Annotated in this window: 420 protein-coding genes, 1 tRNA gene, 1 other RNA gene, 8 pseudogenes and 2 other annotated features (1 of these 432 only partly in view); of the genes and pseudogenes, 79 read left to right on the top strand and 351 right to left on the bottom strand. The window is 44.6% G+C overall.

All coding sequences use genetic code 11. The features are described 5' to 3' along the window. Positions 1–152 carry the 5' portion of a putative sulfate exporter family transporter gene (locus tag MHH57_RS15970; protein ID WP_069010298.1) on the bottom strand. It extends 874 nt beyond the left edge of the window, so the window shows 152 of its 1,026 coding nt (coding positions 1–152); the start codon lies at positions 150–152; its stop codon lies off the left edge, out of view. 118 nt (positions 153–270) lie between these two features. Between MHH57_RS15970 and MHH57_RS15975 the strand changes: the two genes are divergently transcribed. Continuing rightward, the gene (locus MHH57_RS15975) at positions 271–1,158 is read left to right on the top strand and encodes a LysR family transcriptional regulator (RefSeq protein ID WP_029517721.1); all 888 of its coding nucleotides are present in this window, start codon (positions 271–273) and stop codon (positions 1,156–1,158) included. 60 nt (positions 1,159–1,218) lie between these two features. On the opposite strand, the gene MHH57_RS15980 is transcribed toward MHH57_RS15975, so the two are convergent. The 7 genes from MHH57_RS15980 to MHH57_RS16010 form a co-directional block, all read right to left on the bottom strand. Continuing rightward, complete coding sequence (locus MHH57_RS15980) at positions 1,219–2,796, bottom strand: glycoside hydrolase family 43 protein (protein WP_340955929.1); 1,578 nt, start codon at positions 2,794–2,796, stop codon at positions 1,219–1,221. A 16-nt stretch (positions 2,797–2,812) separates the two neighbouring features. After that, positions 2,813–3,769 carry a pectinesterase family protein gene (locus tag MHH57_RS15985; protein WP_029517723.1) on the bottom strand — a complete coding sequence of 319 codons (957 nt, stop codon included), beginning with the start codon at positions 3,767–3,769 and terminating at the stop codon, positions 2,813–2,815. A 25-nt stretch (positions 3,770–3,794) separates the two neighbouring features. Further along, entirely contained in the window at positions 3,795–4,679 is an 885-nt protein-coding gene (locus tag MHH57_RS15990) for a prolyl oligopeptidase family serine peptidase (protein ID WP_342434296.1), read from the bottom strand. Positions 4,680–4,702: 23 nt separating this feature from the next. Continuing rightward, complete coding sequence (locus MHH57_RS15995; protein WP_069010296.1) at positions 4,703–6,064, bottom strand: glycoside hydrolase family 28 protein; 1,362 nt, start codon at positions 6,062–6,064, stop codon at positions 4,703–4,705. A gap of 170 nt (positions 6,065–6,234) precedes the next feature. Next, the gene (locus MHH57_RS16000) at positions 6,235–7,755 is read right to left on the bottom strand and encodes an extracellular solute-binding protein (RefSeq protein ID WP_029517726.1); all 1,521 of its coding nucleotides are present in this window, start codon (positions 7,753–7,755) and stop codon (positions 6,235–6,237) included. Positions 7,756–7,783: 28 nt separating this feature from the next. Next, a complete protein-coding gene (locus MHH57_RS16005; RefSeq protein ID WP_029517727.1) occupies positions 7,784–8,407 on the bottom strand; it encodes a DUF624 domain-containing protein in 624 nt (207 codons plus the stop codon). Positions 8,408–8,428: 21 nt separating this feature from the next. After that, the gene (locus MHH57_RS16010) at positions 8,429–9,388 is read right to left on the bottom strand and encodes a sugar ABC transporter permease (RefSeq protein ID WP_023989418.1); all 960 of its coding nucleotides are present in this window, start codon (positions 9,386–9,388) and stop codon (positions 8,429–8,431) included. A 268-nt stretch (positions 9,389–9,656) separates the two neighbouring features. On the opposite strand from MHH57_RS16010, the gene MHH57_RS16015 reads away from it, so the two are divergent. Then, positions 9,657–10,556, top strand: coding sequence for a carbohydrate ABC transporter permease (locus MHH57_RS16015; RefSeq protein ID WP_013311057.1), 900 nt, complete (start codon positions 9,657–9,659; stop codon positions 10,554–10,556). Here the strand turns inward: MHH57_RS16015 and MHH57_RS16020 are convergent. Beyond that, positions 10,553–12,814, bottom strand: a complete 2,262-nt coding sequence (locus MHH57_RS16020; RefSeq protein ID WP_069010294.1) for a helix-turn-helix domain-containing protein — start codon at positions 12,812–12,814, stop codon at positions 10,553–10,555. The genes MHH57_RS16015 and MHH57_RS16020 overlap by 4 nt on opposite strands. A 168-nt stretch (positions 12,815–12,982) precedes the next feature. Between MHH57_RS16020 and MHH57_RS16025 the strand changes: the two genes are divergently transcribed. Together MHH57_RS16025 and MHH57_RS16030 are read left to right on the top strand one after the other, a co-directional pair. Next, positions 12,983–14,479, top strand: a complete 1,497-nt coding sequence (locus MHH57_RS16025; protein ID WP_340885896.1) for a GDSL-type esterase/lipase family protein — start codon at positions 12,983–12,985, stop codon at positions 14,477–14,479. 293 nt (positions 14,480–14,772) lie between these two features. Continuing rightward, a complete protein-coding gene (locus tag MHH57_RS16030) occupies positions 14,773–15,105 on the top strand; it encodes a hypothetical protein (protein WP_340932636.1) in 333 nt (110 codons plus the stop codon). 255 nt (positions 15,106–15,360) lie between these two features. On the opposite strand, the gene MHH57_RS16035 is transcribed toward MHH57_RS16030, so the two are convergent. From MHH57_RS16035 to lspA, 12 genes are all read right to left on the bottom strand, one after another. Then, the gene (locus tag MHH57_RS16035; protein WP_029517731.1) at positions 15,361–15,900 is read right to left on the bottom strand and encodes a GNAT family N-acetyltransferase; all 540 of its coding nucleotides are present in this window, start codon (positions 15,898–15,900) and stop codon (positions 15,361–15,363) included. Between the two features lie 227 nt (positions 15,901–16,127). Beyond that, positions 16,128–16,201: transfer RNA gene (locus tag MHH57_RS16040), tRNA-Ile, on the bottom strand. A 124-nt stretch (positions 16,202–16,325) separates the two neighbouring features. Further along, positions 16,326–16,490: a hypothetical protein gene (locus MHH57_RS16045; RefSeq protein ID WP_014282411.1), complete on the bottom strand. Its 165-nt coding sequence runs from the start codon at positions 16,488–16,490 to the stop codon at positions 16,326–16,328. Positions 16,491–16,637: 147 nt separating this feature from the next. Continuing rightward, the gene (pyrE, locus tag MHH57_RS16050; protein WP_342434297.1) at positions 16,638–17,279 is read right to left on the bottom strand and encodes an orotate phosphoribosyltransferase; all 642 of its coding nucleotides are present in this window, start codon (positions 17,277–17,279) and stop codon (positions 16,638–16,640) included. Next, positions 17,276–18,070 carry an orotidine-5'-phosphate decarboxylase gene (pyrF, locus tag MHH57_RS16055; RefSeq protein WP_080658631.1) on the bottom strand — a complete coding sequence of 265 codons (795 nt, stop codon included), beginning with the start codon at positions 18,068–18,070 and terminating at the stop codon, positions 17,276–17,278. Before pyrF ends, pyrE begins: the two co-directional genes overlap by 4 nt. A 67-nt stretch (positions 18,071–18,137) precedes the next feature. Further along, complete coding sequence (gene carB / locus MHH57_RS16060) at positions 18,138–21,353, bottom strand: carbamoyl-phosphate synthase large subunit (protein ID WP_029517733.1); 3,216 nt, start codon at positions 21,351–21,353, stop codon at positions 18,138–18,140. A 1-nt stretch (position 21,354) separates the two neighbouring features. Beyond that, the gene (gene carA / locus MHH57_RS16065) at positions 21,355–22,491 is read right to left on the bottom strand and encodes a glutamine-hydrolyzing carbamoyl-phosphate synthase small subunit (RefSeq protein WP_069010289.1); all 1,137 of its coding nucleotides are present in this window, start codon (positions 22,489–22,491) and stop codon (positions 21,355–21,357) included. A gap of 61 nt (positions 22,492–22,552) precedes the next feature. After that, the gene (locus MHH57_RS16070; protein ID WP_029517735.1) at positions 22,553–23,875 is read right to left on the bottom strand and encodes a dihydroorotase; all 1,323 of its coding nucleotides are present in this window, start codon (positions 23,873–23,875) and stop codon (positions 22,553–22,555) included. A 59-nt stretch (positions 23,876–23,934) separates the two neighbouring features. After that, positions 23,935–24,849: an aspartate carbamoyltransferase catalytic subunit gene (locus MHH57_RS16075; RefSeq protein WP_023989427.1), complete on the bottom strand. Its 915-nt coding sequence runs from the start codon at positions 24,847–24,849 to the stop codon at positions 23,935–23,937. Then, entirely contained in the window at positions 24,846–25,412 is a 567-nt protein-coding gene (gene pyrR / locus MHH57_RS16080; RefSeq protein WP_029517736.1) for a bifunctional pyr operon transcriptional regulator/uracil phosphoribosyltransferase PyrR, read from the bottom strand. Before pyrR ends, MHH57_RS16075 begins: the two co-directional genes overlap by 4 nt. 504 nt (positions 25,413–25,916) lie before the next feature. Then, positions 25,917–26,888 carry an RluA family pseudouridine synthase gene (locus MHH57_RS16085; protein WP_342434298.1) on the bottom strand — a complete coding sequence of 324 codons (972 nt, stop codon included), beginning with the start codon at positions 26,886–26,888 and terminating at the stop codon, positions 25,917–25,919. A gap of 1 nt (position 26,889) precedes the next feature. Then, positions 26,890–27,381 (bottom strand): signal peptidase II, encoded by a 492-nt coding sequence (lspA, locus tag MHH57_RS16090; RefSeq protein ID WP_023989430.1) that lies wholly within the window; start codon positions 27,379–27,381, stop codon positions 26,890–26,892. A gap of 235 nt (positions 27,382–27,616) precedes the next feature. On the opposite strand from lspA, the gene MHH57_RS16095 reads away from it, so the two are divergent. Further along, the gene (locus tag MHH57_RS16095; RefSeq protein ID WP_342434299.1) at positions 27,617–28,351 is read left to right on the top strand and encodes a TraR/DksA C4-type zinc finger protein; all 735 of its coding nucleotides are present in this window, start codon (positions 27,617–27,619) and stop codon (positions 28,349–28,351) included. Positions 28,352–28,373: 22 nt separating this feature from the next. On the opposite strand, the gene MHH57_RS16100 is transcribed toward MHH57_RS16095, so the two are convergent. The 37 genes from MHH57_RS16100 to MHH57_RS16280 all read right to left on the bottom strand — a co-directional run bounded on the left by MHH57_RS16100 (position 28,374) and on the right by MHH57_RS16280 (position 69,863). Continuing rightward, the gene (locus MHH57_RS16100) at positions 28,374–28,721 is read right to left on the bottom strand and encodes a DUF5665 domain-containing protein (RefSeq protein WP_029517740.1); all 348 of its coding nucleotides are present in this window, start codon (positions 28,719–28,721) and stop codon (positions 28,374–28,376) included. A 185-nt stretch (positions 28,722–28,906) separates the two neighbouring features. Next, on the bottom strand, positions 28,907–31,996 hold the full coding sequence (gene ileS, locus MHH57_RS16105; RefSeq protein ID WP_342434300.1) for an isoleucine--tRNA ligase: 3,090 nt from the start codon (positions 31,994–31,996) through the stop codon (positions 28,907–28,909). Between the two features lie 79 nt (positions 31,997–32,075). Next, positions 32,076–32,357: a binding site (T-box leader), on the bottom strand. A 167-nt stretch (positions 32,358–32,524) separates the two neighbouring features. Continuing rightward, positions 32,525–33,034 (bottom strand): DivIVA domain-containing protein, encoded by a 510-nt coding sequence (locus tag MHH57_RS16110; RefSeq protein ID WP_023989434.1) that lies wholly within the window; start codon positions 33,032–33,034, stop codon positions 32,525–32,527. 172 nt (positions 33,035–33,206) lie between these two features. After that, positions 33,207–33,989: a YlmH/Sll1252 family protein gene (locus tag MHH57_RS16115; protein ID WP_029517742.1), complete on the bottom strand. Its 783-nt coding sequence runs from the start codon at positions 33,987–33,989 to the stop codon at positions 33,207–33,209. An 8-nt stretch (positions 33,990–33,997) separates the two neighbouring features. Next, on the bottom strand, positions 33,998–34,255 hold the full coding sequence (locus MHH57_RS16120; protein ID WP_029517743.1) for a YggT family protein: 258 nt from the start codon (positions 34,253–34,255) through the stop codon (positions 33,998–34,000). Positions 34,256–34,262: 7 nt separating this feature from the next. Then, positions 34,263–34,715, bottom strand: a complete 453-nt coding sequence (locus tag MHH57_RS16125; RefSeq protein ID WP_069010286.1) for a cell division protein SepF — start codon at positions 34,713–34,715, stop codon at positions 34,263–34,265. Further along, positions 34,706–35,407, bottom strand: a complete 702-nt coding sequence (locus tag MHH57_RS16130; RefSeq protein WP_029517744.1) for a YggS family pyridoxal phosphate-dependent enzyme — start codon at positions 35,405–35,407, stop codon at positions 34,706–34,708. Before MHH57_RS16130 ends, MHH57_RS16125 begins: the two co-directional genes overlap by 10 nt. An 8-nt stretch (positions 35,408–35,415) precedes the next feature. Next, the gene (gene pgeF, locus MHH57_RS16135; RefSeq protein WP_069010285.1) at positions 35,416–36,300 is read right to left on the bottom strand and encodes a peptidoglycan editing factor PgeF; all 885 of its coding nucleotides are present in this window, start codon (positions 36,298–36,300) and stop codon (positions 35,416–35,418) included. Between the two features lie 81 nt (positions 36,301–36,381). Continuing rightward, positions 36,382–36,726, bottom strand: a complete 345-nt coding sequence (locus MHH57_RS16140; RefSeq protein WP_176715675.1) for a YlmC/YmxH family sporulation protein — start codon at positions 36,724–36,726, stop codon at positions 36,382–36,384. Positions 36,727–36,838: 112 nt separating this feature from the next. Then, positions 36,839–37,621, bottom strand: a complete 783-nt coding sequence (sigG, locus tag MHH57_RS16145; protein ID WP_007431182.1) for an RNA polymerase sporulation sigma factor SigG — start codon at positions 37,619–37,621, stop codon at positions 36,839–36,841. Between the two features lie 96 nt (positions 37,622–37,717). Then, positions 37,718–38,458 carry an RNA polymerase sporulation sigma factor SigE gene (gene sigE / locus MHH57_RS16150; RefSeq protein WP_176715674.1) on the bottom strand — a complete coding sequence of 247 codons (741 nt, stop codon included), beginning with the start codon at positions 38,456–38,458 and terminating at the stop codon, positions 37,718–37,720. A gap of 106 nt (positions 38,459–38,564) precedes the next feature. Continuing rightward, positions 38,565–39,551, bottom strand: coding sequence for a sigma-E processing peptidase SpoIIGA (gene spoIIGA, locus MHH57_RS16155; protein ID WP_029517748.1), 987 nt, complete (start codon positions 39,549–39,551; stop codon positions 38,565–38,567). Positions 39,552–39,739: 188 nt separating this feature from the next. After that, the gene (gene ftsZ / locus MHH57_RS16160; RefSeq protein WP_013311084.1) at positions 39,740–40,864 is read right to left on the bottom strand and encodes a cell division protein FtsZ; all 1,125 of its coding nucleotides are present in this window, start codon (positions 40,862–40,864) and stop codon (positions 39,740–39,742) included. A 67-nt stretch (positions 40,865–40,931) separates the two neighbouring features. Next, positions 40,932–42,203 carry a cell division protein FtsA gene (ftsA, locus tag MHH57_RS16165; protein WP_039272246.1) on the bottom strand — a complete coding sequence of 424 codons (1,272 nt, stop codon included), beginning with the start codon at positions 42,201–42,203 and terminating at the stop codon, positions 40,932–40,934. Positions 42,204–42,402: 199 nt separating this feature from the next. Next, positions 42,403–43,167 carry an FtsQ-type POTRA domain-containing protein gene (locus MHH57_RS16170; protein WP_029517750.1) on the bottom strand — a complete coding sequence of 255 codons (765 nt, stop codon included), beginning with the start codon at positions 43,165–43,167 and terminating at the stop codon, positions 42,403–42,405. Positions 43,168–43,223: 56 nt separating this feature from the next. Further along, positions 43,224–44,534 carry a UDP-N-acetylglucosamine 1-carboxyvinyltransferase gene (gene murA, locus MHH57_RS16175; protein ID WP_176715673.1) on the bottom strand — a complete coding sequence of 437 codons (1,311 nt, stop codon included), beginning with the start codon at positions 44,532–44,534 and terminating at the stop codon, positions 43,224–43,226. After that, complete coding sequence (gene murB / locus MHH57_RS16180; protein ID WP_029517752.1) at positions 44,524–45,429, bottom strand: UDP-N-acetylmuramate dehydrogenase; 906 nt, start codon at positions 45,427–45,429, stop codon at positions 44,524–44,526. The genes murA and murB overlap by 11 nt, the downstream gene beginning before the upstream one ends. Positions 45,430–45,575: 146 nt before the next feature. After that, a complete protein-coding gene (murG, locus tag MHH57_RS16185; protein ID WP_340885915.1) occupies positions 45,576–46,685 on the bottom strand; it encodes an undecaprenyldiphospho-muramoylpentapeptide beta-N-acetylglucosaminyltransferase in 1,110 nt (369 codons plus the stop codon). A gap of 6 nt (positions 46,686–46,691) precedes the next feature. Continuing rightward, positions 46,692–47,789, bottom strand: a complete 1,098-nt coding sequence (gene spoVE / locus MHH57_RS16190; protein WP_029517754.1) for a stage V sporulation protein E — start codon at positions 47,787–47,789, stop codon at positions 46,692–46,694. Between the two features lie 49 nt (positions 47,790–47,838). Further along, complete coding sequence (murD, locus tag MHH57_RS16195; RefSeq protein ID WP_340885918.1) at positions 47,839–49,260, bottom strand: UDP-N-acetylmuramoyl-L-alanine--D-glutamate ligase; 1,422 nt, start codon at positions 49,258–49,260, stop codon at positions 47,839–47,841. A gap of 4 nt (positions 49,261–49,264) precedes the next feature. Next, the gene (gene mraY, locus MHH57_RS16200) at positions 49,265–50,233 is read right to left on the bottom strand and encodes a phospho-N-acetylmuramoyl-pentapeptide-transferase (protein ID WP_342434301.1); all 969 of its coding nucleotides are present in this window, start codon (positions 50,231–50,233) and stop codon (positions 49,265–49,267) included. A gap of 22 nt (positions 50,234–50,255) precedes the next feature. Continuing rightward, positions 50,256–51,659, bottom strand: coding sequence for a UDP-N-acetylmuramoyl-tripeptide--D-alanyl-D-alanine ligase (gene murF, locus MHH57_RS16205; protein ID WP_342435182.1), 1,404 nt, complete (start codon positions 51,657–51,659; stop codon positions 50,256–50,258). After that, complete coding sequence (locus MHH57_RS16210; protein WP_069010279.1) at positions 51,659–53,146, bottom strand: UDP-N-acetylmuramoyl-L-alanyl-D-glutamate--2,6-diaminopimelate ligase; 1,488 nt, start codon at positions 53,144–53,146, stop codon at positions 51,659–51,661. The genes murF and MHH57_RS16210 overlap by 1 nt, the downstream gene beginning before the upstream one ends. A 55-nt stretch (positions 53,147–53,201) precedes the next feature. Continuing rightward, positions 53,202–55,118 (bottom strand): stage V sporulation protein D, encoded by a 1,917-nt coding sequence (locus MHH57_RS16215; protein ID WP_025721601.1) that lies wholly within the window; start codon positions 55,116–55,118, stop codon positions 53,202–53,204. Positions 55,119–55,199: 81 nt separating this feature from the next. Beyond that, a complete protein-coding gene (locus tag MHH57_RS16220; protein ID WP_069010278.1) occupies positions 55,200–57,554 on the bottom strand; it encodes a penicillin-binding transpeptidase domain-containing protein in 2,355 nt (784 codons plus the stop codon). Positions 57,555–57,614: 60 nt separating this feature from the next. Then, entirely contained in the window at positions 57,615–57,995 is a 381-nt protein-coding gene (locus MHH57_RS16225; protein ID WP_029517759.1) for a hypothetical protein, read from the bottom strand. A gap of 24 nt (positions 57,996–58,019) precedes the next feature. Next, positions 58,020–58,970: a 16S rRNA (cytosine(1402)-N(4))-methyltransferase RsmH gene (gene rsmH / locus MHH57_RS16230; protein ID WP_023989455.1), complete on the bottom strand. Its 951-nt coding sequence runs from the start codon at positions 58,968–58,970 to the stop codon at positions 58,020–58,022. Positions 58,971–58,987: 17 nt separating this feature from the next. Further along, positions 58,988–59,425, bottom strand: coding sequence for a division/cell wall cluster transcriptional repressor MraZ (mraZ, locus tag MHH57_RS16235; protein WP_013311099.1), 438 nt, complete (start codon positions 59,423–59,425; stop codon positions 58,988–58,990). Positions 59,426–59,756: 331 nt separating this feature from the next. Continuing rightward, positions 59,757–61,022: an adenosylhomocysteinase gene (locus MHH57_RS16240; RefSeq protein ID WP_013311100.1), complete on the bottom strand. Its 1,266-nt coding sequence runs from the start codon at positions 61,020–61,022 to the stop codon at positions 59,757–59,759. Positions 61,023–61,086: 64 nt separating this feature from the next. After that, the gene (bshC, locus tag MHH57_RS16245; protein WP_340885925.1) at positions 61,087–62,718 is read right to left on the bottom strand and encodes a bacillithiol biosynthesis cysteine-adding enzyme BshC; all 1,632 of its coding nucleotides are present in this window, start codon (positions 62,716–62,718) and stop codon (positions 61,087–61,089) included. A gap of 122 nt (positions 62,719–62,840) precedes the next feature. After that, entirely contained in the window at positions 62,841–63,779 is a 939-nt protein-coding gene (locus tag MHH57_RS16250; protein WP_029517761.1) for an ATP-binding cassette domain-containing protein, read from the bottom strand. 11 nt (positions 63,780–63,790) lie between these two features. Further along, positions 63,791–64,741 (bottom strand): ABC transporter permease, encoded by a 951-nt coding sequence (locus MHH57_RS16255; RefSeq protein ID WP_013311103.1) that lies wholly within the window; start codon positions 64,739–64,741, stop codon positions 63,791–63,793. 4 nt (positions 64,742–64,745) lie between these two features. After that, a complete protein-coding gene (locus MHH57_RS16260; RefSeq protein WP_039272253.1) occupies positions 64,746–65,678 on the bottom strand; it encodes an ABC transporter permease in 933 nt (310 codons plus the stop codon). 197 nt (positions 65,679–65,875) lie between these two features. Continuing rightward, the gene (locus MHH57_RS16265) at positions 65,876–67,579 is read right to left on the bottom strand and encodes a peptide ABC transporter substrate-binding protein (RefSeq protein WP_039272254.1); all 1,704 of its coding nucleotides are present in this window, start codon (positions 67,577–67,579) and stop codon (positions 65,876–65,878) included. 153 nt (positions 67,580–67,732) lie between these two features. After that, positions 67,733–68,122 carry a DUF3397 domain-containing protein gene (locus MHH57_RS16270; RefSeq protein ID WP_013311106.1) on the bottom strand — a complete coding sequence of 130 codons (390 nt, stop codon included), beginning with the start codon at positions 68,120–68,122 and terminating at the stop codon, positions 67,733–67,735. A gap of 4 nt (positions 68,123–68,126) precedes the next feature. Further along, entirely contained in the window at positions 68,127–69,086 is a 960-nt protein-coding gene (locus tag MHH57_RS16275) for a 2-dehydropantoate 2-reductase (protein ID WP_340956092.1), read from the bottom strand. A 126-nt stretch (positions 69,087–69,212) separates the two neighbouring features. Continuing rightward, the gene (locus MHH57_RS16280) at positions 69,213–69,863 is read right to left on the bottom strand and encodes an RsfA family transcriptional regulator (RefSeq protein ID WP_039272257.1); all 651 of its coding nucleotides are present in this window, start codon (positions 69,861–69,863) and stop codon (positions 69,213–69,215) included. Between the two features lie 297 nt (positions 69,864–70,160). Here MHH57_RS16280 and MHH57_RS16285 point away from each other — a divergent pair, with 297 nt between their 5' ends. Beyond that, on the top strand, positions 70,161–71,246 hold the full coding sequence (locus tag MHH57_RS16285; RefSeq protein ID WP_342434302.1) for a hypothetical protein: 1,086 nt from the start codon (positions 70,161–70,163) through the stop codon (positions 71,244–71,246). Between the two features lie 101 nt (positions 71,247–71,347). On the opposite strand, the gene MHH57_RS16290 is transcribed toward MHH57_RS16285, so the two are convergent. The 5 genes from MHH57_RS16290 to MHH57_RS16310 all read right to left on the bottom strand — a co-directional run bounded on the left by MHH57_RS16290 (position 71,348) and on the right by MHH57_RS16310 (position 77,548). After that, entirely contained in the window at positions 71,348–72,679 is a 1,332-nt protein-coding gene (locus MHH57_RS16290) for a PhoH family protein (protein ID WP_029517767.1), read from the bottom strand. 303 nt (positions 72,680–72,982) lie between these two features. Then, positions 72,983–74,044, bottom strand: a complete 1,062-nt coding sequence (locus MHH57_RS16295) for an LCP family protein (protein ID WP_311078925.1) — start codon at positions 74,042–74,044, stop codon at positions 72,983–72,985. Positions 74,045–74,169: 125 nt separating this feature from the next. Further along, complete coding sequence (gene typA, locus MHH57_RS16300; RefSeq protein ID WP_029517769.1) at positions 74,170–76,011, bottom strand: translational GTPase TypA; 1,842 nt, start codon at positions 76,009–76,011, stop codon at positions 74,170–74,172. Between the two features lie 291 nt (positions 76,012–76,302). Continuing rightward, positions 76,303–76,794, bottom strand: a complete 492-nt coding sequence (locus MHH57_RS16305; protein WP_029517770.1) for a hypothetical protein — start codon at positions 76,792–76,794, stop codon at positions 76,303–76,305. A 94-nt stretch (positions 76,795–76,888) separates the two neighbouring features. Further along, complete coding sequence (locus tag MHH57_RS16310) at positions 76,889–77,548, bottom strand: TerC family protein (protein WP_029517771.1); 660 nt, start codon at positions 77,546–77,548, stop codon at positions 76,889–76,891. A gap of 216 nt (positions 77,549–77,764) precedes the next feature. On the opposite strand from MHH57_RS16310, the gene MHH57_RS16315 reads away from it, so the two are divergent. Beyond that, positions 77,765–78,460, top strand: coding sequence for a TerC family protein (locus MHH57_RS16315; RefSeq protein WP_069010274.1), 696 nt, complete (start codon positions 77,765–77,767; stop codon positions 78,458–78,460). A 73-nt stretch (positions 78,461–78,533) separates the two neighbouring features. Here the strand turns inward: MHH57_RS16315 and thiI are convergent, their stop codons facing one another. From thiI to MHH57_RS16345, 6 genes are all read right to left on the bottom strand, one after another. Continuing rightward, on the bottom strand, positions 78,534–79,760 hold the full coding sequence (gene thiI, locus MHH57_RS16320; protein ID WP_209949506.1) for a tRNA uracil 4-sulfurtransferase ThiI: 1,227 nt from the start codon (positions 79,758–79,760) through the stop codon (positions 78,534–78,536). A 1-nt stretch (position 79,761) separates the two neighbouring features. Continuing rightward, positions 79,762–80,910, bottom strand: coding sequence for a cysteine desulfurase family protein (locus MHH57_RS16325; RefSeq protein ID WP_209949504.1), 1,149 nt, complete (start codon positions 80,908–80,910; stop codon positions 79,762–79,764). Positions 80,911–81,067: 157 nt separating this feature from the next. After that, positions 81,068–81,760, bottom strand: a complete 693-nt coding sequence (locus tag MHH57_RS16330) for a lytic transglycosylase domain-containing protein (RefSeq protein WP_318627858.1) — start codon at positions 81,758–81,760, stop codon at positions 81,068–81,070. A 222-nt stretch (positions 81,761–81,982) separates the two neighbouring features. Then, positions 81,983–82,375: a hypothetical protein gene (locus MHH57_RS16335; RefSeq protein WP_322251723.1), complete on the bottom strand. Its 393-nt coding sequence runs from the start codon at positions 82,373–82,375 to the stop codon at positions 81,983–81,985. A gap of 44 nt (positions 82,376–82,419) precedes the next feature. After that, a complete protein-coding gene (locus MHH57_RS16340; protein WP_029517777.1) occupies positions 82,420–82,647 on the bottom strand; it encodes a DUF1540 domain-containing protein in 228 nt (75 codons plus the stop codon). Positions 82,648–82,834: 187 nt separating this feature from the next. Continuing rightward, entirely contained in the window at positions 82,835–83,341 is a 507-nt protein-coding gene (locus MHH57_RS16345; RefSeq protein WP_342434303.1) for a YpuI family protein, read from the bottom strand. 186 nt (positions 83,342–83,527) lie between these two features. Here MHH57_RS16345 and MHH57_RS16350 point away from each other — a divergent pair, with 186 nt between their 5' ends. Then, the gene (locus tag MHH57_RS16350; protein WP_342434304.1) at positions 83,528–85,408 is read left to right on the top strand and encodes a S8 family peptidase; all 1,881 of its coding nucleotides are present in this window, start codon (positions 83,528–83,530) and stop codon (positions 85,406–85,408) included. A 57-nt stretch (positions 85,409–85,465) separates the two neighbouring features. On the opposite strand, the gene MHH57_RS16355 is transcribed toward MHH57_RS16350, so the two are convergent. Next, positions 85,466–85,696, bottom strand: a complete 231-nt coding sequence (locus tag MHH57_RS16355; RefSeq protein ID WP_080658632.1) for a hypothetical protein — start codon at positions 85,694–85,696, stop codon at positions 85,466–85,468. A gap of 88 nt (positions 85,697–85,784) precedes the next feature. Continuing rightward, positions 85,785–87,260, bottom strand: a complete 1,476-nt coding sequence (locus tag MHH57_RS16360) for a PLP-dependent aminotransferase family protein (protein ID WP_029517780.1) — start codon at positions 87,258–87,260, stop codon at positions 85,785–85,787. Positions 87,261–87,376: 116 nt separating this feature from the next. Here MHH57_RS16360 and MHH57_RS16365 point away from each other — a divergent pair, with 116 nt between their 5' ends. Further along, positions 87,377–88,597 (top strand): PLP-dependent aminotransferase family protein, encoded by a 1,221-nt coding sequence (locus MHH57_RS16365; protein ID WP_029517781.1) that lies wholly within the window; start codon positions 87,377–87,379, stop codon positions 88,595–88,597. 415 nt (positions 88,598–89,012) lie between these two features. Here MHH57_RS16365 and rnpB read toward each other — a convergent pair. From rnpB to MHH57_RS16530, 33 genes are all read right to left on the bottom strand, one after another. Beyond that, positions 89,013–89,411, bottom strand: an RNA gene (gene rnpB / locus MHH57_RS16370) — RNase P RNA component class A. A 79-nt stretch (positions 89,412–89,490) separates the two neighbouring features. Next, positions 89,491–90,057, bottom strand: a complete 567-nt coding sequence (locus MHH57_RS16375) for a flavin reductase family protein (RefSeq protein WP_029517782.1) — start codon at positions 90,055–90,057, stop codon at positions 89,491–89,493. A gap of 61 nt (positions 90,058–90,118) precedes the next feature. After that, positions 90,119–91,234 (bottom strand): Nif3-like dinuclear metal center hexameric protein, encoded by a 1,116-nt coding sequence (locus MHH57_RS16380; protein WP_165149059.1) that lies wholly within the window; start codon positions 91,232–91,234, stop codon positions 90,119–90,121. Continuing rightward, positions 91,210–91,971: a tRNA (adenine(22)-N(1))-methyltransferase TrmK gene (locus tag MHH57_RS16385; protein ID WP_029517784.1), complete on the bottom strand. Its 762-nt coding sequence runs from the start codon at positions 91,969–91,971 to the stop codon at positions 91,210–91,212. The genes MHH57_RS16380 and MHH57_RS16385 overlap by 25 nt, the downstream gene beginning before the upstream one ends. Beyond that, positions 91,968–92,807 carry a hypothetical protein gene (locus MHH57_RS16390; RefSeq protein ID WP_209949500.1) on the bottom strand — a complete coding sequence of 280 codons (840 nt, stop codon included), beginning with the start codon at positions 92,805–92,807 and terminating at the stop codon, positions 91,968–91,970. The genes MHH57_RS16385 and MHH57_RS16390 overlap by 4 nt, the downstream gene beginning before the upstream one ends. Before the next feature lie 87 nt (positions 92,808–92,894). Continuing rightward, a complete protein-coding gene (rpoD, locus tag MHH57_RS16395; RefSeq protein ID WP_007431230.1) occupies positions 92,895–94,028 on the bottom strand; it encodes an RNA polymerase sigma factor RpoD in 1,134 nt (377 codons plus the stop codon). A gap of 43 nt (positions 94,029–94,071) precedes the next feature. Continuing rightward, positions 94,072–95,946: a DNA primase gene (gene dnaG / locus MHH57_RS16400; protein WP_029517786.1), complete on the bottom strand. Its 1,875-nt coding sequence runs from the start codon at positions 95,944–95,946 to the stop codon at positions 94,072–94,074. Beyond that, positions 95,939–96,415, bottom strand: coding sequence for a YaiI/YqxD family protein (locus MHH57_RS16405; protein ID WP_029517787.1), 477 nt, complete (start codon positions 96,413–96,415; stop codon positions 95,939–95,941). The genes dnaG and MHH57_RS16405 overlap by 8 nt, the downstream gene beginning before the upstream one ends. 115 nt (positions 96,416–96,530) lie before the next feature. Beyond that, entirely contained in the window at positions 96,531–98,606 is a 2,076-nt protein-coding gene (glyS, locus tag MHH57_RS16410) for a glycine--tRNA ligase subunit beta (RefSeq protein WP_342434305.1), read from the bottom strand. Then, positions 98,599–99,486, bottom strand: a complete 888-nt coding sequence (gene glyQ / locus MHH57_RS16415) for a glycine--tRNA ligase subunit alpha (RefSeq protein WP_023989480.1) — start codon at positions 99,484–99,486, stop codon at positions 98,599–98,601. The genes glyS and glyQ overlap by 8 nt, the downstream gene beginning before the upstream one ends. 403 nt (positions 99,487–99,889) lie before the next feature. Then, positions 99,890–100,642, bottom strand: a complete 753-nt coding sequence (gene recO / locus MHH57_RS16420) for a DNA repair protein RecO (RefSeq protein WP_013311133.1) — start codon at positions 100,640–100,642, stop codon at positions 99,890–99,892. A 42-nt stretch (positions 100,643–100,684) separates the two neighbouring features. After that, on the bottom strand, positions 100,685–100,822 hold the full coding sequence (locus tag MHH57_RS16425; RefSeq protein WP_080658633.1) for a YqzL family protein: 138 nt from the start codon (positions 100,820–100,822) through the stop codon (positions 100,685–100,687). A gap of 507 nt (positions 100,823–101,329) precedes the next feature. Beyond that, positions 101,330–102,232, bottom strand: coding sequence for a GTPase Era (gene era / locus MHH57_RS16430; RefSeq protein WP_029517791.1), 903 nt, complete (start codon positions 102,230–102,232; stop codon positions 101,330–101,332). Between the two features lie 49 nt (positions 102,233–102,281). Continuing rightward, entirely contained in the window at positions 102,282–102,656 is a 375-nt protein-coding gene (locus MHH57_RS16435) for a diacylglycerol kinase family protein (RefSeq protein ID WP_025722122.1), read from the bottom strand. Then, the gene (ybeY, locus tag MHH57_RS16440; RefSeq protein WP_029517792.1) at positions 102,656–103,153 is read right to left on the bottom strand and encodes an rRNA maturation RNase YbeY; all 498 of its coding nucleotides are present in this window, start codon (positions 103,151–103,153) and stop codon (positions 102,656–102,658) included. Before ybeY ends, MHH57_RS16435 begins: the two co-directional genes overlap by 1 nt. Positions 103,154–103,208: 55 nt before the next feature. Continuing rightward, positions 103,209–105,455 carry an HDIG domain-containing metalloprotein gene (locus tag MHH57_RS16445; protein ID WP_069010263.1) on the bottom strand — a complete coding sequence of 749 codons (2,247 nt, stop codon included), beginning with the start codon at positions 105,453–105,455 and terminating at the stop codon, positions 103,209–103,211. A gap of 95 nt (positions 105,456–105,550) precedes the next feature. Continuing rightward, complete coding sequence (locus MHH57_RS16450) at positions 105,551–106,522, bottom strand: PhoH family protein (protein WP_029517794.1); 972 nt, start codon at positions 106,520–106,522, stop codon at positions 105,551–105,553. A 6-nt stretch (positions 106,523–106,528) separates the two neighbouring features. Beyond that, positions 106,529–107,722, bottom strand: a complete 1,194-nt coding sequence (gene yqfD, locus MHH57_RS16455; RefSeq protein WP_069010262.1) for a sporulation protein YqfD — start codon at positions 107,720–107,722, stop codon at positions 106,529–106,531. Further along, on the bottom strand, positions 107,719–108,012 hold the full coding sequence (yqfC, locus tag MHH57_RS16460; protein WP_029517796.1) for a sporulation protein YqfC: 294 nt from the start codon (positions 108,010–108,012) through the stop codon (positions 107,719–107,721). Before yqfC ends, yqfD begins: the two co-directional genes overlap by 4 nt. A gap of 380 nt (positions 108,013–108,392) precedes the next feature. After that, complete coding sequence (locus MHH57_RS16465) at positions 108,393–109,802, bottom strand: amino acid permease (RefSeq protein ID WP_029517797.1); 1,410 nt, start codon at positions 109,800–109,802, stop codon at positions 108,393–108,395. A gap of 421 nt (positions 109,803–110,223) precedes the next feature. Further along, on the bottom strand, positions 110,224–110,802 hold the full coding sequence (locus MHH57_RS16470) for a hypothetical protein (RefSeq protein ID WP_069010261.1): 579 nt from the start codon (positions 110,800–110,802) through the stop codon (positions 110,224–110,226). Between the two features lie 44 nt (positions 110,803–110,846). Next, complete coding sequence (floA, locus tag MHH57_RS16475) at positions 110,847–111,848, bottom strand: flotillin-like protein FloA (RefSeq protein ID WP_029517799.1); 1,002 nt, start codon at positions 111,846–111,848, stop codon at positions 110,847–110,849. Positions 111,849–111,891: 43 nt separating this feature from the next. Beyond that, positions 111,892–113,259, bottom strand: coding sequence for an NfeD family protein (locus MHH57_RS16480; protein ID WP_069010260.1), 1,368 nt, complete (start codon positions 113,257–113,259; stop codon positions 111,892–111,894). 279 nt (positions 113,260–113,538) lie between these two features. Beyond that, positions 113,539–113,982 carry a GatB/YqeY domain-containing protein gene (locus MHH57_RS16485; protein ID WP_013311146.1) on the bottom strand — a complete coding sequence of 148 codons (444 nt, stop codon included), beginning with the start codon at positions 113,980–113,982 and terminating at the stop codon, positions 113,539–113,541. A gap of 16 nt (positions 113,983–113,998) precedes the next feature. Continuing rightward, positions 113,999–114,172: a 30S ribosomal protein S21 gene (gene rpsU, locus MHH57_RS16490; protein WP_005547957.1), complete on the bottom strand. Its 174-nt coding sequence runs from the start codon at positions 114,170–114,172 to the stop codon at positions 113,999–114,001. 171 nt (positions 114,173–114,343) lie between these two features. Continuing rightward, a complete protein-coding gene (locus tag MHH57_RS16495; protein ID WP_342434306.1) occupies positions 114,344–114,703 on the bottom strand; it encodes a histidine triad nucleotide-binding protein in 360 nt (119 codons plus the stop codon). Between the two features lie 162 nt (positions 114,704–114,865). After that, on the bottom strand, positions 114,866–116,209 hold the full coding sequence (locus tag MHH57_RS16500; protein ID WP_342434307.1) for a PLP-dependent aminotransferase family protein: 1,344 nt from the start codon (positions 116,207–116,209) through the stop codon (positions 114,866–114,868). Between the two features lie 329 nt (positions 116,210–116,538). Beyond that, entirely contained in the window at positions 116,539–116,943 is a 405-nt protein-coding gene (locus MHH57_RS16505; RefSeq protein ID WP_029517802.1) for a hypothetical protein, read from the bottom strand. A gap of 261 nt (positions 116,944–117,204) precedes the next feature. After that, positions 117,205–120,600, bottom strand: coding sequence for an SMC family ATPase (locus tag MHH57_RS16510; protein WP_342434308.1), 3,396 nt, complete (start codon positions 120,598–120,600; stop codon positions 117,205–117,207). Continuing rightward, the gene (locus tag MHH57_RS16515) at positions 120,597–121,781 is read right to left on the bottom strand and encodes an exonuclease SbcCD subunit D (RefSeq protein WP_069010257.1); all 1,185 of its coding nucleotides are present in this window, start codon (positions 121,779–121,781) and stop codon (positions 120,597–120,599) included. The genes MHH57_RS16510 and MHH57_RS16515 overlap by 4 nt, the downstream gene beginning before the upstream one ends. 28 nt (positions 121,782–121,809) lie before the next feature. After that, the gene (gene addA, locus MHH57_RS16520) at positions 121,810–125,829 is read right to left on the bottom strand and encodes a helicase-exonuclease AddAB subunit AddA (RefSeq protein WP_342434309.1); all 4,020 of its coding nucleotides are present in this window, start codon (positions 125,827–125,829) and stop codon (positions 121,810–121,812) included. Then, a complete protein-coding gene (gene addB / locus MHH57_RS16525; RefSeq protein WP_342434310.1) occupies positions 125,826–129,392 on the bottom strand; it encodes a helicase-exonuclease AddAB subunit AddB in 3,567 nt (1,188 codons plus the stop codon). The genes addA and addB overlap by 4 nt, the downstream gene beginning before the upstream one ends. 236 nt (positions 129,393–129,628) lie before the next feature. Further along, positions 129,629–131,008, bottom strand: a complete 1,380-nt coding sequence (locus MHH57_RS16530) for a class I SAM-dependent rRNA methyltransferase (protein WP_069010254.1) — start codon at positions 131,006–131,008, stop codon at positions 129,629–129,631. Between the two features lie 394 nt (positions 131,009–131,402). Between MHH57_RS16530 and MHH57_RS16535 the strand changes: the two genes are divergently transcribed. Beyond that, positions 131,403–132,425 carry a Na/Pi symporter gene (locus MHH57_RS16535; protein ID WP_069012562.1) on the top strand — a complete coding sequence of 341 codons (1,023 nt, stop codon included), beginning with the start codon at positions 131,403–131,405 and terminating at the stop codon, positions 132,423–132,425. On the opposite strand, the gene MHH57_RS16540 is transcribed toward MHH57_RS16535, so the two are convergent. The 5 genes from MHH57_RS16540 to prmA all read right to left on the bottom strand — a co-directional run bounded on the left by MHH57_RS16540 (position 132,415) and on the right by prmA (position 136,912). Then, positions 132,415–132,849: an NUDIX domain-containing protein gene (locus MHH57_RS16540; RefSeq protein ID WP_342434311.1), complete on the bottom strand. Its 435-nt coding sequence runs from the start codon at positions 132,847–132,849 to the stop codon at positions 132,415–132,417. The genes MHH57_RS16535 and MHH57_RS16540 overlap by 11 nt on opposite strands. 104 nt (positions 132,850–132,953) lie before the next feature. Then, a complete protein-coding gene (gene mtaB, locus MHH57_RS16545; protein ID WP_029515344.1) occupies positions 132,954–134,297 on the bottom strand; it encodes a tRNA (N(6)-L-threonylcarbamoyladenosine(37)-C(2))-methylthiotransferase MtaB in 1,344 nt (447 codons plus the stop codon). Position 134,298: 1 nt separating this feature from the next. Continuing rightward, on the bottom strand, positions 134,299–135,063 hold the full coding sequence (locus MHH57_RS16550) for a 16S rRNA (uracil(1498)-N(3))-methyltransferase (protein WP_029515345.1): 765 nt from the start codon (positions 135,061–135,063) through the stop codon (positions 134,299–134,301). 188 nt (positions 135,064–135,251) lie between these two features. Next, a complete protein-coding gene (locus MHH57_RS16555; RefSeq protein ID WP_029515346.1) occupies positions 135,252–135,944 on the bottom strand; it encodes a site-2 protease family protein in 693 nt (230 codons plus the stop codon). 2 nt (positions 135,945–135,946) lie between these two features. Further along, positions 135,947–136,912 (bottom strand): 50S ribosomal protein L11 methyltransferase, encoded by a 966-nt coding sequence (gene prmA / locus MHH57_RS16560; RefSeq protein WP_029515347.1) that lies wholly within the window; start codon positions 136,910–136,912, stop codon positions 135,947–135,949. Between the two features lie 39 nt (positions 136,913–136,951). Between prmA and MHH57_RS16565 the strand changes: the two genes are divergently transcribed. Next, complete coding sequence (locus tag MHH57_RS16565; RefSeq protein WP_141695525.1) at positions 136,952–137,350, top strand: hypothetical protein; 399 nt, start codon at positions 136,952–136,954, stop codon at positions 137,348–137,350. A gap of 84 nt (positions 137,351–137,434) precedes the next feature. Here MHH57_RS16565 and MHH57_RS16570 read toward each other — a convergent pair whose 3' ends face one another. The 10 genes from MHH57_RS16570 to hrcA form a co-directional block, all read right to left on the bottom strand. Then, complete coding sequence (locus MHH57_RS16570; RefSeq protein ID WP_029515349.1) at positions 137,435–137,620, bottom strand: YfhD family protein; 186 nt, start codon at positions 137,618–137,620, stop codon at positions 137,435–137,437. Positions 137,621–137,644: 24 nt separating this feature from the next. Continuing rightward, a complete protein-coding gene (locus MHH57_RS16575) occupies positions 137,645–138,019 on the bottom strand; it encodes a hypothetical protein (protein WP_069012560.1) in 375 nt (124 codons plus the stop codon). A 168-nt stretch (positions 138,020–138,187) separates the two neighbouring features. Beyond that, positions 138,188–139,384, bottom strand: a complete 1,197-nt coding sequence (locus MHH57_RS16580; RefSeq protein WP_069012559.1) for a malic enzyme-like NAD(P)-binding protein — start codon at positions 139,382–139,384, stop codon at positions 138,188–138,190. A 63-nt stretch (positions 139,385–139,447) separates the two neighbouring features. Then, positions 139,448–140,794, bottom strand: a complete 1,347-nt coding sequence (locus MHH57_RS16585) for a 2-hydroxycarboxylate transporter family protein (RefSeq protein ID WP_069012558.1) — start codon at positions 140,792–140,794, stop codon at positions 139,448–139,450. A gap of 121 nt (positions 140,795–140,915) precedes the next feature. Then, positions 140,916–141,626, bottom strand: coding sequence for a two-component system response regulator DcuR (gene dcuR, locus MHH57_RS16590; RefSeq protein ID WP_069012557.1), 711 nt, complete (start codon positions 141,624–141,626; stop codon positions 140,916–140,918). Beyond that, positions 141,619–143,274: a DcuS/MalK family sensor histidine kinase gene (gene dcuS, locus MHH57_RS16595; protein ID WP_081317617.1), complete on the bottom strand. Its 1,656-nt coding sequence runs from the start codon at positions 143,272–143,274 to the stop codon at positions 141,619–141,621. Before dcuS ends, dcuR begins: the two co-directional genes overlap by 8 nt. A gap of 155 nt (positions 143,275–143,429) precedes the next feature. Beyond that, positions 143,430–144,560, bottom strand: a complete 1,131-nt coding sequence (gene dnaJ, locus MHH57_RS16600) for a molecular chaperone DnaJ (protein WP_029515355.1) — start codon at positions 144,558–144,560, stop codon at positions 143,430–143,432. A gap of 247 nt (positions 144,561–144,807) precedes the next feature. Continuing rightward, the gene (gene dnaK, locus MHH57_RS16605; RefSeq protein WP_029515356.1) at positions 144,808–146,652 is read right to left on the bottom strand and encodes a molecular chaperone DnaK; all 1,845 of its coding nucleotides are present in this window, start codon (positions 146,650–146,652) and stop codon (positions 144,808–144,810) included. Between the two features lie 177 nt (positions 146,653–146,829). Further along, a complete protein-coding gene (grpE, locus tag MHH57_RS16610; RefSeq protein ID WP_341071011.1) occupies positions 146,830–147,402 on the bottom strand; it encodes a nucleotide exchange factor GrpE in 573 nt (190 codons plus the stop codon). A 121-nt stretch (positions 147,403–147,523) separates the two neighbouring features. Then, positions 147,524–148,555 (bottom strand): heat-inducible transcriptional repressor HrcA, encoded by a 1,032-nt coding sequence (hrcA, locus tag MHH57_RS16615; RefSeq protein ID WP_029515358.1) that lies wholly within the window; start codon positions 148,553–148,555, stop codon positions 147,524–147,526. Between the two features lie 327 nt (positions 148,556–148,882). On the opposite strand from hrcA, the gene MHH57_RS16620 reads away from it, so the two are divergent. Continuing rightward, positions 148,883–149,449 (top strand): hypothetical protein, encoded by a 567-nt coding sequence (locus MHH57_RS16620; RefSeq protein ID WP_245249048.1) that lies wholly within the window; start codon positions 148,883–148,885, stop codon positions 149,447–149,449. Positions 149,450–149,531: 82 nt separating this feature from the next. On the opposite strand, the gene MHH57_RS16625 is transcribed toward MHH57_RS16620, so the two are convergent. The 6 genes from MHH57_RS16625 to gpr form a co-directional block, all read right to left on the bottom strand. After that, positions 149,532–150,008, bottom strand: coding sequence for an N-acetyltransferase (locus MHH57_RS16625; RefSeq protein WP_029515360.1), 477 nt, complete (start codon positions 150,006–150,008; stop codon positions 149,532–149,534). A 156-nt stretch (positions 150,009–150,164) separates the two neighbouring features. Beyond that, the gene (hemW, locus tag MHH57_RS16630; protein ID WP_029515361.1) at positions 150,165–151,352 is read right to left on the bottom strand and encodes a radical SAM family heme chaperone HemW; all 1,188 of its coding nucleotides are present in this window, start codon (positions 151,350–151,352) and stop codon (positions 150,165–150,167) included. A gap of 334 nt (positions 151,353–151,686) precedes the next feature. Continuing rightward, positions 151,687–153,501 (bottom strand): translation elongation factor 4, encoded by a 1,815-nt coding sequence (gene lepA, locus MHH57_RS16635; RefSeq protein ID WP_029515362.1) that lies wholly within the window; start codon positions 153,499–153,501, stop codon positions 151,687–151,689. A 71-nt stretch (positions 153,502–153,572) separates the two neighbouring features. After that, the gene (locus MHH57_RS16640; protein ID WP_209949490.1) at positions 153,573–154,088 is read right to left on the bottom strand and encodes a hypothetical protein; all 516 of its coding nucleotides are present in this window, start codon (positions 154,086–154,088) and stop codon (positions 153,573–153,575) included. Positions 154,089–154,115: 27 nt separating this feature from the next. Continuing rightward, entirely contained in the window at positions 154,116–155,375 is a 1,260-nt protein-coding gene (locus tag MHH57_RS16645) for a stage II sporulation protein P (protein WP_209949488.1), read from the bottom strand. A 222-nt stretch (positions 155,376–155,597) separates the two neighbouring features. Next, positions 155,598–156,599 carry a GPR endopeptidase gene (gene gpr / locus MHH57_RS16650; RefSeq protein ID WP_029515365.1) on the bottom strand — a complete coding sequence of 334 codons (1,002 nt, stop codon included), beginning with the start codon at positions 156,597–156,599 and terminating at the stop codon, positions 155,598–155,600. Positions 156,600–156,797: 198 nt separating this feature from the next. Between gpr and rpsT the strand changes: the two genes are divergently transcribed. Beyond that, positions 156,798–157,070 (top strand): 30S ribosomal protein S20, encoded by a 273-nt coding sequence (gene rpsT, locus MHH57_RS16655; RefSeq protein ID WP_013311181.1) that lies wholly within the window; start codon positions 156,798–156,800, stop codon positions 157,068–157,070. A gap of 143 nt (positions 157,071–157,213) precedes the next feature. On the opposite strand, the gene holA is transcribed toward rpsT, so the two are convergent. The 8 genes from holA to MHH57_RS16695 all read right to left on the bottom strand — a co-directional run bounded on the left by holA (position 157,214) and on the right by MHH57_RS16695 (position 165,299). Continuing rightward, complete coding sequence (gene holA, locus MHH57_RS16660; protein WP_029515366.1) at positions 157,214–158,245, bottom strand: DNA polymerase III subunit delta; 1,032 nt, start codon at positions 158,243–158,245, stop codon at positions 157,214–157,216. Between the two features lie 213 nt (positions 158,246–158,458). After that, positions 158,459–159,922, bottom strand: a complete 1,464-nt coding sequence (locus MHH57_RS16665) for a zf-HC2 domain-containing protein (RefSeq protein WP_209949486.1) — start codon at positions 159,920–159,922, stop codon at positions 158,459–158,461. After that, on the bottom strand, positions 159,919–160,467 hold the full coding sequence (locus tag MHH57_RS16670) for a sigma-70 family RNA polymerase sigma factor (protein WP_013311184.1): 549 nt from the start codon (positions 160,465–160,467) through the stop codon (positions 159,919–159,921). The genes MHH57_RS16665 and MHH57_RS16670 overlap by 4 nt, the downstream gene beginning before the upstream one ends. 403 nt (positions 160,468–160,870) lie before the next feature. Continuing rightward, positions 160,871–161,083 carry a hypothetical protein gene (locus MHH57_RS16675; RefSeq protein ID WP_069010454.1) on the bottom strand — a complete coding sequence of 71 codons (213 nt, stop codon included), beginning with the start codon at positions 161,081–161,083 and terminating at the stop codon, positions 160,871–160,873. 126 nt (positions 161,084–161,209) lie between these two features. Beyond that, positions 161,210–163,783 (bottom strand): ComEC/Rec2 family competence protein, encoded by a 2,574-nt coding sequence (locus MHH57_RS16680; protein WP_312887694.1) that lies wholly within the window; start codon positions 163,781–163,783, stop codon positions 161,210–161,212. Next, positions 163,713–163,865, bottom strand: a complete 153-nt coding sequence (locus tag MHH57_RS16685; RefSeq protein WP_256026030.1) for a hypothetical protein — start codon at positions 163,863–163,865, stop codon at positions 163,713–163,715. Before MHH57_RS16685 ends, MHH57_RS16680 begins: the two co-directional genes overlap by 71 nt. A gap of 178 nt (positions 163,866–164,043) precedes the next feature. Further along, complete coding sequence (locus tag MHH57_RS16690) at positions 164,044–164,562, bottom strand: cytidine/deoxycytidylate deaminase family protein (RefSeq protein ID WP_069010453.1); 519 nt, start codon at positions 164,560–164,562, stop codon at positions 164,044–164,046. A gap of 89 nt (positions 164,563–164,651) precedes the next feature. Next, a complete protein-coding gene (locus MHH57_RS16695) occupies positions 164,652–165,299 on the bottom strand; it encodes a helix-hairpin-helix domain-containing protein (protein WP_209949484.1) in 648 nt (215 codons plus the stop codon). Positions 165,300–165,593: 294 nt separating this feature from the next. Here MHH57_RS16695 and comER point away from each other — a divergent pair, with 294 nt between their 5' ends. Continuing rightward, complete coding sequence (gene comER / locus MHH57_RS16700) at positions 165,594–166,439, top strand: late competence protein ComER (protein ID WP_165148970.1); 846 nt, start codon at positions 165,594–165,596, stop codon at positions 166,437–166,439. On the opposite strand, the gene leuS is transcribed toward comER, so the two are convergent. Continuing rightward, positions 166,420–168,858 carry a leucine--tRNA ligase gene (leuS, locus tag MHH57_RS16705; RefSeq protein WP_209949482.1) on the bottom strand — a complete coding sequence of 813 codons (2,439 nt, stop codon included), beginning with the start codon at positions 168,856–168,858 and terminating at the stop codon, positions 166,420–166,422. The genes comER and leuS overlap by 20 nt on opposite strands. Positions 168,859–168,919: 61 nt before the next feature. Further along, positions 168,920–169,177 (bottom strand) — a binding site (T-box leader). A 184-nt stretch (positions 169,178–169,361) separates the two neighbouring features. Here leuS and MHH57_RS16710 point away from each other — a divergent pair. After that, a complete protein-coding gene (locus MHH57_RS16710; protein WP_029515373.1) occupies positions 169,362–169,751 on the top strand; it encodes a tautomerase family protein in 390 nt (129 codons plus the stop codon). 72 nt (positions 169,752–169,823) lie between these two features. On the opposite strand, the gene MHH57_RS16715 is transcribed toward MHH57_RS16710, so the two are convergent. From MHH57_RS16715 to spoVAC, 15 genes are all read right to left on the bottom strand, one after another. Beyond that, entirely contained in the window at positions 169,824–170,597 is a 774-nt protein-coding gene (locus MHH57_RS16715) for a class I SAM-dependent methyltransferase (RefSeq protein ID WP_029515374.1), read from the bottom strand. 3 nt (positions 170,598–170,600) lie between these two features. After that, complete coding sequence (locus tag MHH57_RS16720) at positions 170,601–171,509, bottom strand: S1-like domain-containing RNA-binding protein (protein WP_029515375.1); 909 nt, start codon at positions 171,507–171,509, stop codon at positions 170,601–170,603. Then, the gene (gene rsfS, locus MHH57_RS16725) at positions 171,506–171,853 is read right to left on the bottom strand and encodes a ribosome silencing factor (RefSeq protein ID WP_013311194.1); all 348 of its coding nucleotides are present in this window, start codon (positions 171,851–171,853) and stop codon (positions 171,506–171,508) included. Before rsfS ends, MHH57_RS16720 begins: the two co-directional genes overlap by 4 nt. After that, positions 171,850–172,446: a bis(5'-nucleosyl)-tetraphosphatase (symmetrical) YqeK gene (gene yqeK / locus MHH57_RS16730; RefSeq protein WP_029515376.1), complete on the bottom strand. Its 597-nt coding sequence runs from the start codon at positions 172,444–172,446 to the stop codon at positions 171,850–171,852. Before yqeK ends, rsfS begins: the two co-directional genes overlap by 4 nt. Then, complete coding sequence (gene nadD / locus MHH57_RS16735) at positions 172,430–173,020, bottom strand: nicotinate-nucleotide adenylyltransferase (protein ID WP_029515377.1); 591 nt, start codon at positions 173,018–173,020, stop codon at positions 172,430–172,432. The genes yqeK and nadD overlap by 17 nt, the downstream gene beginning before the upstream one ends. Before the next feature lie 17 nt (positions 173,021–173,037). Beyond that, a complete protein-coding gene (gene yhbY / locus MHH57_RS16740; RefSeq protein WP_013311197.1) occupies positions 173,038–173,334 on the bottom strand; it encodes a ribosome assembly RNA-binding protein YhbY in 297 nt (98 codons plus the stop codon). Between the two features lie 68 nt (positions 173,335–173,402). Further along, complete coding sequence (gene aroE, locus MHH57_RS16745) at positions 173,403–174,272, bottom strand: shikimate dehydrogenase (protein ID WP_029515378.1); 870 nt, start codon at positions 174,270–174,272, stop codon at positions 173,403–173,405. 110 nt (positions 174,273–174,382) lie between these two features. After that, a complete protein-coding gene (gene yqeH / locus MHH57_RS16750) occupies positions 174,383–175,510 on the bottom strand; it encodes a ribosome biogenesis GTPase YqeH (protein ID WP_069010449.1) in 1,128 nt (375 codons plus the stop codon). After that, the gene (locus MHH57_RS16755; protein ID WP_013311200.1) at positions 175,503–176,033 is read right to left on the bottom strand and encodes a YqeG family HAD IIIA-type phosphatase; all 531 of its coding nucleotides are present in this window, start codon (positions 176,031–176,033) and stop codon (positions 175,503–175,505) included. Before MHH57_RS16755 ends, yqeH begins: the two co-directional genes overlap by 8 nt. 108 nt (positions 176,034–176,141) lie before the next feature. Beyond that, the gene (locus MHH57_RS16760; protein ID WP_209949480.1) at positions 176,142–178,352 is read right to left on the bottom strand and encodes a transglutaminase domain-containing protein; all 2,211 of its coding nucleotides are present in this window, start codon (positions 178,350–178,352) and stop codon (positions 176,142–176,144) included. Next, positions 178,349–179,596: a DUF58 domain-containing protein gene (locus MHH57_RS16765; protein WP_209949478.1), complete on the bottom strand. Its 1,248-nt coding sequence runs from the start codon at positions 179,594–179,596 to the stop codon at positions 178,349–178,351. Before MHH57_RS16765 ends, MHH57_RS16760 begins: the two co-directional genes overlap by 4 nt. A 3-nt stretch (positions 179,597–179,599) precedes the next feature. Continuing rightward, on the bottom strand, positions 179,600–180,559 hold the full coding sequence (locus MHH57_RS16770; RefSeq protein ID WP_165148948.1) for a MoxR family ATPase: 960 nt from the start codon (positions 180,557–180,559) through the stop codon (positions 179,600–179,602). Positions 180,560–180,774: 215 nt separating this feature from the next. After that, positions 180,775–181,131 carry a stage V sporulation protein AE gene (spoVAE, locus tag MHH57_RS16775; RefSeq protein WP_013311204.1) on the bottom strand — a complete coding sequence of 119 codons (357 nt, stop codon included), beginning with the start codon at positions 181,129–181,131 and terminating at the stop codon, positions 180,775–180,777. After that, positions 181,128–182,150 (bottom strand): stage V sporulation protein AD, encoded by a 1,023-nt coding sequence (spoVAD, locus tag MHH57_RS16780; protein WP_029515383.1) that lies wholly within the window; start codon positions 182,148–182,150, stop codon positions 181,128–181,130. The genes spoVAE and spoVAD overlap by 4 nt, the downstream gene beginning before the upstream one ends. Next, on the bottom strand, positions 182,147–182,653 hold the full coding sequence (gene spoVAC / locus MHH57_RS16785; protein WP_029515384.1) for a stage V sporulation protein AC: 507 nt from the start codon (positions 182,651–182,653) through the stop codon (positions 182,147–182,149). Before spoVAC ends, spoVAD begins: the two co-directional genes overlap by 4 nt. Positions 182,654–182,838: 185 nt before the next feature. On the opposite strand from spoVAC, the gene MHH57_RS16790 reads away from it, so the two are divergent. Further along, positions 182,839–183,918 (top strand): M42 family metallopeptidase, encoded by a 1,080-nt coding sequence (locus MHH57_RS16790; RefSeq protein WP_069010446.1) that lies wholly within the window; start codon positions 182,839–182,841, stop codon positions 183,916–183,918. Positions 183,919–184,016: 98 nt separating this feature from the next. On the opposite strand, the gene MHH57_RS16795 is transcribed toward MHH57_RS16790, so the two are convergent. Next, a complete protein-coding gene (locus MHH57_RS16795; protein ID WP_209949476.1) occupies positions 184,017–184,733 on the bottom strand; it encodes a metal-dependent hydrolase in 717 nt (238 codons plus the stop codon). 478 nt (positions 184,734–185,211) lie between these two features. On the opposite strand from MHH57_RS16795, the gene MHH57_RS16800 reads away from it, so the two are divergent. Beyond that, positions 185,212–185,925, top strand: a complete 714-nt coding sequence (locus MHH57_RS16800; protein ID WP_209949474.1) for an expansin EXLX1 family cellulose-binding protein — start codon at positions 185,212–185,214, stop codon at positions 185,923–185,925. A gap of 262 nt (positions 185,926–186,187) precedes the next feature. On the opposite strand, the gene map is transcribed toward MHH57_RS16800, so the two are convergent. Further along, complete coding sequence (map, locus tag MHH57_RS16805; RefSeq protein ID WP_029515388.1) at positions 186,188–186,934, bottom strand: type I methionyl aminopeptidase; 747 nt, start codon at positions 186,932–186,934, stop codon at positions 186,188–186,190. Between the two features lie 26 nt (positions 186,935–186,960). After that, positions 186,961–187,680, bottom strand: a complete 720-nt coding sequence (locus MHH57_RS16810; protein WP_209949473.1) for a TetR/AcrR family transcriptional regulator — start codon at positions 187,678–187,680, stop codon at positions 186,961–186,963. 266 nt (positions 187,681–187,946) lie between these two features. Between MHH57_RS16810 and MHH57_RS16815 the strand changes: the two genes are divergently transcribed. Beyond that, a complete protein-coding gene (locus MHH57_RS16815; RefSeq protein ID WP_209949471.1) occupies positions 187,947–190,208 on the top strand; it encodes a helix-turn-helix domain-containing protein in 2,262 nt (753 codons plus the stop codon). A gap of 76 nt (positions 190,209–190,284) precedes the next feature. On the opposite strand, the gene MHH57_RS16820 is transcribed toward MHH57_RS16815, so the two are convergent. The 5 genes from MHH57_RS16820 to MHH57_RS16840 all read right to left on the bottom strand — a co-directional run bounded on the left by MHH57_RS16820 (position 190,285) and on the right by MHH57_RS16840 (position 196,274). Beyond that, the gene (locus MHH57_RS16820) at positions 190,285–191,826 is read right to left on the bottom strand and encodes an extracellular solute-binding protein (protein WP_029515391.1); all 1,542 of its coding nucleotides are present in this window, start codon (positions 191,824–191,826) and stop codon (positions 190,285–190,287) included. A gap of 111 nt (positions 191,827–191,937) precedes the next feature. Next, positions 191,938–192,831 carry a carbohydrate ABC transporter permease gene (locus MHH57_RS16825; protein ID WP_029515392.1) on the bottom strand — a complete coding sequence of 298 codons (894 nt, stop codon included), beginning with the start codon at positions 192,829–192,831 and terminating at the stop codon, positions 191,938–191,940. A gap of 18 nt (positions 192,832–192,849) precedes the next feature. Next, the gene (locus tag MHH57_RS16830; RefSeq protein WP_029515393.1) at positions 192,850–193,845 is read right to left on the bottom strand and encodes an ABC transporter permease subunit; all 996 of its coding nucleotides are present in this window, start codon (positions 193,843–193,845) and stop codon (positions 192,850–192,852) included. Positions 193,846–194,052: 207 nt separating this feature from the next. Beyond that, positions 194,053–195,243 (bottom strand): copper amine oxidase N-terminal domain-containing protein, encoded by a 1,191-nt coding sequence (locus MHH57_RS16835; RefSeq protein WP_209949469.1) that lies wholly within the window; start codon positions 195,241–195,243, stop codon positions 194,053–194,055. 143 nt (positions 195,244–195,386) lie between these two features. Continuing rightward, positions 195,387–196,274, bottom strand: coding sequence for a DMT family transporter (locus MHH57_RS16840; protein ID WP_209949467.1), 888 nt, complete (start codon positions 196,272–196,274; stop codon positions 195,387–195,389). Positions 196,275–196,491: 217 nt separating this feature from the next. Between MHH57_RS16840 and MHH57_RS16845 the strand changes: the two genes are divergently transcribed. Next, complete coding sequence (locus MHH57_RS16845; RefSeq protein WP_069010437.1) at positions 196,492–197,241, top strand: YdcF family protein; 750 nt, start codon at positions 196,492–196,494, stop codon at positions 197,239–197,241. A 105-nt stretch (positions 197,242–197,346) separates the two neighbouring features. Here the strand turns inward: MHH57_RS16845 and MHH57_RS16850 are convergent, their stop codons facing one another. Together MHH57_RS16850 and MHH57_RS16855 are read right to left on the bottom strand one after the other, a co-directional pair. Further along, the gene (locus MHH57_RS16850; protein ID WP_039272334.1) at positions 197,347–197,808 is read right to left on the bottom strand and encodes a DUF523 domain-containing protein; all 462 of its coding nucleotides are present in this window, start codon (positions 197,806–197,808) and stop codon (positions 197,347–197,349) included. Positions 197,809–197,922: 114 nt separating this feature from the next. Continuing rightward, a pseudogene (locus MHH57_RS16855) lies at positions 197,923–198,085 on the bottom strand (sigma factor); the annotation flags it as partial. Between the two features lie 241 nt (positions 198,086–198,326). Between MHH57_RS16855 and MHH57_RS16860 the strand changes: the two are divergent. Both MHH57_RS16860 and MHH57_RS16865 read left to right on the top strand, forming a co-directional pair. Next, positions 198,327–198,956 (top strand): TetR/AcrR family transcriptional regulator, encoded by a 630-nt coding sequence (locus tag MHH57_RS16860; RefSeq protein WP_209949463.1) that lies wholly within the window; start codon positions 198,327–198,329, stop codon positions 198,954–198,956. Then, positions 198,953–199,927 carry an alpha/beta hydrolase gene (locus tag MHH57_RS16865; protein WP_029515398.1) on the top strand — a complete coding sequence of 325 codons (975 nt, stop codon included), beginning with the start codon at positions 198,953–198,955 and terminating at the stop codon, positions 199,925–199,927. Before MHH57_RS16860 ends, MHH57_RS16865 begins: the two co-directional genes overlap by 4 nt. 158 nt (positions 199,928–200,085) lie before the next feature. Here the strand turns inward: MHH57_RS16865 and sigK are convergent, their stop codons facing one another. Together sigK and MHH57_RS16875 are read right to left on the bottom strand one after the other, a co-directional pair. Further along, positions 200,086–200,787, bottom strand: a complete 702-nt coding sequence (gene sigK / locus MHH57_RS16870; RefSeq protein WP_013311218.1) for an RNA polymerase sporulation sigma factor SigK — start codon at positions 200,785–200,787, stop codon at positions 200,086–200,088. Positions 200,788–201,067: 280 nt separating this feature from the next. Further along, positions 201,068–201,439 (bottom strand): hypothetical protein, encoded by a 372-nt coding sequence (locus MHH57_RS16875; protein WP_029515399.1) that lies wholly within the window; start codon positions 201,437–201,439, stop codon positions 201,068–201,070. Positions 201,440–201,656: 217 nt separating this feature from the next. On the opposite strand from MHH57_RS16875, the gene MHH57_RS16880 reads away from it, so the two are divergent. Then, positions 201,657–202,166 carry a discoidin domain-containing protein gene (locus tag MHH57_RS16880; protein WP_342434312.1) on the top strand — a complete coding sequence of 170 codons (510 nt, stop codon included), beginning with the start codon at positions 201,657–201,659 and terminating at the stop codon, positions 202,164–202,166. A gap of 49 nt (positions 202,167–202,215) precedes the next feature. On the opposite strand, the gene MHH57_RS16885 is transcribed toward MHH57_RS16880, so the two are convergent. The 4 genes from MHH57_RS16885 to MHH57_RS16900 form a co-directional block, all read right to left on the bottom strand. Beyond that, the gene (locus MHH57_RS16885; protein ID WP_342434313.1) at positions 202,216–206,802 is read right to left on the bottom strand and encodes a fibronectin type III domain-containing protein; all 4,587 of its coding nucleotides are present in this window, start codon (positions 206,800–206,802) and stop codon (positions 202,216–202,218) included. A gap of 180 nt (positions 206,803–206,982) precedes the next feature. Continuing rightward, positions 206,983–207,873 carry a hypothetical protein gene (locus tag MHH57_RS16890; RefSeq protein ID WP_342434314.1) on the bottom strand — a complete coding sequence of 297 codons (891 nt, stop codon included), beginning with the start codon at positions 207,871–207,873 and terminating at the stop codon, positions 206,983–206,985. Between the two features lie 213 nt (positions 207,874–208,086). Then, complete coding sequence (locus MHH57_RS16895; RefSeq protein ID WP_209949455.1) at positions 208,087–209,556, bottom strand: hypothetical protein; 1,470 nt, start codon at positions 209,554–209,556, stop codon at positions 208,087–208,089. Between the two features lie 272 nt (positions 209,557–209,828). Beyond that, positions 209,829–211,301: a hypothetical protein gene (locus MHH57_RS16900; protein ID WP_318627829.1), complete on the bottom strand. Its 1,473-nt coding sequence runs from the start codon at positions 211,299–211,301 to the stop codon at positions 209,829–209,831. Positions 211,302–211,607: 306 nt separating this feature from the next. On the opposite strand from MHH57_RS16900, the gene MHH57_RS16905 reads away from it, so the two are divergent. Next, the gene (locus tag MHH57_RS16905; RefSeq protein WP_039272351.1) at positions 211,608–212,096 is read left to right on the top strand and encodes a hypothetical protein; all 489 of its coding nucleotides are present in this window, start codon (positions 211,608–211,610) and stop codon (positions 212,094–212,096) included. Between the two features lie 72 nt (positions 212,097–212,168). On the opposite strand, the gene MHH57_RS16910 is transcribed toward MHH57_RS16905, so the two are convergent. From MHH57_RS16910 to MHH57_RS16925, 4 genes are all read right to left on the bottom strand, one after another. Next, positions 212,169–213,568, bottom strand: a protein-coding gene (locus tag MHH57_RS16910) for an IS1182 family transposase (RefSeq protein ID WP_342434315.1) whose coding sequence is annotated in 2 segments (ribosomal slippage) — positions 212,169–213,001 and positions 213,001–213,568 — 1,401 coding nt in all. Because the reading frame shifts where the segments join, the coding sequence is not laid out codon by codon here. Positions 213,569–213,729: 161 nt separating this feature from the next. Then, positions 213,730–214,560: a siderophore biosynthesis protein gene (locus MHH57_RS16915; RefSeq protein ID WP_209950175.1), complete on the bottom strand. Its 831-nt coding sequence runs from the start codon at positions 214,558–214,560 to the stop codon at positions 213,730–213,732. Positions 214,561–214,570: 10 nt separating this feature from the next. Then, a complete protein-coding gene (locus MHH57_RS16920) occupies positions 214,571–215,023 on the bottom strand; it encodes an AAA family ATPase (RefSeq protein ID WP_069010428.1) in 453 nt (150 codons plus the stop codon). Positions 215,024–215,025: 2 nt separating this feature from the next. Continuing rightward, on the bottom strand, positions 215,026–215,763 hold the full coding sequence (locus MHH57_RS16925) for a tRNA(His) guanylyltransferase Thg1 family protein (RefSeq protein ID WP_318627367.1): 738 nt from the start codon (positions 215,761–215,763) through the stop codon (positions 215,026–215,028). 20 nt (positions 215,764–215,783) lie between these two features. On the opposite strand from MHH57_RS16925, the gene MHH57_RS16930 reads away from it, so the two are divergent. Continuing rightward, positions 215,784–216,119, top strand: coding sequence for a hypothetical protein (locus MHH57_RS16930; protein WP_341039680.1), 336 nt, complete (start codon positions 215,784–215,786; stop codon positions 216,117–216,119). On the opposite strand, the gene MHH57_RS16935 is transcribed toward MHH57_RS16930, so the two are convergent. Together MHH57_RS16935 and MHH57_RS16940 are read right to left on the bottom strand one after the other, a co-directional pair. Continuing rightward, positions 216,017–216,364: a DUF2294 domain-containing protein gene (locus tag MHH57_RS16935; protein WP_013311231.1), complete on the bottom strand. Its 348-nt coding sequence runs from the start codon at positions 216,362–216,364 to the stop codon at positions 216,017–216,019. The two genes, MHH57_RS16930 and MHH57_RS16935, sit on opposite strands and share 103 nt — an antisense overlap. Before the next feature lie 117 nt (positions 216,365–216,481). Beyond that, positions 216,482–216,910, bottom strand: coding sequence for a MarR family transcriptional regulator (locus MHH57_RS16940; RefSeq protein ID WP_209950173.1), 429 nt, complete (start codon positions 216,908–216,910; stop codon positions 216,482–216,484). Between the two features lie 156 nt (positions 216,911–217,066). On the opposite strand from MHH57_RS16940, the gene MHH57_RS16945 reads away from it, so the two are divergent. Next, positions 217,067–218,377 (top strand): amidohydrolase family protein, encoded by a 1,311-nt coding sequence (locus tag MHH57_RS16945; protein WP_340885995.1) that lies wholly within the window; start codon positions 217,067–217,069, stop codon positions 218,375–218,377. A gap of 235 nt (positions 218,378–218,612) precedes the next feature. On the opposite strand, the gene MHH57_RS16950 is transcribed toward MHH57_RS16945, so the two are convergent. The 8 genes from MHH57_RS16950 to moaA (MHH57_RS16985) all read right to left on the bottom strand — a co-directional run bounded on the left by MHH57_RS16950 (position 218,613) and on the right by moaA (MHH57_RS16985) (position 226,171). Beyond that, on the bottom strand, positions 218,613–220,148 hold the full coding sequence (locus MHH57_RS16950) for a right-handed parallel beta-helix repeat-containing protein (RefSeq protein ID WP_340885997.1): 1,536 nt from the start codon (positions 220,146–220,148) through the stop codon (positions 218,613–218,615). Between the two features lie 244 nt (positions 220,149–220,392). Beyond that, positions 220,393–221,058 (bottom strand): molybdate ABC transporter permease subunit, encoded by a 666-nt coding sequence (gene modB / locus MHH57_RS16955; RefSeq protein WP_342434316.1) that lies wholly within the window; start codon positions 221,056–221,058, stop codon positions 220,393–220,395. Positions 221,059–221,085: 27 nt separating this feature from the next. Continuing rightward, positions 221,086–221,907 (bottom strand): molybdate ABC transporter substrate-binding protein, encoded by an 822-nt coding sequence (gene modA, locus MHH57_RS16960; RefSeq protein WP_342434317.1) that lies wholly within the window; start codon positions 221,905–221,907, stop codon positions 221,086–221,088. Between the two features lie 89 nt (positions 221,908–221,996). After that, complete coding sequence (locus MHH57_RS16965; protein ID WP_029515414.1) at positions 221,997–223,070, bottom strand: thiazole biosynthesis adenylyltransferase ThiF; 1,074 nt, start codon at positions 223,068–223,070, stop codon at positions 221,997–221,999. 64 nt (positions 223,071–223,134) lie between these two features. Then, complete coding sequence (locus MHH57_RS16970) at positions 223,135–223,866, bottom strand: molybdenum cofactor biosynthesis protein MoaE (protein WP_029515415.1); 732 nt, start codon at positions 223,864–223,866, stop codon at positions 223,135–223,137. A gap of 56 nt (positions 223,867–223,922) precedes the next feature. After that, entirely contained in the window at positions 223,923–224,171 is a 249-nt protein-coding gene (locus tag MHH57_RS16975; RefSeq protein WP_340885999.1) for a MoaD/ThiS family protein, read from the bottom strand. 133 nt (positions 224,172–224,304) lie between these two features. Then, positions 224,305–225,117 (bottom strand): formate dehydrogenase accessory sulfurtransferase FdhD, encoded by an 813-nt coding sequence (fdhD, locus tag MHH57_RS16980; RefSeq protein WP_039274507.1) that lies wholly within the window; start codon positions 225,115–225,117, stop codon positions 224,305–224,307. Positions 225,118–225,157: 40 nt separating this feature from the next. Next, positions 225,158–226,171 carry a GTP 3',8-cyclase MoaA gene (gene moaA / locus MHH57_RS16985; RefSeq protein ID WP_039274505.1) on the bottom strand — a complete coding sequence of 338 codons (1,014 nt, stop codon included), beginning with the start codon at positions 226,169–226,171 and terminating at the stop codon, positions 225,158–225,160. A gap of 640 nt (positions 226,172–226,811) precedes the next feature. Here moaA (MHH57_RS16985) and fdhF point away from each other — a divergent pair. Then, positions 226,812–229,754, top strand: a complete 2,943-nt coding sequence (fdhF, locus tag MHH57_RS16990) for a formate dehydrogenase subunit alpha (protein ID WP_342434318.1) — start codon at positions 226,812–226,814, stop codon at positions 229,752–229,754. 12 nt (positions 229,755–229,766) lie between these two features. Then, the gene (locus MHH57_RS16995; RefSeq protein ID WP_039274499.1) at positions 229,767–230,249 is read left to right on the top strand and encodes a DUF1641 domain-containing protein; all 483 of its coding nucleotides are present in this window, start codon (positions 229,767–229,769) and stop codon (positions 230,247–230,249) included. Between the two features lie 82 nt (positions 230,250–230,331). Here MHH57_RS16995 and MHH57_RS17000 read toward each other — a convergent pair whose 3' ends face one another. The 6 genes from MHH57_RS17000 to MHH57_RS17025 form a co-directional block, all read right to left on the bottom strand. Then, positions 230,332–230,685 (bottom strand): hypothetical protein, encoded by a 354-nt coding sequence (locus MHH57_RS17000; protein ID WP_069010419.1) that lies wholly within the window; start codon positions 230,683–230,685, stop codon positions 230,332–230,334. A gap of 130 nt (positions 230,686–230,815) precedes the next feature. Then, the gene (kdgT, locus tag MHH57_RS17005) at positions 230,816–231,817 is read right to left on the bottom strand and encodes a 2-keto-3-deoxygluconate transporter (RefSeq protein WP_029515422.1); all 1,002 of its coding nucleotides are present in this window, start codon (positions 231,815–231,817) and stop codon (positions 230,816–230,818) included. 48 nt (positions 231,818–231,865) lie between these two features. Next, entirely contained in the window at positions 231,866–232,873 is a 1,008-nt protein-coding gene (locus MHH57_RS17010) for a tripartite tricarboxylate transporter substrate binding protein (protein WP_342434319.1), read from the bottom strand. Positions 232,874–233,002: 129 nt separating this feature from the next. Then, the gene (locus MHH57_RS17015) at positions 233,003–235,450 is read right to left on the bottom strand and encodes an AraC family transcriptional regulator (protein WP_208332741.1); all 2,448 of its coding nucleotides are present in this window, start codon (positions 235,448–235,450) and stop codon (positions 233,003–233,005) included. 215 nt (positions 235,451–235,665) lie between these two features. Next, positions 235,666–237,330 carry a HAMP domain-containing methyl-accepting chemotaxis protein gene (locus MHH57_RS17020; RefSeq protein ID WP_029515425.1) on the bottom strand — a complete coding sequence of 555 codons (1,665 nt, stop codon included), beginning with the start codon at positions 237,328–237,330 and terminating at the stop codon, positions 235,666–235,668. Between the two features lie 27 nt (positions 237,331–237,357). Continuing rightward, positions 237,358–238,362 (bottom strand): BMP family ABC transporter substrate-binding protein, encoded by a 1,005-nt coding sequence (locus tag MHH57_RS17025; RefSeq protein ID WP_342434320.1) that lies wholly within the window; start codon positions 238,360–238,362, stop codon positions 237,358–237,360. Between the two features lie 284 nt (positions 238,363–238,646). Here MHH57_RS17025 and MHH57_RS17030 point away from each other — a divergent pair, with 284 nt between their 5' ends. Continuing rightward, on the top strand, positions 238,647–241,823 hold the full coding sequence (locus tag MHH57_RS17030; RefSeq protein ID WP_209950165.1) for a cytochrome P450: 3,177 nt from the start codon (positions 238,647–238,649) through the stop codon (positions 241,821–241,823). A 95-nt stretch (positions 241,824–241,918) separates the two neighbouring features. Here the strand turns inward: MHH57_RS17030 and MHH57_RS17035 are convergent, their stop codons facing one another. The 4 genes from MHH57_RS17035 to MHH57_RS17050 form a co-directional block, all read right to left on the bottom strand. Then, positions 241,919–242,506: a restriction endonuclease gene (locus MHH57_RS17035; protein ID WP_029515428.1), complete on the bottom strand. Its 588-nt coding sequence runs from the start codon at positions 242,504–242,506 to the stop codon at positions 241,919–241,921. 175 nt (positions 242,507–242,681) lie between these two features. Then, the gene (aspA, locus tag MHH57_RS17040) at positions 242,682–244,091 is read right to left on the bottom strand and encodes an aspartate ammonia-lyase (RefSeq protein WP_029515429.1); all 1,410 of its coding nucleotides are present in this window, start codon (positions 244,089–244,091) and stop codon (positions 242,682–242,684) included. Positions 244,092–244,291: 200 nt separating this feature from the next. Further along, the gene (locus MHH57_RS17045; protein ID WP_165149868.1) at positions 244,292–244,822 is read right to left on the bottom strand and encodes a GNAT family N-acetyltransferase; all 531 of its coding nucleotides are present in this window, start codon (positions 244,820–244,822) and stop codon (positions 244,292–244,294) included. Between the two features lie 112 nt (positions 244,823–244,934). Next, complete coding sequence (locus MHH57_RS17050) at positions 244,935–245,336, bottom strand: VOC family protein (RefSeq protein WP_029515431.1); 402 nt, start codon at positions 245,334–245,336, stop codon at positions 244,935–244,937. Positions 245,337–245,732: 396 nt separating this feature from the next. Between MHH57_RS17050 and MHH57_RS17055 the strand changes: the two genes are divergently transcribed. Next, complete coding sequence (locus MHH57_RS17055) at positions 245,733–246,896, top strand: aminotransferase A (RefSeq protein WP_029515432.1); 1,164 nt, start codon at positions 245,733–245,735, stop codon at positions 246,894–246,896. A 512-nt stretch (positions 246,897–247,408) separates the two neighbouring features. Here MHH57_RS17055 and MHH57_RS17060 read toward each other — a convergent pair. From MHH57_RS17060 to MHH57_RS17090, 7 genes are all read right to left on the bottom strand, one after another. Beyond that, complete coding sequence (locus MHH57_RS17060) at positions 247,409–248,482, bottom strand: ABC transporter substrate-binding protein (protein WP_029515433.1); 1,074 nt, start codon at positions 248,480–248,482, stop codon at positions 247,409–247,411. Next, positions 248,479–249,300 (bottom strand): ABC transporter permease, encoded by an 822-nt coding sequence (locus MHH57_RS17065; RefSeq protein ID WP_013372269.1) that lies wholly within the window; start codon positions 249,298–249,300, stop codon positions 248,479–248,481. Before MHH57_RS17065 ends, MHH57_RS17060 begins: the two co-directional genes overlap by 4 nt. Further along, the gene (locus MHH57_RS17070; RefSeq protein WP_023989586.1) at positions 249,290–250,102 is read right to left on the bottom strand and encodes an ABC transporter permease; all 813 of its coding nucleotides are present in this window, start codon (positions 250,100–250,102) and stop codon (positions 249,290–249,292) included. The genes MHH57_RS17065 and MHH57_RS17070 overlap by 11 nt, the downstream gene beginning before the upstream one ends. Then, positions 250,092–251,201 (bottom strand): ABC transporter ATP-binding protein, encoded by a 1,110-nt coding sequence (locus tag MHH57_RS17075; RefSeq protein ID WP_029515434.1) that lies wholly within the window; start codon positions 251,199–251,201, stop codon positions 250,092–250,094. Before MHH57_RS17075 ends, MHH57_RS17070 begins: the two co-directional genes overlap by 11 nt. Positions 251,202–251,267: 66 nt before the next feature. Beyond that, a complete protein-coding gene (locus MHH57_RS17080) occupies positions 251,268–252,404 on the bottom strand; it encodes an N-acetyldiaminopimelate deacetylase (protein ID WP_209950162.1) in 1,137 nt (378 codons plus the stop codon). A 181-nt stretch (positions 252,405–252,585) separates the two neighbouring features. After that, positions 252,586–253,299, bottom strand: coding sequence for a 2,3,4,5-tetrahydropyridine-2,6-dicarboxylate N-acetyltransferase (gene dapD, locus MHH57_RS17085; protein ID WP_029515436.1), 714 nt, complete (start codon positions 253,297–253,299; stop codon positions 252,586–252,588). A 212-nt stretch (positions 253,300–253,511) separates the two neighbouring features. Continuing rightward, positions 253,512–254,420, bottom strand: a complete 909-nt coding sequence (locus MHH57_RS17090) for a hypothetical protein (RefSeq protein WP_318627379.1) — start codon at positions 254,418–254,420, stop codon at positions 253,512–253,514. Positions 254,421–254,659: 239 nt separating this feature from the next. On the opposite strand from MHH57_RS17090, the gene MHH57_RS17095 reads away from it, so the two are divergent. Together MHH57_RS17095 and MHH57_RS17100 are read left to right on the top strand one after the other, a co-directional pair. Next, positions 254,660–255,604, top strand: coding sequence for a DMT family transporter (locus MHH57_RS17095; protein ID WP_318627380.1), 945 nt, complete (start codon positions 254,660–254,662; stop codon positions 255,602–255,604). Positions 255,605–255,679: 75 nt separating this feature from the next. Next, a complete protein-coding gene (locus MHH57_RS17100) occupies positions 255,680–256,543 on the top strand; it encodes a sulfurtransferase (RefSeq protein ID WP_318627381.1) in 864 nt (287 codons plus the stop codon). A gap of 299 nt (positions 256,544–256,842) precedes the next feature. Here the strand turns inward: MHH57_RS17100 and MHH57_RS17105 are convergent, their stop codons facing one another. The 10 genes and pseudogenes from MHH57_RS17105 to MHH57_RS17150 form a co-directional block, all read right to left on the bottom strand. Continuing rightward, positions 256,843–257,202, bottom strand: a complete 360-nt coding sequence (locus tag MHH57_RS17105; protein WP_342434321.1) for a hypothetical protein — start codon at positions 257,200–257,202, stop codon at positions 256,843–256,845. 144 nt (positions 257,203–257,346) lie between these two features. Beyond that, positions 257,347–257,973: a class I SAM-dependent methyltransferase gene (locus tag MHH57_RS17110; RefSeq protein WP_342434322.1), complete on the bottom strand. Its 627-nt coding sequence runs from the start codon at positions 257,971–257,973 to the stop codon at positions 257,347–257,349. 21 nt (positions 257,974–257,994) lie between these two features. Continuing rightward, complete coding sequence (locus MHH57_RS17115; protein WP_029515442.1) at positions 257,995–258,450, bottom strand: DinB family protein; 456 nt, start codon at positions 258,448–258,450, stop codon at positions 257,995–257,997. Positions 258,451–258,533: 83 nt separating this feature from the next. After that, a complete protein-coding gene (locus MHH57_RS17120; protein ID WP_342434323.1) occupies positions 258,534–258,758 on the bottom strand; it encodes a hypothetical protein in 225 nt (74 codons plus the stop codon). An 85-nt stretch (positions 258,759–258,843) separates the two neighbouring features. Continuing rightward, positions 258,844–259,579: pseudogene (locus MHH57_RS17125) on the bottom strand (class I SAM-dependent methyltransferase). Positions 259,580–259,928: 349 nt separating this feature from the next. After that, complete coding sequence (locus tag MHH57_RS17130; RefSeq protein ID WP_342434324.1) at positions 259,929–260,615, bottom strand: hypothetical protein; 687 nt, start codon at positions 260,613–260,615, stop codon at positions 259,929–259,931. Between the two features lie 1,063 nt (positions 260,616–261,678). Then, on the bottom strand, positions 261,679–262,047 hold the full coding sequence (locus MHH57_RS17135) for a hypothetical protein (protein ID WP_342434325.1): 369 nt from the start codon (positions 262,045–262,047) through the stop codon (positions 261,679–261,681). 933 nt (positions 262,048–262,980) lie between these two features. Then, the gene (locus tag MHH57_RS17140) at positions 262,981–263,394 is read right to left on the bottom strand and encodes a GNAT family N-acetyltransferase (RefSeq protein ID WP_165149851.1); all 414 of its coding nucleotides are present in this window, start codon (positions 263,392–263,394) and stop codon (positions 262,981–262,983) included. Positions 263,395–263,483: 89 nt separating this feature from the next. Then, the gene (locus MHH57_RS17145; RefSeq protein ID WP_341039696.1) at positions 263,484–263,933 is read right to left on the bottom strand and encodes a GNAT family N-acetyltransferase; all 450 of its coding nucleotides are present in this window, start codon (positions 263,931–263,933) and stop codon (positions 263,484–263,486) included. Between the two features lie 302 nt (positions 263,934–264,235). Further along, a complete protein-coding gene (locus MHH57_RS17150) occupies positions 264,236–264,793 on the bottom strand; it encodes a TetR/AcrR family transcriptional regulator (RefSeq protein ID WP_029515451.1) in 558 nt (185 codons plus the stop codon). A gap of 240 nt (positions 264,794–265,033) precedes the next feature. On the opposite strand from MHH57_RS17150, the gene MHH57_RS17155 reads away from it, so the two are divergent. Next, positions 265,034–265,783, top strand: a complete 750-nt coding sequence (locus MHH57_RS17155) for an SDR family NAD(P)-dependent oxidoreductase (RefSeq protein ID WP_341039697.1) — start codon at positions 265,034–265,036, stop codon at positions 265,781–265,783. Positions 265,784–266,026: 243 nt separating this feature from the next. Here the strand turns inward: MHH57_RS17155 and MHH57_RS17160 are convergent, their stop codons facing one another. From MHH57_RS17160 to MHH57_RS17260, 21 genes and pseudogenes are all read right to left on the bottom strand, one after another. Further along, the gene (locus tag MHH57_RS17160; RefSeq protein ID WP_029515453.1) at positions 266,027–266,482 is read right to left on the bottom strand and encodes an NUDIX domain-containing protein; all 456 of its coding nucleotides are present in this window, start codon (positions 266,480–266,482) and stop codon (positions 266,027–266,029) included. An 859-nt stretch (positions 266,483–267,341) separates the two neighbouring features. Beyond that, positions 267,342–268,028 (bottom strand): hypothetical protein, encoded by a 687-nt coding sequence (locus MHH57_RS17165; RefSeq protein WP_342434326.1) that lies wholly within the window; start codon positions 268,026–268,028, stop codon positions 267,342–267,344. Positions 268,029–268,543: 515 nt separating this feature from the next. Further along, the gene (locus tag MHH57_RS17170) at positions 268,544–268,912 is read right to left on the bottom strand and encodes a hypothetical protein (protein WP_029515456.1); all 369 of its coding nucleotides are present in this window, start codon (positions 268,910–268,912) and stop codon (positions 268,544–268,546) included. 223 nt (positions 268,913–269,135) lie between these two features. Beyond that, positions 269,136–269,486 (bottom strand): annotated as a pseudogene (locus MHH57_RS17175) (hypothetical protein). 269 nt (positions 269,487–269,755) lie between these two features. Next, entirely contained in the window at positions 269,756–269,848 is a 93-nt protein-coding gene (locus MHH57_RS17180) for a putative holin-like toxin (RefSeq protein ID WP_238438013.1), read from the bottom strand. A gap of 151 nt (positions 269,849–269,999) precedes the next feature. Then, positions 270,000–270,158, bottom strand: a complete 159-nt coding sequence (locus tag MHH57_RS17185) for a hypothetical protein (RefSeq protein WP_203055986.1) — start codon at positions 270,156–270,158, stop codon at positions 270,000–270,002. A 102-nt stretch (positions 270,159–270,260) separates the two neighbouring features. Beyond that, positions 270,261–271,982 carry a helix-turn-helix domain-containing protein gene (locus MHH57_RS17190; protein WP_264216042.1) on the bottom strand — a complete coding sequence of 574 codons (1,722 nt, stop codon included), beginning with the start codon at positions 271,980–271,982 and terminating at the stop codon, positions 270,261–270,263. Between the two features lie 108 nt (positions 271,983–272,090). Then, positions 272,091–272,867, bottom strand: a complete 777-nt coding sequence (locus MHH57_RS17195) for a (2Fe-2S)-binding protein (RefSeq protein WP_342434327.1) — start codon at positions 272,865–272,867, stop codon at positions 272,091–272,093. A gap of 1 nt (position 272,868) precedes the next feature. Next, positions 272,869–273,909, bottom strand: a complete 1,041-nt coding sequence (locus tag MHH57_RS17200; RefSeq protein WP_069010396.1) for an iron-siderophore ABC transporter substrate-binding protein — start codon at positions 273,907–273,909, stop codon at positions 272,869–272,871. 272 nt (positions 273,910–274,181) lie between these two features. After that, on the bottom strand, positions 274,182–274,367 hold the full coding sequence (locus MHH57_RS17205; protein WP_324279572.1) for a hypothetical protein: 186 nt from the start codon (positions 274,365–274,367) through the stop codon (positions 274,182–274,184). Between the two features lie 251 nt (positions 274,368–274,618). Then, positions 274,619–274,996, bottom strand: coding sequence for a retropepsin-like aspartic protease (locus MHH57_RS17210; protein WP_013372313.1), 378 nt, complete (start codon positions 274,994–274,996; stop codon positions 274,619–274,621). Then, positions 274,997–275,239, bottom strand: coding sequence for a hypothetical protein (locus MHH57_RS17215; RefSeq protein WP_013372314.1), 243 nt, complete (start codon positions 275,237–275,239; stop codon positions 274,997–274,999). Positions 275,240–275,419: 180 nt separating this feature from the next. Next, positions 275,420–276,058, bottom strand: a complete 639-nt coding sequence (locus tag MHH57_RS17220) for a hypothetical protein (RefSeq protein WP_209950160.1) — start codon at positions 276,056–276,058, stop codon at positions 275,420–275,422. Between the two features lie 294 nt (positions 276,059–276,352). Then, entirely contained in the window at positions 276,353–277,714 is a 1,362-nt protein-coding gene (locus MHH57_RS17225; protein ID WP_209950159.1) for a caspase family protein, read from the bottom strand. A 270-nt stretch (positions 277,715–277,984) separates the two neighbouring features. Further along, positions 277,985–278,380, bottom strand: coding sequence for a DUF2569 family protein (locus tag MHH57_RS17230; protein WP_342434328.1), 396 nt, complete (start codon positions 278,378–278,380; stop codon positions 277,985–277,987). Between the two features lie 112 nt (positions 278,381–278,492). After that, complete coding sequence (locus tag MHH57_RS17235) at positions 278,493–278,927, bottom strand: hypothetical protein (protein ID WP_016324600.1); 435 nt, start codon at positions 278,925–278,927, stop codon at positions 278,493–278,495. Positions 278,928–279,096: 169 nt separating this feature from the next. Next, positions 279,097–279,585 (bottom strand): hypothetical protein, encoded by a 489-nt coding sequence (locus tag MHH57_RS17240; RefSeq protein ID WP_069010394.1) that lies wholly within the window; start codon positions 279,583–279,585, stop codon positions 279,097–279,099. Positions 279,586–279,732: 147 nt separating this feature from the next. Beyond that, entirely contained in the window at positions 279,733–280,263 is a 531-nt protein-coding gene (locus tag MHH57_RS17245) for a hypothetical protein (RefSeq protein ID WP_209950157.1), read from the bottom strand. A gap of 266 nt (positions 280,264–280,529) precedes the next feature. Then, positions 280,530–281,342 (bottom strand): class I SAM-dependent methyltransferase, encoded by an 813-nt coding sequence (locus tag MHH57_RS17250; protein WP_013372320.1) that lies wholly within the window; start codon positions 281,340–281,342, stop codon positions 280,530–280,532. A 212-nt stretch (positions 281,343–281,554) separates the two neighbouring features. Further along, on the bottom strand, positions 281,555–282,247 hold the full coding sequence (locus MHH57_RS17255; protein WP_290415792.1) for a hypothetical protein: 693 nt from the start codon (positions 282,245–282,247) through the stop codon (positions 281,555–281,557). A 150-nt stretch (positions 282,248–282,397) separates the two neighbouring features. Next, the gene (locus MHH57_RS17260) at positions 282,398–282,622 is read right to left on the bottom strand and encodes a helix-turn-helix transcriptional regulator (RefSeq protein ID WP_010345209.1); all 225 of its coding nucleotides are present in this window, start codon (positions 282,620–282,622) and stop codon (positions 282,398–282,400) included. Positions 282,623–282,775: 153 nt separating this feature from the next. Between MHH57_RS17260 and MHH57_RS17265 the strand changes: the two genes are divergently transcribed. Further along, on the top strand, positions 282,776–283,063 hold the full coding sequence (locus tag MHH57_RS17265) for a DUF6809 family protein (protein ID WP_029515468.1): 288 nt from the start codon (positions 282,776–282,778) through the stop codon (positions 283,061–283,063). A gap of 233 nt (positions 283,064–283,296) precedes the next feature. Here MHH57_RS17265 and MHH57_RS17270 read toward each other — a convergent pair whose 3' ends face one another. The 8 genes from MHH57_RS17270 to MHH57_RS17305 form a co-directional block, all read right to left on the bottom strand. Beyond that, the gene (locus MHH57_RS17270; protein ID WP_209950156.1) at positions 283,297–283,689 is read right to left on the bottom strand and encodes a VOC family protein; all 393 of its coding nucleotides are present in this window, start codon (positions 283,687–283,689) and stop codon (positions 283,297–283,299) included. A 272-nt stretch (positions 283,690–283,961) separates the two neighbouring features. Continuing rightward, positions 283,962–284,774, bottom strand: a complete 813-nt coding sequence (locus MHH57_RS17275) for a DUF2785 domain-containing protein (RefSeq protein WP_209950155.1) — start codon at positions 284,772–284,774, stop codon at positions 283,962–283,964. A 197-nt stretch (positions 284,775–284,971) separates the two neighbouring features. Beyond that, entirely contained in the window at positions 284,972–285,355 is a 384-nt protein-coding gene (locus tag MHH57_RS17280; protein ID WP_209950154.1) for a nuclear transport factor 2 family protein, read from the bottom strand. Positions 285,356–285,551: 196 nt separating this feature from the next. Then, positions 285,552–285,923: a hypothetical protein gene (locus tag MHH57_RS17285; protein ID WP_040103232.1), complete on the bottom strand. Its 372-nt coding sequence runs from the start codon at positions 285,921–285,923 to the stop codon at positions 285,552–285,554. Between the two features lie 170 nt (positions 285,924–286,093). Beyond that, entirely contained in the window at positions 286,094–287,872 is a 1,779-nt protein-coding gene (locus tag MHH57_RS17290) for an AAA family ATPase (RefSeq protein ID WP_137078961.1), read from the bottom strand. A gap of 361 nt (positions 287,873–288,233) precedes the next feature. Next, a complete protein-coding gene (locus MHH57_RS17295) occupies positions 288,234–289,235 on the bottom strand; it encodes a hypothetical protein (protein WP_137078962.1) in 1,002 nt (333 codons plus the stop codon). A 226-nt stretch (positions 289,236–289,461) separates the two neighbouring features. Continuing rightward, positions 289,462–290,541: a hypothetical protein gene (locus MHH57_RS17300; RefSeq protein WP_137078963.1), complete on the bottom strand. Its 1,080-nt coding sequence runs from the start codon at positions 290,539–290,541 to the stop codon at positions 289,462–289,464. A 243-nt stretch (positions 290,542–290,784) separates the two neighbouring features. Next, the gene (locus MHH57_RS17305; protein WP_342435183.1) at positions 290,785–290,871 is read right to left on the bottom strand and encodes a hypothetical protein; all 87 of its coding nucleotides are present in this window, start codon (positions 290,869–290,871) and stop codon (positions 290,785–290,787) included. On the opposite strand from MHH57_RS17305, the gene MHH57_RS17310 reads away from it, so the two are divergent. Next, complete coding sequence (locus MHH57_RS17310; RefSeq protein ID WP_290409353.1) at positions 290,860–291,066, top strand: hypothetical protein; 207 nt, start codon at positions 290,860–290,862, stop codon at positions 291,064–291,066. The two genes, MHH57_RS17305 and MHH57_RS17310, sit on opposite strands and share 12 nt — an antisense overlap. Before the next feature lie 198 nt (positions 291,067–291,264). Here the strand turns inward: MHH57_RS17310 and MHH57_RS17315 are convergent, their stop codons facing one another. From MHH57_RS17315 to MHH57_RS17330, 4 genes are all read right to left on the bottom strand, one after another. After that, positions 291,265–291,645, bottom strand: coding sequence for an immunity 22 family protein (locus MHH57_RS17315; protein WP_342434329.1), 381 nt, complete (start codon positions 291,643–291,645; stop codon positions 291,265–291,267). A gap of 154 nt (positions 291,646–291,799) precedes the next feature. Then, entirely contained in the window at positions 291,800–293,863 is a 2,064-nt protein-coding gene (locus MHH57_RS17320) for a methyl-accepting chemotaxis protein (protein ID WP_342434330.1), read from the bottom strand. A gap of 284 nt (positions 293,864–294,147) precedes the next feature. Continuing rightward, the gene (locus tag MHH57_RS17325; RefSeq protein ID WP_069010533.1) at positions 294,148–294,687 is read right to left on the bottom strand and encodes a CueP family metal-binding protein; all 540 of its coding nucleotides are present in this window, start codon (positions 294,685–294,687) and stop codon (positions 294,148–294,150) included. A 229-nt stretch (positions 294,688–294,916) separates the two neighbouring features. Continuing rightward, a complete protein-coding gene (locus MHH57_RS17330) occupies positions 294,917–297,304 on the bottom strand; it encodes a polyprenyl synthetase family protein (protein ID WP_342434331.1) in 2,388 nt (795 codons plus the stop codon). A gap of 177 nt (positions 297,305–297,481) precedes the next feature. Between MHH57_RS17330 and MHH57_RS17335 the strand changes: the two genes are divergently transcribed. Then, a complete protein-coding gene (locus tag MHH57_RS17335) occupies positions 297,482–298,051 on the top strand; it encodes a TerD family protein (protein WP_069010531.1) in 570 nt (189 codons plus the stop codon). Between the two features lie 43 nt (positions 298,052–298,094). Here MHH57_RS17335 and MHH57_RS17340 read toward each other — a convergent pair whose 3' ends face one another. The 4 genes from MHH57_RS17340 to MHH57_RS17355 all read right to left on the bottom strand — a co-directional run bounded on the left by MHH57_RS17340 (position 298,095) and on the right by MHH57_RS17355 (position 302,333). Then, positions 298,095–299,015, bottom strand: coding sequence for a hypothetical protein (locus MHH57_RS17340; RefSeq protein WP_342434332.1), 921 nt, complete (start codon positions 299,013–299,015; stop codon positions 298,095–298,097). A 212-nt stretch (positions 299,016–299,227) separates the two neighbouring features. Then, on the bottom strand, positions 299,228–300,169 hold the full coding sequence (locus tag MHH57_RS17345) for an ADP-ribosylglycohydrolase family protein (RefSeq protein WP_029515476.1): 942 nt from the start codon (positions 300,167–300,169) through the stop codon (positions 299,228–299,230). Between the two features lie 83 nt (positions 300,170–300,252). After that, a complete protein-coding gene (locus MHH57_RS17350) occupies positions 300,253–301,338 on the bottom strand; it encodes a hypothetical protein (RefSeq protein WP_069010528.1) in 1,086 nt (361 codons plus the stop codon). Further along, positions 301,338–302,333, bottom strand: coding sequence for a hypothetical protein (locus MHH57_RS17355; RefSeq protein WP_069010527.1), 996 nt, complete (start codon positions 302,331–302,333; stop codon positions 301,338–301,340). The genes MHH57_RS17350 and MHH57_RS17355 overlap by 1 nt, the downstream gene beginning before the upstream one ends. A gap of 181 nt (positions 302,334–302,514) precedes the next feature. On the opposite strand from MHH57_RS17355, the gene MHH57_RS17360 reads away from it, so the two are divergent. From MHH57_RS17360 to MHH57_RS17370, 3 genes are read left to right on the top strand one after another with little or no spacing between them, the layout of a single operon-like run. Continuing rightward, positions 302,515–303,165 carry a hypothetical protein gene (locus MHH57_RS17360; RefSeq protein WP_069010526.1) on the top strand — a complete coding sequence of 217 codons (651 nt, stop codon included), beginning with the start codon at positions 302,515–302,517 and terminating at the stop codon, positions 303,163–303,165. A 34-nt stretch (positions 303,166–303,199) separates the two neighbouring features. Further along, complete coding sequence (locus tag MHH57_RS17365; RefSeq protein ID WP_318627424.1) at positions 303,200–303,748, top strand: DUF1697 domain-containing protein; 549 nt, start codon at positions 303,200–303,202, stop codon at positions 303,746–303,748. A 16-nt stretch (positions 303,749–303,764) separates the two neighbouring features. Beyond that, positions 303,765–304,349 (top strand): alpha/beta hydrolase, encoded by a 585-nt coding sequence (locus MHH57_RS17370; RefSeq protein ID WP_165149781.1) that lies wholly within the window; start codon positions 303,765–303,767, stop codon positions 304,347–304,349. Between the two features lie 106 nt (positions 304,350–304,455). Here the strand turns inward: MHH57_RS17370 and MHH57_RS17375 are convergent, their stop codons facing one another. From MHH57_RS17375 to MHH57_RS17415, 9 genes and pseudogenes are all read right to left on the bottom strand, one after another. Next, the gene (locus MHH57_RS17375) at positions 304,456–304,992 is read right to left on the bottom strand and encodes an SMI1/KNR4 family protein (RefSeq protein WP_209950143.1); all 537 of its coding nucleotides are present in this window, start codon (positions 304,990–304,992) and stop codon (positions 304,456–304,458) included. 52 nt (positions 304,993–305,044) lie between these two features. Further along, on the bottom strand, positions 305,045–305,479 hold the full coding sequence (locus tag MHH57_RS17380; RefSeq protein WP_209950142.1) for a hypothetical protein: 435 nt from the start codon (positions 305,477–305,479) through the stop codon (positions 305,045–305,047). Between the two features lie 28 nt (positions 305,480–305,507). Next, positions 305,508–306,167, bottom strand: a complete 660-nt coding sequence (locus MHH57_RS17385; protein ID WP_209950141.1) for a DUF2625 domain-containing protein — start codon at positions 306,165–306,167, stop codon at positions 305,508–305,510. 35 nt (positions 306,168–306,202) lie between these two features. After that, entirely contained in the window at positions 306,203–306,721 is a 519-nt protein-coding gene (locus MHH57_RS17390; protein ID WP_209950140.1) for a hypothetical protein, read from the bottom strand. A gap of 30 nt (positions 306,722–306,751) precedes the next feature. After that, positions 306,752–307,912 (bottom strand): immunity 26/phosphotriesterase HocA family protein, encoded by a 1,161-nt coding sequence (locus tag MHH57_RS17395; RefSeq protein WP_209950139.1) that lies wholly within the window; start codon positions 307,910–307,912, stop codon positions 306,752–306,754. Between the two features lie 84 nt (positions 307,913–307,996). Beyond that, complete coding sequence (locus MHH57_RS17400; RefSeq protein WP_029515486.1) at positions 307,997–309,004, bottom strand: phosphotransferase; 1,008 nt, start codon at positions 309,002–309,004, stop codon at positions 307,997–307,999. A gap of 93 nt (positions 309,005–309,097) precedes the next feature. Beyond that, a pseudogene (locus MHH57_RS17405) lies at positions 309,098–310,096 on the bottom strand (helix-turn-helix domain-containing protein). 28 nt (positions 310,097–310,124) lie between these two features. Continuing rightward, the gene (locus tag MHH57_RS17410; protein ID WP_165149771.1) at positions 310,125–311,318 is read right to left on the bottom strand and encodes an MFS transporter; all 1,194 of its coding nucleotides are present in this window, start codon (positions 311,316–311,318) and stop codon (positions 310,125–310,127) included. A gap of 14 nt (positions 311,319–311,332) precedes the next feature. Further along, the gene (locus MHH57_RS17415; RefSeq protein WP_209950138.1) at positions 311,333–314,095 is read right to left on the bottom strand and encodes an alpha-L-rhamnosidase; all 2,763 of its coding nucleotides are present in this window, start codon (positions 314,093–314,095) and stop codon (positions 311,333–311,335) included. A gap of 260 nt (positions 314,096–314,355) precedes the next feature. Between MHH57_RS17415 and MHH57_RS17420 the strand changes: the two genes are divergently transcribed. Then, positions 314,356–315,360 carry a hypothetical protein gene (locus tag MHH57_RS17420; protein WP_209950137.1) on the top strand — a complete coding sequence of 335 codons (1,005 nt, stop codon included), beginning with the start codon at positions 314,356–314,358 and terminating at the stop codon, positions 315,358–315,360. Between the two features lie 128 nt (positions 315,361–315,488). Here the strand turns inward: MHH57_RS17420 and MHH57_RS17425 are convergent, their stop codons facing one another. The 4 genes from MHH57_RS17425 to MHH57_RS17440 form a co-directional block, all read right to left on the bottom strand. Continuing rightward, complete coding sequence (locus MHH57_RS17425) at positions 315,489–315,890, bottom strand: hypothetical protein (RefSeq protein WP_029515491.1); 402 nt, start codon at positions 315,888–315,890, stop codon at positions 315,489–315,491. A 22-nt stretch (positions 315,891–315,912) separates the two neighbouring features. Then, the gene (locus tag MHH57_RS17430) at positions 315,913–316,239 is read right to left on the bottom strand and encodes a hypothetical protein (protein WP_029515492.1); all 327 of its coding nucleotides are present in this window, start codon (positions 316,237–316,239) and stop codon (positions 315,913–315,915) included. 94 nt (positions 316,240–316,333) lie between these two features. Then, the gene (locus MHH57_RS17435) at positions 316,334–317,188 is read right to left on the bottom strand and encodes a CbrC family protein (RefSeq protein WP_245249136.1); all 855 of its coding nucleotides are present in this window, start codon (positions 317,186–317,188) and stop codon (positions 316,334–316,336) included. Between the two features lie 115 nt (positions 317,189–317,303). Further along, positions 317,304–318,506, bottom strand: coding sequence for an MFS transporter (locus MHH57_RS17440; protein WP_029515494.1), 1,203 nt, complete (start codon positions 318,504–318,506; stop codon positions 317,304–317,306). A gap of 384 nt (positions 318,507–318,890) precedes the next feature. Here MHH57_RS17440 and MHH57_RS17445 point away from each other — a divergent pair, with 384 nt between their 5' ends. Both MHH57_RS17445 and MHH57_RS17450 read left to right on the top strand, forming a co-directional pair. Continuing rightward, positions 318,891–320,627, top strand: coding sequence for a methyl-accepting chemotaxis protein (locus tag MHH57_RS17445; protein WP_342434333.1), 1,737 nt, complete (start codon positions 318,891–318,893; stop codon positions 320,625–320,627). Positions 320,628–320,928: 301 nt separating this feature from the next. Continuing rightward, positions 320,929–322,497: an S-layer homology domain-containing protein gene (locus MHH57_RS17450; protein ID WP_342434334.1), complete on the top strand. Its 1,569-nt coding sequence runs from the start codon at positions 320,929–320,931 to the stop codon at positions 322,495–322,497. Positions 322,498–322,587: 90 nt separating this feature from the next. On the opposite strand, the gene MHH57_RS17455 is transcribed toward MHH57_RS17450, so the two are convergent. From MHH57_RS17455 to MHH57_RS17590, 28 genes and pseudogenes are all read right to left on the bottom strand, one after another. Beyond that, on the bottom strand, positions 322,588–323,550 hold the full coding sequence (locus tag MHH57_RS17455) for an AraC family transcriptional regulator (RefSeq protein ID WP_165149763.1): 963 nt from the start codon (positions 323,548–323,550) through the stop codon (positions 322,588–322,590). Positions 323,551–323,680: 130 nt separating this feature from the next. Further along, a complete protein-coding gene (locus MHH57_RS17460) occupies positions 323,681–324,076 on the bottom strand; it encodes a hypothetical protein (protein WP_340886107.1) in 396 nt (131 codons plus the stop codon). Between the two features lie 43 nt (positions 324,077–324,119). Next, positions 324,120–325,103, bottom strand: coding sequence for a sensor domain-containing diguanylate cyclase (locus MHH57_RS17465; protein WP_340886109.1), 984 nt, complete (start codon positions 325,101–325,103; stop codon positions 324,120–324,122). 24 nt (positions 325,104–325,127) lie between these two features. Then, on the bottom strand, positions 325,128–325,934 hold the full coding sequence (locus tag MHH57_RS17470) for an alpha/beta hydrolase (RefSeq protein WP_342434335.1): 807 nt from the start codon (positions 325,932–325,934) through the stop codon (positions 325,128–325,130). Positions 325,935–326,023: 89 nt separating this feature from the next. Beyond that, entirely contained in the window at positions 326,024–326,374 is a 351-nt protein-coding gene (locus MHH57_RS17475; protein ID WP_342434336.1) for a hypothetical protein, read from the bottom strand. Between the two features lie 14 nt (positions 326,375–326,388). Further along, positions 326,389–326,532, bottom strand: a pseudogene (locus MHH57_RS17480) (chemotaxis protein); the annotation flags it as partial. Positions 326,533–326,698: 166 nt separating this feature from the next. Continuing rightward, positions 326,699–328,156, bottom strand: coding sequence for a 6-phospho-beta-glucosidase (locus MHH57_RS17485; protein ID WP_340886112.1), 1,458 nt, complete (start codon positions 328,154–328,156; stop codon positions 326,699–326,701). A 30-nt stretch (positions 328,157–328,186) separates the two neighbouring features. After that, complete coding sequence (locus tag MHH57_RS17490; RefSeq protein ID WP_209950134.1) at positions 328,187–330,100, bottom strand: beta-glucoside-specific PTS transporter subunit IIABC; 1,914 nt, start codon at positions 330,098–330,100, stop codon at positions 328,187–328,189. 107 nt (positions 330,101–330,207) lie between these two features. Then, a complete protein-coding gene (locus tag MHH57_RS17495; RefSeq protein ID WP_029515504.1) occupies positions 330,208–331,041 on the bottom strand; it encodes a PRD domain-containing protein in 834 nt (277 codons plus the stop codon). 585 nt (positions 331,042–331,626) lie between these two features. Next, positions 331,627–332,643: a GTP 3',8-cyclase MoaA gene (gene moaA, locus MHH57_RS17500; RefSeq protein WP_029515505.1), complete on the bottom strand. Its 1,017-nt coding sequence runs from the start codon at positions 332,641–332,643 to the stop codon at positions 331,627–331,629. 37 nt (positions 332,644–332,680) lie between these two features. Beyond that, positions 332,681–332,914 (bottom strand): MoaD/ThiS family protein, encoded by a 234-nt coding sequence (locus MHH57_RS17505; RefSeq protein WP_029515506.1) that lies wholly within the window; start codon positions 332,912–332,914, stop codon positions 332,681–332,683. Then, a complete protein-coding gene (locus tag MHH57_RS17510) occupies positions 332,907–333,350 on the bottom strand; it encodes a molybdenum cofactor biosynthesis protein MoaE (RefSeq protein WP_209950133.1) in 444 nt (147 codons plus the stop codon). The genes MHH57_RS17505 and MHH57_RS17510 overlap by 8 nt, the downstream gene beginning before the upstream one ends. Before the next feature lie 84 nt (positions 333,351–333,434). Further along, positions 333,435–334,454: a ThiF family adenylyltransferase gene (locus tag MHH57_RS17515; protein WP_069010503.1), complete on the bottom strand. Its 1,020-nt coding sequence runs from the start codon at positions 334,452–334,454 to the stop codon at positions 333,435–333,437. Then, a complete protein-coding gene (locus tag MHH57_RS17520; RefSeq protein ID WP_029515509.1) occupies positions 334,447–335,601 on the bottom strand; it encodes a nitrate/nitrite transporter in 1,155 nt (384 codons plus the stop codon). The genes MHH57_RS17515 and MHH57_RS17520 overlap by 8 nt, the downstream gene beginning before the upstream one ends. 166 nt (positions 335,602–335,767) lie before the next feature. Beyond that, positions 335,768–336,313, bottom strand: a complete 546-nt coding sequence (locus MHH57_RS17525; RefSeq protein ID WP_049816887.1) for a hemerythrin domain-containing protein — start codon at positions 336,311–336,313, stop codon at positions 335,768–335,770. A 7-nt stretch (positions 336,314–336,320) separates the two neighbouring features. Beyond that, positions 336,321–336,968, bottom strand: a complete 648-nt coding sequence (locus MHH57_RS17530; RefSeq protein ID WP_023989699.1) for a response regulator transcription factor — start codon at positions 336,966–336,968, stop codon at positions 336,321–336,323. 7 nt (positions 336,969–336,975) lie between these two features. After that, on the bottom strand, positions 336,976–338,040 hold the full coding sequence (locus MHH57_RS17535) for a sensor histidine kinase (RefSeq protein ID WP_029515511.1): 1,065 nt from the start codon (positions 338,038–338,040) through the stop codon (positions 336,976–336,978). Further along, entirely contained in the window at positions 338,041–338,493 is a 453-nt protein-coding gene (locus MHH57_RS17540; RefSeq protein ID WP_029515512.1) for a GAF domain-containing protein, read from the bottom strand. Between the two features lie 45 nt (positions 338,494–338,538). After that, positions 338,539–339,222 (bottom strand): respiratory nitrate reductase subunit gamma, encoded by a 684-nt coding sequence (gene narI, locus MHH57_RS17545; RefSeq protein ID WP_029515513.1) that lies wholly within the window; start codon positions 339,220–339,222, stop codon positions 338,539–338,541. Then, positions 339,222–339,788 (bottom strand): nitrate reductase molybdenum cofactor assembly chaperone, encoded by a 567-nt coding sequence (gene narJ, locus MHH57_RS17550; RefSeq protein WP_029515514.1) that lies wholly within the window; start codon positions 339,786–339,788, stop codon positions 339,222–339,224. Before narJ ends, narI begins: the two co-directional genes overlap by 1 nt. Further along, the gene (narH, locus tag MHH57_RS17555) at positions 339,781–341,358 is read right to left on the bottom strand and encodes a nitrate reductase subunit beta (protein WP_028542275.1); all 1,578 of its coding nucleotides are present in this window, start codon (positions 341,356–341,358) and stop codon (positions 339,781–339,783) included. The genes narJ and narH overlap by 8 nt, the downstream gene beginning before the upstream one ends. Further along, on the bottom strand, positions 341,348–345,022 hold the full coding sequence (locus tag MHH57_RS17560) for a nitrate reductase subunit alpha (protein WP_029515515.1): 3,675 nt from the start codon (positions 345,020–345,022) through the stop codon (positions 341,348–341,350). Before MHH57_RS17560 ends, narH begins: the two co-directional genes overlap by 11 nt. A gap of 197 nt (positions 345,023–345,219) precedes the next feature. Further along, on the bottom strand, positions 345,220–345,897 hold the full coding sequence (modB, locus tag MHH57_RS17565) for a molybdate ABC transporter permease subunit (protein ID WP_029515516.1): 678 nt from the start codon (positions 345,895–345,897) through the stop codon (positions 345,220–345,222). Beyond that, positions 345,894–346,748, bottom strand: a complete 855-nt coding sequence (gene modA, locus MHH57_RS17570; protein ID WP_029515517.1) for a molybdate ABC transporter substrate-binding protein — start codon at positions 346,746–346,748, stop codon at positions 345,894–345,896. The genes modB (MHH57_RS17565) and modA (MHH57_RS17570) overlap by 4 nt, the downstream gene beginning before the upstream one ends. Before the next feature lie 29 nt (positions 346,749–346,777). Continuing rightward, a complete protein-coding gene (gene ric / locus MHH57_RS17575; protein ID WP_209949808.1) occupies positions 346,778–347,497 on the bottom strand; it encodes an iron-sulfur cluster repair di-iron protein in 720 nt (239 codons plus the stop codon). Positions 347,498–347,606: 109 nt separating this feature from the next. Then, complete coding sequence (gene hemG, locus MHH57_RS17580; protein WP_029515519.1) at positions 347,607–349,028, bottom strand: protoporphyrinogen oxidase; 1,422 nt, start codon at positions 349,026–349,028, stop codon at positions 347,607–347,609. Next, complete coding sequence (locus MHH57_RS17585) at positions 349,012–350,127, bottom strand: TIGR04053 family radical SAM/SPASM domain-containing protein (protein WP_069010498.1); 1,116 nt, start codon at positions 350,125–350,127, stop codon at positions 349,012–349,014. Before MHH57_RS17585 ends, hemG begins: the two co-directional genes overlap by 17 nt. Before the next feature lie 14 nt (positions 350,128–350,141). Beyond that, entirely contained in the window at positions 350,142–350,930 is a 789-nt protein-coding gene (locus MHH57_RS17590; protein WP_069010497.1) for a YwiC-like family protein, read from the bottom strand. A gap of 169 nt (positions 350,931–351,099) precedes the next feature. Here MHH57_RS17590 and MHH57_RS17595 point away from each other — a divergent pair, with 169 nt between their 5' ends. After that, a complete protein-coding gene (locus tag MHH57_RS17595; protein WP_029515522.1) occupies positions 351,100–351,522 on the top strand; it encodes a hemerythrin domain-containing protein in 423 nt (140 codons plus the stop codon). A 28-nt stretch (positions 351,523–351,550) separates the two neighbouring features. Here MHH57_RS17595 and MHH57_RS17600 read toward each other — a convergent pair whose 3' ends face one another. The 5 genes from MHH57_RS17600 to MHH57_RS17620 form a co-directional block, all read right to left on the bottom strand. Then, entirely contained in the window at positions 351,551–352,348 is a 798-nt protein-coding gene (locus tag MHH57_RS17600) for a hypothetical protein (protein WP_069010496.1), read from the bottom strand. Positions 352,349–352,426: 78 nt separating this feature from the next. Next, a complete protein-coding gene (locus MHH57_RS17605) occupies positions 352,427–352,894 on the bottom strand; it encodes a hypothetical protein (RefSeq protein WP_069010495.1) in 468 nt (155 codons plus the stop codon). 52 nt (positions 352,895–352,946) lie between these two features. After that, on the bottom strand, positions 352,947–353,417 hold the full coding sequence (locus MHH57_RS17610; protein ID WP_029515525.1) for a DUF6097 family protein: 471 nt from the start codon (positions 353,415–353,417) through the stop codon (positions 352,947–352,949). Positions 353,418–353,516: 99 nt separating this feature from the next. Further along, positions 353,517–354,218, bottom strand: coding sequence for a DUF1963 domain-containing protein (locus tag MHH57_RS17615; RefSeq protein WP_069010494.1), 702 nt, complete (start codon positions 354,216–354,218; stop codon positions 353,517–353,519). Positions 354,219–354,238: 20 nt separating this feature from the next. Next, entirely contained in the window at positions 354,239–355,165 is a 927-nt protein-coding gene (locus MHH57_RS17620; protein ID WP_069010493.1) for a cell division protein ZipA C-terminal FtsZ-binding domain-containing protein, read from the bottom strand. Positions 355,166–355,324: 159 nt separating this feature from the next. On the opposite strand from MHH57_RS17620, the gene MHH57_RS17625 reads away from it, so the two are divergent. The 4 genes from MHH57_RS17625 to MHH57_RS17640 all read left to right on the top strand — a co-directional run bounded on the left by MHH57_RS17625 (position 355,325) and on the right by MHH57_RS17640 (position 358,776). Next, a complete protein-coding gene (locus tag MHH57_RS17625; protein WP_039274388.1) occupies positions 355,325–356,071 on the top strand; it encodes a hypothetical protein in 747 nt (248 codons plus the stop codon). 269 nt (positions 356,072–356,340) lie between these two features. After that, positions 356,341–357,426 carry a WXG100 family type VII secretion target gene (locus MHH57_RS17630; RefSeq protein ID WP_069010492.1) on the top strand — a complete coding sequence of 362 codons (1,086 nt, stop codon included), beginning with the start codon at positions 356,341–356,343 and terminating at the stop codon, positions 357,424–357,426. A 35-nt stretch (positions 357,427–357,461) separates the two neighbouring features. Then, a complete protein-coding gene (locus MHH57_RS17635) occupies positions 357,462–358,298 on the top strand; it encodes a hypothetical protein (RefSeq protein WP_069010491.1) in 837 nt (278 codons plus the stop codon). After that, on the top strand, positions 358,291–358,776 hold the full coding sequence (locus tag MHH57_RS17640; protein WP_069010490.1) for a DUF5381 family protein: 486 nt from the start codon (positions 358,291–358,293) through the stop codon (positions 358,774–358,776). Before MHH57_RS17635 ends, MHH57_RS17640 begins: the two co-directional genes overlap by 8 nt. A 174-nt stretch (positions 358,777–358,950) precedes the next feature. Here MHH57_RS17640 and MHH57_RS17645 read toward each other — a convergent pair. From MHH57_RS17645 to MHH57_RS17655, 3 genes and pseudogenes are all read right to left on the bottom strand, one after another. Beyond that, positions 358,951–359,109, bottom strand: a pseudogene (locus MHH57_RS17645) (5'-methylthioadenosine/S-adenosylhomocysteine nucleosidase); the annotation flags it as partial. Then, on the bottom strand, positions 359,093–360,268 hold the full coding sequence (locus tag MHH57_RS17650) for an aminotransferase class I/II-fold pyridoxal phosphate-dependent enzyme (RefSeq protein WP_081317528.1): 1,176 nt from the start codon (positions 360,266–360,268) through the stop codon (positions 359,093–359,095). The gene MHH57_RS17650 and the pseudogene MHH57_RS17645, both read right to left, overlap by 17 nt. A gap of 69 nt (positions 360,269–360,337) precedes the next feature. Further along, positions 360,338–361,177 (bottom strand): MetQ/NlpA family ABC transporter substrate-binding protein, encoded by an 840-nt coding sequence (locus tag MHH57_RS17655; protein WP_069010487.1) that lies wholly within the window; start codon positions 361,175–361,177, stop codon positions 360,338–360,340. A gap of 289 nt (positions 361,178–361,466) precedes the next feature. Between MHH57_RS17655 and MHH57_RS17660 the strand changes: the two genes are divergently transcribed. Then, positions 361,467–362,024 (top strand): YdhK family protein, encoded by a 558-nt coding sequence (locus MHH57_RS17660; protein ID WP_342434337.1) that lies wholly within the window; start codon positions 361,467–361,469, stop codon positions 362,022–362,024. 86 nt (positions 362,025–362,110) lie between these two features. On the opposite strand, the gene MHH57_RS17665 is transcribed toward MHH57_RS17660, so the two are convergent. From MHH57_RS17665 to MHH57_RS17685, 5 genes are all read right to left on the bottom strand, one after another. Continuing rightward, a complete protein-coding gene (locus tag MHH57_RS17665; protein WP_069010485.1) occupies positions 362,111–363,994 on the bottom strand; it encodes a stalk domain-containing protein in 1,884 nt (627 codons plus the stop codon). Positions 363,995–364,153: 159 nt separating this feature from the next. Further along, positions 364,154–364,441 (bottom strand): antitoxin Xre/MbcA/ParS toxin-binding domain-containing protein, encoded by a 288-nt coding sequence (locus MHH57_RS17670; protein WP_069010484.1) that lies wholly within the window; start codon positions 364,439–364,441, stop codon positions 364,154–364,156. A gap of 13 nt (positions 364,442–364,454) precedes the next feature. Further along, positions 364,455–364,940, bottom strand: coding sequence for a methylated-DNA--[protein]-cysteine S-methyltransferase (locus MHH57_RS17675; RefSeq protein WP_318627447.1), 486 nt, complete (start codon positions 364,938–364,940; stop codon positions 364,455–364,457). 26 nt (positions 364,941–364,966) lie between these two features. Beyond that, complete coding sequence (locus MHH57_RS17680) at positions 364,967–365,527, bottom strand: Ada metal-binding domain-containing protein (RefSeq protein ID WP_039274368.1); 561 nt, start codon at positions 365,525–365,527, stop codon at positions 364,967–364,969. Positions 365,528–365,564: 37 nt separating this feature from the next. Beyond that, complete coding sequence (locus MHH57_RS17685) at positions 365,565–366,353, bottom strand: isocitrate lyase/phosphoenolpyruvate mutase family protein (protein WP_069010482.1); 789 nt, start codon at positions 366,351–366,353, stop codon at positions 365,565–365,567. A gap of 265 nt (positions 366,354–366,618) precedes the next feature. On the opposite strand from MHH57_RS17685, the gene MHH57_RS17690 reads away from it, so the two are divergent. Beyond that, positions 366,619–367,623, top strand: a complete 1,005-nt coding sequence (locus tag MHH57_RS17690; RefSeq protein ID WP_069010481.1) for a chitosanase — start codon at positions 366,619–366,621, stop codon at positions 367,621–367,623. Positions 367,624–367,850: 227 nt separating this feature from the next. On the opposite strand, the gene MHH57_RS17695 is transcribed toward MHH57_RS17690, so the two are convergent. Then, entirely contained in the window at positions 367,851–368,222 is a 372-nt protein-coding gene (locus MHH57_RS17695; RefSeq protein WP_029515541.1) for a hypothetical protein, read from the bottom strand. Between the two features lie 439 nt (positions 368,223–368,661). On the opposite strand from MHH57_RS17695, the gene MHH57_RS17700 reads away from it, so the two are divergent. Then, positions 368,662–369,417, top strand: a complete 756-nt coding sequence (locus MHH57_RS17700) for a hypothetical protein (RefSeq protein ID WP_340932840.1) — start codon at positions 368,662–368,664, stop codon at positions 369,415–369,417. 101 nt (positions 369,418–369,518) lie between these two features. Here MHH57_RS17700 and MHH57_RS17705 read toward each other — a convergent pair whose 3' ends face one another. From MHH57_RS17705 to MHH57_RS17720, 4 genes are all read right to left on the bottom strand, one after another. Next, on the bottom strand, positions 369,519–370,691 hold the full coding sequence (locus MHH57_RS17705) for an MFS transporter (RefSeq protein ID WP_342434338.1): 1,173 nt from the start codon (positions 370,689–370,691) through the stop codon (positions 369,519–369,521). Between the two features lie 71 nt (positions 370,692–370,762). Next, entirely contained in the window at positions 370,763–371,041 is a 279-nt protein-coding gene (locus MHH57_RS17710; RefSeq protein WP_029515545.1) for a metalloregulator ArsR/SmtB family transcription factor, read from the bottom strand. A gap of 223 nt (positions 371,042–371,264) precedes the next feature. Then, a complete protein-coding gene (locus MHH57_RS17715; protein WP_208332666.1) occupies positions 371,265–372,002 on the bottom strand; it encodes an SDR family oxidoreductase in 738 nt (245 codons plus the stop codon). Positions 372,003–372,051: 49 nt separating this feature from the next. Continuing rightward, on the bottom strand, positions 372,052–372,333 hold the full coding sequence (locus MHH57_RS17720; RefSeq protein WP_069010478.1) for an Atu4866 domain-containing protein: 282 nt from the start codon (positions 372,331–372,333) through the stop codon (positions 372,052–372,054). A 200-nt stretch (positions 372,334–372,533) separates the two neighbouring features. Here MHH57_RS17720 and MHH57_RS17725 point away from each other — a divergent pair, with 200 nt between their 5' ends. Next, complete coding sequence (locus MHH57_RS17725) at positions 372,534–373,463, top strand: AraC family transcriptional regulator (protein ID WP_165149704.1); 930 nt, start codon at positions 372,534–372,536, stop codon at positions 373,461–373,463. Positions 373,464–373,603: 140 nt separating this feature from the next. Here the strand turns inward: MHH57_RS17725 and MHH57_RS17730 are convergent, their stop codons facing one another. Then, complete coding sequence (locus MHH57_RS17730; protein ID WP_165149702.1) at positions 373,604–374,254, bottom strand: hypothetical protein; 651 nt, start codon at positions 374,252–374,254, stop codon at positions 373,604–373,606. 118 nt (positions 374,255–374,372) lie between these two features. Further along, positions 374,373–375,410 carry a LacI family DNA-binding transcriptional regulator gene (locus tag MHH57_RS17735; protein ID WP_165149700.1) on the bottom strand — a complete coding sequence of 346 codons (1,038 nt, stop codon included), beginning with the start codon at positions 375,408–375,410 and terminating at the stop codon, positions 374,373–374,375. Positions 375,411–375,750: 340 nt separating this feature from the next. Here MHH57_RS17735 and MHH57_RS17740 point away from each other — a divergent pair, with 340 nt between their 5' ends. Then, entirely contained in the window at positions 375,751–376,803 is a 1,053-nt protein-coding gene (locus MHH57_RS17740) for a 2,3-butanediol dehydrogenase (protein ID WP_028542246.1), read from the top strand. 173 nt (positions 376,804–376,976) lie between these two features. Here MHH57_RS17740 and MHH57_RS17745 read toward each other — a convergent pair whose 3' ends face one another. Continuing rightward, on the bottom strand, positions 376,977–378,971 hold the full coding sequence (locus tag MHH57_RS17745; RefSeq protein ID WP_342434339.1) for an AraC family transcriptional regulator: 1,995 nt from the start codon (positions 378,969–378,971) through the stop codon (positions 376,977–376,979). A 179-nt stretch (positions 378,972–379,150) separates the two neighbouring features. On the opposite strand from MHH57_RS17745, the gene MHH57_RS17750 reads away from it, so the two are divergent. Next, positions 379,151–380,455: a VWA domain-containing protein gene (locus tag MHH57_RS17750; RefSeq protein WP_342434340.1), complete on the top strand. Its 1,305-nt coding sequence runs from the start codon at positions 379,151–379,153 to the stop codon at positions 380,453–380,455. A gap of 60 nt (positions 380,456–380,515) precedes the next feature. On the opposite strand, the gene MHH57_RS17755 is transcribed toward MHH57_RS17750, so the two are convergent. Then, positions 380,516–380,653, bottom strand: a complete 138-nt coding sequence (locus tag MHH57_RS17755; RefSeq protein ID WP_208332661.1) for a hypothetical protein — start codon at positions 380,651–380,653, stop codon at positions 380,516–380,518. Positions 380,654–380,749: 96 nt separating this feature from the next. On the opposite strand from MHH57_RS17755, the gene MHH57_RS17760 reads away from it, so the two are divergent. Together MHH57_RS17760 and MHH57_RS17765 are read left to right on the top strand one after the other, a co-directional pair. After that, on the top strand, positions 380,750–382,093 hold the full coding sequence (locus tag MHH57_RS17760) for an amino acid permease (protein WP_029515552.1): 1,344 nt from the start codon (positions 380,750–380,752) through the stop codon (positions 382,091–382,093). A gap of 7 nt (positions 382,094–382,100) precedes the next feature. After that, a complete protein-coding gene (locus MHH57_RS17765; protein WP_165149694.1) occupies positions 382,101–383,258 on the top strand; it encodes a VanZ family protein in 1,158 nt (385 codons plus the stop codon). A 143-nt stretch (positions 383,259–383,401) separates the two neighbouring features. Here the strand turns inward: MHH57_RS17765 and MHH57_RS17770 are convergent, their stop codons facing one another. The 13 genes from MHH57_RS17770 to MHH57_RS17830 form a co-directional block, all read right to left on the bottom strand. Continuing rightward, on the bottom strand, positions 383,402–384,055 hold the full coding sequence (locus MHH57_RS17770) for a nitroreductase family protein (RefSeq protein WP_069010473.1): 654 nt from the start codon (positions 384,053–384,055) through the stop codon (positions 383,402–383,404). A 51-nt stretch (positions 384,056–384,106) separates the two neighbouring features. After that, complete coding sequence (locus MHH57_RS17775; RefSeq protein WP_029515555.1) at positions 384,107–384,499, bottom strand: MarR family transcriptional regulator; 393 nt, start codon at positions 384,497–384,499, stop codon at positions 384,107–384,109. A 283-nt stretch (positions 384,500–384,782) separates the two neighbouring features. Continuing rightward, complete coding sequence (gdhA, locus tag MHH57_RS17780; protein WP_029515556.1) at positions 384,783–386,159, bottom strand: NADP-specific glutamate dehydrogenase; 1,377 nt, start codon at positions 386,157–386,159, stop codon at positions 384,783–384,785. A 381-nt stretch (positions 386,160–386,540) separates the two neighbouring features. Continuing rightward, entirely contained in the window at positions 386,541–387,932 is a 1,392-nt protein-coding gene (gene thrC / locus MHH57_RS17785; protein ID WP_069010472.1) for a threonine synthase, read from the bottom strand. A 216-nt stretch (positions 387,933–388,148) separates the two neighbouring features. Next, a complete protein-coding gene (locus MHH57_RS17790) occupies positions 388,149–389,492 on the bottom strand; it encodes a TldD/PmbA family protein (RefSeq protein ID WP_342434341.1) in 1,344 nt (447 codons plus the stop codon). A gap of 2 nt (positions 389,493–389,494) precedes the next feature. After that, positions 389,495–390,889, bottom strand: coding sequence for a TldD/PmbA family protein (locus MHH57_RS17795; RefSeq protein WP_342434342.1), 1,395 nt, complete (start codon positions 390,887–390,889; stop codon positions 389,495–389,497). Positions 390,890–391,331: 442 nt separating this feature from the next. After that, positions 391,332–391,637 (bottom strand): hypothetical protein, encoded by a 306-nt coding sequence (locus tag MHH57_RS17800; RefSeq protein WP_342434343.1) that lies wholly within the window; start codon positions 391,635–391,637, stop codon positions 391,332–391,334. 271 nt (positions 391,638–391,908) lie between these two features. Continuing rightward, positions 391,909–392,166: a hypothetical protein gene (locus MHH57_RS17805; protein ID WP_342434344.1), complete on the bottom strand. Its 258-nt coding sequence runs from the start codon at positions 392,164–392,166 to the stop codon at positions 391,909–391,911. 164 nt (positions 392,167–392,330) lie between these two features. Beyond that, complete coding sequence (locus MHH57_RS17810) at positions 392,331–392,486, bottom strand: hypothetical protein (protein WP_342434345.1); 156 nt, start codon at positions 392,484–392,486, stop codon at positions 392,331–392,333. Between the two features lie 442 nt (positions 392,487–392,928). Next, on the bottom strand, positions 392,929–394,479 hold the full coding sequence (locus MHH57_RS17815) for an Eco57I restriction-modification methylase domain-containing protein (protein ID WP_342434346.1): 1,551 nt from the start codon (positions 394,477–394,479) through the stop codon (positions 392,929–392,931). A 2-nt stretch (positions 394,480–394,481) separates the two neighbouring features. Beyond that, the gene (locus MHH57_RS17820; protein ID WP_342434347.1) at positions 394,482–395,066 is read right to left on the bottom strand and encodes an HNH endonuclease signature motif containing protein; all 585 of its coding nucleotides are present in this window, start codon (positions 395,064–395,066) and stop codon (positions 394,482–394,484) included. Positions 395,067–395,095: 29 nt separating this feature from the next. Further along, positions 395,096–395,713, bottom strand: coding sequence for a hypothetical protein (locus tag MHH57_RS17825; RefSeq protein ID WP_342434348.1), 618 nt, complete (start codon positions 395,711–395,713; stop codon positions 395,096–395,098). A gap of 21 nt (positions 395,714–395,734) precedes the next feature. Continuing rightward, positions 395,735–397,996 carry a sensor histidine kinase gene (locus MHH57_RS17830; RefSeq protein WP_342434349.1) on the bottom strand — a complete coding sequence of 754 codons (2,262 nt, stop codon included), beginning with the start codon at positions 397,994–397,996 and terminating at the stop codon, positions 395,735–395,737. Positions 397,997–398,312: 316 nt separating this feature from the next. Between MHH57_RS17830 and MHH57_RS17835 the strand changes: the two genes are divergently transcribed. The 5 genes from MHH57_RS17835 to MHH57_RS17855 all read left to right on the top strand — a co-directional run bounded on the left by MHH57_RS17835 (position 398,313) and on the right by MHH57_RS17855 (position 404,650). Then, the gene (locus MHH57_RS17835; RefSeq protein WP_342434350.1) at positions 398,313–398,915 is read left to right on the top strand and encodes a hypothetical protein; all 603 of its coding nucleotides are present in this window, start codon (positions 398,313–398,315) and stop codon (positions 398,913–398,915) included. A 21-nt stretch (positions 398,916–398,936) separates the two neighbouring features. Continuing rightward, a complete protein-coding gene (locus MHH57_RS17840) occupies positions 398,937–399,578 on the top strand; it encodes a hypothetical protein (RefSeq protein ID WP_342434351.1) in 642 nt (213 codons plus the stop codon). A 539-nt stretch (positions 399,579–400,117) separates the two neighbouring features. Beyond that, a complete protein-coding gene (locus MHH57_RS17845; RefSeq protein WP_342434352.1) occupies positions 400,118–403,414 on the top strand; it encodes a zincin-like metallopeptidase toxin domain-containing protein in 3,297 nt (1,098 codons plus the stop codon). A 13-nt stretch (positions 403,415–403,427) separates the two neighbouring features. Beyond that, the gene (locus MHH57_RS17850) at positions 403,428–403,772 is read left to right on the top strand and encodes a hypothetical protein (protein WP_342434353.1); all 345 of its coding nucleotides are present in this window, start codon (positions 403,428–403,430) and stop codon (positions 403,770–403,772) included. 590 nt (positions 403,773–404,362) lie between these two features. After that, complete coding sequence (locus MHH57_RS17855) at positions 404,363–404,650, top strand: hypothetical protein (RefSeq protein WP_342434354.1); 288 nt, start codon at positions 404,363–404,365, stop codon at positions 404,648–404,650. 203 nt (positions 404,651–404,853) lie between these two features. Here MHH57_RS17855 and MHH57_RS17860 read toward each other — a convergent pair whose 3' ends face one another. The 6 genes from MHH57_RS17860 to MHH57_RS17885 form a co-directional block, all read right to left on the bottom strand. Further along, entirely contained in the window at positions 404,854–405,018 is a 165-nt protein-coding gene (locus MHH57_RS17860; RefSeq protein WP_342434355.1) for a hypothetical protein, read from the bottom strand. 32 nt (positions 405,019–405,050) lie between these two features. Further along, on the bottom strand, positions 405,051–405,335 hold the full coding sequence (locus MHH57_RS17865; RefSeq protein WP_342434356.1) for a zinc ribbon domain-containing protein: 285 nt from the start codon (positions 405,333–405,335) through the stop codon (positions 405,051–405,053). A gap of 419 nt (positions 405,336–405,754) precedes the next feature. Next, entirely contained in the window at positions 405,755–406,135 is a 381-nt protein-coding gene (locus tag MHH57_RS17870) for a carboxymuconolactone decarboxylase family protein (RefSeq protein WP_342434357.1), read from the bottom strand. A gap of 16 nt (positions 406,136–406,151) precedes the next feature. Further along, positions 406,152–406,349 carry a DUF2892 domain-containing protein gene (locus MHH57_RS17875; protein WP_342434358.1) on the bottom strand — a complete coding sequence of 66 codons (198 nt, stop codon included), beginning with the start codon at positions 406,347–406,349 and terminating at the stop codon, positions 406,152–406,154. Between the two features lie 59 nt (positions 406,350–406,408). After that, positions 406,409–407,086, bottom strand: coding sequence for a Crp/Fnr family transcriptional regulator (locus MHH57_RS17880; protein WP_342434359.1), 678 nt, complete (start codon positions 407,084–407,086; stop codon positions 406,409–406,411). 814 nt (positions 407,087–407,900) lie between these two features. After that, positions 407,901–410,141 (bottom strand): right-handed parallel beta-helix repeat-containing protein, encoded by a 2,241-nt coding sequence (locus MHH57_RS17885; RefSeq protein WP_342434360.1) that lies wholly within the window; start codon positions 410,139–410,141, stop codon positions 407,901–407,903. 200 nt (positions 410,142–410,341) lie between these two features. Between MHH57_RS17885 and MHH57_RS17890 the strand changes: the two are divergent. Then, positions 410,342–410,593 (top strand): annotated as a pseudogene (locus MHH57_RS17890) (phenolic acid decarboxylase); the annotation flags it as partial. A 171-nt stretch (positions 410,594–410,764) separates the two neighbouring features. Here the strand turns inward: MHH57_RS17890 and MHH57_RS17895 are convergent. From MHH57_RS17895 to MHH57_RS17905, 3 genes are all read right to left on the bottom strand, one after another. Then, positions 410,765–410,932, bottom strand: a complete 168-nt coding sequence (locus tag MHH57_RS17895) for a hypothetical protein (protein ID WP_017426816.1) — start codon at positions 410,930–410,932, stop codon at positions 410,765–410,767. 1 nt (position 410,933) lies between these two features. Further along, positions 410,934–411,251, bottom strand: coding sequence for a hypothetical protein (locus MHH57_RS17900; protein ID WP_341071928.1), 318 nt, complete (start codon positions 411,249–411,251; stop codon positions 410,934–410,936). Positions 411,252–411,654: 403 nt separating this feature from the next. Beyond that, the gene (locus MHH57_RS17905) at positions 411,655–412,221 is read right to left on the bottom strand and encodes a GNAT family protein (protein WP_341071110.1); all 567 of its coding nucleotides are present in this window, start codon (positions 412,219–412,221) and stop codon (positions 411,655–411,657) included. A gap of 424 nt (positions 412,222–412,645) precedes the next feature. On the opposite strand from MHH57_RS17905, the gene MHH57_RS17910 reads away from it, so the two are divergent. The 5 genes from MHH57_RS17910 (at position 412,646) to MHH57_RS17930 (ending at position 418,612) form a co-directional block, all read left to right on the top strand. Continuing rightward, positions 412,646–415,795: a contractile injection system protein, VgrG/Pvc8 family gene (locus MHH57_RS17910; RefSeq protein ID WP_342434361.1), complete on the top strand. Its 3,150-nt coding sequence runs from the start codon at positions 412,646–412,648 to the stop codon at positions 415,793–415,795. A 21-nt stretch (positions 415,796–415,816) separates the two neighbouring features. After that, positions 415,817–416,212: a hypothetical protein gene (locus MHH57_RS17915; protein ID WP_069080755.1), complete on the top strand. Its 396-nt coding sequence runs from the start codon at positions 415,817–415,819 to the stop codon at positions 416,210–416,212. A 439-nt stretch (positions 416,213–416,651) separates the two neighbouring features. Next, the gene (locus MHH57_RS17920) at positions 416,652–416,939 is read left to right on the top strand and encodes a hypothetical protein (RefSeq protein ID WP_340932865.1); all 288 of its coding nucleotides are present in this window, start codon (positions 416,652–416,654) and stop codon (positions 416,937–416,939) included. 506 nt (positions 416,940–417,445) lie between these two features. Further along, positions 417,446–417,985: a hypothetical protein gene (locus MHH57_RS17925; RefSeq protein WP_340932867.1), complete on the top strand. Its 540-nt coding sequence runs from the start codon at positions 417,446–417,448 to the stop codon at positions 417,983–417,985. A 267-nt stretch (positions 417,986–418,252) separates the two neighbouring features. After that, positions 418,253–418,612 (top strand): putative zinc-binding protein, encoded by a 360-nt coding sequence (locus tag MHH57_RS17930; RefSeq protein WP_029515604.1) that lies wholly within the window; start codon positions 418,253–418,255, stop codon positions 418,610–418,612. 134 nt (positions 418,613–418,746) lie between these two features. On the opposite strand, the gene MHH57_RS17935 is transcribed toward MHH57_RS17930, so the two are convergent. The 3 genes from MHH57_RS17935 to MHH57_RS17945 form a co-directional block, all read right to left on the bottom strand. Beyond that, positions 418,747–419,271, bottom strand: coding sequence for a VOC family protein (locus tag MHH57_RS17935; RefSeq protein ID WP_342434362.1), 525 nt, complete (start codon positions 419,269–419,271; stop codon positions 418,747–418,749). Between the two features lie 51 nt (positions 419,272–419,322). Beyond that, positions 419,323–419,949 (bottom strand): type 1 glutamine amidotransferase family protein, encoded by a 627-nt coding sequence (locus MHH57_RS17940; RefSeq protein WP_342434363.1) that lies wholly within the window; start codon positions 419,947–419,949, stop codon positions 419,323–419,325. A gap of 109 nt (positions 419,950–420,058) precedes the next feature. After that, a complete protein-coding gene (locus MHH57_RS17945) occupies positions 420,059–421,021 on the bottom strand; it encodes a YafY family protein (protein WP_029515607.1) in 963 nt (320 codons plus the stop codon). Between the two features lie 278 nt (positions 421,022–421,299). Here MHH57_RS17945 and MHH57_RS17950 point away from each other — a divergent pair, with 278 nt between their 5' ends. From MHH57_RS17950 to MHH57_RS17985, 8 genes are all read left to right on the top strand, one after another. Continuing rightward, the gene (locus tag MHH57_RS17950; RefSeq protein WP_069012528.1) at positions 421,300–422,802 is read left to right on the top strand and encodes a hypothetical protein; all 1,503 of its coding nucleotides are present in this window, start codon (positions 421,300–421,302) and stop codon (positions 422,800–422,802) included. A gap of 20 nt (positions 422,803–422,822) precedes the next feature. Next, a complete protein-coding gene (locus MHH57_RS17955; protein ID WP_342434364.1) occupies positions 422,823–423,926 on the top strand; it encodes a pentapeptide repeat-containing protein in 1,104 nt (367 codons plus the stop codon). A 12-nt stretch (positions 423,927–423,938) separates the two neighbouring features. After that, positions 423,939–424,451 (top strand): hypothetical protein, encoded by a 513-nt coding sequence (locus MHH57_RS17960; RefSeq protein ID WP_342434365.1) that lies wholly within the window; start codon positions 423,939–423,941, stop codon positions 424,449–424,451. A 12-nt stretch (positions 424,452–424,463) separates the two neighbouring features. Next, positions 424,464–425,096 carry a hypothetical protein gene (locus tag MHH57_RS17965; protein ID WP_069012525.1) on the top strand — a complete coding sequence of 211 codons (633 nt, stop codon included), beginning with the start codon at positions 424,464–424,466 and terminating at the stop codon, positions 425,094–425,096. Positions 425,097–425,127: 31 nt separating this feature from the next. Continuing rightward, positions 425,128–425,583 (top strand): DUF4280 domain-containing protein, encoded by a 456-nt coding sequence (locus tag MHH57_RS17970; protein WP_069012524.1) that lies wholly within the window; start codon positions 425,128–425,130, stop codon positions 425,581–425,583. A gap of 24 nt (positions 425,584–425,607) precedes the next feature. Further along, positions 425,608–428,511 (top strand): contractile injection system protein, VgrG/Pvc8 family, encoded by a 2,904-nt coding sequence (locus MHH57_RS17975; protein ID WP_342434366.1) that lies wholly within the window; start codon positions 425,608–425,610, stop codon positions 428,509–428,511. Further along, positions 428,480–428,986: a hypothetical protein gene (locus tag MHH57_RS17980; protein WP_161626972.1), complete on the top strand. Its 507-nt coding sequence runs from the start codon at positions 428,480–428,482 to the stop codon at positions 428,984–428,986. Before MHH57_RS17975 ends, MHH57_RS17980 begins: the two co-directional genes overlap by 32 nt. Positions 428,987–429,561: 575 nt before the next feature. Then, entirely contained in the window at positions 429,562–429,819 is a 258-nt protein-coding gene (locus MHH57_RS17985) for a hypothetical protein (protein ID WP_029515616.1), read from the top strand. A 160-nt stretch (positions 429,820–429,979) separates the two neighbouring features. On the opposite strand, the gene MHH57_RS17990 is transcribed toward MHH57_RS17985, so the two are convergent. The 11 genes from MHH57_RS17990 to MHH57_RS18040 form a co-directional block, all read right to left on the bottom strand. Then, positions 429,980–430,861: a carbohydrate ABC transporter permease gene (locus tag MHH57_RS17990; protein ID WP_069012544.1), complete on the bottom strand. Its 882-nt coding sequence runs from the start codon at positions 430,859–430,861 to the stop codon at positions 429,980–429,982. A 55-nt stretch (positions 430,862–430,916) separates the two neighbouring features. Further along, on the bottom strand, positions 430,917–431,798 hold the full coding sequence (locus MHH57_RS17995) for a sugar ABC transporter permease (RefSeq protein ID WP_029515618.1): 882 nt from the start codon (positions 431,796–431,798) through the stop codon (positions 430,917–430,919). 26 nt (positions 431,799–431,824) lie between these two features. Beyond that, complete coding sequence (locus MHH57_RS18000) at positions 431,825–433,168, bottom strand: extracellular solute-binding protein (RefSeq protein WP_029515619.1); 1,344 nt, start codon at positions 433,166–433,168, stop codon at positions 431,825–431,827. A gap of 135 nt (positions 433,169–433,303) precedes the next feature. Next, complete coding sequence (locus tag MHH57_RS18005; RefSeq protein WP_165149581.1) at positions 433,304–434,104, bottom strand: response regulator; 801 nt, start codon at positions 434,102–434,104, stop codon at positions 433,304–433,306. Positions 434,105–434,106: 2 nt separating this feature from the next. After that, positions 434,107–435,873, bottom strand: a complete 1,767-nt coding sequence (locus MHH57_RS18010) for a sensor histidine kinase (RefSeq protein WP_342434367.1) — start codon at positions 435,871–435,873, stop codon at positions 434,107–434,109. A gap of 239 nt (positions 435,874–436,112) precedes the next feature. Next, a complete protein-coding gene (locus MHH57_RS18015) occupies positions 436,113–437,105 on the bottom strand; it encodes a Gfo/Idh/MocA family oxidoreductase (protein ID WP_342434368.1) in 993 nt (330 codons plus the stop codon). Between the two features lie 168 nt (positions 437,106–437,273). Beyond that, complete coding sequence (locus tag MHH57_RS18020) at positions 437,274–437,717, bottom strand: HEAT repeat domain-containing protein (protein WP_029515623.1); 444 nt, start codon at positions 437,715–437,717, stop codon at positions 437,274–437,276. A 118-nt stretch (positions 437,718–437,835) separates the two neighbouring features. Then, entirely contained in the window at positions 437,836–438,177 is a 342-nt protein-coding gene (locus tag MHH57_RS18025) for a cupin domain-containing protein (protein ID WP_029515624.1), read from the bottom strand. 74 nt (positions 438,178–438,251) lie between these two features. Next, positions 438,252–439,490 carry a PTS ascorbate transporter subunit IIC gene (locus tag MHH57_RS18030; protein WP_318627507.1) on the bottom strand — a complete coding sequence of 413 codons (1,239 nt, stop codon included), beginning with the start codon at positions 439,488–439,490 and terminating at the stop codon, positions 438,252–438,254. 50 nt (positions 439,491–439,540) lie between these two features. Continuing rightward, the gene (locus tag MHH57_RS18035; protein ID WP_029515626.1) at positions 439,541–439,738 is read right to left on the bottom strand and encodes a hypothetical protein; all 198 of its coding nucleotides are present in this window, start codon (positions 439,736–439,738) and stop codon (positions 439,541–439,543) included. Positions 439,739–439,823: 85 nt separating this feature from the next. Next, on the bottom strand, positions 439,824–440,846 hold the full coding sequence (locus MHH57_RS18040) for a substrate-binding domain-containing protein (protein ID WP_342434369.1): 1,023 nt from the start codon (positions 440,844–440,846) through the stop codon (positions 439,824–439,826). Between the two features lie 375 nt (positions 440,847–441,221). Here MHH57_RS18040 and MHH57_RS18045 point away from each other — a divergent pair, with 375 nt between their 5' ends. Further along, positions 441,222–442,415, top strand: a complete 1,194-nt coding sequence (locus tag MHH57_RS18045; protein WP_039272989.1) for a glycoside hydrolase family 5 protein — start codon at positions 441,222–441,224, stop codon at positions 442,413–442,415. Between the two features lie 215 nt (positions 442,416–442,630). Next, positions 442,631–442,960 (top strand): hypothetical protein, encoded by a 330-nt coding sequence (locus MHH57_RS18050; protein WP_029515629.1) that lies wholly within the window; start codon positions 442,631–442,633, stop codon positions 442,958–442,960. Positions 442,961–443,105: 145 nt separating this feature from the next. Here the strand turns inward: MHH57_RS18050 and MHH57_RS18055 are convergent, their stop codons facing one another. Both MHH57_RS18055 and MHH57_RS18060 read right to left on the bottom strand, forming a co-directional pair. Next, on the bottom strand, positions 443,106–443,687 hold the full coding sequence (locus tag MHH57_RS18055; RefSeq protein ID WP_029515630.1) for an NAD(P)H-dependent oxidoreductase: 582 nt from the start codon (positions 443,685–443,687) through the stop codon (positions 443,106–443,108). Between the two features lie 74 nt (positions 443,688–443,761). Next, positions 443,762–444,346 (bottom strand): TetR/AcrR family transcriptional regulator, encoded by a 585-nt coding sequence (locus tag MHH57_RS18060; RefSeq protein WP_209949784.1) that lies wholly within the window; start codon positions 444,344–444,346, stop codon positions 443,762–443,764. 282 nt (positions 444,347–444,628) lie between these two features. Between MHH57_RS18060 and MHH57_RS18065 the strand changes: the two genes are divergently transcribed. Further along, entirely contained in the window at positions 444,629–444,808 is a 180-nt protein-coding gene (locus MHH57_RS18065; protein WP_238437886.1) for a hypothetical protein, read from the top strand. Here MHH57_RS18065 and MHH57_RS18070 read toward each other — a convergent pair. After that, positions 444,786–445,427: a DUF4183 domain-containing protein gene (locus MHH57_RS18070; protein WP_080658569.1), complete on the bottom strand. Its 642-nt coding sequence runs from the start codon at positions 445,425–445,427 to the stop codon at positions 444,786–444,788. The two genes, MHH57_RS18065 and MHH57_RS18070, sit on opposite strands and share 23 nt — an antisense overlap. 446 nt (positions 445,428–445,873) lie before the next feature. On the opposite strand from MHH57_RS18070, the gene MHH57_RS18075 reads away from it, so the two are divergent. Next, a complete protein-coding gene (locus MHH57_RS18075) occupies positions 445,874–446,287 on the top strand; it encodes a DUF4183 domain-containing protein (protein ID WP_013311418.1) in 414 nt (137 codons plus the stop codon). A gap of 161 nt (positions 446,288–446,448) precedes the next feature. Here MHH57_RS18075 and MHH57_RS18080 read toward each other — a convergent pair whose 3' ends face one another. Further along, the gene (locus MHH57_RS18080) at positions 446,449–447,186 is read right to left on the bottom strand and encodes a cyclase family protein (protein WP_342434370.1); all 738 of its coding nucleotides are present in this window, start codon (positions 447,184–447,186) and stop codon (positions 446,449–446,451) included. 380 nt (positions 447,187–447,566) lie between these two features. On the opposite strand from MHH57_RS18080, the pseudogene MHH57_RS18085 reads away from it, so the two are divergent. Next, positions 447,567–448,716 (top strand): annotated as a pseudogene (locus MHH57_RS18085) (pectate lyase). Positions 448,717–448,863: 147 nt separating this feature from the next. On the opposite strand, the gene MHH57_RS18090 reads toward MHH57_RS18085, so the two are convergent. From MHH57_RS18090 to MHH57_RS18110, 5 genes are all read right to left on the bottom strand, one after another. Beyond that, positions 448,864–449,931, bottom strand: coding sequence for an ABC transporter ATP-binding protein (locus MHH57_RS18090; RefSeq protein WP_029515635.1), 1,068 nt, complete (start codon positions 449,929–449,931; stop codon positions 448,864–448,866). A 214-nt stretch (positions 449,932–450,145) separates the two neighbouring features. Further along, positions 450,146–451,525, bottom strand: a complete 1,380-nt coding sequence (locus tag MHH57_RS18095; RefSeq protein ID WP_342434371.1) for a HAMP domain-containing sensor histidine kinase — start codon at positions 451,523–451,525, stop codon at positions 450,146–450,148. A gap of 2 nt (positions 451,526–451,527) precedes the next feature. Then, positions 451,528–452,238: a response regulator transcription factor gene (locus tag MHH57_RS18100; protein WP_029515637.1), complete on the bottom strand. Its 711-nt coding sequence runs from the start codon at positions 452,236–452,238 to the stop codon at positions 451,528–451,530. Between the two features lie 168 nt (positions 452,239–452,406). Further along, entirely contained in the window at positions 452,407–452,904 is a 498-nt protein-coding gene (locus tag MHH57_RS18105; RefSeq protein ID WP_340956463.1) for a hypothetical protein, read from the bottom strand. Positions 452,905–453,061: 157 nt separating this feature from the next. Then, positions 453,062–459,826, bottom strand: coding sequence for a WIAG-tail domain (locus tag MHH57_RS18110; protein WP_342434372.1), 6,765 nt, complete (start codon positions 459,824–459,826; stop codon positions 453,062–453,064). 189 nt (positions 459,827–460,015) lie between these two features. Between MHH57_RS18110 and fabV the strand changes: the two genes are divergently transcribed. Then, the gene (gene fabV / locus MHH57_RS18115) at positions 460,016–461,203 is read left to right on the top strand and encodes an enoyl-ACP reductase FabV (RefSeq protein WP_029515641.1); all 1,188 of its coding nucleotides are present in this window, start codon (positions 460,016–460,018) and stop codon (positions 461,201–461,203) included. Positions 461,204–461,373 lie beyond the last annotated feature (170 nt).

The following is a 461,373-nucleotide window of genomic DNA, read 5'->3' on the forward strand; positions in this document are numbered from 1 at the left end:
CAAGCCAATGGACCTACATAATGAAAGCCTGGCAATTCGTTCAGACCGTAGCCTGCCAAAGCAAATAACATCGTGAGGATAATGCCAAATATACGCTGGAATAATCGCCCTCTGTTCGAAAATAATTTGGTATGTTGTGTATGACTATTCATGGTGAACCCCTCCAATTCTACATACATCCAGCTTAATATGTTTTTTGTCATAAGAAAAATAAATCATTATAATTATGATAATAAGTAAATAGATATAATAAATTTGGAGGAATGGGCTTTGGACCAATCTTTAATCGTATTTGTTAGGGTCGCAGAGAAACAAAACTTCACACGAGCTGCCGAGGTATTACACATGACCCAACCTGCGGTAAGTCAGTATATTCAAATGCTGGAACGTAGCGTAGGAACCCGTCTCCTGGAGCGTAGTAATAAATATGTGCGCTTAACCAAAGCAGGTGAAATTGTGTATCATCATGCCCAGGAGATTATCCGACTCCATACACGTATGCAGTACTTGGTGGATGAGCTAATGCATACGGCAAAGGGTAACCTGTCTATTGGTGCAAGCTACACGTATGGCGAATATGTGCTGCCGCATGTGATTGCGCAAATGAGAATCCAGTATCCACTCATTCAGCCCTCCATTACCATCGGCAATACATTGGAAATTGAAAAGCTCGTGATCCATAATCAACTGGATGTGGGGATTATCGAAGGAGAATTTCAGCATGACCATCTACACATTGAATCATTTGCTGATGATCGAATGTATATCGTCGTTCCGCAAAATCATCGTTTGGCTGGTAAATCTCAAGTGGATATAAATGAGCTGCATGAGGACATCTGGATTCTGCGGGAAGAAGGCTCTGGAACCCGGGAGGCGGCTGAAAAGATGTTTGCACAGCTTCGATTTTATCCTTCTCATATGATGAATTTTGGCAGTACACAGATCATCAAAGAGTCTGTAGAAGCAGGCTTGGGGATTTCTTTGCTGTCCCAATGGGTCATTCAGAAGGAACTTGCTTTGGGAACATTAGAAGTATTGGATATTCTCAATCTCCCGTTCATTCGGAAATTTTCTTTTCTGACCCCTTCTGCAGTATTTGAGACGAAAGCATGCACCGCTTTTTTGGAGGTTTTGCGAAGTTATAATGTGAAAAGATAACGTGCATAAACAAAAAAGCACCCATAAAGGTGCTTTCAGCATTCATCATTATAATATTTTTTATGAGGAAAGATGATCCATACCATGATATAAGAAATGAGAAAAATCAGCGTAGCTTCCTTGGAACTGTTGCATATCATGAGCAGCAATACCTACAAAATTCCCTGTAAAACCACCGGATAAAAAGCTGATATCCTGCATTTCAAAAAGTCGCTTCCAAGCAGGTCTATCTCCGACTCCATAATAAAATTGCCCGTGGGATGCATGGACTTCCACAGCTAAATGTATAGGAAGATCGTCCTGAAGCGTAATCGCTTGGGGAACTAAAGTAAATGTATTGGCTTCACATCGCATCAAGCGTAGTACCTTCCCTTGTCCTTCCTCATAGCTAATATAGGCGTACAAATAATCTTCTTCATTAAGGTACAGTAGTAGCCCCGCCATCTGCAAATAGCTTGTTGGCTGGTACTCCAGTGCTGTTTCTACCCGGAAATGATGATCCGTTTGCCGAATGGCAAGCACGTGATGCTGGAACAGACTTTGTATGGATTCCCCAGCATGGATTCGAAGATAGCCCGGGCGCTGACTTAATGAACACCAGCTCTCGTTCGCTAGGATACGCAATGTGTTCCACGTTTTATCTAATAGGGCTCCCTCGAAAAAATCCTCGAAAATATTACTCTTTTGCTCTTGCTTAACCGAAATTGTCCCTTGAGGTGCAGGCACCTCCAATTGAGGCGTATGGCCCCCCGCGGTTAATCGCAGCCAGCCTTCATCATTCCAGTACACTTGCTGCAAGGCTGTTTCCCGTCCCAAAATGGCATATTTCCCCTCTACCGGGCGTGTGCATAAATGAGCCATGTACCATTCGCCGTCTGGTGTTTGTACAAGACTGCCATGTCCTGCACATTGTAACGGGAAATCCAGTCGATCACGTGATGTAAGCATCGGGTTGTGCGGGTCTACTTCATATGGTCCGGTTATTTGCTTCGAGCGTGCTACGGTAACGGCATGCCCCGTACCCGTTCCGCCTTCCGCTGTAACAAGATAATAATATCCGTTTTGCTTGTAGATATGAGGCGCTTCTGTTTTCTTCAAAGGAGTACAATCAAAGATTTTAACAGGCTCCCCAATGAGCTGTTGTTGCTTGCTATCATACTCCTGCATGACGATACCGGAAGATTTATTGCTTTCCAACATGCGATAATCCCACAATGCGTTCAACAGCCATTTGCGTTCGTCATCATCATGAAATAAAGACGGATCAAATCCGCTACTATTCAGATAAACGGGTTCCGACCACGGTCCTTGGATCGTAGGCGCCGTCATCACAAAATTATGAACATCCTTGAACGGACGTTTGGTGCTTTTCACATCCGTATAGAGCAGATAAAAAAGGTTATCCGCATAACTAAGCTGTGGTGCCCAAATACTGCAATTTTTAGGATTACCTCTTAAGTCAACCTGATCGGTCAAAATATCTGTGCAGTGCTCCCAATGGGCCAAATCTTTGGACTGGTACACCCGTACTCCAGGCAGCCACTCAAACGATGACACCACAATATAGTAAGTATCCAGGGCTCGTGTAATACACGGATCGGGATTAAAGCCTTTTAATATGGGATTTTGGATCATCATGAGACCTCACTTCTCCTTACTTCCAAAATGTGACTTCAGCAAAAACCTGTTCCTTGCTCCATGCTTCTGTTCCCGCCTCAAAACAATCCGCCCACGGAACACGCTGCTTACGTAACGTAGCAACTTCATCGGGTCCGTTATATTCCTGATAACAGACGGTTTTCTCGTTCGCAACATTGTTCCAATTGTCCCAGCCACGTGGGTCAATATGATCGCCCATTTTACAATCGACAAATACGGTTTTGGCATATTCCCGCCACGGACGGCCCAAAAAAACCGGGGTAATATCAGGCTCTGCAGTTAGGTAGCATTGGTTGAATACATAGCCATACGCTTGTCCTTGCGGCGTAGAGGCGGCTGTGACGTAGCTCGTTTGGTTCTCATGATGGCGTAAACTGCGAATTTCGCAATCTTCAAAATAAGCGGTAGCCCCACCAAAAATAAAGTCCACCGTACCCTCTATATAACAATGCTGATAGAGCTGCCGATAGTGTCTATGGTGCTCCTTCAAATGGATTCCACCAAACTGGAGTCGTTCTTTCGGTGCAGGAGGTAGAGGGCCTGTAAATAAAGTATCCTGGTGCCCTTTAAAGGTACAGTTTCTAAAGACCGTTTCATCGCAATGAGCGTATACCGCAACGGCCTGCCCAATGGCTTCTCCCTGTCCTGCCGTGTTGGAAATCGTGAGATTTTCCAAGATCAGATGGCTACCGCCTAAAAATAAAGTGGGTGTCGCAAAGGTCCCTATTTCCTCACCCGCTTCATTCCGCTCCTTGGCATACCGATTCATTCGAATCTCTACCTGCCCGATGCCTATAATATGAAGATACGAACGGTAAATTCGCACCTCTTCCTCATAAATACCTGATAAAATAGTTAACGTTTCCATTTCATTGGAAGCCGACTGCTCCAATACAGCAATTGCCTCCTGAATCGTATGGAAATCACAAAAGGATTCTTTTCCAACTAGCATGATTACCCCGATCCTTTCATTTGATTTACAGGTGCTTGGCTAAAAATGTCTGCCACGCCGTGCGCATTTGCAGCGTCTCCATATGTCCACCGCCTGCAATCACAGGCTGCCAATGCTCTGGGTGACCTGCCTGCTGGTAAGCTTCCAGCAACCCTTTTGCCAAATGCTCGACTCCTTCAATAGGACACATCCGGTCATTTTGACCTGTTATACTCATCCGTGGACGAGGTACGATCCGCTTTTGAATATCAAGGGTGGTAAAATGCTTCAGCAAGCCGGGGACATAGGAATAAAAGCCATGATGGTCCAATCCCCGTTTAGCGATTAGCGTATGGGCATCTACCTGTCCACAAATATCAACCGTAACCTGTATCCGTTCATCTAACGCAGCCATCCACCATGCCATGAGTCCGCCCATCGACATACCGATTGTTGCGATACGGGAAGCATCAATGTCTTCACGCTGGCACATATAATCCACCAAGCGACGGTTATCATACAGCATCATGCCCCACAGCACTTGGCCCTGCCAGAGCATTTCCTTTACCAGCTCGCTCTCGGTTTTACCCCCACGTTCATTGAAGCCCCACATGTCAATACAGCACACGCAGTACCCCATGTCTGTCAGGGTTGTAGCAAACGAGGGCTGCTGCAAGTAAGAGCTGCTATGGAGCAGTTCCTTGCGTCCGTTCGTATAATCGCCCCCATGCGAATGGTTAAAAACGACCATTGGAAACGGACCGTTCCCTTGCAAGGGTGTAGCTACATAAGCGGGTACAGATTCGATCCCGTTCAAGTCGAGCAGGAGACACTCCAGTCGGTACCCCTCACGCTCTTCTTCATTCAACAGAGTTGCCGTTATAGGGCGATCTGCCGGAAGGTCTCCCAACAATGCTTGTAATTTATCCACGTTGTACCTCCTTTCATGTCCTCCTAATTCATCCTATTTTGTTCAGAAGGTTGTATCGTTACTTGTTCTATCAGCTTTTCGGGCTCAGCTGTATTCTTCGAATGGCAACGATTGATTTCAACGTCTTCCCCATTCTCAATATAAAAGGCAGGACCTTGATGATTTTCAATCGTCACCTGTTGAAAACGAATATCCCTCACGTTACCTAGATAAAAACCACGGTTATTCATATCTTCGATCCCTGTCATCATGGCCGGACGACCGGGAATTGCATTTTTAGCCATAGAAATATCAATATTGGAGAATGTAATTTCAGCAATATATTGTTCTGCTAGTCCGTATAAGAATCCAGCAGCCGCATGAACCTGTCGTGCCGTAATATCGGAAAAATGAATTCGTCTAAAGCACGGGGTTTCATCGGTAATCGGATAGGGATTTTTGTCCCACACATATTTGTCTTTGCCCCGAGGGCCGCAGAAATAATACAGGTTCAGAATAAATGGACAAATGACCTCCTCCATCACAATGTTGCTGACGCGGATATCCTCGATGATTCCGCCACGTCCCCGTCTGGATTTCAGACGTATACCCCGATCTGTTTGCTTGAACACACAATTGCTGATCGTAACATTACGAATATCACCACTCATTTCGCTCCCCAGTACAACTGCGCCATGTCCATGCACCATCGTACAGTTGGTAATCGTAATATTTTCACATGGAATTCGCTCTTGTGTATCTTCGGTCCCCGCTTTGATCGCAATACAATCATCGCCCACATCTATATTGCAGTTGCTAATACGAACATTGGAACAGGATTCAGGATTAATGCCATCCGTATTGGGGGAGTCCGCCGGGTTAAGAATGGACAAATTATCAATCGTAACGTTATAGCAAGCGATGGGGTTCACAGTCCAACTGGGGGAATTTTTTAACATAACATCTTTAATGGTAACCCGCTGACAACGGTCAAAGCTGATTAATTTGGGTCTCGGATACTGTAACTCCTCTGGATGATTTCGGTGCTTTTCCCACCACGGCTGACCATTTCCATCCAGCGTTCCGCTACCTGTAACTGAAATATTCTCAAGATTCTGTCCATAAATGCATGACGCATGCACTTCCCGCTGAACGCCTTCCCATCTGGATTCCACTACAGGGTAATCAGCCAGATCCGTACTGAAGGACAGAATTGCGCCAGGACTTACATGTAGTTCAATGTTATTTTTCAGAAAGATAGCACCTGTCAGATACGTCCCAGACGGAACAACAACGGTTCCTCCTCCAGCATTGCTGGCCGCTTCAATGGCAGCCGCAATCGCTCCCGTAGCCAACGTCGTGCCATCCTGAACTGCTCCATATTCTACAATGTTATACAATTGCATTTCGTTCTCTCCTGTCTTTTTTTGTGAATACGAAAATGATTTATAGACTGGGCTTGAAAATACACTGGAAAACGGAATAGGCGGAATGGTGCTGGACAAGTGTCAGCGATGGTAAGCACCTTCCGCCTGCGTAGTGGCAATTCATGTACACTCATGCTCAACCTATATCTTTATTTTTTCGTTTTCTTATACGCTTCCTCATACTCAGCAGTAATCCGTGATCCACCGGAGTTTTTCCAGTTTTCTACGGCTGCTTTAAATCCGGCTTCGTCAAGCTCACCCATAATAAATTTGAAGGAGGCGTCGGTAATGATTTTCTCCAGCTCTGTTCCTTGCTCATTAGCGGTGACTGAATCCAGTGGCACGGTCGGGTCCAGAACAGCAAATTCATTATTTTCTCGGACTAATTCATTAGCCAGTTCCTTTTCTGGATTGGCATCTTTTAAGTTATAAGTCACTTCACTTGGTCTGGAGCTTGAAAATGGCTGAACATCTGCTTGCCACAAATCTGTATTCGTAATTTTGAAGGCTCCATCTTTTTCGATTTTATAATGAGTGCCTTCAATACCACCGGTCATATACATATATACATCTTTGTCAATTAAATCATCTACAAATTGCAGCAGTCTCTTCAACTCAGCTTCTGTTTTTACTTCGGATTTCGGAAATGCCAGCAAACCTCCTACCCCGCTTCCCTCAGACCATACGTGGTATTTGCCATCTCCATTCGAAATCTTGTTAACTGGTACCAGCTTCAGCCCCTTTTGCAGGCCTTGGGACAAGGTTCTGAGGTTAGAGATATCGATCATGCCTGTATAAATACCTGCTTTACCTTGTGCAAATTGTTGCTGCTGGTCCGTTTTAGCGGTTACAGCAAAGTCTTTAGAGAGATATCCGTTTTTGTATAACTTATTCGAATACTTTAAGGTCTCCAAATATTGGGGAGTATCAAATTCCGGCGTAAACTTTCCGCTTTCATCTACTTTCCAGCCATTAGGTGTGCCAAAGTAGGAACTTAAAGTTTTGAAGCTGCTGTAGCGTAGATCCGATCTGTCAACAAATCCAGTCGTATCCTTTTTTCCATTCCCATCCGGATCATCTTCTGTAAACGCTCTCGCAACTTCATACAACTCATCCAGTGTCGTCGGCACCTTCAATCCTAAGCGATCCAGCCAATCCTGACGAATGACCAGACCTGCCCGAGCCAGATTCTTCTGGAACGGAACGCCATACAGTACCCCTTCAATGGATGCGGCTTCTCGCACTTCAGGCGGGATCTTCTTCAAATTTTCATAATCATCCAAATACTTTCCTACATCCCAGAATAGTCCTGATTTCAATGAACTACGCACTGAAGAGTTAGTCATCATCGTCAGCGTCACCATATCAGCCAGTTCACCAGAAGCCAGTGCGGTGGTAATTCTCTCTTCTTTGGAAGCATCCGGCACCCAGTTGAACGTGATTTTAGAATTGGTGTATTCTTCAATTTTGCTTTTGATCGTTTCTGTAGGCGGAGAAGCTGTATGCAATACGTTTAACCAGGTAAATTCCAGTTTGGATTTCGGATCATAGGTTTGGCCGCTTTGATCCTCTCCCCCCTTATCACCACAAGCTGCTAAAAAAACACTCATGACCATTAGTACAGCAAGAAGGCCTGATACTCCCTTTTTCGTCGTGATTCCCTTTTTCATCGTGTTTGCTCCTTTTCTGTTTGTATATTCATGCCATATCTTCCTCTTTCACCAGAACCTCTCGCTCTATTTTGCTGAATACCTGATGCGTCATCCACATCACGAGATAGCCCATAATACTTGCTCCGGCAAAAGTTAGAATTCCTGGGTACAAGCCTAGAATCAATGCAAATAGCACGACAATGGCTACAAAAAGAACAAGCGTGTATTGTAAATACGAAAATCCAATCACGATCGACATCTTGACCTTCAGTCTGATGCCTCTCCAATCATAGTGAGCCAGCAGCGGGAAAATATAGGCCAAAGAGATAAGATACAAAAAGGCTCCAATAAGCGTCACCACACGAACATACCAGGACGAGACGTTGACGATATCCACGTAGAGCACGTAACCCACAAGGCTGTAAAGCCCCCCAATGATGGCTGCTTCTTTAAAGCTTTCTCTAAAGTAACGTACAAACGTCGAGAAAATGGCGACTTCCTCATTGCCCCGAATCCACTGTCTTAAAATACTAAGCATAGCAACGGTTGCAGGCCCAACGCCTATAAAACCCAAGCCCAGAATCGTCGCAACCGTCCAAAGCAAGTTAAGGTAGACCAGGCGTAGCAGGCGCATGCACCATTTGTTCATGTTTTCTACAAACCGCACCATTTTGCATCCTTCCCGTCGTCATTAGTAAACGCCGTCTTCACCAAATTTCTTGGCCAGTCGATTGGAGCCCATAATCAGGATTAAACCTACCACACCTTTAAAAAGCCCTACCGTTGTACTAAAACTTAATTGTCCATTCTTTAAGCCCGCAGTATAAATGTAAGTGTCAAAGATTTCGGCAACTTCGCGGTTTAAGGAGTTCAATAGCAGATACATATGCTCAAAGCCCAAATCCAACGTGCTACCGATCTTCAAAATTAACAATGTAATAATGACTGGGCGGATCGCAGGCAAGGTAACGTGCCATGTCTTTCTCAGGCGTCCAGCTCCGTCCATCTCTGCTGCCTCATACAATTGCGTATCTACCACTGTAATCGCAGATAGATAAATGATGGTAGACCATCCCAGTTCCTTCCAAATCACTTGCCCGATGTAGACTGTTCGCAGCCATTGCGGAGAAGTTAAGAAACTGATCTTCTCACCACCTAGCGCGGCAATCATTTCATTCAGCACCCCACCGTCTACGGTTAGGAATACATAAGAAATCGAAACAATGATAACCCATGACATAAAGTGCGGGATGTAGATAATGGTTTGGATAATGTTCTTAAAGAACATCTTCCTGACTTCGTTCAGCATAAGCGCCAAAATGATGGGCAATGGAAAAAAGATTACAATGTTCAATGCAAACAAAACCAGCGTATTGCGAAGCAGCATAAAAAACGTAGGCTCGGTAAACAAACGAATAAAATGCTTCATGCCTACCCATGGACTGCCTGTGATTCCCTGAAAAGCTTGATAATCCTGAAATGCAATCACCAATCCCCCCATAGGAAAGTACTTAAAAATAATGAAGTATACCAGTCCGGGTAAAACCATTAGATAGAGCAGCTTGTGTTTCTGCATTCGTAAAAGGCTTTCCGTCGTTCTTTTGTTCTTTTTCATTTTCATGTTTGGTGCGGGGACACTTGAAACTTTCATTAGTTCGACCTCCTTCAAACGTTCCTGTATACGTTTTCAAGAGTATGCGATTTTCAGCATTCCGCATATAATCACCAAATGATAGCGTTTACAAAATTGGGTGTGCAGCCTACTTTTCAACCTTTCACCTTAGCTAATGATTACTACACAACCTAATGATCATTCGCTTTTTTCCAGGCTTAGGGAACACCTCAAGATTTGATTATATACGGAATTCTTTCCTCTTGATAAGGTTGCCATGTAAACGATTACGAGGAGGTCAACCACATTGACACAGCCATTACGAAAACAAAAATTACGAAAAAAAGAATCGCTGGGCAGCCGTATCTTCAACATTGTAAACAGTACACTATTGATTCTCATTGCCCTCACATGTCTCTTACCTTTTTTGAATATCATCGCCAGCTCTTTTGCCTCAACCGAAGAAGTGATAGCCAAGAAGTTCATTTTATTCCCAGTTACTTTTTCCTTGGATGCCTACCGCTATATTCTGTCGACTCCCACCATTTTTAGAGGTCTCGGGGTTTCGGTCGGCGTAACGATCGTCGGTACAGTTGTAAGTATGATATTTACTGCTTTTATGGCTTATGGATTATCCCGAAGATATCTACTCGGCCGCAATACGATTAACTTCATTGTCGTGTTTTCTATGTTGTTTAGTGGGGGGATGATTCCAACATTCCTGGTTGTAAAAAGCATGGGGCTTATCAATTCGTATTGGTCCTTGATTCTTCCTGTCGCCATTAATGCGTTTAACCTGATTATCATGCGTAACTTCTTTCAGGCGCTGCCAGATGATCTGGAGGAATCAGCCAAGATGGACGGGTGCAACGATTTTGGTATCTTCTTTAAAATTATGTTGCCATTAGCCCTGCCTTCTATTGCAACCATCTCTCTATTCTACGCTGTTGCCTACTGGAATACGTATATGCACGCCATTCTCTATATCAATGATTCTGCCAAATGGCCGATTCAAGTCTTGCTACGTCAAATTGTAATCGTTTCCAGTGGTATGCAGGCAGAAGGAACTGCTGTAGATGTCATTCCGCCTGCGCAGACGATTAAGATGGCGGTCATTGTCATTGCGACCGTTCCGATGTTAATCGTGTACCCATTTGTGCAAAAGCACTTTGTCAAAGGAGCTTTGTTAGGAGCGGTTAAAGGTTAATTGGCTTGCTTCATCTTTCGGTAAGCTCCCGGTGTAACCTGTTCCTTTTTCCGAAAAGAGCGGATAAAGTTTTGCGAATTATGATATTGCAGTCGCTCGGCGATTTCTTTAATCGTCATATCTGTCTCAACGAGCCACTTCTTACCCATTTGCAGCCGGTAGCCCATCAGATATTCACTAAACGTCGTTCCGTATTCTTTTTTGAAAATACTGCTTAAATAATTCGGATTGTAATGAAGTCGGTCTCCAATGAGTTCTAATGATAATTCCTGGTCATATTCAGCACGGATAATAGCAGCAATTTTCTCCGAGAGACAGCGGAATTGCTGGTTGGTCTTCTCCTTCATGCTTTTTACCATGGGGAAAATAACTTGCTCTATCAGCATACGTTCTATCTCTTCCGGGTTACGGATGTCCAGCAAACGATGATACAAGGCATGATTGTCTTGCGTCAGCAGCACTTCAATCCCTAATAGTTGCTCTAATTGGATGAGGTTATTCACAAACCGTACCAACAGCACCTCAAAGTTCATGGAATGATTGTTTTTTACCATCATTTCCTCCAATAATGAGTGCACGGTATGATATACCTGCTCTTCGTCCCCTATTCGGATGGCATCAAATAGTTTTGATTCCAATTCCGTAGGATAATGGAGCAGCACCGGACCTGAAATGACCATGGAAATATCTTCATAAAAAATAATCGACTCTTTGCCTAAATTTAAACGGTGATGCAAAGCTTGCTTGCTCATCTCACAGGCTTCTTTACTTTCTAATAAGTTATCATACGCCGTACTAATGCCGATGCTGATGGAAACATTTAAATACTCTTTTACGTTTCGAACCAAAAGGGTCGCATCATCCAAGACTTGCTTTCTCATTTCCTGTTCGCTCAACCCTGTCAAAATTAATATGGTGGCCTGAGTGTTATCGTTCAAAATGATGGGAAGCATTCGCTGCTGCTCTGGAATCGTTTCTTCTACGATTTTGTTAATAGCCAGCAGCAAAACATCTTTATCCGAGGGCTCTCGATCTCCCAGATTATCCAGTTGGACTAACAAGGTAATATACATTTGATTCTCGATCTGCGGATAACCCAAGCGTGGCATTTTTCGTGCCAATTCCTCTGCAGAAATACGTTTGCGGAACAGGTTGAGAATCAATTGGGTTTCCAACTGTGGCATTTCGGACTGAATGAGACTTTCCAAGCTTTCCTTCTCGGTTACAATGTTATCGATGGAATTAATAATCCATTCAATTTCATTTTTAGAAGGTTCATTTTTGAAAGCAAAATTAGGATTTTTAGGCAAGCTTCGTTTTATTTGCTGAAATGGCTTTGTAAAGTAAATGGCAATGAAGTACGCCACTACCACCATTAAGAGCGTTAATACAAGTCCCATCATGATGATCCCAAATTTGGTCGTTTGAAAGGCATCCGCAATTTCTTTTTTATCTAATACTGTTAAATAAGTCCAATTGTTATAGGCAGATTTGGCGTAAATGACTTGTCGTGCAGGCTGCTGATCCGTTTTCTCCAAAGTTAGCATACCTGTGTTGCTCGGCTTCACTGTGGCTTCTGAAATATGCTGGAGCTGCTGGGTGGACAATAATTGTTCGGCAGGCTGGGTTTCATACATTAAATCGCCTTGATTATTCAAGATAAAAACAGCCATATGATCCTCGGTTTGAATCGTATGATTTAATGTTTGCAGCGAAATATCCGACAGAGCAATGGCTTGCTTCTTCTTAGAGAATACAGGCAAGGTATTAACAAAACGAATCCCTTTATCTGTTTTAACCCAGAATAGTCCCTGATTCTGATGGTCGATATAGGTATTAACCAGCTTCTCCCTTTCTGCTTTCGTCAAATAAGACAGGCTTCCATTGGAGATTCTCCAATTCTGATCCAGACTGATGAGTGAATATTCCGTTCCCTCTAATCCCATTGTAGCAATATAATTGAGCTGAGTATTCACATTCCGATACGCTATAAAATCTTTTTCTGTAATGGGATTTTTCACAACATCATTAAAGGAACTGGTCGTGCTATACGTATTAAAAGCATATTCAATCGTTTGAATTTTCTGCTCCAGGCTATTTCTGATCTGTGCCATATAGCTTTGCTTGGTATTGGAAACCCTCTCCACAACGGAGCTAATTGTTGTAAAATAGATGTAGCTGCCAAAACTGGCCACAAATCCTATTCCTAAAACCAGAATCGTAATAAAAATGGTGTAGAACATTCTTCCTTTTTTCATTGCGCTCCCCCTCTGGCTCTTTGCATCACATCAAAATTATAGCGCTTTCATAACAAGGTTTAAATCATTTTTTTCACGTGTGCATTATTTTTTACATCCGTATCATTCCAATTTAAGTCGATTTTGTTTGGTTGGCGGCAGTTAAAAAGAAATTTGGAGGAATTACTTATGTTACATGTTGTTAGTCCTAAAGAACCGATTGTAAAAGAAGAATTTCCGTCAGAAACTTCCTTTCTCTCCCTCTATCCCGTAGCAGTTGGTGAAGCTCGTCCTTTTATATTGGTATTACCTGGCGGTGGTTACGAGCATTTGGCCTCACATGAAGGAGAGCCTATAGCTCGGTGGTTAAACGATCTAGGTATTCATGCGGGTGTGCTGGAGTATCAAGTCGGTGATTTCGAGATTACTTCCTTGTTGGAGGATGTAGAACATGCTCTGCAATGGATTCGCCAAACATCGCATGACTGGCTGGTCATCCCTGACCAAGTGGGGCTCATCGGTTTTTCAGCAGGCGGTCACTTGGCCTCCATTGTCTCCACTATAGGGACGGTAAAGCCAGATCTTCTGTTGTTGGGATACCCTGTAATTTCATTTTATGAGCCTTATACACATATCGGAAGCCGTACGCATTTTTTAGGGGAACAGCCGACGCTGGAACAGCTTCAAGCCTTTTCATCCGATCGGCAAGTGACTTCAAAGACACCTCCAACTTTGATGTGGACTACAGCCAATGATGGCGCTGTACCGGTAGAAAATAGTCTGTTGTTCGCTTTTTCATTATCCAGGGAACGTATTCCGTTTGAACTGCATGTATTTGAGGAAGGACGACACGGCTTGGGACTGTCAGAGGACAACCATGAATGCCATCAATGGCTCAATCTGGCGGAAACTTGGCTTCAAAAACATGGATATGCTCGGGCGAGACAACAGATCACAACTCGACTGTTTATCGCCGGGGACTCCACTGCAGCTCAAAAAGGGGCTACCGAAAAACCGATGACAGGCTGGGGTGAACACTTGCAAAGCTATTTGGCACCGTCTGTTCATGTGGACAATCGTGCTGTCAATGGGCGAAGCACCAAATCTTTTATAGCAGAAGGCCGATTAGCTGATATTGAAAAAGATATTCTAGCTGGAGACTATCTGTTTATTCAATTTGGACACAACGATGAGAAAAAAGAAGACCCCACTCGCTATACCGATCCTGATGGAGATTATCGTCAAAACTTAATTCATTACATTCAGTCCGCTAGAGAGCGTGGTGGAATTCCAGTGCTATTGACCTCTGTAAGCCGCCGCCGATTCACCGCAAACGGTGAACCTGATCCGCTGGCTGTAGGAGCCTATCCCGCTGCCATGAGACAAGTAGCCGCGGAAACCAAAACACCCCTGCTCGATATTTTTGAAGCTTCTCAGCAGCTTTATCGTTCCATGGGTGAAAAAGAGTCCCAGCAGCTATTTATGTATTTGCCTGAAAAAGCGCACCCTAATTACCCCGCTGGTATAACGGATAATACCCATTTTTCTGACAAAGGAGCCAAACAGGTCGCCCAGCTTATAGCGGAAGCCATTCGTCAGTGTGCGGAACTGTCTGCATTAAAACAGCGTATGGTAGAAAGGAATCTAGACAGCGATGAGAGACTTGCACATCAACTTGTCAACTGATATCAAGAACTAGAAAGAATACAAATACGAAAAACGGGCTTGGAGCTAATCACTCTGACGTCCGTTTTTTATTCCGTGTGGATCAAAGACTATACAGCCAGGAGAATAGTTCAAAAATACAGTACAATAAAATGAATTTCTTTAATTGTTATATTTTAATTATTTTGTATCTTATAGGACTTTAGAATCGTTTTTTTTGTATTATTTTGACAACATTTGTCGAATAAAGCGAAATCAATAATTTTACATGGTATATTTTAGGAGCCCATATCATACATCAGGAGGAATTTTTTATGAATACTAAGAAAATCTTATTAACAACAGCAATGTCTTTGGGGCTAATTGGTAGTATCATCGTCCCTAGTGCGTCCGCAGCAGTAGGTCCTTCGCCAGTAATTACGCCTGTTGTAGAAGTTAACGGAGTATATTACAGAACGGCTACATTGCCACGAAATTATTCCTATGCGCTGTCAAATTACCCGGGCGATACTTATAAAGTGGTGAGCGGAAATGTCACAGTCTCCTCTTCCGGCGTGGTAACAACCACCACTGCAACGAGCGCAAGAGTAGAAATTTACGGCGGTAACGGTAAATTGAGAATGGTGTATACCGTCAAGGTAAACTAAGGTTGGAATAAGCGTTCCTGGGAGTACGGAGTCAACGATCATTATCAAAATGGTGATTTGATAGCGAGTTTTTTAAGCACTGTCCGTTTATTGGGACAGTGCTTCTTTATGGGGCGAGTAGAACTCATACTGCTATTTTATCAGTAGAACTCTATATTAATTTTCATTGAACTCTATTTAACGACCTCTTGAGAAGTTTTATTTAAATGATCCTCAAAACTGCTCGAACGTCCTCTTTTCTAAACTTTCGTGAGATCAATAAAGATACCCAAAAAAATCCAAGTCCCCCTCGCTCCAATCGATCTTTCCTACTTTTTTAATCATTATTCCATCAATTTCCTCAAAGCCTATTCCATTTGTAATCATTTTTTCATTATCAATTTTTAACCATTTAATTTTGTTCTTTACAGGCTTATATCCATTTCTTAAATACAAGTTCATATTATCTGCACATAAAAGTATAAAATCAATATTTCCTGTAACGGATAATTTTTCAATTTCTAAAAGCAGCGCTGAAGCTATTCCCTGTGATCGAACATTTTTTGAAACACACAAATCAATTAAACCCAGTACTCTTATGGATTCTCCGTTTAGATTCATTATCCTATAATCTAATCCAACATGACCTATAAGTTGATATTCATGGTTAAAAGCTAGAAGTCTAAAATGAGGAAGTTGCTTGAAATAAATTCTATCCTTAGGGTAGATTTCTGAAAAACTGTCGATTAATAATGTTTGTATACTGGCTGCTAACTCTTCACTTATGTCATGTTCAAAAACTTGATCTATTTTCAAAATACCACTCCATCCTTGAACCCGCATTAGCACTAGCTTAATAAAGAGGCTTTGGCAAATTCAATTTAACATCATAAAAAAGCATCCTCGATGATCCAACCAGCGGTGGAGTACGAGCCTTATCCGAAACAAGGTCTGTCTCAATGAATACCGTGGGCAGTTCAAAATTTCCTTTTCCCTCTAGGAAAAACAAAAAAACCCTTGCTACGCAAGGGTTTTTGAGGAAATGGGCCCTGAGGGACTCGAACCCCCGACCAATCGGTTATGAGCCGACCGCTCTAACCAACTGAGCTAAGGGCCCTCAAAAAAACATGTATATTCACGTCACATATTCATAACAGCAACGTTAATTAATATACAACATTTTCTTGTGTTTCGTCAATAGTCTTTCGAAAATTTTCTTTTTAAAAATTATTTTTGTGGACTTACGGAATAAATCGGACACCATAACGACCTTTGCGCGAGCGGTACACCTCCACTGCGCGGGGATCATTGTAGCCATACATCCAGCCGTCGTGCTCCAACCTTTTTGCCAGACATCCTGCCTGAAATTTAGTCGTGTACAGTCTGCCATAGTAAATCCAATACATCCGAGCTCCCTCTTTTCACATGATGGTAGGAGTTAGTGTAACCGGATCGAATTCGATTTACACGGCCTGGGCCATAACAATCTACAATGGTTAGCAAAGAGTACGAATCGCTCTAATCATTAGACCTATTGGCCTCTATAGCTCATCTTATTTACCAAAGGAAGCGGGGTCCTGGCGCCAGGAACGCAGCAGTTGCATCTCTTCTTCCTGAATGGTTCCTTCACGCAAGGCAACGTTCATCAGGGCTGTATAATTGGACAAGCTTTGCAGCTCCACACCCGCTTCTTCAAAGGCTTGAGTCGCTTTGTCTAGCTGGTAGCTGAAAATGGCCAGTACCGCTAATGGCTGAGCGCCTGCTTGTGCTACGGCCTGTGCTGCTTTAATGGAGCTGCCTCCTGTAGAAATAAGATCCTCGATAACCATAACCTTCTGACCTGCGCTAATACGGCCTTCGATTTGGTTTTCTTTCCCATGTCCTTTGGCTTTGTCCCTTACATAGGCCATTGGCAGATTTAGCTTTTGCGCCACCCAGGCTGCATGAGGAATCCCTGCTGTAGCTGTCCCTGCAATGACTTCAGTTTCGGGGTATTGCTCACGAATAAGGGCAGCAAATGAGTCTGCGATCAGCTCGCGCACCTCCGGGTAGGACATGGTCAGGCGATTGTCACAGTAAATTGGCGATTTAATGCCGGATGTCCATGTAAAAGGCTGTTGTGGGCGCAATGCCACCGCCTGAATACGTAACAGATGGGATGCAATTTGCTCAGGTATACTATTGAATGTGGTCATACTTGTATCATCTCCTCAATAATGTGTTCCGCTGCGGCGCGTGGGTCTGCTGCTGCGGTGATAGGACGTCCAACGACAATGTAGCTGCTGCCTTGTGCAATGGCTTGGCCAGGTGTAAGCACACGCGACTGATCGCCTGTAGCACTACCTGCCGGGCGTATGCCAGGAGTTATCGTCTTAAAGTCTGAACCACATACAGCACGAATGGCAGGCACTTCCAAAGGTGAAGCTACCACACCATCTAGTCCCGCCTCACGGGTCAGTTGTGCGTAACGAACCACTGCATCCTGTACCGTACCAGGAATACCTAATTCCTTATTCATGGTCGTCTGATCCGTGCTGGTCAGCTGTGTGACTGCAATAATGAGCGGCATGGAAAGCGAGCTGTCTGCGGAAATAGCTGCTTCTGCACCAGCTTTAGCGGCTGACATCATATTAACGCCCCCAGCAGCATGTACGTTGAACATATCTACACCTAAGCGGGTAATGCTCTCTGCCCCTCCCCGCACCGTGTTAGGGATATCATGCATTTTCAAATCCAGAAATACGGAGTATCCTCTGGACTTTAGTTGTTCTACAAAAGCTGGCCCTGCACTATAAAACAGTTGCATACCTACTTTTATATAACAAGGAATCCCTTCTAGCTGCCGAATTAACTGCTCAGCCTGTTGTGCATTGGGATAATCTAACGCAACCATCAGCCGTCCTGCCATCTGCTGAAATGCTCCATTCACCGTTCTCCATCCCCTTTTTACGTCAATTCGGGTGCATTTGCCCGTGATAAAGGACATCCGTCAGCCGAAGCTGATGAATGTCCTTCCCTGTGCTACTTATTTCCTCACATCTATTCGTAACGCATTATTTGCTCAGGACCGGCATGGATTCGGATGTGAAATTGATCGTTTCCAGCATTCTTAGCAAAGCGCGTACTGTATCCAGTGAGGTCATGCAGACAATGCCATTCTCAACTGCTTCGCGGCGGATACGGAATCCATCACGCTCTGGCGTTTTGCCTTTGGTCAACGTATTGAAGACAAAGTTGGCTTCACCCGTGCGAATCATATCCAGGATGTTCGGATTACCTTCGCTCAGTTTGTTGATCGTGTTCACTGGAATATTGGCCTGCTTCATAGCAGCCGCCGTTCCACCTGTTGCAATAATTTTATAGCCCAGTCTGTAAAAGCCCTGCATCAACTCGACAGCTTCTTCTTTATCCTTATCTGCCACTGTAATGATGATCGCCCCAGTGGATGGAATTTTCATACCAGCTCCCACAAGTCCTTTGTACAGTGCTTTGGCATACTGAATATCGCGTCCCATAACTTCACCTGTCGATTTCATTTCCGGGCCCAGCGTCGGCTCTACACGGCGCAGTTTGGCAAAGGAGAATACCGGAACCTTAACCGAGACATAATTACTTTCAGGCCATAGACCTTCTGAATAACCTGCATCTTTAAGCTTACCGCCCAAAATAGCCTGTGTCGCCAGATTTGCCATTGGAATATTTGTTACTTTACTCAAGAAAGGAACCGTCCGCGAGGAGCGAGGGTTAACCTCAATTACGTACACCTCGTCTTGATGAATAACAAACTGGATATTTACCAGACCGATCGTTTTCAATTCCTTAGCGATGCTGATTGTAATTTCCACAATTTTTTGTTTCAACTCGACAGATAAGTGCTGTGGTGGATACACCGCGATAGAGTCACCTGAGTGAACCCCGGCCCGTTCCACATGCTCCATAATGCCTGGTACCAATACTGTCTCGCCGTCGCAGATGGCATCGACCTCTACTTCTTTACCCAGCATATAACGGTCGATGAGCACCGGATGCTCTGGATTGATTTTAACCGCTTCTTCCATGTACCGCAGCAATTCCGTATCTGAGTACACGATTTCCATAGCGCGTCCGCCCAGAACGTAGGATGGACGTACCAGAACTGGATAGCCCAGCGCCTGTGCGGTTCCTACTGCTTCATCAACTGATGTGACCGTGTTGCCTTTAGGCTGTGCGATAGCCAGACGAGACAAAAGTTGCTCAAACTTCTTCCGGTCTTCCGCTTCATCGATACTTTCCAGACTCGTACCCAAAATATTCACGCCTGCCGCACTCAGTGGAGCTGCGAGATTAATGGCCGTTTGACCCCCGAACTGGACGATAACCCCAATCGGTTTTTCCTGCTCGATAACATTCATTACATCTTCGAAGAAGAGCGGTTCAAAGTAGAGGCGGTCGGATGTGTTAAAGTCCGTAGATACCGTCTCCGGGTTGTTATTGATAATCACTGCTTCGTAGCCCGCTTTTTGAATAGCCCATACCGCATGTACGGTGGAGTAATCAAATTCAATCCCTTGCCCGATCCGAATCGGTCCGGAACCGAGTACGATAACTTTCTCTTTGCTAGATGGAATCACTTCATTTTCCACCTCGTAAGAGGAGTAGTAGTACGGAGTTGTGGCTTCAAACTCGGCTGCGCACGTATCTACCATTTTGTAGACCGGACGCAGGTTTTGAGCTAGACGGAATTCACGTACCTCACGCTCGGTTGTCATACTGTCGTTTTGGCCCATACTGCGAATCTCGGCGATCGAGCGGTCGGTAAAACCTTTACGTTTGGCCTGATAGAGTGTTTCGTAGGTCAGCTCAGCTTCTCCAGCGATGATGGCTTCGAACTTGATGATTCCCTCTACCTTATCGAGGAACCACCAGTCAATTTTCGTCAAATCTTGAATCTCCTGCTGCTGCCAGCCGCGACGGAACGCCTCGGCTACCAAGAACAAACGCTCATCATCTGCTTTAATCAAGCGATCCTTGAGCACGTCATCAGACAGCTGATCGGCTCCCTTAAGATGCAGACGGTGTACACCGATTTCCAAAGACCGTACCGCTTTCTGGATGGACTCTTCGAATGTGCGTCCGATGGCCATGACTTCACCCGTTGCTTTCATTTGCGTGCCCAGCTTGCGGTTGGCAGAAATGAATTTGTCAAATGGCCAGCGTGGTATTTTGCTCACGATGTAATCCAGTGTTGGCTCAAAGCAAGCATACGTCTGTCCCGTTACCGGATTCACAATTTCATCCAACGTGTAGCCGAGTGCAATTTTGGCAGCCATTTTAGCAATCGGATATCCGGTTGCCTTGGAGGCCAGTGCCGAGGAGCGACTTACGCGTGGGTTTACTTCAATGACATAGTATTGATAGCTGTGCGGATCAAGCGCAAACTGTACATTACAGCCGCCTTCGATATTGAGGGCGCGGATAATTTTCAGAGAAGCAGAGCGCAGCATCTGGTATTCGCGATCTGACAGCGTCTGACTCGGAGCTACGACGATACTGTCGCCAGTATGCACGCCGACTGGATCAAAGTTCTCCATATTACAGACAACGATGCAGTTATCATTGCCGTCACGCATGACCTCATACTCGACTTCCTTCATGCCTGCAATACTTTTTTCCACCAAACATTGTCCGATTGGACTGTATCTCAAGCCAGAGCTGACGGTTTCACGCAGTTCTTCTTCTGTGGAGCAGATACCGCCACCTGTTCCCCCTAGCGTATAAGCCGGGCGAACGATAATTGGATAACCGATTTCGTTAGCAAATTCTAAAGATTCTTCCAAGGTTGTTACAATGACACTCTCTGGTACAGGTTGTTCCAACTCGCGCATCAAATCACGGAACAGATCACGATCTTCGGCTTTTTCTATCGAATTCAGTTGAGTTCCCAGTAGCTTAACGTTTTCACGCTCCAGCACTCCGGCGCGAGCCAGTTCCACTGCCATATTCAGACCTGTCTGTCCTCCCAGCGTAGGAAGCAGACCATCTGGACGCTCTTGACGGATAATCTGTGTTACAAAATCAAGTGTAATCGGCTCGATGTATACTTTGTCTGCCATGTTGGTGTCTGTCATGATGGTTGCCGGATTACTGTTGATCAGTACTACCTCGACGCCTTCTTCTTTGAGCGCTTGGCAAGCTTGTGTACCAGCGTAATCAAATTCTGCTGCCTGACCAATGACGATAGGACCGGAACCGATCACGAGTATTTTTTTAAGTTCTGTATTTTTCGGCATATTAGCGCTCTCCTCTCACTGCGGCGGCGATAGCAGCCTGACGCGGTTGCTTTGGATGATTTCTTTTGTGCTCACGGATCATGTCCAGAAAGCGATCAAACAGATAGCCATTATCGTAAGGTCCTGGTGCAGCCTCTGGATGATATTGCACCGAAAACGCGGGATACTTGGTATGTTTTAGACCTTCAATCGTTTTATCGTTGTTATTAATATGTGTCACTTCAAGCTCAGTCCCTTGGATCGAATCCTCATTCACCGTGTAGCCGTGATTTTGTGATGTGATAAAGCAGCGTCCGCTCTCCAGTTCTTTCACCGGATGGTTACCACCGCGATGTCCGAATTTCAGCTTTTCCGTATCCGCTCCCGAAGCTAAAGCGAACAACTGGTGTCCCAAGCAAATTCCGAAAATCGGATATTCCCCTAACAATTCAGCTACCGTACGAACGGCATAGGGTACGTCTTTTGGATCTCCAGGGCCGTTAGACAGCTGGATACCGTCTGGGTCCAAGCGACGAATTTCCTCAGCCGTCGTATCATGTGGAACGACAACTACATCGCAGTCCCGTTTATTCAGTTCGCGCAAAATGCCGCTTTTTGCACCGTAGTCAATCAATACGATCCGCTCTCCGTTGCCAGGACTGCTGTACGGATGAGGTGTGGAAGTCATAGGAACCTGATTGCGCAGTTCTTCAATGGTCAAGTCAGACATCATTTCTTTCAGTTCTTCCAGCGGCTGGGAACCAGTCGTCAAAATGCCCTTCATCGTACCGTGATGGCGAATAATCCGGGTAAGCATGCGGGTGTCGATGTCGCTAATGCCAATGATGCCATATTCCTTCAGCAAATCGCCCACGCTGTATTGAGCACGCCAGTTACTTGGCGCTGGCTCGTAATGTCTAACAGCAAAGCCATGGACATAAGGCCGTACCGATTCAAAGTCATCACGAGTAATTCCATAGTTGCCAATCAGCGGGTAAGTCATCGTTACGATTTGTCCGCAGTAAGAGGGATCAGTAAGCACCTCTTGATAGCCTGTAATCCCTGTGTTGAAAACGACCTCGCCTGTTTTATCACCTTCCGCACCAAATGATGTGCCTGTAAACAGCGTGCCGTCCTGAAGTAACAATCTTGCCTGCATCCCGTCTCACTCCTCTATATTGTTTCCTGCTATAAGGTTCTATTTTTTTAGTGGTTTCTATTTATTTTGCTTCGTCAGCAGACCATACCAGTTTGCCATCTACCCAAGTTTTCACAGGCCAGCCTTTGAGCTTCCAGCCTGTAAAAGGAGTGTTGCGTCCTTTGCTGGCAAACGTTTGCGGATCAACTGCCTGCTCCTGCTCCAGATCAATCATGGTCAGGTCAGCTGGAGCCCCTTCTTCCAGGCGTCCCGTATCAAGGCGGAAGACACGCGCTGGATCAGCAGTCATACGACGCACCAGAAAGTCCAGCGTCCACTGTCCGGTAGCTACGAATTTCGTGTACAACAGCGGGAAGGCCGTCTCAAATCCAACGATCCCGAATGGCGCCAGCTCCATCCCCCTTGCCTTCTCTTCCTCACTGTGCGCTGCATGGTCGGTTACGACGATGTCAATCGTACCGTCTTCCAGTCCCTCGATGCATGCCTGCACATCACGCGGGGAGCGTAGCGGAGGATTCATTTTCCAGTTCGCATCCAGCCCAGGGATATCCTCATCTGACAATACCAAGTGGTGCGGGCATACCTCAGCCGTTACCTTGATGCCAAAAGATTTCGCATGGCGGATTAACCGCACTGACTGCTCCGTGCTGACATGGCATACATGATAGTGTGCCCCGGTTGCCTCGGATAGTAAAATGTCCCGTCCGACGTGAATCGCTTCAGATTCGTTCGGAATGCCTTTAAGCCCGTGGCGCTTGGCAAATTCGCCGTCCGTCACTGCCGCTCCTTCAACAAGTGTGTTATCCTCACAGTGTGCAATAACCGGCATATCCAGTGCTTTGGCCCGCGTCATGGCGTCCTTCATCATTTGCGCGCTTTGCACCCCGACACCATCGTCAGTAAAGCCGATGGCACCTGCTGCTTTGAGCGCTTCAAAATCTGTCAGCTCACGACCCAGTTCGTTTTTCGTGATGGCTGCGTAAGGAAGAACCTTGGCTAGCCCCGCTTCCTGTCCCTTTTTCAATACCAGCTGAACTGTGTCCACATTGTCCGTCACTGGACGTGTATTTGGCATGCAGGCAATCGTCGTAAATCCGCCTTTCACCGCCGCGCGGCTACCCGTTTCAATCGTTTCTTTATATTCAAAGCCGGGTTCTCTCAGATGCACATGCATGTCGATTAAACCGGGGATGACCAGCTTCCCCTGGGCGTCAACTTTCTCGACTTCGCGCTCCTGCCCAGATGCGCCTTCTTCCATAAGTAGGCTGATTCCAGCATCCGCACTTGCGATAGCCAAAATCTTTCCGTCGGCGATTAGGATGGATTTCAATTCAGCCTCGCCCTGCTCGTTCAATACGCTTGCATTCATAATTAATTGTTTCATCTGAAATATTCCTCCGCTCAGTTTTTTGCAACTTTTCCCTACGATCCTACTGACAGCTTCTACAGCTTCATTGCCCGTTCCATAACCGCCATGCGGATCGGAACCCCGTTTGCCATTTGAGGAAAAATTCGCGATTGTTCGCTTTCCACAACTGCACTATCAATTTCCACATTCCGATTCACTGGAGCTGGATGCATGATAATCGTTCCGGGCTTCAGGTTCGCTGCTCTTTTCTCTGTCAAACCGTACTGCTCTCGGTATTCATCCGCTGAGCGCAACATCCCTTCGGCATGCCGTTCCAGCTGTACCCGAAGCATCATGACCACGTCCGCTTGTAGTGCCTCTTGCATCGGAACATAAGGCGCGTAGGCCGCAAGATCAGGTGCTTGCATATTATCAGGAGCGCAGAAGCTTACCTTGGCTCCGAATTTTTGCAAGGCCCACAGATTCGAGCGAGCGACACGGCTGTGCAGAATATCTCCTATGATGGACACTCTCAAGCCTTTAAGCTCACCGAAAGTTTTGCGCATGGTGTACAGGTCCAGCAGAGCCTGCGTTGGATGCTCATTGTTGCCGTCCCCCGCATTAACCAGTGGGACACTGACCTTCTCAGCGAGCTCTTGCAGCACTCCGGCTGGCTTTAACCGGATGACTCCTGCATCAATGCCCATGGATTCGAGCGTACGTACTGTATCGTAAATGGACTCCCCTTTTTCCACACTGGAAGCCGCAGCGGAAAAGTTCAAAACCTGAGCGCCCAGCCGCTTCTCTGCCATTTCAAAAGAAAAGCGGGTACGAGTGCTGTTTTCAAAAAACATGTTGGCCGCAAAGCGTGATTGCAGTACTGGAACCAGTTTTTCTGGTTGAGATTCCCAATAATGAGCGCGATCCAGAATGGACTCGATTTCATTTCGGCTGAGTTCCTTTAACCCGAGTAGGCTACGTTCTTTAAGTTGACTGGCTGTGGTGATCATAGCTGTTCCCCCCGGTTCTGAATGATTGTCACTTCGTCCTTACCGTCCGTCTCTTGAAGGGCTACTACGATTTCCTCAGATTTGGAGGTCGGGATGTTCTTGCCGATGTAATCCGGACGAATCGGAAGCTCACGGTGTCCGCGATCCGCTAGTACTGCCAGCTGAATCATTTGCGGTCGTCCGCAGTGCATCAATGCATCCATCGCCGCGCGGATGGTGCGGCCTGTGTACAGCACATCGTCAAAGAGAATGACTTTCTTATCATGAACCGATACGTCAGCAGGATTCATCAAAAGCTCTTTTCCATTTCCTTTAGCTTCGGCTACGCTGTTCCGGTCATCCCGGTAGGCTGTGACGTCCAGCTCTCCCCATGGAATTGGTGCGCCTTCAATCTCAGCAATTTTTTCAGCCAGGCGTTGCGCCAGATGAACTCCGCGTGTTCGAATACCTACTAGCACACAATCGTCAATACCTTTGTTTTTCTCCAAAATTTCATGTGCAATCCGTGTCAATGCCCGACGAATCGCAATTTCATCCATCAGTACATGTGTTTCATTACTCATGCTTCCAGCCTCCTCAGGTGATGTTCCCTTCAGACCTGGTCCCGTGTTCGGATACAAAAAAGACTCCTTGCCCAAGTTTGGCAAGGAGTCTCGTGTGAACAGTCTTCTACTGTTCTCCGATCTCTCGGACACACTGAAGACATACCGCCGCAGCGGATGCACTGATCAGTGATCCATTCACGTTACCTTGCCAGCCTCACGGGACTGATTTAAAGGTGCTATTCAGGATTTCCTTTGTCCTGCTTCTCATAGTGTGAGATGGTTAGCCATCTCTTGGACAAAGTTCATCGCAACTACAAGAAGTATGACAGATTGAAAATCGTGTGTCAACACCCGTTCAACCGGAACCACCGGAAGCACTTTAATAATTATACAATGTCATTGTATAATTATCCATAGTTGTTTTTACCCATACCTTGTCTCACAATAAAAAAACCGCCATTTAGGCGGTTTAACTTAATAATTTATTCAGGTTTGTGAATAGGAATGCAAATCACCATTGTTTTAACGACTACGCAAGGATGCTAACACATCCTCCATATCAGGAGGAATCGGTCTGCTGAATTCCATGTATTCTCCAGTGGATGGGTGCTTAAAGCCCAGTACCGCCGCATGCAGCGCCTGACCATCCATACGAACCCCTTTGCTGCGCCCATACATAGGGTCACCAACCAATGGGTGTCCAATAAATTTCATGTGAACACGAATTTGATGTGTTCGTCCTGTTTCCAATTGAAGTTCAAGGAGGGTATAATCCCCCAATCGTTCAATGACGAGAAAATGGGTGACGGCATGCTTGCTGTTACGTTCCGTCACTGTAAACAATTTGCGATCACCCGAATCACGGCCAATCGGAGCATCTACCGTTCCCTGATCGTGGCTCAAATGACCGTGAACTAAGGCTATATATTTCCGAGTTACACTATGATCCTTAAGCTGTGCTGCAAGTGATGCGTGAGCCTGATCATTTTTAGCCGCCATCAGCAGTCCTGATGTATCCTTATCAATACGGTGAACAATACCAGGACGTAATTCCCCGTTAATGCCCGAAAGATCGTGACAGTGGTACATCAGTGCGTTAACTAATGTTCCTGCAGAGTGTCCCGGTGCAGGATGCACGACCAGACCACGTTGCTTGTTAATAACAATAACGTCCGAGTCCTCGTAAACGACATCCAACGGAATATTCTCTGGAACAATATCTACACTTTCTGCTTCCGGTACTGATAATACAATCCGGTCTCCTTCAGCCAGCTTGTAGTTCGCCTTAATCGTCGTACCGTTCACCAGCACGCGACCATTTCCGATCCACATCTGTATCTGAGAACGAGACACTTCCTTCATTTCTTCGGCGATATATTTGTCTATACGCGTTTTGGCATCGCTGGAATCGGCCGTCCATTCCAGAGATTCACCCTCCAGTTCGTCCTCATAAGACAGACCTGCGGCTTCGCCGTTTTCATTCACTTCGCTCATGCTATGACTTCCCTTCAATGCTATCATTGCCATTTCCCTTTTCCCGACGCGATTCCAGCAATGTATCCAAAATAATCAGTGCTACACCGATGACAATTGCCGAATCTGCCACATTAAAAATGGGGAACGTATAGCTTCCAAAATTAAATTGCGCAAAATCAACCACTTCCCCTGAAATAGCTCGATCCAGAAAGTTACCGACTGCTCCCCCCAGCACTAAACTTAGCGCAACAGGAAGTAGCTTTTGTCCAGCCTTAACTGTTTTTCGCAGATACCAGACGATACCAATCACCACTACAATTGTAATCACGATAAAAAGCCAACGTTGACCTTCCAAAATCCCAAAAGCGGCTCCACGATTACGATGGGAGGTGATTAAAAAGAAATTGCCGATGACTGGTATTTGTTCGTACAATTCCATTCGTGTAGCCACCAAATATTTGACTCCCTGATCAATCAAAAAAATTATTAGCGCAATACCAAAATAAATCACAGTCCTTCGTCACTCCGATCCGCTTATATCCGTTGTTGAACCCATTTATTGTAGCATAAGCGTTCTCAGATCGTCCACGAAACCCGCAAGCTATCAAGCACAGACCATCCATAAAATAAACTCCTTCGCATTTGATTAGAATTTCCTATGTAAAAGAGGTCTTCCCGGTGCAAACTACAAGGAGCATACTCGACACAACGCATGCGCATGAAACCTAGAACAAGGAGATGATTCCATGTCCCCATTGACGGAGCAACAATTGCAGGGTCTGCGTAACGAACTGCTGGAACGCAAAAAGGAAATTGAGCATCGCTTGCAAAACAACGACCATTACGGACTCGGTGATTCACAGCGCGATCAAACCGGTGAGCTTTCTCCCATTGATAACCATCCAGGCGATCTGGCTACCGAAACCTACGAGCGAGCCAAAGATATTTCCTTATTGGAGCATGATGAGTTTCAATTGGAACGTATCAAATCAGCCTTGATGGCAATGGACAAGGGGACCTATGGCATTTGCGCCGCCAGCGGTAAACCTATTCCCTATGAACGGCTACTGGCTGTTCCCTATACCATTTACTGCAAAGAGTACAGTCCCGAAACAGAAGTGTCTAACCGCCGCCCAGTGGAGGAAGAATTTCTCGCTCCCTCGTTCGGCAGAACGAGTCTGGATGAGCGTGATGATCAAAATGGCTTCGACGGTGAAGATGCCTGGCAGATCGTCGAAAATTGGGGTACATCTAACACCCCAGCCATGGCCGAATGCGGAGAAATCCACAGTTATGATGATATGGAAATTGAAGCAGGCGACGATAATATGGGCTTCGTAGAACCATACGAAAGCTTTGTTGCTACTGACATTTATGGACAAAATGTATCTGTTATTCGCAGCTCCATTTATCAGCGTTATATCGAAGATGGCGAGGGCGAAGGTCTACTGGAGCCGGATACGCACGAAGACGAATCGTGAACTTCAAGGTGGAAATCGCTTCCTAATAGGTAGTAAGCTCCAATTGTCGTTGTACGATCCGTACAATATCAGCGATATAATCACCGATAATCGGCAAATTCAACGCTCCGAGCACTTGCAGCACATAAATAATGGTAGCGGCAAAAAAAGTAAAACCTAGCGCAATGCCGATTCCCCGGGAAACGCCTGATATTAGATTTAGCCAGAGCAATCGCCAAGGCTTATTCAACAGCAAAGCGTAATCTGCAATACGTGTCCGTTCCATCTGCTCTGAGACAGCACGTATCAGCTTTTCAACACGACTTAATCGCTCTGTCTGATTACCTATTTTGCTTTTATCTGTGGCTATGGCAGCTCCTTCTCCGTTCATCCCTCGGAGACTCCTCTTCTGTCTACGCCTTGATCGTGCCGTCATGTGCACAATCCCCCTTTTCCCATGGCTGCCCTGAACGCAGCAAACGAGCCGAAGCACGTAACGGAGAAAACCCGTTTCCGATGCTTAGGCTCGTTTTTATATGCTGCCTGTTATTGTATTATGGGACAGGGGGCTTGTAATTATTCCCCAATATGAACGCCGATGGTTTTACCGTTCACTTCCACATGTTCTGCCGGTTCGGCTTGACCAAATGTCACAGTCGTAACCAATACGTTCTCACGCAACACAGTGTCGAAGCTTGCGATGGCCTGGCGCAGCTCGTTATCTACATCCAACGTCAATGCCACATACTTTTCAATCGGCAGATCCAGTTTTTTACGGTAATCCTGTACCGCACGAACCACTTCACGTACCCAGCCCTCTTGCTCCAGCTCCGGTGTAATGTCCGTGTTCAACGCTACCGTTAAGCCATAACCGGAAGCAGAAGCGAAGCCTTCTTTCGCTTTTTTCTCTACCAGCAATTCTTCAGCTGTAACTTGTAGCTCTTCACCTTCTGGAGAAGCGACATTTAACATTCCCTGTTCTACAACAGTACGGGTATCCTCAGCAGACATTCCTTTGAAAAAGTTTTGTAGGAAACCGACATTTTTGCCGTATTTCTTGCCTGCTACTTTCAAATTCAGTTTCAGTGTAAAATCTACAAAGCCGCTATCGTCCGTCTCAACATGAATATGCTTCACGTTAATCTCATCTTTGATGATATCCTCATAGCCACTCAGTTCAAAATCTTGATCCATGGATAGAATCAACTCGGACAACGGTTGACGCGTTTTCAAACCCGTTTCGTTGCGGACGTTACGCGCCAATTCGACAACACGACGTGCCGTTTCCATATCTCGTTCCAATTCCAGATCGATCAAGGATTCATTGGCAGTCGGATAATCATCCAGATGAACACTTTCCCCGTTACTCAGGTTGAGGTAAATATCCTCTGCAAGCAGTGGTGTAAACGGCGCAAGCAGTTTGGCAGTCGTTAACAGCACTTCAGTCAGTGTACGGTATGCATCCAGCTTATCTTCTGTAAGACCATTGCCCCAGAATCGGTCGCGTGAACGACGGATATACCAGTTGCTCAGCTCATCCACAAACGACTCAATTGCTTTGGATGAGTTCAGGAAGTCATTTACAGCCAGCGCTTTGTCCACTACCAAAATCAGGCTGTTCAGACGGGACAAAATCCAGCGATCCAACTTATGAGCCGATGGTTTGAACGGGTGCTGTGCCGGATCAAATCCGTCGATATCCGCATATAAGGTCAGAAAAGCATGTGTATTCACAAGCGTATCTACCAGCTTCGATTTAGCCTCACCTACGATTCCTTTGGAAAAACGTTTGCTATTCCATGGTGCACTATCGGACAACAATGCCCAGCGGAAAGCATCTGTACCATACTCGTCAATCACTTCCCACGGATCAATAACATTACCCTTTGATTTGGACATTTTCTGCCCTTGCTCATCCAGTACATGGCCTGTCGCCATGACAGCTTTATAAGGAGCTTTGCCAGTCAGCATAGTCGAAACCGCAAGCAAGCTATAGAACCAGCCACGAGTCTGGTCAATTCCTTCACAGATCATATCTGCCGGAAATTGCTGCTCAAACGTTTCATTATTTTCAAAAGGATAATGATGCTGTGCAAACGGCATGGAGCCGCTATCAAACCATACGTCGATCACTTCCGGTGTACGAGTCATTTCGTATTTACCGCATTGGCTACGAACCTTAATATCATCTACATATGGTTTGTGCAGCTCGATGTCCGCTGGTACGTCGCCAATCGCACGTTCCCTCAATTCAGCAATACTATGCGGAGCAAACTGTTCTCCAGTTTCCTCACAAACCCAGATGTTTAGCGGTGTACCCCAATAGCGATCACGACTGATGTTCCAATCCACCAGTTCCTCCAAAAACTTGCCAAAACGTCCTTCACGTACATGACCCGGATACCATTCGACTTCGCTGTTGTTGGCAATCAGTTGATCCTTGATCGCAGTTGTTTTGATAAACCAGCTGTCCATAGCATAGTACAATAATGGAGTATCGCAACGCCAGCAGAACGGATAGCTATGCTCGTATTTTTCCTTGCTGTACAGCAGGCCTTTTTCGGACAGCATTTTAACAATATCTATATCACAGTCTTTCACAAAACGGCCTGCAAAATCAGTGATTTCCTCTACATAGTTACCTTGAAGATCCACCACGTTGATAAACTCAACACCATTTTCACGACATACCCGGTAATCATCCTCACCATGCGCTGGAGCCATATGAACAATACCTGTACCGCTGGAATCTGTTACGAACTTCGCACCCAGAATCTGATTACCCTTCTCAACCTGAAAATACGTAAATGGCGGGGTATAGGTTTGGCCAACCAGTTCTGAACCAGATAGCGTGCCAATCACTTCATGCTCGCCTTTAATGACGTCTTCAACCAGATTTTTAGCAACGATGTATACACCGTCTTCCTGCTTCACACGTGCATATTCCAGTTCAGGGTTGACGGCAAGCGCCACGTGACTCGGCAAGGTCCAGGGTGTTGTCGTCCAAGCCAGTACATATTCACCACTGCTATGCAGCTTGAATTTGGCCGTGGCACTCAGATCCTTTACATCTTTGTAGCCCTGCGCTACTTCATGAGAACTAAGCGTTGTCTGACAATCCGGACAATACGGACTCACACGATGACCACGATACAGCAGATCTTTTTCATGAATGGTCGCCAAAATGTTCCATACGCTCTCGATATAGTTATTATCCAATGTAATGTACGGGTTATCGAGGTCTGTCCAGTATCCGATCGCTTCGGTTAGATCACGCCATTGTTGCTCGTATTCAAACACGCTCGCCTTACATTTTTTTATAAACTTTTCAACGCCGTATTCTTCAATTTCAGGTTTATGGGAGATCCCCAGTTGCTTCTGTACACCTAATTCTACCGGCAAGCCATGCGTGTCCCAGCCTGCCTTACGTACGACGCGGTATCCCTTCATTGTCTGATAGCGGCCCACAAAATCCTTAATTACACGGCCCAGCACGTGACCGATATGCGGTTTACCGTTAGCTGTTGGTGGGCCCTCATAGAACACAAAATTTGGCTTTCCTTCACGATTTGTAATGGATTTACGGAATGTGTCCTCCTGCTTCCATTTGCTCAGGATGCGCAGGTCACGGGACCGTGCTTTTTCTTTAACATCCACTCTGTTCATACTGTCATACTCCCTCTCTGCTCATCATTGATTTCCCTAGCATTTCCTAAAAAAAGCAACAAAAAAAGCCCCATCCCTGTAAAGGGACGAGACTGTGCTCGCGTTACCACCCTGATTCCGTAAAAATAGACCATTCTAAAAATACAGTCTCATCACGGCTCTCTGAGCCCCACTCAACTACAGCAGGGCGCCATTATAACGCATGGCAAACGGTGATTGCTTACACACGCCATACATCTTAAGCGCTTCAGCTCACTTCTCCGGGAGGATCTTCGGTCATGTTCTGAACGTTGGCTTGCACCGGAAGGCCAACTCTCTGAGGGACAAATCATGACGTACTAGTTCCCATCAACGAATTAAACATGTTAAATTCATCGAATATTAAACAGCAACATCGTTGCCTTGAATAACAACCATCAGCCGACGGACGGACAATCGTTGAATTCAGTATAGTATTTACAGTTATAGCCTGTTTAAAGTGAAAAGTCAACCCTAACAACGTCTAATAAAAGCTTGTCAGAAATGAAATTAGTAAATTTCTTTCATCTCACGCTCGCGCTCCAGTACTTCGCGTTCCCGGTTTTCAAGAGCTTCCCAGCCGTCTTGGCTTAACAAGTCAAGCTGTGCTTCCACCAGTGTACGAAACCGTGCTCGGTAAATCGATGCCTGCTTCTTCAGCTCTTCAACCTCCAACGCGATCTTGCGGGATTTGGACAATGCTTCGTTCACAATACGGTCCGCATTTTTTTCCGCTTCCTTCACGATCAGTTGGGATTCTTTCTTGGCGTTGTTACGAACTTCATCTGCGGCTTCCTGCGCTACGATAATCGTCTTACTCAGCGTATCCTCAATAGTCGCGAAATGATCGAGCTTCTCCTGTACGTTCAACAACTCGGTGCTCAGTTCTTTATTTTCACGAATAACGCCCTCGTAATCTTTGATCACCTGATCCAAAAATTCATTAACCTGATCCTCATCATAACCGCGAAGCCGGCGGGCAAATTCCTTGTTATGTATATCCAATGGCGTTAATGGCATGCCGTCCACCTCCTATAAGATTGACAAAAAATACATTTTCCGCGTCACGACGCTCACTATCATCTATCGGTCATCATACCCCGTTTTGTGAATACTGTACAGAGCAAAATCGTTCCAGTTCTTCGCTATAGCTTAATTCTTTCGACAGAAAGCTCGTGATTCCTGCCTACAGCTATACAAACTTACCAATTTTGACACGGAATCTTCCCTTTTTTGTCATCCCGTCTGTTTCAAGCACTTTGAAACGCCCAAAACCCTGCATGGAAATAACGTCTCCAGCTTTAAGTGGAGTGGATGGATTCTCCTCCACCTTCCAATTTACCCTGCACCGTCCCGCCCGAATCGGTGTTAATATTTTACTGCGGCTTAGCTTGTACACATCGCTAGCAATACCGTCCAGACGCAAAGAAGCGACCGTCAGGTCTAGCGTCTCTAATGCAACTTCCTTCGTTCGCAGACTCGCTACAGGCAATAGTTCTGTCCATACATGAACACGGTGTACCTGCTGCAAATGCATCGTCATAAAATTACCGATCTCTGAAGCTACCAATACATGACACCCATCATCCAGTACATGAATATCTCCAATTTTCCCACGTTTGATTCCAAGTCCCAGTAGGGCACCTAGATAATCACCGTGCTCAAGGGTACCTATTTTAAGATCGTCAGATGTGATGGAAAGGACCTGAATCCCCATCTCCTCACCGTCCAAATACGAATAATCGGGCGCAATCAGCGCCCGCTTTCGTTCCGAAGCCATGTATCCGCCATCTACCCTAATCGTGACCTTGTCTTCCTTCGAAGCAAGTGTCTCCAATATGTACTGTTGGCGCGGGTCCAAAAAATCAGTCAGCTTCTGCTCATGATAAGCCCCCGCATGACTGATCCATTCGGAAGCACGATCCACATAATCCCGTTCATCCGGGTGAAAATGCTCATAAATCTCAGTTCGCATAACTCCTCCTAGACGAGCTTACCAATTAAAGAAATCAAACCGTACGACGCAAAACGCAGAGCAATCAGCGCAACGATGGGAGAAATATCAATCATCCCGAAGATTGGCGGTATAAACCTGCGAAAAGGAGACAAATACGGCTCCACAAACTTGGCAAGTAAATCACCAATCACACTCTCTCTAGCATTAGGAAGCCATGACAGCAGAACATATGCAATGATCATGTACGAATAAATCTGAAATAGCCAGTAAATTACCTCGATCAAGAAAAGTTCACCTCATTCTGTTAAGTTCTTGTTCAGTGTCAGCCAGTATTTCCGTAATAGAGCCTTGAATCTCAACCGTATCTGGTGTACACAGAAAAATATTGTTCCCGACTTTGGAAATACCACCACCCAGTGCATACACAGTACCACTCAAAAAATCAATAATGCGTAGCGCCTGATCCTTGCGAATTCGTTGCAAATTGACTACGACGGTGCGATGGGAACGGATATGGTCGGCAATTTCCTGTGCTTCATCATAAGAACGCGGCTCATACAGGACAACTTTCACATTTTTCTGTGAATGGATGCTGACAACATTAGTGCCCTTCTGGTTCTTACGTTTATCAAAGCTTGGGGTTTCAATTTCTTGATCTTCCTGCGTATTCATAACCTCTCGCTCTATAACTTCCTCTTCTTCCTGAAGCCCCAGAAAGTTCATGAACTTATTCATTACGCCCAATGGAAATCCTCCTCTCGTCCGACCAGTACGGAACCAAGCCGCAGCCAGGTCGCTCCTTCTTCAACCGCCACTTCAAAATCATTGGACATCCCCATAGACAAGTGAACGATGGGTTCCCTGGTCAAGGCTTGTCCATTTAACCTATCCCGTAATTCACGCAATCCCCGAAACACAGGCCGAGTTTTTTCCGGGTCTTCCTCATGAGGAGCCATCGTCATCAAGCCAATCACGTCCACATGTTCCAGCTCGCGAATTTGTTCCAAAAAGGGGACAACCGCCTCAGAGGACAAGCCATATTTGGACATTTCCCCAGAAATATTGACTTGCACAAAAGCTTTAACTCGCAGTCCCAGAGCAGCTGCCTTCTTATCCAATTCCTGAGCGAGTGATAAGCGGTCAAGCGAATGTATAAATTTAAATTTTCCAATTACATCTTTAACCTTATTCGTTTGGAGATGACCAATAAAATGCCACGTTCCCCGGTCACCCAGCTTACTCCATTTATCCGCAGCATCCTGCCAGCGATTTTCGCCCACATGCTCTAAGTCGCTATCCAATACCGATGTCATTGTCGCCGCCGAAACATATTTCGTGACAGCGATCACATTTACTTCATCACGCGAACGTCCGCTTCGGGCACATGCCGCTTCTACACGGGCATTCACTTCTTTAATTCGTTCCTCCAAAGACACGGGAGGACTCACCTCTCTTCCAGACCAATCCAACTCGCCATTCTTCCTGTGACGCCGCCTTCTTTGCGATATGAAAAAAACAAATCGCTACGGCTACTCGTGCATAAGGTTGTACATTCGATATGGCTCGGCAATATTCCTGCTTTCATCATAATGTGTCGATTGCATTGTTTCAAGTCAAGTAGTGTTTTACCGTCGGCTAAGGGGAAGTAAACAGAACCTTCCCATTTATCATTACCCGGGCAATCATGCTCCAAAACCCGAATTTGGTTCATCACGTGCTCATCCACCTCATAGGATTCAGAACCAATGGAAGGACCAATAGCTGCTAGTATATCAGACGGCTGAGATCCATATTCGTTTTGCATGGTCTGTACCATTTTCAATGCGATTTCCGCAACGGTTCCCTTCCAGCCTGCATGCGCCAACCCAATCACACGGCGCACTGGATCACAAAAATATAAGGGTACACAGTCTGCATAAAAAGACGTCAGCAAAATGCCAGGTACATTCGTCAACAGTCCATCTGTGTCCTGAAAAGCGGATGCACGATCTATAAAGCCCCGCCCGCGGTCAGTAGCCTTGACCACAGCAACATGATGACCATGAACCTGCTCACCGCACGTCCATGCTTCAGCAGCAAAACCAAGTTGCTCTGCAATGAGCCGCCGGTTACGAATGACTTTCTCGGGGTCATCCCCTACATGAAACGCACAGTTCAGACTAGCGTAGGGAACCTCACTGACACCTCCATGACGACCTGTAAAACCCGCTGTTAATCCCTGAACCTGTCGTTCCCAGGATTGAATATATAACAACTCCGGTACGGGACGTCCGCCATCTTGCATTGGCATAGCCCCCGTAGCCTCGGTATTCATTACAAATGGTTCCATTCATTCTCACCTCTACTGCCCAGTGTACCAAAAAGCCGCCGCTGTGTCTTCACAACATACTAAATTACGTGTCCCTCTTGTTCAAAAGACCCGTCGGTCATTCCGCTCCTGACGTTCGATATACGGCTTTTCCTCCCTTTCATCCGGTGGATCATGCAATCCCTCCAATCGAACAAGCACAACATCCGAACCAATTTTCACAATGTTGCGCCACGGAATAACCAATTCGCTTCCCCCTCCAAACCAGCCCATGAATCGACTGCTGCCCGGAACCACAATAGCTTCAATTTTCCCTTGTCGTACGTCAATCTCCAGATCACTGATTTGTCCCAGACGTCGCCCATCTACAATGTTAATGACATCCTTGGTTTGAAACTCGGAAATTTTCATGGCTCTTACTGACGTTTCCGGTGCACTCACACGCATCACATCCTTTAATTCACTATATGAGCGAAAGAGCCCAAAAAATGTCCTGTAAACGCAAAAACGATCCGGATAGGATCGTTTTTATCGCTGAATCATTCAAGCATTCATTTCATTAGGACTTTACATGTTTTTGCATTTGCTGAATAGCCGACTTCTCTAATCTTGAAACCTGGGCTTGAGAGATACCGATTTCGTCGGCAACCTCCATTTGCGTCTTTCCTTCATAAAAACGCATAGACAATATCATCTTTTCACGCTGGCCCAGGCGATGCATCGCTTCCCGCAGAGCGATTTCCTCAATCCATGAGACGTCTTTATTTCTGTCATCACTGATCTGATCCATCACATAGATTGGGTCGCCCCCGTCGTGATATATCGGCTCGAACAGCGAAACCGGATCCTGAATTGCATCCAACGCGAACACAACATCTTCTTTAGGCACATTCAGTGCCTCTGAAATTTCAAAAATCGTTGGTTCCCGCGAGTTCAGATTCGTCAGACTGTCCCGCACTTGAAGCGCCTTATATGCAATATCCCGTAACGAACGGGATACACGGATCGGATTGTTATCCCGCAAATAACGGCGGATCTCTCCGATAATCATCGGCACCGCGTAAGTGGAGAACTTTACGTTTTGCGAAAGGTCAAAATTATCAATCGCCTTCATTAGGCCGATACATCCTACCTGAAACAAATCGTCCACAAACTCTCCCCGATTGTTAAATCGTTGAATCACACTCAGGACGAGTCGGAGATTGCCGTTGACCAATTTTTCTCTGGCTGATCGTTCATTATTTTGCTGAAGTGATGTGAACAACTCGCGCATTTCTGCATTGGTTAATACCGGCAGTTTGGCGGTATCCACACCGCAAATTTCCACTTTGTTTCGGGTCATCGTGTCTTACCTCCCAAGGAGCAACATTAATGTACATTATCTCCTGAGGGCATTTTTTTATTCGCCGTTTCCATCGCTTCCGGATATACCCATGCATTATACCATTTTGTTAAATTCTTTTCGTAAGCGCTTTATAATTCGCTTTTCCAGACGCGAAATATACGATTGCGAGATACCCAACAGGTCAGCAACATCCTTCTGTGTCTTCTCCTCTCCGTCTTGTAAGCCGAAGCGCAGCTCCATAATCAAACGCTCTCGATCCGTCAATTTATCCAGTGCCTTATGCAATAATTTACGGTCCACCTGCTCCTCAATATTACGGTAAATGGTATCATTTTCCGTTCCCATCACATCAGAAAGCAACAACTCGTTACCATCCCAGTCAATATTGAGAGGCTCATCAAAAGAAACTTCCGTTCTCGTTTTACTATTGCGACGCAAATACATCAGAATCTCATTCTCAATGCATCGAGAGGCGTATGTGGCAAGTTTGATTTTCTTCTCTGGATCAAAAGTGTTAACCGCTTTGATTAGTCCAATAGCACCGATGGATACGAGATCCTCAATGTTGATGCCCGTATTCTCAAATTTGCGGGCAATATATACGACTAACCGCAAATTTCTTTCGATTAGCATCGACCGTACTGCCGCATCTCCAGAAGAAAGTTTTCCCAGCAAATATTCTTCTTCGTCTCTCGTCAGCGGTGGGGGGAGCGCCTCGCTGCCGCCAATATAATAAATTTCTTCACTTTTCAGCCCAAGTAAAAATAAAATACGATAATATTGCAGTTGCAACGCTAGCCTAATTTTCATCTTCAATTTCATCTGTTCTCGCATATCATTCTCCCCCTTTTGAAAATAGTGCAATTCCTGCTGTGCTCCGTGCATTTCACCATTGGATATTTCTTGTCGCCTTCAAACATCATTTTGTGTTTATGCTCCATCATCCTGATTCTGTAAAATGTTCACTCAAATGTGCATCTCGTTTCTGGTTGGTATCAGCACTGCCCCCTTCTTGTGCCGTCACATCCGGGTGGATGATGGCGCGATACTTCCCCTCTGCCGACAATGTTCCCCCGTCCAAGCCAATCAACACTCGATGATGTACAAAATGAACCCCATTCATCACCACCTCTACCCGGTCTGGTTTAAGGGCAAGCATAAAGGAATGACTGCGGTTAATTCCACGATAGGGGACGAGACGAACACGATCCTGCCAGCTAAACGATTCGTCTCCCAGTTCCATCACCAGTTGGTCAGCATTACCCTCAGAACATTTTTGGAGCCAGGAAGCGGGCAAATACGACTCCCACAATGCTGCCTCCATGACCATCACCGGGGTTCGGGTCAAAGGATCATGGAGCTGGTTACCTGTATCCAACAAGCCTGTACACTCAATATGATCCTGTCCAATCCACACCTGCACTTGTCCCAGAAACCCACTCATCCTTTCTGTGCGCTGCTTTGAGGACTGCACAATTCGAAAGAAAAGCATCACTCCGCCAAATGCGCATAAAATAAACCAGAATGCAATTTTCAGTTCAAAAGACATTCCTCCTGAAGCGGTGTACCAGATGCCATTAAACAGTTCCCCTGTATTTTGGAGAAAATAATGCATCCCCAAAATGCCACCTGCAGCTACAAAATTGATCATGTAAAAGGCACCCATTGTACGAAGATACTTTTGCATGCTGCCAAATCCAAAAGCCACCAGCAGCATTATGACCGATAATGCCAGTTTGATCAGGAACGTAAATAAAAAGGACAGTTCCGGCACAAACATCATGACCACGTACATTGCGCCGATTCCAGCTGAAGCCATCAACCTCCACCACACCGGACGGATTTTTCTCATCCAAGCGGTGACCATCAGCAGCACAGCATCAATGAACAAATTGGCCAAAAAAATCAAGTCGATATAAACAACCAAGGCTTCACCCGCCCAGCGTTTGCAGGATAGGCTTAAGTATAGTAGTCATGCTGTTCAAAGTCTGTCTAACGGTGGGGACGGTGACCGACTAATTTTGTCGGAAAGAGGAGAAGCACCTGAACTGCAGGATACGTAAAACAGAAAGAAGCCCGCATCTCCAGGGAGAATGCGGGCAGTCTGAATTGAAACTAGTTATCGTTATTATTATTGCGCGAACGGTTACGTAAAAATGTAGGAATGTCTAATTGATCACTGCTTTGAGTGTTACCAAATGGACGCAAGTTAGGAGAGCCTTTTTCCGCCGATTCAGAAGTAGCCGGGTTAGCTGCCGGTTTACGTCCCGGTGCTGGTTGACTTGGCTTGCCTTCAAAGCCAGTGGCAATGACGGTAACCTTGATCTCTTCTTTCAACTCTTCGTCAATGATAGCACCAAAAATCATATTTACTTCCGGATCGGAAGCCGATGTTACAATTTCAGCTGCCTCATTAACCTCATACAGAGACAGGTTGTTGCCGCCAGTGATGTTCATAATCACACCACGAGCACCTTCAATGGATGTCTCCAACAACGGGCTCATGATCGCCTTGCGTGCTGCTTCAGCCGCACGATTTTCACCAGTTGCTTCGCCAATCCCCATCAAAGCGGAGCCACGCTCCGTCATGATCGTCTTAACGTCAGCAAAGTCAAGGTTGATTAGACCCGGTACAGCGATCAAATCTGAAATACCTTGTACCGCCTGACGCAGAACATTGTCCGCTTCACGGAATGCTTCCAACATCGGGGTTTTCTTGTCCACAATTTCAAGCAAGCGGTCATTCGGGATTACAATCAAAGTGTCTACTTTTTCTTTTAATCCCTCAATACCAAGTTCAGCTTGATTGGAGCGCTTACGCCCTTCAAACGTGAACGGTCGGGTTACCACGCCTACAGTCAGCGCGCCGCATTCCTTGGCAATTTCAGCAATGACAGGAGCCGCTCCGGTTCCTGTACCGCCACCCATTCCCGCCGTTACGAATACCATATCCGCACCTTTGAGCGTATTCATAATGAGCTCACGCGACTCTTCAGCCGCTTTTTTACCCACATCCGGGTTAGCGCCGGCACCCAGACCGCGGGTCAGCTTATCGCCAATTTGAAGCTTATGCTCAGACTTCGCTAAATGAAGTGCCTGGGCATCTGTATTGACTGTAATGAACTCCACACCCTGAACACCATTTTCGATCATTCGGTTAACCGCATTGCTGCCGCCGCCTCCGACGCCGATCACTTTAATTTGAGCCAAGCTCTCCATTTCAAAATCAAATTCCAACATACTATTCCATCTCCCCCTCAATGTGCATGGATGGCCCGTCCATGATTGGCATAATTAGCAATGAACGTTATATAAATTCACTGAACATATTTTTTAAGCGTTCAATCAACCCCTGCTTTTGCTCGCCTTCCGCAACGGGACTACTGCTTTTGGTTCGGTTAGTCGGCTTCTTGGCACTTCCGCCACTGTTGCTAACGCTAGTCGATCTTCCGCGATAGTAACGAATAGCATTATGCAAGATTCCTACTCCGCTCGTGTAGCCCGGATCCCTTACACCGATAAAATCAGGTACGGCGATCCTTACGGAAGCAGCCAGTTCGCTTTGTGCCACCTGAAGTACACCAGGCATGGAGACGGTGCCTCCGGTAAGTATATAACCTCCCGGAAGCTCTGTGTAACCCAAGCGCTTAACTTCCGCCTGAATGAGTTGAAAAATTTCCTGCACTCTCGGCTCAATAATAGCAGCCAAATCCTGCTGGTTAAACTCCTTATCCACATTACTGCCGATACGTGTCACTTTAAAGACGACATCGACTGCCGCATCATCATACCATGCGCAGCCGTATTTAAGCTTTACTTTTTCGGCTTGATCGGTAAGGGTTCTCAGTCCGTAGGCAATATCATTGGTTACAAACTCTCCACCAATCGGAAGTGTTGATGTGGCAACAATCGTTCCTTCCTGGAAAATGGCAACATTCGTAGAACCTGCACCAATATCCACCAGAACTGAACCCATCACCTTTTCATCCTTCGAAAGAGACAATTGTCCGGCTCCAAGAGGCAGCAAGACCAGATCTTTAATCCTCAAGCCAGCTTTCTCAACGCAGCGCAACAGATTATGTATCGGGGTCTTGCCTCCAGTAACAATCGTAGCCTCTACTTCGAGACGAACTCCAATCATACCGCGAGGGTCCTGAATGCCTTCAAGGCCATCTACGACGTACTGCTTGGCTACCACGTCAATAATTTCTCTCTCCGGTGGTACGGCAATAACTTCAGCTGCCTTCAGTACACGCTCAATGTCCTCCTCACCGATTTCACGGTCCTCGTTGGACACAGCTACTACGCCATGACTATTTTGCAGGCCAATATGATTGCCTGAAATCCCCACATACACTTCTGTTATTTGAATACCAACCATGCGTTCTGCGTGATCCACGGCGTTACGGATTGATTGCACGGTTTGATCAATGTCTACAATTGCACCTTTGCGAATCCCTTCCGAGTCGGCAGATCCAACTCCAATAATATTAAAGGTTCCATTATTCATTTCCCCAATAATAGCCCGAACTTTGGATGTACCGATGTCCAAACTAACAATGATGTCATTGTTGCTCAAGTCTGTGGCACCTCCTGACTCCAAAATGAATTTCGTTCTTTAAACACACTCTGTACATATTCAACAAACTCCATGCTTTCCCTCTTTTTTCTACAAATTTTTTAGAAGCCAATTTATGGTTGCAGTCACATAAAAATTTGAAGAAAAAAGAAGGAGGCAAGTCTATTACCCATAAAATCAATTCTAGCATTTTTTCACATCACTGAGTAGTATCTTTTTCTTGGCTCTCTTCACTCGTATCTGGTTTGAACGGAACGTAGGAATCCGCCTCCAACATGGTGATCAAACCTGGATCTTCTGTTTCTAGCACCTGATTCAAATAGCTGATTTTAGAATTCAGTAGAGAAACGGTTGTTATAACCTCAAACTGGGAACGTGTGTACATTTTGATGCGGTCCGGAAAAGAAGGAATCGGCGCAGGAATGATTTCCGAAATATCGGCAGTCCATTCCCCCGGAATGCGTGATAAAGCATCACACAGCTTTGCTTTGTACGGATCATCAGATTTCCATTTGGTCAAAATAGGCTTCTCAACGGCTATTCCGCTACTCCCCACGCCCACGCTTGTCCCATTCGCTAGAATAGCACGAAGGCTCCCGTCACTCTGCAACTCGTAAGCGACCGTAGCAAACTCTTTAATGTGAATAGCAATAATACCCGGAAACTGCTTGTCCACTGTGACTTGCTGTATCGATTGAATTTCCCGCAACTTCTCAGAGATGTCAGATGAACTGACTCCGAAATACTGATCTCCAACAGCCAGACCGCTTCGGTTAAGAAGCTGGTCTCGGGTCGAAAATACATTACCATCAAAACGAATTTCAGAAACCCGACTCAACGAAGAACGGAAAAAGAGAACAGCGAGCAATACGATAAACAACAAAATGAGAAGAATAGTAATCTTCCGGCTTGTTCTTTTTTTCGTTCTGTTCTTTCTAAGAACAGGTATTTGAGCATTTGGCATAGCTTCTCTCCACAAAAGCCTTTTGTCCCCCCGTTAATGGAGGGACATTACAGGCATTAATTTACGAAATCCAGTTGCTCCGGCACCGGAGACTGACGGCTCATTCGGGCACCCAGTCCCTGAAAAAGACGCTCGATCCGGTCATATCCTCTGTCAATATGATGAACCTGCTCGACAACGGTACGTCCTTGAGCCGCTAGACCCGCTATGACCAGCGCAGCCCCTGCCCGCAGATCGGTAGCCTCTACCGTAGCCCCGTACAGACGTGAAACTCCTCTTATAAAGGCAGCATTTGCATCAACCGTAATATCAGCACCCATTACATTTAGTTCATCCACATGTTTGAATCGGCTTTCGAAGACGGTCTCTTTCATGACACTGAATCCGTCCGCCAAAGAAAGCAGAACCATGACCTGAGATTGCAAATCCGTCGGAAAAGACGGGTAAGGGGAGGTAACGATCCTCTCCACTGCTTTGGGACGACTCATACAACTTACGGTCATTATATCATTCAAGATGCCGACTTGAACACCAGCCCGCCTGAGGACATGAATCAGAGCAGACAAGTGGGATGGATTGCAGTGTGTCAACGACACACTTCCTCGTGTAGCTGCAGCTGCGATCATAACCGTTCCAGCAACTATGCGGTCAGGAATGACCTCATACGTACACGGATTGAGGCAACTGACCCCCGTAATTGTAATCGTGTCGGTTCCAGCACCGATAATGCGGGCTCCCATGGCATTCAAGAAGTTTTGTAAATCCTGAATCTCCGGTTCCCTCGCTGCATTGGTGATCGTTGTTCGTCCTTCAGCCAACGCAGCGGCCATCATAATATTTTCCGTTGCACCTACACTCGGGAAATCCATGTGGATGTCCGAGCCGATCAGCTTGTGGGCTCGAAACGTGATTTGCTCGTCTTTTTCCTCTATCTCTGCGCCAAGAGCTTTTAAGCCCTCTAGGTGAAGATCAATTTTGCGCTCGCCTATGGCACAGCCTCCGGGCTGGTAAATAGAAACTTCTCCATATCTGGCGAGCAGCGGTCCCATCAGAAAGATAGATGAGCGCATTTGCTTCATCAAATCTTCCGGAATTTGGAACGTTCGGACGGACGACGTATCCACGTATACCGTTTCCTCTTCATGTCGGCATGTACAGCCGAGTCTTTCAAGGATGTGCAGCATGACCTTAATGTCTAAAAGATGGGGCACATTCCGAATTTCTACCTTACCTTGTGCAAGTAAGCTCGCTGCAAGAATAGGTAGTGCCGCATTTTTTGCCCCATGGATACGTATGGTGCCTGACAGGGGACGGCCTCCCTCAATCACCAATTTGTCCAATGTATCACCTCCGAGTTTACCGCTCACCCACTACGAAAACCTCCGGAACTAGCTTGATGCCGGTTTGAGATGATATTGTACTTTGAATATGCTTCATTAGGGTAAGCACGTCCTCTGCTGTCGCTTGACCGGTATTTACAATGAAATTGGCATGCTGTACAGATACCTCTGCGCCTCCCGCCTTCAAGCCCTTGAGACCTGCGCTCTCAATAAGACGGGCAGCATAGTCTCCTGGAGGATTGCGGAACACGCTTCCTGCACAAGCTAACTGTAGCGGCTGAGTCAGCCGACGGCGGTCTTTAAAAGCCGCAAGCGCTGCTGAAATTTCCTCGCGGTCGCCCCGCTTCATCCGAAACACTGCCTCTGTCACCATTCCACGTTGCTCATGCAACACGGAGTGACGATAGCTGAAATGCATATTCTCGGCATCGTACACAGCCAATTCCCCTGTATCCAGCACAATCTCAGCGGACTGGAATATTTGTGACACATCAGACCCATGGGCACCGGCGTTCATGTAGACAGCCCCACCGACCGATCCTGGGATACCACCAGCAAATTCAAGACCGGATAGGCCCTGTTTGCTGGCCATAACGCACAGTTTGACCAGTGAAACGCCTCCTCCAGCAACGATCTGTTCATCTTCAAAATGAACATAATCAAATCCTGGTCCCAGCTTGATCACAAGTCCCCGTATCCCTTTGTCAGAGACGAGCATGTTGGAGCCCCGCCCCAACTGCATCCAGGGAATTCCGTGCTCGCTAGCCAGCTTCAAAACTCTTGCCAGCTGCTCTTTGGTATCCGGGATGACAAGTGCATCCGCAGGGCCTCCAATCTTCCATGTCGTATATTTGGACAGCGGCTCATGCTCCAGCACTTTTCCGATATCATGCTCCGCTAATAATGGCATCCATTGCTGCATTGTACTGAAACCTCCTTGTTGCTTGCCCCGCATGGTTATAAGGCTCTCACCTGACAACCGGCAGCCTGAGTGATGGTCACAATCTATAGGGTATCCTATGTAAATACCATCCGGTGTGTGACAACCGCCCAATTCTACGCTGCAAACTACCTTTTACGGGCAAGACGTTCCATTTCTTTTACTAAAATATCCGCTGAGTCAGGCTTGCCAAGCGCAGACGCCGACTCCGCCATGCGACTCCGCCATGCCTTATCCTTCATAATTCCCGCTATAGATTGAAACAGGGCCGGGCCACTCAGTTCCTTTTCTACAATCATGACGGATGCGCCTGCCTTTTCAAGGGTACGAGCATTAGCCTCCTGATGGTTATTCGTCACATTAGGTGATGGGATCAGAATGGACGGAATGCCGAGCGATGTAATCTCTGCCAAGAAGGACGCACCTGCGCGATTAACAATTAAAGAAGTACAGGCCAGCACCTCTGGCATATTGTGAATATAGGGAAGCACATGTAGATGATTGGGCAATGAGCCGATCTGATTCCGTATGCTATCCAGCGTTTGCTCGTAATAAGATTCTCCGGTTACATATACAAAATGGACGTCTTTCAGTTGCGAAAGTTGCGGAGCCATTGCAATCATGGCGTCATTAATGGCCTTCGCTCCCCTGCTGCCACCGACCACAAGGACAACTGAGCTGTCCATCGGAACCCCAATCGTAGCAAATCCCCGATCCCGGTTAGCCAAACGAACTGTTGTAGCACGCGGGTTTCCGGTGTACAGTACATTTTTAGCTTTGGGAAAAGCTCCTTCTGAGCCTTCAAAGCTAACAGCCACTGTATCCACATAGCGACTCAGAAATGTATTAGTCAGCCCTGGAATTGCATTTTGCTCATGAATAATGCTGGGAATTCCCAACTTGGAAGCTGCATAAACGACGGGGCCACATACATATCCCCCAGTTCCAATAACGACATCTGGCTTAAATTTCTTTAATAATGCTTTGGATCTGCGAACCCCATTGAAAAAACGCATGATCGTTTTTATATTTTCCACAGACAAGCTGCGACGAAATCCTGTGATATCAATAGCCTCAAATGGAATTTTTTCCTGAGGAACCAACTTACTTTCGAGTCCTCGTTGACCGCCAATGTATAAAAATTCAGCGTCTGGATCAATTTCTTCGCACTGTCTGGCTACGGCCAACGCCGGATAAATATGCCCTCCGGTGCCGCCGCCGCTCAACACGACGCGCATAAACGTTCACCTCGCATAACGTGATAAATTTAGTAAAATGCCCAGAGCAGTTAGCATTAAGGTCAGAGAAGAACCTCCATAGCTGATTAAGGGCAGTGTTATTCCTGTCACCGGCATTAAACCGATAACGACACCAATATTAATGACGACCTGTACGGCAACCATTGCGACAATACCCACCGCAAGCAAACTACCATAGGTATCCGGAATGGTTATAGCGACACGCATTCCTCTCCACACGAGAACCAAAAAGAGCCCCAGCACCGTCATTCCACCGATAAAGCCAAGCTCCTCCGCCAAAATGGAAAAAATAAAATCAGTTTGCGGCTCAGGAACGTAGCTATATTTTTGTCGACTCATGCCGAGTCCCAAGCCCGCCAGCCCGCCAGGACCAATCGCATATAGCGATTGAATAATTTGATAGCCTGCGCCAAGCGGATCGGACCAAGGGTCCAGAAAAGCTGTGATGCGCTGGAGTCGATAAGGCGCAGCTGCAATCAGTGCAGCAAACCCCGCTGCTCCCGACAGAGCTAGCAGACCGAGATGCTTCATACGCGCGCCTGCCGTAAATACGATGAGCATGGACGCTCCCATCATTACCGTACCTGTGCCCAAATCGGGCTGGAGCATAATAAGCCCAAAAGCCAGTCCCATGAGTCCAAGCGGCGGCAACAGGCCGCGCGTAAAAGAGCTAATATCATAATCAGGACGACTGAGCCAACGAGCGAGAAAAAGAATCATACCTAGCTTCATAAACTCGGAAGGCTGAATGCCGAAAGAGCTAATACCGAGCCAGCTTCGTGCCCCGCCTCTTACTACACCAATGCCGGGAATTAATACGGCAACCAGCAGCGCTAGACAGATCAACAATACGACCTTGGCATATTTCTGCCAGACCCGGTAGTCCGTTCTGGCAGTAAAGTACATCGCTACTAGGCCGAGCCCCGCAAACAGCAATTGTCGCTTAACAAAATAGTAGGAGTCCCCGTACTCGTGAAAAGCGAGGACGGCGCCCGCACTATATACCATAACCATGCCGATGGCTAATAAGCTTACAATACAAACGAAAAGCCATAGATCCGGCGCTGGACGAGACTGCTTCATCAGGAGGCCACCCCTTGCATAAAAGTAGGGGCTTATCCAACCCCCCTACTTACAATTTATGCGCCGCCTCTTTAAAAATACGTCCACGCTCTTCATAGGATCGGAACATATCCCAGCTTGCACAGGCGGGTGAGAGTAATACCACATCTCCCGTCTCAGCAAATTCAGAAGCCTTGTTCACAGCCTCCACGAGCGTAGCGGCGGCATCCTCCCCATTATCGACGACCTTGACATGCTCTATTCCGGCCTGCTTGGCCCGCTCAGCCAGCTTATGCCGTGTCTCACCCAGGAGCACAACGGCTTTCACACCTTCCTGTAAAGAAGGTACGAGCTCTGTATAATCAGAGCCACGATCCAATCCTCCGGCAATGAGTACAATAGGCTGCTTAAAGGAAGATAAGGCCATCATCGTTGCTTTCGAATTGGTTGCTTTGGAATTATTGTAATAAGCTACACCAGCGTGTTCTAAAACATATTCAAGCCGATGTTCTACGCCGCGAAAAGTACTTAATGGTTCCGCCAAATTTGCTGGTTCTGCGCCTGCAGCAATGGCGATTGCGCAGGCAGCAAGAGCATTTTCTACGTTAAAACGACCCGGAAGTCCAATCTCAGCTATGCCTATAATGGGATGCAGCACACCATTTCCATCGCGGTATACGATGCTACGTTCAATATCGTCCGTCACATCCGGTATGTATGGCGGATCAGCAAACAACCCTTCCTGCAAACGTTCTGTCGTAGAGAACGGAAGCAGCTTCGCTTTTATATAGGGTACCAGCTCCCGGCAGACGGGGTCGTCCCAGTTCACCACCGCAGTATCCGCCGCCGTTTGATTGGCAAATAGACGCGCCTTGGATGCAACGTAGTCCTCCATGCCTCCGTGGTAGTCCAAATGGGTCTCTGCTACATTGAGCAGGCAGGCCACAGCGGGCTTGAAATCCTTTGTTCCTTTTAACTGAAAGCTGCTCAGCTCCACAACCATCCACTCATCCGACTTGGCGTCCACAGCCGCCTCACATAAGGGCGTACCGATATTACCAGCCACGATTGGATTCATGCCGGATGCCTCCAACAGCTTGCCTACCCAAGTGGTCGTGGTCGTCTTTCCGTTGGAGCCAGTAATTCCGATGATCGGAGCTTTACATAGATGGTAGGCGACCTCAACCTCGGTCACAACCTCAATGCCGAGCTCGACAGCTTTCTGTACGGGAGGGGCCGTATAAGGAATGCCTGGATTTTTGACAACCAGCTTCACTCCAGGATGAATCAACCCCTCTGGGTGACCCCCGCATAAAACGGAAATTCCCAAAGCCTCTAATTCAGAAGCTTCGGGACATTGTTCCCTATCTTTTTTATCATTGACTGTCAGCTTCGCTCCGGCCTGGTGCAGCACCTTGGCAACTTGCACGCCGCTTTTGGCCAGACCGATAATGACGACTTCCTGATCTCTGTATGCGTCTGGATGGTTCATTGGTCTACAACCCCTTGTTGAGATAAAGTCCGAGTCCTGCCAACAGCAGTCCTACAGCCCAGAATGTAATAACTACGCGCCATTCGGACCAGCCGGACAGCTCGAAATGATGATGAATCGGGCTCATTTTGAAAATACGCTTGCCACGTGTTTTAAAGGAAGCTACCTGCAAGACCACGGACAGCATTTCAATTACGAATACACCGCCGATAATGAGAAACAAAATTTCGCTTTTCGTAACGATGGCAATGGCACCTATGGCGCCGCCGATTCCCAGCGAGCCTGTGTCACCCATAAACACCTTGGCAGGATGAGCATTATATACGAGAAATCCTAGTACAGCGCCAATCATAGCTGCTGAGCATACTGCTGCCGGAAGCGAGGTTGCCTGAATCGCGACAATGGCATAAGCAGCAAAGGCAATGGCACTTGTACCGGACAGCAGCCCGTCCAGCCCATCCGTGAAATTGACAGCGTTGCTAATTGCCAGCATCATGATAATAATGAACGGATAATAGAACCAGCCGCCCCAATCAAATGACCATGACGTTCCAGGGATGCCGATCGCAGTACTATGATCATTGCTAAGCAGAAGCCAGCACATGATCACGCCAAACAATAATTGTCCAAACAGCTTTTGACGCGCCGTCAGGCCTAACGAGCGTTTGAATACAATTTTGATATAGTCGTCCAAAAATCCGATCAGCCCAAAGCCGAGTGTAGCAACCAGCAGAACGTAAAAGTCCGTATTTTTGATAGCTGAAAACTTAAGAAAGGTCAGCGTAAAAGCCACCAGAATCACGATACCGCCCATTGTAGGCGTACCTATCTTTTTAAGATGGCTTTGTGGCCCGTCATCCCGGACCTGCTGGCCAAATTTCATTCGCCGCAGCAGCGGAATGAGCAGTGGAGCGGCAATGACCGCCAGTATAAACGATACGACGATCGTCAGCAGTAATAATTGAATATCCATGGGAGTCTCCCTCTCGTCAACATCAGTTCTGTAGCGGACCGTTTTTCAGCGCATCCACAATTTCTTCTAGTCGCATCCCTCTGGATGCCTTAACCAGCACAATATCATTGGCGTGGAGATGAACCCGCAAATGCTGGATCAACTCTTGCTTATCTGTATAAGCGTGCACGTTAACAGCTGGCATCAACCCTTGCGCGCCCTGTGCAATCGAAGTGCCTAACGCACCGTAGGTAAACAGTACCTCTACGTCGTGCTTTGCCGCAAAAATTCCAATTTCCTCATGGAATTGCTTTTCCTCAGGTCCCAGCTCCAGCATGTCACCAAGTACGGCGACTTTACGTCCATCCGTTTTATACGCAGACAACGTCTGAATTGCAGCCTTCATTGAAGCCGGACTGGCATTATAAGCGTCGTTTAGCACAGTAAGTCCATTAGGACAGTTCACGACCTCAATACGCATGCCCGTCAGTTTTAAAGACGACAACCCTTTACGTATATGGTCTGCATCGACATTGAAATGACGCGCTACCGCCAGTGCTGCCAAACCATTTACAACATTGTGCTGTCCAAGCAAGGGAAGTCGGAAAGCCTCTTTGCCAGATTGGGCTGTTATGAATAAGCTACCTTCTCCATCCGAAGTGATTTCAGTTGGATAGTCATCGTTGCCTGCAGCTAGCCCGAACGTAAATAATTTTAAACCTTCAGGCTTGACCGTTTCAGACTCCGCCAACACTTGTGAAAGCAGTGGTTCATCCCCGTTGTAGATCAGCAAACCACCGGGCTTAAGGCCACTTGTGATTTCCAACTTTGCACGAGCGATTTCCGCACGAGAACCAAGCTGCAGTAAGTGCGATTCGCCTATGTTCGTTATGATAGCTACATCTGGTTGGGCAATATTAGCCAGCAGACGAATCTCTCCACGTCCACTCATGCCCATCTCCAGAATGAGAATATCTGTATCCTGCGGCATGGACAGTACCGTTAAAGGCAAACCGATATGATTGTTATAATTTCCTTCGGTTTTGTGTACTTTAAAAGTTGTGCCCAGCAGAGCGTTTACGATGTCTTTCGTTGTCGTCTTGCCGTTGCTTCCCGTGATCCCAACGACAGAAACGCCAGTTTCGCGTAAGTATACAGCTGCTAGATGCTGAAGGGCTTCTAACGTATCCTCTACCTCAATAGCGTTCTCAGCCGGAGGTACGCCATGATCCTTTTGCCATAAAAATGCAGCTGCACCTGCCTCACTTACGATCTGCTGCACATAATTATGCCCATCAAATCGTTCGCCCACGAGTGGAACAAACAACCCTTGGCTCTGCGGCCTGCGAGAATCTGTAAAAACGCCTTCGACTATCTGTTCGGCGTCCGCTTCTCCGTGAAGTGTTCCTTCACACATAGATGCAATCTGACCGATTGTTCTTTTCATCACTTGGATAAACCCCTTATCGCTTCTTTGGCTACGATGCGGTCATCGAATTCATGCACCGTTTTTCCGATCAACTGGTAAGTCTCATGACCTTTTCCCGCAATCAATACTACATCGTCAGGGCTTGCCATTTCAACAGCTTTATGAATTGCAGTTCTTCGATCCACGATCAATTCGTATCGTTCTGCGGGTATACCTTCATCAATCAGCCCTTGTTCGATGTCTTTCAAAATCACTTTCGGGTCCTCTGTTCGCGGATTGTCGGAAGTAATAAACGAATGATCACTGTAACGCGCAGCAATTTTCCCCATCAACGGACGTTTCGTACGATCCCGGTCACCGCCGCATCCAAATACACACCATACTTTACCGACCGCAAATTCCTTTACGGTGCGAAGGACATTTTCCAATCCGTCCGGTGTATGGGCATAGTCTACAATAACAGCAAAGGGCTGACCCGCATCTACAGGCTCTACCCGCCCATCTACGCCCGCGATAGACTCTAGACTCCTCTTGATATCCGCCAGCGAAATTCCCTCCAGCAGAGCTGCGGTAATGGCCGCCAGTGCGTTGTACACATTGAACTTGCCCACCATTCGAAGCTCAATATCGGTATCTCCTTTAAAAGTGGACACATGGAAGAAGGTTCCCTTGGCACCAATAGTGATACGAGATGCCTGCACATCAGATTCCTTTTCCACGCCGTATGTAATCACTTGGGCCGCAGTTTGAGCCTGCAAATAGGAAGAAGCCGGATCGTCTGCATTCAGAACAGCATATTTGCTATCTGATGCATCACGCGAGAAAGCATTTCCCAACCTAGAGAACAAAAGTCCTTTTGCAGCACGGTACTCCTCCATTGTGTTGTGGTAGTCCAGGTGGTCCTGCGTCAGGTTTGTAAATATAGCTGTGCGAAAATCAGTTCCCTTGACGCGACCCTGCTCCAACGCATGTGAGGATACTTCCATGACACAGCATTGAACCCCCTGCTCTGCCATATTTCCCAGATAACGTTGAAGTTCCACCGCTTCGGGCGTAGTGCCAGACATTGGATAAGACTGACCACCGTAACGCATTTGAATCGTACCAATCAGTCCGGTGTTCACCCCGGCGTCCTTCATGATCTTTTCAATCAGATAAGTTATCGTTGTTTTACCGTTGGTTCCGGTTATGCCGATCATGCGCATGCGTCGGCTCGGTGAATCAAACATATAATCCGCCAAAACCGCCATGGCATGTCGTGCATCCTTAACTACAAGCTGCGGAACAGGTACATCCAGTTCCCGTTCAACGACCAAAGCTGCCGCTCCGGACGCAATTGCCTGCTCGGCATATTCATGTCCGTCCACTGTAAAACCTGGCAGACACAGAAATAAATCTCCCGGTTGCACTCGACGTGAATCCGCCCCGATTCCTCGGCAATCCACTGTACCGTCACCCACGACACGGGAGACGGCCAGCAGTGAAGCCAATTGTTGAAGCTGCATCTTTCATTCCTCCATTGCTCTCTCGTTATTCATAGTATGGTATAAAATGAACCTATCAATCCCCCATGTAAATACGGATCGTTGATCCCCGCTCCAATCTGGAGCCCGGCTTCGGCGCCTGACTCACGACCGTCTTGCCTGACCCGGATTTTACGAGCATAAAGTTCATATTCATATCTTCGTACAAATCAGCTGCAGTAGCACCTACCAGATCAGGTACCGTTTCGATCGGATTTTCTCCATACTTGTACTCTTTGGCAATTTGATTGGTGCGAGGTGGTATTTTTAAGGCAATCAGCGCGTCCTTTAAAATATTTTGCACGATTGGCGCAGCAACAACCCCGCCGAATTGAATGCCCTTCGGGTTATCGACAGCGGTATAGACGACGATTTGCGGATCATCTGCCGGTGCAAAACCAATAAAGGATACAATATGCTCCGAGGAAGAATAACGCCCGTTAATCACCTTTTGTGCTGTCCCCGTTTTACCTCCCACCCGGTAGCCTTCAATAAAAGCAGGACGACCTGTACCTTTAGCAACGACACTTTCCAGCGCTTCCCTTACCTGTCGGGAGGTGTCCTCTGAAATGACCCTACGTACCAGTTCTGGTTCTACTTTTTCCAGCACTTTTCCGGTTCCCGGCTGAACCCAACCTTTTGTAATGTGAGGCTTGTAAAGATTACCGCCATTGATTGCCGCTGATACAGCCGTAACCTGCTGGATCGGGGTGACAGACACCCCTTGACCAAAAGCGGTCGTCGCCAGTTCTACAGGACCTACCTGAGGTAGCTTGAACAAAATGCCGTTGCCCTCACCAATCATGTCGATCCCCGTTTTGCTGCCGAAGCCAAAATTGCGAATGTACTTGAACAGTGTTTCTTTGCCTAACCGCTGCCCCAATGTTACAAAACCAGGGTTGCAAGAATTCTCCACCACTTGAAGGAAAGTTTGGCTCCCATGTCCGCCTTTCTTCCAGCAACGCAGACGTGCTCCACCGACTTCAATATATCCCGGATCAAAAAAACGGTCATTTTTGAGATTGACCTTCTTTTCTTCCAAGGCAGCCGCCAATGTAATAATTTTAAAAGTAGACCCAGGTTCATATGTCATCCAGATAGGCAGATTTCGATTGTAGATTTCAGGCGCATATTGCTTGTATAGCGCTGGCTCATAGCTTGGTCGTCCAGCCATGCCTAATATTTCACCCGTCTTGGGGTTCATAGCTATAGACAACGCGGACTTCGCCTGAAATTTGACCATGGCTTGGTCAAGCTCCCGCTCCATAATGGACTGCACAGACTTATCAATGGTTAATTGTAAATTCAGTCCATCCTTCGGTTCAATGTATTTTTCGGAAGAACCTGGCATCAGACGACCACCTGCATCTGATAAATATGCAATACTTCCGTCAATTCCCCGAAGCTTACTGTTTTGCTGCTTCTCTACGCCTGTCAGCCCTTGATTATCAATTCCTGTAAACCCAAGAATATGAGCGGCTAGATCACCATAAGGATAATAACGTTTGTTGTCTTCAGCAACAACGATACCCGGCAGCTTCAAATCACGAATTTGCTGCGCTTTCTCCATCGTAATTTTTCGTCCGCCGGGCTGAAGTTTTTGGCTTGCTGTTCGTTTGGTAATCAGCTTGAGCACTTTATCCTCACTCATATCCAGCAAGGGCGCCAGCCTGCGTGCCGTTTCTTCCGGCTTCTTAATCTGTACTGGTATCGCCATGACTGTGGGCGAACTGACATTGTAGGTCAGCGCCGTACCCTGCCGATCCAAAATTTCGCCACGCTTGGCGGCAAATGGAATATTGCGGCGCCACGAATCCTCAGCCTTGGCCGAGAGCTCGCCTCCTTTACCCAATTGAACATAGGCGAGCCGGATCGACAAGGCCGCAAACAGTACAAATAATCCCATTAGCCCCCATACCAGCCTTCGCCGCATGGTCACGTTAGATTTTTTCAAACGCGCTCCCTCCGTTCCTCAAATACTCATGACATGTCTTACCTCATGAATATTCAAAAGAACGAACATTAGAACAAGCTATCAGTTATCCTCGCCTTTAATCTCAGCAGCACTTTTCTCATCTGCAACAGCCGATATTCCTCTCTTAGGAGCTCCCGCATCTGTTCCAGCTTCGGCAGTAGTACCGGATTCGTTTTTATTATCGGCCTCCGTTTTTGTTGCGCTCCCAATCTGGTTAGCTGCAACTCCATTGGTCGAGTCCTGTGTATCCTCCGGTTTCACTCCGGTCACCGTTTCTTTGGCCGGCTGAAGCATCACACTGACGATTCGCTTTCCATTTACCATTTGCGCCTTTTGAGAGACGACATAACCTTCGCCGCTTACCTGCACACCAACCCTCATAAGGGTTAGAACTTGAAGTGTGTCACGCAACGAAACACCTGTAAAATCAGGGATAGTCATGTTGGCACTATCCTCAGTCAGCAAGTAAATGCGTTGTCCGGGTTTCATTTTGACGCCTGCTTCAGGATACTGGCGAACAATTTTGGAGCCTTTGCCTACCGTTTCATAGGCAATCCCCTGTTTGAGCAATGCGTTTTGCGCATCCTTCTTCACCTGACCCGTTAATTGTGGTACCGTTGGCAAATTCACTGTTTTTACAACAGCGCTGCCTGATTTATTCGTTTTAGTTCCCGTTTTTGGAACACCCATATATTGCAACGATTGGGATACGATTTTTTTAAATACAGGCGCTGCTGCTGTACCGCCGCCTACCGATTTGTTAGGTTCGTCCATAACAACCAAAACAGCCATTTTCGGATCATTTACCGGTGCAAAACCTATAAAGGACACGACATCCTTCGAATGGTCATATACTTTTCCAACGACCTTCGTCGCTGTACCTGTTTTACCAGCTACACGATATCCGTCGATATAAGCAAGGCGTCCCGTACCAATTTCCTGGTCAGACACAACCTGCTCCAGATAGCTACTTGTCTGAGCTGCAGATTCCTGAGTAATCACTTGGCGGATTTCCTTTGGCTGAATCGTCTGCACTTCGCCTGTATCTGGGTTTATAATTTCCTTTACCAGATGAGGCTGCATCAGCTTCCCCCCGTTAGCAATTGCCGAGATGGCAGCTACCTGCTGGATTGGCGTCACCTGGACACGTCCGTGTCCATATGAAGCTGTTGCGACCTCGGATTTGTACTGGGTATGGAATGTGATAGCTCCGGTAGACTCACTCGGAAGATCAATACCCGTTTTCACCCCGAAACCAAAGTTATTAATATATTTCTTCAGCCTTTCGCCACCCAACTTATCCAGCCCCAGATGGACAAAGCCGACGTTACTTGAACGCTTGACTCCCTGAAGATAAGTTAACGTTCCCCAGTTACGGCTTACGTCACGAATATCCCAACCTCCGACCCGAATCATACCAGATTGGTAGGATTCATTCGGATTGAATACCTTTTCTTGAACCGCGGCAGCCAAGGTCACAATCTTAAACGTGGAGCCCGGCTCGTAGATGGACTGAGTAGCATTATTACGGAAATTTTCCAAAGGTGTACTCCCATATGTATTGGGATTAAAATTCGGGTAGGTCGCCATACCGAGAACATCCATCGTTTTGGGATCAGCCGCTACCACAGTCATCGTTTTCGGATTGTATTTTGCAATAGCTTCCTGCATGGCATCCTCTATATAATACTGAATCGTATCGTCAATCGTCAGCTTTAAATTTTTACCATTTTGTGCCGGCTCATAGACACTTCCCGATCCTTGAAGAGGAACTCCCTTCCGATCCCGCTGATACAGAAGCTTTCCAGCCGTCCCCGAGAGCTCTTTATTATAATAAGCTTCCAACCCCATACCTGCTGTGCCATCTTTTCTTTGATAGCCAAGAACATGGGAAGCCAGCTTATTTTCTGGATAATAGCGTTTGGATCCTTGAACAGTGTCCACAGCTCCAATTACTTGATACTTATCCTTCAAATACTCTTTGAACGTATCCACTTGTGCCTTGACCTCAGGATCTACCTTCCAGCCTCCATTGCGGATCTCGCGGTTTTTTAAGTAGTTCCCCGCTTTATCCTTTGCAGAAAGATGCCTTCTCAGCTCATCCTCAGGTGTTTTGAGTAATTGGTGTAGCTTAGCTACAACCTCATTCTCCAAATCATACTCCTGAATAATGGTAGGATTGACAACTACCGTATAAGCTGGTGCATCCGTAGCCAATACGTTTCCTTTACGGTCCGTAATGGTTCCACGCTTGGGCTGAATCACCTGATCTTTTTCCACTTGAGTAACTACCAGGTTATGCCAGTACTCCCCGCTCACAACTTGAATCCAAAATACCTTAAGTAGCAGAACAAGAAAAAAGAGGGTAATACATCCCCCTATCAGCAGTGTACGAAGCTTTATTCTTTTGACCATAGCTCAAACCTCTCTGCAAAAAAATGTACGTCAGAGCATAGCTTGATGCTATGCCCTTAACTATTTGGCAGCCTGCTTTTCCACACGAATGGGCTCTCTTGTTGGTTCGATATATCCCTGTTCCTTTGCAGTCGGCACGATCTGATTTTCCAGACGCTCTTTTTGAATCTTCAGTTGGGCGATATTGGTCTGTAATTTGGAAATGTCCTTGCTTGCCGTATTAATCGAATAATTGATTTGATAAATGTGAGCGTACCTGCCAATCAACATACCAGCAATGACAATGCACGCTACAAGTGTCAATAGATACAGCAGCTTTTCTCGAATCGGCAGCTCTCTGCGGCGTGTAACGACTTTGGTGGTCTCACGATACCGTTGTTGCTGAACCTGTTCCTGACGGGCTCTTTCTTTTACAGCCAAATTACCGCGTGTATAAGCCATGTCGCCTCTCCTTCTCCATTAAATTTACAATTTTTCGGCAACTCTCAGCTTCGCTGACCGGGACCGTGGATTAAGCTCCAATTCCTGCTCTGACGCTACAATCGGCTTACGGTTCACCAGCTTCAGATCGCCTATCATTTTGTCCTCCAAAATAGGCAAATCAGATGGATAGATGCTTTTCGCCAAATACTCCTTGAAAATATGCTTGCATATCCGATCCTCCAGAGAATGGAATGTAATGACCGAAATTCTGCCTCCTGGAGCCAGACATCTTATTGCCTGATGCAAAGTATCTTCCAGTGCACCCAACTCATCATTTACAGCAATCCGCAAAGCCTGGAAACTGCGTTTAGCCGGATGTCCCCCGGTTCTGCGTGCCGCAGCCGGAATTCCTTCTTTGATAATATCGACAAGTTCCCCTGTTGTGTGAATAGGCTTGTTCAATCGACGTTCAATCATGATCTTTGCGATCCGCCGTGAAAACTTCTCTTCTCCGTAATGAAACAAAATACGCGCAATCTCTGCTTCCGACCATTCATTGACAATTTCGTAAGCCGTAAGCGAGCTACTCTGATCCATCCGCATATCAAGCGGCGCATCATGATTGTAACTAAATCCCCGTTCCCCCTCATCGAACTGGGGCGAGGACACACCCAGATCGAACAAAATACCCTGGACCTGCGGGACGCCGTCTTTTTCGGGCAATCCCAATTCAGTCAGCTTGTCCTGCAAGTGGCGGAAGTTAGATTTCACTAATGAAATCTTTCCTTCATAGGCTGACAGCTTCTCTCGCGCATTGTTCAATGCCCAGTCGTCCTGATCAAAGGCAATAAGCCTTCCCTCAGGGCCAAGCTGTGATGCAATGACGGAACTGTGTCCTGCCCCTCCCAACGTGCAGTCCACATAAATCCCGTCCTGCCTGATGTTTAGTGCCTGTGTTGCTTCTTCTTTGAGTACGGTAATGTGGTGAAACAAACGGCTGACCTCCTAAATTACAATTCAAAGTTGAAATCAACCAATTTCTCAGCAATGTCATTAAATGCTTCCTCTGATTGGTTGAAATATTGCTCCCAAGTGTGCTTACTCCAAATCTCTACACGGGTGGACACTCCCAATACGACGCACTCTTTAGTAAGCTTGGCGTATTCGCACAAATTCCCCGGTAAATTTACCCTGCCCTGTTTGTCCAATTCGCATTCAGTCGCCCCCGAGAAAAAAAAACGGGTAAACGCCCGCGCATCGGCCTTCATCAGAGGCAGTGCTTTAAGTTTTTTCTCCATGACAGCCCACTCATCCATAGGATACACGAAGAGGCATTGGTCCAGCCCGCGGGTAACCACGAACGAGGCACCGAGAAGTTCACGAAACTTGGCCGGTACAGTAAGCCGACCCTTCTCATCAATGCTATGTTGGAACTCCCCCATAAACATTGGTTTCGTCACCCCTTACCCCATTCTCCCACTTTGGCCCACTTTCCACCACCTAAGCATAATAGATTCGCTTTAAAAAATCAAAGACCTCTTTTTCATTACCAAAAAGTGATAGAAGCTGGATCCATAGCATTATGTCTGTTATTGTAGCCCTGCGTCATAAGATACAAAAAAGCCCCTTATCCTATGAAGCCGGCACCCGACAATATGCATCAGGTTTCGAAACCACACGGAATAAAGGGCTTACTCTCTGTCCATTATGTCAACCTAAACAAACACTTGCATTAAAAACACAACACTTTTGCAGCGAAAATCGTGACGAAAAATCCGCTTACGCGTTCCAGCTGTCCAAATAGATCTTTTGGTCTTCAGTTAACGTGTCAATTTGAATTCCCAGACTATCAAGCTTGAATCGAGCTACCTGCTCATCAATTTCATAAGGTACATTGATAACGGCCTTACCAAGCTCATTATAACGATCATTCACGTATTTCAAGCCAAGCGCCTGAAGCGCAAATGTCGTATCCATAATTTCTGCTGGATGACCATCGGCGGCAGCTAGATTCACAAGGCGTCCTTCTGCCAGCAAATACATTTTACGTCCATCTTTAAAGCGATATTCCTCAATATTACGACGCACCGTACGAATGGATTCGGAACGTTTAGCAAGCTCAGGCTTACTAACCTCCACATCAAAATGCCCTGCGTTACACAGCACAGCCCCATCCTTCATCACATCAAAGTGTTCCCCTGTAATTACAGCCTTGTTACCAGTTACTGTAATAAAGAAATCACCCAGTTTGGCAGCCTCTACCATTGGTAACACATGGAAACCATCCATATGGGCTTCTACAGCCTTGATTGGATCAACCTCGGTTACAACAACGTTGGCTCCCAACCCTTTCGCACGCATTGCAACCCCTTTGCCACACCAGCCATAACCTACCACAACCACTGTACTTCCGGCTACAACCAGATTAGTCGTACGAATAATGCCGTCGAAAGCTGACTGTCCTGTACCATAGCGGTTGTCAAACAAATATTTGCAGTAAGCATCATTAACAGCCACCATCGGAAAGTGAAGTTGCCCTTCTTTTTCCAATGCCTTCAAACGAATAATGCCAGTAGTTGTCTCCTCTGCTCCCCCACGGATCGTAGAAATCAGATCAGGCCGTTCGGATTGCAACAGAGTAACCAAGTCACCACCATCATCTATAATGAGATCCGGCTTTGTTTCCAGTGCCTTGATTTGCAAATTTTTGAATTCTTCTGGGTCCGGATTGTATTTAGCTAATACTGTAACGCCATCTTCAACTAATGCGGCGCAAACATCATCTTGTGTGGACAATGGATTACTACCCGTAATAGTTACCTGCGCTCCACCTGCTTGTACCACTTTAGCCAAATAAGCCGTTTTGGCCTCGAGATGTAAACAGATGGTTACCTTCAAACCAGCAAAAGGCTGCTCTTGCTCGAATTGTTGACGTATACGGTTCAATACCGGCATATGTGCTTCTACCCAATCAATTTTCAAATGACCTTCAGGAGCCAATTTAAGATCGTGAACTATGCTATTTTGCAGAGAATGGGAAGTCATACTTTGTTTCCTCCTTCAAATTGGTTAATTTTATTCCATGATAAATCCTATATAAAACAACAAATTATACATAAATAACACGATGCGTACCCGTCAAATCCAATGGTACATTCATAATCGTATCCATCAGACTGAGACCATAACGATTCAGAAAATGATAGATCGTATACGCCCGCTCCTGCGGCTGTCCAAATGGGAAAAGCGACCATTCAATACGATCCCACTGGCGAAGTGCTGTTTCATTTTGTCGAAGCAACGCTTCCTGAACTTTTGCCTCCAGATAGGCGATCTGTGACAGAATCTTATCGCGGTTGGTTTCTCCAAGCCGTAGCAAACCTTTTTCAATCAAACCTGTCTGCTGCACAAGCGGTTCGTACATGCGGACAAAAGCTTCCTTTGCCCCGGAAAACTGATCCTGCATTCCAAGCTGATCTTGAGTGGCAATCCATTGCTTTTTCCGTTCCTCAAGTCCGTCTCGAACTTGACCAAAACTTAATTCATACTTAAGCATATGCTTCTCCACACCTGACTCTACCAACGTAAAAGACATTCGTGGCAGCAGTATCGGCATCTGCATCTCCAACACCCCGAAAGCATCCCGTGTAATCGCCCAGTAAGCAATCTCTCCTAGACCCAGCACAGATGCCAGCACCGGAAACAGTGAATCCTGCATTAGAGGACGAGTTAGCACATTATTACTAAAACGTTCGGGATGTCTATCTATCTCTTCAAGCAGTTCATCCACAGTAAACACTACCAGACCGTGTCGATCTGTGAATAGCCCAGCTTTTTTGAAAAGCAGCAAACGTTCATCTTCATGGATATAAAAGAGATTCGCGCCGCTTTCATGCACATCCGCTTGTAAATGATAGCCATAATCTACGATCCGCGTGGCAGTCGTCCGGTAAGCCTGCTCCAACTCATCATTGTACTGAACCAGCCGCTTAAAAACGGATGCTTCCAGCTTGCGTAGCGAAGGATCTGCTGAATCCAAAAGTACTAATCCATAGCTGCCGAACAAAAGGCCCAGCAACTTGGCAAAGGCTTCACTCAGTCCATATGAGTCCGTTAATCCGTTCTCAATCATGCGCATTATATCAGCCTTATGTTCTGAATCTGGCAAGCTTTGCTCTATATCCGCTATCGCTTGCTTCCACTCAACAGTATCAACTTTAATCGCACTAACCGAAGAACGGCGTTCAGGTTGCTTATTCAGCTTGATTTTGACGACTTGTGGGTCATTTGCCATTACGTATGTATGATTGACCTCGTCCCAGTCATGATCTTCGCCAGCAATCCAGAAGACGGGGATAACCGGACGTCCAAGCCGTTCCTCAGCTTCTCTCGCTGCCTTAATAATTGTAGCGGCTTTGTAAATGACCAGCATCGGACCTGTGAACAGTCCGCTTTGCTGTCCGCCAGCTACTACTAAGGCATCTGGACTATCCAGACGGTCCAATGAAGCACGAACCGCCTCATGCGAATTGTATTTCTCATTGTATATACGAAGACATGCTACGACATCCTTACGGTTTAATCGCAGATGCCCCGTCTTATCCAGCCACTTCGCCCGTTGGGCATAAGCATCGGCGTGCAGCACATTATACTCATACAAATCGCTTGCGCGTCCCGTACCCTGTATATAATCTTCTGCCAAAGCCGACCCTCCGCGAAGCGTTTCCGGAATTATTTTCATGGGTCTGCCTCCTGTCTCCACCAAAACCTTACTGCTTGATTGTACCGAAAGCCCATGTCCACGTCAAAGCTTCCTACAAAAAAAACCGCCGAATAACTCGGCGGTTGTTGCATAAAACAAGATCAGGCGTAAGGCTCAGCTACAAAATGTCCTTTGGACACTTCGATGAGCGTGGCATTTTCCAGGTTATAAGCCCCTGTCTTATTGCCAGATGCATCATGAATCGGGCCTGCTTGGTCGCCTGGCATAATAATCCGTTTTTTGTTAGCTTCTACTTCTGGATCAGGAAGTGGGATCGCCGACAAAAGCATTTTCGTATAAGGATGGATCGGATTTGCATACAACTCAGCGCTTTCTGCAAGCTCGACCATTCTACCCATATACATTACAGCTACCCGATCACTGATGTGCTTAACCATCGACAGATCATGCGCAATGAACAGATATGTCAGACCCAAACGTTCTTGAAGCTCTTTTAGCAGGTTGACAACCTGAGCCTGGATAGATACGTCAAGAGCCGAAATCGGCTCATCACAAATGATGAATTTAGGATTAACCGCTAGTGCGCGTGCAATACCGATCCGCTGACGTTGACCACCAGAAAACTCATGCGGATAGCGTGTTGCATGGTCAGGGTTCAAACCAACCAGATCAAGTAACTCTTCAATCCGTTTCTTACGTTCTGCACGGCTACCCGCCATATTGTGAATATCCAGCGCCTCACCAATAATATCAGAAACAGTAAAACGCGGGTTCAATGATGCATACGGATCTTGAAAGATCATCTGCATATCACGGCGCATGGCTTTCATTTTACTCGGTGATAATTTGTAAATATCCGTCCCGTTAAAACGTACGCTTCCTGCTGTAGGTTCATACAAGCGCAAAATCGTACGACCCGCTGTAGATTTACCACAGCCGGATTCGCCAACCATACCCAGCGTTTCACCCTCACGAATATAGAAATTCAGGTTGTCCACCGCTTTGAGCACACGGTTTTTGCCAACATTAAAATACTTTTTAAGACCTTCAACCTCAATTAAATTGTTGCTACTCACCATGATCTCACCTCCTATTTCTTCAACTTCGGATCAAGCGCATCACGCAAGCCGTCGCCAAAAAGGTTGAACGCAAGCATAATCAAACTGATCAAACCTGCCGGGAAAAGCATCCGCCACGGGTAATACATCCACCCGGTCAGAGCTGATTCAATCATTGAACCCAGCGACGCCTGAGGAGCCTGTACCCCTAATCCAAGGAAGCTCAGGAATGCCTCGGAGAAAATAGCACTTGGAACTGTCAAAGTCAGTGTGACAATGATTGGTCCTACCGCATTAGGCAACAAGTGACGGAACAGCAAACGACCTGCACCAGCACCCATTGAACGGGAAGCAAGTACGAATTCTCGGTTTTTAAGTTGTAACATCTCACCACGCACAATCCACGACATGTTAATCCATCCCGTTACACAGAGCGCAATAATAATCGTGGTAATACTTGGCTCCAGTACAACCAGCAACAGGATCGTAACAAGCAAGTACGGAATGGAGTACAGGATTTCAGAAAATTTATTCATGATTTCATCAACGCGGCCACCAAAGTAACCCATGATTCCACCATAAATAACTCCAATCATCAAATCAATCATTGCAGCAGCCAAACCAATAATCAAGGAAATCCGAGCGCCCATCCAAGTACGTACAAACATATCACGCCCCAGATCATCTGTTCCGAACCAATGTTCCGCCGAAGGAGGAAGATTGGTGCTCAACAAATCATTCGTGCGGTCATCGTATGGGGACAGCATCGGGCCAACGATTGAAGCAAGCACAATGAGAACCAAAACACTCAAGCTCGTCATAGCCAGTTTATTTTTACGAAGTCGCTCCCAAGCATCTCGCCAAGCGGACAAGCTTTCGCGCTGAATAACTTCAGACTGCTTTTCATCCGCTCCGACCTTCTGGAAATCTTCCGGTTTTACCTGAAGCTTATCCAAGTTCACAGCATTATCTTTAACAGACATAAAGTTATCCCTCCTTCCCGCCAGTAAGCTTAATCCGCGGATCAATAAATCCATATGCAATATCCGTAATAAAACGTGCCACCATCAGCAAAATACCGTAAAAAATAGTAACTCCCATAATCATGGTATAATCGCGGGTTGTAATACTATCTACGAATACCTTACCAATACCGCCAATCCCGAAGATACGTTCAATAACAACTGAACCTGTAATAATATTGGCTGTCATTGGTCCTACATAGGTAACAACCGGCAGAATGGCGTTACGTACAACGTGTTTGAACATAATTGTAATGGATTTTAAGCCTTTAGCTTTGGCAGTCTTAATGTAATCTGCATGGAGCACTTCCAGCATGCTGGAACGCGTTAGTCGTGCGATAAACGCAATCGGTGAAGCGGATAGAGCCGCAACAGGTAGAACGTAATCCATCGGACCTTCAAAGCCCATGACATTAAACCAACCTAACTGTTGAGCAAAGTAAAATTGAATTAACGATGCCAGAACGAAGCTGGGAACCGCAATCCCCATGATAGCTAATATCATTGCGACGTTATCTATGAGCCTACGATGGTACAAAGCTGCCAGCATACCTAGCAAGAGACCGACAATTATCGACACGATTATGGCAACAAAACCCAGTTTCAAGGAAACTGTGAACGTTTGTCCGATAATGTCAGTAACACTTTGATTCAGTTTTTTCATAGAAATGCCAAAATCACCTGAAGCAATATCACCTAAGTATTTGAAATATTGGATATATACAGGCTTATCCAGCCCATATTGCTCCATTAACCGGGCTTGAATCTCAGGAGAAGTCGCTTTTTCACTCATGAAGGGGTTACCCGGAATTGCTTTCATGAGAAAAAACGTCGCAGAGATCAGAATGAATAAAGACAGCAGCATATAGAAGAATTTACTGATCAAATAACGCGTCATTGCCCGTTTACACCCCCCATAAATTTTTTTCGACACCATTCGATTTTATCGAAATAGAATTGGACTGTCCAATCTACTTATTTGCATGGTTACATGATGATGGAAAAGACTAGAACACACAAAAAAAACGGGATATATATGGTTCTATCCACATATATATCCCGAAGTAACTATCAAACTTCAGAATTGAGCTTCAGTTACTGTGTAATATACGCTCTTGTGAAATCAATTGCTCCACTAAAGTCAAGCCCGATGTCTTTTACATTCGGTTTCGTTAAGGAAACATTTGAATAGTAGTAGATCGGAAGCATTACCATATCATCTTGAACCAGAATTTTCTCTGCTTTCGCAAAATCTTCCATGCGTTTAGCTGGATCAGTTTCTGTTTTGGCAGCTTTAATCAAAGCGTCATATGCAGGGTTAGCGTAACCCGCATTGTTGTTACCATTGCCTGTTGTCCACATATCCAGGAATGTCATCGGATCATTATAGTCAGCAGACCAACCACCACGAGCGATTTGGAAATTCAGCTTGTTACGTGTTTGGATAAATACGCCCCACTCTTGATTTTGGGTTTTAACGTCCACACCAAGGTTTTTCTTCCACATATCAGCTACTGCCAAAGCAATCTTTTGGTGACTTTCACTGGAGTTATACAGCATGGTTATTGTAGGAAGTGTAGTTATGCCTTCCTCTTTCATACCTTCTTGAAGCAATTTTTTCGCTTCAGTGAAGTCTTCTTTGAAGTAATCATCTTTATTCTCACTACGGAATTCTTGAGATACTCCTTTGATACCTGGAGGTACAAAGCCGTAAGCAGGAATTTGACCGCCCATTGTTACACGTTCAACGATCGGTTGACGTTGAATAGCCATCGCAAACGCTTTACGGATTTTGGCATTGTTAAATGGTTTTTCAGTTACATTAAACAGGTAGTAGTACGTACTTGCAATTCCTTTAGCCTTAAACTCGTTAGACAATTCGTTTTTCACAGCCGTAATTTGGTCAGTAGGAATTTCACCTGTTGGCATACCTGCATAATCAAGTTGTCCACTTCTGTACGAAGCCAGTTCAGTTGCACCACTGTTTACAAGGGACATCGTAATTTTGCTCAACTTGATTTCGTCTTTACCCCAATAGTTTTCGTTCTTGGTTACTTCGATCTTTTGACCGCTATCCCAAGCCGTTAATTTGAAAGGTCCGTTAGTAATCATGCTATCTTTCTGAACAGCCCACTTATCGTTACCTTTAATAGAAGGATTTACAGGATAGAAAGTGTAGAAAGAAGTCAATCCTAAGAAGTACGGAGTTGGGTGATCCAGCTCTACTTGCAATGTATGGTCATCAACAGCTTTGACACCTACATCTTTAAAATCTGTAACTTTAGTGCCTTTATAAGATTTCGAAGTGCTCAGGTTGTAGCCCTCAGCATTTTTGATATAGTACAATTGGTAAGCATATGGAGGTGCCGGAGCCGTCGAAGGGTCCAATACCCGTTGCCAAGCAAATACGAAGTCGCTTGCTTTAACTGGGTCGCCATTACTCCATTTTGCAGTATCACGAAGTTTGAACGTGTAGGTTTTGCCGTCATCAGAGATTTTCCAAGATTCAGCAACGCCAGGGATTTCTTTGCCGTCAGGGCCCATACGTACGAGACCTTCATACAAAGTTTTCAGAACCGCGTTCGTTTGACTATCCTGAGCTTGTGCCGGATCGAAGGTTGGCGGCTCGGAAGAAAGGTTAACGCGCAAAATTTGCTTGTCGGCCGGAGCCGGCGTAGTCGAGGTGTTTTCTTGTGCGCCCTTACCATTGGTATCGTTCTTGCTGGAGCCGCAACCTGCGAGCAATGCGCCAACTGCAAGAATGAGTGTCAAAAGGACTAAAAAGCTTTTCCTTTTCATCTAGCGTTTTCCCCCTAGTTCTAAAGTGGTATATGTTTATAGATTATACAACCAGCGGTCAAAAAAATCTACATTACATTTCTTCAAATTGAGCTTTTTTTTCAAAAAAACATGATTAATTCATATTTTTTCACCATTCCATGTCATCTTATATCACATGATGTTGAATATATTCTTAAATATACCAACAACAGTCAACAAAATATACGCCAATGTCATTGCTATAAAAGTTAATCTCCAGACCGCTCTACATAATCTTTTACCATCAACCTTTCCTTTTATTCGATTTTGAGCTCCTCCAATTAAACCCAAGGCCAGTAATAGGAGCAGTAGAATCAAATAAAAACCGAATCGAGATGTAAAAATGACGTTAAAGAGTGCTGCGACGGAAAATATCAGAAAAAACGTGGTAATATCCATAGAAGTAAGTAACGATTTCTTTTTTTCCATTTTAAGAATGTAGCGACAAACCGCAAACACGATCAAAAACGGAAAAAAGGGAAGAATACTGAAAGTGATAATAGTACCTTGTATAAGACTCAACTGATCACCCCTCTTTTAGCCGCATACCTTCAATTAATTGCCACAATACCTCATGAGTTGGTGCAGTAACCCCAGCCTGATCTGCCATCTGCACCAGTTGTCCGTTAATTGAAGCAACTTCCGTCATGGACTGTGCAAGTACATCAGCTAGCATGGACGAGTGATTTTCTGCCGTTGACCGGCATACATTTATAATTTGCTCCCACCATGCGTTTTCCCAGTGGATACCATGAGCTTCATACACTTGAATGCCTTCATCGTACAACCTGCGCATCATATGTATTCGAATAGGGTGCGAAAGCAGCTCGCCATTACGAACTCGCCATACCGCCGTCAGCGGATTGATTACAGCATTGATCAACAACTTGCGATACATACCGTTCTCGATTTCTTTCGACAAGCAAGCGTCAAATCCTGCTGCAAGCAGCCGATTTAGCACACATTGGTTAAAATTATTGTTCTTCGACTCCTCCCCTTCCTCCGAACAACCTATTTCAGTAACACCCGATCCTGCATGTACAATAGATGCGACTCCCTGCCTCTTGGCTCCTTCAGTCGTCACAGCAGGATATACCACAGCTTTAGGCCAAGCCTTTCTAATGCGTTCTATATGACCGATTCCATTTTGCAAGCAAACGATTCCTATAGCTCTGTCCATTTGAGCTGCAGGCTGGATCTGTTCTAATACTTCCTCAATCGCCCCCTGTTTGGTCATAAGCATTATCCATCGTGCCGGAGCCTGTGAATTTAACCGTTGCCAATCTGCCAATGGCGCTACCTTCAATTTATCTCCGGACACATGTATTGCCACCTGTCCCTCCTTATCAAACACAGTAATTCCTTCATGAGTAATGACGCGTGCCTGCTCAAGTGTACGTGTCCACAGCCTTACTTTTGTACCCGAGGCAGATAACCTCCCGGCAAACAACAATCCCAGCGAACCCGCTCCAATAATATCAATCACCTTTGTATCGTCTCGCTTCCATCTTTTTTTCTACTATATCATATGCACTCTAAAGAAATACAAAAAACGCCAACTACGGCAAAGCGCTAGTTGACGTTTTATTTCAGAATTGCAGAAGTAATCTTGTTACTCAATGCGCTCCAGATTCCCATTGGCGTCCATTTTGAATCTGGATTTAAGCTCTTCCTCATCTTCAGTAATTAGAGCCAAGCGCCGAGCCCGGTCCATAATCTGAATCAGAGCTTTATAATCATCATTCACAACACGATAGTCGGTTTGCACCTCATTCACTTCTTTGGACAGCCGGTCATTAATGGAGCGAAGCTGATTCAATTCTTCTTCCTTTTCCCGTAAATCTTTCTCCAGCATCTTAATCTGCCGATTCGTTTCCTGGACGGATCCCTTCCATTGACGCAAGAAACGAATTACTGCATCAATAGATAATGTATCCTCACTCGTACCATCTGTTCTGTACCCACCTTCAACTGTATCAAGCGAGGCAAAAGCCGCAACCTGTGATACACCTACCGGGTTCTGCTTGCGGATATAACTGCGCTTCTGGCGCTGTGCTTTGGCAATGCTAATTGCTTCATCGTAACGTTTGCGCACGCAACTGTTCCAACGAAAGCCGCATGCTGCAGAGGTTCTTCCTATCTTTTGTCCAACCTCCTCAAACGCAGCAAGCTGCGTTCCACCTTCACGGATATGCCGCAATGTCACCTCCGCCAATATCAAGTCATCTTCCACACTCCATGCATCTTGTCTTATTGCAGTCATGCCTCTAGCCCTCCTAACAACATCCTGAAATAACCGTCTTCATGAACCGATCCTGCCGGTATTTGAATAGGGTATAAAAGCTGTTTATTCATTCCTATGCCTCTCGTAGAGTTCATAGAATCTATTTGATACTAAATTGTATTTCCATTTCTGCAAGAACTCATACGTGAACGTAAACAGTTTCGGGTTTCAAGCATGCTCAGACTGCTGTACAATAAAATGAATGGTTAAAGAAACAGAAAGGATCATATACATTACTATTAGTTTTTTTCGGGAATACATAAAAGGGGAAACCAAATGAACAAACGAATAAAAATCACAATCAGCACCCTGCTGAGCACCATTATGTTGCTAACTTTCATATATGTACGTCCTACTCTAGCCGCTCCCTCCCAAGAAGAAAGTCAGATTTTACAAGATAGCCTGTCGATTGTAGAGATAGACCATGAAATTGAGCGAATCAATCAGGAGCAACAGACTCTTTTGCAGCGCCAGCAGGAACTGCGAAGTAACCTCACCGTTCAGCAAGAGCAAATGACCATACAACGGAAGCGTGCAGGCTCTGTGCTGCGATCTTATTATATGGGGGAAAGGGACAAGCTGTTAAGTGTGGTGCTAGGGGCAAAAAGTATAAGGCAACTTCTCTCTCTGTACGATTACTACTTGTTATTGATTAGTCACGATCAGGATGTGCTTCAAGAATACGAATCCAATTATCAATCTATGCGAAAAACAGAACAACAAGTCACCCAAGCCTCAATGGAATTGGAGACAGTCAAAACAAGCTTACTGGCTCAACGTAAACGCATTGTCCTGCTTCAGTCGCGTGTAAATGACGGCGTTAACGCCAGTAATGACCCGGATACCCTACGCAAGCTAATTGGCGAAATGACAGCTTATTGGGAGAATGTAGGTGTCTACGAGGTAAATAAACACTTTAAAGCATTAGCTCAAGCTATGCAGGATTTACCGCAATTCATTCAACAACAACAAGGTGCCATGGTTACAAATGGAAAAGTCATTACGATAAGCATTCGTGAAGAGGACTTTAACCGTTTTTTAAAGTCAGAAAATGAATTGTTTAATCACTTCAACTTTACATTTGCGCAGGATCAAATTATGGTAGAAGGCCAACAAGGAACGATGAAATTAAGGGTAGAAGGTCACTACACGGTGGAGAATGAACCAAAAAATTCAATTTTATTTCATGTGGATCGATTAGTATTTAATGGTCTGGAACTACCTGATACGACCCGCAACAAGCTGGAAAGGGATTTTGATCTGGGTTTCTACCCACAGCAGCTTATTTCCTATGTCAAAGCCACAGAAGTACGCACTTTAGCAGGAATGCTTGAAGTTAAGCTCGAATTAAATTTTAAGTAAACTGGCTTTTGCTTGCCTTCAATGTTCTGAATTTTCACGCGTATAAAACAAGACCCCGGGATATTCCCGAGGTCTTGTTATTTGTAATAACGATATGGACTTTATAGCAGATCGGCTGCCAACTGTGCGAGCTTGGAGCGTTCTCCTTTTTCCAACATGATATGCCCGCTAATCCCTTCTTGCTTAAACCGCTCCACTACATAGGTTAAACCGTTGCTGGCTGCATCCAGATAAGGGTGATCAATCTGCTCCGGGTCTCCCATCAAAATGATCTTGCTTCCCTCACCCACCCGAGACACAATCGTTTTAATCTCATGTCGGGATAAATTCTGCGCCTCATCGACTATAATAAATTGCCCAGGTATCGAACGTCCGCGAATATAAGTAAGTGCCTCCACCTGAATACTGCCCAAGCCCATCAAAATTTTGTCGATATCACCTGATTTTTTGGCATCAAACAGATATTCCAGATTGTCGTAGATTGGTTGCATCCATGGACGAAGCTTTTCATCCTTTTCTCCTGGTAAATAACCAATATCCTTGCCCATAGGAACAACAGGTCGAGCAATCAGCAGTTTCTTGAAGCGATGTTCATCCTCTACTTTAAGCAAACCTGCCGCCAGCGCCAGCAACGTTTTGCCCGTACCCGCTTTTCCTGTAATGGTCACGAGAGGGATATCATCATTAAGCAAAAGCTCCAATGCCATCCTCTGTTGAGCATTGCGCGCGCTGATTCCCCATACTGATTCGTTACTCAAGTACAGCGGCTCTAATCGCTCTGCCTCCTGGTTAACTTTCAGTAATGCTGATTTTCCAGTTCCCATTTCATCTTTCAGAATGACAAATTCATGTGGATACAGTGTATAAGGTAGTTCCAGTGACTTGATTAGTAAAAAACGGTTAGAGTAAAATTCATCTATGATGGACGGGTGCACCTGTATTGCCGAGTATCCGGGGTATAGCTCACTTAAATCGCCTGTTCTATCGGAGAGGTAGTCTTCAGTCAGCAGTCCCAATACATCTGCTTTGATCCTGACCAGCACGTCTTTACTGACCAAAACGACCGAACGCGGCTCAGGCTGCTCCTGCTCTTCCAGATGATAATTCAAGGCGACCGCCAAAATCCGGTTATCGTTCGAAACCTCCCCGAACATCTCCTGAACTTTCAAAAAACTTCGGTGGTTCAACTCAACCTTAAGCCTTCCACCTTGGGGAAGTGGAACGCCACTATGCAGATGGCCCACTTCTCTCAATCCGTCCAACAATCGCGATACATTGCGGGCATTCCGTCCAATCTCATCCGCGTTGCGTTTTTTGGAGTCGATTTCTTCCAGAACTACAGCTGGAATAACAACTTCATGTTCTTTGAAGGTAAAAATGGCTTTCGGATCATGCAGCAGCACATTCGTATCCAGCACAAAAATTTTCTTCATTAAATCCCCTCCAAAGCGGCGTGGACAATCTCGTGTTTCATACCTATACCTATTCACTGGGTACCTAATACTTGCTGATTCCCTGAAAAAAAGAACCCCAAAGCAGCATAAAACAACGAAAAGTTGTAAGTGAAGATAGCCTCTGAGCCTGTCCATTTTTGAATTTAGACACAAAAGGCCCAGTGATTGCTCACTGGACCTAGACTTGGTTCACTATAACTTTAGACATACCTCAACCCCCTTATGTTATATAAGAGCTTTACTCGCTGCGAGTATAACATAAGCGGGAAGAAATATACATACTCAGGAATTGGAAGAAGCTGCGGTATTGTCGCTTGCTTTTTTAGCTAACTCCTCTTGTAGCGCTTGTTTGGCCAAATCGAGCTGTTGCTCATCAATGTACACATACGGGCTACGCCATGTTCCCGCTACCGGATTGTATTTCACATTTTGCTTGGAAATATTCCAATAGGTTTGTACGATATTCTTCATTTGCTGTGACTCAATATCTGTCATCATATTCTTATCAACCGATTTAATAATTGCACTAAACTTGGTCAAAGCGTTAAAGGATTGCATTTGGTCAATTAGAGAATGAAGCACCTGATTTTGTCGACGATTGCGATCAAAATCGTCAGATTCAGCTGTTCTCGGACGACAATTCGATTTGCGGTAGCGAACAAAATCAAGAGCCTGGTCACCGTTCAAATGCTTGGCTCCAGCTGTCAGATTAATATCGGTACCATCTGCACGGTCACGATAACACATGTTTTTATCAACCGTCACATCTACGCCACCCAAATTATCTACTACATCTCTAAAGCCCTGGAAGTTAATAACCGTCACATAATCGATATCAATGTTTAAATATTTGCCGATCATCTTCTTCATCTGTTCTTCAGCAACTTCACCAGATTCTTTTTCTCTAGCCTTAAACACCGGATAATACTCATTCAACTTGCGAGGTTTATATCCATCCATTTCTAGACGCGTATCGCGCGGTAGGGACACGATGGTAGACGATTTAGTATTGGGGTTCAATGTAGCTACCATAATAACGTCGGACAAATAAGTCGGATGATCAGGGCGGTAATCGGTTCCTAGCAATAAGATAGTCAAAGGCTTAGCTTCTGCCAATTGTGTTTTGGGTACTTCCTTGTTGATCCCCGTATCCAAAACTTCCTCTACCTGATTGTAAAGATAGTAGGTATAACCACCTGCTGCTAAAATACCTATAATGAGCAGAAACAAGACAAACTTCATAAACGATCTGAAAAAGCTTTTTTTCTTTTTCGTTTTTTTCGGTTTGGCGGATTTTTTCCCGGTTTGTGTCCGGGGAGGCAATCCGTTCGAAAGATTACTCATGCTTCAACACCTTTTCCTGCGTTTTGAGAAATATAGCTTTCTCCAAGTTTACAATCCTAAAACACACACAGCGGCGCATCCCGTTCCCGGGCGTCGCCGCTGTGGCCAAAGACCAATCCAATCAATTACATATTTGCTTGTGCTGTTTTACGTTGCTTCTCTGCACGCTCGCGTTCACCTTTGTTCAAAATCTTTTTACGCAAACGGATGGCATTAGGTGTAATTTCGCAATACTCGTCATCATTCAGGTATTCGAGCGCCTGCTCCAAAGAGAAGATTACAGGTGTTTTCAGTTTAACTGTATCGTCTTTTGTTGCTGAACGAACGTTTGTCAGTTGTTTTTCTTTACAAATGTTAACGACGATGTCGTTATCACGTGTGTGCTCTCCAACGATCATACCCTCATAGATTTCAGTACCTGGCTCTAGGAACAAAATACCGCGATCTTCTACGCCCAGCATACCATAAAATGTAGAGCTGCCGTTTTCTGTTGACACGAGTACACCCTGATGACGTCCACCTACTTGACCGCCAACAAATGGTCCATAGCTGTCAAACGCATGGTTCATTACGCCATAACCACGAGTCAAAGTCAGGAAGTTTGTAGTGTAGCCGATCAGACCACGTGCAGGGATCAGGAATTCCAAGCGAACTTGTCCGGTGCCGTTATTAATCATGTTAACCATTTCGGCTTTACGGGAGCCCAAACTTTCCATAACTGCGCCCATGCTTTCTTCCGGAATATCAATAAGGAGACGTTCGATTGGCTCCATTTTCTTACCATCAATTTCCTTGACGATAACTTCCGGTTTGGACACTTGCAGTTCGTAACCTTCACGACGCATGTTTTCAATCAAGATACCCAGATGCAACTCACCACGTCCGGATACAATAAAGGCGTCCGGGCTATCCGTTTCATCAACACGTAAGCTGACGTCCGTTTCGAGTTCTTTCAGAAGACGCTCACGCAATTTACGGGATGTTACCCACTTACCATCGCGACCTGCGAATGGGCTGTTGTTAACCAAGAAGGTCATTTGCAGTGTCGGCTCATCAATCTTCAGTACAGGCAGCGCTTCAGGATGGTTTGGATCAGCAATGGTTTCACCAATGTTGATATCTTTAATTCCCGCAATCGCTACAATGTCACCAGCGCCCGCTTGATCCGTTTCAATACGTTTCAGGCCTTGGAAGCCGAACAGCTTCTCAATACGCGCCGATTTACTACTACCATCACGTTGCATAACTGTGACTGCTTGCCCCTGCTTGATGATACCGCGGTTTACACGACCTACTGCAATTCGGCCAAGGTATTCGTTATAATCCATCAGTGTTACGAGGAATTGAAGAGGCTCATCTACATTCTCAGTTGGAGCCGGAATATGCTCTACAACTGTTTCGTACAATGCTTGCATGTTATCGTCTTGCTTTTCAGCATCCATGCTGGATGTTCCGTTCAGCGCCGAAGCGTACACAACAGGGAATTCCAGTTGCTCATCATTCGCACCCAGCTCGATGAACAGATCCAGTACTTCGTCAATAACTTCTGCCGGACGAGCCGCCGGACGGTCAATTTTGTTCACTACAACGATAGGCGTCAGATTTTGTTCCAGCGCTTTACGCAGTACGAATTTCGTTTGCGGCATGCAACCTTCGTAAGCATCTACGACAAGCAAAACACCGTCAACCATTTTCATAATCCGTTCCACTTCGCCACCAAAGTCGGCGTGTCCTGGTGTATCTACAATGTTAATCAGATAATCTTTGTAAGTGATAGCTGTATTTTTAGCCAAAATCGTAATACCGCGTTCACGCTCCAGATCGTTGGAGTCCATGGCGCGCTCCTGAACAGCCTCGTGTTCTCTAAATGTTCCGGACTGTTGAAGCAGCTTGTCGACAAGCGTCGTTTTTCCGTGGTCGACGTGGGCAATAATCGCAATATTGCGAATGTTTTCTCTAGCATGCATGGTTTGTATCCATATCCTTTCCGTATATCAAAATAGTGTCTCTATCCTGAAGCAGTGCTGATTCAAGGCTAACAATCGTTCTTTAGGCCCACTCCCTGCCAGCCTTCTATATGTTTCAGGCTTTGTACAGACAGCTTCTCTCTCCGATTCGCGTGAAAACCTTAAAATAAGCGTCAGAAATCATTCCGACGCTCTTATCATATCCATTATATTATAGTTGAAATATGTCATAAAGCAAGACATTATTGCCTGTTCCGTAATTTACCGCCATAAAATCTCATTGCTTGTCGTTTACCATTTGCGTTTGCCACGGTTGTTTACGACCAACCAGATTCCAGCGCCGATCAGTAAAACTGCAATAACATATATGATACCCGTTCTTAACAGGGTAATGACCAATAAAAACACCGATACCAAGCCCAATATCACGCCCCCCGTATATACATTACGAGAAAGCGAAATATCATTAATGGCGTACTCCCATAATCCAACCGCCACACCTAGAAGTAACAAAGGCCATAAATAGGCCATTAAATTCCAGCCCCAAATATTGCAGAGCAAAAATAAGAAGCCATAAACCGATAAAATCCCTGCTGGCAGCAACATAAAGGGTGAAACTTTACGCTTCATGTACATTGCATGCAGTACGATTCCAGGTATTAAAAACAGCAAAGGCCAAAAGTTTCGTCCCAAGAAGGAGAACGTCCCCAGTTTCCCCAACAAAATAATCAGTCCTACGGCAACAATGCCCACTCCGATCATACGCTCTTTTCCGGAATTCATCGTGGTCTCCTTTGTTTGCTGAATTTGTTTTTAGGTCGCTTAATGTGATTGTTTTTAAGTATATTTTAGCCGATGTTTTCCAAAAAAACTACGTTCAAATATGATGAGCACGTAGCTGACGATATATTCCTGCAATCACAACTGCTGAGGCTAAGAGTCCTGGTAACCATGCATGTATAAGCTCTCCCGTACCTGCTAACCATACACCCAATCGGGGATCACGCAGTAGCATTTCTCCTGCCGTAAAAGCCAGGATTGCAGATCCGAGCAAAACAAGTACAGGGAACCGGTGAAGCCAGATCGCAATTACGTTGCTGCCCCAGACAACTATCGGAATGCTAATTGCAATACCAATGACAATAATGGCGATATCCCCATCTGCTAGTGCTGCAATAGCTAATACGTTATCTAGACTCATCACAAAGTCCGCTACCAGAATCACCTGTATAGCCTTCCATATGGTTGTTTCTGCTCTGACTCCTACATGATCCTCACTCTCATAAAGCAGCTTAAACGCAATCCATAACAGAAGTAGACCACCTGCCGCCTGAATAAAGGGTATGCCCAGCAAAATGACAGCTACAAAAGTCAAAACACAGCGCAGGAGGACTGCACCGACTGCCCCCCACCATATAGCTTGACTCCGCTGCCTTGCAGGCAAATTTTTGCTCGCCATGGCTATAACAACCGCATTATCACCGCTTAACACCAAATTAATCATTAATATTTTCAACAGCAAAATGATATGCTCCATGTGTACAAACACCCCCATCCTACTTGTATGCGAAATAGGACGAGGCTATGCTTATAAGCTTTGTCAAATAAGTCATCCTTTATTAAAAAATGATGTCAAATTCGTTGAGTAAAGACCTTGAAATCAATAACAAACAGCCATATAATGAATCGTATTTCCGGAAAACGGGTATTAAAATAAACACATACAACGATTTTAGGATGTTTAATCAGGGAGATGAGAACGATTGATATGTCCGGACTTCAGTTCTTTTGGCTACTGCTTAATGTGATATTTATTGATCTTCTGCTCGCAGGGGATAATGCGATTGTAATTGGACTTGCCGCCAGAAAGCTGCCTCCTGCAACGCAAAAAAAAGCGATACTGTACGGCACCGGTGGTGCCCTGCTTATTCGCATAGCAGCCACCATTGTGGTACTCTGGCTGCTTCAAGTACCGTGGTTGTTACTCATCGGGGGGATTATGTTAGTCTGGATTGCGTATAAGTTGCTCGTAGACCAGGAGGACCATACCGAAGTCAAAGCGGGAACAACATTATGGGGTGCTATCCGCACGATTGTTGTAGCCGATGCGGCTATGGGTCTGGACAATGTGATTGCTGTTGCTGGCGCTGCCCAGCAGCATTTGCTACTTGTAGTGCTGGGCCTGTTAATCAGCGTGCCAATCGTGGTATGGGGAAGCACTCTTTTTATCAAACTGATCAATAAATTCCCCTGGATTATCTATTTGGGATCGGCTGTACTTGGTTATACGGCCTCTAATATGATTACTGAAGAACGTAAGCTGGAACCTTACTTTACCGAGCACCCTGCGCTGCGTATCTTGTTTATTGCTACAGTTATGGCTGGTATTTTGCTCACGGGATATCTTCAAAATCGCAAAGCAATGTCCAGTCGAGAAAAAGCTGTTTAAAATGCTTCAAAAACTGTTTTAACTAAAATCAAAAAAGGCAGACCCCATAATAACAGTGGGTCTGCCTTTTTGTTTAAAACCAATCTTCCTGTATAACTTCCTCATTACGCCCCTCTATAGCTCCGCCTGACTCCAGGACAAGCGTTTCCGTTGCAGCCACAGCCTGTTCAATCAAGGCATTTAAATCCCGAATAGAGGCTTCAATCTTTTGAACAACCCACAAATTTGGATTGGTCGTTGGGGATTTAGGAACAAACAATGTGCAGCAATCTTCATATGGAAGGATGGATAAATCGTAGGTGCCAATTTGCTTAGCGATTTCCGTGATCTCCTGCTTATCCATCATGACGAGAGGTCGCAGCAATGGTAATTCTGTTGAACGGCCAATCACATTCATGCTGGATAACGTTTGACTAGCAACTTGACCCAGACTGTCACCCGTCACGAGTGCCAGCGCTCCTTCACGCTCAGCCAGCATCGTTGCAATTCGCAGCATAGACCGTCTCATTAGCGTTATAATCAGATTGTCCTGTCCAGTGCGCGTAAAGGCCGTCTGCACCTCTGTAAACGGTACAAGGTGGATTTTGATCCGCCCTGCATAGCCTGCTAATACCCTTGCCAATTCAATGACCTTTTCTTTCGCACGCTCACTTGTAAACGGATAGCTATAAAAATGTACACATTCAATTTCCAGTCCTCTACGCATGGAAGACCATCCTGCTACCGGGCTGTCGATTCCACCAGACAGCAGCAGCATAGCTTTACCGTTCGTTCCTAACGGAAAGCCCCCTACAGCCATAATAACATCGCTGAATATATAGGCCGCCTGCTCTCTGACCTCCACACGCAACTCAATATCTGGTTGATGCACATCGACCCTCAACGCTTGAAACTCTCGCAAAATAGGAGAACCAATTAAATGGTTCATCTCTTGTGAGGAATGAGCAAACTCCTTCCACACTCTGCGGGCATTTACCTTGAAAGTCGTTCCCTCGGCCACATTCAGCTCACGCATCAAAGCTACAGCGGTCTCAATTATAGCACCCAGCTCGACAGGAGCCATTTTGACAGGACTTATTGTCGTGATGCCAAACACTTTTTGTAACACTTGAATGATCTGTTCATAAGGCTCTCCTCCGAGTACCACATAAATCCGTCCAAATTCCTTCCGCAAAGAAGCGCCGGGAAACGGCTTGAGCAGCAGCTTCACGTGATTCAGTACTGCCTTTTCAAAACGAGTCCGATTCTTCCCTTTTAATGTAAATTCACCGAAGCGAAGTAACAGCATATCATAGTGCATTTTAACGTTTCCACCTTTCAAGGGATTCCAGCTTGGCTACAGCCTGTTGCAGTGCAAGTATAAGCTCGTCAATATCCTGTTCCGTATGCTCGTCACCGAAGCTGATACGAATGCCGCCAGATGCTTCTGCCTCATTGCGGCCCATCGCCTGCAGCACCCGGCTGGGCTCGGCCAACTTCGAAGAACAAGCCGATTTGGTGGATACGACCACACCTAGTTGCTCCAGCGTATGCAGCAGCACCTCGGCCTTCATACCCGGATACGAAAAGTGGACAATATGCGGTGCTTCCTCCCCGCTGTTTAGCCGCAGTTGAGGGATTGTCTGCACTTCTGCGACCACCCGTTCTCTCCACTCGGTCATACGTCGTGCTGTTTCTGCTTGTCGTTCGCCCGCTAGTCGTACCGCTTTGGACATACCAACAAGCAGTGGCACATTTTCCGTACCTGCACGAAAACCCTGCTCCTGAGAGCCGCCACTATGCAGTGGGAAAACCTCTACACCTTCCCGAACGAATAGTAGTCCAGCACCTTTAGGTCCACGCAGCTTATGCGCAGAAAGGCTGTACAGATCAGCCTGCCAGCCCCGGATATCAACCGGCAGCTTTCCAAACCCCTGTACACCGTCAATATGAAATAGAATACGGGGGAACTGTTTCTTCAGCGCAGCTCCGATATCATGCACCGGTTGCACCCTTCCCGTCTCATTATTGACATGCATAATACTGACTAAAATCGTATCTTTACGGACAGCGGCACAAACCTGTTCGGCGCTCACATGCCCTTCCGCATCGACAGGTAAAAATGTAACCTCAAAGCCCAGATTTGTCAGTTGTCTGCAAGCTTCATACACAGACGGGTGTTCTGTCGATACAGTAACAATATGCTTACCTCTGGTCTGATACTGCAAAGCTACTCCCTTAATAGCAAGATTGTTGCTTTCCGTTGCCCCAGATGTGAAGACAATCTCTGATGGATACACTCCCAAAGCCGCAGCACATACTTCGCGCGAACGCTTAAGCAACTTATCCGCATCCTCTCCATACCGATGCATCGAAGATGGATTGCCATAGTGTCGTCTCATGATCTCGGCAACGGTTGTAATCACCTCTTCAAAAGGCGGAGTTGTCGCGGCATAATCAAAATATTTCATTAAACTCCCCTTTCTGCCCTACAACTGCTGCAACAAAAAAAGACCAAAACAGGGAAAGGCCGCTACATTATAGCGACACCCTTTCCCCATATTGACCCTGTTCTGCGGACCTAATCTAATTGAAATTACGCACTTTTTTCGTTATAAGCTATAGGGCTTAGATCGTATATTTTTCACGTGCATTTTGAATCTTGTTAATATATCTTTGCGTTTCCAGCGGAAGCTTATCCAGTACAGACATTAACTGTTCATCACTACTTACACCAAGCCGCTGCACCCGTCCGGGACCTGCATTATATGCAGCCAGCGCCATATTTTCTTGTCCGTTAAAACGTTTAATCTGATAAGACAAATAACGAACTCCAGCATCAATATTTTGTCCAGGATCATACGGGTCACTGACTCCCAGACCTTGAGCCGTAGCATCCATAAGTTGCATAAGCCCTTTGGCCCCGGCCGAAGAAGTGACCGACGGATTGAATGAAGATTCCGTATCAATAACTGCTTTAATCAACGCTACTGGAACGCCGTATTTCTGACTAGCCTCGTTAATCAAATCATCATATGCCGTAGGTGTTGTAGGTCCGTCTGTTGCTGTGCTGGAAGGAGCGGGATACAATGACGAAGCCGTTCCCCTCGAAGGTCCCAATTGAAGCCAAAGCAAACCATTTTCGTCTCTGGTAACATCACTTGAATTTTCTCGAGTCACAGCACCATCTGTTTCCAACTGACCTACTTGTTCCAGTAATCCGGAAAAAGCGTCCGTTGTTCCCGTCTGGGTTGTAGCACTCATATTATTTAACAGCTGCATGTCTAACATGGACTTGGACACGCGCGGATCAATCTGCATGTGGTGTTCCCAACTTTCTATAGTTGTTATATCCCAAATAGCTTGTCGTTATTGCTATGATACAACTTTTTACTATGTACTTCCATACCTTTTAATGAAAAAAAGCTCCGTTTCTGTCGAAAAGACAGCGGAGCTTTATAGATCAGCTTAAATGTAATTATATCACTAAGATGATTTTTCTCGGATATACACAAGAAAACTATGCTTTTTCCTCCAGTAAGGTCAACGAACGAACGGGATAAAAGCAAAATAACTCAATGTCGCCAGCGCCCCAAGACCAATCGACCAAATGCCGGTCGTTTTGCTGCCATTCACATAAGCAAAAAAGCCTAAAACTGCAGCAATAGGCCCCAGTACAATGGACCACATAAACAATGAGGCAATTCCCGCAGCCAGACCAACATAGCCAGAAATACGACCACTATTGTTTATAACTTGCTCTTCACCCTTGACCTCATGTCGAGTCGCAACTGAGCCGGGAGCAACCTCTGCTGCATATTCCTCACGATCATTACGGCGCTTGGCAGATCGTTCATGAATGTGACGGGGGTAATCTACACGTTTGCGGCTAACATGCTCTTCATTCTGATGCTTGTCGTTTTCATGATCTTCCATAATAAACTGCACCTCCAAATGCAAAATGAATCGCGTAATAAAATTTACACGGACTTCGGTTTAAAAGTGTGGCAACAGGTTGCGGCTGACGTGTCGGCCTTATCACGTTCTTCTGAACTGAAGCTTTCCCCCGCATATTCTTCTTTAAATTTTTTTCCGGCATGACCATCAACTTCAATCATGATCAAATCTGCCTTGCACAAGTTGTTTTCTCCCCAATAATGGCAATTGGCTACGCTACACTTAACGATTGGCTTGGCCTCTTGGCTCATGATCATCACCTCGGATTCATTGTCCCCCCGCTATCCTGCACCTATGCGTTTATGGTATATGGCAGTTGGTGACATACGAAAAAAGCCGCTTCCTTCACCTCCTCCAAAATGGCAGGAAGCAAGTAGAAAACGGCTTGCTTGTCTTGTTTTAGTTTTTGATTAGAAATGATCTTCCCCGTTGAATGCTTTAGGCATGAGTACGGCGAGTCTGCATCCGGCGCTGAGTCAAATAGTCACTTTCATAATAAGTCAGATCATCACGCAATTCTTCAAAATTTTTCGTAATGTCCATGATCACTTCGCGAGCGGCTGGCACTGGCGTTTTACGGAAGCGGATAGCATCTTGCCCCGTATACGCATAACGTCCATCCTCTGCGTAAGTTTCATTTTTGGGATAAAAAAAGCTGTTCACGCAGTCATGGTAAACGTTATACAATGCCTTTTCCGCAAAATCGACGTCAAAATTGGCACGGCGTAAAGCCACGCCCAACTTTTCATAAGATACTTCGGAAAAAACAAGGACATGACGGAGATCCGACAAAAAGCCTTTGTAAAAGAGCACGGACTCCTCATTGCTATCTGCAGCCAGTTGCGGCAGAGCATGCTCATTGAGGAATGTTTCCACCCGTTTCACGGCAGTTTTCAGTCTCTCCTGCGCCGACTCACATAATTTTTGTACGTTGACTGCTGACATCAAGGCAGCTCCCCCTTATTTGTTGCTTGTTCATCAATTTGGTTACCCGAAAATAGTCCCTTCTAACCGAAAGAGCTGTAATTTTCAGTATTTATCCTACCACAAATAAGCATTGAAAGGTATAAAAACATGCCAACCTCCTCACGCTAAACCATAAATTTATGATTACTCAAGGAGGACGGTCCCATGTCTCGGCGAAAATGGTTAAAACCCCTGCTAGGAGCAGCTGCCGGGGTGCTTCTCATCACACTGATGCTGCCTTCCCGTGATCACCGCCATACACCGCAGCCCCAATATACGGCCAAGATGGTGCCACAGCAAGAGAAGCAGCTCAAAAAAGGAATGTTGGCTTTGGACCTGTCTGCTACGGATACCCTCACACGCATGGATGCAAGGCAGGATATTCAATACGTGATGCGGGAACTTGATGGTAAAACTGCTGATCAGAAAAGGCAGTTTACCCGCACGCTACAGCAATCGCACAGTCATCTTCATACGTTACAGTGGATTCACACAAGCGACGGGAATACGAACACCTATACGGGCAGCAAAGCACAAACTCGTCTGCTCAGTCATCCTCAAATTAAAAGCAGCTTGGCTGCGGCTCGCCGTTCCGTCATGCAAAATAAATGCTACGAATCTGCTGCATTTCAGGCTGAAGGCGGTAAATATTTTGTCATGGCAGAACCATCGGCTGACGGAACATGCGGCGTTGCTGCTCTGGTCAGTCAGCAAGTATTGCGTGACGTGGAGAAGCATCAGCGGAAAAATTTGCGTTTGATTCCCTATCCAAAAGAAGGCAGCTACAAAATCGAATCCGTACATCCCGACACATTGCACGATATTACTGTCAAGACGGGCCACGACAACGAAAATGCAAGCCATTATTTTGAAAATGAAATTGTCGTTCGCTTCCATCATAATCCTGATTCACGACAACTGCAGGAAATTGCAGCAGATTTACACTGTGCGCCAGGCCGCAAGCTTGGTTATACCTATGTATTTCATTCGGATAAGATGAACTTTAAGGAGCTAAAGCAATATTTTTCAAGAAAGTGGAACCCGCTTTATACGGAACCTCACTATATGTATCTAACCAATGAGAGCACACCTATCAAAGCGGACAGCTCTATTCCCAATGATTTGCTCTTTTCCCGCTATCAATGGAATCTGCCGGCAACTGAAACCAACCGAGGTTGGAAATTAAGCAAAGGCAGCAAGGACGTAATTGTCGCTGTCGTAGATACGGGAGTAGATTTGAATCACCCCGACCTAAAAGGTCAAATCCTTTCAGGTCATAACGTGGTAAACCCGTCTGAAAAGCCTTATGATGACGTCGGTCATGGAACGCACGTCGCCGGCATCATTTCTGCCCTCGTGAATAATGGTGAGGGGGTCGCTGGCATGACATGGTACAACAAAGTCATGCCGATCAAGGTACTTGACCAATCCGGCTCCGGCACGACTTACTCGGTTGCAGAAGGTATTATCTGGGCAGCTGATCACGGTGCCAAGGTCATCAATTTGAGTCTGGGCAATTACGCACAAGCTGAATTTTTGCATGATGCGATCAAATACGCCTATGATAAAGATGTCGTATTAATCGCAGCCACAGGCAATGACAATACGGAACGACCTGGCTATCCAGCAGCGTATCCTGAAGTGTTTGCCGTTTCCGCTACAGATTCTTCTATGCACCGTGCATCCTTTTCTAACTATGGAGATTATGTAGACGTCATGGCTCCAGGTGCAAGTATTGCCAGTACGTACCCAGGGAATCAATATGCTGCACTGTCGGGCACTTCAATGGCCAGTCCCCATGTATCAGCACTTGCTGCCCTGATTCGATCCGTTAACCCCGATCTGACCAACAAAGAGGTTATGGATTTAATGAGAAGCAGCGTAATTGACTTGGGCACACCAGGGCATGACAAATATTTCGGATATGGTCAAATTGACGTGTATAAAGCGTTGAAAGCAGCACAACGTCCATATGTTCCTTTGCAATTCTATCCACAGCATTTAAGTGACAAGTTAAAATCTATTTTAAAGAAACTGGAAACGTAAGATTCCTTATTGGAAAAAAGCAGCCATGTTGCTCCATGGCTGCTTTTTTGGGCTTTATTAACGCTTGGAACTGCTGCGAACAGGACGCTTGCTATGACTGCGAGTATGACAGCAAGGTTCTCCAGGATCCTTTATACTCACCGGAAATACGTGATGTGGTACAGGTACAATGTGCGTCTGATTAACAATTTCAATTGGATGAACCACAGGCACGACTTGTGGGAAAAATTGATGATTTACAAATTGGATCGGCGGGCACACGATCGGGTCGTAAGGGCAATGACTCATAATGTGCAACTCCTTTCGGTGAATTAGTACAGCATATTAAGAAGGCATGTGCTGTGCTTGGATGTTTACCCCCTAATACAAATATCCCTTATAAAATAGGCTTCCGTTCAACAATGACCGAATGATCAAGCAGTTCGCCCAACAAACGGCACAGTTTGTGAAGACCTGTTATAAGTGTTTCCTTGTCCACATACGAAAAAGAAATACGGATATGATTACTGTCCATACCACCTGCATAGCACACTGCACCAGGTAAAAAGGAAACGCCTTCTCGGTCAGCCAGCCGCTCCAATTCTGGAATATCAACATTAGGAGGAAGCTTAATCCACACATTTAAGCCGCCTTCGGGAGCATACCAGCTAACCTCTGGCGGAGCATAGCGCTGGAGCGTATACAATGCGACTGTCAACCGATCCCGCATTTGTTCCCGCAACCAGACAAGATGTCGATCAAGACGGTTCCTGATAAAGGGCAATAGCGCTTTTTGCGTTAATAGAGGGCTCCCCAAATCCGTAGTAGACTTGGCAGCCACCAAACGATCCATTACACTGCCAGTGGCCGCTACACAAGCTATACGGCAGCCGGGAGCAACGGTTTTGCTAAAGCTTTTGATATATATCACATGTCCGGATTGATCATGTGCCTTGATAGAGAGTGGCGGCTTTGTTTTATAGTAGAGGTCAGAAAATGGATCATCCTCAACAATGAGGCAATGATAACTTTGAGCTAGATCCAATAATTGTGTGCGTCTGGCCGTCGTTAAAGTTACTCCGGTAGGATTATGAAAGGTGGGTATCGTGTAGATCAGTTTTGGGGGATGAGTATCACAAAGACGCGTGAGGATATCGATCCGCATGCCCTGCTCATCCATCGGAATCATAATTACTTTGGCACCACGACTGGTAAATACATCAATGGCCCCCGTATATGTAGGAGCCTCCATGTAGACAACATCTCCAGAACCAACAAAAGTACGTGCCACCAGGTCAATGCCCTGTTGGGCACCACTGGTCACGAGCAGCTGTTCTGCAACAGTGCATAGGCCACGTTCGTTCAGGTGATCTACAAACACTTCCCTCAGCGCTAAATCACCTTCAAAAGTACCGTATGCTGCCATTGCATCAGGATTTCCAGAGGATAGACGTTGAGTATCAGCGATGATTTCGCGTGTAGGAAGAAGCTCCGGTTGAATTGCTGCTATATGAAAAGAATAGGGAACCTGTCTGCTATGGTTAAAGTTTCTCCATAACTGTGCGCGTGGCAAATAATCGATCAGCGACATTTGCCATGACAAATCCTGCGCTCCCTCACGTTGAACAGCTACCGAAGGCTCTGCTACATAGCAACCTTTTCCCTGTGTACAGGTAACCAGATTAATAGACTCCAGCTCAGCATATGCCTTGCTTACAGTTACGGGACTTACCGCAAGCAAACTGGACAAATGACGGACAGAGGGAAGCTTTGTGCCCTGAGGCAACAGTCCAGACTGGATGCGATCTGCTAATGTTTTGGCAATCTGTAAATATAATTTAACACTGCTATTGCGGCTGAGATCAATATGCATCGGAACCGTCCCCTCCAAAAATCAACTGTTACATTTAGACGTTTACTGTTATACTTCATTATCGATATAATACAACAAATTTCATAGTACAGTATAGAACACAGGAGATGATTGGATTGGAACACAAATTTTCGGGTATGGCTCGTACTCAGGGCTCGTCCATGGTAAGGGACATTTTAAAGCTGACACAGGGAACAGATGTGTTATCTCTGGCAGGCGGCCTTCCTGCCGATGCCTTTTTCCCCATCGAAGCTGTTGCTAAAGCCTATGAGCAGGTATTTCGCCTCGGCGGTACTACCGCTCTTCAATACGGCCTAACCGAGGGCTACATTCCTCTACGGGAACGTCTTGCAGCAATCATGTCATCCCAAGGCATCTCCGTCACCAGAGATAACATCATCATGACGACGGGCTCACAGCAGACCATTGATCTGGTTTCGCGTGTATTGCTCGATCCGCAGGATACTGTATTGGTGGAGTCCCCTACTTATTTGGCAGCTCTTCAGGTATTTAATTCCTATGGTGCCAACATTGTAAGTGTAGATACAGACTCTAACGGTATGCGATTAGAAGATCTTGAAGCCAAGATCAAAAAACATCAGCCTAAATTCGTGTATGTCATCCCAACCTTCTCCAACCCGGCAGGAAGTGTTTGGAGTATGGAACGAAGAACAGGCGTTGTTGAAATATGCCGTAAATACGGCACTTTGATTTTTGAAGATGATCCTTACGGACGTCTTAAATTTGACGAAAACCTTAACTTTCCATCCCTTTTCTCAATCGATCAACAGCTAGGTGGAGACGGTCATGTGATGTACACTTCTACATTCTCCAAAACCGTCGCTCCTGGTGTTCGATCTGGTTGGCTGGTAGCTAATCAAGCGATTGTCGTTAAAGTCGCCAATGCCAAACAATCTGCCGATCTGCACTCCAGCAGTATTGATCAACGTGCTTTGAATGAGTTATTGGACTTTTTTGACTTGGACGGACATATTCGTACTGTGTCTGCTGAGTACCATACTCGTATGCTACGTCTCACGTCGCTGATGAAAGAACGCCAATGGGAAGGAATCACCTGGAATGATGCACTTGGCGGTATGTTTATGTGGGTTACTTTACCCGAGGGATTCCGTTCTGATCGGTTGCTGCAACTCGCAATTCAGGAAGGAGTGGCATTTGTGCCTGGACAAGTCTTCTATGCTGACCTAAGTGGCAGCAACCATATGCGAATCAACTTCACGCATACGGATCCTTCCTTGCTTCCAAAAGCAGTTGACCGATTGGATCGGGCACTGAAGATGTACACAGAGGAAAGTGTTGTAAACAGCGTGCGATGATGGAGTTGGCAGGACACGTACGTGAGGCCGCTTCACGAATCATTTGATTTTACGATCGCTGTTCCCTCTGATTCGTTTGGAATTTGAATAGCATGTTGGAATCTGGGACAAAGATGTACGCCTCGCCTCTGTAGATTCAAATGCGTTTGCTACGCTGACTACGTGCCTCATTCTCGAACGGTTTTACGGTAGAGAAGTAAAAATTAGGATGAAAGCCCACAGTAATTATGCTGGGGGCTTCATTCTAAGAATGCACTATATCTGCGTAAGTACGGTATGTTAAAAAGGGTGTGCCATCATTCCCACAGGAATATGACACACCCTTTTTAATTCAATAAATACATTTGGATTAAAGGCTTTCATGCAAACAGGTCATTTACAAAAGTTAAATTCATACTTTTTAAGGTGTTGCAGTGGGGAAAGTTTTCCGTAAGCCGGGTTCTGTGCTATTCGTGGTACAGACGGGAACTACCCTCCCACTACAAGCGACAATCATCTATCTAGGCCGAACATTGCTATCCAGCTCCAGCGACCAACCTAGACACGCCTCGGGCTAAGGCTGCTTCGCGAAGAAGCTGTGTCCCATTAGGTCTTGCTCCAGATGGGGTTTACCAGGAACGAAGTCACCAGCGTTCCTCGGGGTCTCTTACACCTCGGTTCCATCCTTGCCTGTGCCGCAAGCGGCCATCGGCGGTCCATTTCTGTGGCACTATCCTTCAACTCGCGCTGACTGGACGTTATCCAGCATCCTGCCCTATGGAGCCCGGACTTTCCTCTCGCGGCTTACGCCACCAGCGATTGTCTGTCAAACTTTCCGAACAACATTACATAGTATACAGGGAACGCGCGCATGATACAACCCTGAAAATATTGTAAAACGTATAGATCTCTGTTTACTTGCCCAAATAAAACGGATGTACCTTTCTCTGCAATGAATCATCCGCCACATAATAAGCAGACCTTCCCACGTATAGCGGGATAGAAAGCTTACTAAAATCAGGAACGTCCTCATCTAGGAACAGTTCATCATCTCGGTAGGTCTGCTGTATTTCACCGACGATCCAATCATGATCTCCATAGGTATGAATATCCACGACTTTACACTCATAAGCAAGATAAGCCTCCAGCAATATAGGCACATTGACTGAAATTCCATCCTCATATGCAATGCCAAACTGCTGAAACTTATCTACATCTTTACCACTAAAGGTACCTACAGCCTGAATCCATTCCGATCTGTGCGCAGGCAGAAACTGAATACCAAAGCCTCCGCTTTTCTCGATCAGTCCGTGAGAATATGTTTCCTTCCTCAGTGAAATGCCATACATGCCCGGTGATGATCCGATATAGGTATGCCAGCCTGAGGCCATTACATTATTTTCCCCCTCATAGCGGGAAGTAACAACAGCGACCATACCTGGATAGGCATGAATTGCAGAATCAGCTATCAGCGTCCGCATAGAACCTCTCCCTACGAAAAAAATAATAGAGCATCTTCATTTTCTCATAGATGTTGAGATTTTACAAAAATTGAAAAGGTTCGGTTTCTACCTGAGATACATGTACTTCCGTTGAATAACGACCTTCTACCAAGCGTTTGCGCATCCATTCTGCGGTTTTAGGCTTCATAATCTTTTCAGCATTATGTCCAGGGTCAATAATAGCAATCCCCGCCATCAGGGCATCGTGAGCCGTGTGATAGTCAATATCCCCTGTGACCAATACATCAGCACCTTTGAAAAGCGACTTATTCACATAGCGGCTGCCTGAGCCCCCAAGCACGGCTGCCTTTTTGATCATACGGTCCAAGTCGCCCACCACACGTACATGCTCCACGTTGAGGCCATTTTTCACAACATCGACAAACTCCCGTAGCGTGCGAGTTTCCTTAAGCTTGCCCACCCGTCCCAAACCAAAGGAACGGCCCTGCAAATCCATGTGATACAGGTCATAAGCCACCTCTTCATAAGGATGAGCCTTCAGCATCGCTTGAACAACTTTATTGCGTACACCCTGCGGTACAATGGTCTCAATACGAACCTCTTCACTACGTTCCATTTTACCCTGCTCACCCAAAAACGGCTGTGTGCCTTCACCCGGCACAAAAGTTCCATAGCCGTCAATGTTAAAGCTGCAATGGCTGTAGTTGCCGATATGTCCAGCTCCCGCCCCCAGTATGGCATCCAGTACCCGTTGATGATGTGTTTTGGGTACGAAAACAACAAGCTTGAATAATTGCTCGGTGTGAACATCCTCAAGCGTACCTTCACTTTGAATACCCAGTGCTTCTGCCATCCAGTCATTCATGCCGTCCTCAGCTGTATCCAGATTCGTATGACTGATGTAGACAGCAATATCATTCTTGATCAGTTTTTCATACAATCTACCCGCAGGCTGATCTGTGTTCAAAGCTTTAAGTGGGCGGAATATAATCGCATGATGCGCAATAATGAGGTCAGCTTTTATGCGGAGTGCCTCTTCGACAACCTCATCATTAACATCTAGGGCTACTAATATGCTTTTGATTTCCTTTTGCAGACTACCCAGCTGAAGCCCGATTCTATCGTCCGGAACTGCCAAGTATTTCGGAGCCAGCTGCTCCATATAGCTAATTACTGTCTGTCCTTTGGCAAACATGCAAGTACCTCCTCTAGCTGTTCAATTTGCTTGCGCAATTGCTCCCGCTTATGCTGTGCGGATTCCTGATCTGATCGTGCCACTTGTGCCAGCACATCCTCAAGCTTGCGAATCTCCAATTTCCATTTATAAAAAAAGATTTCATTCGGTGCTTTGACCAATAGTGGTCCGAGTTGCATCAACAAATCCGGTGTCAGTACCAGCGAACTATCGGGAATTTTCCATGGTTGATACAGCGCATCCTGTTTCAGTGGGCTTACCGAATCAGGTACTGCCGTCAGAATCTCATATATTTTCCCGTCTTCTTCCATAATATGTTCACTTGTTAGTACCCATTGATGTTCGATGAGCCAACGGCGTAAGATATCCTCTCCTACGTTAGGCTGTAGAACAAGTTGTTTCACTGAAACAAGCTTGTCTTTCCCTTGCTCTAAAATGGTAGCGATCAAGGCACCACCCATCCCGGCTATCGTAATAACATCAACTTCATCGACCTTAATTACAGCCAAGCCATCTCCCTTTCTAACCGCAATGCGATCCGTGAGACCTGCTTCGGCCACCTGCTTTTGAGCCGCACGCAACGGTCCATCATTGACTTCACCCGCCACAGCTTGCGGTACTCTGCCACTACGCACTGCGGCCACGGGGAGTAGTCCATGATCCGAGCCAATATCCGCAAGTCTGCTCCCGGCAGGTATTTGTTCCATAATATATTGTAATCGTTGAGAAAGTTTCATAACGTCACCCACGTAATCCATTTTTTTCGAGTCCAAAATAAAATTCCAACAACAAATGCCAACTTCAGTATGCTGTAAAACACCACATCTCCCGCCGCTTGATGGCGCAGGATAAACGTGTCTGCTTCAGCCATGAATGCTAGTGTCATGCCTATAGCGAAATAAACCAAAGCGAGACGCGGAAAGCGGCGATGTACCCACCAGCTTAACCAGATCAACAATACTGCGTGCAAAATCCAAAATGCCTCAAGCATCACTAAAGTTGCTGTAGGCCAGTAGCGGCCTATAAGGATCGCGTACACTAAAAGTAGCCCAGCAATGCCACAGTAATGAAGCAAGCTGATCCGCAAAGTTAATCCCACAAGACACCATACCACACCGCATAGGCCTACGAGCAAAAGAAACCAAACCTTAGCTTCACCTTGATGGAGCTGAATGATCCATACACCCGAACCCAACATAATCGCACTGCCTAAAGTGCTCAACATCGCACTCATACTCTTTTCAGAAGACCGCCAAAATGCGGCCACTCCATAGCAAATCGTAGTAACTGCACTCGCCGAGAATATTTGCATTGCCAACGGAAAAGCGGTAAAATAAAAACCGATCAAACAAATGCAGGAAATAATGACAAAACCAAGAAGCCAGGCGATCCCATGCCCGTGTCTAAGATATGTAAGCAGCCCGGTGTTGTTACGGTTCTGGCTCTGCGTCGGATCTTCGTCCTCCCGATACAGGTTAGACAAAAAATCGCAATATTGCTCAGGGAGCAGCCGACTTCGCCGCCAATGCTCAATTTCATGTAACAGTATTGCCCGCTTTTTCTCCTGGTCCAAGCTTCTTCCCCTCCACCAAGACTGCCATGAGATAAAAAAAGACCTCCTGCGCGCTTCAAGCCGCAGAAGGTCCGCAATGTAACGCTTCTATTCGAGGAAATCCTTCAGTCGCTTACTGCGGCTTGGATGGCGCAACTTACGTAGCGCTTTGGCCTCAATCTGACGAATACGTTCACGTGTAACACCAAACACTTTACCCACTTCTTCAAGGGTTCTGGTTCTTCCGTCGTCCAAACCAAAGCGGAGACGCAAAACATTCTCTTCCCGTTCGGTTAACGTATCCAGTACATCCTCGAGCTGTTCCTTCAGAAGTTCATAGGCAGCCGCATCTGCAGGCGCCAACGCTTCTTGATCCTCAATGAAATCCCCCAGATGTGAGTCATCCTCTTCACCAATTGGTGTTTCCAATGAAACCGGTTCTTGGGCAATTTTCATAATTTCCCGTACTTTTTCCACGCTCAGCTCCATTTCGGCAGCCACTTCCTCGGGCGTAGGTTCGCGCCCCAGCTCTTGCAACAGTTGACGCGATACGCGAATCAGCTTGTTGATCGTTTCCACCATATGCACCGGAATACGAATCGTTCTCGCCTGATCGGCTATCGCGCGCGTAATGGCCTGACGAATCCACCAGGTTGCATAGGTACTGAATTTAAAGCCTTTTTCGTAATCAAATTTTTCTACTGCCTTAATCAAACCCATATTACCTTCCTGAATCAGATCCAGGAAAAGCATTCCGCGACCAACATAACGTTTGGCAATACTTACAACCAGACGCAAGTTCGCTTCTGCCAACCGGCGCTTAGCTTCTTCATCGCCGTTATTGATCCGTTTGGCAAGCTCCACCTCATCATCAGCAGAAAGCAACGGTACACGACCGATTTCTTTCAAGTACATCCGGACTGGGTCATTAATTTTAATACCGGGAGGCAGGCTCAGATCGTCATCGAAATTAAAATCATCCCCATCATTGTTTTCCGGGTCGTCATTTTGACGCAATCTGGTAACTTCTTCGTCGTTGTCATTCACAACCTCAATCCCCAAGTCACCCAGCTGCTCATAAAACTCATCCATTTGCTCGGGGTCCTGATCAAACGGCGATAGTTTTTCCATGATATCTTTGTAGTTCAGAGAAGAACTTTTTTTACCCAACTCAATCAGTTGATCTTTAACCTGATCCAGTGTTAGTTCCGTCTCCAGTTCAGTATGCTGATCATTCGCCATCTTTCGACTCCCTCCTCCCTAGAAACATCCGACCTCTGTGTGTTCATTGTCTCTCTAGGGCTATAATCTCACTTGCAATTTGTGCTGCGCGCAGAAAGTCACCTAAGCGCTCAGCGGCTCTCATTTCTTCCCTCTTCAAATCCAGTTGCTCCTGCAATGGAAATTTTCGCACTTGATGAATATAATCATCCAAAATGTGCGGTGCCCATACGCCTGGAGCATCCATCATCATGATCGAACTTACGTTCTTCTCCAGTCGGTCGTCTTGCAAAGATGAAATAAAACGGCTTGTATCCGGTAACTTCCCTTGCGCGTAATAGGCATATAGATAAGCAGCAATTGCTGCATGATCCTCAATATTAAAGGCGTCGCCCAGATGCTTTTCTACATACTCTGCAGCTTCTAAATCCTGCATCATCCAGTGAAGCAGTCTGCGTTCAGCCACATGGTAAGCCGGCAACAGATTAGGTGTGGAGACCTGCCCTTTTTTATGCCTACCATTATTCCACCCATTTTCGTTATTATCCCCAAAGTTCTGTTTTTTTTGCAGGGATTGACGCAGTAAATTGCATTCTTGCTTCAAGGTTTCAAAATCCACCTTGACTTCGGCTGACACTTCGCGCAGATACACTTCCCGCTCGGTCGGGGATGACAGAGGTGCAATGACATTTAATGCTTCGCGGGAATACGCGATTCTTCCTTCTTCCTCTTGCAGTATATGGTTTTTTTTCAGATATATAAGCTTAAATTTCACCGTTGAAACAGCACTTTCGATAATTTGGCGCTGGAATCGTTCGCCGCCGTATTGCCGGATAAAATCATCCGGGTCCATACCGTCACTGACCAGCGCTACTTTCACGTGAAGCCCCGCATTTTCCAACAGCGGAAAATTTTTAAGCGCAGCAGCTTGTCCTGCCCGGTCACCATCATAACAAATAATGACCTCGTCGCACAGTCCTTTTAACATCGTAGCATGGTGCTCTGTTAGAGCAGTGCCCATGGCGGCCACCCCATTTTGTACGCCAGCTTCCCATGCCGAGATGACATCACCGTAGCCTTCAAAAAGAACACTTTGGCGAAGCTTGCGAATTGAGGTTTTAGCATGATGGAGATTGTACAGCGTTCGGCTCTTATTGAATAGCTTGGTCTCCGGTGAATTCAAATACTTCGGCTGTCCCTCACCAAGTATACGGCCTGCAAAGGCAATGACTTTTCCGTTGCGATTCCAAATGGGAAACATGATACGATCTCTGAATCGATCCACATATCCATCACCCTCATGCCGGGGAGAAATAAGCCCTCCCTTTTCCATCTCCACGGGATCAAAAGAACGCTTATCCAGAAACTGAACGATCGTATCCCATCGGTTGGGTGCATAGCCAATTTGAAATTGATCAATGATCTTGTCACTGAATCCTCGTGAGCGCAAGTATTCCATAGCTGGTTTGCCGTGCTCCGTATTTTTAAGCAAAAAATGGTACATCTTAGAAGTTAACTCATACGCTTGCAACAGCCTGTCCAACTCAGGATGCTGATGCGATGAATCACGTCCCTGCCATTCGCCGAGCGGGATATGACTTTCTTCTGCCATTGTCCTGACAGCTTCGGGAAAGGATAGTCCTTCGATTTCCATCATAAACTTGATGGCATTGCCTCCCGCGCCGCAGCCGTAGCAGTAAAAAATCTGACGATCCGGTGTCACGGTGAATGAAGGGGTTTTTTCGGAATGAAAAGGACAGAGGCCTTTCATATATTTCCCCTGCTTGGTCAAATGCACGTACTTGCTTACCGTATCTACAATATCATGATGTTGTAAAACTGACTCAATGATATCGTCCGGTATGTTACCTTGTCCGGCACTCATATTAACCACCTTCATCTCTTTAGCACGTAAATATAATTCGATACCGTTACTCATTCTCCTGCAAGCGAAGTAAAAGTTTTGTCAGTTTATGTTGAAAAACTTCACGATCCTCTAATGAAAACGGTTTAGGGCCTTTTCCATAACGTCCCTTTTTCCGTTCTTTGGCAGAAGTATGACGTCGGTCAAGCATGAAATCTATCGAATCGTTTCGATACATAGCTCCGCGAAAAGACATCACTTCACAACCTTTTGCCAAGGCAAGTGCAGCAAGACCATAATCATTGGTGGTTACAATATCTCCGCGGCGGATATGATTGGCAATATAGAGATCGGCACTTTGGTCGCTTCGGTCTACTTTAACGACGCTTACACCTTTGCTGCCCTGAATGAGATGATCATATGAAGATACCATAATAACCTCAATATGAAAACGGGAAGCTATCTCCGCAATTTCACTTTTAACAGGACAAGCGTCCCCGTCAACAACGATCCTCACACCCAGTAAAGTTCCGGTTCCCCCCATAAGCATCCCCCATCCGCATTCGAGTAAAATACGGAACGGCTGCAAGATTACTCTTACACCGTTCCGTATATTTATACCCATTTTTTCAAGTTGTTCATACTACCACAACTGACGTTTAAACTACAAGCTTGGAAAAATCGGCAAAACACTTCAGTTCTGAGTCAATAACAGCCAGCAATGCCAAACGATTATTACGAACAGCGTCATCCTCAGCCATAACCATAACGGAATCAAAGAACGCCGTTACCGCAGGGGTAATGGATGAAGCTAGCGCTAACGCCCGTGTCGCATCACCTTCCTGTAAAGCTACGCTGTAAGATTCATAAGCGCTATACCATGCTTCGTAAAGCGTTTTTTCGCCTTGTTCCGTAAACTCACCCGTATTAACTGATTTATGCACTGCTTTAGCAGCCAGATTACCTACACGATTAAAGGACTCAACTGTTGCTTTGAATACCTCACCTGTTTGTACGGCAGTCATTAACGCAGCTCCACGGTTAACAACGGAAGCAACGTCGTCATATCCAGCTGCAAGCACAGCATCCACAACGTCATAACGAAGTGTCTCAGACAATAGTTTCTTCACGCGTAATCCAAAAAACTCATGTAATTCTTTACGTATTTCATCCGCGGAACGTTTCATATTTCCAAGATTGCCGTGCACATCGAGCGCGATATTGAACACATCAGACAACGTAGCTGAAAGCTTACGATCCAACAAAATCTGCACAATACCTGCTGCCTGGCGACGAAGCGCGTAAGGGTCCTGTGAACCTGTTGGAATAATACCGATGGAGAAGCAGCCTGTAATAGTATCTATCTTGTCTGCGATACTTACAATCGCTCCAGCATTCGTTGAAGGAACCGTTTCTCCTGCATAACGCGGCTGGTAATGCTCAAACACCGCTCTTGCCACTTCTTCCTTCTCTCCAGCCTTACGAGCATAATCCTCACCCATCACACCTTGCAGTTCCGGGAACTCATATACCATTTGTGTTACCAGGTCAAATTTACAAATATCCGCTGCTCGACTAACCGATTCCTGTGTATCTGGAGAAACGCGAAGCTTCTCTGCCAGAGCATCAGCAATACGGCGGATCCGGCGCACTTTGTCTCCAACCGTTCCCAGCTCTTCGTGGAAGATGATACTTTCCAGTTTGGAGAGTGCATCCTTAATTTCCAGCTTCTGATCTTCTTCATAAAAGAATTTGGCATCAGACAGCCGCGCACGCAATACTTTTTCATTCCCTTTAGCAATGACTTCCAGCGATTGACTTCCTCCGTTACGTACCGTAACAAAATATGGCAGTAGCTCTCCTGTGCGATCCAGCACTGGAAAATAGCGTTGATGTTCACGCATGGAAGTAATGAGTACATCCTTCGGAATGTTCAGGAACGCAGGATCAAAACCTCCGAACAGTACTGTTGGGGTTTCCACCAAATACAGCACTTCTTCCAGCAAATCATCTTTTACCGCAATCGTCCAATCTTTTTCGGCAGCCAGCGCTTCAATCTGCTTCACGATAAGCGATTGACGTTCCTCAATGTCCACAATGACATGCTGCTTGCGAAGCACTTCAACATAGTCGGCTGGACTTTCTACTACGGCATCCTGTCCCAGGAAACGATGCCCTCTTGTCACATTTCCTGACTGCACGCCGGCAATCTCCAAATTAACAATATCGTTACCAAACAAGGCAATCAACCAGCGGATCGGACGAACAAATTTAAAGTCATAACTCGCCCAGCGCATAAATTTTGGGAATGTCATGGCATGTAAAATGTGCAATAAACCTTCGGACAGCACTTCCGCTGTTGGTACACCTATGCTGCTCTTAGTTGCGTAAATATATTCGACGCCTCCAAGCTCCTTGAACGTGAACTGTTCAGGATCAACACCTTGGCTACGAGCAAAGCCTAGTGCAGCCTTGCTCCAGTTACCAGCTTCGTCGAGTGCGATTTTGCGGGAAGGACCTTTAACTTCTTCGTTAATATCTTCTTGCTTCTCCGCTACTTCCTTGACAAGTACCGCCAAACGGCGAGGTGTAGCATAAGCCTCTACAGCACCATAAGCAATACGCGAGCTGTCAAGCCACGCCGTCATACGCTGCTTCAACTGCTGAATTGCATTCGGGATAAAACGTGCAGGGACTTCTTCCAATCCGATCTCAAACAATAAATCCTTAGACATTTGCCGCACCTCCTTTCTTCAACAGCGGGAAGCCCAGCTTCTCGCGCTCCTCCAGATAGGTCGCAGCCACCTGACGCGCCAAATTGCGCACTCGTATAATAAACCCAGTCCGTTCCGTCACACTGATCGCTCCGCGAGCGTCCAGCAAGTTGAACGCATGAGAACATTTCAGCACATAATCATAGGCTGGAAATACAAGATGCTGCGCCATCGCTTTATTTGCCTCTTCTTCGTACATATTGAAAAGAGTAAAGAGCATTTTGACGTCAGATACTTCGAACGTATACTTGGAATGCTCAAATTCAGGCTGGTGGAAGACATCACCGTACGTGATTCCATTGACCCACTCCAAATCGAACACATTCTCCTTGTCCTGGATGTAGGAAGCAAGACGTTCCATACCATACGTGATTTCTACCGCAACCGGACTGGCATCAATACCGCCCACTTGCTGGAAATAGGTGAATTGGGTAATTTCCATACCGTCCAGCCATACTTCCCAACCTAAGCCCCACGCTCCCAACGTCGGTGCTTCCCAGTTGTCTTCAACGAAACGAATATCATGCTCCAGAGGGTTAATGCCCAAACGGCTCAAACTCTCCAAATACAATTCCTGAATGTTATCCGGTGAAGGCTTCAAAACGACTTGGAACTGATGATGCTGATACAGGCGATTCGGGTTCTCACCATAACGTCCGTCTGACGGACGACGAGAAGGCTCAACATAAGCTACATTCCACGGCTCAGGTCCGATCGAACGTAAATACGTCATTGGGTTCATCGTGCCTGCCCCTTTTTCCGTGTCATACGGCTGTACAATAATACAGTTGTGTTCAGCCCAAAATTGTTGCAGCGTTAAAATCATCTGCTGAAAATTCATTGGTACACGCTCCCTTTCCACTTCTCTCAAATGTTGGTGATTTCTTCTCATTAAGCTCGTATGTACAGGGCTATTTTATCCCAAAAGCCTTGCTAGAGACAGCAAAAAGCCCCCGCCTCTACGCCTGTACAGACGTAGGGACGAGAGCTGACTCCCGCGGTTCCACCCTACTTGATTGCGATCCTATATCACCAATCAGATCGTAATCCTCTTTTCCGTGTCCATTCAGACGCTCCCGAGTGCCTTGTTCACGAAGAATTCCCGCTGGGCTTACACCGTCCCCAACTCGCTAATTACAGAGAATACATCCCGCTACTTTCTCGTTCAATGCATCTGCTCCCGAAGGAGATATATAGTAGGATATTACACGGTTTCAGCAATACAGTCAAGAGAATAGGGCGTTTCACATATCGTATTTGTCGAGCTGATCCAAGAAATTGCGGGATTTCAGCTTGACCTCCAACTGCATATCCATGAACTGACGCATGACATGTTTGATCTCCAGCTTGGTGGAGTCCTTCACGTCAATGTTGCCGAGCCGATTCAAATCCATTCTGGCGAACAAGCGCAGCAACTTCAATGTACGTGGAGTCACGCTCAATGCCGCTGGATCAAAATGCTTGTAGCTCCGACACAAAACTCCGCCTAGTCTCGGACTGACAAACATATCTTCATCAGCACATTGTTGACCACTTGAAATACATGCATCAAGCTGAGGAGCATATCCGGCCGCCTGCAATATTTTAAATTCATAAATACTCATGACGATCAGCGGATCTTTGCCACTCTCCAGCGCCTCCAAACATGCTTTTAGCTGCTTAAACCAGAACGCACCTGTTTCCTCATCCTGTAACACCCGATCGAGTAATTCACAAGCATAGGAAGCGTAAGCAGCCTTAGTAATATCCTCGCGTAATGTATGGTGGGATTGGATGATTTCACCGGCATTCAACGTGCCTAAGCCTGTGTTTCGAAAAAAAACGAATTCACCGTACGTAAACGGCTGCGTTAAAGCAGCGTGACGGCTTTTGGACTTTTTTGCACCTCTGACCAGCACGCCTGCTTTGCCTCCGCTTTCGGTGCAAAGCGTAATAATTTTGTTCCCCTCACCGTAATCCATGCTGCGGATGACGATTCCTTCCACCCTGTAAAGCATGCCTCTTCCCCCAAACATTCGCGAAGAAGCCAGTGGCTTGTACTATTCACGGGCTTCTTCATGCTCGTCCGACTCTCCTTCATCCGTATCTTGCTCCCTTGTCATGGCGCTCTCCCGGTATAACAGATACGCACCGACATCTCCAGTCATCGCAAAATACTTCCACGAAAAATCTCGCAATCGTATTCATCCTCTCTTCGGAAATGACGTTTGCATCTCAAAATTAGGATGATGCGAAGAGAAGGGAAGTATGCGATGAAATAAATGGATTGCGTTAAAAAAGGCTGCTGTATGTAGAATGGAATACGCTTCGCAAATGATTTGATCTTACGATCGCTGTTACCCCCGAATTTATTTGAATGTAAAACATACAAAGGGTTAAATTCGGGGGTAAAGGCGAACGCTATCGCTTCTTCAGATTCAAATCCTTCGCTCCGCACATCGTGCATACAAGGCCTTTTTTAAAGCACACCTATTTCATCGCTGGAAGAAAAGGATAAAAAGAGCAAGAAGTTAAGCGCCGCACATACGCGGCGCTTTAAATGATCAGGAGACTATTACTATCTCAGCCAAGAGATCGGGACGGCTTTTTTATGATGCTTACTACAACTATACATATTTATATAATATCAATTTTTAACCTCAATAAACCCTTGAACTAAAGTGACGTAGAATCGAGTTCTGTTTTTAAGCGTCGCGATGAAAGCCAAGGTCACGAAGGACGCGTTCCTGGTTGCGCCAGTCTTTTTTGACCTTAACCCAAAGTTCCAGGAAAATCTTGGAGCCTAACAGGTTTTGGATATCCTGGCGTGCCTGTTTGCCCACTTCTTTGAGCATGGCTCCCTGTTTGCCGATAATAATCCCCTTCTGGGAGTCACGTTCTACAAAAATAACAGCCATAATATGCACTACACCATTATCCTGCACTTTCATGTCTTCAATCATAACCGCAATAGAATGGGGTACTTCCTCACGTGTCATATGCAGAATTTTTTCACGCACCAGCTCGGCAATGACAAACTGTTCTGGATGATCGGTAATTTGATCATCCGGATAATATTGCGGACCTTCTGGTAAGTATTTTTGCACCTGCTCCAGCAGGGTGTTTACATTGTTGCCCATTTTGGCCGAGATGGGTACGATTTCTGCAAAGTCGTACAACTTGCGATACTGCTCAATCAGGGGTAACAATGCTTCTGGCTCAATACGATCAATTTTATTCAGCACCAAAATAACTGGCGTTTTTACTTGTTTAAGCTGTTCCGCAATAAAACGGTCGCCACCGCCTAGACCTTCAGCAGCGTCAATAAGAAAAAGTACCGCTTCTACTTCACCCAACGTATTAAAAGCAGTCTGATTCATGTAATCGCCTAATTTTGACTGACGCTTATGAATCCCGGGTGTATCCAAAAATACAATTTGCGTGTCCTCTGTAGTAAATACGCCGTGAATTTTGTTGCGTGTAGTTTGTGGCTTGTCTGACATAATGGCGATCTTCTGCCCAATGACGTGGTTCATCAGTGTTGATTTTCCGACATTAGGTCTGCCAACAATTGCGACAAAGCCTGATTTAAAGTGTTTCTTAGCCATTTCATTTCCTCCAGCGCGATTAAGCACCTATTTTATTTGGGTTTTTCCATTAAAACAGCGAACTAATTAACGTCAACATAGGCCTATAAAACACAAATATACCAATAATTACAGCAAAAACCGCTGCCAGGAGCACGGCTCCGGCGGCGGTGTCTTTAGCCGCTTTGGCCAGCGGATGAATATCAGGTGAGATGAGATCCACCGCTGCTTCAACAGCGGTGTTGAACAGTTCGGCTACAATGACTATAGCGATAGCCACGCAGACGAATAACCAGTCGAGCCGGGAGATGTGCAGAGTTAAGCCTGCTACAATGACAAGGAGCGCCACGGCCACATGTATCCGCATATTTACTTGCGTACGCAGAGCGTACATCACGCCTTCTGCCGCATAGCGAAAAGTCATTCTCCAAGGCTGACGTCTCATTACCTTGTCAACCCCGCTTGAGCCAGTACAGCTTCCTGTTTGCCCATCATTTCAGCTTCACTCACATCATCCTGATGATCATAGCCTAACAGATGAAGAAAGCCGTGAACAAACAAAAAACCGATTTCACGCTCAATCGAATGTCCGTATTCTTCACTCTGAGCTTGCGCTGTTTGTACAGAGATTATAATATCCCCCAAAACATCAGGTACATCATTCAATGAATTTTCATCATTCGGTTCGTAAATAATTTCAAGCTCTTCATCCAGTGTTTCCTTCATAGCAAAAGACAACACATCGGTGGGACGATCAATTCCCCGATAGTCCCTGTTCAACTCATGAATTTGCTCATCATTAACGAAGGTAAGGGCTACCTCACCGTCAGTGACTCCTTCCACTTTGCCTGCCTCCTCTAATAAGGTGTTCAGCAGCGTAATCAAGGATTCGTTAATTACCATATCGTTTTGTTCATTATTCCAAGCTAATTGAAGGCCCATGCCAACCGCTCCTTTTAATTCTAGTGCTCTAACCGTACTTCATGCACAAGTTATATTAAGCTTTTCCGTTTTCAGACTTGGGCCTTTCCTCCGGATACTCAATACGGGAATGGAAAATCCCCATTACTGTTTCCTTGAGGGTTTGAGCCACGATATCAAGCTCCCGCATGGTCAGCTCGCAGTCGTTAAATTGGTGATCATCAAGACGGCTCTTAATAATTTTCTCAATCATGGATTCAACCTGTTCCACTGTCGGCTTCCGTAAGGAACGAACTGCTGCCTCCACGCTATCAGCAATTCCCACCACAGCAGACTCTTTAGACTGAGCCTTCGGTCCCGGATAACGGAAATCATCCTCCGTGAAGTCAGGCTCCACCCCCCGCTCTTCAGCTTCGCGCAACGCCTTGTGATAAAAATAGTGTAAGAATGTCGTTCCGTGGTGCTGCTCGGCAATATCGCGAATGGGCTTGGGCAGCTTGTAATCCAATTGCATTTCCACGCCGTCACGAGCATGGGCGATAATGATGGATTTGCTCAGCTTGGGCTCTATTGTATCATGTGGATTTTCCAACCCATTTTGATTTTCAATGAAGTACGAAGGCCTCTTGGTTTTACCAATATCATGATAATACGAACCAACCCGGCACAACAAGCCGTTTGCCCCTATAGCCTCCGCTGCGGCCTCTGACAGATTACCCACCATTACACTATGATGATACGTTCCCGGTGTCTCCGTAAGCAGCTTGCGGAGCAATGGATGATTGGGATTTGACAGCTCAACAAGCTTCAGTGCCGACAAGATACCAAAGGTAGACTCAAAAAATGGCATTAGCCCAATAACAAGTATTGCTGTTATCAGACCGCCTGCAAAAGCAAAAGCTACCCCATAGAGCGTCGTCGTTTGAGTCCAATTCCCTTGGTCAATCAGTGCCAGAGAAAAAACAGACAGGGCACCGAACAGGCATACCATAATCGCCCCTTTGAACAGTGTTGAACGCTGGCTGGCTCGATGAGTAGAGAAAATCGCTGCCAGACAGACCACAATAGCAAAAAATCCAAAATTAAAGTCGAAAATTTGTCCCTGACGGACATTCAAAATAACACTTGCCAATATACTGAATATAACGGCACATACGAAAGCCAACGACATATCAAGCAACAGCGTTACAAGCATAGCTCCAAGCGCGATAGGCGCCAGATAGCCGAGATAGGAACGTTCATTGTTCTGCAGTATGGAAATTAACATCATTGCTCCAACTGTTATCACAAAGATTAATACTAGCATGAGCAACTGCGCATTATTATACTTGAAGTTTCGTGTTCGTGATTGAAATTGACGAATATACATAAACAGGCCCAATGCCAGCATCATAGACAGCATCAGCAGTCCAAATTGTGGCCAATAATTGATTTTATCCTTGAGCAATTCATTTTCATCAAGCAGTGTATAGATTTCCTGGGTAATAATCTCACCCTTCTTGACGAGTACTTCACCCTGTTTAATGTAAACTGTCGGTGTATCTTCACGAGCCTGTACCTTTGCGTCCTTCGTAGCTGTATCATCATAAAACTTGTTGGCGGTAATCACAAGCCTTGCAAGTTCCTGAACAACCTCCCGTGAAGTACGCTTAGTAAGCGAGCTTGTACTAACCCGCTCAGCTACTTTCGCTCGGGCTGTCTGAGCATCCGTAATTTGATCATTCATCAACCCTGTCACAATCTCACGGGCAACAGGCCGCATTTCAGCAATATCCTCAGATGTAAGGCGCGGAATTTTAATGAATGTCTCCTCTGGAATTCGGTACGTTTGCTCTTTCGTTTTTTCCAGCACTTCATCCAGCAACTTATCTGGGTAGGCATCCGCATTACGGCTGTTATTCACAAAATTTTGTACAAATTCCCGTGCACGTTGCGGAATCTCATCCTTATAAATCGAAATCTTATCTGCTCTGGAGACCTGGTCATCCTGATTGAGCCGTTCAATTCGATCCAAAATACCAGTAATCAGGTTATCGTTGCGAACGGGCACAATGGTATACATGGGCTGCACACGTTCAGCTGATTCCTCTTGAGCCTTCAAAGTCGCCTTACTGTTAGGAAGCTGCATCGGGGCGACAATTTCCTTTTCACTCGGTTGATTTACCCGAATATCATAACGCTCGGGAAGCAGCTTGGACGCAAAGCCTACATAAAAAAGAACCACCAAAAATAAAAACAGAAGATAGCGTGTCGCCACGCTATACTTCCATCCATTCATTCTATGCTGGAACGTTTTCCCTTTAGATAATTCCTTCGAGGTCATCTAAAACAATCCCTCTCCATCATCTTTTTCAAGGCAGCTACACTGCTCATTTTATACTTTTTCTGGTCGTACACGGCATACTCGTGATTGAATGACTATCCTTGATTTTCGGCAACTCGGTCATAAGCAACAATAATTTTTTGAACCAGGGAATGACGGACAACATCCTCTTCTGCAAACTGGACAAAGCCTATTTCCTCAATCCCTTGTAAAATCGCATTTGCTTCAATCAGACCGGATTTTTTGCCACGAGGCAAATCAATTTGCGTGACATCGCCGGTAATGACCATTTTGGAGCCGAAGCCAAGTCGAGTCAAAAACATTTTCATTTGCTCGGGTGTAGTGTTTTGCGCTTCGTCCAGAATAATAAAGGAGTCATCCAGCGTACGTCCCCGCATATAAGCCAAAGGTGCAATTTCTATTAATCCGCGCTCCAGTGCCTTTGCAGTCTGCTCTGGGCCCATCACATCGTATAGGGCATCATACAATGGGCGTAAATACGGATCAACCTTTTCCTGTAAATCCCCTGGTAAAAAACCTAAATTTTCACCTGCTTCCACCGCAGGACGAGTCAGTACAATGCGCTTGACTGAACCTTCCTTCAGGGCAGCTACGGCCAGCACTACAGCCAGATAGGTTTTACCAGTACCCGCCGGGCCAATTCCAAATACAATATCGCGTTTCTTAATCGTGGTTACATAGTGCTTTTGTCCAATCGTTTTGACGCGAATCGGTTTACCCCGGAACGTCGTCGTAATTTCACCCTTGAACAAATCGAGCAGCTGATCAGCGCGCAAATCTTTTGCCAGTTCAATCGCATAATGGACATCCCTTTCGGTCAGTATATACCCATTGCGAATTAACTGGAGTAATACGTCGAACAATTGTTCGAGCACTTCCACCTCGTGAGCATTACCAAAAACATTAACTTCTGCCTCTCGAGATGCTATTTTTGCGGGAATAGCTGCTTCGATTAATTTCAAAAAGGAATCCTGCGGGCCAAATAACGCCTGTCCTTCTCCCGCATTGTTCAATGCAATTTGTATGCTGCGTTGTTGTTCTGCCAAATAGCCTCATTCTCCTTGGTTATGAACTAACGGAAGTTCTTCCGCAATATCCTGCTCCACTTCAAAAAGCACTTTCATATAAACTTTACCATTCTCTCTCTTCTCATGCAAAATTTTTTGGCTCATTATTTTCGTTCCTTTGCCGTATTTAGCTAAAATATCAGCTCGCGCGCCTTCTAAACCTGACATTTTCGCTTCTGCTTCCGTAAGCTTCTGCTCCTGTATCTTTGTCTCTCTCACACTTTCGGTCATCCAACCCACCGGAAGTTTGTAGGAACGCCATGTTAGCGGATCATGTTCAACTGTTGTTTTATGTGTAGAATAAGGTATTTTCCCATATCCCCATAATTGTATCGCACGGTTGCCTAATACCAGATACAAGCGGTCGTGACTGGTACCTGTATACGTGCTGCTGCGTTGCACCATGGGACTGCTAATTTCGTATTCATGCCATACAAGACCCTTAACCTCTCCTTTGGCTACGACCTGCTGTTGGTTCTCCTCATCTCCAAGCGTTCCAGAGATGAGGATGGCTCCTTTTTTGACACGCGTATTTTTATGCACGACAGGACGACCCTGCTCGGCAAAAATTTCAGTAACTACCGCATCTGCCTTACTAATGATATGACGAGGGCTGTAGAGCGGCGCAGGGGTAGGCTGTGAAGCTTCAACAACCTGAATCGTCACCAAAGTACCCTGCTTTTCCACACCGATCCAGGATGCCTCTGGAAGCTTCTGCATGAGCGCACGTGAAAGCTTGTCTTGACTGGATAGACGAAAGCTCCATTGAAATGGATACAGACCCTCCTGTCGAGCGGCTTTGAGAACGGATTCCGTCGATAGTTTATCATTCCCCTTTACTTCAATGTCCCAGATAAGTGAAGACATCAGCAGGAGACCTATCCAGAACAAAGCCAATCCAGCCAGGAAAAACTTACGTTTGGCAAGTCGTGCAGCAGTAAAGGGAAGCCCTTGCCGCTTCAGAACATGCATTTTACAGCCTGTCCTTCTCAAAAGCGGGCGTAGGAGGAAGACGTGCGGCAGTAGAAGGTTCATTTCTGCATGTCTAGTACCCATCGGCCGCACGTTCCACACAGGTAAATGGTGATCGGTGAGTAAATTAATGAAAGCTTCCACACTTTCGCCCTTGATAGCAAGGGTAACCGTACCACGCAGCTTTGCTAAAGCAGGATGTTTCACGAGCCTTCCTCCGTTCCTTCCATTTGGATATCCGTTATATGTCCCTCCACACTTACCTGCTCTGGCAGAATAGACGTAATGACTAGATCATGGCCGGACACCCTCAGCCTGCCTTGCGCAAGTGCAAGTACGAGCTGATCCGGCGTGAAATCCACCACGCCCCGGTGATTCTCCACATAAAGCTGACGGCTGCCGATGAGGGTTAACCGCGGCAGGTCAAATAGAATGTCCTGCGGAAGCTCCAGCGTCTCGCTGGCCCACTTTCGCAGTTTGCGGCTCATCCTGCTCATACGGCGAAATCTCCCTTCCTGTCATCAAAATATTTGTTATCCAACGGCTAGAGTTGTTTTGATGACAGCACGCTGCTATTTTTTCATCTTCTGTTATTGCCATCCGGTACCCATAGATGTTTCAAGGCAGCTACGCTGCTGGCTTTCCATCTTATATTCTTATTATCAGTGAACACCATTACACCAGTGCCACAGATATCTGTACTGTACATTTTATGATCCAGTCGCGGCATTTATGAGGCTAAACTTACAATTCGTAGTAGCTACTATATTGCAGAGGAAAAAGATGTGTCCTTTCAAAATTCCCAACAAAAAAGACAACCTCATTTTCATATTGAGAACAAAGGTTGTCTTTTTTTGAATTTCATTAAATGACACGGTTATTTTTCGCTATCTCGATTTAAAAGAGAGTTTTTTCTAGAGTATAAGAAGTAAACAGCCATACCAATGACAAGCCAAATAATAAAGCGAATAAATGTCTGGCCATTCAAATTAAGAATGAGCACCCCACATGAAACGATAGCCAGGATCGGGATATACGGAACTCCAGGACATCGGAAGGCCCTTGGCAAGTCAGGTTGTGTTTTTCTCATAACGATAACGGCGACCGAAATCAGAATAAATGCTGACAAGGTTCCAATGTTCACCAAACTTGCTAACTCATCCAGCGGAATCAGTCCACCCATTAATGCAGATAAAGTGCCGAAAAACAACGTGTTAATGTAGGGCGTTTTGTATTTGGAATGAACCTTGGATAATACTTTGGGGACTAAGCCGTCACGTGACATAGCAAACATAATACGAGTTTGACCATAGAGCATTACCAGCATGACCGTTGTCATCCCTAAGATGGCTCCTATATCTACAATACCTGCAACCCAGTTCTGGCCCGCAACCTGCAATACCAATGACACGGGGTGAGAGATACCTTCAAATTGCATAAACGGTACTATACCAGTCATAATCGCGCTAACAATGACATACAAAAACGTACAAATAATGAGTGAGAAAATAATGCCTCGCGGTAAATCAGTAGTGGGATTTTTAGTTTCTTCAGCCGCCGATGAAACAGCATCAAAACCAATAAAAGAAAAAAACACAAGAGCTGCGGCTCCAAACACCCCACTGAACCCAAACGGCATAAACGGTGTCCAGTTATCTGGCTTCACATATTTAAAAGCAACGATGATAAATAATAAAATAACAACAATTTTTATGATTACCATGATGTTGTTTATCCGTTTTGATTCTTTTATCCCTAAATAAAGCAAGAACGTGATACCCATCAAAATTAAAAAAGCTGGGAGATTAAAATAAGTAGTTTGGTCTTTCAAAGCCCCCGGTGCAGCAGTGAATTCAAGCGGAATGTGAAGGCCAATTCCGTTCAAAAATGATACAAAGTAACCCGACCAACCTGCGGAAACGGCGCTGGCTGCCAGCATGTATTCCAAAATTAAATCCCATCCAATAATAAAGGCCAATAGCTCCCCCATCGTAGCATATGTAAAAGTGTAAACAGAACCGGATACTGGAACGGTGGATGCAAACTCCGCATAAGCCAATGCTGCGAATAAACACGCGAGTCCCGCAATCACAAAAGAAAGAACCAAGCCTGGACCAGCCGTAACTGCTCCTGTACCTGTCAACACAAAAATTCCCGTTCCGATAATGGCTCCAATTCCAAGCATCGTTAAATCAAACGCACCCAATTCCCTTTTGAGTGCTTTTTCCCCTCGCGTAGCGGCAATCAACTGATCAATGCTCTTCTTTCTAAACAAGCTATTTCCCATCGATCCCATCCTCCTAAAAATTAATTTTTCCATTTTTATGACCTTGTTGTATCACCTCGATATAAATAAAATTTTAGGTAAATTTGGAGTGAATTTCATAAGTATCTATCATTGAGAACATTATATATAAAAAAGAAAAAATGAAAACTGCTTTCGGAAAGCTCCATTCATATTGTTACATTTGATCATTTTTCAGGAATATATTTTCATAAATGAGACGCTAAATTAGACAAAATGCCACCATTTTAGATGACAACAAATGTGAGAAAGCTAGAGCACACAAGGGATTATCACATTCGTTGTCAGGTAATTAGAGCATTTGTCGTTAATTCACTTTTTATTCCGAGCATGGTTATGTATTCCTAAAGCATCACAAAAAAAGATCCGCCACAGCCAAAGCCGTGACGGATCCACTATCATTTTAACGTCTTCCTCCACCCATGTAGCGCTTGGAACGTGGAGGACCTAATATTTCTGCCCAAATCACACCTCTGCGCAGATCAGCCGTATCCACCGTATTACGGTCTTGCGAAGCTATCTCTGGCGCATCTGTAATTTCCCCTGACTCCCTCGCATTGGATATACGATCGAGACGGGCTAAAACCATTTTTCGTTCTTCTTCCATAGCACGGATCCGGTCCTCTAGAGTCGAACCATTATCTAATAAATCCCGGTCCATCCGTTCTTCGGTTTCCGACCGATCGCCCATTTCTTCTATGCGACGAGCTTCCATAACCGTCCGTCGTTCATTAGGAAATTGACGTTGCAACTCTCCAGCAATATCCTGCTGACGTTGCTCTTGCCCATGTTCCATTGTGAAGGGTCTGGATGACGTCGAGGGTCCACGAGAACCATGATCACCACCAAAGGTAGGCATACCTTTTCGCGGCGGTGATTTCCGCCCTGTACCTTGGATGCTTTTCCCCAAAAAGGACACCAAAGCAAAGCCAATCACGATCAGGATATACAAATGTTCAAAGATCCAGCTGATAAAGTTCATTACTCACCACCTAGCTGCCGTAATTCATCGGCTATGTCCCGTTATTAATCCCGGTTTTTGTTGTCATTCCCCGAGTTCTCATTCGGTTTGCCTAAGGAGCCACGCATTTGCGTATCCGCCTCAATATTTTTCAAATTCATATAGTCCATGACACCAAGCTTCCCGCCGCGTAGCGCTTCAGCCATTGCCAGCGGTACTTCGGATTCGGATTCCACCACGCGTGCTCTCATTTCTACAACACGTGCCTTCATTTCCTGCTCCTGCGCTACAGCCATCGCACGCCGCTCTTCCGCTTTTGCCTGCGCAATACGTTTGTCGGCTTCCGCCTGCTCTGTTTGCAGAAAAGCACCGATATTTTTACCTACATCAACGTCCGCAATATCAATGGACAGGATTTCAAATGCTGTCCCGGCATCCAAACCTTTGGACAATACGGTTCTTGAAATTGAATCCGGGTTCTCCAGCACGTCCTTATGCGAGTTACTGGAACCTACGGTCGTAACAATACCTTCACCGACCCGTGCAATAATCGTTTCTTCTCCAGCCCCCCCAACAAGTCGATCAATGTTGGCACGCACCGTAACACGAGCTTTAACCTTCACTTCAATACCATCCTTGGCGACCGCAGCAACAATAGGTGTCTCAATAACACGCGGATTAACGCTCATTTGGACCGCTTGCAGAACATCCCGTCCAGCAAGATCAATCGCTGCCGCACGTTCAAACTCAAGCGGAATGTTAGCACGCTGCGCAGCAATCAACGCATTGATCACTCGGTCTACATTCCCTCCTGCGAGAAAGTGGCTTTCCAGCTGGTTGATGTTCAAGCCCAGACCCGCCTTGGTTGCCTTAATGAGCGGATTGACAATTCGGCTTGGCGTGACGCGCCGTAAGCGCATAGCTACCAGCGTAATGATGCCAATGCGCACACCCGAAGCCAATGCTGAAATCCACAGCATCACCGGGAAGAAACTAAAAAATACGCTCAATACAATAATCACTACAACGGCAATCAGCAAAACGCTGACAATACCCGATTCGAACACTCGCATCATCCTCCATTAATCTAATTCTTTGTTATTTGCTTGTTTAGACGCTAGTGTCTGCCTTGACCACAATTCGCCCGCCTTCTACTTTGGATACTATAATCGGCATATCTGTAGCAATAAACTCGCCGTTCGTTACAACATCGACTCGCTCATCAGCGATCAGCACCGTTCCGGCTGGACGAAGTGGAGTCAGACTGACACCCCTTTGACCTAATAGCATTTCCCGGTTCACAACTGAAGAAAAACCTTGTTCAGCCGTTAAACTTTCTTTAAGTATAAAACGGTTCCATATCCCTCGGTCCTTGAATACAACCGCGATGATCGCTACCACGGCAACCGCAGCTGCAAAGGCAATGCCCAAAGATATAAACGCATGCTGCATGTTGTATGCTGCACGAACAACTCCGGCGACAAGGCTGACGGAACCCAGAATGCCCAAAATACCAAAACTCGGGATGAACATTTCAAGTATAAGCAGAGCCAGACCGATAATAAACAACAACCACGTCTCCGAACCTGCAAAACCAGCGATATAATTGCCGAAAAAATACAAACCAAATCCGAGTATGCCCAAAATTCCCGGTACACCAAAACCGGGTACGATCAACTCAATAACAATACCTGCGATACCGATAAATAAAAGCAACGTCTGTACAATTGGGTTGGTCAATATCTCGGCTGCTTTTTCAGCCCATGTTCGCTCCACATGAATGACATCATCCGTGCTGTAACCCATCCACTGAATAACCTCTTGTTCGGAAGACGCGATGTGATCCGCATAACCCAACTTCAGCGCTTCCTCACTGGTTAAAGAAATGATCTGACCATTTTCCTTGTTAAAGTTCATCTCAGGAATAGATATGGTCGTTTTAGAGTCAACCATACCTCTGGCAATATCCGGATTACGTCCGCCAGCTTCTGCGGCAGATGCCATGCTACTCTTCCACCAGGCTATCGTTTTTGGATCTGTGATAGCCTGCCCCCTGCCGTCTACTAACGCTGCTGCTCCGATAATACTCCCCGGTTTCATAACAATCTTGTTTGCGCTCAACGCAATATAGCTACCCGCTGAGGCCGCTTCGCCCCTTATATAGGCTACGGTCGGAATTGGACTGTCTTTAATCAGTTTGCCCAGCTTCTCCGCTGTATCTACCCGTCCACCGGGAGTGTTAATATCCAGTAAAATCAGACCTGCTTTGGAATCTGCTGCTTCTGCAAATCCACGTTCCATAAATTTGCCCAGGCCATGCTCAATTTCCTGATCGACTGGTATAACAAACACAGCTCCACCTTTAGTTTGGGCCGCCGCTGATTCGGAATGAACTAAGGGCAACAGCAAAACGGATACCATAATCCACAACGTTAAAAGGATCCATTTGCGACTGGAGTGGTGATGTTCTCTATGCATTTCTCTCCCCCTTTCGATCTCTCTATGTTACAGCATACCAAACTTTGTTAGACAAACTATACAGTTTTCAGGATTTAATGTGAAATTATTGGGTATATTGCTAATCCTGACGGCTGCCAAATACTTTACGCACCCAATGAACATCACGTTTCACATAATTAACAATAGCGCTTACATATAAGAATCTTCTCATCATTACATTCTATGGTAGGCAACACATATATAGAAATAACACCCTCTGTAAACAGAGGGTGTTGTGTTTTCCTGTTTGTCGCAGGTTTATTGCAGAAATTGCTGAACCGCTTGGTTCACGAGCTTACCGTCAGCGCGGCCTTTTACCTTAGGCATCAAGGCCGTCATTACTTTCCCCATCTCGGCTTTCGAAGAAGCACCGGTTTCCTGGATGGTCTGCTGTACAATAACTTTAATTTCTTCCTCAGAAAGTTGTTCGGGAAGGTACTGAGCGATGATCTCTATTTCTGCTTTAGTGCTTGTCGCAAGTTCATCACGACCGGCTTTTTCAAATTCATGGAGGGCATCTTTTCGCTGTTTGATCTCACGACTCAGAATATCAAGCACTTCGTTGTCGTCCAAATCCCGTTTCAAATCTATTTCAAGATTTTTAATCGTAGAACGAACCATTCGAATGGTGGAGAGTTTGAACTTGTCCTTACTCTTCATTGCTTGCTTCATATCTTCGTTCAATCGTTCGCTCAAATTCATGATTGCTTAGATCCTCCTAGAACTTTCTCTTACGAGCAGCCTCGGACTTTTTCTTGCGCTTTACGCTTGGCTTTTCATAATGCTTGCGTTTCTTCACCTCAGCCAATACGCCATCCTTAGCAATGGAACGTTTAAAGCGACGAAGTGCAGCATCAATTGTCTCGTTTTTGCGAACTTTAGTTTCAGACACCAGTTTTCCCTCCCTCCGACCAGACCGTCCAAGAGCAATAACACGGTTCATCAAATTTTATTATAGGTGAAACGGAAACCAGGTGTCAACCTATAAGAAAAAATGAATACATAAAGGGCCACTTTTCTCCATTCACATCCGTATTACTGAAAAGACAAGCTCTGTCATTTTTTAAGAATGTGAGTCCGAAATACCTGTCAGGGCACCCAATTTGGCGCCGCCCAGTAAGTGATAATGCAGATGCCCCACCGCTTGTCCACTATCCGGGCCACAGTTGTTAATCAACCGATAGCCAGACTCAGCGATTCCTAACTTTTTCGCAACCTCAACCGCAACACGATGAATCTCCGCGATAATAGGAAGATCCTCCTCCGTCACAGCGTTCATCGAAGGAATATATTTTTTGGGAATAATGAGCACGTGTACTGGCGCCGCAGGCTGGATGTCATGAAATGCGAGCACATTGTCGGTTTCCAACACCTTTTTGCTGGGGATGGTTCCATCCACAATTTTCAAAAACAGATCGTCCATTCAAAACCCTCCTTTGGCAGTGAGCCGATCATAAGTAAATAGGCATAAACAGCCCTTGCTCTCGGCATTCAAAGTTATGTATTTCCCACACTGAATAGAAACATATACAGCCATGTTTGGTTATACTTATGTTTCTATATGTATCATAACGGAAAAAGGGTCTTAATACCAGTTTCCCTTACTAACTTCCTCTATAATAGCTTTCACCCCTGCATCAATTTGATCCAACTGCGCGCGCGAAATACTTATGCGCAAAAACTTCTCTTGTTCCCTATAGCCTGATAAATAAAAACCTTTGCCAGCTACAACCTGGATGTTCCTCGCAGAAAGACACTGTACCAAGCGTTCCAAATTCACTGTCCGAGGCAGTTTAAACTGCATATAAACTCCTGAGGTTACAGCTGAAGTCTGAACGTATCCGGCCTGATTGTATCGTTCCACGGCCTTGTTCAGAGTACGAATGCGCTCCGAATACAGTTTACATATCGTGTGCTTGTGGCGTTCATACATTCCATTTTTAATATAAATATCAAGCGCCGCCTGAGACAACATAGATGTGTCGACATATCTTTTATAAGCGTTAAACGTCTTTAATAGGACTTCTGGCAATACCGCAACTCCTAATCGCAAGCCTGGGAAAATGATTTTCGAGAAGCTTTTCAAATAAATAACATGGTCCGAATGGTCGTATGCATAAATGGGATCAAAAAGATGATCGGCCCCCAAATCTGCCATATAGTCATCTTCTACGATGTACACATCATATTTGGCGGCTAAGGCAGCTATCGCTTTTCGCTCCTCTGTGTTATATGAGATCCCTAATGGATTATGATATCTTGACATGGTATAAAAAAACTTGATGCTCTCGTTCTTAAATTGATTCTCCAATTCGTGAAAATCCATACCTTTCGCTGTCCGGACGATGGTACTGACGGGTATGTTCTCTTCCTCCAGAAAGCGCAAATAAATATCGTAACTTGGCTGCTCGACCAAAACCTTTTCTTTGCCATTGGGAAACGGCATTTTAGCGAGTATCTCCAATGCCTGCTGAACACCCGAAGTAACGATAATCCGATCCATTTTTGCAAACACCTGAGTATTAGCCAAATGGGAAACCAACGTATGACGCAGTGTTTCCAGTCCTTGCGAATCGCCATAAGTGAACAGATGATATTTGTAGGTATCAATAGCCTGATTCAAACAATGTTGGAAATCCAGATAAGGGAATACATTTAAATCCGGGGAGGCCGAAGCAAAATCAACGGAGTCTTGCATATGACTATGGTGTAAATCGCCCGAATTTTCCACTACATAGTATCCACTTTGCGGTATGGAATAGATGGCGTGTTTCTTTTCAAGTTCAGAATATGCCCGCAGAATCGTGCTTTTGCTGCATCTATATAATTCTGAAGCCTCACGGACCGACGGTAGCTTGTAACCTGATTTATATTGTCCCTCGCGAATTTTAAGCTCTATATCCAATAAAATTGATACATATTTTTTCACAATATCCACCCACCTGCTCTTTACATACTCATTACATGCTCATTTCATTACATGCTTATTCCGTCTTATGTTTCTTTACACGCTAGATGTTACCATGCTTTATGGATAAACAGGATACCTCATTTCATTGAACTGTACTGATACAGTTTCAATTATTGGATCATATTGGGGATAGAATATGTGAAAAAGAGACTGTTTCTTCATGATGGAAGAAACAGCCTTGCATGGTGATGATGTATGGATGCGCCTTAAAGTCCCTTGTACTGTACAAGAGCTGTAGGCGGGAGAGAGCAGAGAATTCACTATATCTGGCGACTAAGAAATTAGGATTAGTAATAAGGCAGCAAGCTGATCGCTGTCAAGGCTGCAAGTGGCAGAATCAAACGATTAAAGCGACGGCGTCCGTAGGGGAACCCATATGCATAAGCAGGTACTGGATACGGGTACGGGTACGGATACGGAGGATAAGATGCATAGCCACCATAAGCACGGGAACCGCAGCCACAATTGTTAGGCGGATACGGGAGATTAACATTGACATTCTCCATCTCGTCTCCACCCATAGGAACGGCTAAGTATATCTTTTCATCATCCACATGCTCTACAATGCCATCATACATTGTCCCGTCCTTCACCCATACGCATACATAACGATGCATATGCTTTTGACATAGTGTTTTAGCATCCGTCTGTTCCGGTGCTGTAACTTTTTCGGTTGTCATGCTTTTTTCCATGGTTGTTTCCTCCTAGGCTCTTGCATGTATACCGTATGTTATTCAAAAACGGGCCATTTGCTACATCAAATTGGGCGAATTCCGGCTTGCAAAAAAAAGAAGCACCCCGGGAGCTCTTGGCAGAGCCCCTCTGAACGGACGTATGATGGGAAGATTTCTTCCGCAGCATACGTCCGCCGGGGTGCTGTATGATTAACTTGTCGGCTTGGCTGTATTATAACAATAGTTTGAAACTGTATCTGTGACCTGTATCACATTACTTCAAAAAGTTTCCATAACCACACGTGATCCGCCTCCAGCCTGCTCTGCTGGAAGAACAACCAACTTGCGCGGAAGACGGGCCCGTAGTTCAGGCACATGACTAATCACACCAACAGACAATTGATCGTGGTGCAGCTTTTCCAGTGAGGTGATCACCGTGTCAAGCAGCTCAGGGTCCAACGTTCCAAAGCCTTCATCCAGAAAGAAAAATTGCAGAGGGTACTGGCCCCGCAATTGAATTTGAGCCGACAGCGCAAGCGCAAGCGACAAGGAGGTCAGGAACGTTTCGCCACCGGACAAGGTCGATACCGGACGTTTGACCCCACCGTTGGCATCGTCACTAATGACAAAACCACCGCTGGAATCTACCTCTAGCGCGTATCGCTGCTTGGTCAGAAAACGCAGGCGGCGTGAAGCCGATTGACTGACCTGCATGAGCTGCTCCTCAGCAATATATTCAACAAAGGCATTGCCGCGAAAAACAGTCTGGAGCTTGGACATTTTTTCCGCTTCACTACGCAAATGTACACGATTGGACTCCAGCTCCATCCAGCGGACGTGCCGACGCTGCAAGTCCTCTAAATCACGCTCAGCCTTGGCGCGATTTTGAAGCGCCTCTTCATCGCGTGCACGGCAATCACGTAGCTGTGCAGTGGCCGCTTCCCACTGTTCCTCTGTTACCGTTGCTCCATTCAGCTGCTCTTCGACATGCTTTAAGCGGGAAGACATCTCCTTTTCCCGTTCTCGATGTAAACTCACTTCACGCTCATAGCGTGCGGCTTCTTCCGGTCCCAGGCAGCATTCCATAACCTCTGCTTCCGTAGCAAAAGAGGAGGCTTCCAGACGACTGCCCCAACGGGACTCTGCCATCTGACGTCTTTCTTCTGCCGAGTCGGAGGCCTGCCGGGCAATCAGTGAAGCATGAACGGCTTGCTGCTTGCGTTCTTCCGCTTCAGTACGTTGTCGTGCCGCGACTTCGGCTCCGTTTTTCAGCCCCAACAGTCGCGAGGTCGCTTCTTCCAGCAATGAAGCCGCTTGGCCATCTCCAACCCACTTTCGGAGCTGGGCCAGCTTTTCGCGAAGCGAATCATCTTTGCTTTGGAGCCCTGTACGACGGGCAATAATGATTTTGTCTTCCTCGATGATACTCTGCTGTATCTGTTGAACACGCGCCGCCTTTTCTTCGAGGAAGGTCACACTCGTCTCCAGCCGGGACCGCAGCTCTTCCGCGCGCCCATCGCGCTCCTGCATGGCGCGGTAACGCTCCGCGGCTTCGTCCGGAGCGACATCCGTTAGCTGCGCCGCCCATTCGGCGCGCAGCCCCTCGCTGCGCGTGGTGCATGCCTCGCGCTTGCTCTGTGCCTGCGTCAGCGCTACAGCTGCTGCCTCCTGCTCGGCGGCGGCACGGATACGCCGCTGCTGTCCAGCGGCGTCTGCTTCGCGCAGCGCCAGTGCCCCGGCAGGCAGCGCATGCGCACGTGCGGCTAGCTCGGCTGCAGCACGTTCCAGCGCCGCGCAGCGCTCCGCCCATGCTGCGGCACCACGCGGCTCTGCTGGCGCTGCCGCAGGCGTGAAAGGCTCGCCCGTGGCGGCAGCGCCACTGTTTGCGGTGGCGGGCTGCGCCAGCAAGCTGCGTTGCTCGTGCAACTGCTGGCGCAGTGTGAGGCGCAGCTCCTGCAAACCAAGCCGCAGGCGGTGCATCTCATCTGGCGCAGCGGCATCCGCGCTATGCGCCGCGACGACGGCAGGCGCGGGGTGATGCAGCGAGCCGCACACTGCGCACGGCTCGCCTTCGCGCAACTCGGCAGCGAGATGCTGAGCGAGACGCCCCAGCTCCTCGGCACGGAGCTCGTGACGCAGCTGTTCTTCCTCGGCAGCCAGTGACGACATATCGGCGGTGATTTCTGCCTCCAACGTCAGCAATGCCTCAATGCCATCAGCTGCCTGTGCAGCAAGGGCAGAACGCCGTGCCTCCGTCTCCTGTGTCTCCTGGTCCGTCAGCTTTAGACGTTCGTCAGCTTGCGCAAGCCGTTTCTCCTGAGTCACGTACTCCAGTTCAGCTTCACGCAATTGCTCATTCGCGATTTCCAGCTGTTGCAACCGTTGCACAGCCTCTTGCAGCATACGCCGCTCATCTGCTCGCACTTCATTTTGCTTTAGCTCTTGTTGAAGCTCTTGCTGTCGCTTCAAGCCTCGCGTCTGTAGCTCTTGTTCCTTTGCGAGTCCTTCTGCATGTTCAGCAAGGATTTGTTCGCTATGCCCAAGCTCGGCCGCCAGACGGTCCCGTTCGGTCCGCAACGCTTCCGTATCACGCTCCAGTTGAAGCGCCTGTTCTAGTTGGTCGATCCGAAGCAATAGCTTTGGTTCTTCGGCACTGAGTGCTTGCCGGGCCTGCTCATCTGCTTGCGCAGAGACAAGCGCAGCCTCCTGCGCGGTAGCGGCCAGGACTGCCACTTCTTCGGCAGTCTTATGCCGTTTTTCCGCTTCAGCAATGGCTTCCTTCCAATCCGTCAGCGCAGGCAGCAATGCCTCGGCTGAAGTTGCTTGTCGAAGCTTGTGCTCCAGCAAAGCAATGCCCGGCTCCTGTGCTGCCAACTGCTTCAGCTCTTTCGATCTTTGGCTGAGCTCGATGACTAGCTCACGTGTTTTGTTTAGCGCCTCCGATTCACGTGAGACACGCTCTAGCTCGCGACGCGAAGCTTCTGCATTGGCAATCGCCTCTTTGAGACGCAACTCTACATGTTCAAGTGCTTCAGCACTCGCATCCCCCAGCCCTTGCTGCTCCGCCTCTAATGCTTTCAGTGCGATATCGTTATCTTTCACACGACGGCTTAGCTTCTGTGCAAGTTGATCTCCGTACTTCTCCAGATGGAACAAACGCTGTAGCATCTGTCTGCGTTCACTGCCCTTTAAGGACAAGAATTCCGCAAACTTTCCCTGCGGCAATACGACAGCTCGTGTAAAATCGTCCATTTTCAGGCCGATATACTCCTCCACACAGCGCGTCACATCCTGCACCTTATCGGCAAGCACTTCCTCGCCATCCTCTGTTAACGCAATAAAACGGCTAAGCGTATTATTAACCGATACGCCTCCAGCACGTTTGAAACGTCGTTCTACACGGTAACGACGAGGTCCTTGAGCTGACATTAATTCAAACGTAAATGCAACAGACAACGTATCCTCGGCATGATTCATAATGCCTTGTGTACCATTCACTGCCCGCTCCACTTTACCGTACATAGCCAACGTAATAGCATCCAGCAGCGTTGATTTACCACTACCCGTTGGGCCGAATATTCCGAACAATCCAGTTTCGGTCAAATCGTCAAAGCGAATTTCCTGCGACTCCCGGTAGCTTTGCAACCCCGCCAGTTTTAGAAGGATTGGTTTCATGCGTCCTCCTCCTCAGCGTGATCTCTTGCATCATCCTGTTCCACCAGCTCCAGAAACAACTGCACTAATCCGTCATCTGGCTGTGCTCCGCCTGTCTGCCGCTGATAGAATGCCCGGAACAGCTCATGCACTGGCAGTTCTGATCGTTGGTGCTCCAGCTGTGCGGCAGCCATTTCTGGATACATGGGGCGAATATGAATGATACCTTCACGGCTTTTGCGCAGCCGCTGAATATCTCCCATTGACATTGCTTCATCCAGCGTAATTTCCAGATCAATAAAGGCATCGGCATCTAGTCCTTCGTCCAGCCAGCGATATACTTCCTCCAGACCTCCCCGTGCGCGCCACCTCACTAATGGGCGTCCACTGGTAATATACAGTTCCTCGACCTGAGCAGGCTTGCCAGCAACCACGTCAATTAACGTAACCGATTTGGCTTGTCCGGCTTCGGAAAAGCTATAAGCCAGCGGCGAGCCACTGTAACGCATCAGCCCGTCTCCTTTCACATATTGGGGACGATGCAAATGTCCTAGAGCCGTATACTGTGCCCCAATGCTCAAAGCAGACGGATCTACGGTATACGCCCCCCCGACCTGAATCGGGCGTTCCGAGTCCGACTCCAGCCCGCCGAGCACATAAATATGGCTCATTGACAAATTGACGGTGTCAGGCCGAAATGCTGTACCCAGCTGTGACATCAGCAAGCCCACACGGCGACTGTATGCCTCGCGCAAGACTGTTTCATCTCCGTCTTCAGACAATAGCTCGTTCAGACGAGACTCGGAGGGATATGGCAAGGCTGCAATGCATGCCATTTCACCCGTTCGCGGTGTACGAACGCGTACCGCTTCCCCATGGGGCAGTCCCAGCAATGTAATTCCGCGCCCGCTCACCAGTGGTGTGACCGAGGATACCCTTTCCGGCTGATCATGATTGCCCGCAATGACGACTAGTGGTCTTCCTCCAGCCGTAAGACGGGCAGACGTTTCATAAAACAATTGCTCGGCTGCGGCTGAAGGATTGACTGAGTCGTATACGTCTCCAGCCATCATAATCAAATCGGCCTGCTGATCGTCAGCCATTTTCGCTAGTTCTTCCAAAAACGCCTCCTGCTCCTTCAAACGGCTGCGTCCTTCCAACGTGCGACCCAAATGCCAATCACCTGTATGCAAAATCCGCATGTTATTCCTCCTCTCCCTAGCTATATAACTACAGCTGTACACTCTCTCCAGCTTCTAAAAAATACAGCCACTTCTCAGCAACCTTTTTGCCTGTAATTTCTTCGATCACACGGGCATACAGCTCCAATTGAAAACGATATTGGTCTGTTAAATGGGACAGTGTACGATACTCAGATATCCGATCTGTTTTATAATCCACCAGCACGAGTCCTTCGGGAGTTTCAAATAGACAGTCAATAATGCCGTTCATCAGCACTTTATCTCCGTCCTGTCCACCTTCCGAATCTGTTTCTTGTCCTGGTGACATCGATGGTAAGCTGTGGTTCCAGTAATCGTTTGCCCGCATGGTATAAGTAAACGGAAGCTCTCTTTGAACATGCGATGCCCCCAACATTCTGCTACCCAGCTCACTAGTGAAAAAGCGTAATATTTTATTCGTATCTAGCGCCTTTGCATGGACATTCAGTAACATACGCTGATTGAGCAAACGAGCCTTTGTTTCCTCAATAACTTCGGCGCTCATCCCCCCATCTAGTGGCAAATGCAGCATCAACGTATGATAGACCGTTCCTCGTTCCGTTGGAGTCAGTCGCTGATTCCCCATAAACTTAGGTCTGCGCAAGTGTAATTGACTGCCCCCAGTGTGAGAATCCTCCCGATCCTCCGGTAACTCTGCTAGTACGGTGGTAGATAGATTCAACCAGTCGTCCGATCCCATCTCCTGCATTTCCAGCCATCTTTTCATCTCAGTAACCGATGTATTGGCTGCCGTCTTGCCGGCCCGCTCATACGGATAGGTCCAGGAAAGAGCAGCTTCAATGTCCGTTTCACTCTTTTCGTTCAAGTCGATTAGCTCCGCATTTCTCAGTGCTTCTGTCTTCTTTTGGCGCTCTTCGCCCGACACCTCTTCCTCATGATCTGAGTTCACACGAGAGCCGGAAAATGTTTCCGAGGCCACAATTTTAAATAACCAGTCTGTTCCCGGCATATGTTCCAATTTGTGATAGTACCCATCTTGATCACCTGCCGCTTCCCTCAACAAAGTAGCAGAAGGATGCCGAATCAAAGCGGGACCTACCCAGTCCAGATAGCTGCGGCCTGCCGCCAGCATATAGTCTGGTAAGACCGTTTCCGTATGCTCTTTGGCACGTGCCCAACCCGCTGCGCGTGAAGCTAGATCCTTCACGGTTCCGGTCATAATCAGCTTTTCACGCGGCCGTGTAAGCGCCACATATAACACCCGCATTTCCTCAGCCAATAGCTCCAGCTGTGAGCGTCGGCGGATCGCTAAATTGGGCAGCGTAGGGTAGCTGACACGATTTTGTTCCTCCACATATTTAGGACCAAACCCCAACTCCTTGTGCATAAGAAACGGCGCATTGAGATCCTGTTGATTGAACATTTTTGCCGTCCCGGCTATAAACACGATAGGGAATTCAAGTCCTTTACTTTTATGAATGGTCATAATGCGGACAGCTTGATCGGGTTCGGTCCCCCCGCTAATGGATCCTAAATCACCGCCTCGCTCCCGTAGACGGGAAATGAAGGTCAGAAATCGGAACAATCCTCGGTTGGACGTTGAAGTCTCATACTGTCTCGCTCGGTCATATAGCGCCCGCAAATTGCTTTGACGCTGTGAGCCGCCAGGCAGTCCACCGACCCAATCCAGATACCCTGTTTCCTCCAGCACATTCCAAATCAATGCACTTAAGCTACCTTGTCGGGCTTCCTGCCGCCAGGCTTCCAAATTATGCAAAAATGAACGTAGTCGGGCAGACAACGTATTCCCGTTATTTCTATTACCAAAGTCAGATGAAGATAAAGAGTCCTCAGGGAAAAGATCCAACTCCATGATGTCAGCAGTGGTCCCTTTTTCGCTCTCCTTCAGTGGGTCCGCCTCTGCCGCCGCCAGCAATGCGCCATAAAACAATCCATCCGGCTTTTCCAACCGAATTTGTGCCAGTTCATCTTCGGTCAAGCCGACAATCGGCGAACGAAGCACGGATGCAAGCGGGATGTCCTGCTGTGGATTATCAATAATGTGCAGCAGAGACAACATTACCTCAACTTCCGTTGCTTTAAAAAAGCCTGTCGTCTGCTCCCCGGAGGCCGGAATGCCCTCAAGCCGCAGTTCCTCTACAATTAGGGGGGCCCACACGCTTGCCGAACGAAGCAAAATGACGATATCGCCGTAGATTGCCGGGCGCATCGCTTTTAATCCTCTGTCGTAAATCAACAGTGGTTGTCCGGTATCTCCGGTCAGTTCTTTAATCCGTTGCGCAATCGCACGAGCCTCTAACTGTGCCGTTTCCAGTTCCACAAGCTCAGCCAGCTCACTTTCCTGAAAAACAGATTCGTCCTCCGTTTCGGACAGCTCCGAAGCCTCGGAAAGACCATGGCCACCCTTATCTACTAACAGCAGCTCAGGTGCGTATACAGATGCGGTGTCTTGATCCGACGGGTCGGGATAGGATGCGCCGTGTACCAGCCACGCTCGTTCATCGTACTCAATTTCCGCCACATCCACACTCATAATCTGGCGGAACACCAAATTGACCGCATCGACAACTTCCTCCCGACTGCGGAAATTACGCGCCAAATCAATTAAAAATCCATCTTCCTGCTCCTGCATGCCGTACCGTTGATACTTATTCAAAAACAGACCCGGCTCCGCCAGCCGAAACCGATAAATACTCTGTTTCACATCGCCCACCATAAAACGGTTACCCGGTTCCTCCCGTGATACCAGCCTAACGATATCTTCCTGTACGGTATTCGTATCCTGATATTCATCTAGCAGCACCTCGTCGAATTGCGCCTTGTATTCGAGCGCAGCATCGGAAGGTAGTAGCCTGTACGGAGTAGAATCGGGATGTCGTAATATTTTCAGACAATAATGTTCCAAATCCCCGAAATCCACCAACCCTTTTGACTGCTTGTGCTGTTGAAAACGTTCCCCGAATACAAGCACGGTTTCTACCAGTTCGTTCATCAACGGAGCTGCGGCGTGCAGCTCCTCCCAATAGGCTTCTGCTCTCCTGCCAAACAGGGAAGCCTTCATATCTGTAATCATTTTTTTGGCTGCTTCGCGCAGCGTCTTAACCCGTTCCTGCAATGCAGGCTCAGTCTGATCTTTTTTGACCGGCTTGAGCTTACCGAAGGCAGCTGCCTGAAAATGATCATATAGAGATGCCCACGGCTGTGTCTCCAATTCCTGCAGCAATCCCTTCACCATCGCCGTATCCTCTTGCAGCGTCACTGTATAAGGTGCAGGACCGCCGGGCTGCATAGCAGTTTCATGCGCCTGTTCCAGCAAGCTCGCTGCTCCGCGCAATGAAAGTGCAGCATCCGCCAAAATGCTGCGAACCCAAGGCGTCTCTCCGAGAGCCGCTACATCCTGCACACGAAATGCAGTTGCTGTCTCCCGCAGCCAATGCTCCGGCCAAGGATGACTTTGAGAAAAATCATACAGCCGCTGAACAAGCACATACATCGCATCATCGGTGCGTTCTCCACTAAACCAGTCGACTAGTCTGCGGAATGTACTGCCTTCATCATGAGCCTCATATTTCTCCTCAAACAGTTCTTCTAGAAGCTCCTGGCGCAGCAATTCTGTCTCATGCTCATTCATAATCCGAAAACCAGGATCAAGGGGAATGGCCTGATAATGCCTGCGGATGACCTCCATACAAAATGAGTGAAGCGTCGTAATCGAGGCCCGATTCAGCAACGATAGCTGACGGCGTACATGTTCACTTTCCGGTTCCTGCTCCAATACACGTTCCAACGCTTCGCGTATCCGTTGACGCATTTCGGCGGCGGCTGCCTTCGTAAAGGTCGCTACCAGTAACCGATCCACACTGAAGCCAAGCTGGGGATCGACAATTTTACGAATAATACGCTCTACAAGCACCGCTGTTTTACCAGACCCCGCCGCTGCCGCAACCAGCATGTTGTTACCAGATTCCGAAATGGCACGCCACTGGTCATCGCTCCACATACTGCCTTCCGGCTTCGGTAAACCCTTAATGTTTGACATGCCTATCATTGGTCCATTCCTCCTTTCCCTTCCTGTGTATGACCCAGCAGATTCCAAATCTGATCCTTACCGGGTTTACCCCATTGATTGTAGCCACTGCCCTCCAGACTGTCGTCAAATTGACAAACAGGCTTAAAAGAGCAGAAGGTACATGCCGTCTCTTGCTGGATACGATACGGTTCAATGGCCACATCGCCCTCTGTCATCCGTGTACCAATCGTCCGAATATTATTACGCACCGAAGCTAGCAGGCTGTCCCACTGTTCCGGCGAAGCAACCGAGGCACTGCTATAAAAACTACCGTCTGCTTTCACCGCAACAGGTAAAATAGAAGAATATCCCTTGTCCAATGATGTATCCATCTGCCCAACTACATCCCGATCCGCAAGCAATAATCCTTTCATCTTAAAACGTTTCAAAAGCTCCTGACGGGCCTGTTCTGCGCTAAGACCGTTAGGCGACTGTAACATCGGATTGTGGACGTGAAAATATAGGGTACCCGCTGGATAAGCTGTCTCGCCCAACCATTCCTCCGCCGCATTCAGCAGCACGTCCAGGTACGTGAGCATTTGCAGAGACAAGCCATAGTACACTTCATGCAGCTTGAGATCCTTTTGGCTGGATTTGTAATCGATGACACGCAAAAGTAAACCTTTTTCTCCCTCTGCCACATCCACACGGTCAATCCGTCCGACAATTTCCATCACAACACCGTTATCTAACTGGAAGCTTAATGGAGGAAGCTGCTGACCCGGCCCAAAGTCCAACTCCAGCCCAATCGGCTCAAAGCTACCTCTTCGCGCATGTTCACCTAAGATCAACGAAGCACGGCTCACGATGTCTTTCAATTTACGTAAAATGTAGCCATACCGCTTGGAGCTCATTAAAATTTCGCCTTGCAGACGAGGAGCCAAACGCTCCACTGTACTTTCCGCCTCTTGTCGGCATTCCTCGGTGCTGAGACTGCCCCAGCTGACATTGCGATTACGCAGATTGATCGCCATCTCACCAAGCGCTGCATGAAATAATTGTCCGATATCCGGGGCCTTCAGGCGATACATTTGACGTTCCTTCAAACGAAGACCGTGAGAGGCAAAGTGCGAAAATGGACATGCCACAAAACGTTCCATACGAGATACGCTGGTACGCAGCTTGCTCCCGTACAGACGGCGGCTCGTTTCCTTCTGCATTTCGGCATGGTTCTCATAAAAAAGTGAGGTCAACAGCTGACGCAACTTGTCCTTCTCACGCCCTTGTTGGCTGGCATACCAGTTATATACCTCCCACCAAGGAGATAAAATGTCACCGCCACGTCGCCAATGCCGTAATTGCGCAATGAGCTGCGGCAAAGCCTCGGACGGATGAGAAGCATACTCCCATTGCGTCGTCCAAGCATCCCCAGGCAAAGGGTATCCAGCCAGCGGACGTTCGTCCAGACTAGGAAACAGGTGCCGCACATGTCGTACTAACTCAGACGGCAACAATGACTTGCCCTCTTCATCAGTCACTGCATAGCTCATCCACAGGCTTTTACCGGCTGAGGTAAGGGCCGTATAAGCGAGAAAACGTTCGTCCAACAGACGTCTTGTCATATCGGGCGCCAGCTCTACGCCTCGTTCGTTTAATGCCGTACGCTCCTGCTCATTCAGCACACCGTCCTCATGAAAGACAGCCGGCATCACACCTTCGTTCATACCTAGCACAAAGGCATGTTGAATACCGGACACACGTGTACGGTCCGTGTTTCCGACTAGAACCTGATCCAGAGCCGGCGGAACAAGTCCCATACGGAACTCGGCCAATCCCGTTTCCAGCACACCCGCAAATAAAGAGGTATCCAGCCTTTCATCACCCATCATTTCGACAATTTGATCCAGTAGTTCAAGCACTGCATCCCATACCTGACGATGCTCCTTCGCCTGCTCAGGTTTTCCCGCTTCCTCTGCCTGATGAATGAAGGCGTCCAGCTTGTGGCCGATTTCTGCATCTTCCAGTAACAGATATACCGCTTCACACTTCTCAAGTGCAGTTCGTGCCTTGCCCACACGTTTCTCAAACGCACGTAAAGGCGTCACGATTACATCCCGACACAGCTCCATCAAATCCAACGTTTCATCCCGCCTACGGTTCCGTTCCTGCTCCTCCAGCTCCAGTGACAAGCTGGGCACAGCCTGCCACGGGCGACCGTCTGTCCAACGGCTACCTTGTATTCCGCAGGCCAGTACATAGTTTTCCAGACGATCCATCTCCTCGCGGCTCACCCGACCATCCAGCGGCAGGAGAAGATCTGTTTTGACCGCACGGAATACATCCTCATATCGCCAGCGTCGCTGCACGATATCCAGTGAAGCCCGAATCAATTCCACTAAGGGATGATGCAATACACTTCTCCGCTGATCCAGAAATACTGGAACCTCATATTGTTTGAATATCGGTTCCACCCATGACTCATAATCTTCAATATGACGCACAAACAGGGCCATCTCCCGATAACGCGCGCCCTCATCTCGGGCTAAACGACGCATTTCGCGTACAGCACCTTCCAACTCAGCGCGGCGATTCGCCGCAGCATACAGTTTTATGCCTTCCGGCTGTTCTTCTGTCCACTGCTCTCGTAGCTGCTGCAGCCGCATCCGTTGTTCCTGATTCCGTAACCCTGTACGATATTCAAAGTTAGCCTCCAAATACGCCAACGCCGGACGCTCCTTAAATCTCGGCGGCGGATCAGGGCGAAGTAATTGTGTCTGCGTCTCTATCATCAGCTCGTCTGCCATTCCTTTGAGCTTTACATACGTAGCCGCCGAAGGATGAAACAAATCTAGCTCATGCGGAAGCTGTCCGCTCTCGTAGCTGCGGTTGCAAGTCAGCGCCACTGTCAACGAAGAGGCATGCAGCATAAGTTGCTCCACCACTTTATATTCATGTGGTGTAAACCTACGGTAGCCATCCATCCAAATGTCTGCTCCACGCACAAGGGAAGACTCTGCAATCTGTTCTGCCAGCATGCGCAGCGTATCTTCACCGTCAATATATTTAAGCGTCAGCTCTCGTTCAAAATCCTCGTAGATTAGACTGATATCTTTGAGCTTGCCGCGCAAAATCGGAGTTGACTCTCCAGCAGCGTTCATTCGCTCCAGTTGCTCGGGTACAGACCGAGTATCATTTCCATACTGCTTTAGCTCCGTGAACAATGTATTCAACCGATCCACAAAGCCGAGCTGGTCTCCCGAATCCTTAAACAAACTCAGTTCATCCTTGCGACGACGAATAATTTTATATAAAAGCATCTTCTTGCCTTCTTCCGTTACAGGCACCAGCGCTGAACCCCCAGTTTCCTGCATAACTAAATAGGCAAGACGGTGAAATCCCATCACTTGGGCGCGCACCGACCCCTGAATACCGTTTCCGGCTTCTGTAAGTAACGCATGCTCAGAAGCAAATGACGATTGCTCCGGTACAAGTAACAGCATAGGCTTACCTAGCGGCTCCTCGCGTAACATAGACGTCATTTCATTGCGGATTAACGTACTTTTACCACTCCCAGAGCGGCCAATCAACAAACGGACCGACATGATGCGGCCTCCTTTCCAACGAACAACATTCTATTAAACAGTATAGCATATCAGGCAAGAGAGAAAAGAACGTACGTTTGCCATGTTGTAGCAATTCTTTCTCCCTCTAAAAAATAAATCAGTCCCGCAGATTGGCTTGGTGCACGCCTTCTCTACAGGACTGATTTATACCTAAAACGAGTTTATTTTACCTATTTAATCACCAAAAGGGCGATTGACTTTGACTTTGTATGAAACTACAACTGTGTCCGGCTGCGCACCTCAAAGATGGCGAATTTCAAGTAATGGCCTTCCTCCACACCCAAAATTTGAGGATGGTCCTTACCAGCTGCTCTCCAGTCTACCAGACGAAGGATTTTGCCGGCATCTGCCGCTGCTTCCTTAATGGTGTCCAAAAACAACTCCGGCCGCATGTGGAACGAGCAACTCGCTGTCACCAGATAGCCGCCCTCATTAACGAGCTTCATCCCGTGCAGGTTGATATCTTTATATCCACGTGTAGCCCCTTTGACAGCGTTCTTCGTTTTGGCAAAGGCTGGCGGATCAAGAATGACCACGTCAAAGGTGCGTCCGCCACCCGCTGTCAGCGGCTTAGACGTATCTCCTTTGCCCCCGGCTCGTGCATTGCGTTCCTCTACACCTTTCACCTGATTGCGCAAATATTGAAAAGCATCGTCGACGACAAACTCGACGCGTTCCTCAAAACCGTTCAGCTTGACATTGTCCCGCGCACTTTCAATCGCATGCTCAGAAATATCAAGACAAGTTACTTTTTTAGCACCATATTTACAGGCATTGAGCGTAAAGCTTCCCGTATGTGAAAAACATTCCAATACGGTTGCGCCGTCCCAGAATGGGAATTCAACAACCTTACCACTTTTATTCACTGGCTTCATGACCGTTGTGGCAGCGTCCCCTGAGTCTGTAGCAACTTCTTGTAGCGTAATTCCACTACGTGCTCCCCAACCTGTCATCAACGGTGCTATGGCCGCACGATTTTCACGCTGGTCAAAGAAATAACCCGTCTTCTGGCCCTCTACGATATCAACCTTGATGTGCAGGCCATTTTCCGTCACCACTACATGACGCGGGCAATCACCGTACAAAGGACCCTTCGTTTGTTTCAATCCTTCCAGCTCTCGGATGGATACATCACTGCGCTCATATATACCAACAGGACCCAATACTTCAACGAGCGCATCCCTGATTTCTTCCCTGCGCCGATCCATGCCAAGCGTTAACAGCTGCACAACCAACACATCACCAAAACGGTCTACAATCAGTCCAGGCAAAAAATCAGCCTCGCCGTACACCAACCGATAAGCGTCTCCCCCGGTCACAAAACGTTCGCGGTGCTCCAGACATTTGCGAAAGCGTTGGGCAAAAAAGTTTTGATCCATCGCTTCCAGCGGCTCATAGGACATCACACGCACTGTAATTTGTGAAGCCGGATTATAGTAACCTGTCGCCAAATAACGCCCCTGATGGTTAACAATACTGACCAAATCGCCTGCCTCTGGGTCTCCTTCGATCTTGGCTATTTCGTTTTTAAACACCCAAGGGTGTGCGTGCTCCAGCCTTTTTTTACGGCTGCGTTCTAATATTACTGAAGGCAAAATCCTTCACTCCCATTCTTGGATTACTCAAAGTGTTAAAACGTTGTTCGATAGGGGCGCGGCTCTGCGGATCATTTGATCTTACGATCGCTGTTGCACGGGGATTCTTTGGATTTTATAAATGATTTTAATGGTAAGAATCCCCCTAGGTTTATACTTCCGAAGCAGCTTTCCTTTGGAAAGCTTTCAGGCGAACGCTCTCGCTTCTCCAGATTCAAATGATCCGCTTCGCTACTGCCCGCCTGTATATCGGCGTCACGCTTTTAAAGCTTGTGAAGATACTACAAAAATTATCGTTTTCCTAAAAAGAGCTTAGCCATGCTTGTCATGGCTGTCCTCGACAGATCATAGGCTGTTACATAAGTATTTTCACCTAGAAAAGGGGGCTATGCCCGTGCTTATACATGTTATACTCCCGCTGTGCGGCGGACTGTTTATTTTTTTGGGCGGGATGAAGCTGATGGAAGCAGCCCTCCGGCATTTGGCTGGCCCCTTCCTCACCCGTTGGCTGAACCGCGCCACCGTTTCCCCTTGGCGGGGTATGCTGTTCAGTTCAGGCATTACCGCCCTGTTGCAAAGCAGCACCGCTGTAACGGTGCTGACGATCGGACTGGTCAACGCCGGGCTATTGACCTATGGCCGTACGCTCGGCATCATTCTTGGCACCAATATCGGTACCTGTCTCACCACCGAGCTGATGGGGCTCCAGCTTGGCAAGCTGGCTGTTCCGCTGCTCTGCGGCTCACTGCTCTGCTGGAGCGCCGCCGTACTGTGGGGAGAATCCGTCTCCGTTCGCCAGTACGCGTCTGCCGGAATTTCACCCGGCTCCAATGGGCTTAGCCGTCCGCAGGCTGTACAATATATCAGCCTCGTATTTGCTGGATTTTCGCTGATTCTGGCGGGTATCCGCGTAATGCAAACGGTCGGCCCATGGATTGAGCAGGCCGGACTATTCCGCTGGTTTCTTGATCACGCTGCGGCCAACATGTGGTGGGCCTTCGCTGCGGGTGCCTGCCTGACCGCACTGGTTCACAGTAGCGCAGCCGTTATTGGCATGGCGATCAGCCTTGCCGCTGCGGGTGCCTTGCCAGCCGATGTGGGGATCGCCATCGTCATCGGCTCCAATGTAGGCACCTGCGTAACCGCCCTGATTGCCGCTGTTGGTGGCAGCGTGTCCGGCAAATTTGTAGCCTGGTCCCATGTGCTGCTGAACGTAGGCGGAGCCTTGCTCTTTATGCCGTTGATCCCTGGGCTAGAAATGGCCGCCGCCTGGATATCTACCGAGCCCGGAGCCAAGGTAGCCCATGCCCAAACCCTGTTTAACGTCATTAGCTCTCTGCTGGTCTTGCCTCTGTGCTACCTACCTGTATGGACGCGTTTAGAGGATCGTATATCTCCCCACAGAATCAAACGTTAATTCCTAGCATGGACAGCGCCTTGCTCAAAATGACATCATTATTGTCATATCCGCCCTGGCGCTGGAGAAGCCATGCTTCCTCAGGCTTATGCCATGCAACTCCCTTAATTTCTTCGATTTGTGCCTGTAAATCCCCATCTAGTGCCTCTACAAGATAATAGTGTACTTCTTTATCCACTTCCCCAAATTCCGGATGCTGATACGTATAAGCAATCATATCTACATGCTGGATAATCCGCCCGTTCAACCCTGTTTCCTCGCGAATTTCACGTAAAGCCGTCTGTTCGATTGTTTCTCCCAACTCCATTTTTCCTTTAGCCAAGGATACCTTGCCATATCGGTCAGTAATGAGCTGAATTTCAAGTTGCTCCCCCTGTTTGTGAAACACAACACCGCCTGCTGAAATTTCCTTTTTTGCTGCCATCCTGTAATCTCCCTTCCTTGCGCAACAAGGATTCCGTCCTCTCTGTAAGGAAAGGCGAAATCCTTGTTTGCCATCTCTATTGCCTTTTCAGGCTTTTTTTGTTCTTACAGAGCTGTTTGCAGCCCATTCTCCAGTACGCGAACCAATTGGCCTTCACTTTCATTAATGCCTGCCTTCGTTAGCTTCACGCGGCATACCTTGCCAACCAGATCCTCAGTACCTTCAAACGCCAGTTGAATATAATTGTCACTATATCCATGGAGTATGCCGCTATCTTCGGTCCCTTTCGGCGCAACTTCCGGAATGACCTCCAGCACCTGACCTACAAACCTCTCAGCATACGCCAGTTGCATTTGCTCTGACAGTTGTATCAGCTCATGCACTCGTGCATTTTTCACGTCTTCGTCCACCTGATCCTCCATACGCGCCGCAGGAGTTCCACTACGCTTGGAGTACGGAAACACATGCATTTCTGAAAAACCGATTTTTTTCATCAGCTCATAGCCATTGCGGAACATTTCATCCGTCTCCCCAGGGAAGCCGACAATTACGTCCGTTGTAATCGCAACATCGGGCATTGCTTTGCGAATCATAAGCATTTTGTTATAAAACTCTTCTGTGGTGTACTTACGACGCATCCGTTTCAATACAGTGTCGTCCCCCGCCTGAAGCGGTATATGAAAATGACGAACCAGCTTGGTGGAACGGTTCAGTACATCAAGCATTTTTTCATCAATCTGGCTGGCTTCAATCGAACTGATGCGGATACGCTCCAGCCCTTCCACTTTCTCCAGATCCCACAGCAGATCAGATAGGTCATAATTATCCATGTCGTCACCATAACCGCCAGTATGGATACCAGTGAGTACTATTTCCTTGTAGCCTGCGTGTACCAGTTGACGCGCCTGTGCAATAATGCTCGCAGCGTCACGACTGCGGGATAGCCCCCGCGACCATGGAATGATGCAGAAGGTACAGAAGTTGTTGCACCCATCCTGAATTTTCAAAAAGGCCCGAGTATGATTAGCAAAATCAGGCACATCCATTTCCTCAAATACACGCGTTTTCATAATATTGCGCACGGCGTTCACTGGTTGACGCGTCCCTTGAATTTCCTGCACGAACGGAATGATTTTGTCCCGATCTTGAGTCCCGATAACGAGATCAACGCCAGGAATATCCATAATTTCGGCAGGAGAAGTTTGGGCGTAGCAGCCCGTCACTGCCACAATGGCATCTGGATTCCGGCGAATCGCGCGGCGAATGATCTGACGACTCTTTTTATCACCGGTATTCGTAACGGTACATGTATTAATAAGATAGACATCCGCGGTCTGCTCATCAAAGTCCACCTGTTCATAACCTTCATTTTTAAACAGCTGCCAGATCGCTTCTGTATCATAAAAGTTTACCTTACAGCCCAATGTGTAAAATGCCACTGACGGCATATTAAACCCCTCCCATTTCTCCTGTCTCATATAAAATGCAAGCCAATGCAGCCATTCCTGCGGTCTCAGCACGCAAAATACGTCTTCCCAGTCCTGTAGACTGGGCCCCAGCCTGCTCGGCCTCCAGGCTTTCCGCTTCAGTAAAGCCGCCTTCCGGGCCTACCACCAGCAGAACACGCGGCATGTCCGTCGACGCCCATTGTCCTACCAATGGCTGGATTACATCCCGTAGCTGCTGACCCTGCTCTTTTTCATAACAATAACATATCAAATCATACCCAGCAAAAGAAGCCAGAAGTTCTTTCCACGTCATTGGCGCACTAATTTCTGGAATCCGGTTACGGTGGCTTTGTTCAGCCGCTTCCTTCACAATCTTGCGCCAACGCTCCAGTCGCTTGCCTTCTTTTTTGGCATCATACTGCACTACTGTACGCTCGGACAAAAACGGTACAAACCCGGTTGCTCCGATTTCTGTACATTTTTGCATCACCGTCTCCATCTTGTCTCCTTTAGGAAGACTCTGAGCGATGGTGACCTGCACATGCGGTTCAGAGGTCATCTTCAGCGGCTCAATAATCGTCGCCGTAACATGATCCTGCTCTATCGTATCCAATGCAGCCAGTGCTTCCCTAGATACCCCGTCACTGACTATAATTTTGTCACCACTACGGCCCCGCATGACTTTAGCGATATGCCGCGCGTCCTCACCCGCAACAATCACGTGATCTTCTAGAAATTGCTCTGCCGGAATAAAATAACGCTGCATTCTCTCTCACACCTATTCCTGGATTTTGCAAAAATCCTCATTCTAAAAATAACTGTTATCCACTAATGTTCCGTACAAAATCCGAATAAATCACCAAGCAACATCATATCATCTTTTGCGCCTGTATGACCAGTCTGTTCACTCTTCTATTCAAGGTATACCTACCATTCTCGTAAAAAAAGGAGCCCTTAGGCTCCGAACAATCCAGTGATATAAAAAGAGAACTGCAAAAACTGTATATAAATCATCTGGGCCAGCGTGTAAAGAGGTTCAATCGTTACAACTCGAACCTGTGGAATGACCAGGATAAGCAGAAAAATAAAGATCGACCACTGTTCAAACTGCTGGAGTTTGCGACGTACAGGAGTGGGGGCCACATCTTCCACAATCCGGTATCCATCCAGTGGAGGCAATGGGATCAAATTAAAGATAAACAAAAACAGATTTAAATTGATCAAAGCATTGATAAACAAATAGATTGCTTGAGCCACCCGTTGGTTCTCCATCCCCGGCAATACTTGAAAATGAAGGAGCACGGCATAGATTAAAGTAGTAACAAATGCAAGCAGCAGATTGCTGAGCGGACCCGCAGCCGATACAATAATGCCCATGAGGCGCGGACGACTAAAGTTATCACGATTAACCGGAACTGGCTTGGCCCAGCCAAAGCCTCCGATCAGCAGCAGTAGCGTACCCAGCAGGTCAATATGCACTGCCGGATTTAAAGTCACGCGCCCAAGTAGCTTGGCTGTAGGGTCACCAAATTTATTGGCATAAAATGCATGTGCAAACTCATGAACCGTGAACGATATGATCACGGCCAGCAAATAAAATGGAAGAACATTTAAATTTACACGAAAAATATTTTGTAAAAAATCCATACTTACCTCTTTCTCGCCACAAACGCCAGCCAATCTTCATCCCGGCTTATTTCGGCAATCTCAAAGCCAGCTGCCTTCAACGCAGTTTCGACAACTTCTTCTTTGTTCTTCCAAATCCCTGAAGCAATATAAATACCACCTGGTTCCAGGGCTTTATATACATCGTCAATGAACAGCAAAATAATCTCTGCCAATATATTAGCTACCACTAGCTTGACGGGTAACTGGATACCCAGCGTTGGATCGCTTGCATTAAGCACCGATAGCAAATCACTTTCTTTAATGGTAATGCGTTCCTCCAGCCCGTTCAGACGCGTATTTTCCCGCGCACTGGATACTGCCACCGGATCGAGATCCAAGGCAAGTACATGCTTCGCTCCCAGCTTTACAGCTCCAATGGCCAAAATACCGGAACCCGTGCCGACATCAATGACTTCTTCCCCGCCCTTAATTACAGATTCCAGCGTTCTCAGACAAAGGGATGTCGTAGGATGCGTTCCAGTCCCGAAGGCCATACCAGGGTCCAGCTCAATGATTTTTTCCTCTTCACTCGCAGGCTCATAGTCCTCCCAAGTGGGTTTAATCGTCAGACGGTCCGACACACGCAAAGGCTTGAAATATTGCTTCCAAGCATTTGCCCAGTCGTCCTCATCAACTGTTTTCAGTTCATACTGAACCTCACCAGGGTCAATATCGAAAGTTCTCAATTCTTCGACGCGCGGCTCAATTTGCGAACGAATACTATCCATGTCCACTTCTTCGGCAAAATAGCCTTTGATGATCGCTTGTCCTTCAGGTATGTCGTTCAAAGGTCGATCATACCACTGTCCATAGGACGTATCCCGCGGCTTGTTGAGCGAACCGGATTCTTCAATGGAAACCCCTCCTGCACCTGCTTCGTGCAGAAAATTCGAAATCATTTCGATGGCTTCTTCGGTTGTATGTATTGTAATTTCATTCCACAACATGGTTTTCATTTCCTCCTCATTTCACATGCATACATTACATTGTACTATATACATGCACAGGAGTTCAAAAAAGCTGGTAATCGTCCTTTTCCGATTTCTCCAGCCGGACTTGGAATTGCTACGACGTCTGTATTTATTGATCCTGCTATTTCTGGTGCTGTCAACAACCGTGTAGAGTTAAAAGCCTCGATTGGACTACGTTTCGTCGGTGTCGGCAACATTCGAGTACTTGTACGTATATGGAGAGCCGGCAAGGAAATTTATTACGGACTGGAATCCAATGTCTTCGATAACAATATTATTCTTAATGTCGAAACGGTAGACGTTGCGCCTCTGGGCGTGCAAAACTACCAACTAATTATTGAAAATCAAACGCCTGCGACTACTGCTTTCGTCGCCGGTCCTCTTGTTTTTAGTGCAACAGCATACAGCGGATAATGAATAGAAAAAGGAAAGAACACAAATAAGACGGGCTATCCCACAAATCATCCTATTGATGGAGATAACCCGTCTTATTAAATTCTACTCATTGTCGTTTATGATACGCTGCTGACGACGGTCAGCTCCTTCGCTACGCCGGATCGCTTCCAGATCCTCAGCATCTGCCTGATCTGCTGAGAACTCAACATCTTCATTTTTAGCAGATTGCATGCGTTTGATTTTCTCTGTTTTGGTTAGCACTTTATCAAACCGTTTGTTTTTAGACATCGGTCACTGCCCCTTCCAAACTTTTCACAGCATTCCACCCGCTTGTTCCACGATGGACATTGCCTGATGATGAATGGATTCATCCACCACAGCAGTCAACAAAATATCGCGGCCTGTCGGTCCGCCCTGTCCTCCATCACTCATGCCACTGGCGGACGGATCAGCCGCAGCCAGTATTGCTGGAGTTGCATCTGTAAAGTCCACGCCCTGTGTCAATGAGGACAAGCTGCTAATCTGTCCTGAAAATACAGGCAATCCGGCGTTGCCAGTAGACTGCCGCGGATACCGGCTAAATCGGTCTATCGACACATCGGCTGCCCGGAGAGCTTCCAGTTTTCTAGCAGCTCCCTGTGCTTCCTCAGGACTTTTGAAATACGCCAAAATATTTTTTTCGCCCATCTCAAAATCTCCCTGTGTAGTATTGAGCGCAACTGCTCTTCAAGAGCATAGAGCGTTACGCTTTGTTATATCCTGCTCATTGGCACGATTTTATATTCCGACGGATGCAGACGATATCAAGAACAGTAGGCCAAGACAGTGAACCAGAGTTTGTGAAGAGCATAACTTTTACGGGTGTAAAACAGCTGCTGGAGCTTCACCTGACTTAGCTACTCCTGTCTCCCAAGCAGCGCGAATAACTGCATCCCGTACCTTTTGAACCACCTTCGGATTAAAGACATTCGGTATGATATAAGTTTCACTTAGCTCCTCAGGACAGATCGCATCAGCGATGGCAAGTCCGGCAGCTAGTTTCATTTCCTCATTAATCGTCGTAGCATGACAATCTAGAGCACCCCGGAAAATTCCCGGGAAGCACAGCACATTGTTAATCTGATTTGGAAAATCGGAGCGGCCAGTAGCGAGCACACGTACATAAGGTGCAGCTACAGCCGGATCGATTTCCGGAATCGGATTCGCCATGGCGAACACAATAGGATCAGTTGCCATGCTCTGTATATCCTCTACAGTCAGTATGTTCGGGCCTGACACACCGATGAATACATCAGCTCCCACAATCACCTCGGATAAACTCCCACTTAAATTGTGCGGATTAGTCATGTTCGCATACTCTGTCCAATGCGGATTACTGTACTCCACATCACGGTGAATAGCTCCCTGTCGATCAACGCCAATCAGATTGCGCACACCTGCCTTAAGCAGCATACGGGAGCAGGCCATACCCGCTGCACCGATTCCTGCAAATACGACTTTGACATCCTCCATTTTTTTGCCACATACCTTTAATGCATTGACCAGACCCGCTAACACAACGACTGCCGTACCATGTTGATCATCATGAAATACTGGAATGTCCAGTTCCTGCTTCAACCGTCTCTCGATTTCAAAACAGCGTGGCGAAGATATATCCTCCAAATTAATGCCGCCAAAAGCAGGAGCAATCATTTTAACAATTTGAACAATTTCATCAGCGTCCTTCGTGTTGAGACAAATCGGAAAGGCGTCGACACCTGCAAATTGTTTGAACAACACCGCTTTACCCTCCATTACAGGCATAGCAGCCTCCGGCCCGATATCTCCTAATCCCAGTACTGCTGTTCCATCTGATACGACCGCTACAGTATTTTTTTTGATCGTTAATTCGAACGCTTTGGCAGGGTCATTGGCAATTTCCATACAAATTTCAGCTACACCCGGCGTATACACTTTGGACAGCCCCTCCATCGTTTCAATTGGTTTCTTCGGTAAGGTCTCCATTTTGCCACCTGCGTGTAATTCTCTAATTTCATCTATTAAACTGCTCATATTTTTCTCCGTCCTTTCATGTCTCTTTTTGGATATGAATCTCAGTCCTGTGTATAAAACTCATCAGCTCCATAATTGGAGTAACAAAGTTGCTAAAATGACCGTGCCTGCCCCACCAATACGTGTTGCAATTTGCGCAAAAGGCATCAGTTCCATCCGATTGGACGCAGACAGAATGGCTACATCTCCCGTGCCCCCTAATCCACCGCGACAGCTAGTCACCAAAGCAGCTTCTACAGGATACATGTGAATCCATTTTCCTGTGAAGTATCCGGTAACAATCAATGCAACTACAACAGATGCGCAGGTGATGGCATAAGGAACCGTTAAGATCCCAACCACACTATCCAAAGGTACATACAAAATACCCAATCCCACCATCAAGGGCCATGTCAGACTTGCCGTTATACATTTGTATAAGTGAAAAGCTCCCTGCTCCAATGTGTTCGGCATAATCTGAATGCACTTAATTAACGCCGCCGCCAGAATCATGAGGATCGGACCTGGAATATGGAGATACGGCTCCAGCAACTTACCCACAATAAAGAAAGTGCAAGCTAACAGCAGACCTCCTCCCATCAATGGAAAAGAAATCGATTGTTCCAGACTTGCCGGGGCTAGCTTTTCTGCATGTTTTTCTAGTTTCAATAACCTCCCGTTACCTGAAGTTTTTGGATTTTTCTCCGCTAATCTCTTCAGAATACCCGCACCTATGATTGCAACAATGTTCCCGATAATTGCAGCGGGGATAAATTGAGACACGAATATTGCCGAATCCTTGCCCAGCACCAATCCATACGAAATGGACAACGGTAAAATGCCTTCCCCAATCCCACCGGAGATAATCGGAATGATGATGAAAAAAAATGTATGATAGGCGCTATAGCCAAAAGCCATACCCACTATCATCCCCACGGCAACTGCTGCAATAGATCCTATAATAATGGGGGCGAAAATCCTGACAATTCCGTTCATCAGCATTTTCCGATCCATACCAAGAATACTACCCGTTACTAGACATGCGATGTAGAAGTAAAGAAAATTCGAGGTTTTCATAAGCGTGTGTACAGCACCCATCGCAGATGGACTGAACATATTCCAAAATACCATTAACGATGGAACCATAAGAGATAAAATGGCCGGCCCGCCAATATGCTTAAGCAACGGAAGTTTGGCCCCTAGATCACTGAGCAGTATACCTAAAATCATGATGACGGCAAACCCGCCTAACAGATCGTTCGGAATTCTTTCAGTAATTGCAGCTGCATAAACAATCAGCGCGATCACGGCATAGAGCGGAAGAGGAATAACCCCCACCTTTACCCTGCCCAGCATTCTCATGCCATCTACAAAATTTTTGCTCCATCTTTGCCCCTTTTGAATGACAGGCTGGTTCGTAGCATTTTCCATAAATCTCCCTCCATAAAGTGAAGAATGATGATCATGTTTCCATTCTACACCTTGGAAAACGCTTTATTTGGTTTTAAAACTAATCATTCACTTTTGTAATTAAAGTAATCGGAAAGAAGACTTAAATAAAACTATTCATGATGTCTTCTGCCTGTGGCAATATTCGGTATTGGTAAACAGGGCGTCCTATGGTTCCGTATATGGTTTCCATGGAAAGAGCCTCAATCTCTGTCATAAAAGCCAGGTACTTGCGCATAGACACCCTGGATATCCCTGCACTCTCCGCAATATCCTCGGTGGAAAATAGTACCTTATTATTGTGCCGCTGGATACAATTCCATATCATAGCCAGCGTGGATTTAGTTATGCCTTTGGGCAATCGTGCCAAGTCTTTAGTCAAGCTTTTATGATAAATCAGTCGGTCCAACTCCTCCTGAGAAAGTAGACTGCGCTCACGCACGATGCTAATGTGCTCTCGGTACCCCGTGAGGGCCTCCAAAAAACGGTTAAAGTGGAACGGCTTAATTAAGTAATCCACCGCGCCGAAGTTCATTGCTTTTTTGACACTGTTCATGTCACTTGCAGCCGAGATGACAATGACATCTATATTTACACCTGTCTCCCGTATGAATGACAGTAAATCGAGGCCATTGTTTTCCTGCATATACACATCTAGCAATATCAGATCAATGGCTTGTTCAGCTATATATTTCTTAGCCTCTTCCACAGAAGAAGCCCAACCCCCACATCGGAAACCTTCTACCTGCTCCATATATTTGCGGTTAAATTCCGCAACCATCGGATCATCTTCTACAATCAGGACATTAATCATGTTCATCATTCCCCGCTATAATGTATGGAATCGTAATCTGAAAACAGCACCCTTGCTCGGCTGGGATTAACTTTATACTTCCCTGTAATCTTTTCACGCTTTGCGTCACTAGATAAAGACCCATCCCTCGTGACTCTCCCTTGGTCGAAAAACCTTTTTCAAATATAGCCTTCACAAGTCCTTCCGGTATACCTGGACCATTGTCGCACATGATACAGGTCAGATAACCGTTCTTCTGGCTTTCTTCATAATAAAGTGAAAGGGTAATTCGCTTGTGCTCGAAAGATTCCATCGCCTCCACCGCATTATCAAACAGATTGCCAAGAATAGTAATCAGTTCATGCGTCGTTTGAGTTTGACTGGATTCGGGCAAGTAACTACCTGGAGTCAGTTCAAAACTTACCGCTACCTCTCTGGCCCGGCTTAATTTTCCCAACACAAACCCTGCCATAACCGGGTCCCTAATCTGCCGGGTGATAGAGCCAATTTCCACTTGATGATGCTCGACGGCATCCATAATGTAATGCTCCAGTTTATCATACATTTGCAAGTGCACCATCCCCATAATGACATGCAGCTTGTTCATAAATTCATGAGCCTGCGCACGTAGTGCTTCCGTGTACAGGGACACTCCTGTCAAACGTTCTGCCAGCTGGTTCATTTCCGTTTTATCTCGAAAGGTTACAATTGCCCCCACAATTTCCCCTTTGACCCGTATCGGAACACTGGTAGTCAGCAAAGTTATTCCACCCAGCTCCATTTCCTCATCCATTTGTGGAGTACTCGCTTCCAGGACCTCTTGCAATCGAAAAGCGGATAGATAAACGGTAATTTCCTGTCCGGAGAATGAGAAATCTTCAATCCCCGCTTGTCTAAGTAGACGAATCGCTTCTGCATTCATCAGCATGACGCGACCGAATTCATCTACCGCAATAACTCCTTCCTTGATGGATTGCAACATAGCACTGCGTTCCTCCAGCAAGCGTGCGATTTCCGGCGGCTCCAGACCGACTAGCATATTTTTGATTTTACGAGCCAGCACTACCGCACCTCCAGTGCCGATCAATATTCCGATGCCAAGGGCGATAGCAATAAGACGGTTGTTGCCTTCCTGAGCCATCTGTACATCTTGCATGGATATACCAACAACAATCGCCCCTACCTGCTTCCCCGTTGAACTGAACACGGGGGAAAAGGCTCTCATGGACAAGCCCAATGTACCCTTCGCAACGGACACGCTCTCATGGCCATGAAGTGCAGTATACTCGTCTCCACCGACAAAGGCTTTGCCGATCATCCTAGCATCCGGGTGCGTTTTACGAATTCCCTTCATATCCATAGCCACGATGAACTGGATGTGATTTGCTACTGAGACCCTCTTTACATACTCCTGCATGGAAAGAGACGAACCTGTCCCTTGCAATTGCTTGACAATAAGCGGCGTATGGGCGAGTGTACGCGCGATGGACATTGCCTTTTCTTCCAGTCCCTTCTCAGTTTCCTGCTCCACTCTCTCCGCAAATAACAGGGTTACAGGCAGAAGCACAAGTGCCATAACTAGACATACTAGCAGTGTAATTAGGCCTCTGAGCTTTAATAGTGGTTTACCCCGACGCAGCTTGAGCTGTACATTTCCGATGGAACTCACCCCTTTCTACTTGATATTAAGTCTCGATAGTTCAACATGCCTATACAAAAATGGTTATGTATGTGTTTACCTGAATATAAAAAAAGGAACTACCCCGCAATTGCGGAATAGTTTCCTTTGATTCATGGTTGAAGCTCCGCGATTTCTAATTGGGCTTAGTCGCCTCGGAAGGCGCGCTTCACACGGTCAAAAAAAGACTGCTCATTCTCATGCGTCTGTTCTCCGCTAAGCGAAGAGAACTGACGCAGTAAATCCTTTTGTTCCTCACTCAGCTTGCTAGGCGTTATCACAACTACCTTAATATGCTGGTCACCCTGACCAACGCCACGCAGTTTTGGCACACCTTTTCCTTTAAGACGGAAGTAAGTACCTGTTTGCGTACCTGCTGGAACTTTCAACTTCACTTTCTCGGTCAACGTCGGGATCTCGACTTCATCTCCCAATGCTGCCTGTGAGAACGTCAGCGGAATTTCGCAGTAGATATCGTCTCCCTCACGCTCAAAGAAGTCGTGCGATTTCACACGGAACACGACGTACAAGTCACCTGCCGGTCCTCCGTTGACACCACCTTCGCCTTCACCGTTAATACGCATCTGTGCGCCGTCATCCACACCCGCTGGAATGCGAATATGAATTTTACGTTGCTTGCGTACCCGACCGGAACCGCTACAAGTCGTACATTTTTCTTTAATGATTTTACCGGAACCGCCGCAATTAGAGCAGGCGCGTCGATTAACCATACGACCAAACGGTGTATTCTGCACCACTTCTTCCTGTCCGCTGCCGTGGCAGACGGAGCAGGTTTGTGGTTGAGTACCCGCTTTGGCTCCCGTACCGTGACACGTATCACATGTTTCCGTACGTTCAATATGAATGTCGGTTTCTTTACCGAACACTGCTTCCTTGAATTCAATCGTCATCGTATATTGAAGATCGTTCCCACGCTGCGGTGCATTCGGATCGCGTCGGCCGTTACCGCCGCCACCAAAGAACATATCAAAAATATCGCCAAACCCGCCACCGAAGTCGGCACCACCACCAAAGCCGCCTCCCATGCCTTGGTTCGGGTCTACATGACCATACTGGTCATATCTTGCCCGCTTCTGACCATCGCTGAGAACATCGTAAGCTTCTTTCACTTCTTTAAATTTAGTTTCCGCGTCCGCAGCCTTGTTCACGTCCGGATGATACTGACGCGCAAGCTTACGGTAAGCCTTTTTGACTTCATCATCCGAAGCGCCCTTCGCGACGCCCAGCACCTCATAATAATCACGCTTATCAGCCAATGTTCCACCCCCATGCCTACAACGTGTCTGCACTACATATAAAAGGAAAGCCAAAGGCACGGGATGACCCGGCTTTGACCTTCCCATCATTTCAAGGCAGTACAACCCGTAATATGCTTATTTATCTTGGAAATAACTCTTACCCTTCGGCTAATTGTTATTTATCAAGGCAGCTACGCTGCAATTACTATTCAGTATATCATAACGCATCGGTGTACCGTAAAGCTACCACTACCCGATCCGTAACTTAGTCTTTCTTCTGGTCTTCGTCAACAACTTCATAGTCCGCGTCAACCACATTGTCACGGCCTTTGCTGTCTGCTGCGCCGTCTTGGCCTTGTTGAGCCTGTGCTTCTTGAGCAGCTTGCTCATACAGCTTTACAGACAATTGCTGAACGATTTCAGTCAGTTCTTCAGTAGCCTTTTTGATATCTTCCAGGTTGTCGGTTTCCAGCGTTTTTTGCAGATTTTCTTTTGCTGCATTTGCTTTTTCGACTTCGCCTGCATCCGCTTTTTCGCCCAGATCTTTAATCGTTTTGTCTACAGAGTAGATCAGTTGATCCGCAGCGTTTTTCGCTTCTACCAAATCTTTGCGTTTTTTATCTTCTTCCGCATGCAACTCGGCATCCTTCATCATACGTTCTACTTCCTCGTCGCTCAAGCCGCTGGAAGATGTGATCGTAATCTTTTGGCTTTTGCCTGTGCCTTTATCTGTAGCGGATACGTTCACGATACCGTTCGCATCCAGATCAAAGGTAACTTCGATTTGCGGTACACCACGTGGTGCTGGAGGGATATCTCCCAATTGGAAGCGACCCAGTGTTTTGTTGCCTGCTGCCATTTCACGTTCACCTTGCAGCACGTGAATTTCTACGCTAGGCTGATTGTCGGCATATGTCGAGAATACCTGCGATTTGCTCGTAGGGATCGTCGTGTTACGATCAATCATTTTAGTAAATACGCCACCTGCGGTTTCAATACCGAGGGACAGTGGAGTTACGTCAAGAAGAACGACGTCTTTCACATCACCAGTCAGTACACCCGCTTGAACTGCCGCGCCCAAAGCTACCACTTCATCAGGGTTTACGCCTTTGTGAGGCTCTTTACCTGTCAGCTTTTTGATTGCTTCTTGTACAGCCGGAATACGTGTGGAACCGCCGACCAGAACGATTTTGTCGATGTCGCTGGCACTCATGCCTGCATCTTTCATCGCTTGACGAGTAGGTCCCAAAGTACGTTCTACCAGACCTTCAGACAATTCTTCAAATTTCGCACGAGTCAGGTTCAACTCCAAATGCTGTGGAACGCCATCAGCTACTGTGATAAACGGCAAAGAAATCGTCGTTGTCAGTACGCCAGACAGTTCTTTTTTCGCTTTTTCCGCTGCGTCTTTCAGACGTTGTACAGCAGCTTTATCTTTGCTCAGGTCAATGCCTTGATCTTTTTTGAACTCATTTACGAGGTAATCAATAATCACTTGGTCAAAGTCATCGCCACCCAGCTTGTTATCGCCGCTTGTTGCTTTAACTTCGAAGAAACCGTCGCCCAGTTCCAGAATGGATACGTCGAATGTACCGCCACCCAGGTCATATACCAGGATCGTTTGGTCTTCGGATTTTTCCATACCATATGCCAATGCAGCTGCTGTCGGCTCATTGACAATCCGCAGAACTTCCAGACCGGCAATTTTACCTGCATCCTTGGTTGCTTGACGTTGACCGTCATTGAAGTAAGCTGGAACAGTGATAACAGCTTGAGAAACGGTTTGTCCCAGGTAAGCTTCAGCATCGGATTTCAGCTTTTGCAAAATCATAGCGGAAATTTCCTGTGCGGAATATTCTTTGCCGTCGATGCTTTCTTTATGATTTGTACCCATGTGACGCTTGATGGACATGATTGTACGATCCGGGTTTGTAATTGCTTGGCGTTTTGCTGTTTCCCCTACAGTACGTTCTCCATCTTTTTTGAAACCAACAACGGAAGGGGTTGTGCGTGCGCCTTCCGGATTTGGAATAACGACTGCTTCGCCGCCCTCCATAACAGCCACACAAGAGTTGGTTGTACCTAAGTCAATACCGATTACTTTGCTCATCGGACAATTCCTCCTTCTGTATATACGAGGCCCGCAGGCCAGAATGGTTGAATCAAAATGATGTATTTCTAATGTCATAATTTTGCAAAATTCGATTCCAGTCGCTCCAAAGTGCAATATTGTTCATTGAAAGTCGCTTATGGGATTTTTGCAAAATCCTCATGTATATTGAAAAAGCTACATGCTCACTTTTACCATCGCTGGACGAAGCACCTTGTCCTTCAGCATGTACCCTTTTTGTACCTCTTCAACAACAATGCCTTCCTCATGCTCTTCGCTCTCCACCTGCATAATAGCCTGATGGAAGTCAGGATTAAACGGTTGTCCCACCGAATTCATGGCCGTTACTCCTTCTGCCTGGAGCACACTCTCAAACTGGCGGAAAATCATTTCCACGCCTTTGCTGAATGACTCAGACTCCGCTCCTTGCGGTGCCGTTGCCAGCGCACGCTCGAAGTTATCCAAAACAGGCACCAACTCGGTAACCAGCTTCATAGATGCATATTTGGCAAGGTCTTCTTTTTCTTTCAGCGTACGACGGCGAAAATTATCAAAATCCGCCTGAGCGCGTAAAAACCGTTGCTGATGCTCTTCCGCCTGAGCGCGAAGCTTATTCAGCTCTGTTTCGCTTTCTTGGTCTTCCAGTGCCGCCGCTTCATTAACCGGCTCTTCCTGCTGGCTCGCTTCGGCGGCTTCCTCTGTGCTTACATTTTGTTTTTTTTCTTCTTGGAACGCTTGTTCTTCCTTCAAAATGTTTCACCTCCTTCAAGTCATAACTACCTTTACAAAAACACGCAACAATGCACCCGCGCAGGATACGAACCGTATCCAGACGCGGAACATGTAGTACCGCAACCTATGCGGCTTTGTTCTATTTAAACCGCTGCGTTAGCATTGCGGTCAAATCCTTAGACAGGATACCCAAAATATTAATAACTCTCGCATATTCCATCCGTGTCGGACCCAGTATGCCTATAGTGCCCAACGCTTCTCCGTCTACTGCATACGTAGCAGTAATCAGGCTGCAATTGGCAAACGCCTCATGATCATTTTCAGTGCCGATGCGGACTTGAATTTCAGGTGCCCCGACAACAGGTGTCATTAGTTTAAGCAGCGTTGGTGTTTCCTCCAGCAGATCGAGAATATGTTTAACCTTTTCTACATCTTTAAATTCAGGTTGATTAAGCATGTTTGTCGCACCGCTCAAATACAAGCGCTGATCCGATTCATTATCCAGTGCTTTATCCAGCACCTTCATAGCGTCCTCAAAATGAGACACATGCTTCTCCATCTCCTGACCAAGTGCGGTGTAAAGGCGTGATTTAAGCTGATAAATCGGCACACCGACCAGCTTGCTGTTCAGTAAATTCACAACCTTCTCCATCTCGGAAATCGAAATTCCCGGTGGAATATCTACCGTTTTATTCTCCACCTGACCGGTATTGGTCACGATTATCGCCACAGCCGTCGTTTCGTTGAGCGGCAGTAGCTGAAAATGACGCAATGAAGTATGAAAAACCTCCGGCCCAAGCAGGATGGAAGTATAATTGGTCATATGGGACAGAATGCCTGACGCATGCTGGATCACTTGCTCCATTACATTCAGCTTTTCGGCATAAAAGGCTTTCAGTTCCCGCATTTCCATAGGCTTCAGTGTATTCAGTGGTACCAGATGGTCCACATAATAACGATAGCCTTTATGAGACGGGATGCGTCCCGCAGAAGTATGGGGTTGCTCCAGATAGCCCTGTTCCTCCAAATCCGACATTTCATTACGGATCGTGGCCGGGCTGAATCCGACATCCTGCCTTTTGGATATGCTGCGGGAACCCACTGGCTCAGCCGAACGAATGTAGTCATCAATAATCGCATTCAGAATGAGTCTCTGACGTTCGGTTAACAAGCGAATCCCCCCTTGTTGTTTATCCATAATAGCATGATTGTTAAATGGAATCATTAGCACTCGTTCGCGTTGAGTGCTAACCGATAATACAAAAATACCAAACCGACCTGATCATTGTCAAGTCAGATCAGTATTTTCAATAAACAAGATTTATCACAACAGTTTAGTTTACTGGAATGAATCCAGAACGTTTACACTTTTTCACGAAAAACCTCAATATCCAGCGTATAAAAACCGTATTTATGTATAGTGACACAGAAAATAGAAAAATTCGAGACTATGTCTCCATACCATTATAACTTCTTTGTCCTTGAGGAGGAATTAAATTTGAGAACTAATCGCCGCAACCTTTTATACGCATCGATCGCACTTTTACCTACAATTTGTATGTTTCAGATTTTAATCGAGTTGTTTCCGTATACAGGACTAGGAAGAATAGTTGCTTTGCCATTGGTTTTCATCCTGAATGCAGCCCTTATTATTTCAGTCATCCATTTAATTCGTAAATTAAGCCCCCTATGTTGTGCCTTACTCTTGGTTCCTACAATACTTTTAAGCATATGGAATACCATTTTGTTTTACCCTCAAGAATTCAGTCCAAGTATTCCCAAGCAAATAAAATACAGTATATCGGCAATACAACATTACGATGATTTAACACTAGCCGATTGGGGAAGATATACACATAGTCCAAGCAGAAGCGGAGAGTCTGAAAGATATGTTGTCGCCTTGTATAAATATAAACACCGAGTTCCATTAGACGGCACTGCATATTTTTATAATGATACTGATTATCATAAGGACCATCCCATAAGAAGCCTGAATGGAATACCTTCCGAGCTGGAGCCTCATCATCAATTCATTTGGTGGTTGCTCAAAACATATGAGAAATAAACCCGCATTAAACAATGTAGGCTGTATAATATACGCATGATTAGGTCCTGATGAAAAAAGAACTGACCTCATTATTGACAGGTCAGTTCAGTACTTTCAACACTGCGATTTCATCACAATTGTTTTGTTTACTACAGTGAATGCAGTCGGTCCATACCTTTTCAGGGAAAATCTCTTTGCTTACTACATCAAAACCGTTTTTTATAAAAAAGGAGACCTCGTAGGTCAATGCCATAATTTTAGGAATACGTTGCCGCCGTGCTTCTATCATAAGGCCCTCCACGAGCTTAGAGCCAATACCCATACCTTTGTGTCCCTCAGAGATGCCAAGGGAGCGAATCTCTACCAGGTCAGCGCCCAATTTGCATAAAGAACCACAACCAACAACTTCGCCGTCCACCTCTGCAACAATAAACAGCTCCAGTTGGCGCGTTAGCACTTCCCTCGAACGTGGCAGCATAATCCCCCGCTCTGCATAGCCGCTAATCATTTGATATAAAGGCTCCACATCCTCAGGAACCGCACTTCTGCACAATACATCTTTACACACTGAAGCCATCTTGCTCTCCTCCTACCGCTTGCCGCATATAATGAATAAATATACAACATCACGCATAGAATCGCAATACTCCATTTACCCTGCTGTGACAGAATGGTGTAATAAAATGATGGTCCCAGCTTACGAAGTTGAAACGCGCTGTATTGAAGCTACGACTTATGAATTTACCGTGATTGAACCAATAAACTCTGCAAATACATCATTTCCGAATAAAATGCCACGTTCACTCAAACGATAACCGTCCTCAATCGATTCGATTAACCCCGCATTGAGCATTTTTCCAAGAGGAGCAGTAAACGTATCCTCCAACGCCTGACCGAATTGAGCTTCAAAGCGAGACTTGGAAACGCCCTCTAGCATTCTCAAACCGACCATAAGAAAATCCTCCATGGCTTCCGCCGCTGGCACCTCAAAGCTATCTAGACGCGGCAAACCATTACGACTAGCCTCCACATAAGGGTTAATGCCCTTAATGTTCATATGGCGCTCTCTGCCAACATATCCATGTGCCCCAGCTCCGAGACCGTAATAGTCCTCATTTCGCCAATAGGTCATGTTGTGCTTGCTCCCCAAGCCTGGTTTTGCGAAATTACTAATCTCATACTGTTCATAGCCCGCTTCTTTCATGCGACGCATGAGGAGTAAGTACATTTCCAGTTCGTCATCCTCATGTGGAAGCGGTAGCTGATTTTTCTGGTACAGCGTGTGGAAGAGCGTGTTTTCTTCAACCTTCAAACTGTAGATAGAGTAATGAGGAAGCTCCAACTCTAGCGCTCTACTGACGCTTTCATGCAGCATCTCCACTGTTTGATTCGGCAAACCGAACATCAGGTCAATCGACAGGTTGTCCAAGCCAACCTTACGTGCGTTTTCCAAACTACGATATACGTCATCTGTACTGTGAATACGACCTATGCCTGTGAGTAGCTCATTCTGAAAAGCCTGTACGCCAAAGCTGAGTCGATTGACGCCGCCTTCTTTCATCACAGAGAGTTTTTCAAAATCAGTGGTACCTGGATTAGCTTCCATGGAGAACTCAATATCTTCCGCCCAATGCGGGAAGTAGGTTCGGACGCTCTTCAGGAAATATTCCATTTCTTTCGGATTTAGGGTAGTTGGTGTTCCACCCCCGACAAAAATGGTTTTAATCTCTCCTGGTGGGTGAAGCTTAACTGTATGTTCCATCTCCCGTTCCAGTGCATACAGATATTCCATAACAGGTTGATCCTTGAGCACATAAGAGTTGAAATCACAGTAAAAGCATTTATTCGTGCAAAAAGGTATATGCAGGTAAACCGCTTGAGGCGCGGATGAATGTTCATGTTTTTGTATGGATGCGGTCATACCGATCCTCCTTGTCAATTCAGGGAATAGTGAAAAAATGCGCCGAGGTCTCGACAACCGCTTCGTGTTCCATTTGATCTTCTGATCGCTGTTACTCCAGATTCAAATGGACCACTCGCTGCTGCCTACCACCATCGATCATTTTTTTGTAATGTAGGTGTTGCAGTAAGAGTAAAGCATCTATAGAAATACGCTAAAGATACTGTTGTTATACTATTTTTGCAACTGAGATAACAAACACTCCATCTCTGGATAGCTTGCTCAAATAAATAACGTCCATTCTCCATGCACGGCAAATGCCCCATGAAAGAATGGACGAATACTTCAAACAACTTTACTCATCTATTTTCAGTACCGCCATAAATGCTTCCTGAGGTACTTCTACGTTACCGACCTGCTTCATACGCTTTTTGCCCTCTTTTTGCTTTTCAAGCAGCTTCCGTTTACGAGAAATATCGCCGCCATAACATTTGGCCAAGACGTTTTTACGCATCGCCTTAACGGTTTCACGCGCCACAACCTTTGTTCCTACAGATGCCTGGATCGGCACCTCAAACATTTGACGCGGAATTAGCTCGCGCAGCTTCTCACAGATAATACGTCCGCGATGATAAGCCCGATCTCTATGCACGATGAACGACAGTGCATCGACCTGCTCGCCATTCAACAAAATATCCATTTTCACCAGGTTGGACTGGCGATAGCCTGAAATCTCATAATCAAAGGAAGCATAGCCTTTGGTACTTGATTTAAGCTGATCGAAGAAATCATATACGATTTCAGACAGTGGAATTTGATACGTAATGGTTACCCGTGTCGTATCCAGGTATTCCATATTTACATACTCACCACGTTTGGTTTGACAAAGCTCCATCACCGTACCCACGTAATCATTAGGGACGATAATGCCTGCTTTTACATAGGGCTCTTCCACATGTTCAATCCGTCCGATTTCCGGATAATTCGATGGATTGTCGATCTGGATCGTTTCCCCATTCGTCAACTTTATGCGGTAAATAACACTTGGTGCCGTTGTAATCAGCGGAATGTTAAATTCACGTTCAATCCGTTCCTGGATAACGTCCATATGAAGCAGACCAAGGAAGCCGCAACGGAAGCCAAAACCCAACGCGCTTGATGTTTCCGGCTCAAAACTGAGCGAAGCATCGTTCAGTTGTAGCTTTTCAAGCGCCTCACGTAGATCGTTATACTCCGATGTTTCGATTGGATACAAGCCACAATATACCATCGGATTAATTTTCCGATAACCTGGCATCGGTTCTAATGTTGGATTTTTTGCATCTGTCACTGTATCCCCGACACGCGTATCACCCACATGCTTGATACCGGCAACGATAAAGCCAACATCACCGATGTTCAGCTCGTCCACGATGTTCATACGCGGCATAAAAGCACCAACTTCAATAACCTCAAACGTTTTGTCAGTCGCCATCATTTTAATTTTCGAACCGGCTCGGATACTACCATCCACAACGCGAACATATACGATAACGCCTTTATAAGGATCATAGTGCGAATCGAAAATGAGTGCCTTGAGCGGATTATCCGGATTACCTTGCGGAGCAGGCACACTTCTGACCACCTGTTCCAAAATTTCTTTGATGCCGATTCCAGCTTTGGCTGAGGCATGTACTGTCTCGCTCGTATCCAAGCCGATAACATCCTCGATTTCCTGCTTTACCCGCTCAGGATCAGCACTTGGCAAATCAATCTTGTTAAGCACAGGCAAAATCTCCAGATTGTTGTCCAACGCCAAATATACGTTAGCCAACGTCTGTGCCTCGATTCCCTGCGCGGCGTCTACTACCAGCAAAGCACCTTCACAGGCTGCCAAACTACGGGATACCTCATACGTAAAATCGACGTGTCCCGGTGTATCAATCAAATTCAAAATGTACTCTTCGCCGTCATCGGCCTTATAAGTGAGTCGCACTGCCTGGAGCTTGATCGTAATTCCGCGCTCCCGTTCCAGCTCCATCTGGTCAAGCACTTGCTCCTGCATTTCACGGGAAGTGAGTGCACCGGTATATTCTAGAATCCGGTCAGCCAGCGTGGATTTACCATGGTCTATATGTGCAATGATACTAAAGTTCCGAATTTTACGTTGTCTTGCCAAAATGTCAGTCATGCCTTACCCCCACACAATGCCTAGTGTCAATCAGCTTATTATAGCAGTTGTAAGGGGGGTCAGCAATATTTCTATTCTGTTACTCCATCAAATACAGATACGACCCATCGAATGCCCTGTCTCGACAGGTTTTGAAGCAACCCAGCTGTTTTGTCCGCCATAGTATCCACCGAGGCTTGCTGTCCCTTGACGGCTAGCAGTTCACGCGGTGTCTCCAGACCCTGAGTATTGACATGTTGCGCAGTCGTCGAATACCATCTGGATGCTCCGAGCTGCGTCTGTTCCTCATTTTCTTCCCTTCCACCAGCTTCATTTATACCCGCTTCCGTTTTCGGCTCAACCTTAACTTCTCCACTTGTGCTATACGTACCGCTATATGCACGAGTGTTAGCTGCGGGTGTATCCTCAATAATCGTCTGTTCATATCCAACTTTCTGTTGATTTACCGATTGAATCGTATCCCCTCCGTTCCATTCCGGCCCATACACTGAACGCAGACCAGATCCTGCCAGTTGCATACCAAGAAGAATACCTGCCCCCATAAGCAGTACAAATCCAAGTGCTTTCTTACGAAAATGTCCAGACATTACCTTCCCCCCTTACCGCTACCTCATTTAATTGCCGCTGTTGCTCTTTTTTGTACCCGATACATTAGTGCCCGCTTTCTGAGCTTTCTGATCTTCCCAATACACTTCACCGATCATGTCCGCCAAAACGTCCGAGGTCCGTTTCAACTCCTCCTCGGTGTTATCAATACCCCCGATTTCAATTAAAATGCTATGCGAAGACAAGCTTTGATTGTATTCACCGTTGTTGCCTTTGCCACCATCTTTCCCCCATACACCACGTGATACGCCATGATACGATTTTTCCAGCTTTTCATGAATACGAGCAGCAAAGGCTTCATTTTCGCGCCAATTTTTGTTGTCATGTCCGATAATAAAATACACCTTGGCATAAGAAAGTCCATTAATGGTTGCTGTTGTTTTTCCATGGCGTTGTGAATCCCGGTGGATATCAAGCAAATAAGTTAAACCTTTATTTCCTGCTAAAGCTTCCTTGACTGTTTCGCGTGAATATTTATAGGAATAGTTCCAATTGTAATTTTGAACTGTAGTAGCATAATCCTTGTTTACATGCAGTGTGGATATCCCCTGCTTTTCCAGCCTCTTCTTTACAAAGTCCCCTACCCTTGACACATTGGCCGATTTAGAACCTGAATTGGGATTGGAACTGGTTTTGCTAAGTAGTGGGTTATATGCTTCTCTGGGATGAGAATGGTAGATTAATATGCGCTTGTCCCCTTTGGCCGTATCACCTGGATGATCCTCACGTACCGGATCTGTTTCCGGTGTTGTCGGAATATTCGGCGTATTAGTCGGTGGGTTCTCAGATGCATCTGAGCCACCAGGAGCATCCGTCGTTCCCTGATCGGGCTGATAATCCGTAGGACCCTCTACCTTGATGTTCCCCGAACCCTTGCGCAGCAAGACAGGTGCTCCTGCAGACATGCCAGGAATCTCACGAGAAATGAGACTTTTGGGATCCTGCGGATTAATGCCTGTAAGCATCTGAAATACAAAAGGCGACCATTGTTCACCCGACAACGAAGATTGCTGCTTCTTTTGTGCCAAATGAGGTACTTCCATACCTAGCATATCCGCAAAAAAACCGCTGGACACCGAGCCTGCCAATCCTTTCATCGAAGAAACAGGAGATGTTTGTAGACGATTTTCTGCCAATCCCCCTAGCCCCAAAATGACAAATAAAAGCGCCGAGCCCATGATCAGCAGCACAAGCGTATGTCCCATCGCCAAAATTTCGATCCCTTTTCTTCTCCATCTTCCGACGTTCCAGGTCTGAATTTTTTTCATGTGAGCCTTGTCCTCCTTCGTCCCGTCGAAACCCGCTTTATATTTGGAACATAGGGTTCCTATCTGCTGCGGAAATCTCTTATATTTCAACTCTATGAACGGAGAACAATTACTAGAACACAAAAAATCTCTACCACAGGTATATCACCTCCCTTTTTGAAAGAGATTAGATTCCTGTTAAATAGAGACTTTTGTGTGAAATACGATTTTATCAACCCTTGATTAATGCGTATATGCGGCGACATTGCCAGGATCCACAGCTTCGTGCAGAGCAGCGTTCAATCCAGTAGCAATGATGTTCGCGATATCTTCAATAAATTCATCGATTTCTTTAGGAGTCACAATCAGATCATGTCCCAGCGGTTGCAGTACCTCTCTCACCAGCCCAAGTCTCTCAGGTTCTGAAATATCGTCCAGCATCCCCAGGATTGCTTTTGTAGAAGCCTTTTCTTTGGTAAAATGTGTTTTCATCAGTTCAATTACGTTATTGACAATGGTCGAAGCGTAGCATACCGTTGGAACGCCGATAGCGATACAAGGAACACCCATAATATCCTTGGTGATACCGCGCCGCTTGTTGCCAATACCTGAACCCGGATGTATCCCGATATCGGCCACCTGAATGGTCGTATTGACACGCTCCAGTGAACGTGACGCCAGTGCGTCAATGGCAATAATCAGTTCTGGCTTTGTGCGATCCACGATGCCTTGAACGATTTCACTGGACTCAATCCCCGTAATACCCAGGACGCCCGGCGCAATTGCGCTCACATCCCGATAGCCCGGGTTGATTTGATCAGGTGTCAGTTCAAAAAATTGACGAGTCACCATCAAATTCTCAACGACAAGCGGACCAAGTGAATCGGGAGTGACGTTCCAGTTGCCCAGACCTACCACCAGTACCTTTGCCGTATTAGAAATCCCTATTTTTTGTATAAAATGCTCCATTTCTTTTGCAAATGCAATAGCTACACGTTGCTGGAGCCCCGTATCGCCTTCACGCAAGCCGGGTACTTCCAGTGTAACGTAATGCCCTTGTACCCGCCCGATACGGTTGGCTCCTTCTTCATTCAGTACATCCAGCCGTGTGATTTTGATTCCGTCATCTTCCTCCACGTTCTCACTTATGCCCGCCAGAGGTACAGGCTGATCCCGTTCGGCCAATTCTCTTGCCTCTAATGCCAAATCCGTGCGTACCGCGTACTTCTGCAAATCCAGATCCATCTTTTGAGCCTCCTTGGATGCCATCTTTGACTATAGTGTGCGAGACACCCAACAGGTTTATGCACATCCATTTTCATCCTGTAATTCGCATCGCCTCAGAATGTTTTCTTATTGCAATTTGAGGTGTGGCATGCTAAAATATTTTAAGTTGTGAAACGTTTGTGTTCATAAGTAATGCCTTTACAGGAGGTGAATGTAATGCCAAACATCAAATCCGCTATCAAACGCGTTAAAACTAGCGACAAACGCCGTGCGTTGAACGCTTCTCAAAAATCCGCGCTTCGTACAGCAGTAAAAGCTGCCGATACAGCGTTGGTAGGTAACGAAGCTGAAACTGCTGCTGCTGCTTTCAAAGTAGCTTCCCAAAAGCTGGACAAGGCTGTAACTAAAGGTCTGATCCACAAAAACGCAGCTGCTCGCAAGAAATCTCGCTTGGCGAAAAAACTTAACGCTCTTACAGCTCAAGCGTAAGCAAGAGCTACTTTCATACGTTAATGAAAAAAACCTGACCAGCCTTGGCTGATCAGGTTTTTTTAGTTTATAACTTTTATTTGTTTACAGCATCAGCGTTCTGCGCTACATAAGCTGACTCTATTAGCAGCACATGAGTGGAATTAGATCGAAGCCCCCGCACCCATTTTCATCAAAAACAGCTCCAATCCCAGTACCTTGTCAACGACACCTGTTTTCATATGATAATCCAGCTCGCCCAATTCGTAGAGAAGCTGACGTAGCTGCTCAGGGCGGAACCTCCGCGCTTGGTCCCCTGCAACTTTCACCCCATAAGGATGCAAACTAAGCTGACTCGCAATTTGTTGCTGGGAATAGCTTTGACCTGCCAGCTCTTTGACCTGCAACATAATACGGAACTGTCGCGTGATCAAAGCGGCAATCTTGATCGGTTCCTCTTTTTGCTTAAGCAACTCATAAAAAATACTGAGCGCCTTATCCAGCCGCAAATTAGCCAGATCCTCAACCATCGCAAATACGTTTTGCTCTGTGTTACGAGGCACCAGAGATTCTATATCAGCGGATGAGATCGTTCCCTGTGCTCCTGCGTACAAGCAGAGCTTGTCTATCTCGGCAGCCAAAGATTGTAGTCCGGTACCTGTGAATTGAATGAGGCTTTCAGCAGCTCCTGCAGCCAATTGCACTTCTCTTTCTCCTGCACGCTTATGGATCCAAGCCACAAGATCATCTCCACCCATTGGAGCAAAGGCAATAACCGAAGCATCACTTTTTAGCTTTTTGACAATCTTTTTCCGTTCATCCAACTTTTCAGCCTGAACCGTAAAAACGATGACGCTATAGTCAGTCGGGTTATCCATATAAGTCAACAGCGTCTCAAGCCGGTGCTCTATCTTACCGCTATCTTTGCCTGCTGCAAATACACTGGTATCCCGTACAATAATCAGCTTCTTTGGCACAAGAAAAGGCGCTGTTTCCGCCTCCTCCACGACCACCTCAATTGGCGTTTCGGTTAAATCATAAGGAATGATGGCGAAGTCACGATGCTCCTCTTCCACCACTTTCTCTTTAAGCATCTCAACAAACTGCTTCATTTGGTATTTTTCACTACCGTATAGCAAATACACTGGCGAAATGTCACCTTTGCGAATAGCCTTAGAGGCTGTTTTTACATCCATTTTCCGTTCCCCCCACCCACTGATCGTACCTGACATCCGAGCGGAAGGCAAGTCATGACACAAACGAAGGGACCCTACCTATAGGCAGGATCCCTTCACCACCATCTATATCAACACGGCAGCAGAAAGCTCTAGAAACTTTCGGCCGTCGGGATACGACGTCGGTTCATATAGTTTATTCCCTGTTTTTAAAAGTGTGTCAACTTACGGAAACTATTTTCCAGTGCTGCGCGGAACGGTGTACGTATATTTACTTGCAGTCCCATCCTGCTCCGTCTCATACATAAAGGTCTGGCTGTCTTCCGACCAGCTTCCTTTGACCCAGGCACCTTTTAGAGTACGGACTTCCAGTGTTGTTCGGTCTACACCGTTATCGGAAAGCTTATACACTTTCAGCTTTTTGCCCTCAATAGCCACCGCATAGCTACCATCAGGCGAGTTGAGCTGATCTGTAGAGGCAGATTGGGCACTATAGTTGGAAGCATTATTGTTGTCCGGAGAGACCAGTGAATTAGATACAAAGCCTTCTTTACGAACCGGGTCTTGTGACACGGATGATTGCTGATCATTAGAAGCTGCATTGCTGCTATCCGTTCCCAAGGCATTGCCCGAATCCTTGGTGATGCTTCTGGAAGTCGCTTCTTTCGACGTTTCATTTGACGCAATTCGATCCTGTACCTTCAAATCCTGACTAAGCGACGAGGATGAATCATTCGTACTTGTGTTACCATTATTATCGTCCTGAGCAGTACCCGTACCCGCTAAGGGTGCTTTTTCCATTTTCGGTTCCAACTGTTCATCAGGAGCAATCGTGGATTGATCAGATTTTTCCTGACTTAGCTGTTTGTCCTCAGATTTAGGAGCATCTCCAGCAGACGGATTTTCCTTTGTCACCTGACGATCCGTACGTAGCTGTCCCTGCCCTTCATCCTGACGAGAAGAATGTTCGGCTGGTGCAGACTTCGTCGAATCTTCCTCCCCAGCTCGCTGATCGTCACGTTTCCCAGCATCCCGTTTGGAAGAGTTCTTTTCATCGTCTGTATTGGTTGCACCTTGTTTGCTCAGGCCAGGATCTTTATCCGCAGGTGGCTGAGATGCATCCGTTTCTTGCCCCTGCTCCGACGGCTGCTTTGTAGAATCCGAACCAATGGCTGCATCATGTCCTCCACTGCCATTGGCTGTACCTGGAAAAGTTTCCGTCTGATTCTGCGGATTCGTCACTTCGGGCGACTGGGTAGTAAGTATGCCTTCCGCATCTTGTACTGTTTTAGGCTCGAAGTTAAATACTACAATCCCCAGTACAACAGCAGCGGCAGCCACGCCCATAGCAGCGCGCCCAGCCATTCGATTCCACCAAGGTATAGGCTGGGTACGTTGTCTAGGCACTGGTCCAGGCTCTACAGCCACAGGCTGCATTTCCTGAAGCGCACTTCCCTGCTCTTCACGTGCGCGGTCAATGGCATCAAGCTGAGGCATGATGGAATCCACCAGGCTGAACGCCGGGGAAACCGCAGGCAATTCCTCCAGCTCGCGAGAGAGTGTCTGAAGAATAAGAAATTTTTCCGCACAGTCCGGGCAAGTCGCAATATGGTTCATTAATTGGGACGTCTCTTCTTCGCCCAGCTCATGATCCACATAACGCTGCATCCAATCCATCACCTCTTCCCCACACTTCATCCTGATACACCACCTTTCTGATATTCCTGAAGTAGCCCTTGCAATTGCTGTCTTGCACGATATAAGTATGACTTGACCGTATTTAGCGGCAAATCCAGAGAATCTGCAATCTCGTTATAGGAGAAATCCTGCAAATATCTTAAGACAATTACCGTCCGGTGGTGCTCCGGAAGCTGTTGTATAGCCTCACGAACATCCTGTGCCATGTAAGAGGTCAACACCTCGACCTCCACATTTTGGGGATCGTTGAATATCATGTCGTGCTCGTCAATGGAAACCGAGGGCTTCGTTCTTCTGAATTTGTCGATGCATATATTCGTTACAATGCGTTGGACCCAGGTTTTAAACTGCGCTTTTTCCTCATAAGAGTTAATTTTGGAATAGATCCGTATGAGGGCTTCTTGTGAAGCATCCATGGCGTCCTGCTCATTGTTTAGAATGTAATATGCCGTACGGTACACATGCTGTTCTATCTCTCTTAATAGGGTAATGAGAGCGTCGCGATCGCCCGATTGAGCGGCTCGAATGAGTCCCTGCTCTACCACAAAGGATCCCCCTCTCCCTGCAATATTACAGACGTATCCCTTTTACAAATTGTTGCAGGATAGACGTCTGACACTAATTTTATTTTTTCAACAAAAAAAATTATACCAAAAAGCCCAGAATCCCCAGCGTATCCTCCCTTAGAATAACAGAAAAAGGGAAGGTAGTCACCTTCCCTTAGCTCCTACTACATCTAAATGCTAGCCTATCGAGCTGCAAGATCATATTGTTACTTCTTGGAAATCAAAAAATCCGATATGCATTCTAATTGATAAGTCAGAGCAATCGGATCTTGAAAATAAAAATCTTCGATTGAGTATTGATATACTTTACCTGATTTAACGGCAGAAAGGTTCTTCACACGCTTTTAGATAAAATATCTTTTCCTTGGCTGCTCCATCACCTCTAATACCCAACATTAAATAAGAAGAGTAATTGTACCTTTATCACTTTCATATGTACGCGTGGCAGCTTCATCTCCAGTTGATGTGGTCTTGGCAGCAGCCGATTGACCGCTTTCCGTTGCAGTCTCACCCCCACTTGTAGCATTGCGCTCAATACCAGCATTAACGAAATGATGAACAAACAAGCTGAAGCTCTAAATTTAAAATAACTCACAATATTCCCCCTATTAATAATGATTCTCATTTTCATAACTCATTTGATTCTATCAAAGCTTACAGCTACTGTCCATGTAGATTGGATTCAAAGCAAACAACACACTCCTAAGAGTGAGCACCCGTTTTAGTGTGTTGTTGTATTCGTATCTGTTTTGTACTGTTTGCGTTGGTACCGCACACTCAGTTTTCCTTGCTGTGCTCGAATCTGTATCTCTCCCATCGTATCGGTTCGATATATAGCAGAATCAACTGCTGACAAACGTTCCAATACCGCTTCATTCGGATGTCCGTAAGTATTGGTCGCACCGACCGAAATAACAGATACTCTCGGTCGCCAGTAGGATAACCACTCTTCCGAGGTAGAATACTTGCTGCCGTGATGTGCTATTTTCATGACATCTATAGCATTCCTTGCCCCTCCCGTTGCTCCCTCATCTTTCAAACGGAATGAAGAAGGGGTTAATTCAGCAAGCAACAATGACTCTGCTGCATCATCCATATCTCCTGTGAACAAAAAGGAGGCTCCCTCCATCTCCAATATCATGGCAACAGAGTAATGATTTTGTTCCTTCATAACAGGCAGCTGTTCAGATTCGTTATCCGGTAGCGTAAACGGATAGAGAAAGCGGATTTTCGTAGCCTGGTCTGGTTCCCATTCCATGCTATGATGTGCCCCGTACAGCTTGATCTGCTTATCTAAAGCCGTGTTCAACAGCTTACGGAATGGAGCTTTATCTGTCAGGGTACCATTAAAAAACAAGGTAGATACGGGAATCTGGTCAAGCACAGCTTGTAATCCTCCGGCATGATCATGATCTCCGTGTGTTAAAATGACAGCATCTAGTCGATGCACACCTCGTTGCTTTAGTAAGGGTACAAGCGTATCTTTACCTACCTCGTAGGGATCTGCACGCTTGCGCCAAGCATTTTTCCCTGTTGCAAAGTCCATTGTCCCCCCGCCATCAACCAAGATATGTTTCCCGCCCGGCGTTGTGATTAAAATGCTGTCACCTTGGCCCACATCCAGATATTGAACAATTCCCGTATTACCCTCACCAGGAGATTGGTAACCTGTATACAATATTCCAAGCCAAGCAATAACACTTAGAGCCAGTGCCAAATGACGATAACCATTCCACTGTCGACGCGCAAATCTCCCTGCTCCCTCAGGTTCAAGAGCCGTATGCAATATAGCCGCCCACTCTGAAGAAGCTGCTAATCCTGTATAGATAGTTGATGAATTGGGAGTAGAGTCCAAGACGGTAATGTCGTTCGTTTTTCTGCGGGATGTCAGCCACGTTGTGAGCCAGTACAAAACACTGTACAAAGCTACGTAATACGCTATGACCCACAGAATGGAGGAAGACGGCCAAATACTCACATAAGCATCATCCACATTCAGCCATTTTACTAGTAAAAAGGTCAAATCGTTCAATTGCTCTGCCGGCCAAGCAAAAATGCGAGCCCCATCCCCCCACAAAAAGGCAACTCCCATCGCCACCGTACCCAATGGAAGCACGATATATGTAATAAGAGGTACAAGCACAAAATTGGCCGCAAATGATAGCAGCGAAAATTGATTAAAGTAGAATACCGTCATTGGAAACGAAACAAGCTGTGCCGTAATTGTAATCGCAACTTCACCGCCGATCAGGAAAGGCCATTTGGCGAAAAACGGCTTCATAAGCGGCATATAAATGAGCAACCCACCTGTCACCAAAAAGGAAAGCTGAAAGCTGACGCTAAGTAGATAATATGGATTCCAAATCAGCATGAGCAGCGCGGATATACTTAGAATATTAAGTCCGTCTTTGAGCAACCCTCGTCGGGCTGCAAACAAGCCGATCATCGCCATAATTCCTGCCCTCACAACAGAGGCAGAAGCACCAGTCAGCAGGACATAAGCCGGAATGAGTATCATCACGACCGTAAGAGATGTCTCGCGGCTAACTCGTAACAGCCTGAGTAGATATAATAGTGTAGCTGCATATACCGCCACATGCATGCCCGATATTGCTAAAATATGCGTTAAACCAAGCTGCGTAAACTCGTTATAGGTTGCTGGGTCCAACTCATCTGTTACCCCAAGTACCAGTCCTTTCATATATCCTGCGTGATGAAGCGATGTAAATGCCAGTTCCATTCTCTGTCCTAGCTGCTCCCTAAGCTGGTCATTCCACCTGAACAAAGTGTAGCGGTTCCATAGTGAAGCATCCTGCTTCTGTAACGAGGCTGCCCCATCGCCTTTGAAAAGCCAGTGGATTTCCTGTGTGTGCAGGTATTCACTGTAATCAAAGCCACCAAAGTTCCCCGCTTTTGCAGGAGCCTTTAAGGTGCCACGCAGTAGGATCGCATCTCCACGTTGCCATGCTGCCGCAAGTTGCTGTTCCTGCTTGGCAGCCAACTTGATATGAACAATGACCTGTTCAGAAATTGGTGCACGATTCTCGTCCTTGTTCGAATGATTTCCGAAGTGATTGATTGAAGTAACTCTCATCTCAAACTGTGTTCGATCACCATCTACCTGTACTTCAGAAGCGATAAACCCTGCTGCTTGAACAGGCATGTCTTCCACCATAGAAGACGATACATGAAGAGCATCGGGAATACTGCTAACATTATGCATATCATGCCAAAACCAATGAAATCCACCCCCGCTGAATACAAGCCAAAGTAATACCATATGCCGAATGGGGATTTTTATCAATAAAGCTATAAGCGGAAAGATCAGAGTAACCCCCGCCCAGAGCAACAAAAGCATACGTCCAGAATACAGACATGCTCCCACACTTCCTGTAATCCAACAAACAGTAAGGGTCAATATAGGTCTAGTTAACACAAGCTTAGCTTGAATACGATCACCTTCCGGTAGCAAACATTGCTTTCTGTTCACAAACACAAAACAAAAAGAACCTCTGACAAAATAGCATTCGTCAGAGGTTCTTCCTCGTTTACTTTTTAATTCATAACATCCATCAGCGTTTCTTTTGGCGGATGATAGGTCTTCAGCATACGAAAAGCGATGCCCTTTTCCTCCATCATAGCACGAACCTTGTCGGCATCTTTGGGATAAGGTCGGTGGTATACAATCTCCACAATACCGCTGTTCGCCAACATATTGGCACACGTCCAGCATGGCTGATCGGTGACATATACTGAAGAGCCTTCACGATCAATTCGGTCAGTAAACAGCAGCAGGTTCTGCTCCGCATGAATAGTGCGAATACAACGCTGCTTTTTAACCATTTCCTCGTGCCCATCACGGTGAACGACCTCATACTCCTCTGAAATCATACAACCTGCCTCTGAACAGTCAGGCACCCCCGATGGTGCTCCATTATAGGCCGTCCCCAAGAGCTTTTTACCTTGTACAAGTACGGCTCCAACATGACGCCGCGCACAGCGCGAACGGGTGGATACCATATAAGCGATATCCATGAAGTAAGTGTCCCAGTCCTTGCGTACATCTGCACTCATTTCCATCTCTCCCGTATAAACAAGTTAAAACGTAAACCATATCCGCTACCGTCGTTCTCAGGGCATGTACAATGTAATTATTACATAAGTTACAAGCTGACATACGGCTTCATTTTCGCCAACATTTTAGCTCCGATTCCTTTTACATGATCCAAATCATTCACACGTTTGAACGCCCCGTGCTGATTACGGTAGTTCAAAATAGCCTCGGCTTTTTTAGCCCCAACCCCTGGTAGCTCCATTAACTCGGCAGCAGTCGCCGTGTTGATGTTTACCTTCTTTTCGCCGGAAAGGGGTGTAGTAACCGAATCACTTACCGTATTGGTCCTACTCGTCGTTGCACCACTCGAACTAACAATACCTGTGTCTGAGGTCGGATCCGCAACACCTGACTGCTTTACGGCACTCGAATTTCCCGCAATAGAGTTTCCGCTCAGAGCAGCAGATATACCAGTAGATATCTGCACAGTATCACTTTTCACTTTGTAAGCGGCTTCGGCATTCCTACTGCGCTCAGCTTTGTCTGAAGGTTCTTTTACAGCAGGCTTTTCCTGGGCATAGTCACTGCTGCGCTGCGACTCATTTGGCTCTGAATCCATCGCCACAGCCTGCTCCACCTTATGGTTAAGTAAAGTCCACTCTTCTTGCGGCTCAGAACGCTGTCCTCCGGCAAATAAAATAAGTCCACTGCCGATTACAGCAAGCGTTATCGCTGTTCCTGTCCATACGCGTTTCATTTCCGTATCGTCCCCTACTCCACATGGATTCGGGAAATTGAGCCGACTGAAAACACCGTCTCTATCAAACAGAGCACGTCTGTCCAATTCCCGTTTAGCCGGAGGATGTAAACAACCTCCATACGGTCTCGCTGTGAGCATTTTTACAATAAAGTGGTACGACCCCGGGCACGATCTAACATGCTCAGACATAAAATTCGTCATGTCGGCCAAGACCAGGCGCATACACTAAGAAGAATGACAGCTGACAGCACAGCGTCTATACCGCAAAGTATGAAAGGAGGACGTTGAACAATGAAAGTTGGATTTATCGGGACTGGCAGCATGGGAAGTCTGCTAATTGAGTCTTTTATTCATTCTAACGCACTCAAGCCGCAGCAAATATCAGCAAGTAATCGAACGCATTCCAAGGTAACCGAGCTAGCCCGTCGTTATCCAGGTTTGCATGCAGCCCAAAGCAACCGTGAAACGGCAGCGGAAAGCGATGTTCTGTTTATCTGTGTGAAGCCGCTGGAATCAAAAGCCGTAACGGATGAAATACGCAACGTCATTACAGAAGAGCAAATCGTCGTATCTATCACAAGCCCGGTGCAGATTCGTATTTTAGAGCATGCAATGAAAGCTAAAGTGTCCAAAATTATTCCCAGTATCACCCACCAAGTAGGCAGCGGAGCCTCACTATGCATCCATGGAAGCCGGATTACAGAGGAGGATCGCTTCCTTCTGGAAGAGCTTATGTCCCACATCAGCAGGCCGATTCGGGTTAAAGAATCTTATACTCGGATCACGTCGGATTTTTCGAGTTGTGGTCCTGCTTTCTTGGCCTTTTTTATGGACCAGTGGATTCAAGCCGCAGTTCAAGCTACAGGTATGGACCGCACGGAGCTATGCGCTCTGGCCGGTGAAATGATCATCGGCACTGGAAAGCTGCTCACGGAAGGCGGGATGACACCAGCCGAGTTACAGGCCAGAGTAGCGGTTCCCGGAGGTATTACCGCCGAAGCTCTCGCACTGTTGGACATCAGCCTGCATAGTGTCTTTCCCGAGCTGATACAGGTAACGCACAACAAATATGAAGAGGACATGCAAAAGATAGATGTCTCCTTCGGCTTAAAGCCAATTAACCGGCAACAATATTAACCAGCTTACCTGGAACAGCAATTACCTTGCGGATCGTTTTGCCGGCCAGTGCCTGCTGAACATTGTCCAACGACACAGCGAATGCTTCCATCGCTTTAGCATCAAGATCCTTGGCAATCGTTGCACGCTGCACAATTTTACCATTCACTTGCATAACAATTTCCACTTCGGCGTCCACCGTCCATGCTTCATCATAAGCAGGCCAAGCCGCGTAGGTAATGCTATCATTGTGCCCCAGCAGCTGCCACAATTCCTCGGCCAGATGGGGTGCAAGCGGCGACAGCATTTGCACGAAGTTTTCCATTGCTGCACGCGGCAGAAGGTCTGCTTTATATGCATCGTTGGTGAAGATCATCAGCTGGCTGATCGCTGTATTGAAGCGCAGTGCATCCAGATCTTCAGTTACTTTTTTCAGCGTTTTATGCCAAGTACGATTGAACTCATCGCTACCGCCGTCATTTGTAATTTTATCGTTCAGGCTACCATCCTCGGAAACAAACAGGCGCCATACGCGGGACAGAAAACGATGTGCTCCCTCTACCCCATTCTCATTCCATGGCTTGGTCGCTTCCAGCGGCCCCATAAACATCTCATAAATACGCAGCGTATCGGCGCCAAACGTATTGACAATATCATCAGGATTAATGACATTACCGCGTGATTTACTCATTTTTTCATTGTTGTTGCCCAAAATCATACCCTGGTTGACCAGCTTATAAAAAGGCTCTTTCGTTTCCACTACGCCGATATCATACAATACCTTATGCCAGAAACGGGCATACAGCAAGTGAAGAACCGCATGTTCAGCTCCGCCAATATACAAATCAACAGGCATCCATTCACGTTGTTTCTCTTTGGATACAAGCTCTTTGTCATTTTTCGGATCAATAAAGCGCAGGTAATACCAGCAACTTCCTGCCCATTGCGGCATTGTATTCGTCTCGCGACGTGCTTTCATACCTGTCTCAGGATCAATGGTTTCCACCCAATCTGTTGCGTTCGCCAGCGGGGATTCACCTGTACCTGAAGGCTTAATATTGTCCATCTCCGGCAGTACGAGCGGAAGTTGGTCCTCAGGAACCGTTTTGATCGTTCCATCCTCCAGATGAATTACCGGAATCGGCTCGCCCCAATAGCGTTGACGGCTGAACAGCCAGTCACGCAGGCGGTAGGTGACTTTGCCGTGTCCTTTGCCCTCGGCTTCCAGCCATTCAATCATCTTCGGAATCGCTTCCTCGTTGGTAAGTCCATTCAGCGGGCCTGAATTCACGTGCGGTCCATCCTCAGTATATGGCTCATTAGCCACATCTCCACCTTGGACAACCTCAATGATATTCAATCCGAATTGCTTGGCAAATTCCCAGTCACGCGTATCGTGAGCAGGTACAGCCATAATCGCTCCAGTTCCGTAGCCTGCCAGTACATAGTCAGCAATCCAGATCGGCAGCTTTTCGCCGTTCACTGGGTTCACTGCATAAGCTCCTGTGAATACGCCTGTTTTATCCTTGGCCAGATCCGTACGCTCCAGATCGCTTTTACGAGCAGCTTGTTCACGGTACTGTTGTACAGCATCCTTTTGCTCAGGCGTAGTGATAATATCCACCAATTCCTGCTCTGGTGCCAGCACACAGTAGCTTGCGCCGAACAGTGTATCTGGGCGAGTTGTAAATACTGTGAGTTGCTCGTCATAGCCTTCAATCGGAAAACGAACCTCTGCCCCGGTAGACTTACCGATCCAGTTCCGTTGCATATCCTTAATACTCTCAGACCAATCCAGTTCCTCCAGATCATCCAGCAGACGATCCGCGTATTCCGTAATTTTCAGCATCCATTGACGCATTGGTTTACGGACGACCGGATGACCGCCACGCTCACTCTTACCGTCAATAACTTCTTCATTCGCCAGCACCGTTCCCAGCGCTGGGCACCAGTTCACAGGTACTTCAGCTACATATGCAAGGCCGCGCTTGTACAGCTGGATGAAGATCCATTGTGTCCATTTGTAATAATCAGGATCCGTCGTGCTGATTTCACGATCCCAGTCGTAGGAGAAGCCGAGCGATTTGATTTGACGGCGGAAGTTATTTACGTTTTTCACCGTAATTTCGCGTGGGTGCTCCCCTGTATCCAGCGCATGCTGCTCCGCAGGCAGACCGAAGGCGTCCCAACCCATCGGATGCAGTACGTTGTAGCCGCGCATTCTTTTATAACGTGAAACAATATCCGTAGCTGTGTAGCCCTCCGGGTGGCCTACATGCAGGCCGGCTCCAGATGGGTACGGAAACATATCCAAAGCATAAAACTTCGGTTTGCCCGGTTCTTCCCCGGTGCGGAACGTCTTGTTCTCATCCCAATATTTCTGCCATTTTGGTTCAATACTTTGCGGTTGATAGCCGTGCTTCGGCTGTGTGTCTGTCATTGTCTTTTCCTCCTCAAACGGTATGCAACAAAAAAACCTCTGCATCCCGTAGCGTGTCAGCGCTAGGGACGAGAGGTTATATTCCCGTGGTACCACCCTAGTTAGCAGAAAGCGTTCTTCGCGTTCTACTCCCTTTGCACCTGATAACGGAGGTGATCCGATGCGGGTTAATAACAGGATACAAGCACCAGTATAGGGCGTTCCTGCGTTGGACGCATATCTCCGAGGCGAGTTCACTTTGTGCTGTCAACCGGCTTGCACCACCCGCCGGCTCTCTACATGTCCAGACAAAGCTACTATTCCTCATCAGCGATTGTTTAACCGTTAATAATGGCACTATTATATTGAAAACCGCGAAAAAAGTCAAATAAGGACTACCTTTGGTGTTAAGAGCCCTCTCCATACTAAATTTTCATGACACATGCATACGAATGTTTTATAATAATTCCGAGTTAAATCGCTTCAAGCTGAGATGAGTTGAGATAAGAAAGGTGAGCTGAGACATGGCACAAATTAAAATTTACGGAATAAAAGAGACTCTAAATCCAATCAAAAAGCAACTTTCAGAGGTGATTCATTCTGCTGTGGTGGATGCGTTCAAATATCCTCCTGACAAGAGGTTTCATCGTTTTTTTCCTATGGATCAGGAAGATTTTATATATGCCGATGGTCGCTCTGAGGCGTACACCATTATTGAAATCAGTATCTTTGAAGGCAGAACGATAGAAGCTAAGAAGCAACTCATTAGCCTGTTATTCCAAAGAATTAACGATCTTTTGGGTATTTCTCCACAGGATCTTGAGATTACTATATTTGAAACACCCAAACAGAACTGGGGCATTCGGGGTGTACCGGGTGATGAGCTTCAGTTGAACTATAAAGTGAATATATAAGTGCAAAAAGACGCCCTTCATGTCATCATGAAAAGCGTCTTTTTTTTCCCATATTCGTTCAATGAATCTTTGCTATTTTACAGCAACATAAAACAGTCTCGCCGCGTCATCTTCTGCTTCTACCCATTCAAAATCCGCATATACCTTCACATCGCGAAAACCCGCTTTGGACAATTCTGCCTTCATCCAGTCTGGGTCATAGGCACGTTGTACATGTATTTCCTCGAAACGCTGGTATAGATCGCGTCCTTCATGTTCTGCTTTCGCAAAGATACTAAGATGATGCTCAATTTCACAACGGGGAGTGTCCAACGCACATGTCCAGATATATGAGATAGAGCGTTCGTCCAGTACGAAAGGCTGCTCTTCATCATAACGTAAAAACGTCTGGGGATGATGCACATCGAACAAAAAGGTTCCGCCAGGCTTCAGACCAACATGCGTTCTGCGAAAAGTAGAAATGATATCTTCTTCCTCCAACAAGTAATTCAGACAATCGCAAAAAGAAATTACAGAATCCACAGGCTCGGGTAAAATCCATTCTCTCATATCCTGCTGTATCCAGCGAACGCTTCCCTCACGAAACAATCGCTGTCCCTGTGGAGTGGTTTCCATTTTGCGACGGGCTACTGCCAGCATGTCAGAGGATAAGTCGATTCCAGCCACTTCGAACCCTGAGTTAACCAGGGGAATCGTAATTGAACCCGTTCCGCAGCCCAGCTCGGCCACCGTATGCGGCATCCCGTACTGATCCCAAGCCTGCCGTGCAAAGCGCAACCAGTCCGGGTACGGCATGTCCTGCATCAGCTCATCATACACATAGGCAAACTTCCGGTAAGAAGCCATTTTTTATTCCCCATTCCCGTCCTTCGGTTTCGGCATTTTCTCCACCAGGTAGGTCCAGTTTTCCTTTTGTGTAACCATTCCTTCCTTCATCAGCTTGCCCATCGCACGCTTGAAGGCGGATTTACTAATACCAAACCGTTGCTTGATAATATCCGGCGGTGTTGCGTCGGAGTAAGGCATACCGCCGCCCGGACGCTCTTTCAGAAAAGCAATCAATCGATCCGCATCCTCATCACGGCCCACTTCCTTGCGTGGCGACATTGCCAGATTGACCCGACCGTCTTCGCGAACAAGCGTGACCCGTACCTTAACCTCTTCGCCCAAGCGAAGCATCCGGTTGCGTTCTGAGGAGTGAATCATCCCAATCGCGCCAAAACCAAGCACCCCTCCGTCCACCAGAACGAATGTGCCCATTTGAAGCGGCTTGTACACAGTCGCCTGCACCCACGTATTCAGCCACGAATCAGGGGCGTGGAAGCACAACGGAGCCAGTTCCTGTTCCCCTGCCAGCTTAGCCCGCAATCTGCCTTGCTTGTCATGCTCCATAATGGCATACACGTAGTCGCCCACCCGAGGATGCAAATCTCGGTTTTCTGGCAACTCACGAATCGGCAGCAAAAGCTGACGACCCAATCCCATCTCCAGGAAACAACCCAAACGCGGATGCACATCGGCCACCTCAAGCTTAGCCATTTCGCCCAACGACAAGAACGGCTTTTTCATGGTTGCGGCCAAACGGTCCTCTGTATCGTGAAAAATAAATACCTCCAACCGTTCACCAACTTCAATTTCACGTGTCAGCTCCGTATAGTGCAGCAGCACATCCTGCTCACCAACAGTGAGAAAGTAGCCGAAAGGAGATACCTCACGATCCACCATAATGGTGACATAAGTACCGGCGATCAAACTCATACCTTTTCCACAACCTTAGCATCCGACCAGAGTCGTTCAATGTTGTAATATTCGCGCTCGTCGCGATGGAAGACATGCACTACGACATCCCCCAAATCCATTAGAACCCAACGGGCGGAATCCATCCCTTCGATTCCTTTGATAGTTACACCTTCATCATGAGCGCGTTTGCGAATTTCTGTTGCAATCGCCTGTACCTGTGTATCCGAATTACCGTGGCAGATGACAAAATAATCAGCTACTAGTGATATTCCCCGCAAATCCAGTGCGACAATATTCATTGCTTTTTTATCATTTGCGGCATCAACCGCTGTTTGCATTAATTGCTCATTAGTTAGGGTCATTCATGAACCTCCGTTTTTCTCTGTTTTAGTTGTTGAATCAAGTCATTGCGCGACAAGACTGTCAGTGGAAAAATAACCTTTTTCTTCTCCAGCAACAATGAAATTGTGGAGTCAAATCCAGCGACAAGGCCCTGCTCCAAACTTTTCTTTGCCTGTTTACGGATATGCTCAACCCCGGGAAAATCCCGTCCCGGTTCGATGTAATCAGCGAGACACACGACTTTGTCCAGCAGGCTCATACCTACGCGTCCTGACGTATGCCAGCGGATCGCATTCCTTATTTCAGAATCATCCACTCCGTAATCTCTTGCTGCAACGCAGTATCCTACCTCTGAATGCCAGAGCTGCTTGTCATGTTCCAAAAGCTCCTGATCACATTCGGGATGACTGCGAATCACTTCTTCCATCTGCTGAACAGGCCAATATTTCGCTACATCATGCAAAATAGCCGCCAGTTCGGCCTTATCCGGATCTACTCCATAACGCTTCGCAAGCTCCACTGAGGTATGCATAACACCTAGTGTGTGCTTCCAGCGTTTTTCAGGCATTTGACCAGATACGGCTTCCATTAATTGCTCACGGCTGTACTTCATACAAACCGCCCCTTGTAATATAGTCATGCACTCGATCAGGCACAAGATAACGGATAGTGCGCCCTTCCGCAGCACGCTCTCGAATATCCGTGGACGAAATGTCCACCACTGGCATATCTGCCAACAGTACCTTGTCCTGCAAATAATGTGGCAACTCATCCATTGCAAGCTGGAATCCTGGTCGCCGAACACCAATGAAACAAATTCGCTGCGCCAGTTCCTCAATTCCCTGCCAATGAGGCAAGTAGTTCACCATATCCGCACCAATAATAAAATAAAAATCCACAGCAGAATGCAACTCCTGAAGCTCCTTGATCGTGTCAATGGTATAGGATACTCCCCCGCGAAGCACTTCAATATCCAGCACTTCAAAAGCAGGATGACCCGCCACCGCTTCACTCGTCATCTCCAGACGCTCTTTACCGCTCGCCCCCGCCTGATGCTTGTGCGGAGGAATATGAGAAGGCATAAACCATACTTGATCTAGTCCATAGGCATCTCTTGCCGCTTCTCCAGCCAGCAGATGTCCAATATGAATCGGGTCAAATGTACCACCCATAATACCGATTTTCATAATTTTCTCCCCGCATGTTATCCTCTAGGCAACTCAATTTCCTTATGGTCACGGGATTCTTTGTACAAAATAATAGTGCTCCCGATGATCTGTACAAGCTCAGAACCTGTCTCCGCGGCCAGTTCTTCCGCAATTTCATGCTTGTCGTCCAAACAGTTGTTCAAAATTTGTACTTTCATCAGCTCACGCTTTTCAATCGCATCGTTGATGTGACGCATAAGATGCTCATTCGTACCGTTTTTGCCTACTTGAAAAACCGGGTCCAAATGATGCGCCATTGAGCGCAGATATCTTTTTTGTTTACCTGTTAACATGTATATTTAACCCCTTCGTCGCCACATATGCAATGCAGCATTTCCATAATTTTAATGTACCCTCTTACTTACGACAGGCTACTCAGCACAGCTGCTCTCATTTGCTCTACAGCAGGGACAACCCCTGTAAAATACTCAAAAGCCACAGCCCCCTGGTACACGAACATGCCCAAGCCCCCATGTACAGTGCAGCCGCGCTGTTCACGGCTTTCCTGTAAAAGTCTCGTTTCCAACGGGTTGTAGATCAAATCACTCACAATGATTCCCTCCGGAATCAAGCTCGTTTCCAGTGGAAGTTCATCCGATAAAGGAGACATTCCCACCGAGGTTGTGTTAATCAACACATTCACTGTGGCGAGCACGCTCTTGGCATCCTCGTTGGAATAACCCCTCACTGGGATCGCTTCCGTCGTCCACTCTAATGCCAGTTGCTCAGCTTTGTCACGTGTTCGGTTCAAAATAATGACCGATTCCGGCTGCTCCTCCAACAGAGCATGAATCACGCCACGAGCAGCCCCTCCGGCTCCAAGCACAGCAATTCTTGCTCCCTTCAACTCAACAGAAGTCTCTTCTTTGAGGGAACGTACGTAGCCAATTCCGTCCGTGTTATACCCCTTAAGCCGTCCATTATCATTTACTATCGTATTGACAGCGCCAATGAGTCTGGCACCTTCATCAATCTCATCCAGATATTTCATAACCTCGACTTTATGGGGAATCGTCACATTGACTCCGCGGAAATGCAAAGCGCGAATCCCCTTCATGGCATCTTCCAGCTGATCCGGTTTTACATGAAGAGGTACAAAATCTCCTTCAATCGCCGCTGCCTGCAAAGCTATTTTATGCATAAGAGGCGATTTGGAGTGCTTGATTGGATCACCCAATACGCCCAATAGTACAAGACCTTGTTCAGTCGCTTCAGACTCCCCGCTGTTCATCGTCGCTCTCCCCCATATTGCAAAATATTAGGCCGCACAAATACATGAATGGCGGCAGGAACCAGTACAGTACCTGTTCCTTGCCGCCCTATAACATGGTTACAGCAACGTTATATCAACGCAGGCCGCAAAAGCACACGGACTCCCCGAGGAGCATGAATCGCAACCAGAGCTCCGTTCTCGCTATTTACCCTGATCCATCCCAAGCCGGAAATATAGATGTCCGATGGAGACTTGCGTGGCACGCGGAACTCATGTCTTGTCCATTCCGGCATCTCTGCCAATTGATCGCGTGTTGGCGGAGATAACAATTCCCCGGCATGATCAGCGAACAACTGATCAGCTCGCTCCAGCTTCGTGCGATGTATCTTAAGACCACCGTTAATGTAGCAGGTAAAAGATTGGTGCTGACCGTCGACAAAATCAAATCGGGCCATACCGCCGAAAAACAATGTTTGTCCGGCATCAAGCTGATACGCAGCAGGCTTCAGCGGCTTGTCCGGCATAATAGCGCTCAAGTCCTGACGGGAGACGATCTCACTGAATCGCCAAGGGTATACAATACCCGGAGTATCAATAATGTGCTTGCCGTCGTCGAGCGGAATATTCACCATATCGAGTGTAGTTCCCGGGTAACGGGACGTTGTGAGCTCCTGCTCCATGTCGCTATAATCACGAATCAAACGGTTAATGAGCGTGGATTTACCCACATTTGTCGCTCCAACCACATATACATCGCGGTTACCACGGAGCTCAGATACCACATCCAAAAGACGGTCAAAGCCCTGATTTTTTTTAGCTGAGCACAGTACGATTTCTTCCGTGCGAAGCCCTTGCTCCTTCGCTTGCTTTTGTACCCAGTTACGTATCTTGTTCCAATTCGTTACCTTAGGCAGCAAATCGGTCTTGTTTACAGCCAGTATAACCGGATTAGAGCCTACAAAGCGTTGCAGACCGGAAATCAAGCTGCCTTCAAAATCAAAAATATCTACAATGTGGATAACGAGTGCATCCTTGTCGCCAATCTGGCTGAGCAGCTTCAAGAACTCATCTTGATCCACTGTCACTGAAGACGTCTCATTATAGTTTTTGATTCGGAAACAACGCTGACAAATGACAGGTTCGCGAGTAAGCAATTTTTCAGGAATAAATCCCGGAAGCTCCGGGCTAGTGGTCTGCACGGTTATACCGCAACCACTACATTTGACGGCAGTGCCGCCGTCAGGTCTTTCAGTCATTCTTCTTTTCCTCCTCAAGCCATAAGCCTTTCTTACGTAACCTTGTGAGCGCGATTCGCTCCAACCGCCGATTAAATCGAGTCATGACTCCTTCATCATGAATGGATATCGGTAACACCAACACCGTATGCAACCCCAGTCGGTTACCTCCCAATACGTCCGTCAACATTTGGTCTCCGACCATAATAGTTTCTTCCGGAGTCAGCCCCATCATACGGATGGCTCTACGAAAAGACGAGTTGGAGGGCTTCCGTGCGGCATGTATAAATTCAATGTCCAAAGGCGTAGCAAACACGGATACACGGTCCATATTGTTGTTAGACACGATGACAAGCTTAAAACCCGCCTGTTTGACCTTCTCAAACCAGGCCACCAGCTCGGGAGTTGCATTCGGCGCTTTTGCGCCGACCAGCGTGTTATCCAGATCCGTAATAATGCCGCGATATCCTTGAGCATATAAGCCTTCAAGATCAATATCAAAGACGGTATTCACCCGTAATTTGGGCATCAGCATTTCAAACAACGTCGGTCACCTCAGTTTCATACGACAAACTATACCATATTACTATGGCTTAGTAAAAAGCTATCCGCAACAAACGGACAGCTTTTTCACTAAATATATAGCTAAAGACTAAAATAGACGTTTTATCCAGCCTTCTTTGTGTAACAGAGAGGCTTGCTTGCGAACCATATGCCAATCTTCTGCGGTTACGGATGAGGGACTATAACGCGCCTGTTCAAATCGTCCAAGCAGCTGATGTAAAATTGAAGCCTGTTCCGGTACTTCTAGCGACCATCTATCAACTGATTCCCTCAGTGTTTCGTGACTGGCGCGGACAAATCCCCTTCTTCGCATGTACCTTAACCAGTGCTCAGTTTCGACGACCACCTTTTCATCCGGAGTCAACGGCTTACCTCTGCGTAAACGCAGCAGGTAAAAGTGAAGGTCTGCCCGATTACGCCAGACGACATAAGCAGCCCACAACAGCAGAATTGCAGCAGCAGAACCTATAATTACAGGATGAATCTTTGAAGCTTCCTCCGGATTAGTCTGCGGGGTCTGCTCAGGCTGTTCCGGTTCAGACTGATCTTTAACCTCTGGGGCTTCTGGAGTCTTTGAATCCTCCTGTTCCGTAAGCAGCGGCATATCAAAGCCAGGAGTTGCTTCTACAGGAACCCAACCGTATTCACCTAAATATACTTCCGCCCAGGAATGAGCATCCGCATTTGTCACGGAGTAAGAGGACATATTTTCGTCACCTTCATCCGTTGTTGCATCATCTGAAAACGTCTGCTGACCAGGTGCATACCCTTTAACCCAACGGGCCGGAACCCCAACGGAGCGAGCCATCATGACTAATGAGGTGGAATAATAATCGCAATAGCCCTCCCGAATCTCAAACAGAAAGGCATCCACAAAATCTCTGCTTCTTTTCCGTGAGAGATCCGGATTGTTCGTATATGCATAATTTTGCTGCAAATACTGCTGTAGTAATCCGACTTTTTCATATGGCGTTTTCGCCGTTGACGTTACGTTCTGAGCCAAATCACGAACCCGCTGTGGCAACTCATCTGGAATTTGTAGATAGGCTTCCTGTTTGTTTTTTCCGTACAACTCATTAAAAGTTTTTGTGCGTAGCTCTTTCTCAGGGATCACAGGGACATGCGATACCAGAGTATACGTTTTAGGATAAGCAGTTCTTCGGGAGGATGGATTCCAAAGCAGTTCCGCCTGTTCCGGCTTCCAACGTAACCCGTCTGCCCGTGAATCTCTGTCCACCGATTGAACACGCTGCACCGAATAAGCGCCAAATAGAACAGGATAGCTTTGGTCGTTTTGCATCGTAATGGTCTGAACGACCTGCTCAGTCGAATGCCGCGTTTCTTGTGTGTTTTCAAGCTCTGCGGTCATTGGAACATCATTTAACGTTTGATCATCGTTGCCCTTGTCACTCCAGCCTGTACCGGAATAGGTTCGTTTCGTTTCCCCCCGCCAATAGCTTCGTTGAGTGGTCGTGATGGTCATGACAGGAGAATAGTCAAAATTAAAACCTCCCCCCAACCGATTATCCTGGCGACTATAACCCGATGCAGTGTTCATCCGCTGATCCAGTGCCCCAGATCCATTGTTGATCCCGGCGGTAGTTGAGCTATTTCTCTGGGTCCACGCTGTATAGGGATCCGTCAAAGCGGGCTGTACCTCGGGCATATTGACACCAGCCATAATAATGAGCGCAAAAATGACCGCAATATTGGCTGCTATTTTATATGGATAGCGCCGAATATGCTTCCATCCTTGAGGATAATGCTGCCGAAAATACTGCAGATGCTGTGTCACCAGCCAACCCATACCAGCAAAGACGATCCAAGCAACCTCCTCCCACAGCACAGTTGGCGTGAAGGAATCAAGTACTGCCAGCGCGGCAATGTTAATACCCACAAAAACAAGAATCCGCTGCTTCGTTGTAACGATGAGCGGCACCATTTCAATAACTAGCCAAGCAATGAGGGAAAACCAAATATAAGGTGACATATTGGAAATAAACTGGTCCAGGCGATTGGCTACCCCTCCGAAGGGGATAATGATTGAATAAGACACCAATGTCCGATACAAAATAAAAAACAGCGCCGCCGCCTTAACAATAAATTCAATCCAGGGACGAACTGGTAGTACAATCTTCACCAGAGCCAGCATTGTAATGGTCATTAGTACGAGTGCTCTTGTCTCTTCCAACCATAATTCGGAAGCAAAAGAAACCCATTGCATGGCAATAATAATAATCCATAAAAATGTAAAAGCGGGGACCCAGGAACCCTTTAACGATTGTAACCAGCTCTTCATAGTGTCCCTCCCCCCATTACAGCCGGGAGCTCTTCAAGGCTCTCAACATCGTAGCCCTTAATTCCCCTTGCACGAAGCATGCTCATCCATTCTTCAACTTCTCCCTCAGCAGAACCTTCTCCGATATAAACGTGGCACGGAGTCATCCCCCGGGTATCGGCCCAGCGAAGAAGCTCCATCGCCTGATAATCCTTCAGCGGACTAATCAGTATAAAATAACAGCCTTGCGGAAACTGGCGCACACTGCTTTCTACAGCGGATTTCAAGCTACCTTGTGAAGTGGTGTGTATGTCTACCAAGTGATGCATCATTCGTTGTCGTTCCATTGTCTGCTCACTTGGTTGAAAGACGGTGCCTTTCTCTCCAGCTGTGCACAATCCAACCCCCATTCGCTCCCGTCCACCATATTCCAGCAATGAAGCGGTAGAGGATACAGCTAGCTCAAACTGTTCGGCGTTCACATAATGCTTCATGTGTACGTCCAGCACAAGCATCGTTTTAGGAACGGTCTCATGCTCAAATTCCTTGGATTTCCAGCTACCTGTACGCGCCGTCGCATTCCAGTGGATGCGCGAAAACCGATCTCCATATACATAATCCCGTACACCGTTAATTTGTGTCGTTTCACGCCGCGTTCGAGTTTGAACAGTCTGCGGTCCAGACATCCTTGAGCGACGGTCATTCATCTGCCAATACGGAATGAATACCGTTCGGGGCAGAACCCGAAATTCACCGCGTGCGTTCAAGCTGCCTTTGTGCTCCAACAGACCGAAGATGTCCTCACTCACACATTCCGTTTCCTCAAAGTGATAGCTTCCTCGCTCTAAAGCGGGAGTCTGAAATGTAAGCTGACCGCCCCCTTTTAGACTGGGAATGACACTATCCTCAAACGACCAGGACTCACCTGTATGTCGCTTAAGGACCTCACGGACAATGACATAGGGTAACGGAAGAAATCCAGGAATGCTGAGGCTCAGCTTTACATGCACTTGATCTCCTGCATGCAGCAGTTCTCCAAACTCCGAGCCTTGCGAAAGCTGCCGGGAGCCTTGCACACGGCGAACTCCGCTCAGACCAACGATCCATAAATAAACGATTAACAGCGTAACCATAGACAACAGCATGACCGACGTCTTGCCGCCCTGAAACAACAAATATAGCAGGCACACCACCCATATGACCATCAGAAGCCAGATGCGGCCTGACAGCCGGGGAAGCCTGCGCTTCCTTTTGACCATATTCATTCCCTAAGGACGCTCCATTCGTACGGGTACATGTACGTGCCGAAGGACAGCCTCCAGCACGGACTGGGCATTGGAACTATCCAGGCGCGCCTCGGGACGCAGCAACAAACGATGCGTTAGCACATAAGGTGCCAGCGCCTTCACATCATCAGGCAGCACATAGTCACGGTTGTCCAGAAAAGCGTATGCCTTCGCAGCCATTACAAAAGCAAGCGCCGCCCGGGGGCTAGCTCCCAGCAGCACAGATGGATGTTCTCTTGTCGCACGTACGATATCAAGTAAATAGGACGTCACTGCTTTGTCCATATAAATCCCTCTAATTTCCTGCTGGATGTCAGCAATCTGCTCCATATGAGCTACAGCCTCCAGACGATCTGCTGGCTGGCCTGCCTGATGATGGAGCAGCATGTTTCGCTCCGTCTCCATATCAGGATAACCCAAGCTGATTTTGAGCATAAAACGATCTAACTGTGCTTCCGGCAGCATATAAGTACCTTCAAAATCAATCGGGTTTTGTGTCGCACACAACATAAAAGGATGAGGCAACATATGAGTGTCCCCATCCACCGTCACACTGCGTTCCTCCATAACCTCCAGCAGAGCTGACTGGGTTTTCGTCGTCGCTCGGTTAATTTCATCCGCCAGCAAAATATTAGTCATCACAGGACCCGGACGGAAATAAAAACGCTCGTCCCGTGGATGAAATATGGATACCCCTGTAATATCACTCGGGAGAATATCAGGATTACATTGAACACGGCGGTAATCACCGCGCATGGATTTGGCAAGAGCCTTGATCATTTGCGTTTTTCCCGTACCCGGAACATCCTCGATCAGAATGTGTCCACCCGCCAGCATAGCCGTAAGCAGTAATTTTATTTCAAAGGATTTACCTAATATACATGATTCCAGATTAGAACGGATTGCAGATACAATCTGCACAGATTCTTGACGTACGGGCATAGCTCTGTAAACCTCCTAGATAGCAACCTGTTTCCTATTATTGTACATGAAGGTAGGCACAGAGTACACTTAACCCCCTGCCCATATTATTCAAACTCCATCCTTCTTTCGATCTCTCATGTGCAGAACAATTAAAAACCCTTCGGTCATTAGATCCGAAGGGCACATGTATACAATTATTTATCTTACGATGTCAAATCTAAAGTACGCTGCTTTTATATGCTTCCTTTTGGACGAACAAACAAGCATGCCAGAAAAGAGAAAATAATCGCAGAGGAAATCCCTGCACTTGTCAGACTAAAAATCCCTGTAATGACACCCAACCATCCGTCCTTCTCCAATTCGGTTAATGCGCCGTGTACAAGTGAGTTACCAAAACTGGTAATTGGAATGGTCGCACCCGCCCCTGCAAATTTAATAAGCGGATCGTATATCCCAACAGCATCAGCAATTGCACCTGCAACTACCAACGTACTCATCGTATGTGCCGGCGTCATTTTGAACACATCCATCATCAATTGGCCCACGACACAAATGGCACCACCCACTAAAAAAGCCCATAGAAATATCATACTGTTCCTCCCGCCTCAAAAGCTACAGCATGTGCAACACAAGGAATGCTCTCACCCTGCTGTGTAGTCAAAGGAGATAATAACGCTCCAGTCGCCACCACCAGTACCTTTTGTAGCTCTCCTTTTTCGATCCGCTTCAACAAATGCCCGTAGGTTACAACAGCCGAGCAGCCACAACCACTGCCTCCTGAAATGACTTTCTTTTGCTTATTAATGTCGTAAATCAGTAAACCGCAATCATTAAATTCCGTCTGATTCATATCAAACCCATCTTTTTTGAGCAACTCCTTGGCAATCGGCAGCCCCACAGAGGCTAAATCGCCCGTTACAATGAGGTCATAGTAACTAGGGTCACGGCCAGTATCTCGAAAATGAGACAACAGCGTATCCGCAGCCGCGGGAGCCATGGCTCCACCCATATTAAAGGGGTCTTTAATGCCCATGTCCATTACACGTCCAATGGTAGCACAATCCACCACCGTCCCTGACTTGGCATGGCCCACTATTGCGGCGCCGGAACCGGTAACAGTATACTGAGCCGTAGGAGGCTTCTGCGATCCGTATTCATTAGGATAGCGGAATTGTTTTTCCACAGTACAATTATGGCTAGTCGTACCCGCCATCACGTAGTCACCGGCCTCTGAGTCCACAATAAGTGCGGCTAAGGCTAAGCTTTCCATGGATGTTGAGCATGCTCCAAAAACACCCAAATAGGGAATGGCCAGCTTGCTAGCCGAGAAGGAGCTACTGACAATCTGATTCATCAGATCACCACTAATAAAAAACTGCACTTCTTCTTTGTTCAAATTGGCATTAATTAGCGCCAGCTCTGTAGAGTGCTCAATCAATCTACGTTCCGCTTTTTCCCACGTTTTCTCGTTGATTTCTATATTGTCATAAATATAATCAAAATCTGTGGACAACGGCCCCTCTCCTTCATCCGGGCCCACAACAGTGGCACTTCCAATGATGCGTGGTCTCGATTCAAACTTCCAGGTTTGTCCTCCCTGTCTTCTCATAAGTGATTGCCTCCTACACCAAGGATGGCATATATAACGCCTATGATAAATGCAGCCACCACCCCGAATACGACAACCGAGCCTGCCAGTTTGAACATATTCGCGCCCACTCCGAGCACCAGCCCCTCAGAACGATATTCCAATGCAGCCGAACACATGGAGTTAGCAAAGCCTGTAATTGGCACAGCGGTTCCCGCTCCCGCCCATTGGGCAACCTTATCGTAAACCCCGATACAGGTTAATATGACCGCCAGCAAGATCATCATAGATGAGGTCGGCGGGGCGGCCTCCTTGGCTGATATGTGCATCCCTGCCATAAAAGCCTCCTGAATCGCCTGTCCAATCACACAGATCCCGCCTCCAACCAGAAAAGCGCGCACACAATTGGCAAATACTTTTCTCGAGGGCTCATGCTTTTGTGAAATATTCTGATAGTCCTTCTCATTTATGGACAGCGGCGACGTATTGGTACGAAAACCGCGCTGCCCGGATTTAGCTGGCATCATTCACCACCCCTTATCTGTAAGTTTTCGCGCTTGGCGGTTCGAATTGCTTGGGTCTTTTTCATTATGAGCTTTTTGGAGAAATGTTATGTCAGGAAAATGATATCGTGGACATTCCGTACAAATCCATTCATACTAAATACATGACGACCACTGGTTAATTAATAAGGAGTGAGGTATACATCATGGAATCAAAAACATTGGAATTGTTTAAAACCTTAACGGAGTTTCCTTCCATTCCTGGGCATGAGCGAGAGTTACGGGCATGGGTTAAGGAACGGATATCCGGCTATACCGATGAAATCGTGCAAGATCGATTGGGCAGTCTTTTTGGGGTGCTACGCGGTCAAGAGAGTGGACCACGTGTAATGGTGGCAGGCCATCTGGATGAAGTCGGTTTTATCGTGAATGGTATTACGGAAAATGGAATGATTCGTTTTCAGCCGGTTGGAGGCTGGTGGAGTCAAGCCATCATGTCACAACGTCTTCAAGTATTGACTCCAAAAGGCCCAGTTATCGGTGTAGTTGGCTCTATCTCGCCTCATTTGCTGGATGAATCGCAACGCAGTAAACCTATGGACATCAAGCATATGTATCTGGATATTGGCGTAGACAGCAGACAGGAAGCTCAGGATCTGGGGATCGTACCAGGAACAGCCATAGCGCCAATCTGTGATTTCACACCACTGGCAAATCCTAAAAAAATCATGGCTAAAGCGTGGGATAACCGCTACGGTGTAGGCTTGGCTATTGAACTGCTTGAAGCGTTACATAAAGAAAAAGACAAGCTTCCCAATACATTGTATGCGGGGGCCACTGTTCAGGAGGAAGTAGGACTGCGCGGTGCACGCACAGCGGCCAATCTGATTCAGCCCGATATTTTCTTTGCACTGGATTGCAGTGCAGCCAATGATATGGGCGGTGACCCGAATGCTTACGGACACCTCGGTAAAGGCGCACTGCTGCGGGTATTTGATCCGGGTATGATTACACACCGCGGGATTGTGGAATACGTGCAAGACATGGCGGAAACTCACAAAATCAAGTATCAATATTTCATCTCCACAGGGGGAACCGATGCAGGCCAAGTGCACTTGAGCGGAATTGGCGTGCCATCCACCGTCATAGGCATCTGTGGACGATACATCCATACTTCCTCGTCTATTATTCACACTGATGATTATGATGCAGCCAAAGAGCTGATCATCAAGCTGGTTCAAAACCTGGATCGTACAACGCTGAATACCATTATTGAACGAGCTTAAGGTGTAATAGAGAATCGCTATCTATAAAAAACAGTCAAGACACGTACAACGTGCATTGACTGTTTTTTTAATTTAATAGAAACAAAAGATAGAACATTTCAAATCAAATGCTTATAACGAAGCAAAGCAATCACTACAAGTACAGCAGTTAGAGCAATGCAGACGTTTTCTACCTTAGCTCCCTTCCGGGTTCCGGTACTCATCAATTTAAATCGCAGCTTCCATTTGAACGGCGGCAAAGGTTTAATTCCATTATTCGTCAAGGAATCTGCCAGTAAATGCAGCAAGTACGCCATACCTCCAGCCAGCCATATGCTGTCACCGTGCAAACGTGTTGTACCATAAAGCAGCGCAGTCCATGCGACTGTCCCGTATACCGTATGAGTTAACCCCCGGTGTGGGACTAGCGTACAAATGATCAGCAGACACCCAGCGATATAATTCCACGGTGCATATGATTCTCCATACCAGGCGAGGCCGATACCAATTAGAAAGATAATAACCTTGCGCATGGATCGTGAAGGCATAAAAGAAGCACTAATCATCAGCAAAGCCAGAACAAGATTCCATGGCGGCGGAGCCAAACGGGTGAAAAATACCCAACCAGCAGCCCCAATCATTAGAAGCTGTACGAATCTAAGCATTTTGGTTGGCAGCGCACGGCTCACGAGCATGGAGTTAGGCTCGTCAATATCCGGCAACAGTGAACCGACCACAGCAGCTGCCACGGCAGCCGGGGTCACTTCGTATCCACTTAGAGCTAATACCGACAGGGAGACCCCGGTTCCAATAATCAAATGGGCTCTTCCCATCATGGTGCAAAACATCCTTTCGTTGCAGCATACAACAGAGTTCAACATCACTCCATTTGAATCAGCATGATTCGATTGTATACGACAAACAAAAGGAGAACAATAGTTCGCTTATTCTATTTAAAAGACTTCATTCAAAAGTCCTAGTTTAATCGCTCTAAAGTATTTTACTGGCGGTGCATAGAAGACATTCGTCCTTATTATTAACCCCCTCCTCTGTCCTTACTCTCCAGTCAGCCCTGTCCTGTGTTATAAGGATACATCTTCCTGAACTTATCGGCTGCCCTGCAAACTTTCTGCGAAAAAGAGCACTGTTCAACCATATTCAAAAAAACAAGACATATGGCCTATGAGTAAGTTGACAAACATCTTCAATATTTTCTTTTTGCCTTAAAGTCCTATTGTACAATTTGAAATATTAGGTAATATAGTGTTTATATTTACTATATGAATCTATTAAATGAATAAGGAGGAAATGATTATGCAAAAAAAATCGACGTTCCGAAAGTTCAAAACCCTCGGTCTGACATCGTTGTTAAGTCTTGTATTATTCGCCCTTCCCGCTTCAGCTGCTTGGAATGATACATACACAGGCTACGCCACATATACGGGATCAGGTTACTCTGGAGGGGCATTACTACTTGATCCCATCCCTTCGGATGCCAAAATCACAGCGCTTAACCGCACACAACTGAATTATAACGGAATCAAAGCTGCATTAGCCGGAGCCTATTTGGAAGTTCAAGGTCCCAAAGGGAAAACAACCGTATATGTAACTGATCTTTACCCCGAAGGTCCAAGTGGCGCACTCGATCTGTCCCCGAACGCGTTCAACCTGATTGGCAATCAATTAGACGGAAAAATTAATATTTCGTGGAAAGTTGTCAAAGCTCCTGTTAGCGGCAATGTCTCCTACCGTATTAAAGAAGGCAGCAGCCAATGGTGGGCAGCCATTCAAGTACGCAATCATAAATATCCGGTCTTGAAGATGGAAGTCCAACAAAACGGACAATGGCTCAATCTCGAAAAACAGGATTACAACCACTTTTTGGGTACCAACTTAGGAAAACAGCCTCTGAAAATAAGGATTACGGACATTCGTGGTGCCGTGCTCAACGATACCATCCCAGCTCTAGCGGAAAATGGCACAGGCCAAGCCTATATCGTTAAAGGTAACGTTCAATTTCCAGACTGATGAAGTACTGCCTCTCTTTGCTTACGTTATTTCAGGATCGATCCCCTAGGCTAATGGGAGTGTTTTACTTCTAGGCCATTTTCCCCGGGGAAACGGTTTTCCGTAAATCGGTAAAAGTTTCAAACCAGGCAAAAAAAGCGCTGATCCAGGTAGGCCCAGCGCTTTTTCGTGGTTTCGGATTACGAACTTTCGTCAGGCCAAACAGGCCGGGTTGGCGACTTATTTCCTGAAATGACGCATTCCCGTCCGTTCGCCTTTATTCTTACTGGGCCGTTAAAATCAGCGGTCCGTCCGGCGTGACTGCGATCGTATGCTCATATTGCGCTGACAACTTGCCGTCGGCCGTCCTCGCCGTCCACTGATCGTCGTCGATCGTGATACGAAACGTACCTTCGTTGACCATCGGTTCAATCGTAAACACCATGCCTTCCTTTAACCGAATGCCTTTGCCGGCTACGCCGATATGCTCGTAGCTCGGCTCCTCATGCAGGCTCCGTCCGATCCCGTGGGCCAGCAGATCGCGTACGAGCGAAAACCCGTTCGCTTCCGCATGCTGTTGAATCGCCGACGTTATGTCGCCGAGCCGGCCCCCAGGGAGGGCCCGGGCGATCCCCAGATCCAAGCATTCCTTTGTCACCTTCATTAATTTTTGCGCCTCCGGCCGGATATTGCCCACCGCATAGCACCAGCACGAATCGCCGAACCATCCGCCGTATTCCACGACGATGTCGAGCTTCAGCAAGTCGCCGTCCATAAGCATCTGGTTCGAAGGAATGCCGTGAGCCACCACATCATTGACCGAAATGCAGGTTTCGGCGGGGAAACCGTTGTACCCTTTCGTAAACTGCTTGCCGCCCAGCTTGGTGATGTGTCTGGCAACAAAGTCATTGATTTCCCGGGTGGTGATCCCAGGCTCGATCAGTTTGGCCACCTCGCGGTAGCAGTCCGCAACGATTTGGCTCGCCGGCTTCATCTCTTCGATTTCCCTAGGTGATTTTAAAATAATCATCTTTGTTTGTTCGCTCCTTATCCATTCTATAATTTTAAAAGTCGGACGATATCCCTGGCCTCCTCGTGCAGCTTTCCGCGGCGAAGCGAAAGCGCGGCGCAACCGACCAAAGCGGCCAGCAGCATTTCCGCGCGTTGTAGCCGATACGACGGCTCCGTCGCGTTTTCGCCGGAAGCGGTAGACCCGCCCGCCACACACCCGGTTTCCAGCAGCGCGGCAAACGGCGCGAGCACCTCCCGGCGAAAGGCGGCCGAGAGCGGGGCCGAGCGCGCTTCAGGTAGCGAGGCAAAGCCCTCACCGGCCAGCTTATTCAGCAGGTACAGGGCGTGGTCCTCCGCCCAAAGCTGCAGCAGCCGGACGCTGGCAGCGGCGACGGGGCTAAGCTCTGCGGCAGCCGAGATCCCAGTGTCCGCCGCATCAGCCAAGCCAAAATGCCCGCCCGCCGGCTCCTCCCCCGAAGCCGAAACGTGCGGGACCTCCGGCGGAACCTTCAGCGGAGCCTCTAACGAGGCCTCCAGCCATCCCCCGGCCCGCTCCAACGCATCCCATAGCAGATCGTAGAGCAAATTGCCCTTATTGCTGTAATAATGGTATACCGTGCCATAGCCGAGTCCCGCCTGCGCGGCCACATCGCGGATTTCCAGTAAAGGCCCCTTATTCAAAAATACATCGGCAGCGGCTTTCCGGATTTGCTCCAGACGCCGCAGTCGAATCTCTTCGTTTTGTTCCTTCGTGCGTGGACTCATCTCGTCCGTTCACCTCTTTTATTTTTGACCTACTATTATGTCAATATAAAGCATTGGCATGCAAATAACAAGAGATTAGCTGGAGGATTTCCGGCTCAACCTAGAAATCGGTACTTGACCAACGGGTTAGCTACTTAACGAAAAATCATTATTTTTCACAAAGAATCGGTTTGTTCACTGTCCTGTTCACAAGATCACACGTATAATGAATACATAAATAGGGTGTACTTTACAGCTACGTGCACACAGACAGGAGGCCTGTTCAAATGAGCAATTTCAAAAAGCATCATAAGCTTCACAGCAAATTGCTGGTCAGCATTACGTTATGTATTACGCTAACGTTGCTGGTATCCACCACTGTGTATTATTTTTACTATATTCGTGTGGAAAAGGAGCAGGCATTCGAGGCCAATCACAACAGCTTGACGTTGAGAAGCAGAGAGGTTATTAACATGACATCTATCGCTCAATCGTTGGCATTCCAAATGTATCGCAGCAGTACCCTATCCAAGTTGTTGTATTATCCCAAACCTAATGTATATGATGTAACCGCTGCCATGACCGAATTGAACAATTATCTTAACTCCATGCCGTATATCGAATCCATCTACGTGTTTAACCCTAAAAGCGGCACCTTCTACATTGCGTCTTCACAAGGTCAAAACGGGTTATTCAGCAAACATGAACTGGCTGATACAGATATCATTCGCGTACTGGATCATTATCAGGACTATAAACCCTTTACGCCTATTCCACGCACGTATCCGCTGCTGACTGCCTCAGACTCCAGAGCTGGAGTAGAGCAAGCAAGCCCAGATATCGCAGCCTATACGTATTTATGTTATGACGCAATTAACTCGAACGAAGCGATAAATTCGGCTGTGATTGTGAATGTGTCGGCGGCCTGGATGAACAAGGAAATGGCGGCGAATCCAATCTCAGGCGGGACCGCTTATATTTTAGACGATCAGGGCAGGCTGTTGTCTGGTACAACATTGACAGACGAAACTTTGAACGAAAAAGAGCAGCTATGGTTGCATACGAGAGTCAAAAAACAAGAAACAGGCTATTTTGTAGAAGACTTTCATGGTAAAAGATCACTCATTTCCTACACCTCCCCGGACGGACTAGGTTGGCAGTATATTAGTGTCACACCATATGAAAGCGTTATCAAAATGGCGAGTGTTATTCGTAATGCGATGTTACTGATAGCCGCCATCATTGCATTGGCAGGATTCGTGGCTTCGTGGCTGCTGTCCAAAATGCTGTATACGCCTATTGGCCAAATCGTTGTGCATATGAATTCACTGGAATCGGAGAAACGAAACAGTATGTACACGATCCGGCAAAACATTTTAAGAAATGTGATTCGGGGAATTCAAAATATCCCTGCCAGTGAAGAACCGGAACGATTGCGCGAGCTTGGGATTACGTTCCAGTTCGACAAAGACTACCGCCTTGTGCTGCTACGCATAGATGAATATACCCGATGGCAAAGCGAACGTGGACCTGATCTGCTACCCTATAAGTTTGCAATTATGAACATTGCTTCTGAAATATGCGGACAGACGTACCGGGTGGAGACTGTTGATATGGATGAGGACAGTGTACTGCTGATGCTTAACATTCTCGATCCCGCAGAACATACAGACACTGTACTACTAGAAACTTTATTACGCCAAATACGCGAAGCTTGCTTTGAATATTTGAAGCTGAGCGTTTCACTGACTTACAGTGCCATCACGAGTCAACCAGAACGGCTACATTTGCTGTACCGCCAGGTACAAAACGCATCTATGCACCGATTTTTTCAGGGACATGGCTGCATTATTAATGCGCAAAACACTACAGATGAAGATATCCAAAATACTTACGTATATCCAGCCGATAAAGAGAAAAAAATGCTGGATATGCTACTGTCTGGTCATACGGAGGATGCACACAGTATGATCAAAGAATTATTGATGCATATGGAAAAATATCCGTTTCCCTCTGTTCGAGAGGCGATATCCCGGCTCATCATGAGTGTGAATAATGCTGTTCGGCATATCAGTGAGCTCAATGGATTTGCTATAGAATCTAAACCTGAATTACCATCCGCAGATCGGTTAGAGACCGCTGAAAACCTAATTGATCATTATCAATTAGTCTTTGATCATATTCGCTCCAGTCTATCGGAAAAACGAAACACGAAACAGGAACGATTGGTGCGGCAAATTAATGAACGATTGGAGCAAACCTATATGGATCCCAATTTTTGTCTCAATCAGATTGCGGAAGAGCTGGATATGTCGCCGATCTATGTCAGCAGGCTATATAAGCAACAGACCATGTCTACTATCGTGGACGTCATCCAACAACTCCGTATTCGCAAGGCCTGTGAATTACTGGAACAGACCGACTGGTCCGTGGCTGACGTAGCAGAACAAACCGGATTTGCGAGCAGCTCTTATTTCCATCGCATGTTCAAACGTAGCTTGGGCGTAACACCGACAGATTTTCGCCGTTCTAGAGCAAATGCGCAATAAGTAAACTGACATCAAAAAAGCAAGCCTCCAACTTTCTGGAGACTTGCTTTTCTTCTTTATCACAAATCTTTATGTTTTATTTAATCCCCTTCTCCTTTACATAAGCTTCCCATTGTTTTGTATACTCGGTTTGAATTTTCTCCAAACCAGCTTGGTTTGCCTTTTGCAAGAAGGTCTGCAAGCCTTGATCTACATTGTCGATCAGTCCAGCTTGGAGCGGATACAGATATTGCTTCTCAACCTGTTCTAGAGCTGCTTTTTCTGCTTGGTAGGTCGTGTAGTCCTCTGCAAAGCCGGTAAACAGGTCAGGCTTCTGGATTTTATCCAGCTCGGCAAAAATTTTCTTCACACGGTCAAAGCCAGAATCAAACAGCATATATTCCGGATTACGCCAAGCCCAACTGTTCATACCTTCGCGTGAAAATCCATTAGAACTGCCGCTACCTATCATATGATAGTAACCATCTTTGACCTCGTAGTTTTTGCCTTCAATACCATATTGCGTGAGCAAGTTATAGCGTTTGTCCGTCACAAGCTTTTCATAAAAAGCTAATGCGCGCGCCGGATTTGGGCTGCTTTTTGGAATTGCAAAGCCGTTATGAATCGGGTGCACTGGAGTTGCATAACCTGTCGTCAAAGGGAATGGGTAATACTCGAGCTTCCAGTCCGGGTGAGATGCTTTGAGCTTAATGACCATATCATTAAACCGGGTTGGATTGTCACCGAAAATACTCGCTGCTTTACCAGAAGTCACTTGATCCTGAAGCGTATCTTTTACGTTTAATACATTTTTGGGAATGAATCCTTTATCGGCCCAGCGTTTGTAAGTATTCAGCTCTTCTTTTTGCTCATCCGAGCCCCAAAATTTATAAACCTCTGTTGGTTTTTCATATTTAATACCAATGCCATAAGGCAAGGCACCTATACTCTTCGTTACTAATTCGGTATATCGGTCATGTAGATTTCCCTTGATATCGCTGTTCAGAGATACGGTTTTCATATTTGGTTCATGCTGACGTATCCCATCCATATAAGCCTCGTAACTTTTGATATCTGTCGGTTTAGGCAAATTGTACTTCTCTCGTAAATCCTCACGCCATACAAAGCCGTTAGTGACATACTCTTTATACGTGCCAGGCACGGTATAAATTTTGCCTCCAATTTTAACTCCATCCCACATGTCCTGAGGCACAAATTTTTGCAGGGCAGGTGCGGCCTTAGGCAGCAGATCGTCTAGCGGCAGGAATGCGCCCTTCTTGGCATAGGCCTGATACTGCGTCCAATCTGCAGTGAATATCAGGTCGATAGGCTGACCCGAAGACAATAACAGCTTATATTTTTGATCCCAGTCTGTCCACGTCGTATAGTTAAATTTGACGGTGGCATTCAGATCTTTTTCCGCCAACTTATTAATCTCTGCCTCAATGGTAGACAGATCCTTAGGAGCATCACCCAGCATATAAAATTGCAGCTGCACTTTTTGGGATTTATCATCCTCTCCATTTGCTTTTTGTGCGCTGTTTCCGCTACCGCCTCCACATCCGGCTAATAGCGCCATGATGACCATTACTGCAATCAGGATGGACATGCGTTGTTTTCTTTTCTTTGTGAATGTCATGTGAATCCTCCCTTTGAAATGGTAGTCTGTTTAAATAAAACGCTTACAAAAAGTGCTGCTTTGATGGCATACCGTCAGCACGTTATGCCATCTCAGCCCGTTAGTGTCGCTTCAGCCTTTTACCGCGCCAATGGTCAGCCCCTTGACAAAGTAACGCTGAATGAACGGGTACAGCAGCAAAATGGGTCCAGTAACCACGATCGCCATTGCCATTTTCGTCGATTCTGTCGGCATATCACTGGAAAGGGATACGCCAGTACCTGCACCCATTTGAGCGATAAATTGCATGGAGTTAATTACATTATACAGATAATATTGCAACTGGTATTTATGCGGATCGTTAATAAAGAGTGAGGATGAGAACCAGTCATTCCAGTAAGCCAAGGCCAGAAACAGCCCCACAGTGGCAATACCCGGTGTGGATAAAGGCAGTACAATTCGATAGTAAATTTTAAAATCACCTGCACCATCTATTTTAGCGGACTCGAACAGCTCTTCCGGCATGGAAGAACGAATGAAGTTTTTCATCAAAATGATCAGAAACGGAGTCATCAATCCCGGGAAAATAAGCACTGTATACGTATCAAGCAATCCTAAATACTTCGTCAGCATAATGTACCAAGGCACCAACCCGCCTCCGAACAGCGTCGTAAAGTAAATATAGAATGAAAACGCATTGCGGTATTTAAAATCTTTGCGTGCCAGCACATATCCTGCCATCGTCATCAGGAACAGGCCCAACGTCGTGCCTACAACCGTGGTAAAAATCGTCACCCCGTACGCCCTTAACACCTCTTCAGGAAAGGTGAACACCGTCCGGTAACCTTCCAGTGAGAATTGCTGTGGTATAAAGTGATATCCATCCCTGATAATCGATTCATTACTGGTCAGTGAAGCCGAAATAATAAGTAGGAACGGGAGTAAACAAGCAATGGAAGCCATAATGATAATCACATAAGAGATAATTTTAAAAATTCGAGTGTATACATCCTCTTTGATCGCCATCCGTTTGGGTCCTCCTTTCTAGAATAAGGCATACTCGTCGTTCAACTTACGGATGATATAGTTCACGGTCATGATCAGTACAAAGCCGAACAATGATTGGTATACGCCTGCCGCCGAAGCCATACCCACATCAAAAGTCACTTTCAGCGATCGGTACACATAAGTGTCCAAAATATCCGTCGTATTGTACAGCACCCCATTGTTGCCGATTAACTGATAGAAAAGATCAAATTGTCCTTTCATAATACTACCAAGCGCAAACAACAGCAGCACAACGAATGTCGATTTAAGCATAGGAACGGTAATGTACCAGATTCGTTGAAAAATGTTGGCTCCATCCATTTTCGCTGCCTCATAATATTCGTCACTGATACCTGTAATCGCTGCTAGATAGATCACCATACTGTAGCCAAGATTTTTCCATAAATAGAACAGGATAATCAGGAAAATCCATACCCATGGTTTGTTGTATACATCCACGCGTTCACCACCAAGTTGCAGCAGCAGCGTATTCAGAAAACCATTATCATAATTAAATATGTTATACACGATGACACTTAGAATAACGAAAGAAACAAAATAAGGCAGGAACATCACAGATTGAGCGATCTTTTTAAAGTAGCGGCCTCGCAACTCATTCAACAAAATAGCGAGAACAATCGCTAAAACGTTACCAAGTAAAATAAACGCTGCGTTGTATCCGACCGTATTCAATGTCAGTTTTGTCAGCGTGCCGGATTGCCATAAAAAGCGAAAATTTTGGAGTCCGACAAACTTGGCATCAAACAGGCTGGTATTAAAGTCGAACTGGGTAAATGCATAATAAATACCCACCATAGGAATGTAGGAATTAATGAAGAAAAAAATTAAAGTGGGCAACAACATCAGAAATAATACTCGATTGCGGAACAGTTCATAGAAAAAACCGTGTTTTCTACCCGTTCCCAGCCTCTTACCGTTCAGGCGGGAATCCGCTGTAAGCATTGCAGAATTTTTGGGCATAGGCTGATTCAATGTGAGTCACTCCCCCTCTGTATACGTTGCCGACAGCAAGGTTTGTAGCACTGCCGCCGTATAACTATATTTTATGTAAGCGCATTCAAAATAAAAAGTGAAGCCTCTCATGCTTCATGAACAAAGGAGTGTCCTGAGGAGTGAACAATTCGGATATTTGTGAAGTTTTATGTAATAAGAGGCGTCTGATCGACGCCTTAAACCCATTCACAAAGCATATTTGAACGTTTGAGGCCGTCCTTTACTATCATGTAGCTCGAAGCGCAGTTCACCATCATTTTTGTTCTGACCGATAAACTTAATACCATCTTCCCTGAATCCGTTCAGTTGCTCAGGAGCTAATTGAAGCAACTCATACACCAACAATGACTGGTGGGTTTTAAGATTAATTAATATTAAAAAGCCCTCATCATTCGATCTGGCAAGAATAAACCCCTCGCCCATGCCTTCCACCGCAAAGCTGTCCTTCAAACGACCGGAAAGCTTCCCCATATTCCATATTTCTTTTACAGAACCATTAGCGTCAATCAGACGAACGGTCTGTCCATCGTTCATGACTGCTTTACCATTATAAAGCTTGATATTGTTGGCATTAAAATTCCAATAATGAGCCTTTGCCTGACGAAGTACCTTTCCTTTCTGGACGAACAGCGTATAAAAATCGTCATTAATCATGGGCTCGCCATACGCTTGCCATACCGTAACCAAATCTGCATCCTCCGTAACCTTGGTTGATATGATTTTCGTCATGCCAAAATAATCTTCTTTCAATTTAATATTTGTTGGACTGAGCGCACGGATACGGCCGCCATCCTCTTTATGGTACAATACTCCGCTGCTTGCATCCAGCAAATAGCCCTTGCTTTCCTCCGATTCCCCAACCAACTGAGGATAGCTTATGCTAGCCATTCGTTCGTTTTTCTTCCATTCGAGCTTGCCTCCGACCACATCACTGATAAATGCCAGAGGAACATAAAGCGTTCCACGAATGCTACTGGCTGAAACGTCGTAAGTAACCTTCCTGTTATGTACAAAACCTATATTGGAGTTAGCCTTTATTCGACCGGAACCCAGACTGGCTATACCATTGGTAAGTGTAAGCGTCTGTGTTTTGGGGTCATAATCCGTGGCTATTCCTGGCAGAGCAGCATCTGTAATAGGAATCATGACCTGTCCCTTGTTTATGAATGACTCTCCTTTGGGAAACGACATCATATTTCCGTTAAAATAAACACGGACACTTGCAGTTCTCTGACCTTGCTTTATAGATGCAGAAGTTCCCGCTGCCTGAGCAAACTCTCCATCGTTCAGTCCGATTGCCACACTTGCCAATAAAACAAATGCAACTATTATCCGCTTGGCAGACTTATACCGTTTGACATTTTGAAGCTGGATCATGCTTGAACCCCTCCTTATAGATCAAATTCGTTTCAGCCGAACCCGTTTCATTCTTCCTAAAAATTCGCCGGACAGGTGTTAAAATCCTCTAAAAAAGGACCCTGCTACCTGCGCAGAGTCCTTGCTTGTACCATATCCTATTTTCAAGCTTGCCGTACTACTCTCACTCTGCGATTCACCAAATAAATGCTAAGCCCGATTAAGATCAACCCGATCAGCAGGAAAGCCGTAATCGCTTCGCCCAGCACCAACGAGCTGACAAACACCGAGATCACAGGCACCAAAAACGTATAAGACGCAACCTTGCTCGCATCCCCTGAATTAACAAGTGTGAAATACAGCAACCAGGAAAGTGAAATTCCCAGCACCGTGCCGAATATCAGCCCTGACACATACGGGACATTCCATACGATATCCGACCAGCTTTCCGTCACCGTTCCAGCTCCCGTCAGCACGATGCCTCCCAGTGTACATTGAAATGCAACCAGCCACAGCGAATCCACACGCTGGTTTACCTTTTTCACATATACCGTTCCCAATGCCCAGCTCACGGCTGTAATAATGGCGAGGATTACACCTGCCACAGCCACATGTCCTGAAAATCCGCCGACACTGACAGCCGCAACGCCCAAAAATCCGATGACCAATCCAAGCACTTTAAGTCTGGACATCGCTTCCCCTAGCCACATCCATGCAAAAATGCCGACCAGTACAGGCTGGAGATATACCAGCACAGAAAACAAGCCAGAGGGGACGTACATCAGTCCCACCGTTTGCAGACCATAAAACAATACCACGTTAAAAATACCTGAAATAGCATACACCCGCCAATTTTCTTTCCAACGAATGCGATTCCATCTCGGTACTAAAATCACTCCCAATAGCAGACCGCCCAGCAGTGTACGTAGTCCTGCAAACAATAGTGGAGGTGTGAATTCCAATGCAACTTTATAAATGGGCCAAGAAATGCCCCACAACACAACCAGTAGCGCGATCATCATCATCCGCTTGGCTGTCGTTAACTCTCCCATGACGCTATCGCTCCTCTATGAAAAAAATCACTAGACTTTATATACTACGCCTACAGAACAACTTTATCAAACAAAAAATATGTATTGGAAAGCTCCAACTTTCATGCCCGTTTTTTCATCGAGGTATGTCTTCGGACAGAGGAATCCAGTCAGTTGCCTATGTTACAATATACCAAAAAGACAGATAAAGCTTATAAGGACAGGAGGTTGTCTGCACTTGATTTATATCATCAAATTTTTGTACAGCTTTGTGCTCCCTCCCGGTTTGTTCATCCTCGTGATGGCAGGGCTCGTGATTTGGCTATGGAAAAGGGCACGTATACCTGCGGTCGTACTGCTTCTTGTCACATTGCTGCTGTATGTTTCCTCGACCAATTTGGCTGGAGATTTGTTAATCAGTAGCCTGGAAAAACAGTACCCACAGCCCCGTACCATTCAAGGTGATGTCATTGTCGTACTTGGGGGCGGAGCCACAGAAGGAACCCCTGACATCAATGGACAAGGCAATCTGCTAGGATCTGCGGCCAATCGACTGCTCACTGCGGCCAGATTGCATGAAGCAACAGGCATACCCATTCTTTTCTCCGGCGGGCAAGTGTTTGGAGACAGTGGTAATGAGGCGAATATTGCACAAAGACAGTTACTGGGACTCGGTATTCCGGCAAAGGACATTCTGATCGAAAACCGTTCTTTGAACACACAGCAAAATGCCGTATATACATCGCAAATTTTAAAAAAACATCAACTCACTAGACCTGTTCTGGTGACCTCCGCTTTCCATATGCCACGTGCTGCAATGGAATTTCAGCGTGCAGACATGCAGGTCGTAGCTTATCCTACCGACTATCTGGCAAGTGAAAAGCTGTCACTGTATGCTGGCAAACTCTCGCCGTCTGCTGGGGCCATGTCTACAACCGGAACAGCCCTCAAGGAATACCTAGGAATTCTTGCATTAAAGCTTAAATAATGTGATGTCTATATCATATAGCGGCATACAGCACAAACAAGCGTCTTACGCTCCGCAGGTATAAGCCTGTAAGCTAGCAAGGCGCTTGATTTACCATTACATATTCTAATCCAAGAAAATATCCGAAATTTGTTCTTCCGATATGACCTTAAAGCCTTCCTTTTTTAACAAAGCCGAGGTTACCCCATTACCAGCTATTTTACGATTTTCGAATGACCCATTATATATTGCTGCTGATCCGCAGGACGGGCTGTTTTCTTTTAAAACAACATGCGTTGCGTTAACCTCTCTGGCTATATTCAAGGCTTCGTACGCACCCCTAATGTACATATCGCTGACATCGTTGCCTGAAAACTCAACCACCTTGGCTGTGCCGTTCAGCACATCCTCGCCTGTCCCTCCAACAATCTCAGCAGGCTCTCTCGGAGTCACAAAGCCCCCCAAAAGCTCAGGACAGATTGTCACAGCTTTCTTTTCCTCTACCAACTTCTGTATATATACATCCAGGCTATCCGTCCCGTTATATCGTACCTTCATGCCCGCCAAACACGAACTTACCAGAATCATTAGTTCCACCTCATATCCATTACATTCACTATTAAGTAGTTAAAGTATAAACAAATTTTCTCGTAGAGTCATCGTGCGAAAATTTTGACTCGCCTCAACGTCTGCGTTCCGTAAGAGTGATACGTCTTTGCATGTTTTTCAGAGATCGCAAATGCATCAGGATTTCATTTTCTATACAACGGGCTGCAAATGTTGCCAGCTTGGTGCCTTTCCCAGTCTGAAAGCTTTCAATGTCCTTCATCAGGCCGATGGTACCGAAGGGTATGAGATCCTCCAAATATTCATTGTTTTATTCATTTAAGGAAGGTGGAGCGTGTACTCATCCAAAATAACCTTATAAAACAAGCCGGAGGCGCATGTTGGGCAGCCTTCGGCTTATTTTTATATGTTGAGGTTCATCCTGCTCGTAAGTAAGATAAATTTCACTCTTGCTATAAGTCATAATTTAAGATATATTATTAATTAAATAATCATTCATTTAATTAATTGAAGTTTAGTTTAAAGAGAGGAGAATACATTTGGCAAGACCCATCAATGAAGAAAAAAGACTGGAGCGGCGTAAACGTATTCTAGAAGAAGCTGTTGTCCTGTTCGCAGAAAGTGGATATTCTAATACCACAACGGCGATCATTGCGCAGAGTGTGGGAGTGACTCCTGGAACCATTTTTCAATATTTCCCCAGCAAAGAAGCTTTATACTACGCTGCTGTCCTTGAGCCGCTTGCTGATATTCAGGCGAAATCACTTGCTTGTCTACAACAAGAGGGGACGCCGGGCGTATTGATTAAAAGCATGGTGGCAGAACAATTCAACCATATCTACTCCTATATAAATGAATTGCGACTTGTTCAATCTGTCTTAGGACAACGAGTAAAATTCCCCGAACTTACACAGAAGGTCCTTGAAAGTATAAAGGTAATGACAGATGCGATCGAATGCGTCTATGCCAAGGGACAGTTAATGGGAGAATTCAACAAAAGCTTTTCTCCAGCAATGATCTCTCGTGCCTATATCTCTTTCTTAAATGGAGTGGGCTTAACTCTTGGAGAAAGTATTATTCATCATCCCGAGTGGGAAAATCTGAAGGGGCATGCCTTTTATTTGTTCGCACCCATACAACCTAAAGAAAAACTGGAGGAGTCTGAATGAGTCAAGCATCATTACAACCCGATCTGACATTTAACGTTCGTGTGAAAAAACGAAAGAAAATTTTATGGAGCCTAGGGATCGTGCTTTTGCTTGTGACGGCTCTTGTATTTTTTATATCTTATAAAGTAGTAGACACCTTGTTGCACCATCCTAGAGACACTAATGTCAGCTACGGATTAAATATCGATAAAACTCCCTATGAAGAGGTCGAGTTCAAGAGTGAAAAAAATGATAATACGATTAGAGGTTCCTTCTTTCCTGCAAGTGGTCTTTCTGGTAAATCAAGTAGTAAAACGATTATTGTCGTCCATGGATATACGAGCAATCGTTTAGTCAAAGGGCGGACCCAAAAGTTAGTAGAGCACTTCGTTCCGAAAGGCTACAATGTATTGGCATTTGACCTCAGTTCACAAGGTAAGTCCGATGGTGATTTGATTACGCTGGGCCTCAATGAAAAATATGATTTGCTAGGAGCTGTAAGCTATTTAAAATCGAGAGACCATACGGGTGATAACATTGGAGTTATCGGTTTTTCAATGGGTGCTGCTACTTCTTTGCTAGCCGCAAGTGAAAGTGATGACATCAAAGCCGTAATTGCGGATAGTCCTTTTCGTAATGCTGGTCTATTTCTGAGAGAGGGTTTGCCCTTCTTTTCAGGTTTACCTGCGTTTCCATTCAGTTATACATCGACATGGATGGCAAATTGGGCCTTTAAGGTTGATCTTGATTCCATATCTCCTATGGATGCGGTAAAAAAGATGCAAGACAAGCCAGTTATGCTCATTCATGGTACTGGAGATCAGCAAATTAGTTATAAAAATACAGAAATTATTTACGAGTCCTTAAAAGATAACCCAAAAGCAGAAGTATGGTACCCGCAAAATACGGAGCACATCGATGCCATCAACCATTACCCCACTGAATATTTCAAAAGAGTAGATCACTTTTTGGATGAATATGTAGGGAAATAAATTCAATCCAAGAGAGCCAACTAGCTGAACGAGTAACCACACTTATAGGAAAATTCCCTAGCGCTTTTCAGCGTAAAGAAGCAAGTAATTGAATTATGAAAAAGACCTAAAAAGGCCCTGTAAAGGGCCTCAAGTGGGTTCATATATCTCCTTATCCATTACCCCTTCTGCTTGTAAAATTCATGGTACAGCTTCATTAATGCACGCTTTTCAATGCGGGACACATACGAACGCGAAATCCCCAGCTCTCTGGCGATTTCCCGCTGTGTACGTTCTTCACCTCCGGCTTCTAGGCCGAATCGACCAATAACTACTTCTTTTTCACGCTCATCTAAAATATCCAGGTTGCGATAGATTTTACTCTTCTCGATTTTGAGCTGTACTTTATCTACAATATCGTCCGCCTCGGTGCCGAGGATATCAATCAAAGTAATCTCGTTGCCTTCCTTATCAGTCCCTATAGGATCGTGAAGTGATACGTCTTTGCGTGTTTTTTTCAGGGATCGTAAATGCATCAGGATTTCATTTTCTATACAACGGGCTGCAAATGTTGCCAGCTTGGTGCCTTTCCCGGTCTGAAAGCTTTCGATGGCCTTGATCAGTCCGATGGTGCCGATGGATATAAGGTCCTCCAAATCTTCACCGGTGTTATCGAATTTTTTCACAATATGGGCCACCAGCCGTAGGTTATGTTCAATGAGTGTGTTACGAGAGTGTGCGTTGCCTTCGGCAAAAAGCTTTAGGTGTCGAGCTTCCTCTTTCTCAGTCAATGGCTGCGGAAAGGCGTTGTTTTTCACGTAGGAAACGAGTAGCGTCAATTCCTTGATGAACAGAGCGATAGCGCTAAATAGTCCGGGCACGGATGACACCTCCTGAGGTAGTTGCGAACTTACCGGCCTTTGTTACTTACCGGGCTTGCGGTCTGTTTATTGTATGTAGGCAGGTGCCCATCCGTGCCTGTACTCCGAAAACTGCTCCGTAACAATTTGCCGGATATCTTGCTGGAGCAACCTCCAATACTTAATTCGAAACATAGAGATCTCTTCGACACAAATCAACGCACTCCATATAGCCAGAGGAAAACCCGGAATAGCCTTACATTATCCAACAATTGGTTTCCCATTTTCTCTCAGCAGAGTATTAACTTCTTTCTAAATATGACAATGGGAGTGGAGAATAGACCATTGTATCTCCATCTTCATCACGTTTTAAAACAATAGCAAACTCAGCACCATTACTTTCATCACCTCTTGGCAACGGGAATATCATAGCCGGACAACGCAACTCATAATTATGAGGAAATTCTTTTCGAAAGTTCTCTAAAGCATAATTCAAAATCGCATCTATTTTGTCGGTAAGCACATTAAATCCGCCTATTACAAAATCATTGTATTCTTGGGAAGCGGTGTACTTCTCAAATAATTTTCTTTTATATTCCTCAACAGTACTAAAACAAACTTCCCAATCCAAAGGGAATATGCCATTTCCCAAATAATAAGTGTATATTTTCATATTCGATCCATTTCCTTTCTCGCACCTCATTTAGTTATTTATATTCTAAACATGCAACTCCCCGCCCGCAAATGAGTTTGCTATTATGATGTCAGACCGCTTAAACACTAGTATGCATTCCATGATCAAGGAATATATTCATAGAGAGTTTCATATAAATGATATATATCAACCTTTTCAACACATTCAAAAATTAAACTTAAGGAGGAATTTCAACATGGCAAAATTCAGTCAAAATCCAGACAACTATACTTTTTCCATGGATCCTGTTGTTATAGCAGAGGAAAATGTATCAACCAACGGAGATTCCAAAAATACTTTTCCGAAAAATGTTTTAATTGATAATAATCTCTATTGGGAAAGCAGCTTAAACGGTAAAGGTGGAGAAATCATCTTTAAATTAGATACAGGTAAGACGATCAATGATATTCTTTTAGCTCAGCCATCCTCTCGAGCTTTTATACTTTCATTTTCTTTTCACGGCTCTAGAGACGGAGAAAATTGGTTTAGGTTAGGTGAAGTCGAAACTTTGCCAACCACTGCAAAAACAACCTATCAATTTAGTAATGAGATTCCTTTTTCATATTATAAAATAACTGTACTTTCATCTGGAATGAGTAGTACAACCTCCTATTATGGTTTACGATATGTTCAACTAAGAACCGCACTCATTAATGGCGTTCCTGCCTACAGAGCATCTAGTCTAAACCCCGCTATTGCGGAATAAGTAAGTACACACAAAAAAGGGGCTGGCCAACGCCGCCCCTTGATTCATTCTATTTCATTTGAAGCATGTTATAAATCATCTCTGCTGCTTCTGCACGTGTGACCTCCTGCTTGGCACGGAAGCTACCATCTGGATATCCTTGTACTAAATTAATTTCGGTTAGACCAAGTACATCCTTTCTGGCCCACTCTACAATTTGAGAGGAATCCGAGTATGCACTGCTTTCTTGCTGTGGTATAGCTTTGACAATGTTATTCACCATTTTAGCCGCCTGCTCACGGTTAATGACACGATCTGGGCCAAATTCTCTATTACTAAACCCGCGAGCAACCTGATCTTTAATCGCCGTTTTGAGCAGATCAACGTACCACGCCGATGGATTGATATCCTCGAAGCCTAAAGTCACATCCGTTTCGAGCGGTAATTTCAAGGAACGGACCAGCATAGAGGTAAACTCCATACGTGTTACAGGTCTGTTCGGCTCAAATAGCGTGTGGGTTGTTCCCTTTACTACACCTAAATCAGCAAGCACATTTATTTTTTCTCTATTAAATATCCGATCAATGTCACTAAAACGATTTGGCTTCTTTTCAACGGTTGAATCTTGAATGTGCTCTGTTTCTATCGGTTCCTTTATAACAGGCTGAATCGGTTTTACACTCTCCGCCCCTCCTGCTCCGCCACCTACGTCCACAGTATTTCCCGTTGTTTTTCCATGCGCTTGTTTTGCCTCTGTGCGTTTTCCTTGACTATTTTCTGCCCAAAGTTGAACTGTATACAACTGCTTCTCTTTAAGTTGTCTCCAGATATAGCTTCGATCCTTACCACGATATAGCTCTGTTCCTCCTTTACTAGCGAGAACAAAAATATCATTTTCATGGTCTGATTCCCAATGGATGATAAACTCACTATTCGTTGTTTCCGTCTTCAAAAACGCAAACGCTGGAGACGGCAGCGTCTCGACCTGATCTTCTGTCTGCTTACCTTCACCACTTGTGTTCAATGGCTTGACGGTAATACGATACAATGTAGAACTATCCAATCCATCTACTTTAAATTCATGGGAGGTCGTATGACCGATAAGCACCCCGTTTTGGTAGACATTGTAAGTATCTGCACCCGAAGCTTCTTTCCACGTAACAACCAAATCGGTATCTGTTACTTCTTTCACAGTCAATCTATTGTCTGATATTTGACCTGGCAAAGCGCGATACGTAAAGGGAGCTATATTACCTACCCCCGTTGTATTCACGGCCTGTATAGCAAAAGAGTAAATCATACCAGGCTGGATATCTGAAAGCTTAATATGGGCATCTCTGGTGTTAAAAACTTCCCCCGTATCTTTACGGGTTACAGTATATTGAGAAGAGCTCTTGATTTCATCCCAACTCAGTGAAATCTGGCCACCCTCAAGTTCTGTAACATTAACATTTTGTACTTCAGGAGGAAGTGTCAGCAGCTCACCCAACGCTGGCTGGCTGAAACCACTACTGTTCCCACTGCTCACTTGAAAATCATAGTTTCTCCCACCTGTTAAACCAGATACAACCACACGTGGTTCCGTACTATAAAAATTTTGACTGTTGATCGTTACCTTATATTGAGTTGCCCCATCAACCGGGGCCCATATCAATGTGGCATCGTGCTCACGAACATCTTCAGCTGCAAGTTGCACAACCGAATCAGGTAGTGTTAATGCGTTGATAGATGTATCTTTACCTGTACCACTTCGATTGTAGGCTCGTATTTTAATATTGGCAGATCTACCCGCAGGCAAGCCCTCAAAAGTATAAGAATGGATACCACGCGCAACCCGCACCTTCGGTTCATCGTTAACATTCAAGATGTATCCTTCAGCCCCCTGCACATCCTGCCACGCAACACCGATAGCATACACATCCTTCGTCACACTCGATATTGTAGTTACTCGATCAGGTAAAGTGATGACTCCCAGATGAGCATAGTCTCCGAATCCTGTTGCATTTGCAGCGGAAACGTTATAACCATACTCTGTTCCCGCCTGAAGATCACTATCGGTGAATTCTGTATACACATCGTTATAAACCGATACTTTGTCACGTTCTAGGGCGTAGTAGGTGGCAGTGATTACAGAATTCCACTTCAAATCGATTCCATCTTCTCTTACAGTTACATTCCGGAATCCGTTCGGGCTGTCTGGTAGGCTTAGAAAAGATACATGCTTTGCTGTACCCTCTCCAGTGTCATTAATAGCTGATACAGAAACATCGTAATATTGACCAGGTTTCATTCCCGTAATTGGATTATACACATCCTGTGTAACCGTATCCTTAAATATGGTTTCTCCCGTACTTACGTCTGCTACTGTAATATTATATTTGTTAGCTGATGAAACTGGCGTAAAGTCAGCCAAGATTTCTGTAGAATGACGAGGGAAAGGTCGTAACTGGATATGATCAGGAGCATCAGGTAACGTTAATACATGGACTCGATTGGAATATGCATTGCCTCCTACATGGTTACTGGAACGCACTTCATATTCGTATTGCCGTCCTTCTTGTAGCCCCCTAACTGTAAAAGAATTTGTTGGATGCGTAACATCCCAAACCTCATTAGTTGTTAGATTTCGGACTGTATAAACGTAACCATCATCAAGGCCCGACGGGAGAGTCCACTGCAAATCAGCTTCTGTATTTCGTACGGATGTCGCAGAGAGCACAACCGACTGGGGCTGCTTTTGAATGCGAAGTGCACTGCTGACCGTTTCATAAATGTTACCCACCCTGTCTTTGACCTTGGCATGAACATACCATTCACCTTCATCTGAAAGATCCTTCTGGATTGTTGTATCGGCTGCAGTATCCCAGTTTTCGGGTGAATCAGGGCTGTTCGTGATTTTATACTGCATTGTCGACGACTCAATCCCCGAATGCTGATCGGCATATCGTATCCTCACATGAATAGGGGTATCTTTCCATTCACGCGAATCCGGCGTCAGTTGGATCGTCGGTGGTTCCAAATCAATATAAGACATTACGGATACTGGATCACTTCGATTCCCAGCTGCATCTACAGCTTGGGCAGTCACTTTTATGATACCCGAATCCTTTAAAATTCCCAACGAACCAGGCACATAGGTGCCAGAACCCAATTGATATTCATAATGTACTGCTGTAGTATCCGTCGCACCCGATAGAGCAAACTCCACTGGCTTATTGGTATATCGAGTAGGTGTCGTCACCTCGGAAAACGTAACTTTTGGAGGCGTTGGCTGGGTTCGATCAATCATAACCGATTGAGTCACGATTGGACTATACACGTCGAGATTATTGATCGTCCGTGCTGCTAATTCGTAAGTCCCTTCTGCGTTTAATGTAAAAGTGCCATTGTATGTCCGCCACTCCCCTAATGGACCCAAGCGATACTGTGTCATCTTAATTCCATTTGTAGAGTCACTTCCTGAATCAATGGTAACATTCACATCACGGTTCGTTGGACCTGTTTCACTAGCCCGGATGACAGGAGCAGTCGGTCCCTTTTTATCAATCGTGATTTCTTTGCTTACTTCTTGGCTCACATTACCGACGCTGTCAATGGAGCGTGCATAAACCGTGCTTTTGCCATCTTTATTCACATGAAACACTCCAACATAGCCCTGCCAATCTTGATTCACAACGCCTGTCAAACGAAATTGAGTATGGGCTAGTCCAGAATAATCGTCTGTTCCCGGCTGTAATGAAATGGTGTAGTCATTACTATTTCCCGTTGCGCTTAGGGTGGGTGGAGTTGGAGGCATCTTGTCTATTCGGACATTCCCAGAAGAAAGACCACTATACTGATTATTTACGTCCACCGTCCGGGCATAAATTGTATTTACACCATGTTCATAGACAGTGAAAGGCCCGGTGTATTGCTGAAATGCTCCTCCATTCAGGCTATATTCATAGTATTTTAGTCCTTCAGGAGCCACGTCCCCATTTATCCACACGGTTACAGGTTCTTTGGTCCATCCTGTGATCGCTTGTCCCTCTGTACCTGCATGGATCTGAGGTGGTTTAGGCATTAGGTCCGATTTGGGAATAACACGGATTCCAAACTTGGATATTTCAGCACTTGTCTGTTGGCTATCTCCCACCGCTCTGAAATATCGAACATCTCTTAATGTAATAGAGTCGGTGATATCTAACCATTTTCCCTGATAATATCTATCCGCATAGAATTTCGTTACATTAGTCCATGTATATAAGTTCGTTCCATTAGGCCTCCAACTGTCGCCTGCTGCGTTATTAGATGCATGTATATCAGTATGATAAGACCCTTCAATGTAAACAAAAATCCTGTAATCCGAAGTCTTAATGGATCTTCCAATATCAATAAAACGATTTGTCGGCTGCGTAGTACCATCACATTTATACCTGGCCGAACCCATGCCAGTGTATACTTCCGTTGCTCCTATCCCACTTCCTGACCAAGAGCCCCAACTGTCGCCTCCACCCGGCAAATTGTTTTGGCAAAAAGGTCCTCCCATGATCTCCTGAGTAGCAGCTGATACCCTTTCCGGAAATATGGGAATCATCGTTAATAGTAGGAATACAGCCAAAAATCCATACACCCATTTCCTATACTTCCTTACCTTTCGCTTATTTTTTCGATACATACACTTCTCCTTACTTTATTTTATTTTCAAAGAGTTTTACAAACTCGCTTCGGGTAAAATAGAAAAAGCACCTCAAACGAAGGCGTTAATGCCTAGGTTTGAGGTGCTTCCTCTATATCACGAGTATGTTTTGAAGTTATTATACTTCGTTCCTAGCAGGATGTAAACAGAACTGACAAATTATTTGAGGATATTATGAATCTGAACGCCCAAGTTCCGAAAAAATCCTCGCATATTTTGCATGTAAGAATCCTGAGTAGCGGAAGATTCCTTAAGAAGATTTTGCATACTGTTCATAAATGCAGAAGCTGATGTCGTATCAGCTTTGTCAAACCGATTGTTTAACGGTGTGTTATTTAGCAACTCTGCGTTCTGTCCCGTGCGTTCCTTGTATTTCTCAATCCAATCGGGATGTTGAGGAACCTTTTGCGCAAAATTTAACAGTTGGCTCAGCCCATTTCCTCCACCTTTAATATCATTCATGTACGCCGTATATTTTTGAGGATCGACCTGCTTCATCACTTCCGATAGCTTGACATAATCCTCAGGAGCACCTGACGGACGATCTATTGGAGTCGTGTAGCTAATATCTCCGGTCTCTGGATCAGTCGATCGTGTTGAAGCAATACCAGCGATCTGGTTCATGGTTTCCAGAAATTCTTTGGCCTTGTCGCCTTCCATGTAATGATCAGCAATATACTTGGATTGAGTGACTCCCATCTCCAGCAGCACAGCTCGCTGACTCTCATCCGTTACTGTTCCGTCGACGATAAAATTAGATTGAATCATACTGTACACTGCATTAGACACTTCTTCTGACTGACCTTCCAAAACCCGGTTTAATGAATCATTGATTTGGGTTGTACCGAAATACTTGGCAGACTGTGATACAATAGCTCCTTCGGCCAACTGTCTGCCGGCTTCACTGATCTCCACGGAGTCTTGAACTACCACTCTGGAGACCTGTTCTTCATGAAGCTGGGGTGGTGGAGCTTGCTTGCTTGTCGGATTGATCCGTAAGCTACTCGCATTAAGAATCGCTTGCTGTGCTCTAAGAGGCCCAAAATTCATCCTATTTCCTCCTGTCATGTTTGTAACAGGCAATCTAAGGCGTATGTATAGTGTAATGTGACCCTGTTTCTATATATATCGGACAAAGCATATATGGAATGAATATATGCTTTGTCCCAAAAATGAACAAATATTGAAGCAAACTACTTTTGATTCAAATATAAAATACTCAAGCAACAAGTTACCTTAAGGGTTAGCTTAATAACCTATCTATCAACCGCCATAAATACTATAGGCAAAGTGATATACAATATCCGTATCTATAATCGAAGTACCTGACACCTGAGCGGCTACCCCTGATAGATCATAGTAGTGTGTAAAACTGATGGCTCCAGACAGGTATTCCGCTATACTTCCAGTGGAAGATGGCAGGGAAAGAGTCACACTAAAGGCCCCATTCTGGTCCGTATAAGCTGTGCCTGTACGAGTACGATTCCCGCTGCCTTCAGTCCAGTTCTGATTCAACCATGTCACATCAACAGGTGCATTTGCCACTGAATAACCATCAGTTGTCTTAACTACACCCTTCACGGTAAGGTTACTGCGTTGATTAACCCGATAATGACGACCATATGAGTAGTTCGGATAATCATTAGGGCCATTAGCAGAATCATAGCCGGTAATTTCAATTTTGCCAGCCCGAAGCACCGGCTTCAGTGTAAGTGTGTACAAATGATTGGGTGAATACTGATTGGTTGTGTACACTCGCACATAGTAGGTTCCTGTATTTAAGCTAACATTATGGTTCGTTTGCGGCAGAAGCACCATTTGGTTTCCGGTAAGGACTCCGTAGACTTCCGCTTTGTAGCCATAACCGTCCGAAACACTGTCAAGCTTGACGTTCAAAGCGTCATAATTGCGGCTGGCTGGGATCGTAACTTGGTACCAGTCATTATCAATGCCTGAATGAATGGAGCGTGAATTAAGCGATGAACCGCCCGTACTAAAGGTAAAGTTGTAGGCATGGAAAGCACTCTCATCTGGTTCATATGCATCGTAGCTGGAACTTGTATCGACCGTTAGATAGAAAGGATCATTGATACTGGAACCTTTTTTGGCATGGACAACAATCGCATATGCCTTTTCATTTCCAGAAGCGTTGCGGGTTCCTACGTTTTCAGGAAGTGAGGCAGCCCCCTGTTCATAATTGTTAAAATAAGTACCATAGGTGGATGCGTCAATGGCATTAGGATTAATGTCCCCTGTCGTCATATCAAACTCATATAAGTATAAATCATAGTCAAGCTGGGCTGAAAATGGACCATCCAACTGGGCCTGCAACAATTCACCAGGCTGCAAATAGATCGGATATAAAAATTGTGTACCTCCCTCTTGCGTAATCGTACCGGAATACGTAGCAGAAGAAGCTGTGGCTGAAGCAGCCATTGGGCTTTCTTTCAGCGTAGACATGGATTCCCTTTTCAATGAGGTTGTCTCTGATGTCTTGAAGTTGAGGTTTTCTTGCATGACATAAACCGAAGACGTAACGCTGTCTGACTTGTCTGCCCGCGTTAAACGCTTAATTAAGTCTCTATTTTCAGTTGTTAGCTGAATCTTGGATTCTACCTTAATCGCTTGATCCGATGCAGCCTCCTTACTTTCACTCGCGTTCGCAGTCATTCCGAAAGCAAACAGAAGCATCATGCTTAACATCATTGCAATAGCCTTTTTGAACCTTTTCATACTGAAATCCCCTCTCAAATGGTTTAAGGAATTCCCGCTATCCCCGGATAAAGCAGGGTGATTTCTAGGCTGCATGGCTCTATCATAAATCATCTTTGGTTCTATTGGAATATATTATGCAAAACATTTTCTAATTGTAATATATGTAAACAAGACTATTTTCTTAACCTTGCTAAATAAACATGAAAAGTCGCTCTTTCAGAAATGGAAGCCTCGGCTAACCCTTCAGAAAAGGCGACTCTCTCATGATCAAAATGACATTAAAGCATTTCTTAGTTTCTCAAGCTGTAAGCAAATAGATAAATAATGTCCGTCGCACTAATCGAAGTTCCATCGACCTGAGCCGCTACTCCTGTAAGATCAAAATAGTGTGTGGAAGCAATTTCACTTATATATTCTACATTTTTTGCTGTCGATTGCGGAAGAGAAAGGGTCACACTGAATTTACCACTATCATCGGTGTACGTAGAAGCCATTCTCGTACGGTTACCGCTACTCTCGCTCCAGTTCTTATCCAGCCAAACGACCGTGACAGGAGCATTGGGAACCAGTTGACCATCTGTTGTTTTCACAACACCGTTCACGATCAGACTGCTGCCTCCGTTAATACGATAATGACGACCGTAAGAATATGTCGGATAATCATAGTAGCCATTGGAGTTATAGCCGGTAATTTCAATTTTGCCAGCTCGAAGCACCGGTTTAATCGATAATGTATACAAATGGTCGGCTGAATACTGACTTGTGCTGTACACTCGTACATAGTAAGTCCCTGTGTTTAGGGTAACATTATGATTGGTTTGTGGTAGAAGCACCATTTGGTTGCCCGTAAGAGCTGCATAGACTTCCGCTTTGTACCCATAGCTTTCCGAAGTGCTGTCCAGCTTCACATTTAATGCATCATAATTACGGCTGGCTGGTACTGTAACTTGATACCAATCGTTGTCTATAGCCGAATGGATGGTACGGAAGTTAATCGAGGAGCCTTTGTCGTTAACAGTAAAATTATAAGCATGGAAGGCACTATCATCCGGCTCATAGGCATCATAGTTGGAGCTTACTGCTACAGTTAAATAGAAAAGATCATTAATGCTAGACCCCTTCTTGGCATGAACTGCAAGCGCGTAAGCCTTCTCGGCTCCGATTGAGTTGCGAGTTCCTACGTTTTCTGGAAGAGAAGCAGCTCCTTGCTCATAATTGTTAACATAAGTCCCGTAGTTGGAAACATCTATAGGATTGGAATTAATATCACCTGTCGCCATATCAAACTCATACAGGTATAAGTCATAGTCTAGCTGGGCTGAAGACGGACCATCCAACTGAGCCTGTAACAATTCACCCGGTTGCAAATAGATCGGATATAAAAACTGTGTGCCTCCCTCTTCTGTAATCGTGCCGGAATATGTAGCAGTAGACGCTGTCGCTGCGGCTTTAGATGATACTGAGTTTGTGCTGGCTTTGAGCGAAGGGGTAACTCTCTTTTTCAATACAGATTTCTGTGGTGTCGCCAAGTTCATATTTTCTGTAATGGTGTACACCGAATCTGTGGTACTAGCAGGCTTGTCCGCGCGTGTTAATTGTTCAATAATACTTTCCTTATCAGTTGTTAGCTGCACATTGGAAACTGCCTGAATCGCTTGATCCGTCCTCTCCCCCGCACTTGCGCTCGTGTTTGCCGTCATCCCGAATGAAAGCAGGAGCATTGAGCTTAATGTAACTGAAACTACCCTTTTAAACCTTTTCATACTGAAATCTCCTCTCAAATGTATTAAAGATATTCAGCTATTCCCTAAATATATACAGGAAAATTCTAGGATGTCCTGTTCTATCATAAAGCAATTCTGGTTTCAATGGAATATAATTCTTAAAATATTCTTATTTGTAATCCGTATGAATAGGGTTTAGGTTAATTAACTTAATTTTGACACTATTTTACCACAAAATCCCTACCATTCTCTTATTTATACGATATAATCAAATAATATGGATAGTTCTTTTCGACTATGAAATGAATCGAATTACCCATAACATACATAAAAAGGGGAATACAGATGAAAAAACTTAGCGTGTTTATGTTAGTATTATGTTGCTTCTCCATTTTGGCAGCCTGCTCTACCGATCCGGTTAAAAAAGATTTAATTACCTATGTGAATGATGGAATGCTTCCGTTAGCACAAGATGAAAAAACAGTAACTGAAAAATATGGATCCGTGACCGGTGATAACTTCACAGATGATGAAACACTATATAATACGTTACGAGACGAAATTATCCCACAATACACCAAATACCTTGATAAAGTTGAAGCAGTGAAGACGGAAACCCCTGAGGTGCGAGCTGTCCACGAAACCTACGTCAAGGCGGTTAGCACTCAAAAGGAAGCATTCATTACGATGCTCGATGCGTTGGAAAAAGGGGATCTGAACTTAATTAATGAAAGTAACACCAAGCTAAGCGAGGGTAGAAAGCTATTCAGGGATTTTGGTGAACAGGTTAACACACTTGCCAAAGAGCATGATGTGACTTTGAATAAGAAATAAACAAAAAAACTCCCATTATGGGAGTTTCAGATTGTCGAGAAACCCTGTCATTTTGAGACGTGGGTTTCTTTTTTACATCATAATGCTTTGGTCTCTGGAGAAGCAGGGGGGGGACCCCTGTTTCTCCAGGCGATCTAGGTGGATCGCCATCTTCTTCATGTTCTGCACGGCTGCCGTCATAAGGGCTTGTTCCCTGACGTTTGGAAGACCGCGCAAACGGCAATAGCGAAACCCATGGAGCTCTTTGGCATCCGCGAAGCTTCGCTCAATCGTCTCTTTTCGTTTGCGGTACAGCTTTTTACCAGATGGGCTCAGCCGGTTGCTCCGTACCCACTCTTTGCTGTCTTCCCAGACATGCCGAGTCACCACTTTGCGGTGGTTTCGAGACTGGGTACACTGACTTAGCAGTGGGCAATGCTGGCACTGAGCTGGGTCAGAGGCATACTGCCGGTATCCCTTACGGTCCGTCGTTCGGTAGGGCAGTTCCTGTTGGGCTGGGCATCTATACGCATTGCGTTTGGCATCGTATTCAAACTTCCATTTCGGAAACAGTCCTTGTCTGGGATGGAATCTTCGGTGAGCAATCACGGCAAAAATCTTTCGGTTCTGCAAACCTCGGCAAATCGGCGTTGTTAAATAACCTGAATCTAGTGCAACAGCTTCTACTTGAAAACCAAAACGTTCTCTTTGGCGATCCAAACGGGACAAATAGGGGACAGAATCATGTACATTCCCTGGTGTCACATGCACGTCCGTAATCAGATTGTACTTCATATCCACCGTGCGGTGGTCCAGATAGAAGAAGCCTTCGGGCTTGCCATCACGGATCATATAGCCGCTGTCCGGGTCTGTTTTGCTCACTTTAATTTCTTTTTCTTCGTTCACTTCCTCTCGGGATTTTAAGGCTTTTTTCCGTGGTTTCTCCGGTCATCCTTCACCGCTTCGTTCAGCTCGTCCATATAGTCTTTAGTATTCTGCAACACTTGTTCTTTGGTGTACTGGTGCCTGTTAGCATTGGCTTTGACGTGTGTGGAATCGGTGACGAGAACACGCCCACCCACCATTCGGTGAGAGATCGCCTGCAGCACAATTTCATCGAAGATATCTTGAAAGATCGTGGTGTCTTTAAAGCGAGTGCGACGATTCCAGCTCATCGTCGTATGGTCCGGAACTTTATCCGTTAAGCCCAACCCCAGAAACCAACGATAAGCTAGGTTCGTCTGAATTTCTCGCTCGAGTTGCCGTTCTGAGCGAATGCCATAGAAATAACCGAGAAAGATCATTTTAAACAATACGGTAGGATCAATGGCAGGACGCCCGTTGTCTGCACAATACAGTGGTCGAACTTTATCATCGATAAACGAAAAATCGATATACTTATCTACTTTGCGGAGCAAGTGATCTTGAGGAACCAGATCTTCGATGGAAACAAATTCGTAGGATTGTTGTTTTTCGCGGTTGGAGCGTAGCATATCAACACCATCCGTTCTACAATAGTTACCTATATTATACAACATTAACGCGGTGTCGTCTTAAACAAAATTAACATAAAATAGGCTGTCGAGACTTTCTCGACAGCCTGAAACGACCATTATGGGAGTTTTTTCACTTCAGGATTTTGCAAAATCCTCACTTATGAATATTCGAAGCAAATTACCGCTTTACTTAATTCTTGGTCGTAAAATAAATAGACGGTATCCGCCCCACACGCTTGAAAATAATACCCGGTAATGGAACCGATATAGGTAAAAGTCTCACCATTGGGACGCTTAGGCACATGAAGCAGATTGGTTTGCTCGAACTGGAGCATCTCTTCCAGAGATTCATCATATTCCTTGATGTAACTTTGAGCCTTGTCAGACTGAAAAGCGATATCATCTAAAATTCCGTTAACTTCAGGGTAACTCAGCCCCCAACCACTGGATTGCTTTTCCTCAAAATCACGGGTAAGTTCTTCAACAGACTTTTTGGCCTCTCCAAAGGAGGAATATGGATAAATTTTATTATTTTCCAGGAAAAACGCTTTGCGAGCTTGGTAGTCTTGTTCATTATCCATATACACCTGTTCCAGTCCGCCCAACGCCATGACTTCTCTCTTCATACGTAGGTACGCTTTATCCCCGGTTGATTTCAGCGCTTCATAGGTAGCTTCCAATTGCTCCTTCTGATGAAGACTAAAATAATTCCAGTCTGCTTCGAACTTGTATTTGCCGTCAACTACATCGAATCCCAGCATATCTTCCTTGGTATATGAGGTATGAAAGTCCTGAGTATTTTCACCCACACAGCCTTCGTAGATTTCTTTTACGGAAACAAAATGCAACCACTCGTCCTGCTCTGGAAATAAGAACTGAAGATTAATCGAGCAAATCGGCAGAAAATGCTTGCGATGATGTTCAAGATCGCTGGCAAATACGTCCTCGTATGCTGGAAAACGTTTGATGAATCTCTCAGGTATGTTCATGGTAGTCCCCCTATATTGTATAGTTTTCCGGTAGCCTTCTAATCTGAAACGTTCCTTCCATGGAAATCACGCTATAGAGTTCATCAAATCCTTCTTCGTAGCTCGGAACCTCTAGTTTACGCATAACACTTTTAATACCGATTTCAGGAATATACTCTTTGCCTGTACGTTGCTCATTACGTTTAATAGATTCTACAAAATCGGGCTCAAAATAGTAGCCAATAATTTTAAACGCCTTATTTTTACAAGCATCTATATATTTCTTCCGTTCGATAACAGTGGCATTTGTATTATCTACAACAAAGCGCTGCATTGCTTCGATGGAGGCCTGAAGGTAAATATTTTCTCTATTTCGTGTTTTAAGCATATCCAGATTTATTCGCATATGTGTTTTGAAGAATTGTTCTTTATAAAAAGTCGACTTGCCCGAAGCCTGAATTCCTATAAAAATAACACACTCCAAATCTACACATCCTTGTCCAAGTATACATATTGGTTAATATAATCTCTATTCTGCGAAAAAATCGGTGTCTCATGATCAACATCCCACTTGCTTCTAACGGCTTCGCCTTTGTTGTATTGTTGTTTGGTAATGCAAATTCCCCGCTTTTGCCAGACCGGAAGGTCGTTCCAGTTTAGCCCTTTTTCCACAAAAAGCTTGTCTTGGAGCTGATTTCCGTTCAATCCTTCTAGATCTGAATGCCTGAAATGGGCTTGAGCAACCATAGAAATGCTGTTTTTAGTAGCATCTTGTTGTCTCCATAGGAAGTAGTTTGTAACCTCATCCTGAGGCAAAACCCAAGCTCTCGCATCAAAAGTGGCTAAAGGCTGACCTGGGTAAACCTTTTGGATTTCCTCATTAAATTTGGCTGTAGCTAGAGAGGCAGATATGGACACCATCTTTTGAAGATTATTTTCAAACCAGGATTGCGTCGTTAATTTGTCATCATTCGTAAGAAGCAGTGAGATTTCATCGCTCTGATGATACACCAATTTACATCCCATAATGTTATAGGCCAAATATTTACACGTCTCCCATAATGCAAAAATTAGTTTCTCATCAAAAGGTTTCGTCATCCCACGCGTAAAGGTATGAAAATGCGCACCATCAATTCTGATGATTACTGGTAAACGGCGTGGTAGGCTTAATCTATAGGCATTTTCATATTCCTTCATCCTATTTCCAAAATCATTTTTTTTCATAAACTATGTAGGTTCCTTTCATGATCCGTGATTTACGTACGCAGTACAGGGGATATGGGGTGCGGATAGCCAAGCTTTTCTTGAAGAAAAGTCCCTCCTCGTATGTGCAGGAGGACCGAGAACAGCAAAGGTTTAATCAGCTTCTTGCCGTCTTTTTTCTGTTGGTCGCTTGGGTTATGACATCGTTAATTAAATCGAGGGTGAAGCCGAACTCTCCAACAATATGGATTCGATGTCGGTTCCGCTTTCTTTTTTATTTTGCAGTAATATTATCTTCAAATACAAAAACGGATATGGCTATATCTTCCTCCACTTTAATATCTGAAAAGAGGTGCAGCAGCCGAGAATCCATGTAATCCTCCAGTTCTTTATTGAAGTGTGTGGGATATATTTTTTGAACCATTTTGGTTCGGGCTGCATGCACCATCTCTTTCCCGGATTCTTCTTGTGCCAGAAACTTTTCGGATGGGGTTAAATTTCCATATAGCATCGTGATGGCCATATTATCTACAAAGGTTGTATGTATGCGCTCCGGGCCTTTCCCAAATAGCTCTTTACGTACTTTTCGAATAATTTCGTTAAAACCCGTTTCCCTTCTCATATCGCACCGCTCTCCTAAAATCTACTAAAATCCCTATTACTATTTCCATCATAACCGATTCCTATCATATAAAACAGAGACTAGCGAAAGTGATTTTTGGAACATGATTTTACGCAATTATAGGCGTTCATTAATTTTATTTAACATTCCCTCTAAAATTCGCTTCTCCTCTTCGGTCAGGGCCTGAACAACTTCGTCCTCCACCTTTTGGAAAGAGTCACTAAAAGCTTCAATCAATTCAATGGCTTTTGGTAAAACATAAATATTTTTTTGCCGTTCATTATTGGCCGGGATTTTGCGCTCGATGAATCCTTTTTGCTCAAGACCTTGAAGTATGCTTGTAATGCTGGCTCCGCGCAGATGAAACCGATCGGCAAGATCCTTCTGAATTAAATTATTTTCTTGATTCTCGTAGATATATCTAATCATTTTTCCTTGTTGAGCATTTAATCCCAACTCTTTTATGCTCTCGTCCGCTCTTTTCTTTAGCTTAAGACCGATAACCTGAAACAAATCCAGAAAAACCGTATCCTGTTGGGTTTTCATCATCGTACCTCCTCAAATTATTAGAAGTCTAATTGTCAGTAAATAAACTATATAAATCTATAAACTGTTTGTCAAATGAAAATCAGTTTATTGACAGTTATATAACTAACAGTTAGAATTCTAATTGTTTGAAGATGAACACTAAGGAGGAACGACATGAAGAATGTAACTCAAAGCTCTACGGTAGAAAAAGTTACAGCGATTACGAATGTACGTATTTTCGATGGAGAAAAAGTTATTGAGCCCAGAAATGTTATCATCCAGGGGGAAACTATTATTTCGGTAGGCGGAGACCTTCCGACGCATGCAACGATCATCGATGGGGAAAATGGGACATTATTACCCGGCTTGATTGATGCGCATGTTCACACTTCAATCGGAGGGTTAAAAGATGCTTTAAAATTCGGCGTCACGACAGAACTCGAAATGAACGGCAGTTTTACAGAAAGAGGGCGCAAAATCCAGTTGAAAAACGTGAATGATGCCGCTGAAGTCCGTTCCGCCGGCACAGCGATCACTGCTCCAGGTGGTCATCCGGATGAATTATTGCAGGATGAGGATGAAATTCCTGAGTTCGTATTAAAGGAATTGGAGAAGTTACCCAAGAAAGACCGGGAAGCTATGCTAGCCGCTTACGCTCACGATCACGAAAAAGTGCCCCAAGTGACGACAGTGGAAGAAGCGATCAAACATGTGCATACCCAAGTGGAGAGTGGCGCCGACTTTATTAAAATCATGATTGAAGAAGGGACGGTCTTGGGTGCCCCTGGACTGCCTATTTTAAGCGACGAGATTTTAAAAGCAGCTGTGGTAGAAGCCCATAAGTTCGATAAAATAGTCATAGCCCACGTCTTGACGGCTCATTCTTCGCAAACCGCCATCGACATTGGAGTCGACGGATTGGGTCACTTATTTCTCGACAGGCCCGAATACACATCTGAGTTGGTGAAATCCATAGCGGATTCAGGCGCATTTGTTATACCGTGCTTAGTATTGAACTCATCCATTCTGGGGAATCCAGCATCAGAATTGGCGAATGATTCACGTGTTTATTCCAAATTAAGTCCGGAATGGATCGATATTTTGAAATCAAGCTTCCATACTTTCCCGCAAGGCAATTTGGAGAATAGCTTTAAAAATGTGATGGATCTCCACCGTGCCGGTGTGGATATTCTGGTCGGGACGGATGTCGCTCCCGTTCCTGTTCCCAATCTTGGCGGCCTTGCTCATGGAGCCAGCGTTCATCATGAAATGCAATTGCTGGTTGAGGCCGGATTTACTCCCATAGAAGCGCTTCAGTCGGCTACCGCGAAACCGGCCCGTTGCTTTGGGCTTAACGATCGCGGCTGTATTGCCGAAGGTTCACTCGCTGACCTTATACTAGTAAACGGTGATCCGACAACCAACATCTCTGATACTTTGTCGATCAAATCCGTATGGTTCAAAGGTGTGCAACAACTATGTTAATCGGAGCCTATCGAACAGGAACAACTTTCTAATCTCATTTATATGACTTTCATTTTTACTTTCCGAAGATAGCTTAATCTTGTTGCCAACGCAAAAACACCTCCAAGGTTATCTCCATATCTTACGACATGGGGTTTCACTTTGAAGGTGTTTTAATTGCAAGGAACATTGTAAAAACGTACAAGCAGTGGCCTCACATCGTTTCGGTTGCACTGTTTGTCATAAAATATACGGCTTACTCGTAGGCACCGATGTTCACAGCGACTCCCTGTACTCTTGGCTTCCCGTCGATATCCAGTGTTCCAATGATGGCAAGGTCCGTGTTCCCGGCATCGATCGCAGGTGACGAAGACTGCAAATGGAAGTCGCTGTTCGCGGCACTCACGAATTTAGGATCGGCAAATAGAGAATGCGTATCGTTGCCGGTCCCCGATTTGTACGCGGAGAAACCCGTATACTCCTTATTTTTCCAGATCCAATTCGCTTCCGAGCTGCCTCTCGGAGCAAAATATAAATTATAATCCACAACATTGCCGGAATTTTTGGTGTATCCATTGGAGATCAGCATATCCGTGGAGCTGGCCACGAAAATATTGTTTTGGATCACGTTGTTTCGCGTATCATATTGAACCAAAAACTGGCCGCTTCCATCTTCAAATGTATCGTTCTTGTATAGTGTATTGTTCACGATCTTGCAGTTTACCGTGGAGCCACGCTCCTCATTGTAACCGCCCATGGCAATGCCGGTCAGTCGGTTGTTATATATCACGTTGCTGCGGACCGTAATATTGCTGGTGGCTTTACCGGCGTGCTCGGAGGCAATTTCGACGCCGATATCGTTGTTGTAGCTGTAGTTCTGCTCAATAATACTGTCCTTGCCCCCATCTACATAAATGCCCCCGGCCGAGTTGTCATCGCTCTTGTAAGATGGGTTATTTTGAACTGAATTATTATACACCCGATTGCCCTTCACCAACCCGTTCCGCGCCTGATCGTAAGTCGTATTCGGCGCGGTGCCCTCAAAGCCGATCAAATCAATCCCGATGTTGTCATTATCGTGAATGAGGTTGTCGGTCACCGCAAAGCCATCCACGTTGCCGTTTAAAACGAGCGATTCGCTGGAGCCCAGCACGAGATTGTACAGCTCATTGCCGCTGATCGTAAGATCGTGAATCGAAGCCGGAGCTTTCGTGCCGTAAACAGCGATACCGTGAGCATCCCGGCCCAGCCGATCTTTGCCGGTCGGAGTGACCATGTTTTTGATGTCATGGATTTTATTGTTGGACAGATTAATGAAGCCGCCCGAACCGTGGACATAAATACCTACAGGCACCACGTTCTTGGAAGCAGTGGTAAAATTGCGGATTTCAAACCCCCGAACAGTAACGTAATTGACATCGGCCAGTTCGATCAGCCCTTCGTTCCCGCTGACCGAAAGTCCGCTGCCATCAATAATGGCGGTCTCTGTCCCATAGTTGGTGAACACAATGGGACCCTGTGAAGCGGAGCCAGAGCGGGTGATCTTTACTTTCTGCTTGTACACGCCGCCCCGGACGTAAACCGTGCTGCCCGCAGGAGCCACGTCGGCCGCGTGCTGCAACGTCTTCCACGGCGCATCGTTCGTTCCGGCGTTAGAGTCGCTGCCGCTCGTGGCCACATAATATTCTGAACCGGCCGCGGAAGCGACGGGAGGTTGCACATTTCCGGCCACCAGACCAAGCCCGAAAACCATGGCTAAACCTACCAGAAACATTTGCCCGAATTTCTTCATGTTCCTCATCCCCCTTTGTTTTTCTTGTAAATTGTACCCTAATTCCACTAAATCTGTTCTTTGGCATCGGCCATTAGTGCAACCTAATGCGCCATACCAAGGACCAGGAGGTCACCGTAATTGCTGTCGAAAGAAACAAGAAACCCTGCGTTTTAGTAATCGCAAGGTTTCTTGGTGATCAAAGCTGCTAACGTTGCCGCAGCTACCCTGTCGGCAGACTGCGCATGTTCTTACTCCAAACGGACTAATCCTTTACCAGTCGATTAGAAAGCATCAACATGATAAAAGAGAATAAAATGATGACAGCTACCCAGCTCCAAGAGAGTGTCATATTTCCGACCTCGGACGCGGTGTAAATCGCTGTAGGCAGGGTTTGAGTCTGTTCAGGAATATTACCTACAAGCATCAGCGTAGCACCAAATTCCCCTAACCCTCGGGCAAATCCGAGAATGTATCCTGAAATGAGGGGTCGGTAGGCAAGGGGCATCGTAATGTGGCGAAACACTTGCCATTCGTTGGCACCTTGCGCACGTGCAGCCTGCTCTACCTCTGGGTCTACAGCTTCAAAACCTGCTTTAATGGTGCGGTAAGCCAGTGGAAAAGCAACAACTACGGCCGCCACCACTGCAGCTCCCCACGTAAATACAATCGTCTGCTGGAACAGGCTTTCGAAGGCAGTGCCAATCCAGCTTTTCCTTCCCAGCAAGATGAGCAAAATAAAGCCGATAACAGTAGGAGGCAAAACGAGCGGAAGAAGTAGGACGGTCTCAATCACGCTGGTTCCCCTCCGCGACGTGCAGTTCGCCATCATCCGCGCTACCACAGTAGCTAATAAAAAGACGATGATGCTGGCGACGACAGCGACTTTAACAGATACGATAACCGGAGGAAGAAAAGCTGACCAATCCAACGGGACCCCCTCCTTTATCTGTAAATTCTATTTTCCCGTCATTTCTGTAGGGGCTGAAAATCCATCTTTACTGAACACACTCATAGCTTCATCTGTTCGTAGAAAATCAAGAAACTCTCCTGCTTCCTGGCTGTGTTTGGTTGCTTTTACAATACCTGCAGGATACAGGATGGGTGCGTGCAATTCCTCGGGCACTTCCAGTGCTATGACCGTTTTATCGGATGATTTGGCATCCGTTAGATAGACGAGTCCTGCATCGGCGTTGCCTGTTTCAACATAATTTAATACCTGTCTTACGTCCTTGGCGAATACCATCTTAGGTTCCAGCTTGTCCCATAGCCCAGCCTTCGTTAACGATTCTTTAGAATATTGTCCGGCGGGAACGGTAGTAGGCTCCCCAACAGCCACTTTCAGGAAAGAAGGACCCATCAAGTCATTGAGCGTAATGCTTTTGTTATCTGTGCTTTTCGCCTTATCTTGCGGAATAACCACAACCAGTTTATTTTGAAGTAGCACGTTATCCTTTTCCACCAATGAAGCATCGGTTAATGCCTTCATTTGCTTCATGCCTGCCGAAATAAATACGTCAGCGGGTGCGCCTTGCTCAATTTGTTTTTGTAATGTACCAGATGAAGCGTAGTTAAAGGTAAGTTTGATATCTGGGTGCTGTTTCTCATACTGGCCCTTGAGCGTATTCAGACTATCTTGAAGACTCGCAGCGGCAGAAACGACTAGTTCTGTCTTGGGTGCGGACTGTGCCGACTGTACAGCAGCCGGAGACGAACACCCAGCCAGAACCCATGCCAACAATCCAACGAACGTGAATATGTACCCAAATTTCTTTTTCAACTTGTTCTTCCCCTATCCTATAAATTCCAAAATGAGATAGCGAAAATAAGGAAGCATTGTACATCTCATAACGGGTCGAATCTATTGGGTCAACCCAAATATTTGTGATAAATTGATCTCGCCTCGGCGATGTCCTTCGTGCCATGAATTAAGACGCGACCATCCTGAAAAAGAACGATTCGATGCGTCCCGATAACAACGGATACCAGGTATGGATTATGCTCCACTTTGCCCCCCTGACGGGATAACAAACGTGCCGCTTCATTCAGATCACGTACAGCACCCGAAGCCGGGCGGATTTGAACCGTATCTCGTCCGCACAAGACAGCCGTTTTAGCCTGATGCTCCGATTGTAAAAAAGGATACACTGGGTGCTCACCACACGTTGGACAATCGGCTTTCTTCATAGCGCTGATTTGGATTGCCTGATGCTGATTGTTCCACAGATCGAAAGAAATCAGCTTATTTTGCAAAGCCGAATCGTCCCCTGTGAGCAGCTTCAATGCCTCGGCGCTTTGATAAGCCGCTACCATCTGTACAGCCGGGCTAATCACACCGACCGTATCACAGGTTGCACCGCCGAGCGGTACAGTTCCGAGCAGGCAATGCAGGCACGGTGTCTGCCCTGGCACGATGGTAAAGGTTGTCCCATAACTACCTACACATGCCCCGTAAATCCAGGGTATTCTGTGCTTGACCGCATAATCGTTCATAAGCAAACGTGTATCGAAATTGTCAGTGGCATCTACGATGAGATCCACCCCTGCTGCGATATCGTCGATTTCCTCCAGCGAGACGTCCCGGACTAGCGCACGAATGTCCACGTCCGAATTGGTTTGCTGCAATCGCTTCTGCGCGGCCACTGCCTTGGGGATCTGATTACGGGCATCCGCTTCGTCATAGAGCTGTTGGCGCTGCAAATTACTCCAGTCTACATAATCACGGTCTACCAACGTCAGCCGTCCGATGCCCGCTCGCACCAGCATGTCAGCATTGGCAGTGCCCAGTGCGCCGGCCCCCACCATCAGCACGTGCTTACTACGGATATTTTGCTGGCCTGTCGGTCCAATTTTCGAGAATAATTCCTGTCTAGAATAACGGGCATGAGACGTATGCGCATGTGCAGCAACTTCTATTTTCTGGATCTTGTCCATTTCTGACATCGTTGATTTACGCCTCCATACTTATCCATTGAATAGCTACAAGTTGATCAGACAAGCTAAAAGCTTAGATGTCCTCGCCCTTATTTGAAAGCTTTGGGGTACTTTGAGGGTTCCAGCCACCCAGCTGATGCCCCTTCCATTCTGAGCCGTCCTCCCACACTTCCTTTTTCCAAATCGGTACGATTTGCTTTAACCGTTCAATGGCATGGCGGCTGGCTTCATAGCAAGTATCGCGGTGTGCAGCTGAGACAGCAATCACCACACTCGTCTCTCCAATTCTTACCGTGCCAAGCCGATGTGTAATCGCAGTACGTGTGGAAGGCCAACGTTCTGCAATTTCGTCACCAATCTGCTTCATCGTGTTCATGGCCATCGGGACATACGCCTCATATTCAAGCAACACCGTTCGCTGACCTTGCGTAAATTCCCGAGTCGTACCATTAAAGGTCAGCGAGGCGCCATGAGAAGGGTCGAGTACCTTTGAGGTTACTTCATCGGCATCAATCGGGTCGTACGTAATGGCAAATAAACCACATTTTGAAACGACCGTCTCCATCCCGGATGCTGACTGATGAAGAGCAATTGCATCTGATGGAAGCACAAGTTCATTTGGAGAAGCCAGCTTTTTATGATGGGTAAAAAAAGAACCTGGCAGTTGTGAAGCCACTTCCGGGTACAGCTCATTCAGCCTTTTTCGAATGTCTGCAATGGTCACCGCTTCCTGTGAAAGTTCTACCGTGATCACATCACCAAGTTGCTCCGCCATATCTGCGAATAGTTGAATACGATATTGCATATGATCTGCCCCCTTGCACCTATTCTATCGAATTCACCTATCCTATTAAATAAAATCTACCCTCCTGAAACCGGAGGAATAATCGCAATCTCATCATGTATACTCACGAGGTCCTCAGGAGCGGCGTAGGCTTGATTTCTGGCAACAAAAGAACCCTGCAACTGAGCTGCTGATTCAGGGAAACGCTCGGATAGCAAGTCTTTTAATGCGGCAACGGTCATCGTTTTTTGCTCAGTAGGCACCATAATTATAGGCCCTCCCATCTGTTCCGCAAGTCCAGCAAATACTTGAATATGATAGTTCATTTAACATCCCCTCCTTTTCAGTACAGTGACTGCCCACCACATATGTACCAAGAAAAACCAACATGAATGAATACCTCGAAAGGTTTTATTCCATGCTGGTTAACTATGACGGTGTACATTGAAGATTATTATATTATATTTTAGATTCAACTAGTTCATCAATCCGTTCGGTATGCGTATATACATTCAGAGAACGACTGCGTATAAAGCCAACGGTCGTAATCCCCAGGTCCTCAGCCAACTCAAGTGCAAGCTCTGTGGGAGCTGACTTGGACAAAACAACTTCACAGCCAATCTTCGCAACCTTCAACAAAATTTCAGACGAAATGCGTCCGCTGAATACTATGATTTTGTCTTGTAATACAATATCATGTTTTAGGCAATGCCCATAGATTTTATCTAGCGCATTGTGTCGGCCGATATCTATTCTGGATAGGATCATCCCGTTTTTATCGCACAGCGCTGCATTATGAACACCACCGGTCTCCTGAAACGTAAGTGCCGAGTTTTGCATTAAATTCATCAAACGGAAACAATCGTCAAAAGACAGCGTAACATGGGTGTCATTCATTCTTTTTGCCACTTTGGCATCATTTATAAAATAAAAGCCCTGTCTACTTTTTCCGCAACAGGAGGTAATGTACCGTTTGGAATGAAAGTTTTGATAAAACTCATTCATTCGACGGGTTTTAATATGAACAAAGCCTTCTTTTTCCTGAACCCAAATATCTTCGATATCATCGTACCGTTGAATGACGCCTTCAGAGGCCAAAAAACCTACTGCCATATCCTCCACATACTCCGGTGTACAAACCATGGTAGCAAATTCCTGCTGATTGATTTTGATGGTCACCGGATGCTCCGTCACCACCGTGTCTTCAAAACGCTTGATCTGACCGTCACGATAACGGAAAATCTCACGTTTCACCTCAGCTGGCTTTTCCATGTGCTCCACTCCCTCATTTCTGACAGGCTGGCTCTCCGGCTCACCCGCCGATGTGTGACATTTCAATTTTAGACGTTGCTTGCTGTGTATGATTCAGTCGTTCCTCTGAATAACGATCGGTACGTTCTCTCCAAACACGCTCAATGTAAGCTCTAATCTCGTCATCGGACTGTTCGGAACGTAGCATCGCGCGAAGCTTGTACCCTTGAGAGGCAAACAGGCACGTGTACAAGGAGCCTTCAGCAGAAATTCTCGCTCGTGTACATGTGGAGCAGAAGGCGTCCGTAACAGACGAAATAATACCGATTTCCCCGTCTCTGTCCTGATACCTGTAGCGCGTCGCCACCTCACCTTTGTACTGGGGTGCGACAGGCTCTAACGGCATATGCTCGTGAATGGCTTCGATGATCTGCTGCTTGGAAACGACCTGATCTAATTTCCAGCCATTGGTGTTGCCTACATCCATAAACTCAACAAAACGTAAAATATGCTTTTTCTTTTGGAAATAGTCGGCCATGGGTACAATATCCTGATCGTTAAAGCCCTTTTGCACGACCATATTTATTTTCACCTGCATCCCTGCTTGATCCGCAGCCTCAATACCATCCAGCACCGCCTTTACACTGCTTCTGCCCCCGTTCATTTGGCGGAACCGATCATCATCGAGCGAATCCAGACTAACCGTCACTCTCTTCAGTCCCGCCTCTCGCAGTGCTGCAGCATATTTAGGCAAAAATACGCCGTTTGTCGTCATTGCAATATCTTCAACCCCATCGAGTTGAGTTAACGAATGAATAAGCGAGGACAAATTTTTCCTCAGCAACGGCTCACCACCAGTAATACGCAGCTTCGTAACGCCCAGCGAGACAAAAATACGGGAAAGGCGTGTGATTTCCTCAAAGGTCAATATTTTTTCTTTTGGCAAAAACGGATAGTCATGGCCAAATATTTCTTCCGGCATACAATATCGGCACCGAAAATTACATCGGTCTATGACGGATATTCTTAAGTCCCGTAACGGACGATTCCATTGATCGTCGCTCCGGTTCGCCATCCTGTTCACCTCAATCCGTCTTCATTAATAAAACTCTTTACCCTTTAAATCGGAACGGTATTTCCATTCATTTTATACTGAACCAAAAAACCGGCATCACAACAACTTCTTCGCTTATGAATATCGAAGAATCTGCTAAATGCCGGTTAATTTATCTACATCAGGATTTTACGAATCCCACATCATGCGATATAGAAAAATCAAACTAACAAGCGCTGCGACAAATAAAATATACGCGATTCCCACGTACACTCCATTTACGATTGCTCAGAAATAGACTACATTCCTATTGTTAGCAATCCTGGAACGTTTGTCAATGATTTTTCGTTTTCTCAAACGATAATCATTATCAATTAAAAAATTAGTAATGTACCGTTGAACTATCTTAAATTTTACGTTATAGTTACACGAGATAACATGCAGAAAATGACATATCTAAGTTATTCAGAAGTTATTGATATACAGACGGTGCGTACTGTTTGTTATTAATACATATTCAAATGGCGGATTGGCCTCCAGGACCTAGAGCTTGGTCACTACTCCACCATAAACACAAGTGCTGGAACATGAGCACTTGTGTTTATGGTGGAGTTTTTTTATTCCTAATTTTTAAATTTAAAATCTGAAAGGAGCCTGAACCGTGACTGATAGTACGATCAAAATTACATTAAACGGACAGGAACTGAAAACGAAGAGCAGCGCAACGATTCTTGAAGTGATTAACGAAAACAATATCGCCCATCCCCAGCTGTGTTACGTTCCCGAGGTCGATCCGATCCGTACCTGTGACACATGTATCGTGGAAGTGGACGGAAAACTTATGCGTTCTTGCTCGACATTGGCTTCGGATGGAATGAATATTCATTTACATTCGAATCGCGCGAAAGCAGCTCAAACCGAGGCTATGGACCGATTGCTGGAAAATCATCTCCTCTACTGCACCGTATGCGATAATAACAACGGTAATTGTACTTTGCATAATACAGCAGAGCTTATGGAAATTGAACATCAAAAATATCCATATCAACCGAAAGTTGGCCCAACAGAAGTAGATATGTCTCATCCCTTCTACCGATATGACCCCAATCAATGTATTGCATGCGGCCAATGCGTAGAGGTATGCCAAAACCTTCAGGTTAATGAAACGCTGTCCCTCGACTGGGAGGCTGAACGTCCTCGCGTCATATGGGATGACCGGGTTGCGATTAACGAATCCTCCTGCGTTAGCTGTGGTCAGTGTGTAACCGTCTGTCCATGTAATGCCTTGATGGAGAAATCTATGCTGGGAGAAGCAGGCTTCATGAGTGGCATGAGCAAGGATTTATTAAATCCGATGGTGGATTTAATAAAGGAAGTGGAACCGGGCTATAGTGGGATTTTTGCTATTTCCGAAGCCGAAGCAGCGATGCGCGAAACCCGTACGCAAAAAACGAAAACCGTCTGTACGTTTTGCGGTGTAGGTTGCAGCTTTGAGGTTTGGACCAAAGGCCGCAAAATTTTGAAGGTACAACCTACCTCTGAGGGACCTGTTAACGGTATCTCGACATGCGTAAAAGGAAAATTCGGCTGGGATTTTGTAAACAGCGATCAGCGTCTGACCTCCCCTTTAATTCGTCAAGGTGACGAATTTGTGGAAGCAACCTGGGAAGAAGCACTGAGCCTGATGGCCAGTAAAATGGGAGCTATTCAAGAAACTTACGGTGGCGAAGCACTCGGCTTTATTTCTTCGTCCAAATTTACCAATGAAGAAAACTATTTGATGCAGAAGTTGGCTCGTCAGGTCTTCCAAACGAATAACGTCGATAATTGCTCACGGTATTGCCAATCTCCTGCGTCATGGGGGCTGCAATACACCGGAGGCATCGGTGGAGACAGCGGTACGATTAAAGATATTGCCAAAGCAGGTTTGGTCATGCTGGTCGGTTGCGCGCCGGGAGAAGGTCATCCCGTGCTGGCTACGCGTATCAAACGTGCGCATAAGCTGCACGGTCAAAAGTTAATCTCGGTCGACCTGCGCAAGCATGAAATGGCAGAACGCGCTGATCTGTTCATTCGTCCGAAGCAAGGTACTGATTATGTATGGTTATCCGCTGTAGCCAAATACATCATTGAGCAAAACTGGCATGATGCAAAATTCATTGAAGAGCATGTAAACTTCTATCCTGAATATTTGAAATTGCTAGAGCGATTCACCCTGGACTTTGCCGAACAGGAAACTGGTATTTCCAAAGAGACACTGATTCAGGTAGCGACTATGATTCACGAAGCCGACGGCACTGCCATTTGCTGGGGCATGGGTGTGACGCAAAACATCGCAGGCTCTTACACTTCGATTGCGATTGCCAATCTGCTGCTGGTGACTGGAAACTTTATGCGTCCGGGTGCAGGCGCATATCCGCTTCGCGGACATAACAATGTTCAGGGTGCTGCCGATATGGGTACGATGCCGGATATTTTCCCGGGCTATCAGCCCGTGACGAACGATGACATTCGTGCCAAGTTTGAAGCGGCCTACGGCGTACAAATTCCAGGTCAACGCGGACTGGACAACATCCAGATGCTGGAAGCCATTGAAACAGGTAAGCTTAAAGCGATGTATATCGCTGGAGAAGAGATGGCATGGGTGGATGCCGACTCCAACCATACCCAAGAAATGCTGGCGAATTTGGATTTCCTTGTCGTTCAAGATGTATTTCTGAGCAAGACAGCTGAATTCGCTGACGTTATTTTGCCAGCCGTACCTTCACTTGAAAAAGACGGAACCTTTACGAACACCGAACGTCGTGTCCAGCGTTTATACGAAGCACTCCGCCCTATGGGAGACAGTAAACCGGATTGGTGGATTTTCAGCCAATTTGCCAAGCATATGGGATTTGATTGGGATTACAGCCATCCAAGTGAAATTTTTGAGGAAATGGCGTCGCTCACTCCATTTTTCTCCCAATGTAATTATGACGTATTGGAAGGCTGGAACAGCTTCCACTGGGGATCGCCGGATGGTAGCAATACACCGCTGCTGCACACCAACGGCTTTAACTTTCCAGATAAAAAAGCGCGTTTGGGACTTTTCGAATATGTACCACCAAAAGAGTACCCTGTTGAATTCGATCTGACCTTAAATAATGGTCGACTGCTCGAACAGTTTCATGAGGGAAATATGACGACCAAATCGGCAGGCATTCAGCTCAAACTCCCAAAAGTATTTGTGGAAGTGTCACCTGAATTGGCTGAGGAGCGCGGAATCCATAATGGATCGCTGGTTCGACTGGAATCTCCTTATGGTGCGGTCAAGCTACGAGTTCTGGTGACAGACCGGGTGCAAGGAACTGAAATTTATGTGCCGATGCACTCTACCAGCCATGATAGTGCGGTCAATCTGTTAACTGGTGGAGCATTCGATGTGGTCACTCGCACACCGGCCTATAAACAAGCCAAAGTAAGGATGCAAATTTTGGAGGTAGACGGTCAAAATCCACTACCACGTATCAATCCGCGTTACAAAAAGCGTCATCCGCAAAATGGGGTTGAAGTGGACCGTAAGTGGAATCGTCCCGGTTACGTCGATTTGGTGGATCAAAAATAAGGAGGTCGAACCGTGGCTAAGCCTATTTCAATTGTGAGAAAACGCATTTTGACAGAAGAAGAACGGCAAAAACAATCGCTAGATCAGCTTACTGCTGATCTGGCGGACAATGGGGCGGCACTGCAGAAGACACTTGAAATCGTACGTGAGCTGCACGATAGTGGTCTTCTCGAAGCAGCCCAGTCTATGCTAAAGGCTAAAGAAAGCATCGCCAAAATCGCTGTAGGACAAGCGACGCGTAAGCCTGTGACGAACATCATCAATAATCTCATGGGAGCAGCCGGAATGCTGTCTGAGGTAGACCCCGAGCTGATGAAAAAGCTGACAAACAGCGTTACTAATGGCCTGAACGAAGCCAATGAACATCTAAAACAGAATAAAAAGACTCGTCTGCGCGATCTTATGAAGGCGATGAATGATCCAGATGTAAACCGTGCAATGGGATTTGGCATTCATTTTCTCAAAGGAGTGGGAAAAAGTTTGTCTGATAAATAACTCATAGAGTGTGAAGGTGGAAGACTAGTAACAACAGACAATAAAAAGAGCTGGCTCCGAAAACGGGGGCAGCTCTTTTTATTTATTTTTTATCCACTTGCAATAGCGTCACCGTTTTAAGAGAAACAGCATCTTTTATTTGCTCCTCTGCGATGACCTTGAGCTTAAGCAAACTGGCAATCTTCGACGTATCCGGCTTGGAAAACAAGCGCCATAGCTGCGGATCAGGCAGTGAATCATACAGCTTTGTATGATCGTATTCCTTACGGTGCTGCTGCACAATCTTGACCCGATAGTTGCCAATTTCCCAATCTGACACTTCCTTCTGCGCACAATGAGCGGTAATGTCATTACGCAAATCAGTCAGTTCACCTTCAATTTCTTTTTGCTTTTGCTTTAACTGGTAGTATCGGCGCACCTTGTTTTCCAATCCCATCACGCTCCTCTGCTTACATATGTATGTTTGCAGAAGTGTTTTAGGACAAGTTTTGTGATGTTAGGATTGAAGGCATAACTGCAAAAGCATTTCCCGGGTAATGGAAAGATTTTAGGATACTGCAAAATCCTTATTTAGATATATTCGCTCCTGGATTTACAGGCCCTGCTCCTCGGGATTTCTCCTTACGCTTCATATAATTGGCCCAGTATGCCGTCAGAATAGGTACCAAAATCGAGGTCACAATGACCGAAGCGGCAACTAAGGCCGTTGCAGATTGCGCAACAGGCAGGAACTCAGGCTTGATATTGGCGACAATGACTGGGTTCGCTACTGCTGCACCTGCTGTACTGGAAGCTGCGATTCCTGCTGTACCGTTGCCACCACCGATATATTTGTCCGCCAAAATTAGTGGAATACCTGTAACGAGAATGACAAAAATACCCAATAAAATACCGAGCATACCTGTCTGGACAATGACACTCAAGTCAATGGAACAACCAAGTGCAAAACCGAAAAATGGAATTAAGGCTTGCGTTGCGTTCCCAAAATACTTTCGGAAATCATGATCCAGATTGCCCAACATAAAGCCGATCAAAAATGGTAATACCGCCCCCACAAATGTCTGCGGTTCGAAAACGGCCAGTCCGGTGCTACCCAAAATAATCATGGTCACTAATGGACCCGATTCCAGTGACATCAGTACAAATGCTCCCGCCTCTTCCTTGGAGCCATACTGCTGCATAATGGAGGCGTATAACCCGCCGTTCGTCATATCCATAGCCGAGATCAGCGCCAGCACCGACAAACCTGCAAATAGCCCACTTTCTACACCCCCAACAGGCAGCAATCTGGATGCAATGATCGCCACTACCCACGCGACCGCGATTTTAGTCAATACGAGCGTTCCTGATTTACGCAATACAGTACCCGTCGCTCGCACATCTATAGAAGCCCCCATACAAAAAAACCACACTGCTAAAATGGGTACCGTACCTGTCATCAGCCCCTTGGTAAAAGATCCAAAATAGTCGCCTGCCCATGGAGTAAATGTATGAAAAAGCGCGCCAATAAACAGCGGCACCAGCATAATGCCCCCTGGAATTTTATCAATGTTTTGTTTGATTTTCATAACTTCGTTCAACCCTTTCGTTTTTGCCAATGCAAAAACAAGGCCGTGTCACTTGCGGCTCAAACCGAGCTCGGGAATCAGTCTCGCGAAGGTATCATGACTCTCCTTCAGTTGTCGCGCGAATGCGTCTGCATCCTGGACACGCAATCCCAACCCATGCTTACGCATTTCCTCCCTGAATTCCTCGTCTTTCGTTCCCTTGATCAGTGCATCCGTTAGCGTTTGAGCAACTGCATCCGGTGTATCCTTAGGCACAGCCAGCCCTCTCCAAGTGCCGATAAAATGTACACGCAGCCCAGTGGATTGCTGTAGTGTCGGCACTTTTGGAAACGCTTCCGAAATAGTGTCTGACTGGATCGCCAGTATGCGAAGTTTCCCTTCGTCCACGTATTTCTTCACTTCTGCGGGACTGACGGGTACAGCATCCACAAATCCGCTCATTAAAGCGGAGACGGCTGGGCCTGCTCCCTCATAAGGGATATGGGTAAAGCGGACTCCACTTTTCTGTTCCAGCATTGCGGCAGCAAGGTGCCATATGCTCCCTGTGCCTGCATTCCCCATTTTGAGTTTGCCGGGATGGGCCTCAGCATCCTCCAGAAATGCCTCTGCTGTCTTCCATGGTGCATCCGCCCGGACCGTAATGGCAGAAGGGTCCATATTGGTTTGAAGCAGCGGCTTAAATCGCTCATAGGTGAGCGGTAGCAGTCCCAAATGAGGCAACGTAGTCAGCTCAGCGACCAGATACGTTACAGTATAACCGTCCGCCTGCGCCTCAGCCCCTTCCATCAGCCCGACAGAACCGCCTCCTCCCGTTCGATTAACGACGATGATCGGCTGACCGAGATGCTTTTCGGCAGCTTTCGCCAACGCTCTCGCGGTAATATCCGTACCGCCTCCGGCTGCATAAGGAACGACGAGTGTTATTGGCTTCGTAGGAAATATACGGCTGTGATCCTGCAAGGTGCGGTGATCCACATATTCACTGATACTCAAGGCAGAAAGCATAGCTATTCCCGCCGCAACCAGCACATATTTTTGCCATGGCTTTTTCTTCATTACGTTTCCTCTTCTCCAAAAATGAACTGGGCCCGTCATGCGCCCGTTTTCACCTCCACCGTTTTCGGTCTTGTTGTTTGCGTTTACATGAAGTCAATGTACCGCAACGTGGAGGGCTACAGCTATCGCTTAATCTTCGTATTTATCTTCTATTTCGCCAAAGTATCGGCCTTTTGACCGATCTGCATATTCATTGGAAGATTTGCTGATTTGTCTGAATTTCCCTGGGGTCACTTGCTTATGCTTGCGGAATACCCGAATAAAACTGTTCTCATTTCGGTATCCGACCTGCTCTGCAATTTCACTGATTTTCAAATGGGTTTCACATAGTAGAGTGCTTGCCTTTTTTACGCGTAATCCAGTCAAATAATCGTAAACGGTAGTTCCTGTTTCTTCCTTGAACATACTGCTCACCGAGGACACGCTCATGTGAACATGATCCGCAATTTCCTGAAGTCCGATGTTCAAATGCAAATGATGTTCCATATACTCGATCATCTCTTGTACACGCACAAAATCTTTGGACTGAATGCGTCCGTGCCATTTTTCTTCAATATCAGTCAACATAGTGACCAGCAATACCTCAATGTCTTGAAGGTCTAGCGTCAGAATCTGATTCCAGTGGTAATCAGCAAGCTGATCCGGCGGCGTCACACTCTGAGTGGCACACCATTTTAGCAAATCTTCCAGCAATTCATGAACAAACAAGTAGACCTGGGCTGGGGATGTTCTGTGGAGTCGAAGTTCTTCTACCCAGTGGCTGATTAGCTTTACACTTGCACCAGGTTCCTGCGACTCCAGGGCATGAATTATTTCCAAACGCCAATTGTCAAACAATGTTGAATCCTGAATTTGCTCCTTTGACTGTTCATCCACTGTATTATCCTTTTTCACACTTAGGCTGCTGTCCATATTCGTGTATGAACGTCCATACCCCTCGTACAAACGCAAATTAAGGGCCTCTTTTCCTTTTATAAAAGATGCCCGTGCCTCTTGAATATCCGTGACCATATGACCAATCCCTATAGAAATGGTCAAAGGAAGATACTCACCGACAACCTGAATCAGTCTATCAACGCTTTTGTGAAGCAAAATACTCTCTTGGAGGGCAGTCTCCGAACCAACTTCAACTTCATTCGAACTCTCGCTGTACTGTAACAGCACAATAAAACCACTTTCCTCTTCCGGCGAGCATACTGCTTTCCAGTAAGGTTCGAGCATCTCTAGCAAAATATTGTTCAGCGCATACTTGAGCAGCATTTTATCCTCTTCTGGAAAGCTTGCAGCCCACGCAGAATATCGGTCGATGGACACGATCATGACAAACAAAGAATTACCGTCCCAATCGGAAAAATACTGTTCCCATTTCATACGCATTTCCTGTATGCCCATTCTACGCTGGATGACATCTTCCATATATTTGGAACGCAGCTCCGGCAGGCTTCGCTCTACCACCAATGATTTGCGATGAAACTCTCCAACCAGTTTGCTAATCACAGGTTCCAGGTCATACAATCCTCCTTGGCGCGTACCCTTATTGCCCGAATTCAACAGGCTATTAATTTTTTTCATGGGGCGAAAAGCTGCATAATTGTAATAGTAAACTGCTGAGCACCCAGCCAGTATAGAGATAAAGGCCAGCCACAGCATCATATTGCGCGCCAGCTTAACATTTTTCAGCAGCTTGTCCATCGGAACGAGCGAGACTAGACGCCAGCCCGTTACATCAGAAAAGGTTTGGTTCGCCATATATTCCATATTCCCTATCTCCACATAAGCATAGGGGCTCACATCCAGCTCTTTCAAAACCCTGCCCATATCATTTAAGGGTAAGGACGATCTCAGCTTGGGATAGATCAACTCGCCCTCCAGATCATACACGTATTGCGAGTTGGATAAATGAATATATAGTTTGGAGAAAAAACGGTCGTAATCCAGATTGATTAGCACCGCACCCATGACCTGACCATTCTCTACTATGGGCCTGGCCAGCGAAAGCAGCTCTAACGTCCCCTGCTCACGATCGGTGCCGTACCATCTCCGCTTAATCAACAACGGCTTTTTTTGAATGTCCTGAATCCAGGGAACCCATGTGGTATCCGGTGCCTGCTTCCAATCAGGCATGTAACCATAATTGCTGGATACGAGAGCATGATTGTCCAAAGAAATCACTTCAACCGAATAAATTTCTTCGTGTGAAGAAAGGGTTTTCAAGTATTTATGAAGCCGATCTATGACGGAGGCGTTATCTTCCAGCGATTTCCTATCCGTTTGGACACGTACAAAAGCCTCTACATCCGGATGATATGCTGCATCCAGCGCCTTGTTATCAGACTCACGAAAAGCCCGATTGGTTACATCCAGATTGATTTGCAATAATTCTATATTGGGTGTGTTCAGCTCGGTATCCAAACCTTCACGGTATCCTGAATACGATAGCAAGCCGATCACGCTAATCACGAGCGACACACACAAAGTGAGCAGTAGAATCAGTCTTGTCTGTTTATTTTTCAGTATCAATCGAAGCTTAAGTCGCAACATTCCCGTAACTTCATCCTTCCGGACTTCGTTGTCCATCTTCCTCTTGCCCATATACGTGGTGACATATTCTCCCTAACTCTATTTGACGTAAGAGTTGGAATTCCCTGCCTATGTAAATCAAACTTAATAAAACTTCATATGAGTACATCATTAAAATAAAAAAAGAAGAAGTCTCCCTGTGTTAGGTAGAACTTCTTCTTTGGCTGCTTATATTCATTATTCAGCAAAAACAGATACTCGCTTCACAGGTTTTAGCTTGTCTTTTCCACCTGAAAACGATCCAGTTCCCGCTGCATTTCCTCGCGAATCTGACGAAGCTCTTTTACCTTCTCAGCCGATTCCTCAAATGAACGCTTCTGCTCTACCGTGGAAGCTGTAATCTCTTCGCTGCCTGCGGCGGATTGCTGAGTGATTGCGCTGATATTTTCGATAGCTTGCTGCACCTGTACGCTCAATTCTCGCGATACATTCATGTCCGTTGATAGCTTGCTGACTTGGCCGGCAATTTGCTGCACTTTGCCACTAATCTCTGTAAACGATTCTCCGGTCGAGGAGGTTGCCTTCTCCTGCTCACGGAACAGCTCCTGACTTTGCGCCACAGAAGTCTTCACTTTATCCATAGCCTGCGTAATACCGTCAACTGCGGTATAAATTTTCTTTACAGCAGACTCTGATTGATTCGCCAGCTTTTTCACTTCATTGGCAACCACAGCAAAACCTTTTCCTGCTTCACCCGCACGTGCAGCCTCAATAGAAGCATTCAAGGACAACAGCGATGTTTGGCTCGCAATTTCGGATACGTATCCAGTCATGGTTGTAATCTCGGCTGCATTAGCTTCCAGCTCCTTGACTGTCTGCTCCACTTCGGACATGGCTGAACGATTTTCTGCAACAATACGCAGTTGATCGCTCATGACCCGCGTACCCTGCTCAATGACACGCAAAGCATCCTCACTATACGCGGTCGATTGAGTGGTCTCCAGCAGATTCGATTCAAACTTTTGCTGCATCTCGTCCACAACACCAACTGTCGACGACAGATCCTCAGCAATTTTCTGACTGCCTATCGCCAGTTCCTCTGTTGACGTGCTGACTTGTGTCACAATTTCCTTCATGGCCTCATTATGGTGATCAATATCCCGAGCCATCAGATCGACACGATTACCCGCCTGATCAATGGAGAGTACAATGCTGCGCAAGTTCCCGATCATTACCCGGAAAGATTCATTGAGCTCGTCCAGCTCATCGCGTCCCTTCGTTTGTGCGAGCTGAACGGTCAGATTCCCCTCGGCAATTTGCTTTGCGGCATCCGTTAACTTACGTGTTCTAAGGGCAAGCTGCCTGGAGGTGTATGTATTATATAGCCCAACTGCCACCAGAAGTAAAACTGCACCTGCTAAGGCCAATTGCCAAGTAAAACGAATGCTCTTGGTCAAATCTTCTGTGTATTGGTCATAACGTGCCTTGGTCAGCAGATCCAGCATAAAAACATCGTTCTGAATCCCCTGGGCGCGCATGGCCTCCCGCTTGGACTCCGGACTGTTTTGGGTACTCATTGCTTTCTCCGTTGCTACTTTCAATTGGCTGAATTTTGTTTTAATCGTATTCAGTCGTTTTTGCTGTTCTTCGGTCTGCATCATGCCCTGTGAAAGCAAAGCAATCGTCTTTTCAGACTGAGTCAGTTGATTTTGCACATCAGCTTTGTTGCTCTCTGTCATGGAAGCAGAATAATTTTGCAACGCCTGTCCCGACTGAATCAAATAGGCATTGAGCTGCTGTACATTCAACATAGCCGGAACCAAATTACTACTTTGCGAGTTAATACGAATTAATTCAAAAATGATATATGCCACTAAAGCCAGACAAGCGATCAAGGAAATCATCGCATTCAGCACCAGTTTACCTTGCAGTTTCATCAGCTTTCATCCTCCGTTTGCGAAAATTTATTGGGTGGGAACAGTAAGTGTGCCGGATTTGATTTTTTCCTTTAAATCATCCAACAACTTTTGCTGATCCGGACTCAGTGTCACGACACGAATAGGCGCTAAACCTACGCCATCTTCTGCAAGACCAAACACCATATCCTTCTCCGTAAATTTTCTTTGATGATCTGCAAAGCCTTTGACTGCTGTATAAATTGCAATGTCTACATTTTTAAACATCGAGGTCACTACCGCCTTTTCCGCAATAAAAAACTGGTCGCTATCGACCCCGATGGCTAATTTTTGCTGTTTTTGCGCTTCCTGTAGCGCACCTACGCCCGTGAGACCTGCGGCTGCAAAGATAACATCAATCTGATCCTGATTAATCATGTCATCTGCAATTTTCGTACCCAGTTCCGGCTTTCCAAAATCTCCTGCATACGTTGCAGTAACTTTGGCATTAGGCTTGACTGATTGCACCCCTGCGCGGTACCCAATTTCAAATTTTTTCAACAGAGGAGATTCCGCACCTCCAAGAAAACCCACCTGTTCGGTGCGACTCGTCAAACCGGCAACGACCCCAGCCATAAAACTGCCCTCTTCTGCTTTGAAGCTAATAGAGGCCACATTCGGTAAATCTGATTTCTCATCCACGATTAAAAATTTACGGTCTGGGTATTTTTTGGCAATGGATTCCATACTGTCCTTCACCATATAACCCAACCCAATGATTAAATCCGCTTTTTCTTGAGCAAGCTGCTCAAAAGCCTCATCATACGTCTTGGTCTCCGTTATTTCCCGGTATTCAAAAACAATCTTCCCCTCATCCCGTGCCTTGACCAAACCTCGAAAAGCCGCGTCGCTGTAAGATTGGTCACCCAGACCAATATCTGACAGTACGATTCCCACCTTAATGGGTTCGGCCTTGGTTTGTACGTCTGATTGCCCACATGCACTTACCAATAATGCAAAGATCGTGACAATGGGAATCCACCTAAAAGTTAATAATAGAGCTCGTTTCTTCATGACATATCACCTCAACATAAAATGCAAATCCCCAACATCTTTATATCGGTTATAAAAGCATATTTTTTCATAAGAGTTTCTGTAAATTCATTGTTAATAGAAGTGTGATAAGTGTGATGTCTTTGTTTATTATGTAAAAAATGTATATTTTGCTTTGTTTTTATTATACGAACTGTCCAAATTCATTTATTTTCGTTTATACCGGAAGAATAAAGTGTAATTTGGAAAACATAGGTACTTTGAAACCATCACCCTATTTCAATCTGAAAGGAGCAACATTTAAAATGACTTCGACCCATTTAATTCCACAACCCAAAACATATGGTCCCTTAGGAAATCTGCCCTTGATTGATACACATGCCCCTGTCCAGTCTCTGGTTAAGCTTGCTAATGAGTACGGTCCCATCTTTCGCATGGATCTGCCTGAAGGAACGAACATTTATATTTCCGATCATAAGCTAGTGGCAGATGCTTGTGATGAATCCCGTTTCGATAAGCAGGTGTGGGCTCCCTTACAAAAAGTACGAGCTTTTGCCGGAGACGGACTATTCACAAGCTGGACTGAGGAACCGAACTGGCGCAAGGCCCATCAAATATTGCTACCAAGCTTCAGTCAGCGGGCTATGAAGGGTTACCACAATATGATGCTTGATCTTGCGGTTCAGCTGGTGCAGAAATGGTCTCGGCTCAATCCAGATGAAAGTGTAGAGGTACCGGAAGATATGACCCGGCTGACTTTGGATACCATCGGATTATGCGGCTTTAATTATCGTTTTAACAGCTTTTACCGCGACCAGCCCCATCCGTTCGTGACCAGTATGACACGCGCACTGGATGAAGCAATGGGTCAGTTGCAACGCCTCAATTTGCAAAACAAGCTGATGTTATCGAAGAAAAAACAGTTTAAACACGACATCGAAACGATGTTCTCTCTGGTGGACAGCATTATTCAAGAACGCAAAACCCTGGGCAACCAAGGTGAAGAGGATTTACTGGCACGTATGCTGGAAGGCAAGGACCCGGAAACAGGTGAAACGCTGGATGATGAAAATATCCGTTATCAGATCATCACCTTCCTCATCGCCGGTCATGAAACGACCAGTGGGCTTTTATCCTTTGCCATTTACTATTTGCTTAAAAATCCACGAACGCTAACCAAAGCCTATGAAGAAGTGGATCGCGTGCTCACCGATTCGCTGCCTTCCTATACTCAGGTGCGTGAGCTCAAGTACATAAGGATGATACTGAATGAAGCTCTGCGGCTATGGCCGACAGCGCCCGCCTTCTCGCTCTTCGCCAAAGAAGATACACTGCTCGACGGAACCTATCCGCTTAAAAAGGGCGACAGTGTAAATGTACTCATCCCGAAACTGCACCGTGATACCGAGGCTTGGGGTGAAGATGTTGAGGAATTTAGACCGGAACGCTTTGAGGACCCATCCGCCATTCCACAAGATGCCTATAAACCGTTTGGCAACGGTCAACGGGCCTGTATTGGACAACAGTTTGCCTTACAGGAGGCCACCCTTGTGCTGGGTATGGTACTGAAACATTTTGAGCTGATTGATCATACTCATTATGAGTTGAAAGTCAAAGAGACGCTCACACTCAAGCCTGAGGGCTTCACCATTCAAGTACGACCGCGTAGCACACAGACTGCCGTCATGCTGCCGGGTGCCGCTCAAGAACTTCATGAACAGGAGGAACAAAAAGTTGCAGCTCCTCATGCCGAAAAACATGATACTTCTTTGCTGTCTTTGTACGGCTCGAATCTGGGTACAGCTGAGGGACTTGCGGGTGAACTAGCCGATTTAGGTCGGAATTGGGGTTTTAACAGCAGCATAGCAACTCTGAATGATCGTGTGGACCATTTGCCTAAAGAAGGCGTGGTACTTATTACGACTGCATCTTATAACGGACATCCGCCGGATAATGCTGATGCCTTTGTAGAATGGTTGAAGCAGGTAGACGAGGGCCAACTGGCAGGCATAAGGTACGCTGTCTTTGGTTGCGGTGACCGGAATTGGGCCAGCACGTATCAGCGCATTCCAAGGATGATTGATGAGCTAATGGCTGCCAAAGGGGCAAAGCGACTGTATGATCGGGGCGAGGGCGACGCCAGTGGTGACTTCGAGAAGGATTGGGAAGTCTGGAATCGCGGCCTATGGCCGGAATTGCTGAATGCTTTCGGCATAGAGCACAGTGATACAGAACCACAGGACACCAGCAGTCTGAGCATAGAGTTTGTAAGCGACGTACTTAGCGCTCCTCTGGCGGCCAACTATGAGGCAACTACTGCCGTTGTTACCGCGAATCGTGAATTGCACGCTGCTGAAAGTGAACGCAGTACACGGCATCTGGAGATCCAATTACCAACCGGATTGTCCTATCGCGAGGGTGATCATCTGGGTGTTTTGCCGCGTAATCCTGCTTCGTTGGCGAATAGAGTAATGCAACGCTTTAAGTTACAGGATCAAGACTACATCGTATTGAGAGGCAGTGACCGGGATGCGGCGCATCTCCCCTTAGATCGGCCTGTCAGCGTAGGAGATTTGCTCACTCTCAGTGTGGAACTGCAAGAACCGGCAACGAGAGCCCAGCTACGGCAACTAGCATCCTTTACAGTGTGTCCACCGCACAAGAAAGAAATCGAAGCTTTGCTAGAGGATGCTACCTTTGATCAAGAAATACGACAGAAGCACGTCACGATGCTGGATATTCTGGAGAAGTATCCAGCCTGCGAGCTGCCATTTGAAAACTTTATCTCGCTGTTACCTCCACTCAAGCCTAGGTACTACTCCATCTCAAGCTCTCCGCTTGAATCGGAGAATTCAGCGAGTATAACCGTGGGCGTCGTGCGTGGACCAGCCCGTAGCGGACAGGGCGAATACCTGGGAATTTCCTCCAACTATTTGGCGCAGCTCCAACCAGATGATCCAATTGTCATTTTTGTGCGTAAGCCTCAGTCGGGCTTCCGTTTGCCGGAAGATCCGACGGTGCCTGTCATCATGGTCGGTCCAGGTACTGGAGTGGCACCATTCCGCGGATTCCTCCAAACCCGCCATGTACTTAAAGAAAGAGGGGAACAGCTCGGCGAGGCTCACCTATACTATGGCTGCCGTAATCCTAAGCTTGACTATCTGTACAAGCAAGAGCTGCAAGCCTGGGAGCAGGAAGGAATCGTTACGCTTCATACAGCCTTTTCACGTCTGCCCGATCAACCCAAAAGATACGTGCAGCATGTCATGAAAGAAGATGCGGACACTCTGATTCACTTACTTGATGAAGGAGCGCATCTATATGTATGCGGTGATGGTAGCCGGATGGCTCCCGATGTAGAAAACACCCTTTGTGCTGCTTACGCGGAAGCACACCATACCAGTAAAGAAGAAGCACAGCAATGGTTGGATCGTCTCCAACAGGAAAAACGCTATGCCAAGGATGTCTGGACAGGCATCTAATGATAACAGTATAAGAACAAGCACCATGTTAAAAAATAAAAGGGACTGATTACTGGCCTTCAAACTCGTCGCCAGTAGTTCAGTCCCTTTTATGATTATCTTTCACTCCATTTGGAAGCAATCACATCTACTTTACTTTCTAATAGGTCCATAACCTCCTCGCGGTGCCTAGCCTTGAATAAATCTATGATGTCGATCAAGTCGTTGCGATCTAATAATTTAACCCCGTTGACAGCAGCAAGTGTTTTACAAGATTCCGTATAACGGCCGGAGGTGATAACGATAGACTTGTCGGCCGCATAATAACGCATAGAGGTGTAAATTTCCTGTACTGCTCCCAAGCCCACCGGATGTTGTACGCCATAACGTTTGGCCTGTATGACAACTCTGACGCCTTCACGGTCTGTAAAAACCAGATCCGCTCCAAAATCCCGGCTACTGGTTGTTTTATAGATGTCCTTATAGCCAAGCGCGGATAATAACCGTTGCAAATAAAGCTCAAATTCCGAGCCATCCTCCATACGATCTATATCCTGAATTCCAATTTTGCGTGGGTCCAGATCACGTAAAATCCGATTTCTGCGACCGCGTATCAGTCCTCTGATGATGAGCGCAAACAACACTAAAAGTACAATGAGCCCTATTCCTAATTCCTTGTATGCCAATAATTTTTCTAGCAACATCCAACTCTCCCTTTTCTACCATAAGCGTAGCCGTATCATCCTTAACAGGGAACTCCCCTATGCACGCTGGCTCCCCTATTACATCTCTCTTTATCACATAACAATAGCCCCGCCAGATTCGACGGGGCTATCTTCGTCTTGCCTCAAAGCTGTCTAAATTCCATACTCCGCATCATTATTCGCGATTCAGCAAAGATTCTCCGGCAATACCAGGCTGAGTCATTTGGTACGGGTCCAATATAATGTCCAACTCTTCCTCGGTCAGTACATTATACAGCAGGCACAGCTCGCGCACCGATTTCCCCGTCGTAATTGCTTCGCGGGCAATGCGTGATACTACCTCATATCCAAGGTGGGGATTGAGTGCTGTAATAATACCTACACTGTTCTCCACATATTCACGGCACCGCTCCACATTTGCTTCAATTCCTTCTACACAATGTATACGGAAAACGTGGAAGCCCTGCTTCATAATTTCCAGCGATTGCAGCAGATTGTAGACAAGCACAGGCTCCATCACGTTCAGCTCCAGCTGACCCGCCTCTGAAGCCAGGCAGATCGTATGATCATTACCAATGACCTGAAAAGCAATTTGGTTAATGACCTCACACATCACCGGATTTACCTTACCTGGCATAATGGATGACCCTGGCTGACGAGCAGGCAGACTCAGTTCTCCCAGACCTGCACGAGGTCCGGAAGCCATTAAGCGGATGTCATTTGCCACCTTAGACATATTCATCATACAAATTTTCAAGGCGGCAGACACTTCGGTATAAGCATCCGTATTTTGTGTAGCATCTACAAGATTTTCGTCAGCTTCCACAGGGAAGCCACTGACGTCTGCCAGTACCTCTGCAACACGCTGAATATAACGACGGTCTGCATTCAGGCCAGTACCCACCGCAGTTGCACCCATATTAATCGTTAACAGGTGCTGTTTGGTCGCACGCACGCGTCCGATATCACGACCCAGCACACGCGCATAAGCCTGAAACTCCTGTCCTAATCGGATTGGCACTGCATCCTGCAAGTGGGTTCTACCCATCTTAATCACACTATCAAACTCATTGGCCTTGCGGGAAAATGCCTCCTGAAGCTCACTCATGGTATCCAACAGTTTATCAATCATGCTTAATACAGCCAAGTGTACGGCTGTAGGAAAAGCATCGTTCGTCGATTGCGCCATATTAACATGATTATTAGGACTGATCTCCTGATAATCTCCGCGTTGCTTGCCAATCAGCTCCAACGCGCGGTTCGCAATCACTTCATTTGTATTCATATTAATGGACGTGCCTGCGCCGCCCTGAATGGGATCGACGATGAAATGATCATGCAACTGTCCTTGTATAATCTCATCAGCAGCCTGAATAATGGCCTCTGCTTTGGGGCGGTGTAAACGGGTTAGTTCCATATTTACCGTCGCTGCTCCCTTTTTCACGATCGCCATGGCTTTAATCAACTCAGGGTGCAGTCGTTGGCCTGTAATTGGAAAATTTTCTTTTGCCCTCAGCGTTTGTACACCGTAATAGGCATCTAATGGTACTTCCTTGGTACCTAAAAAATCATGCTCCAACCTCATATTCTCTGATTCCTCCGCTGTGTTTGCTACGTTCTTCAATTCAGTACAGCCAAATTGACATAAAAAGACCTCTTCTGATCCCCTCTTCATTATACGTTCCGATTCCCGTGCTTTACCAGTCGAATAAACGCGGAAAAAGGTTATGTAATCCTATGACAAGTTATGATTACCCGTATATACCACGGTTATTCGGCAAATGCTCAGCTATGACTGGAATACGGATTTAATGGCTTATAATAATATCGAGTGGCATGCAGTTGACCATCGGCTGATTGAGCATAACCCGGAATAACACCAGCTTCCACGAACCCGATCGACTCGTATAGTCCATTGGAGGGATCACCCACCCGCGTATCTAGCACCAGTAACGTTCTATCCTGACTTAGTGCCTCTTCTTCCGCTGCCTTCATTAACTGACGTGCGATCCCAAGCCTGCGCCCGGACGGATGTACCATAAGCTTTGCAATTTCCGCACGATGAATAGCGTTAGCTTTTTGAGCCAAATGAAGCTGGACCGTCCCTACAGGTACTTCGTCCTTCTCGGCAATCCACAGAACTACGCCATCCTCAAGTACATTATTCCAATAAGCTGCTGCTTCCTGATAACCTAATGGAGGTAAGAAACCTATAGATGCACCGTCTGCAACCACGTCGATTAACAGTCGACTCAGTGAATCTGTCAGGGCTTCGTTCAGAGCTTGAACAGGGTAAACTCTCACTTCGTTAGACATTGTGATTCCTCCCGGTGAGTTCGATAACATACAATAAAGAAAGTAAACTATCTTTTTAGGATAGCTTACTTTCCATGGTACTTTGTTTACTACTTAATCACCCTTACTTCTATTACTGCTCTGCCATATAAAAGAACTCCCACAAATGACCATCCAAATCCTGAAAGCTCCATCCATACATAAAACCATGATCTTGAGGTTCATTCGAGGGCTGGCCGCCTGCTTCCAAAGCCTTGCGAACGATCTCGTTCACCTTTTCTCGGCTCTCCACCGATAGAGCAACAATCGCTTCTGTGCTTTTCGTGGCATCTGAAATTTCCTTTGTAGTGAACGCTTTAAAACGTTCTTCAACCAATAGCATGACAAAAATATGCTCACTAACAACCATGCAGGTTGCATGTTCATCAGTGAACTGAGCGTTAAATTCAAATCCAATTGTAGTGAAAAAATCAATGGAGTGCTGTAGGTTTTTAACTGGTAAATTCACAAAAATTTGTTTAGCTGTTACTCCCACGATGCTTCACCTCTTCATTCTACTTTATCATACGACTTCTCCACAAAAGATAACTTAACTACCTCACAAAGTCAATCAATCTGACATTTGCAATTAAACTAACAACTCTTACCTTGTCCCTTAGCTTGCTTTACACCAAGAATAGGCTTGTACAACAAAATGGCTTCAGATGTTTTTTCATCCTGATCCACTTGATCATCCACTCTTGGATTTAGAAGCTGTTCCCTTCCCCAATTTAGCCATGATTACGCTTACAAACATATCCTATATTTAAGATACCACAAATTAGCCAATTTAGTACTTAAATTATGTAAAAATGAATTCTTCTTGCCGTAGCGTAATCAGATCATATTATTGTAAACTTGTTCTAATACAGAAAAAGGTGGCACACACGCTATGGAGCATTTGCTTAACGATCAGGTCAAAAATATTCAAATCAGCGGCATCCGCAAAATCGCAAATAAAGTTGCCGCATTACCCGGAACGCTCTCCTTAACGATTGGACAGCCGGATTTCCCTACCCCTGCGCATATTATGGAAGCTGCCCATCGGGCGATTGATGAAGGCCGGACCACTTATACACCTAATCCGGGACTGCCGGAATTACGAGAAGCCGCAGCGGCGTTTGTAGCCCGTAAATACGGCCTAAATTACCGTGGACAGGATGAGGTAATCGTAACGAACGGAGCCAGTGAAGCGCTGGATATTACCTTACGCACGATTTTGTCACCCGGTGATGAAGTCATTCTACCCGTGCCAATCTACCCAGGGTACGAGCCATTGATCCGTTTGTCAGGCGGCATTCCTGTGTTTGCCGATACCCGCAGTAGCGGATTCAAGCTCACAGCCGAGGTGCTGGAGCCTTATCTGACCGAACGGACAAAAGCAGTCATTCTCGGATATCCTTCGAATCCGACCGGGCGAGTGATGAGCCGCGAAGAACTGGAAGCGGTCGCCGATTTACTGAAGGAGCGCGATCTGTTTATCATTTCGGACGAAATATACAGCGAACTGATTTACGATACCCCCCACGTGTCCATTGCAGCTCTTCCAGGTATGCGGGAGCGCACCATCGTCATTAACGGTCTGTCCAAATCACATTCCATGACGGGATGGCGTATTGGTTTTACACTTGCACCCGCTGTAATTACACAGCACATGGTCAAAGTCCATCAGTACAACGTGACCTGCGCTAGCTCAATTAGCCAATATGCAGCACTCGAAGCCCTGACCGTCGGGGTGGATGATGCACTTCCGATGCGCGAGGAGTACCGCCGACGTCGCGACTATGTACACGGAAGACTGACTGATATGGGAATTCCACTAGAGAAGCCTGAGGGAGCCTTTTATCTCTTCCCTTCCATCGCCCATTTTGGATTAAGCTCGATGGGTTTTACCTTGAAGCTGCTGGAAGAGCATGGAGTGGCTGTAGTACCTGGAGATGCCTTTTCTTCCTATGGCGAAGGATACGTTCGCTTGTCCTATGCTTACGGACAGGATGTGCTGGAGCAAGGATTGGATAAAATAGAGAAGTTTGTTAGAGGAATGGTGAGGGGTTAAGGTGGTTAGAGGCGCTACGCAGTCCATTTGATCTTCCGATCGCTGTTGCTGGGGGATTCTTGAATTGGATAAAACATTTATAGGTAAGAATCCCGCCACAAAAGCGAACGCTGCCGCTTCTCCAGATTCAAATGACCCGCTTCGCTCACTGCCCACCTTAAAGTCCCAAAATTCTCTAACGTGTGTGTGGAGCAGCAGGATAAAAGAATACTCACCGCTTTACACGGTGAGTAAACAGAATAGGCCTCTGAGGCACCCCTACGGGTGGCTCAGAGGCCTATTCTTCCACTACTCCCACGCGCTATCGGTGTAGGGATTCATGGGTGACTAGCTTTAAGCACGGTGCAGCGGAGGGGGCGGAATGGTACTGGACAAGCGAAGCGGTCGCCTTTAAATTCCGATTTCCACCTTTATGCGGTAATCATAAAAATCGGAATTTAACAGCGATGGTAAGCACCATCCGCCTCCGCAGCGACCTCTAAAGCGCAAACCTGAATCCTCACGCCACTCCCCTACTTTAAATGCATTTTGAATTGCAGGAACAATTCGTTGTAATGAGCGAGCATGCGCTTGCCCAGATTGTCGTACACTTCCAGCTTATCTGTAATGTCGGACGGAGGGTAAAAACGCTCGTCGCCAGAGATATCTTTAGGCAGCAATTTCTTTGCATCCTTGTTTGGCGTGGAGTATCCTACAAATTCGGCATTTTGAGCGGCTACATCGGGCTGCATCATGAAATTGATGAACTTATGGGCCGCATCCACATGGGTAGCGGTTTTTGGAATAACTATATTATCAAACCACAGGTTGGAACCTTCATCCGGCACGATGTAATCGAGCTTATCGTTCTCATCCATGATTTCAGACGCATCACCGGACCATACAACCCCGGCAGCAGCTTCCTCGTTTGCCAGCAGCATTTTAATCTCGTCACCAACAACCGCTTTGACATTGGGCGCTAATTTCTCCAACTTCGTCAAAGCCTGCTGCAAATGTGCCTCATTCGTATCATTCAAGGAGTAGTGGAGACTGTTCAGCGACATGCCCATAATCTCCCTAGCTCCATCAACCAGCAACAGGTTATTACGTAACTTCGGGTCCCACAGGCCATCCCAGCTATGAAAATCAATGCCTTTCGTCAGCTCCGGGTTAAACACAATCCCGACTGTACCCCAAAAATACGGAACCGAATATTGGTTATTCGGATCAAACGAAAGGTTTAGATAATGTGAATCTACATGCTTCAAATTCGGCAGCTTGCTATGGTCCAACGGGAGCAACAAGTGCTCCTGCTTCATTTTAGCCAAAGCATATTCCGAGGGAACCGCTACATCAAACGAAGTTCCTCCCTGCTCGATTTTCGTCAGCATCGCCTCATTGGAATCAAAGGTCTGATAAATGACAGTAATCCCCGTCTCCTTCTGAAACCGTTCCAACAACTCAGGGTCAATGTAGTCTCCCCAGTTGTACACCGTCAGTGTGTTGCCACCGGAGTAGCCTTGACTGGAATTCAGCCATGCCGCCACTCCCATCAGCCCAAACGAGATGATGAAAATCGACAGAAACACGCGCACAAGTGACTTCATCTAGGCACCCCCATTTCTGCCGCAGGCTCTTTTTTACCATTGCGATTCGCCTTGCGCATAATAAAGTAGTAGCCCACTACCAACAACACAGTAAATAGGAAAATGAGCGTGGACAGCGCATTGATGGACAAGGAAACCCCTTGCCGGGCACGTGAGTATATTTCCACCGATAAAGTCGAATAGCCACTGCCTGTCACAAAAAAGGTCACCGCAAAATCATCCAGCGAGTACGTTAACGCCATAAAAAAGCCCGCATAAATCCCTGGCTTGATAAAGGGCAAAATCACCTTGGTCAGTACATCCAGCCGGCTGGCACCCAAATCACGCGCAGCATCCACCAGGGATGGACTCATTTCCTGAAGCCGCGGCAAAATCATAATGACCGCAATCGGCACACTAAACGCAATATGGGACAATAAAACGGAGTAGAAACCCAGCTTAATCCCGACCATCGTGAACAAAATAAGGAAGGAAGCGCCGATAATGACGTCCGGGTTCACGATCAATACATTATTGAGCGACAGCAGCGTATTTTTGACTCGACGGTTCTGCATCTGATGGATAGCCAGCGCACCCATAATGCCAATAATCGTAGCCAACGCAGATGACAGCAAAGCAATCACCAAGGTGTTAATGACAATAATGATCAAGCGAGTGTCTGCAAACACCTCTTTGTAATACTGGAGTGTAAAACCCTCAAACTCATGCATCGTCCCGCCGCTATTGAAGGAATAGTACATCAAATACAAAATAGGCGCGTACAAAACGAGAAAAACAATCACCAAATAAATATTTCCGAATCGGTTTTTATTTACCATGCCGCACCCTCCGTTTCGTTCCCGAGGTGAGCAGCATAATGATCCCCATCGCCAAAATCAGGAACACGGCAACCGTAGAGCCCATACCCCAATCCTGAGTAACCAGAAAATGCTGCTCTATCGCCGTCCCCAGTGTAATCACACGGTTACCTGCAATCAGGCGGGTAATCATAAACAGCGACAACGCTGGAATAAACACAGCCATGCAACCAGATCGCACACCCGCAAGCGTTAACGGAAAAATAACCCTGCGAAACGCAGTCCACTTGGAGGCTCCCAAATCACGGGCTGCGTCCAGCAATGAAGGGTTTAACCCTTCCAACGCGTTATAGATGGGCAAAATCATAAAAGGCACAAAAATATAAACCGACACAAACACAAAGCTGGAGCTGGTAAACAATAATTGCTGACCTCCCAACCCAACCATACCTAACACCGCATTCACCGGACCATAGGTTCCGAAAATCCCAATAAAAGCATACGTTTTGAGTAACAGGTTAATCCAGGTCGGCAAAATAATGAGCAACAGCCACAGCTGCTTATGCTTGGTGCGTGTGAGTAAATAGGCTGCCGGGTAAGCAACTAACAGTGAAAATACAGTGATCAGAAATGCATACCAAAACGAGCTAAGCGTCATGCTCAAATAAACAGGTGTCAGAAACTGAGCATAGTTGTTGAATGTGAGATGACCATCCACATCAAATAGTGAATAGTAAAACACAAGTACAACCGGAGCCGCCACAAACAGCACAATCCATAAATAATAAGGCAGCAGATACGCTGCTCTTGTATTACCGGACATGCTGATCCACCTCTTCATAGGCTTCCAGACGCCGATCAAATTCTTCCTCTGTTTCCCCGAACCGCATCACATGGATCGCTTCCGGGTCAAATCGCAGACCGATTTCACTGCCCAGCTCCGCCTTTTTGGTAGAATGCACGAGCCATTCCTGTCCCGAATCATCATAGCAGCTTATTTCATAGTGAACACCACGGAACAATTGGGTATCCACTTTTACACGCAGCTTGCCTTCAACAACACTCGTAATCTCCAGATCCTCCGGTCGGATCACGATTTCAATGGGCTCGTTCGGACGTAAGCCTCCGTCGACACATTCAAACTGTCGGCCGTTAAATTCCACTTGGTAATCCGCAATCATCCGTCCTGGGACAATATTGGATTCGCCGATGAAATCAGCAACAAACCGATTGATCGGCTCATCATAAATATCATTAGGCGTACCACTCTGCTCAATCTTACCTTTGTTCATGACAAAAATTTCGTCCGACATGGCCAGTGCTTCCTCCTGATCATGCGTAACGAAAATAAAGGTAATTCCAAGGCGCTGCTGCATTTCGCGCAAAATGTACTGCATTTCAGTACGCAGCTTTAAATCCAATGCAGACAACGGTTCATCCAACAAGAGAACGTCAGGCTCATTAACGATAGCCCGTGCGATGGCAACACGCTGACGCTGTCCTCCGGACATCTCAGAAATTTCCCGCTCGCCGTAGCCTTCCAGATTGACAAAGGACAACGCCTGTGTCACCTTCTCTTGGATGTCCTTTTTATTCATCTTTTTGATTCGCAGACCAAAGGCTACATTTTCAAACACATTCAGATGCGGAAATAGCGCATAATCTTGAAAAACCGTATTGACCTGCCGCTCATTGGCTGGAACACGATTAATGAGTTTTCCATTTAAATAAATAGAGCCTTCTGTCGGCTCCGCAAAACCTGCAATCATACGCAGAATCGTCGTTTTACCACAGCCGGAAGGCCCCAGCAGTGTATAAAATTTACCACGCTCAATTTCAAAGCTGACGTCCGCCAGCACTGGGGGATCGTTGTCATATTGCTTGGTCACCCGTTCAAATCGGATGATGGTTTGCTCTCCCATAACACCCTCCTTCAAAAATTCGACTTCATTCCATTTTATTAAACATAATTATTCAGGGCGCCTCATTTACCCTTGAGACTTCCATGTAAAATAGTCTGTCAGCACACGAATGGCTACACCAATCGCTTCTTCCGCAGGCTCCAGCTTCGCATGATGCAAACCATAAGGCGTATCAACGCCAAGCCAGAACATCAGACCGGGAATTCGCTCCAGAAAATACCCGAAGTCTTCTCCGGTCATCGCTTCTCCGCATTCAATAAGCTGCACATCCTGCCGGTTACTGACCCAGTTCATAAATTCCTCGGTCACCTGAGCTTCATTGTACACTTGCAAATAATTGGAGCCATAATGAATCTCGGCATGGCATTCAAACCCAGCTTCCACACCGCGCACCAGCGCTTCGATCCGCGATTTAACCAGCGCCATCGTATCGGCAGACAACGTTCGGATCGTACCCTCCAACCGGGCGGTTTCTGCGATAATATTTTGCTTCGTGCCTCCGCTAACCTTACCCACAGTAATGACTGCTGCATCGAGTGGATTCACATTACGGGCTACAACCGTTTGTAATTGTCCCACCAGTTGGCAAGCAGCCACTACCATATCATTCGCCTTGTGTGGATACGCAGCATGCCCGCCCGTACCCTTCAGGTCGATGAAAAGCTCCGACGTATTGGCAAATAGGATGCCCGGGCGAGTCGCAATTGTACCGACAGGATATTCAGGTGCAACATGCAGCGCGACAATTTCATCGGGTATCCAGTCTGCCAGCTCTGTGCTGTCCCGCATAGGCAAGGCTCCGCCCGGCCCTTCCTCAGCCGGTTGAAACAATACAACCAGATCATCCTTAATCGGATGGCTTGCAAAGTGAGTAACAATTCCCAATCCAATCGTCATATGTAAATCGTGTCCACAAGCATGCATATAGCCGGGATGGGTCGAACGGAAATCGTAACCTGTCTCTTCTTCAATCGGTAAACCATCCATATCACAACGATATCCATAGCGGCGTTCAGGAGCTGATCCATGAATGAACACTAACACGCCTGTACGCCATGTACGAATGTCCAACCGCTCCTGAGGGAGCGTTTCCAAATAATCCAGCAAATATTGTTGTGTTTTGTACTCCTCAAAACCCGGTTCGGGAATTTGGTGTAAATCTCTTCGTATTTGGACAAAAGAACGATAGTCGACCGTACTCATTGCTGCCACGCCTCCTCTTTATAGCTCATCAGCTCTTATCGGGCAAAAGAACAAAAGGACAAAAGCCCGGCGCAGCCGCCGAGCCTTGTCCGTTGTGCTTCGTCCCTAAGTTATGCTGTCAGTGCATCATGCTTCTGACAAGGAATCGTTCACCTTTGGTACATAAAAAACTTCTGCATTCTTACAGAACGCGCAGTTCTTTCAAAATCTCAGTTTTAGATTTGGTCTTATCGTCGACCTGTTTGATCACACGTGCAGGTGTACCCGCCACTACGGAGTATTCAGGCACATCTTCAGTTACGACCGCTCCGGCTGCAACAACTGCACCTTTACCAATGCGTACGCCTTCCAGTACAACCGAGTTCGCACCGATCAATACTTCGTCTTCTACGATAACAGGCTGTGCGGACGGTGGCTCAATGACACCCGCCAGGACAACGCCTGCACCGATGTGGCACATGTTGCCTACTTTAACACGACCGCCCAGCACAGCATTCATATCAATCATCGTGCCTTCACCAATGGTGACACCGATGTTAATCACTGCACCCATCATGATGACTGCGTTGTTACCGATGCCAACCATATCACGGATATATGCGCCTGGCTCAATGCGTGCATTAATGCCTTTCAGATCCAACATTGGAACAGCGGAGTTACGGCGATCATTTTCCACCACATAATCTTCTTCTTTAGCGTTTGCGCTATCCAGTACCGGCTTGATATCAGCCCAATCCCCAAATACAACACCACTGTCTCCAGAAATAAAAGCTTGAACATTCTCGCCAAATGATGCGGAAGCCAAAGCTCCTTTTACATATACTTTAACAGGCGTCTTTTTCTTGCTGTTTTTAATCACGTTGATGACTTCTTGTGTATTCATTTCGATGGACATAGTAAATCTAACAACTCCTTCATCGCTTCATACGACTTCGCAAGCCGGAATGATCTTATTCTCTCATCCTTTATAGCACAAAAGTGCAGGTCTCGCAATTATAGATTAGACCCTTATAGCTCTAACCTAGCCCTTAAAATAACCATTTTCAGCGGCATGACTGCCTTAAATTCATGATTGTAAGCCGCCGATCATCCCGCATCAAAGTAGGGTTATTTATTAGCTTGCAGGCTCTCCAGCGATGTATAAATGTAGGATTGGAATCCTTCAGCAGGTTCACCTTGTGGAATGTTCACTTTCACGATGAAACCGCCTGTTTTATTTTCTACAACTATATATTGCTGTGTCATCTTCGAACTGCTCGCTTGTAAGAACAGACGGCTACTGGATAACGCTTCAGGTATGGCTGCTTTGTCCAGCTTTTGCACCTTACCGATGGAAGCTAGATCCTTTTCGCCTTCTTTTTGAAGTTCGTCCAGATTAAAATCGGAGGGTAGCTTCGTAATTTCAGCATAATAGTTATCATCTACAGCCAAGGCAACACGGTTTTGATCAGGAAACAGGGACATCGGATCAAACACATACAGCGAATATCCCTCTCCTTTTGCTAATGTCGCAGTCTGCTTTTCCTTTTTTCCCTCAAGGGTGAGATCAAAAGTTTGAGTCTTTGTGCGTTCTCCGCCTACTGCTTGACCAGCACTTCCGTTTTGATTGCCATCTGTTGCAGCCTCTGTTTTTTGTATTTTCGTTAAAGTCAGTTGCTTCGCCGTCGCGTCGCCCTCTACTGCTTTTTCGGTGTATTCAAACGCTACTGTATCGCCTTCCTTAAGTCCAGCTATTACCGTGTCCAGTCCGTCCCCCAATTGGAAGGATTGGGCTTCGCCATTGGTTCCAATCTCTACCGTATGCGGGTCAGCAGCTCCATTGTATACACCTGTGCCTTTTTTAACCTCCGACTCAGCGATTGTCTCCGGTTTAACCTGCGGCTGCTGTTGCGTTTGCGGTTGGTCTGACCCTTGAGGTGCGGTGTTATTGGTTTGCGGTTTCGTTCCACAGGCTGACAGAGCCAGCACTGCCACTACAGTCAGTAGTATGATTGAAATTGTGTTTTGTTTTTTCATAAAATCCACCTCCACTATGATAGACGAGCTTGTGCAGCAAAAGTTCTACGCAGCATCTCACTTAAAATCCAAAATCCTACCTCCTGCTCCCGTTTATTATATTCTCAGGATTTTGCAAAATCCTAATACCACGGGAATGTTAGGTACGGTATAATGGGCTGTATTAACCTAATTTTCGAGATACCGCTTGGAAGGAACATAGACGTATTTATTTTCCCCCATACGGATGGAGCTGCCACGTGAATCAAGCACACAAACCGTCGTTTTCCTTTGAATTATTGTACATCATAGGTATTATCGCTATTTCGTTCTCCTCGATCTTCGTAAGATGGTCTGAAGCCGAGGTGTCCGTCATCGCTATGTACCGTTTGTACCTAACCAATCTGATCATGCTGCCTTTGGTCTGGAAGTACCGCACTGAGCTGTTTAGCCTGACCCGCAAGCAGTGGATGCTGATCCTCTGGTCCGGTATTGCGCTGGGGCTGCATTTCTTGCTCTGGATGGGCTCACTGCGACTGACCACCGTTGCAAGCTCTACCGTTATTATGACATTGGAGCCGATCCTTGTCATGCTCGGTTCATTTTTGTTTTTCCGGACGGGCACGAATCGCGCTATGCTCATCGGGATGGGCATGGCTTTTATCGGCTCGCTGGCCATCGGAGCTGGAGACTTCCATGTCTCAGGACAAGCCCTGCTCGGGGACGCACTGTCCTTCTTGGGTATGGTAGCCGTGTCCATCCATATGCTGATGGGCAAGCATCTGCGCGAGCATTTGAGCGCGTTTGTGTATAATTTTTGGGTTTTTGCCATCGCAGCCACATCACTTGCGCTGTATAATGTGGTCAATGCCATTCCTTTTACCGGATACGCTCCACGGGAATGGGGACTGTTCCTGCTGTTAGCCATTGTACCTACGCTGTTCGGACATTACCTATTTAACTGGCTGCTCAAATACATTAACGCAACTGCGGTGTCGATGGCGGTACTCGGCGAGCCCGTTATTTCTTCCTTGCTAGCTTGGGTGCTGCTCGGGGAAAGGTTGTCTACTTTACAATTTGGTGCAGGCTTTTTCATCCTGTTCGGGGTATGGATTTTTATCCGATACGGAACGGATTTTAAAAAGAAAGTTGTCCATCAAAGTGAGTTGCCCGACACTGAGCACCCCCTGAAGGCCAGCTCTTAACTTATTTACCCCATTTTCATAAACCATACTCAATGAATTAAATTCACTTCTAAAAAAAGGAAGGCGGAATTCTCTATGAAATCCATCGTATCCAAACGCTGGCTGCTAGCCCGATTGTATGAGCCGGACATGATCATCGCCGACTGCCGTTCCCTGCTCGGACAAGCCGGAGCTGGGCGGACTCAATTTAATGAAGACCATATTCCAGGGGCGGTTCATTTCGATTTGGAAGAAGACCTTACCGCTCCTCTTGCTGAGCATGGGGGTCGCCATCCCTTACCTGATGTGGATACACTTGCTGCACGTCTAAGTCGTGCCGGAATCAATGCTGCCTCGCGCATCGTCGCTTATGATGACCAAGGCGGTATGATGGCTTCCCGCTTCTGGTGGCTCCTGCGCTATCTCGGGCATGAGCAGGTATATGTGCTGGAAGAGGGCTACAGCGCTTGGAAAGAAGCGAAGTTCCCCGTTACGGTAGACCAGCCGATTCGCATTCCAAGTACATTCACACCAAATGTACAGCCACAAATGCTCACAAGTATGCAAGAGGTGCACCGTGTATCCGAAGATTCTGTTCCTGTTGGCTCCTATATCGGTTTTTCACCTATATTAATCGACTCCAGAGAGCGGCCTCGCTACCTGGGGCTGGAGGAGCCCATTGATCAAGCAGCGGGACATATCCCCGGTGCAGTGAATTTCTTCTGGAAAGAGGTCTTGGACGAAAAAGGCAGCTTTAAAAATGCGGAACAATTGCAGCAGCACTTTGCCGATCTTGATCCAAACGCAGAAATTATCGTGTATTGTGGTTCTGGCGTATCCGCCTGTCCCAATGTACTGGCCCTGAATGAAGCTGGATTTAGTAAGGTCCGTTTATATCCGGGAAGCTGGAGCGACTGGATCAGCTATGAGGAGAATCCGGTGGCGACCGGAGAGGAATAAAAAGTTTCAACGGATATACAGGTTCAAAAGACAAATAAACTGCCTTAAGCGATTTGGCTCATGGCAGTTTATTTGCTTTGTTAAAAAGTACATAAAAAATCAACTTGAGCCGAGTGAAGCGACCTTATATAGAATTCCAAAGCTGATTTTTTTCTACGTCCTGACGATTTGGCGTAAGTTTCTGACTGGTTCCACATCTCCCGAAATTCTTCTACCAGATTGAGATGATAGCCGGTACAAAAATACGTTGTTAACTGGAACTTATTTCGCCTTCGAATAGCATCGCATTGCTCTATGCACTATACGTTCACCTCATCCCATCTATAAATAACATAGCCGAGTTGACATATAACTAGTAATAAATAAATTACGTTTATACATAGATATATTTTAATTTTTTTCTTGTATTTATGTAAATCTACTTCTTCGTTCACTTCTCTTTTCTTTATTTTCTCTCTCCAACTCATTAATCTTGAGAATTCTACTGCGCCTAATACTCCCCATAGCAATGTAAATACTAAAAATACGGCATTTACTAGAGACAATAATATCCCCATTCCTACATCAATTGTTCTTATTGATCTAAAACAAATGTGCACCACTAGTGTCAGACTAAATAATCCCAAGCCTATAATACTTACTATCGGTTTATCTTGCATTCTCATTTTTTATTCCCTTCAGTTCCAAATACATGTAACGTTTCTTTATTCACGATGTCCCAGCGCTTTAAGATTAACAGTCCGGCTGCCACTTGCGGCAGCTAAGCGATGGGACATGTCTGTTGAATTACTTCCTCGAAATAGCTATCCAATATTTTGAACAACTATATATCTTAATTCATATTCTTTCTGTTGTTTCTCTGCATGTATCAGAGTTTCTCTCATGGAACCCGTTTCTAATATATTCAAATCATTAAAATGTTCTTTTAAATCTTTTTCAGTAAAGAAGTGAGCATATTTCCCTTTCTTGTATTCATATGTTCCTTCCTCAACTTTCCTACCCACACCATTATTAGAATCACGGTCAGAAAAACACGTAAAATACATCACTCCCTGTTCCTTCAAATGCATCACACAATTCTGTATCAATTTTTTTCGGTCTTCTAACAAAAATAAATGTAATAAATCATAACAATATATGCCGTCATACCTTTTGCTTGTACTAAACTCTAACACCGATTCTTGAATAAAATTCGTTCTTAAATCCCATTCTTTTGCTAGATCTATAGCTGAACTAGATATCTCAATTCCATCAACCTGAAAATAAGAAGAAAACATCTTGGTATTTCTCCCATACCCAGAACCGGGAACCAAAATATTATGTGCATTATTCTTTTTGAACAAATCTATAGCTTGGGTTACAGTTTGACTTGGTTCACAACCCCAAATCATTCCTTCTTCAGCAAACCTTTTGTTCCAATAATCTCTCATATTATTCACCCGCCTATATACTCACATAGCTCTTCTTTTAAGCTCATCAATCTGTCTGATATGATGTTGATCATGCCAGATAAAATCTCTTAAATATGATATTACAGTAAACTTCCCGTCAGCATATTCTTTAGTAAACTTGTCGTCTTCAAAACTCTCTATACTCTCCAATATCATGTTACGGTACTGAATAGTCATTTTAATTAATTCTTCTTTCGTTTTTGTTTTTCCATATTCAACAGCATCCTGATTAAATTGTTCAAAATCCATATGTGTTAATGTCAAAGGCGCATCGTTTAATATCGGATTTATGGCTACTTCATAAAAGTATTTATCCCACAGTAATATATGACTTACGATATCGTGAACTGACCATTTATCTTCAGCAATCTTTATTTTCCAATCCATTTCACGAATCTCAGAAACAAAACGTATCCATTCCTTGAACTCCTCTAGTAACCGCGACCTCTCATTCATGGTTTCCGACTCCTCTTTTCAAATTTGAGTTAGTTAGAATAACGTATTTGTATTCATGAACCCCAAAGGGGCTGTCTGCTGTCCTAACCAAACCAGAAAATCACTCTTACATCTTCAGCATTCCCTAATTTCAATAATTTTGGAATTGTTTCATTGATGAACCTCGAACATGTATCCATAATATTTCTATATTCCATAAATTGATCACAATAATAATTTTCATCCCATTTAAAATCAATAAGTAGCAGCATCATTGAATTTTTGCTTACTCTTTTTAATTTTTCTCCAAGTACCATCAATCTGTTCATATTCGTCTCTGAAATACCTTTTCTCTACAAAAAACCAAATATCTGTGCCCTTATAACCTCCCATAATATTTTTGCATATTCTACTTTAAAATCTCTGTACTGTACCAAAAGAAATCTTCATATTAGGTGCAACTAACCAGGATTCATCACTGAATTCTTTAGAAAATGTTGCTTCTGCTTCATATGTTTTTGAGCTTCCGTTTCGTTTAATCCTCTAGACAACAAATTATTAAGAACTTCTAAAACATCATTAAGTTCTTGTCCCAAGCCTTCTTCTCTCAAAGAACTATAAAGCATGTTTTTACTTTCCATGTCTATATTTTGATCAAGAAAATTCACCTTATCGCTAACCCTACATCCTACATTTCTTAAGCCTAACTGGCTTAGCATGATCGGTATTTGTATGTCTATATTCCCGTCTTTACCCATACTCTCTCATATAATTCCTGTAGACTCTTTGGATTAGGCATATGTAATAAAAAAGCATGACTGACTGCTATGTTATACTTCTTTTCTAATTCAACGTTTTCAATATCACACCCTATAAATTCAGCATCATAAGAGAGTTTTGAAAGTAATTCGTTGGCTTGCTTTATTAATTCCCTGCCTTTGTCAATGCCAGTATATGTTGATCCATTTGGTAGCAATGGAAGAAGCTTTAGTCCCAAATATCCGAAGCCGCATCCATAATCTATGATCTTTACAGGTTTATTTATCTTCCAAACCTTTTGTATAAGAAATTCCAAATAATCATCGTTATAGTACAACCAGCGGGTATTTCTTAGATAATCAATTTTATTGTTCCAAAAATATTCAGACATAAAATCCCTCTTGTTATTTCGTTTGACGATTTTCAGCTCATGTTTCTGCATTCACAAAATGCTTCAGTCTTAGACAGATCCTATCTTAGGTATGGTGAGTTTGTTGATTGAGCTTTAATTATCAAATTAATTTCCTGTATTTACACCCAAATAAATGGAATTTAAAACTTAATAATAATAATATACTATTTTTTAGAACGAAAGAGAAGCGCTGGATAAATAGGTTCAAGCGCTTCTCTTTTTTTTAAAACAATGCCAGTTATTCTATTATATAGAACCAATAGTACGCTTAGCACTGCCCTATTATCGTAACTGGTTCAATTCATAATATTAGTTGCGTTCTTTGTTATTATTTTAAAAATTGTGATTCCCATGTACCATCTGCATATCCCCAAATTGTATGTGTACCAGTTTCGACTACCTCTCCAAGAGACGGATGAATAAAAGTCCAAGTGAAATATGCGGTCTGATAGGCGCTGTTGTCAGAGTTAATATATGGTTTATCTTCTTGTATGGTTACATTCACTACAGGGAACCAGTTTCTTGTAACAGTTCCACCGCCATTTAGAATATCAGTCACTTTCCCCTCACTAACTCTGTAATGTATATATACTTTTGTCGTAATTATATTGATACCAAATGTAGAAACGACTATTTCAGAATAAGGTGTATATTCAGTTGCGAAAGGAGTAGTAGAGTTTTCTTTGTTTTGGTCTACTCTCACTTTTATATCTCCATTATATAAATCTGAATCTTTTCCGCTTTGTATTCCATTAAAAATTGATTTAATCACATGGGGATCATTCATATAATCCACAAATTTTTGTTGATCTTCTTTGGGGAGACTTGTGAACTGTTCTAGAATAGTAGAGGAATCATTATCGTTCAAAGAGTTGAGTCCTTTATTATTGTTTTTTAAATAGTTAATATAGTCTTCTGGGGTGTTAATAGTTAAAGAATCCTGTGCGTTAACTGAGTAAGGAAGAACACCTAAAAATAATATCAACACAACAAACAAACTTAAAAATTTTTTCACTTTATCAATCACTCCTTAGAAATAATAGTAAAATAGAACCAAATGAAGCCTTATAATGGAATCTATTTACAGGAGTTATCCTATCATACACTGAAAAAATTATCAAATGTCAAGAGAGGATATCAAATCTTTTGTATTATTAATAATGGAATATATTCACAATGTAAAGGAGAATGAATGTGGAGCTTTAATATGCATTAGGAATATGACTACGCAGGAGCAAGGGAAGAGAAGATTTGCTATTGTAATTGATCAGAAAAGGTTAATAGAGAAACTAGAAAAAAACCTGATTATTTAGAGTGTGAACACTACTCACATTATCAAGAATTTAAGAGAATGAAGATACTAAAGATATAAAACTAACAGTTATGGAGCCATTAAAGGAGTATAAAAGTGACAATCGCTGTTTGATTGTATAAAAAATATAATTTTCCCAATTATTCAAAAAGCAATAAAGTACTTAAAAGTAATAAAAACCTTAAAGAAGAACAACAAAACTAAACACGAATAGAAGGTAATGATAAGACTTGAAAATTACTAATTTAAAAACCGGCTACCGTTCTATTCATTAAAAGTATATTTCCTTTATTCTATTTTCATTTATATCCTTAAACCAACATTCTTCCGAATTTTCACAAGAATCCGATCCTTAGAAGTATGATACATCAAGGTCCTATCTTTTCTATTTAATAATTCTTCGACACTTCTTCATCACTTACGGGGCCAATTGCAGCAACATCATCTATGAATTTTTGATTGTTCTCTTCTTCGTACTTTACAAATTGATAATTCTTCCCCTACAACCTTCAATGCGTTGCTAAAGGTTAGGGTCGCTCACTGATATACTTACTGATATTCTTCAAATTTATATTTTGTTAATTTATTTAATTCGATCACTTGTTCTTTATTAAAATAGCCCATTAGGCAACCTTGATCTAAAATTGAAATATACAATTTCATGGATTGTTCAGTCTTTATTAGTACGTTAAATTTCTTGAATATCTCCATATCCAACCAATCATCATATACTTTCATTTCCCATCTGATAAGTTCATTCATATATTCAAAAGAGACCCATGCAGTACCATTCTGAATATCTACGTAATCCGTTATATTTATTTAAATTAAGTTTTGTCATATTCTCTAATCGTATTATTATTCTTGCATAGTCTCCATGGTCCTCAATACATTCAGTATCTAAATACCAAATTTCCTCAGATACATTTATAAATTCACCATTCACTTCAACTTCTCCACCTAAAGTAAGTAGTAGCAAGTTGTAGGGATCTTCTTCATATTCATTTCTCGAAAATTCTTCCAAAAGTAATTCTTTTTTTAAATCTGCACTCATGAAGATGCCCAATTCAGAAAGTTTGTTTAGTTGATCTTCAAATATTATCTTCTTCTTAAATAAACCAAACAACTTAAACACCTTCTTTTTATGGTTTGCGTCCCTTTTCTATAACGCTTGTATTCATGAGCTCCGTCAGGGGTTGTCTGCTGAAATTTCTCTTCGATATCCAGCTCGCAGACCAAGGTTCCATAGGAGCTAACGAAACATAACTTCTTCGATTCACTTACAAAATCAGCCCTTTATGATCCTCGCCTTCGAGCTGTTTATAATTCTCAATAAAATATCTATAAGCAATTCTCTTAATCGTAGACAAAATTGCTTCGCATGAAAATGCCAACATTTATTTGTAATCATAATCCCTTAATGATAGTTCTTGAACAATTTTTCTACTGTCCTTTATTCTTAGAATTTGCTTCGGTTTATCATATATCCAACCAAGCTTTATACAATATTCAATTAATATGGATTTTATTAAAGGTCTATATAAGTTAATGTAATAACATTCTTTCCAGTCGAACGAAATTTCAATAAAAGAAGTTTTATACTTCCTTGAATAAGCTCTAAACAATACCTCATAAGGTTTCTCGTCAACAATGCAAATAAATTGATAATGTCTAACAATGATTGGGATTGCTTTTTTTTGAAATACTTTCATCATTCACCTCAACATTACTTTATCAGCAATTATGTCTAATAGCTTTCTTGTGTTCCTGAACCCGAGAAGCTTAAAGAAGCGTAGCGACCGGCTAGCTTCGGTTCTTAGCCTCGCAGGATTGTCTACCTGACTTTCACTTTCAGGAAAACGATGTTATGTGATACCTCTAGTTCTTATTTAATATATTCTTCAATCCTTGTTTAATATTATTTGGTCTCGTCTATTCTAGATTACTCTATTAGAAAAATCTCTGTAGTCTAAAGTCAATTCCTTTTTTAGTTCTATATTGGAAGAAATACACCACATATTATTAGCACTCTCTTCTTAAAATGCTTTTTACATTGATTTCCTCAACGTCAATTTTTGTTTAAAACCTTTGTCAGTATTATTTCCAGAGGTTCATTCTCAAACATTAAACATCCAGCATCTCTATATCCAAGCTTCCTATAAAAATGTTGAGCTTCTTCATTCGAAAGTGTTGAGGTCATAACCATTTCAAAACCTTTTTGTTTCATTAATTCCTCCCAATAGTGGACAACTTTTTTACCAATACCTGTTCCTCTATACTCCTCATCTATCCATATCATATTCATAAATGGTGTGTTGTCCCAAAAAAATCCGTATCTCATCCAACCTATTTCTTGATTGGATTCTCTGATTATTAGGATTTCATTTTCTTTTATTTTTGGTCTTATCAGTGTCTTATGTATGTGCTTGTCTCTTAACAAGATGTACTCATAATCTGATTCAATCGCAAAATCAATCTTCATTGTAAATTCTCCCTTTCACTCTTTTCTTCGAATATCTTCTTGGTAACACTCAGCACTGATGTCTCATAACGTTTGTACATTACATAAGTTTATAAAGTCTTTTTAAAAATGTATAAGTCACCTTCTTCTCTAACTTTAGTAAACCCACACTTTGAATAGAAGTGATGATTCTTCACACTCCAGCTAGGAGTATCCAGCCACCATTCAGTGCTGTCTGGAAATTTACTTTCAATTTTCTCCATCATCTTCGTTCCGATTCCTTGATTTTTAAAATTCGGATCAATAAAAATTCTTCCTAGATTATGCACTTGATTACATTCTACAAATATCATAGCTCCCCCGATTATTTCTCCATTAAAGAGCACCTTGAAATATTCGCAATTTTGCATCATCTCTTCTTGCCAACTTATGGAGTCATATCCTATGGGCCCAACGGTTTCGTTATTATTAAAATGCTTTGATTCATCCTCAAAACTGGCCTTTTGTATTTCAGCAAGTCTTTGCGCATCATTTTTTCCAGCTTTTTCTAATGTCAGCACCAAACATACCTCCATTATCTTTTTATTTTTTCCAGGGTTGTCTGCTAAAATGCCCCCCCCAAACTCTATACCAGCAGGTCAAGGCTCCGTAAGGATTCGATGCTTGAATATTATGTTATCAGAAGTTACCGAACTTCTTCATTATGCATTCAAAATCAATCTGCAATTTTTTTATCAGCGAATTTTCTTATATGGTCTTTTTTTATTTTGTAATTTGATTATTAGTTCATCTGCATCTCTTTCACTTTTTTGAGCTTTTAGTGACTCTTCTTCTGTTATTTCTATTTCTATCATTTGAACCACTATTGTTCGTGTCCCTCGACACCACGGTTCAGCAAATTCCAAAATTGTTCGACCATGACCGATGCCGGATATGGCATTGAACGGGTAATCCACCATTCCAATACCCCCACTGCCGCTGAAATTAAAAATTGCACCGTAATGTCCCTGTTCATATCCTGATCGAGGTTGATCGAATCCAGATGCTCGCACAGACTTTGCCGGAACATTGTCTCTATTTGGTTTCGAAAAACCGTACTTCCCTTGTTCGTCAGCATTATTGAGTAGAATGAAGCATGCTGCTCCAAATATTCAAACGTACGCAGTAGTGCGGTTTTGGAAGGGAGATGAAAGAAGTTATCTTCAGACATACAATTGCGTAGTAACTCTTTAATTTGAGCTTCCATGCATTGATCGCGCAGATCGTACTTATCAGCAAAATGCAAATAAACCGTTCCGCGATTGACATTCGCTTCCTCAGCAATTTGATTGATCGTAATTCTCTCGAATTCCTTTTCTGACATCAGCCTCATAAAAGCATCAATAATGGCTTGCCTCGATTTTTGAATACGCCTGTCCATATCCTTCTCCCCTTTGTGCTATCCGAAAAAATGAACACTTCGAAGTCCTCTGTTGAAAAATCAACAACCACGCTTGTTTTAACCATTGAACCCCATATACCGCTCTGATACATTCACTTTATAAAATTTATGTTGATGATTCAACATATGTTCAATTTTAGTGGAGCTGTAATCATGAAATCTATTGTTTTACAATCTTTGGAATTATTTAAATCACATTGAATTAGGAGGGTTTAAAAATTGAAACTTACAGGAAACACGATTTTTATTACAGGCGGCGGTTCGGGAATTGGACGTGCGTTAGCAGAAGCTCTCCACAATCTTGGAAACAAAGTTATTATCGCCGGTCGACGTAAAGAGCGTCTGGAGGAGACGATCAAAGCGAATCCCGGCATGTCCGCAGTGGAATTGAATGTACAAGACCCTGCCAGCATAAAGGCGGCCGCCAAGCGGTTAATCAAAGAATACCCGGATGTTAATGTCTTGATTAACAACGCCGGCATCATACAGTCTGATAACGCGGCAGGCGTGATCGATGAGGATGTTTTGATTTCGACTGTCACGACAAACTTTCTAGGTCCCATTCGGTTGACTTCTGCATTCATCGAGCATTTGAAGTCCAAAGAAGAAGCGGTTGTCATCAACACGACTTCAATACTTGGATTTGTACCGTTAGCGACAACTGCTGTATATTCCGCGACGAAGGCAGCACTTCATACCTATACGCTGTCCCAAAGGTACATGCTTAAAGACACATCGGTAAAAGTAATAGAAATTGTACCCCCATGGGTTCAAAGCAACAACGATGAACCACGGGCGATGCCACTTGCTTCATTCATTGATGAAACAATAAAGATACTTGGCACGGATACAGACGAAGTTCTGGTGGAAGAAGCGAAAATGTTTCGAAATAACCCTGGCCCGAACGAAGGTGTTTTTGTGACCCAGCTTAACGATTTGATGAATTCTGAACCTCCAAAGATCCATTGATCCATCTGTAATTCAGTTTTTAAAAATTTAAGCGAGCATGAAGTAAACACTCATCTCCGTCTACTTCATGTTCATTTTACTGCAACTTGCACGTGGAATAAGAAAAAGCGCCAAGCGGCCACACCCATGTTTACCTCTTAAAATAATTTCGTTGATTTCACATAATGTAGGGAATTGCCGAAGTTCAAACAGCCCTTTGTTAGGTGATATCGGGGACATCCTCGATTTACGTAAAAAATGTTTTCATGATCTTACTTCATTTAAAAATCTTGTTATTATCGGTAGGTCGGGAGGACTTATTTGATTAGGTATCTTGTTTAAATCAAAAAATCGTATATCTTGTACTTCAGCTTTATCACCTTTAATTATTCCACTGTATTCTTTACATATATAAGCTGCAACTACGTTATATACTTCATCTCCATGCGGATATCGATAGTAGAGTTCCGGGCCTGAAAATATATCAAGTAATTCTAACTCTTCGGCTTCTAAGCCTACCTCTTCAAAAAGTTCCCGGCTTGCAACCTCCTTCATATTCTCACCAGGCTCCATTGAACCTCCTGGTAATCCCCATAGACCATTGTCAGTTCTTTGCTGCAATAGTAATCGTCCCTCATCATCTATGAGAATCACACATGCTCCTGCCATAATTATAGGTCGGGTACCTACTAACTCTCTTAATTCTCTTATGTAATTCAATTTCTTCACGCCCCTTTGAGATCCTTCAACAGACCAAGGCTCCGTTAGGAGCCACTGCTTGAATTTAACGTTATATGACGGATTCACTTCTAAAATCTACTTTCGTCAATGGATAAGGCACGTAGTCCGGGTGGCTCTGCTACTTAGCCGGTTGAATGTTTCCGTTGAATCCGCCCTTCCGAAATGCATCTTCCGGGCTAAGGGTCGGGCTTGTCCCGGCCAGATGAGTTGAATGCTATGTTAAATAACGTTGACTTTTTTCGAGTTAAGTAATTATTATTCTCGTTTCCATTTATGTGTTCGAGTAGTTTTCCAGTTTCATAAAAATACTTTATTACTTCAAGCATAGGAATTAATTCTATACAAATGTTATCGCAATAATTGCCTAACTGGCCACCAGCAACCAGATGAATTTCACCGTTTCCCTGTTTATTGTTCATAAGAGTATATATATTACCATCAATTGTAATAGACACTATAAAATATTCCGGTCCGCCTCCAACCAATGCTGAATCTGTATCTGATACCTCAAAAAAAACTAATGTAAATTTATCTCCATCGAGTTTTTAAAAAAAACTTAAAGTGTCTGCCCACGTAGGATTCATAACTATTTCTTCATTGAATGTGGTCCCAATCCATTCATCAATACTAATAGATTTTATCACTTTTTCTTTTCATCCTTTTTAGATGGTTTTATTTATTCGGGGGCTTTCATCTAACGATTCTACATTCACGATCCCAGCGAGTGCTCAGGTGTCCTACAGTGATCTCCTTTTCCGAAATCCTTCTGCCGGGCCGAGGGCGTATGCCGATGTGTGATACTATGTTATCAGATGAACTATGACAATTTTGAGGGTATCTACAAAATTTCTTTTCCCTTTAATATTTCATTTGAGAACTGGTCCACAGCCAACCACGTCGAAACATCCTCTTTGATATTCTTATTCCAAGCAACTAAAAAATGTACTTGGCATATCTCATTAGAATCAATTAGTGTCATAGGAATTTTAATGCCTTTATCAGAACTTAGGATAAAACCGTGCTTTTCAAAGTCAGAGTTTAAACATAGCGATTTAGGAATCATATCTCCTTGATTTCTTCTTGCCATTAACATATCCCCGTCTTGTGTCCCCAAGTGTAAACGGTATATCTGATTCTCGTATTCGACAGCTTCAAGATCTTCCCCAGTATTAGATCCATAATCTGTCCAACTGTAACCCTCCTTCCAAGAAGCAGAAAAGCTGCACGTACTTATTTGAGTGTTCGCATGAGGCTTTATTCTAAAAACTGCTCCCCAACATTCTTCTACTGTCAGATGTAAAGCGAGATTGAGCTTGGGTCTACAGACAACTAGCTCACAATCAAATGAATCATAATAATATTTATATAATGATCCACCATTTTTGAGTTTATAACTTTTTTCTGGATAATAGAAGTTATCAGAGACTGTGATTGAAAATTCAATTATTCCAAGAGGAGTATGTATTTGTGGCTGTAAGAGATTGTTTTCTTTAATTAAGACTTGTTCTCCATGAAATAGCTTCATTATTTTCCTCCTCATAGTCTTTCTAATAACGTTCCTGTATGCATGAACCCCAACTCGCTGGCCTAGGCTCCGATATTATGTTATGCGAAGCTTCTTCGAAAACTTTTGAACCGATGTTGCTCTTCTTAAAAACAATATTGAACTTGTATAATTATCACTTAGACATAAAGAAATTGAATTGTTAATATAGCAGACCAAGCCATAGAATACAGAATTTCTTCTTAAGCCTGTCCATTGCTTATGATTCTCTTCTGTATTTAATTTTTTGGCTAACTCAAAGACATGAGAATTCAAAAACATCTGGTATTCCTCCATCTCTAAGCAGTTTCGCATAACGTTCTTGTATCTACGAATCCGAGAGGCTTAAGGCGCAAAGCGCCGGGTCCATCGGACTTAGCCTCGCAGGGTTGTGAGCTGATCCCGCTTCTCTCTCTGCTTTCCACTTCTAGCGAACCAAGGGCAACGCCCGCAGCGTAGATGCGATGTTATATGAGGTCAGCTTTTCTTCGAGTCAACTAATAATTATGCTTCCTTGCTAGTTTCCACTTCATAAATAAATTTATATCACTTATAGCATCTAATATTATTCCTTTATGTTCTATATTATTTTTTAATTCTTTCAAAATGATTGGTTTTACTAGTCTTTTATCTAACTGTTTTTTAGTTCTTGCTATATGTGCTAATCCCAATACAGAATTCGCTCTTACATTTGGATTATCATGTTGCGCTGATTTAAGACATATATCTTGAGCAAACTTCCAATTGTGATGATACATTCCAACTGAAAGTGGTAAATATATAAGTTTTTCTACTTCTCGGCGAGTTAAAATATCTTTTATTTCCTGATCTGTGTATTCTTCGATATGCTTGTAAATTCGCTTCATAGTACTTGCTCCTAAATATAGCCTTTTTATTCCTAGCTGATCTCACATAACGTTTCTGTATTCAAGACGTCCGGCGTATGCCGAATATGTTCGGCTGATTCTACTTCATGGCTTCTCAACTTCTGCCGAACCGAGGAGCGAATGCGACGATGCTTGGATGTGATGTTATACAGAGGTACCATGAATTCATTGAATCTACTTAGAAATCCTGTTTAATTCACCATCACCATTCTCTCCATTCTTCTGTAATATCTTGATCCTCCTCAATTTCTAATCCAGCTAGTCTTGCTGCCTTATCTATAAATTCAGCCAGTTCTTCACGTTCCATCGTTTCAATAAAATAGTGTTCTTTTCATTCAATTCATTAAACGTAATTACAATTTCTTCTACAGCCTTCATAATACTTTCAGGATGTTTAGTTTCTTGTAATAATATTAATTGGTTTAGATAGTTATCAAGGACTTTATCACACATTAATAATCTCTCTTCTGTAAAAAGGTCATCTCCGTATTCAACCATTCTTTTGTTTTTACAATTGAGTTGGTTTTTCATTAAATAGGTCCTGTAATGTCATTGGGCACATCCCTCATTTTCTTGTTTTTGTTTTAATAGATTTTTAAAATTGTTGCATAGTATTTCGCATATGAGTTTGCTTACTAACTTGCTTTTCACTTCACTTATCTTATTTTTTCTTTAATTCATCTTTTTTCATCTGTTAGCACACTTAAAGAAAGACCAATTACGGTCAACATCTGGTCATTACAATTGGCTTGGAGGGTTTATTCCCTTCTAAGTCTCAGATAATAAAAACCCACCTTCGGCTCTTAACCTTTAGGTGATTTTTTACCTTCTCTTGTTGTTATTGATGCATGTTAAAAGTGCAAGAATAGATGTCCAAAATAGTAACATTAGAGTCATCGCATCTTTTACTTCCATGGTCTCACTTTCGAAGGAAAACCATACCCACCCAAGAGTCAATTGTATCTATATTTTACCTGTGTTCACTCCTGCAAACAAGTGTTCCCATCTATTTTCTTGCATTTTTCTTTTATTCTATCTGTTGTCCATCATTTCTAGCATATAACGCTTATGTGTTCACGATGTCCCTCTGACTTATGCGAACGAAATGAGCGGCCGCCGTGCGTTTGTGTCCGCCTGCCCCCACTTCCTGGCAATCCTCTTTGCCGGACCGAGGAACCGCCAGGCTCCGATGCGTGGATATGATGTTATCTGATGGATTGGCCATAAAAAAACAGTTCAACTTTCCCTCTATGACATAAGGCAAAGATGAACTGTCTTTAGTTCCTGTTAAAATCTCTATGCGCACAAGTAGCAACTTCTTCTCCCATCAAGCCAACAAAGCCTGAGCGATCTGATCCACAATGCCATTGATGCCTGTGGGTCCATAACAGCCAATCCATGTCGCGGCATCGACCGAGTGTATGTGCTGGCGCTCAACGGTATCAAGCATTCCCCAGACACGTTGCTCTGTTGCGGATATTCCCTCCTGCATGAGTTCATGGCTAAGCAAGAAGTAATGGCTGGCGTGTACAGCCGGTAGTCTGTCAACTGAGATGTGATAGGCCGTGTCGGAGGTATCTGCCACAAATAACGGAACAGGCAGACCTAGATCATGGTACAGCACAGCCCCTGTACGATGAGAGGCAGAATGCACGCGAACCAGAGAATCCAGCGGACGGATCAGTGCCACGCTCTTGCCTGCCAGAACGGGAGCAAGTTCTTCGGACAGCAATGTGGTTCGTCGGTGATAATCCGTTATAATACGCTTTGCCTCTTCTCGTTTGCCTGTCAGTTCACCGAAAAGAGTCAAAATAGTCTGCCAGTTTTCATTGCGCTTAAACATGAGAACTGGAGCGATCCGGCTTAACTGTTCATAGTGCGGCTCATGTACCTCGGTGCAAATAATTAGATCCGGAGACAGTCGCTCCACTGCAAACAGGTCGGGGTACTCATATGTTCCGAGTAATTCAGTATTCTGAAGTCCTGCCCTGATCGTTTGAGGGAAATGTAACACTGCATTGCCTAGTCCTACACTACCTGCTGGAGAGAGCCCCAGCGCAAGCAAATGATCAGCATATTGCACATCGAGTACAGCGATACGCTTCGGAGATCCGATAACATAGTATTCCCCTCGCATATGGCATATCACCGAGCCTTGGGCCGACTCATATGAAGAAGCTGTGCGGTTCCGCTGCAAGGAATGAGCATAGTCTATATCTGTTTTCGAAGCGGCATCAAGCCTATAACGCAGCGGAGGGATGCCATAATATTTCTTAAACGCCCTACTGAAATAATACATGTCGCGATAGCCCATTCTGTCAGCAATTTCACCGATGGGAGCATCCGTGTGACGCAGCATCCGCGATGCACTCTCCATGCGCAACTGAATGACATACTCAGTCAGTCCGAGCTGCTTCTCTTGTTTGAATCGTCGCTGCAGCTGTCTTAAGCTGCATCCAGCAAGGGCTGCCAGCTCTTTAAGCTCCAGATTCTGGCGATAATGCGACGCTATATATGAAGCGACAACATCCACCATGTCAGACGCTTCTCCTCCCTGATCACGTTCGTAATCCATGATCAGTTCGTAGATCATGCCCTGAAGCAACGCATTGGCATGAAAACGTTCCATCCCTTCGCCACGACGCCATTTGGCAACAATTTTTTCTGCATTCTCGATCCATTCTGCTTGGGTTACCGAATTTTGCACAAATGAAGTGCGCAACGGATGTTTTCGATATGAAGGCAAAACAAGAGAGGCTCCCTCCATAGAAGAAGCCTTGTACATGATCACGATATAATAAATGTCGTCTGATCTGGCCGTCAGCGTTAAGGATGTCCCCTTAACAACATGACCAGCAAAAGAAGCTCCAATGTGGCAAACCTCACCATTCATTGCAAGCTCCCCTTCCCCTCCGTATGCCAGCAACAACACATTCGAAGTTAATTCCGTTTCGCGAAGAACACTGCCTGTCTGCAAAGTACCGCTATACTCGTCAAGCATCTTGATCGTTGTATCACTCCATAGACTTGTCTGTTCTTGTAGCGGCATTTCTCTCATCTCCTGACAATAGCATCCTTTGCTAGAGTGACTCACATGACTAGGATTAACCAATTAACTACAACCAGGCCTGTTAGCAAACTAAAATTGTTGCTGTTGTCATTTTAATTGAGAATTATTCTCATTGTCAATTTTCGGACATTTTCTGCAATATTCCCCTGACATCCGGTAATAAAAACAACAGGTGGTACGCTTGCTTTTCACGGCTGGAATGCTGTCCTTATTTTTTGTGAACCGGGTGAACGGATTTCTTTTTACACCGAACAAATGCCCGGGCGCTCCTTGCGTCAGATATGAAAAATCTGCCTGGATGTGCTGACTTTCTTGCTCAGCATTGTCTACTTCAGGAGTATATAATGGGACAATGCGTATCATGATATTCTCCCAAAGGATACTCATCGAAAGAGGAGCAATCGCAGCAAGCGTCTTTAACAGCGGTGCAAGGTGTAACGCAAACATCTCCTTTACCACCTTTTCCCGCCACACTTCCCTGTCTCCAGTTAGTGCTTCTGCCCGAAGCCCGTTCATAGCTAGAAAAGGAAAATGCGTCCCCCCCTCATTAGCTGTGAGCGTCGGATGATAGAGAAAGCTGTTGTCTAGCCGAAAAGAAACATGCTGATGATGAACGGTCATCGCGGTCAGCAACGGAGCAATCCACAGGTAGCCGATTCGCTTAGCTAACATCGAAGCAGCTACCCTCATGTCAGGCGCACCAATATACTCTTGAAGCCAGCTTAAATACTCTCGGCATGCAGCTTCTTCATGTAGTTGACTCAAAGCAATAATACGGACATTATCTTCAGATGGCTCACCAAGCCGAATCGAGTGTTCATCCACCGTTTGCTGCCATAAGTCAGTCGATAGATAATGGTCCATTTTAATTCGATCCCAACAGTGCTTCCGATGCCTGATCTACAATAATATTAATTGCAAGTGGGCCATAATAAGCGATCCAAAGTGTAGAATTAACATCATATGCACGGTTATTTTTGACTGCATCAAGGGATTTCCATACTGAACTGCTATCCAAAGCCTCTGCCTCTGCCGCAAACAACTCATCAGACAGAACAAAATAATGATCTGCACCAATCTCAGGAACTTTCTCCATCGAGATTTCAACGGAGGTATCATCTTTGATCTTCTGGACTAATGCAGGCATTTTTAAGCCCAAATCCTCATACAGAATGCCGCCTGTTCGATGCTCAAGACCATGAACACGAATGCCTTCTTTTCTCGGACGAATAAGTGCTACCGTTTCCTCTCCCAACTTCTCCGACAGCTTCTCCTTCAGTCCTGCAATTTTGTCCTCATAAGCCTTACGCACAGTTTCTGCCTCTGCCTGCTTACCTGTGATCGCAGCCACCGTAGCTAACGTATCTCGCCAATCCTCGTAGAAGTCAAGTACGATTGTGGGTGCTATTTTGCTTACACTCTCATACTCTTTCTCTTGAAAATCAGTCATTAAAATAAGATCCGGGTCCAATGCTACAATCGCTTCCAGATTGGGCTTGTCCCGTGTACCTAAAACCTGTACGTCACCCGGCTTATCGCCTAAATATTCCGGAAATGTGGTATTGCCTTCAGCGATAACACTGCCTGCCGGCTGCTCGCCAACGGCTAGCAATTGATCCAGAAATTTGACATCAAGCACAGCAATTTTCTTTGGTTTCTCGTTAAGCGTATACTGACCCTTCATATGCGAGATCGTAACCGGGAAGGCTCCGGCAGTCTGAGACGCTCCATTCGAAGGCGTGTCCGTTGGAGTTGTAGCAGACTCATTGCCGCCATTTGTACCTGCTCCGGCACCGCAAGCCGTCAGTACAAGAACAAGGGCCAGCATCCAGCCCATTAAAAATCGTGATTTATGGTTAGCATGTGCCATGCTTCCGGCAGCTTGCCTCTTTGTTCCTTTATTCATGGTGAATCCTCCTTATGTATGATAATGATTTTCATTATCGAAATATAAGGCGAGTATAATATATCTCCACATCGCGTTACCATGTACTTTTGCGACATTTCAGCCGGACTAATGCGACATGTAAACCGCTATATCTTCATTTACAATTCTATCAGCTCTTTTACTAATTACTGCATAATCATCGTCTAATGTATCAAGCCAATAAAACCAAGAATCTCCCATTTTTTCTTTCCATTCATTTGGGAGTTCCGTTATTTCTAATCTAGCAACAACTATTTGATCTTCATTTTCTTCAAAAGAATATTTTTCTTTTCATTGATTTCTACCTCTTGCGTCAATGTACATTCCATATCCATTTGTTCCATTGAAACTACAACAGAGGTTTGTATGATAAATTTGTGGATGCTCTTCATTAAATTCTGAATGTGGAAACTCATAAAATGTTCCTTTGGATTCATAAGCCATATTCGGTGAAACATCTATCTTTAATACCCTTTCGTCCGCAGATATTTCTAAAACATTTTGCTTTCTCCTTTTATCAAGTATCTCCTATAACGTTCTTGTATTTATGAACCCGTTAGGGGGTGTCTGCTGAAATTCCTCTCCGAAACTCATCCCGCAGACCAAGGTTCCATCGAAAACATAGTGTAAATATTGTGTTAAGTGAAGTTCAACTTTTTTTTGAATAACCTTTTTAAATTTAATGGCTTTATGAACGAGAGAGTTTAAAGTTCTCTAGATCTACATTGAATTTGCCTTTTACCAATATGTCTAATCCCAATAATCCGTTGATATTGTGATATTTAAATGAAGTAAAATCTATGAGTACATCTCTTAAAATAAAATCTCCTACCTGTATTCCCTTGATCCGTTTGGAAAATGCGTGTTCTTTCCCTCCAATTCCGTAACTTGTTATGATTTCGTCATCCATCCCGACCTGAATCCCAATATCATCTACTTCATCCTGTGAAATCAATGTATGGCTTGCTCCTGTGTCAATAACTATGTTATTTATGACTTTCTTTTCTCCATTAAAATGGACTGTTATTTCGGTGAACAACAGCCCATCCCTATATTCAATTTTCATTTATAGATTTCTCCTTAAACCAACATTCTTCCGAACCTTCACAATGACCTGGTCCTTAGAAGTATGATAAACCAAGGTTTTGTCTCGGCTATTCAACAACTCTCTTGTTGCTTCTTCGTCACTTACAGGACCAATCACAGCGACGTCATCTATGATTTCTTTATTTTCTGTCTCTTCGAAATGAAGAATTTCAAACTTTACAAATTGATTCGGGAAGATTTGTTGTACTTCTTGCCACTTCACATTAATCCCTCCTGTCCTTTTATGGTTACATTATATCATTTAATTAGAATTTCACTTAACGTTCCTGTATTCACAACCCTAGCGAATGCTGGGATGTCTGGCCTCTGCCGGACCGAGGGTACATGCCCGGTGCGTGAGTATATTGTTTAAGTAAAGTCACTTATCTTCGAGTTATATTCGTCACGATTTAGAAAAATTCTCAATATAATGTTTCATAAAAATTATATAATTATCATGACTTGAATCAATATTAAATATCTGTCTATCTGTTACACCTTTCTCTCTTACTTCTATTTTTATGTTTCTTTGGTTACGTTTAAACTTGATATCTAGAAAAACTTCTTTTATTAAACCGTGTTCTATTTGACTATCTCCCGGGAAATTAAAAATATGTTTTTCTGTACTTGCATTGAATAGTGCAACAATATCTATAAAGTCTGACACTTGTTCTTTATTTGGAACAACAAATTCATGTTCAACTAAATTCCTTACAGAATTTATTTTATTTAATATTCTAGGAGCAATAATTCCTAAGTTTTTTAAAGTCTCTATCTTCTTAGGTACATTCCATTTTTTTGAATTTCCAAAAAAACCGAATGCAATCATCAAACAATCAATTTGGCAGTCAAGAGATCTCTTTGCATTTGAGAGAGCATTTATTAAACTGTGTTTTTCAGTTCCCGATTCTAAATCAAATTCAGCAAAGGACAAGTATTCTGAAGGCGTAACATCAAATGGTATATCTATTTCTTCATGTCCACGAGAACTCCAATAACTATTATCATTACTTAGAAAATCAATCACCTCAGAAAATTCCATAAGATCAACCTCCAATTTAGTATTTAGGTGATTTCACTTAACGTTCTTGTATTCTCGAACCCGAGAACCTTAAGGCCGGCTTGACCGGGCGGGTTCGCTTGCAGACTTAGGTTCGCAGGGTTATCTGCCTGACTTCACTTCCTCGAAATGCCTCGGGCAGATCAAGTCTCCGCCAGGAGCTGCAGCGTGAATATGTTTTTATCTGATGGATCTGCCCCACATCTCCGAATTAAGACAGGACGTCGACCCACATTTAATTACTAATGTTATAATATATTTCAACTGAATATCTATTTACTCGTCAATTTCATTTAATAATTCTTTTTCAATTTCCTTTTCAAGCAAAAAATATCTTCTAATTTCATCCCAGCAATCCGAAAAGATTTCTTGAATCTCTACTTCCTCTACATTGTAATCACTAGAATCTGTATATATTTTAAGTTCATCATTAGCAACGTCGAATTCAGAATTAAATATTGTATCACCCATTGGGTGTAGGCCTGAAATTTTTAAGGATAGCCCCAGAGAAACAGTTATTTCTCTCGTTTTGTCATCTTCGTAAAGAAATGCACTAATGTTGAATTTATCATCACTTCTCTCAAATATAACTTCTTCCTCCCACTCGTACTCCATTAGAAAATCCATAATTTCTTCTAATATCTTTCTTATTTCATTCTTAACCTTACTAATCCTTATACAATACGCCTCTACATCTATTTCTTTCAATCCTTCATAATCATACATTGGAAAATGTCTTCCATCATTCTCGAGACCTCTAAGATGAGCAATTATCAAGTCATTTTCAAAATCAATAATAAGCCTTTCAGGAATAAATATAAAATCAATATAATTATTACTTACTTCAGAATTAGCTCCTGAAACTTCATAAATAATAAATGTATTTGAGCTAGAGACTTCGGCCCATGGTTTTTGAGTTCCTCTTATGTCTGTACTAGATTTAATATAATCCGGAACTATTTTTCCTAAATAATTCTGCAATGATGTACTAGTAATAAATCGTTCACGTTCAACTGCTTCGGGGGCTTCTCCATTTAATGCCTTTATCAGAAAATGTGTCCATATTCCATGTTCTAGTTCTGGACTACCGTATGATTTCTCTCCACGTGAACATGACAGAAACATAGCTCTATAATTGCTTGATCGCACAAAATCGCTAAACTCTTTGGTATTCATATCAGCAATAAAATCTCTGCTAACTAATTGCTCATCAATATAACTCGCACATGCATCTATAAATATCAAACATTGATTACATCTTGAGTTTCTTAGTGGCTCCATTAATATTCGGTTTAGTGAAACAGTAGTTTCTTGTATATTATTTGGGTGAGTGTCCCACGTTGTTATTTTGTTATATCCTCCATCATAAAATCCATGACCAGCATAATAGAAAATAAATCGATCACTTTCAGTAAGATTTGATATCTCATATTGAAGTTCTTCATTAAGCGCGGATTTTGTCGCATCAACATCAAGCCAAAGCTTAATATTTTCTTGAGGTACTTTAAGATTATTTATAAGCCATTGTTGAAATGCTATTGCATCATTCCTCGCATAATCAACTGTCTTGATTCTAAATTGATAATTTTCCACTGCTATTATTACTGCGAATGTATTCCCATGAAATCCTGAATTCATAAAACACCACCCATGAATCTGTATAATTTCTTCGAGCAACAGGACGTTGCGAATATAATACTTTCACTCTCTCTGGGGCAGATCTTTCAGATAACGTTCTTGTATTCACGAACCCTCACTGGCTTAAGGAGCGAACGCGCCGGGTCCGACGGACTTAGCCAGTGCAGGGTTGTCCGGCTGCTTCCACTCCCCCAAAATGTCTCTGCCGGACCGAGGGCCGAATGGCCCGATGCGTGAATATTTTGTTATCTGATGCCAATGCCTTCTTGATTAACTTTCAAATGTTGCTTTGACTCGTTTTGAGTTTTTAAAATACAAAATCCATATTGATCCAAAAATAATTGTAGAGATTAAACTTGGGAGTTCATCTATTTTGTTAATTGTGAGAATGAAGTTTAAAAATCCAAATATTATAGTGATTATTTCAATTTGAATTATTATATTTGGTCCTTTCCTTTTCTTCTTCAATATAAGCACTAGAGAAACAAAAATTAAGACTTCAGAAAATAAATATATTCCGACAGAAATAGTTCTAGCAAGATTCCAACCAATTGTTCCAACTAACATATAAACATAAAATTCGAAATAAAGACCTATTAAATTACTTATAAGTAGATAAAAAGAATAGATCACAAAGAAAAGCAGCCAGCCTTTAATTCCACTCATACTATTCTGAGATAATTGCATTATTGGCTCCTTAATTTTGTCTTTTATTTGCATTGAGCATTGGTTTCAGATAACGTTGTTGTATTCACGACGCCCCACCACCTTAAAATAACTATTCAACCTTTACTTCAGCAATAAAGAAATTCTCTCCAGGTATTGAATCTCCAGCCATTCTTCTTATCATTGACAATTGACCAACATGTGTCATTGCATCTGATAATGGTCCTTGAATCAGTTTTTCGATAATTCTATCTTTGTTTGGTATTCCATTTGATTTCATTAAATTGTCTAAGTTATGCAGCTCATTAAAAAATGTCTGTACTTCGTCATTCCAGTTTCCTGATTCTTTCTTAAGTTGTACTTGGTTATCAAAAACGGATTGGGCATATCTTATGACATCAGACATGTGTGCCAAAATTTCAATTGGAGTTCTTACACCGTTACCGAGCTCATAATTCGGGTAATTACTTGGAGCATTTAGAATTGCTTTTGAACATCGATACCTGAGAGACGAGAGGTAATGTCTTAAAAAGTAAATTTCATCCATTTTTATTATCCCCTTTTCTAATTCTTCTCTTTTTAAAGGTCTACCGATCTTTCATATAACGTTCTTGTATTCATGACCTAGCGCATGCTGGGTGTCCGGCGACTGCCGGACCGAGGACGAATGTCCGATGCATGAATATTATGTTATCTGCTGTTTCTCACTTCTTTGACTAAACAGTAAGCAAGTCTTTTAACGACCATTCATTATCATTTCCGTCTTTTGAAACAAACCAAATATGAGTGTATTTTTCTGGCTTGTATATCTCATTTTTATTTCTAAGAAAATCACTCATTCCGAATATAGGTGAAGCGTTCCTAATTAAAAGCGCTATTGGATATGCAGCATCATACTTCTCTATCTTTTTTTCCTTCTGTTTCAGTAGTTCATTAAGAACCTGCATATAGCTGGCTGAATTTTCTAATCCATGCATTTCCTCAGCCGATCTTCCAAATAACATTTTAGCTTCGTCGGCATCGTAGAATAGGTGAGTTACTTCTAGACCTACTAATCCATCTTTTATGCTCTTTAAGATATAATCTGGACGCTCACGTCTCTCTATTACTTCTAAGTGATCTTCGCGATTTAAATTATATAAATCTACAAAGATGCTAACGGCAGCTTCTTCTAAGGCAGATTTTTCATCATCATGATTTTTCATTACTTCTCCCTCCCTAAATATATTTGAGAAATTGCAGATAACGTTTCTGTATTCACGACCACAGCGTATGCTGAGGTGTCCGGCTCCTGCCGTACCAAGGACGAATGTCCGCAACGTGAATATTATGTTAAGTGATGTTCCTCTGAATTACCTATCAAATACGTCTTGAAAATATTTATCCATTAATCCTTTATTCTTAAATCTGTCTTTAATATGTTCTTTTGCTCTTAAACAAGCATTTTTATAACCTTCACTTCTCATACTGTCCGCAAGAAAAACCATTTCAATTATTGGATCACTTGGTTCCAACTCGTATGCTTTGGACAGCATGTTTTTCCCTATGCTTTCCCAATGCTCATAGTCTCCAAAATGATGAGGAAACAAAGTGATCATATAACCGAAAATCAATAAAAACTGCGTCTCTTTCGAGAAATTATGTATCCCTTCTTCTGTAATTTCGTTTAATGTCAATTCAATCATTTCATAATCGTTATCATCAAGCCCCTGAGTAACAAACGTATTTCCAGATTCGACACTCAAATACCAGGATATAAAAGCTAAATTCAAGCATATACTCAAGTCACGCTTCCCTTTGTCCCACTCTCTTTTCGTTGACAGAAAGGCTTCTTGATAATTTTTTGCAGTCTCAAATTGATTTAATTGATCTCCATTAATCATCCTCTAGCTTCCTTTCAATTTTGCCTCGGAATTTCACTTAACGTTCCTGTATTCACGAACCCTCACTGCCTTAAGCGACCAACGGGAGCGGCCGCGATGCGGTTAGGCAGTGCAGGGTTGTCCGCCTGTTAATCTTCCCTGAAAATCCTCGGGCGGACCAAGAGGCGCGACAGCGACCCGCAGCGTGAATGTTTTGTTATCGGATGTCAATACCTTCCTCGAACCTCTAAAAATCTTGGAGTCAGTTTCGCTTTTGTTTTTATATCTTATAGTTTTCTTGCCTTTATCACAAAAGTTACTGGAAGCATTTTTGCTCTCTTTGCCATATCGCTGTTATCATCCCGCAATTGCATAAACTCATAATCACATTCCTCAATCATTAGCTCAATTACAAACCCAGCTTTTGCAAGCGCGTTTACATAAGTTGACAGCATACGGTCCGCTAACAATAGCTCACCTTCATCAACTGCCACCGGATACCAACCTTCATTAAAGTAACTCTTATTAATTACAAACCTATCATTTTCTGTAGTAACCCATCTGTGTATAGGGTGAGACCAACTGAAAATAAATAGCCCGTCTTTTTTAAGGTAAGAAGATATTCGTCGAAAGGTACCCTCAAGATCGGTGGTCCAACCTATGGCATAAATTGAATAAACATAGTCAAAATAATCCGTCGGGATGCCGCATTCTTCTTCCATGGGAGAACATATCAATTTTGCTGCTATTCCACATGACTTCAAATGTTGCGCTGCCTTTTCTATTTGTCTTTCTGAAATATCCACAGCCCATAGTTCAGATGCGTTTCGTTCCCCTTGATATTGCAAGGATTGACCATTTCCGCAGCCGATCTCCAGCAGTTTTTTTCCTGAGATATCACCAAAGAGCTGGCAATTTTCTTCTGAGATAAATGCTCCATAATAAGGGAGCACGATTGCTTTTAAGAAGTCATTGCCTTTGGTATCCCAATATAGGCTGTTTGTTTTATGAACAACATTCTTTTTTAAGTCTTCCGAGCTGCCGACACCATTTTCCCCGTCAACAATAATGCTTCTTCTATTTAATGAATTCTTGTCCATGAAGGCACCTTCTCTTAGTAGATATTTATATTTGAGCATTTCAGATTTGCATTAATTTCTGATAACGTTTGTGTATCTACGAACCCTCACCACCTTAAGGACCGTAGGTCCGGCCGCGATGCGGTTAGGTGGTGCAGGGTTGTCTGGTGAATAGGCTTCCTCAAAATCCCTCTTGCAGACCAAGGCCGTCAGGACGCAGCGTATATACGATGTTAACTAATGTTCCGGCCTCCTTCGAAATAATCAATACTCTGGTCTTTAAATAGTTCTTTCAATTCCCTTGATGTTTCACTAACAAAGATCTTAATAATTTCTGCTTTAAAATAGATAGGTGCTATATGAGGTTCATTCTTTAGATCTTGCAGCCATCTCACCTTATTATCCCTATACTGATTGACTTCAAGCTGCGTAATGTAAGGATTTATTGTATATCCCTTAGCTTTTAAGAGTTTTGTAAACAGTTTTTCAGTACTTCCCATTGATCTTAAGAGATCAAATTCTACTTGGCTAACTTCAAGGTTATATGTCTTTCTAATATCATTCTTTTCGCCTCTGTAGTTTTTCTCAAAATCGAAATAGACGGTATCTGTCCACCTTAAATCTGTATAAATATGTGAAAAGTAACCTATAACAAAGTCCTTCCATTCTGGCCCCGCTTGCTTCAGTAAATATTCCTTGCACTTCTCCATGATCAATTCCTTGGCTGGTAATTTATCGTTATGTACGAGATGAGTCACACCTTTTTCTTCCCTGGATACCTTCCCTCTCATATGAATCGCATCCGGAGCAATACTGCCTAATAAAAAATTGGGTGAGGGGTCATTAATAGAAAGGTTTTCTGAAATTGCAAAGTGTACCATAGGCCAAGGCAAATTAATTCCTCCTTTGATATTTCCTTCAATCATGAACTTGTCGGAATTTCAGTTAACGTTCCTGTATTCATGAACCCCGAAGGGGTTGTCTGCTGAAATGCTTCCCTGAAATCTTCTCGCAGACCAAGGCTCCAAAGGAGCCGCTGCTTGAATATTATGTTATATGACGGAATCGCTTCTTCACTACTGGTTTTCTTCGGGTACATACTCAATTAAATCTGATAATTTGCAGTTAAATGTATCGCATAGCTTGAATAAAGTTTCCAGCTTTGTTGTTTCTATATTCGTTTCCCTATACAACTTGTTGATTGAATTCCGACTTAAGCCCGATTTCGCCATCAATTCTGTTATATCATCTATTCGATGTTCTGCCATGAGTTCTCGTATATTGCACTTGATTACGTTCATCTTTTCCCCTCCATAATTCTATCTTATCTCCCATACCAGCAATCATCAACGAAAAGCGAAGTTTTAACTCTATAACGTCAAATATTCACCTTGCAATTAACTTTATAAGGTTATATAATAACTCTGTAGAGTTAATTGGAGGAGGAATAACATATGATTAATACATTAGAATCATTAACAGAGCCGCTTATAAGAATACGTTTAGAATTACTCTATACTGAGCTTCTGGAGTGTCATAAGGAGTACACTCAGCTTTCTTCGGAGACAGATCAATATTTTAAAACGCTTCGTGATGCTTTGCCCGATCAACTTCAACATACGGTTTTTCTTTACGAAGACGCCCAAATTTCTCTACAATCCATCCTAGAAAGAAGTATCTACATACAAGGTTTCAAAGATGCTCTACAACTATTTAGTGAATTGCAAAATTCTAGTATTTAGAGGGTCATATGACCCTCTTTTTCTATTTCTATTTCTATTATTTCTGATTCTGTCGTATAACGTTCCCGTATTCACGACGTCCGACGAAGTCGGATGTGTCCGGCTGCCTCTACTTCTCCGAAATCCCTCTGCCGGACCAAGGGTCGGGCTTGTCCCGCCCCGCTGCGTTGAATGCAATGTTATCAGATGTTGGGGCCCCCTTCAGAATACCTACATTATCTCTTGTATTATTGTTATTTCCATATCTTCATTCTTTCTTCTAAATTTGAAGTATGTAATTCAAGCTGTATTCCATCTGGATCTAAGAAATTGATTGTCCAACCTAATCCTCTCTGTATAGGGCCTCTCACTATGTGAACCTCATTCTCTTGAAGTACCTTAACAGCATCCATGAAATACTCCTCTTCAATATAAAAAGCTATATGGTCAAATCCTAACTTTCTCTCTATATTCTCAGAGTAATTTTCTTGTTCAACTAGGCAGATCCAAGCAGTTCCCCATTCTAAATATGCATCTTTATTTCCTTTATGTCTAATCATCAATCCAAGAATCTGAGTATAAAAATCCAATGATTTATCCAGATTCTTGACATTAATGGTCAAATGATTGAAGCCTTTAACTAACATTGTCTTTGCCTCCTCGAATTACCTAGATGTGGATCTCTGATCTTATATATATTATACTTAAAAGCCCCAATTTCTGATAACGTTTGGCATTCCTGACGTTCAAGCAGCTTAAGTGACCGCAGGGAACAGGTCGTCAGACTTAGCTGGTTGAATGTATCGCCTGAATAATCTTCTTGCAAATCCTCCTAGCGATCAAGGGCGAATGCCCGCAGTAGGAGTGTTGTGTTATCGGATGTTCGGGACTTCTTCGATTTAACTAAAGTTTAGTTTTTTTAGAGCTGGTTTAATGTTTTTAGTATTTCTTTAGTTATATCCTCAGATCCGCTAATATTCAGTAATTTAAAATATACACTTCGCAAAAGATTCTTGATGTTCCCTCTAATTATGTAATATTGCGGATATATTTCTAATCTTTCAATGCCCCCAAGCTGTTGCACCCAATTAATTAAAATATCTTTCATAAGGATATCACGCTTTACAATTTGAATTACTACTTCTGCCATTCTTTCATCTTCATCGTTTATAAAATAATAGTTATTAACACAAGCCTTTTCCCCTATCAACTCTAAAATAACCAATAAATGTTTCTGAGAATAATAAGATGCGGCTGAAATAGAATCTAAACCATCAGCAGCATGTGCAATCGAATGTGCCCATCCCTTATCTAATATATATCCTCTAAAATCCTTCTCAAGTTCAAAATATAATGTCATTCTAGAGTAAATATATTCATATTCATGTTCAGTTAAATAATTAAAAATATCGTTATAATGTAAAGCAAGCGGAATGAACAGGGCTGAAAAAGAACGTGTAAACACTGTATCTTGATCGTTATCACCAATTCCATAGAATAAATGATCATCATCTAAAGTCACGTATAATACTTGTCTGACTAATTCTATACTTAGTTCTTGATTCATTATCCATCTATATAAAGTTCCATAAATGAGCTTATCCCTTAATTCGTCATCAATCGACCCAATGTGTTTAATCATTTCATGAACTACTTGATCTATGTCTGTTCCATTAGGAACTTTATAATTATTATCTCTTACATCTTTTAGAAATCTTTTAATGCTGTTCATTTATTTCTCCTTATTTTTAGGGTTCCCCCCGAATTTCCGATAACGTTCCCCTATTCACGACGCTTGGCGTATGCCAAGTGTGTCCAGCAGCCTCTGCTTCCCTGAAATGCTTCTGCCGGACCGAGGGCGTATGCCCGATGCGTGAATATATTGTTATCTGATTTCAGGGTAATCTATGAATAACTTTCAACAGTGTTTCAACTATGATCTTCAATCAGTATCAACTTCTTATCTTTCATTTGAAATATTGATTTCCCTTGAAGTTTTAATGTTTCTCCTGCCTTCATTCCATTAGGGAGATCACTGGACAATATTCCCTCATAATCAATGTCAACCTCTGCTTTATCTCCTGTGAAAGTAATGTTCTTTATTACTTGACGCCTTTGAGAAAATACCTGAATTGACTGCTCTGCTAATGTGCGAAATTCCTGAATCCCCTTTGTTTCCGAATTCACTTCACCTTTAGAAATGTTTCGAAAATGAATATTCTCATTCAAAACTCCTATCATTCCATCAATGTTAAACGTGTTATATGCGCTCAGGTATTTTTCAATAAGATCTTTTAAATTTGAGTTCTCCAAGTCGAATCACACTCCTAGATTTTGATATTACATATTTGTCCTGATTTCAGATAACGTTTTTGTATTCATGAACCCCAAAGGGGTTGTCTGCTGAAATGCCTCTCCGAAATCCTTCTCACAGACCTAGGCTCCAACGGGGCCGCAGCTTGAATATTATGTTATGTGTAGTTATCACTCCATTGATTGACATTCTAATTTACGCCTTCCAACCCATCTCTTTATACAATCTTCTAATCTGTTTTATAAAACTATCATCTTCCCTTCCCTTATTTATAATCTCTTCATCGGTGGTTACAGCCCATCTAAAAATTTGTTCAATGCTCCCGTAACTACGTTTAAATCCTTTGGCCAACTTCAGTATGTTTTCTTTAGTTGCGGCAAATGATAATACTACTCTTAACTCTTCATCTGTCCAAGGTCTCCCCTTATTTTCTGTACTATACGCTTGTTTTTTCTCATATTCAAAAATCAATAATTTCGTTTTGTGGATTACTTGGTCTGTTGTTAGTTCTTCAATTCCTTCATTAAGTAATTCAATTAATCTATCTTTATATTCTTTCTTTTTCATAGATTTCCCCTCCATGATCTTTTCAATAATTACACATAACGTTTCTGTATTCACGACCCAGCGCACGCTGGGTGTCCGGCGAATGCCGGACCAAGAGCGAATGCTCGCAGCGTGAATATTATGTTATACGACGGAACATTACTTGAATTTACATGAAGTATTTGATTCGATTAATGTTTGGAACATGCTTGTTCTAAAGTTTCAATTCCAACGAATTTCTTTAGAGATGTTGGAAAAATTTCTTCTCCGAATTCTGATGTTTCTTGGAGTTTAGTCCATATGCCTAAACTGCTTTTATCATTTGATTCGTAACCTATCACAGCTTCTAACTTAGGAATGTTGAAATGTATTTTTTCCAAAGAAGCTTCTTTAATTAATCCCCAATTTGTAGTAACCATTTGTCGTTTTGTACTGTCACTTAGAAGTTTGCCTTTAGAATTAAATTCTTCTAAATCCAATATCCTTTTTGTGTATAATTCACTTTTCTTTAAATCTTCAAGTGAATCAAATAAAAGTTCTGAAATGAAATTGTTTTTGAAGTCAAAATCATTTATACAAAAAAAGTCCACTCCAAGATGTTTACATAACTTAACCAAGATTCTGGCTGTAATCTTACCATGATGAGGAATTATAGAAATGTTTTTAAAGTTTAAGTATGTCTCTGAATACATAGAATCTTTAGTTAACAGATATACCTTTTTCTTTATAATTTCTTTGTAGGTCAGTAAATCATTTGGCCCCTCTACTAAAACCACCTTTTGACTGAACACAATTTTATTCAAATTTGGCTCTATCATTTTAATGTAATTATTAAAGTCTGCTACTTGATCCAAAGAGAAACCTTCTAAATCAGCTTCTGAAATATTCTCATCTGGTTTGTTATATTTCAAAATTGTTTCGTGTGCTTCATCATCAAATTCAAAACGAATAAGTCCTCGTGTATCAAAAGCATCTATCATTTTGTCCGAGTGAGTACTATAGATAACTTGATGCCCTTTTTCTGCCAAGTTACAGAGGACAGTTTTGTAAAAGTACTCTTGATGATTTTCATGCAAGAAACTTTCAGGCTCTTCAAATAAAAATAAACATTTATCACTCTTGTTGCTCTCAGCAATTGCTTGAATGATAGCCATAACAAACATAGAAATATATCCATCACCGAAATGATCTATAGAAATAAGGTTTTCGGTATCACCATTTAAACCGATTTTAAAAATCATATCCAAAAAAATATCTTCATAATCAGGCAATTCAAAACCTATAAAAAAATTACTGTCTCTTAGATTTGTTGAATAATTTGACCTTATATCCTCAAGAAAACTGTGTAACTTCGAATCTGCTAGAACCCTATCAGTTGAATCCTTCACTTCTCCTTCAAAAGTTTTCCTTTTTCCTTTCATATTCGCATCTGCTTCAACAATTTTTTTAATATGTTTCGCTAAAAACGAAGTAAGATTTCCCCAGGTAGTCTTCTTTGTTGATAACTCTTTTTTTACATCATGAAAATTCACATAGAAAATCCTAAAATACTTTGCTGCTCCCGAAGCATCAGGATTTTTTGTTAATTGTTCCTTGTCACGAAAAGATCGGACTCCAGCGTGCTCAATTTCATTATCCACTACGCTTATTCTTAATGAATGAAATCCTTTAAGCTCTGCTTGGTTTCCGTCTCCTTTAACTTCTATGCTGCTTTCAATTTCAGTTTCAATAAAAGGACGATTATTGTAATCACGGTTGTGAAAATCGTTAATTGTGAATGTATCCTTATTAACATTTTTCTCTTTTATCCCATATAGAATTGCGTTGAGAAAATTTGTTTTCCCTGAATTGTTATACCCAACGATAGCTACAGGTTTCTTATGATTCTGATCAGGAAAATGTATTGTCTGTCTTGTTCCAAATGATCTATAGTTTTCAACACTAATGCTTTTTATTCTAATATAGCTCATAAATATCCTTCTCCTTATTTATTTGTTCTGTCGTATAACGTTCCTGTATTCATGAACCCCGAAGGGTTGTCTGCTAAAATGCTTCCCTGAAATCCTTCTCGCAGACCAAGGCTCCAAAGGAGCTGCTGCTTGAACACTATGTTAGGCGAGGCTAACGGCATCTTCGAATAAATTCACCAGTTCTTCGTAAGTCTTTTTACTCTTTCTTTGACAAAATTCACTAGTACCTTGATGCAAATCCGATGATAATTTCAGTTAGCTTGCGGAGAATACTTTTTATTTGTTTTTTGATCGTTTCTATAAAAACTTCAAAAATTTCTCCTAACGCTCTTTAACAACACGAACTCGAGCGAGTGCGGTTCTAATAATGCCATTCTGACGCCCCATAATGTTCCATGGACATTCTAATTAATTCATTCCAAAAATCTTCCAAATCACTAAATAGACGGTTTGGGTTTACTAATTCAATCAATTGTGAAATATAACTACTAAAGCTCAGTTCATCTGCATTGAAGGACTTCATAAATCTCAATTCATCTATTTCGCTATCAGTAATACCGAGTTTTTTGACTTCTTCTACCGTTTCGAAAACATGACTAACCCAAAGCAGGGAATAGAACGATTTATACATACTCCTCCCTTTGATATTGGATTTTATTAATATTTCCCTGTAAATTTTCCTGATTACGTCGAATATATATGCCGAATCAGGTAATTCATCTATTTCTTTTCTGACATACTTCGAGGTTTGAATATATCCACCCTCTACATCAATTACATTAGAAGGTCGGTATATAGCTCTGTCTCTTACATAACAAAGCTTTTCATAAAGCCCTTTAATACTTTCATTTGGTTTATTTTCATCAGCAAATATAAAGTTGTTATAAAGTATTCTAAATACCTCATCCAATTTTTCACTTTCTTCTCTTAAACAATCACAATATTCTTTAACGTCAGTATGTGTTATCAGTGTTGAAAGGTCTTGTTCAAGTAATTTAAACTCATTCCATACATTTGGTAATTCGGAGGGATCTGATAAATCATTAAAATTGACTCCAAGATTTACAATACCGTTCGAGCATAACCTTTTGGGAACTTTTAAGTTAAAACGCTCATCTAATAACATTAACGAAATAAATAAATGATACACCGAGTAGTAAGTCAAAACTGCCCTACTAATTCTTAATCCCCCAGCACTCTCTACATCTTTAACTGATTCAAGGGCCCTTAATTCTGATAAACCAATAAGACTTTTATGAAATGAAAGTGCAGAACATGAGCACAAATAAACCATATTGGTGATATTAGTTCTATCCAAATAATTGTATTTCCCACTTTGTATATATGTAAGTTCTTCTTTCATTACCTGTCTCCTTATATAACGTTTTGGTCTTCTAAAATCTATCTAACAAATCTTATACCAGCCATCTTCTCATTTTTATAGTTTTTCAAGAGTTTCACCTAACGTTCCTGTATTCACGACCCAGCGTATGCTGGGTGTCCGGCGAGCGCCGGATCCAGGGCGTATGCCCGCAGCGTGAATATTATGCTATAGGATGTTAACGCCTTCTTCGATTCTACTGAAAATTTCATCTTACTTTATAAGATTTATCCAATAAATTAGGAATCGAATTTCTATTCTGTAGATCGAATACTCTTTTAGCTTCTTCAAGTGAATTAGCAAATGGAGTAGTTGCTTCAGCCACATTTGTCTGTTGCGCTACCTTCCTTAATTCTTGGTTCTCTAAAATTTCTTTATCTAATCCTTTATAAATAAAGACATCTTCCGAATAGCTAAAAATTATATAATTAATCACTTTTAATTTTTCCTGAATTGTGAGCTTTTTAAACTGCCTAAAGAAAGTTCTGTATCTCTTCTCTTCATTTTTTATAAAAATCAATACAACGCTATGATCCTTAAATGGCAATACACTTATGTGCATTTCACTTAATAGATACTCTTGAGAACCGCTATAGATATCATTTATAGTGTTACCTTCAAAATCAGCTATTAATGATACACAATTCTGAAAAGCTATTGGAACAACATAGTCAAGAGATTCGAAATAAGCCAAGTAAAAATGATCATTCCATTTTGATACCGTAGCCTTTTTAGAGTATTCAAATCCCATAACATACTCTTTTAAATCAAGCTCATTAATAGAGTGAATGTATTCCACAAATTCGCCCGGTAACTGCTCAATATTAGGATATAGTGCATTTTCAAGTTCTCTTTTACTAATGTTCTTCAAATAGTTTTTCATAGCCATTTGTGAAAGCATTTTATCATTCGGCTCTTTAAAGTAGTTTTCAGGGTTTTCGTAATTTTTAAAAACTTTGCTATCGCAATCGTTACATATTATTTTAAATGTCCCTGCTTCATTGATCCCTTTAGGTTTATCAAACATAACTGAGTCAATTAAATTGCCTGAATAAAGTAGGCGGCCATCTATTGCAATATTGTCCAAACAAAATCTTGGAACTGAATGGGAATTACAAAAACTACTGCACTCAGTATTACAGATATAACATCTCAATCTTTTAGAATCCGCCCGGCTCTTTTTCATTATTGTTCCTGTTAATTTGTTGAATTCAACTTTTATATTTTTGAATGATTTTATTTCAGATTGTGAGAGTCCTAAAGATCTCATTCTTACTTCTTCATTCATAAGTATTCCTCCATCATTCGAAGTTGCGTTAATTTCCGATAACTACTTATTTACGAACCTCAGAAAAAATGTTCTCTTTGTCATATTCACGAACTTCGTGAATCCTGCACTTTGTTCCTGATTCCCGCACTTTCTGCGTTTCAATCCTTCACCCTGCCCAGCCGATCCAACAAACTTTGAATCCGCCCAATGTCCTGTCTACTCACATGTGTATACCGCTCCTCGTTCGCACACTCTGATGCCCTAGCAGTTCCTGAATATATAGTGAAGATCGATCCTATTCTCCAGTAAGTGGGTCGCAAAGCAATGCCTTAGCGAATGAATGCTCATCTGTCTGCGAATATCCGCTTCAACCAGCGCTTTTTTCAAACACTTTCTGCGCTGATCGTTCTGTCAGGTGACGGCCTTCCCTCTGCCCTGGAAACAGCCAGTTTTCCGGCAGCTATCCCCTATGTACTGCTCGACCGCCGCAAACGCCGCTTCGGAAAGCAGCGTTTGCCGAACCTTCCTGCTTCATTCCGATAAAGTAGGTAATCTTCATCTCGCTTGTCTCCTTAGTATATCAGCCGTTCAAAAATTTGGAAATCTAAAAAAAGGGCCTTAAGATGGAAATTCACCTTAAGGCCCTGATTCTTTCGGATCAAATTATTGATCCTTTAAGTTCAATTTTCATTATCATAATTACTTGGAATGAGACTCCGAAGTCAAAAGAATAGTGTAACGTTAATCTCTTGTATAAGGATACGCGGCTAAAAAGCGCATTTTGTCGCCATTGTTTTCAGATAAACCGCTTGTATTACAATCATATATAAAGAGCAACGAATTATATTTACCATCTATTTTACTCAAATCATGTAATAGTGGAGATAAAAAAGAATCAACATAGGAAACATCTTTTATACCATCATCTGACCCATCAACCAGAAAGACTCCTTCAGCAAAATCTTCGTCAAAATCATCTATTTCATGGTCATTTAAAAAACCGCTAAAAATATTCTCATTCTCATCTTCCGGGTATTTGATCTCAACATATTCAAACAACTCATCTTCAGAGGCAAAGTGACCGTACCAGACGGACACCATATTTTTTTCAAAGCAATTCATATCTTCACCCCGCTAATATTTCAGTTTATACATATGGTCTATCTGTATCCCGCACCAGCTACCATGCCCTCTACCCCACAACAGCTGTTGAAGCTAAAAAGCCCGCTGAACGCGGGCTTTGCTGTATATTTAGTCAAAATCATGCCTAGCCTTGTTACTCAACCTTAAACTGTTTTAATTCGTCTTGCAGCTTAGTGGACAATTGGTTTAATTGTTTGGATAGTTCAGCAACCTGTTCGAAGCTCTCCAATTGTTCCTGCGTGCTAGCGCTGACCTCTTCGGTTGAAGCGGAATTCTCTTCGGTGGTGGAAGAGATGATCTCCAGCGCCTGCAAAATCTCATCTTTGTGCTTGTGGACTTTGGAGGTGTTCGTGCTGATCTGGATCATTCGCAATTTCAAATCTTCCAAATCTTTGTTAATGCTAAAGAATACTTGCTTGGTGTCCTCTACCGATCTGGCATTTTCTTCTGCAATTTTCAGACCATGAACGGTATGCTCAACCGATACACTGGTTTTTTCTTCAATCACACGGACCTTCTTGTAGATTTCCTGTGTCGCTAGTGCCGTCTGCTCAGCCAGCTTGCGAACCTCCCCGGCAACCACAGCAAACCCTTTGCCCTGTTCTCCTGCACGCGCAGCTTCAATAGAAGCATTGAGCGCCAGTAGGTTGGTCTGTGTTGCAATTTGGTTGACCGTATCCACGATCCCCGAAATCTCATGACGGCTCAGATCGATATCCTGAATGATGGCCGACATCGCTTGGGTAGAATTGTGATTTTCTTCCGCCCATTTGGATAGCTGATCTACTACTGCAAGCCCTTGTCCGCTTTGTTCGGCAGAGGTTTGCACCATCGATTCGATGGCTTTCGTATCATTGGCAATTTCGTCAATTTGGCCGGATAAGGCTCCGGTTTTTTGTAAAATGTTATCCGTTTCGATGGATTGGTAGTTCGTTGCATTGGCTATTTCATTAATTGCTGTCGCAGTATCGTTCATCGTGATTGCGGTTCTGGAAGAAATGGATTGCAAATCATTTGAAGACTGATTCAAGACTTGAGCTGAGCCGCCTACCATTTGGAGCATGCCTTGAATTTTTTGAACCATATTGTGAACCCCTTGAGAAATTTGCCCGATTTCGTTGTTGGAATGCGTATCAAACGGAACGGTCAAATCTCCATTTTCAATCAGCTTGATTTTGGCAAGCAATTTCGGGATTGATCTCAACAGATAGCGGAGCGTTATATAACAAATCACAACCAGCAGAATGGTGGCTGCAGCAAAACCGCCAATCGTAATCCAGGTAAAGGCTTTTAATTCTGCGAGCGCCTCTTGTTCAGAAATAGTTACACCTACGGACCACCCCGTGTCTTTACTGGTTGCATACCCGATATAACGACGTTCCCCATTATCATTAATGAGCTGTACTCCGGACTCACCAGCAATCATCTTCTTTCCGATCTCCCTAAGATCACCTGTGCTTTCGTTAATCTTTTCTTTCAGCACTTTATTTTGATCGGGGTGATACAAAATATCACCTGTTTTGGATGCAAGAATTGAATAGCCTGTGCTTCCAAGCGAATAGCTTTGCATAACGGCAGGGATGTCTTTGAAAGCAATATCGACAGCAGCAAATCCGATTAATTGGTTACTGCTATCTTTGATCGGATAGAAAATGCCCATGAGCACATTACCCGAATTGACGTCCTTATAGGGTTCTGAGTAGTATAAACCGTTTGCTTCAACTGCCGGTTTAAAGTACGGGCGTGTATGGATATCGAAATCCGGTTTGGAAGCAACACCATCATTCTGAAGAAAGAAGCCTTTACCAGATATTCCTGCAATCCAGGCGTCGGCAAAAGATGGCTCTGCCTTTACAATGGCTGCCAAAGTCGCTACTGTTTCCGCAGCATAAGGAGAAGTTTTCACCATTTCTGCCGATGGGGTGGTTTCTAAATATTGCTTAAAAGTGTTGTTCGTTGACATTTGCTGGACAAGTGAGCCCTTTTCCTTAAACAACGCATCGAATTGACTAACGATGGCCTGCGTCTTGGTCTGGAGCATGGCCTCTTGCTGCTTGACAAGTATGCTTCGCGTGCTTGCAAACATGAACGTCCCCAAGATTGCAAAGACGACAACGATAATAACTAACAAGACCATGGCCAATGTGTTCGCGATGCTGGATGATCTGGATACGCGCTTCTTCATATTTTGTGACATGCTGCCATCTCCCCGAGGAATATTGAGCGAAAAGCTCTTAGATAATATGTCGGAAGTTTGCAGCTATTTCAATAGGTTTTTAGTATATACAATTTAAAGTTTCGCTATCTGATTCCTCATAGATTCCCACCTAACCTGTTCCGCAACTCCAGCAAAAGATTAGGGCAGCACAAAGAGCCTCCGTCAGACGTAGGCTCTTTACTAAAAGCTATGTATGAACGCAGGGTTATGTGGACTTAAAGTGTACGAGCGATCAGTAAGCTCAACCCCTTTATTCTCTGTCGTTAACCTAACTGCATCGTTGTGATACATGTATCGTCTTTCTCATATGTAGAGAATTCAGTTTCAGCCGTTTTACCTTCATGATTGACGCTAATGCGGTAGGTTTTATCCCTCGGCAGCCATAGATCAATAAAACCATTGGGTTGTGATTTCATGGCAGCATTCTCCATGATGACATTCCCTTCGGAGTCGTGAACGGTCACATTGAATTCTCCGTTTTTTATTTCGCCTTGGCAGCCGGTTAGACTATGAATTGCACAAGGGTGGGTCTGGTCTACATATGGCGCAATCGAAACAAAAAACTCGTTGTCAGGCAAATTATAAGTTATGGGTTGTGTATTGTCTCCATTAACAATTAACTGACTGGAATTAATGGAAGCGGATTGACCTGTTGCCTTGCCTGCGCTGAAATCATGCACCAATTGCTTGATATCTGTTGTCCCAAGCTTGTCCGCTCCTTCTTTCTGCATATTTCCTGCAATCAGGTACGTGCCCAATGCCGCAACAACCAACCCTGAAGCGACCAAGATTCCTTTTTTCATCTGGAGTTCATCTCCTTGTCCGTTTTTAAACATTATAATGTAGAACGCGCCGTAACGGACAAAATACGGTACTGAAGTCACCAGATATTCACATCTTTGCTTGTTTATCCAGACGTATCTGCGTTACATTAGATGATCACCAAAGAGGGGCAAGGAAGTATGAGCAACTCTACTGTCTCAACGTACAAACACCCCACCACTCCTATGGAGCTATGGGGCACAATTCTTTTTAACGATCCCGGTTCACAATATAATTCATTAAGTGCTTCAGAAAAGCGATATTGCGGGGTACCTCTTTTAATGCTTCCATGGCAAGGCAGTAGTGCTCCCACATTTCTTTACTGGCACCTTCGTAACCAAGGATGGACACGAAATTCGAGTTATTGTTATCTGAATCCTGACCCACAGGTTTTCCAAGTAACAGCGTATCTCCTTCCACATCAAGCAAATCATCTTTAATCTGAAAAGCAATTCCCATATGATAGGCAAATTTCTGCAAAGCAGCAATCTCCAGCTCCTCGGCCTGTGCGAGCATGGCTGGCATAACGAGACAAGCCTCGAACGCCACTCCTGTTTTGTAAAAGCACATCATATTCAGCTGTTCCAATGTCAAAGCCTTTCCTTTGGAATCCAGATCCATCGCCTGCCCCATACACATATCCTCTGCCTTACGAGCCGAATATTGTATCAAGGCAAGTACAGTCTCAGCATTGAATTGGTTCAGTGACGATTGTTCCCCGATAGCCTTCTGGATCAGATATAGTCCGGTTAATTCCGCAGTAGCGCTATTGTGCACCTGATGTAATGTCTGACGCCCTCTACGGGTAGACGCGTTATCCTGGGAAGGCAAATCATCAAAAATCAGGGAGGCTGTATGCATATATTCCAATGATCTCAGAAGGGGCACGATTGCCGATGCGTCTAAGCCATATTCGTTCACACCCATGACCCAGGTCAATATAGGGCGTATCCTTTTCCCATCCCCCTCAAGACTATAATTGGCAGCATCAATAAGCTGTTCTTTCATGGCCTCAATCCCAGAAGGCTTGGTAATTTTCAATTGGTTGTTAATCTGATCACGGACGGTTTTGATCGTATTCATAAAGTCTTCTTTTTCCTTCGAATCATTTTTCAGTTGAGTAATCATCTGATCCCGAAGCAGCTTATCGAAGAAATCTACATCCTCCGCTTTACCCACCATCTTCTGGATGAGACGATTAAATTCCGGATTTCCGGATGCAAAAATCTCCATTATTTCATTGTACTTTTCTGCACCTACCCGTTCTTTACAACGTTTGAGTCCATTTATTGCACGGTCCAGTATCACTTCACGAGCCATAGCATCCGAGTCATACACGTTATGAATCAAGTGAGAAATGACCGCCCAGTATAGTTCGAAGGGATTGATCAAATCCGATCTTTGATGATGATATTTTAAATAATAGGTATAGGGTGTTACCGCACCGTCCCTCATATCGTCGGCCATATCTGCAAAATCATCAGCAAGCTGGTTATAGATACCATAAAAGAATGTTCGTTGCTCAAACCCTTCATCCTCAGGAGCGCTAATCACGGAACGGACAATCAGGCGGGAAGAAGCAGATTTTAAAATAACGGGTATATAAAGCTCTTCATTGGTGTAATTAGCTTGTTTTATATCCTTATCCCGGTCGATATCTTGAGAATGAAAGAAAACATAGGACTGCTCGAAAAAGGTTTGCTGTGTGTCTGGCCGCTGATGTGCCTTAATATACTCAAAAGCATCCGAGAGCTCCGAATGGATATAGCGAATGAACTTCATATGATCGCCGGACCAGTCGCCCAGTTCTGGCACAGATCCGGTAAGAAGCGCGGTACGTATCATATGGGAATATTGTTCTTTCTCTTGAACGGTCAACAGCTGAGAATCGAGCAGATCATCAATAAAAGGATAAGTCAACCCATAGGAATACCCAAGCCTGATGGCTTTATCCAGTCTGCGCGAACGTTCAACAGGTGTCACGGCTTCGTCCATTTCTTCCATCACATGCAGAATAACCCCAATGATGATTTTAATCAGTTTGCGCTGGGCATGCTCTGCATCCATTTCCTCAGGAATATGAGAAGCTACAGAGTTAAGCTTGTTGATTAGCCAGATTACAGTGGTTTCGATCCCTTCCTTTTGAGACCACCGATACACCCCGGCTAAATTCATAAACTCCGCTTGATCTCTCCTGTTAGCATGGGTGGGTTGAAGCAAATATCTTTTTACGTCAGCAATGACGCGCTGAATCCGGGTCTGTGTGTCGACAGAATCTAGAGCCTTGCCTAGATCCCTCATGTAAATATAAGAGACACTCCGCTTCAGATAATCATCCAGTTTCCCTGTGTAACTCAGCCATTGAATATATCTGTAATAATCCCGGGTATCCGGCTTTCTCTTATTCCGCGAAAAGAAGGATAACCATGAAGAAGAATGGATATGATTCCTTTTCCATATATGGATATCTTCTGTAAGAGAGGTCACATAAGTTTTATTCTTGACCTGATTATAGAGTGATGCAAAATACTGAAGCGCCTTCTGTTCAGCCAGCTGATATCCTGTATCGACTTGAAATTTTTCATTCATATGATGCATTACCTCAACTTCTCATTTTGTTAAACATGGTTGCATTTCTCCCTGAGGGAACGAATTTGGATCATGTTTTTATCTTTATACGGAATAAAGTCTGTGAAGTTACGAATAGATTATATCCTTCTATATATATGCTACAATTTCAGAGTAGAACGAAAATAATGATAGGGAGGCATAACGTTGAGTATTAGTCTAGTTAAAGGACAGAAGGTAGACCTAACCAAAAATAATCCATACTTATCCGTGCTAAAAGTAGGCCTTGGATGGGACCCTATGAAGGGTAGAAGCATGGATATTGATGCGTCAGCGCTGCTTCTTAATGAGAACGGCAAGCTGACCCAGACGAAAAATCTAGTATATTTCGGAAACAAAAATAGCCCTTGTGGGGCCGTCGTACATAGTGGTGACAACTTGACAGGACATGGCGACGGTGATGATGAAGTCATTACCGTCTCCCTCCAGCAACTACCACCGGAAGTGCATAGAGTCGTATTTATTGTGAATATATTCCGTTTTTTCAGCTTTGGTAGACGTAAAGATTTCAGTATGGTGAACAATGCTTATATTCGAGTATTGGATGCGTCCCAAGATGAAGAGATTCTCCGATACAACTTGACAGAGGACTATAAAGGGATGTGTAGTATCCGTGTAGGTGAAGTATACCGCTATGGAGGGGAGTGGAAATTCGGTGCTATTGGAGAAGGAAGCACCATTACCTCCCTGAATGAGCTTGTAAAAACGTATGAATAAGCATTTTTGGTGTTAAGGAAAAACCCACGTCTGACGTGGGTTTTTACGCTAACTCTCCTATAGTCACCTGATACAGCAGAGAACCTTCACGGAGCAGCAGGCGGTCTTTTCTGAAATCCTGTTCGTGCGGCTGAAGGAACTCTTGATCGTCATTTAAAAATCGAATGTGTTGTCCTTTGCTTAAGTTGCCTGGCTTCACATTCTTTTTCAAGACATATTGTCCGTTCTTTCCATACCCGCCATCGAACAAAAAGTGATACCCATCTGTAGCCACCCCCGAGCAGCCGGAAATCCTCGGATTCATAAACGTAATATTCGTACGGTCGCTACCGGAAATACGCCCTAACGAAAAGTCTGAATAGTAATAAAACCAGATTTCCTGTTCGCTGACCACGTTCAAAGCATAGCAATCATGAATGTCTGCCGCTTGGTTTTCATATATTTTGTGTCCTTCTTTATTCCAAGCGACAAGGCCGGAGGATCCCACAGGCTCATTCCAACCATAATTCCCAAATATACCTTCATCAAAATAACTGGTCCAGATCGTACCTTCCCCTGTAACCTGAACACTCTGGATACCGTCTCCAAGCAGCAGTTCATTCACAGTACGACCTTCATAATCAATAATTTTACCATTTAAATCATATTGGCCCGATCCATAATAATGACATCGCGCTCCGACGAGCAGTAGATGATGATGTAGAGGCTGTACATAATGATAGTTAAACTGCTGTCCCTCCACATACACTTCTTCAATATGATCGTCTATAATGAGTATCTTGTAAGTACGTCTCTCTTTAAGAGAGGCAGGCGGGAACATCCCTCGTACTCGTTCCGGGATTTTATCAATTAGCAAAATATACACGCGCCCATCAGGGCCAAATTGGGTTGAAACAATCTCAAACCCTTTAGTATAGTTGGAAATATCGACAAATGAATGAAGCTGTTTATTTAGATGTGACAATGTAGTTCCTCCTCTGAAAGATCAGTAAAGTGAAGTATGATTTGTACTGGACTTCATTTTGTCATAACAACATGCTACTGAGGAGGGCGGAAGTATGGCGATATGGATAGTGATCCCAAGAGATGAGGCATCGGCAAAAATATTGGGAACAAAAAAAGCCGGGTTCTGCTCATAATAAAAGTAACCCAGCTTGATCTTTATAGATGTCCCTCTTAAAGTGTCTGGCCCTTGTCGGCCTTCTGCCATAAAGCCTCAGTCAGCTCATCGATCATCTCCTTCATCGCCAGCTTCTCACGCCAGTGATTCGGGATACCGCTTAGCCCGTAATAAGCTCCTGCAATTTGCCCATACACCGCCCCGGTCGTATCGGCGTCATCCCCCAGATTTACGGCCAGCAGTGCCCCCTCTTCAAACGAAGTCGAATGGTGAAATGCCCACAGCGCAGCCTCAAGGGAACGAATGACATAGCCGGTTCCCTGTATTTCGGGCGGCTCCTTATCCTTGTAAGATCCCTGAATGATTTCTTCAATGGCTGCCGAATAAGCTGGCTGTTCCTGCCGCCGCCACTTATAGCAGATGTCGGCTGATAACATGGATTCTTTGTCCGCTCCCCGCAGACCTGCCACAAGGATTGAAGCAAGCACAGCACAGGCCTCCACACTTTCGACTGCTCCATGGGTGGTTCGCGAGCTCAGTTCGGCGTACATCACGGCCTCTTCCGGACGGTTCGCATAGGCCATGGCAACAGGTGCAAGCCTCATGATCGAGCCATTACCAGCAGTCATGGGGTCAACGGACCCACTGTACGGCTCTCCAGTGGCCTCGAAGCGATGCAATGCTGCTCTCGTCGCACCGCCGATATCAAAGCACGTTCCCGTGCTGCTCATATATCCCAGGTGATACCAATTGGTGTAGCGACGCATTTGGTCCGCTGGATCAAAGCTATCTTTTTGCACCATACTCTCGGCTAAACAAAGTGCCATAGACGTATCGTCGGTCCACTGCCCCGGCTTTAACCCAAAGACACCGCCGCCCACGATATCCGTTACAGGTTCAAATGTACCTGGACTGCTGAATTCCACAGTGGTTCCCAAAGCATCACCCACGGCCAGTCCAGCGAGACTTCCATAAAAACGATCCTTGATCAGTGCCATTTTGATGTACACTCCTTTAATAATTGTTATAGCTAATGCATATATTTCCATATCACTGGAAGGAAGAAAATCCGGTAACGCCATTATTCGTAGCTTAAGGCTGTACAACCGCTATCCGGTTTTAATTCAATGAAAATTCCTGCCTCTTGATGGTAAATGAGTGGAAATCGCTCCGTATCTACATCTTCACGCACACCTCTTGAAAGCCGCCATACCTGAAGCGGGACTCCTTTCCCCCATAAGAATAATCGGTCGCCAGAAACGACCATATCCGCTTGGGGATATGGATAAATCCCGTCTTCTTCAGGCTTACAATTTAGTGGCGGGATCGCAGCAAGCACTCGTCGATACCCAGGCTGAGCCATGTCGAATAGGACAACCGCCGGTTCCACTCCTTCCTCTCCCCAATCTTCCTCCTCCAGTAAATCGGCATCCATCTGTCCCCAAACCGCCAATGTATCAGGTCCTGTCCAGCACACTGGCCCATCCCAATCTATGGTTTGCCAAAGATGGCGAACTGACGGACCATTCTCCGATTCCCATGAGTTCAGCAGCCAATTAGATAAGGACCAAGTTCGGACTACTCCTAATGGAGCCCATACCCATCCCGTATCCGCAATCCACTTTCCCTCTGGAGAAGTCAGGAGCCTCCCATGAAAATAATCTAGATAATGCTCATCTTTGTTTTCGCTGTTATAAACTGGGGTAGGTCTTGCTGTTAAAAGCCTCCCTGTTTCTACATCCGTCAGATCCAGCCGATTCCATTCCGTACCATGAACAAGGATACATGCACCGTCTTGATGTACAAATGCCAGGGGGAACATACTTTTATCGTAGTGGTATTCGTCCCGTGATAATTGCATTTTTTCTTGAGCATGGACTAAATCATACACTGCCGCATGTCGGCCAAATCGATTGGAGATCGCCACGTACTTGCCGTCAGGACTGGTCACCATTTGGACAGGTTGCAGGGGATTAAAATCAGGAATACAAATATGTGTGCATAATTCTGCGCTGCCAGAGCGAAGTTCTAGTCTCCACAGTTCTGCCTGTGTGTTTAGTGCTAGCAGGGTTATGCTTCCCTGAGAGCCACCCTTTAGTGGATGAATGGCCGTAAGACGTCCGATAGTCTGTGGTAAATCGGGTAAAGAAACGTGATGAAATGGCATCATTTAACCCCTTTTAATCTGGATAAATAATAATTTATACCCGTATTTGTGAAGCTGGATTTATCGACAAAAAATCTGAGTTCAAGCAATGCAGTCAATACTTTCATAAAAACTCCCGGTTTTTTCTTACATAATAGTTTAAGATATGTAATTTCGCTAGGATTACTTTTGAGAACAAAATAGGAGTAATTCATCAAAATCATATTGGAGATGAACTGCTCTGTTGGAGATTGATGCTCATTAATAGAGTCGATCAGCAGCTCTAATACCCTATTTTTATTAGAGTTATAGGCTTGTATAAACATCGTTGCTTCTGCAAACGACTTGTTGAAATCATCATACGGAAAATCATATACATCATGACTGCCCAAGATGAAGTTGACCAACTGTCCTTGCAAAATTTTTATTTTCCCCAGCGCTGCTCGGGTATCCATATCCATCTTATTTTTGTTAATATGCTCATGCAACATGTCAATTAGAATGTGCAAATCATACTGCTGTCCGTCTTCCATGCTGTACAGTATCTTATTATTTTCAATCGTTAGACGATCATAAATGTCATCACCTAAACCCAGTTCAAATAAAAGCTGGTGAAGGAAAAATAGTCTGTCCTGAGTAAGCGAGAATTCATTCCCTCTCTCTGCTAGATGTGAAACTTGATATTGATAATAAACACAACATAAGTTTTTTCGGCTATAAGCAACATCTTTATGTATATCAAAAACGTTAAACATGAGCGAAAGCAATCGAATTAGACGTTCAGCATCCGCTACGCTTAAAATGGGATGATCCATTTTGGTAAATAGCGACCTATCAAATAAATCGTGCCATCGTACTAAAGAAATATGATTCTGCTCGTTTATATTCAGAGTTAATATTCTTAAATTTTGCTCTTGATCAGGATAGGAATAAAATAGATCTTCATGATTCAAATCAGAAATGCGCTCATTAAAGTAGGCTCTTAATTTGTAATCGTATATTATAGAAAAAGACATTTCTCTCCTCCATGCACCTTATTTTCGAACTCCTATATTGTAAAATTATTCTGGATCGACTGACAAGGTAGCATAATTACAGAAACATATGTTCTTCATTTCTATATTATGATATCTTAATGCTAAAAGTAAAACGTGATGTCACAGGTCATAGTCTACGATTAGAAAGGAATACACACCTATGAAACAGTTAAGCGAAGCGATTACCCGGTTTGTACACCAGCAAAACTTATATAATGCAGCCTACGGGCTGTTCCAAGACCACTATATCCAGCCCCGTTCAGAGAGTATAACAGATTGCTGGGACAAGCGGATTCCTCTATCCCCTGAGCTGGAGTACCTATATAGCCATTATGAAATGATCGATGCTAAGGCAGCGGGAACACACAAATTGAAAAATGCGGCCGTTGAAATCGGGGATGCTGCTGTTCTCTTTTTTGTCGCACCAGAACATTTATATCGCCAACAGCTGGGCTATCGCTTCATTACATCTGGAGAGCTTGTTCATGAGTCATCTTCGTGGCCCTCCCACCATGTTGTAATTGCCACGTTTAATGATGATCCAGTCATTGTCGATACTAGCGCACCTGCTTCCCCTGTATATGCTGCAATTGAAGGTGGCGCAGCGCAGCAAGTTGCTGACTCTTTAGCTAACTTCTTTACGGCTCTTTCCATCCTGATTGAAGGTGCCTGTACCTTTAAGGGAGAATTGATAGATGAAGATACATACGAAACCAAAGCAGAATATATCGAGCACGTAAAACCATTGCTACATCATTTGTTGGGCGAAAACCAAACCACGTATTTGCTGAATTACCTATCCTTTTGTTAGAAATCCTATTTGTTAAAGAGAGGTGGGGCTTTTTATGATCTATATCGCATTACTGCGGGGCATCAATGTGGGCGGCAATAACAAAATCGAGATGAAGAAGCTCAAGCAAACGTTTGAACATGCAGGGATGGGGCATGTGACAACTTACATTAATTCTGGAAACATTATTTTTTCCAGTCAGGAGCGGCCCAACCAGGAGCTATCACTCATACTGGAACAGGCGATTCTGGAGGATTTTAGCTTACCCATCCGCGTCATCGTCCGTAATATGAAGGAGATTCAGAGCATTATGGAGGCACTGCCGAATGAATGGGCTAATGATACACAGATGAAAAGTGATGTAATGTTTCTGTGGGATGAAATTAACGATATTTCCGTTCTGGACAAGCTTCCTTTAAAACCGGGAATTGGACATGTCATCTATACGACCGGAGCCATTCTGTTTTCTGTCAGCAAAGAACAAGTCACAAAAAGCGGGTTAACGAAATTAGTCGGCACCAAGCTGTATCAGCAAATGACGGTGCGGAATGTGAACACAACCCGTCAGATTTATAAGCTGATGCATGAACTAAACACTGAATAATGGGAGAAAAAACACTGTGACAAACCTACAAAATCAAAAACAAGTATATATAATCCACGGATACACAGCTTCGCCAACAGATCATTGGTTTCCTTGGTTACAAGATAAATTACAGGAAGACGGGGTTTCGGTAAATATACTAGATATGCCCAACTCGCAAGCCCCCAAACTTAATGAGTGGATTGAGCATCTATTGCAAAATATTAAAGCTTTACATAAAGACACCTATTTTATTGGTCATAGCTTGGGTTGTGTATCCATATTAAGGTACCTGCAGCAAGTCAATATCCCGGAACCACTAGGTGGTGCCGTTTTCGTTTCCGGTTTTACTGATCCATTGCCAAGCCTGCCGTCATTAGATGAATTTACAAATGACCATTTGGATCATCAGCAGATCATGGATTCGCTAAAAGCGCGTGTAGTTATAGCTTCAAAGGACGACGCGATTGTCCCCTTTGCACTTAGTAAGAAACTAGCGGAAGATATCCAGGCTGATTTTCACGAATTAGATCATGGAGGACACTTTTTACAAAGTGACGGCTTTACCACCTTACCGATCGTCTCTCAAGTTTTAATGGAAATGATAAATGAAAATAAGTAGCGTTAAAAACCCGCAAAATAGACCTGGCAAAAAGGGTCCAGCTTGCGGGTTTTACATTTTCTACTGGATGAATTAGGGGGAATAAAGCGTATGTTTAGTCAAGATATCAATACAATGCCCATTTTTCCGTACACAGCTCTATAAATGAATGGGCAACCTGTTCACATTCGTCATATCCCAAACTACCAGAATGAGCAAAAAGAATGGGATATTCATTGTTTCTTTTTTCCTCTCTCATATCAAACATATAGTGGTTACCGCATCCATCCATCGCAAACGACACGGCACCCGGCATATACTCTGGCAGCTCGTAGGCGAGGTTCATTTCTCTCAAATCTTCAGTATTGAAAAACTGGAAATAACGTTCTCCATTCTGAAATTCACCGCCATTAGAATATTTCAGCAATTCTATGTAACTATCAGGAAATTGTCCTTGGGGCAAATGCCAGCTAACAGGATCTAGCGGTTTATATTGATCATAAAATGGAGACGATTTCGGAAAAGGGTTCACTTGTCTTTGTTGGATTTCGTGAATTTCCTGCTTCGATAGCTTGATGTTCCATGTGCTCAAAAAATTCGCGATTTGTTCACCAGTTGCTTCCGGACATTTTATAAATTGATGTTCAAAGTGAATACTCCACATAATAACCACCCTCCTACCTTCACGTCTCTAAAAGTTGTTGTTGCTATCTTTTTCAACCTTCTCCATCTTTTTCAACCCATTCAGCCACACTCTCATGAGGTTGAAGGTTCTCACGTTTATAGTAAAAAACGGTCTTGAGCTCGTAATCCAAGCTTTCCGCAGCAATGAAAAATCGGGTACCAAACGTTTGATCCTCCATACAAATCACAGGCCCCTCAAGAAATCCGTAAGAGACAGTTTTTAACATTTCCAATTCCTTGTCATTAGCCAGTCTAAAGCATTCAATTGAAAATACACCACCCGGACAGGAAAGAAACGAGACCTCGTAAAATGTAATCTCTATGTTGTGATAATAGCTAAAGTCAAAGCTCCCTGCTAGTACCAGCTTGGGGCGACTTGTATAATCATAAATGTAGTAATGGTCAATGTTATTTTGAGAAAGTATTTCATTCAGCTGCATCAGTTTGGATTGAATGGAATGATTCATGATCTTATGTCCCCCTCCCCACTCGCGGCTATTCCCGATCCGTCACCGCCTGCCACGCTTCTGTTAGTGCTATAGGTGATTTGTGGCTGGTCTCTCCGCCACCTTCCTGAGTCCATAGCGGCGGATAATAAGCAAATACCTCTCCTGGCTGAAGTTGCTCCATATCCGACTGCCAACCATTCCAGCGGAATGTCTGGTAGAACAAGCCCAAATCTCCCTCAGCCAACCAGCTCAAGAAACCGGAATAGGCCAGCTCAGTGGATTCCCACTCCAATGCATCCGGTGCAAAATAGTAGATATGGCCGCTACGTCCAAACTTCCCTGTATCCAATCCAAAGAAGCCACCTGCTGCATCATAGGCCACAATCAGCATTCCCCCAAGTGCAGCAACGCTCACTGGCTCTTGCAGCCCGTTCCACGAAGCCAAACTGCCGTAAATTTCAGGCCCACCTGCACCCAGTAAGGTGATCCATCCGTGGTCAAATATGATCCCTCCTGTTTCATAGGCAACCGTTCCCAAGTACGATTTGGTGCTCACTTGCAAACGGTAGAGCGAATCTCCCCTAACAGATTCCGATTCTGCCGGTACAATGCGAAATGGATTATTCCCTTCTTGCAGAATGTTTCTGACCTCTTCCCATGCATGGTTGTCCTGATCCACCAGCTCATCAACCGTTAACGTATGCATATCCATTCTCCTTCCTGTATTCCGATATCTATCTTTCAACCTTTGAACTGATTTTCGAAAACCTGCGTTTGCTCTAAAATCACCCACTGATTCAGCTCGTCGTAGCCTTGGACAATCGCCGTGATCTCATGCCTCGGATACATCCACTCGGATGGGGCCTTTTCCGCATATGAATGGGTGTCTGCCAATCCGACTGCATTGTGCTGGAAAATATGAATTAGTGTTCCGTGTGGAAAAAAGGCTTCAATATATCCAGTTACCTTAGTCCCAACCGGCAGTGCGGTTTTGACTTGATGCCATTCCTTGTTGGAGGTGTGAAGATTGCTGGACCAGATTTCTTCAAACTCTTTTTTTGTAATTTTCGTATAATAGGGCTCTGTATCATCAATCGCTTTCTCTGCTAACAAGAAATGATATTGCTCGTGCTTACGATTAGAAGCAATAAAAGTACCGTCATCCTGGATCACAATTTGCCGATAGGCTACGCCGTCTGAGTCTATTTCAAAATACCAGGTTCCCATGCCTGGTTCCGGACAATCTTTAAGATATTTCATTCGTACCTCCTAAAAGGATGTATAACCGTGTCATTTCATCTTTCTTTTTCCGCTATAAGTCCTTGTCAAATATGCGAGATATTCCGAACGCGTCAGTCCTCCTGTTTGGCGATTGAACTCATCGTACGAAATGTCTTCCGGGAATCCGAATTCGGCCAGTGCTTTTCGGCGCTCTTCCCGATACAACGGGTTATCCAGCGTGTGGTGCCACTCCCGCTCTTCCCAAGGACCAAAACAGTCTGCAATGACACCTGAATATACACCGTTATTTAACAATTCGCGCGAAGACTTGAACACTGTCTTTTCTTCCGGTTTGGAAATTGTGCCCGTTCCCCAGGACAGTCTATATATTCTTTCTTTACTGCTATCTATGCTACTGCCGTAACCAATCGGAAACACAATATCCTCTTCCGCCAACGCTTTATGCCCTATCCGCTCGTAGGACCCTCGCATAAAGGAATCATCCATGACAATCCAGGTTGTATCAGATAACGGGGCGGCCGTGATGGATTCCAAAGTTATTGAACGGTCACGACTTGTACACAAATACGGACGTACGAACAAAGGCATTGTCATGACACTATTCCATATGCTCTCCTTTGCAAACAACTGATCCTTTTGCATTTGGCGCAAATCTCCGACGACCAGTACATAGCCATCTGTAAAAAGGTCTATTTCCACGCGGAAGATGTCTCCCGGAATGGTTTTATAACGCAGGTTTTTCATATGCTTCAATCGTTCCACCTTACGATCATAGTCGTTAGGCACAAGCGACGGGTAACGTTGAAGCCAATCGATGATCTCTTCTTTACTATGTAAATGCTCACATCCAGTGATGGGCAATCTCACGCCAGTTTTGCTATTCACAGCAGTAACATAACTAATATTACGATCTCTTCGAATGCCTGCTGAAAAGGACACACCTTCTGCTGTGATGCTCGAAACACTTGTATAATTCAGTTTTTTCTCTTTGCCACGAGCCGTTTTAGGCAGAACAAATGCCCGATCACGAGTAAAAATCTCTACATCAGCTTCTCCATAAGCATCCTCTTTGGAAGAAATTCGCTTGCGAATAACATCTCCATCCATACAAATAAAATATCCTTCTTTAATTTCTACTACGTCCCAATGTTCTTCCAGCGTCTCCAGCCCAAAATAGGGTCGTAACGCGTTCGTTAACCAACTATTCATCTGCTCCTCCTGTTCCGAGTACAATTCAGTAGACTTCATTTCTGTTATTCCAGAAATTATAACATAACACGGCATGTAGCTCGTTTATTCATACATTATTCTAGCTTGGACTAACTCCTCCTGAATCCAGCTACTGCTAGTAGACAGTTGGAGCAAGTCGGCCGTGATCTGTTTGATCTGTTCTTGCAGCACGTGTGGCTGATCTGTTCCTTCCAGAAAGCGACTCATAAAATGAAGAAAAACGTCTACCTTCCTAAGCAGCATTAACACAGGCAAAGCGTCAACCTCGGATTGGCTTAAACGAACCTGACGGCTGAAGCCCCGGCAAAAATCACGAACAGCTGTCGTTTCCTCCGGTTGTCCCAAAAATCCTGATAAAATGACCGCCGGATCCATGACCCGAACGTCCAGCGTACAAAATTCAAAATCAAGCAGTACAGCCACCTGACTAGGGTCAGAATCCTTTACCAACAAATTGGAAGCGTTCAAATCTCCATGTACAAGCTGATGCGGCAACTCTTCCAATGCATGAAGTGAATCTATAATCTCTTCATATACTTTTCCTATCAAACGCAGCTCCTCATGGAAATCTTTTAGAGGCTCCGGCGGGTTTAAACAAAAGCCTTGGATTACTTCCCGGTTACATAATGGATAGGATTGCTGCAAAGCATAATACGGCCGATAGACTGGAGTCATATCAAGATTGAGTGTTTCAAGTGCAGCAGATAATTCGCCAGCAGCCTCGCCAAAAGAATAGGCAAAGCTAGGATCCTGCTCCGATGGGGATGTGCCTTCTATGTATTCGAACAGACACACATATTTTCCACTATCCTTCTCAACCTGTGCAAGTGTCTCTCCCGTAATCGTTCGGATTGGCATTGGAACCCTGAATGATAGAGAATGCCTGCTCAGTTCCTGCAAAACCGCATGCTCAAATTCTATTTTGTTCCGATCCCTGTGTGTATCGTAGATGCGCAGTACCCCACTTCGCCCACCGCTCTTAACAAAATACGTCGTATTATTCCAACCTCCGGTTCGTCTCTGTAGTGTCCCGTCCCACTCCGGCCAGTGCCGTCTTAATACCGCTTCCAAAATGTATCCTCCCTATTAAACATCCGCTTATGAATTTGCCGATATTATAACAAATATAGACGCCCATTAGAATTGGACGTCCTTGTGTATCCTTCATTTCCTCATTTGTTTGTTTCGGATATTCTGCGGGGTGGCACCATACGCTGTTTTAAATTTTTTATAGAAAAAACTCATGCTGTTATATCCGACCTGCTTAAAGATCATTTCGAATGGCAGGTTGGTATTGACTACCAAAGAATAGGCCGCATTAAGTTTAATGTTGGCAATAAGCTGCGTGTAAGTAAGACCGGTTACTTTTTTCAACTTATTACTTAAATACGTACTATTGTAATTAAAATGAGTAGATAATTGCTGGAGGCTTAAATGCTGATAATGCTTTTCCATGTAATTCAGAATAGAAGTAATATTACTTTCCTGCTGGTTTAAGTGAATATTATGCTCGCTTTCCAATACACGGACCAATTCCCCAAATACAATGGACAAATAAGCCTTGACCAGCTCCATTGAATCCTCTTGCCTGGAAAAATATTCGATCAAGATTCTACGCAATATATATTGAAGGTTTTCATTATGCTGTGACTCAAAAATAATAAAGTGATTATGATGCTGATGCTGGAGGACTGAATTGGCAAGAAACTCGCCGATCAAACTTTTTTTCTTAGATAGCCGCTGTAGAAATAGGGATGAAATCGTTTCTCTTTGCAGGAGGATATTAATCAGTATATCGTTTTCTCCCAAAGGTGCGATGCTGTGCGGTACATCCTTATCGAGGACACACACTTGGCCTTCACAAAGCTCAATTTCTTTACCCGCTATGATTTGGTTGCACTTACCTGAGTAAACATAGTTTAACTCAATAAATTCATGCATGTGCTCCAGCATCGGAGCAAACCTGTTGTGCTTGCTAATATAAATATCATGTTCTCCGAAGAAAAATAAAGCAGGCATTCGATACATATTCTGATTTATATCAAAAAATCGCTCATTTTCCGATTCTTTGGAGAGATCATTAATCACTTGATTGTTTTGCTATTGTAAAAGTTCAATTTCAGTTTTACTTCTCAGCAACTGATCCAACTCATGAAGGTTCATAAACACAGACTCCTCCTTCAGACTCCCATTAACTGTGAACTGCCGTCTGTGTTTTGCTTCCCTTTCCTCTAATAGCGATTCCCAGACAGAGGAGCGCAGCAATCATAAATACAATCGCAGAGACGAGAAAGGAAAATGAGGCAGTTTCATTCCCAGACAACACCCCAACTAACTTGATAACATAAGGCGAAGCAAACGCTCCCAAATTGGAGCCTACCATTGCAATCGAAATAGATATCGTCTCACTGCCTTTAGGTACGATTTTAGTTAGTATCGTAAAAATATAAGGAATAAACAGCGCAAAGCTAAAGCCAATGATCAGCATGGCAACCGTAACCATGGTCACATTCTGAGCAAACCACAGCAGGACAAAACCTGTCGCTGTTAATAAACTGGAGATAAAAGGTGCGTAATTTCTGAACCATTTATATATTCTACCGAACAAGAAGCCTGCAATCATAGTTGACAAGGAGAACAGCGTCAAAGCGGTCCCTAAAAACCCTGCGTTAGGCATACTCTTTTCAGCAATCATAATACCTGTTTTGGTATACACAATCATGATAAAGGTCATAAACAGGAAAAGTGCAGCCCCTAATCCAAGTACAGGTAGGGACATTCCCCCACTCTTTTGGCCCGTTCCTGTCGTGCTCACTGTAGGCTCCTCACGCTCTGGTTCAGGAATGATAAAAAAGAACAACAGTGCGATAGGAATAGTGATCGCATAGCACAAAAAAGCAAACGGCCAGTCGATTAGGGCAAGCTGTCCTGCCACAAAGGTAGCCAAGCTGCTTCCGAGCCCTTGTACAGCGCTTTGAAAACCTACCAATTGAGCACGTTCGTCCCCTTCAAAAAAATCACTAATTAAACTGACAGCCAGCGAATTGAACATCCCCAGACCTGCACCTAGCACCAAACGCAACACGAGAATCCATGTAATGTTCGTAGTGAGCATAGGAAGTATTCCGCCGATGACCACGAGCAAAAGTCCTAGCAGGATTGTATTTTTTTTACCCAAGCGGGAAGAGATCGGGCCACTCAACAGCACAAACAGCATCATCGAGAAAGATGGGATTGTAACTATGCTTTCAATCAGTGAACTGGAGACTCCCGGTAATTGGTTCAGCATCATCGGGATGATAGCTGAAATAGCACTCGCTGATGTCAGGACTAAGGAAATGGACAACAATGCTGTTTTAAACCATATTTTGTTTTTAATATTCATCAAGCTTCTCACCTCTAGTCTATGTTATTTAGCCTCTGGTTGTATTTGTACTGGAACGTATACTGTCCAGATCCGACGGTAAACGTCAATTCATGATCTCCACTCAGTTCGAAAATCGCCTGTTCTCCGGGAGAACCTGATTTCCCGGCCAGCTCTTGTGGCACATTACCAGGCGGATACTGAATCGACGGGTATTGCTTAGTAATGGTCTGTTGTAATGCATCTGGCTCTAGAACGCCCGGAAGCGTAATCTCAGCTGTCGTATTATGTGGTACGTGAACCGTCATCCGCATTTCTTCATTCACGATTTCCCAATGGACAGCAACCTCACCATAAGGTGTCTCCAGCTTGCCATGGGCCGAAGTAAGATTAACAGGCGGTTTGGGTGCTAACCGTGACTTTTTGTAGCCCGCTTCAAGCACATCGATACCGGCAATATTTTGGTACATAAAGTCTCCAACTGAACCGTACGAATAGTGATTGAACGAGTTCATATCGGTGCTCCAGAACGAGCCGTCCACTTTGATACTGTCCCAATGCTCCCACATGGTCGTTGCTCCCCGTTCAACCTGATAGAGCCAAGAAGGATAATCTTTCTGAAATAAAATTTTATAAGCTATATCTGTATAGCCATTGTCGGATAAAACCAGGCATAGATAGGGTGTGCCTACAAAGCCAGTATCCAGATGCATATCATTTTTTTCTATCAGCCGTACGAGCTCCTGAACCACTTGCTTTTTATATTTTTCTGGTACCAATCCGAAGTGCAAAGCCACAACCTGTGCAGTCTGGGTATTAGAAGTCAGTTTGCCAGCGTCATCAAAATAACGGTTCGCAAAAGCGCTTCTAATCCCCTCATGCAAGCTTTGATAAGTGTTGTAATCGGTATAGCGATTCAGCAGTTTGGCGGTCTGCGCCAAGATATGAGTCGAATACGCAAAGTATGCAGTCGCTACCAACGTTCCATCGGTCGCTCCAAAATAGCTTCCTTCCTCGCTATCCAGCGCCAGCCAGTCTCCCAGCTGCAAACCAGTATCCCACAAATGTTCCTCGGTCCCCTGGGCACGAATATAATCGACCCATGCTTTCATACTGTCATACTGCTGAGCTAGAATTTGCTTATCCCCATAACATTGATAGATCGTCCACGGACATATAACTGCTGCATCTCCCCATGCGGCTGTCGTTTGGTCCATATTGTCTGCAAAGGTTCCTTTGAGGACATCCGGCACGACAAAAGGCACAGCCCCATTCTCCAGCTGGTTGTAAGCCAAATCTTTCAGCCACTTTCGAAAGAAGGAAGCACTATTCATATTGAAGCTGGCCGTTCTGGCAAAAATCTGTGCATCGCCGGTCCAGCCTAATCGCTCATCACGCTGCGGGCAATCGGTCGGCACATCCAGGAAGTTCCCTTTTTGTCCCCATACAATATTGTGCTGGAGTTGGTTCAGCTTTGGATCGGATGTCTCGAACAAGCCAATTGTCGCCATGTCTGAATGCAAAACAACGCCTGTAAAATCTTCAATGGCTACGCCAGCCGGAAAGCCCTCAAGCTTCACATACTGGAAGCCTTGAAAAGTGAAATGCGGCCTAAATATCTCCGTCCCCTTGCCGCTGCAAATGTACGTAATCTGCTGCGCTGCATCACGAATATTATCTCGGTAAAAGTTCCCTTGCTGATCCAGTACTTCACCATGAACCAGATTCAGAACCGTACCTTCGGGGGCTTCCACTTTAAATTCCAGCCAGCCTACCATATTTTGACCCAAGTTAAGTACTAGTTCGCCTTTAGGAGTCCAAATCAGTTCAACAGGCTTTAATCGGTTCATTACACGGACAGGCTCGTTCTCCTGAGCAACCAGATGACTTAACGGAAACGGGGCGACCTGCATCATTTTCCGTTCGTTCAAGAAGCGATGTTCGGCTGCCTGCTGCTCCAGTCGAGCATCATAGATTTCGCCGTTATAAATATCTGACATCAAAATGGCACAGCTCGTTTCCTCCCAGGAAGAATCAGAGCAAATGAGTTCTGAACGGCCATCTTCATAGCTAATCTTCATTTGAAATAGCAAAGCATTTGTGTTCCCGTAGGTATCCTTGCGCTTTTGCCAGCCTAGATAGCCGCTGTACCAGCCTTCTCCCACCGTGGCTGTGATGCGGTTATGTTGTTCTCGAACGGTAGAAGTCACATCATAGGCTTGCACCTGAACACGATCGTTATAATCTGTCCATCCCGGGGTAAAGTAGGCATCGCCTACTCTTTGTCCATTGAGCTCCAGCTCATACAGACCAAGGCTTGTGGCATAAATGACTGCTTTTTTCACTTTTCCCTCAACTGAAAAACACTTGGAAGCAGCAAAAGGGGCTCTTGTCTGAAACTTTTCATGGATGCTTCGCTCCTGCACTGTAATCCATTGTGCCTTCCAGTCCTGCTCATGGAGCAGCCCCATTTCCCAAAAGCCAATCTCACTCCATTCCGATTCCTCGGGTTCGGTGTCACCCGCTCCCTGAGCCCATACTTTTACCCGGTAATAATATCTTTGTCCTGATTCGAGTGGAGGACCTTCATAGGGAAACAAAATGGATTGTTCCGAATAGGAAAAATGATTCCAGAGCAGCGGTTCAAAAGCGGGATTTATGGCTACCTGCAATTGGAAGCGTTTTTGGAAAACGTATATGTTGTCAGATTCAATTTGCCAACTTAATCGAGGCTTTAGACAACCCAGTCCAATCGGATTGTTTACATGTTCACATATAAGCGCTTTCACTTTTAGCATCTTATGTCCTCCCTGAGATCTTCTTTTGTGTTTCTATACTCAAATTAAAACGCTTCCATTAGTTGTGCGCAATGTTGTATCCCTGCATGTTGTATGCTTGATTTACAGGTGTTGAATGTCCATCCCTCATATCGAATCTTAAAATGGGTCTATTAGAAAAATATGTACGTGTGACAGCGCAGTACTCAAAAGGAAAACTCTTGTTTTTTGTACATATGGATTGTAGTATTAAGCCGATCAGTGAAAGGAGAATTACAGTAATGGAAACGAACTACAAAAAGCTGCTGGATCAGATGATGGCACCCTATGATAAAATGCTGCAGAGTCTAATAAGTGATCACGCCGATTTTTCGAAGGTTGACTATTTGGAGCAACACAGTGAGGAATATGGAAAAAGTGATGCCAATTATACCCATCGCTTGAAGGTGCTTTTGGCTTTGTATAATCGTGAGGATCGAGATTCCCCGCATTACGAACCGATTGTGAGAAGGCTGCTCGTTAATGAGATTATAGATAGGGAAACGAACAGTTTTCAGGGGATTGGCGATGCTCTATACTATGCCGTTTTTTTACTGCAAAAGTATGAGCGTGAACAGGACCAAATTTTGTTCCAGCAGGCCAAGAAAGCCAATTTCGATACATACGCCGGGTTTGATCCTGAGTTGATTTTGGAAACATATTTATTCAGCAAAGATACAGCTGATCTTGAAGATTGCATCAATATCGCGAGTGAACTCGGGGAAGATGTATACCTATCATTATTTATTGATTTGTGGATCAGAGAGCAGACGGATTGGGACAAAGAAAATTTGCGGACACTCGTTTATCATGAGAGATGGCGCAACCATCCAGAAGGTGAAATTGAAGCCCTCAAAAAGCTGGCTGAAATGGAGAAAATAGAAGAAAATTCTAGTAACTACTGTTCTACTGCATCCAGCTTGGCAGAAAAGCTCATTGAAACAGGACGATGGGATGAAGCTTGGGAAACGATGGCAACCATCATTCCGCTTATTACTAAGGAAAAAGAATGGTTCCTGTACGGACTTGGCCGCAATATAATTACAGCCTGTATCCACATCATCATGCATTTTGGAGCAAAAAGCCGACAGGCTACTTCGTTATGGCAAACGATAAAAGGGGTTCTTCAACCTGCCGCTAACAATATGGGGACCATTCAATATCAGCTTGCTGTATCTGTCAGCAAATTTATGGGTGATACCAAATTGGAGCAAAAGTTACTCCGGATTCGGAAGCAACGTCAATAATCCAGTTGCCATAAGGAGCCTGTCGCATGCAATGTAAAGAACGAGGCATTTGACCCAGCAGCTCGCTTTCCAGTTGCCCCTCGAAGCGAGGGGCAGCGAAAATACGGATTGCAGTGCATTGCCTTCCTCTACAGATTTCCGGTCACGATAATACCATCTGCTTGCTTCAAATGCGCTCTGACCCATGCTGTAAAGGAATCGATAAATATGCGTAATTCTGGCTCCTTGGCAGGCCAAGCATCCAATTCTGTTAATATTTCATGCCATACCGACGCCTGAATCGGATTATCCCAGCAGGCATCAAAAGCCTCATACGTTTCCCCCGTGTCAGGATCGACAAGTGGGTATTTGGACTTTAACACAGACAGCACGATATCAAAGTCATCTGCGTAGATGAAGATCATCTCCTCCAGCTTTGGCTCATCTGTATCCCCATAGCGCAGCGGTTCAAAAGTATATCCAATATTGGCTCTTGGACCACTATAGCGATAGATTAGTGTCTGAATCTCTGTTTTTCCTTTCTTAGTCACTCTCTCTTACTCCTCTCTTCGGCTACAACTCGAACCAATCCGCAGCGCATTTCTCTTCTTCCAGTGCCCTACACATTCCTTCCCTCAACCCCATCGCATCTCCGCCGCCGATATGAAATAGACAATAGATATAAGGTTCATCATCTTCTAACCCTTCAATATTTCTTGCCTCTTCCACTGAAATCTGAAGCGCTTCAGGCCAATCAGAATTATTCTGAAGCAGAACAAAACCATCCTCATCCCTTTGCATCCGATATCCGTCAATCCTAGGCAATGCTTCAGCTAAGCGTTCCATTAGTGCTTTAATATCCTTAACATCTGCGACCTTAATTCCATACTCCCACCCCATCTGCATTCCTCCAATTTTATGAACTCCTCCTTAATTAGAACTACCCCTAAATTGGGTTTCACCTTCTCATTCACCTCAGGAAATTCACTTGGATTCAGTCATAGTCCGCATATAAGAGGTATTCCTTACAATGCCTGCACTGAAATAAATAACCCCGAAACGATCCGTCACGTTCCATGCTTTCTCGTATTCGACTCTTAGCCTCTTTTTCATTATACAAAGCCAGAATAAGCATAACCATCAGTTTGACATCATTTTCTATTTCTCTACTGACAAGTTCCTTCCAGCCAACAAAATCTATAAAAACACAGTAGTCATCACAGTGATCCAGCCACGCGGCGGTCTGCCATGCCTCATAACCGGGAGTCCGATGCAGTAGCTCATCCAGCTTTGGTTCCTCCAATTGTGCACAGCAAGCAGGGTCATGAAATGTTCCCTGTAGCATGCTCGCAGCGCTACCATTCGCAATACACCAAGGACAGATCGCCTCATAAGATAATGCTGTATAAAAGGGACCCGCGTACCAGATATCGGTCTGCCGTCCACAACAGGAACACGTTTTCAAAAAGCCTGATTTAAGGATCTGAGTGCGTACAGGGTCTTGATGATAAGTAAACACAGGGAGATCGGAAGTTTTCTTGCGCTTGGCTACTTTGATTAAAGGCTTAATCACCGGCAGTCGAATCGGGCTATTAATCATCTCTTGAATACTCCACTGTTTCTTCAAATCTGCTTTATTTTTCCGGTTCATGACGGACATAAAAACCTCTAGCGCCTCTTCGTATTGATGCAGGTGAAGATACAACTCTGTCAAAATTCTGGCAGCCTGCTCGCTTTCTAAGCCCTCAAGCTCTTCCTTCAATTGGTACATGGCTTGTACAGCCTCGGGACTGGGTGCGTACAAACTATATCTTTTGTTTAGTGCCACCCATTTTTGCTGGATTTCCATAAGCCCCCCACTTCCTTCTGATTTTCCTGAAATTTCTTATAACTTATTATAATAGATATAGGCTTCCGGTGAGTATACCCCGGAAGCCTATGGATTCATCTAACCAATCTTTTATTTATTTTGCCTTATGAGGAACAGGCTCACTATTCCCGTTTCTTTTTCTCACTACCCACATAATAACAGCCATAACAGCTACCAAGACTGCTATAAGCGTAAAGGGAATATATTTGTCCACTCGATACAAGGTGGTCGTCAAAATAGGAGCAATGATCGCGGAAATTCCCTGTACCGCAGCTACCAGCCCCGCTGCTCCCCCTTGCTGCTCTTGACTGACTGAAAGCGAAGCACCTGCCATAAAACCGGGCATCAGTAAGCCTGTGCCTATGCCAAACATAAAGAACGCTGCATAGTAAACGACCAAGCTGGCTGAAATCAGAAATAATGCCATTCCAGCAATCAGGAATAGAGAACCAAGTAAAATCATCGGCTTAGGCTGCCATTTAAGCCATTTCATCTGGATGATCTGCACAATCAGCATCGCTGCCCCGGAGAACATAAGTCCAAAGGACACGACTCTTGCTGTTTCTTCGGATGTAAGACCTAACTGATCTTGAAAATAAAAACCACCTATAACCTGAATAGTCACAATACTTATCATCGTAACCAAGCCTGCAAACAAATACATTCTTAGACCTGGCTGGAGGGGGTTAATTCGAGCGGGTTTTTGCTGAATAACGGGCTGGGCCGCCGGAATCGCCAGCAGAGACACCACGAATGCAACAGCGGCAATGACAATTCCAAAATATAAGGGCCATAACAGCCCTATTAAAGTAAAGGCACCTGCAATCGCGGGACCAAATACCAGCCCAAGCCCATTCGCCGCACTAATAATAGCCATACCACTTCCACGCTCTTCTCCTTCCGTTACATCTCCCATATAAGCTTGGGACGATGACAACACCGCCGGGATAAAGCCGCCAATTAAGCCGCGTGTAACAATCAGCAGGACTAACAGCAGCCCCCCACTGAGCCAACCATTTAATCCTGCAAAAAGAGTAAGTGTAAACAACAGGCAGCTTACACACATCCCTATGAAACCAAGCAGAATCACCGGCTTGCGTCCCTTTGCATCACTTAGATTTCCCCATACTGGAGCCATTAAGGCCATCGTTATAGAACCAAGCGATATAATTAATCCGGAATGGCTTTCTCTTAAGCCTAATTCACGAATAAGGGGCGGCATAATTGGAGCAATGAGCATGAGCCCTAGCATAGCCACAAATACACTGAAAAAGATGCTCCCTTTTATTCTATTCATCCTCGCACACTCCTCTGTTAAAGATTCTCTCTATGCAGAAGTATACGGAGCATACCAAAACGCTACTGCCTATAGACGGATAAATTTGCGGTTAAACGGATTTAATTTTGCGTATAAAACAGCAGCCAGTCTTCAGACAGTAAAAAATGGCCTGCATTCTATGGCCCAATGGGCGTCGTTAATTATAGAGTCGCTCTTTCGTTGTGAAATGAACTACATCGGTCTCTTCATCGCTGACTGGATGGAAGGGCTTCATTTCCTGGCATGTTATTACGATATATGATGTACAGTCTTTTGCCTTTAGTAATTAGCGTAGCTGTGGGTTGAGTCTGTATATCGATGTCTAAGGGGGAAATCTCAGTGAAAACAAAAATAGGATCAATCATGAAGGTAAGATCGTTAAGAACGAAGTTAACCATAATGTGCTTGATTATTTTAATTGTACCCACATTCGTGATTGGAATCAGTTCTTATGTTGTTTCCAAGAATGAAATGAATGAATCAGGCAAAGTAGCACTTAAGAATAGTGTGCAAATGGTAATTGGTATGATTAGTTTCCTCAATGGGCAAGTCGAAGCCGGTAATTTAACATTGGAAGAAGCACAGGAAAAACTGCGCATCGAGCTGCTCGGTGTAAAAGATGCTAATAACAAAAGACCGGTAAAGATTAAATATACTGTAGGTAAAACAGGTTATCCGTGGGCAGTCAACCAAGATGCCGTTTCAGTGATGAACCCTTCAAATGAAGGCCAGGATTTAATAAATGCCGTATCGGAAGACGGTGTGCATGTGGGAAAAGAGTTTGTAGAAGCCGGTACAAACGGCGGTGGATTCGTCACTTATAAATGGGCTTTACCTGGTACAGATCAAGTGGAGACGAAAATTTCGTACGTTGAAAGGGATCCTTATTGGGGATGGATCATCGGTTCTGGAGCATATTTTAACGAATTTAACAGCGGGGCGACCAAGGTCCTTTATATTGTCCTGATTATTACGACTATTGCAGTTATTCTGGGAGCAATTATCGTAAGCTTTGTTTCGGGACGTTTTACGAAGCCTATTATCATGATTGCAAAGCGGCTTAACTCAGTTGCGGACGGTGATTTAACGGTCGAAGAAGTCAAAATGAATTCAAAAGATGAGGTTGGCGAGCTGGCACAGGATTTCAATCATATGATTAAAAATATTAGATATTTGATCGGTGAAGTAAACCTGTCCACAAAGCAGGTAGCAGCTTCCTCGAAAGAATTAACCCTTGGTGCAGAGCATACTGGGCAGGCAACCGAGCATATCACCATCGCGATTCAAGAATCGGCGGCCGGTGCGAAGGAGCAGCAACTGATGCTCCAGAAGACAACCAGCTCGCTTGAAGAAATTTCAATAGGCATGCAGCGGATCACGGATAGCTCCTTGACTATTGCTGAATCGTCTGCAGACGCGATGGAAATGGCGAGCCTTGGCGGTACTGCTGTACAACATACGGTGAAGCAAATGGACTTGATTAACCATTCCGTCAATGAAACCGATGCGGTTATGAGGATGCTGGATGAACGTACTCAACAGATCGACACGATGCTGCATGCCATTACGGATATCGCACAGCAGACCAATCTGCTTGCCTTAAATGCTTCGATTGAGGCTGCCCGTGCAGGCGAGGAAGGCCGCGGTTTCTCCGTAGTTGCTGCAGAGGTGAGAAAGCTGGCCGAACAATCGAACCAGTCTTCCGGGCAAATTTCCGGGTTGATTCAGAATATGCGCAAAGATATGGAGCATTCGCTTAAGACCATGGAACGCGTAAAACAGGATGTCGACTCTGGTATTAAAATTGCCAATGAGACAGAGCAGCAGTTTAACAAAATTGTGACGTCCACCAATCATATCGCGCAGCAAACAGAAGAGCTCGCAAGCATCACGCAGCAAATAACCGCAAGTGTCCAAGAAATTTCGGCGGGCGGAGAGAACGTATCAGGTCTGGCGCTTCAAGCGGCGGACAACTCGCAGAATATTGCAGCGTCTGCAGAAGAGCAACTGGCTTCGATGCAGCAGATCACCAGTCTGGCCACGACCTTGTCGGATATGTCACAAAAGTTACAGGATCTAACGGTCAAATTTAAATATTAACGGAATAAATCTTTCCAAAATATTACGCTAAACTGTCATTCATATTATGAGGTCAACCCGTTCCTTTGGGTTGACCCTTTTTGCATTTGTTCTGAGAAATTACTGAAAAGGCTCGCAAATCGTGATCCCCTTCTAGCGATGTGAATTGGGCACGGTTTTTGTCGATTTGGTTCAGAATTGGTTCAGAGGCATTTAGTATAGTAAATCAGTAATGTAAGAAAGAAAATTATATTAGTAGGTTAGTCATCATGGAGGATCTTAGTAAGTTCATCGTGACACCGGAAATTTATGGAGGAAGTTTATGCGTAAAATCAAGTCTTTTTGTTTATCTTATCTTGCTGTTATCGTCTTATTAGGGACCTGGACATGGAGTTTTTCCGAGAGTGCTGTGTATGCAACCTCCTCACCAGTACCAAGTGTAACGGATGCTGTGTATGCTACTGAAACCACGGTAACGAGTTGGACAAATCCTTCTAAACAAGGTCAATCCGTAACGTTTAGCATCAAAACCATCTCATCCCCACAAATTACGAAAGATTTAACCGGCTCGGTTATCCTTATGGACGGTACAGATATATTAGATACGCTTACGATGAGGCCAAATGGCATTGCGAATGGATATGCCACTGCGACCTACACCACAAGCGATTTAAGTGTGGGAAGTCACCCAATTACTGCTATATATAGTGGGGATGCTCGATTTGCCCCCAGTACATCTGAGCCATACATTCAGGTCGTAAATGCATCTGCGCCTACACCTTCACTGAGACCTACAGTAACTACAATATTGAGTTCGCTGAATCCGTCTAATCAAGGTCAGGAAGTAAGGTTTAGCTTGAGGACAACCTCAAACCCACAAACATCGGGCGATTTAACCGGAACGGTCATCCTTATGGACGGTACGAATATATTAGATACGCTGACGATGGAGCCAGTGGGCATTTCGAATGGCTATGCCAATGCGTACTACACTACAAGCAACTTAAGTGTGGGAAGTCACGCAATTACTGCTATATACAGTGGGGATGCTCGATTCGCGCCGAGCACCTCTGATGCCTATATACAGGTTGTAAATGTAAATGGAAATGCAGGCACGGGTGATATTAGCAATAACGACAGCAGCAGTAGCAATAAAAAAGATAAGAAGGATAACGCGGATAGCAGTGACTCATCTTCTTCAAGTGAAACAACCGCATCTTCATCACCATCGGCTTCTTCAACGGTTTTACCGACTGCGGAAATCATGCCAGTAGAGCAATCCGAGGTTGCGCATGAAAAATATATAACGGGTTATCAGGATGGTACATTCCGACCGGACCAGTCAATTACACGAGCTGAAACCGCCGCGATGATGGCTAGGATTATGAAGTTGGAGACAAAAGAAGGCTCAACGACATACAAAGATGTACCTAGCACGTATTGGGCAAAGGATTCGATTATAGCACTTACGACACAGCACCTTATGAATGGATATGCAGATGGAACATTTCGACCAGAGCAACCCATTACCCGTGCAGAAATGGCAGCAATACTCGCATCCTGGAAGCAGCTTAAAGGAACGCAAACCACAGCGTCTCCTTATACCGATATCGAAAAGCATTGGGCAAGGGATTCCATTGTAGCGTTAGCTAATGCAGGATGGATTACCGGCTATAACGATAACAGCTTCCAACCCAATAAATATATAACACGAGTAGAAACGGTTACCATTTTGAACACGATCTTAAAACGAGGACCCCTGGAAGGAACCATTCAGGCTACATGGAAGGATGTACCAACAGATTACTGGGCATTCAAAAATATTGAAGAAGCGTCTCGTACCCATACTTCAACCATCAATACAGATGGCATTGAAACTTTCGTGAAATAAGCACCAAATAAAAAGTCTGGAATCCTATCTATACAGGGTTCCAGCTTTTTGTTACCTTGATATTTTTTTAAAATGGTCAAAACAGAATTTTTAAAATACTTTCTTCAAAGATGATGGTTTCACTCCGTATTCCCGAAAAAATTGCTCTGAAAATGCACTCACATTACTGTATCCTACAGCCATCGCAGCTTCTGTTACATTGCTTTCCTGGCTTCTAAGCAGCTTCATCGCATAATCAAGACGAATTTGGCGCAAATATTCAAATACAGTCGTTCCAAAACATGCTTTGAATCCTTTTTTTAATTTAAAATCGTTTAATCCAATTCTTTTGGATAATGCGATCAGTGAAGGAGGATCAATCATGCTGGATTCAAGGATTTGCCGAGCCATATGCAACTTTCTGACATCTTCTTTAGATAAGCCTTCGGGCATGGGAGTTAAATCAAATAATTGAATCATAAACCTATTCAAAATCTCTAGTGCCGCTGCTTCCATTAATAAAGGCGATCTATGCACACTTTTCAAATCTTTGATCAAATGTTCAATCATCACTATACTTCTGTGATCCAGCTCAAAACTAAGGTGATGGAACGCAGCACCCTTCAGAATTTGTTTAAATTCAATAGCTACCTGGCGACGAGCCGCCAACTGTGAAGCCGCATAATTAAACAACGAAACAGGAATGCCAAGTGCAAAGGATTGGTATTGTTCGTTAATCGGAGGATGAAAACGTGCTTTGAAATCCTGTAAAAAAATAAGAGCACCCCACCCTATCGGGAGCGTGTAGTCCAGACCAGCTATATTCACATGACGTTGACCCGAAAGTGCAAATTGAAGTTCAATCATTTGTCCTTTGGAAGCAAAGTTCGTCTGGTAAGGCTCGTGATATTGGATATGCGAATACACAATCTCGATACCGCTGTAAGTCGTAACTCTGTAGATATGTCCGTCACCTGCTTCCGGTAACATCATATACGTATGCTCGTTTTGTTTTCTAAACGGAGTTTTTTCCAAATAATGCTGATATATTAATGATAACGAATTTGAATTCACAAGCGTCCACCTCAAAGGTTTTCATTCATTTTGATGATTCAAATGAGAATCGTTATCATTAATATTAGCTGAATTTGAACGATTTGACCAGACTTATTGGAGTATGCTGTGAAGATATCCGGGGAATCTATTAATCCCAATCCATATAAAACGTTGCTTTCAATTTGCCCTTCTCACATGCTGGGCAACTTAAATGAACAGGCACATTGTTTTCAATGTGTTCCTGCTCCATAACACTCGCGCATCTAGGACAAGCATAAGAAATTTTATACTGTGATGAGTCCGATTTCATCTCAATAAACAATTCATTACGGATGGCCTGACAGGCAGGACACACATACATAGCGTCATAAGCATCATATCTCGTCGAAGGGTTGCCTATGAATTCCCCAATACGTCGTTTAAGGACAGTATCCTGTACAAACGAAGCAATGGATTCCAAACTCATATATGAAAAACCAAACCCTACAAATATGTTCTTAGTATAAGCACAGGTATCACAGTCCAGCTTGTACGCTTCCCCCATGTTTATCACTCCCCAACTCTTCATGCGGTTATTGAAGCCTCATTTATTTCTTTACGAGACTTGCTGAATGCGTGACTTGGTTTCTCCCGCCACTCTTAGAAGCATACAGTGCCAAATCCGCTTGATGAACTATCGATTGTTCCGTATCCGCTTGCGTAACCGTTGCCACACCGATACTCACAGTAATGCTGTATTCTCCCCAATCCCTTGAAGCCGTCATGGAGCGGTATCTTTCTGCTGTACGAATGGCTTCCTGTTGATCGTTGCCGGGAAGGATAATTACAAATTCCTCGCCACCGTAACGAGCGACAATATCAACATTCCGTGAAATGGATTGTAGTAATTCTGCCAGATGAGTGAGCACCAGGTCGCCCACCGGATGACCATAAGTGTCGTTAATGCTTTTGAAATGATCAATATCAATGAGCAGCAGCGAAAAAGGTATTCCAGTCTCTTGAAAAGAGGCTAGGATGATTAGTAATTGATCTTGAAAATATCTTCTATTCTTTAGCCCAGTTAACGGGTCGGTTGATGCCATCGTTTCTAGCTGGAGATTGATCCTCACTAATTCCTGCTGCTTGATTTCATATTCTTCGTGCAACCGTTCAAGCTTCTGGTTGGCTTCATTCGTCGCCTGATATAATTCCTGAAGCTTGGTTTTGGTCTGTAGTATATCTTTTTCGTGTTCAATACGCTTACGCATCACAAGCACTACACAGTCAATCACTGCTTCTCCATTTCGTTCCTGGCGAATTCCGTTTAGAAGTACAGGCACATCCTGTCGATCACTTGTGCGAAACGAAAAGTACATCTCATCGACACGCCCGTACAACTGGATGTATGGATAAAAATAAGTATGAAAAAATAGCTTGTTGGTAACAGACATTGTTATTTCAATCGGCCATCCGAGCAATTGATCGCGTTCATAAAGAAGCATGTCCAATAAAGTTTGGTTTACCGATTGAATGATCCCAGCGTCCGAAATTGAAAAGTATCCACAGGGAGCTTTATCTAATTGAATATCCATTAAATGACTGCCTTTCTTTCGATATTACACACTAGCTAAATATTCTTTGATTAAATCGCTCGTTTCTCCTGGTTGGCTTAAATGAGGATAATGCCCCTTTGCTCTCATCTGCTGAAGTCTGCTATTTCTAAGATGGGTATGCAAATAATCCCCTACCTCAATCGGAGCAATACTATCATCTGAGCACTGGAGAATAAGTGTAGGAACCGAAGCATGCTGAAGATCAACACGGCAATCTGAAAAAAATGTAACCTCTGCGAATTGCCGTGCAATATGAGGATCTCTTGAACAAAATGCCTTTTCCAATTCTTCGGTTAAGTCCCCTCGCTCGGGATTCTGCATAGCAATGGGCGCCATGTAACTAGCCCAGCCAATAAAGTTCATTTGCATCATATCCAGTAATTCATCAATATCACTCTTATCGAAGCCCCCATAATAAGAAGGCAGGTCATTCACATAGCGTGGAGAAGGACCGAGCATGACAATGCGTTCAAAATATTGAGGGCTGCGGATGGAGGCGAGCATTCCGACCATGCTGCTAACGGAGTGTCCGACGAATATGGTATTTCTTAAGTCTAACGCTTCCATAATATCCAGCACATCCTGGGCATACCCTTGCAAGTCACTGTATTTTTTCGAATCATAATACTTTATTTGAGAATCTCCGGAACCAACGTAATCAAATAAGACGATTTGGTAGTTGTCGATAAAGCTAGGGACGATATAACGCCACATATCCTGATCGCATCCAAAGCCGTGAGCAAATACAATCGTCTGGCTGCCTGTGCCCAGCACTTTTATATTATTACGTAGGAGAATATCAACGGTCAACGTAAATCACCTCTCTGAGGTAGTAGTCTCTGTTCTATCGCTTCTCTTCCCTATTATATCGGAAAAGATTTGCTTATGGATAATGGATCTCATTCATAAATCCAACTTTCAATGATCCCCTTTACCTTGTGCACATGTTGCTGGGATAAGGAACAAATAATAACTAATTCGTTTTTCCCATTCGTATCTAACCAATAGTGAACGTCATCCTCTTCATTAACCGTTTCTTGAATGATTCTGATGGATTTATGACTTATTTTTGATTTAGCCGAAAAAATGGGGTTCATATCCATGACTTTCTGACCATTAGAAAAGGATGTGTTGTAATAAGGAATCTCCCAGTTCTCCTTATCCTGATCTTGTACTACATTTAGAAATACACGCACCCAATAATCTTCTAGTTCTGTGTAACTCTGTTCATTCAACTCATTCAAATTCATACATGTAAACCACCCATCTTATACACTGGTTGTCTGACGGCTTGCAAGGATTGTTCAATACGCCCTGTTGCTTCCTTGGTGCCCGTAGACATTTTGCAGATTTCTGTAGCGAAAACCCCAAAACCTGCTCCTGCGTCACCCACCCGAGCAGCTTCAATCCAGCATTTAATCCAAGCAGGTAATATGTATCCACTTCCTCAAATTTTGATATCAGCCCTACCCTCTATTTCGTCATTTTCATCCCATGTGTTTAGTGAAGCAGCGCGTACCGATTAAAATTGGCACGCGCTGATGGTATGACTTTTATGAAACAGGCATTAAGATCTAATCCAACTGCTCTCCATTAGTTTCGATCACATTCTTATACCAATAAAAGCTCTTTTTTCTAGATCTGGCAAGTGTCCCATTGCCTTCATTATCCTTATCGACGTATATAAACCCATAACGCTTTTTCATTTCTCCGGTTCCCGCACTGACCAGATCAATACATCCCCATGGCGTATACCCTATTAGGTCCACTCCATCAGCAATCGCTTCTTTCATTTGCTCAATGTGTTGCTTCAGATAATCAATTCGATAATCATCGTGAATGGAGCCATCTTCTTCCACGGTATCTACGGCGCCAAGACCATTTTCAACAACCATTAACGGGATTTCATATCGGTTATAAATATTATTGAGGGACCATCTCAATCCCTGTGGATCGATCTGCCAATCCCAGGCACTTGCTTTTAAATGAGGATTCTTTAAGCCCATAGATAAATTCCCTCCCACTTTCTCCTGGTTAGGATCGGCACTGACACAAGTAGAAGAATAATAGCTGAAAGTATAGAAATCTACGCAGCCTTCTTTTAAGATGTCCTCATCTCCTTCTTGCATTGTGATCTGAATGTTATGATCTCTAAAATAGCGTTTGGCAAATCCCGGATAAGCTCCTCTTACTTGGACATCTGAGCATAGGAAATTACTTAAGTTATCCTTTTGTTGAGCCAGCAGAATATCATCAGGATGACATGTAAGTGGGTAGGAACACATATAAGCAATCATACAACCGATTTTAAAGTCCTTGTTGATTTCATGACCCAGCTTTACAGCCTTTGCACTGGCAATAAATTGATGATGCAACGCCTGATACAGAACCTGCTCATCCTTCACTGTAGCATGGGCTAGCTCTCCATTCCCCTCCGGCATCATAGCTCCAGCCATGAATGCTCCAAATGACAAGGTTAAAATATTGATTTCATTAAAGGTTAACCAGTATTTTACGACATTTTTGTATCTGTTAAAAAGCACTTCACAATATCTCACATAAAAATCTACGACTCTGCGATCTGACCAACCATTATATTTTTGGGTCAAATGAAACGGTGCTTCATAATGTGAGATTGTAACCAAAGGCTCAATATTGTACTTTTTCAATTCTGCGAATACACGATCATAGAACTGCAAGCCTTGCTCATTCGGCTCTGCATCATCTCCGTTAGGAAATATTCTTGACCACGCAATGGACATCCTAAAGACCTTGAATCCCATCTCTGCAAATAAGCGGATATCCTCTTGATAGCGGTGGAAAAAGTCAATAGCCTCGTGACTCGGGTAGTTCACTCCTTCTTCCAGCATAGGTGTAATTCTTCGGGAAGTCGTATGCGTTCCAGCCGTAATCACATCAGCAGTGCTTAAGCCTTTACCTTCTTCATTATATCCACCTTCAAATTGGTTGGCAGCCGTTGCACCTCCCCATAAAAATCCTTGTGGAAATTCCAATGTAGTTGTATTTTTCATTGTTTAATTCCTCCTCAACATTAATTAGGATTAGACTACGACGGTCAATAAGTCCTCTTGATACTCAATTGCCTTTTTCTCTGTTTCAATGACATCCAGGTAATTCGTAGTATTGGCAACGATAACAGGTGTGGTCAAAACATAACCAGCCTCTTTTATAGCTTCCATATCAAACTCCATAAGCAGCTCGCCTTTTTTAACAGCATCCCCCTGTTTTACTTTAGGATAAAAGTGTTTGCCTTTTAATTTGACCGTATCTTTGCCTACATGGATGAGGACCTCAACACCGTGGTCACTTGTAATGCCAATCGCATGACCTGACGAAAATAATGATGTTAATACACCATCTACAGGTGAAACGACCTTACCTTCAGAAGGTTCAATGGCAATCCCTTTACCCAAGGCACCTGTCGAAAAGGCTTCATCTGTTACTTCAGATAAAGACTTCACTTCACCTTTTAATGGACTCATCACCGTCTCTTGTTTTACTAAAACTTCTCCTTTAGCTGCTCCCGAGGTGTTATCTTCCTTTTTAGCTTCTTTCACTTCATCATCTTTAAATCCGCCAAAGAACATAAGCAAGAAGCCTAATACAAAGCTTACCAGGATACCGATAACAGCCCCATAAAATCCGCTGTCTATTCCTGCCGGACTGATATAGCTCGGGATAGCAAAAATACCCAATCCACCAATGATATAACCTTTCGTTCCCATCATTCCTATAATACCGCCGCCTACTGCAGATGCTATGCAGCTTAAAATAAATGGTTTCTTACGTGGTAATGTAATCCCGTAAATCGCTGGTTCTGTCACACCAAAAATCCCGGAGATGACAGCTGGAATGGAAAGTGATCTCAGTTTTACATTTTTGGTTTTAAACAAAATTGCCAGTACGACGCCCGTCTGAGCAAAGGAAGCTCCCAGCGTAGCCGCAAGAATCGGATCGAATTTAAGCACGGCTAAGTTGTTCATAGCGATAGGAACAAGTCCCCAGTGTAATCCAAAGATAACAAACACTTGCCAGAAAGCGCCCATGATTATGCCTTCAATCATTGGACTTAAGTTATACACAAAGAGGGTTGCTGCCCCAAGCAGTTGACCTGCCCAAGTCGAGAGAGGTCCAATCACAATCAATGCTAAGGGTACAATAACTAACAATGTGAAAAACGGAACCAAAAATGTTCTCACTACGCTAGGGATTACCTTTTTAAAGAAATTTTCTATTTTTGAGCCTACATAGGTGGATATGATAATCGGAAGAACTGTTGACGCATAACTCATCAGAATGACCGGAATGCCTAAGAAGGTGATATATACCGGTGACTCAAATATAGTACCGCTAAATAGAGTGTATAGTGGTTTGCCCGAGGCTGTTATCATGCTAAATGTGGGGTACACAAGGGATGCACCTATAGCCATACCTATGAAAATGTTGGCATTGAACTTTTTAGCTGACGTATACCCCAGGAAAATAGGAAAGAAGTAAAATAAACAATCACCTAAAGCATTGAGAATTTGATAGGTACCCGATGTAGTGGTCAGCCAGCCCAAAGCTACAAATAGGGCAGTGAAGCCCTTAATCATACCTGTGGCACTTAAGACACCTAACGTGGGTGTAAATACACCTGAAATAGTATCAATGAATCTATTGAACAAACTCATTTTTTCACCAGATGCTTCTTCTGAATCTCCTGTCTGAAAACCACCCACAGCAGTAACATCAGCATAAACCTCAGGTACATGGTTACCTATAACAACCTGGTATTGCCCGCCACTCTTTACCACAGTGACAACACCATCCATATTTTTCAAAACCTCTGTATTGGCTTTACTTTCATCTTTTAGTTTGAAGCGCAAGCGTGTAATACAATGAGTTAGACTATTCACATTTTCTTTGCCGCCGACATTTCTGATGATGTCTTTTGCTAATGTCTCATACTTCATTGTAATTTCCCCTTTAATTGTATTTATAAAAAAAGGCGAAACCAAAATAGATCAAATTCGATCTAGGTTGGTTTCGCCTGCATTACCAGTAACAATCCAAGAGTTATTCAATTTTGTCTTTGGGTCACACGCTGAATATGAATCGTGATATACAGCTTTTCCTCATCTGACAATACCATATCCAAGTATTTCTCAATCTTCAGCATGCAGCCATAAGCCTTTTTGTACTTTGCTTTCACTTGCCTCCATAAAAAGTCGTCTTCCAGTTCTACTTTTTCTTTTTTATTTAATCGCTGAAAGAAGAATCTTAAATGTGTAATAAATCGCTCATAACTGATCGAGTGTTCATCTATGGTGGTATTATAAGAGTATTTAATAATATTCAAGATGTCGTGTATTTTTTGAGTTTGCTGAGCAACATCTGCTACCTTGTTGTAGGAGCTGTTTACTTGAGCATTGATTAAATGAAGAGCAATATTACCTGCTTCATCTTCTGACAATCGTTTGCCTGTTTCGTCTTCAATAAACTCCAGTGCTTTTAAGCCAACCGCAAATTCTTTAGGATAAAATTTTTTGATCTCCCAAATTAACGGATTTGCATTTTTAAACCCTTCATCAAACATTTTAAATGCATTGTTCATGTGATCCGTAAGCGAAACATATATATAATCGCTCAATTGTACTTCTAATATGCTTTTTCCATATTCAATGATGTCATAGCATAACGAAACATATTCTGATGGAACATCCTCTAACAATAACTTAAATTTCTCTGAAGCATCTTTATGTTTAAGCACAAAGACCTTTTCAATTAGATGCTCTTCTACTTGTTCGCCTGCATTCTTTTTGAATGCAATACCACGACCCATAACAACAAATTCATCTCTTTTTTGATCTTTGGCTATTATGGCGTTGTTATTAAAGATCTTCGTTATGATCATCTAACTGCCCCCCTTATCCCATCAAATTTAAAAAAGGATTTAGATGCTGGGCGAAATTTCAGATAGGTCACAAGATGGTAATAGCCGATCAAATCTTCGTCGTAAATCAAATTCAAATGTATTGATTTACAATTCCGTGTTATGAAAACGCATTCATAATAAGAGACAAAGCCTTACGTTTTCCATCATTGATCTTGAGTGCTCCCAAACCGATCTGATATTCCGTTCTGAAAATGGATATAGTCGGTTAACCACGTCCCATGACATCATTTTTGGGATGTCGATTCGTTGGTCGACGTCATCATCTTTGTTGTTCAGCACTTGTAAGGCTTTATATCACTCACCTTTCTGCGTTATGGCTGGGCAGATTTTCATATCATGCAGGATATCGCAAATCATGTATTCTAAAAAGAAAAGGCAAAACCCAACACATGGAAATTGAATTCCATGCCTCGGGTTTTGCCTTTTCAGTAACAATCCCAAAATCATAATAACATCGAATTTAAGTTTTGCCAACAAAAATGTTTGCGCTTTCTTTTTCGGAGCAACCACATCAAATACAACACACTATCATGGTATAAAATGTCATCCGCCAATGTAGGACATGTTAATCTTTTTTTTGTTGTTAGCTGTCTGCTCCGTACGTTCATCGGAATACCGGTCTGTACGTTGTTCCCATACTGAAGTAATCACATCGAGTAGTTCCTGGTCATCCGCTTCATTACGAAGCATCTGGCGTAAATCGAATCCGCCTGAAGCAAACAAACATGTATAAAACTTGCCATCGCACGATAAGCGGGCGCGTGTACAAGACGAACAAAATGATTCAGAAACCGAAGTAATAAAACCAATCTGTGCGTCGCTGTCTTTATAACGGTAACGTTTTGCCACTTCTCCAAAGTAATCCCGATCCATCGGCTCCAGCTCGTACGCATTCTTAAGTCGTTCAACAATTTGTTTTTTGGTTAGTACCTTTTTGAAGCTCCATCCGTTGTCATTCCCTACATCCATAAACTCGATAAAGCGAAGGGTTATTCCCTGCTCCTTAAAATAAGCGGCCATCGGCAAAATCTCCGAGTCATTAACGCCTTTTTGAACGACCATATTGACCTTGATTTCAAAGCCGATTTCTCTTGCATATTCGATCTGCTTCAAAATAAAATCAGGCTTAATCCCCCGCCCATTCAATCGCCCAAATAGCTCAGGGTCCAGAGCGTCCAGACTGACATTAAGCCGTCGTAGCCCCGCGTCATAGAGAGGCTTAGCCTGCTGTCCTAGCAGCACACCATTGGTGGTCAAGCCGATATCTTCCACTCCGTCAATGGACAGGATTTGGGAGACCAGGTCGGATAGATTCCTGCGCATTAATGGTTCGCCGCCCGTGAGTCGGATCTTTTTTACACCCAGGGATACAAAGAGCTTCGTTAGCCGGTGTATCTCTTCAAACGACAGACATTCATTTTGAGGAAGAAAGGCGTAATCGTCACCGAATATTTCTTTGGGCATGCAATAGGAACAACGGAAATTGCAGCGGTCCGTAACCGATATACGCAGGTCACGAATTGGCCGCTGCAACGTGTCTTTCAGTGGATAAAAATTCATACGCCCTCTCCTTTCTAGTTGTTTAGCATCGTTATTATTAGCCACCGCTGACTGGGGGAATGAAGGCTGCAATGTCTCCATCCTGTAATACATCCGTAGACAACGCATACTCCTCGTTTATCGCAATTCGCACAGACTCGATCGGCATATCTGGATATTGATCTGTTATCCAATTGGATAAATCGCCTACCGTTTGGCCCGCCAAATCTGCCAATTCTTCTGTTTTTCCCGTCACCTCACGGAGTCCCGCAAAGTAGTACAGCTTAATCATGACTGATCTCCCCCGGCTTTTTCTTTTGATCTCCGACCCACTGCGTTCCATCTTCCCAAATCTCTCGTTTCCAAATAGGAACTATTTCTTTAATTCGTTCGATCGCGTATTCATTTGCCTCATACGCATCCGAACGGTGAGGTGAAGAAACGGCAATGACAACGGCGATATCACCGATTTGAAGCTTGCCAATGCGGTGCGCGATTGCCACTCGCGTCCCTTCCCATTTCTGTTCGATTTCGCGACCAATCTCTGTGAGTTTTTTTTGGGCCATGGGGACATAGGCCTCATAAGCAAGGTATAAGGTCCGTACGCCTTGAGTCCATTCTCGTACGTGCCCTGTAAAAATAGTCACCGCTCCTGCTTCCGGCCTTAGGACATAATCCGCATAACCCTGCGGGATAATGGGCTCCGTCACGATTTCAAATACACTCATCTTTTCCACCTTCCAGCCCCCGGACAATCCACTCTCCGGTGACAGACTCTTTAAATATTTCTGCTTTTTGTATCTATATCTCATTTAACCGAACAGCTGATGATATAGTTTTTGACCGTTGGCAACACTCCGTACACCGTGTATGAGAAGCCTTCCGTTTTTGAATAAAATCATTCGATGCTTAAAAGCATAAAATTCAACGAAATAAGGGGTTCTTTTTACACGATCTGCTATAAGCCTGCCCATTTTTTCTGCATCATCGAGCGTGATCGGACGTTGTGGGTCTGGAAGAACCTGTACCACGTTCCGTCCGCACAGAGCAGCATACGCCGAGCGACGTGATGCTGTCAGTGCAGGAAACGTAGGATGTTCTCCACAGGCTGGACAATCTTGGTTACGGATGCGGGAAATCCCTATGTCCATCTGCGTGTTCTCCCATAGATCAAATAGATGAACCTTGCGACGCATCTTATCACGTCCGCCGCTCAGCCACTTCATGGCTTCTGCACATTGGAGGGCGGCTGTCACCTGGACTGCGGGTGAGATGATTCCAGCCGTATCGCAGGTCTGATTGATCGCAGGCAGCGATGGCAGAAGGCAGCGTAAACAAGCTGACTCGCCCGGCACGAATGGAAAAACAACGCCTGTGCTTCCAACACAGGCTCCATAAATCCATGGAATTCCTGCCTTCAGTGCAGCATCGTTGATCAGCAGACGAGTTTCGAAATTGTCCGTAGCATCCATCAGTAATATACTCTTGCTGGCAAGTTCTAGAACAAGCTCAGCATCTAAATTATCGAGATATGTGTGCAAGCGCACGTCTTCTCGTATGGCTTTCAGCCTTTTTTCGGCTGCCATAACCTTGGGCTGCATTTCCGCGGCATCCTGCTCCGTGAACAGCTGCTGACGTTGCAGATTCGACATCTCTACGTAATCCCTGTCAACAAGATGGAGCTCCCCAACGCCCGCTCTTACCAGTGTTTCGGCGATGGCAGAACCCAGTGCCCCGCAACCGATAATGGTGACGACAGCAGCGGATAGATTACGCTGCCCTTCGCCACCAATGGGTCTAAATAAGATCTGTCTGGAATAACGCTCATTCATTAGATTGTGTCCCTTGATAATACAGCCATATGACGAGGATCAGGCTAGCCAGCGCCACTTGGGAGAGCAGCATGAATCCAATGGAGTAATGGCCAGTAGCGGCATGAATCGTCGACAACAAGATCGGAGGGAAAAAGCCACCGAGACCGCCCATCATGGATACAATTCCGTTAACTATACCTGCTTGTTTATTAAAATAAAATGGAACTAGCTTGAAGATGACGCCATTCCCTACTCCAGCACATACAGCGATCGCCAAGCAGCCTACTGTATAAAGGGTGATCCCTGGTGAAAAAGCCAAAAGAATCGCAGCGACCGTATAAACAGAGAACGTGCCTACCAGCAGGAACAGAGGCTGAAACCGATCCGCCAGCCAGCCACCGATAGGGCGGAAGAAAGTAGCAATCGCAATAAAGCCAGCTGTACGCATCCCTGCATCCACTTTGGTCAGTTCAAAATTTGATACCAGGAAATTCGGCAAGTACACCGTGAACGCTACAAATGAGCCAAATGTAATAAAATAAAAGAGCGAGAAAAACCAAAGCTTCTCATTTTTATAAACCCCTTTGATCTGCTCCATAATGGGCGTCTTCACTTTAGCTTCATGACGATCCCCAAAGAAGAAATTCAAAACGATAAAAACAAGCAGCAGAATGAGATACAGCTTCACTGTAGGGGCCCAGCCGATTTGGGTAGCCACAATAGGGGCCGAGAAGGTAGTGACGGCTGTTCCCAAGTTTCCTATACCATACATTCCATTTACAAACCCATGCTTTTCCTTTGGATAATACTTCGGCAGCGAAGTCACCCCAACCGAGAACACAGCTCCTCCAATCCCAAGGAACAAGCCACCAATAATTAAATCCGTCATCGTAGAAGCTTCACTGATATAGTAGACGGGAAACAAAAGCAAAATAAAGCTAACGAGAAAAACGATTCTTGCTCCGAAGATGTTGGCATAATAACCAAGCGGGATGCGCAGAATCGAACCAAGCACGACCGGAATCGCCGTGACCATGGCCAATTTTCCGGGCGGAATAGCAATATCCTCCGTAATGAACGGCATAAGCGAAGAAATGATAACCCATACCATGAATCCAAGAATCAAGTTCAATGTTTGTAACGGTAACTGCATTTTTCTAATCATTTAACTCACCTTTTCAACGTTTTTTCTGTCGAATTATTAAATTGAATTTCTGTCCCCATTGTAGCCGCTAGCCGATCTGTTCGAATATAGGGGACTCCCCTTTACCCGACAGGGGACTCCCTGAAAATATAAAAAAGCCGCTTCTATAGGAAGCGGCTTGGTCTTTTTAAGAGATAAGTGTATTTAATTTGTCACATAACTTGGTTAGATCATTCCGATTGATCTGTTGCTCTGCCATAGGAAAAAGTACAGTTTCTTCTTTTATAAAATGTACAGTCAGCACTTCAAAGGCCTCTCCCGCGTTCTTGGCTGCCTCTTGAATGTCATCAAGCGTGAGCAAACTCAAATCGCCCTCCGTCTGATGAAGAAAATGATCGATATAGCCCTCTATTTCACGGTGCTCCTCCTGTATACCGACGAGCGGTCCCTGCTCAAAACCAATGTAGGTTCCTAGCATAGAAAAGAAGTGTTCTTCTTCCTTTTCGGTATGTTTCTTGAGGGGTACCCTAAAGTCGAGAATCTGCATTCTCAGTTTTTCCAGTTGCTTGCGGCCTTCTTCCAAATCTAGTATTCTGTGCTGCTCAAACCACAATACAATGGCATGCCATTCATCCATCAGATATGTTAGATATCGATGCTCATTTTCAAGAATACGCATGGCAGGTTTGGAAAAGCGCAGTTTCTCATTTTCCAGCACGCGGATTTCCTCCATTCATCGGCTAAAAATCCAGCATTTTTTTCTTTAATGCATATTGGACCAGTTCAGGCCGGCTTCTTAAATTCAATTTTTCCATGATCTTCGCTTTATTTGCTTCCACCGTCTTGACAGAGATGAACAGCTTTTCCGCAACTTCCTTGTTACCGTAACCTTTTGCGACCAGAGGCAGAATCTCCAGTTCCCGCTTGGACAGGATCTCATAAGGATCTTCTGATTGTGACGTTGTATCTTTTTTGATGAACTCACGAACGAGAGAAGTAGCCATTTTAGGATGGATATAAGTCCCACCCCCATGAATGGTTCGTATGGCAAGTAATAGCTCCTCATCTGGAGCATTTTTCAAAACGTATCCTGAAGCACCATTCTTTAAAATATGAAAAAGATATTCTTCATCGTCATGCATGGTCAAAATCAGAATTTTAGTATCAGGGTGGTCTTCTTTAATCTTGCCTGTGGCGATCAATCCACTTTCGCCTGGGGGCATGCTGAGGTCCATGATTAGAATATCCGGACGATATTTAGCTACCATCGTATACGCTTCAATGCCATCCGCAGCCGTTCCGACAACCTCCATATCCGATTGGAAGTTCAAAATCATGGAAAATCCGCTTCGTACAATAGCATGGTCATCCGCTAACACAATTTTGATCAAGTCTCTATTCCTCCTCTTGGCCAATCGGAATTTGCAAAAAGACTTTGGTTCCCTGACCCACATTTGATAGGACGCCAAAACTTCCGCCTACCAGCTCTGCTCGCTCCTGCATGCCATATAAACCTAATCCCGTTCCAATAGGCTGGCTCCCCTTTTCAAAGCCAATTCCATCGTCCTCTACAGTCAAACGAAGCGTATGATCGTGCTCAGTCAAAGAAACTTTAACCATGTCTACCTGGGCATATTTTAAGGCATTGAGAACAGCCTCTTGGCAGACACGGTAAATGACCGTTTCCTTTTCACTTCCGTATCGCTTTTGGGGAAGATCCGACACAAATTCAACGACAAGACCAAAGCTTTGTTCAACCCTCTTAAAGTGGGAACGAAATGCCGCTTCAAGCCCAAAATCATCAAGTGTGGCGGGGCGTAGTTCCACAGACAGGTTGCGGATATCATCCAGCAATCGCGTCATGGATGCTTCAGTCTGCTTCATGTTTTTGATGAGCTGTTCATCATTCGTCATGTATTTTAACACCCGCAGCTCAACAACCGCACTCATCAATTCCTGGGCGACGCTGTCGTGCAGTTCCCTGGAAAGCCGTTTACGCTCATTTTCCTGCGCTTCAATGACATGCTTCATCATTTTGTTTTGATACAATTTTTCCTGCGTCTGAAATTGCGGAGTCAAGTCCCTCAACATCAACACCCTTGTTCCATGTTCAGAATCAATGGTGTGAAAAGAAGCGGCATAGGGGATCATTCCGTTGCTCTTTGTTTCCAGATATACCTGAAAAGAAGCGAAATCCTTGGATTCTGGCATATTGAAATAACAATCAAGGCAGGTACGGGGCTCCGTTTCGCTTGTATAGCCCCTGCATGTTCCACACAAAGCTTTTTCCTTCCCTTCATAGAGTTGAATGAGGACGTCATCGCTCACAATCTCCTCCGCTGCCGGGTTCATAGCTAGGGTGTTCCCTTGCCCATCAAAAAAGAAAATGGCTTCTGTACTGTTCTCAAACAACTTCACCATTAGCGCATTCAAAGAGCCAGTCCCTACAGATAATGTCAATTACATCACTTCCTTCCCGTTCAACTCTCCAAATCCCCTATGCGCCAAAGCTTCCAAATCACGCATCATGGCTGCGGTCATCAGCAGTTCTTCCCGAAATCCACCAAGCAGTACGCCCGCGACGCGAGCATCATTCCATAGGGGAACAGCCCCGAGACTCTTGAGTTTCTCGGATTGAACGATCGGGTAGTTAAACAGGTTGTCTGCCCCCACATATTGATGAACAGATGGAATGAAAACGGATTTCCCAGTTTTGAACACGACTCCTGCTATGCCCTTTCCGGATTGCAGTACAATTCGCTTAAAGCGATCATTTAAATTACCGGCTGCATTTTTCCATTTAATTACGTATTGATATTCGGCCGGTTCAACCAGAGCAAGCGCCATGAAATCATAACCGAAATGTTCGCGTATTCGCTCAAGCTCCCTTTGATAATCCATCCTATTATTCATCGCTCTCTCCTAATAGAATTAGGAAAGAAGGCAGAGCCCGCTTTCCTAATTCGATTTATGTCTTCTGTAAAGGATATAACTTCTGCGCACATAATTCAACGGAACACTCCACACATGTACAAGCCGGGTAAACGGCCAGAATGCAAAAATCGCAAAGGCCATAAGAATATGAAGCTTGAAGGACATCGGTACGTCTCTCATCAGTGTCGGGTCGACACGGAATACGAATAAACCGCGGAACCAGATTGAGATCGTCTCTCGATAATCGAATTCTGGCTGTACCGCATTCGTTACGAGAGTCGCAAACATCCCCATGCATACAATGGCCAAAAGCAATACGTTTACTATCAAATCAGACGCCGTACTTAAATGGCGCACATTGCGTATTGTAAATCGACGAGAGGTAAGAATCAACATACCGAGGAACGTCATCGCTCCAAATATTCCACCAATATAAACTGCTCCAATATGATATAGATGATCGTTTACACCCAGTGCATGCATCCAGGTTTTGGGTATGCCCAGACCGGATACATGACCCATAATAACCGGGATAATACCCAGGTGGAATAAGAGACTTCCGATCATCAATTGTTTCTTTTCAATAAACTCACTTGATTTCGCTGTCCAATTGAACTGATCATTTCTGTAGCGGAAAATATGCCCTACAATAAAGACGACCACACACATATAAGGGAAAATAACCCATAAAAACTGCTCTAGCATCATCATTGCGCAGCTGCCTCCTGTTCTACGCATGCTTTAAGCGTTTCGCGCAGTCCCTTGACCAGATGAAAATACGGGCTTTCCATTTTCTCCAGCGCTTTAAGTAAATGATATGTGCCGTCTTCCAGGATCGCGATTGGCATGCGGAAGTTTTCTGTCGTCTTCGGATCTTGCGACCATTCGGCGGCATACAGAAATTCACACATGAGCGGAAGGTAATCTGGCAGCTCACCATCTGGCATTTCAAGACCATACATCTCGTATAGCACCTTTAACTTGACCAACATTTGTCCCCGTTCTTTTGCATCTTCGAATTTGAAGTAAGTCATATATAGTGCACAATTTTTTTGAAAATCAAAGGTTTCTGTATACATTTCCTGAATCTCTTCCATACTGAACTCTTGCATAAGGGACCAGTAGGTGTTCGCATACGTATATGCCGGATGGTTTGGATCAAACGATGCTTCCAGAAAAGCCGGATGAAAATCCAGCTTTTCCGGGTACATGAGTTGTTGGGCGAAAAACCCGAATGATGGCTTGCATTCATACAGCTTCGCTACATTAATCACGCCAAATACCCCCGTAGAAGTTTTCTTCATACATTTCTTTTCCCGTTTTCAAAGGCTCTTCCATCCCCATTGAACTTGCCATACTACAGCCGTCACATCCAGATCCTGAACCCATATTTCCCATGGTATCGCCGTAACCCGCAGATCCTTGAGCCCGGTACGGATTCGAATATCCTTCTTTATGCGACGTTGGAATGACGAAACGATCCTCATACTTGGCAATCGCCAGAAGCCGATACATCTGCTCAGTCTGCCGAGGTGTCATGCCAATGCGCTCAAGACGGCTTTCATCAAAAGATTGTCCTGTGGATTGAGCACGCATATAGGAGCGCATCATAGCCATTCTTTGCAAGGATTCCTTCACGGTTTGGGTGTCGCCCGCCGTCAGCATATTGGCAAGGTACTGAATAGGGGTACGCATTTCTTCGATAGCCGGAAAAATCATATCGGGATTCTCAATCGAGTCTTTCCCTTCAAAGTAATTCATGATCGGGCTAAGTGGTGGAACATACCAGACCATAGGTAATGTACGATATTCCGGATGAAGCGGGAATGCCAGCTTGTGCTCAATGGCAAGCTTGTAGACCGGCGAGTTCTGCGCTGCTTCAATCCAGTCCTCCGAGATGCCGTCTTTTCTCGCTTGAGCGATCACTGCCGGATCACTAGGATCCATGAACAGGTCACACTGCGCCTTATAAAGCTCTTTCTCGTCCTGCGTAGAAGCGGCCTCAAGCACCCGATCCGCGTCATACAGCATAACACCGAGGTAGCGAATTCGTCCTGTACATGTCTCGGAGCAGACTGTCGGCAGGCCTGCTTCCACACGTGGGAAACAGAAGGTACATTTTTCCGCTTTGTTCGTCTGCCAGTTAAAGTACACTTTTTTGTATGGACAGCCCGTCATGCAATACCGCCAGCCGCGACATGCTTCCTGATCCACGAGCACAATTCCGTCCTCGTCCCGTTTGTACATAGCACCTGAAGGACAGGACGCGACACAGCTCGGATTTAAACAATGTTCGCAAAGCCGTGGGAGATAAACCATGAACGACTTCTCAAAGTTAAATTTAATCTCTTCTTCGATTTTCTGAATATTTGGATCAAGCGGACCAGTTACATGCGCACCCGCCAGGTCATCTTCCCAGTTTGGACCCCACTCCAAATCCATTTTTTCACCCGTTACCGCAGAGTGCGCGCGTGCCACAGGTGAATGCTTCTGTTCACCAGCGTTGGTCAGTTGCTCGTAATTGTAAGTCCAGGGCTCATAATAATCTTTCATTTCCGGCATGTCTGGATTGTAAAAAATCTTACCCAGTGCTATCTTGGACAGCTTGTTGCCTGACTTCAATTCCAATTTCCCTTTGCGGAGCTGCCAGCCGCCTTTATATAATTCCTGGTCTTCCCAGCGCTTCGGATAACCGATACCGGGTTTAGTCTCCACATTGTTAAACCACATATATTCCGCACCTTTGCGGTTCGTCCAGGTTGTTTTACATGTCACGCTGCACGTATGGCAGCCAATACATTTATCCAGGTTCATGACCATGGCAATTTGAGCTTTAATCTTCAAGCCAGTTAACCTCCTTCATTTTACGTACCGCAACGTACACATCACGCTGGTTGCCGATTGGACCATAATAGTTGAATCCATAACTAAGCTGAGCATATCCACCGACCATCTGGGTTGGTTTGAGATGAATTCTTGTTGGTGCGTTATGACTACCGCCGCGTGTATCCGTGATTTCAGAGCCTGGCACTTGAATGTGCTTATCCTGAGCATGGTACATGAACATAGTCCCTCTTGGCATCCGATGGCTGACAACGGCCCGGGCGGTTACGACGCCATTACGGTTGTATACCTCTACCCAGTCATTGTCAGCAAGATCGTGCGCCTCTGCGTCTTCATTGTTGATCCATACGGTAGGACCTCCACGAAACAGCGTAAGCATGTGCTGGTTATCCTGGTAGGTGGAGTGAATATTCCATTTACCGTGCGGTGTCAGATAGCGAAGCACGAGTGAATCTTGTCCGCCTTTTATTTCCCGATCCCGAGGACCGAACACCATCGGTGGCAACGTCGGTTTGTAGATCGGCAATGATTCTCCAAATTGTTGGAAAATCTCATGATCAATATAGAAATGCTGTCTTCCCGTCAAAGTACGAAACGGAACGAGACGTTCAATATTCGTTGTAAATGGTGAATAGCGGCGTCCCTTCTTGTTCGATCCAGTGAATACTGGTGTCGGTATAACTTCCCGAGGCTGTGCCGTGATACTTTGGAAAGTGATTCTTTCCGCTGCCCGATCAGCCGAGATGTCTTTAAGTTCAACACCGTGAAGCTCTTCTGCCTGCTCATAAGCCTTTTGCGACACCCGTCCATTAGTCGCGGATGAAAGATGAAGAATTGCATTGGCCACTTGGCGAGCTGTCTGGATTTTTGGCAGTCCGTCTTTAATGGACTCATCGTAATAAACTCCGTTCAACTTTTTCATTTCCTCATATTCTTCTGCTACGGAGAAGCTGACGCCATGCGCACCTGCTTTCCCAGTAGTCAAATTCGGACCGAGTGAGATAAATTTATCGTGAATTTTAGTATAGTCACGTTCGATGATGCTGAAATTCGGCATGGTTTTACCCGGGGTCGCTTCAATCTCACCCTTCGTCCAATCCTTTACAAGACCCATCGGCTGTGAAATTTCACCCACACTGTCGTGTGCAAGCGGCGCGGTCACAAGGTCTTTATATATACCTGGCAGGTACTCTTTCGCCATATCAGAAAAGACTTCGGAAAGCTGGCGGTAAATATCCCAGTCCGCACGGGATTCCCACAGTGGATTAACGGCCGGATTAAACGGGTGTACGAAAGGATGCATATCGGTGGACGACAAATCCGTTTTCTCGTACCAGGTTGCCGCCGGAAGCACGATATCCGCGTACAATGGGGTTGTCGTCATCCGGAAATCAAGTGCAACCATCAGATCAAGCTTTCCTTCTACATCTTCTCTCCAGACGATTTCCTCCGGTTTCTGCTCCTCGTTCGGCCGGGCAAGCAGGGCATCAGATGCTCCGAGTAAATGCTTCATGAAATACTCTTGCCCCTTCGCCGAACTGGAAATCAGATTGGATCGCCAAACAAAGAGTGAACGCGGGAAGTTCTCGGCTGCCCCAGGATCTTCTACAGCGAAGCGTGTCTTACGTGATTTAATCTCTTCCACAGAATGATTAATGATTTCCTCGTTGGACTTTTTGCCTAATTGCGCTGCCTCTTCGGCGAACAACAGACTATTTTTATTAAACTGTGGATAAGAAGGCAGCCAACCCAGACGCGCTGCGAGCACGTTGTAGTCTGCTGGATGTCTGTAACTGACATCCCCGCCAGTCGGTGACTTCAAGGTGTCTGTTCCACTTTCTTCGTAACGCCACTGCTCTGTTGCAAAGTAGAAAAACGATGTAGCATTTTGCTGTCGAGCCGCCCCTTGCCAGTCTTTTGCAAAGGCAATCGTTGACCAGCCTTCGATTGGGCGGAGCTTTTCTTGACCCACATAATGCGCCCAGCCTCCCCCGTTTACACCTTGGGAAGCCGTCAACACGACAAGGTTCAAGATGGACCGATAGATGGTGTCACTATTGAACCAGTGGTTGATACCCGCACCCATAATAATCATGGAGCGCCCTTTGGTATCGATAGCATTTTGGGCAAATTCCCGAGCAATCTGTACCACAACAGACGCCTTCACACCTGTGATCTTCTCCTGCCAGGCAGGGGTATAATGCGAAGCTTCGTCGTAATAATTCTTGGCGTTATGAGAGCTGTCATTGCGTGCGACACCGTACTGGCTCATCATCAAATCGTACACGGTTGCTACGTAACGTTCCGAGCCATCTGCCAAGCGTACTTTTTTGACTGGAATTACACGTTTGAACGTTCCATTACCTGCGTTATCAAAATAAGGGAATACGATTTCTTCCCATTGCTCGCCATGACCTTCCACAGTGAGTGCGGGCTCAACCTTTGTTCCGTCTTCCCGCTCCAGAATCAGGTTCCATTTCTTATCCTGCTCCCAGCGCTGTCCCATCGTACCGTTCGGAACCAGCATTTCCCCCGCTGCTTCGTCATATATGACTGGCTTCCAGTCCGCATGCTGCGAAGCATCTCCAAGGTCACTCGCCCGTAGGAAACGTCCACCTTTCCAGGCTCCCTCGTGCGGATCAAGCAGAATCATAAACGGCATATCTGTATATTGTTTGGCATAGTTAATGAACATCGGTTCTTGGCGCTCTTTGTAAAACTCATCCAGAATAACATGTGTCATAGCCTGGGCTACAGCAGCATCTGTACCCGGATGTGGTGCAAGCCAGTTGTCAGCGAACTTCACATTCTCCGCCAAGTCGGGAGCCACTGATACAACTTTTGTCCCCTTATAACGTACTTCCGTCATAAAATGAGCGTCTGGCGTCCGGGTAAGTGGTACATTCGATCCCCACATGATCAGGTAACCCGCATTGTACCAATCAGAAGATTCCGGTACATCCGTCTGCTCACCCCAAATTTGAGGAGATGAAGGCGGAAGGTCGGCATACCAGTCATAGAAACTCAACATCTGTCCACCAAGAAGCGAAATGAATCTGGCTCCTGAAGCGTAGCTTATCATTGACATCGCCGGTATTGGCGTAAAGCCCGCGATCCGGTCAGGACCATACTTACGAATGGTATAGATGAGTTGCGCCGAGATCAGACGCAGGACATCGTCCCAAGCGACACGGACATGACCGCCTTTTCCGCGAGCTGCTTTGTAGAGCTTGGCTTTCTCCGGATCTTCCACAATGCTTGCCCATGCTTCCACCGGATTGGCATGTTCCTGGATGGCAGCCTGCCAAAGCCGCAACAGCTTACCGCGCATATAAGGGTATTTCACACGTAATGGACTGTATTCATACCAGGAAAATGTAGCGCCACGCGGGCATCCTCGCGGTTCAAATTCTGGCATATCTACACCGCAGGAAGGATAATCGATCTGTTGATTTTCCCAGGTAATGATGCCGTTTTTCACAAAAACCTTCCAACTACAGGAACCCGTGCAGTTCACTCCGTGAGTCGTCCGAACCACTTTGTCGTGAGACCAACGCTGTCGGTACACGTTTTCCCATTCTCTATTTTTTTCCTCAAGGATTGACCAATTTCCCGAATAGCTTTCGATCGGTTTAAAAAAGTTGAGGTTGTATTTTTTTTTCATCGATGACCAACACTCCTTTTTAGAATAAATCATCCCAACGCAAGTTCCATGGGAAGGTTCATTCGCTTACTCTCATTATGTAATTCATTCATCGCTGTTCCCATTAGGGAATGTCCTATAGCGCTACAGGAAATCCCTCGTTCTATCGAAAGATACAAAAAAGCCTCCCTCTGCTAAAGGAAGCTTATATGAAGAGGTTAATTGTTCTTTTGGCCCGTTAACAGGAGCATGATAAAAGAAATGAGTATGATAGAGCACGTCCAGGCCCAGGCCATAGGAAGATGCCCAGAATCCACCGCAATATAAATGGCCGTCGGAATCGTTTGTGTTTTACCCGGAATATTTCCGGCAAGCATCAACGTAGCACCAAATTCGCCCAGACCGCGGGCAAAACCGAGTATAAAGGCAGCTTTAAAAGAAGGGAAAATTAAAGGAAAGGTGATATACCGGAAAACCTGCCATTCACTTGCACCCATCGAACGTCCCGCGTTTTCCAAGTCCTGGTCAACAGAAGACAATCCCATTTTCAGTGTCCGATAGACAAGAGGAAAAGCCACTACCACCGCTGCTATAACCCCAGCCCACCACGAGAATATAATAGGTTCTCCAAACCATTGCTCCACAAAACGTCCGAACCCGCTTTTTCGTCCTAGTAATATTAGTAGTAAAAAACCAACAACCGTCGGTGGGAGTACCAAGGGCAGCATAAGCACAGTTTCAACAACCGTTTTCCCTTTAAATAAACCTAACCGTGACATGGACCATGCCACAAGCAAACCTAATATGATTACTAGAACGCTGGATAACAGTGCAACCTGCAACGATAAGCGGATAGGAGGCCAATATTCATTCCAATCTATATCTTGCATGCTCACTTCGGTATGGTAAATCCATACTTAGCCATAATATTCAGAGATTCTTGTGATTGTAGGTATGCATAAAAGTCTTCGGCTTCTTGAATGTGCTTTGAACCTTTGATAATTCCGATTGGATACTCAACAGGTGAATAGGCTTTGGGATCCACCTCAAAGGCGATTTTTGCCTTTTGTGAAGTCAATGCATCTGTTTTATATACAAATCCGACATCAGCATTCCCAGTTTCCACATATTGCAGCACTTGTCTAACGTCTTTTGCTTGAACCAGCTTGCTCTGTAACGTGTCCCAAAGCTTCGCTTTCGTCAGCGCTTCCTGTGCGTAGTTGCCTGCAGGAACACTTTCAGGAATTCCGATCGCAACTTTCTTCACTTCTCTTTTTGTTAAATCGGTTACACTCGCAATGTCCATCGTCCCATCTGCTGGGATAACCGCGACCAATTCATTCGTCAGCCATGTTTTTTGTTTATTACTCTCTATTAACTGTTGATCTACGAGAGACTTCAAGTTTTTCTTCGAAGCGGACAGGAACAAATCCGACGGCGCTCCTTGCTCAATTTGTTTTTCCAGCGCACCAGAGCCGCCGAAGTTAAAATTCAATTTGGTGCCTGTATGGGTTGATTCGTATGAATGCTGAATTTCTTTGAGCGCATCCGTTAAACTTGCAGCTGCGGATATGGTAAGCTCAACAGTTTCAGCCTTTTTCGAAGAATCCTGGCTGGAGACCTCGTTGTTCTGGGCCGTGCTGCTACCATTTGAAGCTGATTGTTGCCCCGCACCGCACCCTGAAAGTAATAAAATGATGGAAATAACCAAAACGAAAACAGTGCTACTTTTAATTAATTTATGCAATTGGTTCGGCTCCTCATGTTAGTTCATCATTAATTAATGGGTTTCGCTATTAGCTGTGCCTGTTTCGTACGTTCGATCAATGTACAATTTTCAAGAAGAATATGATTGAAAATATCTGCTTCCAGGTCTTCTAACCGCTTCAATACGAGTCGGTGCGTACCACAAGCTTCCTGCATCGGCTCAAAGCCATTTGTGATCAAGCGCATTTCCTTCAGGAATTCCACCACCGTTTGATGTTCGTTTTGCAACTTGGACAAAATTGGATTTAACTCATCTGCTCGTTCCATTGTTGATTCTTGTAAAAATGCTTCAATCATCGGAAACACAAGGTCCTCCTCATATTGAATATGTTCCGATATTTCCTGTTTAAGCAAGGTGAACAGTTCATTAACTCGCTTTAGATGCGGATAACGTTCGCCATGAACCCGCGTTAGTTTGGTTACATACGGCGTTAACGCCGATAGTTCTTCCCGAAGCTTCGTATGATACTCATTTTGAATATAGGCGATTAGTTCTTTGGGTTCGAGTGAAGGAGGTTGCATTTGCTTATGCTGTGCCTGCTTTTCTTCCACTTCATGTATCTGCTTCAGCAGTTCACCAGCGTGGAGACCTTGATTGGCTGCTGCTTCACGGAGCGATATTTTCCCTCCACAGCAGAAATCAATCCTCAGTTTGCGGAACAGATCTCCCGTTTTGGGTACTGCTTTCACAATGTCCGCCACCCATGTTTCTTCCGTTAACTGGCTCATCTTCCATTCCTCCATCTTACTTCGATTTTATACTTACCTTTCATTCTACGTCTCCCTTAAAGCTGAACCAATCAGGGGGTTCCCTCTTTCATTCGTGGAAAGAGCCTGATTATAAAAAATCAGAAAGCAACTGTTCAGCCGCTTCTTTCCCTTGAGCGATGCAATCTGGAATTCCAACGCCCCCATAGCCGGCACCACATAGAAAAACACCCGGTAAATCCTGTGCGAAGTCCTGTCTAATCTTCGCCATATGCTCTTTGTGTCCAATCGGATATTGCGGCATTGATCGATCACACCTACTGACTTCGGTGAATTCCGGTTCCGCTTCCAGGCCCATTAAATCTTTCAAATCTTTACGCGCGGCATCCACAAGTTGATCGTCTGTCATCTGAATCCACTCCTGTGCACCTGCATGTCCAATGTAGGTCCGTAAAAGCGTATATCCTTCAGGAGCAGTATGGCTCCACTTCGTCGAAGACCAAGTACATGCTGTAATCTTTTTGCCTTCTTTGCGGGGTACTAAAAATCCCGTTCCCTCAAAATTAAGATTAAGATCTGTGTTTTTATAAGCAAGAGCAATATTGGCTACGGAAACATAGTGAATCTTGTGTAACCAGCTAGCGCTTGCAACGCCGGAGAATAATGTAGCCGCTTCAAAAGCTGGAACAGCGCAGATCACCGCATCCGCATCTATTTTTTGTCCATGTTCTAAAATGACCTGATAACCGCTTTCTTTCCTTACTTCAACTACACCTTGCCCCATAACAAAACGTACGGTATCCAGCCTTTCCTTTAGCCGCTCCACGATCGAAGATAATCCTAGCCGATAAGAAAGAAACATACTTTTCTTAGCGATATCCGGCAGGTTGTCTTGTACTGCTGGCTTTCTCCCCGCCCCTTTAGACATACCCTTAATCAGACTTCCATGCTTTTGTTCCATTAGTTTAAATTGAGGGAAGGTTGACATGAGGCTCAGGGAATGAGTATCCCCAGCGTAAATTCCAGACAGCAGAGGTTCCGTAATCTGGTCCAGAACTTCTTTGCCGAGACGCCGTTTGATAAAATCACCTAGAGATTCGTCTGCATCACCTTTCTTTGCCGGAATGATTAAATCCAGGGCTGCCCGTGCTTTTCCCAGCGGAGAAATAAGTCCTGTCCGAATGAAGGGAGTGAGCTTTGTTGGAATGCCCAGAATGAAGCCCATCGGCATCGTATGAAGTTTGCCCTTATGCAAAATACTAGCAGATTTGGCTTTCGGGTTTGTCGATACCAGATCTGCTTCCAGCCCCAACTCCATAGTCAAATCCAATATTGCCGTCTTTCTGGCCAAGAAAGCATCCGGTCCTTTTTCGATCATAAAATCGTTTTGGCGAACGGTTTGCAGTTTTCCTCCTAGACGTTCACTTTTCTCCACCAGTGTAATCTCCACTTCAAGTTGCCGATCCTCAGCCAGCTTTTTCACATAAAAGGCAGCACTTAAACCGCTTATTCCTCCACCGAGAATAACGACTTTTTTAGAACTTTTCTTCATGAAAACACTTTTCCTCTCCAACCCCGGGTATATAAGCGCAATAAGGGTCACTCTCCAAATAGTCTCCTGTTATTGCAAAAGCCCTTGCTCTGGAGCCCCCACAGACAGCCTTGAATTCACAGACTCCACATTTACCTTTAAGTAGGGACTTATCTCTAAGATTCATCATGATCGGAGAGTTGCGATAAATGTCTGCCAAGCTATCCTTTCGTACATTCCCGCACATAAGAGGCAGGAAACCACTCGGGTATACTTCGCCGATATGACTAATAAAAACAAATCCATCTCCGTCATTTACGCCTTTAGGAGCACGTCCTAAAACATCTGCCCTCTTTTGTCCGTCTGCTACACTGTTCTCACCTGCGCTGTGCTTTTGCTGCAGCACGACCCTCCGGTAGTGAGGAGCTTCTGTAGCCTTCACTCCGTACGGCATCTGTTGCTGTATTTGATACAACCATTTCATTACGGCTTCATGCTCATCAGGAGTAATCATATCTTTCTCCATGCCACGTCCAGTTGGAACAAGGAAAAATAAACTCCATAACACGGCCTGCATTTCCTTTACTCTTTCTGCAATTTGCTCCAGATCATGAAGATTGTACCGGGATACCGTAGTGTTCACTTGAATAGGGATGTTCAGTTCCTTTAAATAACCAATTCCTCGCATGGTCGTATCGTAAGAACCCGCTGTACCCCGAAAATGATCGTGAATCTCGGCACATGAACCGTCCAGACTAAATGCCCACCGCGATAATCCAACTTGCTTTGCTTTTTCTACCGCTGTTCGTGTCACTTTAGGAGTGGCACTGGGGGTCATTGAAACCGACAGATTTTTCTCTTCAATTGCATATTGAGCCAGTTCAAACAGATCAGGACGCATTAAAGGATCTCCGCCTGTGAATACAAGCAACGGATGATTCATTTCAGCGATTTGATCTATTAGCTTCTTACCTTCTTCTAGTGTCAGTTGGCGAGGATCAGGTTTGTACTGAGCTTCCGCTCTACAGTGAAGGCACTTTAAAGCACAAGCTCGTGTAACCTCCCAGATGACTATAAACGGGTCAGTATGATAATCACGCGGCGTTTTCAAAGATATCATTGATGTCTCTCCTTTTAGAAATATAAAAACAACACAAAAACATAGAGCATCATTGAAAATCCAATTTCCGCCATGCCAACTTGTTTTGCCTTTAATCCGAGTTTAGGAAGCCAAATGGCTCTTATCAAAAAAATTAAAAAAGGAATAAACAGAAATAACTTTAACCAAATAGCAAACAACAAAATCACCGCATGATAGATAACGGAAGCATAATGGTAACGTATATTTTTTCTTTCACGAATGATCGTTTTGACATACAAAGCAGTTCCGATAAAGTAAAGCACCAAAAGCAAGAATAGCTCTGTTGCTACCCTCCAATCCTCTCCTCCCCCCATATAAATAACGGGATATATAAAAGAACAAAAGAGTAAAATTGCAACAATGTCATTGAGTAAAGCACGTTCATTTTTCGTTCTCGCAAAATAAATATTAGCCATAAAAAAGAGCAATAAAAGAACTCCATACCAGATCAAGGCAGGCTCAAACCATATCAGTGAAATTAACAAAGGAAGTAATATCACTCCATATACAACGGCGGGTTTGCGGTATCTTTCACTGCTGCCTGTTTTGATCCATTGGAGGACAGGAAAACTGAATAAGTAGATAAAAAACCAGCACACAAATAGGGGTATATGAATGAGATCCCCTCGAGAAGCAGCTAAACCGAATAAAAATGGAAGAATGAGCATAGCCCAGGCTCCATGTTGATTGGGTATGTATCTGCTCATCCCCCTCAAACCCTTGATCCTTTTTTCACAATCTTTTTTATGTCTGTTATTTCGGTTAATCGATTCATCATCCATTCCCCCAAGATTGAGTTTTATCTTCTAACTTCATTCTAAGTATTATATGAAATTGAACCAATTAGGGAGTTCCCTTTTCCTTAGAGGGGAAAATCCTAACCGGAAAAATAACGCTATTTTCTTATGCTATACTGTACTAAAAAAGGGAACAAAGAAAGGATGAACTGTTATGGGAGGACCTTCTTTACGTCAACTGCATGCTCATCATGCCATTCATCAAGGCGGGCTATCTGGCGCTCTAGATAAGACGAGAGAAGTAGAGGAATTACTCGAAGCGAAAGAATTCCAGGTGGCGCGCCAGGCTGCCGACCACTTGATCGAATATTGGGAAACCCGCATTCTCAGCCATGCTGATGCAGAAGAGGAAGGATTCTATCAGGAAATGGTCGAGAAAAAACCGGAACTGCAGGAGGCTGTCGTCAAACTTACACGAGATCATGATCTGCTCCGAATCATTGTAAAAGAACTCAAAGCCGGGATCCGTGAAGAAGGGCTTACGCCTGAAGTTCTTCAACAGTTCCACGCGCTTCTGGTTGTCAATGCCATTCATAGTCGGGAAGAAGAACGTTTGCTGTTTGAGCAACCGTCATAATCAAGATGTGCATAACGATTCACATTCTCTATAAAAACGTACCAAAGAAATAGTCCAACGCCTCTTGTGAGTATCCGTCATCTCCTTGCCAGGCTGCTACGGAATAAAAATCATGATTGCCGTGCTGTCGTTTACGAGGCGTGTCCTGTGGGACCAGCAGTCCGGCATATCCCCACACCTCCATGACGACATCACGCTCGTTTTTGCTGGATGGAAACACATCCTTCCAGCGCTTTTCCAATTGACGTGCACTGCTTTGAGCATCACAGTTCTGAACAGCTTCGAGCATGTTATGGAGTATAGCTAGATCCTCATCGGAAACCTGAACATCCTCTTCTTGACTGAACAATTCAAGGTCCATCCAGCAATACAGAAGGTGGTTCAGACGAATACCGCCCCATTTGATTCGTTCAAAATTTAGCACATTCAAATCTTTATTGACGTATTCCTTATCGGACATCAATTTATTAAAATTACAATCCCCACAGCTACTGTAATTGGGCAGGACGACAGGCCGCTCCCCATAGGTGTGCAAAGGAAGCCCTGCGGTTAATGCCCAGCTCGATAAGGCGCTTCGTAAATGAACCTTTTTCGTGGAAAGACTATGCAAAAATGCTGCTGCCACTCGTTCTTTTGTAGCCTTTTGCTGGTGCAGCTCATGCAGCCTGTTTATAATCTCGTTATGTGTAATGGTGATCGGATCGAACATCAAGCCCTTACTTTTGGCATATTCAAAATCCTCACCCGAAAAAGATCCCCGCTCCTGCTTCCAGCCGCTAGAGGACCAGAATGTGTTCATCAGTATTTTTTTCGCCTTTTTATCCACAACATATCTCCCTTACTCATCCAACACCCTCACCTCCAGCACAAAGCGCAGGGTTGTCGTGTATTTTATGTAAGATCACTATTCATCTTTATACTTAAAAGCAATGGCCGTATTTCCCGACCGGGGGTCAAAATAAGAAGAGATTTTCCCCCAGTTCAGTTCATATTCCATATAGGGGTAAGGCTTTGTTTGACGATAGCTTGGCTTTACGGACAAATGTTGCTGTAACAAACGATCATGCTCCCTTTGCCGCTTTCTCTCCCCTTCTTCAGACCAATTATCCCACGAAGTTGGAAATTCATTGCCCTGGAGCGAAATCTCCGCGACAACTAGGCTGGTATCCTTAAAGCATACAGACACAAAAAAATGCCGACGCAGCAAAGAAACCTGATCGAAATGATACCAGATATACTCATTTCCTAGCTTTCTTACAGAATGAAAATATTTCGAATACCAATCGGCCTCTAACAACTGATCTTCCGTTAAAGATGAGTAAATCGCACGCTCACCATCGACCTGAATGATTCCCGATTCCCAGTCATTCATTGCTGCCACTCCTTCAGCTATTATGCCAATCTCCTACAGTTGCTCTCTGCCCTTATTTGTCCACATGATTGAAAATGGCCTGCCAGGCCCGATCTAGCACCCTCGTATGTAATTGTTTGGCATAAACAGTTCTAACGATGGCGAGAACGATCACACCCACGAATACAACACTGAGCAAAGTAATAGAGGGAACCCAATAGTCAAACATGGCATTCGCCAGCACTTGCAGCAAATGTCGTTCGGGTTGTAAATATTCCATTGCTGCAACGATGCCTGCTGCCAGCAATATGATCACTGATATAATCATAAGCATTGCATTGATTACTTTGTATTTGGCAAGCCCTCGCTGAAAAACGCGAGTTCCCGCATATTGCTCCAGCACGATGATCTGCTTGTGAAAATCATGTTCTACCTGCTCTACAGGCAGATCGTGCTCCTGAATAAATGCATGAGCTTTCTTCAGTTCGGATTGAATAAATAAACTACTCTGGATAGCAGATCCCAGCTGACCTAAAACATTCATATCTTTTCACTCCACTTCAATAGTATCTAACTTACGAGTATATAGGGTTGCCATGCTCTACAAAACGATCGGTTCCAGACTGCTCTCTAAATGAGCCTATTAGTAAAAATCAAAGTAACCCCGCCAGACTCCGTCATTCTGATGCTTGGCAAAATAAAAGCTGCCTCCATCCACAATATTCAATTGGGCTTTGGCATCCGAAGCAATCTGAAATACAAATTCATAGCCCTCGCCAAAGTCAATGCCCGATTGAATAAAGCTGGGATAGCCACCGATTTTGTGAACCGCATATATTTCCTCTACGATGTCCTCAAAATAGTCGGGTTCCTCCTCGTCCATTTGGTTAAGGGCATCGCCGTATTCCTCAGGGATGTCATCACCGTCCCAGACCGGATAATCATTCTCTTTGAGTTCAGGGAACAGCGGAAATGCTTTGATTTGCATAAATGACGGACCAAAATCTTTTTCGACCAAATCCTCTACCGACGTATACTCACGAATACACATATACCCTTCCATGTCCTCATGATCCAGCACATCGGGAGACAGGAAGACTGTCAACAGCTTGATGCTACGCATAGCTTCAGGGACAAAGGGCAAGGTCGGCAAATACAATTGCATGATCGGAGCCATAGCATTCCCCTGTACATCAATGGGTCGTTCCTCTGTTGGCAAAGCCACTGTAACTCTACCAATCCAGCTTTGTTCAAGGGAATCCGACGGTCTACGACCCCCTGTATGAAAAATCGTAGCTTTACGTTTTAGAATCGTTCTTAGCTTCTCAATAGCGTTGCTGGACAACGAAATCACTCCTTTCTAATCTAGAATAGAAACAGAACAACATCCTCGCCTGCTTTAAATCCAAACTCTCTTATTCGATCTTCCATCTCTTGAATCTGATGTAGATAATCTTCCGGCACAGCTGGCAGACCCTGTTCATTCACTAATGTCCCACCGAGTCTGGTGCGTGCATATTCGGCACTTTTCCACATCACCTCAAACACCGTTTGCGGCTGCGCGGTTCGCACCCCATCCATACTGAAAATTAAATCTGCAAAGCGATCCTCTGCGAGTGTACTCAACCAAAAAAAGCCAGGCTCGGTTCCCGTATGTACGCTAAATAGTTCATCATAACCTCCCGTCCCGTGATGGTGTGCATGGAAAATGTCCATATCTCCCCACTCCATTCCGAGACTCAGCATGACATCCCAGATATCCGCTCCACGGTAAGATTGGCCTTGATCCGCTACTAGCCTAAGCATGACAGCGTGTTCCCTTTCACCTTCCTGATCTGTAAATGCTTTAAGTTTTTCCGCCTTTGCACGTGCATGGTGAGCATCCTCTCGAGGAAGCACATGAACAGTTCCCTTCTCCTGAAAACGCGCTGGCAGTGTGTTCATAAAGTCTGCAACCTTGACTTCATCCAAACAAACCTGCATCTCTACATTATCGAATATATCTATACAAACACAAATTTTATCAAAATGGCATTCGCCTGCTGGTCTGCGCCCCACACTAGTCCACACCTGTAAATCATGAACATGCCCATACACGATATATCCTTTGAGCAATCGCAAAATATCCTCATCTGACAACGTAAAACCACTAAATTCCACATCAATCAGCCAATAGATATTAGCATCAGGCTCCACTTGATGGATTCCTTTTATGGTCTTGACAGGCTCATGTTCCAACTCCACGGCAAGGATGCTCGATACATCCTCACTCCCATGTTCGGGTAAATTCATGAATCTCTCTCCTAACTAGCTGTTTTCACTTTACAGTTTCCTATAATTCTCAATATATATTAAACTATAAATCACCAAGCACAAAATAGTATAAAAACGGTGCTGGGTTGTTGAACTTAACTTTTAGAAATTCAAAGCTTCGAAAGGGGAGAACTCATGATGCAAAAACTTTGGCAAAAAGGGAAGGCTCTATCACTGCCTATTATGGTGTCCGCATCGCTGATATCTGGAGCGCTGTCTGTAAGTACACCTGCGGCGAATGCGGCTGCAACCAAGGAATTGCTTCAGCTATCCGGTCAGACTACTTACTATGGAGAGGTCGAGAATGGGCAGCCTAACGGACGTGGTACGATCAAATGGAGCGAATATAAGCAGTATTCGGGTGATTTTGTGAATGGCAAGCGATCAGGTACCGGAAAATATACAAATCAATACACGGATGCAGATGGACAGAATCATAAAGTCGTATACAACGGAACATGGAGCAATGACACGATGAGCGGCAAGGGTACGCAGACTGAAAAAGTGACGCAAACGGATGGAACCGTACGTTCGAACGAGATCCAAGTAGGTACTTTTCAGAACAATGGATTACAGAACGGCTACCAAGTGATCCACGCTGTGGCCGATCCAGACTACAGCTTCACTTATAAAAATAGCAATGAAATAATAAATATCTTACACAGTAATCAAGATCTGGTCCAAAGGTGGCAAAAAGGAGACCTCTTCTCCGTAAATTATAAAAATGGCTCTGTCCAAAAGGAATACTCCATGTTCCCTGAAGAGACTGCTACCAAAGAACGCCAAAGACAAGCGTCCATTAAGTATCTCAAAGGTATTACTGCCAAGGTCACTCCTCACTTGCAGCAGTTTGAAAAGCTGTCCAAGCAGATTCCGCTAAAGTAATTAAACCGACGCGAAATATATATTAGTCTCTACGCAAGAAGGCCTCTCTTTCTAATGGAAAGCTCCATTTGAAAAGAGTGGCTTTTTTCGTTTCGTTATGAATGGCTATAAGAACTTCGGATCATACACCTCCTACTATTCTCCCTTATGCACCCTCATGAACTCATACAAATGACTTATTTTTCACTAAAATCCCCCCCTTTTTTTGCTAACCCCCACTGGATTCACTAAAATATAAGTAATTATTTTAATCATCCGAGGTGGACATCATGGCTAAAATTATGGTTCCTCCTGAGAAACTAGAAGCAGTTTCCAGGCAGTTCGCACAGGCACGTGAGCTGGGGGCACAAATTTGCGGACAACTGTCACAGCATATTCAGATGTTAGAAAATAGCTGGGCAGGAACAACACAGCAGCGCTTTTATCAGGATTTTCATAAAGCTCGTGGACAAATGGATGCTTTCACTCAAACTGTCAGTTCTGTCAGCACAGAGCTGCGTTCCATTGCAGTAAAATTCAAGGAAACAGACACCCAAGCAGACACGGGGATTACCAAAGGAGATCACAGCGGACAGATCAGCAACAGCGAAGGGGCAACTTCCGGGAAAAAAGGACCCGATCCAGCAGATATAGCCATTAACAGCCTGTCAGAGGCCAACAAATGGCGCGGGCAACTAGGATTTGCCGGAACAGCGATCTATAGCGGTCTGGCTTCCACACTTGTGCTCACCAAAACAGTAGAATTCAAGAGAAGTCTGAAGAATCCCACTCGAGCGGTTATACATAATGCGGCATGGGTGAAAGGCAAGGGTAACAATGCTTTTATGCGTAATTTAGGCAAAAGCCTAAACCGCCAATTCGCCAAACCGGGTATTGTGATGAAGGGGTTAAAGGGCTTCGATCGTTTAGCTGGAAAGCTTCAAATGGGTAAGCTCGGCCTCGGATTCAACAAAGCCAACAGCTTTCCTCAGTGGACACGGAACGTCATCGCCGGGGTGGAAAAAGGACGTTACGGCATAGCCACCCGCCAAATTCCCGGTATGATTGCCAAAAAGCTCTACCCTATTAATGCCACCATGAATATTGTGGGCGAGGGTATCAGTCTGGCTGGAAAATGGAAAAGCGGGAAGCTTACCGGAACGGATGTAGCTGTATCTGCTTCTAACGTAGCGATTAAAACCGCCGCAACTTATGGCGGCGCTGTCGTTTTGGGGTCCATAGGCGGTGCTATCGGTGGTCCGGTCGGCGCAGCCGTCGGGGCATACGTCGGCGGTACAGTGGGAAGCTGGGCAGGCGGAAAAGTCGCCAAATTTGCGGAAAAAGGGATACGCTGGGCCAGCAAATTATTTAAATAATATACACACCTAACAGATGGAGAAGGAGCCTGACTATGGACAAACAAACGGTAATTTTAACGCTTGAGGAGCTAGGTTTTGCCTTGACCGCATTGGGCGCAGAAGATATGGCTTCTGGTCTGCTCCAATCTTATTACGGGGAACTAACCGAAGATCGCTGGGAACTACTTTTTCATGCCGCAACGCATAGCATGATATCCAAGGGTTTGATGGAACAACGGGATGACGAGCAACAACAGCTCGAATTTGATGCGTTCATTGTTGAAATTTTAGCTCATCTGGTACAAAGTCGTCAGATGCTACGTGGCTTTAAGGAGCAACAAGATAAGCAAAATACGTTAACGATACACCATGGAAATGAACGTTTTCTGTATCATTTCTCCAGTCACAATGAACTCCATTTCTTTCGCTGGTCTTCTCCAGAAGACTGGCATCACGACATTGATCAACTGTTCGGCCTGTCTGCTCCGAACTTCAATGCGCACAGCCGATACGTCGATCTGACCGAAGAACAGTGGAATGAGTTAACCTCATCCAACTTCACCATGCAGCAAATGACAACGTGGAAGCTTCATGAGTCGGCTCAACAAATGATACAAGACTGGCGGGAGGATTTTGATCGTAATCAGTGTAGCCTTGATAATTTGAGCCAAATGGTATACACGGATACGGATGAAAATGGTCCTTCTGTTACAAATCTGCTATTTGTTCTTAAAGGAAAGAATGATGTGTGGATTGTAAGAAATACAGAACTGGATATGCAGGCCACTCCATGTCTGCGAATTGAAAGTGTGACCGAAGCTGACTGGATAGAACGGATAACTTATTTCATTCAGGCGTTTGTTCCCGACGAGGCGGTATTCCGTGGATAAAATTGTATATCGAAGATCTTTGGCATTTTGGAAAGCCATGGGCAGCTTGATGTTTGTGCTTATTTGTCTGTTTTTGCTGCTGCTCATTTTTATCGACGAAGATATCTCAGCTCTACAAATCTTCTTCTTTATTACGTCCGCCATTGTCGGACTTCCTTTTTTCGGTAGCTATCTCGTGGTTTGTTTGAGCAGAACGCTTCGAAAGGATACCTACCTGTTCATCTTTGACGAGCACAGCATTTCAGATGGTATTCGAACTGTCCCGTGGGCTGCAATCACTAAAGTCGAATTCGAAGGGGCCTCCATCCGCAAATGGCTGCGCCCTCGCTTTCCCGCCTTTATTTTTCATCTGAATGACCACAGCACCTGGGAAGTCAGCACCGACTATGTGTTGAACGATATAGAGCTGAACCAAACCGGGAAACAACTTCGAACTCTCATTAACCAGCATGGCAAGTCGAAGAAAAAACGTTCCTGAATAGTGCCATTGAATATATCAAAGCTTGTCTCTATCATATGCGGCCGAATTGGCCGCAGCCAAAAATGGAATACCAAACTGGCTGCGGATAAAGGAGTCTGCCGTCGTAATCAAACCCTTGACGATCTTCCCCTCAATCCTGGTCTCCGCCAGCGCTTCTGTCGCAAAAGCAAGCAGCGCTGGATCGAGCCCACCCGCAGACCCGGTATTAATGACAAGCTCTGGGCTAAAACGCTCAATCAGCAGGGCCGTAGTCGAGGCAGCGTTCGCTTTGCCAATTCCTGATTGCAGCAAAATAACTTCCTTGTATTCCGGCTTATACTTGAAAAACACCCGTCGCTGCGATACGCTGCACCGCCTCCAGCAGCCTTTCCTCACTGTTTACCAGACTGACCCGCACATAAGAAGCTCCTGCACGACCAAAGCCTTCTCCAGGAGCGACCGCAACGTGCGCCCCGTCCAATAAAAAGTCTGCAAAGGAAGCCGATGTATGCCCCTCCGGCACCTTGAACCAGGCAAAAAAAGACCCTTGGGGAGCTGCTACATCCCAGCCAATACCTCGTAACGCTGCAATAAGAACATTACGGCGCCGCTCATATAACTTCGCGAGCTCCTGTACTGGCTCCTGGGTGCCCAGCAATGCGACAGCTCCCGCATCCTGTACCGCGCCAAAAACAGTGCTGTAGGCATGCGTATGATAATGCTTGAGCGCACCAATAACGGACGCATTTCCAACCGCAAATCCGAAGCGCCATCCAGCCATGTTATACGTTTTGGAAGCTGTATACGTCTCGACGCCATACTCCTTGCCGCCGGGGATTTGCAATAAACTAATCGGCTTATGCCCGTCAAATCCAAGAGCACCGTAAGCAAAATCATTCATAACTGGAAACTGATACCGAGCGGCATAATCCAGCGTCTTCGTCAGAAAATCTGCAGTAGCTACGGCTCCAGTCGGATTGTTCGGATAATTAATCATAAGCAATTTGACCTGCTCTGCGATTTCCTCTGGCACGGTTGTATAATCAGGCAAGAAACCAAGCTTCTCATCAAGCGGAATCGTATGAATATGGGCTCTTGCCAGCGCAGCAGCGGAATAATATTGGGGATATGCCGGATCGGTGGTCAATAACCAATCACCGGGATTCAGCAGCGCCTGTGGAATCCCCATTACGCCTATGGCTGAGCCGTTGAATATGGCAATCTCCCGGTCAGGATCCAGCTCCACCTGATACTCCCGTTTATAGAACGCGGCGACAGCCTCCAGCGTGCTTTTTTTTCCATGAAAAGGCGGATAGCCCTGATTGATCGGTTGATCAACCGCTTCCTTCAAAGCGCTGATAATATGCGCCGATGTTGGCTGATCCGGGTTGCCGGCTGCCAGATTAATTACATCTATTCCTTTACTTTTATACAGATTCACTTTGTCATCTATTGCGCTAAAATAGTTGTCAGGCAGAGCCTTGACGAGATCAGAGGATGAAAAAATCACGTTCATATCCACCTTCTATCCATAAGATACAGGCTGACAACGTCAGCCCGCAGAAGATAATGCCCCATATTATTTGAAATAGCTTGGCAACTTGTAGCCTTCATAATCAGGGTTCGAATGGATGTACTTTTGGAATTCATCTGAATGATATCCTTCAATAATGTCTTTGACGAAGGGCTTATCCTTGTTCTTGCTGTCCACAGCGACCACGTTCGTGAACGGATCTGTCATATTTTCAAGCTTTAATGCCGAGGTCAGCTTTATTCCATTCGATACAGCAAAGTTCCCTTGTATAGCCGCAAAATCAACATCCTTCAGTACACGTGGCCCCTGTGCCGGATCGGTAGCAACAAATTGCAGATGATGCGGATTAGAGGTGATGTCGTTCACCGAGGTTTGCAATGGATCGATATTGTCCTTTAACGTAATCCAGCCTACTTCCTTCAAAATATTCAGCGCACGCAGCATATTGACTGGCTCGTTGGGCAGGTTGATTTGGGCTCCATCGCCGATTTCGTCAAGGCTGGTATGCTTGCTGGAGTACAATCCCATTGGAGGAGTCGGGACCTGTACAGCACCAATCAGATCAATATTCTCCCGCTTATTCATAGAATCCAGGTAAAGCGAATGCTGAAACACATTAGCATCAATATCCCCCTTAGCCACGGCTACATTGGGCTGAACACCGTCTGTAAACTCTTTATATGTAATCTTATATCCTTTCTTCTCCAAATATGGAGCCACACCATTCTTAAACTGATCGCTATATGGACCAGGATTAAAGCCGATATGCAGTGTTTTCTTTTCTTCACCCGCAGCATTGCCCGACGTATTCTTGCTGCCGCAGCCTGAAATAAAAAGCACGACTGCTCCCAGCAGCAATATAAATGAAATCCATGGTTTCTTCATTTGATGTCTCCCCCTGCTCCTTGATATCTTCTACTTTTGGTGAGTTAGAATGTTTACAGTCGCTCAAAATACCAAGTAACTTGATGCGTTTTATAGATATTACAATGATTTTTTATTCACTGTCAACAACATTTAATTACGCATCTTCTGCATAACAAATAAGGGATCACAACAGGCGATCCCCTTGTAGGTAAAAACACTTCACAAGTTTGTAATATTATTCCGTTTCAATTATACCCCCTGGGGGTATAATTGATATGAAAATAAAACCCTAAAGGAGCTATTAAATATGAGAATGCAATGGGCTTTGCTCGCTGGTACAGTCATGATGATTTTGAGTGGGTGCGGGAACAGTAACGCGCCAAACCAAGAGCACACGGCAAACAGCAGTCAACAGCACGACACATCGGAGATGAACCATTCCACTTCCAGTGAGCTTCCTGCCGGATTAAAAGAAGCTGAAAATCCAGCCTTCAAAGTTGGTGGTCAAGCGACTATACGAGCTGACCATATGGCAGGCATGAATCGGGCTACTGCCACGATTGTGGGTGCTTATACGACTACTGCTTATACAGTCTCCTATACACCAACCACTGGAGAAGAGAAAGTGAATAATCATAAGTGGGTTATTCATGAAGAGATTAAGGATGCAAGCAGCGAGCCCTATGCACCGGGCACAGAGGTTATCCTTGCAGCAGATCATATGAAGGGGATGGATGGGGCTAAGGCTACCATTGATCCCGCCGAGCCAACGACCGTATATATGGTAGACTATACGCCGACTACAGGAGGAGAGCCTGTCAAAAATCATAAATGGGTGACGGAGAGTGAGCTTTCAGCCCATTAGAACTCTTTCAGCACAGGTCGCTTGTGATAACAAAAGGGAGCCTGGCATCGGCTCCCTTTAACGGCTTTAATTGAGTTTGGACAAACCTACTTCGCCAAATTCAGCTTGGCCTCCTTGATATCATACAAAGTCCCTTCGTTGGAATCTACAAGCTTTTTCATTTGTTTGTTGGCTAGTCCATTTGCAGGCACGATTGCATTAAAAATAACATCATTTTTCTGTAATTGCTCGTTAATTTCATCTACTGAAAAACGGGCTTTACCCAGGGCTGTATTCTTATCATGAACTGGTGCATCTGTAATGAATATGATTGTTTTGGAATTAGAATTTTTGGGAAATTTACTTATAGCTAACTGAATAGCCTCTAATCCCGATTCCTTCAAATCCCCGCCAGCGGAAGGGCGCAGCATATTCAAGTTACCTTTTAACTTATTTTTATCGGTCGTAAACTCCAAAAATTCTAAATCTTTATCTGCCTTCAGATTGATATCCCGAAATGCAACGACAGCAAAATGAGAACCTGCTGGAACGGAATCAACAAAGCCTTTCACCTTCTGTCTCACATAATCCAGCGTCCCTGTCATACTACTCGTAACATCTATGACGAACACAATATCCGTAGATTTGGAGAAGGTGGTGGATATCTTTTTCAGAATCGTTGGATTGGATTGTGATTCGGAAGCATCTTCATTTTCCTCCATTAATTGTTCACTTTCGCTAGTTGTCAAAACCTGCGGTGGAGCAAGGAAAATCACAACGCTCTGAGCTGCAATATTCCACTTCACCTTCGCACCCAGCGCCTCACTAACAAAGCGAATAGGAACCATTACTTTGCCGTTAATGAGTCTTGGCGCCGCATTGAGACGCACTAATTTTCCGTTGATATAGGCATCCCTGGAGCCTACAGTTAACTTGATCGTTGTATTTCCTTTGGTTGCAGTAACGGTCTTGGTAGCTCCATCCCACTTCACTTTCGCCCCAAGCGCCTCAAAAACGGCACGAAATGGCACCAGCATACTTCCGCTAATAGAGGTCGCAGGCTGCTCATATTGTTGCAGTTTACCGTCTATAAACACCTCAACCTGCTGAGCCTTGTTATTATTTATAGGAACAAATTGGGGTACAGACGCTGCCGAATTTCCCGACTGATCGATCATTTTGATATAAAAGTAATATCCACCTGTAGATAAATTCAGGTTACTCAAAGGGTAGCTAAACGTTGTTTCCGGATCGAACTGAATCCGTTTAATTAATTGAGCATCCGCATTTTTGACCATAACATATGAAGTGTACGTGGGTTGAATATTTTTCATCTTCAAACGAACTGAAAATGATGTACTTGAAGAGTTGATTGTAAATGTACCCGGAAAATTTTCTCCAGATGGGATAGACAAAGGGATTTCCGGTGACTCATCAACCGCTTGGTCCACTTTAGGCTCCTCGATCGGCTGGGTTACTTGCGGTTCAATTACTTTCGGTTCATCCACAGGTTGAGCAACTTTGGGTTCACTGGGAGTGGGAATCTCTTTTATATGGGTCTCCACCTCAGGCTGCGTTACTTTCGGCTCCTCCGCAAGTGGAGTTACTGTAGATTCATCGACTGACTGCACAGTCCCTTTCATAGTTATAGCTATAGGAAGTTCTATATGATTTTCTGATCCTGGCCCAGGTGCTGGTCGTGAATCCGCAATCGTAATTGTGGAGTTGGCATAATCGATCGTAAAGTCACCAGAAGGAATTTCAATGTTGTTGCTATACAGACGAATTGGTGTATCAGGCTTAATCGTAAACGGGAGATCAAATTTAAACACTCTGTTTACTCCATTACCATCATCAAGAATAAGCTTAAGCTTATCTCCATCTTTGAATACTGTCGAATTGGCAGCCTGAACACTTTCTGTGCACAAAGTGATCAACCCTACAAATATCGTTAAAAACGAAAGTAGGAACATCATTTTTTTGAGCTTCATTCTTATTTCCCCTTTTAAATCTATATTCTTGTCGGTAAATCATAGCATAGGGTTAGATGAAGTTCATTCCATCTGATTACAGTTATGGATATAGGAACTCACTTTTTCCATCATTCGCGCTCTGTTCAATGTTCATATGTATCTTCTTGGTCCGCTTCTTCAACGTGGCATACGTAATATAGCCGCCTTCAGTGCTTTAGTCCCTTCTTCGCTTTTCAAATAATCCGACGGTGTTTCGTTGCCGAGTGCGGGGACTTTTCGATCCATCCAAATCAGCAAATACTCCCCCATATCGGGCAGCAGCACAATCTGAATCTCCTTGGGAATTTTACTTTTGGCCACTTTTGCTCTTTTAGCCGGATCTACCTGTGCATACCGCTCCTGATAGACCTGAACCATGTTGGCCCAGTTCTCCGGCTTAAACTCTTTCAAATATATGTCTCTCATCTACGAACCCTCCTTAGGGCCTCAGACAACGCTTTTCATGCTGGAGCAACCATTCTTTTCTCCATAGCCCTCCTGCATAGCCCGTTAGTTTCTGATTGGAACCGATAATTCGGTGACATGGAATCACAATGCTCAGCTTATTTTTTCCATTAGCACTGCCTACGGCTCGGATCGCTTTTTCATTTCCAATAGCAAGAGCAATATCTTTATAAGCTGTTGTTTTACCGTACCCCACGGACACCAGAGCATTCCATACTTTTTGCTGAAAATCCGTACCTTCAAAGGCATAAGGAAACGTAAACTCAAAGCGCTCACCTTTAAAATACTCGTCAAGCTGGATAGCGCATTCCGCTAATACTTGGATTGGAATCTCTTCTATAGCCCTCGTTAAGAGCTCATTCCGATTAGAGAACATAATAGAATAGACAGCCTCATTTGTGCCCTGTATCTCTATCTCTCCAATCGGCGATACATACTTCATTACGTATAGTTCGCTCATAAGAAGGATACAACCTCCTTCCTTTTCTATTCCCTACTCAACTTTCTATACTCACTAGGAGAACAATGGTTCAAGCTACGAAACGCCTTATAGAAATGGGAGGGACTTTGGAAGCCCGTCTCATAGCAAATCTCAAGATTCGTAAGATTTGTACTTTTAAGAAGATAGGCTGCCTTATCTACTCTTATTTTTTCCAAATACGTGCGCGGGGTTTCGGCGGTTTCCTGTTTAAAGATCCGATCCAAGTAAAAGGAGCTTATTCCGATATGGTCCGCAATATCCTGCAATACAAGTTTTTCCTTGTAATGATTAACCAAGAAGGTTACCACATTCTGCACAAGTCTGATATACGGCGAATGGTCTGTATGGGGCTGGCATCTTTTGCAAGCACGAAAACCCGCCTTTTCCACTTTGTCCAAATCAAAATAAAACTCTACATTTATTTTCTTCGGCTTTTTGGATCGACAGGAAGGTCGGCAGTATATGCGGGTTGTTTTCACAGCGGTAAAAAACAACCCGTCATACTTACGATCACACGCTATAATTTTCTCCCACATTTCTTCAAAAGAAAGACTAAGGTTAGCCATGATCGAATGCTCCGTCCTTTCTATAGTTCATATTCATCTAGCTCAAGGATTTTGCAAAATCCTCATATAAATGTGATGTATCTTGTAGCTCTATCAACTGTTCTGCATTCTTTTGCAAAGCAACTATTATCTTATCAGAAAATGCATTTCCAAAGCTAAACCGTTTAACTCCTAACTGCTGAAGCTGGTGGACATTCGTCAGACCCGGCAGGGATAAAACATTAAGCGGAGCATGGATATGAAACACAACTTCCCTGATCTCTTCATCACGCTTTAATCCTGGAACAAAAATTCCGCTCGCACCACTATCCTCATACGCTTTGGCCCGCTCTATGGTCTCTGAAAGTGGAGTATTCATCTGCAAATATGTATCCGTTCTTGCGTTTATAAAAAACGCTTGAAACCCACGCGCATCCAAGGCCGCTCTAATTTTGGACAATAGGTTACTGTGCAGACCCACTTCTCGAAGTCCCTTTTGCATTTTCAAAGAATCCTCAATATTAATCCCTGCAACTCCCACATCGGCTACCCTTAAAACATGCTCAACAATCGTTGCCGTGTCCTCTCCATATCCTGCTTCAATATCTGCCGACACTGGAATCTGAACATGCTCAACAATCGTCCGAATAATACTTACGTGCTGGTCAAAATCAATAAGCTCTCCATCTGAAAATCCAAACGTATTGGCAATCCCCCAACTCGTCGTACCTATCGCCTTAAAACCTGCTTTCTCCAGAGCCACCGCAGATAGCAGATCCCAGGCGTTCCCTAAAAATAAAAGTTCCTCTAATGTGTGAAGTGCATGAAACTGCTGGATTTTGTTCATAAATATAGCCTCCTGATATGTGATGTAACTCATTTTATCAAGAGGCTATCTTTGTTTCGTCCTCATTCTTGCACTTATGGTCTGTAGGAATCTAGGAACAACTTGGTCCATTTATTCACATATAAATCATAATTTTTGAAAAAAACGGTTATTTAAGCTCTATTCAATCCTATGCTTTTTATCTATACTCTTGCTAAATCCATTCGAGTTAGATGGAAATCTACGCTTTTAGCCTTTCACAATTACATTTTATAGGAGGAGTTATATGTATAAAATAAAGTTCCTTATGATCTTGCTAAGCTTTACTGTAGTCGCTTCTTTCTCTAGCTTGTCCGGCTCTTCACCTAGCAAGGCTTTTGCTGAAGAGAATGGGACTCCGGTGCAGAAAACGATCGATTTAAATGAGGGCTTCGACAACTCAAATGAAGCTAGTATACAGCCATTATCCCTTACCAGCGAAGAAGCTACTAGCCAAGCAGCGGTTACAACTATTGACCATGATGCTAATTTCTCACCTTCAACACTTCAGTTCCTGAAGGCTAATACAGGACTCGACGGTGAGCAGTGGGATAATATTATGAAGCTAGTGAACAAACCAGAGCAAGATTCTTTGAAATGGACTGAATTCTATGGCTATGCTGAAGATATCGGCGATAATCGTGGGTACACCATTGGTATCTTTGGAGCAACAACAGGCGGTTCAAATGATACGGGACCAGATGGCCCGTACTTATTTAAAGCTTTTGATGCTGCTAGTGGAGCTAGCAACCCTTCCATTGCAGGTGGATTAACACGTGCTGGTCTAAAGGGGAAGATGAATGGTTCGATTCTAAAGCTCAGCGATAGCGATAGTGTAATCAAGAAGAAGATCAACGCTCTCCAAAACAATGAAGCTTGGAGAGAAGCCATGTGGCGTACGTTCTATGACACCTATATCGAATATAGTGTACAGCAAGCACATAAACGCGGATTTAATACTGCTCTAACGATTGGATCATTTGTCGACACAGCACTCAATCAAGGCGCTACTGGTGATTCAGGTAGTCTTGAAGGAATCCTCTCACGTTCAGGCAGTAGTACGAATGAGAAGAATTTCATGACTAGCTTCTATGCTAAGCGTACATTGGTTGTCGATACCAACGATTATAACCAACCTCCCAATGGTAAGAATCGTGTGAAACAATGGAGTTCTCTCTTAGCTTCTGGCGAAACAGATCTTAAGAACGCAGATGCAGCCGTGATCAAAGCAACGAATTGGGAACTGAAGTAAATACAATATACGTCATTAGGAGGGCATATCGTATGTCCTCCTTTATTTATTTTCATAAATATTGAGTTGGTGTTGACTACTAACAAGGTCCCATTTTCCCAAACAGTTCCTCTCATCATTCAAATATGTGGGTCGCGTGTGCAAATAGAGAGACTGTCCCAAAAGCCCGAAAGTTGCAAGCTCCTGAAACAGTCTTGTAAAATGGTTATGAAGTCGAAATAAGGCCGTTAGATGATTCGGTAGCCAGATGGAAGTCTACCGCTACTGCGGATATTACGGATTTGTTGCAACGTCAAACGTTGATTGGTAGAGATAATAGATTCCACATCATTCCCACGAATCAGATCATCCAGGTCGGCGATGCTGCGATTGCCTCTAAACACACGGAAGTTACCTCTAAACCGCGTGCCTGTAAAGAGTACCAGTGTAGCATTGCTGCTGGTAGAAAAGAAACGCAGACTTTCGATGCCGTCGAGAATGTTATCGGTATTACGAATGCCTAGGTTTCCTCTGAATACTCTCCTGGAACCCCGAAAATTTTCTTCGTTGTAAACTGTAAGACGTGGATACGTTTGAGATACATATGCTTTGTTGTCCATGTTGTAATTCCTCCTTTCAACTTATCTTATGCCTCACCATCCGATTGGCGCGGGCCTCGCAGCATCCATCTAAAAATGGTTATGTGATTGAATAGAGCGATGCAGACTTGAAAAAGGAACATATGTTCTGTATAATCTAGCTTAGCAATTTGGAAAATCCTGAACTAACGGAGATGCGGACATGGACGATAAATTTATTGAGGAACTACGTGAAATTAGCAGAAACGACAAGCGAAGATCCGAATTTCTTATTAAGGGTATGAAGGAAACACTTCAGGAAAGAAAAGAAAAAAACTTTATCGAAAGATGGATTTGGCGACAAAAAAATAAGAAACGTATAGCGCGGAAGTTTAAATCCTAGTAGATATAACAACCGAATCTTCATAGCTTCATAGCACTTTACAAGTGCTTAGGTCACAGCTCATTAGGAGGCAGAGTCATGATTGAGCAACTAGTCCCAAACGACGATATATTAAATCAAAATCTATTTTTGGCTGATGAAGTTCGATACCATTTGATCCATCGAATTTGTGAGTCAGAAGGATCAACATGCCTCAAAACGTCCGATAAAAATATGGTCTTTGCTCAATCACCCGGACATAAGGCCTGGTTATGGATCTCACAACAAATCACAGATAATCATAAATTGACCTATATAGGAGAACTCTTACGTTATTTAAAAGGAACCACCCTATCAGGTGTATGTGGTGATGCCGAAACAGTCGAGAAGTTCGCAAATGCTTACGCACAACGTCGTCATGCTGCTCAGGTACATACCCATATGGTCATGGAATCTTATTTCTGTCCTAAATATAAAAAGCCCTCGGGCGTTGAGGGAATGATCCGACAATCCATCCCAGAGGATGTACAATTAGTTGCCCAGTTTCTAGCTGGTTTTTCAGAAGAAGCTTTAGGTAGTTTTATTGATCCGGTTAGTCAAATATCGGTTGCGGAGAAGACCATCGGGACAGGAAATTTGTATCTTTGGATTGTAAATAACATGCCTGTGTCCATGGCTAATATTGCTCACCGCTCGCCGAGACATGCTCGCATTAATGCTGTGTATACCCCGCCTAATTTACGAAAGAAAGGTTTTGCCAGCGGAATGGTATCCGAGCTATCGGTTTCCAATCAAGTTTATAAAAATATCGGCTTTAAGGAAGCCGGCAAAATCACTGATATTACGTTTGAATAAGTCCTCCTACTGCAAGAGAGCATATTATTGTTCATTCAAAATCAAAGAAGACCACAATGTCACCTTCATCACTGGGCCTCCTTTTCACTTATCTATAAGCTTTACTCCGTAACACCCAATTCCGTGTGGACTGAGGATCTTCGTGAAAGTAAATATACAGCCACAATAGCTATAACGACCCCTGCTGCTCCAAACCAGGTGATGGAAGCCAGCGAAACCTGACCAACAACTACACCACCGATCCCAGCTCCGGCCGCCATGGCAAGCTGCATCGTAGACTGATTGAGACTCAGCATCACACCGGAAGATTCAGGCACAAGAGTGACCAAGTTATATTGTTGAGTAGGTCCAGTTGTCCAGGCAGCGAACGACCAAAGGATCAATAAAGCAAATACTGCGATCAGGGAATGAGCGGCGGCAGGAAGTAAAAGCAAGGAAAAGACATGCAACACCATGCCCCCGAATAATGTAAAGGAAATACCCTTTTTATCTGCGCTGTATCCACCGATTTTCGACCCGATCAGGCTGGCAATCCCGAAGGCAAGTAATACTGAGCTTAGCATATTATCCCCTACACCTGATACATTCAGCAAGTACGGTGAAATGTAAGTATACGCGAGGAAATATCCCCCTCCCCAAAAGAAGGTAATCGCCAATCCCAAAGCAACTTCAGGCTTCTTCAGAAGAGCAAATTGCTGTAGTAAGGGAATCGGTTGATCTCCTTTTAAGCGAGGGATTGTCATAGCGATAACGATCAAAGCAATAATCGCTGTCAAAGCGATGCCGAGAAATACGGTTTTCCAGCCATATGCAGAAGATATCATTCTTCCAAGCGGCACCCCGATAATCAGCGAGGCTGTAAAACCCATAGTAACTGTAGCAATAGAACTGGCCTGCTTGCCGGCTGGAGCAATCTTCGCAGCAATGCTCAGTGCTGTAACCACAACCATCCCCGCCCCGAGGGCCATAAGAATACGTGCGGCGATAAACATTCCAAAACCCGGCAGAATAAAGGAGAGGGCATTAGCTACTGCAAATAATCCGAGCGAACTCAGGAGCAGCTTGCGTCTGTCCCATTTAGCGGTTACTGCCATCAGAATCGGCGTGCCAATCGCGTAAGCAAGAGAAAAGACTGTAATCAACTGTCCCGCTGCGGACACCGTAATCCCCATGGTTGTCGCAATCTGATCCAAAATGCCTGAGATAATGTATTCGGATGTGCCTACCAAAAAACTAACAATGGCCAAAATATACACTTTCCACGTGCTCTGCATTTTTAAATAACGCCTCTTTTCTTATATTGTTTTTATATTTTTACAAATATCGAAATTAAGACTAAAAAAAATTATGTCATCAGGAACGGGGCATATTTCTGCGCTGCTTCCACATCCAAGCTGTAATAGATAAACGTCCCCTCTTTACGGTATGTGAGCAGCCCCGACTCTGCCATTTGCTTCAGATGATGCGATAGCGTTGAAATAGCTACACTGTTCAGCTTCTCGCCCAGCACAGAGCAGCATTGGCCACTTTCCTCTTTTAGCAGAAGTGCTATCTTGAGACGAGTTGGTTCTCCAAGTGCTTTATATATTTTTACAGCTTGTTGCATTTCCGTTGTATCTTTCACCCTGTTCGGCTCCCTTCTGTTTCAGTCTTAATTTCGATGTTTGTCGAAATAAAGTTATCACAAACATTTGTAAAAGTAAACCCGTTTCTTCTAAAGACACTGCCTTTTTACACTCTGTGGTGTGAATGATGGTCTTTCTCATCTTATAAATAATCCCCCATCCATAAAAGGATGGAGGAAAAAATGATCTGAGTGTAAAGGGAGAATCATGGATGCCATAGCATTAATTCGGGCTTGCCGTGGGTCTGACAATAATTTCATTAACATCTACATCCGCTGGCTGCTCCATGGCATACAGAATGGAACGGGCTATGGCATCAGGCGAAATCGAAATACGACGGTACTCTTTCATTCCTTGCCGGGCCTCTTCATCTGAAATACTGTCAGCAAGCTCAGATTCAGTTACTCCCGGCGATACCAGCGTCACACGAATATCTCCCCCCACCTCCAAGCGCAATCCTTCAGAGATCGCCCGAACCGCATACTTTGTAGCGCAATACACCGCTGCAGTCGGGGTTACACTATACGCGCCAATAGAGGCGATATTGATAAACTGACCAAATCCTTGCTTTTTCATAATCGGAAGCCCTGCCGCAATCCCATGCAGAACGCCTCGTATATTTACATCAATCATGCGATCCCATTCCTCTACCTTCAGGGCCTCTAATTTTGAAAGAGGCATCACTCCCGCATTGTTCAAAATGACATCCACACGCCCAAATGTTTTTTCCGCGTAGTTAATGAACGCTTCCATCTGGTCCCTCTTCGTCACATCCAGTTGCTGATAATTAGCCGATCCACCTTTAGAACGAATCTCGGATGTCAGAGCCTCCAGTCGCTCTGTGCGTCTGGCCCCTAATATCACATGAGCCCCATGGCGAGCAAGTAAACGGGCAGTAGCTTCACCGATCCCACTGCTTGCCCCCGTAATAGCTACGACTTTCCCTTTAATATCCAACATGCTTATTCCTCCTCTAGTTTAAAATGTCACTGAAAAAAGATAAAATAGATTACTTTTTCTCTTCCCTGTAAAAAACCATCCCTGCATGATACAAGACACCATCTTTGAATTCACCATCTGCCGTAAATCCAGTGTCGTCCACATACTCGATATAGTCATCTTCTACGATGATATAGCTTCCTGTATAGGCACTTTGCCTCTGACCACGTGCTTCATCATAACGACCATTAGGCAAGAGTTCCTGACGGATATTTCCGTCTTCAGTTACCCACATCCCTATATAGGGATGCTGCGAAGCGTGTACACTTTTTTCCGTTTTTTTGCTCTCCATGACTATTTCACTCCTTTGCATTTTTATTTTTTTCTCATTTGCTCATTAGGTGTTGTATCTGCATCTTATTATGAGAGGAATGTCCATCGAGCTGGTAGAAGAATCAGAGCAAATTATTGCCTAATCCTCCAAAGACCCTTAATATGTAATAAACTACTGAAAATGAAAACGGGCTACGTTGAAAGAAGGGATGTGTCACGATGGGGGCAACCAAAATAGAGGGTTCTACCATGGAAAAACAAGCCGAATTGGCAAGGCTTATAGAACGATTTTCAAATCAGGACGGAGTTCTCACTACAGCCATACCTTCGCTTCACTTCGTCCGAAGTTCAAATACAACCGTTCCGGTACATCAAGTCCATGAACCTGCCTTATGTATTGTGGCACAAGGCAGAAAAGTCGTGATGCTCGCAGAGGAAAGCTACCATTACGGCACATCCGACTACCTTGTTGTGTCGGTGGATTTGCCGATCTCGGGGCAGGTCATCCAAGCGTCATCAGAAGCTCCTTATTTGTGCCTCCGGCTCAATTTTGATCCGCATCAGGTTTTGGACCTGATCAAGGAATCTGCTTTTCCCACAAGCCCCATGCCTGATTCCAGACGAGGCTTGTATGTAAGTCAAACCAACTCACTACTGCTGGATGCCGTGGTAAGGCTAGTGCATCTTTTGGAAAACCCGCAAGATGTTCCGGTGCTTGCTCCATTAGTCATTCGTGAGATACTGTATAGGATTTTACAGGGTAATCAGGGGGAATCCTTAAAACAACTGGTCATGACCGGCAGCCATTCCAACCGAATTGCAGAAGTCATAAAGCGGATTAAGCAGGATTATGATAAGCCGTTGCGTATTGAAGAATTGTCCAAACTAGCGAATATGAGTCCTTCGTCACTACATCGTCATTTTAAAGAGGTTACGGCTATGAGCCCCATGCAATATCAAAAACAATTACGTCTACAAGAGTCCCGCCGCCTGTTGTTATCCGAATCAGCGGATGCGGCAGATGTCGGTTTTCAGGTAGGTTACGAGAGTCCCTCACAATTCAGCCGCGAATACTCCCGTTTGTTCGGCCTGCCTCCAATTAGTGACATCAAACGCTTGCGCTCGGATCAAGATCACCCGACCACTTGAACACGTTGTTAGATGAACACAAGAAACCAATGGTCCTACTAACGCTTATCCCAATCATAGATGGCAGGATGTAAAAAACAGCACAAACAGCCGCTCTTCCGGTAGAGACGCGGCTGTTCAATATTTCCTCTATGCATGCATCAATACGGATTATCCAGCTTGACGAACAAAGCTCGAATGACATCCTTCTCTGCCGTAGTAAGCTTTTGTCCTGCCTGCCATTGTTGAATCTCTTTCTTGACTTCCTTGGGTTCTCTATAGCTGAGAGCATACCCGATGCTTCCTATACCTTGTGTGCGGTTGGTTTTATCCATATTTGCCAATGCTCGAGTCATCGCAGTTCTGTCTCTTGTAAACAAATCTCCCATAAGGGCAGCATAGCTTTCGCTTAAAGCTCCATCCAATCCTTCAGAAGCTCGGATCACATTTGGAAAACTTTTCGATGGAATAAAAGCTCGCTGCCTATACAAATATTCGATAATTTCCAGGCTTTGATGTTCATTGTTTTCGTTCATCTTTCCCCATTGGATTCCTGCTAAATGGTCCGTTATATGACGTACTTTTGCTTCATCACTGAGGGAAGAATCCTTATAAAAGGACAGCACAAGCTCCTCTTTACTTTGCTGGGTATGCTGCGTATCGGCTGCAGTTTGCTTGGACTCCCCATGGTTTGCTCCGGACGGCGCCACAGTTTCAGCATCTTGTCCCACTGGATGGGGAGTACACCCTATGGTTACAGCCATCATTAGTGCAGTACAAGTTGCAGAAACGAACCCATTACCTTTTAACATGAATCCACTCTCCTGTCTGAACAAACAATGGTCGTTATAATTGCCCAAAATCCACTCCTATCTTGCTACGCCTGCAACCGTTCATCCATCTAACAATAGGAAGATTCCATCTAAACTTCTATACGTCACGTCCCACCGTAGGCTTACGGATCATGGAGACGCTCGATTCCCTCACGATCAGACGAGGCTCGAATTGCACACGCTCATAATCCCCAGGTGTCTGTTCCTGAATCCGCTTGAGCAGCAGTTCCGCAGCCAACCGTGCCACCTCTTCCCCCATGATGGAAACTGAGCTGATCTGAGGAGTCGTTACCATAGCCCACAGATTGTTATCAATACCAACTACAGCAACCTCATCCGGCACTTTTACGCCCAAATCCTTAAATCGATTGACGATCCCTATCGCCACCATATCATTAACCGCATAAATAGCATCCGGCATATGTTTCAAGCTGTAAAAATAATCGGCAGCACGCAGCCCTGTCTCAAAGGAGAAATCATCACCAAAATAAACGAGTGAAGGGTCCACATGCTGGAGAGACTGCTCATAAGCAAAGTATCTTTCCTCGATTTTGTCCTTCGCAGCACCTGCATAGGCAATTCTTGTTCTTCCGATTTTAAGCAAATGCTCCATCACGAGTCTTCCCTCTTGCCGGGCCAGACTGACGATATCCGCTTTGACATCTTCGCCCAACTTCTTGCCATAGTTAATAATGGACACGGGAACGCTAGCTTTATTAATCAGGTCTACCAGCATTTTAGGATATGCCAGCGGCATAATGATAAGTCCGTCTACATGCAGCTTCTTAACCTCACGCACCGTTTCAAGCTCCATTCTGGCATTCCCGGCGGTATTGATTTGCACGACACGGTAACCATGCTGCTTGGCGGCCTGCTCTACGGACCAAGCGATTTCCGGAATAATCGCGTTACGAATGTCCGGCACGGCCAGCGCGATTTGTCGTGTCTGACGCACTTTCAAGCTCTGAGCCGAGGTGTTGGGCGTAAACCCCATCTCTTCAATCACTTGCAAAATCAAGGCTTTCGTTCTCGGGCTGATGCCCTCACTATCGTTAATAGCTCTGGAGACAGTCGCAATACCGACTCCTGCCCGCTTGGCTACATCCTCTATGGTTACTTTCTTTTGATCTGTCACGCCCAAAATCCTTTCAAGAACGGAATCGTTTTCTGACTTCCTAAAATAAAGTCTTAATACTGATATTATACCACAGAATGAGTGTCTAAAAATTGAAGTCGCTTTCTTCTTATCTTTGCTTCATCTGGAAAATCCACAAAATATCTTTGTATAAAAGCAACGAGCCGAATATAGCACTGCAGTCACAAGTGATTATATTCACAAAAAAATCAAGTGCTTTTTGTATGAATTTGGTTTGACAATGTGTAAAATTTGTGACATATTATTTTTCGGAAACGTTTCCTAATTCATTCACTTTTACAGAGGCAATGATCATATATTCTTCAAGGAGATGACAAACATGCAAGCATTGAGATGGCATGGAGTAAAAGACTTACGATTGGAAAACATTGAGCAGCCCGCCGCTCTGGCAGGAAAAGTAAAAATCAAAGTAGAATGGTGTGGCATTTGCGGAAGTGATCTTCACGAATATGTAGCAGGACCAATCTTTATTCCCCAAGATGCTCAGCATCCATTGACTGGCGAAAAAGCACCGATCGTAATGGGACATGAATTCTCTGGACAAGTCGTCGAAATCGGCGAAGGTGTAACCAAGATTCAGGTTGGCGACCGTGTCGTTGTAGAACCGGTTTTTGCATGTGGAGAATGTGATGCATGTAAACAAGGCAAATATAATCTTTGCGATAAAATGGGCTTCCTCGGTCTGGCAGGCGGCGGCGGTGGATTTTCTGAATATGTCGCAGCTGACGAGCACATGGTTCACAAAATTCCAGAAAGCGTATCTTTCGAGCAAGGCGCATTGGTAGAGCCTTCGGCCGTTGCTTTGTATGCTGTTCGTCAAAGCCAACTGAAAGTCGGCGACAAAGCCGTAGTATTTGGCGCTGGTCCTATCGGATTGCTGGTTATTGAAGCGTTGAAAGCTTCGGGCGCATCTGAGATTTATGCAGTAGAGCTTTCCGAGGAGCGTAAAGCTAAAGCTGAAGAGCTGGGTGCTATCGTGATTGATCCTAAGACTTATGATGTGGTGGAAGAACTGCACAAACGGACCAACGGCGGCGTAGATGTAGCCTATGAAGTCACTGGAGTACCTCCTGTGCTGACTCAAGCTATTGAATCCACTAAGATCAGCGGACAAATCATGATCGTCAGCATTTTTGAAAAAGAAGCTCCGATTAAACCGAACAATATTGTCATGAAGGAACGCAATCTGACGGGTATTATCGGCTACCGTGATGTATTCCCGGCTGTTATCAGCCTGATGGAAAAAGGATATTTCCCAGCCGACAAGCTGGTTACCAAACGCATTAAGCTCGAAGAAGTGATTGAGCAAGGTTTTGAAGGACTCCTGAAAGAGAAAAATCAGGTTAAAATCCTGGTATCTCCGCAAGCCTAATTTAGAAAATAAACCAGATGTCTGCTCTATGCAGACATCTTTTATTATAAAACCGGGTTGCACGGCAAGAGTTCATACGGAATTAAAAAGACAAAACAGCGCTCTCCTACTGTGGCTTCTGCCGTTAAGTGAGAATAGCGCTGTTTTATTATAATCTAGTTTATTGAGTTACATTACTTAGTTACATTTTTCAGAACATCGTCAATCATTTGACTATTTGCAATTGTACCTGTATACAACCAGCTGGAATCCTTGCCAAAATCGTATACATGGCCTTCTTTAACGGCTGGAATTCCCGCCCATACAGGATCTTTTACAATATCTTCTTTACTTACGATTTTGCTGTTCACGATAAAGACATAATCCGCATCCAGCTCGGCCAGCTTCTCCAGCGATAAATTACTCCAGTTCGCCTTAGCCGTTTTGGAAATCTCCTGTACGACTTGTGGAATCTTGAATCCCAAATCCTTATACAATACATCACCGCTGGATAGATTCTGGTTTACGACATACACGTTTTTATCCGTTACCCATAATGCCGCCGCAGTTTTTTGTCCCACCGTCTGACTCAGCTTGGCTTTAGCCTCTGCTGCTTTTTTGTCGTAGTTGCTCAATGCCTGCTTCGCTTCATTGCTCTTATTCAGCACCTCACCCACGGTCAGCAGTTCTTGACGCCAATCATTGTTCATATTACTGCCTACCACGTAGGTTGGAGCAATTTTAGAGTATTGATTATATTTGTCGCCTTCCACCATGCTCGCACTGTCCATAATGATTAAATCAGGCTTGAAGTTCAGAACCGCCTCAAACGGAAGATCTGAAGCGATGGTAGGAACATCCTTCAGTTCTTTTTGCAAGTAAGCTTGAACTGAATTTTTACCCACCGACCATTGGGCTACCGGTTTAACACCCAACGCCACCAGATGATCCTCCAGATAAGAAGCGATCACACGTTGAGGCTGAGCCGGAATCTTCACCTCATGCCCGAGTGCATCCTTCAGCACCCTTTCCTGTGATGTTGGTTCCGCTGATGTATTATTGTTCCCTTGCGAAGCACCATCGGTTGCCGTAGGACTGGATGTGTCTGAGCACGCGCTGAGCAGCAGGGTAAAACTAAGCAATAAAATAAATGCCATGGAATGCTTTGCGTTTCTATTCATTCGTAAAATCCCTTCATCATAATTTTGATAATGATTATTATCCTCAATACCAGTATGCAGGGCGCCACTTATCGAATCAATGGAACATTCGGACATGCTCAATGGATTATCTAGACGTGTATCTCCCATAAAAGCAGATGAATATAGGCTGTCCCGATAGTGAACCGGGGATACGCCAGTATATTTTTTGAATGCTCGGCTAAAGAAATAGACATCCGGGTACCCCACACTGACAGCAATATCCTGTAAAGTGGCATCCGTCTTCCGCAAAAGCTCCTTCGCCTTGTCCATTCGCAGTTGAATCAAGTACGTAATCGGGCTACAGTCTGTTTGTTTTTTAAATAACCGGGTCAGGTGCCGCGGACTACATTCCAATAATCCGGCCAAACGTTCCAGCGTAATGGACTCCGCGTAACAATCCTGCATAAATCGAATGGCCTGTGTCACGATACCCCGCGCAGAAGTTCGAGCCTTCGGTTCCTGCAATTGCCGTATACATTCATATGCAAAATCATAGAACCGACCCTGAGCCTGAATCTTGGATAGCGCCTCTTGATCCTGCCATGCGTCATCCAGTAGTTGTAGCTTTTGATACAGTATAACCGGATAAGGCGGTGCAAAACCATGAACTATCGAAGGATGATTATACACCGTATGTCCTGATAGAGAAGTCGCTTTATATAGTACAAGGATATATTCAATCCCACATTGCGAGGGTTTCATATTCAGTTCAAAGCCTTTGCTGCCATGCAGTACGTACCCTGAATGTGGCGTATCCTTCCAATCACCATCCAAACGCACGCTACCCTGCAATACAAATATAAAAGCCTGCGCTGGAAGACGATACGGTTGAAGCAACTCTTCTGATTCCAGTCGAATATGCCGGACATCCATGACACGGATCGACGAATGGAGCCATAAGGACAGCAGCTCGTTCAGCTCGTCAGCCTCATGCTCCTTACTCGTCCCGGTGTGGGAACCTGTCTGCTTTTTCCGGTCCTGCTTCACTTGTCAAGGCCTCCGCTTCATAAATATCATACTTTGTATCCAAACCAACCTCATTATATATCATCTTTTACTGCGTCTACCATGAGACAAATATTCCTGCACGAAACAAAGTGAATATACCATTTCCATGGTACAATTTGTATAATACAAGATTTAAAATACATAGGGGGTTTGACAGCATGAGCGGTCCCAACGTTGCATTGAGTACAGGAGCTAATGCACCATTCGGTAAGGAAGATACAGTGCGGGTCACCATTACATGGAAGCATGCACCTGCCGAACTGGATGTTAGCTGTTTTATGGTAGGAGCAGACGGAAAGGTTTCCTCAGATGACTATTTCGTTTTTTACAATCAACCCGCTGACCCGCACGGCCATGTACGGTTACAGCGTCCAAATGACAGAACCACTGAGTTTACTGTAGCGCTCCAGGAACTGGAACGAACCGGGGTGGAAAAATGTGTGTTTGCGGCCACACTGGACGGCCCAGGTACTTTTGCCGATGTGGTCGGCTGCTCAGTTACTGCTCAAGGCAAGCAATCCCATATCACCTACAGCATCACCAAAGCCACCAGTGAGACATCGCTTGTGCTGGCAGAAGTGTATCGTCATACGTCTGGCTTCAAGCTTCGCGCAGTTGGGCGTGGTTTCAACGGAGGACTAAAGCCGCTTGCCGAAGCTCATGGTGTGACCGTGGAGGAAACGGAATCGCCAGTGGATACCGTTCAGATGAACATCCCTACATCGGCGATCTTAAGCGCGGTAGGTGCTAAAGCTGGCGGAAAAGAGACTGCCCCCATTAACGCAAGAATTAATCTGCACAAGCAGAATGTACAATTTTCACTGAAAAAGAAAAAAATAGACCGTGAAAAAGCACGTGTAGCGGTTGTATTCGATGCTTCTATTTCTATGTTCAAATTGTACACGGGTGGGACTGTGCAAAAAGCCTGCGAACGTGTGTTGGCTGTAGCCGCCTGTATGGATGACGATGGTGAAATGGATGTATGGTTTTTTGCGGACAAAGCCAAACGTGCTCCAAGCGTCACAGAGAGGAATTTCGAGAATTACATTCATAGGAATTATGCTGAGCCTAGTGAAGATAGTGAGCTGGGGTGGGGCAATAACGAGCCAGAAGTCATGAAGGATATCATACTTAAATACACAAAAGAAGATCCCAACGACATGATCCCGACCTACATTATCTTTTTTAGTGATGGAGGTATTTATGAACAAAAAAAAATAGAACAGCTGCTGATTAAAAGCTCAAGCACTCCGATTTTCTGGCAATTTGTAGGTCTTGGTAAAGCCGATTACGGAATTCTTCGAAAGTTGGATAAGATGCGCGGCCGCGTAGTAGATAATGCAGATTTCTTTGCCTTGGATGACATTGACTCCGTGACAGATGCAGAATTGTACGACCGTCTGCTGAATGAGTTTCCTAGTTGGCTCAAGCAAGTACGGGCTAAAGGAATATTGCGGAGCTAGTTCCCGCCGTAACGCCAATACTGCACCAGATTAACGCCCTCATGCCCCCTGCGTGATCACTTAAATATCACCAAGTAGAGCAATAAGAGGCACAATGATCGCTGATAAAGCAATCCTCAGCGCCAGCATTCTGCCTCTGTTATCTTCAGTTTGTCCTCTATCGATTTCAATCTCCCTACCATATCCTATTTCTTTCATTTCCTAATTGGATATTTTCATGTAGTATAAGTCTAATTGAAGTAACCCTGTTTGGGCTATGCTGAAGCTATACACTATATGAAGGAGGATTTCATATTGAAATCAAATGAACCCACTTTGCACAAAAAGCTGCTCCCACGGCATATTACCTTTATGGCTATGGGCGGAGTCATCGGGACGGGTATTTTTAAAGGAAGCACCGAAACGATTAGCTTGGCGGGACCAGGAGTTATTTTATCCTATGTCTTCGCAGGACTCCTGCTCTTGGTCGTTATGGGCGCAATTGCCGAGATGGCTACCGTCTATCCCAACATGAATATGAAGGATTTTATTCGCAAAGCTTTTGGAGAACGACTGTCCTTTATTATCGGCTGGTTGTATTGCTTCATGTGGCTGGCCGTCTGTATCATTGAGGTCATTGCTGCGGGTAGCTTCCTGCAATATTGGTTGCCAGATGTCCCTCTATGGGTACTCAGTTTAGTCAGTGCGGCTTTCATTATTGTCGTCAACATGCTGAGTGTCGGCGGATTTGGGGAACTGGAATTTTGGCTTGCAGGTATTAAGATTGCCATGATTATTATCTTCATCGCCTTAGGTGGCTGTATACTGTTCGGGATTATTCCCACTGAAACTCCACCTTATCTAAGCAACTACGCGCAGCACGGCGGATTTCTACCCAATGGCTGGTTGGCTATCTTTTCAGCGCTGCTGGTCGTAACCTTTTCATACGGAGGGTCCGAGCTGATTGGACTGACGTTGACGGAAACAGAAAATCCGGAAAAAGTACTGCCTAGAGTGGTTAAAAGCTTTATTCTTCGCGTTGTTTTGTTCTATACGTTGCCAATTCTCATCATTTGTGGCTTGATTCCCTGGAACCAACTGGATGCGAATACCAGCCCGTTTGTACAGGTATTGTCTTCTGTAGGGCTTCAAGGCTCGGCTCATGTCATGAACTTTATTCTGATCACTGCTGTACTGTCTGCCGCCAATTCGGGAATTTATGGGGCTACACGTATGCTCCATTCGCTGGCTGTCAATGGAGAAGGCCCCAAGTCACTTGCCCGCCTGTCTTCCAATGGGGTTCCAGTGAATAGTCTCAAATTGTGTGCTGTAATCCTGATTGTCGGTTCCATGGTTGCTTATATCGCTCAGGACGGGCTTTTCCGTATTTTGATGGCTGTGCCGGGCTTCGTCGTGCTGCTCGTCTGGAGCTGCATTTGTCTGTCCCAATTGAAATTGCGCAAATCTTATCCAGTGGAGCCTACTTTCAAGATATGGGGATTCCCTTATGTAACGGCGATTACAGTGGGATGCCTATGGATAATCGCGGTTCTATTCTTGCTTGACCCGCAAAATCGCATCAGCATTAGCGTGTGCGTGGCTTTCATGGTATTTCTGGTCATTTGGTCTTTGGTGAAGTTCCGGAGAAAGCAGGCGTAAGCAGCATATGATTCAATCGTACTTATTTCCTGTTTCATATGCCTTTCTTGCGTTTCCTTTTGCTGCGTTATTGTTCACACTGCCTTTCCTAATCGTGCAATATCGCAGGCATGGCTATATTCACAAGGCTAGAGCATGGCTGCTTTACCTGATGCTTTTATACTTGATGAACGCCTTCTTTCTGGTCATATTACCGCTTCCGGCATCGCGTCATAATGCTGCATTAACCGGGGGAGCGTTGCAGTTAATGCCCTTGCAGTTCGTTCAAGACATTATAAGAGAAACATCCGTCTCACCCGCTCATCCCTCCAGCTATGTTCATTTGCTGAAGGAGCGTGCCTTTCTACAAGTCGTTTTTAACGTTGTGATGACCATGCCTTTCGGTATGTTCTTACGTTATTATTTCCGTGCACGATGGGGATGGTGTCTGATTCTGTCTTTCACCCTGTCCCTCTTCTTTGAGGTGACACAGCTGACAGGATTATATGGATTTTTTGACCATGCGTATCGTGTATTCGATGTGGACGATCTGCTGGCTAATACATTGGGCGGTATGCTAGGCTTTCTATTAGGCGAATGGTTTTCACGCTTCCTGCCTCGCTTGGAGCATCTGGACAAGCATTTGGACATTACGACCAAACGGGTGTCCTATACCCGACGGGGTGTTGCCTTTTTCGTGGATTCTATCCTTTGGGCAGGGTTGCTCAGCATTATGGAGTCCATGCATGTATCTGCTGCTTTCTGGGTTTCCAGTGGAATTTACTTTATGGTGGTTCCTTACCTGACAAATGGACGAACTCCGGGGAAGTGGCTGGTACGCATTCATCTGATAGGGAGAGGAAAAAGAGTTGCCCTGTGGGAGCTCATTAAGCGCTACAGTCTCTTGTATTGGTTGTATTTTGGACTTAATTACGTACTAGGTGGATCTGTACTGGGATCTCATCTGTCTCCTTGGATAAATGTTATGATCAGCCTTGTGCTGTTGGTGATGAACGGATGGTTCTTTTTCCATCTAGTCATACGCCTATTCAAGAAAGCACCGTTATTTTATGAGGAGCTTAGTCATACTTCGCACCAGATTATATGGCCCAAGCGCTACCATCCTACTCAGAATGACCCCGCTGACCCAACACAGACGTCGGGAGCGAATATAGTACAAAAATAACCAGAGGATCGACACGTCATCAAGCCCCGGATCTGCATTGCATCCTGGCGAATAAAAAAACAGGCGAAGCAAAGGGATGTGCCTTTGCTCCGCCTGTTTTTATTTTGCGTATATTTTTATGTTGCATATAGATATAACTTAACTTATTTCCACTGTGCAATTTGATCAATAGGTAAACGTGTGGAAGGATGACCATCGTTGATTCCTTTACCCATGGAAATGAGCATAACAGGGACATAACGATCTTTGTCCAGACCAAAGGCTTCAGCAATTTGATCCTTCTCATAACCGCCGATAGCGTTGGTGTCGTATCCATGAGCGCGCGCCACCAGCATAAGCTGCATGGATACCAAACCACCGTCGATCAGGACCGTTTCTTTGTTCACAACGGGATCAAGCGCTGCAAAGTGAGCTGCTACTTTTTCCTGTTGCATTTCTTTAATGTCTTTTGGCATATAGCCCAGTTCTACAGCTTCTCCGAAAATTTGTTCGAAATTATCAAAGTTGTTCAAATCTCCAAACACAGCGATCACTGCCGAAGATGTCTCCACTTGACGTTGGTTGAAACGGGCCAATGGTGCCAGTGTGGCTTTACCTTCAGGGCTGTCAATGACGAGGAAACGCCAAGGTTGCAGGTTAATGGAAGATGGTGCGCGTGTAGCTTCTGTCAAAATCTCAGTCATTTCCTCACGGCTGATCTTCACGGACGGATCGTATACTTTTACCGAACGGCGTCCCAGGGCGATTTCTTTAAAATCATTCGTTTTTACAGTACTGGATGTATTCGTATTATTCATTCCAATCTCTCCTTATCCCTCTGTGGGTATAGTAATGTTAAAAAAATGTTGTCAGTCCATATCGGATATATGACTATTCATCACTTGCAGCATATCAGCTAGCTGGTGCCGCTGGGTCTCGTCGAAGCTCTGTAGCATCTGAGCTACAAACTGTGAACGCTCCTGCTTAAAGATGACAATGCGTGCACGCCCATAATCGGTCAGGCTTACCAAGGTAACCCTGTTGTCCTCTGGCTTTGTGCGTCGAGTGACCATTTCTGTCGCTTCCAGTTGTTTCAAATGGCGTGTTACGGCTGCAGCGTCAATGCCAACCTCTTTTTGCAACAGAGTTTGACTGATTTCCTTCACTTGATACAACTTGCACAATAGTTGCAATCTGGATGCGCTGACTCCTGCACAACGCTCAAACTTGGAGCTAATCTGCTTGTTCAGCAACAACAGCATGTCAAAAATATACTCAGGCTCGGATGGTGTCTGGGTGATATCAATCTCTCCTCCCTTAAGCATATCGCTGAGTTTCACGATCCAACCTTTGATCCATCAATTATTGATCTATCAAGTAATATACATCCTCTTTAAAAATAAATCAAGTCCCTGAGAAAAATAAAGTGTCTCATGCCAAATAAAAGCTGAGCGACTCACACAGAGTCGCTCAGCTTCAATATTGCTTTTATTAGCTAGGTTATTCAATCATTGTACAATAGAGATAAGGAGTTGTGCCGTTGAGTTAGATAATCCCGTGAGACAGCATAGCATCAGCCACACGCACAAATCCTGCGATATTGGCTCCGACAACCAGATTGCCCGGCACACCGTATTCCTCAGCCGCCTTCACACTGTTAGCATAGATATTTTTCATAATATCATGCAGCTTGGCATCCACTTCCTCAAAGGTCCAAGACAGACGCATGCTGTTTTGTGACATTTCGAGCGCCGACACGGCTACTCCGCCTGCATTGGCAGCCTTGGCTGGCCCAAACAGAACTCCATTGTCCAAAAACACTTCAATGGCCTGTAACGAGGATGGCATATTGGCACCTTCGCCTATAGCTTCTACGCCATTGCTTACCAGCAACTGAGCTGCTTGCTCGTCAATTTCATTCTGAGTGGCGCATGGCAGTGCGATGTCGCATGGGATCGACCAGATCCCCGAACAGCCTTCTGTATAGATTGCGCCTGGACGCTCTTGCGTATACTCGCTAATCCGCAGACGGTTCACTTCTTTCAGCTGCTTCACCAGCTGCAGATCGATACCGTCTGGATCATAGATGTAGCCATTCGAGTCACTACATGCCACGACTGTAGCACCGAGCTGCTGTGCTTTTTCAATCGCATAAATGGATACATTCCCCGATCCCGACACGACGACGCGCTTTCCTTCAAAGGACGATCCCTGAGCCTGCAGCATCTCGTTTACAAAATACACACAACCGTAGCCGGTCGCTTCCGTACGTGTGAGACTGCCTCCGTAATGAATTCCTTTGCCCGTTAGGACGCCGCCTTCATGTCCTCCGCGAATCCGCTTGTACTGCCCGAACATATAGCCAATCTCACGTCCGCCTACACCAATATCCCCTGCCGGAACGTCGGCATCTGGACCAATATATTTATACAATTCCGTCATGAAGCTTTGTGTAAAACGCATCACTTCGTTATCTGATTTCCCTTTGGGATCAAAATCTGAGCCGCCTTTACCACCACCAATGGGAAGACCCGTCAATGCATTTTTGAAAATCTGCTCAAAACCCAAAAACTTGACGATTCCCAGATAGACAGACGGATGGAAGCGAAGTCCACCTTTATAAGGCCCTATCGCACTGTTAAACTGCACACGGAAGCCACGATTGACCTGTACAACCCCCGCATCATCCACCCAAGGTACTCGGAAGGTAATGACCCGCTCCGGCTCCACTAGCCGTTCCAAAAGCCCCTGCTGCATATACTTAGGGTGCTTAGCCAATACCGGAATTAGCGAATCCAATATTTCCTTGACGGCCTGATGGAATTCATTCTCATGAGGATTGCGCGCGATAACCTTCTCAAAAACGGACTGCACATATTCGGCTGCTGCTTGTTGACTCTGCTCTGGACGGATCATGGTCATTACTTAATACACCCCTTTTATAATTAGCCCCTCTGTTAAATGACGGAACGACTTGATTCTGCACCTTTGAGAGTGGAACCTTATGTATTCATAAAATTTAGTTAACTATACATGATTTTTTATAATAATACAGCAAATTCGCCTATAAAAGATTTTTGTATCCTTCATTAAATAACTCTATGAACCTCTCATTGCCTGTTAGTTTCCTGAAGCTAAATCCCTTGATTTACGGGCTTTTTTCACGATTTCTAAGGCCCAAACACCTTACTCTATATGGCATTATAATGTGAACAAATTCAAACTAATACATACATCATATCTGGAAAATATGGATATAAAAAAAGAGGCTGCGCACAGGGCGTAGCCTCTTTTCCCATTCTGTTACACATAAAAGGCTTCAAGCTGACGCACAATTTCTGCTTCGTCATGCTCTACCACCTGCTGATGCTGCGATTTCGAGAACAATTGTTCAATTTGCGCCGGGAACTCCTGCTTGATATCCACCAGACGAATGGCCTCATCAAATTTGGCTGGATGCGCTGTCGCAAAGGTCACACATACTTCGTCCGCGCCATTATACGCCTCATACGCGGCAATACCGCAAGCTGTATGCGGATCAAGCAAATAATCGTACTCGGCTTTGTATTTTTTGATCAGCTCCAGACACTGCTCATTCGAAGCACCCAGCGCTTCAAAATCCTGCTGGACACGCTTCAAATCCTCTGCACCGATCACAATCCGTCCCTCGGTTTTGAGCTTATCCATGTATTCAGATACCTTGGCCGCATCCTCCCCGAGGAAGTAGTACAGGTATCTTTCGAAATTGCTTGCCACCTGAATGTCCATGGAAGGACTGTATGTGCTTTTGAAATCGCCCGGTTGGTATTCGCCAGTCTTCACGAAGCGCTCCAAAATATTATTTTCGTTCGTGGCAATGATCAGCTTATGGATGGGCAGACCCATTTTCTTCGCAAGAAAGCCGGAAAAGATATTGCCAAAGTTGCCGGATGGCACGCTGACATTGATCTTCTTCGTACCCGCAGACTCCTGTGCCCGAAAATAAGCATAGAAGTAATATACGGTTTGCGCCAAAATGCGCACAAAGTTAATTGAGTTAATCGCCCGCAAATGATGTTTGGCTTTGAAATCCAGATCGGCAAACAGGTCCTTAATGACCTTTTGACAATCATCAAAGTTCCCTTTTACGGACAGATTCAGTACATTCTCATCGTCTACCGTCGTCATTTGCAGCTCTTGTACTTTGCTCACCTTTTGGTGTGGGTGCAAAATACAGATTTTAATTCCTTCCTTGCCGCGCACGCCCTGAATCGCTGCTGCCCCGGTATCGCCCGAGGTTGCACCCAAAATGTGAATGATTTCATTCTGCTTTTTGGACACGTAGGAATAAAATTCCCCCATGAATTGTAGCGCCACATCCTTGAACGCGAACGTAGGCCCGTGGAACAGCTCCAAAATAGATAGGGAATCGTTGATCTTCTTCACTGGCGTAACTTCTGGATGGCGGAAGCTTGCATAACTGCGCTCTACCAGCTGCTCCAAATCTTCACGAGGAATCTCATCATTGATATACAGCGCAAAAACTTCCAGCAGCAGCTCTCTGTAGCTCAATGTCGCCCATTGCTCCAAAGTAGCTGCCGACACGGTCGGAATCTGCTCCGGTACCATTAGACCTCCATCGTCAGCTAACCCCATGAGCACAGTATCAATAAATCCCTTGGCTTCTACTCGACCTCTAGTGCTTATATATCTCATATACATCCCCCAATAAAAATTCAATTCGAACCTTTTTTCGAATATATTATTGTCTATAATACCCTGTCGCGGTGCTGTAACCAAGCCTTTTTTTCATATTTTAAAGACTTTCTCCTACTTTACCATACCCCGATGCATCAGGCATCTATCATTGCTAGACAATCAGAACGTCAGGAACAGGTCGTAAGTCTGAAAAAAAGCAGGCTGCTTCAGCCATTAGGAGCCTGAAATCGAGAGTGCAGCCAGCTTGAGCGAAGGAGATGTGCAGCTTCCTGTAAAACGCAAATCGTTGCCCACTTCCTCTACCTGCTGTAGTACGTCAAAGAAGTTGCCCGATACGGTAATTTGATTAACCGCTCTGACCACTTGCCCCTGCTCAATCCAGTAGCCCAGACAAGCCAGCGAAAAATTACCGGACGCCGTATTCGTACCTGCATGCAGCCCTTGCAGCTCAACGATCATCAGCCCGCGATCCATCTTGCGAATCATGTCTTCCAACGAAGACGCGCCTGGAGCCACGTACAGATTATGATACGACACACCAATTTTACCGTTATAGCTGCCCTTGGAAGCATGAGAGGTACTCTGTACCCCGGCCTTGCGGGCCGTCTTGCGGTTATGGAAATACGTCTGCAATTCTCCATCCTTGATGATCTCGTTGCGGCGGGTCGCACTGCCTTCCGCGTCAAACGTGCTGCCTGCTGGAACGTTCTCCATCAGCGGATCATCGATCAGTGTGATATGTTCGCTTGCCACCTTTTGCCCCAGCTTCCCAGCCAAGCGTGAAAAGCCTTTATCCACCGATTCGGCTGAAAATACCGACGTATAGGCAGCCAGCAATTGCGCGGCTGCATCATGGCGGAAAATGACCGGATAGTTATCCGATTGGATCGTGTGCGCACCCAGCTTGGAAACAGCCTCTTTCACGGCTCTATGCGCCACATCCGCAATATCGATCTCTTCCACGCTCCGCAGCGAATAATCATGCCAGCCCCCGGTAACGGTCTCACCTTGGTCTGCTGCAATCACATACACATAAGCGGTCGCCAGACTTTTGTGACGATGGCAGTGCAGTCCTTTGGTATTCACAATCAGGACCTCATTCTCACGAATGCTGACCGAGCAATGTCGAGCCATCACAATCCGTGGGTCTGCGGCAAGCGCTGTACGCTCCATTTCCAGCGCCGCTTCGATCAGAATCTCAGGAGACGTGTCAGCAAGCGTTGAGGCATAGGCAGGCTGCTCAGGGTAGCTCTCAGAGCCTGCAAACAGCTCATCCTGCTCCTCGCTCTCCAATATGTCCGCGTTGCTAAGTGCTTCTTCCAATAAGAAGTCGATCACATCCGGTTCCAGCTTCTCCGTAGAGGCATAGCCCATTTTGCCGTTAATGACACCACGGAAGGAAAGTCCGCCATTTTCAACGATGGTATATTGGTCAATTTCTCCCTTCAGTACCTTCACCGAGGTAGAACTTCCATTTACATAGTAGATTTCCATATCCGCGTAGCCCATTTCCCGACCTTTCGCGAACAACGCTTCCTGAAATTGCTGAATATTCATCGCTATTCCCCCTTTCGTCCGCCGACGGTCATTTCGGATACTCGAATCGTCGGTTGTCCGCAGTTCACCGGAAGACTTCCACTAACCGAGCCGCACATCCCCTGACCATGATCCAGATTGTTGCCGACCCTATCAATATTTTGCAGGGTTTCAATGCCTTTGCCGATTAGTGTTGCGCCTTTGACCGGCTCGGCAATTTTGCCGTTGCGAATCATGTATGCCTCTTCGACTGCAAAATTAAACTCGCTCGTCGAGGTGTTCACCGAACCACCGCCCAGCGATTTGGCATAGATCCCGTACTCCGTATTGGCAATGATCTCTTCACGGGTAGACTCCCCATTCGCAATAAACGTATTGTTCATACGGGATGCAGGCGCGAATTTATAGGACTGTCTTCGTCCTGACCCTGTCGCAGGTACACCCATCTGGCGCGAACCCATGCGGTCGATCAGATATCCTTTTAAAATGCCGTTCTCGATCAATACGTTGCGCTGTGTCGGTGCACCTTCATCATCGATATTGAGCGAGCCCCACGCATTCGGAATCGTTCCATCGTCTATAGCTGTGACGAGCGGTGAAGCCACCTGCTGCCCGATCTTATTGGCAAACACAGAGGTTCCATACGCCACCGCCGTAGATTCCAGCCCATGTCCACACGCCTCGTGGAAAAGAACACCGCCAAAGCCATTCTCAATCACGACAGGCAGTCTGCCGCTAGGCGCATATCCCGCTTTCACCATCGTGGACGCAATCCGAGCGGCGTGTCTGGCATTTTCTTCGATATTCAGATTCTCCAGGAATTCAGTCCCAGCATACGCTCCCGGCCCACGGAAACCGGACTGTCTATGCTCCCCATCCGTCGCAATCGCGCTTATTCTCATGCGGGTATACGTACGGGTATCCTCCACCAGCAGCCCGTTGCTATTGGCGATCAAGACGTTCTGGATCGAGTTGCTAATCCCAACAGAGGTTTGCGTGATGGAAGGGTCATATTGGCTTGCCGCCTCATGCGCCCGTCTCATCATGTCGATCTTGGCGCGTTTCTGTGAACCGTCAGGGATGATCGCAATCGGATGTTGGTTAGGGATCGCATGGGGATGGAGGGTAATGGTGTGTGTACCTGGCGTTCCACCACCGCGAATAGCCTTGGTAGCCGATTTGGCCAGTCGAATCAGGCTCTGTTCGCTCATATCGCTGGTGTACGCATACACCGAAAAATGCTCCTTCATGATCCGAATACCAATCCCAAAATCTCGGCCTGACAGCGCCGTATCCACGACGCCCCCAGTCATGCCCAGTTGTCCATTGGTACGGTCCTCGACGAACACCTCTGCAAAATCCCCGCCCGTCTCCAGCGCGGCTTGCAGCATATCCTGAATCTGTGTTGGATGTATCATCACGTTCCTCCTCGTTTTTGCCATGTTTCATATTGTACGTCTAAGCGATTAAGATCATATGCGGGTACATGTTTATTTCCCATAACTTTACTATACATGATGTTGGGAGTGGGTGTAACTATCTGGGTGGCAAGTGGTTTGGAAGGGAGTGAAAATTTCATGTGTGGGATGGAGGGATTGAAATGAGAAAACCCGACCGGACCGTGAAGGGTCATGTCAGGTTTGCTTGAGTTGCTTGATTACTGGGTGAGTTGAGCAAGTACGTGCCTATGAGGCCGCTACGTAGACGGATCATTCTTCCGATCGCTGTTGACCCCAGATTTTTTTGATTATAGTTTAACAGTAAAAATCCGGTGAAGGTTATACTTACGAAGCAGCTTTCCTACGGAAAGCTTTCACCCAAACGCTCCGCTTCTTCAAAACGATTCCGTCCCCTCCGCTGCTATGCTTGGGTTTGCTTCATTTTGTTTGCCAAAATACTTTTTTTCAATCGAACTTTAAACAGTTCTCTTCGTAAATCCAGTTCCATGATATGAAGATGATCGGCCGCTTCTTTGACGGTTTCCATGTGCAGTACACTTGCCTTTTGAGAAATAATAGTTAGCGCATCCCAAATGAGCTTTGTGCATGTTTTAAGTCTCTCTATGTGTTCGTCTTCTTGCTGTACCAAGTTCTCGTATTCTTCAGCTGTATTTTCAGATGAATTTTTATGTTCCACGCTCTTTAGTATCTTAGGTTGGATATCCAAGTTATCATCTCCTTTTTATTCAAAGTGTAGCAAAGGATGATGCTGGATGTGGTACGTGGATACGTAATATTAGATGAATTAAATATTATTTTAGCTTCACACGAAGATTTTGTTTCTAGATTCATTTTGATCAGGAACAGACTTTGTACCGCCATTCCACGAGATCGTTTTATTTTCGGTATACATTCTAACTTATGTAATTGTTCCTTAGATGGTTTCCATTCTTTCCTCGCTTTGAAATATTAACGTTGCTTCGTCTTTTCATCGAATATTAACTTCTGCTGTTCCAAATCTTCAGCACATTTTTCCACATTCCATGCATCCTCGATGATCGTATCCTTTTCATAATCCAGAATGACGTAAATACGCGGAATATATGGAACTGATTGTGCTGCGGAACAACCACATCAAGTGCAGCTTCCCACTTATGGATATTGGTGAGTGGTGGCATTTTGTCGAGTGTAAAATGTTGATACAAATCAGCAATATACTTTTCTTGGATAAATTCTGTTCGTTGTGTACGTCCCATTGCAGGTGACTTGATCAAACCGGCATATTTTCTTCTATTATAGTAGATTCCCTCTCATAACATACGTTCAAACAAAGCTAGTTGAGATGGATCATCTTCGTCAATTTGATCAGCTTTGAGCATAAAGATTACCTTGGTAGCATCAATTAGAGGATCACGTTCTGCTACGACTCGCTTAAATTGATCGAGATAGATGCTGTTCGATACGTGATGGTACGTGTGCTGGATTGTGGCGCGTTAAGTTGGTCGCTTAGAACCATGATTTCGTTAAAATGGAACAGTTTGATTTGGTATTGATTGCGCGTTGAATTACTGGACAAATTTTAGCCTCCTGTTTGTTGGTTTAGATGAGAATTTTATGATTTGGATCGACAATTCTAATGCTTCTCGTTTCTTGCAATCGACAGGAACTAATATTCGTATATAATATAACAAAAGAGAATTGTTTATACAGAAGACAAGACTTTAAGGAAAACAAGAAAAATCGAGGGTATATACCCTCGGCTATCTAAATGTAGATGCACAAGTTAAAATTATAATATCCCATTCAAATGTTTTGATATTGATTATTTAAGATTTTATCGTTTCCCATAGCGAATTGATCACATAAACAGAATCTAAAGAAATATCATTCATCAAAGTTTCAGTAAAAACATATCAAAAAAAGCCCAAGTTTAATTACTTGAACCTTCCTCTACATTAAATAGAAACCTTACCTTTTTCTAAACTCTTTTATCTTATATACGTAAATAATGAACATAATTAAACTTCAATTTTTAGTCTACGCATTAAATATTTCATTCGAATCTTTTTCAGTAATTCTAAATCATTTTCTGTCAAATCGTTTAAGACAACACTATCAACAAATTCCATAACCTTCTCAATTGGTTTATTTGTTCTTAACATACTGTCTAATTTCTGCACTTTTTGTTTGTCTACCCGTTTATACGGTAAACAAAGAGACTTAAACTCACTAGGAACTAGTTCACCCACTCCACCGCCATAGAATCGGCCATTGTACTCACAAAGGGTTATCGTGAGCGAATTATAAAAACAAAATGCAACTGATTGTGCATCAAATTCTCCGTGAAGCCTAACATTATAAGATATATCTGTTGTGTATATTCCAGCTTTATTGACTACTAATCTTGGCAGTCTATTATACCTCTTAAAGAACATTAGTTCACCAGATTGAATTACCGGAACCTCATACCATAGTTTACGTTTACCACATTTGTAACGTTCATGAAGCTTTAGTTTTCTGCCATTGGATAAATAGTCTTGAAGCTCTAAAGATAACTCAGAAGTCTCTATCCCATTAAGATTAAGCATCCATGTATTCTTATCAGCAGTTACTAACTGATTAAAATCATCCTCAGAAAACAATAATAAACTACCTATGATAGAACCTTTCTGCAGAATTGGTATTGTGTATGGCTCGGATTTTAATTTTTGCATGGCTGAGTTATTCAATATAAAAAAACTATTTGCTCCAGTTACAATCCCTGGAGATATATCTCCTAAATCAGATATTTTTGTATATTTTACAGATAAATCTTTTAATAATTCTATTTCATCATCATTAAGGATTGAGTTCGACCATTTTTTTAAGGGCTTATTTCTTTTAATTTCACTGTACTCTAGAGGTTTGAAATCCTCTACATTCTTAACTGTAGTGTACTTAACGATAGGTTCAATACCCTCTTTATTTGTCAAGTAAACTAAACAAACATCTTGCTCAATATCTGGAAATACACTTTCTTTAAATGTAGTAATTTCAATTACATTAAATTTTTCCTCGAGAAACACCCTCAATTTCTCAGCATAATGAACTTGAAGAAATTCAAAAGGCAAAACAAAAAAAATAGCACCATTATGATCTAATAGTTTTACAGCTCCCAAAACAAAAGAAACCCAAAGATTTTGGAAGATTGAATCTGAAAGCGACCAATATTTCACTAATTCTAAAGACTTGTTTCTTTCAGTCTCAGAGAGTACCTTTTTGGTTATATAAGGAGGGTTTCCAATTATTAGGTTGTATTTTCTTTCTGATTCTAGCGAAAATTGTACAAAGTCAGCGCATATTAATTCAACCTTCTCATGCCACTTATCAGTCAAATTATTTATTTTATAATTATCTATTTCAATAGCATCAATTTTTTTTGCATAATTATAAAACTTTTCAATGAATCTTCCATCACCCGCCGACGGTTCAAGAACAGCTAATGAATGACCTTTTTCTAATGCATAAGTAGACATATAATTAACTAAGGATTTAGGCGTATAAAATGATCCTGTTTGCTTTGCGTTCACACCTATTCTCCTTCACCAAGTAAATATTCCAATAGTCTGTCCAATTCTTCCTGTATCTCTATAAATAATTCCTTTTCGTCATTATCTAGCTTTGAATTTTTCCTAATATTATATAACTGTTTTTTCCTCTTAACAAGCTCCATTGATTTCCAAACTATATCCGTTGGTCTTATTGAAAATTTAAATACACCACACATATAATCGCCTACATCGGTATAATGTTCTATGGCCCCATTGAGATCACGCCCTAAATGTGTATCGAACTCATCCGTTGCAGGGTCTACAAATCCGTGAAAACCGTCATGGCATAATTCTTTATCTTCTGTCGGCCATTTTGGGCCTTTTTTTCTGTTACAAGTGAAACAAGACATCACAAGATTGTTATAGTCACATATTCTAGTTTCATCAGTTGAAATTGGCACAAAATGATCTATTTCAAACCCCTTTTTTGCAACTGAAATATGTTTTCCACAATACCCGCATATGTTACTAAAATCAGCCAATAGTGGGTCACGATAATTTGAATAGTCTTTTTCCAAGATTACATTGCTACTTCTAGTTATTCTTATATCCCCATGAACACGCATTTGCTTCCCCCATTATTACATACAATGCTTCAATCCTGCTGCTTAGAATCAATAAACTGATCCAATTTTTTCATTAATGTGTCAACTTTTTTATTGAAATCAGGTTTTAACAACTCAATTGCGATATCATCCACTTCTCCATAAGATTTCAATATTCTGTAAAGATTTAAAAATCTATCTTCTTCATCAGCAGTAATTACATGTTCTCTTTTTTTTCTGAATAATTCAGAGTATTCGTCTAAATGAATTCTTAATCGATTTCGAAAAACTTCTGTTGCATGTATGATAATATTACAGAATTCACTTAGGTCTGTATGAGACAAAGTATTCCTATCATAAATAAGATTTTTAATCACTAAATTGTCATTTATAGAGTGTTCTGGGTAATTAGTCAATATAACACAAGGTAAATCCGGAAGTTGGTTATTTATATAAGCAACTACTTTTGTCCCATGGAATTCATATTTCGCAGTTAATTTATGGTCAACCAATAGACATTCAATAGAATTATTTAAAATCCAATTTAAAATATCATCAAGTGAAGAGCAATTATCAACAAAACATAATTCAAAACCTTTACGACGCATCCTTTTTTTATAATCAGCAAAGGCATCATAATCGTCATCTACAAATCCAACCTTATACACGATGCTTGCCTCCCCAAGACCTCATTTTTTAATCTTTAATGTTATTTTTATATAAAATCCTTTATCACTTACTTTATTCTGTGATAAATCAATTGTTCCATTATATTCACTTACAGTCTTATCAATTACCCACATCCCCATACCTGTTCCAATTAACTCATCCATTTCATTTCTTTTAGCACTTTCAAATGGTTCTAATATCCGCTCAGGATTATTTTTATAAGCTGGGCTGAGCCCTAACCCATTATCTTGATATTCAATTACAATTCCTAAATTATTCTGAATTACTTTAATTAATATTTCTTTGTTCTCAGATCTAAAACCCTCGAAGGCAGTAATACTATTTGTAATTAAATTATTAATTAGACTTTCAATTTCAAATGGGAAACACTTGAAATAAATTTCATTCATTTCTAAATTTACTTGTATACCTTTATTATTTACAACATCATTCCAAGAAGTAATTAATTCAGATAACAGTTTCTGTAAATCTATAGTCTTCATAGTCCTCTTATCTCTTCTAACAGATTCAATTGTAACTTTAAACCATGAATTGAAAGACTCTTTAATATCGTTGGCTGCATTAATGTATTCAATAGCTTCTACTTTATCATCATCCAATTCCAATGCTTCTTTTGCCATTACGATTTTCATGCTGAGTTTGTGGGTTGAATCCTTAATCTCATGAATATAAGTATTGGTAACTATGCCGGTTGTCGCCAGCGCTCTTAACAAACGGTTCTCATCCTCTAAATCGCGGATCAGGTTGTCTTTATTCTCAATTACTGTTTTAACTTTAGAAATCTCTATATACTCTGGAGGTGTATTTTTATTTTTATCTTTACCTTTTTTGTTATTTTTCTCTTCTTTGTCAGCTCTGGAAAAAATCTCTTGTTCAATTTGCTCTGTATAATGTGTTTGATCATAATATTTACTTAATTTTCTAATGACATATTGCCGATCTTCTTCAAATAGCCTAATAACTCCTAGCATTATTTCTCTAAGTTGAATAAATTCCTTTGTCTCAACAATCCCTTCTCTATTTGCTTGGTCAGGTAAAGTTAGGTTTGTCCTAGATATATGAAGCGATCCTAAAATTTGATCAGAGTTAGCTCTCCATTTGCCAGTGGAAGATATGGCGGCTGGTGATTTAGCTTTTCTATTGGATAATAAAAGCCAATCATAATTAGATGTCTTGGGTTCTCCATAAGGGCGCACTCTAAAGTTATCTCTGTATATCTTAATTCCACCAAATGTATCCCTAAAGTCTTTTCTATCTGAAAAATCTTTATAATAATATTTTTCCTTTTCCGCTTTAGGAGCTGCTAACTTTGAAAAATATAATGTCCCTGCAAATTTCCCTATTTTATTAGAAATTTGTGATTTTTCGCTTGGCAACATTTCGTACAACATATTTTTAAATATTTTAGGTTTACCCCTAAAATATTCTCTGTCTTCCTGAATAAATCCCGCTTCAGCCATTATCTTTTCAAATTGATCTTTGAAATCAAATTCGTTTCGAAATATTTTAGTTTCTAGTTGTCCATCTAATCCTACTTTAAAATCAATTTTATAATCGTAAGAGAAAAGGCCATCTTTAAGACTTACTCTAGCTTTTTCTTCAGTTGTATCCTCACAAAAGAAATATACTTTAAAAATATTTTCAATCTCAGGAGGAATTAATGTGGCTAGGTTATTTCTTATATTTTCAACTAATGCTCCTGACCATTCATCTCTTAAAGAATTCAATTTAAATACAGTCCCTATAGTCTTGAATTTTTCTGATATTATTTTCTTTAGAAAAGTATTGTTTACTGTATTAAAGAAATCTTCTATGGTATAATCCACTGATTCTAAACTTGCATATATTTCTGTAATAGTTGTTCCTGCATCGAAGTCACTCCAATTAACATTCCATTCAAGCTTAGTTTTTTCCGTCACTGTAAGCATTTTACAAACATCGGAAATGCGATCTAATGCAAATCGCCCTATTCCCTTAGCCCCTGTCTGAATTCTTCCTTTAGGTGTTTTATAGTCTTTTATTTTTGATGAGTTACCTATAGTCATCCAATGGCTTATAATAGTATCTTCAGTCATGCCACTTCCATTATCTGCAATGTAAAGAGTACTTGTAGAATTTTCATAATACAATATACATATAGATGCATCCGCATCATAGGTATTTTTGACTAACTCAAGGACAGCCCCCTCTAGCTTGGATACATTTTCTCTACCTATTAAACGGGCTGTATAAGCATGAACATTAAAAGGTATTTTAGACATGCGCCATTCCTCCTAAAATTTATAGGCCATTTTGTCGAAATTAATCTCTTTTTTGATTATACCTTCATTTTTCAGGGAATTATATCCTTTTCGCAAATTTCCCTACACATTCTCTAAATATATTTTTTTACATTGATTCACATAATTATTAAAAAGAAACTCAAGCAGTTTCCCACTTGAGTTCAACTTTTCTATATAGGTAAATACACCAATCTCACTTACCAACTTCGCGTGCCATGTAGGCTACAAGTCAATGGCTGAAAACCTAAGAATGAGTGAGAAAACATTAATTTAAATTGGGAGGATAGAATATCGTATGAGAAAATGGTTTATAAAGATAATTGCTCTTGCTTTGCCGCTTACGTTTGCGGTATCGAGCCAGACTGATGCTGCTGCTCTCTATGATGGTAACGCTTTTTACAAGAGTCAAGGATTTTCCTCTTCTCGTGTTGCTTCAATGCCATGGTGGGAGGATTCTAGTGTAACAACTTATGGTTATGCAGGTATTCTAAGTACTGCCAGAAATTCTTGGGATGCCGCACCATCTGCTAATATCGGATATAATAAAACCTCTTCTGAATTATCCGCATATCTCCGTTTCTACTTAATTGATGATCCTTACGCAGGTTACGATGGGCAATTTAAACCCTTTGATTCAAATGGTAATGCCTTCTCTGATAGTGATGCAGATAATCCTAATAAATCATTCTATAAATCAAATCTTATTCTTAATGATTATAACTTAAGAACATATTACGAATCTCGTGCTCAACGAGTAGATATAGCAGTGCATGAATTAGGGCATTCATTTAATTTAAAACATCAAGATAATGATGTTCAATCTATTATGAATTCACGTACACCTGGAAGAGAAGCACCTTACCCTCTTGATTATAGAAATGTTGGTTGGAAATATTAATTGAGTAGGAGTGTACTGAAAATGAAAAAATTAAAAATTATTGTGCCTTCATTAATTGTCATATTAGCTTTAGGATTTATTATAGTATCTAGTATTCATGGACTAACAGATACTAACTTAGCCAAAAAGCAGCCTAGTAGCGATCAAAAATATAAAATAGCCGTTTCTAAAGCGCACATGCCTTATTTCGAAGATGTAGAGGCGTTAGAAAAACAATCAACTGCTATAGTCATAGGGCATGTTACTGGTGAACAACAACCTGTTGAAATTAAGGCAGACTCAGGTACAGTCATTGATCGCAGGGCCTTCGTTCCCTTTACAATAGACAAAACATTTAAAGGAGATTACTCTGAAGGAAAACAGATTACAGTTTCGGAAGATGGATTGATTCATAATGGTACTTATGAGTCCTTGGAAGGGTATGTAAAAATGAATAATACTGATCCTTACTTATTATTTTTACAAGAAGTAGAACCCTCAAAGTTTAAGATTGTTGGCTCTTATCAAGGTAAATTTAATACAAAACCAACAAACACTTTTAAAACTCAATCTACCGAAATTTCTAGCTTAGAATTAGAAAAAACTGATTTTGTAGGAGATCCAGTTGAAAGTGAGCATTTTGAGAAGCTTAAAAATTCTGCCTTGAGTAAATTTTCAGAATAGAGATAACTTTTATAATAAAAAAACAACACCTCAAAACGATTAGATTTGAAGTGTTGTTTTTTTATTTTTTTGAATGCTAAGAATATAGAGATACGGTACTTTAGTTGATCATAGTAATCTTTTCCTCACACCACCTCTCCATATAAAATCGCAATCTCTTTTACCCATGTCGAGTAGCGAAGAGGCGTATTTAATTTACCTGAATCCATAATCACAATTAATCAGCCCAGTTCCTGACTTTGAAAGGCAATTGCTCAAAATTGCTGTCAGCATTCTCTCCTCCAGTATTACACATAGTAAATACCATAATGAATGGGTCATTCTGTAAACTAACTCTCTCTTTTAACCGATAAATACATATGCTGGGTTGTTTATTAAATATCACCTCCCGCCCCTTTTTAGCGTACAAACCTTGTTATACATATTTATATGGACTCACTGTTATACTCATCTGCGGCTTCTTTAATCAAAAGCAATTTCAAGAAGACGTGCTTTACTTGGAAATACCCATCGCATCTAGAAAGGAGTCATGAACTCACTTGAGCGTATTATCAGATGGGATCGGATATGAAAGCCTACGCTTTTATGGTCCCTTTCAGCCCCTACACATCGAACAACTTCAAATAACACGTACCATTAACGATCATGTCTATTTACATATCAGTGGCATGCTCTCTGAAGAACAGGGAGCCGCTTGTATCGGTCAAAATATGGAGCAAGAGTCGATTGTGATTCGTCAGTTGAATGATCAGGGACAATCGCTGAGAAGGCTGTTCCATGGGATTGTTACACGTATGTCCGTACGCTGTGTGCGAGGCGTGTATACGTTTGAACTGGAGGCAGCTTCCCATTCATATCAGATGGATATTAAGGTAAAAAGACGCTCCTATCAAGATATTCATCGCACTTATGATGATCTGGTCACAGCACTGGTTCGAAAATATCAGTACGGAGATGCCATTGATACGGTGAGCCACTATGCCAAACTAGAGACATTTGTTTTACAATATGAGGAGACCGATTGGGCGTTTTTAAAACGCCTCGCTTCTCGCTTCGGTTCCGTACTTGTGCCAGAGGTAACCGCAGCCTCACCCAAGGTTTTCTTCGGGATGCCAGAAGGCAAGCAGCATAAGGTAGAACGGGATGTATTTTATCGTGTACGAAAAACGTTTCATGAATTGGATGCGGAAAAGCCGGGAGAACGTGCTGGCTCGTATGTCACCTATATGATTGAAAGTCTGCAATACTATGCGCTTGGCGACCTCATTACGTTACCCATTGGACAAGGTAAAGAGTTGGTCGTGGTTCGAGCAGTGACCACATTAACGGATGGATTGCTGCGTACCCGTTACGATCTCCAAGCCGAACAGAATATTCGCTATGCCCGGTATGAAAACGATCAGACCACCGGGATTTCGCTGATAGGAACGGTGCTGAAGGTACAACAGGATTTTGTACAGCTTCAACTGGACATTGACCCGAAGCAAGATCCTGCCAAAGCGTGCTGGTTTCCGGTAGCCACCCGTTATGTTGCCGAAGAACATAGCGGCTGGTACGATATGCCTGAAGTAGGAGAAGTGGTGGAATTGTATCTGCCAACACACCGCGAACAGGATGCCTATGTAACGGATTCGCTGCGACAACAACGCCACACCAATGGACAGCCGAATGTGAAGGTATGGCAACATGTGCAAGGTAGCGGCGTAGAAATGTCTGAGCATGAGCTGACTCTATCCACCTCCAGTGAATTTTCCATTACACTTCATGAAGGTAACGGCATTACCATCGGCAGTCCGGGGAATGTGCAGATTCAGGGTGGTCATGTGAAGCTGGGTGCAGGTGAGGAACTATCATTGGAAGCTGGTACGGCGCTATACTTAAAAGGTGGAGCCAGCAGCATGGTATTGGATGGTGAGACAGACACCAAAGCCCCAGTGATTTATCAAGAAGGTACGGTAAAAGCTCCAGTTTTCGTAGCTGACCTCCCTCCTGTTCCAGAACCTCCATTGATAAGCATCAAAGCATATCAGGCGGCGCAAGCTCCATCAGCAGCTAAGACATCATCAAGCAGCCAAGCCTCTCCTCCTAAAGCAAAAGTCACCAGTCCAGCAAAGCTTCAACAAGCGAATGCCATGATGGGGACAGTATCCAAGCTATTAGGCTCCATTCCGGTAATGGGGAAAGTGGCTGGCGTTGTTGTAGGAGCGCTAAGTGGACCTGCGGCAGGTGTGATTCTGAGAGCAACCGCAGCAATCCCTGTTCGGAGCAAAGGAACTCCTACCGTTGGAAGCAGTAAGGGGAACGGCATTCATCCGTTGAAACACTTGGCCGGTCTAGCATTACAAGGGTTAATTACTCAGTATGAACATGAGCAAGCGAGACATGCCTACTATAGCAAATGGATTCTGGGGAAAGTGTATACAAGCGCACGTCAAATAGTACATTCCGGCAGCCGATTAGAGCTAATCCAAAACTTGCTGACAACATCGAAAACCATGGTTCATGCCTATCAACAGGTACCTAAAAGTGTTAAAGATAGAATGCTGAGGGAATATAAAGAACAGGAAAAAGCTAGGGCTGAAGCTGCTCTTAAAGCAGAAAAAGAAGCTAGAGCTAAAGCCCTTAAAGCGAAAAAAGAAGCTGCGCCACCAGAGCTTACAGATGAAGAATATGAGAAAATTTATAGAGATTATCGAAGGGACATATATACCGAAGACCGTAGGCCCAAACTTAAACCGGGGAGTTATCGAGGAAAAGATGGTGTTGTACGTACTCGTGACGGTAAACCTGATGTCCAATACTATAGTGAATGGAAACATAATTATCCCGAAGATGATGATTTCTTCATGCAAACTTGGAAGCAAGGTATAACCGAAGAAGAAAAAAAGTGGATGTTCTATGCTATTTCCATAGAAAACCCTCTTATGATTGAAGGTCGAGGGGGTGTGGACAATACTGAAGAATTAGAGGGGATACTTTCAAAACTGGGTAGAGGGAAAGGGTTCTTTAATATTTCTTCTGGAGTAAGTGCAAAAGTAAGAGTCCAGGAATTATTAGCGAGACAGCAAATAGAAGCTACAGAAAACATAGCTTCCCAAAAAATTAACCAAACTCTTGAAACCAAAGGCTACAAGCCACAACCAAATGAAAGGTTAACAACAAAAAACCAATATAAACAACAGGATCAACAGGCAAGGAAAACATTACGGGAGAGTGCCTCCAAGGCAGCTAGAGAAGAAAATAGTCAAATTCAAAAGAAGGTCATATATAATGTAACTAAGAGTACAAATGCAAGAAAATCTTCAAATATAAAAGAATATTTAAAAAAGGAAAAAGAACTTGTTAAATCGCAACTGCCTGAAACTAAGGGGACGGGAGATCTTGATTATAAAGAATGGTCAGACATGCCTATTAGCGGTGAAGTACGATTAAATGCTAAAGGAATGAGGCTGTTAAGTATTAAGGAACAGAAACAGTATATAAGAAAAATGAAGGATTTGTATGGTATAGAAGTGCAGATTGATAGAAACGGAAAAATTTTATCACCAACTCAGGCAGGTGGTTTTCATCCCGAAGATTATTATATTGTACTACAAGGAAATCCTAGTATTTTAGCAGCTGAACATGAAGCATATCATGTTGCTCAATGGAATAAACTTGGCAAAGAAAAATATCTCGAGCAAAGCACTTTACAGAGAGAAGAACATGTTTATAGTGAAATTATGAAAAATAAAAGTAGATATAGTGATGCTGAGATTCTAGAGGCACAAAAATATATATATTATGTAAGAAATGGTCAATGGCCACTTCAAGGTTGGAAAGGTTTTGAAGAGTGATGGAGGTAGAGTAGTGAAAACAAATATATCAGCAGAACAAGCATTAAAAATTGCTAAAACTTATCATAAACAGTATAAAATTCCAGGTATTATTGTAAATGACATAAGTAAATCGGTAGTATTCTATGAAAGTATTATGGATATTGACGGCTTTGCTTGGGTGGTATTATCGAAATTAGAGTCAGGTGGGTTTGAAGGTAATGATCACTTTTCTTTAGTTATTTCTGATAGGAAGTCTACTGTAGAGTATGTTCTGGATCATAACGGGATGTCACATGCATATCATCTAGACAATTATGATGACAGTATGACTGATGAAGAATTTGAGGCTTATCTAAAGGATGATAGTGATGTCTAAGATTCAAAGGAATTATTTACTTTCGACAAACGAGTATTTGCTGCTTGTCAGACGTTTCTTTATGTTTAGTCGCAATTTTAAGGTCTTTCAATAATTTAAAGCAAATTTAAGTTACAATCCGACAGAAGAGGGCAACATAAAATCAACAACGCCACATTGCGAGCTAGCCGCCCGTGATGTGGTCTTCTTTGTTTCTGTCACTGTCTCAGCGGTTGATCTATAGAACCCACCCAGTGCGGAATGCATCGGGTGGCTAAGCTCAGGCAGACTTAACCCATGTAATAGCCGTATTAAGATTTCGTCATCTCGGTAGTACGCACATAAATGCTTGAATTTCATCACCTAAATAACGGTTTTCCGTTACATTGACAGGTCGATTATGGTCAGATGCCACCATGATTGACCTGTTTTTTGTTATCCTTATTACTTAAATAGGGTATTTTTTCAATAATTAAATCTACTTATAAATCCAAATGCAAAATATATTGTTAAAGATAATTCAACTTCCCTCCACACAATATAATGACTTACCATCCCTCCCCATCAGAGTTAACATACACACATTCAAACCACGGGAGGGAAAATACACAATGTCAAATTGGCCAGATTGGTTTCAAGAAGCATTACGCCAACGTTTTTATCAATTTGAACTAGCCAGTGAACGACAGGCTTCATGTTTATCTGAGGACAAAAATCTATTCACTCAAATGGATGAATTCAAAACCAACCAAAACGAAGATATTCAAGGTCTGCTATCGGAATGGGAAGAAGCAATAGGCTATCAACTAAGTCAGGACAAACAATCTATCTATATGGAAGGAGTAAAAGACGGGATTCAATTGATTCTTCCCGTCATACAACCCACAGTTATTCGTTAGCCTATTGATAGTTTTAGCCTATGATTCTGTTAATCCAATATTTCATCTATGCTCATTCCACTTTTCAATGTAAAAACAAAATGCGCTGGTGAGAGAATGGTTATCTTCTCCACCAACGCATTGAATAGGTTATCGTCAAATTGTTCCAGTATATCTTGCCGCAAGCTTAGTACCTGAATGATTTCATCAACTCATTCCTTGATTTATGCTTTCTGATCCTCTTCCTCCTCTAATATCAGCATCTGTTGTCGTTGCTTGTTTAGCTCGCTGGAAAGTCTGTTCGTCTCTTCATCATATATAATCTCATCAATCTGATTCCGTAGCTTGAGATTCACTAATTCCTTCAAGTCAGATTTCAATTGTTGCATCTGCCCTTCGATATCCAATAGCGGTTCTTGCTCTACTCTGCTGGAAAGTACGATTCAATATTGGCTTTCAGCGTTTTAATCAATCTTTCCTTGTTCTCATACATCCGGTTGAACAATCGTACAAACGCGGAATGTAAAACTTGCTCATCAACCGATTTGGCATCACATGCTGTTTTACCCTCATTGACATACGTTTTGCACTGCCATACCACTTTTTTGGATGGGTTATTGCTGTTCCAGGTTCGGCGTTTAAAAATGACTCCACAGCATTCACAATATACTTTACTGCTCAGTGCATATTTGCTGGAATCACTCAAACCCCTTACAAATCAAGGAACAAACAGCTTACACATGTGCCTTATGTATGTAAATAAAATATATTCCCGCACTCAACCCTAAAGCAATTTTTTGAATGCAGGAACATATTCAATTTGCTCTTAATCCCTCGTGTATCAATGCTTTTCCTCTCGACATATTACTACCACACTCTCCACATGTGTTGAGTTAATATTAATGACAAATCAAAAAGATGTGATTACAAAATCATCCCATATAAAAACTAATAGGAGCCTTGACCAAGGCTCCCTTCTACTGAGATAGATACTTCCCCCTAGTGCAAGTACACTTGGAGCATCTGCTATTAATCATAGGCTTTATGATTTGATTATTACAATAATTCTATGCAAAGCATTATAGGAGTTCAGTTTAGTTTACATCCTCTAGAAAATTCCTACACTTAGCAAAAACACTCAGGTACATCATTAGGTCCCTTTTGAGACTTATTTTCCTCACCTTCTTCGTAGGATATCAGAGCGTTAACTCCGTGACTCAGAATGGCACCGGCTCGTGTTGATGCTGCCACAAGAAGGGCTTCCATTATTTCTTCCATGGTACCTCCCAGAGTCTTATATTTTTTCACATGAACATCGATGCAATAGGGACATCCCGTTACGTGGGCTACTGTTACGGCAATTAATTCCTTTGTCTTTTGGGGTAATGTATTTGCTGTTTGATAAACTTGATGCTCGAAATGAAAATAAGAAGCGGCCGTCTCGGGACTTAATTTGATTAATTCCGGAATCCGTTGTAGATTAGTTGGGGATAGGTATGATTTCATATCATTTACCTCCTTTTCAATATGATTTGGTAGAGCATGTACGGACGCCAAGAATCCGATAGACGAAGCAGGTACCTAGCAGACTAGTCAGTATAAATGGAATACCTATTAGTCCTACGTATTTCCATGTACTTTCGACAAATACAAGCATTAATACCAGAAAAATCCCAATTATGAATCGTATAGTTCGATCCAAATATCCGACGTTTTTCATGTTTTCATCCCTCCTGTGGTCATTTTAAGGGATAAAAACGCTTTGCTTCTGTGACATAATCACTTTACTTGAGCCAACTGTTCAAGCTCGAAGCGCTGAAGCAAATAAATTTTACCTCGTCCCAATTGAATCCATCCAAGCCTCTCAAATTCCTTCAGTACCCTGCTTACTACTTCCCTTGCTGTGCCTAATTCCAAAGACAATGCCTCATGGGTAGCATACAGGGGTGCTTCTGAATTGGAATTGGTATTCGTTTTCCGTAGTAACAGTTCCGCCACTCTGCGGTCCATAGGAAGGAACGTAATATCTTCAATAAGACTAGTAACCGAAATCATTCTTTTAATGAACAGACGGTAAATGAATTGGTTTAGCTCTTTATATGTATCCATCCAGTGTTTAAACAAGGCGACGGGAAGTACGAGCAATTCCGTTTCTTCTTCCGTTTCCGCTAACGCTTCGTACCCTGTTTCACCTAGAATGCTGGCCATCATAATGACGCAAACTTCGCCACTTTTCACCCGATACAGTGTCAATTCTTTCCCAGACGGGCTTATTTTGTAGATGCGCACACTCCCCCGTAACACGAAAGAGGCATGTTCGAAAATGTGTCCCTCCTCCAGAACCGGTTGGGCGGAAAGATTTATGATGGAAGCCCCTGTATTTTGCCACTTTTCGAGAGGAACTACGGAGAAGCAGGGGAATTTGGATACAATGTTAGCGAATTTCTCAGGATCCATGCAAAGCAAAACCTCCTAATAGTTTGTTTTTAAACATATGCAAAAACGATAGATTCCATTTTTTAAAAAAACCCTTCCGTCATTGCAGAAAGGGACTAGGCATCGATGCTTCTTGTTAAACATCTCACCTTACTCGTTTCAGCAAAGCAACCGACTTCACATGTATGGATTACGTATTATTGACAACAAGGATGTGGCAATTACAACAATACAGGATTAGCAGATGTTTTTCCATTTTCAACCTCTGTTTAGTGACCATCATCACATTCCAGCCTATAAGCTAAGGTTAAAATATACAGAACTAGCGTATCCTTTATTTTCATCCATTCCTTTTCGCTCAATTTTCATCGTTTTCAAGTATAAACAACTTTCCATAATGAACTTTTCGTATTCTCTTCTTTAGTGCTAAAGCCGTACTCTTCATAACATTTTTTCAACCAAAACATTATTATTTTGAGAATAAAGAATTGGAATAAAAACAGGGGAAAACTTGAGGTTGTTGGTTTTCCCGTTTTCCTCAATCATTTACCCTGTCAGTGTCAGATGTTTATTTTGAATGTCAAAAGTTTATTGCTTGGCTACACCTTAATTTCATCAACACCACGCACTCCACATGCCTTGAGTGTACAAAAATGATGACCCTAAGGCCTGGTCGCCCCTTGGCGGAAAATCTATCGTTTTTAGATCAGAGTCTTTATATCTTTCTTTTTTTATTTTCTACTGAAAGTGTCCCTCCTGATCCATCTGCCTCAAGGCAGTCTTGGTTTTTCTGACTTTCTGACAATCCTGTCAAACATAAAACCAGTAAAATAATTTATTGCTCAACTACCCCAAAATCATCCACATAAACATATCCTGTACCAGGATTCTTGTAAGCATACACTGTTGCCCTGGTAGCGCCTGCTCCGGTTGTAAAAGGAATGTTTACCATTGTCCAGGATGTACTGTCAGATGTTGCGGATGCATCCGTTCCTTCAAAGCCATTAACGCCAATCTGAATCCGCTCTCCTATGTCTGCCTTAACCCAGGCGGTACACATATAGCTGGTATTAGGACTTAGCCCCGTAAGTACCTGCTCGATACCATCTTCTCCGGGTCCCAATCTAACACTCTTAGAGCCGCTTCTTGGTACCGATACACTTGCAGCAGTATCTGAATATGTTGCTGCCCATGGTGAGATTATCCCTTTCTCGAAATCAGATTGCCTTACGTTATTATCATAAAGTAAGCTGACACTCTCAAAAACCGGGTCCGGAGATGAAGAAAAATCATGCCCGGCAGTCCAGTCAGTTCCACCGAACTCATATGCTCCAATATCCGGTGCCGCACCAACATAATCATTCGTGATTCCAGATATTACAACCCCTGCATTAATAGCTGGAGAAGTAGACTGCAACCTGAAATCATATGCTGTGGGATTCACAAATAACGGATTGGTTTCTGAGGTAATATTATTTCCCTCTATATGAGTACCAGGCAGTGTAAAGGCTGTAGTAAAGATATTGTTGAAAATTCTGTCGCCGTACATATCTGACTGAAAATTACTTCCCCAATATCCTACATTTCCGTTACTGTAGGTGGTATTGTTATAAATCAGGTTAAAATTACTGGGTGTGTTCAATCTTATCCCTGTATAGTTTCCCCATACAACATTATGATGCACAATATAGCCCTTGCTACCGTTATCCAGATAGATACCAGTGCCGGAATAATTCTTTGCCAGATTATCATGGATGTAATTATGATGAATTACCGTCCCTTGCCCATCCCAGGCAAATTCATAGAGTATTCCGCAGTCTTTTGTCAGCTTTCCTGCATTGTACAGATTATTATATTGTATCTGGCTGTTTTGGGTAGGCATAAATATCAGATGACGCCCAGCGTTATATACCGTATTATGACTGATTAGATGGTTTGCCCCCAATAGATAGATTGCCGGAATATCCGCTGCCGAATAATTTGCTTCATGAATAAGATTATTAATTACCTTATTTCCTGTTCCCTCTATACTCACCAGATTACCGGAACTGTAGGTCAAAGTACTGTCTCTAAGCTCATTATTGGTACCGGACATAAATATCCCTGTACTGTATTGTCTGGTAACATCCGAATCATGACTGACATATTCCGCAATCATATTAGAAACTTTACAGTAATTAGAATTAGACATTTTAATGCTAGAGGCAAAGATATTAATTCCGGTAATATTTATGTAAGATCGGGAACTTAAATCAAATGCATAAGTCCGCTTCTTTGCTTCTACTGTCAAAGTATTCGGATCAACTCCACCAGGTGCCCATAAATAAAGTCTGCCAGTAATGCTGTCATAATACCATTCTCCCGCACTGTCAAGATCTTTAAGATTACCAGTAATATAATAGCTGTTACCGCCTGTCGCTGCAGTATCTATTTCATCAAAGGTAATGGAGCCGTCACTTGAACTGGTAATGGTACTTTTATAAGATTTGTAGCCTGTTCCCGGAACACTCCAAACCGTTTTGCCAACCCAGTATCCAGGTGGCTGAGTTAAGTTTCCATCCTTGATGGTTGTAGTGGAACCGGAATCAACTGTTGCATATGTTAAATTTAAGGGATCAAGTGTTGGTGAATTGGGCCATCTGGCTTCAAATTGCATTTGCTTATTAACAAATATCTGATTTTTTGTTCCAAGGGAACCCTTCATTTCCGCATAATAGATGGATCCGGAGTAATTTTTCCAGCCAGTAACCGGATCGGCACCGGATACCGTTACGTTCTCTCCTGTATAAGCCTCAAAGTTTATGGGTTTTGCAGAAGTTCCGGAAGTATGAAGTGTTACTGTTTCCCGGTATGTACCACCTCGTATGATGCAGGTATCTCCGGCTTTCATGGTATCTGCTGCCTTTTGTATGGTTTTCCATGGATTTGATAGTGTACCGGTTCCAGTGATGTCATTCCCCGTTGTAGAAACATAATATACGGAATTTGCCTTTACAGTTTCCACACCCAGATTAAAAGTAAATACATAAATCATCATAATTACAACTAAAAATCTAAAGCCTGTTCTCTTATTCATAGCTTACCTCCTGGAATGAATTCTATTTTTAGATACGGCTTCTACGCTTGGGCCTAAGTTCACTGCTAGGTATGTTCTAATATAGAAATTTGTGTATATATAAGCCCTTAATTATTTAATCGACTTATACCGACTTAAAGTTTATGATTCTTTCGGCGAAGCTTCTCCGATAATGAACCCATCCAGCCATTTCATTGACCATGCATGGTATTATTTTCTTTCCGAAATGGGTGCATGAGCATCCAGAGATTAAAGTACGCTATCAAAATGATTTCATCCCTCTGATGGAAGAATCGCGTGAAAAGTATGAGACTTATCCGAAGCATGTAGTTCCTGAATTCGCATATATTACTTTCATTGAAAATGCAGGTGTGAACAACGAGAAGTTGATTGCCCAGGCACCTTACGCGGGCATGACAGATGATATTCGTGCGGGTAAGTTGCAAGCATAGTCAATCAAGACGAATTGAACTGAAAAGCCTGAGCCTGTGTCTCATAACGTAAGACAAATTAAAACACCTACCAACCAGGTCATACCCTGTCTACTTGACAGGGGTATGACCAGATTGGTAGGTGCCCAGCATCTTTTTTAATATTCTCTATAATCATCTAATCTCCATTGGCTATTCTTCTTTCTCTTTTTCATCATGAAGCATCATCTCTAATACAACATATACAAACTGTGCTCCGTCCTTCATGCCCTGCCAGTACAAAGCTTCATTCTCCAATGCTTGCTTGTAATGATGCTTATCCTCCCATTCCGAGAATTCAGGTCTGTTCACAATATCCATCTCAGAAAGTCTCTTCGATTCCTCTGGGTAAGGCATCAGGATCAATATTTACGCTAATTCCCAGTCGGTCAACAACCAGGTTCTGAATCGTACTTTTACCGCTTCCATTATTCCCCGCAAATACATACATCATTGGTATATGTTTATGCATGAGAACATCCGTATCCGCAACAGGAACAATGTCTCCATTGTTGTATTCTTTTACAATTTGGCCATCCGGCGTTTTATATACAATATAGGTATCGTTCGCTTTCGCATCCAACTTGGCGCGATCTCCTGTAAGCTTAATCAATTTCTCCAGATCTTTAAATTTATCCAAAGGGTTCACCTTCCCTGCATCTGTATTTATTTAAAGTAATTGAACCACAGCAAGTTGATTGCACGTCACAGAAGGGAATAACCTTATTGCTTAAGGAATTCTTACAGGTAGCGTACAAAGAAAAGAACGCCAAACTAAGGACGCTCTCTTGAATACTCACATTTTCAGTTAAATACATCCGGATGTGTCCAACCACTTTAAATCCAAAAAAATCAAAACATTTATTTTGTTGTGCCATACCTTATTTCTATAAGCTTTTCCCCAGCTCGTAAAGGACATAGGAAGCTACAATTAAGCACCTCTATATATCGACTCGACATAGCTTTACTACGGCCTCCACGTGTGTCGAGAGGATGGAACGGATTTACTTGAAATTAACTCGTTCCATTTTAAAAATAATAGTTCAATTTCCTTCTATTTCTTTTTCAGCTAAGCTAGCATACTCTCTTTTTAGCAAAGAATAATGGTATTGATCGCATATCGAACCATCACTAAACCAATAATGCTCTCGATAAGTTCCCTCCAGCTTAAAATGGAATTTTTCTAATAATTTTATAGAAGCTTGATTACATGCTGCAACCGTTGCATAAATTTTGTTCAACTCCAAATCCTTACGTTCAAAAATGGTATCTATAAATAGCTCTAACAATACATTCGCATATCCTTGTTTTCTATGTTTTAGAGGCAAATAGTATCCGATCTCGGCACTTTTATTTCGAGAATTATAGTCAAAAAGCTGTATCTTTCCTATCCGCTTATTACCGTTACTTTTATCAACCAAGATATATATTAATTGCCCATTTGCAAGCCTTTTCAGTACATTCTCTTTATAATTGTTATATGGAGGAAGTTCGATTATGGGTCGGCAAGTATGTTGCTCTTTTTCGCTTTCAGTAAGACTCCAATCATATAAGTCTGGTAAGTAATCTTCAATATTCCCACCAGTTAAAAGTACAAGTCCTCTTATCATTCTATCACTCCATTATTTTTAAATTTAGATCGTTTGGATAGGGTATCATTTTGGTTTTAAGTATCTATTTTGGCAGCATGGAAAAGCATCGAAATAGCAAACCATGTGGCGTATTACCATATTCCTATATTAACTCTTGTTACACTTCCCTCTCATCCTCCTACTTCCAAAAATAAACATAGCAAATCCCCCAACCGATGGGTCATTCTGTAAACTAAATCTCTCTTTTAACCGATAAATACATATGTTGGGTTGTTTGTTAAATATCGCCTCTCGTCCCTTTTTAGCGTACAAACCTTGTTATACATATTTATATTGACTCACTGTTATACTCATCTGCGGCTTCTTTAATCAAAAGCAATTTCAAGAAGACGTCCTTTACTTAGAAATACCCATCGCATCTAGAAAGGAGACATGAACTCACTTGAGCGTATTATCAGATGGGATCGGATATGAAAGCCTACGCTTTTATGGTCCCTTTCAGCCATTACACATCGAACAACTTCAAATAACACGCGCCATTAATGATCATGCCTTTTTACATATCAATGGCATGCTCTCCGAAGAACAGGGAGCAGCTTGTATCGGTCAAAATATGGAGCAAGAGCCGATTGTGATTCGTCAGTTGGATGAGCAGGGACAATCGCTGAGAAGGCTGTTCCATGGGATTGTTACACGTATGTCCGTACACTGTGTGCGAGGCGTGTATACGTTTGAACTGGAGGCCGCTTCCCATTCGCACCAGATGGATATCAAACGTAAAAGACGCTCCTACCAAGATATTCATCGTACCTATGATGATTTGGTCACTGCGCTGGTTCGAAAATATCAGTACGGAGATGCCATTGATACGGTAAGCCACTATGCCAAACTAGAGACATTTGTTTTACAATATGATGAGACGGATTGGGCGTTTTTAAAACGCCTCGCTTCTCGCTTTGGTTCCGTACTTGTGCCAGAGGTAACCGCAGCTTCGCCCAAGGTTTTCTTCGGGATGCCTGAAGGCAAGCAGCATAAGGTAGAGCGGGATGTATTTTATCGAGTACGGAAAACGTTTCATGAGTTGGATGCGGAAAAGCCGGGAGAACGTGCTGGCTCGTATGTCACCTATATGATTGAAAGCCTGCAATACTATGCGCTTGGCGACCTCATTACGTTACCCATTGGACAAGGTAAAGAGTTGGTCGTGGTTCGAGCAGTGACTACGCTAGCGGACGGCCTACTGCGCACCCGTTATGATCTTCAAGCTGAACAAGATATCCGCTATGCGCGGTATGAAAACGATCAGGCTACTGGAATTTCGCTGATAGGAACGGTACTGAAGGTACAGCAGGATTTCGTCCAGCTTCAACTCGACATTGATCCCAAGCAAGACCCGGCTAAAGCCTGCTGGTTCCCTGTAGCCACCCGTTATGTTGCCGAAGAACATAGCGGCTGGTACGATATGCCTGAGATCGGGGAACAGGTGGAATTGTATCTGCCAACACACCGCGAACAGGATGCCTATGTAACGGATTCGCTGCGACAACAACGCCACACCCATGGACAGCCGAATGTGAAGGTATGGCAACATATCCAAGGTAGCGGCGTAGAAATGTCTGAACATGAACTGACCCTATCCACCTCCGGTGAATTTTCCATTACACTGCATGAAAGTAGCGGCATTACCATCAACAGTCCGGGGAATGTGCAGATTCAGGGTGGTCATGTGAAACTGGGTGCAGGCGAGGAACTATCACTGGAAGCTGGCACGGCGCTATACTTAAAAGGTGGAGCCAGCAGCATGATATTGGATGGTGAGACAGACACCAAAGCCCCAGTGATTTATCAAGAAGGTACGGTAAAAGCTCCAGTTTTCGTAGCTGACCTTCCTCCTGTGCCTGAGCCGCCACTCATGAGCATAAAAGCCTATGAAGCAGCCCAGTCAGCAGCCAAGGATTCATCTAGCAGCCAAGCCTCTACCCCTAAAGCAAAAGTCACCAGTCCAGCAGAGCTTCAACAGGCGAATGCCATGATGGGGACAGTATCCAAGCTATTAGGCTCCATTCCTGTGATGGGAAAAGTGGCTGGCGTTGTTGCGGGAGCTTTAGGTGGGCCTGTAACGGGTGTCATTATGAAAGCAACCGCAGCGATCCCTGTTCGGAGCAAAGGAACCCCTACCGTTGGAGGCAGTAAGGGGAACGGCATTCATCCTTTGAAACACTTGGCTGGTCTAGCATTACAAGGGTTAATTACTCAGTATGAACATGAGCAAGCGAGACATGCCTACTATAGCAAATGGATTCTGGGGAAAGTGTATACAAGCGCACGTCAAATAGTACATTCCGGCAGCCGATTAGAGCTGATCCAAAACTTGCTGACAACATCGAAAACCATGGTTCATGCCTATCAACAGGTACCTAAAAGTGTTAAAGATAGAATGCTGAGGGAATATAAAGAACAAGAAAAAGCTAGGGCTGAAGCTGCTCTTAAAGCAGAAAAAGAAGCTAGAGCTAAAGCCCTTAAAGCGAAAAAAGAAGCTGCGCCACCAGAGCTTACAGATGAAGAGTATGAGAGAATTTATAGTGATTATGTCTATTGGGCTTCATTAGAAGGTGATCGCAGACCTGAAATTCCGCTAGGAAGCTACCGTGCTGAGGACGGGGTGGTTCGTATGGCGAATGGAGATCCAGATTTTAAATACTACGATGACTGGAAACAAAACTATCCAGGAGATTTTTTGGTTCTATCTAATCAAGAGGGCATCACACCGGAAGAACAACGATGGATGAGCTATGCAAACCTAACAGCAGAGCCGTTTGCACTCGACGGTCGAGGTGGTGAAGGTAGAGCCTTTAAAAATGAATTCTCCAAAATGAGCAAAGAAGGGGCATCTGAGAACGCTAGGCTCGCAAGAGAAAATGTGAGGGGAATCCAACAGCGAATAGATCAGAAGAGCATCACCACAAAAAATGCATCCGAACCTATTGAGAACACATCAGAAGTTATGCCTTCAAAAGCAGGTAAACCCAAGGAGAAAACTCCTAAAAATGAGGGGACGGGTAAACCTAATAAAAAGAGAGAAGAAGAGAATACCAAAAAGCGTGTATTGGAGAATATTGAGAAAAGTAAAGCCGCCCGAGAAACTTCAAATTACGATGAATATTTAAGAAAAGAGAAGGAATTACTTAAAGAAATAGAGAAGAAGAATGCCCTTGAGGGGATGGGTAATGGTGGTAGGAATCTCCTTAACACTACAAATCCTAAGGATTTCCTTGATGAGGCTTTGGAACAACAGGGTCTGACGAGTATACCAAAGGGACTTAAGCATCCTTGGACAGCAGATGGATTTGTATTTGAGGTAAGAATACATCCCGGTAATAGTCAACATACGAATGCGAATAGTATTTATAGAGTATCAAGAAAGTCAGCTCCAAATCCTGATCCTAAAATTCAAGGAAGTGGTACTGAGTATTTGGGGACGGATGGTAAGTGGTATAAGGAAAGTGAACTTAAAGAATTCTTTAAGGATGGAACGAAAAACCCTAATTTTAATGCCACTGGAGCAAAAAATACACATATAAATTTACCATAGGAGATGATTCTAGTGTTTATTATGAATTTAGATGAGGTAAATGTAGAGATTGACAAAATTAATACTTATTTAAGTAGATGCTTATGGATGGATTTTGAGTTTTGTCGTATGAACGCAGGACAAATTGTGTTGTCAGGTAGCATAGATCAAAGTAGTGATGAGTATGCAATTGATATTGAGTTTGAACAACCGTATTTTGTTTCTACTTTGTTTTTATGGCATGGGGATACATCTAAAATATTTATTGAATTGGCAAATGATGAAGAAGCAATGGAAATGAATCAAAAATACAATGTGGAATTTGGGAATTACATTTTCAAAATAAGTGTAGAGGGTTTTGATAGCCCGCCGATTATCATAGTGGCAAAAAAAATATCATGCAAAATCCTAAATGATAATCCTTTTCCAAAATCTTAATCTATCTACTCGAATACTGTCATAATCTTGATTTGTTAAATACTTTTCAAGGTTTATTTGGAGGAGGTGGGTGACGAATGAACCTATCACTCAACCAATAACACATATAACCCATGTAATACCCGTATAAAAAAAATTCTTCATTTCGGTTGTACGCACATCAAATGCTTTAATTTTATAACCTAAATAACGCTACTGCGTTACATTGAACAGGTCGATTATGGTCAGATACTACTATGATTGACCTTTTTTTGTTATCCTTATTACTTAAATAGGTATTTCACCCAATATTTCAATCTACATATAAACCCAAATTCTCTTAATGAAAAATATATTTTTAAAGATAATTCAACATCCCTCCACACAATATAATGACTTGCCATTCCTCCCCATCAGAGTTAACATACACACACTCAAACAACGGGAAGGAAAATGTGCTATGTCAAATTGGCCAGATTGGTTTCTCGAAGCATTACGCCAACGATTTTATCATTTAGAACTCGCTAATGAACAAAAGGCTTCATGTTCATCAGAGGACAACAATCTATTCACTCAAATGGATCAATTCAAAATTAACCAAAACGAGGATATTCAGCAACCACTATCCGAATGGGAAGAAGCAATTGGCTACCAGTTAAGCCAGGACAAACAATCCATGTATATGGAAGGAGTAAAAGACGGGATTCGACTGATTCTCCTCCTCATACACCCCACAGTTACTCGTTAGTCTTTTTATCGCATTAGCCTATGATTCTGTTAGTCCAATATTTCATCTATGCTCATTCCACTTTTCAAGGTAAAAACAAAATGCGCTGGTGAGAGAATCGTGATCTTCTCCACCAACGCATTAAATAGGTTATCATCAAATTGTTCCAGTATATCTTGCCGTGAGCTTAGTACTTGAATGATTTCATCGACTCGCTCCTTGATTTTTCTTTCTGATCCTCTTCCTCCTCTAATAACAAAAAGAATGCAGTGTTATCTGGAAGCAAAGACAAAGCAGGATTATTGCCAAAAGATTCTCTTAATGAATATGCAGTGGGAAATTGCACAGAAATAGATGCAGTGAATCAAGCACTAAATCAAAGGCTAATGTGAATGATTTATATATATACTATTAAAACAACTCCACATCGAATTTGGAGCAGCAAAAATAGCCTGCGAAAACTGCACATTTACTTTAAAAAGAAATATTGCTGACGCACTAACCGGATGGTATAAAGGAGACCAGCGATGATGCACATGGAAAAATTCAGACATATTTCAATGAGGGGTAGAGTTGCATATGGTATTAGCTGTTTTGAGAACGCTATTATAGCCTTGAAATATAATGTTAATGATTGGAAGATCGTTTTAAATTATTTATGGGAATTCACTAATATACAATACTTGGATGATTGGAACGATATAGTCGTTGAATTAATTCCTGAGAATTTAATAGAATTCAAAACATACGAGGAGGAAGAGTTTGAGAAGTTGAGTAAAGATGAATTCATATACTTGTATAGCTTATATCAAAATATTGATGGATCAGTCGACGCCTTACTACGAGGTATTTATGACCTTGGTATCAGTCATGCGTACACTGTAATCGAAGGATACGGCGAAAGCAGTTTGAAATCTTTAGAGAGAATTATAAAGCTCATGATAGATTACAATTTTCCATTGCCAAGTATCGACCCATTTCTAAAATTTTCTATAGAAGAAAATAGAGGATGGGGTGATAAGTTTGATGGTACAAAATTATCTAAAATTCTTCAACCAGGAAATTGATAAGTTTAATTGCACCTAAATATTAAAATTTCAAAAGCTTATTCCAACTTAAATCTATGAGTTGGGATAAGCTTTTTTTCTAAAGATCTAGCTGATTTACATACACACAGTTAGCCTTATAGCAGATTTCACAAAAATAATGTCGTGATCACGATCACGGTTTAGACTGTAAATTTAAGTTAAAATACAAACAATTTTAAATTTATTTCAGCTGAAACCAAAGATACCGTGATCGATCACAAAGAAAAAACAAGGAAGTGTACAAAGATGAAAAGAACTGATTTACCTCTTGTCTATTCATGTTCTGGATGTTCCTCTGCAGCACAAACCGCTAACATGATCGCTATACAAATGGATCGAGAAAAGGTTGCTGAAATGTCCTGTATTGCTGGTGTTGGTGGTGATGTCAAACCGCTTGTCAGAACAGCAAAATCGGGACGTGACATCATTGCAATTGACGGCTGTCCCTTGTCCTGTTGCAAGAGCTGCTTAGCAAGACATGAGGTTCAAGCCAAACACCATTTCCTGCTGTCTGACTTTGACGTACCCAAGATAATAGGAGAAGATCCTAACCCCGATCATTATAGGAATGCTTACACACAAATCTTAGAACAAATTGGACAATAATTCTTAATCAAAATAAAAGTGTGTATCGAATTTTTACTGGTGGCTCCTAACACATCTTTAAGGGTCACCAGTATTTCTATTACACATTTCAGCAAACTGTCACTCTTAATACTTTTTATTAAAAGTGATTACATTTATTCTCCACTAAAGCTTTTGGCCCATTCAGCAACCCTACGACTACTTTCTTCTTCTGACAAATCCTCGATTCTGGTCATAATAGACCATCTTACTCCACAAGGATCCAGTATACTTCCGAATCGATCACCTGAAACAAAGTTTGTAACGGGTTCCCTTACTTTCGCTCCTCTTGCTGCCGCATTTTCAATGACCTGATCCACATTCATTACGTAAATTCCGAAAGAATAACACGCATGGTCTCCATCTGGCGGCAAGACCAATTGATATGCCGGATTCGCTGCTCCCAGCTGCAAAAAACCATTTCCAAAATCTAATTCCGCATGAACGATTATTTTATTGCCATTCTCATTAGGAAATTCAGTAATATCCTTAACCCTTGCATTAAAAACACTTTTATAAAACTCTATTGCTTCCGAAGGATTCTCCACGGTAATAAACGGGGTAATAGATGTAAAGCCGTTGGGTATCCCCTTCTTTGTATATTTACCTGACACTCCCATATATTCTCTGCTTTCAGTCATTTTGACTCCTCCTTTAAATGATCGTAACAGTTCAGTTTTATGCTTATTCCTTTATTGGATTGAATTCATCAACTCATAGTAATATTTGGATGCACGAGTCTTATTTAGACTATACCAGGCTTCTAATGTTTTAGAAGAAAACACACCCAGAGCTTTCAAGACGTGTACGGAAAATTCCAACGGAGCTGTTCCAGATGCAGTGATTAGTTTTCCATCGGTTACAGCAGACTCCATTTTGTAATACTTTTCGCCCGTGTAGGTGGGACAGATCATTTTGAGGTATTCCAAATCATTGCTTGTATGCCAACGTGAATTCAGCAATCCTGCTTGGGCAAGTCCCATAGTAGCACCACAAATCGCAGCAACCCATATCCCTTCCTCTAAGCACCTCTCAGCGATTTTTAAAATCGGTTGGTGAATGGTTTCTGTCCATGTATTTCCACCGGGTAAAATCAATGCATCCGTGCTTTCAATTTTGCACTCATCCAGTTTGATATCTGGCAGGATTGTCAATCCGCCCATGGTAGTGACAGGAGTCTTTTCCAGTCCCACGGTAACAATTTTGGATGGGGACAGCCCCTTTTTATAATATCTCCCCGAGTTCAGTTCGGCAGTTAAGTAACCGATTTCCCAGTCTGCCATGGTGTCAAACACATACAGATATACCGTACTATTCATTCACAGGTTCTCCTTATTTTATAATTTATCAAGTGATACCAGCCCTCGGTAATCCATGATTATCCTCATTATAAAAAAGCTTCACTGACATCTGCTGTCAGTGAAGCTTTTAGCGCTGATAATATTCCATTAACTCCGACGCAACAGCAACAAGTTTTTTCTTCAAACTCTGTGGTTCGATGACTTGAATAGATTTCCCGTAGGTTAGGAGCAAATAAGGGACATAGGTATGAAGTGATTTTTCCTCAAGCAAAAAGATGGCTTGATTGGATGTGCGCTCTTTCAGATGATGCCCCAAAAACCAATGCAGACATAAGTCATCCAATGCCTCCGACCTGCCTTCGATCATTAAAGAAATTAAACCGTCCTTGCCTACTAAATCAGGCAACAGATTTTGCATAAAAAATTCACGAGCCGAAAAAGCCTCAGGACGCTTAAATAGGATTGGAGTACGCTTGATTTGTAGAATCCGATCTGCCCGAAAGCTACGGATCTCATTCCGTAGGTGACAAAAAGCAACAGTATACCATTTACTGTTCCAGTAAACCATTCCATAGGGGTCTATCACCCTATTCTTGGGTTGTTCTTCATGGCCTGTGCGATAATCCATTTCTACAGAGAATTCGTTGGCTACAGCCTGCTCCAATTCTGCCAATACCGGCTGAAGAGAAGGATCTCCCATGCGATTTATCACTTCAAATCCGGCTAAATGACGGCTAAGTATACTTTCCTGCTCCTGATTCGAATACATTTTCAATTTTGATGTCGCACTGCTTAATGCCTCACTCAAAGGGTATCCAGCTTCTTTTGCAAAAACAGCAGCATGAAGGAGTGCCTTTTTCTCCTCCATATCAAATAGTAAAGGTGCTCTAATAAAATTATTCAGCAAGCTATACCCGCCATTATGGCCCGTGTCGGATATTATAGGCACTCCACTGGCGCATAAAGCATCAATATACCGATAAACTGTCCTTATATTTATTTCTAACTTTTCGGATATTTGTTTTGCGGTCATTTTTACACCCGAATTCAACATCCATAGAATGGCCAGCATATTATCGTTTTTTGGCATAACATGAACCCTCCTCTCTCATTAAACTCAATCTTTTATAAATATCTCTTTATACTCCTCTTACCACCTATTATATGCTTTTTTCCATTTTATACGTCCCTCTCATATCTTCCAATTCCAGATTTACACATAGTAAATACCACAACTAATGGGGCATTTTGTAAACTAACTCTCTCTTTTAACCGATAAATACATATGCTGGATTTATCATTAACAACATATCTAGCTGAGAATCTCATAATAACATTTACCAAAAACAACTATAGAAGGAGACATCTATGGAAAACACCGTGACGTACGGTCATATCGAAATCATGCCTTATGAATTTGTACGCCTTCATGAACTTAAAATCCTAAAAACAGTCAATGATCATGCCCGAATGATCTGTACAGGTATCATCTCGGAGAAAAAGCGCGAGCTGTATGTGCGTGCTTCGGATGAGGAAACCCAGGTCAAAGCTTTTGTTACAGACAAAAATGGCAATCGACAGCCCCTTTTTCGAGGCATTGCCTTGGATGTGGAGGAAAAAGTCGTTCATGGGGTTCATTATCTGACCGTCGAAGCCATTTCTCATACCTACGAGTTAGATATTAAGCGGCATCAACGCTCTTTCCAGAACCCCAAGCTCACCTATACAGGTCTGATTGAAAGTATTGTATCGGACTATTCCAAAGCCGAAGCGATGGATGTTGTATCCCACAAGAAGCCCATCGGCACCTTTATCATGCAATATGATGAAACCGATTGGCAATTTCTGAAACGAATGGCTTCCCACTTCTACTCTCCACTCATTCCTGCGGTGGGCTACGGAGTACCAAAGTTTTATTTTGGCCTGCCTATGGGACTCAGCAAAGGAGAAATACAATCTACGAATTATAAAGTAACCAAACGAGTAGCTGACTTCCAGACCGCCTCGGAAAACCATATCCCCGGCGTACGTGATGCTGATTTTATCCAATATGAGGTCGAAACGGAGAAATTACTGGAACCTGGCTATGAAGTAACCTTTCAAGGTCATAAGCTGATCGTAGCTGAGGTGCTAACGGAGATGAAAGACGGGGTGCTGACCCATACCGCCAAGCTGTCACCACGAAGCGGCTTACGTCCAATTAAAGACTACAATCGCTCCATTATCGGCGCTTCCATTCATGGCAAGGTACTGAGCGTTCGTCGGGACAAAGTACGCGCCCAGCTCGATATGGACGATCAGCAAGACCCGAACACGGATTACTGGTTTCCCTACTCTACCATTTATGCATCTGCGGATAACACGGGCTGGTATTGTATGCCTGAGGACGGGGATAGCATCCGTATCTATTTCCCCAGTTATAAGGAAGAAGAAGGATACGCGATCAGCTCAGTTAAAAGAGAACCGCAGCCTTCCACGGGAAAATCTTCTGCGACTTCTGGACATGCCACAGCTTCTACTTTGTCTGCCGGATCAAAGTCTTCTTCAGCCTTATCCGCAGCAGCTCCTGCCCCAGATCGAATGGCTGACCCTGCCATTAAGACGCTGCGAACCAAATACGGCAAAGAAATCATGCTCGCCCCGGATCAAATCGTTATTTCTGGCAATGGCATGTCCATTGTCATTAACGATAAAACAGGCATTGATATTGTAAGCGGAAAAAATGTGAGCATTAGTGCGGCTTCGGATATTGTTATGAGTTCCGGTAACATCCAGCTTTCCGCCGGAAAAATTGAGCTGTCTGGTAAAGGCAACACGATTACGCTGGATGACAAAACCACCTTCTCCGGCACGGAAATTAAGATGAACTAACGGAAGGTGAGAACTAGCAGATGGATAAACAAGCGGCGTTACACCATTTTAAAGAGCACCATTTTACACCTTTGCTGGACATTCAGTTGGACATGCTGGAAGCCAAGTTTCAGCGTTGCCAAGCTCAACTGATCTTCGACTTCAAAGAATCGTTCAGGGATTTGTGTATACACATTCTGAGCATGCAGCAACAAGGTCAAAAACAACCCATTGGATATATTCACTACTCGTTCTTGCGCACTCAGATGCTGGAGCAATCCTACCTGTATATGGTCGAGGCTTACTCTGCTGAATGGTACGAAGATGATTCCGATTGCAAGTTAACCTATGACGCATCATGGGCTTACGCAGCAATGAATACCATGTTGGAAACCTTGGAGCAGGAACGAAAAATATATATGGGGACGATCACTTCAGTGGACGTTGAACGACTGATGTTGGAATCCGCTCCTTTTTTTCACCAGTTTGTGAACTCCCTCCTGCGCTTAGGGATGGCAGAAGTGGTTCAAATGCCTGAGTATCTCGCCATTTATAAAGCTGATCGTTTAGCTATCCGAACGGGCGAGTACAAGGATATCAGCGAGAATCTATATGCCGAAGATCAGGAAGCACTTCTTGCAGATCATGTGAAAGAGCAATTGATACATTCCAGTGAAGAAGAGCCCTATGTTTACGAAAACCTAAAGCGGCATTCTCTTCCCCACCTTCACCTGATGCAAAAGGATTTGCGCTATAACGATTTTAGCCACAGTGACTTACGGGGAAGCCAGTTTCACAGCTGCATATTGATCGGAAGCATCTGGCAACGAGCCAATCTGGAAGGAGGCAGCTTTGGGGGATGTCTACTGACCGATACGGATTTTAGATATAGCGATTTGAGAGGTGCTAACTTCAATAGTGCCAGCGGACAGCCGTATCGGGAACATGGAGTTCGGGTGCCGGGGCTATGTGGGCTTCATTTCGAACACGCCAACCTGAATGGGGCCGATTTTACGGATGTACATTCGTTTGAACATGCATATTTTGAGGGGGCTTCGATGCAAGGAACTCTTGTCCCACGAAAGTACCAACAGCATTGGAAACTAAGCGAAGCACAGCTTCAATCTATTGTGTGGACGGAATAAGGAGGAATGTGTATGCGCCATTATTATGTGCTGGTCGATGATCATCGTATTTCCCGAAACATTAAACCGATGAATTTAGACCTTTTTAAAACGCCATTTGTTGGCATGCCTCCGGCTCAGGTTTTAGATGTTCATGCGACAGAAGATGCCGAGTACACGGACTGGCTACCGTTTTCACCCTCACAACCGCTATTTTCCGATTCTATGAAACGGATTCTAGAACTATACAATACACAAGCTCGTTTTAAACAGGTGTATATCGTGAACCGTGAACCTAGCCGTCAAGAATTATATTGGATTTCATCCCTTCCCTCTGTGGATGGCATTTCAGAACAGACTGAATTTTATGCGCACGACCAAACCTTAAAACGACTTGTGCTGGATAGTCAAAAGGTGAATGGACACCATTTTTTTCGACTGTCTAACGTGAGAGAACCTTATTTCATTGTTAGCTTGGAGGCTGCTGAAAGCTTACTGCGGCGGAGTTTGAGTGGTTTTCGGCTACAAAAGCTAGAACTCTTATAAGGAGGTTCAACCTTGACGGAGCATTGGGATGAATTTTTTTTGAAACTGCATCATCAACAAATATTGAAAGAGCAATTAAGTACAGCGGAAAACGATGAAAGCTGGATGATGGTAACTATTGAAGAAGCGATGGAGGGAATTTCAAAAGGCTCGCTAACCCTATCGGATCAACAGGAAATCCGGTTTCAAACCCTTCCTGTCTTTGAAAATCAACTCACCATTTCCCTGCCTGACTCTCTTATTCCAGAAGTTCGGGCTGGACAGACGGTTGATCCGTCGAAAAGCTTCGTTGTTCAGGACAAGCTGGGCGGAATCCTGTTCGGTCTGCACCAAAGCAGGCAAGAACTGGACCCCTCGCAAATAGAAATCTATCAACAACAAATGATTGAGCAAACGAGTCGTGCACAACCAAGTATGAAGCTCGTAGATGAAAAGGCTCTTTCTATTCAAGATACCACCATTGGCTGCTATGAAGCTGTTTTTCTAGTTTCCCCCTCTCCCTATTATCAGATTGTCTTTGTGCGTTCCTGGCATGGCAAGGCTGTGATCGGGAGTTGTCAATTTAAACTGGAGGATGCTCCCCTCTGGGTTCCCTTAACCTATGCCATGCTGCACACCGCAACATGGTGGTCGGGGCTTTCTTGATTCTATACCTTTTATTCAAGGAGGTACTTATATGTTTTTACCTTTACTTATTAAAGCTCTGGCTCAAGGTGCACTCAGCGGAGAACATTCTTATGTGGTGAGAGGAGCCAAGTTACAGTGCAGTCAAGGTACAGATCCTGGTGTGCTCAATATGATGTACAGCCACGGTGTCTTCATTAAAGATAAGCCCGTTCTGAACGTGGACGATGCTATTTGTGGAGCCAATATTAGCAAAATTAATGCTTTTGGACTGTGTAAATTGAAGCAAGGCCTTCCTTGTGAACCTGAGATTGCGTTTGGGTCCAAGTGGACAGGCGGGAAGGAAGACGTATTGGTTGAGGGGGCACCCGCCCTACTCAACAATTCGACCTTAATGTGTAGCTGCCAAGGTGTACAAGAGGCGATATCCTCCTTTTTTGGTGCAGACAGCACGGGATCAGGTGGTGGAGGTATCATCTCCATTACAGATGACGGACAGGATGGTTGATTTTATCAAGCAAGGAGATTAAGGATGAACATCGTAGCGAAAGACCGCTTTACCTATCAGCACTTACATGTCACTTGGCCCTATGGCAAGCTGCGTCTTCATAACGTCCATATGAGTCACGAGCTGGGAGAACATGCTAGACTGGTGATCACGGGTAGTCTAGAAGCCGATCAGGCAGACACAATCATTACCAAAGCAAGCAGTGACGACGAAGTTGAGCTATGGTATTCCGATGCCAAAGACCAGAAGCATCCCTTATTTATGGGACAACTGTACTGCGTAGATGTGGAGCACAGACATCAGGAGATCGTGGTAACTCTCGACGTCATTTCTCATAGTTTTAAACTAGATACGCAGCTCAAAAACCGCTCCTTTCAACACATCAATCAAAAGTATGCGGAGATTGTAGATGCGGTGCTGGCCGATTATAAAGGCTCGGATAAGATTGATGAAGCGTTTGAGAAAAAAGAAACAGGCCAATTCATCATGCAATATCAGGAGACAGATTGGACTTTTTTAAAACGGCTGGCTTCGCATGTGGGAGCCCTTCTCGTCCCTAATATCGTTTCACACCATGCTCAAATTTGGATCGGTATACCGCAGGCCAGACAGCATATTCATTTGAAAGAGGTTCCTTTTACGCTTCAACGCAAGATTGCTCCCTATCTGGATCAAGAGGCGAATGGCTGGAGATCTGCCAGCATCGGAGATTACACCCGGTATACCTTTGAGTGGAATCGAATGCTGCAATTGGGAGATGAAGTCGAGCCCAATCACGAAACCTACGTCATCACCAAACGTGAAGGACAGTTGGTTCGCGGTTTAATGACCTGGTCGTATGAATGCGCATTGTCACAAGGCTTGAAGGTCCCTAAAATCTATAATCGTACCATCATTGGCGCGGCTATTGAAGGAAAAATACTAGATGTCAGCCGGAATCAGGTGCGGTTGCATTTAGATATAGACGATCAGCAGAATCCCAAGGATGCCCAATGGTTCCCCTATTCTGCTGAAGGGAATCAGGTGTGGTATCTAATGCCGGAAAAAGGTGCGCAGGTGAAGTTGTATTTTCCTAGTGCAGACGAAGACGATGCGATGGTCATACAATCGGTTCGAACAAAACCATCCAGCGTTGCTGTCCCTTCATCTCACGCAGCTCAAGGTGCCGTGGTCGAATCGTCTGCAGAACGCCACCAGCGCAAAACAGCCGATCCCGGGGTCAAATCCTTTGCAAATCCACAGGGAAAAGAAATCTCCTTAGGGAACTCTGAACTGTCGATGAGTGCGCAGGAAGGGTCACTGTACATTTCCATGAATACCCATAACGGTGTCAGCCTGAACAGCACCCAACGTATACAAATCCAAGCCGCAGGCAGTCTCAGTCTTTCGGCAGGTAGCATTCAGTTGCAAGGAACCAACGGCTTACACTTGAATACAACAACCGATACGTTGGATCTGGAGCAGGAAGTTAATAGCGTGAGCTCAGAAATCCAACTTAAAGCTTCCCTCCATCAATACTACCCAGAACCGATCTTGTCTGACTTTGAGAAGCAAGTCGCTGAAAAGGGAATCCAAAGTGTGCTCGGAGCACGCGTTAAGGAAAACGTAGGTGCGACCCTCAAGGGAGAATGGGATGCGGGTATAGAGTTTTTAGGCGGTGTATGGGACTCAGTTGTCGACATAGCGGATATGGGAACCATGGTAATGACTCCTTTCGTTATGCCGGGAAATTACACTGGTAAAGGTTTTTTGGAACGCAATGAGACGCTCGAGGGTATTAAGGGCGGTGCAAAGTTTGGCTGGGACTATATTGCCGATTCATTCCAAGGAAAAAAAACAAAGAAAGATGTGGTTCACGACCTTGAAACCGTGTGGGACGGCATAAAAAGCATACCCGATCCGATTGAGCGAAAATTGAATAATTTCTTCCCTAATCCATTGACCGATACCAAACAGGAAAGTTACGACGCAGGATATGACAGTATCAAGGCCGTGGAACGTGTAGCAGATATTTATGGGTTTGTCAAAGGCGGCGCAAAGTTAGTTAGAAAGCTGGGTAAGTTGGGTAAAGAAGAAGCCTCCTTATCTAAGGGACTCAAGGAAGCTGAAGAAAAGAAAGCCGGTAAAGGAGGGACTCCGGGGTTATTCGGAGATTCAGCAAAGGCCGACTCTGCTCTTGCCAAAGTTGGAGATGGAAAATTCAAAACGAATGCCATCCGTTTTCCAACCAATTTTGAATCCTTAGGAAGTTACTTGCAAAGTGTAGCTAGAAAGATGAATATCCGTATAACTAAAAGGTCACCCATCTTCGCAACGGCTGGAGATCATTATCGGCTTCATGATCCTGGTCCTGACGTTCCACATTCTAAAGGTTCCGGTGCAAAGATTTTGCCTGAGAGACAAAAACAGATTGATGCGTTAGAATCAGGAGAGTATACAGGTAAGAGCACTAAGGGGACGGGAGAAGTTCCAAAGTTTAAACTTACCGAACCTTCTTTACCAAAGGGTGGCAAACCTAAAGGGAATTATGGAGAAGGAGATTCCCATGGAATAAAGAAGCAAAATGAAACAGCCGATGTATTGGCTGATAATGGCTATGACATTGAGATGTTAGATGAAATTGATGGTGGAAATGGTCATGGCATTGCAGAAGGGTCGAATCCAGATTTTCTAATCGAAGGAAATGTATTTGATTGTTATGCACCAAAACCAGATGGAAAGATACAAAGTATAATTAAAGAAATAGCAGGAAAGACGAAGAAACAGTCTGGAAGAATTGTTTTGAACATAGACAACTTTCCAAATGAAAAAGTTACCGAAATTATTGAAACAATTTTAAGAAAAGCAAATCCGAATGGAGATTTAAAAAGACTAGAAGAATTAATTCTAGTGAAGGATGGAAAGATTACAAGAGTGTTTGGAGGTTAAAAGTGAGATGGACTGTACGTTATTCTTAGTCTCAAATTTGGATAAAGAAACACTTAAAAGAATAATTTATGAAATAGTATGCGATACAGTTGAAGATAAAGTAACTAACTACGAAGATTTTTCTCGTCTTAGCTGTAAATACTTCACACTTGATATTGAAACAGAAGATATTATTAGTATTGATTTTTTAAGAGAAGAATATGGGATGGACATCAATGCAGAAATTGGGATTCAATTATTCGGGAAATTATTCGAGGAAGGACTAGAAGTATTATTTAAAATTTTCGGTAATATTTTAATGGTTTTTAATCCTGACATGGTGTTTGTGGAAAATGGTACAGATCAAATATTCAGAAAAGAAAATGCTACTGTATTCATAAATACAAAGCTAGATCAATACCAGAAAAAGTATCTATCAAACAAGATAATTACTTCACTGCGATACCCATATATTTTCGAACAGTTATCAAACTGAAAGCAGGCTATAGAATGCTTGTTGGATATGAATCCACTCGAATCATGAACATTTTAAAGGTGGTGGGACTACCAAATGACGAATGAATCCATCATTCAACCAATAACACATATAAGCCATGTAATACCCGTATAAAGATTCCTCCATTTCGGTTGTACGCACATCAAATGCTTTAATTTTATAACCTGAATAACGCTATTCCGTTACATCTAACAGGTTAATTATGGTCAGATACCACCATAATTAACCTGTTTTGTTATCTTCGTTTTTTCTTGCGTTTTTTCAAATTTACTCGCAACTGTAGAATACGCCGCCCCGGTAGGGAGGATAAAATAGCAATAAATCGCATCTTTTAGGATAGGCACCGCCACTATTAGAGTAGGGGCGGCAAAAACGAAAGATTTTTCATACGTCGGCAACTTAACGGAACATTTCAGCGATTCTTACAGCGAAGAAAGAACTCTGCTGACGAGCAGTTGACATAGAGCAGGTAAGGATACGTTCTAGGCTCGCCTTCCTGACTTCATAGCCGCCGTGCGGCGGAGTAATCAAAAACGCATAAGGCAGGGATTGAAATGACAACAAGAGCGAGTGGTTTCGTTTTGATTCAAAACCGCCAAGTCGCTAACGAGTACATGGACAAGGTAAGTCAAGATAGCGAGTTCACGTCACTTCATAAGGTATTTACCAAAGTGCCGCTTAAAATCCATCGTTGTTATGGCTTGAGCCAGTATGAGAAGCTGATACTGGTCGACCTTATCGCTTATATGAGCGACAAGGCTCAGTGTTACCCCACCTATGAGATGATTGCTCGAAATGTCGGGAGTAGTTAAAAAAAGCTTAAATCTATGTTTTTTCTACTTCATTTATATATTCCTTCAACTCAACCCAGACCCGCACAAAAAATGCACCCCCTAGCATTCATCGGACAAACCAAGAGGTTTGATCCAATGTCTACACTAGGGGGTGCTATTCTAACCAGGGGAATTTGTTTTACCCCTTAACCGACCCGGCTGCGATCCCTTCCACAATCCGGTCACTCATGATGAGGAACACGAGCAAAATGGGCAAAATGCTGATCATCAGCGTTGCTCCGATAGCTCCCCAGTCGGTCGTATATTGTCCAATAAAGTTTTGAACGCCGACGGTCAGTGTTTTGTTTTCGTCCGAACTAATAAACGTATTCACGAAAATAAACTCATTCCAGTTATAGATCATATTAATAATAGACGTCGTTGCCATAACGGGGGTTGTCATGGGCAGCACAATCCGGAAGAACATTCGGTTGACGGAGCAACCGTCCATAACAGCCGCTTCTTCCACTTCACGGGGCAGGGCGTAATAGAATCCCAGCAAGATCATCATCGTTGTCGGCAGATTAAAAGCAACATACGACAGGATGATAGAGAGTGAAGTGTCTGTTAAATGCAGTTTGAGAAACATACTGAACAACGGAATCAAGGTGGAATGGACTGGAATCATCAGTCCGACCATAAAGAGCCCGAGAACCAGCTGGCTTCCTTTCCACCGCATACGCGTAATGGCAAACGTTACAAAGCTGGCGAGCAGCACCGTTAACGCCACGGATATGACCGTAATCCACACACTATTGAAGAAATACCGCCCGATATTGCCGCTGGTCCACACATTCATATAGTTCTCCCAATGTGGCTGGGACGGGAGTGCAAACGGCGGAAGGTTAAACACTTCCTGATTATTTTTAAGTGAGAAAAGCATCAGCCACACCAGCGGTAAAAGCTGCGTCACCGCCAAGATGATTAAAATGATATACAAAGCGGCATAACCGACCCGAGTTAACATTTTGCCGCGGGTACCGACTCCAAGCGGATAGTTGGCGGCTGCCTGGGTTTTCATATCCGTTCCTCCCTCTTCCTGTCCTTTGTTACCCTCATCTATTTGCATGACCGTATTATGAATACTGGATGGTGTCACTAGTAGCCGTAACCTTGCGGATCAGCCACGTAGCGATCAGACAGATGAGCAACAGGGCAAAGGCTGTAGCGCTACCGTATCCAAAATCAAAGCTGCGGAATGCCTGGTGGTACATGTACGAAGCCATCACTTCACTGGCTCCATTCGGCCCACCATCCGTCATGACGTAGATGAGGTCAAAATATTTGAGCGAGCCGACAATGGACAATATGATCGTAACGTTAATCACCTCGCGCAACAGGGGCAATTTGATACGAGTCGCAATCTGCCAGGCACTGGCCCCGTCAATCCGGGCAGCCTCCATCAGCGTTTCGGGAATGTTTTTCAGCCCGGCATAATAGATCAGGATATAAAAGCCTGCATATTGCCAAATAATCGGAATGAACAAAGCAAACAGCACCAAGGACGGATTAGCTAACCATTCAGGCGGATTGTGGACTCCGACCGACGCCAGTATGGAATTGAACACTCCGTTCGTTGGATGATACATTTTGAGCCACAGCTGTGCGATCGCTACAGATGACAACAGCATGGGAATCAGATAAATTTTCCGCAGCAGATTCGCTCCCTTGATTTTTCCTGACAAAATCATCGCAATGACCAGATAACCGATCAGACTGATGCCTGAAAACAAGGCCAGCAGCAGCGAATGCCAGGCACTTTGCCAGAATGCACTGTCTGTGAGCAAATGTTGATAATTGTCCAGCCCCACAAAAGTCATAGAACCGATTCCATTCCACTGATTCAGGCCGTAATAGCCGGTCAGTACGATGGGTACATATATTACGGCTAATAACAGCAGCAGAGAAGGCAATACATAGAGAGCAATGACAAGCTTATTGGACATGACCTTTTCCACGGTTGGACCTCCTTAGGTGGTCAATTTCAATTTCCTTTCTCGATGGCAGCCTTATGCTGGTCGGCAAATTGTTGCGGTGTCACCGCTTTACCAAACAACGCCTGAATCATATTCAAATGTACCTGCGCTGCATTCGGCTTCATCTGTACATCGGCGAACAACGTAATACTGCTGGCTTGATTCAGTCCGTTCAGCAAATCGACATACAGCTTGGGCAATTTTTCTTTGGAGGTGTCCACTTTCGTCGCCGGAATAACGCCCGCCTGTGTGACCGATTGTTCTCCCCATTTAACTACAAAGTATTCAACGAACGCTTTGGCCTCTTCTTTCACCTTGGAATTCTCAGAAACAAACAAACCTACTCCCGGACCTCCTACCCAACTGTTCTCGTTGCCCTTGCCGCCTGCAACCATCGGGAATTTAAAGAAGCCAATTTGATCTTTAAATGCTTGCGGGATTGCGGGATTGGTCGTAAAATTCGGCAATTCCCAAGTAGCCATCAAATACATAGCTGCCTTGTTGTTCATAAATTCGGATTTTCCCTCATCATTGGACAAGCCGTTAAATCCTTTGTTAAATGCATTCATATCCACAAGCGTCTGAACTTCGGAGGCCGCCTGAATTAAACCAGGGTCATCGAACGATCCTGAGCCGTCAATCGCTTTTTTCAGCGTTTCGTTACCTGCTATACGGTCCGCCAAATACATATACCAGAGCGAGCCGGTCCAGCGGTCCTTATTGCCTAATGCAATCGGTGCTACTCCATGATCCGTAAGTGTTTTCACAACCTGCTTAAATTCGTCAAAAGTCGTAGGTACCTTCAAGTTGTATTTTTGGAATATGGCTTTGTTGTAATAAATAGGTGTAATATTCAATTCAATCGGAAGCGCATACGTTTTGCCATTTAGCGCATAAGCTTCGGTCGTTCCCGGTACGAATTTGTCCTTCAGCTTGGAACCTTGCAGCAGGTCATCCATCGGCGTAAATAATCCACCTTTAACGTAAGGCTCCATAAAGCCTGCTGCCCAGGTGATGCCGATATCCGGCAATTCATTGGAAGCTGACAGCACTTTGAGTTTGTTTTTATATTGTTCATTTTCCAGCACTTCCTGCTGAATGACGACATTCGGATGATCCTTTTGGTATTGATCTATAATCTGAGTCACAAGCTTGCTCTGCTGTGCCGAGCTTCCCTCTGGCCAGAGGTGCATCATTTTGAGTGTAACCTTTCCCCCGTCTCCACTGGAACCGCCTTGACCATCCTTACCAGCACCGCAACCGGATAGCACCAGCATGAATGACAGCAGCAGGGTCAACCCAGCAAACCATTTTTGATGTGAGCGCTTACGTAAACCATACTCGTTGGACATCGTTAGACCTCCGTTTGTTGTATTTATATTTTTTGTAACCGTTATCATTTGTAAGTTTAGCACTCTATTCCTGCTTTCAACAGGGTACGCTCATTGGGTATAATTCCACTTTTATTGGGTTTGATCTGCCTACTGTCAGTCGATATTCTCCGGCCCTGTACGCATCTGCTGCCTGTAGCGGCTGGGACTTATCCCCTCGGTCGCTTTGAATACTTTAATAAAATATTTATCTGTTCGGTAGCCTGATCGTTCGCCGATTTGGGCAATCGTCAATTGGGTATGCAGCAGCAGCTCCTTGGCCCGTTGCATCCGCAGCCGATGCAGATATTCGCTGAAGGACAAACCACTTTGCTCCTTGAATAAAACACTAAAATAGCTCGCATTCAGGTGTGAATGCGCGGCAGTCTGCGCCATCGTAATGGATTCGTGAAGATGCTCCGCCATAAAGGTGAAGGCACGTCGTACCGGATCACTAAGGGTAGCCGCCTGGAGGTCAAGCTCTAGCAGAACAGGGTCAGCCAGCTTGTCTAGCTTCTCGTACCGCTGCCGCTCCTCTTCCAGCCGAAGCGCTTCATTGACCGCATTCAGCAGCTCTTGTTTATCAATCGGTTTGAGCAAATAATTGACGGCTCCCAGACGAAGAGCCTGCTGGACATAATCAAACTCCGCATACCCTGAGATGACAATGGTCGCTGGTCGTCGTGAATCCCGTTCCAGAGAGCGGATTAAATCCAGCCCACTGAATTCCGGCAACCGGACATCCGTAATCAACAGATGAACCGTCTCTGCACGCAGTATATTTAGTGCTTCCAAACCATTACCGAATGTCACAATCCGGTATTTCCCGGCTGCCCATTGCTCCAGTGTCTGGTGTATCCCCTGACGTGTTCGCTGTTCATCGTCTACAATGACAATGGTTTTGGATGAAACACTCATTGCTACCGCCCTCCATATTCATCAGGAATTTCAAAAGCGACCACCGTTCCTTCCTGCTCAGCACTATGTATCAGCACACCGTCCGTTGGATAAGATGCGCTGTCATAATAGAGAGCGAGCCTGCGCTGCACATTAACCAGTCCCATACCGGTTCCCTTGCTCTCGCAGGCTGCTCCCCCCATCAACGCTGTACGCACAGCTGCAAGTTCTTCCATTGTCATTCCAGGTCCGTTATCTATGACCGCGATCCTGGTCCACCCCGGTCTGGTCGAAGGAGTGACACTGATTTCAACACGGCCGTTGCCGATGCGATTTTCCACACCATGCAAAATAGCATTCTCTAGAATAGGCTGGATCAGCAGTTTAGGAAGCGGAATTCTGGCTGCCTCTGAAGGCATATGAATTTGCCAGCTCAGACGTTCACCCAGACGCATCTCCATCAGTTCCAGATAACGACGGATTTGCGCCATTTCTTCCCCGAGGGTCACCCAAGAGTCATGGTGAGCCGGTTCGATAACATAACGAAACAGCCGCGACATAGACACCATCAGCCCGGCAAGCTCCTCCTCTCCCTTCTCCTGTAGCGACCAGTTGAAAGCATCCAGCGTATTAAAAAGGAAATGCGGATTGATCTGCGCCTGCAGAGCTTTAAGCTCGGTCTGGCTTTGTAAAACCTCCTTTTCGTAAATGACATGGATCAATTCATTGATATCGACAATCATCGTATTGTACTCTGCGTTCAATTCTCGCAGCTCGACCGCTGCTGCCGGTTCTGGATTCAGAGCCAACGCCCCTTCCCGTGAACGACGCATCGCCTGAATCAAGTGACCTATCGGTCTTGTAATCAACGTAGACAACATAAAGGACATAAACAGGAAAAGCACGGCACCAAGAGACGCGGAAATGATAAGTGTAGTCCGTAAAACCGTAATTCCGTCTGTGACGACGCTAACCGGAATCAGGATCAGCAGCGACCAGCCCGTCCGCTCCGACTGCTGAACCGCCTTCACATATTCCCGCTCCCCAATATGAACCGTCTGTGTCTTGCTGTGCAGTACACCTGACAAATCCGTCTGGTTCATTGGTTCACCCGACAGCAGCTGGCCTTGACGATCTACAAGCAGCATGGTTTCATCCGCTTCTTCATTGACTGCTGACGAACCATTCAGTCCAAAATAACTTCGCTCCATACGGGTAATGAGGTACCCTCCGCGTGAGAACCAGCGATCCACCAAGCTGACCTGCCGAATTGCTAGCAGTGACCTGGGGTCCTCGGGATCAATGCCGATCCAGACCAGTCTTCCTTTCATCTGATTCGCTTCCCGGATGTCTGCCTGTCCGATACGTTCCTCCAGACTGCCCTCTCTAATCGGAAACAACATCTTCCCTTCAGCAGTATACAGTTCCAGTGAGCCGACACTCGGCATATATGCCTGATAGCTATGCATCACTTGCAGTAGGGATTGACGCTGTCCAAAATTCACCTTGCCCCCGTTGCGCTCCTCCAGCAAAATATGCTGAACAGACGGGTGATTAGCGACCTGCTCCGTCAGGCTGTCCATCTGGCCGATTAATGCATCCAGCCTGCCGCTTGCTTGTACCGCGGTCTGACCAATATGTCGCTCGGCACTGTCTTTTAACAAGTGAGACACATTGAGATAAATGAACGCTCCCGCCACACTCATCATAATGAGCATCACCAGTATAAATCCGATAAAAATCTGATTACGTAATGTGTTTAATGGTTGAAACCTTGACCTTGAACGCATATGCCTTCTCCCCCTGAATCATCGCAGAAAAGTTGATAATGATAACGCTTTCTATTTTTCCATTCTAGCGCATCGTTCCACTTTGTTGGCATATTTTTAATTGATATTAATTAAAAAAGATGACCCCCGACAAATGCAGGAGCCATCTAACAGCTAGTTAAACCGAAACTTTTTTTAAGTGCCCAAACAAAGGTATCGTTCAGGTTGCAAAGTTAGTATATTACATGGGTATCGATATCCTATTGGAGTGCAGCCAAAATGCGGTCGCACAGCTCCATCGTTTTCACGTTGTCTCGTCCACTTGAATCAGGCGTCCGTCCTTCTTGGCAGCAGTTCATGAAATGAGAAATTTCACCGACAAAACCGCGCAAGTACAAATCACGGTATCCGCCCGACATCGCGGAAGCTGATGGTGTCAGAACCGTATCATTTTCCGCAAGGGATTTCCAAGGAAGCTCTGTATGACTCTCCGACTTGTGAATGATCAGTGTATTCACCTCATCCGCGTTCGCAAAACCGTGATCAAAAGTTACCGTAATCCCTTCACTCTCGCGTGTCCATGCTGTCATACCTGCGAAGTATAGACTGCCCACTACACCATTTTCAAATTTCAAGGCAATCGTATGGGAAATACACTCACCGTTATCGTTCGCAAATCCGGTAACCTGTACCACTTCCCCGAACAAATAACGTACCAGGTCGACCATATGAACCGCCGCCAGCTTCATGAAGTCTTCGCCAGTTTTACAAAACTGGGTACTGTCCACGAGAAATTTTGCCTGAAATGAGCGTGCGGCTCCAAGCGAGCCACCCTCAATCCATTCTTTTAACTTTATGTATACAGGTGCGTAGCGCTTCATGAAACCGACCATCAGCACGACGCCTGCTGCTTCTGCCGCATCTGCAATTTGGGCCGCTTCCTCGGCATTCCAACCCAGTGGCTTGTCTACAAAGACATGTTTTCCAGCCTTAATGCAGTCTAGTACGAGCGAAGGATGATCTGCCGCTTGTGCTATCACGACAACTCCATCACAGTCTTCCTGCTCCAGCATAGCCTTGTAATTGTCATAAGGTGTGCCACTACTTCCAAACCGCTGAAGTGCTTTCTTCGATCTGCTTAAATCTCTAGTCGCAATCGCCTGAATTCCAGCACCTGCCCCAATAACAGCAGGATATATATTCGTTGAAGCGTGAAAGCCAGCCCCGATAAAACACAGCTTCGCCTTGCTCATGTTAGTCCCTCCCATGTACACACTAAAATAATCCGATCCCATCGTACCCTATTGCCGAAGTATATATACAAAAAAACCTTAACAAAGATAATCCCTTATCCTTGTTAAGGCTCTGTCTGTATCACCTGCAACCATCCTTAAAATACATACAATTACAGGGTTCAGAAATTACCTTGTGGATAATGAAGCCCATTTTTGCTCCAGCCACTGGTCAAATTCAGCGCCCTTGTCGCCTTCATAGATGTCATAAATATCGACTCTCATCTTGTGCAGCTTCTCGCGAAAATCGTTGTAGGTATGGTCGGCTGGCAAGCTTTTTTTAATCCGCACCAGAATCTTCGTCAGGCCCTTAACAAGCTCACCCTCTTTGCGCACAGGCGGCTGTACATTCTCGCCCCATTCCTGAAGTCTGCGGTAAGCGGCTTCCTGAACGGCATATACCGTATCATGATTCAAACGATGTGTCAGCAAGTCAATCGTCTGCTGGTTCTTCCATGCACCCAGATCATTTACCGCAGCTAGGCGTGTTTTCCAATCGGAGGTTCGGTTTGCAGCTACTTTAAGCTGCTCATATACTTCTGCAAATTCCTGCTGAGTTTCGTTGTTTTCCAAAATTGTCTCATCCTTTTCTAAAAATCACTATATTACTGCTCATCACGATTGCCGTTTGTTAAATATAACATACTTGCCGGTCTTCTTCTAAAAAAGATAAAAATGAAATGATCGGACGTTACAGGAAATCTGCACGTGCGGGTGTAAATGCATCTAGCAGAATGCCGCCATCCTCCAGTGGGATACAGCCATGAAGAGTATCGGATGGAAAATGGATGCTGTCTCCTTCTTTGACGGTCTGGACTTCCTTGGTTTCGCCATCATCAATCATGAACTTAAAACTTCCCTTTATTACATAAGTGACTTGTTCATGGACATGCTTATGCAACAGGATTTCCCCTGTTTGGGCTTTGGCAAACATCACTTTGACATACATAAGCTGGTCGCTGTGGGCCAGCACTTTCCGGGTGGTATTACTGTCAACGATATCAATTTGAATATCTTGGTCATTAAAAAACATGGATCATTCCTCCTCTTTTTAAGCACAATTGATTTAGATGAGTTATTTTGAAAAAATTCATAAATCGGTTTAGTTTAAAACCAGCGAAAAATAAGCCAAAGTACTCCGGAAAGGGTAGTAAAGTCGGGATCGGCGAACGTTACCCCTTCGGCACCCAAAAAAGAAAAGAGCGGCAAGGTGAGAGCTGGTAGCAGACAGAGCAAGAATCCATTAAGACAACTGGAAATAACAGCTCCTCTAAAACCACCGCTGGAATTGCCGAATATCGCGGCTGCACCACCAGCGAGGAAGCAGGCCATGATCCCTGGCACAATGACAGGCAATCCGACAAACGGGAAAAGAAAGACGCAGGCAACGCCTGTGAAGAAGCTGACCAAGAAGCCTACCAACGCGGAATTGGGTGATTTATCGAACAGTACCAGAACATCCACACCAGGGATTGCTCCAGGTGCGAACACTTGGGAGAATCCTTTGAAAGCGGGTACAATTTCAGTTGTGAACAGCTTAACACCTGCTTTTGCGATATACAAGCCGGCAGCAAAAATAGCTGACTGTTCGAGGATAAAGACGATATATTCTTTGCCATCCGATAATTTGCTGACATAATCAGAACCAGCAACCAGTCCGGATACCAGCAAAAGCACAAGCATCGTCAAGGTCGTTGCAACATTGGGGTCGCGCAAAAAACTGATGCGGTCATTAATTTTTACATTTTCGGTGTCATTTTCACGGTTGCCGAACACTTTCCCTAAATAGGTGCCCAGAATGTAAGAGGTCATGGAAGCATGAGCAATCGTATAATCATCCGATTTAATAATGTTTTTGCTGGCATTTCGGAGTAGGTAAGGAAACACCGCCATATAGCTCCCAATGATCAATGAACCGACGATGATCGTAGTCAGCGAACTGAGACCTAGACCTTTCATAACGGCTGTAGCGGCAAAGCTCATAAACAAAATCAAGTGAAGAGACAAATAAATGTACTTGAACTTGGTCAGACGTGCAAGCACGATGTTAAGGATCATGGAAAAGAGCAGAATGAGCGCAGCATCCGCCCCGATCTGATCAATGGTCAGTGCCATAATGGCTTCATTGCTGGGTACGACACCTTTAAGGTTGAACGCATAAGAAAAAATTTGGCTGAAGTTAGTGAGAACGCCTCCTAAAATGCCGCCGCCGACCTTGATCATGGTGAAGCCCATGAAAGAAAGGGTAGTTCCCGTAATGATTTCTGATACTTTCTTCCTCTGGAATATAAGGCCGAGTAATGTCACAATCGCGATAATGATGGATGGCTCCCTGATAATGCTCATAAACATTTCCATAGTGATCTCCGACTTTCTTTTATTATTTTCCATTCTTACTAAATCGATTTAGTAATACTCGAAAAAAATTTCCCTTCCGGGAATGTAAAAAGAAGCAGAATCATTTCCTTGTGAATTAAATCACAAATTACTCCATACATTATTCGCTTAAGCTCCATTCCTCCCCTCTCTTCAATCACCATCATCACTAAATTCAGGACAACCATAAATGAAAGGGTATTCATGACTCGAATCATAAGATCATTATAGCTCTTTATTTTCTTTTTACAATAGAATTCATAAAAACGTTTTCAAAAAAAAGAAAAGGACTTATTCAAACATTCAGTTCAGCTTTAGGACCGATTCTCTGTGGTTGATGACCGGATTCATACGGATGATTTCTGACAGCTCCTCATGATCCTGTTCTTTTTGATCAATTTTCTCCAGCAGTAGCCGGGCACTCCTTTTCCCCATTTCAAAACTCGGCTGGGAAACGGTTGTGATCGGCGGATTATAAAAAGACGCAAAGGATACATCATCTATGCCAATCAAGGAAAAGTCATTAGGTATGGTCAGATGATTATTTTTGGCAAAGATCAGCACCTGCTCCAAAATCATGTCATTCGTAGCAATGATTGCGGTGGGCGGGTTCTCCATGTGGAATAGTTGTCCAATCAGATTAGGCATTTCATCCAACCTGCCGCTTTTGATATAGTTTTCATTCACGGGTATGTCATGTTTACCCAGCGTATTTCGGTAACCTGACAGTCGCTCACTTCGTGTGGTGATCGCTTTTTTGCCTAAGGGGAACGTGATAATCCCAATGTTGTTATGACCATGCTCAATGAGTGCTTCAACCGCAAGCTCGCTGGCCTTTTCATTATTCAATAGCACCGTATCTACGCTGATTTCATCGATTTTTCGGTCCACAAACACGAAGGGATAGCCATTCTTGGCAAGGGAAACATATAATTTCTTGTTCTCTTCCGTCGGGAAAATGATAAGTCCATCCACTTGCCGAGCAATCATCGACTGGACATACTTTTTCTCTTTGAGCGAATCATCATCGGTATTGCAGACAATGACCTGGACATTTTCCAGTTGGCATTCATCTTCAATGGCACGCACGACTTCTGTTGTAAATCTCGATAAAATGGTTGAAGAAATAACCCCCACAATGAAGGTCTTCTTCTGCTTGAGACTACGTGCCACCTCATTGGGTATATAACTGAGATCCTCAATCGCTTGCTCGATCTTCTTCTTGGTGTTTTCACTCATATAGTTGTATCTCTTTTGTAGAAACTGCGAAACTGTACTCTTCGACACCCCGGCACGTTCTGCCACTTCCTTCATCGTTGCTACCATAATTACCCTCCTTTCTTTTTTGCATGTCATGCGTGCTAATTTTCAAATATATATTCTGCAACCTGTATGTAAAGTGAATTTCACTTTATTATATACCTTCTTTTACAGCAGGAAAATATAATAAATAAAGAGTTAGAGCGTGCCTCTACCTCATATACAAGCGCGGCCAAAAATACGGGGTGGAAACTCCTTCACGAATCTTTTACAAGAGGAACTTTCCTACTTAGCTTGATAATCCGTTGTTATAAATCTATTGATTTCGAACGAAATCTTAGAAATACACGAATTTTATGAACTTGTTTGATGGAAGATTTGAACATAAAATAAAAATGTAATCGATTACAAATTATTTTAAATAAAGGAGGAAGCAGAATTATGAAGAAAAAAGGATTAAAAAAAACATTTTTCGTCATTGCCTCCCTCGTAATGGGCTTCACACTGTATGGCTATACACCAGCTTCTGCAGATGCAGCCAGTGTGAAAGGATATTATCACACCCAAGGAAACAAGATTGTAGACGAATCCGGGAAAGAAGCGGCATTTAACGGCCTGAACTGGTTCGGTCTGGAAACTCCTAATTACACCTTGCATGGACTGTGGAGTCGCTCAATGGACGACATGCTGGATCAGGTGAAGAAAGAAGGCTACAATCTGATTCGTCTGCCTTACAGCAATCAGTTATTCGATTCCAGTTCCCGTCCAGACAGTATTGATTATCACAAAAACCCTGATCTAGTCGGGTTAACTCCGATTCAAATTATGGACAAGCTGATCGAAAAAGCTGGACAACGCGGTATTCAGATTATCCTTGACCGTCACCGTCCAAGCTCAGGCGGGCAATCCGAGCTGTGGTACACATCCCAGTACCCTGAGTCTCGCTGGATTAGTGACTGGAAAATGTTGGCTGATCGTTACAAAAACAACCCCACCGTCATTGGTGCGGATTTGCATAACGAGCCACACGGTCAAGCAAGCTGGGGTACAGGCAATGCCTCCACAGACTGGCGTCTGGCGGCACAACGTGCAGGGAATGCGATTCTGTCCGTAAATCCGAATTGGCTGATTCTCGTAGAAGGTGTAGACCACAATGTACAAGGCAACAATAGCCAATACTGGTGGGGTGGCAACCTGACAGGTGTAGCCAACTATCCTGTCGTTCTGGACGTACCGAACCGTGTCGTATATTCTCCACATGATTACGGCCCCGGTGTTTCTTCGCAGCCATGGTTCAACGACCCGGCCTTCCCGTCCAACCTGCCAGCGATCTGGGATCAAACCTGGGGCTACATCAGCAAGCAAAACATAGCTCCGGTACTGGTCGGTGAATTCGGCGGTCGTAATGTTGATTTGTCTACTCCTGAGGGGAAATGGCAAAATGCACTCGTAGACTATATTGGTGCCAACAACCTGTACTTTACGTACTGGTCCCTGAATCCGAATAGCGGCGACACAGGCGGTCTGCTGCTGGATGACTGGACTACCTGGAATCGTCCGAAGCAAGATATGCTGGGTCGAATTATGAAGCCTGTTGTTTCCGTAGCCCAGCAAGCGGAAGCAGCAGCCGAATAGGCACAGGCCTTCAACTTCACTTAATTAAAAAAGCCGATTTCCCTCCTTCAGGCCAGATTATGCTGGGCTATGAAGATGTGGAGAAACGGCTTTTTTTGTTCTTCCAGTTTTACACATTGTAAATTCCCCATTGAATGGGTCATTTTGTAAACTAAATCTCTCTTTCAACCGATAAATACATATGTTGGATTTTAATTTAGAAAGGAAGTATTCATGTGATTATTTGGAAGGGTTTTGGTATTTTAAATATTATTATTCCAGGGATTTTATTTGTTATTGTCGGTAGTTTAGTATCCGCTCTAGGGCTTGACTCCATAGATTCCCGGCTGCCAATGGCTTTTGTGTTCATTGTGTCGGGAGTTATTATCTGGTATTTGGGGAAAGCACTCAACTCCGACTCGGACAAAGTGCTAGTTGATATGGAAACGGGACAACGCTATCGAATGGGAACCCAGCACAGTCTGTTTTTTATCCCTATGCATTATTGGGGCCCTGCAGGTCTAGCGATCGGATTTATTTTAATCGTTGCATCGATATTTATTTAACGTTGATTGCAAACATAAGCTATTCCGAACACCGCAATGCGAGCTAGTTGCTCCCATTGCGGTCTTTTTCCTTCTCGCAGGTCGATTATGCTCAGATACCGCTATGGTTTACCTGTAGGCCAATGGGTTTGGGTCAGGGGAACACCTAGCTCATGCTTCGACCTAGCTGCTCCACCTTGCTCAGCCAATCGTTGCGCTGCTGATCCGATAACTTATTCATAAGATCAATGGTCGTAGAACGCACTGGTTTGACACCACATAGATGCAGCGTGGAATCCTTCATCATCCGATGCCCAGGCTGTCCCTGGAAAAATCGGTAGTACCAGTGCGGACCGTCCATCGTTGTAATGAGGCGAGCTGTTCTTCCTTTTAGAAGCTTGTCAGGCAAGGATTTTCCTTTTTGATACTTAAACGCAAACCCCGGCATAATGGTACGGTCAATGAAGCCTTTCATTAATGCAGGCAAGCTGCCCCACCAGATTGGAAAGACAAAAACAAGATGTTCTGCCCATTTAATCGACTCCTGTGCTTGGATCAAATCAGGTTCCAGCGGCAATTTATTACGATATCCACCTAATAGATTTGGGTTAAAATCCAACGCGGATAACTGCAACAAACGAACCTCTGCTCCTGCAGCCTTCGCTCCTTTTACATAGGATTGAGCCAACGCTTCTCCATAACTGCCAGCGACTGGATTCCCTTGAATCACCAATATTTTTTTAGACATATAAGCCACTTCCTATCTTCACATTATGATTTTAGTTAGAAAACACTAACTTTATATTTAAAAAGAAAAGGTCACTACTGACCTTTACTTAATAAAGCTGTTAAACGTTGTTTGACCTCTGTTGCAAATGGAACCAACTGCTGTGGAAGTTCACCTTCCAGGCTGGATACGGACAAGCGTGTAATAGCTCCAATGATGAGCACACCGGATAGCTTAGCATCCTGCTTCGGCAGTTCACCTTGTTGAATCCCCTGTTCGATGAATTCAGTCAACGCCTCCAGCGGCTGACGCACATTCTGGCTCTGGCTTGCTTCAACATACAGCTCATGATGCTGTGATAGTAGAAGCAAACCATACTGGTCCTCATCATGCATATTCAGCACTTCATCCACCAGTTGATGGAAACGACTAACGAAGTTCCCACTCTGCTTGCGATAGAAGTCAATTAAGGTGGTGTAGCTATTGCAATACTGCCCAAATACTTCCAAGGCCATCGCATCTTTACTCTTAAAATGCTTATAAATCGCGGCATCCGTCACACCGGCAGCCTCTCCAATTTCTTTGACTGAAATCCCGTCAATTCCTTTGGTTGCAAATAAGCACATCGCTGCCTGCAGAATATCTTTCTTTTTGCTGTCTATATGTGTTTTCTTGTTCATAAAATTATAGTAAGTGATAACTAACTAAAATGCAAATTATATTTTTATGCAGGCTCATTCTGTCTTCATACTTTCATTTGATATATATTGTATTAAACCTAAATACCATGTTTTTATAAGTGAATGATCATAAATACAATTAATGATACGTGTATCGCCACATTTTATTCATATAAAATAGATATGTAATCGAATAAAACGGGCGCTCGGGCAGGCGGGACTCATTATGCTTAAGGTGCATGCAGTCACCCAGCAGGGAAAAGACTCAGGCAGTCTTGGCATATGAGCGACGAGCACATTTCCCCGCTGCAAAAAGTCGTGCACGCCATCCATAACCAAAGCTCCAAGGCCGGTCTTCAGCTTTGGCATGTCGGACGCAAAGGCTCGTTGCCCCAAAAACAGCTGTATCTGCCTCTGGGTTGCCTCACCGCGAACAGTATCATCCACTGGCTCGCACACTAAATTGAACAATTTCCACAATAATAGGTGTGCCGGAGGAAATTGCCTCCCCTTCGTTAAGGCGAATCGTCAGCGATTCAGGTGTCAGTCTATACAATGTGCTTTCTTGTATCATTCCATTAATGTATAGATTGGCATAACTGTTGCTTCCGACATTAAACCGCTGAAAGGGCTCCTGTACACCATCTACAGAAAATTGATCCGCCATAATCGTGATTGAAGACTCAATTGTAGCAGGTGCAAAATAAAAATATCGCTCGGCTATGGGTATAATTTCAATATTTGAAATGTCAGCTGCCGGACCGGTTGGGCCTGTTATTCCTTGGGCTCCGGTTGGGCCCGCTATGCCCTGTGCTCCAGTAGGGCCGGGTGCACCTGTTGCACCTGAACTACCTTGGACGCCAGCCGGACCTGGCGCTCCCCGTGTTCCTGCTGGACCCTGTATTCCTGGTATTCCTTGGACTCCCGGTGTTCCCGCAGTTCCCGGTATGCCTTGTGCTCCTGCTAAACCTGGAATACCTTGTACCCCTGTTAACCCGGCTTCGCCTTGCTTCCCTGTCAAACCAGGAATACCCTGTGCTCCTGCCGAACCTGGAACACCCGGCTTTCCCGTCTTGCCCATTCTCCGCCTCCGCTTGGTAGGAGCATTTCTACATCTCCGTTGCATGATTAGCTTTGGATGCTTTTTGGCATGGAACCCCGTTTTTGTTCTACCTTTGAGTGAATAACTTGTTTTACACTTTTTACGTTTGTTGATCTTGCAATGTACGGTTCTTTTTCCTTGCCTTCTTAGTGATGAATCGCGTCTCCTCATACCAGTCGTATACACCTCCTTCTCACATGCTTATTTATGTATTGTATGCATATCCCTCTTTAGGGTTTTAGGCATTTGTAGGATGCCGATTCCAAGTATTCGCTTCCATCTGTATTTGTAGCAAAATAGGCCTTCTCCATTCACCCTATTATTAATAGAAAGGTTAATATGCCGTTTCCGAATAGGTTGAGAAATCATTTATTGATTAAGAGCCACCGAATGGCTCATACCAGTAAAGAAAGGAGATGAAAACTATGCCCATCATAAAACCTGTGTACACAGCAGTAGCTACTGCTCCCGTAGCAACTGGTGGTGCCATAAGCACGACTGTAACCCCAGCCGTGACTCGTTTTTTTGCAACAATTACAGCCGGGATGATCGGAGCAACAACAACAACTATTCCTGCTGCAAGCTTCGTAGATGACGCCGACGCTCCAGTAGTTGCTTTACCAACATTAACGGCTACTGATTCTGCTAATTATTATATTAATGGAGTTATTCAGCAGAGTTCCTTATTCACCCTGACCACGGCAAGTCTGGTCATTGCCTCTGTAGATATTACACCAGGTGTCCCCGCTGTCATAGAAATATCTGATTTTAGCGGCACAACCTCCACCATATCAACTCAGCCCACCATCTCTGCCCCTACCGTAACAATTATCACTTAAGACGTTTCATCCTTTTGATTCAAGATGGACTGAACGGTCATTCACACTGTACATTACCCCGTATAAGCTAGAAAAGACCGATTCAGATGTCGATATCTGAATCGGTCTTTTAAGCTCAAGATGAATATACAATCGTTTTCAAATGACTGGGTACTGTATGATTAAGGCAAAATAGCAAAGGAGCGCACTGGAAATCCGGGGGAATCTTGAATGCTCGGAACGATATTATATATGACCGCGCCCGTCGGGGGCAACTTGTCCAAATTTGTCAGCATCTCAACTTGATACCGATCCTGCTCCAATATGTAATATTCCCCTACCAGCTTGCCAGCTTTGCGATAAGCTACAGAAGAATCCGTATCTAGCGTTTCATGTCCAATGGCAGCCACATTCCGTTCTTCTACCAAAAAGCGTAGCGCCTCTAGCGACCAGCCCGGACAGTGTGCATCTCCGGCGTCATCCTTGTTCGAGAAGGCATCTGAATCAGGCCAACGTTTGCTCCAATCACTGCGAAAAGCGACAAAGGACTGATCAGCAATGCGTCCATGCTCTTTCTCAAAGTCCAAAATATCCGCAACCGTAAGTTCATAGTCAGAATTAGCTGCAACGGCTGCTGAACGGTCAATGACAACGAGCGGCAAAACCAGCTCCTTCAATGAAAGCTCATGCAAGTAACGTTTGCCCTTCACAAAATGAACGGGTGCGTCAATGTGAGTCCCATACTGACCTGGAAAGCAGTATTGTTTTACAAAAAAGCCATCGTCGTGGGTAAACAGGGTATCCACCTGAACATTATCGAATACTGGAAAATGAGGGATTTCAGGATAAAAAGCGTGGGACAAATCTACCCAGTCTTTTTGCTTCAACAACTTCAAGATATCTGCTAAATGCTCTGCCATGATGCCCATTCCTCCTCAGCTTTATTACAAGCCATTTTACCTGAGGATTCTGCAAAAATCTATAAATCGACCTTCCAGAATGTATAGATTGAAATCGTTAACATTTTGAGAAAAAACACAAAAACAATTCCATATATTCATATATACATTTCCTATTCCGTGTGATTGTTAACGTTTTCATTATTACATATACGTCTTGATTGGAAAAAGTAAGGGTCTATTGAATTATATAAAAAATTCGACAAAAATTTTAGTATGTAACTTTTATTATATTAACAAATACTGGAACACGAAGTATGATAGAAAATGTAGAAACCACAGGAGCACCCGGGACTCCCTTCGTTTGTCTACTCTATTCATCCAATATACGGAGGTATTTTATGAAAAAGAGATTTTCACTCGGAATTGCAGCAGCTCTGCTATTCACTACCCTGTCCCCTCTTGGTTCACCTGCTCATGCAGCCAGCGATATTGGTAAAGAAACGCTTGGTAACAAAAACGGTTGGGCAGCCTTTTCTACAGGCACAACAGGCGGAGCTGCAGCCTCTTCTTCTAATATTTTCACCGTAACGAATCGCAAGCAATTAGTCGATGCTTTGGGCAAAAACAGCAATAGTACGCCTAAAATCATTTATGTCAAAGGCACGGTCAACGCCAACGTCGATGACAATAACAAGCCGTTGGGATTGAACGATTACAAGGACTCTAAATATGATTTTGACGCCTACCTCAAAGCTTATGACCCATCCACTTGGGGTAAAAAGGCTCCGTCCGGCACATTGGAAAAGGCACGTGAGGCTTCACAAAAAAATCAGGCCAGTCGTGTCGTCATTGAGATTCCTTCTAATACAACGATTGTCGGTCAGGGTAGCAATGCCGTCATTAACGGCGCGAACCTTCAACTAAAAAAAGGGACAGATAATGTCATTATCCGTAATATTGAGTTCCAGGATGCCTACGATTATTTTCCTCAATGGGACCCAACGGACGGCAGCACAGGCAATTGGAATTCGGAATATGACAGCATTACAATTAACGGCGCCACACATGTATGGGTAGACCACAATACCTTCAATGATGGATCTCACCCAGATAGCCAAAACGGCTCCTTTTACGGTCAAGAATACCAGCATCATGATGGGCTTCTCGATGTGATTAACCAGGGCGATCTGGTTACGGTTTCTTACAATCATTTTTACGATCATGATAAATCATCGATTATTGGCAACAGCGACAGTAAAACAGCAGATGAAGGGACTTTACGTGTAACCCTGCATCACAATTATTATGAAAACACGGTACAACGCACACCACGCGTGCGGTATGGACAAGTCCATCTGTACAACAATTACTATACAGGTGATGTAAAACGCTCCGAATATCCTTCACTGTATACAAGCTGTTAATGCAGGCTCCAGCGCGGGTCTTAGCTCCTCTGTAGGCTGGAAACCATCGCTGAACGATAAAATTTCCCCATCCGCCAGTGTGAAGGCAGAAGTCACTTCCCAAGCTGGCTCTGGTAAGCTGTAAACACTGCCCGTTAACACAAATAACCGCAGACGCATACAACCTGCGATTTTACACCAAAAAGGCTGTTTCCTCCGTAGAATGATTCCACACGGAGAGAACAGCCCTTTTTTTATTTTTCATTTGTTTAATTACAAATTATAGCGCACATTAACTGCCGTATTGTTCTACCAAAACCGGCTTTTCAAATGCGTTATCCAGCTTGCGAAGCTTAGCCTTTACCGCATCTGGCGGCTCAACCGCTGGCGCATCTGGATGCAGCAACCATGATTTCACAAAGTGCGTATCGGATAATTGAAAGAGTGGAGGCTCTTTCTCAAAGTCAATTTTCATAGCATAAGAACTGCGAGCTGCAAAAGCATCCCCTACAGGTGGGTGAAGCAGATCCGGAGGTGTTCCCGGAATAGCTGCCAGCTTCTGACCATGGCTGTCCAAACTTGGCATAGAGGCGAGAAGGCCCCATGTATATGGATGTTTCGGGTTGTAGAAAATTTCATTAACCGTACCTGTTTCCACGATTTGTCCTGCGTACATAACAGCAACGCGATCAGCCATCTTCGCCACAACACCGAGGTCATGAGTAATAAAGATGATGGAAGTATCAATCTTTTTCTGAAGATCTTTCATCAGTTCCAAAATTTGAGCTTGAATCGTTACGTCCAACGCAGTCGTCGGCTCATCGGCAATCAGAAGTTTCGGATTAGCAGCCAATGCCATCGCAATGACGACACGTTGACGCATACCGCCACTAAATTCATGCGGATATTGGTTAAAACGCTGTTCTGGATGTGGAATACCTACTAGATTCAGCAACTCAATACCCCGCTTGCGAGCAGCATCCTTGGATATTTTTTCATGCTTGAAAAGCACTTCCGTAATCTGCTTGCCCACTTTCATCGTCGGGTTAAGCGAAGTCATTGGGTCCTGAGAAATCAGGCCAATTTCCTTACCACGAATTTTTTGCATCTGCTTTTCCGTTTTATTAATCAGCTCTTGTCCGTCAAACATAATTTGACCCTTTTGATAAATGCCCGGAGGGGTCGGAATCAACTTCATAACAGCTTGTGAGGTTACGCTTTTACCTGAGCCGGATTCGCCCACAATCGCCAGCGTCTCTCCTTTATTGACATGAAAGTTTACGCCACGAATGGCCTGCACTAGTCCCTGGCGGGTCTTGAAAGATATCGTTAAGTCCTTCACTTCCAAAAGGCGGTTCATCTCATCACTCTTTCATTTATTATTCATCACTATTATTGACCACTATCTAAAAAAACGACGTCCATGAGTCAAGGTATATACGATTAATTTTACTCAGTTTAGTACCTACCAGTCAAGCTATATCTCAAATATCACCGAAAAACTTCCATTCGATGTTAGATAAATGAAATGTTTCTCCGAAAAAACGATCATTTTTAACCATTTTTGTACTCATTTATAACATGCGCTGGATATAGCTGAAGCGTGCTCCACCCAATGGCGAACGTGTGCAGAGTAGTTCTCCATTCAACCGGGTAGCAATTTGACGACAAATAGCCAATCCAAGACCTGTGACACCATTCGAGCCCGCATAGAATCTTCCGAACACCTCGGTTGCCTCTTGTTCGGTCAGCCCTTCCCCATCATCATCCACATGCATAACCCATACAACCTCCGGTGTTGTCCCTGTCTCCAAATGAATGACAACCTCCGCAGAGGTATGCCGAACTGCATTTTGCAGCAAATTCAATATCATGCGGAACAATTGCTCGGCCGGAACGGCCACATGCAGACCCTCTCCCTCCACTCGGAGCGAGATAGAACGTTCAGCAGCCACCGGCATCAATAGATGAACAGCATCCTCCGCCATGCTTCTAAGATCAACCAGAGAGACAGGCCACTCTTCATTCAGCGCCTCCAGCCTCGATAGCTGCAGCAGCTTTTCCACCATGTCAATTAACCGCTGGGACTGCACTTTGATGATACTCAGTCCCTCGTCCTGGGATACCACTTGATCCTGTATGGCATATACATAGCCTTGAATCGACATTAACGGTGTCCTTAGCTCGTGAGATACATTTTGTAGAAATTCAATTTGACCGTGATGGTGCTGCTGAATACGGGCGGACATGGAATGAAAGGTGCCGATCAGCTCGCCAATCTCACTTTTATCCGCCTGTGGAAAATCACTATCCTGCGGCTGATTCGGCTCATAGTTGCCAACCGCCTCTTTCAATCGTTTGAGCGGACGCACCAGACGCGAGACCACCATCAGACCAATGACGAGAATCACTAAAAAACCCGCGATGATAGACAGTAATGTGGTTCTCATTAACGGTACATACAGGGCTCTCAAAGAAGATAAGGGTGAGTATACAAAAATACGAAAAGGTTGTCCGGGCAATTCCTCATTCGTAAACAGTACCTTTTTACCTTGAAGCACAGCCACCCCTTCATGTGTAGCGGTCAGATCCTGGGCAGACGGATGAACCGATGCAAAAAATCCCTGGCGGATCAAAAGCAAATGTTCGATCTTTTTGCCTTCCATTCCAGAAACGCTTGAGTCGATGATGTGGTTATCCGTGCTTAAAATAAAGTAATCGGTAGATAAAAGCACGCCCTTGATAACATAGTTAAATTCAGCATTATCCAGTCGATCAAAGCCTCCATCACTCATAATATGGACGGCTTTGCGTGCCTGCTCATGAAGTTTGGATTTGGCTTGATTCACCAGAATGTCGTCGATAAGTCTGATGAATAAGACCACTGTAATACAGACGGTAATAAGCATGGCGATGGACAGGGAAAGCAGTATTTTAGCTCTCATCGTACGCATGATTACAACTCCTGAACCGTTGCTTTATATCCGAAACCCCATACGGTGTTAATGACGAGCGTAGAGTGATATTCAGCTAACTTTTTACGAATCCGTTTGACCAGATCATCCACGACTCTCACATCACCTATAAAATCATAGCTCCACACCTGCTGAATCAGATGTTCCCTGCCAAAAGGTCTTTCCAGATGATTCGCAAGAAACAGCAACAGATCGAATTCACGTGAGGTTAAATTCAGCTCTTGTCCGTCCACTGTGACTTTACGAAAGTCAGCAAAAATATACAGATTGCCCGCATGGCATAGATCTGCGTTTTCTGCCGCTTGCCTATCGTCCGATGCAGACATTCCGGCCTTGCTCAGTCTCAGCATTGCTTTGACCCTTCCTACCAACTCCCTTGGATTAAAGGGCTTGGTCAAAAAATCGCTGCAGCCCAGCTCCAGCCCGTGAATACGGTCGTTCTCTTCTCCACGGGCAGAGATCATAATGATCGGCATTTCCGTAAACTCACGAAGCTGAGTCAGTAGAGAAAGCCCATCAATGCCAGGCATCATAATATCAAGAACGAGACAATCCGGACGGTTCGTACGGATATGCTCTACCAGTGTTTTACCGCTGGAAAAGGAAGTCACCTCGTAGGATTCTTTTTTCAAATATTCAGATATTAATTGCAGAATGAACACATCGTCATCCACTACTACTATTTTTGTCATGGCCTTAACCCCTTGCCGTTGTTCTGGATGCTTCCATCCTCTCTTTAAGCTTAACAGAAGCCTAGCAGAATAGACAAAAGACGGGTATACCGTTCCCGGTCCCGTCTTTCTTATCATGAATCGCTGCTGTATATGCCAGGCGAGCTGAGTGCTAACTACGCATCAAACTTATTTCTTGGTTGTTACTACTTTGGCTGCTGCTTTTGGAGCTGTTTTTGCTGGGACTGCTTTTTTAACTGGAGTTTTGTGGGTCACTTTTTTAGCTACGACATGATGTGTACGAGTTTTATGAGCTGTTGCTTTGTGTTTAACAACATTATGTTTTTTGGCATGATGTTTAACTGTACGGTGCTGCCCTTTCACTGCTTTTGTTTTGTGGCTTGCCGCTTTTTTCGCAACGGATTTTTTGGCAGGGGCTTTCTTTGCTTTGGTTGTTGTTTTATGAGCTGTTACAGCTTTTTTAACCGGTGTTTTTACCACAGGTGTTTTCGTCACAGGTGCTTTTGCCGGTGTTTTGGTAGCTGGTGTCATAACCGCAGGAGCTTTGGTTACTGGTGCAGTGCTCGCTGGAGTCGTTGTTGCTGTAGCGGCGAATGCGCTGCTTGCTCCTCCCAGTACACTTACTACGGTCAATACGGCTGCTGCATTTTTAGTCCATTTTTTCATGATTGAATCACCTCTCCTTTAAAGTATCTTTAGCTTATCAGGAGAATTCGGCATAATTGTGGAGCAAATGTGTGAAAAGTATATGAAAAAGCGTGCAGTTCTGTATTTAGAAAATACATGAGTCTGCACGCTATGAGTTTTACAATAACCGTCTTCACTAGCCAATGGCGATCCAGGAAATAATACCGTAGTTATGCGCGGTTTCGTTCCACTTGGTTACGACGATCACTGCTCCATTCGGCGTCTGAGATTTCAGCGTCGCATGAAAGAGAGGGTGGTTCGTCATCGCTACTAATGTGTAGTCCGGGTTTACAAAAGGCTCCCCGAATACAATGGTCACTTCCGTCTCTCCTTCACTGCCTTTCAAAAGAAACGGCGCTCTGCCGAACTGCTGCAATGCGGGCTGATTCGCACACGTACGAACCGGAGTGATGCTCAAATGCTCCGGCTTCACTGCGTTCAGCTCCAACTCACGTGAGCCTACAGTGCCTTCCACCAGATGATGGCCTTCAATGCTCTGCTCTGCCACATGATGGCTTTGTACCGCAGCGGCCTGCAGATGCTCTGCTCCCACAGCTCCCGGGCTCAGCACCTCTCTGTCGACGGCCTGAGCTTGCAGATGGTTTCGAGATATACTGTTTGCCTGAAGTCTGTCGCCACTGATACCTTCCTCTGGCAAAAGTCCCGAGAGATGAATATCTGTGGACAGCTGAGCCCGTGTCACTGAGCCTGCTTTTAGGTGATGCGAATCAATAACTTCCTCTCCAATGTGGTGGCTCTCAATAGCCTCCTCAGCCACATGACGGGACTGTACCGTTCCATCTGCCAGCTTGCTGGATGTTACCGCTCCTTCTTGTATAGCATCCTCAACCACCGCCTGCCAGCCTACATGCTGTGGTTGAATAGCCCCTGCTTGCAGATGCTCCGACTGGACTGAATCCAGCGCGATATGCCTGGACTGCACCACGCCTTCTGCCAGTGCGGACCCTTGGATCGCCCCCTCGGCCAAATGCTGAGCGTGTACGGCATGCTCCGTTAAATGCACGGAGTTTATGCTGGCTTCTGCCAAATTCGAAGCACGCACCGCCCGAAGTGCAAGCTTCTCAGCGTTCACGCTGCCTGCCTGGAGCGCGTGAACCGATATACTCCCCGGCGCAATATGCCGAGTCATCACTGCCGAAGCCTGCAAATGATCAGAGGTGACCGATTCAGGAGCCAGGTGGCTCGACTGGACGGCCTCTTCTGCCAAATGATTGGCTTGCACCGCTTCGTCTGTAATGTGCCACGGCTGGACCGAATGAGGAGATATTTTAGCGGCAGTTACGCCATCATCCGCTAGTTTGTCGGACGTAACGGACTCATTCTGCAAAGCATTGGTCGATATTGCTTGTGAGGCGATATGCACACCTTGAATAGTTCCAAGATGCAGATGGTGCGGTTGAATAGACTCCGGTGCGATATGCACGGACTTCACCGCCCCCTCTGCCAGCGCTCTGTCCTGTACAACACCGGGTGCCAAATGCCGAGGGTGTACGGCATGCTCAGACAGCTGTGAAGGACCAACACTTCCTTCCGCGAGATTCGTCGCGTGCACCGAGCGTGCCGCCAGTTTTTCCGAGGTGATGCTTTCTGCTTGAAGCGCACGACCTGACACACTGTCCTGGGCCAGATGTCTCGCAAATACCGAGGAAGCCTGCAAATGATCAGAGGTGACGGATTCAGGAGCCAGATGGCTCGACTGGACGGCCTCTTCTGCCAAATGATTGGCTTGCACCGCTTCGTCTGTAATGTGCCATGGCTGGACTGAGTGAGCAGACAGCTTGGCGGCAGTCACGCCCTCATCCGCCAGTTTGTCGGACGTAACGGACTCATTTTGCAAAGCATCGGTCGGTATTGCTTGTGAGGCGATATGCACACCCTGAATGGTTCCCATTTGCAGATGATGCGACTGGACGGACTCCGGTGCGATATGCACGGATTTCACTGCCCCTTCTGCCAGCGCTCTGTCCTGTACTGCACCAGGTGCCAAATGCCGGGGGTGTACGGCATGCTCAGACAATTGTGAAGGGCCGACGCTTCCTTCCGCGAGATTCGTCGCTTGCACCGAGCGTGCCGCCAGCTTTTCCGAGGTGACGCTTTCTGCTTGTAACGCACGGCTAGACACACTATCCGGGGCCAGATGGCTCGCAAGTACCGCCGAAGACTGCAAGTGGGCTGAAGTGACAGATTCCGGTGACAGATGGCTCGACTGGATGGTCTCTTCTGCCAAATGATTGGCTTGCACTGCTTCGTCCGCAATGTGCCACGGTTGTACCGAGTGAGCCGACAGTTTGGCAGCAGTCACACCCTCATTCGCTAATTTATCAGACGTAACGGACTCATCCTGTAATACATCGGTCGATATCGACAGGGATGCTAGATGCTCGCTCTGAATAGTTCCAGGGTGCAGGTGATGCGGCTGGATGGATTCCGGGGCAATGTGTACTGACTTCACTGCCCCCTCAGCTAGCGCTGTATCCTGCACAGCGCCGACTGCCAAGTGCTGAGTGTGTACCGACTGTGCAGATAAATGCGAAGGACCGACGCTGTCTTCCGCAAGATTCGTCCCTTGTACCGAGCGTGCTGCCAGCTTTTCCGAAGTGACGCTTTCCGCTTGTAGCGCAAGACCGGATACACTATCCGGCGCCAAATGACTCGCAAGTATCACCGAAGACTGTAAGTGGGCTGAGGTGACAGATTCCGGCGCCAGATGACTTGATTGAACGGCCTCTTCTGCCAAATGATTAGCTTGCACTGCTTCATCTGTAATGTGCCACGGCTGTACCGAGTGAGCCGACAACTTAGTGGCAGTCACACCCTCATCGGCCAATTTATCAGATGTCACAGACTCATCCTGTAAAACATCAGTCGATATCGACTGAGATACCAGATGCTCGCCCTGAATGGTTCCAGGGTGCAAATGGTGTGATTGGATTGATTCTGGAGCGATATGCACGGATTTCACTGCTCCCTCTGCCAACGCTCTATCCTGTACCGCTCCGGCTACCAGATGCCGGCTGTGTACGGAATGTGCAGACAGATGTGACGGTCCGATGCTGCCTTCCGCAAGATTCGTCCCTTGTACCGAGCGCGCTGCCAGCTTTTCCGAGGTGACGCTTTCCGCCTGTAGTGCACGACCGGATACACTATCTGGCGCCAGATGACTCGTAAGCACTGAGGAAGCCTGCAAATGGCGAGAGGTAACGGATTCGGAAGCCAGATGGCTTGACTGGATGGATTCTGCTGCCAAATGATTTCCTTGCACTGCTTCGTCTGTAATGTGCCACGGCTGTACCGAGTTGACCGCCAGCTTGGCGGAAGTCACACCCTCATCCACCAATTTATCGGAGGTAACAGACGCATCCTGCAAAGCATCGGTCGATATGGCCTGGGATGCGATATGCTCGCCCTGAATGCTTCCTGTGTGCAGGTGATGTGGCTGGATTGACCCCGCGGTAATGTGTACCGACTTCACTGCTCCCTTTGCCAGCGTTGTATCCTGTACTGCGCCAGTTGCCAAATGCCGGGCGTGTACCGACTGTGCAGACAAATGTGACGGGCCGACGCTGTCTTCCGCAAGATTCGTTCCTTGCACCGAGTGGGCTGCCAGCTTTTCCGAGGTGACGCTTTCCGCTTGTAGCGCACGGCCGGACACACTATCCGGGGCCAGATGGCTCGTGAGCACTGACGAAGACTGCAAGTGGGCTGAAGTGACACTTTCCGGTGCCAGATGGTTCGACTGGATGGATTCTGCTGCCAAATGATTTCCTTGCACTGCTTCGTCTGTAATGTGCCACGACTGTACGGAGTGGGCCGACAGCTTGGCGGCAGTCACGCCCTCATCTGCCAGTTTGTCAGATGTCACAGACTCATCTTGTAAAGCATCGGTCGAAATGGCCTGGGATGCAATATGCTCGCCCTGAATGATTTCAGTATGCAGATGGTGTGGTTGGATCGATTCCGGGGCAATGTGCACGGACTTCACCGCTCCCTCTGCCAGCACTCTATCCTGTACCGCTCCAGCTGCCAAATGCCGCGTGTGTACGGACTGCACAGATAGATGTGAAGGGCCGATACTGCCTTCTGCAAGGTTCAATCCTTGTACCGAGCGGGCTGCCAGCTTTTCCGAGGTTACACTTTCCGCTTGAAGTGCACGACCGGACACACTATCCGGAGCCAAATGTCTCGTTAGCACCGAGGAGGCCTGTAGGTGCACCGAGGTGACCGCTCCAGATGCCAGATGGGTCGAGTCCACAACCGCCACGGCCAAATGGTTGCTTTGTACAGCTTCATCCATAATATGCTCGGACTGCACTGCATGGGCCGACAACTTGGTAGAGGTTACACTTTCCTCTGATAGTTTGGCAGAGGTAACCGCTTCATCCTGTATGGCTTGAGTCGCTATAGCCTGCAATGCAATATGCTCTCCCTGAATGATCCCGCTTTGCAAATGCTCGGATTGGATGGATTCTGCTGTAAGATGCTCAGACTTCACAGCATTCTGGGCTAATATCGTGTCCTCTACTGATCCTGCGGCCAAATGTCTGGTTTGTACGGCCTGTGCAGCCAAATGCCCGGGTCCCACGCTGTTTTCCGCCAGGTTGGAAGCCTGCACAGCCCGAGCCGCTAACTTCTCGGAAGTGACGCTTTCCGACTGAAGTGCATGGCCGGACACACTATCTGGGGCGAGATGTTTGGTTTGGACCGAAGCAGACTGCAAATGGTTGGAGGTGACGGATTCCGGCGCCAGATGATTCGCCTCCACTGCTTCAACAGCCAGATGGTTGCTCAGTACTGCTTTATCCGTAATATGCCATGGCTGCACCGAACGAGCAGACAGCTTGGAGGAAGTGACACTGCCCTCAGCTAGCTTAGGCGCAGTAATCGCCAAATCATTAATTTTATCCGTAGCCACACTTTCCGGCGATAGTTTCAACGAAGTAACGGCATGATCCTGTAAATGGTGGGAGTATACCGCACCACTGGCCAAATGCGCGGTATGAACAGCGCCTTCGCCTAGTATGTCTGCGGTAACGGACTGTTCTTGCAACGCCGCGGTTCCGACACTTTCTTCCCCAAGATGCTTGCTCTGTACAGAGCTCTGGGCCAAATGGGTTGAATCCACCGATTGAGCCTGTAACGCCTTTCCGCCCACACTGTTGTCGGCAAGGTGGTTTTCACGGATTACTCCCGTTGCAATGTGTACGTGGGTAATGGCTTGAGACGCAACTTTATTTCCGGTTACCGCCCCTGTGCCAATTTTAGTTTCTATAACCGCCTCGTCAGCGATTTTGTCAGACTTAATAGCGCTCGAAGCGATGTGATTTTCCTTGATAGCCTGATTCGCCACATGGTAATCCAGAACTGCACCCTTCCCTATTTTCTCGCTTGTCACAGCCCCGGAATGCAAATGTTGCTCCGTAACCGCCTCTGGTGCAATATGATCTTTCCGAATAATTTCGGATTGAAGATGCACGGAAGAAACTGCCTCTGGAGAAATCTGAGGTCCTTGTATGGCTGCTGTTGCAATATGTCTGGTAAGTACTGCCTCATCGGCAATTTTGTGTGGGAGAATGCTCTGATCCGATATTTTGGATGAAGTGACGGATTGATCAACAATCTGCAATGAGCCTACAGACTGATCTGCCAGTTTATTGGATTGAATACTCCGATCCGCGATATGCCGGGCTGTTACTTGGCCCGTTCCAAGCTGCTCTTCCCCGATGGAGCCAGGACCCAGATGCTTTCTTTCAATCGCTCCTGCCTGAATGTGCGTACTGGTGACTGCCTCAGACTCCAGATGACGCCCGCTGACAACACCTTCCTCCAATTGTTCCCTGCCCACAATTCCGTCGGATAGCTGCTTGCGATTAATCGAACCGGGGGCCAAATGCCTTGCATGAACGGCATGCTCGGTCAGGTGCGCGCTCTCAATGCTGCCTGCCTGGATTTTAGTTCCATCCACAGCCCCATCCCGCAATTTGGAGGTGGTCACAGACTGATCGCCCAGCTTGGAGCTATCAACAGCTTCATTCGCCAAATTGTTCGATTGAATCGTACCGCTGCGAATTTTATCGGAGGTGACCGACTGATCTTGAAGCATATCTGAAGACACGATCCATTGCTTGAAATGACGGCTTTCAATCGAGCCATTGGCAATATGATCGCCGCTGATAATTTTATCCGCCAGCTTTTCTGGAGTGATGCTGCCATCACGAAGTTTTTCACCACTAATAGAGCGATCCTGCAATTTACTGCCTGCCACTGATGCGTCTGACAGATGCTCGACCGTAATGGAGTCGGGAGCAATCTTCGAAGCAGTCACAGCACCGTCAGCTATTTTAATTGTATGAACAGCATAATCTGCTAGAAATTCCGTTTGGATACTCTCTTGTTTCAGCTTGCTGGAATCTATGGAAGCGGGAGCGATCTTTTCACCTGTCACAGCGAAATCACTCAAATCGTCTGTATAGATGAAAGCATTGTTTACATGCGGAGCCTTCTTATTGTTCAAAATTTCTTCCACATCAATTGGATCAGGTTCTGGTTCTGGTTCCGGCTCTAGCTCTAGCTCTATCTCTGGCTCTGGCTCTAGCTCTGGCAGTGGGGGTTCTTCCATCAAAGCTGGAGTCTCCTCTACATCTGCAACCTCAATTTCTTTCTCGTGCAGAGCCTCGACTTCAGGCTCGAAAACTGTCTTTAGCTCCGACTCCTCTGTAGTTGGGGGAGGCGGAGAAGCAACTTGATGAAGTCTTGCTTCTGTCTCCCTCTCCGCAGGCAGTGGTTTTGAGCGTTGTATCATACTTAACTCATTCATATCCGGGTCAATTACACGATAGAGCGGCTTTTTGTTTCTGTTGGTTTTTCGGCTCTTGTTCTTCAAGCAGCTCTCTCCCTTCTCATGTTTATCGTTACAGCATCATATGCAGACCCTTAGGCACTTGCCACCCTGTACAGAGATTCACTTTTGGGTAAAAAGGATACTTACTAAAATCCACGTTTGAAAAAAAATAGTTAAAAGTTAAAATAGTAAGGGTGAAGATCGCTACAAGAAGAGAGGAATTACAATAACATGATTATCAAACCAAGAACACGTGGCTTTATCTGCACCACTGCTCATCCGGTGGGCTGTGCCCAACATGTTCAGGAGCAAATTGACTATGTACAGGCCCGTCCTGCTATCCAAGGCCCCCGTAATGTACTTGTAATCGGGGCATCTGCCGGATATGGATTGGCTTCTCGCATTACTGCCGCCTTCGGTGCGCGTGCCAATACAATTGGCGTGTATCGTCCTAGCAATGCTACGGCTACACGCACAGCATCGGCAGGCTGGTACAATTCTGCTGCATTTGAAAAAGCCGCTCAGGAAGCTGGGCTTAAATCCTTAAGCGTGACAGGAGATGCCTTCTCGGATGAGGTCAAAGCCAAAACGGTGGAAGCCATTCGCGAAGAACTGGGACAAGTCGATCTAGTGGTTTATAGTGTCGCTTCAGGTCGCCGTACAAATCCCCGCACAGGCGAAACGTTTAATTCCGTGCTTAAACCTATTGGTAAGCCTTACACAAACAAGACCGTTAACTTCCACACCGGGGAAGTCAGCAGCGTGACGCTCGAACCCGCAACAGAAGAAGAGGTACAAGGAACTGTAGAAGTTATGGGCGGTGAGGACTGGAAATTGTGGATTGACGCCTTGCGTGCTGGCGGCGTGCTCGCCGATACTGCAACGACCTTCTCTTTTTCGTACATCGGTTCAGATATTACACAAGCCATCTACAGAGAGGGCAGTATCGGAAGTGCAAAGGATCATCTGGAGGAGACAGCACGTCAGCTGAACGATCAGCTGAAAGTTACAGGCGGACGCGCCTTCGTCGCAGTCACCAAAGGACTCGTTACCCAATCAAGCTCCGCTATCCCTGTCGTTCCTCTGTATATTTCTGCTTTATATAAGGTAATGAAGGAAAAAGGGCTGCATGAAGGGTGCGTAGAACAGAGCTACCGCCTGTTTGCTGAGCGTCTGTACGCACCAGAAACTCCTGTAGATGAAGAAGGACGTATTCGCATTGATGATTGGGAACTGCGCGAAGACGTGCAGGCAGAGGTTGAGAAGATATGGGAGGCGCTGACGACCAACAATATCTACGAATTGTCAGATCTTGAAGGATATCGTCGCGAATTTTTCCAACTGTTCGGCTTTGAGTTCGAAGGTGTGGACTATGATGCTGATATTGATCCCATCATAAATATTCCTAACGTGCGCTAAGTCTTTTAGTGCTGTCCCTATGTTAGAAAAACAAAAAAAGCTGTTCTCCAGCAGAGAAACATTTCGTTCTGCATGGAGGACAGCTTTTGTTTTTAATTAAAAGGGACACTTATGTCCGCTTTGAACTGCAAATGATGCTATCATTGCAATTTTAAATTTCATTTGATATT

Source organism: Paenibacillus sp. FSL H7-0442 (assembly GCF_038593105.1).
Classification (GTDB): Bacteria; Bacillota; Bacilli; order Paenibacillales; family Paenibacillaceae; genus Paenibacillus; species Paenibacillus polymyxa_D.

Excerpts from the sequence above, each read along its gene's own strand:
- MHH57_RS15980 (WP_340955929.1), bottom strand. The coding sequence starts at position 2,796 with ATGATGATCCAAAATCCCATATTAAAAGGCTTTAATCCCGATCCGTGT.
- MHH57_RS15985 (WP_029517723.1), bottom strand. The coding sequence starts at position 3,769 with ATGCTAGTTGGAAAAGAATCCTTTTGTGATTTCCATACGATTCAGGAG.
- MHH57_RS15995 (WP_069010296.1), bottom strand. The coding sequence starts at position 6,064 with ATGCAATTGTATAACATTGTAGAATATGGAGCAGTTCAGGATGGCACG.
- MHH57_RS16000 (WP_029517726.1), bottom strand. The coding sequence starts at position 7,755 with ATGAAAAAGGGAATCACGACGAAAAAGGGAGTATCAGGCCTTCTTGCT.
- MHH57_RS16005 (WP_029517727.1), bottom strand. The coding sequence starts at position 8,407 with ATGGTGCGGTTTGTAGAAAACATGAACAAATGGTGCATGCGCCTGCTA.
- MHH57_RS16010 (WP_023989418.1), bottom strand. The coding sequence starts at position 9,388 with ATGAAAGTTTCAAGTGTCCCCGCACCAAACATGAAAATGAAAAAGAAC.
- MHH57_RS16020 (WP_069010294.1), bottom strand. The coding sequence starts at position 12,814 with ATGAAAAAAGGAAGAATGTTCTACACCATTTTTATTACGATTCTGGTT.
- MHH57_RS16025 (WP_340885896.1), top strand. The coding sequence starts at position 12,983 with ATGTTACATGTTGTTAGTCCTAAAGAACCGATTGTAAAAGAAGAATTT.
- MHH57_RS16030 (WP_340932636.1), top strand. The coding sequence starts at position 14,773 with ATGAATACTAAGAAAATCTTATTAACAACAGCAATGTCTTTGGGGCTA.
- MHH57_RS16045 (WP_014282411.1), bottom strand. The coding sequence starts at position 16,490 with ATGTATTGGATTTACTATGGCAGACTGTACACGACTAAATTTCAGGCA.
- pyrE (WP_342434297.1), bottom strand. The coding sequence starts at position 17,279 with ATGACCACATTCAATAGTATACCTGAGCAAATTGCATCCCATCTGTTA.
- pyrF (WP_080658631.1), bottom strand. The coding sequence starts at position 18,070 with ATGTCCTTTATCACGGGCAAATGCACCCGAATTGACGTAAAAAGGGGA.
- carB (WP_029517733.1), bottom strand. The coding sequence starts at position 21,353 with ATGCCGAAAAATACAGAACTTAAAAAAATACTCGTGATCGGTTCCGGT.
- carA (WP_069010289.1), bottom strand. The coding sequence starts at position 22,491 with ATGCAGGCAAGATTGTTACTTCAGGACGGCACGCTGTTTACAGGCACA.
- MHH57_RS16070 (WP_029517735.1), bottom strand. The coding sequence starts at position 23,875 with ATGAAACAATTAATTATGAATGCAAGCGTATTGAACGAGCAGGGCGAG.
- MHH57_RS16075 (WP_023989427.1), bottom strand. The coding sequence starts at position 24,849 with ATGATCACCACAGCCAGTCAACTTAAAGAACGTAGCCTACTCGGGTTA.
- pyrR (WP_029517736.1), bottom strand. The coding sequence starts at position 25,412 with ATGAGTAATGAAACACATGTACTGATGGATGAAATTGCGATTCGTCGG.
- MHH57_RS16085 (WP_342434298.1), bottom strand. The coding sequence starts at position 26,888 with ATGAGCGAAGTGAATGAAAACGGCGAAGCCGCAGGTCTGTCTTATGAG.
- MHH57_RS16095 (WP_342434299.1), top strand. The coding sequence starts at position 27,617 with ATGTCCCCATTGACGGAGCAACAATTGCAGGGTCTGCGTAACGAACTG.
- MHH57_RS16100 (WP_029517740.1), bottom strand. The coding sequence starts at position 28,721 with ATGAACGGAGAAGGAGCTGCCATAGCCACAGATAAAAGCAAAATAGGT.
- ileS (WP_342434300.1), bottom strand. The coding sequence starts at position 31,996 with ATGAACAGAGTGGATGTTAAAGAAAAAGCACGGTCCCGTGACCTGCGC.
- MHH57_RS16110 (WP_023989434.1), bottom strand. The coding sequence starts at position 33,034 with ATGCCATTAACGCCATTGGATATACATAACAAGGAATTTGCCCGCCGG.
- MHH57_RS16115 (WP_029517742.1), bottom strand. The coding sequence starts at position 33,989 with ATGCGAACTGAGATTTATGAGCATTTTCACCCGGATGAACGGGATTAT.
- pgeF (WP_069010285.1), bottom strand. The coding sequence starts at position 36,300 with ATGGAACCATTTGTAATGAATACCGAGGCTACGGGGGCTATGCCAATG.
- MHH57_RS16140 (WP_176715675.1), bottom strand. The coding sequence starts at position 36,726 with ATGCGTGTGAGTGCACCGGAAACGTCAGTAAGAGCCATGAAAATTTCC.
- sigG (WP_007431182.1), bottom strand. The coding sequence starts at position 37,621 with ATGACCCGAAACAAAGTGGAAATTTGCGGTGTGGATACCGCCAAACTG.
- sigE (WP_176715674.1), bottom strand. The coding sequence starts at position 38,458 with ATGCGAGAACAGATGAAATTGAAGATGAAAATTAGGCTAGCGTTGCAA.
- ftsZ (WP_013311084.1), bottom strand. The coding sequence starts at position 40,864 with ATGTTGGAATTTGATTTTGAAATGGAGAGCTTGGCTCAAATTAAAGTG.
- MHH57_RS16170 (WP_029517750.1), bottom strand. The coding sequence starts at position 43,167 with ATGCCAAATGCTCAAATACCTGTTCTTAGAAAGAACAGAACGAAAAAA.
- murB (WP_029517752.1), bottom strand. The coding sequence starts at position 45,429 with ATGCAGCAATGGATGCCATTATTAGCGGAGCATGATATCGGAAAAGTG.
- murG (WP_340885915.1), bottom strand. The coding sequence starts at position 46,685 with ATGCGCGTCGTGTTGAGCGGCGGCGGCACCGGAGGGCATATTTATCCG.
- spoVE (WP_029517754.1), bottom strand. The coding sequence starts at position 47,789 with ATGAAGCAGTCTCGTCCAGCGCCGGATCTATGGCTTTTCGTTTGTATT.
- murD (WP_340885918.1), bottom strand. The coding sequence starts at position 49,260 with ATGAACCATCCAGACGCATACAGAGATCAGGAAGTCGTCATTATCGGT.
- mraY (WP_342434301.1), bottom strand. The coding sequence starts at position 50,233 with ATGGATATTCAATTATTACTGCTGACGATCGTCGTATCGTTTATACTG.
- murF (WP_342435182.1), bottom strand. The coding sequence starts at position 51,659 with ATGAAAAGAACAATCGGTCAGATTGCATCTATGTGTGAAGGAACACTT.
- MHH57_RS16210 (WP_069010279.1), bottom strand. The coding sequence starts at position 53,146 with ATGCAGCTTCAACAATTGGCTTCACTGCTGGCCGTCTCCCGTGTCGTG.
- MHH57_RS16220 (WP_069010278.1), bottom strand. The coding sequence starts at position 57,554 with ATGGTCAAAAGAATAAAGCTTCGTACACTGCTGATAGGGGGATGTATT.
- MHH57_RS16225 (WP_029517759.1), bottom strand. The coding sequence starts at position 57,995 with ATGGCTTATACACGCGGTAATTTGGCTGTAAAAGAAAGAGCCCGTCAG.
- mraZ (WP_013311099.1), bottom strand. The coding sequence starts at position 59,425 with ATGTTTATGGGGGAGTTCCAACATAGCATTGATGAGAAGGGTCGGCTT.
- MHH57_RS16240 (WP_013311100.1), bottom strand. The coding sequence starts at position 61,022 with ATGACTTCCCATTCTCTGCAAAATAGCATAGTTCACGATCTTAAATTG.
- bshC (WP_340885925.1), bottom strand. The coding sequence starts at position 62,718 with ATGAAAATAATTCCGGAAACGCTTCGCGGAGGGTCGGCTTTGGCAGAA.
- MHH57_RS16250 (WP_029517761.1), bottom strand. The coding sequence starts at position 63,779 with ATGGTGAGTAGCAACAATTTAATTGAGGTTGAAGGTCTTAAAAAGTAT.
- MHH57_RS16255 (WP_013311103.1), bottom strand. The coding sequence starts at position 64,741 with ATGTCTGTTAAAGATAATGCTGTGAACTTGGATAAGCTTCAGGTAAAA.
- MHH57_RS16260 (WP_039272253.1), bottom strand. The coding sequence starts at position 65,678 with ATGACGCGTTATTTGATCAGTAAATTCTTCTATATGCTGCTGTCTTTA.
- MHH57_RS16265 (WP_039272254.1), bottom strand. The coding sequence starts at position 67,579 with ATGAAAAGGAAAAGCTTTTTAGTCCTTTTGACACTCATTCTTGCAGTT.
- MHH57_RS16280 (WP_039272257.1), bottom strand. The coding sequence starts at position 69,863 with ATGACTGCAATAAGACAAGATGCATGGAGTGTGGAAGATGACTTGATA.
- MHH57_RS16285 (WP_342434302.1), top strand. The coding sequence starts at position 70,161 with ATGAACAAACGAATAAAAATCACAATCAGCACCCTGCTGAGCACCATT.
- MHH57_RS16290 (WP_029517767.1), bottom strand. The coding sequence starts at position 72,679 with ATGAAGAAAATTTTTGTGCTGGATACGAATGTGCTGCTGCATGATCCG.
- MHH57_RS16295 (WP_311078925.1), bottom strand. The coding sequence starts at position 74,044 with ATGAGTAATCTTTCGAACGGATTGCCTCCCCGGACACAAACCGGGAAA.
- typA (WP_029517769.1), bottom strand. The coding sequence starts at position 76,011 with ATGCATGCTAGAGAAAACATTCGCAATATTGCGATTATTGCCCACGTC.
- MHH57_RS16305 (WP_029517770.1), bottom strand. The coding sequence starts at position 76,794 with ATGAATTCCGGAAAAGAGCGTATGATCGGAGTGGGCATTGTTGCCGTA.
- MHH57_RS16310 (WP_029517771.1), bottom strand. The coding sequence starts at position 77,548 with ATGGAGCATATCATTTTGCTGTTGAAAATATTAATGATTAATTTGGTG.
- MHH57_RS16315 (WP_069010274.1), top strand. The coding sequence starts at position 77,765 with ATGAGAACGATTGATATGTCCGGACTTCAGTTCTTTTGGCTACTGCTT.
- thiI (WP_209949506.1), bottom strand. The coding sequence starts at position 79,760 with ATGCACTATGATATGCTGTTACTTCGCTTCGGTGAATTTACATTAAAA.
- MHH57_RS16325 (WP_209949504.1), bottom strand. The coding sequence starts at position 80,910 with ATGAAATATTTTGATTATGCCGCGACAACTCCGCCTTTTGAAGAGGTG.
- MHH57_RS16330 (WP_318627858.1), bottom strand. The coding sequence starts at position 81,760 with ATGCAGATTGATCCGCGCGTGTCCAAGTCCATGTTAGACATGCAGCTG.
- MHH57_RS16335 (WP_322251723.1), bottom strand. The coding sequence starts at position 82,375 with ATGGAAGATCATGAAAACGACAAGCATCAGAATGAAGAGCATGTTAGC.
- MHH57_RS16340 (WP_029517777.1), bottom strand. The coding sequence starts at position 82,647 with ATGAGCCAAGAGGCCAAGCCAATCGTTAAGTGTAGCGTAGCCAATTGC.
- MHH57_RS16345 (WP_342434303.1), bottom strand. The coding sequence starts at position 83,341 with ATGTCAGCAGTCAACGTACAAAAATTATGTGAGTCGGCGCAGGAGAGA.
- MHH57_RS16350 (WP_342434304.1), top strand. The coding sequence starts at position 83,528 with ATGTCTCGGCGAAAATGGTTAAAACCCCTGCTAGGAGCAGCTGCCGGG.
- MHH57_RS16355 (WP_080658632.1), bottom strand. The coding sequence starts at position 85,696 with ATGAGTCATTGCCCTTACGACCCGATCGTGTGCCCGCCGATCCAATTT.
- MHH57_RS16360 (WP_029517780.1), bottom strand. The coding sequence starts at position 87,260 with ATGCATATTGATCTCAGCCGCAATAGCAGTGTTAAATTATATTTACAG.
- MHH57_RS16375 (WP_029517782.1), bottom strand. The coding sequence starts at position 90,057 with ATGCGGACGCTGATAGCTGATTCTGCAATTCATGCCTATCCAGGTATG.
- MHH57_RS16380 (WP_165149059.1), bottom strand. The coding sequence starts at position 91,234 with ATGTTTGCCAAAGGACAGACAGTAATTAGCTATATGGAGCAGCTGGCT.
- MHH57_RS16385 (WP_029517784.1), bottom strand. The coding sequence starts at position 91,971 with ATGAAACTTTCTCAACGATTACAATATATTATGGAACAAATACCTGCC.
- rpoD (WP_007431230.1), bottom strand. The coding sequence starts at position 94,028 with ATGGCGAATGATCAGCATACTGAACTGGAGACGGAACTAACACTGGAT.
- dnaG (WP_029517786.1), bottom strand. The coding sequence starts at position 95,946 with ATGAGTAACGGTATCGAATTATATTTACGTGCTAAAGAGATGAAGGTG.
- MHH57_RS16405 (WP_029517787.1), bottom strand. The coding sequence starts at position 96,415 with ATGGGGGGAACCGGAACTTTACTGGGTGTGAGGATCGTTGTTGACGGG.
- glyS (WP_342434305.1), bottom strand. The coding sequence starts at position 98,606 with ATGTCTAAGGATTTATTGTTTGAGATCGGATTGGAAGAAGTCCCTGCA.
- glyQ (WP_023989480.1), bottom strand. The coding sequence starts at position 99,486 with ATGAATTTTCAGCAGATGATTTTAACGCTGCAACAATTTTGGGCTGAA.
- recO (WP_013311133.1), bottom strand. The coding sequence starts at position 100,642 with ATGCTTTACAGGGTGGAAGGAATCGTCATCCGCAGCATGGATTACGGT.
- era (WP_029517791.1), bottom strand. The coding sequence starts at position 102,232 with ATGGCTAAGAAACACTTTAAATCAGGCTTTGTCGCAATTGTTGGCAGA.
- MHH57_RS16435 (WP_025722122.1), bottom strand. The coding sequence starts at position 102,656 with ATGAGACGTCAGCCTTGGAGAATGACTTTTCGCTATGCGGCAGAAGGC.
- ybeY (WP_029517792.1), bottom strand. The coding sequence starts at position 103,153 with ATGGGCCTTCAATTAGCTTGGAATAATGAACAAAACGATATGGTAATT.
- MHH57_RS16445 (WP_069010263.1), bottom strand. The coding sequence starts at position 105,455 with ATGACCTCGAAGGAATTATCTAAAGGGAAAACGTTCCAGCATAGAATG.
- yqfC (WP_029517796.1), bottom strand. The coding sequence starts at position 108,012 with ATGAGCAGGATGAGCCGCAAACTGCGAAAGTGGGCCAGCGAGACGCTG.
- MHH57_RS16465 (WP_029517797.1), bottom strand. The coding sequence starts at position 109,802 with ATGGGAAATAGCTTGTTTAGAAAGAAGAGCATTGATCAGTTGATTGCC.
- MHH57_RS16470 (WP_069010261.1), bottom strand. The coding sequence starts at position 110,802 with ATGAACTTTATCAGCTGGATCTTTGAACATTTGTATATCCTGATCGTG.
- MHH57_RS16480 (WP_069010260.1), bottom strand. The coding sequence starts at position 113,259 with ATGCATAGAGAACATCACCACTCCAGTCGCAAATGGATCCTTTTAACG.
- MHH57_RS16485 (WP_013311146.1), bottom strand. The coding sequence starts at position 113,982 with ATGAATTTGAGCGAACGATTGAACGAAGATATGAAGCAAGCAATGAAG.
- MHH57_RS16495 (WP_342434306.1), bottom strand. The coding sequence starts at position 114,703 with ATGGACGATCTGTTTTTGAAAATTGTGGATGGAACCATCCCCAGCAAA.
- MHH57_RS16505 (WP_029517802.1), bottom strand. The coding sequence starts at position 116,943 with ATGGAAAAAAGCATGACAACCGAAAAAGTTACAGCACCGGAACAGACG.
- MHH57_RS16510 (WP_342434308.1), bottom strand. The coding sequence starts at position 120,600 with ATGAAACCAATCCTTCTAAAACTGGCGGGGTTGCAAAGCTACCGGGAG.
- MHH57_RS16515 (WP_069010257.1), bottom strand. The coding sequence starts at position 121,781 with ATGCGGATTTTGCATACAGGTGATTGGCATTTGGGTCGCACGTTGGAA.
- addA (WP_342434309.1), bottom strand. The coding sequence starts at position 125,829 with ATGATAGGCATGTCAAACATTAAGGGTTTACCGAAGCCGGAAGGCAGT.
- addB (WP_342434310.1), bottom strand. The coding sequence starts at position 129,392 with ATGTCGGTCCGTTTGTTGATTGGCCGCTCTGGGAGTGGTAAAAGTACG.
- MHH57_RS16540 (WP_342434311.1), bottom strand. The coding sequence starts at position 132,849 with ATGGCAGCAAAAAAGGAAATTTCAGCAGGCGGTGTTGTGTTTCACAAA.
- mtaB (WP_029515344.1), bottom strand. The coding sequence starts at position 134,297 with ATGCCGTCAGTGGCATTTTACACATTGGGCTGTAAGGTAAACTTTTAT.
- MHH57_RS16550 (WP_029515345.1), bottom strand. The coding sequence starts at position 135,063 with ATGCAGCGTTATTTTATTCCGGCAGAGCAATTTCTAGAAGATCACGTG.
- MHH57_RS16555 (WP_029515346.1), bottom strand. The coding sequence starts at position 135,944 with ATGGATTTTTTACAAAATATTTTTCGTGTAAATTTAAATGTTCTTCCA.
- prmA (WP_029515347.1), bottom strand. The coding sequence starts at position 136,912 with ATGTTGTGGAATGAAATTACAATACATACAACCGAAGAAGCCATCGAA.
- MHH57_RS16570 (WP_029515349.1), bottom strand. The coding sequence starts at position 137,620 with ATGTCTAAAAACAAACGGTTTGATAAAGTGCTAACCAAAACAGAGAAA.
- MHH57_RS16575 (WP_069012560.1), bottom strand. The coding sequence starts at position 138,019 with ATGGGCGAAAAAAATATTTTGGCGTATTTCAAAAGTCCTGAGGAAGCA.
- MHH57_RS16580 (WP_069012559.1), bottom strand. The coding sequence starts at position 139,384 with ATGAGCAGTTTAATAGATGAAATTAGAGAATTACACGCAGGTGGCAAA.
- MHH57_RS16585 (WP_069012558.1), bottom strand. The coding sequence starts at position 140,794 with ATGGAAAATGCTACGAACCAGCCTGTCATTCAAAAGGGGCAAAGATGG.
- dcuR (WP_069012557.1), bottom strand. The coding sequence starts at position 141,626 with ATGATTAATGTCCTGATTGTAGAAGATGATCCGATGGTTGCGGAATTT.
- dnaK (WP_029515356.1), bottom strand. The coding sequence starts at position 146,652 with ATGAGCAAAGTAATCGGTATTGACTTAGGTACAACCAACTCTTGTGTG.
- MHH57_RS16625 (WP_029515360.1), bottom strand. The coding sequence starts at position 150,008 with ATGGCTTCAGTGTGTAAAGATGTATTGTGCAGAAGTGCGGTTCCTGAG.
- hemW (WP_029515361.1), bottom strand. The coding sequence starts at position 151,352 with ATGACCGCATCCATACAAAAACATGAACATTCATCCGCGCCTCAAGCG.
- lepA (WP_029515362.1), bottom strand. The coding sequence starts at position 153,501 with ATGACTGACATTTTGGCAAGACAACGTAAAATTCGGAACTTTAGTATC.
- MHH57_RS16640 (WP_209949490.1), bottom strand. The coding sequence starts at position 154,088 with ATGTCTGGACATTTTCGTAAGAAAGCACTTGGATTTGTACTGCTTATG.
- MHH57_RS16645 (WP_209949488.1), bottom strand. The coding sequence starts at position 155,375 with ATGAAAAAAATTCAGACCTGGAACGTCGGAAGATGGAGAAGAAAAGGG.
- gpr (WP_029515365.1), bottom strand. The coding sequence starts at position 156,599 with ATGGATCTGGATTTGCAGAAGTACGCGGTACGCACGGATTTGGCATTA.
- rpsT (WP_013311181.1), top strand. The coding sequence starts at position 156,798 with ATGCCAAACATCAAATCCGCTATCAAACGCGTTAAAACTAGCGACAAA.
- holA (WP_029515366.1), bottom strand. The coding sequence starts at position 158,245 with ATGGATGTAAAAACAGCCTCTAAGGCTATTCGCAAAGGTGACATTTCG.
- MHH57_RS16665 (WP_209949486.1), bottom strand. The coding sequence starts at position 159,922 with ATGAAGTGTGGGGAAGAGGTGATGGATTGGATGCAGCGTTATGTGGAT.
- MHH57_RS16685 (WP_256026030.1), bottom strand. The coding sequence starts at position 163,865 with ATGTCTGTATTCTGGACGTATGCTTTTGTTGCTCTGGGCGGGGGTTAC.
- MHH57_RS16690 (WP_069010453.1), bottom strand. The coding sequence starts at position 164,562 with ATGAGTGCAGATGTACGCAAGGACTGGGACACTTACTTCATGGATATC.
- MHH57_RS16695 (WP_209949484.1), bottom strand. The coding sequence starts at position 165,299 with ATGAAACGCGTATGGACAGGAACAGCGATAACGCTTGCTGTAATCGGC.
- comER (WP_165148970.1), top strand. The coding sequence starts at position 165,594 with ATGAAAGTTGGATTTATCGGGACTGGCAGCATGGGAAGTCTGCTAATT.
- leuS (WP_209949482.1), bottom strand. The coding sequence starts at position 168,858 with ATGACAGACACACAGCCGAAGCACGGCTATCAACCGCAAAGTATTGAA.
- MHH57_RS16710 (WP_029515373.1), top strand. The coding sequence starts at position 169,362 with ATGGCACAAATTAAAATTTACGGAATAAAAGAGACTCTAAATCCAATC.
- MHH57_RS16715 (WP_029515374.1), bottom strand. The coding sequence starts at position 170,597 with ATGGCTTCTTACCGGAAGTTTGCCTATGTGTATGATGAGCTGATGCAG.
- MHH57_RS16720 (WP_029515375.1), bottom strand. The coding sequence starts at position 171,509 with ATGAGTTTGATCGCCGGTACTTATGTCACCATTATGGTGGATCGTGAG.
- rsfS (WP_013311194.1), bottom strand. The coding sequence starts at position 171,853 with ATGACCCTAACTAATGAGCAATTAATGCAAACAGCGGTTGATGCCGCA.
- yqeK (WP_029515376.1), bottom strand. The coding sequence starts at position 172,446 with ATGAAGTACAGCCGTGAGCAATTAATGGAAGCCGTATCTGGTCAAATG.
- nadD (WP_029515377.1), bottom strand. The coding sequence starts at position 173,020 with ATGAAAATCGGTATTATGGGTGGTACATTTGACCCGATTCATATTGGA.
- yhbY (WP_013311197.1), bottom strand. The coding sequence starts at position 173,334 with ATGTTAACAGGTAAACAAAAAAGATATCTGCGCTCAATGGCGCATCAT.
- aroE (WP_029515378.1), bottom strand. The coding sequence starts at position 174,272 with ATGAACAGCGGGGAGTCTGAAGCGACTGAACAAGGTCTTGTACTATTG.
- yqeH (WP_069010449.1), bottom strand. The coding sequence starts at position 175,510 with ATGACTGAAAGACCTGACGGCGGCACTGCCGTCAAATGTAGTGGTTGC.
- MHH57_RS16760 (WP_209949480.1), bottom strand. The coding sequence starts at position 178,352 with ATGAAGAGCTGGTTACAATCGTTAAAGGGTTCCTGGGTCCCCGCTTTT.
- MHH57_RS16765 (WP_209949478.1), bottom strand. The coding sequence starts at position 179,596 with ATGAATATGGTCAAAAGGAAGCGCAGGCTTCCCCGGCTGTCAGGCCGC.
- MHH57_RS16770 (WP_165148948.1), bottom strand. The coding sequence starts at position 180,559 with ATGCCCGTACGTCAAGAATCTGTGCAGATTGTATCTGCAATCCGTTCT.
- spoVAE (WP_013311204.1), bottom strand. The coding sequence starts at position 181,131 with ATGATATTTCTATGGGCTTTTTTAGTGGGTGGTGCCATTTGTGTCGTG.
- spoVAD (WP_029515383.1), bottom strand. The coding sequence starts at position 182,150 with ATGAGAAGACAGGGAGGACAAACCTGGAAGTTTGAATCGAGACCACGC.
- spoVAC (WP_029515384.1), bottom strand. The coding sequence starts at position 182,653 with ATGCCAGCTAAATCCGGGCAGCGCGGTTTTCGTACCAATACGTCGCCG.
- MHH57_RS16790 (WP_069010446.1), top strand. The coding sequence starts at position 182,839 with ATGGAATCAAAAACATTGGAATTGTTTAAAACCTTAACGGAGTTTCCT.
- MHH57_RS16795 (WP_209949476.1), bottom strand. The coding sequence starts at position 184,733 with ATGATGGGAAGAGCCCATTTGATTATTGGAACCGGGGTCTCCCTGTCG.
- MHH57_RS16800 (WP_209949474.1), top strand. The coding sequence starts at position 185,212 with ATGCAAAAAAAATCGACGTTCCGAAAGTTCAAAACCCTCGGTCTGACA.
- map (WP_029515388.1), bottom strand. The coding sequence starts at position 186,934 with ATGATTATTTTAAAATCACCTAGGGAAATCGAAGAGATGAAGCCGGCG.
- MHH57_RS16810 (WP_209949473.1), bottom strand. The coding sequence starts at position 187,680 with ATGAGTCCACGCACGAAGGAACAAAACGAAGAGATTCGACTGCGGCGT.
- MHH57_RS16815 (WP_209949471.1), top strand. The coding sequence starts at position 187,947 with ATGAGCAATTTCAAAAAGCATCATAAGCTTCACAGCAAATTGCTGGTC.
- MHH57_RS16820 (WP_029515391.1), bottom strand. The coding sequence starts at position 191,826 with ATGACATTCACAAAGAAAAGAAAACAACGCATGTCCATCCTGATTGCA.
- MHH57_RS16825 (WP_029515392.1), bottom strand. The coding sequence starts at position 192,831 with ATGGCGATCAAAGAGGATGTATACACTCGAATTTTTAAAATTATCTCT.
- MHH57_RS16835 (WP_209949469.1), bottom strand. The coding sequence starts at position 195,243 with ATGATCCAGCTTCAAAATGTCAAACGGTATAAGTCTGCCAAGCGGATA.
- MHH57_RS16840 (WP_209949467.1), bottom strand. The coding sequence starts at position 196,274 with ATGGGAGAGTTAACGACAGCCAAGCGGATGATGATGATCGCGCTACTG.
- MHH57_RS16850 (WP_039272334.1), bottom strand. The coding sequence starts at position 197,808 with ATGATTCTGGTAAGTTCGTGTTTGGCGGGCATGAAGGTACGATATAAC.
- MHH57_RS16865 (WP_029515398.1), top strand. The coding sequence starts at position 198,953 with ATGAGTCAAGCATCATTACAACCCGATCTGACATTTAACGTTCGTGTG.
- MHH57_RS16875 (WP_029515399.1), bottom strand. The coding sequence starts at position 201,439 with ATGAAAATATACACTTATTATTTGGGAAATGGCATATTCCCTTTGGAT.
- MHH57_RS16880 (WP_342434312.1), top strand. The coding sequence starts at position 201,657 with ATGGCAAAATTCAGTCAAAATCCAGACAACTATACTTTTTCCATGGAT.
- MHH57_RS16885 (WP_342434313.1), bottom strand. The coding sequence starts at position 206,802 with ATGTATCGAAAAAATAAGCGAAAGGTAAGGAAGTATAGGAAATGGGTG.
- MHH57_RS16890 (WP_342434314.1), bottom strand. The coding sequence starts at position 207,873 with ATGAATTTTGGGCCTCTTAGAGCACAGCAAGCGATTCTTAATGCGAGT.
- MHH57_RS16895 (WP_209949455.1), bottom strand. The coding sequence starts at position 209,556 with ATGAAAAGGTTCAAAAAGGCTATTGCAATGATGTTAAGCATGATGCTT.
- MHH57_RS16900 (WP_318627829.1), bottom strand. The coding sequence starts at position 211,301 with ATGAAAAGGTTTAAAAGGGTAGTTTCAGTTACATTAAGCTCAATGCTC.
- MHH57_RS16905 (WP_039272351.1), top strand. The coding sequence starts at position 211,608 with ATGAAAAAACTTAGCGTGTTTATGTTAGTATTATGTTGCTTCTCCATT.
- MHH57_RS16915 (WP_209950175.1), bottom strand. The coding sequence starts at position 214,560 with ATGAACATACCTGAGAGATTCATCAAACGTTTTCCAGCATACGAGGAC.
- MHH57_RS16925 (WP_318627367.1), bottom strand. The coding sequence starts at position 215,763 with ATGAAAAAAAATGATTTTGGAAATAGGATGAAGGAATATGAAAATGCC.
- MHH57_RS16930 (WP_341039680.1), top strand. The coding sequence starts at position 215,784 with ATGATCCGTGATTTACGTACGCAGTACAGGGGATATGGGGTGCGGATA.
- MHH57_RS16935 (WP_013311231.1), bottom strand. The coding sequence starts at position 216,364 with ATGAGAAGGGAAACGGGTTTTAACGAAATTATTCGAAAAGTACGTAAA.
- MHH57_RS16940 (WP_209950173.1), bottom strand. The coding sequence starts at position 216,910 with ATGAAAACCCAACAGGATACGGTTTTTCTGGATTTGTTTCAGGTTATC.
- MHH57_RS16945 (WP_340885995.1), top strand. The coding sequence starts at position 217,067 with ATGAAGAATGTAACTCAAAGCTCTACGGTAGAAAAAGTTACAGCGATT.
- MHH57_RS16950 (WP_340885997.1), bottom strand. The coding sequence starts at position 220,148 with ATGAAGAAATTCGGGCAAATGTTTCTGGTAGGTTTAGCCATGGTTTTC.
- MHH57_RS16965 (WP_029515414.1), bottom strand. The coding sequence starts at position 223,070 with ATGTCAGAAATGGACAAGATCCAGAAAATAGAAGTTGCTGCACATGCG.
- MHH57_RS16970 (WP_029515415.1), bottom strand. The coding sequence starts at position 223,866 with ATGCAATATCGTATTCAACTATTCGCAGATATGGCGGAGCAACTTGGT.
- MHH57_RS16975 (WP_340885999.1), bottom strand. The coding sequence starts at position 224,171 with ATGAACTATCATATTCAAGTATTTGCTGGACTTGCGGAACAGATGGGA.
- fdhD (WP_039274507.1), bottom strand. The coding sequence starts at position 225,117 with ATGGAAAAGCCAGCTGAGGTGAAACGTGAGATTTTCCGTTATCGTGAC.
- moaA (WP_039274505.1), bottom strand. The coding sequence starts at position 226,171 with ATGGCGAACCGGAGCGACGATCAATGGAATCGTCCGTTACGGGACTTA.
- MHH57_RS17000 (WP_069010419.1), bottom strand. The coding sequence starts at position 230,685 with ATGGGATTGGAAAACAAGGTGCGCCGATACTACCAGTTAAAGCAAAAG.
- kdgT (WP_029515422.1), bottom strand. The coding sequence starts at position 231,817 with ATGAAAATCAAACAAAACATTGATAAAATTCCAGGGGGCATTATGCTG.
- MHH57_RS17010 (WP_342434319.1), bottom strand. The coding sequence starts at position 232,873 with ATGAAGAAAAAGCCATGGCAAAAATATGTGCTGGTTGCGGCGGGAATA.
- MHH57_RS17015 (WP_208332741.1), bottom strand. The coding sequence starts at position 235,450 with ATGGACAACGAAGTCCGGAAGGATGAAGTTACGGGAATGTTGCGACTT.
- MHH57_RS17020 (WP_029515425.1), bottom strand. The coding sequence starts at position 237,330 with ATGAAACTGCAAGGTAAACTGGTGCTGAATGCGATGATTTCCTTGATC.
- MHH57_RS17025 (WP_342434320.1), bottom strand. The coding sequence starts at position 238,362 with ATGAAGAAACGAGCTCTATTATTAACTTTTAGGTGGATTCCCATTGTC.
- MHH57_RS17030 (WP_209950165.1), top strand. The coding sequence starts at position 238,647 with ATGACTTCGACCCATTTAATTCCACAACCCAAAACATATGGTCCCTTA.
- MHH57_RS17035 (WP_029515428.1), bottom strand. The coding sequence starts at position 242,506 with ATGTTGCTAGAAAAATTATTGGCATACAAGGAATTAGGAATAGGGCTC.
- aspA (WP_029515429.1), bottom strand. The coding sequence starts at position 244,091 with ATGAGGTTGGAGCATGATTTTTTAGGTACCAAGGAAGTACCATTAGAT.
- MHH57_RS17045 (WP_165149868.1), bottom strand. The coding sequence starts at position 244,822 with ATGTCTAACGAAGTGAGAGTTTACCCTGTTCAAGCTCTGAACGAAGCC.
- MHH57_RS17055 (WP_029515432.1), top strand. The coding sequence starts at position 245,733 with ATGGAGCATTTGCTTAACGATCAGGTCAAAAATATTCAAATCAGCGGC.
- MHH57_RS17060 (WP_029515433.1), bottom strand. The coding sequence starts at position 248,482 with ATGAAGTCACTTGTGCGCGTGTTTCTGTCGATTTTCATCATCTCGTTT.
- MHH57_RS17065 (WP_013372269.1), bottom strand. The coding sequence starts at position 249,300 with ATGGTAAATAAAAACCGATTCGGAAATATTTATTTGGTGATTGTTTTT.
- MHH57_RS17070 (WP_023989586.1), bottom strand. The coding sequence starts at position 250,102 with ATGTCCGGTAATACAAGAGCAGCGTATCTGCTGCCTTATTATTTATGG.
- MHH57_RS17075 (WP_029515434.1), bottom strand. The coding sequence starts at position 251,201 with ATGGGAGAGCAAACCATCATCCGATTTGAACGGGTGACCAAGCAATAT.
- MHH57_RS17080 (WP_209950162.1), bottom strand. The coding sequence starts at position 252,404 with ATGAGTACGGTCGACTATCGTTCTTTTGTCCAAATACGAAGAGATTTA.
- dapD (WP_029515436.1), bottom strand. The coding sequence starts at position 253,299 with ATGTCCATCGAAATGAATACACAAGAAGTCATCAACGTGATTAAAAAC.
- MHH57_RS17090 (WP_318627379.1), bottom strand. The coding sequence starts at position 254,420 with ATGAAAAAACAAAACACAATTTCAATCATACTACTGACTGTAGTGGCA.
- MHH57_RS17100 (WP_318627381.1), top strand. The coding sequence starts at position 255,680 with ATGAAATCCATCGTATCCAAACGCTGGCTGCTAGCCCGATTGTATGAG.
- MHH57_RS17105 (WP_342434321.1), bottom strand. The coding sequence starts at position 257,202 with ATGCAAGATAAACCGATAGTAAGTATTATAGGCTTGGGATTATTTAGT.
- MHH57_RS17110 (WP_342434322.1), bottom strand. The coding sequence starts at position 257,973 with ATGAGAGATTATTGGAACAAAAGGTTTGCTGAAGAAGGAATGATTTGG.
- MHH57_RS17115 (WP_029515442.1), bottom strand. The coding sequence starts at position 258,450 with ATGAATGAGAGGTCGCGGTTACTAGAGGAGTTCAAGGAATGGATACGT.
- MHH57_RS17120 (WP_342434323.1), bottom strand. The coding sequence starts at position 258,758 with ATGAACAGATTGATGGTACTTGGAGAAAAATTAAAAAGAGTAAGCAAA.
- MHH57_RS17140 (WP_165149851.1), bottom strand. The coding sequence starts at position 263,394 with ATGAAGATTGATTTTGCGATTGAATCAGATTATGAGTACATCTTGTTA.
- MHH57_RS17150 (WP_029515451.1), bottom strand. The coding sequence starts at position 264,793 with ATGGACAGGCGTATTCAAAAATCGAGGCAAGCCATTATTGATGCTTTT.
- MHH57_RS17165 (WP_342434326.1), bottom strand. The coding sequence starts at position 268,028 with ATGAAGCTATTTCATGGAGAACAAGTCTTAATTAAAGAAAACAATCTC.
- MHH57_RS17170 (WP_029515456.1), bottom strand. The coding sequence starts at position 268,912 with ATGAAGCGAATTTACAAGCATATCGAAGAATACACAGATCAGGAAATA.
- MHH57_RS17180 (WP_238438013.1), bottom strand. The coding sequence starts at position 269,848 with ATGGAAGTAAAAGATGCGATGACTCTAATGTTACTATTTTGGACATCT.
- MHH57_RS17185 (WP_203055986.1), bottom strand. The coding sequence starts at position 270,158 with ATGGCCAATCCATCAGATAACATCATATCCACGCATCGGAGCCTGGCG.
- MHH57_RS17190 (WP_264216042.1), bottom strand. The coding sequence starts at position 271,982 with ATGCCGCTACAAGAACAGACAAGTCTATGGAGTGATACAACGATCAAG.
- MHH57_RS17195 (WP_342434327.1), bottom strand. The coding sequence starts at position 272,867 with ATGGACCATTATCTATCGACTGACTTATGGCAGCAAACGGTGGATGAA.
- MHH57_RS17200 (WP_069010396.1), bottom strand. The coding sequence starts at position 273,909 with ATGAATAAAGGAACAAAGAGGCAAGCTGCCGGAAGCATGGCACATGCT.
- MHH57_RS17205 (WP_324279572.1), bottom strand. The coding sequence starts at position 274,367 with ATGAATCCAAAGGAACATTTTATGAGTTTCCACATTCAGAATTTAATG.
- MHH57_RS17210 (WP_013372313.1), bottom strand. The coding sequence starts at position 274,996 with ATGAAAATTGAATATAGGGATGGGCTGTTGTTCACCGAAATAACAGTC.
- MHH57_RS17220 (WP_209950160.1), bottom strand. The coding sequence starts at position 276,058 with ATGGAATTTTCTGAGGTGATTGATTTTCTAAGTAATGATAATAGTTAT.
- MHH57_RS17225 (WP_209950159.1), bottom strand. The coding sequence starts at position 277,714 with ATGAATTCAGGATTTCATGGGAATACATTCGCAGTAATAATAGCAGTG.
- MHH57_RS17230 (WP_342434328.1), bottom strand. The coding sequence starts at position 278,380 with ATGAGTGGAATTAAAGGCTGGCTGCTTTTCTTTGTGATCTATTCTTTT.
- MHH57_RS17235 (WP_016324600.1), bottom strand. The coding sequence starts at position 278,927 with ATGGATGAAATTTACTTTTTAAGACATTACCTCTCGTCTCTCAGGTAT.
- MHH57_RS17240 (WP_069010394.1), bottom strand. The coding sequence starts at position 279,585 with ATGAAAAATCATGATGATGAAAAATCTGCCTTAGAAGAAGCTGCCGTT.
- MHH57_RS17245 (WP_209950157.1), bottom strand. The coding sequence starts at position 280,263 with ATGATTAATGGAGATCAATTAAATCAATTTGAGACTGCAAAAAATTAT.
- MHH57_RS17250 (WP_013372320.1), bottom strand. The coding sequence starts at position 281,342 with ATGGACAAGAATTCATTAAATAGAAGAAGCATTATTGTTGACGGGGAA.
- MHH57_RS17255 (WP_290415792.1), bottom strand. The coding sequence starts at position 282,247 with ATGATTGAAGGAAATATCAAAGGAGGAATTAATTTGCCTTGGCCTATG.
- MHH57_RS17260 (WP_010345209.1), bottom strand. The coding sequence starts at position 282,622 with ATGAACGTAATCAAGTGCAATATACGAGAACTCATGGCAGAACATCGA.
- MHH57_RS17265 (WP_029515468.1), top strand. The coding sequence starts at position 282,776 with ATGATTAATACATTAGAATCATTAACAGAGCCGCTTATAAGAATACGT.
- MHH57_RS17270 (WP_209950156.1), bottom strand. The coding sequence starts at position 283,689 with ATGTTAGTTAAAGGCTTCAATCATTTGACCATTAATGTCAAGAATCTG.
- MHH57_RS17275 (WP_209950155.1), bottom strand. The coding sequence starts at position 284,774 with ATGAACAGCATTAAAAGATTTCTAAAAGATGTAAGAGATAATAATTAT.
- MHH57_RS17285 (WP_040103232.1), bottom strand. The coding sequence starts at position 285,923 with ATGAAAAAGAAAGAATATAAAGATAGATTAATTGAATTACTTAATGAA.
- MHH57_RS17290 (WP_137078961.1), bottom strand. The coding sequence starts at position 287,872 with ATGAGCTATATTAGAATAAAAAGCATTAGTGTTGAAAACTATAGATCA.
- MHH57_RS17295 (WP_137078962.1), bottom strand. The coding sequence starts at position 289,235 with ATGAAAGAAGAACTTACATATATACAAAGTGGGAAATACAATTATTTG.
- MHH57_RS17300 (WP_137078963.1), bottom strand. The coding sequence starts at position 290,541 with ATGAATGAAGAAGTAAGAATGAGATCTTTAGGACTCTCACAATCTGAA.
- MHH57_RS17310 (WP_290409353.1), top strand. The coding sequence starts at position 290,860 with ATGAATGCTCATCTGTCTGCGAATATCCGCTTCAACCAGCGCTTTTTT.
- MHH57_RS17305 (WP_342435183.1), bottom strand. The coding sequence starts at position 290,871 with ATGAGCATTCATTCGCTAAGGCATTGCTTTGCGACCCACTTACTGGAG.
- MHH57_RS17315 (WP_342434329.1), bottom strand. The coding sequence starts at position 291,645 with ATGAATTGCTTTGAAAAAAATATGGTGTCCGTCTGGTACGGTCACTTT.
- MHH57_RS17320 (WP_342434330.1), bottom strand. The coding sequence starts at position 293,863 with ATGTCACAAAATATGAAGAAGCGCGTATCCAGATCATCCAGCATCGCG.
- MHH57_RS17325 (WP_069010533.1), bottom strand. The coding sequence starts at position 294,687 with ATGAAAAAAGGAATCTTGGTCGCTTCAGGGTTGGTTGTTGCGGCATTG.
- MHH57_RS17330 (WP_342434331.1), bottom strand. The coding sequence starts at position 297,304 with ATGCATCATATGAATGAAAAATTTCAAGTCGATACAGGATATCAGCTG.
- MHH57_RS17345 (WP_029515476.1), bottom strand. The coding sequence starts at position 300,169 with ATGGCACTGATCAAGGATCGTTTTTATGGAAGTCTCGCTGGACTGGCC.
- MHH57_RS17350 (WP_069010528.1), bottom strand. The coding sequence starts at position 301,338 with ATGCCATTTCATCACGTTTCTTTACCCGATTTACCACAGACTATCGGA.
- MHH57_RS17355 (WP_069010527.1), bottom strand. The coding sequence starts at position 302,333 with ATGTCTTTTTCTATAATATACGATTACAAATTAAGAGCCTACTTTAAT.
- MHH57_RS17360 (WP_069010526.1), top strand. The coding sequence starts at position 302,515 with ATGAAACAGTTAAGCGAAGCGATTACCCGGTTTGTACACCAGCAAAAC.
- MHH57_RS17365 (WP_318627424.1), top strand. The coding sequence starts at position 303,200 with ATGATCTATATCGCATTACTGCGGGGCATCAATGTGGGCGGCAATAAC.
- MHH57_RS17375 (WP_209950143.1), bottom strand. The coding sequence starts at position 304,992 with ATGTGGAGTATTCACTTTGAACATCAATTTATAAAATGTCCGGAAGCA.
- MHH57_RS17380 (WP_209950142.1), bottom strand. The coding sequence starts at position 305,479 with ATGAATCATTCCATTCAATCCAAACTGATGCAGCTGAATGAAATACTT.
- MHH57_RS17385 (WP_209950141.1), bottom strand. The coding sequence starts at position 306,167 with ATGCATACGTTAACGGTTGATGAGCTGGTGGATCAGGACAACCATGCA.
- MHH57_RS17390 (WP_209950140.1), bottom strand. The coding sequence starts at position 306,721 with ATGAAATATCTTAAAGATTGTCCGGAACCAGGCATGGGAACCTGGTAT.
- MHH57_RS17395 (WP_209950139.1), bottom strand. The coding sequence starts at position 307,912 with ATGAATAGTTGGTTAACGAACGCGTTACGACCCTATTTTGGGCTGGAG.
- MHH57_RS17410 (WP_165149771.1), bottom strand. The coding sequence starts at position 311,318 with ATGAATATTAAAAACAAAATATGGTTTAAAACAGCATTGTTGTCCATT.
- MHH57_RS17415 (WP_209950138.1), bottom strand. The coding sequence starts at position 314,095 with ATGCTAAAAGTGAAAGCGCTTATATGTGAACATGTAAACAATCCGATT.
- MHH57_RS17420 (WP_209950137.1), top strand. The coding sequence starts at position 314,356 with ATGGAAACGAACTACAAAAAGCTGCTGGATCAGATGATGGCACCCTAT.
- MHH57_RS17430 (WP_029515492.1), bottom strand. The coding sequence starts at position 316,239 with ATGGGGTGGGAGTATGGAATTAAGGTCGCAGATGTTAAGGATATTAAA.
- MHH57_RS17435 (WP_245249136.1), bottom strand. The coding sequence starts at position 317,188 with ATGGAAATCCAGCAAAAATGGGTGGCACTAAACAAAAGATATAGTTTG.
- MHH57_RS17440 (WP_029515494.1), bottom strand. The coding sequence starts at position 318,506 with ATGAATAGAATAAAAGGGAGCATCTTTTTCAGTGTATTTGTGGCTATG.
- MHH57_RS17445 (WP_342434333.1), top strand. The coding sequence starts at position 318,891 with ATGAAGGTAAGATCGTTAAGAACGAAGTTAACCATAATGTGCTTGATT.
- MHH57_RS17450 (WP_342434334.1), top strand. The coding sequence starts at position 320,929 with ATGCGTAAAATCAAGTCTTTTTGTTTATCTTATCTTGCTGTTATCGTC.
- MHH57_RS17460 (WP_340886107.1), bottom strand. The coding sequence starts at position 324,076 with ATGGGGGAAGCGTACAAGCTGGACTGTGATACCTGTGCTTATACTAAG.
- MHH57_RS17465 (WP_340886109.1), bottom strand. The coding sequence starts at position 325,103 with ATGGATATTCAATTAGATAAAGCTCCCTGTGGATACTTTTCAATTTCG.
- MHH57_RS17475 (WP_342434336.1), bottom strand. The coding sequence starts at position 326,374 with ATGAATTTGAATGAGTTGAATGAACAGAGTTACACAGAACTAGAAGAT.
- MHH57_RS17485 (WP_340886112.1), bottom strand. The coding sequence starts at position 328,156 with ATGAAAAATACAACTACATTGGAATTTCCACAAGGATTTTTATGGGGA.
- MHH57_RS17490 (WP_209950134.1), bottom strand. The coding sequence starts at position 330,100 with ATGAAGTATGAGACATTAGCAAAAGACATCATCAGAAATGTCGGCGGC.
- MHH57_RS17495 (WP_029515504.1), bottom strand. The coding sequence starts at position 331,041 with ATGATCATAACGAAGATCTTTAATAACAACGCCATAATAGCCAAAGAT.
- moaA (WP_029515505.1), bottom strand. The coding sequence starts at position 332,643 with ATGAATTTTTATCCACTGAAAGACACGTTGCAGCGGCCAATTCGTGAC.
- MHH57_RS17505 (WP_029515506.1), bottom strand. The coding sequence starts at position 332,914 with ATGATTAAGCTGTACTACTTTGCGGGACTCCGTGAGGTGACGGGAAAA.
- MHH57_RS17510 (WP_209950133.1), bottom strand. The coding sequence starts at position 333,350 with ATGAGTGTATTTGAAATCGTGACGGAGCCCATTATCCCGCAGGGTTAT.
- MHH57_RS17515 (WP_069010503.1), bottom strand. The coding sequence starts at position 334,454 with ATGAATGAGCGTTATTCCAGACAGATCTTATTTAGACCCATTGGTGGC.
- MHH57_RS17520 (WP_029515509.1), bottom strand. The coding sequence starts at position 335,601 with ATGATTAGAAAAATGCAGTTACCGTTACAAACATTGAACTTGATTCTT.
- MHH57_RS17525 (WP_049816887.1), bottom strand. The coding sequence starts at position 336,313 with ATGGAGGAAATCCGCGTGCTGGAAAATGAGAAACTGCGCTTTTCCAAA.
- MHH57_RS17540 (WP_029515512.1), bottom strand. The coding sequence starts at position 338,493 with ATGAATAATAGGATGGATTATCAAAGGGAGCTTGAGCGAATACGCGAA.
- narI (WP_029515513.1), bottom strand. The coding sequence starts at position 339,222 with ATGATGCTAGAGCAGTTTTTATGGGTTATTTTCCCTTATATGTGTGTG.
- MHH57_RS17560 (WP_029515515.1), bottom strand. The coding sequence starts at position 345,022 with ATGAAAAAAAAATACAACCTCAACTTTTTTAAACCGATCGAAAGCTAT.
- ric (WP_209949808.1), bottom strand. The coding sequence starts at position 347,497 with ATGAGCCAGTTAACGGAAGAAACATGGGTGGCGGACATTGTGAAAGCA.
- hemG (WP_029515519.1), bottom strand. The coding sequence starts at position 349,028 with ATGAAGAAAAGTTCTAAAAAAGTCGTTATTCTCGGTGGAGGAATAAGC.
- MHH57_RS17585 (WP_069010498.1), bottom strand. The coding sequence starts at position 350,127 with ATGATATCTTTGAAAACGCCGCGTGATTATCATACTGACCCGTTTATA.
- MHH57_RS17590 (WP_069010497.1), bottom strand. The coding sequence starts at position 350,930 with ATGGATGATGAATCGATTAACCGAAATAACAGACATAAAAAAGATTGT.
- MHH57_RS17595 (WP_029515522.1), top strand. The coding sequence starts at position 351,100 with ATGGGAGGACCTTCTTTACGTCAACTGCATGCTCATCATGCCATTCAT.
- MHH57_RS17605 (WP_069010495.1), bottom strand. The coding sequence starts at position 352,894 with ATGAATGACTGGGAATCGGGAATCATTCAGGTCGATGGTGAGCGTGCG.
- MHH57_RS17610 (WP_029515525.1), bottom strand. The coding sequence starts at position 353,417 with ATGAATGTTTTAGGTCAGCTGGGATCTGCTATCCAGAGTAGTTTATTT.
- MHH57_RS17620 (WP_069010493.1), bottom strand. The coding sequence starts at position 355,165 with ATGAATTTACCCGAACATGGGAGTGAGGATGTATCGAGCATCCTTGCC.
- MHH57_RS17625 (WP_039274388.1), top strand. The coding sequence starts at position 355,325 with ATGCAAAAACTTTGGCAAAAAGGGAAGGCTCTATCACTGCCTATTATG.
- MHH57_RS17630 (WP_069010492.1), top strand. The coding sequence starts at position 356,341 with ATGGCTAAAATTATGGTTCCTCCTGAGAAACTAGAAGCAGTTTCCAGG.
- MHH57_RS17635 (WP_069010491.1), top strand. The coding sequence starts at position 357,462 with ATGGACAAACAAACGGTAATTTTAACGCTTGAGGAGCTAGGTTTTGCC.
- MHH57_RS17655 (WP_069010487.1), bottom strand. The coding sequence starts at position 361,177 with ATGAAGAAACCATGGATTTCATTTATATTGCTGCTGGGAGCAGTCGTG.
- MHH57_RS17660 (WP_342434337.1), top strand. The coding sequence starts at position 361,467 with ATGAGAATGCAATGGGCTTTGCTCGCTGGTACAGTCATGATGATTTTG.
- MHH57_RS17665 (WP_069010485.1), bottom strand. The coding sequence starts at position 363,994 with ATGAAGCTCAAAAAAATGATGTTCCTACTTTCGTTTTTAACGATATTT.
- MHH57_RS17670 (WP_069010484.1), bottom strand. The coding sequence starts at position 364,441 with ATGAGAGACATATATTTGAAAGAGTTTAAGCCGGAGAACTGGGCCAAC.
- MHH57_RS17675 (WP_318627447.1), bottom strand. The coding sequence starts at position 364,940 with ATGAGCGAACTATACGTAATGAAGTATGTATCGCCGATTGGAGAGATA.
- MHH57_RS17680 (WP_039274368.1), bottom strand. The coding sequence starts at position 365,527 with ATGGCTAACCTTAGTCTTTCTTTTGAAGAAATGTGGGAGAAAATTATA.
- MHH57_RS17685 (WP_069010482.1), bottom strand. The coding sequence starts at position 366,353 with ATGAACAAAATCCAGCAGTTTCATGCACTTCACACATTAGAGGAACTT.
- MHH57_RS17690 (WP_069010481.1), top strand. The coding sequence starts at position 366,619 with ATGTATAAAATAAAGTTCCTTATGATCTTGCTAAGCTTTACTGTAGTC.
- MHH57_RS17695 (WP_029515541.1), bottom strand. The coding sequence starts at position 368,222 with ATGGACAACAAAGCATATGTATCTCAAACGTATCCACGTCTTACAGTT.
- MHH57_RS17700 (WP_340932840.1), top strand. The coding sequence starts at position 368,662 with ATGATTGAGCAACTAGTCCCAAACGACGATATATTAAATCAAAATCTA.
- MHH57_RS17705 (WP_342434338.1), bottom strand. The coding sequence starts at position 370,691 with ATGCAGAGCACGTGGAAAGTGTATATTTTGGCCATTGTTAGTTTTTTG.
- MHH57_RS17715 (WP_208332666.1), bottom strand. The coding sequence starts at position 372,002 with ATGTTGGATATTAAAGGGAAAGTCGTAGCTATTACGGGGGCAAGCAGT.
- MHH57_RS17720 (WP_069010478.1), bottom strand. The coding sequence starts at position 372,333 with ATGGAGAGCAAAAAAACGGAAAAAAGTGTACACGCTTCGCAGCATCCC.
- MHH57_RS17725 (WP_165149704.1), top strand. The coding sequence starts at position 372,534 with ATGGGGGCAACCAAAATAGAGGGTTCTACCATGGAAAAACAAGCCGAA.
- MHH57_RS17730 (WP_165149702.1), bottom strand. The coding sequence starts at position 374,254 with ATGTTAAAAGGTAATGGGTTCGTTTCTGCAACTTGTACTGCACTAATG.
- MHH57_RS17740 (WP_028542246.1), top strand. The coding sequence starts at position 375,751 with ATGCAAGCATTGAGATGGCATGGAGTAAAAGACTTACGATTGGAAAAC.
- MHH57_RS17750 (WP_342434340.1), top strand. The coding sequence starts at position 379,151 with ATGAGCGGTCCCAACGTTGCATTGAGTACAGGAGCTAATGCACCATTC.
- MHH57_RS17755 (WP_208332661.1), bottom strand. The coding sequence starts at position 380,653 with ATGAAAGAAATAGGATATGGTAGGGAGATTGAAATCGATAGAGGACAA.
- MHH57_RS17765 (WP_165149694.1), top strand. The coding sequence starts at position 382,101 with ATGATTCAATCGTACTTATTTCCTGTTTCATATGCCTTTCTTGCGTTT.
- MHH57_RS17770 (WP_069010473.1), bottom strand. The coding sequence starts at position 384,055 with ATGAATAATACGAATACATCCAGTACTGTAAAAACGAATGATTTTAAA.
- MHH57_RS17775 (WP_029515555.1), bottom strand. The coding sequence starts at position 384,499 with ATGCTGTTGTTGCTGAACAAGCAGATTAGCTCCAAGTTTGAGCGTTGT.
- gdhA (WP_029515556.1), bottom strand. The coding sequence starts at position 386,159 with ATGACCATGATCCGTCCAGAGCAGAGTCAACAAGCAGCAGCCGAATAT.
- thrC (WP_069010472.1), bottom strand. The coding sequence starts at position 387,932 with ATGAGATATATAAGCACTAGAGGTCGAGTAGAAGCCAAGGGATTTATT.
- MHH57_RS17790 (WP_342434341.1), bottom strand. The coding sequence starts at position 389,492 with ATGAATATTCAGCAATTTCAGGAAGCGTTGTTCGCGAAAGGTCGGGAA.
- MHH57_RS17795 (WP_342434342.1), bottom strand. The coding sequence starts at position 390,889 with ATGATACATCCAACACAGATTCAGGATATGCTGCAAGCCGCGCTGGAG.
- MHH57_RS17805 (WP_342434344.1), bottom strand. The coding sequence starts at position 392,166 with ATGGGACGTACACAACGAACAGAATTTATCCAAGAAAAGTATATTGCT.
- MHH57_RS17820 (WP_342434347.1), bottom strand. The coding sequence starts at position 395,066 with ATGCGTGTTCATGGGGATATAAGAATAACTAGAAGTAGCAATGTAATC.
- MHH57_RS17830 (WP_342434349.1), bottom strand. The coding sequence starts at position 397,996 with ATGTCTAAAATACCTTTTAATGTTCATGCTTATACAGCCCGTTTAATA.
- MHH57_RS17835 (WP_342434350.1), top strand. The coding sequence starts at position 398,313 with ATGAGAAAATGGTTTATAAAGATAATTGCTCTTGCTTTGCCGCTTACG.
- MHH57_RS17840 (WP_342434351.1), top strand. The coding sequence starts at position 398,937 with ATGAAAAAATTAAAAATTATTGTGCCTTCATTAATTGTCATATTAGCT.
- MHH57_RS17855 (WP_342434354.1), top strand. The coding sequence starts at position 404,363 with ATGTCAAATTGGCCAGATTGGTTTCAAGAAGCATTACGCCAACGTTTT.
- MHH57_RS17860 (WP_342434355.1), bottom strand. The coding sequence starts at position 405,018 with ATGCAACAATTGAAATCTGACTTGAAGGAATTAGTGAATCTCAAGCTA.
- MHH57_RS17870 (WP_342434357.1), bottom strand. The coding sequence starts at position 406,135 with ATGAAATCATACCTATCCCCAACTAATCTACAACGGATTCCGGAATTA.
- MHH57_RS17875 (WP_342434358.1), bottom strand. The coding sequence starts at position 406,349 with ATGAAAAACGTCGGATATTTGGATCGAACTATACGATTCATAATTGGG.
- MHH57_RS17880 (WP_342434359.1), bottom strand. The coding sequence starts at position 407,086 with ATGGATCCTGAGAAATTCGCTAACATTGTATCCAAATTCCCCTGCTTC.
- MHH57_RS17885 (WP_342434360.1), bottom strand. The coding sequence starts at position 410,141 with ATGAATAAGAGAACAGGCTTTAGATTTTTAGTTGTAATTATGATGATT.
- MHH57_RS17895 (WP_017426816.1), bottom strand. The coding sequence starts at position 410,932 with ATGGATATTGTGAACAGACCTGAATTCTCGGAATGGGAGGATAAGCAT.
- MHH57_RS17905 (WP_341071110.1), bottom strand. The coding sequence starts at position 412,221 with ATGATAAGAGGACTTGTACTTTTAACTGGTGGGAATATTGAAGATTAC.
- MHH57_RS17915 (WP_069080755.1), top strand. The coding sequence starts at position 415,817 with ATGAATTTAGATGAGGTAAATGTAGAGATTGACAAAATTAATACTTAT.
- MHH57_RS17920 (WP_340932865.1), top strand. The coding sequence starts at position 416,652 with ATGTCAAATTGGCCAGATTGGTTTCTCGAAGCATTACGCCAACGATTT.
- MHH57_RS17925 (WP_340932867.1), top strand. The coding sequence starts at position 417,446 with ATGATGCACATGGAAAAATTCAGACATATTTCAATGAGGGGTAGAGTT.
- MHH57_RS17930 (WP_029515604.1), top strand. The coding sequence starts at position 418,253 with ATGAAAAGAACTGATTTACCTCTTGTCTATTCATGTTCTGGATGTTCC.
- MHH57_RS17935 (WP_342434362.1), bottom strand. The coding sequence starts at position 419,271 with ATGACTGAAAGCAGAGAATATATGGGAGTGTCAGGTAAATATACAAAG.
- MHH57_RS17940 (WP_342434363.1), bottom strand. The coding sequence starts at position 419,949 with ATGAATAGTACGGTATATCTGTATGTGTTTGACACCATGGCAGACTGG.
- MHH57_RS17945 (WP_029515607.1), bottom strand. The coding sequence starts at position 421,021 with ATGCCAAAAAACGATAATATGCTGGCCATTCTATGGATGTTGAATTCG.
- MHH57_RS17950 (WP_069012528.1), top strand. The coding sequence starts at position 421,300 with ATGGAAAACACCGTGACGTACGGTCATATCGAAATCATGCCTTATGAA.
- MHH57_RS17955 (WP_342434364.1), top strand. The coding sequence starts at position 422,823 with ATGGATAAACAAGCGGCGTTACACCATTTTAAAGAGCACCATTTTACA.
- MHH57_RS17960 (WP_342434365.1), top strand. The coding sequence starts at position 423,939 with ATGCGCCATTATTATGTGCTGGTCGATGATCATCGTATTTCCCGAAAC.
- MHH57_RS17970 (WP_069012524.1), top strand. The coding sequence starts at position 425,128 with ATGTTTTTACCTTTACTTATTAAAGCTCTGGCTCAAGGTGCACTCAGC.
- MHH57_RS17975 (WP_342434366.1), top strand. The coding sequence starts at position 425,608 with ATGAACATCGTAGCGAAAGACCGCTTTACCTATCAGCACTTACATGTC.
- MHH57_RS17980 (WP_161626972.1), top strand. The coding sequence starts at position 428,480 with ATGGAAAGATTACAAGAGTGTTTGGAGGTTAAAAGTGAGATGGACTGT.
- MHH57_RS17985 (WP_029515616.1), top strand. The coding sequence starts at position 429,562 with ATGACAACAAGAGCGAGTGGTTTCGTTTTGATTCAAAACCGCCAAGTC.
- MHH57_RS17990 (WP_069012544.1), bottom strand. The coding sequence starts at position 430,861 with ATGAAAACCCAGGCAGCCGCCAACTATCCGCTTGGAGTCGGTACCCGC.
- MHH57_RS18000 (WP_029515619.1), bottom strand. The coding sequence starts at position 433,168 with ATGTCCAACGAGTATGGTTTACGTAAGCGCTCACATCAAAAATGGTTT.
- MHH57_RS18005 (WP_165149581.1), bottom strand. The coding sequence starts at position 434,104 with ATGAGTGTTTCATCCAAAACCATTGTCATTGTAGACGATGAACAGCGA.
- MHH57_RS18010 (WP_342434367.1), bottom strand. The coding sequence starts at position 435,873 with ATGCGTTCAAGGTCAAGGTTTCAACCATTAAACACATTACGTAATCAG.
- MHH57_RS18015 (WP_342434368.1), bottom strand. The coding sequence starts at position 437,105 with ATGAGCAAGGCGAAGCTGTGTTTTATCGGGGCTGGCTTTCACGCTTCA.
- MHH57_RS18025 (WP_029515624.1), bottom strand. The coding sequence starts at position 438,177 with ATGTTTTTTAATGACCAAGATATTCAAATTGATATCGTTGACAGTAAT.
- MHH57_RS18030 (WP_318627507.1), bottom strand. The coding sequence starts at position 439,490 with ATGAGCATTATCAGGGAGCCATCCATCATTATCGCGATTGTGACATTA.
- MHH57_RS18035 (WP_029515626.1), bottom strand. The coding sequence starts at position 439,738 with ATGATTCGAGTCATGAATACCCTTTCATTTATGGTTGTCCTGAATTTA.
- MHH57_RS18040 (WP_342434369.1), bottom strand. The coding sequence starts at position 440,846 with ATGGTAGCAACGATGAAGGAAGTGGCAGAACGTGCCGGGGTGTCGAAG.
- MHH57_RS18045 (WP_039272989.1), top strand. The coding sequence starts at position 441,222 with ATGAAGAAAAAAGGATTAAAAAAAACATTTTTCGTCATTGCCTCCCTC.
- MHH57_RS18055 (WP_029515630.1), bottom strand. The coding sequence starts at position 443,687 with ATGTCTAAAAAAATATTGGTGATTCAAGGGAATCCAGTCGCTGGCAGT.
- MHH57_RS18060 (WP_209949784.1), bottom strand. The coding sequence starts at position 444,346 with ATGAACAAGAAAACACATATAGACAGCAAAAAGAAAGATATTCTGCAG.
- MHH57_RS18065 (WP_238437886.1), top strand. The coding sequence starts at position 444,629 with ATGAGCGACGAGCACATTTCCCCGCTGCAAAAAGTCGTGCACGCCATC.
- MHH57_RS18070 (WP_080658569.1), bottom strand. The coding sequence starts at position 445,427 with ATGGGCAAGACGGGAAAGCCGGGTGTTCCAGGTTCGGCAGGAGCACAG.
- MHH57_RS18075 (WP_013311418.1), top strand. The coding sequence starts at position 445,874 with ATGCCCATCATAAAACCTGTGTACACAGCAGTAGCTACTGCTCCCGTA.
- MHH57_RS18080 (WP_342434370.1), bottom strand. The coding sequence starts at position 447,186 with ATGGCAGAGCATTTAGCAGATATCTTGAAGTTGTTGAAGCAAAAAGAC.
- MHH57_RS18090 (WP_029515635.1), bottom strand. The coding sequence starts at position 449,931 with ATGAACCGCCTTTTGGAAGTGAAGGACTTAACGATATCTTTCAAGACC.
- MHH57_RS18095 (WP_342434371.1), bottom strand. The coding sequence starts at position 451,525 with ATGCGTACGATGAGAGCTAAAATACTGCTTTCCCTGTCCATCGCCATG.
- MHH57_RS18100 (WP_029515637.1), bottom strand. The coding sequence starts at position 452,238 with ATGACAAAAATAGTAGTAGTGGATGACGATGTGTTCATTCTGCAATTA.
- MHH57_RS18105 (WP_340956463.1), bottom strand. The coding sequence starts at position 452,904 with ATGAAAAAATGGACTAAAAATGCAGCAGCCGTATTGACCGTAGTAAGT.
- fabV (WP_029515641.1), top strand. The coding sequence starts at position 460,016 with ATGATTATCAAACCAAGAACACGTGGCTTTATCTGCACCACTGCTCAT.